The following is a 461,373-nucleotide window of genomic DNA, read 5'->3' on the forward strand; positions in this document are numbered from 1 at the left end:
CCCAGAAACCACTATTAAAAATTAATTTAATTAGGCATATATGATTTCAAAAAAACCATGAAAAACAATGGCAAGGAATAAATCTGCGCCTATCCCCCTGAAAACAACCATACTAGTTCAGCAAGAACTGCGATATCGCCTACACCTCGCACCGCACTCTTCTCCATTACCTTTACGATGCCTATTGGCGCTTCAGTCATGAAGGCTTAAATCATCTCTTCCGACGAATATGCAAAGTGACGTCGATCACCGTGTAAAAACGGCGTACGCATCAAAGAAAATACCATCTAATGGTCGCGGGGCTTTAGGCGCTGTCCGAAAAGTCGACGAGCGAAGGTTAGACAAGGCAAAAATCGGTGAGAAAGCGCAGTTTACGGGGTGTAAATGAGCATTTTGATCCGATTTTTAACGCCGTATTACCGAGCGCAGGCACTTTTCAGACAAGCCCTAGCGAGCGCAACAGAAATCCCGGCCCGGGAAATCATGACCAACGACGGGAAGTGACGTCGCAAACAGCGAAGGGTGGGCATAACATCGCCACCCGCCGAGCCGATCTGGCCCGACGGGTGGCGTACCGACAAAAGGAAAGAAGCAGGTCTCGTCAGAGGCCCGGTTGCCATCCATTGACGATAGGATAACGACGGTCACGGCCGAAGCCGCGCTGGGTCACGCGCACGCCTACCGGTGCCTGGCGGCGCTTGTACTCGCAGCGGTCCACCAGCTTGACCACCTTGTAGACGTCCTCGGCGCTGAAGCCTGCCTCGATGATCGCCTCAGCGCTCATGTCGCCTTCGATGTAGCGCACCAGAATGGCGTCCAGGGTGTCATAGTCCGGCAGCGAGTCGCTGTCCTGCTGGTCCGGCGCCAGTTCCGCCGACGGCGGACGCTCGATGACACGCTCCGGGATCACCAGGTTCTCGGTGTTGCGCCAGCGCGCCAGGCGATACACCCAGGTCTTGTAGACGTCCTTGATGGCGTTGTACCCGCCGACCATGTCGCCATAGAGGGTCGCGTAGCCCACCGCCATCTCGCTCTTGTTGCCGGTGGTCAGGACCATCAGGCCCTTCTTGTTGGACAGCGCCATCAGCAGTACACCGCGACAACGCGACTGGAGATTTTCCTCGGTGGTATCGCGCTCGGTACCCTCGAAGCTCTCGGCCAGGGTGTCCATGAAGGCTTCAACCATGGGCGCGATCGGCATCACTTCATAGCTGACCCCAAGCAGACGGGCCTGCTCGGCGGCGTCTTCCTTGGAAATGTCGGCGGTGTAGTGATACGGCATCATCACCGCATGGACCCGCTGGGGGCCGAGTGCATCCACCGCGATGGCCAGCGACAGGGCCGAATCGATGCCGCCAGACAGCCCCAGCACCACGCCCTTGAACCCACTCTTGTTGACGTAGTCACGCAGACCGGTGACCAGGGCACTGTAGAGGTCTTCCTCCGGCGCCACGTCCAGATCCACCTCGCCCTGGCGCGGGGTCCACTTGCCCTGCTCCTCGACGAAGTGCACCGGGCTCAGCCAGATATCCCAGTGCGGCGCCTGCACCGCCAGCTTGCCTACGGCGTCGACACAGCAGGAGCCACCGTCGAACACCAGCTCATCCTGACCGCCGATCTGATTGACATAGACCAGCGGCAGGCCGACGTCACTGGCACGCTGCTCGAGAAGCTCGAGCCGCTCGGCCGGCTTGTTCTGGTGGTAGGGCGAGGCATTGAGGGTGACCAGGATATCGGCACCGGCGTCGCGAGCCTGGCGGACCGGCGCTTCCTGCCAGATATCCTCGCAGATCAGAATCCCGAGCCTGGCGCCCTTGTGTTCCACCACCAGCGGCGTGTCTCCGGGCTGGAAGTAGCGCTGCTCATCGAATACCTGATAATTGGGCAGGGCCTGCTTGGCATACTCATCCAGCCACTGGCCGTTGTAGAGCACGCCGGCCATGTTGTGCAGCGCGCCCTCGCGACGGCCGGGATAGCCCACGATGACCATGACGTCGCGGACCATCTTTTCCGCCATGCGGGTACGCGCCTCGCGCAGGCGGGTCTCCATCGACGGCCTCAGCAACAGGTCCTCGGGCGGATACCCGGTCAAGAACAGTTCCGGCAGAACAACCACGTCGGCACCGTGCTCGAGGAAAGCCTCGCGTACGGTCTCGATGGCCCGGTCGGCGTTGCCGGGGATGTCGCCGACCAAGGGGTCGAGCTGCGCCATCACCAGAGTCAGGTCTTGCATGAGCGGAGAAATCTCTCGAGAATCGGGGGGATCAGCCCCCATTGTCCCGCAAGGGCCGCCAACAGGCAAAGGCCGCCTCCAATCCGTGTGGAGTAAGGATGAACCTCTTGATAATCCGCCTTCTGATCTTCGCCGTGGTGTTCTTTGCCGGGCTCAAGCTTTATCGCATGTACCGCGAGTGGAAGTTTGAGCAGCAGGATCAAGGCCCCACCTCCCATGAGGGAGGAAAAATGGTGCGCTGCACCTGGTGCAAGGTACACCTGCCCGAGCAGGACGCCCTGCGCGAAAAGGGCGAGTGGTTCTGCTGCGGTGACCATCGTGACAAGTTCATCACCGAAAGCCGCCAAGGCGACGATGCTGACGGCGATAACGGCGATGACACCCAGGGGCGTTGAACGCCCCGACAGTCACGCCGACGCCCAGTTGACCGACGCCCCGCTGCCCATTGCTACCTCACCCTGCCCCTGCTTCGATCGCCTCACTCCCGGTCAGCTTGGGCGCTCTTCCACACGTCCTTGCAACCGATAGGGCGCGGGATCAATGATCGGCTCTCTTCCCAGCAGTTGATCCACCAGCAGGCGCGTCGAGGCCGGCGCCAGCACCAGCCCATTGCGGTAGTGCCCGGCGTTGACGTGCAGGTTGTCCCAGCCGGGGGCCTGGCCGATATAAGGCACCCCGTCCGGTGATCCTGGCCTCAGCCCGGCCCAGTGGTGCTCGATCTCGCAGTCGGCCAATGCCGGAATGATGGCGGTAGCGCTACGCCATAGTGAGCTACGGGCGTCGTCGTCGGTGCCCTTGTCGAACCCGGCGTCTTCCAGGGTGGAGCCGGCCAGGACCCGCCCGTCGCCGCGAGGAATCACGTAGCGTCCATCCATCAGCACCACCCGCTCGACCAGTCCGGGTGGTGCCTTGAACAGAATCATCTGACCCTTGACCGGGCGTACCGGCAGATCGAGCCCGGCCATGTCGGCAAGCCCCGCCGACCAGGCGCCGGCACAGATAACCACTTGATCGGCACTGAGGTTGCCCTGGTCGGTGTTCACCACCGCCACCCGCTCCCCTTGCCGCTCGAACCCGGTGACCGTGCATTGCTCGCGCAACGTCACCGACGTCATGTCTTCCAGTCGGGACCTCAGCGCGCGCATCAGACGGGGGTTACGAATGCTGCCCAGGGTCGGCATCCACAGCGCCTCGTCGATATCGCGGCGGGCGTTGGGTTCCTTTCGGCGGATCACTTCAGCGCCTACCCGCGACAGCGGCTTGCCAACCTCCCGCGCCCACTCGAGTGCGCGCGCTTCGTCATCCACCCTCAGGTAGAGAAGCCCTTTCTGACGATACTCCGGGTCGACCCCGGTCTCCTCCAGCAGGCGCAGGGCCAGTTCGGGGTAGGCCCCCTCCGACCAGCTCGCCAGGCGCGATACCGGCGAGCTGTAGCGCCAGGGATAAAGCGGCGAGACGATCCCGCCCCCGGCCCAGGAGGCCTCGCTACCGCAGCCGCCTCGCTCGACCACCGTCACACTGTGACCGGCATCGGCCAGTTGCAGTGTCGTCATCAGCCCTATGACGCCGCCGCCAATCACCAGGAAATCACTCAAAGCGCTTCTCCAACGTCTGCTCTCCCTTCTCCGAGCTAGGCTCAAGGAACCCTGAATTCAAACAACAACCACAAGGAAGCGTTCGCCATGGACGACGACGCCCGACGCCCCCGTCATGTCTGCATGTCCCGAGCTTACTGGCACACACCTCACCACCCCGAACCTTACCGCCCCAAGTCTTGCCATCCCGAACCTCATCGAATCGCTTTCCGCCAGTCCGGAACTACCTTGCTGGAGCTGTTGCTGGTGGTGGCTATTGTAGGCCTTCTGACCAGCGTGGCCCTGCCGGGCTACCGGGCAATGGCCGCCCGACAGGATATCGCCAGCGAGCTTTCGCGACTAGAAGGCGCCCTGATGCTGGCCCGGGGCACGGCCATCACCCGGGCAAGACCCGTCACCCTGTGCCCGAGCGACGACGGCGTGCACTGCGGCGAGGACTGGAGGGGGAAGCTGTTGATCAAGGCTGGAGCGCCGAGTTGGGAGGGCGCGACACTTCATGTCTTTGCGCCAAGCCGGCTCTCAAGCATCGGCTTTCGCGAGGATGCAAAGCCGGTGCGTTTTCTGGCCAATGGACGCGCCAGTGGACATAACGGGACTTTCGATATCTGCGCGCGAGAAAACACGGGCGCTAGGCTGGTACTCAGCAATTTTGGAAGGATCAGAAGTGAAAAGGGTCGGTGTGCTGGACCCTCGTTTCCGCCTTAGTCATCACGATCGATCCAGATTACGCCGCCGTCACCTTCTCCACCTTCATCGGGGCTGATTTCGACCTTGCCATTTATCGTGACGGGACCTTCGGCAACTAGTCTGCCATTGATCGTGAGCCCCCCGCCCCCGCTTATCGCCATAGACCCGGTACTCCAGATGTCTCCATTGAGTTCCACCTGTCCGTGAGGAGCGAGCGTTGGCGCTCCAGAAACAACGATCGAGGTGTCATAGCTCCCAGCTGGGGCTTCGATTGTCACGCTCTGGCTCGGATCGGCAGGATCCACCACGATCACGATCTGATCCGCATCAGGGTAATCCGCTAGATTCAGACTGCCATCAAACCCGTGAGTTCTAGCGTCGCAATAGACGATCCCTTGGTGACTCGCACAGCCATCCGGCCCAAAGTCGGCATCCTCGAAGTCTTTGGCGACCTCATCGATATAGCTGTCTGGACCGTAGTCGTTACCGGGGTGGGCAAGTCCGTTTAGTTGGCAGTTGACGGGCTGATCCAGCTCAGGATGTGCCACCACAGGCCCCCCCGCATAGACCATGCAATCGTCAGGGATGAGATCGGGCAATTCCAATCCAGAGCTTTCCTTCTCTCGCCCCACCATCAGAAAGTGCCTTGCCAATACCTGCTCACCATCGCTGACCTGCCCCATGATCAGCTGCACGACAACATCCTGTTCTATACAGTCGATATGTCGATAGCCCACTGTGTCGCTATTGGTCAGTGTGTGTACGTCCGACCAATCAGCGGATACGCCGCCCTGTTCCGCTCGGTCTTGAATCTCGGCACACTCCAGTAGCCCGCTCGATTCAGGCGTTTCACTTAGCCTCTCGGCCCCACCCCAATCCGCCGCCATCTGGGCCTGGGCCATGGCGCGCATATTGCCGGCCAGGCGTTCGTCCACCAGCGCCGACTTGACCCCGGCCATGGCCACCACCGAGGCGATCGCTACCAGCGACAGCACCACCAATAGTGCCGCGCCTCGCTGCCTCGCTGGCGCCTTCATTCGGCATTCTCCGCCGCGGACACGGCCTGGAGACGATCCACCGCGTGCAGCCGGATCGGTGTCCTTGCGTGGGGCAGGTTCAGGGTGATGCGATAGAGTCCCCCACCCAGATCTTCCAGCACCTGATCGTCCTCGCAGGAACCATCGTAGGCCAGGCCATCGACCAGAGGCTCGCCGCTGTCGACCTCGTGCAGCGTACAGGACTCGACATCTGGCGCCGGGCGCAGCACGTAATCGCCGGGGGAGGCGTCGCCCCGGCGCACCGCCGCGGTGATGGTATCGAGGGCGTAGCTCAGGACCGCCTGGCGATCGGCCAGGCGCAGCACCTCGCGCGCATTGGCGTTGACCTCCTGAAACAGCGAGCCCGCAGCCAGGATCACCAGGCTGCCGACGACCATGGCCACCATCAGCTCGACCAGCGACACGCCGCGCTGGCGACGCAATGACTTGCACGGGGAAAGGACGCGGTGCGGGCTCATGGTGCTTTCCGAGCGGGCAGCTTGACCCAATACTGAAACAGGCTGGGTTCGGTGAAGCGCTCGTCCTTCCAGCCGATACGCAATTCGAAGGCGCAGTCGTCCCGAGCGATCACCGCCTCATTCAGGGGAATGAGACCGGGAAGGAAATCGGCCCAGTGCTCGCGCCAGTGCTCTCGGGAAAGGCTCTCGGGCACACCTTCAGGACAGTACCCGCCATTGGCCACTAGGCTTGCCCACAGCAGTTCCCGTGCATCCTGGGCGGCCAGGTCCGCCAGCGATCTCTGGATACTGGAATGGGCGCTTTGCAAGCTGCGCAACTGCATCCCCGCCACCCCTAAAAGTCCCACCGACAGCAGCACCAGCGCCACCAGTGCCTCGAGCAGGGAAAACCCGGCCTGGGATCGCAGGCTTCTCACGCGGCATCTTCCTCATCGCCGGAACGTACCACGCCGCTTGGCTCCACCGAGACCCAGCGACCCTCGCCTCCTGTCCCGCGAAGCTGCCAACGGCAAGGGCTACCGTAGCTGCAGTCATCCAGGCGCCCCATCAGATCGAAGCTGACCCCACCGGGCGATACCCGGGTACCGTCAGTGTGCGCTGCTTCATCGACCATCAGTACATCACCATGCGCGGTTGGAGTGGACTGGCAGCCGCCGGCGTCCGCGTCTCCCGCCAGCACCTCGAGCCGCCAGCGTCCCCCGCAGTCGACCACCAGCACCCTGACCTCCTGGCGTCGGGTCAAGGCGGTGGTGCGTGCCAGGGTCAGTGCGCCGACCAGGCGATTGGTATCCGCCACCAGGCGTTCACCGGCCAGCCAATGGTGCAGACTTGGCACCGCCACCGCAGCCATCAGACCGATCACCGCGACGCAAACGACCAGCTCCAGCAGGGTGACCCCGCGCTGGCGGCTACCAGCAGTCATCTGGTGCCCGTTCGCCGGTCTGGTCCATGGTCAGGCTATCGCAGCCTTCCTTCACCGACTGGGCGTCGAGGGCCCTGGCCTCGAGAAAATAGCGCCCTGGGTGGCGTTCCACCGACAGTTGGTAGAAACCGGACTCCGACGGTCGCTCAAGCCCGTCACAGGCGGCAATATCGTAGGCCTGGTCACGGCTGTAGCAGCGCTCCAGCGACGAGGCGGTCGTCATCAGTAGAGCGCGGCCATCGGCGACACGGGTCTCGCGTAGATGCTCGGTGTACATGGGGTAGGCCACCGACGCCAGCAGACCGATGATGGCGATGCACAGCAACAGTTCGATCAGGGTGAAACCGCCCTGACGTTCCATCGAGCCTGGTGACGAAGCCCGTGTCGAAGCGGCACTGACTTTCTGGTCCAGCTCACTGAATCCATGCTCATCCCAGCGCGTCTCTGCGTAAATTGAGCCTCGCGTTTTTCGTATTCCCTGCATCGGGCTTCTCCGGCTCGTTTTCCCTTCGAGTATGTCGCACGTCCGCCATGGGCGGCAGGCGCTGGATCAAGGTTGTGTCGCGACACCACGCTTAAGCACAGACTTGAGGCTTTCTCCTACGCCTGAAAACAAGGACGCCGCCCTTGGGGGCGGCGCCGAGATGCTGCACTGGAAAAACGAACGGTGGAATGCCTTCACGGCAATCCTCTGGTGGCATCAGTCGCTTACGATCACCCGCTCGCGCAGTTCACGCGGCATCGAGAAGGTGATGGTTTCCTCTCGGCCGGCCAGTTCCTCGGGGGCCTCGGCACCCAGCTCGGTCAGGCGGTCGATGACCCCCTTGACCAGTACCTCCGGGGCGCTGGCCCCGGCGGTCACGCCGACCGCGCCGATATTCGCAAGCCAAGCCGGATCGATCTGCTCGGCACTGTCGATCAGGTAGGCCGGGGTGCCCACTCGCTCGGACAGCTCGCGCAGGCGATTGGAGTTGGAGCTGTTGGGGCTTCCCACCACCAGTACCAGGTCGGAGCCCGCCGCCAGTTCGCGCACCGCGTCCTGGCGGTTCTGGGTGGCGTAGCAGATATCGTCCTTGCGCGGCCCCTGGATGTCAGGGAAGGTGGCGCGCAGGGCATCGATCACCCGAGCGGTATCGTCCATGGACAAGGTGGTCTGGGTGACAAAAGCCAGCCGACTGGGGTCCTTGACCTCCAGACGGGCCACGTCCTTTTCGTTCTCGACCAGGTAGATCTGGCCACCGTGGGAGGTGTCGTAACGCCCCATGGTGCCTTCGACCTCGGGATGCCCTTCATGCCCGATCAGGATGCACTCCTGGCCACGGCGAGCGTAGCGCAGCACTTCCATATGCACCTTGGTCACCAGCGGGCAGGTGGCGTCGAAGACCTTGAGCCCGCGCCGCTCGGCCTCCTCCTGCACCGCCCGGGACACCCCGTGGGCAGAGAAGATCACGATGACGTCATCGGGAACCTCGTGGAGTTCCTCGACGAAGATCGCCCCACGCTCGCGCAGGCTATCCACCACAAAGCGGTTGTGGACCACCTCGTGACGCACGTAAATGGGCGGCCCGAACACGTCCAGCGCGCTGTTGACGATGTCGATGGCCCGGTCGACGCCGGCGCAGAAGCCGCGCGGGTTGGCCAGCTTGATTTGCATGGTTTGCCTTGCCTCGGTGCCGTCTTGGCACCTGGTTGAGCGGATGATTCGCGTGGTCATCGCGTGGTTGTCACGTACTGCGCCTTACCGGCACACCGGGGACGTGAATCGCCTAGTGGGTGGTGGCGGGCTTGACGCCCAGCACCTCGACCTCAAAGGTCAGGGTGCGCCCGGCCAGCGGATGATTGAAGTCCACCTCCACCATGTCGCCGTCGATCTCGGTGACCACCCCGGGCAATTCGTCGCCGTTGGCGTCGGCAAAGGACATCACGGTGCCGACCTCCGGCTCGTCGCCGTTGAACACCTCACGCTTCATGCGCTGGATGTTCTGCGGGTTGTGCTGACCGAAGGCGTGCTCGGGACTGACCTCGAAGCTGCCGCTGTCGCCGTCGGTCATACCCTTCAACGGCTGCTCGAACCCGGGCGGCAGGTTGCCATCGCCCAGTTGAAAGGTCGCCGGGGCCTTGTCCCGGGTGGAGTCCACCACGGTGCCATCTTCCAGCTTGAGGGTGAAGTGAAGGGTGACTTCCATGCCCTCGTCGATACGGTAGTCGCTCATTGGGATCTCCGAAAGAGTGACGGACCGGCAGGGACCGATACGTCGCTGCCGGCAACAGATAATTAGCCGCGCCGGGCGCGGCGGCGCTCGCCGAAGATCGACTCCCAGATCAGGCCGATGGCGCCCAGGGTGATGCCGATATCCGCCACGTTGAACGCCGGGTAGTACCAGCCCGCCGCGTGAAACGACAGAAAGTCCACCACGTAGCCGTGCACCAGGCGGTCATAGAGGTTGCCCAGGGCGCCGCCGATGATCAGCGCGAGACACGCCCCCAGCAGCTTTTCGTCACGCCGCAGGCGACGCATCCAGATCGTCAGGCCGACGGTGGCCGCCACCGCGATGGCGGCGAACAGCCAGCGCTGCCAACCGGGGTGATCGGCCAGGAAACTGAAGGCCGCCCCGGTATTGTGCAAAAGCGTCAGATTGAAGAACGGCAGCACCTCCACCGGCGTGGCGTAGGTCAGCGTCTGGCTCATCAGTGCCTTGGTGCCCAGATCGAGCACGACCCAGGCCAGCGCCAGCCACCACCAGCGCAGCGGCTGGCGCATCGGTTCCACCTGTGAACTCATGTGCCCGTCACCCTCCTTGGTCGTGGAATCCGTGGCGTCAGGCATAGTGACGCACCTCGCCAGGACCGTCCGGCAGGTTGCTGACGCAGCGCGAACACAGGTCCGGGTGCTCGGGCAGCGAGCCCACCTCGGGGCGATGGTGCCAGCAGCGCTCGCACTTGGCGTTGTCGCTGGCGCGCACCGCCACCTTGAGCCCTTCGACGTCGGTCTCGGCGGCATCGACTCCTTGGTCGAGCGGCGCCAGGTGGACCTCGCTGGTCAGCATCACGAAGCGCAGCTCGTCGCCCAGGCGCGAGAGCAGTTCGTCAAGCTCGTCGCTGACGTGCAGGGTCACCTCGGCGGCCAGGCTGCCCTTGATGGTCTTGGCGTTGCGGGCGTCTTCCAGGCACTTGTTGACCGCCTGCTTGACCGTCAGCACCCGCTCCCAGAAGTCACGGCCCATGCTGGCGTCGTCGCTGAGGGTGGACAGGCCTGTGTAGTAGGTCTCCAGCAGCACGCTGCGGCCTTCGGCCAGCCCCTTCTCGCCGGGGATGTTCTCGAAGATCTCCTCGGCGGTGAACGACAGGATCGGCGCGACCCAGCGCACCAGCGCCTGGACCACGTGATAGAGCGCGGTCTGGGCGCTGCGACGGGCCTGGGAGTCGGACTGGGTGGTGTACTGGCGATCCTTGATCACGTCCAGGTAGAAACCACCCAGTTCCCGCGCGCAGAAGCCGTGCACCTGCTGGTAGACGTCGAGGAAGCGGTACTCGTCGTAGGCCGTCTCGATGCGTGCCTGAAGCTGGGCGGCGCGGTCCACCACCCACTGGTCCAGCGCCAGCATGTCGTCGAAGGCCAGAGCGTCACGCTCGGGGTCGAAGCCGTTCAGGTTGGCCAGCAGGAAGCGCGCGGTGTTGCGGATACGCCGATAGACGTCGGCAGTGCGCTTGAGGATCTCGTCGGACACCGCCATCTCGCCGGAATAGTCGGTGGAGGCCACCCACAGACGCAGGATATCGGCGCCGAGCTTGTCCATTACTTCCTGCGGGGCCACCACGTTGCCCATGGACTTGGACATCTTGCGGCCCTGAGCGTCGACGGTGAAGCCGTGGGTCAACAGGCCCCGGTACGGCGGGTGACCGTCGATGGCGCAGCCGGTCAGCAGCGACGAGTGGAACCAGCCGCGGTGCTGGTCCGAGCCCTCCAGGTACAGATCGGCACGCGGGCCGCTCTGATGGCCGTGGGGATGCGAGCCGCGCAGCACGTGGCGGTGGGTGGTGCCGGAATCGAACCACACGTCCAGGGTATCGGTGACCTTGTCGTACTGACTGGCCTCTTCGCCCAGAAGCTCCGCCGGGTCCAGGCGGAACCAGGCGTCGATGCCGTCGCGGTCGACCAGGTCGGCGACCTTCTCGGTCAGCTCCACGGTCTGCGGGTGCAGCTCGCCGCTTTCCTTGTGCAGGAAGAACGGGATCGGCACGCCCCAGTTGCGCTGACGCGAGATGCACCAGTCCGGGCGGTTGGCGATCATGCTGTGCAGCCGCGCCTTGCCCCAGCCCGGGGTGAACTCGGTCGCCTCGATCCCTTCGAGCGCGCTTTCGCGCAGGGTGCGACCGTCATGGCCAGGAATGTCCATGCCGACGAACCACTGGGCAGTGGCCCGGTAGATCACCGGGGTCTTGTGGCGCCAGCAGTGCATGTAGCTGTGGGTGATGGTCTTGTGAGCCATCAGCGCGCCGGCCTCGGACAGTGCTTCGACGATCTTGGGGTTGGCCTTCCAGATCAGCATGCCACCGAACAGCGGCAGGTCGTCGACGTAGACGCCGTCGCCCTTGACCACGCTGATGAAGTCGCTGAAGTCCATGCCGTAGCGGCGGCAGGAGTCAAAGTCATCGACGCCATGAACCGGCGCCGAGTGGACGATGCCGGTGCTGCCCTCGTCGCTGGTCACGTAGTCGGCGAGATACATCGGCGCGGTACGCTCATACAGCGGATGATGGAACTCGATCAGCTCCAGCCGTTCGCCACGCGCTGTGGCGATGCCCTCACCGCTCAGGCCGAAGCGCTCGAGGCAGCTCTCGACCAGTTCCTCGGCCAGCAGCAACAGCCGCTCGCCGGTGTCGACCAGGGCGTAGTTGAACTCCGGATGGACATTCAGCGCCTGGTTGGCCGGGATGGTCCAGGGGGTGGTGGTCCAGATGACCACCGCTGCGGGCTTGGGCAGGCTGTCCAGCCCGAAGGCGGCGGCCAGCTTGGCGTCGTCTGCGCAGGTGAAGGCCACATCGATGGCGTCGGACTTCTTGTCGGCGTACTCGACCTCGGCCTCGGCCAGGGCCGAACCACAGTCGAAGCACCAGTTGACCGGCTTGAGCCCCTTGAACACGTAGCCGCCCTTGACCATGTCGGCCAGGGCGCGGATCTCGCCGCCCTCGTTGGCGTACTCCATGGAGCGGTAGGGATTGTCCCAGTCGCCGACCACGCCCAGACGCACGAAGTCCTGAAGCTGGCCCTTGACCTGCTCGTCGGCGTACTCGCGACACAGCGCCCGGGCCTTTTCAGGCTCCAGGTGCTTGCCATGGGTGGTCTCCACCTTGTGCTCGATGGGCAGCCCGTGGCAGTCCCAGCCCGGCACGTAGGGTGCGTCGAAGCCCGCAAGGTTCTTCGACTTGACGATGATATCCTTGAGGATCTTGTTGACGGCGTGACCGATGTGAATGCTGCCGTTGGCGTAGGGAGGGCCATCGTGCAGCACGAAGACCTCCTGGCCCTGGCGTGCTTCGCGCAAGCGCTGGTAAATGTCCAGCTTCTGCCACTGCTCGACCCGCGCCGGCTCGCGCTTGGGGAGCATGCCGCGCATGGGGAATTCGGTTTCTGGCAGATTCAGAGTGTGCTTGTAGTCGCTCATAGTCCTGGGGTCAGCCGTCGTCATGATCGGCGGGGGCCTGCCCCGCCGGGGAATCCTGGGTTGCGGCCTCGCGCGCACGTGGCGCCGATGCCAGAGGATAGGGTCGTGGGCCGTCAGGGTCCCGGGCAAACACTGCTCGCGCCCGGTCGATGTCGGCATATATCTGGGTCTTCAGCGCGGCAAAGTCCGCGAAGGTCTCTTCACCGCGCAGCTTGGCGCAGGGCACCACCGTCAGGCGTTTGCCATACAGGTCCGCCTGCATGTCCAGCAGATGCGCCTCCAGCACCGGACGCGGCGATCCTACCGTGGGCCGCCAGCCGATATTGACCACCGCGGGATGACGCTGGGACGCCTCGCCATCGCTGCCGTCGTGGATCTCCACCGTCGCCGCATAGACACCGCGCAGCACCAGCGGACCCGGCAGCAGCGGCAGGTTGGCGGTGGGCACACCGATGGTGCGCCCGCGCTGCTGGTCACGCACCACCCGGCCGCTGACGCGGTAAGGCCGGCCCAGCAGGCGCGCCGCCGCCTCGAAGTTGCCACAGGCCAGCAGGGTGCGCACCCGTGTGCTCGACACTCGATCATCGTCGATGCGAAAGGTCAGGGTGTGTTCGACGCTGAAGCCGCTGCTGCGGCCGGCTTCGGTCAGCAGGGCGAAATCACCGCGACGATCACAACCGAAGCGGAAGTCGTCGCCCACCACCAGATGGCGTACGCCGAGCCCCTCCAGCAGCACCCGTTCGATGAATTCTGCCGCCGTCAGCTGGCGCAGCGATTCATTGAACGGCAGACACAGCACCCGATCGACGCCGCACTCCTTGAGCAGGCCGACCTTGTCGCGCAACCGCGTCAGGCGCGGTGGCGCCTGGTCGCCGGCAAAGTACTCGCGCGGCTGGGGTTCGAACACCACCACGGTCACCGGCAGTCCGCTGCGCGCCGCCTCGGCGTGGCACTGCTCAAGGATCGCCCGATGGCCCAGGTGCACCCCATCGAAGTTGCCGATGGTCGCCACCGTGCCACGGTGCTCCTCGCGCAGATTGTGCAGGCCTCGAATTACTTCCATGAGTCGGGTCACACCGAACCTAAAGGGAGTCGATTATAGCGAAGTGCGGGGCGCCGCGTCTTCCCACCGTCTGAAGGCGTCTGGGTGGGCAGACAGCTTTCTGACAAACCCCAGCCCTAACCCTTGAGCCGGAACTGGCGGACTCTGACTCCTGTCAGCCCCAGCCAGGCGAAGTACGCAAGCCCACCGGCCGCCACCAGCGCCGCCATCCACAGCACACGAGGCATGAGCCCCCAGCCGAGCCACTGGTGCCACTCCGGCGCCAGCAACACAAGCACCAGGCCCATGGCCACACAGCCGCCTCCGAGCTGCACGGCAAAGCGCCCCCAGCCGGACTGGAAGCGCAGCACGCCCTGCCTGCGCAGCAGCCAGGCCAGCATCCCGGCATTGAGGAAGGCCGACAGCGCGGTGGCCAGCGCCAGCCCGGCGTGGGCCAGTGGCCAGATCAGGATCAGGTTGAACACCATATTGGCGACCATCGCGATGATACCGACCTTGACCGGCGTCTTGGTGTCCTGGCGGGCAAAGAAACCCGGCGCCAGCACCTTGATCAGCATGAAGGCGACCAGGCCGAGGGCATAGGCACGCAGGCTCATTGCCGCCATCACGATATCGTTGTCGGTCATGGCGCCGTAATGGAACAGCGTGATCAACAGCGGCTCGGCCAGCAGCGCCAGCGCCAGCGCCGCTGGCAGCCCCAGCAGCAGCACCGCTCGCAGCGCCCAGTCCAGCATCTGGCTGAAGTGCTCGGTGGACGCCTCGGCGTGGCGCCGCGACAGCGCCGGCAGGATCACCGTACCGATGGCCACGCCGAACACCCCCAGTGGCAGCTCCACCAGGCGGTCGGAATAGTAGAGCCAGGACACGCTGCCCGCCGCCAGCAGCGAGGCCAGGATGGTATCCAGCAGCAGATTGATCTGCGACACCGAGACTCCGAACAACGCCGGCGCCATCAGTCGAAGGATGCGCCGCACACCCTCGTGGGCGAAGTTGGGCCAGGGCCGGGGCATCAGCCCGAGCCTCACCAGAAAGGGCACCTGAAACAGCAGTTGCGCGGCACCGGCGATCAGCACGCCCCAGGCCAGCGCCATGGCCGGCTCGCTCATCATCGGCGTCAGCACCAGCGCCGCACCGATCAGCGACAGGTTCAGCAGCACCGGGGTGAAGGCCGGTACCGCGAAGCGATTCCAGGTATTGAGCACGCTGCCGGCGAAGGCGGTCAGCGAGATCAACAGCAGATACGGGAACGTCAGCCGAAGCATGTCGGTGGTCAGCGCGAGCTTGTCGGGATCTCGCGCAAAGCCAGGAGCAAACACCCAGGTCAACCAGGGCGCGGCGACGATAGCCAGGGCGGTAATCAGCGCCAGCACCGCCGCCAGGCTACCGCACACCGCATTGAGCAGTTCGCGTATCTCTTCGCGGGTGCGGGTGGTCGAGTACTCCGACAGCACCGGCACGAAGGCCTGATTGAAGGCGCCCTCGGCGAACAGCCGACGCATGAAGTTGGGGATCTTGAAGGCCACGAAGAAGGCGTCGGCGCCCTGTCCTGCACCCAGCAGGGTGGCGATCACCACGTCGCGCACCAGCCCAAGCACCCGGGACAGCATGGTCATGCTGCTGACCACCAGCCCAGAGCGCATCAGGCCCCGACGCACGGGCGCCTTGGCGCCCCCCACCGAGGTGCCCGCTCCCTGCTCCAGGGCCTGATCAATGTCCTCATCCGAGGCCTGCCGTCGACGCTCGTCGGTCACGTCACTGATTCCTTGCTTGCGGGTTCCCTGCTCAATTCCCGGCTCGTTTGTCTAGCCTTCTTGCCACGCTGACAGTCCCCGCGCTCTGGCTCGCCATCGCCCGGAGAAGGGCGACGAAGGGGCACCGGGGCGCCGCAGGTCATCAATTGGCAGGCACAAAAAAACCGGCCGTAGCCGGTTTTTCGCGTGCGCGACACGGACGCATCCGCGTCACGCCGAAAGCGCGGGACCGGCTTACGCAGCCAGCGCCTTGATGCGCTTGTTCAGACGGCTCTTGATGCGAGCGGCCTTCTTCTTGGACAGGGTGTCCTTGTCGGCGATGCGGTCGATGACCGGCTGTGCCGCCTTGAAGGCGTCCATTGCCTGAGCGTGGTCACCGCTGTTGATCGCCTTGATCACGCGCTTGACGTAAGTGCGGACCATGCTGCGCTGGCCTGCCTTCAGGACACGACGAGATTCTGCCTGACGGGCGCGCTTACGGGCTTGCTTGCTGTTAGCCACTGACTGTCTCCTTGGAGAAAGTTGTCGTCACCGTCGCACGATGACTTGATAACGTATTGATCCAACAGGGAAATAAAAAAATCCCCGTCGGCCTGGCCATCTGGCCGACCGCCATCGCAAGCACTGTCGCGAGGCAATCGTTACGGGCCGTGTCTGAGAGGATGGCGCATCCTATCATGTCAAGGTACTGCGCGCCAGCCTTTTAGGGCCTGGCGCGCCTGGCTCACTCCACCGACCCTGTGCCCGGCCAGCGGCGGCCAGCGCAGCGGTCATCGCGCCACTTGTCCCAACGCCACGGGCGCCTCAGGTCACCGCAGACGTCGCCGCCGCCATCATCACTCGAATCACTTCAGCTTCGACTGGATCATCTGCTTGACGAAGCGCTGACGCTCCTGCAGCCGCAGCCCCTGGATCGCCTCCGCCAGATCATGAGCCTCTTCGCCCACGTGCCAGTAGAGCTGACGGCGAGTGCTGATCGCCTGGTAGGCGGCCTCCGCCACTTCCTTCGGGCCCAGAGTAATCTCCTGCTCCGTGCACACCATGGAGTCAGGATTGTTGGAGTTCATCGGTGTATTGATCAGGCCGGGTTCGATGATCCCTACATAGATGCCATCGGATTCCAGCTCGATACTCAGCGACTCGCCCAGCGACGTCACGAAGGACTTGGTCGCCCCGTACACGCTGAACATCGGCAGCCCGGTGATCGCCGACGCCGACGACGTCAGCAGGATGGCGCCTGCCTCGGACGCCATCACGTAGGGCAGCGCCTCCTTGATGATGTAGATCGTGCCCATGGCATTGATCAGGTTCATCATCTCGTACTTTTCGAGCTCGACGTCCTTGAACAGGCCACTCGCCTGAATCCCGGCATTGGAGTGGACGACATCGATCACTCCACCGCAGACGGTGGCGAACTGCTCGATGGCGTCATGCACACCAGCACGACAGGAGACATCGCACTTGTAGGCAAACAGGTTCGCCTGCCCTTGCGCCTGCAGCTCGTTCAGCGCCTTGACGTTGATATCCAGGCCACCGACCTTGAAGCCCTTCTCCAAAAACAGTTTGACGACCTCAAAGCCGACGCCGGAACCAGCACCCGTTACCAGAATAGACTTCATCGACAACGCTCCCTCTTCTCCAAAGACCGCTGAGACCACGCACCAGGGCACGCTTCAGCTTCAAGGCTCACGCAACAGGACAGATGTCGCGCATGCGCCGCCGACAGCGGCTGCTGTCGGCGGCGCATAAGAGCACGGAGAAAAGACGGGAACCATATCCCTAAAGAGAGGCGCCGGGGGCAACAAGGCGCCTGATACCGACCTGGATCAAGCCAGCACCACAAGATTGTCGCGGTGAATCAGCTCCGGCGCTTCCATATAGCCGAGTAACTCACAGATGCGCCCGCTGGGCTGGCCGAGAATCTTGCGTGCGTCCTCGGCGTTGTAGTTGACCAGCCCCTTGGCGATCCGCTCGCCCTGCTCGTCGACGCACAGCACCATATCGCCGCGCGCGAAGTCACCCGAGGAGGCCTTGACCCCCACCGGCAACAGCGACGAGCCACTGCCGCGCAGCACCCGTACCGCGCCGGCGTCCAGGGTCAGGGTGCCGCGCACCTGCAGCTGGCCGGCCAGCCAGCGCTTGCGCGCAGCGATGGGGGCCCGGTCCGGCGTCAACAGGGTGCCAAGCCGCTCGCCATCGGCCAGCCGCTCCAGTACCCGGGGCTGGCGACCGCTGGCGATCACCGTGACCGCCCCGCTGCGCGCGGCCAGGCGCGCCGCGCGCACCTTGGTGGTCATGCCACCGCGCCCCAGGGCGCCGCCGCCGCCGGCCACCGCCGCCAGACGAGCATCGTCGGCGCGCCCCTCCTCGATCAGCCGGGCGCTGGGGTCGTGGCGCGGGTCGGCGTCGAACAAGCCCTCCTGATCGGTCAGGATGACCAGCGCATCGGCCTCGAGCAGGTTGGCCACCAGGGCGCCAAGGGTATCGTTGTCGCCAAAGCGGATCTCGTCGGTGACCACGGTGTCGTTTTCGTTGATCACCGGCACCACCTTGAGGTCCACCAGCGTGCTCAGCGCCGAGCGCGCGTTGAGGTAACGCTTGCGATTGGATAGATCGTCGTGGGTCAGCAAAATCTGCGCGGTCACAAGGCCGTGACGACCGAAGTGATTCTCGTAGGTTTCGGTCAGCACGTTCTGCCCCACCGCCGCAGCGGCCTGGAGCTCTCGCACCGATGACGGGCGAGCCCGCCAGCCGAGACGCACCATGCCTGCCGCCACGGCCCCGGAAGACACCAGCACCACCTCGATGCCGCGACTCGCCAGGGCGGCGATCTGATCCACCCAGCCACCGATGGCGGGGTCATCGAGGCCACGCCCGTCGTTGGTCAACAGGGCGCTGCCAATCTTCACCACCACCCGCCGCGCGCTGGACAGGGCGTCACGCCCCGGGACCCGCTCTCCGCTGTGCATCCTTTTCTCGCCCCGCTGCTCTGGCCGAACGGGGAGGCTGTCGACTCCCCTGACGACCGCTATTGAACGTATTCGACCTCGACGTCGTAGTCGTCGTCATCGAGATCGTCATCGTCGTCTTCGTCACGCTTGCGACGACGACCCAGGCGCGCCTCTGTCCTGGCCACCGCCTCATCTTCCATGCGCCGGCGCATCTCCTGCTCGCGCTCCATGGCCTCTTCATCCTCGTTCTCGAGGGTGCGCTGCTCGGTCAGCCAGCGATGGGCCGCCTGCACCAGTGCCTCGGTGCCGACGTTGGAGATCGCCGAGATACGAAAGACCGGGCCTTCCCAGCCGAGTCGACGCACGATCTCGTCGGCGGCAGCCTCGCGCTCGTCCTCGGGCAGCAGGTCGAGCTTGTTGAGCACCAGCCAGCGCGGGCGCTCGGCCAGGGTCGGCGAGAACTCGCCCAACTCATGGATGATCGCCTCGGCGGCTTCCACCGGATCGGACTCATCGAACGGCGCCACATCCACTACGTGGAACAGCAGGCGGGTACGCGTCAGGTGCTTGAGAAAGCGCAGCCCCAGGCCGGCACCGTCGGAGGCACCCTCGATCAGCCCCGGCACGTCGGCCATGACGAAGTGCTCGTGCATGCCGAGCTTCACCACTCCCAGGTTCGGCACCAGGGTGGTGAAGGGGTAGTTGGCCACCTTGGGCTTGGCCGCCGACACCGAGCGGATCAGCGTCGACTTGCCGGCGTTGGGCAGCCCCAGCAGACCGACATCGGCCATCACCTTCATCTCCAGGCGCAGGTTGCGCCGCTCACCCTCGGTGCCCGGCGTGGTACGCCGTGGTGCCCGATTGGTGGAGGACTTGAAGTGAATGTTGCCGAGCCCACGGCGGCCGCCCTGGGCCACCTGCACCACCTGGCCGATCTCGGTCACGTCGGCGATCACCTCGAGGGTATCCTCGTCGATCACCGTGGTACCCACGGGCACCTTGACGTGGAGATCCTCGCCGGCGCGGCCGCTCATCTGGCGACCCTGGCCGGGCTGGCCGTTCTGCGCCTTGTAGAAGCGCTGATACTTGAAATCGATCAGCGTATTGAGGGCATCGTCACCAATCAGGTAGACGCTGCCACCATGGCCGCCATCGCCGCCATCCGGGCCGCCCTTGGGCACGTACTTCTCGCGCCGGAAGCTCAGGCAACCGTTACCTCCGTTGCCTGCCTCCACGATGATCGAGGCTTCGTCGACGAACTGCATCTATCACTCTCCTGGCGGATGCTTTCCACCATGATACAAGAAGGCCCCGCGCTTGGCGGGGCCTTCCGGGACCTGTCGGCAAGCGAGTCACGCTCGCCGGCGGCCCATGGCGTTCGGGCGGTCTCAGGCAGAGACGACGCTGACGAACTTACGGTTCTTCGGACCCTTGGTCTCGAACTTGACCACGCCTTCGTCCAGAGCGAACAGGGTGTGGTCCTTGCCGATGCCAACACCGGTGCCGGCGTGGAAACGGGTGCCACGCTGACGCACGATGATGTTACCCGGGGTCACGGCCTGGCCGCCGAACAGCTTGACGCCAAGGCGTTTGCTTTCACTGTCGCGACCGTTACGTGTGGAGCCGGCTGCCTTCTTATGAGCCATTGCAAAGTCCTCGCTCGTTGAGGGAATAGTCCGCTACGCATTCGCCCGAGGGCGAGGCGTATTTAGGCAGAAATTCCGGTGATTTTAACTTCGGTAAACCACTGACGGTGGCCCTGACGCTTCATGCTGTGCTTGCGGCGACGGAACTTGATGATAGTCACCTTCTCGCCACGGCCGTGGGCGACGATTTCGGCGCTGACCTTGGCACCCTCGACCAGCGGGGCACCAACGGTGACGTCGTCATCGTTGCCGACCAGCAGAACCTCGTCGAACTCGACGGTATCGCCGGTGGGGATTTCCAGTTTCTCGAGCTTGAGAGTCTGGCCTTCCTGAACGCGGTACTGCTTGCCACCGCTTTTGATCACTGCGTACATGCTGTTTCTCCAGAAACTCATCGGGGTTGGCTCTTGATCGACCTGCTTCGAGTGGCGCCCCTTTTGGCAGCCATCTGACAGGGAGCATGGATGAGTGGGCCGCGTATTATAGCGACACCCTCGCGTGGGCACAACCCGACAACCAGCGTCAAGTGGCGAGACCGGAAAAAACCCCGCGCGAGGCCGCCGCCGGGCGCTAATCGTCTTGACGCCCCCATGGGCGGCCCATAGCATGACCGGCAACCCAAGGCCCACGGCCTCCCTCACCTCCAGTCGAAGCCGCCTTCATGTCAGTCAACGCCACCCCGTCACCATCAGCAGCTCCTTCGCCGATTCACGCGGTGGTCGCCGACGACTTCGCCGCCGTCAACCAGACCATCCTCGACCAGCTCGCCTCGCGCATCCCGCTGGTGGAGACCATCGGCCAGTACATCATCGAAAGCGGCGGCAAGCGTCTGCGCCCCCTGCTGGTGCTGCTGGCGGCACGCGCGCTGGAGTATCAGGGCGATCGTCACATCACCCTGGCGACGCTGATCGAGTTCATGCACACCTCGACGCTGTTGCATGACGACGTGGTCGACGAGTCGCACATGCGTCGCGGCAAGGCCACCGCCAATGATGCCTGGGGCAACGCGCCCTCGGTGCTGGTCGGCGACTTTCTGTATTCGCGCTCGTTTCAGATGATGGTCGAGGTCGGCTCCATGCGCATCATGGAGGTGCTGTCCGCCGCCACCTGCACCATCGCCGAGGGCGAGGTTCAGCAGCTGACCAATGTGGGCAATCCCGACACCGACGAGGCCGCCTACTTCGACACCATCCTCGGCAAGACCGCGATGCTGTTCGAGGCCGCCTCCCACAGCGGCGCCATCCTGGCCGGCGCCGACGAGCGCCAGGAACAGGCGCTGGCGCTGTACGGACGCTACCTGGGTCTGGCGTTCCAGCTGGTCGACGACCTGCTCGACTACGAGGGCGACGCCAAGGCCATGGGCAAGAACGTCGGCGACGACCTCGCCGAAGGCAAGCCCACCCTGCCGCTGATCCAGGCCATGGCCGCCGGCACCCCCGACCAGACCCGCCTGGTGCGTCGCGCCATCCGCAAGGGCGGACTCGACCACCTCGACGAGGTGCTGGCCATCGTCAAGTCCACCGGCGCACTGGACTACACCCGCCAGAAGGCCGAAGAGATGGCCGCCAAGGCCCTGGCCGAACTCGACCATCTGCCGCCCTCGCCCTACCGCGACAGCATGGCCGAGCTGGCCCGCCTGGCGGTGGAACGCAAGACCTGAAAATCACCGGGCAAGTGCCCTCAAGTGACGGGGAAGCTGGAAAAAAGTGGCTGACTCGGGCTCGCGAGGGTTGCATCATCCACAAGGATCCGTATACTACGCATCCGTTGAGGGACACACCTCAAACATCGGAGTATAGCTCAGCTTGGTAGAGCGCTGCCTTCGGGAGGCAGAGGTCGTAGGTTCGAATCCTGCTACTCCGACCAAGAATTTAGTAGAATCAGGCTCTTGCGAACATTCACGCAAGAGCCTTTTTCGTTTCTGAAGCCCCAATCTCTTCCAGGTGTCAATCAGGTGTCAGTACGCGCACCGGAAGGGATACAGGATCTCAAAGGACTCGGACGGAAAGCCGTAGCTGTCGTAGATCAGCGCAGAGCTGGCGCCCAGGGTGATGGTCAGTAGCGCTTCTGCCCATTTACCATGATGGCCTGTATCATCAGCCCCCTAAGTGCAGTCATCGCCGCCAGAACGACAGGGACGCCCCATGAGCCATATCGACGCCCAGCTACGTGAGCTGATCCTTTCCCTCGTGCCCGACAACGGCAGCACCATCGGTAACGCCAGGCTGCTCGCGCTGCTCAGCGGAGAGGCAGCCGAGGTCGAGAAGGCCGACTATGAGCGAGTGCGCGACGGGCTGATCGAGGAAGGTGTACTGGGCAAGGGGCGCGGCCGGGGCGGTTCCGTGTATCGCCTGTCACCCCAATCGGATGACCCCAGGGATGCACCGGCACCAGACTCGGATACCCCAGACCTCACCCTGCAGATCCAGGAGGTCCCCGCCGAGTTGCCGTTTCACCAGCAGCAGGTCAAGCCACGCAAGGCCGCTCGGTCCCGGTCAGGCCAGAAGAAGCCCGAACACTCCCAGGTGCTGTCCTACCGCTACGAAGACAAGCGCAAGAACAACCCCCACGTCGGCATGGTCGATACCGCCAGCGACGGGGTGGAGGAGACCGCCACCTGGGCCTATGACCCGCACCTGGACCCGGAGTTGCAGTTCGATGCCTCCGCCAATCGGGCCGAGGTCGAGGCGCTGATCGATGATGCCCTCGCCTCCGGTGACCAGGAGCAGATGAAGGCAGCGCTCGAGGAGCTCAAGCGCCGTCAATCCCCCTACCTGCAGTGGACCGGCAAGGCCGAGCGCACCAGTTTCGAGGTGGATACCGTCTCCCTGCACGTTCACGAGCGCATCGACCCTGCCACCATCCTCGGCGAGGTGCAGAAGCGCATGAAGGCGGGCAAGAAAAGCGGCAGCGCCTTCCAGCCCGACATGTTCCATGCCCCTTTCGAGAATCTGCCGCTGCGCGAGGCCATCGACTTCTACAAGCACGAGCGCGACTGGGCCAATCGCCTGATCGCCGGCGACTCATTGCTGGTGATGAACTCCATGCTGCACAAGGAAGGCATGGCCGGGCAGGTGCAGATGATCTATATCGACCCGCCCTACGGCATCAAGTACGGCTCCAACTTTCAGCCGTTCACGAACAAGCGCGACGTCAAGGATCGCAAGGACGAGGACCTGACCCAGGAACCGGAGATGATCAAGGCGTTCCGTGATACCTGGGAGCTGGGCATCCACTCCTACCTCACCTACCTGCGTGACAGGCTGCTGCTGGCAAGAGAGCTGCTCAGTGATAGTGGGTCGGTCTTTGTGCAGATTTCGGATGAGAATTTGCACCATATTTGTGAGATTTGTGATGAGGTTTTTGGTGCCAGCAACTCGATCGGAATTATTACTTTCAAAAAGACTACTGGCGCCGGGAGCCCTAGTGGAGGGACCGATGTGCTGGCTCGTGTATCAGATTATTTGGTTTGGTATGGCAAGGACGTAAATAAGACAAAGTATAATCAGCTCTATCGAGAAAAAGTGCTGGATGGCGCCGGCGCCTCTGGCTACTCGATGGTTCAAGACAAGAGTGGTTCTAGAAGAAGAATTAGGAGTGCTGAGGCTCCTGTTGAAGGTGTTTTTACCCCAGACAACTTGACTTCACAGAGCTCTGGTGGCCCCCAGGTTTTTCCTTGGCCTTTCATGGGGCAGGGCTTTACCCCGCAGAAGTCGGGATGGAAAACGACACAGTCAGGGATGCGAAGGCTTGAGTATTCCATGCGCTTATACGGTGCAGGTAACACGCTGCGCTATGTCCGTTTCCTTGGAGATTTTGCCGCCTTTCCAATCAATCGGCTTTGGGATGATACAACCACCGCTGGCTTTGGCGACCCAAAGAACTACGTAGTTCAGACAAACAGCAAGGTCATCGAACGTTGCCTACTGATGACCACCGATCCCGGCGATCTGGTACTGGATCCCACCTGCGGCTCCGGCACCACCGCCTATGTCGCCGAGAAGTGGGGCCGTCGCTGGGTCACCTGCGATACCTCCCGGGTGGCCGTGACCCTGGCCAAGCAGCGGCTGATGACCGCCAGTTACGACTACTACGAGCTGAAGTATCCCCAGGAGGGGCTGGGCGGCGGCTTTATCTACAAGACGGTGCCGCATATCACCTTGAAGTCGATCGCCAACAACCCGGAGATCGATGAAATCTACGAGAAGAAGCATCCGGCAATCCTGCACTGCCTGGAGCGGCTAAACGTGGCCTTGCAGAAGGATCCCCCTTCCCGCCCCTTCGTCGTGATGGAAGGAGCCCGCAAGGGGCAGCAAATCGACTTCGTCAAGGATGCCGGCAAGACCCAGACACTGCCTTCGGGGGAAGAAGTGCCGGTCAATGCCCTGCTGGAGTGGGAGGTGCCTTTTGACTATCCCGAGCACTGGAACCAGGAGGCGCTGGACGCTCTGGCCGGGTTCCACTCCTGCCGTCAGGCCATGCAGCAACACATGGATCAAAGCATCGCCAACCATGCCGGGCAGGAGGTGCTCTACGACCAGCCGGAGGTGAGTCGCGACAAGCTGCGTATCACCGGCCCCTTCACCGTCGAAGCGGTGCCCTTCGCCACCGTGCTGGGCCTGGACGAGGCCGAGCAACCCAAGGAGGCCGACGTTGCCGTGGCACGCTCCGGGGCTACTTCTCGCCATGCCCAGTGGCGCGAAGAGCTGCTCAAGGCCGGTATCCGTGGCAAGGGAGGGCAGCACCTCAAGCTGATGGACCTCGAGACCCTGCCCGGGGCCAAGTACCTGCATGCCGTGGGTACCGTGGCGGAAACCGGCGAGCGAGTCGCCGTCAGCTTCGGCCCCGAGTACGCCGCCCTGGAGCAGCGCCAGGTCGAGATCGCCAAGAACGAGGCGAGCGATCTCTTCCCGGTACCCAAGCTGCTGGTGTTCTGTGCCTTCACCTTCGACCCGGAGGCCGCCAAGGATATCGACAGCATCAAGGGCATCCAGGCCCTCAAGGTGCAGATGAACACCGATCTGCTCACCGAGGACCTCAAGAAGAACGCCCGCAGCAACGAGTCCTTCTGGCTGATGGGCCAGCCGGACGTCGAGGTGCACGCGCTGAAGGATGGCAAGCTGCAGGTCGAGGTGCACGGCTTCGACTACTTCGATACCAAGAGCGGCGAGCTCAAGTCGGGTGGCAAGCGCGATATCGCCGTGTGGGAGCTGGATACCGACTATGACGACCGCTCCCTCTACCCGCGCCAGGTGTTCTTCCCCATGGCCGGCAAGAAGGATGGCTGGTACAAGCTCAAGAAGGATATTCGTGCCGAGCTCAACGAGGAGCTGCTGGGCGAGTACCACGGCACCCGGTCGCTGCCCTTCGAGCCCGGTGACAACCGCTGCATCGCGGTAAAGATCGTCGATAACCGCGGCATCGAATCGCTGAAAGTCGTTCGACTGGACTGACCCATGACACAGCACACCAGCCTCTTCGAGGTGCTGGCTCGCCATGAGGGGGTCGATACCGAATACAAGGCGGCCCGGGGCGGGCTGCCCAAGAGCCTGTGGGAGACCTACAGCGCCTTCGCCAATACCGCAGGCGGGACGATCTACCTGGGGGTAAAAGAAGACGAGGACGGGCCATCCACAGCCGGCCTCTCCGAGCCGGATGTGGATAAGCTGCGCGGTGAGTTCTGGGGCACGCTCAACAACCCGCAGAAGGTCAGCGCCAATATTCTCCAGGAGCACCACGTCAGCGTCGAGACCTACCAGGGCGACGCCATTATGGTGATCGAGGTGCCCCGCGCCACACGCAGCGAGCGGCCGGTTTATATCGGCGTCGATCCCTTCAAGGGCAGCTACCGGCGCAACCACGAGGGCGACTTCCGCTGCAACGAGGCCGAGGTGCAGCGCATGTTCGCCGATCGCCTCGAACAGCAGCCGGCCGACAGCCGCATTCTCGCGCACTTCGATGTCGATGACCTCGACCCTGCCTCGCTCCAGCAGTACCGCAACCGGGTGGCCTCACGGGTGCCCGATCACCCCTGGCTGACCGAGAACGACCTCGGCCTGCTGGCCAAGCTGGGCGGCTGGCGCAAGGATCGCCGCAGCGGGGAGGAGGGGCTGACCCAGGCCGGGTTGCTGATGTTCGGCAAGACAGAGGCCATCCAGGACCCAGCAGCCCTGCCAGGCTTCCAGCTCGACTACCGCGAGCGCCTGGCCGAGGACGACGAGACCCGCTGGAGCGACCGCATCCACATCGATGGTACCTGGGTCGCCAATCTCTTCCAGTTCTACCAGCGCATCGCCCAGAAGCTCGGCTACGACCCTGCGCTCAAGGTTCCCTTCCGGTCGGATCGACGCGCCCAGAGCGATGCTCACGAGGCGCTCAAGGAAGCGCTGGTCAACGCGCTGATCCATGCCGACCATTCAGGCCAAGGGGGAATCATCGGCGAACGCTTCAAGGATCGCTTTGAATTCTCCAACCCCGGCACCCTGCTGCTCTCCCAGGAGCAGTTGATGACGGGTGGCGTCAGCGAGTGTCGCAACAAGTCGCTGCAGTTGATGTTCCAGCTGCTCGGCGTGGGCGACAAGGCAGGCTCCGGCCTCGACAAGATACGGCGCAGCTGGCATGCCCACCTCTGGCAGCCGCCCAGCCTGAAGGAAACTCTGCGCCCTGATCGCGTCATCCTTACCCTGCCGCTGATCAGCGTGATGCCCGAGGACGTGATGGCACGCCTGCAGCAACGCTTCGGCCAGGCCTTCGAGGCACTTTCCCCCGACGAGGCGCAGACGTTGGTCATCGCCGCCCTGGAGCAGCAGGTCACCAACCGTCGCTTGCAGGAGATGCTAACGCTGCATCGGGTCGATATCACCCAGATGCTCAGCGGCCTGGTGGAGCAGGGTATGCTGGTGCCCCATGGTCGCAGCAGGGGGGCCTACTACACCCTGCCGGCGTCGCTCGCCGCCCCCACCGACCTCAAGGCGGAGAGCCGCGCCCCACTCTCCGACACTATGTTCCCTCATAGCGAGCCGAACTCCCCCCACAAGGGCGCTACCTTCCCGCATAGCGAAGAGAGCTCCCCCCACAGCGGCGCAGATGCCCACGCGCCGAGCTGGGCTGCGTTGCTGCGCATCGCAGCCCCGGTCGCTGCCGGCAGGCGCACACCGCCCGAGACGATGCAGGCGACGCTGCTCAAGCTCTGCCAAGGCCGCTTCCTCACGCTGCGTCAGCTTTCCGAGCTGCTCCAGCGTTCGCCCAAGAACATCGGTGAGCGGCATGTGGCCCCGCTGGTGAAGGCAGGCAAGCTCGAACTGCGCTACCCCAATGTCCCAAACCACCGGCAGCAGGGCTATCGCACGGTAGAAGGAGTTACCGAATGACACCCCAATCACTGATCATCAACTCGCCCTACGATGCCCCCACGGCCTACTGGGAGCGCGACGACAAGCAGATGACCTTGAAGCAGGGCAGGCGCCCCGCGGCCTACGAGATCTTCGATACCCGCAACAACACCCAGCGCACCGAGCCCCTGGAGCAGGTCAACCGCATCCGTCAGCGCGTGGACGAGTGGCGGGCGGATGGCTACCCCGGAGTGACCAGCGTTACCCGTCAGTTGCTTGAGCACTGGCACGCCAGGGGCGACTGGGATCCGGATGCCTGTCGCTGGGAGGGTGGCCCGCGCCAGTACCCGTTCTACTTCTGCCAGCTCGAGGCCATCGAGACGCTGATCTGGTGGCTGGAAGCCCAGGAGTCCTACCGCCAAGGCATCTTCCTCAGCGGGGATGGCGGCCCCTGGGAGCGCATCTGCAACAAGATGGCCACGGGCTCCGGCAAGACCTCGGTGATGTCGCTGATCATCACCTGGCAGACCCTCAACGCCATCCACTACCCCAAGGACCGTCGCTTCTCCAAGGCGGTGCTGATCGTCACCCCTGGGCTCACGGTGAAGAGCCGCCTGCAGGTCTTGAAACCAGGCCTCCCTCAGAACGTGTACGACGAATTCGACCTCTGCCCCAATGACGCAATGCGGCAGCAGCTCAACCGGGTCGAAATCGTCATCGAGAACTGGCACAGCCTGATGCCGCTGAAGGAGCAGGCTCGTTCGGTGGTCAAGAAGGGCAATGAGAGCGACGAGGCCTTCACCCGTCGCGTGCTGGGGTCGCTGGCCAACGAGCGTGACCTCATCGTGATCAACGACGAGGCCCACCACGCCTATCGCCAGCAGGCCGAATCCAAGGTCAGCAAGAAACAGGCCGAGGAGCTGGGCATCGACCTGGAGGAGGCCACCCGTTGGATCGAGGGGCTGGATCGCATCCACAAGACCCGACGCATCCGTCGCTGCTTCGACCTGTCCGCCACCCCCTTCGCCCCCACCGGCAAGAGCAACACCGAGTCAGGCCTGTTCGCGTGGATCGTCTCCGACTTCGGCCTCAACGATGCCATCGAGGCGGGGCTGGTGAAGACCCCGCGGGTGGTGGTACGCGACGACGCCCTGGCCAACGCCAAGACCTACGCCAGCAAGCTCTACCACCTCTACCGTGAGGATGAGGTGAAGGAGGACCTCAATCGCAAGGCCGAACCCACCGCCCCCCTGCCCGACCTGGTGCAGAAGGCCTACGCCTTGCTGGCCTACGACTGGAAGGAAACTCGAAACCAGTGGGAAGCGGTCGGCCACACCATTCCCCCGGTGATGCTTACCGTCTGCAACCGCACCGAGACCGCCGCGCGCATCGAGCACTTCTTCAACGGCGGCGACTGCCTGATCCAGGATACCCAAGCCCCTGATGCTACCCTACGGGTCGACTCCAAGGTGCTCGAGAAGGCCGAGCAAGGCGAAACCACCAGCAGCAAGGACAAGCAGTACGCCGCCCGGCTGGAGGCCTTGATCAAGGCCGCCAAGCTCCCCGCCGACAAGGAGGCCGACCTTCAGGCCATGAAGCAGGAGGAGCAGCTGCGCGCCCTGGTCGATACCGTCGGCAAGCGTGGTCAGCCGGGCCAATACCTGCAGAACGTCATCTCGGTGGCTATGCTCTCCGAGGGCTGGGACGCCGCCAACGTCACCCACATCATGGGGTTGCGCGCCTTCACCAGTCAGCTATTGTGCGAGCAGGTGATCGGCCGGGGGCTGCGTCGTGTGTCCCACGACATGGACGCCGACCGCAAGTTTTTGCCCGAATACGTCAACGTCTTCGGCGTGCCCCTTTCCATCTTCCAGGACGCCAGCCAAGGCGGCGAGGCGCCACCACCACCCAAGCCCAGCGTGCGCATCGAAGTGGAGCCAGGACGCAATCACCTGGACATCCGCTGGCCCAACGTCGATCGCATCGACAATGTGCTCAAGCCGGAGCTGGTGATCGACTGGCAGAACGTACCCACGCTGACGCTCGATCCCGCTCAGACCCCGCTCAACGCGGATATCGCCCCCTCGCTGACCGGCTCACCCAACCTGGCCATGGTTACCGAGATCGACCTCGAGCGAGCGGTGGAGGAGTTCCGGCTGCAGAACCTGATCTTCCGCGCGGCCCGCAAGCTCTACCTGCAGAATCAGGCCACCTTCGAGGGCGACAAGCAGTACCTTGCGGTGCAGCTGATCCGTCTGGTCGAACAGTTCCTGGCCAGTGACAAGCTGGATATCCCCAGCCTCTGGCACCAGGACCCGGTGCGTCGCCGGCTACTGTTTGCCCTCAACATGGATACCGTCGTGGGACACGTCAGCCGCAACGTCACCGAGCAGAACGTGGAACGCCAGGAGCTGATCTTCGAGGAACACCAGCCCATCGGTTCCACTGCTTACATGCGTCCCTGGCTCACCACCAAGCCTTGCGCCCCGACCGAGCGCTCCCAGATCAGCCACGTCGTCTACGACAGCGCCTGGGAGAAGATGGTCGCCGATGTCTGCGAGGACCACTCCAGCATCACTGCCTGGGCCAAGAACGACCACCTCGACTTCAAGGTGCGCTATCTGTGGCGCGGCTCCTCGCGCAACTTCGTGCCGGACTACCTGATTCGACTCGCCAACGGCAAGACCCTGGTGCTCGAGGTGAAGGGACAGGACAGCCAGCAGAACGCCGAGAAGCGTGCCGCCATGGAGACCTGGGTAAAGGCCGTCAACGCGCAGGGCGGCTTCGGTCAGTGGGCCTTTGACACCGTGTTCGAGCCATCCCAAACGAGAGACGTCATAGAGCGGTACCTGTGAAAAAAGAGCCGTACAAGCTGGCCTACACCAGTTTGTACGGCTCGAGCGCCGAAGGCGGTCTGCTTGCCAGCAGGAGCAGACAGCACTCCATTCTGTAAAGCCTGAATTCAAGCAACAAGCGCAGCACCTGCGGTATTCAGGGCTCCTCAATATTCCCCCAGGAAAACCTGTGCCGGTGTGCGATAGCCGAGACGCTTTCGGGGGCGGTCATTCAGCTTCTCGACCACCTTGCGCAGCTTGGCATCGGTGACCTGTCGAAAGTCTGTTCCCTTGGGGAAGTACTGTCGTATCAGGCCATTGGTGTTCTCATTGGTCCCACGCTGCCCGGAGCAGTAGGGATCGCAGAAGTAAGTCGCTGCCGTTACCGCCTTGGCCACGGTCTCGTGATCCGCAAATTCCGAGCCGTTGTCCAGGGTGATGGTCTGGACAGCACCGCGGCGAGGTTTTAGCAGCCGAATCATGGCCTTTTGCGTCAGCTCCGCCGAAAGCTTGGGCAACCGTGCCGCCAGCAGATAGCCGCTACGGCGGTCGACCAGCGTGACCAGGCCCGACTGCTTGTGCCCCTGGACCACGGTGTCGCCCTCCCAGTGGCCAATGAAGCGCCGTTCATCGATCTCAGCCGCGCGATGCTCGATGCCCACGCGGTTGGGAGTCTTGCCAAGTCCTGCGCTCTTGGCTTGAGCCCGGTACTTGCTGCGCCGCTTGGGCTGGCGGAGATGCTTCCAGAGATCGCCACCGCGGGCCTTGTCATCCCAGATCAAGGAGTAGATCCACTGATGACTGACGCCGACACCAGACAAGGGCGCCATGAAACCGCTGATTTGCTCTGGGCTCCATTCCTCTCGCAGCCGGTCGACGACAGCGGCAATCATGCTGGGCAAGCGCTTTGTCCTTTTCCAGGCAGTGCGTCGCCGATGATCACTGCAGGATTGCGCCTGCTCAGGATCGTAACCGCTGTCGGTGGCGTTTCGACGCAGCTCCCGGCTGACCGTGCTGTTGTCGATGCCAAGCTCTCTGGCTATCTGGCGTCGGCTCACGCCCAGGTCATAACGGGCATAGATCTGGGATCGTTGGGTCTGGGTCAGCTGTCGGTATCCCATGCTCTGCTTCACTTTGGACGGTGAGCCGAGAAGGGTACCGGCGCTGCCCGTCCTGCCTCTACCTCGTGGGCCAAAGTGCCGCGCTTATTCTATGAATCCAGGGCTTTCCGAAAGGCGTCTGGTTATTCGTACAGTAACCTTACCCATACCTACCCCGAAAACCAGGTGTCAGTTAGGTGTCAGCAGACACGATTTCGAGGTATATGCACGCCTTATGACTCTATATAACATATTGTTTTTAAAGAGAATTAGCATAGCTCAGCTTGGTAGAGCGCTGCCTTCGGGAGGCAGAGGTCGTAGGTTCGAATCCTGCTACTCCGACCAAGAATTTAGTAAAGACGGCCACTTAGCTCATCAGAGCGGTGGCCGTTTTTCGTTGTCGAGATTTTTGGTAGCAAATAAAGTAATACCTTCCAACCGATTCATCCCATGAGTCGAACCCCCTCTGGACACTCTGCTTGAGACCAGGGCCGAAGCGATGACCAGCAGATAACGACAACGGAACGGTCTATGCCGACTTACGGAAACATCCTCTTCACACAGGGCGAGAACGGCACCTTCACCACGGCTCGGCGGGCAGCATTGGGCTTCACCGATGGTCGCAACGAGGCCTGGCTGCGTGACCTTCTCGCTGGCCACCCCGACCTGTTGCCGATCGAGGAGGTGGACCCCTCCTTCGCCCCGCTGGTGCCGCTGTGTACCGAGCTTTCGACCGAGGCAGGCCCGGTGGACGCCATCTTTATCAGCCCCTCCGGTCGACTGACGCTGGTGGAGTGCAAGCTATGGCGCAACCCTGAGGCGCGGCGCAAGGTGATCGCCCAGATCCTCGACTATGCCCGGGCCGTGTCCCAGTGGAGCTACGCCGACCTGCAACGCCGGGTCGCGGCGGCGACCGGCCTCAAGGGCAATGCACCCTTCGAGGCCGCCCGAAAGCTCAAGCCTGACCTGGACGAAGCCGCCTTCGTCGACGCCACCGCCCGCGCCCTGCGCGAGGGACGCTTCCTGCTACTGATCGCCGGTGACGGCATCCGCGAAGGTATCACCGGCATGGCCGAACTGATCACCCGCAACGCTGCTCTGGGCTTCAGCTTCGGGCTCGTCGAGGTTGCGCTCTACGAGTTCGGCGACCAGGGCTTGGCGATACAGCCTCGTGTCGTCGCCAAGACGGAGACCATCGAGCGCACCTTCATCCATGTTCGGCCAGGTGATAGTGACTCGCTGCGCGACATTACCGACGAAAGTGGAGCGGAGAGCGGCGAGTCCATTGCGGTGACCGACGAGCGCATCTGGTGGGAGCCTCTCACCCGCATCAGCTTTGATGATCCCGAGCAGGCGCCTCCGGTCTATCGCCCACGCAATCACGTCCGAGTTCCACTACCCCACACGAGCCTCTGGCTCACCGCCTACCGCTCCATGGGAGAAGGCATCTGCGGCGTGTTCCTCGCCGGAAAGAAGTCAGAGCTTCCGGGAATACTCGATTTGCTGAACGAAGAGCGCGAGCAGATCCTCGCCGAACTGCCTGGAAGCACCCAGGAACGCCTTCAGGGTGACCCTGAGCCACTCGGCTTCGCCTGCTACGCACGACTTGGCGATTTCACCAACGACGACGAATGCCGTGCCTGGCTGGAGCAACAGCTCAACCACTTCGTCAACGCCCTTCGCCCGCGGCTGAAGGCGATAGCCAAGTGAGGTCGTTATACAAGCCGTTAAAGGACGTCGATAAATTCTCGCAGACGCTCCGCTGTCACGATCAGGCCACAGGCTGCCAGGGTGCCGAGGTACTCCTCGGCACTTTTCGGCGGCTTGCGCAGGCTGGCGCGGTGACGGCGCGCGGTCCTGACCATTAGCCCCTCATTCGACTCGAACTGCTGCTCCAGAAAGGTGTCGGGATGGACGGCCTCGATCCCGAAACCGGCCAGGGTATCGGCGGAAAAATCTCTCAGATTGAAGGTGACGATGAACTGGGCTCCAGCGCAAATGGCCGCAGCCAGCACGTGACGGTCGTCAGGGTCGGGGAGCTCAAGGTTCGGGACGATTCTTGAGCAGGTTGCGCGTCCACTCGTCATGGATCTGTTCTGTCCAGCGTGCGGCGAACAGCCCCGAAGTGGCCAAGCACATCAATAGGTCCCGCAGAGGCGCGGGATAGAGCACGCAGGCGTCGTAGACGACTACGAAACGCATCAGTAGCCCATGTCCAGCTCCTGAGCCTGGTCGGCCAATTCCTGCAGAGCGGCCTCGGAGGTCTCCTCCTGCTGGCGCTTGTAAGCCAACAGGTCCTGCAGGCGAATTCGGCGATGGGTGCCCACCCGGGTAAAGGGAATCGCGCCCTCTTCCACCAGCTTGACCAGGTGGGGCCGCGAGACATTGAGCATGTTGGCGGCTTCCTGGGTCGTCACCTCGGCATGGGTGGGAAGGATGGTCACGGCATTGCCCTGGGCCATCTCGGTCAGCAGGTCACGCAGCAGCACCAGCGCTTGGCGGGGGAGCACCAGGTCGGCCCCATCCAGCTTGATATGCGCCCGGTCGTTCTTGGGCCGCTCGCGAAGCAGCTGACTGAGCTCGGTGGCGCTGGCCCTGGCCAGGCGGGTGAGCTCGAAGTTGCCGGGCACGCTATCTTGGCTGGCGCTGTTCATGACTGGACCTCCACGCAGCCCGCTAGCGCTGGCTGCCGCCTTGTGTTCTATCGTTGCTTGCCAGGTTATTCGAAATAAACAAAACTCGCAATATTCAAAACAACGTGACTGCCTATGCGGCACTGTGTGCCAGCCAGGAAATTAGCAAGAGTGAACACCATGGCAGGGCCCGAACACATGGACGTACAGAAGCCTTTCATCGACCAGCTGGTGGGCCAGGGCCGGAAGTACCTGTCCGGCTCGCGGGATGTTCCGGCTACCGGCAAGCAAGGTGCTGAAGGCCAACAAGCTCTCTATCTGACTGCTGCTGAATGGGCTGTCCGTCGTGGGGCTTGAGGGTTGGAACACCGGCCGGGGATCACGCGAACCCAGGCCTGGTGCTGTTCACCACCGGAATCGAAACCTGGGTCTCGGCACCCGCCCCGCCGTACAACTCAGCCGTCACTGATACACTCCTACTTAACACTCGTTATTGCACAATCGAGCCCACGCCACACAATGCAGAGTTAGCGGATTCGATCTCGCCCTCCCCTAACCGACAAGGACCTCTCCCATGGAATGGATCTCCAGCCACGGTACCTTTCTGCAATTCATGACCAGCCTCGGCACTCTGGCGGTCTGGATCTTCTACGCTCAGTTGCTCTACGCCGGCTTCCGTCGTCAGCGGCGCCCCAAGGTGGTCATCAATCAGGTGATGGGCTTGTCCACCCAGGGTCGCTGCCTGATCAGCAACATGAGCGCCGAAGGCATCCATATCGAGACCGTCCAGGTATGGCTGCACGAGAAGTGCGGAATACGCCGCTGCACCGTGTCGGAGCTGGATACCGACGAAAACGGCGAAACCCCAACCTCCGTCTCCAGGGGGACGCTGCAGGGTCCGCTGCCATCCAACGCCCACCTGGATGCCGGCGAAATCGATAGTCTGGTGCGCCGGGCACGCGCCGCCGACATCGAGGACGAAGACAACACCCTGTGTGAGGGTGAAGACAGCGACTACGTGCTCGAGTTGCTGGTGCTGTACATCTACAGCTCCGCCCCCGGCATCATGGGGGCCAGCCGCTCCTTTGTGTTCGACGACAACGGACAGGCGCGTCCCCACCACCTGGAAACGCAACAACTCAGGGGCTACCGCGACCGCAAGCGCATGGCGCGCATCTATCGCAACTATCTGGACCGCTAATCCGTCGTCCGTCCAGGCCACGCCTTCGTCAAGGCTGCCCTTCGCCACCGCCGAGAAACAGTAATGTCTCGGCAAATAGCTGAGGGGCATGCTTTTCCAGATTAAGAAAGTGCGATCCCTCTCCAATCACCACATAGCGCTTTTCCTCAGCTGCCAGCTCTGCGAAAAGCCCTCTGGCATCAGCGTCGGTCGCCGTAGGGTCGTCATCGCCGCGAATAACCAGCGTCGGTACGCTGATGCGCGAAGCCTCATAGATCGGTCGCGCATTGAAGATCTCCCACAGATCAACCAGAACGCCGTTAGGCGCCTTGACGACGTCGGAATCCTCGGCGGGCTCCATAGCCAGCATCTCGTTGAACCAGCGGTCGAAAACCGCCCGATCACGCCACTGTTCAAGTGCCTCGGGCGGGATCTGGTTGGCCCAACGCTGGTCTGCCTGCTCTCGATTCACTGTCCGGTAGGCGCCCACGTCGGCCAACTTGCCAGGATCATTCGCATCGGCCAGGCTGCTGGTCCAGTTCTGGTTACGATGGCTATAGACCGGCGCGAACAGCACCAGGCGATCCACCTTTTCATCGTTACGCGCCGTGTACATGCCACTGGTGACGGTACCCCAGGACCAGCCCACCAGATTGACCCTGTCGACTCCAGTGCGCTCGCGAATGAAATCGATGACACCCTCCATATCGTCGATGACCGTCTCTGCCCGCGCGAAAGGTGCGTTGTCTTCAGAGGGCTGCGCCATCACCTCCGGCCGAGTCGAATTGCCATACCCCCGCTGATCAAGGTAGTAGGTGGCAAAGCCTGCCTCCGCGGTGTGATCCATCCAGCTCTTGCCGTCTGCCAGGTCGGTGTCGAAGGAAATGCCGGGATAGGTGGCACCGTGAACAAAAAGCACCGCCTCGGACATGTCGGCGGGCGACACTCCATCAGGCAGACGCTCCCTGACATAGAGCTCGATGGCATCGTCCACAGAGCTCTTGATGCGGTGCTCCTGCATGACGGTTTGAGCCAGAAGCGACATCGGGGCAAGCATAGTGGCGAACGTAGTGAAAACGAGGGCGGTTCTGCACGAGGCGAGCATGAGCATCTCCTTGTCATTGGCGGTCACTGAACCGACAGGAGAAGCATAGACGGCGAACTCAGCGGCAACCGCTAGACCTTGGGCAAGGGCCGGAACGCCCGATATGCCAGCCATCCGCTGCCCCTTGGCATGCGCATCGCCCCTGTCTCCCGAGGCCTGGCCGGTAGCGGAAGACGGGGGCGATAAAGGCGTTGATGGACAGCGTGTGCGACTTACGATGCCACGCTCAATTGAACACCGACAGCAATACCAGCGACAGCTGCGGTACGTAGGCGATCACCAGCAAGGTCAGGATCATCACGATCACGAAGGGCACGATGCCCTTGATCACGGTGCCAAGCGAGGCATTGCCGATGCGCGAGGCCACGAACAGATTGATTCCCAGCGGCGGCGTGATGAAGCCGATGGCCAGGCTGACCACCATGACGATGCCGAAGTGCACTGGATCGATGCCCATGGAGGTCGCCACCGGATAGAGAATCGGTGACAGCACCAGAATCGCCGGTGTGGTATCCATGACGCAGCCCACCAGCAGCAGCATTACCAGGATGACCAGCAGCAACACCGCAGGGCTCGACGAGAACTGCAGCATGAAGTCGGCGATCGCCACCGGGATCTGCTCAATGGTCAGGATGCGGGCGAAGGTCGAGGCGCAGCCCAGGATCACCATCACCGTGCCGGTGGTGGCGCAGGACCCTGCGATGGTCTTGAAGATATCCCGGGGCGACAGCTCGCGATGGATGAACACCCCACAGACAAAGGCGTACACCGCCGCCACTGCCGCCGCCTCGGTGGGAGTGAAGATGCCCGCATAGATGCCCCCCAGGATGATCACTGGATTGAGCAGCGCCTACTTGGCCTCCCACACCAGGCACAGCGTCTTGCGCCCATCGAAGGGGGTATCATCGCCCTTCCAGCCCATCTTGCGGGAATAGAAGTAGGCGTAGGCGATCAGCACCAGACCAATCAACAGTCCCGGCAGGACACCGCCAAGGAACATGTTGGAGATCGAGGTGCCGGTGGAGACCCCGTACAGCACCATCGGGATCGAAGGCGGAATGATCACGCCGATACTGCCGGCCGCCGCCACCAGCGCCAGCACGAAGGACTTCGAATAGCCGGCCTCGAGCATGGTCGGCACCACCATGGACCCCACCGCTGCGACCGTGGCCGGGCCCGAGCCCGATACCGCGGCAAAGAACATGCACACCACCACGGTGACGATGGCAAGGCCCCCGGTGAAGCGACCAAAGAAGGCCGAGGCCACCCCGAGAATCCGCCGCGACACGCCGCCGGCCCCCATCAGGTCGCCGGCCAGAATAAATAGCGGTATGGCCATGATCGGGAAGCTATCGGTGGCCGATACCAGGGTCTGGGCCACATAGAGCTCGGACAGGGTGCCGAAGGACAGGATGGTCACCACACAGGACAGACCGATGGCGATGCCCACAGGGACGTTAAGGATCAACAATACGACCAGGCTCAAGAACAGTACCGTCGCGGTCATCTCACACCTCCTTGTCGTGCACGGCGTCGGGATGCGCAAGTCGCCAGCGAATGCTCTGCACCTGACGCAGAGTGGTCAGCGCAAAGCCGACGAAAGGCGCCGCGTAGACCACCCACATGGGAACACCGATGGCCGGGGAGGCCTGGCCGAGCATCAGCTGACGCTCTATGACCGCCCAGCTGGTCCAGACCACATAAAGCGCGAAGGCCAGAAACAGCAGGTCCCCCAGGATGACCACCCAGTGACGCGCCGAGCGCGGGAACAGCTTGAGCGCCGCGTCGATCTTGATATGCCGCATTTCCCGGGCGCCGTAGCTGATCCCAAGATAAATCAACCAGATAAAGAAGTAGCGCGCGAGCTCCTCGGACCAGGACAGCGACGCGCCCATGATGTATCGCATGAACACCTGCACCGCGAGCAATAGCGTCATCGCGGACATCAGCGCCACGCAGATCGAGATCTCCGCGTACTCATCGAGCCATCTCACAAGTTTCATCCGCTCTCTCCCTGGCAGCGGGGTGATGACAGAAGTCGGCAAGGCTACAGCGAAGCGCCCGCGTGCGGCGGGCGCCTTCTGGCCTCACCGGGTCATGGCTTCAACAGCTCGTCGAGGTACTCGGGATGCTCCATCTTCGATTTGACCAGCGAATAGATGTCGGCCTCGACGGCGGCATCACGCCACAGCTCCTTCTGCTCCGGGGTAATCTCGGTCACCGTCACCCCCTGATCGGCAAACTTGTCGAGGATCTCGCCTTCCAGCTGCTGGGAGCGCTCGCGCTGGTAAGTCGTCATCTCATCGATGGTGGCGTCGAGTGCCTCACGCAGGGAGTCGTCGAGGGCGTTGTACCTGTCGAGGTTCATGAACACCAGGTAGGGCGTATAGACGTGCTGGGTCAGCGACACATGGTCCTGCACTTCCTGGAAGCGATTGCCGTCGATGATGCCCAACGGGTTTTCCTGGGCGTCCACGGTCCCCTGCTGCAGCGCGGTAAACAGCTCGGTGAAGGCCATCGGTGTCGGATTCGCACCGTAGGCGCGCCAGGCCGCCAGATGGACCTCATTCTCCATGGTCCGCACCTTCATGCCGTCCAGATCTGCCGGCTCGGCCACCACCTTGCCGCTGTCGGTGAAGTTGCGAAAACCGTTCTCCCAGAACGCCAGCCCCTTGAGGCCCTTGCTTTCCAGCGACTCGAGGAGCTTGTCGCCGACCTCGCCGTCCAGGGCACTGTAGGTGGCCTCCGTCGACAGGAACAGGAAGGGAGCATCGAACACGTACAGGTCCGCAAACAGCGTGGCCATCGGACTGGTCGAGGAGATACCGATGTCGATATCACCGAAGATGGTGCTTTCCACCACCACCCTGTCATCGCCTAGCTGGTTATCCGGGAACAGCGTGATCTCGAGCTCGCCGTCGGTCCGCTCTTCGACCAGGCGCTTGAACTCGACACTGGCGTCCTTGGCCGAGGTCGAGGTCACGCTGGACATGCGCAGCGTTTCGGCCTGAGACAGCGCCGGGGTCATCGCCAGTGCCGCGGCGATCAGGGACAGCTTCATTCTGGAGGGTCTTGGCATGATGTCTTCCTTTGTTGGTGTTGTTGGCATTGAAGAGCACAGGCACCAAGGCGCCCGTTGTCACAGCGATCCTGCATCCGCTTCTCGAGGGTTGGTCACGCGAGCCGATTGACGGCCCAGTACACCGCCTCCCCTCTGGCAAAGCGCACCGCCTCCTCGGCCACCTTTCGTTTGAGCTCGGCAGCCGCGTCCTCGGAATACCAGGCCATGTGTGGTGTGATCAGACAGCTTGGCTGGGCCCACAACGGGCTATCGGGTTCCAGCGGCTCCCGTTCGGTGGTGTCGAGGCCTGCCCCGGCAACGTGACCGGAGGCGAGCGCCTCGGCCAGTGCCACCTCGTCGATGATCCCGCCCCGTGAGGTGTTGACCAGAAAGACCCCGGGCTTCATCGCGGCCAGTGCCCCTGCGTCGATCAGGTGACGGGTGTCCTCCGTCAGCGGGCAGAACACCGCCACCACATCGGCCCGGCCGTAGAGCGAATCGAGTTCGACGGCTTCGATATATTCGGTGCCATCCTCGGCACTGGGGCGGTAGAAGGCGTCGTAGCCGATGACGCGGAAACCGAGGGCGTCGACTTTCCGAGCGTACAGTCGACCGATCCGCCCCAGGCCGATCAGACCCACCGTCTGAGTCGACTGCCGCCGCAATGGAATGGCCTCGACGTAGTCCCAGCGACCCTGGTGACAGGCAAGGTTCATCGGCACCAGCTTGCGCGTGAGCGCCAGCGTCAGCGCCAGGGCATGGTCGGAGACCTCGTTCATGCCGTAGTCGGGTACGTTGCATACCTGCACCCCGGCGGCGGTGGCCGCCTCGAGGTCCACGTTATTGACGCCGACACCGTAGCGCACGATCAGCTTGAGTCGTGGCAGTGCCTCGAGCACCCGACGGGTGAAGGGGGCGTACTGGTTGAGCGCGATGTCCACGTCAGTAAGCTGATCGACCAGATCCTGCTCGCTGCGACAGGCCAGCATCGGTGCGTCGAATCCGGCGGAAGCCAGGATGTCCTGCTCGACGTCATGGTCGGCGTGATCCAGATCGGAGAAGACAATGTTCATGGCAGGTGTCCTTTTCAAGATCCCAGACAACCACTGTCCACAGGCGGAACGGCCTCTCTGACATCGTCAGAGACAGGTGATGCCAGCATCATCGGTGGTCCATTCATGTCATCCCCGGCGCTGCAGGGGCCGGTATCGACCAATACGTCCATCTCACGCTCCGGTGTGGGTGGTGGCTGCCAGGCACAGAGCGCCACGCGCGACCGCGCCTGGACGCTATGCTGCTTGCTAACTTTCACCTCGAAGAGCTCGCGAGATGGTGTCGGCGGTGCGTTTGACCTGGGGGCCCAAGGCTGCCATGCGGTCTCTCGGCATAAAGCTGATGACACTGGTGACACTGACGGCGGCCACGGCGTTATCGACATGATTCTTGACCGGTGCCGAGACACAGCGGATGCCGTACTCGTTTTCTTCCCAGTCGAAGCTCCAGCCGCGCACGTCGGCTTCCTTCAGATCGCGGCGGACCTCCGCGAATGACTTGAGTGCAGGAGCATCCTCGCGTGGCCTGGCTACCCGCTGCACGGCGGCATAGTAGGCGGGCCAGCTGGAGGGATCCTTCGATGCCAGCATTGCCTTGCCCAGGGCAGTGGCCAGCGCCGGCATGCGCCCTCCGGTGCGCGAGCGCATCTCAAGAGTCCGCTTGCCCGGCAACTTGCACAGATAGAGCACATCACCACCGTCGAGCACCCCGAAGTGCACGGTATCCCGCGTCTGCTCGGCCAGCGCCTCCAGGTACGGCCTGGCAATATCGACCAGGGGCTGCTGCTCCGCCGCCCGTTCGCCCAGCTCGATCAACTTCGCCCCGAGGTAGTAGCCCTTGTAGGGCACCTTGTGCAGGTAGCCGTCTCTGACCAGGCAGGACAGGGAACGGGCCACCGTACTGCGAGGGAGCTGCATCGCCTGGGACAGCGCCTTGATCGTGGAAATACCACGCCCGACGCACTGCAGCACTTCGAGCCCTCGACTCAGGGTCTGGGTGCCGGAGCGGTCTTTGGGGGGAATCAGTTCATCCATGGCGCCTCCTTGATTCATCCCATTCAAGGCAAGGCCCCATACACGGTCAAATAGTCAACCAATCCGCCACATAGTGAGTCACTTGAATAAGTAACTAACGGAAAAAGCAACAAAAAACCGCCAACTTCGTGAAAGTGGCGGTGGCAGAAAAAACAACGTCTCACCGATCAGTACGTCATCGCCGACATCTCCTGCAAGACATCTCCTGATGACTCAACCAAGGTCGATATCAGATCGGGCAATGATGCGCACTTCAGGCAATTTATTTAGCTTGAGGGAACCGTCTTTACTCCTGCACCTTTCATCCAGGTGACGCTTACACGGGCTGGTGCTTGAACTCAGGGTCACCAGTGGTCCGCTTGAGCGGAGCCGAAGAAAAAATATGGCGGTCTCAACGAGTTATTATCGCTATTGGGGAAAGGCCAAGCTAGCTGTCGACAACGAGCCTTACCGAGGTCGAGAGGGCGGCACCCCGTCCTACCGTTACCCGCAACCGCGGGGCTCAGCAGTATGGCTCGGCACTCCTTCTCCTCGTGTCATTACAGCGGACACCTACTCCCCGCTGTCCTGATGAAACCGTTCCGGTACCTGATAGCGCGTGCTGCGGCCACCTCCTGGAAGCTTCACCAAGCAACCCTTCTCGACCAGCCCAGCGAGATGACGGGTGGCAGTTGCCTTACTGACCTTGGCGACTTTCTGGTACTGCGACGCACTGATGCCGTGTTCGAAGCCTCTCTCACCGCCATCCAGCAGGCGGTTCAACACCTTCACCTGCTCAGGCAACAGGCCGGCCGCCCTGAAGTGCTGCCAGAAACGGGCCTTGGCCAACGTCCGATCGACCTTCCCCAGGACATCCAACAAGGTGGCATCCAGCGTCTCCAGGAACCAGACAAGCCAGGCCGTCAGGTCAGGCGTGCCACACTGGTTCGCTTCCAGGCGCCGATAATAGTCAGCGCGGCGCTCCAGGATGGCAGCCGACATGGCATACAGGCGGATACTCTGCTGATCCGCCTGCGCCAAGGCGCGATCGGCGATAGCCCGGGCAATTCGACCATTGCCGTCTTCAAATGGATGCAGTGTTACAAACCAGAAGTGTGCCAGGCCCGCTCGAACCAGGGGATCCAACTCGGGGTCATGACGGCTGGACGCGAACCAAGTGAGGAACTGATCAACCTCATGTTCCAACCCCTCTCGCGGCGGCGCTTCGAAATGCACCTTGGGTCGATCGAGGCGACCCGAGACCACCTGCATGGGCTCCACTCCGCGCCACTGCCCGGGCCTTAACGTCGTAAGCCCCGCGTCAGCATCAGGGAACAACCACCGATGCCACTGAAACAGCCTGGTGGTGTCCAGCGGCGTGTCAGGCTTGAAGGTGGCATCCAGCATCAACTCCGCCAGGCCTTCAGCACGTGGTGAGGTAGCCCCCTCCGGCTCCTCCACACCAAGGCGTCGGGCCAAGGAAGAGCGAACTGACGCCACGTTCAGACGCTCTCCCTCGATGGCCGAAGAGGTAACGATGCTCTGCAGTAGCGTATCCAGGGCGGCTCTTGCCTCAGCGTCCTGGTCATCCGCGGATGTCAGAGCCCACGAGCGTCCCAGCAAGATGCCGAGATCCCTCCAGCATGCCTGGACCCGCGGCTGAATCTCGGCCGCGTGCCAGGTGAAGTTCGGCCAGTCAGGATGCTGCCAGATCCATGTCGAGGCGTGATCGGTCATGCCAGGCCTCCAAGAAGGCGGAGGAGCCGAATGACAACGATATTCGACTCGCATTGTGAGCCGAATAATGATTGGTTTCGGCTCAGCTGGCAAGTCTGGGAGTCATAAGGCCTCGGCGACCATGAGGACAGGTTTCAGATCAGGCCACCCAATCCAAAGGTGGTCAAAGGTGGCCCTCATGGCGGCCCGGGGAGCGATGCCCCGCTGCATGAGGCGGCGTGCCGTCCACGAATACAGGGCATGGGTAAGACCGGCCAATAGCCCCAACAGCAAGCCGTGGATCAGGTCCGATCGGCGGATGGCCTATGGATAACGCGACACGGCGTACTTCTTCCTGAAGATCCGCGCCGCATTTCCCGGCAAAATGCGATGAACCCAAAAAAGCCCCCGAGTCTCCTCGGGGGCTGCTGTGCTGACCGCCTGTTCAAAGGGGTCTGCCATCGCCGGACCTCAGGCCGGCATGTCGTTGGCCTTGGCGTCGCGCGACCAGACCCGGTGGCCACGAATCGCCTCCTGGAAATCGGCGTAGAGATCGTCAACGGTCTGTGCCGAGAACACGCCGTCTTCCGGCACCTCGATGCCAGCCGCCTGCAGCACATTGGCACCGTCGCCGAGTGCAGCGATCGGCTTGAGGTGCTTGTAGGCCTCCTGCACGTAGTAAAGCCCCAGGCCGGAACCCGCCAGCGCCTTGACGCTGTCATCGCCAGGGGCCACCGCCACGGCGTCCAGAGTCACCGACGGCAGTCCGTTGAGCATGGCATCCGGGGTCAGGGTGCCGCCTTGAACGGTCGCCACGGGCGCCATCGACGGCGCGATGATGAGCCCCAGGGCCCCCTCGGCTTCCAGGCGCTTCTGCAGCGCTTCCACCTGGTCACCGTCGACCCCGTCGGCGGCCAGGATCGCCACCTTGCGATAGCGAATATCCGGCTGACCGCGATGCATCAAACTAAGCGCCGAGGAGGCGTCCAGCGACGTGGTGCCCAACTCTTCCGAGGGTGCCGGCGGATGCTCCGGCGGCTTGACACCATGCACCTCGCCCACCCGTCGCGCGAGCTCCATGTCGATATTGGGCAGGATCTCCTTGATCACCCGCTCACGGATCCACGGACGCTCGACCTTGGACAACTCGAAGGCGTAAGCGGCGATGATGTGCTCTTTCTCGACGTCACTCTGGCTATGCCAGAACAACCTGGCCTGGGAGTAGTGGTCGCCGAAGGACTCGCTGCGCGCCCTGACCTTGTGGGCATCGATGCGCTCCTGATAGCTCTCGAAACCGCCGTTTTCTTCCGCCGGCGGGGTCTCCCGGGGCCAGCCATCCTCGATCGAGTTGGGTTCGTAGGAAACCTGGCCCTTGTTGATGGTCTGTCGGTGCGGAGCGTCGCGCTGGTGATTGTGGAACGGGCACACCGGCTGGTTGATCGGGATCTCGTGGAAGTTCGGGCCACCCAGACGCAGCATCTGGGTATCCAGATAAGAGAACAGGCGCCCCTGAAGCAGCGGATCGTTGCTGAAGTCGATGCCGGGCACCACATTGCCGGGGTTGAAGGCGACCTGCTCGGTCTCGGCAAAGTAGTTGTCCGGGTTGCGATCCAGCACCATCTTGCCGATGGGAGTCACCGGCACCTGCTCCTCGGGAATCAGCTTGGTCGGATCGAGGATATCGAAGTCGAAGGCATGCTCGTCTTCTTCCTCGACCACCTGAATGCCGAGCTCCCATTCCAAGGCATCGCCATTCTCGATGTCGCCCCACATCTCGCGGCGGTTGAAGTCTGGATCACGACCCCACAGCTTTTGGGCCTCGTCCCAGATCAGCGAGTGGGTGCCCGCCAGCGGCTTCCAGTGGAACTTGACGAAGCGGGCCTTGCCTTGTCGATCGATCAGCCGGAAGGTGTGGACGCCGAAGCCTTCCATATAGCGGTAGTGCCGCGGGAAGGCCCGGTCGGACATGGTCCACAGCACCATATGGGCGCTCTCGGGCATCAGCGAGACGAAGTCCCAGAAGGTGTCGTGGGCCGACTGTCCCTGGGGAATCTCGTTGTGGGGCTCGGGCTTCACCGCGTGCACGAGGTCGGGAAACTTCATCGCGTCCTGAATGAAGAACACCGGCATGTTGTTGCCCACCAGGTCCCAGTTACCCTCGTCGGTGTAGAACTTGGTGGCAAAGCCGCGCACGTCGCGCACGGTGTCATTGGAGCCGCGCCCGCCCTGCACGGTGGAAAAGCGCACGAATACCGGCGTCTTCTTGCCGGTATCCTGAAACAGTCCCGCCTTTGAGTACCTTGCCGCCGCCTCATAGGGCTGAAAGTAGCCGTGGGCCGCCGCACCGCGGGCATGGACGATACGCTCGGGAATGCGCTCGTGATCGAAGTGATTCATCTTCTCGCGGAAGATGAAGTCTTCCATCAGCGTCGGGCCGCGCTCGCCGGCCTTCAGCGAATTGTGGTTGTCCGCGATCCGGGTGCCCTGGTTGGTACGCAGGTCATGCCCGGTCGCATCACTGCGGTAGGTCTCGAGATTGTCGGACTTGCTGTTGGCGTCGGTACGACGCTCAGTGTCATGAGCCTCGTCTCGATTCGGTTGGGTGTACGGATTCTTCGCCATGACAAACACTCCGTTGTTTGCTCGGGAAATGAGCCTTCCACGCCACCAGGCGTGGGCCGTCATCGGTCCGGTCGGCGCCAACTACCAGTCACACCGCCAAACAAGCCATTCCCTTATAGGCAAGAGATCTGCAACTCTCAAACCTCCATCTCGGCACCTTACGTGCAAAACATCAGAATATTTCTTCTATATCAGTAAATTAAACCCTATACACAAAGTTAACAAAAGTTAGACATTTACATTCCCACACCTGCATTACATTGTCTTACGACACAACCTCGGCGCGTGCTAGCTGCACTTGTTCAACCAATACTGATATTTTTCCGCTTCGGCACTGATCGCTCTGCTGCCGACAACGATATTGCTCATCATCAAGACATCAGGGAACGACATATGAAAAGGATCATGCTGGCCGCCATCATTGTGGCGGCCGCCCTTCTGCAGGGATGCGCCACCAGTCGTAGCACCGTGGACGTACAGACACCCGATACCGGGACAGTCAGCCAGGCACACACAGGCCCCAGCCTGTACATACGCAACGTCACTGATCAGCGGCACTTCGAGGAGGCCCCCCGCTCCGCCGACATTCCATCACTGGGCTTCGAGGGCGCCGAGGCGGCGACGGACGAGCTCAAGTCCCGGGCCATCGGACGCAAGCGCAATGGCTACGGCAAGGCGCTCGGCGACGTGCTGCTGCCGGAAGACAAGACCATCACGGAGCTGGTGCGCGTCTACGCCAGCGAAGGCTTCGAGGACGCAGGCTGGAATGTAGTCAACAGCGCCGACGCCAGCGACGACGTGACCACCGTGGATATCGGTGTGACCCGCTTCTGGACCTGGGTCAAGCCGGGCTTCTGGGCTATCGCCCTGAACACCGATATCGAGACCGAGTTCACCTTTTCCGACGCACGACAGCTGGAACCGATCCACGCCCACTTGAAGGATCGCATGCAGATGGTGGTCGACAGCGATTGGGCGACCAGCAATCAGCTGACGCTTGAAAGCTATCGCCAGGCCATCGCCCAAAAGGCGAGGCCCTGATCAGGCACGAGCTGTCAGCCTCGCTGCGCCGATGCCCGGCCACTCGCTCGGCATTGACGTACACGGACAAAAACGGGCCGCCTCGGTGGCCCATTCTGGTTCGACAAGAAAGTCAGGTTGTGCCTTTGCAGCAGCTCGCACCCCGAATAGCGCCGACGGACTACCACCGAGGCCTCCTACACCACATGCGACCGCTGTGATCTGGACAGCAATGAAACACGCCACCATGTCGTCCCACACATGTCGCATCTTAAAGCCCTGTTTGATGTGGCTTTATGCCCTGCTTGATGTGGCTTTGGTGTCTGATCTCGGTACTTTCCGGAGCAACTTTCCTTGAAAGGCCTTATCGAGCCCAACCTTGCTTACACCGCGCGCCTATCGACATCTGCACCAATCAGAAAAAAACGCGACCAAACACCCCTTTTTCGACGTAATACTGATAATTAACGTGCTTGGATAGGTGCAGATTTAGCGGTAAAATTCCCCTTTTCGCTCAGGCGGATTTTAAGCATGGAACAACTACGCCTAAGTGAATGGCTTGGTTGGGATCCTCTCCGCGAAGAAAACGCGACGAAGGATGCCCGACTACTGCCCTCAGACAAGCCGGGAGTCTCGCTACCGGCCATGCTCCGGCGCCGACTGGACAATGCCGGTCGGGCCACCTGCGATATTCTTGCAGGGCTCGATCCCGAGGCGCGTTGTCCCTTGATCCACGCATCCCGCCACGGCGACGCCAACTTTACTCTGTCGATGCTGAAGGCTCTGGCGAATCAGGAACCGCTCTCGCCTACTCGGTTTTCGATGTCAGTGCACAACGCCACCCTGGGCGTCCACGCCATCGCCAACCATCACTACCGCCCTCTACAGGCGCTCGGCGCCAGCGGCAACGAGTTCAACGCCTTGCTGTGGGAAGCCCGTGGCTACCTGGCCGAGGGCCATGAAGCGGTGGTCATTGTGTTCAGCGAAGGGACGCTTCCCGGCGACTATATCGACTGCACGCCGCACCCGGGGCACGCCTGCGCGGTGGGCCTGCGACTGTCACTGACCCAGGGCCGGGCGCTGGTAGCCGAGGACGCCACGCCAGGGGCGGCACCGACGCCGCTCGACGTCATCGACTGGCTTGGTGGCTGCAGTCCACGTCTCGCCGCCGCCCCGGGCTGGCGCCTGGAGGAAGCATGACGCTGGACCAGTGGCGGCGCGGCATCGGCACCTTCCTGTCCTTCACTGCCTTCGGCATTGGCGGCTTGATCATCGGCCTGGTGGTGGCACCACTGCTGCACTTGGGGATGCGCGACCCGGTGCGTCGCCAACGCCTGGCCAGGCGTCTGATCCAGCGGGTCTTTCGCGCCTTCATTGCGCTGATGAAGGGCCTCGGGGTACTCGACTATCGCCTGGAAGGTCGTGGGCGACTCGCCCGTGGCGGCCGTTTGATTCTGGCCAACCATCCGTCGTTGATCGATGTGGTGTTCCTGCTGGCCTATACCCCCAACGCCGACTGCATCGTCAAGGGCCGGCTCGCCACCAACCCCTTCACCCGCGGGCCGATCGGTGTCGCCGGCTATATCACCAACCGCGATCCCCAGGCACTGCTCGAGGCCGCGCGGGACAGCCTTGCCCGGGGCAATTCGTTGATCCTGTTTCCCGAGGGCACGCGCACCACGCCCGGTCGCCCGATAAAGTTCCGCCGTGGTGGAGCGAACATCGCCCTGCGCACCGGCAGCGCCATCACCCCGGTGCTGATCAAATGCTCGCCCACCACCCTGACCAAGGGTGAGCCCTGGTATCACATCCCCCGGCGCAAGGTTCAGATGGACCTGCACATACTCGACGACCTGCCGCCAGAGCCGGCGTCAAACCAACCGACCAGCCAGCAAGCCCGACAACTGACGCGGGAACTGAGCCACTACTTCAACAGGGAACTGGAGCGCCTCCACCATGAACCAAAGCGTACCGCTGTCGCTTGATTTGAAGCACATGATCATCGACACCCTCGAACTCGAGGATGTCACCCCCGAGGACATCGACGACCATGCGCCGCTGTTCGGCGAGGGCCTCGGGCTCGACTCCATCGATGCCCTCGAACTGGGGCTGGCGCTGCAGAAGCGCTACGGCGTCACCCTTGACGCCGAGGCCGAGGATACTCGCCGCCACTTCGCCAGCCTGGCGGCGCTGCAAGCACTGGTGGAGGAACGCCGTGTCAACTGAAGCCGCCATCAGCCGTGAACAGATTCTCAGCCACGTGCAACGTACCCTGGTCGAGCTGTTCGAAGTCTCTCCTGCCGAGGTAACCCCGGAGGCCCGTCTTTACGAAGACCTCGACATCGACAGCATCGACGCCGTCGATCTGGTGGTCGAACTCAAGCAGTTCACCGGTCGGCGCATCGATCCCGAGGCCTTCAAGTCGGTGCGCAGCATCGATGATGTGGTCAACGCCGTCGATCAGCTGATGCGCGACTGAGCCCGGTCTTGCGCACGCTGTCCACTACCGCCGTGGTGCTTGCCACCGCGTTGTCGTTGAGCTGGCCGCTGTCGGTGTGGTGGCTGCAGGGCACCCTGGGGCCCTGGCCACTGCTGCTGATTGGCTGCGGGCTGATCGCCTGGCGCCTGCCCCAGGCACGCGGCCTGGCGATCCTTGCCGCTCTGGCGCTGCTGGCGGTGGGGCTTGCCGTCGATGCCGAGCTTGGCATGCGTGGCTACCCGGTGGCCGTCAATGCGGTACTGCTGGCGTCCTTCGCCGCCAGCCTGTGGCGAGGCATGCCGGTGATCGAACGCCTGGCGCGTCTCAAGGAGCCCGACCTGCCCCCCGCCGGGGTGCGCTATACCAGGCGCGTCACCCAGGCCTGGTGCCTGTTCTTCCTGATCAATGGCGGTATCGCTGCCTGGACGGCGGCCTTTGCGGACCTGGACGTCTGGACCCTGTACAACGGCGTTATCAGCTATGGCCTGATCGCCCTGATGTTTACCGGCGAATGGCTGTGCCGTCGCCGGTTGCGGAGCTCCTCCTCATGACACGCCCCATCATCGGCGCCCCGACAACCCGTGACGGCTATCTGTGTCTGGCAGATCGCCCCTGGCGCCAGGCCTGGCCGGACGCTCGGCACCTGCCCTCCCGCTGGTGTCATTCCCAGGATCTTGGCCGGCGAATCGACGCCTGGCTCGCCTGGCTCGCCCCTCGCCCGCACGGTCGCTGGCTGCTGCTCGACCCAGACCCGATCACTTTTACTGCAGCCTTACTGGCACTCTGGGAGAGCGGACAAAGCGCGCTGCTTCCCGGCGATGATCGTCCCGCCACTCTGGCGCGACTGATGCCGCTGGTCGTCGGCCGACTCCCCGCCGAGCCATCGCCGGAAGACACCCAGGATCTGTCTGCCCGGGATTCCCTCGCCACTACACAGCGGGAAACCGATCGGAACTCTGCCGGTGCGACGGTGGTGGCGGCTGACAGCGAGGCAGCGGAAAAAGAGGCGGTGGTGCTGTGCACCTCGGGTTCCACCGGTCAACCAAGCCTCGAGCCCAAGTGCTTTCGCCAACTCGACGAAGAGCTCGAGCGTCACGCCGCATTGTGGCCGCTGGCACAGACAGCCGTGGTCTGTCAGGTCAGTCACCAGCATATCTACGGCCTGCTCGCCGGTATTCTGGCACCGCTGTGTCACGGCGCCCCCTTCTGTGGCGACGACAGCCGCTTCCCCGAGGTGATGGCCCAACGGGTCAGCGAGGCAACCTCGGTCGGGCTGGACGCCTGCCTGGTCGCGAGCCCCGCGCAACTGTCGCGGCTGCCGCAGCACCTGGCCCTGCACCACCAGCGCATTGCCCGGGTACTGTGCTCCGGAGCGCCGCTGTCCAGGGACGACGCCATACGCTGCGAGCGTCTGCTCGATAGCCCGGTGATCGAGATCTACGGCAGCACCGAGACAGGCGGCATCGCCCATCGTCGGCAGTCGAGCGGTGATCTCTGGACCCCGTTCCCCGGGGTCGAACTGGACCTGAATGACAGCGCTCTGAAGTTACGCTCGCCCTTTCTGGCCCGGCCGGAGCAGTGGTGGGACCAGGCCGACCGGGTCGAGCGCCAGGGCGAGGGCTTTCGCCTGCTGGGGCGCCGCGACCGACTGGCCAAGATCGGCGGCAAGCGTGTTTCGCTGACGGCGCTGGAACAACGTCTGTGCCAGCACGAGGTTGTCCAAGACGCCCGCTGCGTGGATCTCGACTTGCGCGACGGAAGGCTCGGCGTGGTGCTGGCCGTGGCCGGCGATGCACTACCCCAGCAGCATGAGGCCAGAAGACGGCTGATCTCGACCCTGCGCGAGCACCTCGCCAGCGAACACGAGCCGTCGGCGATTCCGCGCTACTGGCGCTTCGTCGAGTCGCTTCCACTCAATCCCCAGGGCAAGCACGATCACGCTACCCTGCGTCGCTTCTTCGATGACCTCGACGACGATCGTCTGCCGCGCTGGCTGGGCGCAGTGGACGTCGACGACGAGCAGCGCATCACCCTCGAGGTGCCCGAGCGTCTGCGCTATCTGGAAGGCCACTTCGAGGGCTTCGTGCTGGTTCCCGGGGTGGTACTGGTGCAGTGGGCCATCCACCACGCGCGTGAGCGGTATCCGGCGCTTTGCGCCTTTCGCGGCGTCGACCGGCTGAAGTTCCAGAAGGTCCTGCGTCCCGGCCAGCGCCTGACGTTGACGCTCAAGCGTCGTACCGATGGCATCGCTTTCTCGTTCGACTCGCCGAAGGGTCGCCACGCTGGCGGCAGGGTCCGGCTGGAGGCGCGCCATGACTGAGCCCCGCCCCTGCGCCGTGGTACCGGTCTACAACCACCCCGACAGTGTGGCCGGAGTGGTCGGGCGGCTCGCCGATCTGGGCCTGCCGGTGATCCTGGTGGACGACGGCAGTGAACCGTCCTGTCGCCGGGAGCTCGAGCGTCTGGCCAGAGACGGCCACGCGCTGGTGACCCACCAGCACAATCGTGGCAAGGGCGCGGCGGTGCGCAGTGGGCTGCTCGAGGCCGAGCGGCTGGGCTACAGCCACGCACTGCAGGTCGACGCCGATGGCCAGCACCACCCGGACGACCTGCCTGCCTTCATCGATGCCATGCACCAGACGCCCCATCGTCTGCTGGTCGGCTACGCCCGCTATGATGACAGCGTGCCCAGGGCCCGGCTGTACGGCCGCTACGCCACCCATGTCTGGGTCTGGATCAACACCCTGTCGCGGCGGATTCGCGACTCCATGTGTGGGGTACGTCTCTACCCCCTGGCTGCCGTCAATGGCCTGCTGCGTCGGCACCCCTGTGGTGATCGCATGACCTTCGACACCGAGGTGCTGGTGCGCTGGTACTGGGCCGGTGGCGAACTCACCAACCTGCCGGTACGGGTGCACTACCCCGAGCAAGGAGTCAGCCACTTCGCCCTGTGGCGCGACAACGCCCAGATCAGCGCCATGCACGCCCGCCTGTTCGTGGCCATGTGGCCCCGCCTGCCCGGTCTGCTGTGGCGCCACCGGAGGCAGCCATGAACCGCCACTGGGCCGCCATCGGCGAGCGCGGCACCCTCTCGGGGATGCTGTTCATGGTCTGGTTGAGACGCTTCGGCGACTGGCCCTTCCAGCTACTGCTGTGGCCGGTGATCCTGTGGTACTACCTGTCCCACCGCACCGCCCGGCGCGCCTCCCAGGACTACCTGACACGGCTCGATCCGGCGCTCGAACGACAGCCACTGCGGCTGCGGGCGCGTAGCTTTCGTCATTTTCTGTGCTTTGGTCGCTCGCTGATGGACAAGGTGGCCGCCTGGAACGGCGAGTATCCCCCCTCGCGGCTGTCCGGCGACGGTGTACAGCACTTCGCCGAGGCCGTGGACGGCGGCCAGGGGGGCCTGATTCTGGTCGCCCACCACGGCAACCTGGACATCGTCAACGCCCTCAGCGAACGCCACCCCTCGCTGGACCTGACGGTGATCATGCACACCCGCAACGCGCGCAAGTTCAACGAACTGCTGGAGCGCGCCACCGGCCGCCGTCGCCCCGAGATTCTCGAGGTCAGCGAGATTTCACCGTCCAGCGCCCAGCGCCTGGACGCGCGCATCCGCGCCGGAGGCTTCGTGGTCATCGCCGCCGATCGCATTCCCTTGCGCCAGGGCCGTACCCGTGCGCTCGAGTTTCTCGGTGCACCGGCGCCCTTTCCCGAGGGCCCCTTCCTGCTCGCCAGCCTGCTGCGCTGTCGGCTCTACCGGCTTGCCTGTGTGCGTGATGGCGACGGCTTTGTGGTCGACTTCGACCTGATCGACGACACCTCGCGGTTAGGGCGCCGTGGCCGCAGCGCCTGGATCGCCGAGGCCATGCAACGCCATTGCGCCGACCTGGCCTGGCGCGTCCAGCGCCACCCGTTGCAGTGGTTCAACTTCTTTCCTTTCTGGATCGCCGACGAGACGACTGACCATGACCCACCCCGCTGAGCCGACCGCCCCCTTGATCCTCGATGGCGGCGCCCTGAGCCTGGAGGACGTACTCGATGTGGCCCAGCGCCGCCGGTGCGTCGCGCTGTCGCCAGCTCCCGAGTTTCGCACGCGCATCGAGCGCGGCCAGCGCTTTCTCGCGCGCCTGCTTAAAGAAGACGGCGTGGTCTACGGCGTCACCACCGGCTACGGCGACGCCTGTACCCGACCGGTGGCCCATCAGGACATCGACGACCTGCCCCGCCAGCTGTACACCTTCCATGGCTGCGGCATGGGCCAGGACCTCGACATCGAGGCTTCCCGGGCGGTGGTGCTGGTGCGTCTGGTATCGCTGAGCCAGGGCGTGTCCGGGGTCAGCTTCGAGCTGCTCGAGCGGCTGGCCTGGCTGCTCGAGCACGACGTGCTGCCGGTGATCCCCGAGGAAGGCTCGGTCGGCGCCAGCGGTGACCTGACGCCGTTGTCCTATCTGGCCGCGGTGCTGTGTGGCGAGCGCGAGGTCATCGACAATGGTACCCGCCGTCCGGCCGCCGAGGCCCTGGCCGAGCGCGGCCTGGCCCCCTATAAACTGAAGCCCAAGGAAGGCCTGGCGCTGATGAATGGCACCGCGGTGATGACCGCGCTGGGCTGCCTGGCCTTTGCCCGCTGCGCCTACCTGGCACAACTGTCGACGCGCATCACCGCGCTGTCGGTCCAGGCGCTGGACGGCAACCCCTACCACTTCGATGCCGAACTGTTTGCCGCCAAGCCGCACCCGGGACAGCAGCAGGTGGCCGCCAGGCTGCGCCAGGACCTGCACGCACCGCGTACCCCGCGTAACTCACCGAGGCTACAGGATCGCTACTCGACCCGCTGCGCGCCCCACGTAATCGGCGTGGTCGAAGACGCCCTGCCCTGGTGGCGGCAGTTCCTGACCAATGAGCTCAACAGCGCCAACGACAACCCCTTGATCGATGCCGAGGCCGGCAAGGTGATGCACGGCGGCCACTTCTACGGTGGCCACGTGGCTTTTGCCATGGACAGTCTGAAGCAGGCCGCCGCCAATCTGGCCGACCTGCTCGACCGACAGTTGGCACTATTGGTGGACAGCCGCTACAACCATGGCCTGCCGAGCAACCTGAGCGGCGCCAGTGCCGAGCGCCTCGCGCTCAATCATGGCTACAAGGCGGTACAGATCGGCGCCTCCGCCTGGACCGCCGAGGCGCTCAAGCTGACCATGCCGGCCAGCGTCTTCTCGCGCTCCACCGAGTGCCACAACCAGGACAAGGTCAGCATGGGCACCATCGCCGCGCGCGATGCCCTGCGCGTGCTGACCCTGGTCGAGCAGGTGGCTGCCGCGACCCTGCACGCCGCGGTGCAGGGCGTCGAACTGCGCAGCCGACTGAACGACGCCGGCGCCGTTCCCGAGCGCCTGGCGGCCTTCGTCGACAGCGTGCGCCGCGACGTCGCCCCCCTGGCCGAGGACCGCGCCATGGACAGCGACCTCAACCACCTCTGTGGCCTGATACGCCGCCGTCACTGGAGGCTCTATGACGCCTGACGATCGCCCGCTACCCCGAGCCGAGGTGGAGCTCGAGGTGCCCTTTCACGACGTCGACATGATGGAGGTGGCCTGGCACGGCCACTACGTGCGCTATCTCGAGATCGCCCGCTGCCGGTTGCTCGACGCCATCGACTACAACTACCTGCAGATGCGCGCATCGGGCTTCGCCTGGCCGATCATCGATCTGCGCCTGCGCTACGCCGCGCCCGCTCGTTTCGCCCAGCGCCTGGCCATCGAGGCTCGCCTGAGCGAATGGGAAAACCGCCTCAAGATCGACTACACCATCCGCTGCGCCGAGAGCCGCAAGCGCCTGACCCGCGCCTGGTCGGTCCAGGTCGCGGTGGGCCTGGACGATGGCGAGATGCGCCTGGCCTCGCCACCTGCGCTGATCGAGCGGCTGATCGCCTGGCAGGAGGCGCAACCATGAACCACAGCTCCACGCACCACCGTTCACACCGGCCTCACTGGGCTCACGGGAAAAGCCGAGCCTTGAGGGGTGCCCTGGCGAGTACCCTGCTGGTGCTGCCGATGCTGGCAACGGCTGCTGTTGCCTCCACCGGCACGGTACCGAGTCTGCCGCAGTTGAGCCGGCAACTGGAGCAGCATCAGCCGGCCTGCGTGAGTTTCGAGCAGAACCGCTGGATGGCGGACCTGCAGACCGAACTGCCCAGCGCCGGCTACTTTCGTCGCCAGCCCTCTGGGCTGGTGTGGCAGACCCTGAGCCCGATCGAGGATCGGGTCGTGCTGTCCGCCGACAACCCCGAACTGCCACCCGGGCTCAAGGCCCTGCTACCCGTTCTGACGGGACTGTTCGACGGCAACTGGGCGACCCTTGAAGGGCATTTCAGCGTGCGCCTTGGCGGCAACCTCGATGAGTGGCAGGCACAACTTGCGCCCCTGGACAGGGCCATCGCCGAGCGCCTGCAAGGGATCGAACTGGACGGCGCCGAGCAGGTCGAGCACCTTCAGGTCAGCTTCACCGACGGCGACCGTCTGCGCCTCGAGTTGTCGCCGCTGCCCTGTGACGCCCTGTCCGGTGCCCCCGGCGCATGAGTCTCGGGGGCACTGATTCAGGCCGCGGCGCGCTGCTGGCGAGTCGCGGCTGGGGACTGGTGCTGCTGGCCTGTATCGTGCTGCTGGCCATGCAGGTGCTGCGCGGTGCGCCACTGGATACCCGCATCACCGCCCTGCTGCCCGAACATCAGCAGGGCGAGTTGATCGCCCGCGCCGATGACAGTCTTGCGTCCACCTTCGAGCGCCGCTTCTTGTTGCTGGTCGCGAGCGACGCGACGCCGCACGCCGCCCCCGTGGAGGCGGTCAATGAGCTTCGCCAGGCGCTGACGGCCAGCGGCATCATCGCAAGCCTGGATAGCCAATCACCGCCGCGCCCGGACCAGACCCTGGCCCCCTATCGCTATCGCCTGCTGACCGATTCGCTGGCCCGGCAAGATGCCGAGGCCTGGCGCCAGCGCGGCCTGTCACGGCTGTTCGCCCCGGGCGTCGACGCCGATCTCGAGCGCGACCCCTTCGGCCTGCTCGACGGCTGGCTCGAGGCGCGCTTCCAGGGCCCGGTCAGCTGGCACCCCGGCGGCCCCGGGGTGGCCACCGACAAGACCGAGTGGAGCCTGATCGGCGCAACCCTGGCGGCCAGCCCCTACGACATGGCACTGCAGCAAGAGCTGAGTGCGGTGCTGGAGCGCTTCGGCCAGGCGCATCCCGAGCTGACCCTGCTGCGCGCCGGGCTGGTGTTCCATGCCGCCGCCGGTGCCAGGCAGGCGAGTCACGAGATCGCCACCATCGGTCTGGGTTCGCTGTTCGGCATTCTGGCGTTGCTGGCGCTGGTGTTCCGCCGCCCGCTGGTGATCGCCACGCTGCTGTTGCCGGTGGCCACCGGTCTGGTCTTCGCCAGCGCGCTGACCTGGCTGATCTTCGGCTCGCTCAACCTGATCACCCTGGCCTTCGGCGCCAGCCTGATCGGTCTGTCGGTGGACTACGCGCTGCACCTGCAATGCACCCGCCAGCTCAACCCGGGGCGCTCGCTGCGCTTGTTCTGGCCGGGCCTGGCGTTGGGCCTGGCCTCGAGCCTGTGCGCCTACCTGGTGCAACTGGCGACTCCCTTGCCGGGGCTGCGCCAGATGGCCACCTTCACCGCACTCGGCCTGATCGGCGCCTGGCTCAGCGTGCGTCTGTGGCTGCCACGGCTGCCGCTCTATCACCACCCGGCTACCGCCACCATCGCCAGGTGGCTCGATCGATTGCGTGTCGGCCGCGGCCAGCGTTGGGTGTATCCCGCCCTGGCGCTGGTGCTGGCCGTGGCTGCCGTGCTGGCGCTGACCGGGAGTACCACCAGCCATGACCTGCGCCAGCTCAATCCGTCGCCGGCTGCGCTGATCGCCGAACAGCAGCGGGTGCAGACGCTGCTCGAGCGTCCGGCCAACTTCCGCTACCTGATCGTCAGCGGCGAGACCCCGGATGCCTTGCTGAAGCGCCTGGAACAGCTTGACGAGCCGCTGTCCCGGCTCGAACGGGAGGGCCACCTGTCCTCCCATCGCCACCTGGCCCAGGCGGTACCGTCGATGCAGACCCAGGAGCACAACCTCGAACGGGTGCGCGAGCGCTACGCCGCGGCCCTGCCGGAGCTGCTGACGGCCGCCGGCTTGCCCTCGACGCTGATCCCGCGCCTTGAAGATCCTCTGCACGAGGTGCCCTACCTGTCCCCGCAGACCTGGCTGTCGAGCCGCGCCGGCGAAGCCGACCGTGCGCTCTGGCTCGATGGCCTCGAACGCCCCGCCGCCCTGATCACCATCGGTGAGGTGGACGCCACCGCATCGAAGGCGCTGACGCAGCTCGCCGAGTCACCGGACGTGATCTACCGCGATCGGGTCGCGGCGCTGTCGCAGCAGCTCGCCTTGCTCAGCGAAGAGCTGGTGCGCTGGCTGGCACTCGCCCTGGCACTGCTGGTGGTGGTGTTCGGCCTGCGCTACCGTCGCCACGCCTGGCGGGTGCTGCTGCCGCCGGTGGGCGCAGTGATCATCACCCTGGGTCTCTACGCACTGAGCCACACCGGCCTGACCCTGTTTCACCTGCTGGGCCTTTTGCTGGTGCTCGGCATCGGCCTCGACGCCGGTATCTTCAGCACCGAGCACCCGCAAGACCCTGGCGCATGGCTAGCGATCAGCCTGTCCTGCGCGTCCAGCCTGCTGGCGTTCGGCCTGTTGGCTTTCAGCGCCACGCCGGCACTGCACTTTCTTGGTCAGACCTGCCTGATCGGACTGGTTGCCACCTGGTGCCTGGCCCCCCTGGCCCGAGGCGCGACGGAACGCGCTGGCGTGGCCGCCCACCGGGGTGTCGCAGGAAGCGACACCCAAGAACTGGAGAGTTCATCCCATGGAAGATCGACCTGATACCGACGTCGCCATCATCGGTGCCGGCCCCTCGGGCGCGGCGGCCGCGGCCTGGCTTGCGCGCAAGGGCTATTCGGTCAGGGTGCTGGAGCGCACCCACTTTCCGCGCTTCGTCATCGGCGAAAGCCTGCTGCCCCAGTGCATGGTGCACCTGGAGCGCTGCGGCCTGCTCGAGGCGGCCAAGGCCGGTGGCTACCAGCCGAAAAATGGCGCCGCCTTTTGCCGGGGCGACGACTACGCGGCCATCGATTTCCGTGACAAGTTCAGCGATGGCCCCGGCACCACCTGGCAGGTGCCCCGTGACGACTTCGACCAGCGCCTGATCGAGGGCGCCAGGGCGGCGGGCGCGCGCGTCGACTTCGGCGTCAGCGTCAGCGACTTTCGCGCCGATCCGTTCAGGCCGCGACTGAGCTGTGTCGACGATGACGGGAAGTGCTTCGACATCGAAGCCCGCTTCGTCCTCGATGCCAGCGGCTATGGCCGCGTGCTGGCACGCCTGGAGGCGCTTGACCGCCCCTCCAGCCTGGCCACTCGCTGTGCGCTGTTCACCCACGTCGAAGACCGTATCGATCGCGCCGAGCATGACCGCGACAAGATTCTGATCGGCGTCCACCCGACCCACCCGGACGTGTGGTACTGGCTGATCCCGTTCCGTGACGGGCGGGCCTCCGTCGGCGTCGTCGCCAGTCCCGAGCTGCTCGAGAGCGCCGGCGACAGCGACGACCAGCGGCTGTGGGCGATGCTGGGTCAGGAGCCCCGCTACGCTCGCTTGCTCAAGGACGCGACGGCCACCCGCGAGGTCCAGCGCATCGACGGTTACTCCGCCGATATCACCCGCCTGCACGGGCCGGGCTTCGCGATCCTCGGCAATGCCGGCGAGTTTCTCGATCCGGTGTTCTCTTCCGGCGTCACCATCGCGCTGGACTCGGCGCTGCGCGCGGCGCCACTGGTCGCAGACCAGCTCGACGGCGACGCCGTGGACTGGGCGCAGGACTTTGAAGCACCGCTGCGCCGTGGTGTCGCCACCTTCCGCGAGTTTGTCGATGCCTGGTACGACGGCCGCCTGCCACGCGTCATCTTCCATCCGGATCAACAGCCCCGGGTGCGTCAGATGATCGCCTCGGTGCTGGCGGGATACGCCTGGGACATCGACAACCCCTTTGTCGCCGCCAGCCGTCGACGCCTCACCAGCCTGGCCGAGCGTTGCGAACTGGACAGCCAGGCCGTCGCTCCGTGAAGGTGCGCTCTACGCTCCCGCGCCACCCGCCAAATGGCGGGTGGTCGTGCCCCTGGGCCAGGCTGCGTGGGCCAGGCAGGTCCTTCGCGGCGCTGGTGATACTCTGCCTGCTCGGCGCCTGCGGGTTGGGTCCAGGCGTGGCGCCGATGCCGGCACTGCACACGCTTGCGCCCATCAGCGCTCAGACCCAGCGGCTGACCTTCGAGCACCAGGGCGAGCGCCGCGTGCTGCTCGGCGTGCTGCGTCATGACCACCAGCAGCTTCAGTTGGCGCTGATAAGCCCTCAGGGCCAGCGACTGCTGACCCTGGTGCAGGATGACGAGGGCGCGCGCTTCGCTCCGGGCGCCGCCTTCGAGCCGCCTTTCAGCGCCGACTGGCTGGCCAGCCGCCTGAGTTTCAGCCTGTGGCCCGAAGCACGCCTGCGCGAGGCCTTCGCCGGCAGTGACTGGTCGCTCGCGCAGCGCGACCACGAGCGCCGCATCTATCATCAGGGCCGCCTGGCGGTGCGACTCGAGATGACGCCGACCTGCCACGTGATTCATGATATCGAGGCTGACTACCGGCTCAGCGTGGCGACCCTCGCGCCCTCCCCGGATGCCCGCGAGAACAAAAGCCCGAACAGCAGCGTCAGCACGACCACCACCAACCATAACGCAGTGACCGATTCACCATGCCCCTCGACGTGACACCTGCGCAGACACCCTGCCGACTGCATGCGCCGGCACTGGTCTGCCCCCTGGGGGATGACCTCTCGACCATCGCCGCGCGGCTGTTCGACGGCCAGCACGGTCTGGTACGAAACGATGAATACACCCCCGGCAGGCCGCTGTGGCTGGGCACCGTGACCACGCCGTTGCCCGACGACGGTGACTGGCCGGCGCGCCATCGTTCGCGCAACAATCGCCTGCTGGACGCCGCTTTCGCGCGTCTGCGGCCGACCCTTGATGACTACCTTGCCAGCCATCCCGGGGCACGCCTGGGTGTCGTGCTGGGCACCAGCACCTCCGGTATCGGCGAGACCGAGGCGGCGGTGGCCCATCGTGCCGCCAGCGGCCAGTGGCCGGAGCCCTTCAACTACTGCCGCCACGAGATCGGCGCAGCGTCCGACTTTCTGGCCTGGCGCCTGGCCGCCGAGCGGCCGGATATCCGTCTGATCACCGCCTATACCCTGTCGACCGCCTGCACCTCCAGCGCCAAGGCCCTGGCCAGCGCCAGGCGGATGCTCAAGGCGGGGCTGTGCGACGCCGTCATCGCCGGCGGCGCCGACAGCCTGTGCGGACTTACGGTGAACGGCTTCGCCGCCCTCGAGGCGGTCAGCGACGAGCCCTGTCGCCCCTTCGCCGAGGATCGCGCCGGCATCAATCTGGGCGAAGGCGCCGCACTGTTCCTGGTCACCGCCGAACCCGGTGGCGTTCAGCTCAGCGGCTGCGGCGAGACCAGCGACGCCCACCATATCTCCGCCCCTCGCCCCGACGGCATGGGCGCTCTGGAGGCCATGCGCGCCGCTCTCGAGATGGCCGGCCTCGGTCCGGATCAGATCGACTATCTGAATCTCCACGGCACCGCCACCCGACAGAACGACAGCATGGAGTCCCGGGCGGTCGCTCAAGCCTTCCCCGATGGCGTGGCCTGTGGCTCGACCAAGAGCCTCACCGGCCACACTCTGGGCGCCTGCGGCGCGCTGGAGGCAGCCTTCTGCTGGCTGGCCATGCACCACAACCGGCGGCCGCCACATCTGCACGCAGCAGACCCGCAACTGCCCGCGCTTTCGCTGTGCGGATCTGATACGACGCCAGCCACCGAGGTGCGCCGTACCCTGACCAACGCCTTCGCCTTTGGTGGGAACAATATCGCCCTGGTGATGGAGCGCGCGCCATGACGACACTTCCGACTCCCGTGACAGCACCCCTTATGTCCACTGATGCCTCTTCATCCGGCAGTGCAGACGCGCTGCCCCCTATCGCCGACCTGGTGCCCCACTCCGGCGCCATGTGCCTGCTCGACAGCGTGCTGGAGATCGGTGAGGAACATCTGATCGCCCGTATCACGCCCGACCGGCAGGACCCCTTTGCCAATGACCACGGCATTCCCGGCTGGGTCGGCCTGGAGTGGCTGGCCCAGGCCATTGCCGCCTGGTCCGGGCGGGCCGCCCGCGAGGCCGGAGGCGAACCCCGGATCGGCTTTCTGTTGGGCTCACGGCACTATCACTGCGACGTCGAGCATTTCGTCTTCGATTCCCCTGTCGAGGTCAAGGTCGAACTCGACTACCGCGCCGACAATGGACTCGGCGCCTTTCGTGGTGAACTGCGCGACACCGAGGATCGGCACCTGGCCCACGCCACCCTCAACGTCTTTCAACCCGACAGCGCCGAGACCCTGTCGGCCATGCTCGAGGATTCAGCGCCATGACCGATACCCTGCTCGTCACCGGCTCCAGTCGGGGCATTGGCCGCGCCATCGCCCTGAGGCTCGCCCGCGATGGCTTCGATATCGTGGTCCACTGCCGCAGCCGCCGTGACGCCGCCGAACAGGTGGCCGACGAAGTTCGCGCCCTAGGCCGTGACGCCCGCGTGCTCTGCTTCGACGTCATCGACAGAGACGCCGCCAGAGCCGCTCTCGAGGCCGACATGGAGGTCCACGGCGCCTACCACGGGGTGGTCTGCAACGCCGGCATCACCGCCGACGGCGCCTTCCCTGCGCTTACCGATGACGACTGGGACAGCGTCATCGATACCGGTCTCAACGGTTTCTACAACGTGGTCAAGCCGATCACCATGCCCATGGTGCGACGCCGCAGGCCAGGCCGCATCGTGGTCATGTCGTCGGTGTCGGGGATCATGGGCAATCGTGGCCAGGTCAACTACAGCGCCGCCAAGGCCGGCCTGATCGGCGCGGTGAAGGCCCTGGCGGTGGAGCTGGCCAAGCGCCGGATCACCGTCAACGCCGTGGCCCCGGGACTGATCGACACCGACATGACCGAGGGTCTGGCCAGCGAGGAAGCGCTGAAGGCGATTCCGATGCGCCGCAGCGGTCGCGCCGAGGAAGTGGCCGCCACCGTCAGCTTCCTGTGCTCCGAGGACGCAGGCTATATCACCCGCCAGGTCATCGCCGTCAATGGAGGCCTCTGCTGATGCATCACAATGGACATCGAGCCGATGGACTTGGCCGCCGCGTGGTGGTCACCGGCATGGCCGGCTTTTCTCCCGTCGGCAACGACTGGGACACGATCAAGACCCGACTGCAGCGCGGTGAAAGTGGAATTCGCCACCTTCCCGAGTGGGACGTCTACGATGGGCTCAACACTCGCCTCGGCGCCCCGGTGGAAGACTTCAGCCTGCCCGCCCACTACCATCGCAAGGCCCTGCGTAGCATGGGGCGCGGCGCGCGCATGGCCACCCGCGCCAGCGAGCTGGCGCTCGAGGATGCCGGGCTGCTCGACAGCGACCTGCTGGGCAGCGGCGAGATGGGCATCGCCTACGGGGCCTCCGCCGGCGAGCCCGACGCCGTGGCCGACTTCGGCAACATGCTGATCAACAAGTCCACCGACGGCCTCAACGCCAATTCCTACATCCGCATGATGGCCCACACCGCGCCGGTCAATATCGGCGTCTTTCTCGGCCTACGGGGACGGATTCACACCACCTCAAGCGCCTGCACCTCAGGCAGCCAGGGCATCGGCTACGCCTACGAGGCGATCCGCTTCGGCCGTCAGAAGGCGATGATCGCCGGCGGCTGCGAGGAACTGTCCGCCTCGGAGGCGGCGGTCTTCGACACCCTGTTCGCCACCAGCACCCGCAACGACACCCCCGAGGCAACGCCGCGCCCCTTCGACCGCGACCGCGACGGCCTGGTGATCGGTGAAGGCGCCGGTAGCCTGATCCTCGAGGACCTGGAGCATGCCCAGGCTCGCGGCGCCCGCATCTACGCCGAACTGGTCGGCTTCGGCACCAACAGCGATGGCCGCCACGTCACCCAGCCCGACGCCGCCATGATGGAGCGCGCGATTCGCCAGTCCCTCGACGATGCCGGCGTCAGCCCCGCCCAGATCGGCTACGTCAGCGCCCACGGCACCGCCACCGATCGTGGCGACATCGCCGAGAGCCAGGCAACCCGGGCAGTATTCGGCGAGCGCCAGCCGGTCAGCGCCTTCAAGAGCTTCACCGGCCACACCCTGGGGGCCTGCGGAGCCCTCGAGGCCTGGGTCGCCATCGAGATGATGCGCGAGGGCTGGTTTCACCCCACCCTCAATCTCGACCATCCTGACCCGGCCTGTGCAGAGCTCGACTACCTGCGCGGCGAGGGCCGACGCATCGACTGCGAGTACGTGATGAGCAACAACTTTGCCTTCGGCGGCATCAACACCTCCTTGATCTTCCGCCGCTGGCCGTAGCTGAAGCCCAAGGGGCCACCAGGCCTCCCACCAAAAAGAAAGGAAACGACACCATGAGAAAGGGAATCCTCGCACCGACGCTACTGATCGCAGGCCTTGGCGCAGCCGCCAGCGCACAAGCCAGGGACACCCCCTACTTCCTGCCGATCCAGGAAGCCCTGGCCACACCGGCCGCCCAGGAGAAGCTGGACCCGAACATCCGCTTGGTGTTTGCCGATGCCGGCGGCAACGTCAGCCAGGACTTCGGTGAGGTGGTCACCAGCCGCAAGACCAACGCCTTCAACAAGACCGACGAAGAGGCCTGTCGCTGGGTCATGCTGTCGGCGCTGATCGCGCTCCAGGATAGTGCCCGCCAGCAGGGCGGCAACGCCGTGGTCAATATCGAGAGCTTCTACGACAGGAACGCACGCGCCTCGACCAGCGAGTACGAGTGCCACGCCGGCGCCTTGATGGCCGGTGTCGCGCTGAAGGGCGATGTCGTCACCCTGCGCTGAGGCTCGTCTCCCACGCCTGCTGCTGGCCATCGCCGAACTGCCGGCCAGCGGCACGCCCGATCAGGGTGCGGCACGGGGGAGACTACAGGGAATTGGGTCGCAGCAAGCACGCCAAGGACACGACAACGGACGACAGCCGCGACGCATTCAAGCAGGCATTCGCGGCGAGGCTGCCTCGCACCTGGGTCGTGAACGGCTCAGCCGACTCGCCGCCGGACTCGGCTTTGACTGCCCTGTGGCGGGCTGGTCGCCCCGCGGTGCCGGGCCGCCTCGCCACCCCGGGCTACCCTCGCCCTGGACCACGTGCCTCAGCCACAGCGGCAGCCTGGTCGTCGCTGGGCTCGCCGAGGTGCCGGTAGGGCTGGATATCGAATGTCCCGACCGGCGACAGCGACAGCGTCACCGAAGCCGCCTCGATGGCCTGATCGCGACGCTGCCCGAAGCCAGCGTACGCAGGGCCATCCAGCGGGCGCCGGATGCCCTGGCAGCCTTCTACCGCGCCTGGACCCTGTACGAGGCTCACTACAAGCTCGGCTGTCTCGAAGGCCAGCCCCCGGACCACGTCCTTGCCACCCGCATCGGCTCATTGATGGCGCCTGATCTGACCGACATAATCAGCCATTCAAATAGCCATTCCAATAGCCATTCGAATAGTCAGCAGTCGAGCGATCCCCTCTACGCCTGGCAGGCCCAGGATGACCGCCTCACCCTGAGCCTGTGCGCCCGTGAACCCGAGCTGACCATCGAGATGCACTTGGGTGGATTGGAGTTGCCGGACTGGACGGGGCTTCCTCAGACATTCGATTGAGAGAGCGTCATCGGCGCCGGATGGGGCCATCTGGAAAGCAGGAGGTGGGCCTTATTCACTGCTGTCCTGCCTTATGCTTGTCTTCTCAGCTCCGCCACCTGCTCAAGCTCGAGTTCACAGATTTCTGCGATTTCGCGGTCATCCATGGCGGTGCGCGCAAGCAGGTTACGCGCGGCTTCCAGGCGCCCTTCCTCGCGCCCTTCCTCGAGTCCCTTCTGCTTCCACTGTTCAGGCCATCGTTTGGCACGTTCCGACAGCATGGTGTGTACCTCCTCAAGGTCATTGAGCGCCTGCCACTGCTCGTGGTCGTCGTTCCCGCCCGGCACCCAATTGGGCAGCAGGACACGCTTGATCCATGTCGCGAAGTGGCGCCGCAGCCGAGCCTGCCCGGGTGATTTCAACCACTCCACCAACTGGCCGATGGTGTCGATCACGTCCTGTTGGCTGTGGTGATACTCCAGCCGAAAGATAGCGGCAACCAGGTTGCGGGTGTCCGTAGGCCAGCGCTCGTCGGCGACGATTGCACCTTCATCCAGCAGCAGATAGGACTGCGAGGGTTGGTAGCGAGCCAGTTGTGCCGCTGCGGGATGAATCAGTTCGGACAGCTCCTTCGCGGCACTCCAGCGCCTTTCTCCATTGTAGAGGACGATGGGCAGTACCGGCGGCAAGCTGCGCTTGCTGGCCAACTTTCTCTGCTTTACCAGGTCCTGATACAGCAGACCCACGTAGGTCATGATGCGTAGCGCCATGAAGGGATCGACGCTGCTCTGAAACTCGATCAGTAGATAAAGGTAATGACGGAGGCTGCCGAGAATCAGGCAGCCACTAATCGGCGAGCTAACAAGCGCACGCGTTCAGCACCGCTCCTTCCACCAAGGTCTACCCCATTCGAGGCATTCCTGCCTTGCCTAAAATGTCAGACATTAACTATAGTAACGTCGAACATTATGGAGGCCTGGATGGACGCTCTCGCTTCACTCCCGAGGCCCGCCGAGGGTCGCGGTGCCGCGGCGCTGGCCGAGGTACTGGCACGGGCGATTCTGTCGGGACACTGGCAGCCGGGGGATCTGTTTCCTCGGGAGCTGGATCTGTGCCAGCACTTCGAGGCCAGCCGCAATCGGGTGCGTAACGCCCTGGGCGAACTCAGCGCGGCGGGTCTGATCGAGCGCACCGCCGGTCGCGGCACCGTGGTGCGCGATATCGTCGACTGGCATCTGCTGGATCCGCAGATGAGCGGCTGGATGGCCAGCCTGGACGCGCCCCACCCGCAACTGGTCGAGGCGGTGTTTGCCTTTCGCCTGGCAGCGGAACCCTATATCGGCGAGCTGGCGGCGCTTAACGCCTCCGGCGAAGACCTGGCACGCATCGAACGCGCCTTTGAAGGCATGCGGGAGACCGCCGATGCGCCCTCGCAACGACTGGCCCACGCCGAGCACGATGTGGCCTTTCACGACGCCATCTATCGCGCCAGCCACAACCTGGTCTGGCGCCAGATGGGGCTGCTGTTGAGGCCCTCCATCGTGGCCCTGATCCAGCGCTCGCAGCGCCATGCCGGGAGTTCCTCTGACGACCACACGGACGACGCAGCAGGCGGCCATGCGCGTGGACTCAGCGACAGCCTGGAGCGCCACCGCCAGCTACTCGAGGCGATTCGCCTGAGGCAGCCAGAGCAGGCCCGCCACGCCACCGAACTGCTGCTCGAGCGCACCGCACGTGACCTGGACAAGACGCTCCCGGCCAGTGGCATCACGACACCGGCGTCGCGACACCTTTAAGCCCGTCCGCTCGCTTCACCCAACCCCATCGACATCGGGCCAAGCAGGCCCCCACAAGAGGCATCGACCATGAAGATCACCCGACTCAAGACCTGGCAGGTTCCGCCGCGCTGGTGCTTTCTGAAGATCGAGACCGACGAGGGCGTCTACGGCTGGGGCGAGCCGGTCATCGAGGGCCGGGCCGCCACCGTGGAAGCCGCAGTGCACGAGCTGTCGGACTACCTGATCGGCCAGGATCCGCGCAATATCGAGCACCTGTGGAACGTCATGTACCGGGCCGGCTTCTATCGCGGCGGCCCGATTCTGATGTCCGCCATCGCCGGCATCGACCAGGCGCTGTGGGACCTCAAGGGCCGCGAACTCGGCGTCCCGGTGCATCAACTGCTGGGCGGCAAGGTGCGTGATCGCATGCGCATGTACGCCTGGACCGGCGGCGATCGTCCCGCCGACGTGGGTGCCGGCGCCAAGGCACTGACCGATCAGGGATTTACCGCCTTCAAGATGAACGGCACGCCGGAGATGCAGATCGTCGACAGCCATCGCAAGATCGACGAGGCGGTGGCCCGCGTCGCCGAGGCTCGCGACGCCGTCGGCCCCGACGTGGGCATCGCGGTGGACTTCCATGGCCGTGTCCATCGGCCCATGGCCAAGACGCTGATGCGCGAGCTCGAGCCCTATCACCTGATGTTCATCGAGGAGCCGGTGGCACCCGAGCACCTGCCGGTGCTCAAGACCATCGCCCAGGATCTGGCCACCCCGATCGCCACCGGCGAACGCCTGCACACCCGTTTCGCCTTCCGTGACCTGCTCGCCGACAACATGGTCGATATCGTCCAGCCGGACCTGTCTCACTGCGGCGGCATCAGTGAAGGCTTGAAGATCGCCACCCTGGCCTCGGCCTACGACGTGGCCCTGGCTCCCCACTGCCCGCTGGGCCCGCTGACCCTGGCGGCGTCGCTGCAGCTGGATGCGGTATGTCACAATGCCTTTATCCAGGAACAGAGCATGGGCATCCACTACAACAAGGACAACGACGTGCTCGACTATCTGGTCGACAAGAACGCGCTGGCGATCGAGGACGGCTTCTGTGCCATTCCCGAGGGACCCGGCCTGGGCGTCGAGATCAACGAGGCGTTCGTCGAGGAACGCGCCAAGGTCGGACACCGCTGGCGCAACCCGGTATGGCAGCACGATGACGGCTCCGTCGCCGAGTGGTGAGCGACGGCTGATCGCGTTGCCGAACAATGACAACAGTCCTGGTGGATGCGCGCCCCAAGGAGCCATCCGCCAAGTTCGAGGAGACGTCATGTCCCGTTCCGCATCCCCCTGCCTTGGCGAGGCTCGCGCCATCGTCGAGGCACCCTGCGAACTCGGCGAGGGCCCCAGCTGGGACGCCCGGCGTGGCGAGTTTCGCTGGCTCGATATCCTCGGGCGCCGCTTCCATCGCTACCGCCTCGAAGACGGCGATCATCGGTCCCAGGCGCTGGACGAGCTGGTGTCCTTCGCCGCCCCCTTGACCAGCGGTGATGATCTGCTGGTCACCGAACACGGCCTCAAGGAACGCGACCACGCCCACGGCGGCGTGTCACCTTGGCGCGAGGTCGAGGCTGCCAACCCGGTGACGCGCAGCAACGATGCGCGCATCGATCGCCACGGCGGGCTGTGGTTCTCGACCATGGGCAAGGCCGCCGAAGCCGCAGCCGGCAGCCTCTATCGCCTGTACCGCGGCGAGGTCTTCTGCCTGAAGCAAGACATCACCATACCCAATGCCCTGTGCTTTTCACCGGATGGTCGCCTTGGCTACTTCACCGACACCGCCACCGGGGTGGTCATGCGCTGGGCGCTCGACGCCGAGGGCTTCCCGTTGCGCCAGGATGGCGGCGCCTTCCTTCAGGACGGGGTGGCGGCAAGGCCCGAACAATTGGCCGAGCCCGAACCCTGGGCGGACTTCAACGACGACCCGGGAAACCCGGACGGCGCAGTGATCGATGCCGATGGCTACATGTGGCTGGCGCTATGGGGGTCAGGGCGGGTTGCCCGGCTGACGCCGGATGGCGAGGAGGTCGGTCATGTCAGGGTCAACGCCGACCAGCCCTCCTGCCCGGCCTTCGGCGGGCGTGAGCTGACCACCCTGCTGATCACCACCGCCACCGAAGGACAGCGAGAACACAAGGAAGGCCGCCAGGACGGCGCTACCTTCCTGTTCGACCTGAGCGAAGCGCTTCCCGGCGTACGTGGGCTCGATGATCCACCGATCGCACTGCGCTGAATCGCTGCTCACATGCCGCCGCTTTCGGCTTGTCCATCGGCGGCGCCCCCAGGTTTACGACGCACCCCCAGAGGCCTGAAGCATGAGCGAATCCGACTCTCCCAAGGTCGCCATCATCACCGGTGGCTCACGCGGTATCGGGGCCGACATCAGTCGGCGTCTGGCCAACGATGGCTATGCAGTGATCGTCAACTACGCCCATCACCGCGAGGTCGCCGACGGCCTGGTCGAGGAGATCCTGGCCCAGGGCGGCGCGGCGCTGGCCGTTCAGGCAGACATCTCACGCACCGACGAAGTGGCGCAGCTTTTCGACACTGCCATGCAGCGCTTCGGTCGCGTCGATGCGCTGGTGAACAATGCCGGCGTGCTCAAGGCGGTGCCCATCGCCGAGGCGGCGGACGACGACTACGACACGCACTTCGAGACCAACACGCGCGGCACCTTCAACACCCTGAGGGAAGCCGCCTCGCGCCTGGAAGATGGCGGCCGAATCGTCAACCTGTCGAGCAGCGCGCTGGCGCTGAATCTGCCTGGCTACGGGCTCTACAACGCCACCAAGGCTGCGGTGGAGTCGCTGACCCGGGTGTTTGCCGGCGAGTTGCGCGGCAGGCGGATCACCGTCAACGCGGTAGCGCCGGGACCGGTGGATACCGAACTGTTCCGCTCGGGCAAGACCGAGGAACAGATCGAAAGGTTCACCCATATGCCACCACTGGAGCGACTGGGCCAACCGCGTGACATCGCCGCGGTGATCGCCTTCCTGCTAAGCCCCGAGGCCGAGTGGATCAATGGCCAGGTCATCCGCGCCAATGGCGGCTTCGCCTGAAGCAGCGTCGTCAAGGCTCAGCGCAGTTCTTCGTTGGCGGCGTCGCGGATGCCGTCCCCGACGCGACTGCGCAGCCACTCGGTGGCGGCCTCGGCGGTCATTGGTCGTGAAATCAGGAAGCCCTGCAGCATATGGCAGCCTTGCTCCGCCAGGTGGTCCGCCACCGTCTGGTCTTCCACCCCCTCGGCGACCACGCTGAGCCCCAGATGGTGAGCAAGCTCGATCGTGGAGGACACGATGACGTCGTCCTCGGACCCCTTCACCAGCTGCATGACGAAAGACTTGTCGATCTTCAGCTCCTGGACCGGCATGCGCTTGAGCTGGGCCAGCGACGAATAGCCTGTTCCATAGTCATCGATGGCCAGCTCCACCCCCATGGCGCGCAATGACTGCAGCTTGCGCGCCCCCATCTCCGGCGATTCCATCAGCGCGCTCTCGGTGAGCTCGATGCACAGACACTCGCCGCGCAGGCCATGGCGGTCCAGCGCCCGCTCGACCCGCTTGATCAACCCTGGCTGCTGCAGGTCCATGGCCGAGATATTCACCCCGAGGCGCACATTGAGCCCTGCCTCGCTCCACCTGGCCAGCTGCTGGCAGCCGGTGTCGATGACCCACTGGGTCAGCTGGTGGATCAGCCCCGAGCGTTCGGCCAGGGCAATGAATTCATCCGGAGGAATGCGTCCGAGCCTGGGGTGATCCCACCGCAGTAGTGCCTCCATGCCGAGGGCCCGTCCTGTCAGGGCCGACACCTGGGGTTGATAACGCAGCGAGAACTCACCGTTGCTGGCGGCGTGCTGGAGATCACGCACCAGAGACAGATGGCGCAGATGGCGTTCGTCCTGGCCGTGCAGGTAACACTGATAGGACTGGCGTAGCTGACGTGCTCGATCCAGTGCGATCTCGGCCCGCCGCAGCAGCAGGTTGGCCTCGCCGCCATGCTCCGGATAGCGCGCCTCGCCCATGGCGCAATCGAGTGTCACCGGCGACCCATCCAGACGAATCGCCCGGGTCAGTCGACGATGCGTATCCTCAAGCCACAGCGGGTCGAGGTGAGACACTGACAGCAGCAGCAGGAATTCGTCGCCACTGAGACGGTAAGCCCCTGCCTTGGGTGCCGGCAGATCCGCCAGGCGTCCGGCCAGCGTACTCAGTACCTGATCACCGAAGTCATGGCCGAAGGTGTCGTTGATCCGGCGCATATGGTTGATGGTCAGCCGCAGCAGGGTAAAGGGACGCCCGGTGGCGATGGCAGCCTCGATATCCTCGTTGGCGCATTGGCGATTGCCTAGCCCGGTCAACTGGTCCTGGCGTGAGCGCTTGCGAATGTCGGCTTCCCGGCGCACCAGGTCGTTCTGCATCTTCAGCATGGTCGAGGACAGTAGACCAAATTCTCCCTTGCGGGGAAGTCGATCGAGATCCAGAGGTTCCCCACGCCCCACACTCTTGGCCGCCCCGACCAGCCGCAACAGCGGCAGACTCACGCCTCTAGCGATCAAGCTGGCGGCCACCAGCATCAGCGCCAGGCTGATCGCCAGGATGATGGCCAGCTGGCGCTTTATCGCCTGATAGTCGGCCAGCAGAGTCTCGTAGGAACGTTCCACCACGAGCTGGATACGCCCCTTTGCATCCTCGAACAGCGTCGAGGCTCGGCGCAGACCCTCGCTCCCCACAAGGCCAACGTCCTCACCTTCACCCACCTGCACCTCGAAATGGGTGTCGCTGCGAATCAGCGCCGACAGCGCCGTTGCCATGTCCTCGTCCAGGCGAAACCCCATGACCAGCCAGCCCACGGACGTCGTCCCCCGCACCGGATGCAGGACAAGTTGAAAGGCCTCGCCATCATGAATGAACAGGGTGATGGTCCCATCGGTGCGTCTCGCCTGATCCCGGAGGTCAGGGAAAGCATCCGTGGCCCCGGCATCATGATGGCTCGACACCATCACACGGCCCTCATCATCGAGCAGGCTCACCATGTTGGCACCCATGCGCTCCGCGTACTCGCCAAGCACGTCCACTCGCACCGCGCTGTCGAGCGGGTCGATGGCCTCGCGGAAACGCGGATCTTCCACCAGCAGATCCACACTGTGCAGCAATTGCTGGCCCCAGCCATCGAGCAGGGCTTGCGCCACGCCGGAGGCCACGCCCAGTTCCTTCTCGCCCTGCTCCATGGCGGTCGTCTTGAGCGCACTGAGTACCGCCCATGACACGACCAGCTGGATCCCGATGGTCAGGACCAGCATCACCAGCAGTAGCCGAGCACGAAAGGACATCGAAAGGCCTCCACAGATTGTCGATGGCGCCACCACCACACAAACGCTGCACACAGAGTGGCAGATAAAGTCACCCGTAACCCCCTCACGGGCACTGCGGTCTAACCGGCTTAGGCCACTTCAGGCACAGGCTTCACCCTTTGGCTTCTAGAATAGCCATACTGTTACTAAATGTAACTAATATTCACAAAATCTTTGCCGTCCAGCCCTGCGCAGTCGCGGCAGCCCTGACCGACGAGGTGGCGGCCAGTCCGTCATGAGCTCTGATATGCTGTGGTTTCATCATCGACGAGAGACCAACATGACCGGATCGACACCTCGCAGACGACCCTATCAATTGGCAGAGACCATCAAGGGCTGGATCGTCGAGCGCGAGCTGTCACCGGGTGATCGCCTGCCCGGTGAGGCGGAGTTGATGGAGATCCTCGGCGCCTCCAAGGGCACGGTTCGCGAAAGCACCCGGGTGCTGGAGGCCCAGGGGCTGGTCGAGACGCGCACCGGCCCCGGCGGCGGCGTGTTTATCCGCGAGATGAGCGAATCCCGCGCCATCTCGCTGCTCAGCCACTATCTCTATTTCAAGGACATCTCGATCCGCGACATCTACCAGATCCGCCTGGCGCTGGAACCGGAGCTGGTAGCCTCGCTGGCGGGTCAGGTCGAGGCTTCGGACATCGTCAGGCTGCGCCAGTCGCTTGTGAGCTACGCCGAGCCCGCCTGCGACCTCGACGCCGAGCGCCAGCAGCACATCGACTCGCTGGACTTCCATGAGCAACTGGCGCAGCTTTCCGGCGGCAACCCCTTGCTGGCCTTCATCATTCGCTTCACCGCCCAGGTGCTGTCAGACCTCACCGTCTATCGGCGGCTATACGAGCCCGGTGACCACCATATCGGTCCCGCCGGCTGCCAATATCACGCCTGGCTGCTCGACGCCATCGAGGCCGGCGACGGAGAACGCGCCCGCACCCTGATGCGCGAGCATCTGCTGGAAGCCCAGGCGGTGATGCACGACAACGAGGCGCAGGTAAGACGCGGGTTTCTCAACGAAGGTTAACGACCATCAGAGGCGGAGGTGCGAGTGCCTTGCCCTCCCTCGACGACGCCTATTGCGCTTTCGGAGTCAGGTCCTTGAGAAATTGCATCAGTACACGAGTGGCCGCCTCACCGTCGGCCGCGGTGATGGCTTCGTCCGGATGGTGACTCAGGCCATCGGTACAACGCACGAACAACATGCCGATACCGGTCAGGTCGCACATCGCCAGACCGTCATGACCGGCGCCGCTGAACAGCAGATCAGCCGGCTCATCACACCGTTGGCAGGCATCCCCCAAGGCCTCGATCAGCCAGTCCGCGCAGGCCACCGCCTCGGCCTCATAGGTCGTCTCCACCGTCAGTGACAACTCGCGCGCCTGTGCCAGTTGTCGGCAGGCGGCCAGAATGTCCTCGCGACCACGACGCCGAACCTCGGCGTGGGGAGAGCGCAGCTCGAGGGTGAACACCACCTCGGCAGGAATCACGTTGACCGCGTTGGGGCGTACCTCCAGCTTACCCACCACCCCGACAAAATCCTCGGTGGCGTTAAGGATGCGGTCGACCTCGGCGATCATCTCGGCAGCCCCCACCAACGCATCGCGACGGCCCGGCATCGGCGTGGTGCCAGCGTGGCCTGCCTTGCCGGCCACCGTCAGCCGGTGACGCTCGATCCCGGTCAAGGAGGTCACCACGCCGAGAGCGTGATCGCGCCGTTCGAGCACCGGCCCCTGTTCGATGTGGACCTCGACGAAGCCCAGCACCGAGTCAGGGTCTCGGGCCAATGACGGAATTTGCTCAGGATCACCACCAAAGGCCCGAAGCGCCTCGCCCACGCTGATGCCATCGGCATCCCTGGCCTCCAGGCTGGCAGGATCGAAGGTACCGGCCAGGGCACGACTGCCGATCAGCGTCGACTGAAAGCGGGTCCCCTCCTCATCACCGAAGGCCACCACTTCGACGCCGTAGTCGAGCTCGATCCCATCCTTCTTCAATCGCTCCAGCGCCAGCAGCGGCAGCGCTACGCCGAGCATGCCGTCATACTTGCCACCTTCGACCACGGTGTCCTGGTGTGACCCCATGATCAGCGTGCGCGCGCCGGCGCGCGCCTTGTCGCATCGCCCAACCAGATTCCCGGAGGCATCCATTTCGGGCTCAAGTCCGGCCCGGCGCATCCAATCGGCGATAAGTTCGAGTACCTGGCGGTGTTGCTCCGAGCAGAACAGCCGGGTCACGCCGGCACCAGGCTCCGAGAAACACGCAGCCTCGTCGAGGCGCTCGAGCAGTTGTGCGCCGAGCGTCATGGTCTCGTGGTCAGCGGTCATGATATCTCCAGATCGGGTGCCTTGAGGCACCGGAATAAAGAAGGAATGGCGTCAGCGACGCGGCAGGGACGCCAGAAAGTCGGCAAAGGCTGGCGCGCGCACACGCCTGGCCAGGGCGCGCAACTCGCCCGCGATATCGCCCTCACACCAATCGACACGCAGATCGAGGGGGGCCTGGGTAAACGACTCGATACGCAGGGCGGCGGAGCGCGTGCCTCTGACGTCGCCTCCCTCTACCAAGGCGACCTCCAGGGCGTCGATCAGTCCCTCGAGCAGGTACGCCTCATAGTCGTCGCGGTACTCGGGCGTTGCGCCCTGGCGCACGGCGTCGGCGTTGGTACAACAGGTGTCGACAAAGGCGTGGGCCAGGGCCTCGACCACCTTGGCGCTGGCCAGCAGGTTGCCCGCCGCGGCCACGCCGGGGTAGCAGCAGGAAGCGACGGTGGCGAGGTTGTCGGCACCGCTATGCAGCGCTGAGCGCCCCCGGGCATCCATCACCAGGCACTGGCGCAACGAGGCACCCTTGTCGGCGTCGACCTGCCGGGCAAGCGCACCGCGGGCATCCTCCCCCCGTTCCAGCGCCCGGCGGACACCGTCGGGATACCAGGGGTGGGTAACCCGCCCCTGGGTCGCGCAGGCGCCGACGCCACGCCACACATGGTGAACGTAGCCGCCCACCGCCACACCTCCGGTGGCGGTGAGGGCGGCTACCGTGCCGGTAGCCGGATGAACATGCAGCAGCGACAGTGTCATGGCGCGACCTAGTAGCCGACCATATGGCCGATCACCAGACCACCCCAGGACAGCAGGTAGACCAGCGCCATGAAGGGCAGGATAGCCTTCAGCCACTTCTCGTAGGACACCCGGCCCAGCGCCAGCATCGCCAGGGTGCCACCGGAGGTCGGCACGATCAGGTTGGTCAGGCCGTCACCCACTTGGAAGGCGGTGATCATCAGCTGGCGGCTCATGCCGACCAGGTCGGCCACCGGCACCAGGATCGGCATGGTCACCAGCGCCTGGCCAGAGCCGGATGGCACAAACAGATTGATCACCCCCTGGACGACGCTGGCCATGATCGCCGACAGCGCCCCCGGGATATCCTGAATCAGACCGCTCAGGGCGTAGACGATGGTGTCGATGATCTGGGCGTCCTTGAGGATCACCTGGATCGAGGCGGCCAGGCCGATGACCAGGGCGCCCGCCGTCACGCCGGATGCCCCCTCCATCATCTGCTTGACGATCTCGTTGGCCGACAGGCCGTTGACGATGCCGATCACGATGGCGATCAGCAGGAACATGCCGGCGATCTCATTGATGTACCAGCCCTGGGTAAAGACCCCCACCAGCATGGCGGCGAGGCCACCGACGAACACCACCAGCGTGAGCTTGTCGCGCTTGCTCATGTGGTACTCGTCCAGCGACTTGCTCATGGCCTTGGCGTCGTTGGGCTCCTCGAAGTCCATGCGGGTGACGAAGCGACAGATATACCAGGACAACAGGCCCAATGAGGTCAGCACCAGCAAGGCGCGCAGCCAGGCGCCGGAAAAGGTCGGTAGCTCGGCGATGCCCTGGGCCACGCCCACGGTATAGGGATTGATCGGCGACAGTGCAAAGCCCACGCCGATGCCACCCACCGCCATGGTGGTGCCCACCAGGCTGGAGCAGCCCACCGCGCTGGCGATCAGCACCGCGATGGGCACCAGCGCAATATTGTTCTCGAAGCCGACGGCCACACCGAAGAAGCCGTAGATGAAGGTGCCGGCGGTGATGATGACGTTACGCCGTTCGACGCCGACCCGATTGACCGCCACCCCGATGGCGTTCTCGAGGGCGCCGGTGCGTTGAAGGATATGGAACAGCCCGCCGGCGATGAACACGATGAACAGGTACAGCGAGGCCGCGTTCAAGCCCTTGGGAATCGCCACGAAGATGTCAAAAGGCGAGATCGCCGCCACGTCGCTCAGATAATGAAAGGAGTCCGGCACCACGCGGGTGCGTCCATCCTGCATGACCCGCTCGAACTCGCCGGCGGGAATGATGAAGGTCAGCGCATAGGTGGCGAGCAGGATCAGGAAGATCAGCACCATCGGGTCTGGCACCGTGCGATACCACTTCTTGCGCTCTTTCAGCGTCTGGTCGTGGGCACTCATGGAGTTGTCCTTGTTGTGGAAGAACCGTTCTGGATCGTTTGTCGAAGAAGGCCTGGCGATGGAGTGACGCCGCGAGCGTATCGCGGCCACCTCCAGATGAACAAAAGTATTTATCATGATAAATAGAGGGTCAAGTCGGAACCGACGAGGTATCCGGACTGCCAGCGTTGGCAGGTGACGCGCGATTTGCCTGGCGCCCCGCTATGCTCAGCAACAAGGGCGCAGGATAGTGCGCCCGCCGCCTGAACATGGCCCGGGAGGATGCGATGGAAGAACTGGAACAACTACCCTTCGTGTCGCTGCTGCTGGGAGAGGTTCAGGCCTACCTGTCAGACATTGGTTCTGCTGGCCCACGACTGGCCGCCGGCCTGCTGCTGATCCTGGTGACCTGGCTGGTGGCGAGATTCGGCCGCGCCCTGGTGGCGCGGGTGGCCGACAAGGCCAAGCTCCGACGCAATCTGCGCGATGTCCTGACCATGCTGACGGGGCTCTGTCTTTGGCTCGGGGGACTTCTGATCACCATCACCCTGATCTTCCCCACCGTCACTCCCGGCAAGGCCCTTACCACCCTGGGCCTCGGTTCCATCGCCATCGGCTTCGCCTTCAAGGACGTGTTCGAGAACTTCCTCGCCGGCCTCTTGATCCTGTGGCGAGAACCCTTCCAGATCGGCGACCACATCGCCCTGGAGGCCAACGACGTGGAAGGTCAGGTAGAGCAGATCACGGTGCGCGACAGCCGTATCCGCCGCACCGACGGCCAGATGATCGTGGTGCCCAACGCCCTGCTGTTCCAGCAGCCGGTCATCGTCCGCACCAACCGCGATATCCGGCGCACATCCATCATCGTTGGCGTCGCCTACGACGAGGACGTGGACCAGGCTCGCGAGATCATCCAGGGCGCGGTCGCCGAGGTGGACTCGGTGCGCAGCGACGTACGTGCGGTGCAGGTCTTCGCCAAGGCCTTCGGCGCCAGTTCCATCGACTTCGAGGTGGCCTGGTGGACCGGGTCCCGCCCCGTCGACATCCGCGCTTCCCGCGATCAGGTGGTGGCATCCATCAAGCGCGCGCTCGATGAGGCCAATATCGAGATTCCCTTCCCCTACCGCACTCTGGTGTTCAAGGACCAGGCAGAGGCCGAACGCTTCCATCCTTCGGAAGCAGGTCGCCCACCAGACTTATGAACCAGCACTATTTACGCGGTTCGTACTAGAAACTACGTGATCGCCTATCTAGACCAAGGGAGAAAATGGGTAGGATTCAAGTCGGAAGGACGCAGCTTATCGAACCAGTCTCCCTCAACTGCACACCGGCATCACGCTGGATCTACAGGACGAGATACCGATGCATCGCCCTACTGCTCCCGGATTTCACGACCCTGTCGCCCCCGGTCACTCATCGCCCCAGGCCTTCGAGCTCAGGCGAGTGTTGCCGGGCTACTGGTTCGACAGCCTGGCGGGGCGCGAGAGTCGTCTCGACTTCTGTCTCAACGCTACCCTGGCGCTATCGTTCTACTATGCCGCCCTGTGGGCGACCACCATCACCGCCCCCGCCCTCGAGGACGCATTGACGATCAAGGCAGGCCTGCTGGGGATCTGGTGGGTTGTCATCAGCCTTCAGCCTTTGGTGCTCCACGGCACTCGTCGCCTGCACGACCTGGGCCAGGCGGGCTTGTGGAGCCTGATGCTGCTGGTCCCCGGCGCCAACCTGCTGCTGACGGTGGTACTCGCCATGCAGCCCGGGGAGTCCAGCGACACCGAGCACGACGAACAGGGCTCCACCAGCGGTGCGGTATTGGTGTTGAAGCCACTGCTGATCCTGGCCACCTGGGTCGGGTTCTTTTACGTCTTCCGTCAGTAAGTGCCGCAGAGCTCGGCCCTTCATCACCAGTCACCCGATCCGCAACCCATGCTGCTTGAGCTTGCGCACCACGCTTGGCTGGCTGATGCCCAGCTGTTCGGCGATGGCGTAGGTGGTGGGAAGGGTACGGCAGCAGTCGGCAAGGATCTCACGCTCGCGCCGGGCCAGGGCGGCCTTCAGGCCCTCGCCCCGGGCAAGCGGCAGCTCGGGTCGCGCTGCACCTGGTGCGGATAGTGTCGCGGGTGAAGTAGCGCCATCAGCCAGCGCAGCGGAGGCTCCGGTGACAGACGCCGCCGTCTGCTGCGCTTCACGCTGCTGCGAGCCGAGCGGCCCTAACGAGGCCCCCGTGGGCGGCACCAGCAGATCGCCCTGGATGACATCGTCACTGGATAACCAGGCCCTTTCCAGGGTGTTTTCCAACTCACGCACATTGCCCGGCCAATCCCAGCCCATCAGTGCCTGCCACACGTCTCGCGCCAGCATCTTGTCGCGTCCATAACGCCGATTGAGGCGCTTTAGCTGGCGCTCGACCAGGCCGGGAATATCCTCGCGGCGCTCGCGCAGGGGCGGCAGGGTGACCGGAATCACGTTCAGCCGGTAGTACAGATCCAGGCGAAACAGGCCCTGCTCGACCCGTGCCGACAGGTCCTGATTGGTGGCCACCACCAGGCGAAAGTCGACCCGTCGCGGGGCCCTGTCCCCAAGCCGCGTAATACTGCCGTCCTGGATGGTCTTGAGCAGCTTGGTCTGCACCGCCAGGGGCAACTCGCCGATCTCGTCGAGAAACAGGGTGCCGCCCTCGGCCTGCTCGATCAGCCCCTTGCGGCCCCCCGGCGCGGCGCCGGAAAACGCGCCCTTTTCATGGCCGAACATCTCCGATTCGAACAGGCTTTCAGGGATGGCGGCGCAGTTGACGTCGATAAAGGGGCCATCGCGGCGAGAACTCCAACGGTGCAGCTGGCGGGCGAAAGCGGTCTTGCCCACCCCGGACTCGCCCAGCATCAAGACCGTGGCGTCGGTGGGCGCGACCCGCTTGAGCAGCAGCGCCACCTCGCGCATCAGCTGGCTTTTCACCTCCAGGTCATCGAGCTCGGCCTCGAGTGCTTCGCTGTCGCTCTCCAGCGCATGGCCCCGGCGCAAGTGCTCGCTGAAGCGGCGCTGCAACAGCGCGTACTCCTGCTGCAGCAGCTGCAGATCGGTCAAGTCCATGGAGCGGCTGACCACCGCCACCAGCCGCTCACCCTCGAATACCGGATGGGCCTGGGCGATGACCCTGCGTCCGGTGCCGGTGCGCTGGACCAGCTGGGCCGGCCGCCCGCTGCGAATGACTTCCAGGCTGACCGACGGGGTCAGCACGCCATCGGCCTCGAGCCGCTGCACGCTGGTGGCGCAGAGCTCTTCGCAGGACATGCCGTAGACCGCCGCCGCCCCGGGACTGACGTCGCGGATACGACCATCCGGCGCGACGATGAAGAAGTGGTCGTGGGCGGTGTCGATGATGGTCTTGAGAATCTTGGTGTCGTCGTCGCTCATCCAGCGATCCATAAATGCATCATTGATTCAGAAGTGTATCACGATGCGTCGGGATCGCGATTCACTTCTGGATCACGTCTATCACCACAGCAGACCTTCCCTTGGAATCCCTGCACCTCTATTACATCTTTAGTATAAATGCTTAAAAGATGGCACGACGTCTGCATCACCCATAACAACCGTCAGGCCCAGGGCCGCGACCGTCCCCATCCACGATGCCAGGAGTTCCCTGTGAGCGACTTCAATCAACCTCTCGGCGGCAACGAGATGCCGCGCTTCGGTGGCCCTGCCACCATGATGCGTCTGCCCACCCAGACCAGCGCCGAGGGTCTGGACGCCGCCTTTATCGGCATTCCCATGGACATCGGCACCTCCAACCGCCCGGGCACCCGACTGGGGCCGCGCCAGATCCGCGACGAATCGCGCATGCTGCGCCCCTACAATATGGCCACCCGTGCTGCACCCTTCGACAGCCTGCAGGTGGCGGACATCGGCGACGTGCCGATCAACACCTTCAACCTGCCGAAGAACCTGGACATCATCAGCCGCTTCTACGACGACGTCCTGTCCCACGACTGCGTGCCGCTGACCCTGGGCGGTGACCACACCCTTACCTGGCCGATCCTGCGCGCCATCGCCAAGAAGCATGGCCCGGTCGGGCTGATCCATATCGACGCCCACGCCGACGTCAACGAGCACATGTTCGGTGAAGAGGTGGCCCACGGCTGCCCGTTCCGCCGTGCCCAGGAAGAAGGGCTGCTGGACGCCAACCGGGTCGTCCAGATCGGCCTGCGCGGCACCGGCTACGCCGCCGAGGACTTCGACTGGTGTCGCCAGCAGGGCTTCCGCGTGGTCCAGGCCGAACAGTGCTGGCACAAGTCTCTCGAGCCGCTGATGGCCGAGGTGCGCGAGCAGATGGGCGATGGCCCGGTGTACATCTCGTTCGACATCGATGGCCTGGACCCGTCGGTGGCGCCCGGCACCGGCACGGTGGAAATGGGCGGCCTGACCTCGGCCCAGGGCCTGGAGATCGTGCGCGGCGCCCAGGGGCTCAATATCGTCGGCGGCGACCTGGTCGAAGTCTCCCCGCCCTACGACCCCAGCGGCAACACCGCCCTGATGGGCGCCACCCTGCTCTATGAAATGCTGTGCGTGCTCCCCGGAGTCGCGCGCCGCGACTGAATCCTCACAGGGCCAGGGAGTGGCCCTGGCGACAGCCAACGAGGCGCCCGCGTCAGGGCGCCGACCATTACAACAGCAAAGAGTGATCGCCCATGTCCTCCCACCTGCATTCTGCCGACAAGATCACGACCGACGGGGGCAAGCTAAGCACCCATGGTCTGATCAAGTTCCTCGTCCCGTCGTTGATCGGCATCCTGCTGTTCCTGGTGCCCTTCTCGGTCGGTGACACCATCAACATCGGCATGGGTCTGGCCGCCGACTGGCTCAAGGCCACCCTCGGCGACGCCCTGCCCGCCATCGCCACCGTAGTGCTCACCCTGTCCATCGTGCTGACCCTGGTGGTCAAGCTGACCAAACCAGGCTGGGCCCGCCAGGGCGCGATGAAGGAGCTGTTCGACATCGCCCCGCTGTGGGTGGTGATGCGCGCCCTCGGCGCCGCCTTCGCGCTGATGACCTACTTCCAGGTCGGCCCGGAGATGGTCACCGCCTCCTTCACCGGCGGGGTGATGCTCAATGACCTGGCGCCGGTGCTGCTGACCTTCTTCTTCTTCGCCGCCATCCTGCTGCCCTTCCTGGTGGACTTCGGCTTCATGGAGTTCATCGGCTCCATGGTGCGCACGCCCTTTCGCAAGATCTTCGGGCTGCCCGGGCGCAGCGCCATCGACGCCACCGCCTCCTGGATGGGCTCCGGCACCGTCGGCGTACTGATCACCACCCAGCAGTACGAGCAGGGCTTCTACAACGCCCGCGAGGCCTCGGCCATCGCCACCAACTTCTCGATCGTGTCGATCGCCTTCGCCCTGCTGGTGACCAGCTTCATCGGCATCAACCACCTGTTCGTGCCGTTCTACCTGACCGTGGTGGTCGCCGGCCTGGTCGCCGCTGTCATCGTGCCGCGCCTGCCGCCGCTGTCACGCAAGTCCAACACCTACTACGAGCCGGTGGGCTGCCAGATCCAGGAAGAAAACACCGGCAACCAGAGCCTGTTGCGCTACAGCCTGGGCATCGCCGTGGCCCGCGCCGAGACCGCCCCGGGCCCGCTCAAGCTCGCCCGCCTGGCACTGTTCAACGTCGCCGACATCTTCTTCGGGCTGCTGCCGCTGGTCATCGCCATCGGTACCGTGGCGCTGGTACTGGCCGAGTTCACTCCGCTGTTCACCTGGCTGTCCATGCCGATGGTGCCGGTGCTCGAGTGGATGGGTCTGCCCGAGGCCGAGGCCGCCGCGCCGGCGACCCTGGTGGGTTTCGCCGACATGTTCCTGCCGGCGGTACTGGCCAGCGATATCGAGAGCGAACTGACCCGCTTCGTCATCGCCTGTCTGTCACTGACCCAGTTGATCTACATGTCAGAGATCGGCGCCCTGCTGCTGAAGTCACGGATCCCGCTCAAGCTGTGGGAACTGGTGGTGATCTTCCTGCTGCGCACCGCCATCACTCTGCCCATCATCGTGGTCATGGCCCACTGGCTGGTGGGTTGATCGGGAGGCCGACATGACAGACCCAAACGATGCTCACGCCGCCGGCAAGGCGGCCTTCACCCGCATCGACCAAAGCACGGCAGAAGACTGGGCGGTGATCGCCGCCCACGACGCCGACTACCTGGCCGGCCTCGCCGACAGCGTACTGGATACCCTCGCCCGGCTGGGCGAGGGCCACCAGCCCTACCAGATCACCCGGCTGGAGCACTGTCTGCAGAGCGCGACCCGGGCCGAGCGTGCCGGCGCCGACGAAGAGATGATCGTCGCCGCCCTGGTCCACGACATCGGCGACGAACTGGCGCTTTTCGATCACGCCGCCTTCGCTGCCTCGATCCTGCGCCCCTTCGTCAGCGAGAAGACCCACTGGATCGTCCAGCATCACGACGTCTTCCAGGGTCACTATTACTGGGACAAGGTCGGCGGCGACAAGGACGCCCGCGAGCGGTTCCGCGGCCACCCCTGGTTCGACGACTGCGAAGCCTTCTGTCGTGACTGGGACTGTCCGTCCTTCGACCCCGCCTATGACACCCTGCCGCTGGCGCACTTCGAGCCCATGGTCAGGCGGATCTTCGCAAGAGCCCCCTACTCGGTGGCCCCGGACCCCGCCCTCGCCCCTGGCTCGTCTCAAGCCTCTGATCCGTCTCAAGCCCCTGGCCCGTCTCAAGCCCCTGATCCGTCTCAAGGAAGTACCGCATGACCTGCGCTGAACTGCTGATCCGTCTGCTGCGTGACACCTACGACGTGGACACCGTCTTCGGTATCCCCGGCGTCCACACCATCGAGCTCTATCGTGGCCTCGAAGGCGGCAATGGACACGACCACCAGGGCAGTGGCATCCGCCACGTCACCCCGCGCCACGAACAGGGCGCCGGCTTCATGGCCGACGGCTACGCCCGCACCACCGGCAAGCCCGGCGTGTGCTTCATCATCACCGGCCCCGGCATGACCAATATCGCCACCGCCATGGGCCAGGCCCTGGCCGACTCGGTGCCGATGCTGGTGATCTCCAGCGTCAACCGCCGCGACACCCTGGGACGCGGCCAGGGCCGGCTGCACGAACTCCCCGGCCAACGCGAGCTGATGGCCGGCGTCTCGCGCTTCAGCCACACCCTGCTCGACCCGAACGGCCTCGGCGAGGTGCTGGCCCGTGCCTTCGCCGTGTTCGATGGCGCCCGCCCCGGCCCGGTGCATATCGAGATCCCCATCGACCTGTTCGACGCCCCGGTCAGCGAGCCTGTCAGCACGCGCCGCACGGCGCTGGCCAAGGCCGCACCGGCCCCCGCCGCACTCGAGCAGGCGCTCGACTGGCTGGTCGACGCCAAGCGCCCGCTGGTGCTGCTCGGCGGCGGCTGCGTCGATGCCCCGGACGCCGCCCGTCGTCTGGTCGAGAGCCTCGACGCCCCCACCGTCACCACCATCAACGCCAAGGGCCTGCTCGGCCGCGACCATCCGCTGGATCTGGGCGCCAACGCCTCGCTGCCAGCGGTGCGGGAGCTTGCCCATGAAGCCGACGTGGTGCTGGCCATCGGCACCGAGCTTGGCGAGACCGACTATGACGTGGTGTTCGACGACGGCTTTACCCTCGACGGTCGACTGATTCGCATCGACCTGGACCCCGAGCAGCTTGCCCGCAACCAGCATGCCGACCTGGCACTGGTGGCCGACGCTGCCTCCAGCCTCGAAGCGCTGGCCACCGGCTGCGACCAGCGCCTCGGCGGTGAGCAGCTTTCGCGCGATGGCCGCAAGCGTACACATGATGCGCTGAGCGCCCTGGCGCTGGCCGATGATCCGGCCTTCCGCCCCTATGTGCCGCTGTTCGACACCCTGCGCGAGAGCCTGCCGGGGGCGATCCTGGTGGGCGATTCCTGCGCCACCACCTACGCCGCCAACCATCTGGTCAGCCAGGACGCGCCGCGCCGTTTCTTCAACGCGTCCACCGGCTACGGCACTCTCGGCTACGGCCTGCCCGCGGCCATGGGCGCGAGCCTCGGCCAGCCGGACCTGCCGGTGGTGGCGCTGGTGGGCGACGGTGGGGTGATGTTCACCCTGACCGAGCTTGCCTGTGCGGTGGAGGAAAGGCTGCCGGTCATCGTGCTGCTGTGGCACAACCAGGGCTACGAGGAAATCCGCCGCTTCATGGACAACGCCGGCGTCACCCGCCTCGGCGTGGACATCCAGGCACCGGACTTCCAGACCCTGGCGGCCGGCTTCGGCTGTGCGGCGACCCGGGTCGGCAACCCCGCCGGCCTCGCCCGGGCAATCGCCCATCGCCCCGAAGACGGCCCGATGCTGATCGAAATCGACGCCACGGCATGGAACGCCGCGGTGGCCTGATCGAGCAACGACCCCTTTGCCGGCGCCACGGCGCCGGCCCTTTTGCTCCTTTTGTCCGCCCCTTTTATCTGCTCCGTTTTGCGCTCCCAATTTCGCGCCCCTGCGGTACCTACCAACCATAACCACAAAGGTTTCCTAGATGATTTCACTCAAGCGGCTGATCGGCCACGACACCCTGGATGAACACCAGCACAAGAGCATGGGAGGCATGGCCACCTTTGCCCTGTGGCTCGGCGCCAACGTGGTCGTCACCACCATCCTCACCGGCATGCTGCTGGTGCCCGATCTGCGCTTCCCGGTCGCCATGACCTGGGTCCTGATCGGCTCGCTGATCGGCGCCATTCCGCTGCTGCTGGTAGGACTGATGGGCCAGCGCACCGGCCTGCCCTCGATGGCCCTGACCCGCCGCGCCTATGGCCCCACCGGCTCGAAGATCATTTCGCTGGTCAACATGGCGGTGCTGATCGCCTGGAGCTGGATCCAGGCGCTGCTGGCCGGCATGAGCCTGGACTACGCCATCGAGGCCACCACCGGCTACTCCAACCTGCCGCTGATGACGATCCTGTGCGAGACCATCGTGGTGCTGATCGTGCTGCGCGGCCACCTGGGTATCGAGCGCATCGAGCGCTGGGCGGCGGCGGCCATGATGGTGCTGGCGGCCGGCGTGGTCTACCAGCTCAACCGCCACTACGAGGTCGGTGCGCTGTTCGAGATGCCCGCCGAATCCCGCAACGGCATCACCCTGGGCATCGCCTTCGACATCGTCGTCGCCACCGCCTTCTCGTGGATTTCCACCTCCGCCGACTACAACCGCAACTGCAAGAGCGGACGCATCGCGGTACTCGGCACCTACGGTGGCTACGTCTGCGCCTCGATGATCGCCATGGGGCTGGGTGCCGCGGTATCCGGCCTGTCGGTGCTCGGCGGCATGGAACAGACCTACGACCCGACCCGGCTGCTGTCCGGCTTCGGCTTTGGTCTGCCCGCTGCGCTGGTGATCTTCTTCTCGGTGATGACCACCAACGTGATGGCGGTCTACAGCGCCACCCTGTCGTGCATGAACGTGTCCCCCGGCATGGCCTTCTGGAAGCCGGCGCTGGTGATCGGCGTGGTGACGGTCTTTGGCGCCCTGATCCCCGGTATCCTCGACCAGTTCCAGAACTTCCTGTTGCTGATCGGCGCCTTGTTCATTCCGGCCTTCTCGGTGATGATCGTCGACTACTACCTGGTCGGCCGTGACGGCTATAGCGCCGAGCTGCTGCGCTCGCCGCACCAGCTCGGTCGGCCCACCGCCGGTATCGCCATCGGCGCCTACCTGATCGGTGCGGCCCTGGCGGCCTACTGGACCCTGGTGGCACCGCTGTCCATCGGTGCCTCGCTGCCGGTGTTCGTCATCACCGGCGGACTCTACTGGCTGGGCTGTGCCCTGTTCACCCGTTCCAGCCTCGCTGCCCAAGGAGACTGATCCATGCGCCTGATGCTGGCCCAGACCGACCCCGTCCACGCGGATGTCGCCGCCAACCTCGATGCTCTCGATGGCCTGTGCCAGCAGGCGGTGGCCGCCGGCGCCCAGCTGCTGGCCCTGCCGGAACTGGCGCTGACCGGCTACAACGTGTTCGAACGGCTCGATGAGCTGGCCGACGAAGGCGAGTTGATCGATCAGGTCGCCCGATTGGCGCACCAGTATCGCCTGCACCTGCTGTTCGGCCTGGCCCAGCGCCAGGCCGACGGCCGCCTGACCAACTCGGCGGTGCTGATCGACGATGCCGGCACCACCCTGGCCTGCTACCACAAGCGCCAGCTATGGGATCGTGAACATCAGTACTTCATCCCCGGTGACGAGCTGTGCGTGGTCGACACCCGGCTCGGCCGCCTGGGTCTGATGATCTGCTACGACAACGAGTTCCCGGAGATAGCCAGAGCGCTGGCCCAGGCCGGCGCCGAGGTGATCCTCTCGCCCACCGCCAACATGGTGCCCAACGCCGAACGCCAGCAGTTGCAGATCCGCGCCCGGGCGCTGGACAACCAGCGCTTCGTCGCCTGCATCAACCGCGCCGGCATCGAGGGCGAGCTGCACTACTGTGGCAACAGCCTGGTGGCGGGACCGGACGGCGAGGTGCTGGGGCGCCTTGGCAACGACGCCGGGGTGCTGGTGGTGGACATCGAACACTCGCGTATCGACGAGAGCCGCAGCCACCAGGACTACCTGAAGGACCTGCGCGCCCTGCCGGGAGGCAACACGTGAGCACCTTCACCCTGCCCCGGGGTGACGCCGCCAGCTGGTATCGCACCCAGCGCCTGGCCGACGGCATCACCCTGATCGACGAACCGGCCATCAAGCCGTTCTACCGCTGCAATATCTGGCACGTTCGCGGCCGCGAGCGCGATCTGGTGGTGGACTTCGGCCTGGGCGCGGTGCCACTGCGCGAGCGCGTGGCACTGCTGGCCGAACGCGAGATCGTGGCGGTGGCAAGCCACACCCACTTCGATCATATCGGCGCCGCTCACGAGTTCGACTGCTGCCACGTTCATCGCGCCGAGGCCGATATCCTGGCAAGCCCCGACAACCGTCGCACCCTGGCCGAGGCCTTTCTCGACGACGCCATGTTCGACGCCCTGCCACCACTGCCCTACGCCCACAGCGGCTATCGCATTGCGGCGCCGCCGCGTATCGAGACGCTGGAGGACGGCGACGTCATCGAGCTGGGCGATCGCCATTTCGAGGTGATCCACACCCCCGGCCATTCGCCCGGCGGCATCGCCCTGTGGGAGGCCGCCAGCGCCACCCTGATCAGCGGCGACATCATCTACGACGGTGAGCTGATCGAGGACGCCTATCACAGCGACCTGGACGACTACGCGGCGAGCCTCGAGCGCCTGCGGCGGTTGCCTATCGCCACGGTGCACGGCGGCCACTTCCCGAGCTTCTCGGGCCGTCACTGCCACGCCATGATCGATGACTGGCTCAAGCGCCACCAGGCGTGAACGCGGGACACCCCCTCATCTCGCCGATCATTTCATTCGCTTATTCCCTCTAATGTCTTTGCCCCTGGAGTCCCTCCGTGCAACAGCTGACACAACAGTTTATCGACAACCGCTGGGTCGATAGCCACAGCCGCCGGCGCCTGGCTGTGACCGATCCCTACCGCCAGACCCAGATCGCCGAGATCACCGCCGGCGATGCCAGCGACGTCGACGCCGCCGTGGCCAGCGCGCGTGCCGCCCTGCCCGCCTGGCAGGCGCTGGGCGGACAGCGTCGGGGCGACTTTCTCGAAGCCTTCGCCACGGCCCTCGAAACCCGCCGCGGCGATCTCGAACGGCTGTCCTCCACCAACAACGGCAAGGCCCTGGCCGAGGCCGCCATCGACCTGGACGACGCCATCGCCTGCTACCGCTACTACGCCGGCCAGGCCCGCGCTCTGGAGCAGCGTCAGGGTCGCCTGCTCGAGCACGGCATGGACGGCGTCGAGGCGCGGGTGTTCGAAGACCCCGCCGGCGTGGTCGGACTGATCACCCCCTGGAACTTCCCGCTGGTCACCAGCGCCTGGAAGATCGCACCGGCACTGGCCGCCGGCTGCACCCTGGTGTTCAAGCCCTCCGAGGTCACCCCGCTGCCCGAGGTGGCGTTGGCCGACATCGCCGTGGAGATCGGCCTGCCTGCCGGTGTGCTGAACCTCTTGCTGGGTGACGGCGAAGGCATCGGTGCCCCTCTGTCCGCCCATCAGGGTGTGGATAAATTGTCCTTCACCGGCAGCAATGGGGTCGGCGAGAAGGTCATGCGGGCCGCCGCCAACGGCGTGCGCGGCGTATCACTGGAGCTCGGCGGCAAATCGCCGATCCTGGTGCTCGATGACGCCGAGGTCGAAGCCGCCGCCGACTGGGTGATGGCCGGCATCTACTTCAACTCCGGGCAGATCTGCTCCGCCACCTCGCGACTGATCGTGCATCAGACGCTGGCCGAACCGCTCTACCAGGCGCTGGCCGACCGTATCGACGGCCTCACCCTGGGTGACCCGCTGGCCGAGGGCACCGACATGGGCCCGATGACCAGCGCCCGTCAGCGCGAAGCCGTGGAGCGCTACCTCGAGATCGCCAAGGAGGAAGGTCTGACGCCGGTGCGTGACGGCCGCCATCGTGACCTGCCGGCCCAGGGCGAGTTCGTCGCCCCGACCCTGTACCGCGATGTGCCCACCTCAAGCCGTCTGTGGCGCGAGGAAATCTTCGGCCCGGTGCTGTGTGCGCGCAGCGCAGAGAGCGAAGCCGAGGCCATCGCCCTGGCCAACGATAGCGCCTTTGGCCTCGCCGCCACCGTGATCTCTGGTGACGCCGAGCGCGCCAGGCGTGTTGGCCGCGCCCTGCGTGCAGGCAGCATCTGGTTCAACTCCGAACAGCTGGTGATGCCCGAGGCCAGCTGGGGCGGCTTCGGCGCCAGCGGCATCGGACGTGAACTCGGCCCCTGGGGACTGTCCGGTTATCTTGAGGTAAAGCATCTGATTGGCCCTGCCGCTTAACCTCTCCCGGTCCTGTTTCCGGACCATCGCCTCAGCGACGACTCAGTATCACCGCGGCAATATCTCAACAACATCACCCCGATGGCAGGCCAAGGCGCCCGGCCATCGGGGTGTTTTTTTGTCGCAGCGACGCAATTTCGTGCCAGTTCGGCCAACCCGAGGTCAAATAATTAGAAAATTCTTAAAAAGAGAAAGGATGTAGGACATCCCCCATATCCCCTGACGAAATGGCTTTCTAGAGTCGCAGTGAAGCCTTCGCTGCAGGCACCAATGATGCGTTCCTCATGCAAGGACAACATGCGCCACCGCCAACCATTGCCATGACGACTGACCATCCATCAAGGCATGGGAAAATCCGACAACGCCTTGACACCTTTGATGAATCGAAGACCGATTTAAAGAAGGAAACAGGAGAAGAAGATGAGACTCAACTCCATGTCGTCAGCCACCTCATCTTCCGTCACCTTGCCGCTGCCGCTGTATAGCGTACCCGGTAGAAGCAGCAGACTCTGGTCAACTCGTGGCCGTATCGGGCGCATTCGCTACTGTAGCCGACTTGCCGCAGTAGGACTCATCTATAACCTCGCGCTCTTTCTCCCACTTTATCTCGACTACCTGTACCCTGCGACACTCACCCAGAGCACCTTTACCATCCTGATCTACGCCTACGCAGGCCTGTACTCAGTCTTCACCCTTTTCGCCATTCTTCAGGCAAAACGTCGCCTTAACGATCAGGGGCGTTCTGGGTGGGTACTGCTTCTTGGACTGATTCCCCTGATCAACGTATGGCTGGTCATCACCCTAGTCTTCTCTCGTGGCACACCAGGAAGCAACCCCTTCGGACCACCACCTTCTCCATCGACTTCATCGGAAACGAAGCGCTTCTGGTGCTTGCTCATTCTTAACATTGCCGTGGCGTCAGCGGCCATCTGCTATGGACCACTACAGTTTCACCTGGGTCTTTAGACCCTCCCAGTGGACTGCTAAAAGCATAGATATTAACCGACTCGGCGAAAGGATCGCCGGAACTCTTACCCCAAGGAAGGAAGCAGCAAGATGACAAACGAAAGCACTACGTTAGATAACTCAAATGAAATCAACTTCCCTTCAGATACAGAAATCTCCAACACGCAAGGTGATGCAAACGACCGCCAGGCAGCAAATAAAAACCCTGGACTATGGTCGACCAATGGTCGTATCGGTAGAGTAAGATACTTTAATCGCTTAACCTTGCCGGTATTGTTCGTCTATGCCGTACACGGGATACTTATCTACTATAGTCTGACGGCAACACCGGCCGCTGCAGAGACAGCCGCCAGCGCCTTTACCATCAGCCAATTCGTGCTTGGAATTCCATTGACTATCTTTGCGCTAATCCAGGGAAAGCGCAGGCTAAATGACCTGAACAAGTCAGGCTGGCTCATGCTACTTTTCTTTATCCCCCTTATAAACCTCATCCCATTTATCATGGTGACCTTCATCAAGGGGAGTGATGGTGACAACCGCTTCGGTGCTGAACCTTCCCCCCTCACTTCTAATGAGATGACCCTGTTCTGGTTCCTGACCGGACTGTCGGTCGTTGCTTGCGTAGCGCTGGCCTCTCTAACGCTCTAAAAAAACATTCCCTGCGCTACTACCAACAACGACAACCACAAGAGCTCCACAGCCCCGCCAGCATGGCGGGGCTGTCTTTTACTGCCAGGTGAGCGGAGGCCGATCAGACGGCTGCGACCTCGGTGGTGCCCTGCTTGCGCCGCCGAAGCAGGATCGAGACAGCCAGCACCACCAGCATGGCCCAGGGGTACGGGGTCAGGAAGGAGGCAAAGGCTGACGGCGCGGCGACCTCGTTCTGCACCGCGGTGGAAGCGATGACCTCCTGCCAGACCGCCACCACGATGTGCCAGGGAAGCAGAAAGAACACCGTGCAGACCGCGCAATCCATCAGGTTGGCGGCCCGCGCCGGCGAGATGCCGAACTGCTGAGCCAGGCTTCGTACCAATCCCGGCCCCACCAGCAGAAGCGCCGGGGCGTTGGCCGACAGCGGAGTAGATGCGGCAATCGTCACTGCCACGATGCTGGTCTCGGCGCTGGCCCGGTCCTTGACCAGGCGCTTCCTGGCGCCGTCCAGCAGTTTTTCCATCAGACCGGTATCGAGAATCACCTGAGTCAGCGCCAGCACCATCAGCGCAAACAGCACGGCGCCGGTTACCGAAGCAATACCATTTTCGATCAGGCCGGTGCTCTCGCCTCTGGCTTCGGGCAACGAGAACAGATCACCCAGGCCAATGGCACCGATCGCCAGGGCGCACAGCATGGCCACCAGATTGCCGATAAACATGGCTTCGACGATGTGTCGGCGCTTCAGCGCAAAGAACACCACCGCCGCGAGCGGCATCAGCATGACCAGGCCGGAAGCATGACCGGAAGGCACCTCCACGGCTGACGCCGAGGCCTCGCCGCTGGCACCGAACAACAGGAAGATCAGCATCGAGATCGCCGCAGCCGACAGCGCCAGCGGTAGACGGGTGCGGATCACGTCGGCGATTTCCGCCCCTTGGGTATAGGAGGACACGATGGTGGTATCCGACACCGGGGACAGGTTGTCACCGAAGGCCGCACCGGACAGGATCGCCACCGCCAGCATGGACGGATCCGCCCCCAACAGGACGCCCGCCGGGTACAGCACCGGCGACAGCCCGATGACGGTACCGGTACTGGTGCCGGTCCCCAGGGCAAACACCATGGCCATGGCAAAGGCCAGCAGGGTGAAGGCCGCACCCTCGGCGCCCACCGCTGCTCCCAACCACATCAAGCCATCGATCAGGCCGCCGGCGGCCATCAACTTGCCGAAGACACCGGCCAGCAGCCACAGTGCGATGATGGCCGTCGCGGTGGAATTGCCCATCCCCTTGAGCAGGCTGTCACAGTACGCCGTGCGTTGCCGACAAAGAAAGAGTCCCACGCCCATGGCCACCCAGGCGCAGGCCCAGAATGGCTTGGTGCCGGCACGCTCGAACACCGACAGATAGATAAGGCCTAGCACCAGCAGGATCAGGGGCGTCAAGGCACCCAGGGTGCCCCCACGAAAGGACAGTGAAGGTGTTGCGGTTTGTGTTGTCATTATCAGGGACCTTATTGTGTTTTATTGGTGTATTAGCGAGAACAGCGTTTCATCGCCGCTCAGCTACCCAGCCCACCGAAGACCACCACCCCCAGCACGATGGCCAGCAGCAGCAGGGTCTCCAGCACCATCAGGATGACCGGCTTCCAGCCGACCACCGCGAGCTTCTGAAAGGAGGTCTTGATGCCCAGGGCGGCGATGGCGGTGACAAGACACCAGCGCGACAGCGTCGACAGTCCTTCGTTCACGCTGTCGGGAATCAGCCCCAGGCTGTTGATCAGCACCAGCGCCACGAACCCCACCAGGAAGCCAGGCAGCATCGGCACCTGGCGCTTTCCCTCGCTGTTGCGCGAGGCGCGATAGAGCCAGCTGAAGATCATCACCACCGGCACCAGCATGGCCACACGCACCAGCTTGACCAGGGTCGAGACGTCGCCGGTCTCCTCCGAGATGATGTACCCCGCCCCGACCACCTGGGCCACGTCGTGGATGGTGCCCCCCAGGAAGATGCCGGCCTGGGTATTGGCAAGGTCGAGCACCCCCACCAGCAGCGGGTAGGTCACCATGGCCACCGTCGACAGCGTGGTCACGCCCACCACTGTGAGGATGGTGTTGCGCTCGCTGGTGTCGTTTTTCGGCATCACCGCCGACAGCGCCAGCGCCGCCGAGGCCCCGCAGATCGCCACGGCACCACCGGTCAGCAGGCCCAGATCACGGTGCAGGCCAAGCGCCCGGGCCAGCAGCCCCCCTGCGCAGATCACCAGTCCCACCGCGGCGAGCACCGTCAGCACCGGTCCAAGCCCCAGGTCACCGACTTGCTCGAGGGTCATGCGTGCGCCCAGCAGCGCCACGCCAAGGCGCAGCACGGTGCGCGCGGCAAACTCGATCCCCGGCAGGCAGCGTCCCTCTTCGCTCAAGAAGTGCAGCGACATGCCAAACAGCAAGGCGTAGAGCAGGGTCGGCCCACCGTAGTGATCGGCGATAAAGGTGGTGGCCAGGGCAATGGTCACGCACACCAGCAGTCCTCGCCCGATCGGGCTCAGGGACGCCAGTCGACGGCTTAGCCGCTGTCGCGAGGTCGCCGTCGAGGGGGAAGAAGAGGGTGAGGTCATGGGACGACTCCGGATCGTGAAAACGAGCGACCCCGGTCCTGCCGGATGAGGCCGGCGGACGAAGGCGTCTCTTTGGTGAACGGGACAGGAAGATCGACGTGCTGGCGGCGCTCGACGCCGCCCTGTTTCAACCTCTGTGCAGTGCTCTCGTTACAGCGCTCTCGTTACAGTACTCTCGCTTCAGCGCTCGACTCGGTTCTCCGAATCAACCGCGCGGTGCCTTTCCGGTGGCCTCGGCGACCACGTCTTCGGCCAGCACCTGTACGGTATCGATGATCGGCACGCGACCATCGAGCGCATCGCGGATCACCGAAAGCTCAGTACAGGCCAGGACCAGCACGTCGGCACCACGCGCCTGGACATCATGGGCGGCCTCGATGAAGGCGGCACGGGTGGCGGGCGCGCGCCCGGCACCACGCTTGACCGCTCGGATCACGTCGAGCACGCGATCCTCGTTGTCGGGATAGACCAACGACAGCCCCCTTGGCTCGATGAATCCCTCGTAAAGACCAATCTTGCGAAGCGCCGGCGAGCACAGCATGCCCACCCTGGCCCCCGGCATCTCGGCGGCGACCCGGTCCAGGGTGCGCTCGACGATATGCCACACCGGAATGTCCACCGCCTGCTGGGCGGCCGACCAGTAGTAGTGGGCGGTATTGCAGGGCATGACCAGAAAATCGCAGCCTGCCTGCTCGAGTCGTCTGGCCATGGCAGCAATGGCAGGCGCCGGTGACTCGCCGTCACCGTCGATCAGCGCCTTGATCCGTGATGGCACCTTGGGATTGTTGTCGACCAGCATATGCACGTGGTCGATATCGTCCTCGCCGGGCGTCACCTCGATGACCTTCTGCATGAAGGCCACCGTGGCGTCCGGTCCCATGCCGCCCAGCACGCCGACCATCGTATGGTCGGCGATTGTTGCGGAGTTATCGGTGGAAAGCGTCATAGCGGGTCCTTTGACGAGTGATGACCGGTATCAGAAGCCGAGAAGGTTGGGCAACCACAGGCTGAGCTGCGGGAAGAAGGCCAGCAGCAAGGCGATGACCACCATGGAACCCACCAGCGGCAAGGCGCGCACCGAAATCTTCTCGATGGAGACATTGGCGATCGACGAGCTGATGAACATGTTCTCGCCCAGCGGCGGCGTCGAGAAACCGATGCCCAGGCTGACCACCAGCACGATGCCGAAGTGCACGGGATCGACGCCGAGCTCCACCATCACCGGCAACAGCACCGGCGTGACGATCATGATGGTTGCCAGGATCTCGATGAACATGCCGACGATCAGGAGAAAGCCGATCACCAGAATCCACACCAGCCACAGGCTGTTGGTGATATCCAGGATGCCCTGGGCGATCATCGCCGGAATGTGATTCTCGACCAGGATGCGGCCGAAGGCGGTGGCGGTGAACATGATGATCAACACACGCCCGGTCAGCCAGGTGGTGCTCTGGAAGGCCTCGTTGAGCCCGCGCAGCGACGACTCCTTGTGGATGAAGACACCGACGAACAGGGCGTAGAAGATCGAGACCACGGCCGCCTCGGTGGGCGTGAACATGCCCGAATAGATGCCGCCCAGGATCACCACCGGCGCCATCAGCGACCAGAAACCATCCTTGAGCACCGCGACCACCCGCTTGCGATCGTAGGAAGTTCCCTCGGTCTGGTAGCCGTTGCGCTTGGCGGTGATGTAGTTGGCCACCATCAGGCCCGCCCCCAGCATCACGCCGGGGATGACGCCGGCCATGAACAGTGCAGAAATCGACTCGTTGGCGGTGACGCCATAGATCACCAGCGGCATGCTGGGCGGAATGACCACCCCGAGACCACCAGCGGTGGCGGTGATCGCCGCCGGGTAGCTTCTGCCGTAGCCGCGCTCGATCATCGCCGGTATCACCAGCATCCCCACCGCTGCGGTAGTAGCAGGTCCCGAGCCCGAGATCGCGCCAAAGAACATGCAGGCCATCACCGCAGCGGCGCCTAGCCCACCAGCGGCGGGACCGGCCAGCTCCTCGGCGATCAGGATCAGGCGTCTGGCGATACCGGCATCCCCCATCAGTGCGCCAGCCAGGATGAACGACGGCAAGGCCATCAGCGGAAACGAGTTGATGGCCGAAAAGGCCAGCTCGATCAGCGAACTGAGATCGTCGCCGTTGAGCACATAGACGGCCATCGAGGCCACACCGAGAGAGACGACGATAGGGGTGCCGAAGAACAACAGCCCGGCAAACATGGAAAACAGTACGGTTGCGGCCATGGCTTAGCCCTCCGCCTTGGACGACGTCTTGCCGTCGCTGTAGTGGCTCGTTTCCTCGGTGATCCTGGACACTTCCTGAGCGTCCACGTCACCTGGCTCGATGCCCTTGAACAGCTTCAGGTACTGCACCTGCAGCACGCGAAAGGCCATCAAGGTAAAGGCGATGGGGAAGACGAAGTAAACGTAGGCCAGCGACCAGCCCAGGGCCGGCGAGTCATAGGGGAATTCCAGCAACAGCCCGATCAGATCCAGGCTCTTGTAGGCCAGCACCAGACAGAAGGCGACCCAGATCAGATCCACCAGCAACAAGAGGGTATTGGCCACCTTGCGTGGCATCAGCTTGATATGGGTCTGCAGACGGTTATGCGCGCTCAAGTGGGCGGCGTGGGCGGCGCCCAGAAAGACGAACCAGACGAAGGCGTAGCGCGCGAGCTCTTCGATCCAGGCCATGCCGATGCCCAGGGTGACGCGCATCACCACCTGAACGAACAGCAGAATGACAAAGAGCCCGAGCAGAAAGCGGCAGGCGTAGTCTTCGATATAGTTGAGTTTGGCCAGCATGGAGGCCTCCTTCCCGACGGGAATGCAGCAGCGATGACAACAAGACCCGGGCGGCGGTCAGCGACCGCCGCCCGCGGCGACAACGATCAGTGACCGAGCGCCGCCTGCATTTCCTCGAAGGCTTCCTGGCCACCGATGTCCTCGTAGAACTGCGGCCACACCTCTTCCTGGGCGATGCGGATCCATTCATCCTCATCTTCCAGGGTGGCCACCTCGACCCCTTCGGCTTCCATGGCAGCGCGCGCCTCGGAGGCCTTGGTCAGCTGGAACTGCAGCGCGTACAGCTGCGCCTCCAGGCCGGCGCGATCGATGATCGCTCGCTCCTCGTCGGACAGACGCTCGTAGCTGCGCACCCCCATCACGATGGGCTGCAGCGAGTACTGGGCGTGAAGTTCGGTGAGGTGGTCCTGCACCTCGTGAAACTTCATGGTGCTGTTGACGATGTAGGGGTTGTCCTGGCCATCGATCACGCCCTGCTGCAGGCCGGTGAAGACCTCCGGCCAGGACATGCTGATGGGGCTGGCGCCCCAGGCCTCGTAGCTGGCCAGCATGATCTCGTTCTGCGGCACGCGAACCTTGAGTCCCTCGACGTCGGCGAGGGTCGTCACCGGCCGCTGGGAGTTGGTCAGGTGACGGAAGTTGGAGTACAGCCAGCTGACGATGTGCACACCGGCCTCTTCCTCGGCGATGGTGTTCCACCGATCGGCCAGGGGGCCGGTGGTGGCCTTGACCGCATCGGCGTGGCTACGCAGGGCATAGGGCATGGTCAAGGCGCCCAGACGCGCTGCGTAGGGCGTCAGGTTGCCGACACCGACCAGCGCAAAGTCCAGCTTGCCGATGCGGGTGTCCTGGATCATGCCGGTCTCGGAACCGAGCTGGCCGCCGGGGAACAACTCGACCTGCATCTCGCCGTCGGACAGCGATTCGACCAACTCCTCGAAGCGCTGGGCCAGGGCCCCCTGGTCGGAGTCCATGGGATCGCCCATGCCGACCTTGAAGGTCTTGGCCTCTGCGGCGGTGGCAGTGGCTGCCATGACGATGGCGGCGGTAAGTAGAGTCTTCTTGAACATTATTGTCACTCCGGATGTCTTGTTATTGCGTCGTCAGACGTGGCTCAGCGAGAGCCGAGCGCCTTGTCGGGTGTTGCCTCGGGGGGCTGCACCGCCTCATCCATGGCGGCGCTCATCAGCGCGACGATGTCGTCGCAGTCTGCTTGATCGAAGGTCAGCGGCAGGCGCAGGTCACACAGGGTGGCGAGTACTCTGTCGGCGATCGGCAGCGCACGTGTGCCGGCCAGATAACCCCAGCTGTCGTAGCGGCTGGTGTAGTCCTCCGGCAAGGGTTTGCCATACCACTTCAACGGAATGCCGCGGGCCTCGCAGCCCTCGACAAAGCGCGCAATGGTGTCGGCGCCCAGCGCCGGCAGGCGGAACTGGATGGAGCTGCCGACGAAGTCCTCCCTGGCGGGCCGGTCAATCAGGCACACCTCGGCGATATCTCCAAGACGCTGCTCCATGCGCCGATACAGCGAATTCCAGCGCGTCTTGCGGTGCTCCATCTCGGCCAGCTGAGGACGCAGGATGGCCGCCCGCAGATTGTCCATGCGGCCACTCATGTTGGGTGTCATCAGACGCGTCTCGGCGAAGCTTTCGGGCGCGGGTGCGGCCAGGTGCCGATCGAACAGCATGTAGGAGCCGGACAGGATCACCGCACGCCGCATGACCTCGGCATCGGCTGTGGCCAGAAGTCCGCCCTCTCCGGAATTGATGTGCTTGTAGGTCTGGGTGCTGAAGCAGCCTGCCTTGCCGAAGGTGCCGCTGGGTCGGCCATCGTAGGCCGCCCCCATGGTGTGGGCACAGTCTTCGATCAGCACGATGCCGTGGGACTCGCACACCGCGACGATGGCGTTCATGTCGCCGATATGGCCGCGCATGTGCGACAGCACAAAGAAGCCGGCACCGCTCTCGCGAGCGGCGCGATCCAGGTCGCCGGGATCGACGGTGGTATCGTCCAGGATGTCCACCAGTACCGCCTCGCCCCCTGCCGCGACGATACTGCCGGGCACCGGCGACAGGGTGAAGGCGTTGCACAGCACCTTGTCGCCGGCCTCGAGTCCGCAGGCGCGCAGCGCCAGCTGCAACGCATAACCGCCGGAGGCGCAGGCCAGTGCGTAGTCGACACCCAGGCTCGCGGCGAACTCGGACTCCAGCAGGGCGGTCTCACCGGCCTCGCCTTCGGCCAGGTTGTAGCGATGCAGGCGACCGCTCTGGAGCACGGCCACCGCCGAGGCGATGGCGTCGTCAGAGATGGCTTCCTGCTGGGTGAAGGATTTGGCAAAACGGCGCATGGCAGGCTCCTTCGCTTGCGACTCAGTAACGAGCCTGACGGTGAACAGGGAAATCCCACTCCTGCTCGGGGAAGTACTTGGCCAGGCGCCAGTCACAGGCCCGGGCGTGGCCTTCCATGCCCTCGGTGCGGGAAATCCGGGATCCCACCGCGCTGAAGGTCAGATTGGCCTCGACGCTCAACTGCTGGGTGGTCAGCACCTTCATGAACTTGTGGACATTGAGTCCACCGGAGTAACGCCCGGCGCGCTTGGTCGGCAGGATATGGTTGGTACCGGAGCACTTGTCACCGTGGGTGACGGTGCTGCCCTCCCCCAGAAACAGCGAGCCATAGTTGCTCAAATGCTGCTTCCACCAGTCCAGATCCTCGCACAGCACCTGCAGATGCTCGCAGGCGTACTGATCGCTGATCGCGACGATCTCCTCGCGGCTGTCGCCCACGATGACCTCACCGAAGTCGCGCCAGGCAGCGTGAACGATATCCGCGTTGGGCATGTCGTCAGCGACTTTCGGCAGAATCTCCATCACTTCGCGGGCGATCGCTTCGCTGGTGCTGAACAGCCACACCGGTGAATTCGGGCCGTGCTCGGCCTGGGACACCAGGTCGACGGCGATGGTCATCGGGTCGGCGGATTCGTCGGCGATGATCGCCGACTCGGTGGGGCCGGCAAACACATCGATACCCACTTCACCGAACAGCAGGCGCTTGGCTTCGGCCACGTAGGCGTTGCCGGGACCGACCAGGATGTCGGCCTCGCGGCCACCGAACAGACCGAAGGCCATGCTGGCCATGGCGTGGACGCCGCCCATCTCGAGGATCATGTCGGCGCCGGCCACATGCATGGCGTAGGCCACCGCCGGGTTGATGCTGTCGCCCCGGGGCGGCGAACAGGCCACCACGTGTTCGACACCGGCGGCCTTGGCGGTGGCCACGCTCATCAGCGCCGAGGCGGCGTGAGCGTAGCGGCCGCCCGGCACATAGCAGCCGGCGCTGTGTACCGGCAGCACACGCTGACCGAGCAGCACGCCCTCTTCGGTCTCGATCTCGAAGGAGGTCAGGCTGTCACGCTGGGCCTCGGCAAAACGGCGGATCTGGCGGTGGGCGAAGTCGATGTCGTCCTTGACCGACTGGGGCACGCTGTCGATCAACTGACGCCGCTTGTCGTCGCTCAACACAAAGTCGCCGGTCCAGCCGTCAAACTTCTCGGCGTATTCGCGCACGGCCGCCTCGCCGCGGGCACGAATATCCTCGAGCATGCCACGCACCGCTTCCGTCACGCGCTGGTCTTCGGCGGCAACGCCAGCGGCGGCCTCCGCCGTCTTGAGATGACGAATGGTCATTGTTGTCTCCGAATAACGTCGTCGAGGGCGCCCGAACTCAGCGGGCGCCTGCCCTGAAGCGCCCTGGGCCTAGCCCTTGTAGTCGGGGAAACCGAAGGTATCGGGATAGCCGAACAGCGCAACGGCGCCGCCGGTGTGCAGGAAGACGACGTTCTCGTCCTGCTTGAAGTGGCCCTTGCGGATCAGGTCGATCAGCCCCGCCATGCCCTTGCCGGAGTACACCGGGTCCAGAAGGATGCCTTCGTGACGGGCCAGCAGGGTGACCGCCTCGATCATGCTGTCGGTGGGCACACCGTAGCCCTCACCCACGTAGTCGCAGTTGGCGACCACCTGGTCGCGGCTGACGACGCCGGACAGGCCGAGCTTGGCTTCGGTCTTCTGGGCCAGGGCAAAGACGTTGGCTTCCTGCTTATCCTTCGGCGCGCGAACGCCGATGCCGAGCACCGGGATACCGGCGTTGCAGGCGCTGAGGCCGGTGACCAGGCCCGCCTGGGTACCGGCGCTGCCGGTGGCGTGGACCAGATGATCGATGCGCAGCCCCATGTCGTTGGCCTGGGCCAGCAGTTCCAGGGCGGCATTGACGTAGCCCAGGGCACCGATCTCGTTGGAGCCACCGCCAGGGATGATGTAGGGCTTCTTGCCTTCACTCTTCAGACGATCGGCCAGGCCTTCCATCTCGGCGGCCATGTCGGCACCGCCCGGGCGCTTCTCGACGCTGGCGCCGTGGAGCTGATCGAGGAAGACGTTGCCGTTGTAGTTGTAGTTGGGGTCCTCGCTGCCGGTGCGGTCTTCCAGCAGGATGTGGCACTCGAGCCCCAGCTTGCAGGCGGCGGCCACGGTCTGGCGGGCGTGGTTGGACTGGGTGGCGCCCTGGGTGATGATGGTGTCGGCGCCCTGCTCCAGGGCGTCGGCCATCAGGAATTCCAGCTTGCGGGTCTTGTTGCCCCCGGTGGACAGGCCGGTGCAGTCGTCGCGTTTGATCCACAGGCGCGGACCGCCGAGCAGCTTGCTCAGGTTGTCCATGGGCTCCAGCGGAGTGGGCATATGGCCGAGACGGACACGGGGAAAACGGGACAGGTGCATACGGGCCTCCAGGCGAGTCATTGTTGGCATTGGCGTGCTCTCTTGACGACCTACGTCGAAAGACACAGCAGGCCTGAAGGCCTGCCCTCGAGCGATCGCTTCCAAGTTAAGCCTCGCCTGGAACATGAGACCAATGCCAAGTTGCTCGCCAGCTGTTAAATTTTTGCATAGCCACTGCTTAGCCCCGGCCGCTCCCCACCAAGGCAGACCAAAACACCAATGAAGATCGAATGGATAGAGGATTTTCTCGAGCTTATCGAAGCGGGCACCTTTTCCCAGGCGGCCGAACGGCGCCACGTCACCCAGCCGGCATTCTCGCGCCGTATCCGCCAGCTGGAAGAGTGGCTGGGGGTGGCGCTGATCGATCGCAGCGCCTCGCGCCTGGAGTTGACCGCCCACGCGCGGGCGTACGAGCCCCAATTGCGAGAGTGGCTGGCACGCCTTTACGCCATGCGCAGTCGTCTCAGAAGCGATGCCCGCCAGGGGCCCAGGGCCATTCTGACCACCCAGCACACCCTGACCGTCAGCTACCTGCCGCGTCTATTGCGCCACCTGCGTCATCACGCGCCTGAGGTGGGACTGCAGATCACCTCATCCGACCGCAGCCAGTGCATCCACGACTTCGAGCAAGGCAAGGCCGACCTGTTGCTGTGTTCAGAGCTGGAAGGGGCTCCCCTGTTCAGTGGCAGCGATAGCGTCGAGCGGCTGTCACTGGGCGTCGAACGGCTGTTGCCGGTGTGTGCGTCGGATCATCACGGTGGTCTCATGCACGAACTCGAGGAAGGTCAACGACTGCCCTTGATCGGCTACGATCCGGACAGCTTTCTTGGCCAGGCCCTGGCGACGCCTTACCTGCTCGATGCCCAACGCCACTACGAGATCGAGCTGGTCTGCGAGACCGCCTTCACCATCGGCATTCGCCAACTCGCCCTGGCCGGTCTCGGCATCGGCTGGCTGCCCCACGGATTGATCGAGGAAGACCTCGAGAGCGGCAAGCTGATTTCCTTGCAGGAAATCCTCGGCGGCCCCTCTCTGGAAGTGGCCTGCTATCGCCATCGCGACGAAGCGGCAGTGGCAGCCCCCCTGTGGCACCTGCTGGAAGAACGCCCTCCCGCGGTCTAGCACTCCCCCGCAGTTCGAAGCCCCTCGATCTCGCACCTCAAACTCCCTGAGGGGCGGCGGAAAGCGTCAGCTCGATGGCGTCGTGGCGCCAGTACTCATCATCACAGTCGATGGCACGGCCGTTCTGGTCGTGGTTGATGCGGGTGATGCGCTGGGCGGGGCTGCCGCGTACCGCGTTGAGCGCGCTGGCGGCGTCGCTGGAAAGTACACAGGTGCCGAGCTCGTAGCTGACCCGCCCGACCCGGATGCCGTACTCGCGGCGGTAGAGCTCGGTCAGCGATTCCCGCGCCAGATCGAACTCCAGAATGGCGGGAAAGCAGCGCGGCAACAGATGGTGTTCCACGTAGAGCACCCGGCGTTCGTCCACCAGCCGGGCACGACAGATGCGGTAGACGCGCTCGCCTTCGGCGAGTCCCAGCCGGCGGGCGACCGTGACGGGCGCGATCACTTCCTCGGCACTGAGCAACAGGGTGCGGGCGCTGCGCTGCTGGGATCGCACCATCTCGTGAAACGGCAGGCAGGCCAACAGGTCATAGCGTAGCCGTGGCGGCGACACGAACCAGCCGCGCCGATTCTCGCGATACACGCAGCCCTCCGCCTCCAGCTCATTGAGTGCCTCGCGCAGGGTGATGCGGGTGGTCTGGAGGCGCGCCATCATGTCTCGCTCGCTGGGCAGACGGCGATCGCCCCGTGTCGAGGCCAGACTCAGCAAGGGCGCAAGACGCTCGCGTAGGCGATGGGAGGGTGAGGCGTCGTGCGAGGTGTCGTCAGGGACAGTAGGCAAGGCGGACTCTCGAAGCTCTGACCAGGATCGCCGCCGGGCAGTATCCGGCGGCGTCCAGCTTTCTGGTATAGACCAAAGAAGGTTCAACGTAATTTCAGCAGTCTAGTGGCAAGCCGGTGACAACGCGATGACAGTGCTCGAACGAGTCGGGTTTTTCGTCCTTTACCTAGCTCATATGGACTGAGACGAGACTGCCACGCAACTGACACGAGGCTGTCACGCTAGCTCCTTAGGGTGATCGTCAACGGAAACTGATCTAGACCAGAAAGGCGCATCGGTTTCCGTCGACTTCACGCCCCTGACCCGGAGACCCTCCCGTGATCGTCACTTCTCTGCGTTACCCGACCCTGACCGCCCTGGCCTGCGCTGGCCTGCTGTCCACCGCCGCCCAGGCAAGCACCGCCGAGCTTGAGTCACTGATCGAGGCCGCCAAGCAGGAAGGCCGCGTCGACAGCGTCGGCATGCCCGACACCTGGGCCAACTGGAAGGACACCTGGGCCGACCTGGAAAGCGTCTACGGCCTGGCGCACACCGATACCGACATGAGCTCTGCCGAGGAAGTCGCCAAGTTCAAGGCCGAGGGCGAGAACGCCACCGCCGATATCGGCGATGTCGGCTTCGCCTTCGGACCGATCGCGGTGCAGCAGGGGGTGACCCAGCCCTACAAGCCCACCACCTGGGACGAGATCCCCGACTGGGCCAAGGACGAAGATGGCCATTGGATGCTCGGCTACACCGGCACCATTGCGCTGATGATCAACAAGAACCTGGTGGAAGAGGACCAGCGCCCGAGTTCCTTCGCCGACCTGCGCGAGGGTGACTACTCGGTATCAGTGGGCGCCGTGGGCCAGGCTTCCCAGGCCAACAATGCGGTACTCGCCGCCGCCTACGCCGCCGGTGGCGACGAGGGCAATCTGGCCCCGGGCCTCGAGCTGTTCGCCGAACTGGCCGAGCAGGGCCGACTGTCGCTGGCCGACGTGTCCATCGCCAATCTGGAGAAGGGCGAAGTGGAAGTGGCCCTGCTGTGGGACTTCAACGCCTTGAACTACCGCGACCAGATCGACCGTGACGCCTTCGAGGTGGTAATCCCCTCGGACGCTTCGGTGACCTCCGGCTACGCCACCATCATCAACACCCACGCCCAGCACCCCAACGCCGCCAAGCTGGCCCGTGAGTACATCCTGTCCGACGAAGGCCAGTTCAATCTGGCCGAGGGCTACGCTCGCCCGATCCGCGCCGAGCACCTGACCCTGCCCGACGATATCGCCGCCAAGCTGCTGCCCAACGAGCAGTACGCCAGCGCCCGCCCGATCCAGGACTTTGCCGCCTGGGAACAGAGCGCCAAGGTGCTGCCGCGCCAGTGGCAGTCCGAGGTGCTGATCCACCAGCAGTGATCAAGCGCTGAGGACAGCCCCGCTACAACGATCGACCGCTGAAGACAGTGCCCACGAGGCCTGTCTTCAGCGCATTCCACGCCATTTCGCGACAGCGCCGCGCCCTGTATTGCCGCGCGGCCGGGAGTCATCATGACCAGACCCGTCATACTGGTGGTGCTGGACGGCCTCAATCACGCCGTCGGCCATCACGCCATGGGCCACTTGAGCGCCCTGGTGGAGGCCGGACGCGGCTACATCACCCACCTCGACTGCGAGCTGCCGGCCATGTCTCGGCCGCTCTACGAGTGCCTGCTGACCGGCGATCGCCCAGTGGACTCCGGGGTAGTGCACAACGACATCGTGCGCCGTTCCCATGGCACCAGCCTGTTCGACCTGGCCCGCGGCCAGGGCCTTGCCACCGCAGCGGCGGCCTATCACTGGGTCAGTGAGCTCTACGTCAAGGCACCCTTCGAGCGCACCCGCGACCGCTTCCTCGACGATCCGGCGGCGGCCATCCAGGCCGGCATCTTCTACTGGCAGGACCACTATCCGGATGATCACCTGTTCAGCGACGCCGAGGCCCTGAGGCAACGCCACGCGCCCGACTTCCTGCTGGTACACAGCATGAACATCGACGACACCGGCCATCGTCACGGCGGCGACTCGCCCCAGTACAGAAACGCCGCCCGCCACGCCGACATCGCCCTGGCCGACTACCTGCCACGCTGGCTGGCCGACGGCTGCCAGGTGATGATCACCGCCGACCATGGCATGAACGCCGATCGCTCCCACTCGGGCCTGCTGGAAGAAGAACGCCGGGTGCCGCTGTGGCTGTTCGGCGACGCCTTTGCCGACCCCGCCGGACGGGTCATCCGCCAGACCCACCTGTGCGGCACCCTGGCAAGCGTCCTTGGGCTCTCCCACGACAAGCCCTGGCATCCCGAGCTGCTGGCTGCGTCCAATATCACCGGCGCCGCGCCCACCGCGCACGCCACCTGCAACGAGGAGGCCGGATCGTGAAGGCGCCATTACCGGCCTGGCTGTGGCTTGTGCCTTTCGCCGTGATATTCACCGCCTTCCAACTGGCGCCGATGGCCTGGGTCGCGATCAGTGCCTTCAACGTCAACGGCGACTGGGGCCTTGGCCACTTTCAGGAGATCGCCCAGTCGGCGTTCTTCCGCCAGGCGATCTGGAAGAGCCTGACCATCTCGCTGGTATCCAGCGCCATCGGCCTGGTCATCGCCACCCTGACCTGCCACGCCCTGGTGCGTTCCGGCGGACGCCTGAGGCGAGCGATGATCGCCTTCACCAACATGACCTCCAACTTTGCCGGCGTGCCGCTGGCCTTTGCCTTCATCATCCTGCTGGGGGCCAACGGCGTGCTGACCCTGGCGCTTCAACGACTCGGCATCATCGAGGACGTGCGTCTTTACTCCACCGGCGGGCTGATCGTCATCTACACCTGGTTCCAGATTCCGCTGGGCATCCTGCTGCTGTTCCCGGCCTTCGCCGGCCTCAAGGCCGAATGGCGTGATGCCGCCAGCCTGCTCGGCGCCGGGCGCATCGCCTACTGGCAGCGCATCGGCCTGCCGGTGCTGTGGCCGGCCCTGGCCGGCACCTTCACGGTACTGTTCGCCAACGCCATGGGCGCCTACGCCACCGTCTACGCGCTGGTCAACACCAGCTACAACCTGATGACCATTCGTATCGCCAACCTGGTGGCCGGCGACCTGTTCCTCGAGCCCAATCTGGCAAGCGCCCTGGCGCTGATCCTGGTGCTGCTGCTGGTGCTGGTCACCCTGGTCCAGCAGTGGCTGTTGAGACGGAGTGCACAGCATGGCTCACGCTGAGACCCTGCCGGCTCACAAGAGCCCGACCGCAGCGCCGCTGTCGGCGACCTTCAACCCCTACGCCTGGATCGTCGGCAGCGTCTTCGCGGTGCTGGCCCTACCGCTGGTGGCGACCCTGGGTTACGCCCTGGCCACCCGCTGGGGCGCAACCCTGGTCCCCGATGGCCTGACCCTGGCCTGGTTCGTGGAGCTGTGGACCACCCCGCGCTTTGTGGCCGCCTTCGCCCGGTCGCTGGCCGTCGCCGTGGGTGCCCTGGCGCTGTCGCTGGTGCTGGTGATGCCGGTGGCCCTGCTGGCCCACACCCGCTATCCGTGGCTGGACCGCTGGATGAACACCCTGATCCTGATGCCCTTCGCGGTGCCCCCGGTGGTGTCCTCGGTGGGGCTACTCAAGCTCTACGCCGGCGGCCCGCTGCCGCTGGTGGGCACCCCCTGGATCCTGATTCCCACCTACTTCACCATCGTGCTGCCGTTCATGTACCGCGCCATTGCCAACAGCCTGCGTGCGGTGGACGTGCAAAGCCTGATGGACGCCGCCCAGCTGCTGGGTGCCGGGCCGCTGAAGGCCTTCTTTCTGGTCATCCTGCCCAACCTGCGTGGCGGGGTGCAGATCGCCATCTTCCTGTCGTTTTCGTTCCTGGTCGGCGAATTCGTCTTCGCCAACATGCTGGTGGGCACCCGCTTCGAGACGCTGCAGGTCTATCTCAACAATATGCGCGGCGCCAGCGGTCACTTCACCAGCGCCCTGGTGATCACCCTGTTCGCCTTTACCCTGATCCTGACCTGGCTGGGCAATCGCCAGGCCGAGCACACCATCACGGAGGCCACACGATGATGGCTGCCACCACACTTGCCACCCAGCGCGCCGCCCCGTCCACTGTCGCATCCACTATCCCGTCCTCGGTCCAGACCACGACCCCGTCAGCGCCAGGCCGCCAGGAAAGCGGCAACGCGGTCTCGCTGAGGGGGCTGGCCAAGCGCTTCGGCGAGACCTCGGTGTTCGCCGACATCGACGCCGATATCGCGCATGGCGAGTTCATCACCCTGCTGGGGCCGTCCGGCTGCGGCAAGTCGACCCTGCTGCGGGCCATCGCTGGGCTGACCTCGCTGGGCGCCGGCAGCATCCATATCGGCGGTGACGACATCACCCGCCTGCCGCCCCAGCGGCGCGGGGTCGGTATGGTGTTTCAGCACTATGCGCTGTTTCCCAACCTCAAGGTCGCCGACAACGTCGCCTTCGGCCTGCGCATGCAGAAGGTCCCCGGTGACGAGCGCGCGCGCCGGGTGGACGAGGTGCTTCGCCTGGTCGAGATGCAGGACCAGGCGCACAAGTTTCCCCACCAGCTGTCGGGCGGGCAATGCCAGCGGGTGGCACTGGCACGCTCGTTGGTGGTGGAACCCAAGGTACTGCTGATGGACGAACCGCTGTCGGCGCTGGACGCCCGCATTCGTCGACATCTGCGCGACCAGATCCGCGAGATTCAGAAGACCCTCGGCCTGACCACCCTGTTCGTGACCCATGATCAGGAAGAGGCCATGTTGATGTCCGACCGGGTATTCCTGATGCACCAAGGGCGGATCCTGCAAAAGGACACCGCCGAGGTGCTCTACACCCGGCCCCGGGACGAAAACGCCGCCGGCTTCATGGGCCACTACTGCCTGCTCGACGCCGTCGAGGCCGCGCCACTGCTGGGCTTTCGCAGCCAGGCCGGGCGTGTCGCGCTGCGCCCCGAGGCGCTCTATCTCAGCGTGCAGGGCCGCCCTTTGGGTGGCGAGCGGCCGGCGCGGGTGGGACCGGGCGTCAGCGGTCGTGTGCGTCGACATCGCCTGCTCGGTAACATCGTGCGCTACGACATCGACTGCGATGGCACCAGCCTCGCCGTCGATACCCTCAATCGCTCCGCCCGCAGCCTGCTGCCCGCCGGCTGCGAGGTGACGATCCACGTCGATCTCGACGAGGTTCAGGAGCTGGATGCATGAACGACCTGACGAGCCCTGTCACCATGACCACTGACGCCTGCCACGGCGATGCCGCCAAGGCCCCCGACGCGCCCATGACCCTGGCCCTGTTCGACCTCGATGACACCCTGCTCGACGGCGACATCACCGGACTATGGAGTCAGTGGCTGATCGATCTCGGCTGGATCGAGGACGGCGACGCCTACCGCGCCGCCTTCGCCGAACACATGGCCGCCTACGCCGCCGGAACGCTCGACATGGAAGCCCATCTGGCGCTGTTGCTGACGCCGCTGGCCGGCCGCAGCGAGGCCGACGTCAGGCAACAGGTCGACGCCTTCCTCGAGGCCAAGGTGGTGCCCCGGCTCTTCCCTCAGGGCCACGAACGCCTGGCCTGGCACCGTGACCAGGGCCATCGGGTGGTGATCATCTCGGCCTCGCCGATCCACGTGGTCGGCCCGCTGGCCGAGCGCCTCGGTGCCGATCAGGCGCTGGCCACCGCCCTCGAACTCGATTCGCGCAGGCGCTACACCGGCAAGGCCGAGGGCATCCGCACCTTCCAGGGCGGCAAGCTCGAGGCGCTGCGCGAATGGCTGGCCGAGCACACCCCGGTGGAGAGCTTCGGCTACTCCGACTCGCGTAACGACCTGCCCCTGCTGGAATTCGTCGACCGTCCCTTCGCCATCAACCCCGACCCGACGCTTGACGCCACCGCCCGCGAGCGCGGCTGGCCGGTACAGTGGTGGCGGCAGGTCGACTGAGCGTGGAGGCACCGGGCGGAAGAGGTTAGGCTGTTACCTACTTTCTAATCTACAACGAGCCGCCCGTATGACCTCTCCTGCCACCATCGCCCTGCTGGGCACCGGTATCATGGGCCTGCCCATGGGCCGTCATCTGATCCGTGCAGGCTTCCCCCTGCGTGCCTGGAATCGCAGCATCGACAAGGCAGCCCCGCTGGGCGAACTTGGCGCCACTCTGGCCGAGACACCCATCGAGGCAGCGGCAAACGCCCAGGCGGTGGTGATGATGGTAAGTTCGGGCGCGGTATGCGAGACGCTGCTGTTCGGCGACGACGGCATCGCCCGTCAGTTGTCTCCCGGTACCCTGCTCATCGTGATGTCGACCATTGGCCACAGTGAAGCAATCGCCTTGGCCGAACGCTGTCGCGAGCTTGGCCTTGGCTGGGTGGACGCCCCGGTCTCCGGCGGCGAAAAGGGCGCGCGCGAAGGATCTCTTTCGATCATGGCCGGAGCAGACGCCGTCGATTACGACAGGGCAAAGCCCATTCTCGAGGCCATGGGCCATCCCCTGCATATTGGCCCGGCAGGCAGCGGCGCCCTGGCCAAGCTGGTCAATCAGTTGACGGTGGCCAGCACCATCGCGGCGGTGTCGGAAGCCCTGGTGCTGGCCGAAGCCGGCGGCGCCGACCCCGCCAAGGTGCGCCAGGCCATGCTGGGGGGCTTCGCCTACTCGCGGATTCTCGACCAGCATGGCCAACGCATGCTGGACGGCGACTTCGCACCCGGCGGACCGGCCAGGCATCAGCTGAAGGACACTCGCGCCGCCTGCGACGTCGCCCGGGAACTCGGCCTCGACTTGCCGCTGCTTGAGTTGACCGACCGCCTGTTCGGCGATCTGGTCAACGCAGGTGGTGCTGACCTCGACCACAGCGCCCTGCTGCTCGAGGTCCGGCGACGCAACGGCATGGACGCCGGCGAACTCGACCGCAACGGCTGACGGACGGCGAGCCCGCCTGGCGTTATCGGCTATTGGCTGAACGGCTATTGGCTGCTCGGGCCATGGCCATCCTCCCCCTGCCCCTCCTCCAGGCGCTCGATAATAAAGGCCGCCATGGCAGCGGCGGCCGGCGACAGGCTGCGACCGGCCAGGCGCACCAGTCCCACCTGGCGCTCCACCACCGGGCACTCCAGCGGAACGAACCTCAGCCGCTCGTACTCCTCGGCGAACGCCAGTCGCGGCAGGGTGGTGATGCCGAGCCCCGCCACCAGGCTGGCGGTCAGCGAGATCATGTTGGAGATGAAGAAGGTGGGACTTGCCAGCAGCGCCTCGGCCTCGGTGCCCTCGAGCAGCCGCGAGGTGCCGTTGCCGATCAGGGTCTCGCCGGCAAGCTCGCGCCAGTGCAGGCTCTCGCGCCCGGCGAAGGGATGGTCATCGCGACACACCACCCCCACCTTGTCGCGCAGCAAAGGGGTGAACGCCAGGGCATCGTCAGGCTGCCACAGGCTTGAAAGCCCGATATCCACCTCACCGCCCAGCACCTGCTCGCGCACGAAGTCGGCGTTGCCGTCGTGCAGCGCCACGCGGATGCCCGGATAGCGCTCGACGAACTCCGACAGCAAGCTCGGCATCAGGCGGCTGGCCACCGACGGTACCGCCGCCATATCTAGATGCCCCGCCTGGCGCTCGACCTGGGCGAGCAGGTCACGGCTCAGGCGATCATGCTGGAGGATCAGCTCGCGAAAGCGCGGCACGCAGTACTCGCCGAAGGGGGTGAGGCTCGCCTGGGCACCCTTCTCGAACAGCGCCTCACCAAGGCGCGCCTCCAGCTCGCGCACCGCCATCGACACCGCCGGCTGGCTGCGGTGAAGCTGGCGCGCGGCGGCGTGAAAGCCGCCGTGGTCGACGATCGCCAGCACGTAGCGCAGCGGCTGGATCTTGAGGTCGGGGAGCATGGCATTTCCTCACACGGGCCGTCACACGGGCCGTCACACAGACAGGCGGTAAGCCTTATTTATCATATGCTCGTTATTATTGATTATCTTTATTTTGGTGACTCTCCTAGGCTGTGTCGCATTCGTCACAGGAGGTCATCATGTCTCAGCAGTCAGCCTACCCACTCTATATCGACGGCCAGTGGATCGACGGCGTCGACCAGATCGAGAACCGCAGCCCGTCGGATACCAGCGACCTGATCGGCGTCTACGCCCAGGCCTCGACCGAGCAGGTCAAGGACGCCATCGCCGCCGCCCGCCGGGGTGGCCGCGAATGGGCCAAAAGCGGCCTGGAGCAGCGCTACGGCGTGCTGATGGCGGTGGGCGACGAGCTGATGGCGCGCAAGGCCGAGCTCGGCGAGCTGCTGGCCCGTGAAGAGGGCAAGACCCTGGCCGAGGCGGTCGGCGAGGTCCACCGCTCCGCCCAGTTCTTCCACTACTACGCCGCCGAGGTGCTGCGCCAAATCGACGAGCGCGCCGAGTCGGTGCGTCCCGGCGTGGAAGTAGAGGTGCGCCGCGAGCCGGTGGGGGTGGTCGGCGTCATCAGCCCCTGGAACTTCCCCATGGCCACCGCGGTGTGGAAGATCGCCCCGGCGCTGGCTTTCGGCAACGCCGTGGTGTTCAAGCCGGCCAACCTGGTCCCCGCCAGCGCCTGGGCGTTGACCGAGATCCTCAGCCGCCAGGCGCTGCCCGCCGGCACCTTCAATTTGATCATGGGGCCGGGCTCGAGCGTCGGCGACGCCCTGATTTCGAGTCCCGAGATCAACGCCCTGACCTTTACCGGGTCGCTTGAGGTCGGTCGCCGGGTGGCCGGCGCCACCGCCGCCAACCTGGTCAAGTGCCAGCTCGAGATGGGCTCGAAGAACGCCCTGATCGTAGCCGACGACGCCGATCTCGACCTCGCCGTGGAGGCCGCCTTCAACGGCGCCTACTCCGGCACCGGCCAGAAGTGCACCGCCTCGTCGCGCTTGATCGTCACAGAAAAGGTCCACGACGCCTTCGTCGAGCGACTGATCGAGCGCCTGAAGCAGGTACGTGTCGGCCCCGCCCTGGAAGACGGCGTGCACATTGGCCCGGCGGCCGACGCCCGCCAGCTTGCCTCCAACCTGGCATGGGTCGAGCGCGCCCAGGCCGACGGCGCCCGCCTGGTGTTCGGCGGCGAGCGCGTCAGCGCGGCAAGCGACGGCTACTTCATGGCACCGGCGCTTCTGGTGGATACCACCAACGACATGGCCATCAATCGCGAGGAGGTGTTCGGCCCGATCGCCTGCGTGATCAAGGTCGCCGACGCCAACGAGGCCATCGAGGTGCTCAACGACACCCACTTCGGCCTGACCGCCGGCATCATCACCGACTCGCTGAAGCTTGCCAGCGAGTTCAAGGCCCGCGCCGAGACCGGCTGCGTGATGGTCAACCTGCCCACTGCGGGCACCGACTACCACGTGCCCTTCGGCGGCCGCAAGGCGTCGAGCTTCGGCCCCCGCGAGCAGGGCCGCTACGCCCGCGAGTTCTACACCGTGGTCAAGACCTGCTACGTCAAGGCCTGAGGAGAGACGTCATGTCCCGAGAAATGCTGACCGTCGACGGCCTGCAGTACTCCAACTGGTCGCGGGAGATCTTCGAGCAGATGCGCGAGGGCGGCCTGGACGCCGTCCACGCCACCCTGGTCTACCACGAGACCACCCGCGAGACGCTGTCGCGCCTGGGCGAGTGGAACCGCCGCTTCGAGGCCCATGCGGACCTGATCATGCCGGTGCGCGGGCCCGGCGATATCGCCAGGGCCCAGGCCAGCGGGCGCATCGGGGTCTTTCTCGGCGCCCAGAACTGCTCGCCCATCGAGGACGATATCGACATGGTCGAGGTGATGCGCGATCTCGGCCTCTTGATCATGCAGCTCACCTACAACAACCAGAGCCTGCTGGCCTGCGGCTGCTACGAGGCAGAAGACAGCGGTATCACCCGCTTCGGGCGCCAGGTGATTCGCGAGATGAACCGGGTCGGCATGGTCATCGACATGTCCCACAGCGCTGAGCGCTCGACCCTCGAGGCCATCGAGCTGTCGAGCCGTCCTGTGATCATCTCCCACGCCAACCCCGAGAGCTTCCACCCGGCCAAGCGCAACAAGTCCGACCGGGTACTCAGGGCCATCGCCGAGTGCAACGGCCTGCTGGGCTTCTCGGCCTACCCCTTCCACCTGCGCAACGGCCCGGACTGCACCCTTGCCGAGTACTGCGAGATGATCGCCCGCACCGCCGACCTGATGGGGGTCGAACACCTGGGCATCGGCACCGACCTGTGTCAGAACCAGCCCACCTCGGTGCTCGACTGGATGCGCAACGGCCGCTGGTCCAAGGACATGGACTACGGCGAGGGCAGCGCCACCAACGCCGGCTGGCCGCGGCCACTGGCCTGGCTCAAGGACAGTCGCGACTTCCCCAACCTGATACAGGGCCTGCGCGACGTCGGCATGAACGAGGACGAAGTGGCCGGCATCATGGGCCGCAACTGGGTGGCGCTGCTGGAGCGCGCCGCCACGCCTCAGGGGATCGCCAAGGTCGCCTGAGGCGGCACTCGGAACAGCCCCCGACCAGTCCTCGACCAGCCCTCGACCAACCCTGGACCAGCCATCCGTCAGCCACCGACCCGCCGGCATCCCAGATTTCAACAACAACCGAATGCCTGCGGCCATCAATCACCATAACAGGCACCGCCCCGACGGTGCCGCACGCCAGAGGTTCATGCCATGACCACCTCCACCACCGGCACCTCGTCACCCGCCGATCGCTCGGCGCCAGCCACCGGGGACTTGCCCGCCGGCCAGTATCGCCTGGGCGACCCCGTCGTGCTCTGTCTCAGTATCGGTTTCATCCTGCTGTTCGTTGGCCTGTCGCTGTACGACATCGACGGCGTCGCGGGGGCCATCGGCACGGGCTTCGCCTGGACCGCCAAGGCGCTCGGCAGCTACTTCCAGATCCTCTTGCTGCTGACCTTCTTTATCGCCATGGGGCTGATCGCCACCCCGGCGGCGAGTGCACGCATCGGCAACACCCGCACGCCGGAACTGTCCACCTTCAAGTGGGTGTCGATCATCATGTGCACCCTGCTGGCAGGGGGCGGGGTGTTCTTCGCCGCCGGCGAGCCGATCTACCACTTCGTGGTCACGCCGCCGGCCTTTGCCGGCAGCGCGGCCATCGAGGCCGGCAGCGACTCCGCCATCGCCCCGGCCCTGGCCCAGTCGTTCATGCACTGGGGCTTTCTGGCCTGGGCGGTGCTCGGCAGCCTGACCGCGGTGGTGCTGTCCCACGCCCACTATGACAAGGGCCAGCCTTTGCAGCCGCGCACCCTGCTCTATCCGGTACTCGGCGAACGGATGATGAAGGGCCCGCTGGGCGGCGTGGTCGACGCCCTCTGCGTGATCGCGGTGGTGGCCGGTACCGTCGGCCCCATCGGCTTTCTTGCCACCCAGGTCAGCTTCGGTCTGCATGAGCTGTTCGGCGTGGCCAACACCTACATGACCCAGTTGATCATCCTGATCGGCCTCGGCGCGGTCTACGTCACCTCGGCGGTTACCGGCATCGACAAGGGCATCCAGATCCTGTCGCGCTTCAACGTCTTCCTGGCGCTCGCCATCGCCGCGGTGATCTTTCTGTTCGGGCCGACGCTGTTCATGGTCAACGCCTTCACCCAGGGTTTCGGCGAGTACCTGACGTCGTTCTTCGCCATGTCGACGATGACCGCCCAGAGCGCGCCGGACTGGTGGATGCAGTGGTGGACGGTGTTCTTCTTCGCCTGGTTCATCGGCTATGGCCCGCTGATGGCGATCTTCGTCGCGCGCATCTCCAGGGGCCGCACCATTCGCCAGATGGTACTTACCGTGGCGGTGCTGGCACCGGTGGCCACGGCCATCTGGTTCACCCTGCTGGGCGGTTCCGGCATCTTCTACCAGATGACCGGAGCCATCGACCTGACCGAGGCGCTCAACAACTTCCAGTTCGACGTGGCTACGCTGACCGTGGCCCAGGCGCTGCCCGGCGGTACCGTCATGGCGGTGGCGATCCTGGTACTGACCACCATCTTCGTCGCCACCACCGGTGACTCCATGAGCTACGCCATCGCCGTGGTCGGCGCCGGTCACGACGAGCCGAGCCCGCTGGTTCGCGCCTTCTGGGGCATCGCCATGGCGCTGATGGCGGCTATCCTCCTGTACATGGGCGCGGGGCAGATCAGCGCCCTGCAGCAGTTCATCGTGCTGACCGCCATCCCGGTGTCGCTGGTGCTGCTGCCGTCGCTGTGGACCGGCCCCCAGGCCGCCCTCGCCATGGCCCGCGCCCAGGGCATCACCAGCCACAAAGCCAGCGCTACAGGGGAGGCCTGAGATGAGACGCGAAGACCTCGCCAGCCGCCTTTCCGACGTCGAGCAGCGCCTGCGTCTGCGCGCGCCCGACGAGGTGATGCAACTCGATCGCCTGGGCAGCCTGCACGCCAGCCGGCTGAGCTTCGTGCGTAGCCTGGTGCGCCAGATGGCGCGCCAGCGCTGGCAGATCAGCACCACCCGCTTCGAGCTCGACGCCGAGGGCCACGGTGTCGCCATCTATCGTCTGCAGACGCCCCAGGCCCGTTACCACGGGGTGATCTTTTCCCAGCCATTGGATGACGCTGCCCGCTCCGACCGGGTCATCGCCGAGGCCTGGGACGTCACCTTCGGCGTGGTCGAAGGTGACGTGGACGACTCGCTACTCGAACAGATGGCCGCCAATGTGCCGCTGCAGGAGGCCGGGCGCCAGCATCCACGTCTGCTGGTGCTGTCCCGGGCCAACCGCAGCCTCAGAAACTTCGCCGCCTTTCTCGACGCGCTGTGCGCCGGGCGCCAGCCGGACCCGGCCTGGCTGACCCGGGTCGGCTATCTGTATCGCACCACCGCGGTCTACGGAAACGGCAAGTTCGGCATCGCCGACTTCGATCGGCTGAAGCACAACCCGGACTTTCAGCGTCCCTTCTCGGCCCAGATGCTGGCGGTCTACCTGCTGCGCCACTTCTCCATCGAGCAGATCGAGCATATGGCCCGAGCCCGCGCGCCGGGCAGCGCCGTCGCCATGGCCGCGCCGCTGCGCCGCTATCTGGGCATCGGCAATTCCACCGGATTGGGCATGGCGCCCTTTCTGATCAACCACCCGCAGCTGATCCAGCGCTGGGTCGAGAGCCGCGAGAAGGCGCTGGCCCAGGTCAGTGGTCAGGTCCCTGGTGAACCGGAGCGACAGCGCCTGGTGGCGCTTGTCGCCCGGGCCGAGCGCCACCTGGCCCAGACCGTGACCGAGGATAGCGAGCAGAGCGCGCGCAACCGCGAGACCGCCAGCGCCCTGCCGGCGGTGCGCGCCTGGCTCGAGCAGGTACCACTGGCCGAGGAGCTGTGGCAGGAGTTGATCGACTGGAGCCGCCAGACCCTGAGCCTGGAAGCCCAGGAGCTGATCCACACCCTGCTGCTTGAGCTCTACCCGGAGATCGTCGATCCCTTCGAGGACCAGATGGGGGTCGAGGAGGGCCTGGAGCTGACCCCGGACATGCCGCTGGTCAGACTCAAGCAGTTGATCGAGACCCACTACGACTGGGCCCTGCGTCATGACTTCGGCGACCCCGAGGAGCGCTACTGGTTCTGGTATCGCTCGGTCGAGAAGGAAGAACCGCGCCTGGGCGTGCGCGACGTCGAACCCGGCGCCGACCGTGAACTGAAGCTCGCCATCGCGCCTCGGGTGGCCGATACCCATGGGGTCATCGACGACTTCCTCAGCGCCCATCCGCGCGCCCTGGTGGTGGAGTTCCTGATTCATCACCCGCGTCACAAGGACATCATCCGGCGCATCCAGAGCATGGCCGAGACGCCCTTCGGCGAGATCCGCGCCAACCTGTGGGCCCGCGAGATGAAGCCGATGCACCTGCTTCGCACCAAGCTTTCGTTCTTCGGCGCCAGTCGCTTCGATCCCAAGTCCGATCGCTGGGTGCGCATCACCCTGTTCCAGGGCGCGCCATTGGTCGAGGAACTCAACGCCGAGCCCAGCGACCTGATCGCCTTCGACGACTGGAGCTTCCCGCTGGAGCCCGACCAGGACGCCGCCGGCACGCTCAAGGAAGCCGATGCCCAACCCCGCCAGCACGCCGGAGCCAACTCATGAAGGTGTCTTACAACGAACTCCAGGGACTCTGCCGCAAGGCCTTCCAGGCCATGGGCTTCGAGGACGGAGACGCCAGCGACGCCGCCGACATGGTGGCCTGGATGCAGCTCTACGAGCTCGGTGGACTGGCGGCGCTGGGACGAGGCCTCGACTTTCTGCTCGCGGATCAGGGCGAGCGCCCCCCGGAACTCGTCTACTCCGACGGCGACCTGGCGGTGCTCGACAGCCACGGCGCCAGCGTGCTCAAGAGCTCGACCCTGGCACTGGAGCTGGGCTTCGCCAAGGCCCGGGCGCGAGGCCTTGCGGTGATCAAGATCCGCCACTGCCACAACCGCCAGTTGATCATGGGCTACCTGGCGCGACTGGCCGGGCGCGGGATGAACGTCACCGCCTTCTGGCGCAATGCCCAGGCGCCTGACGGTGAGGCCCGGACCGCTGGCGCAGAGCAGGCGGCAGCCACCCCGCTGATCGAGCAGGTAGTGGGCTTTCGCGCGGGAAGTTCGGTGCCGGAGATCCGCGTCTACGCGGTGCACGAGGTGCCCGAGGAAAACGAGCCCAACGACGGGGTGACACTGATCATGGCCAACCACGTGGACCTGCTGCCGTCGCTGCGCTCCGAGTATCAGCTCGACCTGCTGGCCCGCCACCAGGAGTCCGACCTGCTGGCTTGCCGCGAGCGTGCCATGCAGCAAGGCATCGAAGTCGACGACGGCCTGTGGGCGCAGCTCAAGGCGCTGGCCACCCGGCTGTTGGTGGAGTCTACCGAGGCCTCTCGCAGCGGCGCCGGCGCCGGCACCCACGACAACGACTGACGCACGACCCTCACCCCTTGGCACTCTCTTTGCCCTACTGCCCCCGACTTCCAACGTTCGAGGATACCCCATGGTTCACCCGGTCAAGACCGAGCTGTTCGCCTCCCGCGCCCCACTGTCCTGGGCCAGCGTCGGCAACGGCATCCTGTTCACCGCCCAGATCCCCATCGACAAAAGCGGCGAGGTGGTCGACGGCGGCATCGAGGCCCAGACCCGCCAGACGCTGGAAAATCTGGTGCACACCCTCACCTGCGCCGGTGGCGGCGTTGAATCGCTGACTCAGGTATTGATCTACGTGACCCGACGCGAGGACCTTGCCACGGTCAACCGGGTCTACGCCGAGTACGTCAGCGAGCCCTACCCCAACCGCGCGGCGGTGATCGTCTCCGGCTTCGCCCGGGAAGAAATGCTGGTCGAGATGGTGGCCTACGCGGCGCTACCGGTGACGCCCTAGGGCTTGTCTGAAAAGTGCCTGCGCTCGGTAATACGGCGTTAAAAATCGGATCAAAATGCTCATTTACACCACGTAAACTGCGCTTTCTCACCGATTTTTGCCTTGTCTAACCTTCGCTCGTCGACTTTTCGGACAGCGCCTAGCCGCCTATTGCACCGTGCCGCCGACGGCGTAAATGGCCGAACCCCCGACACCAACGAGCCCTCCGATGGAGGGCTCGTTGCATGGTGGGCTCGTCGCATAGCGGGCTTTCACGCCTCTCGTCTTCCCCCCCCCGTGGGCGGTCGACTCCGCCGGTGCTATTTCTCGAAGTAGCGTGCCCACAGCGCCTGGTAGTCGCCGTCGTCCTTGAGCCCCTGGATGGCCTCGCTGAACGCGATGGCCAGTTCGCGATCGCGCTGGCGGAAGGCGGCGCCGACGCCGGGCCCGTAGATCGACTCGGGGCCGGTCACCAGCTCGCCCTTGCGCGCAAAACGCTCATCACTGAACAGCCGCTCCTGGGCCAACGGGAAGGCGGTAAAGACCAGGTCCAGCCGACCGGTGAACATGTCGTTGACCACGCCGCCGGAGTCCGAGTAGCGACGAATGTCCGCCTCGCCGTGGTAGGTGGTCACGTACTCGTCCTGGATGGTGCCCTGCTGCACACCGATGGTCATCTCCGACAGGTCGCCTTCGGGATCGATCTCCGCGTCGGCCTGGCCGACCCACACCGAGGGCACCTGATAGTAGGGATCGGAGAACAGCACCTGTTTCGCGCGTTCGTCGGTGATGTTCATGGCCGAGGCGATCAGATCATACTTGCGCGCCAGCAGCCCCGGGATGATGCCGTCCCAGCCCTGCTCGACCCACTCGCACTGGCGCTGCATGCGCTCGCAGGCGGCCTCGACCAGCTCGACCTCGAAGCCGGTCAGGCTGCCGTCGGGCAGCTTTTCCTGGTACGGCGGATAGGGCACGTCGACACCGATACGCAGCGGACGATCATCGGCCTGGGCGGTGGGGGCAACAGCGGCGCTGGCGCCGGCAAGGGCCATCGCCAGGCCAAGGGAGGCAGACAGCGAAGCGTTAACTTTCATGGTCATTTCTCGCTCTATTGTGATTGTGTGGTCAGGTGATCGGAGGGCGCCAGTGCCAGCTCGCCCAGCGTGATGGAGGTCAACGGTGGGCGAATGCGGTAGTAGCCGACCTCGTCCATGTCGCGGCCCTGCTCGCTAGCCATCAGCCGCGACACATTGGTGCCGCATAGCCGTCCCTGGCAGGGGCCCATGCCACAGCGGGTGAAGGCCTTGAGCTGGTTGGGCCCGGCAGGCCCCGCTCCCAGCGCCGCCTTGAGTTGGGCCCGGCTCACCCCTTCGCAGCGACAGATCAGGGTCTCGCCAGACTGTCGCTCGACCCAGTCCGCCGGTGGAGTGAACAACGCATCCAGCAGACGTCGGCCGGACAGATCCTGGCGGCGTCGACGCCTCAGCGCGGCGCTTTCCCTGGCGACCGCCCGGCGGTTATCGGCGTCTGGTATCGGCGCCGCGGCGCCTTTCGCGTTGGCTGTCGTGTCCTGCGGGTCAGCCATCAGGTCAGCCATCAGGTCGTCCAGCACGGCCAGCGCCGCCAGTCGCCCTTCGCGTTCGGCGTTCACAGCGCCGCCGATGCCACCGCCGTCACCGGCCAGCCACACCCCCGGGCGCACCGACAGGTCGTCGCGACGATCGGGCACGAACGCCTGCTGCGCCTCCTGCCAACGGTGCTCGATGCCCAGCCCTTGGGGGAGCTGCGGCTCGGGCACCACCCCCATATGGGTCAACAGCCAATCGGTCTTGAGCTTGTGCTCGTCGCTGTTGCCACGCCGGCGATAGCGCACCCCGGTCAAGCGCTGGTCACCCTCGGCAGCCAGCGACTGGACGCCACGCACGATCGGCACCCCAGCGCGCCTCAACGCCGCCAGCATGCGCGCGCCCTTGGCGAGGTAGCCGCGAGCCCGCCAGGCCCTGAGCGGGTGACGCAGGGTCCGCGCCAGTCCCAGGTTCGGCGCCGTATCGAGGATCATCCGGGGCGGGCAGCCGGCGTTGAGGTACTGCCAGGCCAGCAGGTACAGCAGTGGCCCGTTGCCCGCCAGCACCGGCGGCCCCTCGGTCAGCAGCGCGCCCTGCTTCATCAGGATCTGGGCGGCGCCGGCTTGCATCACCCCAGGTAGCTGCCAGCCGGGGAAGGGCCAGCCCCGCTCCATGGCACCGGTGGCGATGATCAGACGCTCCGCAACCAGTTCCCGGCTGATGCCATCGTGCCCCCGCACGCCCAGCCGATGGGCGTCGTCCAGGGCGTCGTTCAGGGCGTCGTCCAGCGCCTCGATCCACCACACCCGCGTGCCTGGGCGATAGTCGATCTCCCCCCGTCTGGCGGCGTCCAGGAAGGCGCCGACCAGGGACCGACCGCGATGGTAGTCCTTGCCCATGACTGCGGCGTCGAGCTGGGGCTGGTCGAGATCGCGATAGATCTGCCCGCCCGGCGCCCTGGCCTGATCCAGTACCAGCGAGCGCAGGCCGGCCTCGGCCAGTCTCAGGGCCGCCGCCATGCCGGCAGGGCCGGCGCCGAGTACCACCACTCGGGCGCGGTCCTTGCTGCCGTCGGTGCCGACGGTCTCCCTCGGCTCACAGGTCTGCATCTTCGCGCCCCCTCTGCTCGTCACCACTGGCATGGTTGGCGGTGTCCCACCGGGAAGCCGTCGCTGTCTCTTCGTCGAGCTGGCGGCGTACCCGCATGCCCTGCTCCACCGTGACCAGACAGCCCTGTCGATTGGGGGCACCGTCGATGGTGATCAGGCAGTCGTGGCACACCCCCATCATGCACAGCGGTGCGCGATGGCCACCGGCGACGTGGCGGCGATAGCCGGCGGCGCCCTGGTGCATCAGCACCGCGGCCGCCACGCTAAGCGTCGAGGGCACCTGATAAGGCGCGCCGTCGATGGTGATGGTGACCTCGGGTGTGGCCGTGGCCCTTTTATGCCGCTTGAACATCGAAGCGTCCTCCCGAGAAGAGCGGATAGCGCTCGGTGAGCCGATCATCGTCCAGCGCTGCGGCCAGCTCATCGGCGTGAAAGGCGGCCAGGGTGATGCCACTGTGGCAGCTCAGGTTGTAGGCCCCGGGATAGCGCTGCGAGGCCTCGTAGACGGGGCAGCCGTCCGGCGTCATGATCCTCAGCGCCGCCCAGCTGCGCACCAGCCGCGCCGCCGCCAGATCGGGATAGATGGTCACCGCCCGCCGCGCCAGGGCGTGCAGGGTATCGAGGGTGACCCGGGTGTCGTGGCCGACGTGCTCAAGCACGTCGCCGATCAGGTAGCCGCCGCTCGCCGTCTGGCGAATCTGCGGTGTCGGCAGGCGGCCGGCGGCGGGCAGACGCTCGCTGACCAGCACCTGGCCACGCACCGGCGTGACCCGACCGCAGAGCCCGAGCGGCGGTGCCAGCCGCGCCGCCCCCAGTCCGCAGGCCAGTACCAGCCGTTCGGCACGCACGGCGCCACGGGCGGTATGGGCAACAAAGCCCGCCTCGCCGGGGTCGATCGAGGCGACCGGATGATGAGGCCGTACGTCCACGCCGAGCGCCTGGCAGGCACTGTAGAGTGCGCGCAGCAAAAACAGCGGATTGCAGTGGCCGTCGTGGGGTGTCCAGATGCCCCCCGGGACGTCGCCGCCCAGGCCCGGCAGCAGTCGCTCAAGTCGCGCGCCCTCCAGGTACTCCCAGCGCACGCCGGCCTCACGGGCCCAGGGCGCGTCGTACAGTGCCTGGTACTCGGCGCAACGCGTACGCACCTCGTCGTCGTCAAGACACAGATCGACGCCTCCGGGCTGCTCGAACTCCAGATCCACCCCGGTGCGCTCGCCAAGCTCGCCGGCGAATCTCGGCCAGGCTCGACTCGAGGCCAACGACATCGCCGCATAGGCGGGCATGCCGGCGCCCTTGCCCTGGACCCAGACCAGGCCCGCGTTGCCCCGGGAAGCCTTGAGGGCGGTATCGTGCTCATCGAGAACGCAGACGCGACGGCCACGGCGCGCAAGCCCGTAGGCCACCGCCATGCCGACCACACCACCGCCGATGATCATTACCTCGTGTGCCATGGAAGCCTTGGACCCCTAGCCGTCGATTGCCGATGACTCGACGATAGAAGCCACATCCCATACGATCCAATACCAATCAATGGCAAACCCATGCCCTGATGTTATGGCTCCTTTCGATGCAGGGCTGGATGCAGGGCTGATGGGTGGGGCTGATGGGTGGGTTCAGTGGAGGTTTCGATGGAGGACAGCGATGGACAGCCCCCGGCTCAGTGACCGCCAGTTGCAGGCCTTTCAACACACCATGGACAGCGGCAGCGTCACCGCCGCCGCCAGCCGCATGCGCATCGCCCAGCCAGGCGTCACTCGGCTGTTGAAGCAGCTCGAACACGACCTCGGCTTTGCGCTGTTCTCGCGGATCAAGGGACGCCTGGTACCGACGCCGGAGGCGCGCCTGTTCTATCGCGAACAGCAGCGCCTGTGGCAGGGACTCGAACACCTCAGAGACAGCGCCCGGCGGATTCGCCAGCGCGAGCTTGGCGGGCTCGGCATCAGCGCCATGCCGCTGCTCGGCCTGACCTTTGTCCCGGACGTCATCGCCGGGATGGCCAAGGATCACCCGGACCAGCACCTGCGGTTGTCCACCTTCCGCTCCGAGCAGGTGGTGGAAGACGTGGTCACCCAGCGCTCGGAGATCGGTTTTTCCCTGCTGGGCGGCCAGGACGAGCGCCTTGGTGCGTCAGCCTTCACCCTCGATAGCGTCTGCCTGCTGCCCCGGGATCATCCGCTGGCAAGGCGCGAGAGCATCGCCCTTAAGGACCTCGATGGCCAGACGCTGATCCACTATGAACCGGGAGACCCCAGCCGCCAGACGCTGGAGCGAGCCCTGGCCGAGCGAGGCGTCACGCCACGCTCGCGGCTGGAGGTGTCGCTGGCGCTGCAGGCAACCCGTCTGGTTGGCCAGGGCGCCGGCATCGCCATCGTCGACGCCCTCAACGCCCGCGCCATGGGAGGCAGCGACAGCATTGCGCTACCGCTGCAAGAGCCCCTGACCGAGACCCTCTACCTGCTGACACCCCGGGACCAGCCGCTGTCGCGGCTGGCCGAGGAGTTTGTTCAGCGCTTTCGTCATCGGTTTGCCGAGGTGCAGGCCGGGCAGGATAGGCCTGGCACGACATAGCGTTGACGTTCAGCCAGTCGACTAACCAGTCCTCAGCTCCGGTATGACCAGCGAGAACCACGGCACGAAGGTGATGATCAACAGCGCAATGATCATGGCAAAGATGAAACCAATCACCGCACGGGACAGTTTCTCGATCTCTACCTGGCCGACCTGAGAGGCCATGAAGAGGTTCGCCCCCAGTGGCGGGGTGACGAATCCGATGGCCAGGTTGACGATCATCACGACACCAAAATGCACCGGCGACATCCCTAGCGACGTGACAATAGGAAGCAGCAGCGGCGTCAGGATGACAATCGCCGCCAGCGTTTCCATAAAGGTGCCCACCACCAATAGCAGCATGAGGATAGCCAGTAGTATCAGAACCTTGCTATCCGTAACGCCGAGCACCCAGTTGGCAATGTCGGTCGGGACTCTCTCGATGGTGAGGATTCGACCGAAGGCCGTCGAGGCGCCAACGATCACCAGCACGGCACCCACCAGCAGCGCCGACTGTAGGATGATTCCGTAGAGATCCTGTGGCTTTATCTCGCGATAGACGAACACTCCGAGCACCAGTCCGTAAACCACGCCAACGGCCGCGGACTCGGTGGGTGTAAACAGGCCGGAATAGATACCGCCAAGGATGATGAACGGCATCAGCAGGGGCAATATGCCCTGCTGGAGAATCTGCAGCGCTTCCGCTTTGGAAAACTTGGTATCCGACCCCTGGTAGCCATGACGCCTGGACTGGATATAGGTATAGACCATCAGCGCTACGCCGATGATGATGCCAGGCAGAATCCCCGCCAGGAACATATCGGTCACCGATACCTGCGCGGTGATGGCATAAACGATCATCACCACACTAGGAGGAATGATGACACCAATCCCCCCGGCAGAAGCGACAATAGCGCCAGAGAAGGCACGGTCGTATCCCTTCTGAACCATGGCAGGAATCATGGCAAGTCCGATCGCCGCTACCGTCGCCGAGCCTGTACCCGAAATTGAGGCAACCACCATGCAGGCCACGATGGCAACGATACCCAAGCCTCCCGTCACCCGCCCCAGAAACAGCTCCGCAACACGAATCAGACGATTGGCGATACCGCCACGGCTCATGATGTTTCCGGCCAGGGTAAACAGGATGACGGCAAGCAGAGGAAAAGAGTTCAACCCATACACCAGCCCCTGAAAAAGAAAATCCGGATTAAGAAACGGCAGGCTATAGATCACGATAAGGCTGGCAACCGCAAGCGCGATACCGATGGGAACCCCCACCACCAGCAATCCCAGAAATGAACCGAACAGCAAGGTGGCCGTCATGACAAGGCTCCTTCCGTGGTGGGCGAAGCGTGCCGTTCCTTGAGACGTTGGGAAATCTTCTGCAGCAGCCGGATCACGTTCAAGGCACCACCGAGAACAATGGACCCGTACAGAATGGCGACAGGGATCTCGAGCCCGGAGGATATCTGGCCCAGCTCGAGGCTTCGCTCAATGATGTTTGCGCCGTAATAGACCACCAAGACGGAGTACACCAGAAAAATCATATCCGCCAGGATCAAACAAGCCACTTGTCCCCTCTTCGGCAGCAAGGCGATGGCCGCGGTTATCCTGATATGTCGATCGTCTTTAATGGCGTAGCTGATACTTAAATAGATTACCCAGACGAACAGGTAGCGTGAGAGTTCTTCGGCCCAGCTGATGGGATTGTCGAAGACACGCAGCACTATCTGCAGCGAAATAAAAAAAGTGATAAGTGTTACACCGATGACGATAAGCACCGGCTCGAAGTGCCTGTCGAAGGCACGCAACAACGCCATGATCTTCATCTTTATTCTCCTGAAGACGGCACAGAGAAACACCAACAATCATGGCTTGAACGATCTATCGCCGCGCCCCAGGACCAGATGCTCGACATCGGTTCAAGGACGCCTGTCACCACCGGCAACCGATCCATCAAACCCAGCCGTCATGACGGCATTTCTCCGAAGCGGTCACACCGTGACCGCATGTCGGCGGCAGTTACCGCAAGCGTTCAACAGCGTCCACCATCTGCTCGAACAGTTCAGGGCCTGTACGATCCCGAAGCTGCTCGCGCACGGCGCCGTTCATGCGTTCGGCCATGACTTCCTTCAAGGAATCAGGCATCTCTGACACCTCGACACCAAGTTCTTCCAGTTCGCCAATGACCTGATTGTTGGCTTCCATCGCCAGTTCACGTTGATACGCTATCGCCTGATCAGCCGCTACCTCGACGGCCTGCTGCTGCTCTTCCGTCAGACCCTCATAGAATTCGGCGTTCATGAACCAGACAAAGTTGGTGTAGATGTGGCCAGACATCGTCATATGGCTCTGAACCTCATAAAAGCGCTGAGACTTTACCGAAAACGCCGCGCTTTCCTGAGAATTGATCAGGTTCTGCTGCAATGACGTATAAATTTCGCCCCAGGCCAGCGGAATTGGCGTCGCCCCCACTGCCTCCCAGGCAGCTATCTGCATCGGGTTGTTGGCGGAGCGCAAGCGCACATTACCCAGCGCTTCCTCGCTATCGATGGGGCCGAGGTTGGAGGTGATATGACGAAACCCGACCTCACCAAACCCCAGACCATGCAAACCCCGCGACGTCATCACATCGAGCAAGGCTTCACCACCGTCCTCACTGTCCAGCACCCGATGGGCATGCTCTTCATCGTCGAACAGGAAAAACAGATCCAGCACATTGAACTCGGGAATATAGGGTGCAAGCAGAACAGACGCTGCCGCAGTCATCTGCATATTGTTGTTTTGCACCATGTCGGTCACCTCGGCGACACCACCAAGCTGACCGCCCTCATATATCTCGACGCCAAGATCCACTTCTTCGGCTTCGAGATCCTCCTTGAATTTCACCAGCGCCTTATGAAGAGGCGTGTCGGCCTGATTATCGTGAGCGATTCTGATGACTTCTGCATGGGCCGACGAGGCGGCCAATATTACGGAAGACATGAGAACTGACGTGAGTATTTTATTCATTATTTTCTCCGTAAAGCGTAAGCTATTTATAACTTCCCACCTGGCGGCAATACTGCCTGGGGGGATATATCGCTGGAAGCGAGGTGACAGCGTGATGTCATTCAGCCTGGCGTAGCCATCGAGCCAATCCCTCGGCGACACTTTCAGGCTGCTCCAATGGCAAGTAGTGGCTCGCGCCTTCCACCCACACTAGTCGACTTGTGGGTGACGCGGCGTCGGCAGATGTTGGTTTCTCTGGCAAGCACAATGCATCACCTGTACTGGCCAAGAGCAGAGTTGGACGAGAAAACGCTGCCAATACGTCGTGCTGATCTCTTCGAGTAATCGCCATCAAGGTCTGCCGCTCAAACCCTTGGAGGCCGGTGTCGATCGCCATCTGTCGTATCAGCCTTTCACTCTCTGAATATCCCGGATGCGAAGCGCGAAGGCCGGCAGGAACAAACTGCTCGCTGACCAGCGCTTCGAGACCACGGCTCCTGGCCAGCTCAAGCTGGTCCTGACGAGCCTGGCTCCCTGCTGGAGTATCGGCCTGGGCATGGCTGCAGATCAGCGCCAGACGGTCGACTGACTCAGGCGCCTGACGCACCAGTTCTAACGCCGCCAGTCCGCCCAGTGAAAACCCGGCCAATGCAAATCGGGCCGGAAGCTCCTTTCTGAGCGATGCCACCACCTCGGTCATGCTGCTGCCTTTGCCGTAGCGGGGCGTCACCACCTCGACGGCGTCAGGCATGAACGACAGCATTCGAGCCCACAGCCGTTCATCGCAAAGGGTCCCCGGCAACAGCACCAGTGGCAGGACACTCATCAGCTAGCCTCTCTCAGCATCTGAATACGCTGCATCGCTTCGCTGCGCATCAGCTGCGTATCATTGCCAGGCGTTACCAGGGACGCACCCGCCGACTGCATCGCATGGGCCATGGCCAGATCGCCACAGAAAATGCCTGAGTATTTTTCGTACCGTTGGCAAAGCTCCAGCAGGTCATGAATGTGATCTGCCAGGACGGACTCCTGCCAGGGGGTTGCCGGTGAGATCCCCAGGCTCAGTGCCAGATCGTTCGGGCCTATGTAGATACCATCCAGGCCCGGCACCTGCAGGATATCTTCGGCGTTTTTCAAGCCATCCTGGGTTTCGATCATCGCCAGCACCAGCACCTCTTCGTTGGCATGCGCCAGGTAGTCGGAGCCGCCGTACAACAGTCCACGAGCGGGGCCAAAGCTTCGGCGTCCCAGCGGCGCGTAACGGGTGGCACTGACCAGCTGCCGAGCTTGTTCGACGGTTTCGATCATCGGACAGATGACGCCGTAGGCACCCATATCCAGCAGCTTGTTGAGCTCGGCCATATCGTTTCCGCTACAGCGCACCCACGGCATCGCGGGCGTGGCGGAGATAGCCTGCAGCAGGCGGGGAACCGCATCGATACCAAACTGACCGTGTTGAAGATCCACCGTGACGGCATCAAACCCGCAGTGACCCAGTACCTCGGCAACGTAACCGCTATCGCTGGAAAGCCAGGCGTTGATCGCGGTGGTACGCTGACTTGCCAATTGCTTCAAACCGTTGTGACGCATGATGGAACTCCTTATCAGGCACGCAAGGCGATGGTGCTGGTCGACGCAACGTAGCCGTTTGGATCCAGGGCGTAGCCAGCGGCCTCTGCCTGCTCGACAACCTCGGGGGACCACTCCAGTTGCGTCCGGGCATCGGAGCCAGTGATGACCAGCACTCGGCCGCAATCAGTCCCGATGTTCTTCAATGAGCGCCAGACCCCGGCGGGCACTGACACCAGGTCCCATTCACCCAATCTTGTGGTGACATCAGCCTCGCCATTGAAGGCGACCTCCCACTCGCCATGGCGTACAAGAAAGACCTGACTGTCATGGTGACGGTGGGCCAGCAGCCCTTCCCCCGGCTCGGCCTCCAGCCACGCCATGGCAAAGCCGTGGGGGTTGAACACGCGCGGTTGCTGATCGCGGTCTTCCGTGAGGCCGTGGCCGATCACACTGGCCAGCCTTTTCCGACCACCGGGCAGCACCGAGTCGAGGGTCGGCCGGTCGGACCAGACAAGGTCTTCCTCCAATGTCACCCGTGCGCGCATGTCCTCCAGAGACCAGCGCTTGAGTTGGTCAATATCTTCCTGGGGCATTGGCTCGAGCAGCTCGGGCAACGCCTCGCCTTCAAGCGCGTTCAGGTCGACCAGCTTGGAATCGGCAGCAGCAAGCGCCAATCCCGTTTCTCTGGCCTGTCGGATGACATCGGGACTCCAGATAACACCACCGGTCTTGTTCTGCCCCAGGCAGGTGAAGAGAAAACCGTCGTCGGGGCCGGTGTTGGTAAAGCCGCGGTAGATCCATGTGGGCACAGAGAGAATCCCTCCCTCGCCCATGGTGAACTCGCCTTCCTTTCCATCGACGCCCCAGCGGAAGGTCCACTCCCCGGAGAAGCAGATGAATACTTCCGCGGTGAAGTGCAGGTGCAGATTGTTGGTGACGCCATTGGGCATGGCAGCGCCACCTATATTGAAGCCATGAGCTTCCTGAAGATTGATCACCTGCTTGTTGGATTGCGACACCCCTCCGCCGATGAAGGCATAGTTGTACTTTGGCATCGATCCTGGGATGCGGCAGTCGATAAAGGCTTCTGAGCAGCCTTGGTGGTCCGCGCGCCGCACGACCCTGCGCTCTGCTTGTGAAGGCTGAATGGTAGTCATCAGGCGTCCCTTTCGTAGTGGTTCAACGAAAGGTAGTAGGGACACAAAAATACTTACAATATATATTTAATGACCATATCATTCGCAGAAAGTATCAAAGGGCAACAATATGCTGGAGCTCAGACACTTTCGATACTTCATCGCCGTCGCAGAAGAGCTGCATTTTGGTCGGGCCGCAGAGCGGCTGTGCATGACCCAGCCGCCGCTGAGCATGCAGATACGTCAGTTGGAAGAAGACGTGGGCGTACCGCTGTTCGTTCGAGGGCACCGTCCCATCAAGCTCACTGCGGCCGGTGAAGTACTGCTAGAGCATGCCAGGGCGGTACTTTCCCAAGCCGATTCGGCTCTGCAGAAAGCACGTCTGACCGCCCGAGGCGAGGCGGGTCATCTCACTATCGCGGTTACCTCCGCATCCGTGCTTGGCCTGTTGCCACGGCTTATCGCGGCGTTCAAGCGGCGCTACCCGGCGGTAGAGCTGAACGTCCGAGAAATGGTGTCTCGGGATCAACTGGCTGCCCTGAGCCAATCCGACATCAATATTGGTCTGATCAGACCCCCCGCCGACCACCCGGATATTGACGTACAGACCATTCACGTCGAGCCCATTGTCGTGGCCATTCCTGCCAACCACCCACTAGCCGAACGGGACAGCATTCCCGTCAGCGCCATGAATCGAGTGCCCTTTATCAGTTTCGACAGCAGGGCAGCGTCCTATTTCAATCGCCTGGCACACGATCTTTTGGACGCCCGTGGGGTGAGGCCAGACGTCGTGCAGTCGGCGACCCAGTTGCACACCGTGGTCGCCCTGGTGTCGGCAGGACTGGGATTGGCGCTGGTTCCGCAGGCCGCTTCGCGTATTCAGTTCGAGGACGTGGTGCTAAGACCACTGGACATGGAGCCACCACCGATGGCCGAGCTATGTGTTGCCTGGAACACCCAGGACAAGAACCCCGCTGTCGGGACGTTTCTCGAACTCGCAAGGGAGAAATGGTCGCCAGCGGGGCCATCCGCGTCACCGGAGGGTTGAACCTTGAGATCAGACGCGGTCTGCGCCGGGAGATCGTATCCTGATCGCTGCCCCAGGCCCTACCACTACAGCCGCAGCCTGGGCTGGATAACATCGAGAAACGCCTGAATGCGGGCAGACAGGGCGGTATTACGGTAGTACACCGCCTGCACCAGTTCCCGGGGACCGCCGTGGCGCATGGCGTCAGGCAAGATGACCTCGAGGCGTCCGCTGGCGATATCATCGCCCACCATGAAGTTCGAATGGCAGGCGATGCCCTCCCCGGCCAGGCACAGGTTTCGCATCACCTCGCCACTGGAGGTCGCAAGCGTGGGCGTGATCTCCTCGTCCAGGCCCTCCACTGGCCAGCGATTGAGCGCTGTCGGCGCGAGAAAGCCAATCAGCTGATGATCGGCCAGCTCCGCCACCGAGGCTGGCCGTCCGGCCCGCTCGAGATAGGCGGGGCTCGCCACCAGATACAGTCGCGAGCGCCCCAGCAACCGGGCATGCAGGGTGGAGTCCGCCAGGGCACCGATGCGAATGGCCACGTCGGCACGCTGCTCTAGCAGATTGATGATGCCGTCGCTGGCGGAGAGCTCCAGCTCGATACCGGGATAGCGACGACGGAATTCTCCCACCAGAGGCACCAGCTGATGCAGCACGAAGGGGCTGGCAGCATCCACTCGCAGGCGCCCGCGGGGCTCGCCGCGTCCCAGCGCCAGCGACTCTTCGGCGGCGATCAAGCGCTCGAGCCCGACGCGCACCTGCTCGATAAAGCGACAGCCTTCATCGGTCAGGGCGACGCTTCGCGTGGTGCGGTTTAAAAGCGGGACCTCGAGGCGCTGTTCCAGGCGCTGCACCGCCCGGGAGACCCGCGCCACCGGGACGTCCAGACGCGACGCGGCGGCGCTGAAGCCGCCGCTATCGACCACCGCCAGCAGCAGTTCCAGATCTTCTGAGCGGGTCTTCATCGTTGCGGTTCCTGTTCGGTTCGGCGCTGCTGAGTTCGTTTCTGTTTATCTCGTTTCTGTTTAGCGCGCAATTGTCTCGATATCGACAAAGGTGTTTCTCGATTGGACGCGTTTATCGCAAAAGTCTCCTCCCCCAGACTCCGCGTCGTCAAGTCGTCTCCCGAGACGACGCCATCTCTACAGGAGAAACAGATGCCCATCGCGTTATTTGCGCTGACCCTCAGCGCCTTCGCCATCGGTACCACCGAGTTCGTCATCGTCGGACTGGTGCCCACCATCGCCCAGGACCTGGGCGTCAGCCTGCCCTCTGCGGGACTGCTGGTCAGCCTCTACGCTGCCGGTGTCGCGGTAGGGGCACCGGTACTGACCGCCCTGACCGGCCGTTTCAATCGCAAGTGGGTCCTGCTCGGCCTGATGATGCTGTTCATCGCCGGCAATCTACTGGCCTGGCAGGCCCCCGGGTATGGTTCGCTGATCACCGCCCGCATACTGACCGGCCTCGCCCACGGCGTGTTCTTCTCGATCGGCTCCACCATTGCCACCAGCCTGGTCGCCAAGGACAAGGAAGCCAGCGCCATCGCCATCATGTTCACCGGCCTGACCGTGGCGCTGGTCACCGGCGTGCCGCTGGGCACCTGGATCGGCCAGACCTTCGGCTGGCGCGCGACCTTCCTGGTGGTCTCGGCGCTCGGCCTGCTCGCCCTGATCGGCAGCGCCCTGCTGATTCCTGGCAACCTCAAGCGCTCGGCTCCGGCGACGCTGGGTCAGCAACTCAAAGTACTGACACATCCGCGACTGCTGCTGGTCTACGCCATCACCATCCTGGGCTACGGCGGCACCTTCACCGCCTTCACCTTCCTCGCCCCGATCCTCGAGCAGACCACCGGCTTCGCGCCGTCCATGGTCAGCCTGATCATGCTGGTCTACGGCGCCTCGGTGGCCATCGGTAACCTTTATGGCGGCAGGCTGGCCGACCGTCTCGGCCCCATCCCCGCCCTGACCCTGATCTTTGCCGGACTCGTCGCCATCCTGCTGGTGCTCAGCGCCAGCGCCGTCCACCCGATTGCGGCAGTGCTGACGATCCTGGTGTGGGGCGCCTTCGCCTTCGGTAACGTGCCGGGGCTGCAGGTCTACGTGGTCAAGCTGGCCGAACGCTATGTGCCCGAAGCGGTGGACGTGGCCTCAGGGCTCAATATCGCTGCCTTCAATATCGGCATCGCGCTGGGCTCGGTGGTCGGAGGCCAGGTGGTCACGCACCTCGCACTGACCGACACCGCCTGGATCGGCGCCATCATCGTGCTGGCGGCGCTGGTACTGACCCGGCTGTCCGGCAGGCTCGATCAGCGTCGCGCCGCTCGCCTGGCCAGCGCCTGAAGCCCGCGACCCGCGACCCGCGTCCCGCGACAGCCACCGAGCGAACGGAAGAGCCTCGTGGCTGTCGCATTATTGCTTCGCCTGCTAAATTTTTTTGACGAACCCTTGAAGTCGCAAGGGTCTCCCCGCATGTCATTAACGACACATCGAAGCACGTATCGGCAAAACACCGGCCTGCCGGTGACAAAGGAATCCAGGGTCCCGCTGTGCGGGCCTCGCCACGACAATGGAGCCAAGATGTCTCAGCCTATCCCCAACCCCGGTCTCGGTACCTTTCGCCTGACGGGCGACACCCTGCGTCACGCGGTCACCACCGCGCTGAAGCTTGGCTATCGGCATATCGATACCGCCCAGTTCTACGGCAACGAAGCCGAGGTCGGCTCCGCCATCGAAGCGAGTTCGGTCCCCCGCGACGAGATCTTCCTGACCACCAAGGTGTGGTGGGATCGTCTGGATCCGGTATCACTCAAGGCAAGCGTCGAGGAGAGCCTGTCCAAGCTGGGCACCGGCTACGTCGACCTGCTGCTGATCCACTGGCCGTCGCCGGACGATGAAGTCCCCATGCGCGACTACCTGACCGCCCTCAAGGAAGTGAAGGACGCCGGCAAGGCGCGCCACATTGGGGTGTCCAACTTCACCAAGGCGCACATCGATCAGGCGGTGGATATCCTCGGCAAGGGAGAGATCCTGACCAACCAGATCGAGGTCCACCCCTTCCTGCAGAACCGCGAACTGATCGCCCACTGCGAACGCCACGGCATCATCCCCACCGCCTTCATGCCGCTGGCCGTGGGCAAGGTGCTCGAGGACGAGACGCTCAAGGCCATCGCCGAGAAGCATGGCGCCAATCCGGCCCAGGTCGCCATCGCCTGGCTCAACCAGCTCGGTATCCCGACCTTCCCCTCCTCGACCAAGGAGCAGAACCTCAAGAGCAATCTCGAGGCGCTGAAGCTCGAGCTGTCCCAAGAGGACATGGACGCCATCGCCAAGCTGGATAGGGGCGAGCGTGTCGCCAGCCCCGATTTCGCACCGAAGTGGGATCAGTAGACCGGCAGACCGACGCTGCCATCGCTGATCTCTTGACGGGCTGATCGTCGATCAGACCTGACCAAAGGCGCCACCTGCGGTTCACCGCCGGTGGCGCTTTTTTTCGCTTCTTGCGTCAGGTGTCTTGGCACAGGGTCTGACAATCTAGGCATCACCTGGCCCACCTCATGGTGAGTCGAGCAAATGTTTCCGATAGTGAAGCAACGGGTCGACCACGGGGTCACTCGTTTATCGTCTTCACGGGAGCACGCGCATCATGGCCGATACTCTTATCAAGATCGATCTGCACCAATCCCCCTACGACAACGCCCAGGTGCACAACCGCTGGCATCCGGACATCCCCATGGCCGCCATGGTCAAGCCTGGCGACGACTTCATCATCGAGTGTCACGACTGGACCGGAGGGCAGATCCACAACGACGACAGCGCCGAGGACGTGCGCGACGTGGACCTTTCCCAAGTGCACTTTCTGTCGGGTCCGGTGGGCGTCGAAGGGGCCGAGCCCGGCGACCTGCTGGTGGTCGACATCCTCGACATCGGTGCCTTTGGTGACAGCCAGTGGGGCTTCAACGGCTTCTTCTCCAAGCAGAACGGCGGCGGTTTCCTGACCGAGCACTTCCCCCAGGCCCAGAAGTCGATCTGGGACTTCAACGGCATGATGACCTCTTCCCGTCATATTCCTGGCGTCGAGTTCGCCGGTCTCATCCATCCCGGCCTGATCGGCACCCTGCCGTCCCGGCCCCTGCTCGAGGAGTGGAACCAACGCGAAAAGACGCTCTACGACAGCGACCCTGACCGTGTGCCGGGCCTGGTCAACCTGCCCTACGCCGACACCGCCCATATGGGAAAGCTAAACGGTGATGCCCGCGACCGCGCCGCCGCCGAGGGTGCCCGCACGGTGCCGCCACGCGAGCACGGCGGCAACTGCGATATCAAGGACCTGTCTCGCGGCTCGACGGTGTACTTCCCGGTCTACGTCAAGGATGCGGGTCTGTCGGTGGGCGACCTGCACTTCAGCCAGGGTGATGGAGAAATCACCTTCTGCGGCGCCATCGAGATGGCCGGCTGGATCCACCTGAGGGTCAAGCTGATCAAGGACGGCATGGCCAAGTACGGCATCAAGAACCCCATCTTCAAGCCGTCGAAGATCGCTCCGCGCTACGACGACTACCTGATCTTCGAGGGAATTTCCGTCGACGAGCAGGGCAAGCAGCACTACCTCGACGTTCACATCGCCTACCGTCAGGCCTGCCTCAACGCAATCGAATACCTGACCAAGTTCGGCTACAGCCGCTCCCAGGCCTATTCGTTGCTCGGCTGCGCGCCGGCCCAGGGTCACATCAGCGGCGTGGTGGACGTGCCCAACGCCTGCGCCACGCTCTGGCTACCCACCGATATCTTCGACTTCGACATCAAGCCCGGTGCCGATGGCCCGACGAAGCAGGTCGACGGCAAGGACCTGCCGCTGGCGCCCGACAAGGCCTCGGACCAGGCATCGGACAAGGACCATTGAGGAGGAGCTGACAGATGCCCGTCTACGACTACAAGTGCCCTGAGCACGGACTGTTTCATGAACTGGTCGCGATGGATGCCAGCGGCGATACCCAGCCCTGCCCAGAGTGCGGCGACCTGGCACCAAGGGTGTTGCTGGTGTCACCGGGGCTGCTCGACATGGCGCCGGAGCGTCGTCAGGCCATGGACAGAAATGAACGCGCGACCCATGAGCCACGCCACGGCAACCACGCAAGCGAGCAGGACGGCGGCTGCCGGCATCGACCGCGCGACAAGCCCAGGCTGTTCTACACCGCCGACGGTCACAAGACCTTTCCGTCTGCGCGCCCCTGGATGATCAGCCACTGATCCTTGATGTGCCGGCGGCAATGGAGGCGGTCACTGGATAAACCCGTCCCGCCTCCCCTCTCGCCGGGCGGCCGCGCCACCGCCCCCTTGGCGCTGTCTTCAATCCTTGGCGCCTGGTACCGCTGGCGTGGCGTCATCCTCGGGTGCTGCCAACGGCTTGATCGTCCAGCCGGTGTAGCCGTAGAGCACGGTGACCAGCGGCGACAGCCAGCAGAAGAAGTTGAACGGCAGATAGGCAATCGTCGCGACCCCCAGCGTCGCCGCCTGGTAGGCGCCGCCGGAGTTCCAGGGCACCAGATTGGCGGTGACGGTGGCCGAATCCTCCACCGCCCGGGACAGGTTCTCCGGCGCCAGTCCCCGCTCTCGGTAGGCCTCGGCGTAGGTGCGTGCGCCCATGACGATGGCCATGTACTGATCGCACAGCACCACATTGGCGCCGATCGACGTCAGCACCGTGGACAGGATCAGCGAGCCCCGGGTCCTTGCCGCCTTCAGAATGGTCTCGGCGATGGTCCTGAGCTGCTGGGTGCGCTCCATGACCCCGCCGAACATCATCGCCACGATGACCAGACTGATGGTGTAGAACATCGAGTTCAGGCCGCCGCGGCTAAGCAGGCTGTCCACCGCCTCGACACCGGTATCGGAGGTCACGCCACCAAAGGCCACCTGCATCAGTTCAGCGTAGTCGGCCCCCTGCATGCCCAGTGCACAGAGTCCACCGGCGATGACCCCCAGGGTGATGCCGGGTATCGCCGGCAGACGCTTGTAGGACACGAACAGCACCAGCAAGGGCGGCAGCAGCAGCACCGGGTTGATGACATAGTGCGCCGCCAGGGTCTGCTGCATCACCTCGACCCGCTCGAGCCCGCCGGACGTGCCCGAGTAGTAAAGACTCAGCGCCATCTCGATCACCAGGGTCAGGCCAATGCTGACCCCGGTGGTGTAGGACATATGCTTGATATGGGTGAACAGGTCGGTACCGGCCATGGCCGGCGCCAGGTTGGTGGTATCCGACAGAGGCGACATCTTGTCGCCGAAGTAGGCCCCGGACAGCACCGCCCCGGCCACCAGCGGCAGTGGAATCCCCAGCGAACCGCCGATCCCCATCAGCGCCACCCCCAGGGTGCCGGAGGTGCCCCAGCTCGACCCGGTCGCCAGCGATGAGATGGCGCAGATGACCACCGCCGCCGGCAGGAAGATCGTCGGCGACAGCAGCTTGAGGCCATAGGAGATCAGCGTCGGCACCACCCCGGCCTGAATCCACACCCCGATCAGCACCCCCACCACCATCAGGATGATCAGCGCCGGCAGGGCGTTGTGGATACCTCGCACCATGCCTTCCTGGATATCGTCCCAGCGGTAGCCGCAGCGCAACGCCACCAGGCTTGCCACGATCACCCCCAGCAACATGGGAATCTGCGGATCGAGGCCGTAGACGACGATGGACACGCCGATGCCGACCACCAGGGCGATCAGCGATACCAGCGCCTCCGTCAGGGTCGGGGGGCGCTGCACTGGGGAAAAGAGGCGGTGGATCAAAAGGGGCACTCCTGAGCAGGGTCGGTCGCCGACAGAGCCGGAGAGAATCTGCGAGCCCTGGCCACTGCTCGAGCGCTCCCCCCGACGATTCAGGAAAGCTAGGCGGCGATTCACAACGCTGCCATCAAAGCGTCATCAATCGTTTCAATTCAGCAAAGTCGCTGGCGTATGTCGGCGCCCTATAACGTCAATGTCCAACCGACTAGGGGTCATGAAGCCTCCCCCACACCGCCAGCCCCTCTTGTCCCTAACTGGATGTCCCCCGCTCCGCCTCGGCCAGAAAGTCCTCGACGTTGCCTTGAAAGCCCTTCAGATGGGCCTTGATACGCTCGTCCGACCAGTCCCACCAGGCCAGTCGTTCGAGCCGTTCGGCGATGGCGGGATCATCGAAGCGTGGCCTGAGCACCCGGGCGGGGTTGCCCACCACGATGTGGTAGGCCGGCACGTCTCTGGTCACCACGCTGCCGGCGCCGACGATGGCGCCGTGACCGATGGTCACGCCGGGCAGCACGATGGCGCCGTGGCCGATCCAGACGTCGTGGCCGATGACCACCCGATCGGCCTCGCGCCAGGCGAATACCTCGCCGTCGAGGGCCTCGTCGCTGAAACCGAACTTGCCGGGGCGATAGCTGAAGTGATGCAGGGTCGGCCGCCACCAGGGGTGGTTGCTCGGATTGATGCGCACGCTGGCAGCGATGGAGGTGAACTTGCCGATGGTAGCGAACATGACGTCGCCGTCACGTTCGATATAGCTGTAGTCGCCGAGACTGACATGGTTGAAAACGCAGCGACTGCCGACCTCGGTGAAGCGCCCAAGCTCGCTGTGGTGCAGGCGAGCGTCGGTAGCGACGTTGGGCCGCTCGGACAGACGCGGGGACGTCGGCTGGTCCAGCGCGCTGGATGAGTCTCTGGATGAGCCACTGGGCGAGTCACTGGGCGATTCACAAGATAAGGAGCCGTCAGACACAGACTGCGTGGGGATATCGGACATGATCAGGGGTGCTCTCGCAGATAAGTCAGCATGAAGGAAGCCAAGGCAAAAATCGGTGAGACAGCGCAGTTTACGAGGTGTAAATGAGCACTTTGACCGGACTGTCGCACCAGCCGATTTTTAACGCCGTATTACCGAGCGCAGACACTTTTCCTGCAAGCCCTAGCAGACCGCGTCCAGGCGATCCCAGTCCTCCAGCGTCTCGCCGTCCCGGGCGATGCGCACCTTGGGCGGCAAGGGGGTCGGCTGGTCCAGGCGCTCGGCGTCCAGTTCATGGCTGATGTGGGTGAGATAGGCCCGGGGCGGGTCGAGCCGGGTGATGATCTCCAGCGCCTGGGTGATGCTGTTGTGGTTGCGCGTCTCGAGCTGGCTGGCCGGGTGGCAGGCGTCGAGCACGACGACGTCGGCGTCCCACTGGCGCAGAAAACGCTCGGTGGCGCCGGGCAGACCCTGGGTGTCGGTCAGGTAGGCCAGGCGGGTGCCGCCATCATCCAGGCAGTAACCGAGCGTCGGCTTGCTGTGATTGAGCGGCACCGGGGTCACCGTCAGCCCGTCGAAGTCCAGCGGCTTGAACGGCTTGAGCCCCGGCTGGAAGTCGAGGATGCCGCTGTTGCGATAGAGATCGGCGCAGCCGTTGGGATCCTTGGGGCCGTAGACCGGGATCGACGTGCCGGTCCCCCAGCGCAGGTGAAACAGCCCCTGCACATGGTCGGCGTGGTAGTGGGTGACGAAGAAGGCGGCGGGACGCTCCAGCTCGCAGCTATGGGCCAGGTCCATGCGCCCGGCGTCGAGCAGGTAGCGCCGGCCGTCCACGCTCAGCTCGGCGCAGCAGGGGCCACGCTGATGGCTGGTGAACACCCTGGCCCGAGTGCAGGCGCGGCAGTCGCAGCCGAAGCGAGGCACCTGGGCACTGTCTCCGGTGCCGTTGAAGCGAAACTCCATGGAAGTCTCCGAGCTGAAGCAAGAGGCACAAGCCGCTTGCGCTGATGAGGTGATACTCGTCGTCGCTGTAGTCGGCGATCGACACAAGGCCGGCGTCGACAGGCTCGACGCCGGCTCCGTCAGTGGCGGGAGGCGATGATCGCCTCCAGCGCCCGGACGCTTTCGTCCAGGCTGCCACCGTTGTCGACGCGATCCAGTGCCGGATGGCAGCGCTCGAGTTCGGCCTCCACCTCGGCGTGGCGCGCAAGGCGCGCCTCGATCTGATCGTCGCTCTCGCGCCCGCGCCTCGCGAGCCGCTCACGCAGCACCTCGGGCGGGGCGGTCACCACCACCGGTTTGAGGCGCTCGCCGAAGCGCGCACGGGCGGCCGCCAGCTCGCGACGACTGCCGTTGAGCAGCACCGTGGCCCCGGCCGCGAGCCAGGCCTCCACCTCGATGCCGACTCCGTAGTGAAGCCCGTGGGCGACCCAGTCAAGGCAGAACAGGCCGCGTGCCCGCCGGGCCTCGAACTCGGCCGGCGACAGCGCCACCGAGTCCTCGCCGACGCCGCTTGGCCGGGTGATGTAGCGGTGCGCCACCAGCAGGTCCGGGCGCCGCTTTCGCACGGCGTCGAGCAGGCTGTCCTTGCCCACGCCGCTGGCGCCGATCAGGTAGACCAGCATCAGTGCACCTGCCTGCCCGCGCACCACACGCGCTGGACCAGCGGATGGCCATCGACCTCGCGCACCCGCACCAGATCGGCGCGCAGCCCCTGAGCGATACGCCCGCGATCGTCCAGGCCCACGGCCTCGGCCGGCCTAAGCGAGGCCGTGGCCACCGCGCGGGGCAGGTCGTAGCCGTCCTCCATGGCGGCGATACGGAAGACCGCATCGAGCAGCGCCGCCGGGTAGTAGTCAGAGGACAGGATGTCGAGCACGCCCAGGCGCACCAGCTCGGCCGCGGCGATATTGCCGGAGTGGGAGCCGCCGCGGACTACATTGGGGGCGCCCATCATCACCGCCATGCCGTGGCGATGGGAGGCCTCGGCGGCCTCCCGGGTGGTGGGAAACTCCGCCACCCGGGTGCCGTACTCGAGGCTTTCCGCCACGTGGGCGACGGTGGCGTCGTCGTGGCTGGCCAGGGCCAGGCCGCGCTCGCTGCACAGCTCGGCGATGGCGCGACGGTGGGCACTGGAATAGGCGGCGCTGTTGCCCAGCTGCTTCTCGATAAAGGCCTCGAGGCTGGCATCGTCCAGGCCGTACTTGCCCTGGTAGTAGACCCGGTAGGCATCGAGGCTGGCGAACTGGCGCTGGCCCGGCGAGTGATCCATCAGCGACACCAGCCCCAGCAGCGGCGAGTCCATGAAGCTCTTGAAACGCGCCAGAGTATCCGGGTGGCACACCTCGCAGCGCAGGTGTAGACGGTGGTCGACCCGGGCCATGCCGTTGTCGTTGATCGCAGCCAGGGACGAGACCATCTCGTCGAGGGCCCCGTGGCGCATGCTCTGCTCGTCGACGTCACCGATCGACACCGCGTCGAACACCGTGGTGATGCCGCTGGCGGCCATCTGGGCGTCGTGGGCCAGCGCCGCCTGGCGGCCCGGCCAGGACACCTTGGGCCTTGGCTGGAAGTACTTTTCCATATTGTCGGTGTGCAGCTCGATCATGCCAGGCATCAGGATATCGCCCTGGCAGTCGATCACCCCCGGCAGCGACACCGGGCCGCGTTCCAGCGCCTTGATCACGCCGTCCTTGATCACCAGGCTGCCGTGCACCACCTCGTCGTCGAGCACCAGCCTGGCGTTGGTCAGAATCTGATCCTGGTTCATGAAAGGGACTCCCCGGAGTCGGTCTGACGAAATGAGGTCTGGTCTGACGCGGTGTGGTCAGCGTAGGTGCCACCAAGCAGCATATGCCCTTCCAGCTCCAGCAGGCGATCGGCGACCCGCTCGCGCACCTCCTCGTCGTGGAAGATGCCGAGCATGGCGGTGCCACGGGCCTTGGCCTCCTCGATCAACTGCACCACCACCTCGCGGTTGGCGGCGTCCAGCGACGCCGTAGGCTCGTCGAGCAGCAACAGCGGGTGTTCGGCGATAAAGCCACGGGCGATATTGACCCGCTGCTGCTCACCGCCGGAGAAGGTGCCCGGCGCCAGCTCCCACAGTCGCTCGGGCAGGTTGAGCCGCGCCAGCAGGGCCTCGGCACGGGCGCGGGCCTCGCCGGCGTCACAGCCCCGGGCCAGCAGCGGCTCCATCACCACCTCCCGGGCCGAGACCCGGGGCACCACCCGCAGAAACTGGCTGACGTAGCCGATCACGTCGCGCCGCAGCAGGTGCCAGGCGTGGGCCGGCAGCGCCGACAGCTCGAGCTCGCCGTCCTCGAAGTGCAGCGTCAGCTGCCCGCCGCTGACCCGGTAATTGCCGTTGACCATCTTCAACAGGGTGCTCTTGCCGATGCCGCTGCGCCCGGCCAGCACCAGGCACTCGCCCGGCGACAGGGACAGATCGAGACCGCGCATCACCGGCAGCGCCTGGCCGCCCTGGGCGTGCAGCACGAAGGTCTTGTCGAGCCGCCGGGCGGTAAGAAAGGGGGACGTCATCTTGGACTCCTGAGAAAGCGAATTCATGGCGTCAGCACCGAGGACACCAGCAGCTGGGTGTAGGGATGCTGTGGATCGTCGAGGATCTGATCGGTCAGCCCGGCCTCCACCACCCTGCCCCGGCGCATCACCATCAGGCGGTGGGCCAGCAGCCTGGCCACCGCCAGGTCGTGGGTGACCAGGATCACCGACAGGCCGAGCTCCCGGGTCAGGGTGCGCAGCATGTCCAGAAGCCGCGCCTGGACCGAGACGTCGAGGCCACCGGTGGGCTCGTCCATGAACACCAGCCTGGGCTGGGTCACCAGGGTGCGGGCGATCTGCAGGCGCTGCTGCATGCCGCCGGAAAAGGTCTGGGGCGCGTCGTCGATGCGCGCGGGGTCGAGCTCGACCCGGCCCATCCAGTCCTGGCCGGCGGCGCGCAGCTCGCCATAGTGGCGCTGGCCCAGCGCCATCAGCCGCTCGCCGACGTTGGCCCCGGCGGAGACGCCCAGGCGCAGGCCGTCCCGAGGGTTCTGATGGACCAGGCCCCACTCCATGCGCAGCAGGGCGCGGCGGCGTGCCTCGCTGATGGCGTAGAGGTCGAGCGCTTCGTCCTTGCCGGGGCTGCCGCCGACCGAGCCGGCCTCCCCTGCGTGATAGACCACCTGACCGCGATCCGGCGCCTCGAGCCCGGAGAGCACCCGCAACAGGGTCGACTTGCCCGAGCCGGACTCGCCGACGATGCCCAGCACCTCGCCCTGGTGCAGGGTGAAGTCGATCTCCTCGCAGCCCTTGCCGGGGCCGTACAGGCGCTGGATGGCGCGGGCCTCGAGCAGGGCGGGACGTTCAAGCTGTGGGCGCTTCATGCCTTCTCCTCGCTGCGGGAGTTGCAGTAGTCGGTATCCGAGCACACGAACATGCGTGCGCCCTGATCATCGATGATGACCTCGTCCAGGTAGCTGTCGGTGGCCCCGCAGATGGCGCAGGGCTCGTCCCAGGCCTGGATCTCGAAGGGGTGGTCCTCGAAGTCGAGGCTCTCCACCCGGGTGTGTGGCGGAATCGCGTAGAGGCGCTTCTCGCGGCCGGCGCCGAACAGCATCAGCGCCTCGCTCATGTGCAGCTTGGGGTTGTCGAACTTGGGAATCGGCGAGGGGTCCATCACGTAGCGCCCGTCGACCTTCACCGGGTAGGCGTAGGTGGTGGCGATATGGCCGTGGTGGGCGATGTCCTCGTAGAGCTTGACGTGCATCACCCCATACTCCTCGAGGGCGTGCATGACCCGGGTCTCCTCCTCGCTGGGCTCGATAAAGCGCAGCGGCTCGGGGATCGGCACCTGGAAGATCAGGATCTGGTCGGCGCGCAGGGTCTTCTCGGGAATCCGGTGACGGGTCTGGATCACGCTGGCCTGTGCCGTGGCGGTGGTGGTCTCGACCCCGGCGACGCGCTCGAAGAAGGCACGGATGCTGACCGCGTTGGTGGTGTCGTCGGCGCCCTGGTCGATCACCTTGAGGGTGTCATCGGCGCCCAGCACGCTGGCGGTCAGCTGCATGCCGCCGGTGCCCCAGCCGTAGGGCATCGGCATCTCGCGCCCGCCGAAGGGCACCTGGTAGCCAGGGATCGCCACCGCCTTGAGCAGGGCGCGACGGATCATGCGCTTGGTCTGCTCGTCCAGGTAGGCGAAGTTGTAGCCGCTGTCGATGGCGGTGTTCATCGGACGTTCTCCTGGACGTTCTTGGCTTGGGCGTTCGCGGTCTGGGTCTTTTCGGGATCGGCCTTGTCGCCATCGCCTGGTGCAGGACGTGCGCTGGCGGCTTGGGTGTCAGACACGGCCTCGGCCGTGGCGGCGGTACGCTCGGCGTGCTCTCGACGCAGGCGGCGAATCAGCTCAAGCTCCGACTGGAAGTCGACGTAGTGCGGCAGCTTCAGGTGCGAGACGAAGCCGGAGGCCTCGACGCTGTCGGCGTGGGCCAGCACGAACTCGGCCTGCTGGGCCGGGCTCTGGATCGGCTCGCCAAGCTCCTCGGCGCGCAGGGCGCGGTCGACCAGTGCCATGGCCATGGTCTTGCGCTCGTTGCAGCCGAAGGCCAGGCCGTAGCCCCGGGTGAACTGGGGGGCGGTGTCACCGCTGCCGGCGAACTGGTTGATCATCTGGCACTCGCTCATGGCGATCTCGCCGACGCACACCGGCCCGTCGAAGCCCTCGACCTCGATCTCGACCTCCACCGCACCCTGGCGAATCTCGCCGGCGAAGGGGTGGTTGCGCCCGTAGCCCCGCTGGGTCGAATAGCCCAGCGCCAGCAGGTAGCCCTCGTCGCCACGCGCTAGCATCTGCAGCCGGGTGGCGCGATCCACCGGAAAGTCGGGGGGATCGCGGGTGATGTCGTAGGGCTCGCTGCCATCGTCCTCTTCTTGCTCGATCAGGCCTTCATGGTTGAGACAGTCGAGGATCTGGGGGCAAGCCTCGAGACCTTCTTCGGCACCCTGCGGCGCCGGTGTATCGGTCTCGGCCTCCTCGCCGGCCAGCAGCATGAAGTCGAGCAGCCGGTGGGTGTAGTCGTAGGTCGGCCCCAGCACCTGGCCGCCGGGCACGTCCTTGAAGGTGGCGCTGATGCGACGCTCGATGCGCATGGCGCCGGTATCCACCGGCAGGGTCTCGGCCAGCCTCGGCAGGGTGGTGCGATAGGCACGCAGCAGAAACACCGCCTCGACGGTGTCGCCGCTGGCCTGCTTGAGCGCCAGGGCGGCGAGCTCGGGATCGTACAGCGAGGCCTCGGCCATCACCCTGTCCACCGCCAGCCCCAGCTGTTGCTGGATCTGGGCCACCTCGAGTTCGCGCTGGTCGCGCTCTCCACGACGACGATCGGCCATCCAGCGGTGGGCATTGGCGATGGCCTTCTCGCCTCCTTTCACGGCGACATACATCAGGCGGTCTCCTCTTGGCGTTCGGCGTCATCGGTGGCGGCCAATCCAGGTCCGGCCAGGCGGGTGCTGCGGGCGATGGCAGTGAGTCGCATCCCGCTGCTGATAAAGGCGTCCAGTCCCCGGGGGAAGTGGGCACGATTGGCGGCGAGCACACGCATCAACGGCAGCGCGCGCTCGGCGTTACCCAGCGCAAGGCCGCGCTGACCGGGTACCCCGGGACCGGATAACCACCAGTCCTCGCCCTGGGCAAGCGCCTCGACCATCACGATCAGGGTGGTGCTGCGATCGGGCCAGGCGTCCGAGCCCAGCGCGAAGCCGTCTTCGCGGGACAGGGTGTCAGGGGTCACCAGGGCGAAGTCCGCCTGGGTCGGGTCGTCGGTCAGTCGCGCCCCGGTGTGGAAGGCCAGGGCGGCGGCGAGGTTGGCGCGCGCAAGCCCCTCGTCCACCCACACCCGGGCGTCGAGGTCGCACAGCGCCAGCAGCGCGCCCCAGGCGGCGGGCGAGATCGCCGCGCCGGCCGGCAGCTCCGGCAAGACAAGCTCGGTCAGGGTGCCGGGCTCGGACATGGCGCCGAGCAGCTGACGAAACAGCCGCTGGCTGTCGTGAATGGGATCGGCGAGTCCCGGCCAGTCGTGGGGCCGGACGGCCTCGGAGGTCTGCTGAGTCATGTTCATTCGCCCCTTACCATGGTGAAGAAGTCGACGCGGGTGGCGGCGGCGGTCTGCGAGGCCTGCTGGCGCTGCTCATCGAGTGCCTGCTCGAGCGGTGCCATCAGTTCGCTGTCGATACGCCTGGCCCAGTGGTCGTGGTGGGCACAGGCGTCGACCAGGGCGATCAACTCGGCGTGGGCCTTGTCGCGACCACGCACCCAGCCATGGCCAAGGGTGCCGTCATCGAGGGCGACGCTGGCCCGGGTCAGGGTCATCTCGCCCAGGTTGAAGGCCGATCCACTGCCGCCCATGCGGCCACGGACCATCGCCATGCCGGTCTCGGGGCCACGCACGCAGCGGTGGCTCGCCTGGATGCCCAGGGACTGCCAGCCTTGCGCAAGACGGTCGAAAGGAGTCAACGCGAGCAGGCGATGACGTCGCGTCGGGGTCATGGTCGGTGTCATGAGAAGCCCTCGTCGTCGTGGGACTGCGGACGCTCGTCCGCGGGAAAGTCGAAGTGATAGGCCAGCCGATCGGCCCGGGCCCGACTGACGGAGATCTCCACCAGTCGACCATCAGCGTCGACGTTGTCACTGGTCAGCACCACCAGCGGCGCCAGGCGGGCGCACTGCAGCATGCGGCTGTCGTCGGCGTCGGCCTGGACCGCTTCCAGGCGCACCCGGGAGCGCCTCAGTCGCAGCCCGTAGTGCTGGTCCAGCAGCGCCCGGGTCGAACCACCGCGATAGCGATCCAGCCAGCCCGGCACCCGTTCGGGGTCGAACCAGTGGCGCAGCCGCAACAGCGGGGCCCGGTCGACGTGGCGCATGGTGTCGACACACAGAAGGCTCTCGCCCGGCCCACGCGCAAAGCGCTGGGCGATGGCCTCCGGCGGTACCGCCAGGCCCTGGGTCAGGCAGCAGGTCTCGGTGGCCAGGCCCAGTTCCGCCAGGTTGTGGGTGACCTTGCTGGCGGCGTTGACCGCATAGTCCAGGCGTCGGTCCACCACCTGGGTGCCACGGCCCTGGTGACGGGTCACCATGCCGGCGGCCACCAGTTCGTCCAGCGCCCGGCGTACGGTGTGGCGGTTGACGCCGAAGCGCCTGGACAGCGCCGCTTCGCTGGGCAGCAGGTCACCGGGTGAGTACTGCGCCCGGACTTCGCGCGAGAGGACGTCGGCCAACTGGCGATAGCGCGGTGGGCTGCCTGCCTCGGTCACTTGTCTAGACATCTTCGCTCCAAAAAAGAAGGTATCGGGTGGTGGCCGAAGCCACCGGCAGACCAGCCGTTCTGGTCTGCTTACTCGGCTCTGCTGTGTCAGGTCTGCTGTCTCGGCTCTGCGGTGTCAGCCTAGATGAAGCGCTTGCGTACGAACTGCGAGGCCATGTCCAGCGCCGTCACGGCGATGATGATCACCAGCATGATGGTGGCCGTCTCGGCGTACTGGAATCCGCGCATGGTCTCCCACAACGCCACCCCGATACCGCCGCCACCGACCATGCCGAGCACCGTGGCCGAGCGAATATTGGACTCGAAGCGATACAGGCTCACCGAGATCCACAGCGGCAGCACCTGGGGAATCAGACCGAACACGATCTCCTCGATGCGCCCTGCTCCGGTGACCCGAATGCCTTCCATGGGCCCGGCCTCGGCGGCTTCCACCGCTTCGGAAAACAGCTTGGCCAGCACCCCGGTGGTGTGGATGAACAGCGCCAGGGTCCCGGCGAAGGGCCCAAGCCCCACCGCCACCACGAACAGCATGGCGAACACCAGCTCATTGATGGCACGGGTGGCGTCCATCAGTCGGCGCACCGGCTGGTAGACCCACCAGGGCACCAGGTTCTCGGAGCACAGAAGGCTCGCCGGAATGGCGACCAGGATGGCCAGCAGGGTGCCCCAGATGGCGATCTGGATGGTCACCAGCATCTGCTCGATGTAGTGGCCGAGGTTGCCGAAGGCCGGGGGAAAGAAGTCGCCGGCCAGGGTCGCCATATTGTCGGCGTTGGTCACCAGCAGGCTCGGGCGCATCTCGACGCCCTGCCAGGACCAGGCCAGCACCGCCAGGCCGACGCCCCACAGCGCCAGGGTGGTCCAGCTACGCTTGGGCGGCAGGCTGATGCCGGAAAGTTGTGTCTGGGTGGTCATGCGTTTTCCTGGGAGAACCTGAGATTGCGTGTGAGAGGTTGAGTAGTCCGAGCCGCGCCGGACCTTCGCTCGACGCGGCCTGACGTAACATCAGCCGGCGTTGGCGGCGGCTTCCTCGGGCATCGCCTCGGCGGCCTGCACTTCCTTCATGCGCGCGTCGAGATCGTCGAGCTGGCTGTCGATCTCGGCCAGTCGGGCCTCGCGATCGCCTTCACTCAGGCTTTCGTCCTTGGCCACCTCGGAGCGCTCCTTGAACAGCGCCAGCTGACGGATCGGCAACAGCTGGTCGTTGTCGGAGGCATCGAAGCCAGACCACTGCAGCGGCTCGAGAATCTGCTGTTCTTCGGCGTCATCGCCGTAGTTCAGGAAGAACTCACGCAGCTTTTCCTTGGTGGCGTCGTCCAGGTCGCCACGCCACACCAGCGGGTCGGACGGGATCAGCGGCGACTTCCAGATCACCCGCAGCTGCTCGGCCTTGTCCGGCGCGGTCACTTCCAGGCGCTCCATGCTTTCAGTATTGAAGGTGGCGACGTCCACCTGCTTATTGGCCACCGCCAGGGCGTTGGTCTCGTGGCTGGAGTTCAGGGTGCGCTTGAAGGCGGTAGAGGCGTCGATACCGTTCTTGGCGAAGACGTAGTAGCCGGGCACCAGATAGCCTGAGGTGGAGTTGGGATCGCCGTTGCCGAACACCAGCTCGGAGGCGTTGGCCAGGACGTCATCGACGCTTTCGATGTCGCTGTCCTGGTGGGCGATCATCAGACTCCAGTAGCCCGGGGCACCGTTGGCCGCCACGGTCTGGGCGAAGATCTCGCCGTCGGCACGATCGACGGCTTCCATGGCCGACTTGTTGCCGTACCAGGCCAGGTCGATCTGATCAAAGCGCATGGCCTGGATCACCGCGGCGTAGTCGGTGGCGAAGAAGGGCTCGACCTCCATGCCGATCTGCTCGGACATGTCGGCCAGGAACGGATCCCACAGCGGCGCCTGGTTCTGGCTGGACTCGGTGGAGATGATGCCGAACTTGAGGGTCTCGGTCTCGGCGGCGGCCAGCTGGGCACTGGCGGCAAGGCCAATACCGGCGATCAATGGCAGCGACAGGCGACGAAAGGATGCGAGAGACATGGGATTCTCCTGAAGGTTATCGGTCGTTGTGGGAACAGGTGTCGCAGGATGTGGTGGCTCAGCTATGGACGACCTGCGCCGACACAGTCGCCTGGGCCTGGGTGTAGCTCGGCTCACGCAGCGGTGACGGCAGGTCGGGTTGACTGCCGGCACGCAGCTCGTCGAGGCCGGCGTTCTCGTACAGGGTCTTGAGGCGTGCGTCGGTCAGCTCGGAGGTCTTGCCGTCGAAGTACAGGCGCCCATCCTTGAGCGCGATGGCCCGATGGCAGTAGCGCCGGGCGATATCGACCTGATGCAGGGTGATGACCACGGTGCGGCCATCCTCGGCGTGAATCCGCTCGAGGATCTCCATCACCTCCCGGGCGCTGCGCGGGTCCAGTGAGGCGATGGGCTCGTCGGCGAGGATGACGTCGGCGTCCTGCATCAGCACTCGGGCGATGGCCACCCGCTGCTGCTGACCACCGGAAAGGGTGTTGGCACGCTGGTAGGCCATGCCCTCGAGGCCGACCCGAGCCAGGCACTTGAGGGCCCGTTGGCGTTCCTCGTCGCTGAAACGACCGAGCAGCGCCCGCGCCCGCGGCATGCGCCCGAGCTGGCCAATCAGCACATTGGTCAGCACGCTGAGGCGATTGACCAGGTTGAACTGCTGGAAGATGTAGCCGACCCGGCAGCGCTGGCCACGGCTGGCCCGGCGCAGGCGACCGCTGGCCTGGATCTCGCGCCCCAGCAGGCTGACTCGGCCACCGCGATCACGGTTGCAGCAGGTCAGTCCGACCAGATGACGCATTAGGGTGGACTTGCCGGAGCCGGACGGGCCGATCAGCGCAACGATCTCCCCCGGGGTGATCTCGAAACTGACATCCTCGAGCACTCGGCTATGGCCGAAGTTCTTGTTGAGCCGCTCGACGATGATGGTGGGAATGGACATGACGCCTCTCCTCTAGGAATGGCGCCAGTCTGGACATCAAAGATGAAGGCCAGTTGTCTAGACAATGTCATTGAGATGACAAATTTCCCGGCACACGGAGCAAGCGCTCCGGCACTACCTCGCCAGAGGTATAAAAAACAAAGAGTTGGGGGCGACTGTCATGCGGCGGTCACGTCATTGCCGCCGATTCGTCATACTCAGGCAGGGCGACCTGTCGACGAAGACGTCGTCCACTTGTACGAAAAGGAAGTTGGACAAGACGCCCTGGAAAGGGCTGCAAGGAGGCACCTGCAAGCGGCCAATCGCCACGCCCATAGCGCCAGGCGATAAAGGCCATAAACAGGCTTGAAGGGAAAACCGGCGGCTTCGGCGCCAGACTGAATCCGACACATGATCCCACGGAGGCATGTCATGCAGCATCTCAGTCTGGAGCCGGGCGCCCTGGAGGTCAGCGACCTGGCGGGAATGCGTCGGTTCTTCGAGACGACACTGGGCCTTCGGGTGCTGGTCGCCAGCGACACTGGGGTGACCCTGGAATTGGGAGGCGGCGAGAACACCCAGGTGCTGATGTTGCTGGCGAGCCACACCCCGACGCCGCCGAGAACACTGAATCTCGAGGTCGACGCCGCCAGCTTTCCTGCGCTGCGTCGACGCCTGGAAGACTGCGGACACGAGTGCGGCTTTGTACAGAGCTGGGAGGGAGACAACAGCACCTCGCGTCAGTGCGCCTTTCGGGTGGTGCTGTGCCGGATGCCGGAGGGGCACTGGCTGAGGCTTACCGCCATCGATCCGGCCCGCTGCGCCTCATCGACCCGAGAGGTCCGGGCCTGACGCCGTTGATCAATCGCGACCCTCGCCGTCTCCCGCTTCTTCGTCCCCCTCATCATCACCCAACAGCCGCTGGCGCCGTTCGTCACGGAACTTCTGCAGGCGGTTGTTGCGGTAGCGCCGGACGATCGCTACTACCAACGCCACCACCAGCATCAGCCCCAGGGTGAGCCCCTGCCACGGGCGCGGGTGGTCCAGGGTGGTGCCGAGCACAAAGATCATCACGAAGCCGAGGGCCTGGCTGCCGATGGCCAGGGCGCGCAGGGGGTCGAAGGTCTTGGGTGGTGACATCACAGATCCTGATCAGAGAGATGGCTCGAAAACCGATGGCCCGGCAGGCGGCTCGAGATGACAGCGCGCATCGGGCGCAGTAGCCTTGCCGGATCGAGCCCACCAAGTGTACCTGCTCGCCTGCGCATTTTCGTGCTTTCGCGTTTCCCCAATGGAGTTCGCCCCATCCATGGATGCCATCGCCATCGGTCCGGTGCTAGTGAGCCTGCCGCGTCTCTATGCCCTCGTCGTCACCCTGTTGCTGCTGGCCGCCAGCGCCTTCCTGCTGGGCCTGCCCCGCCGCCGCCACGGTCGCTGGTTCAACGGCCTGATGCTGGCCTGGCTGGTCGGCGCTCGGCTCGGGCACGTGCTGCCGCACTGGGCCGCCTATCAGGACAAATGGCTGGATATCATCAAGCTGTGGCTGCCCGGCTACAGCGGGGTCTGGGGGCTGGTCGCCGCCGCCCTGTGGACCCTGTGGTCACTGCGTGATCGCCTTGGCGCCCTGCTCGGTGCCCTGGGTCTGACGCTGGTCGCCTCGCTTGCCTGGCTGGCGCTGGTCAGCTGGGCGCCGCTGTCGGCAAGTCCGGCGCCGCAACGCGTGCCAGAGCTGACCCTGGAAGACGTCGATGGCGCCCCCATCGAACTGGCCTCGCTGGCAGGCGGCCCCACCGGCAAGCCGCTGATCATCAATCTATGGGCCACCTGGTGCCCGCCTTGCCGGCGCGAGATGCCGTTGCTGGCCGACATCGACCAACGCGACGACGTCACCGTGGTCGTGGCCAATCAGGGAGAGCCGCTGGTTCAGGTCGCGCGCTACCTGGACGAGGCCGGCCTGGACTTTCGCTACCCCCTGCTCGACCCGCGCCAGCAACTGCTGGCCGCGAGTCAATCTCCCGGGCTACCCACGACACTGCTGTTCGACGCCGAAGGGAAGCTGCTCGAGCGCCATGTGGGGGAGCTGACCCTGCCTCTGCTGGACGACTGGCTGGCGCGCTGAAACTTTGCCAACCTGAGCACATACTGCAGGTGAACCGCACCCGCAGTCTCAGGGCCGAGGGGGACACCCCGCCTCGGCCCGCCCAACCTGTCTTTTCCTGCACTGACGTAGCCTGAATCCGCCACCTCACGGCCAAGCTCATCGCTGGCCCGGGCACGGCGGCAAGCGCGGGGGCGTTTCGGGAACGCCTCGATGCGAAGGTTTCAGCCGCCATGCGACATCTGATCACGGGCATGACGATGGCGCTTAAGCCAGACTGAAGATTGCTGTAAGATACCGCGCCCTGTCGGCGGCGGGCCTGGCCCGCGACCACGAACCGTAACGACGCATCTCCCGAGGCATCATGAGCGACTTCTCTCCCGGCCAGCGCTGGATCAGCGACGGCGAGGCCGAACTCGGCCTGGGCACTATCCTGAACTGCGACGCGCGCAGCGTCACCGTGCTCTTCGGCGCCAGCCAGGAAACCCGCACCTACAGTACCCGTCTTGCCCCGTTGACCCGAGTCGCCTTCGGCAGTGGTGATCGCATCCAGTCCGCCGAGGGCTGGCAGATGACGGTGGACGACACCAAGGAAATCGATGGCCTGATCGTCTATATCGGCGAAGACGACAAGGGCGAGCTGTGCGAATTGCCGGAGGCCCGGCTGGCCGACAGCATGCAGTTCGACCAGGCCCGGGATCGTCTGCTGACCGGCCAGGTCGATCGCAACGACTGGTTCGACCTGCGCTTTCGCACCCTGCATCACTACCATCGCATCGAGCAGAACCCGGCGCTGGGTCTGGCCGGCCCACGCATCGATCTGATCCCCCATCAGCTGTACATCGCCGACGAGGTCTCCTCGCGTCAGGCGCCTCGCGTGCTGCTGGCCGATGAAGTCGGCCTCGGCAAGACCATCGAAGCCGGACTGATCCTGCATCGCCTGCTGCTGACCGGGCGGGTCGAGCGCGCGCTGATCCTGGTGCCGGCGAGCCTGACCCACCAGTGGCTGGTGGAATTGCTGCGACGCTTCTCGCTGTCGGTGACCCTGCTCGACGAACAGCAGAGCCAGGCCCATGGCGATGCCAATCCCTTCGAGGCCGGCCAGCTGGTGCTGGCAAGCCAGGACTGGCTGTTCGCCAACACCCACCGTCAGCAACAGGCCGAAGCCTGCGAGTGGGACCTGCTGATCGTCGACGAAGCCCACCACCTGGAGTGGAGCGAGGACGAGGTCGGCCCCGGCTACGCCTGCGTCGAGCGCCTGTCCGGCGCCACCGACGGCGTGCTGCTGCTGACCGCGACGCCGGAGCAGATGGGGCTGGCCAGCCACTTTGCCAGGCTGCGCCTGCTCGATCGCGATCGCTACTCGGACCTGGAGGCCTTCCGCGCCGAGGAGCAGGGCTATGTGGCGGTGGCCGAGGCCATCGACGCCCTGGGCGATGTCGACGGGCCGCTGGATGCCGGCGCCCGGGACACCATCGGCGCGGTCGCCGACGACGGCGACAGCCAGGCGCTGCTGGCGACCCTGTCCAACCCCGAATGCAGCCTGGAACAGCGCCAACAGGCCAGCGCCCAGCTGCGAGACCAGCTGCTCGACCGCCACGGCACCGGCCGGGTGATGTTCCGCAACAGCCGTCGCCACGTCGGCGGCTTCCCTGAACGTCGCCTGCACGTCGACAAGCTGGAGCTGCCGTCGTCCTATCGCCGAGTGCTGCGTCGCCTGGCGCGGGACGAGGACTACCTCGACGAGCTGCTGATCGAGACCGGCCTCGACCACCCCGAGGTGATGGTCTATCTGGACGGCATGTACAGCGCCCTGACCGAGGACCCTCTCAACGCCGAACCCTGGTGGCAGTTCGACCCCCGGGTGACCTGGCTGCTTGAACGGCTGACCGAGATGGGCGACGACAAGGTCCTGGTGATCGCCCACGACCGCGAGACCGCCCAGGGGCTGTCCGACGGCCTGCGCGTGCTCGGCGGGGTACAGGCGCCGGTGTTCCACGAGGACCTGTCGCTGGTCGAGCGCGACCGTGCCGCCGCCGCCTTCGCCGATGACGAGGACGGCTGCCAGGTGCTGGTGTGTTCCGAGATCGGCTCCGAAGGCCGCAACTTCCAGTTCTGTCGTCATCTGGTGATGTTCGACCTGCCGCTCCACCCGGACCAGCTCGAGCAGCGCATCGGCCGTCTCGATCGCATCGGCCAGCGCCACGCCATCGAGATCCATGTGCCGGTGTTCGAAGGCAGCCCCGGCGAGAAACTGCTGCGCTGGTATCAGGAGGGGATGGACGCCTTCAGTGCGCCGCACGGTATCGGCAATGACCTGTTCGACGCCTTCGGCGACGACCTGGCCGAGAGCCTGCTCGACGACGAGGCCCTGGAAGAAGTCATCGGCGAGACCCGCGCGCTGTTCGACGCCAAGCTGGCGGAACGCGACGCCGGTCGCAATCGCCTGCTGGAGCTCAACGCCTGCCGTCCCGAGCGGGTCGAGTCGGTCAAGCAGGGGATCGTCGAACTCGACGAGGACCGCGCCCTGCCACGCTACCTCGACCAGGCGCTGGACATCTTCGGCGTCGACAGTCGCGAACTTGGCAACGACCTGACCCTGCTGTCACCGGGCTCGCACATGCTCGACGGCCTGCCAGGGCTGGTGAAGGGCGAGGAAGGCTTCACCGTGACCACCTCGCGCTCCCGCGCGCTGGCCCGGGACGACGTCCAGCGGCTGTCCTGGGAACACCCGCTGCTGCGCGAGATGATGGGCCGCATCCTCGACGGCAACATGGGCAACACCGCCCTTGCCCTGCTCAAGCATCCGGCGATCCCTGCCGGCCGGCTGATGGCGGAGCTGGTGTTCCGCACCCATTGTCCGGCACCGAAGCGCCTGCACCTCAATCGCTTCCTGCCGCCCACCGCGGTGCGGGTGCTGCTCGACGAGTCCGGTGCCAACCTCACCGACAAGGTGTCTTTCACCGGTCTGTCGAAGAACCTCAAGAAGGTCAAGAAGGCGGTGGCGCGGGACCTGATCAAGAGTCGGCACGACCAGCTGCGCGACCTGCTCGACAGCGCCGAGGCCGAGGCCCAGCGTGAGCTGCCGACGATCGTCGAGGCCGCCCAGGTGCGCATGCGCCAGACACTGGACAACGAGCTGACCCGACTCGAGGCCTTGGCACAGCGCAACCCGTCGGTACGCGAGGACGAGATCACCGCCCTGCGCGACGAGCGCCAGGCGCTGGACCAGGCCATCGAAGGCACCCGCCTGCGACTGGACGCCGTGCGTGTGATCGTGACCATCGACGACGACAGCCGCTAGGGCTTGTCTGAAAAGTGCCTGAGGATCGTCTCGGATATGGCGGCCCCGCGCTGCGACCGACAGCGCGGGGCTCCTGCTGTTTGCGAGATGTGTCCGGTGCAAGGCCTTGGCGTAACGTGAGTCGCCTGGGGTCTCGACCGGCAGTAGCGAGCGCCGGTGTCGAACAGCGGAACTCGCGCCGTCTTAAAGAATGTCGTCCAGCGCCTTGTCCAGGGTCGGGTAGCGAAAGCTGAAGCCCTCCTCCTCGAAGCGCTGCGGCACCATGCGCGCGCCGGTCAGCAGCAACCGCGACATTTCGCCGAAGGCGGTCTCCAGCACCATCGCCGGCACCGGAAAGGGCGTCGGGCGCTTCAGGTGACGCCCGATCGCTTCGGTGAACTCGCGGTTGGTGACGGGCTCCGGGGCACTGCCGTTGAAGGGCCCGCTCAGGTGCTCCTTCTCGATCAACCACAGGATCATTTCCACCAGATCCTCGCGATGGATCCAGGGCATGTACTGATCGCCCTTGCCGAGCCGCCCCCCCAGCCCCAGCTTGAACGGTGGCAGCAGCTTCTTGAGCATGCCGCCGCCTTCATCCAGCACCAGGCCGGTGCGCAGGATCGCCAGGCGCACGCCGAAGTCCTTCACTCCAGCGGCGGCCTGTTCCCAGCGCTTGCACAGGCGGTGGGCAAATTCATCATGGGGCGCTGTCTGCTCGGTTACCGGCGGCGCATCCTCGCCCCCGCCCTGATCGCCGTAGAAGCCCATGGCCGAACCACTGACCAGCACCCTGGGGGCCTTGGCGGTCTGCGACAACTGTTCGCACAGCATCACCAGTTCCCTGGTGGCGTTGATGCGCGAATCGATAAGTCTTTCCTTCTGGGTGTCACTCCAGCGCTTGTCGGCGATGGGCTCGCCAGCCAGGTTGACCAGCACCCCGGGCGGCGCGTCGACGAAGTCCAGCGCGCTGACCCGTACATCCGCCCCCTCGGGCAGCACCTTCGCCGCCTGCGCCGGTGAGCGGGAGACCACCTGTACGCGGTGACCGGCGTCCACCAGGCGTCGACACAGACGCTGGCCCACAAAGCCACTGCCACCGGTGATCAGTACTCGCATAGCTTGTCCTCTCGCAATACACAACGATCCCTGGCCCCGACCACATACCGTCGGCCCTCTTTGACGGCAGCGACCACCGCAGCGTGCGACCAGCCTGATTTCAGCCTAGTCGGTTGTGCGCTGGCCGGTCTACGGCTTGTCTGAAAAGTGCCTGCGCTCGGTAATACGGCGTTAAAAATCGTCTGGTGCGCCAGCCCGGTCAAAATGCTCATTTACACCCCGTAAACTGCGCTTTCTCACCGATTTTTGCCTTGTCTAACCTTCGCTCGTCGACTTTTCGGACAGAGCCTAGGACTTCATTTGACTCAAGTTGTACATCACTTATACGCTACATCCAAGATATTGACACCACAGGCTCGAGGAGGGCTTCCGTCGATGCTGCAGGTCGCCATCATTGGAGCGGGGTTCAGCGGCCTGGCTTGCGCCGGCCAGCTCCGCCGACACGGTCACCGTGCGGTGCTGTTTGACAAGGGCCGAGGGCCCGGTGGGCGTGGCAGTTCTCGCCGAGAGGGAGACGAATCCCTCGACCTGGGTGCTCAATACTTCAGCGTGCGTGACGCTGCCTTCGCCGCCGAGGTCGACCGCTGGGAAGCCGCAGGGGTGGCCACGCCCTGGCCGCCCTCCAGCTATCGGGTCGACGCCTCGGGCGCCTGGCATGAGGAAGGCGACGATCAACATCGTTACTGCGGCACTCCACGCATGAGCGCCATCACCCGCCACCTGGCCGCCCCCCATGAGCTGTTTGCGGCGACTCGCGTCACCCGCCTGACCGATCGCCTGGACGGCTGGTGGCTAGAGGACCCGCAGGGTGACAGCTACGGCCCCTTCGACCGGGTGGTGGTGACCGCGCCGGCGGCCCAGGCCGAACCCCTGCTGCGCCCCCACGACGAGGCGCTGGCGCAGGCCTGTCGTGAGATCCGCATGCTGCCCTGCTGGAGTGCCTGGGTGCGCTTCGACACAGCGCTGACGCTCGAGGGCATCGACGCCGACTGGCCAGTGGTACGCTTTGACCAGGGGCCGCTGCGCTTGGCGGTTCGCCAGAATCGCAAGCCCGGACGCGAGCACCAGAGCGAGACGCTTTCGCTGCTGGCCCAAGACGAGTGGAGTCAGCGCCATCTCGAGGACGACGCCGAGGACGTGGTCAGCAGGCTGACGGCAGCCCTGCAGAAGGCCCTCGCAACCCGGTTGCCGACAGGTTCCTCTCTGCCCCAGATCACGGCCAGCGGTGCCCATCGCTGGCGCTACGCCACCGCGGACCTTACGCTGGCGGCGCCCGATCACCGTCTCGGCGAGGATGGCCTGGCACTGGCCGGTGACGGTCTGCGCGGCGGACGTATCGAGGATGCCTGGCTGTCGGGCGTGCACGTCGCCGAGGCCCTGCATCGTACTGCCACCGACGCCTGAAGCGGGCGCCAGTCGCAGGCTTACCCATTTTCAGGTCATCAGGAAACCGAACATGTCATACGCACTGGTACTACTTGCACACGGCTCCAGCGATCCCAACTGGCGGGCGCCCTTCGAGCACTTCCGCGACGCCCTGGCGCCACGCCTTGGCACGCCGATCCGGCTGTCCTACATGGAGCTGTGCGAGCCGTCGCTGGAGTCCACCGTGGCCGAACTGAGCGCAGCCGGCGTTACCCGCATCGAGGTGCTGCCGCTGTTCTTCGCCGCCGGTCGTCATCTGCGCAAGGATGTGCCTGCGCAGATCGACGTCCTGCGCGGCGAACACCCGGGGCTCGAGCTGACGCTGCTGGCGCCGGTAGGAGAACACCCCGTGTTCGTCGAGGCGCTGGCAAGCGCAGTGGCCGACCAGGTCGGCGAGACGCTGTCACCCGCCCCCTAGACGTTCAATCAGCGTGAGCGAAAAGCGGTAAAACTGTTGTACACTTTGTAGCGTCTGTACAGCTACGGAAACGTCGAGTCACCTACGCCATCGACAACTTCCAGGGACAGGGCGCAGCTTGCGCCTTCACAATCGCACCAGGACACGCATCGAGGCCCTCATGAGTCATACGGCGCCCCCCACCGAATCTCCTCTCTACCCCATCCGCGAAGTGTCGCGGCTCACCGGGGTCAATTCGGTGACCCTGCGTGCCTGGGAGAGGCGCTACGGACTGATCGAGCCGCGCCGCACGCCCAAGGGGCATCGCCTCTACGCTCGGGAAGACATCGAGCGGGTCGAGCGTATTCTGCAATGGCTCAACCGCGGTGTCCCGGTCAGTCAGGTCAAGGACCTGTTGACCCAGCCCGAGCCCGCCGAGACGGCACCGCCCGCCGCCGGTGACTGGACCTCGCAGCGCCGCCAGATGCTGGGTGCGGTGGATGCCCTCGACATGGATCATCTGGACGGCCTGTACCAGCAGTCCCTGGCCCTCTACCCGGTCGGCACCTGCATCAGTGAGCTATGGCAGCCGGTGGTCCAGGAGCTCGAGGAGCGCTGGGAAGGGCAGCTTGGCGCGGCCTTGCAGCGACGCAGTCTGGAGAGCTTCCTGCGCACGCGCATCGGTATTCGCCTGTTTCACGCCAATCGCACCGCCCGTGGTTCCGCCCTGCTGCTGGACACCCTGCCGGACGATGACGGTTCGCTGTGGACCCTGATGCTGGCGCTCGCCGCCAGTGAACGCGGCTACCGCATCGCCCTGATGGATGCGCCGCTGCCGTTCACCGATCTGCCGCTGGCGCTGGAGCGCCTGCGCCCCGGTGCCGTGGTGCTGTGCAGCGGCAAGGCCGAACGCTCCGACGTGGTCCGTCGACTGCTGCCTCGCCTGGCCGAACAGCTCGACACTCCGCTGGCGCTGTGCGGCCCGGTGGCACGCATCCGCGCCGCCGAACTGGCCGACAGCCAGATCGAGGTGCTCGGTGACGACATCCCCATGGCGCTGGACCGGCTGAGGCCGCTGATTCGCCAGCACTGAGCCACGACAAGACAGCCTGATCATCCCCGTCGCGGCGCGATGCCCACTCTAACCACGACACGATTCGCGGGAGCTCCCCATGCCTGTCACTCTGGTCTGGTTTCGCAGCGATCTGCGTATTCACGACAATACTGCGCTTTACCACGCCGCCCGACGCGGCCCGGTCATCGGGGTCTTTCTGCACGCCGAGCAGCAGTGGCGCGAACACGGCCACGGCGACAACAAGCTCGACTTTCTGTGTCGTGGCGTGGAGGCCCTGGGCGAAGCCCTGGCCGAGCGCAATATCCCGTTGATCCAGCGTCAGGTGCCGCGCTTCGATGACGCCCCCCAGGCACTGATGGCGCTGGCCGAGGAGCTCGGCGCCGACGCCCTCTATTTCAATCGCGAGTACCCCCTCGATGAGGTCAGGCGCGACCAGGCGGTGCTGGCTCAGGCCGAGCACAGCGGCCTCGAGGCACGTGCCCTGCGCGACGCCGTGGCCTTCAGTCCCGGCGAGCTGCTCACCGGCAAGGGCGACTACTATGGCGTCTTCACCCCCTTCGCCAAGGCCTGGCACAAGGCCATCAGCGCCGAGCGACTCGAGGTGCTGGACCCACCGGAGCGCCAGGCGCCACTGGAGCTGTCCTCCAGCGCCAGCCAGCGCCCCGACTATCCGAACAAGAGCGTGGATAGTCGCCACTGGCCGGCCGGCGAGGAGGCCGCCAGTGACCGCCTGTCGCGCTTTCTGCGAGGTTTCCCTGACAGCCCGGCGAAGCGCTACAAGGAGCAGCGGGACTTCCCGGCCAGACGCGGCACCAGCGAGCTATCGCCCTATCTGGCGCTGGGCATGATTTCCTGGCGTCAGTGCATGCAGGCGGTGATGGCGGTCAACGACGGTAGCTTGAGCGACGGCGACGCCGGCCTGACCGCCTGGGTCAGCGAACTGGTGTGGCGAGAGTTCTACCAGCACGTGGCCACAGGCTTCCCCAGGGTTTGCCGCCATCGAGCCTTTCAACGCCACACCGAGACCCTGGACTGGCGCGACGCCCCCGAGGATTTTGCCGCCTGGTGCGAAGGACGCACCGGCTATCCGCTGGTCGACGCCGCCATGCGCCAGCTGGTCGCCACCGGCTGGATGCACAATCGCCTGCGCATGGTGACCGCCATGTTCCTGTCCAAGCATCTATTGATCGACTGGCGACGTGGAGAGCGATTCTTCCTCGAGCACCTGGTCGACGGTGAATTCGCCGCCAACAACGGCGGCTGGCAGTGGGCGGCGTCCACCGGTACCGACGCCGCGCCCTACTTCCGCATCTTCAACCCCACCACCCAATCCGAACGCTTCGATCCCGAAGGCGAATTCATCGCGCGCTGGGTGCCGGAGCTTGCGTCACTGGCGCCGAAGAAGCGACATGCCCCGACCCGGGATCTGCTCACCGACCTCGACTACCCCGCCCCCATCGTCGACCACCGCGCCGCCCGCGAGCGCGCACTCGACGCCTTCAAGAGCCTGTCGAAGGACGCGGGATAAGGACACTGTCTGGCTTGGCCTGGCGTGAGATAGCCCGGCACAAGCCAGCGTCATCCTGTGGTCCCTTTGCTGATCCGCCCCAGCCCGATCCACCTCAGTCCGATCTGCCGACGACAACAACACCGACAAGGAGCCCCCATGATCCAGGACCCTGTGCTGGCGACCTTCTGCGACACCTTCAATAAACTAGACAATACCTGTACAGAAAAGCTATACAGTATATATTCTAGTGACATCGTCTTTATCGACCCCTTGCATCGGGTGGAAGGCATTGAGGCACTGAAGCGCGACTTCGACGCCCTGTACGCCAACGTGATCGACTGCCGCTTCCGCTTTCACCATGGCCTGCGGGACGGCGACCGGGGCTTCGTGTGCTGGACCATGGCGCTGCGCCACAGGCGCCTTTGCAAAGGCCGCCAGATCGACGTGGAAGGCTGCTCGGTATTGCGCTTCGCCTCACCGGACGGCGGCAAGGTGGTCCACCACCAGGACCACTTCGACGCCGGTGCGCTGCTCTACGAGCGCCTGCCGTTGCTCGGCGCGGTGATACGCAGCATCAAGCGACACGCCGCCGGTTGAGGCTGACAGCGCCGGTCGATGCCCGCGCCTTCGGTAAATATACGCACCGTCGGCTGAAACCATGGACGGCGCCGATACGTAGCTGACAGCAGGCCCAGAATTCTGATCCGACCTTGTACAACAAGAGTGAGTCTCGACAAGCGTGAATCGCAGCGAGCTTGAATCGAGCCCACAGCAAGCTCAGACAGCAAGGCCGCACCGCAAAAGGAGCGACAGTAGATGGCACGCGACCCCAACCCTCAGCGCATCTGGCTGACCGGCGCCACCTCCGGCATCGGCGAGGCACTGGCACGACGCCTGCTCGACGATGGCCATCGCGTCGCCCTGACCTCGCGCGGCAAGGCTGGCCTGGAACGACTGGCCAAGGACCATGACAACGCCATGCCGGTCCCCGCCGACATCACCGACCGCGCGTCGATGCAGGACGCCGCCGCACGCATCGACGAGGCCTTCGACGGCCTCGACATGGTGATCTTCAACGCCGGGACCTGCGTCTACCTCGACGGCGGCCGCGTCGACACCACCCTGGTTCGCGACAACTTCGAACCCAACTTCTTCGGCACCATCCATGGCATCGAGGTGGCTCTGCCGCTGTTGCACAAGGCCCGACGCCAGGGTGCCCGCCCGCAGATCGTGGCGACGTCCAGTGCTTCGGCCTATCTGGCGCTTCCGCGTGCCGAAGCCTACGGCGCGTCCAAGGCGGCACTGAGCTACTTTCTCGAGTCGCTGCGACTCGACCTGGCCCATCAAGGCATCGACGTCAGCGTCATCCACCCCGGCTTCGTCAAGACGCCGTTGACCGAACGCAACGACTTCCCCATGCCCATGGCGGTCACGCCGGAACAGGCGGCCAAGGCGATCTTCGAAGGACTGTCGGCACGCCGACGGGACATCCACTTCCCGCGGCGCTTCACCTACCTGGTCAAGTTCATGGGCATCCTGCCCCTGCGGCTGAGGATCGCCCTGGGCAAGCGCCTGGTCAGGCGCGAAGACGATGACGATTCCACCCCCCACAAGGAACGCAACCAATGACTCGCCTTCAACCGCCGTTCGAGGCCCAGCGCATCGCGGTGATCGGTGGGGGTATCAGCGGCCTGGCCGCCGCCCGCTACTTGAGCGCGCGTCACCAGGTGACGCTGTTCGAGGCCGCCGACCGGCTGGGGGGACACACCGCTACCGTGGATGTCAGCCTGGACGGACGGGACTACGCCATCGACACCGGCTTCATCGTCTTCAACGATCGCACCTATCCGCACTTCCAGCGCCTGCTGGCACACCTCGGGGTGAACGCTCAGGCCACCGAGATGAGCTTCTCGGTGCATCGCACCGACCGCGACTTCGAGTACAACGGCCACACCCTGACCTCGCTGTTTGCCCAGCGTCGCAACCTGCTGCGCCCTGCGTTCTACCGCCTGCTGGGCGAGATCCTGCGCTTCAACCGACTGGCCATCGCCGATCTGGCGCGACCGGGCCAGGATACGTCCAGCGATGCCCTGCTGATGCCCCTTGGCGACTATCTCGATGGCCATGGCTTCAGCGACGACTTTCAGCGCCACTACCTGCTGCCCATGGGGGGCGCCATCTGGTCGGCCAGCCTGGCCGATATCCGCGCCTTTCCCACACGTTTTTTCCTGCGCTTCTTCCACCACCATGGGCTGCTGTCGGTCAACGACAGGCCACAGTGGTACACCGTGGAAGGGGGATCGCGCGGCTATATCGATGCCATGGTGGCGCCCTACGCCGACGCCATCCGCCTGGCGACGCCGGTGCGTGGTATTCGTCGGGAACACGACGGCGTGGTGCTGCGCACCGATGCCGGCGAGGAACGCTTCGACCAACTGGTGCTGGCCTGCCACGCCGACCAGGCGCTCGGGCTGCTCGATGACCCCAGCTACGCCGAACGCGAGGTGCTGTCGGCGTTGCCCTACGCCGACAACGAGGTGGTACTGCACACCGATACTCGCCTGCTGCCGCGCCGTCGGCGCGCCTGGGCCAGCTGGAACTATCGCCTCGACAGCCGCAGCGACGCTGACCGGGTCTCGGTCACCTACGACATGAATATCCTCCAGCGCCTGAGCGCGCCGCACACCTTCTGCGTGACCCTGAACGACGCCGACAGCATCGACCCGGCCAAGGTGCTCGGGCGCTTTCGCTACGCCCATCCCCAGTTCACGGCCCAGGGTAGCCTGGCCCAGGCGCGTCATGCCGAGATCTCCTCTGCGGCGCTGCGTACTCACTTCTGTGGCGCCTACTGGCGCAACGGCTTTCACGAGGATGGCGTATGGAGCGCGCTGCGGGTGGCAAAGGCGCTGGGCTGCGAGGAAAGCGACCATGAGCGGCTGGAGGCGGTGGCACCATGATCGCCAAGCCGCGTTCGCGGATCTACCGCGGCACCCTGCGCCATCGGCGCTTTCTGCCGCGACCCCACGAGTTTGCCTATCGCGTATGGATGGCCTGGCTCGACCTGGAGGAGCTGCCCGAACTGTTCGACCGGGTGCCCGGCTTCAGTGCCCGCAGGCCGGCGCTGGCCCGCTTCAGGCGCGAGGATTACCTGCCGGCACGGGGCAGCGAGATAACCCTGGCCGACGCCGCCAGGGCCGAGGTCCGCGAGCGCCTGGGCCAGGCGCCCCAGGGCCGGGTCTGCCTGCTGACCCAGCTTGGCTCTCCCTGGGTGTCGTTCAATCCCATCTCGCTCTACTACCTCTACCACGAACCCGACGGCGAGGGACGCGAGCGTCTGGGCGCGGTACTCGGTGAAGTCACCAATACCCCCTGGCGCGAGCGCACCCGTTACGCTGCCGCGGTAGACCCCGAGCGTCACAGCCACCGCGCTGAGTTCGACAAGGACCTGCACGTATCGCCCTTTCTGCCCATGGGCATGACCTACCACTGGCGCTTCAACAGCCCGGGGCGTGAGCTCGCCATGCACATGGAGACCTGGCGGGATGGCCAGCGCCACTTCGATGCCACCCTGACCCTGGCAGGCCGGCCGGCTACCCGACCGGCGCTGCTCGCCGGCCTTGCGCGGCAACCCTGGATGGCCACCAAGACCCTGGCGGCCATCCACTGGGAGGCAATCAGGCTGTGGCTCAAGGGCGTCCCGCTGCACGATCACCCACCGCCGGCCGAAGGCCTCTCATCCAGATCCGAGGAGACTCCGTCTTGACCACACTCAGGAGCGAACAAGGCGTCACCATCAGCCGACGCGGCGACAGGCTCAGCCACTGGCTCAAGCCTCGGGTGCTGGCGCAATTGGGCCAACTGCGCCACGGCAGCATCACCCTTGTCGACGGCCATGAGCGCCATCAGCTTGGGGAACAGGGGGAACTGAGCGTGACTCTGGTGGTACGCCGCAGTCGGGTGTGGAAGCGCATGGCGCTGGGCGGCACCCTGGGGGCGGCAGAAGCCTACATGGACGGTGACTGGGACGTAGACGATCTGGTCGGACTGGTGCGTCTGTTTGCGCGCAACATCGACCGGGTCAATGACGATGTGGAAGGCGGCCTGGCCGGCCTGGGACGCGCCCTGCTGTCCACGCTGCTGCGTCTGCAGCGCAATACCCGCAAGGGCTCCCGGCGCCATATTGCGGCCCACTACGACATCGGCAATGACCTGTTCGCGACCTTTCTGGACCGTGAACACTGGATGTACTCCAGTGCCATCTTCCCCTCCCCGGAGGCTACCCTCGAGCAGGCCTCGACCCACAAGCTCGATGTCATGCTCGACAAGCTGGACGTCAGGCCTCACCACCACCTGCTGGAGATCGGCACCGGCTGGGGCGGACTCGCGATCCATGCCGCCCGTACCCGCGGCTGCCGGGTGACCACCACCACCATCTCCCGCGAGCAATACGAGCATACCGCTCGCCGCCTGGCCGAGGAGGGACTCGAGGACCAGGTCACCCTGCTCAACGAGGACTACCGCGAACTTAGCGGGCGCTATGACCGGCTGATTTCGGTGGAGATGGTGGAGGCGGTCGGCGCCGACTACCTGCCGCGCTACCTCAAGACCCTGGACCAGTTGCTGGCGCCCCAGGGGCTGGCGTTGCTGCAGGCCATCACCGTACGTGACCAGCGCTATGAAGCGGCGCGCAGAGAGATGGACTTCATCAAGCGCTACATCTTTCCCGGTGGTTTTCTGCCATCGCCCACGGTACTGCTGCAGAACCTGACGAAACACACCTCGATGAACCTGGTCGATCTGGATGATATCGGCCCGCACTACGCCCGCACCCTGCGTGAGTGGCGCCAGCGTTTCGAGGCGAGCCTCGATCAGGTCGGCAAGCTGGGCTACGACGAGCGTTTTGTGCGCATGTGGCGCTACTATCTGTGCTACTGCGAGGCGGGTTTCGCGGAGCGCACCATCAGCACCTGCCACCTGTTGCTGGCCAAGCCCGATGCGCGGCCGCGAACTCGGCTCGGCAAGCCGTGATCAGGGGACCGATGCCCCCCCGCTGGCAGGCCTCGCTGCTCAATGTGGCGGGCTTCCAGCTGGGCTGGTTCGGCTGTGTGCTGATGGGCGCCTGGGCCGGCGGAGCCATTGCCCTGGCGGTGATCGTGGCTCACCTGCGCTGGTTGGCCAAGCCCGGAGAATGGCGCTGGTTGCTGGGGTTTCTGCTGGCTGGGGTCGTGATCGATGGCTCGCTGGCGGCGTTGGGCGGCTATCGCTTCGACCCGCAGAGCCCGAGCCTCGGTCCGCTGGCGTTGTGGCTGCTGTGGCTATGGCCGCTGTTCGCCACCCTGATTCATCACTCGCTGGAGTGGCTATGGGCGCGCCCCTGGCTCGCCGCCCTCGGCGGCCTGATCGGCGGCCCCTCGTCCTACCTGGGCGGCGCGGCACTGGCGGGCGTCGAGCTGGCCGACTGGCTGCTGCCGACCCAGGCGCTGATCTGGGCCTCGCTGTGCCTGGTCATCGGCATCGGCCTGCGTCGGCGCTCAGGCTGAACAAGGGCTAAAGGCGCCATCAGGCCACCGCCTGACGGGTATTGGCCTCTTGACGGGTAGCGCTTTCCCGCCACAGGGCTTCGAGCTCGTGGGCCGGCATCGGCCGGGCGTAGAAGTACCCCTGCACCTCATCACAACCGGCCTGGCGCAGGTAGTCGCGCTGTTCTGCGGTTTCGACGCCCTCGGCCAGTATCTCCAGTGACAACCCTCGGGCCATCGCCGTGACCGCGTTGACGATGGCCGCATCGGCGCTGTCACCCGGCAGCGCCTTGATGAAGGCACGATCCAGCTTGAGCTTGTCCAGCGGCAACTCCTTGAGATAGCCCAGCGACGAATAGCCGGTACCGAAGTCGTCGAGGGCGATGCGATGGCCCAGGTCACGCAATCGCTCCAGGCGCGGCACGATATCGCCGCCACGATCGTCCAGCAGCACCGACTCGGTCAGCTCGAGCCCCAGCCACTGGGACGCCACGTCATGGCGCGCGCGGCCGGTGGCCAGGGTCTTCTCCAGGTCGCCCTGGAACAGCTGCATCGCCGAGATGTTGATCCACACCGGCAGCGGCGATAGCCCCCGCGAGCGCCAGTGGGCGAGCTGGGTCAAGGCCTGATGAATCACCCAGTCACCCAGCGGCGCCATCAGTCCATGACGCTCCGCCAGGGGGATGAACTCCGCCGGGGAGATCATCCCGTCGCGGGGATGACGCCAACGCAGCAAGGCCTCCATGCCGATCATGGCGTCATCGGCGAGGCGATGTTGCGGCTGGTAGTGAAGCTCCAGCTGTCCTCCCTGGGCCAGCGCTTCCCGCAGGTCATTGAGCAGTGCCAGATTGGGGCCGTCGCCGACGTCCAGGGCAGGCCGAAAGCGCTGGCAGCAATTTCCGCCATGGCGGCGGGCGGACGCCAGCGCCGCCTCCATGCGCTGAAACAGGACGCCATCATCGTTGCCGTCTTCCGGGGCACGACAGCTGCCGATGGTAATGCCGAGCCTCAGGGTGCTGCCGTCGATCTCGAACGGTTCTCCCAGATGACTCTTCAAGCCCTCGACCCAGCGCTCGTGATCGTCATAGGTAGTGGTACGCAGGACCATGAATTCGTCCCCGCCCAGCCGCCCGACCACACCGCCGGCCACATGCCCGGCCAGGCGCTTGCCGAAACGTGCCAGCAATCGATCACCGGCGCTGACACCGAGGCCGTCGTTGATCTCCTTGAAACCATCGATATCGATCAGCGCCAGATCCAGGCACTCACCGGCACGCAGATGACGCAGACGCGAGGCCAGCAATTCATGAAGACGGAAACGGTTGGGCAGCCCGGTCAGCGGGTCTTCCCGACCGATCCGCCTGAGGTCCTGCTCCCGGGCCTTGCGCAGCGAGATATCGGTAAAGGTGGCGATATGATGCTCGGCGCGGCCATGGGGGTCGGTGATCACCTGGACCTCCAGCCACATGGGGTACTCGCTACCATCCTTGCGTCGCTGCCACAGCTCGCCTTCCCAGCGACCGGCGCTGATCAGCGCCTGCCAGAAGCGCTCGAAGAAGGCGCTGTCATGGCGCGCCGCCGCCAGGTTGCTGGCGCTGAGGCCGGCCACCTCGGACAGCTCGAACCCCGAGAGCTCGGTAAACGCCGGGTTGACCGCCTGGATACGGTGCTGATCGTCGGTGATCATCACCGCCTCACCCGACTGTCGCATCACCTGCTCGGTCAACCGCGAGCGACGCTGCTCGAGCTTCACCTGACGCCAGCCGTCCCACATGGCCACCGCCATCAGCAACAGCGCACCGAGCCTGAGCGAGACGCTCGGCAGCCACAGAACGGCTGACATCGCCGAGAGCCCGAGCCAGATCAGCGGGCGATTGAAAGATAACCGAGGCCACATGGTCGAATTGGACTCCCGCGATAGAGAACGCGAAAAAAGTGTGCTGTCGTTATCGGCGCTTTGCCCGGAATCTGTAGTGTCAAAGCAGACTTTCTGTCTACCACGACCATGATCGAAGGCCCACGGGGTGCATTCAGCCCCCACGAACAGTAGACTAGGCAGGCCGCATGGCGGCAGATTGCCGTGCGCGGCGTACATCACTTCGACTCTCGGAACGCTCCAGTGACCAAGCAACACTCTTTTGATCGCGATGAACTGCTGGCTTGCAGCCGCGGTGAGCTGTTCGGCCCGGGCAATGCCCAGCTGCCGGCCCCCAACATGCTGATGCTCGACCGCATCACGCGCATTTACGAAGAGGGTGGCGAGTACGGAAAGGGCGAACTGATCGCCGAGCTCGATATCCGCCCTGACCTGTGGTTCTTCGATTGCCACTTTCCGGGCGACCCCGTCATGCCCGGCTGCCTCGGCCTCGATGCCATGTGGCAGCTGGTGGGCTTCTACCTCGGTTGGCTCGGTCACCCCGGACGCGGCCGGGCGCTGGGCTGCGGCGAGGTCAAGTTCAGCGGGCAGATCATGCCTGACGCCCAGAAGGTCACCTACCGCATCAATATCAAGCGCGTCATCACCCGCCGCCTGATTCTGGGCATGGCGGACGGCACCGTTTCCGTCGATGGCCGCGATATCTATCAGGCCAACGACCTGCGTGTCGGCCTGTTCACCTCCACCGCGAATTTCTGATCAGGAGGCTCCCATGCGACGAGTGGTAGTCACCGGTCTGGGCATCGTGTCGTGCCTGGGCAATGACCGGCAACAGGTACTCGAGGCACTCAAGAACGGCCAGTCCGGCATTCGTTTCAAGGAAGAATACGCCGAGCGTGGCTTCCGCAGCCACGTCGCCGGCGTGGTCGACATCGACCTGGACGAACTGGTGGACCGCAAGCTGCGCCGCTTCATGGGTGACGCTGCGGCCTACGCCTATGTCTCCATGGCCCAGGCCATCGAGGATTCCGGCCTCACGCCCGAGCAGGTGTCCAACGAACGTACCGGCTTGATCGCCGGGTCCGGCGGCGCCTCCAGCGCCAACCAGGTGGAGGCCGCCGACGTGATGCGCGAGAAGGGTCTGCGCCGTGTGGGCCCCTACCGGGTCACCCGCACCATGGGCAGCACCGTCTCGGCCTGTCTGGCGACCCCGTTCAAGATCAAGGGCGTGAACTACTCCATCTCTTCTGCCTGCGCCACCTCTGCCCACTGTATCGGTTCCGCCATGGAACAGATCCAGCTCGGCAAGCAGGACGTGGTATTCGCCGGCGGCGGCGAGGAGGAGCACTGGACGCTGTCGTGCCTGTTCGACGCCATGGGTGCGCTGTCGACCAGCTACAACGACGACCCGCAGACCGCCTCTCGCCCCTATGACAAGAGCCGCGACGGCTTCGTCATCGCCGGCGGCGGCGGCATGCTGGTGCTTGAAGAGCTCGAGCACGCCAAGGCTCGCGGCGCCAAGATCTACGCCGAGGTGGTCGGCTACGGCGCCACCTCCGACGGCAAGGACATGGTCGCGCCGTCAGGTGAAGGCGCCATTCGCTGCATGCGCCAGGCCATGGCCAGCGTCGACGGCGACATCGACTACATCAACACCCACGGCACCTCCACGCCGGTGGGCGATGTGGCCGAGCTCAAGGCGGTGCGCGAGGTCTTCGGTGACAGCACCCCGGCGATGAGTTCCACCAAGTCTCTGACCGGGCATTCCCTGGGCGCCACCGGCGTGCAGGAAGCGATCTACTCGCTGTTGATGATGGAGAATGACTTCATCGCCGCCTCGGCCAACGTCAGCGACCTCGACGACGAGGCCCAGGGCTTCGATATCGTCACCAGCCGCCGTGATGGCGTGAAGCTGGATCGCGTACTGTCCAACAGCTTCGGCTTCGGCGGTACCAATGCCTGTCTGGTGCTGCAGCGCTTCAACGACTGAACCAGCCCGGCCAGGTAGTAACACGACGGCGCCCCTCGGGGCGCCGTCGTTGTTTGTGGATAGCGCTATTCGCACTGCCAGGGAGAGCAAGACGATATTGCTGACAAAGTGTTGTCTGAAAAACACGAAAAATGGGTAGGTTTGTTGCGCTGCAATAGCGCGTGCTACAACTCCGAACACGGTCAGCTTGCGCTCCAGAAACTCCCGTCGCGATCCTGCGCGCGCAACCGCCGATCAGGACCTTGTCCTGCAGGAACCTTCCCGACTCCCTCTTTCATCAAGGATGATGAGCATGAACCTACGCCTTACGCTTTCTGTCGCCGTGCTTGGCTGCACCACCCTGCTGACCGGCTGCGAGAACATGTCCACCGACAGCATGATCAACACCGGGCTCGCCGGCTTCAACGCCGCCACCATCAGCGACGCCGAGGTCAAGGCCATGTCTGACCAGAGCTGCCAGCAGATGGACAGCCAATCCGTCCTGGCGTCGCCCGACTCTGAGTATGCACAGCGCCTGGAACGCATTGCCGACCGCCTGGGCCACCAGATCGAAGGCACCCCGGTTAACTACAAGGTCTACATGACCGACGACATCAACGCCTGGGCCATGGCCAACGGCTGCGTGCGTGTCTACAGCGGGCTGATGGACATGATGAACGACAACGAGATCGAGGGTGTGCTGGGTCACGAGCTGGGTCACGTGGCCCTGGGGCATAGCCGCAAGGCCATGCAGACGGCCTACGCTACCTCGATCGCCAGAGACGCCATGGCGGCATCCGGCAACAGCGCGATGGCGACCCTGTCAGACTCTCAACTGGGTGATCTGAGCGAGAAGTTCATCAACGCCCAGTTCTCCCAGAGTCAGGAAAGCGACGCCGACAACTTCTCCTTTGATCTACTGACCGAGCGAGACATCCCGCGCGAGGGCCTGATGACCGGCTTCCAGAAGTTCGCCGAGCTCGACGGCGGTGAAAGCAGCCTGATGTCGTCACACCCGGGCTCCAAGGAACGCGCCGACAATATTCGCGAGCGCCTGGCCAACGGCTAGGACTGGCGATAGGTGGCAGCTTCAGCCCTTGCATGCTCGGAGCTGCCACACTCGCTTGGCCCGCACCAACGACAAAAGGAGAAGACCATGAGCGACAGCACCTCGAATGAAAGCGTTATCGCAACGCTGAAGCCTTCGATTCTGGCGGGAGTGGGTTCGCTGATAGTTGGATTGGTGCTCGCATCAATCGGAACATACTATTTAGTACATGTTGCCGTTTATCTTTATGGGTTTCTCATCAGCCTGCACATTCCAGGCAGTTCAATCATCTTGAACCGATCCTGCGCCATCATCACTGTTTGGGTGATCTGTCTTATTATTCCCATCTGCAAGATCATTGGCTTGGCCAACACCAAGTTTGATATCACACCGCGCCGAGTCTACTACTATCACGGCGTCTTGAATCGCCGCGTGGATCAGTTGGAGATCGCACGCATCCGCGACCTGTCGACATCAGAGCCTTTGCTGCTCAGGCTCTTTGGTTTGGGCAACCTGATACTGCTGACGGCAGACCGGACCCATCCGCAACAACTTATTCCCGGCATCAAGGACGTCCACGGCATGCGAGAGCGTGTACATGACCTGAGCGTTGCCGAAAGACAGCGGACAGGCTATCAGGAGATGGAAAACACCACCGAAGCGACGGCTTGACCGCCTTTGCTCTCGACGATCGGCGATGATGCCGAGCGCCCCAAGACCGGCCCCAGTGGGGCCGGATCGCGTTCAGCGACTGACACTGCGCGCCAGTTCTTCGGGCGCGGGTCTCGGCACGCTGGAGATCTCTTCCAGGCGCGCCTCGATCCAGGCTTCGGTCTCGACCAGCACCTCTTCAGGGGTGCGTCCTTCGGTGGCGATGGGCTCGCCCACCACCAGCGAAATGCGGCCAGGCCGCTTGATCCAGTCACGCCCCGGCCAGCATTCGCCGGCGTTGTGGGCCACCGGCACCACCGGCACCCCGGCGCGACAGGCGATCACCGCCCCACTCTTGTTGTAGCGGCGACGCTTGCCTGGCTCTACCCGGGTTCCCTCGGGAAAGATCAGCACCGACAACCCCTCCTTGAGCCGCTGGCCTCCCTGGCTCAGTACCTGGCGCATGGCCCGGGCAGGCTTGGAGCGGTCCAGGGCGATGGGGTGCAACAGACGCAGCCCCCAGCCAAAGATCGGAAAGTTCAACAGTTCCTTCTTGAGCACCGTGCACACCGGAGGCTTGAGCAACTGCAGGTAGACGGTTTCCCACTCGCACTGGTGATTGGACAGGATGACCACCGGCCCATCGGGCAGTTTTTCACGCCCCTTCATCTCGTAGCGCACCCCGCACACCAGGCTGAACCAGGCGATGATGAAGTGGTTGTAGAGGTTGAGCAGCCGATAGCGCGAGCGCAGAGGCAGCAGCGGCGCCGGCGGCAGAAACAGCAAGCCACACACCAGCATCGCGGCAAAATAGCCAATATAGAAGATCACGCTGCGCAGCAGATTCATGCGTCCTTCCCCTGACTCGTCGCCTGGCAGGCCACGTCTTCCCGCGCTCGACACCAGGTGTCGAGCATGCGACCCACCTCGAGCCGCCAGGGTTTCTGGTGTACCCCGAACACTTCCAGCACCCGGCGACAGTTGAGTACCCGGCGCAGCGGCTGATCATGGTGGTGGCTGAGCGCCTTCACCTCGCCCAGCGCGATGTTTTCGCCCTGGCCTTCCAGACGCGTGCCCAACTGGGTGCGCACCATGCACACGAAGGTATAGGCGCTGACCGGCTCTACCCCGGCCAGATGGTAGCTGCCCCAGGCATTGGCGCCGCAGGCCTGCTGCTGCAGCATGCCGATCAGCGCCATGGCCACGGCATCAGCGGACGTCGGGCACAGGGTCACGTCGGTCTCGGCGGGCACGGTGCCGCCATCGATCAGGGTATCGAGCAGTTCGCCGAGCCAGGCGTGGCTACCCTCCAGCGCGAACATGGGACCGACCCGCACGATCAGGTGCTCGGGGCACTCGGCACGGATACGGTCGCCCGTCGCCACCAGCCGGCGCAGCCCCTCGTCCCGGGGGGCAGGAATCACGTGCTCGTCGATGGGCGAATCGTGGCCATCCTCGTAGAGCTGGTCACAGACGCACCACACCAGCGGTATGCCGACGTCACGGCACGCCTCCATGCAGGCCTCGACCGCCTCGGCGTGTTCGACCACCGCGGCGGGCGGCACGCTGAAGGGGCGCGACAAGGGGGGAATGATCAGCGCGTCCGGCGCCAGCGTACGCAGCGCTTCAGGATCCACGCGGGTCGCGGGATCGATCACCAGCTCGGTATCACCGCGCCGATTGCTTTCCCGCGCCAGGGCCAGGGACAGACAATGCCCGGCGTCCAGAATCAGCAGCTTCACGACGACTCCTCGTCCATGAGAGCGCCGCACGAGACTCGTACGACGCCCTGGCGTTACGGCCGGTGTCCAGACGCTGCGACAAGAATAGCGGCGAGAACCACCGCTCGCACATCACGCCCGAGGACACCAAAGGGCCATATTCTACACCAACTGCTCATCGATCAGCGCCCCTCTTGGAGGTAGCAGACTCTCGCCATCCATCGAGGTGGAAACGTCTGGCTGCCGGTTGGCGCGATCAGCCGACGCTGGTCGCAAGGCCCACCAGGCTGACCGCCACCAGCACCACCCCGAGCACCCGGAAGAACACCTCGGAGCGAGCACCGAGCAGCGCCTGGTGGACTCGCTCGCCGAGTACATGGCCCACCATGGCGCAGGGCAACAGCCACAGGTGATGCTCGAGCTGCAGGTCCACTCCGGCGATGATGAAGGACACCATCTTGATCACCACCAGGATGAACCACAGCACAAACAGGGTGTCGCGCAACTGGTGCTTGGCCACATGGGAAGCGAATACCGCGACGATCAGCGGAGCGCCGATCAGCGATGCTCCGCTGACGTAGCCGCCCAGCGCCAGCAGCACCACGTCCACCGTCTTGCTGCGGCTACGAAAGGGGCGATTGAGGGCGTAGCTGGCGCCGTAGACGATCACGATCACGAAGATCACCGCCGTCATCAGCTCAGCCGGCAGGGTCAAGAGGCCGACCACCCCGATCAGCTTGGGCACGATCATGATCGCCAGCGCGCGCTTCAAGTAGCGCCAGTCGATATTGCTGTCGCCGGTATTGCCGGTCTGCTGGATCTGACGATGGCCGCGCCAGGCGATCCAGCTCGAGAAGATCAACAGATGCACCGCCACCAGCGGCAGGAACACCAGTGGCTCATCGAGCACCAGCAGCAGGAAGGGCAGCGCCAGCACCGCCCCACCGAACCCCAGACTGGAGCGCACGAAACCGCTCCAGCAGAAGATCAGCCCGATCAACGCGTACTGGTACCACAACAGATCCTGCATCCGCCGCTCCCTCTGGATCACCACTAAAATTATTTGTCTGCTTATCACTTTAGCCTGTCTGGCTGCACGGCAACATAAGACATCAGTGGAGATAGAGAGGCATCCGTCTCGCAAGGAGTGGGTTGGAAGACCCGGCCTTCAGCCCCTATGCTGAATTTGCCAAAACGAGCATTTCCCACTCTCATCATCGCAGGAGAGCACGCCATGGAATGGCTGGAAGATCTTGTCGACTACCTGACCGAGCACGACATCAAGCTGGCCACCGCGGAGTCCTGCACCGCCGGTCTGATCGCCTCGGAACTGGCCCGCGTACCTGGCAGCGGCCAGGTCATCGACAGCGGACTGGCCGTCTACTCGCCTGAGGCCAAGAACCGCTACCTCGGGATCCCCTTCGAGACCATCTCGCGCTACGGCCTGACCGGCGAGGAGATCACCCGGGAGATGGTGCTGGGCACCCTGAACAACTCCAACGCCAAGCTGGCGATCGCCAACACCGGCATCGCCGGCCCAGGCGAACCCGAGGATGGACCGCCCAAGGGCACGGTGTGCCTGGGCTGGGGTTTTCGCTACGAGGACAAGATCTACGTGGTCACCACCACCGAGCATTTCGACGGGGATCGCAACGAGGTCCGCCTGGCGGCGGCCCATCATGCCCTCAAACGGGTGTGTGACTGGCACCGCGACATTCGCGACGGCAAGCTCGCGCCCTACTGGCGTGAGCACGACTGACACCCCAATCCCGCAAGGAGGCACGGATGACCCACGACGATATCGACCAGTTGCAGCGCATCATCGCGCGTGAACTCGAAGTCCAGCCCGGGGCGGACATCAGGGATGAAATTCAGCGGCGCCAGGCGTTTCTGATCGACCAGCTTCACACCACCGGCCAGCACTGCCTGGTGCTCGGCATCAGTGGCGGCGTGGACTCGACCAGCGCCGGCCTGCTGGCCCAGCGGGCGGTCGAGGCAGCGCGGGAGCGACTGCCCGAAGCACGCTTCATCGCCATGCGCCTGCCCTATGGCGAGCAGCAGGATGATGACGACGCCAGGCAGGCGCTGGACGCCATCCAGCCGGACGAGTGCCTGACGGTCAATATCAAGCCGGCCAGCGACGCCATGCTGGAAGCGCTGGAGCAGGCAGGCCTTGAGTTTCGCGACCAGGCCCACCGCGACTTCGTGATGGGCAATATCAAGGCGCGCCAGCGGATGATCGCCCAGTACGCCGTGGCCGGTGCTCAAGGTGGCCTGGTCATCGGCACCGACCAGGCCGCCGAGGCAGTGATGGGCTTCTACACCAAGCACGGTGACGGCGCCTGTGACCTGGTGCCCCTGGCCGGCCTGACCAAGGGCCAGGTCCGCGAAATGGCTGCACAACTGGGCGCCCCGGATACCCTGGTCAACAAGGTGCCGACGGCGGACCTGGAGTCACTGCGCCCGCAGTTGAGTGACGAGGAAGCCCTCGGCGTCAGCTACGCCGCCATCGACCGCTTCCTCACCGGCGAGAGTGTCGCCCCCGAGGACGCCGAGCGCATCATCGCCACCTGGCGGCGCACCGCCCACAAGCGTGCCATGCCCAGGACGCCCTGATACCCCGGGCACTTGAGGCGAAGCGCCTTGGCCGAAGAGAGACGCTGCAAGAGAAAGAGGCACTTGGCGAGAAGAGGCACTGCACTGAACAGGCGCTGACCAAAAAAGAAGACCCGGAACGCAAGGAGGCCCTGCCGATGCAGGGCCTCCTTGGTTTGCTAATGACGCCATTTGATGGCATCCACAACGGGACTTAGAACGGGATCTCGTCGTCGAAGTCGTCGAAGTTGCCCGGGTCCGGTGCACCGAAGCCGCCCTTCTGACCACCGCCCTGGTTGGGCGCCTGTTGGGGCGGACGGTTCTGCTGAGCGCCACCCTGCTGGCCACCGCCAAAGTTGCCGCCCTGCTGGGGCTGGCCGCCACCGAAGTTGCCACCCTGCTGGGGCTGGCCACCACCGAAGTTGCCGCCCTGCTGGGGCTGGCCACCACCGAAGTTGCCGCCCTGCTGGGGCTGACCACCGCCGAAGTTGCCGCCGCCCTGAGGGCCGCCGCCGAAGCCGCCACCCTGGCCGCCTTCACCGCGACCATCGAGCATCTGCATGTCGTTGGCGACGATCTCGGTGGAGTAGCGATCCTGGCCGTTCTGGTCCTGCCACTTGCGAGTCTGCAGGCGACCTTCGATGTACAGCTTCGAGCCCTTCTTGAGGTACTGCTGGGAAATTTCGGCCAGCTTGTTGAACATCACCACCCGGTGCCATTCGGTGCGTTCCTGGCGCTGGCCGCTCTGGCGGTCCATCCAGGTATCGGTGGTCGCGAGGTTCAGGTTGGCCACGGCGGTGCCGGACGGTGTAAAGCGCACCTCCGGATCCTGGCCGAGGTTGCCGATGAGGATGACCTTGTTGACGCCACGGGCCATGGTTGACTCCTTGATGCAGACAATGGGTGCCGGGCCGGCGGGCAGGATAGCTGCCACGCCCCCGGTGACAATCGGTCGGCGTCGATCGGTCGACGCCACAAAAGCGGATGTCGCTACTATACGCGAGATCGAGACGATTCGCCGCCGTGAAGAACGCCTCGGCACTCGAGCGCAGACAGTGTGCGGCGACGTGATGTCGCGACAAGGTGCCGACACTATCTACCGCGACTATCTACCGCGGCTATCTACCGCAACTATCTACCGCTACTAGGAGCGCTGGGTCGAAGAACGGGTCAGCCGCGCCAGCGCCTCGGTGTCCAGGGTGGCGCGATCCACCTTCAAGTAAGCCAGCCGCTCTTCCGGCACCACCAGCACGTCCTCGACACCGGCGACAGCGGCAAAGCGCGCCATCAGGTTGTCCAGGGTATCGCTCTCGTGTTCGTCGGCCAGGGCCACCACCTCGCTGGACAGGTGGCGCGGTGCGCGCATGCCGAGCATCAGCACGAACCAGCCAAGCCCCAGCAGCGCTGCCCCCAGGAACACCGCCGACAGCCCGAACTGCTGGGCCAGGAAGCCGCCCATCACGCCACCGAGGAAGGCCCCCAGGAACTGGCTGGTGGAATAGACCCCCATGGCCGTGCCCTTGGCCCCGGCCGGCGCCAGCTTGCTGATCATCGACGGCAGGGTGGCCTCGAGCAGGTTGAAGGCGGTAAAGAAGGCCAACAGCCAGGCGCCCAGGGCTACCAGGCCCGAACCGGCGAGGCCCAGCCCGACAAGACTCAGGGTGATGGTGGCGATGGCGCCGAGGCACATCAGCTTCATCTTGCGCTTCTTCTCGGCCACGATCACCAGCGGCACCATGGCGACGAAGGACAGCCCCATCACCACCAGGTAGACCAGGCCATGGCGGGCTTCGACGACACCGGCATCGACCAGCTTGAACGGCACGGCGGTGAAGATCGCCATCAGGATCAGGTGCAGGCTGAAGATGGAGGCGTCCATGCGCCACAGATCCATGCGCCCGAGGATGCTGGCGAGCTGCCCGCGATCGAGGCCGACGTCACGATGGCCGCGCCGGCGCGGCGCCGGCGGCACCAGTTTCCACAGCACCAGCATCCCCAGCGCCGCCAGCAGGGCGGTGAAGTAGAACACCCCGGCCAGGCCAAAGTGGCTGGCCACCAGCGGGCCGAGCACCATGGCGACGCCAAAGGCCACGCCGATCGACAGACCGATGGTCGCCATGGCGGCGGTGCGAACCTGCTCGCGGGTCTGGTCGGCCAGAAGCGCCATGATGGCGGCGGCCACCGCACCGCTGCCCTGCAGACTGCGACCGACAATCATCATGGCGATGGAGTCCGCCTGGGCGGCGACCACGCTGCCGATCAGAAACAGCCCCAAGCCAGCAGCAATCACCGGCTTGCGCCCGATGCGATCCGACAGCAGACCGAAGGGAATCTGCAGTACCGCCTGGGTCAGGCCATAGACGCCGAGCGCCAGCCCCACCAGCAGAGGGGTGGCCCCGACCAGGTGGTCGGCGTTGAGGGCGAGTACGGGCAACACCATGAACAGCCCGAGCATGCGTGTGGCGTAGAGCCCCGCCAGACCGACGATGGCGCGCCGCTCGGAGGCTAACAAGAGTCTGGCCTTGGACATGAACGAATTCCGGCTTGAGAGCGGGGAGAGAGCCCCGAAGGTGGACCGCATATTCTAGCGCCTGGGGGCGATCCAGAAAATGCCGACACTCGAGTCATTTCACAAGCGTCTTTTCACCGGTGGCTTTGCCGGCCGGGCGACCGGCCACGTATAATCGACCTTTTGCCGCGTCTTCGAGGTGGGAATGGACAAGATTCTGGTCAGGGGTGCCCGCACCCACAACCTCAAGCAGATCGACGTCGAACTACCCCGTGACAAGCTGATCGTGGTCACCGGACTGTCTGGCTCCGGCAAGTCGTCGCTGGCCTTCGATACCCTCTACGCCGAGGGGCAGCGCCGCTACGTGGAGTCGCTGTCCACCTATGCGCGCCAGTTCCTGTCGATGATGGAAAAGCCCGACGTGGACCATATCGAGGGGCTGTCGCCGGCGATCTCCATCGAGCAGAAGTCCACCTCCCACAACCCGCGCTCCACCGTCGGCACCATCACCGAGATCTACGATTACCTGCGCCTGCTGTTCGCCCGTGCCGGCACCCCGCGCTGCCCGGAACACGGCGAGGACCTCGAGGCCCAGACCATCTCGCAGATGGTCGACCAGGTGATGGCGCTGCCGGAAGGCAGCAAGCTGATGCTGCTGGCCCCGGTGGTCAGCGGTCGCAAGGGCGAGCACCTGCAGCTGCTGGCAGAGCTGCGCTCCCAGGGCTTTGTACGCGCCATGGTCGACGGCCAGGTGCTGGAACTCGACGACGTGCGCCCGCTGGACAAGAACCGCAAGCACGACATCAGCGTGGTGGTGGACCGCATCAAGGTACGCGAAGGCCTCGAGCAGCGCCTGGCGGAATCCTTCGAGACCGCCCTGGGTCTGGCCGACGGTACCGCCATGGTCCACTTCATGGACGGTGAACAGGACGACATGGCGTTCTCGGCACGCTTCGCCTGTCCGGTCTGCGGCTACTCCATCGCCGAACTCGAACCGCGGATGTTCTCGTTCAACAACCCGGCCGGCGCCTGCCCCACCTGCGACGGCCTGGGGGTGCAGCAGTTCTTCGACCCGGAAAAGCTGATCAGCCACCCGGAGCTGTCCCTGGCGGAAGGCGTGATCAAGGGCTGGGACCGGCGCAGCGTCTACTACTTCAACCAGCTGAAGTCGGTGGCCGAGCACTACCGCTTCACCCTCGAGACCCCGTGGCAGGATCTGGCCCGTCACGAGCGCGAGGTGATCCTCAACGGCAGCGGCAAGGACGACATCGCCTTCAGCTACGTCAATGATCGCGGCAAGAAGGTCACCCGCGAGCATCCCTTCGAGGGCGTGCTGCCGAACATGCAGCGCCGCTACCGCGAGACCGAGTCGAGCATGGTCCGCGAGGAACTCGCCCGCTACATCGCGGTGCAGCCCTGCCGCACCTGCGAGGGCTCGCGCCTGCGCAAGGAAGCCCGCCACGTGTTCGTCGACGACACCACCCTGCCCGAGGTGGTGCGCCTGCCGATCGGCGACGCCCAGCGCTACTTCAGTGAACTCAGCCTGCCTGGTCGGCGCGGCGAGATCGCCGAGAAGATCCTCAACGAGATCTCGGCCAGACTCGAGTTTCTGGTCAACGTCGGCCTCGACTACCTCAACCTGGAGCGCAGCGCCGAGACCCTGTCCGGTGGCGAGGCCCAGCGCATCCGCCTGGCCAGCCAGATCGGTGCCGGCCTGGTGGGCGTGATGTACATCCTCGATGAGCCCTCCATCGGCCTGCACCAGCGCGACAACGACCGCCTGCTGCAGACCCTGGAACGCCTGCGCGACCTGGGTAACACGGTGATCGTGGTCGAACACGACGAGGACGCGATCCGTGCCGCCGACCACGTGCTCGACATCGGCCCCGGCGCCGGTGTCCATGGCGGCGAGATCGTCGCCGAAGGCACCCCGGAGGAGGTCATGGCCAACCCGGCCTCGCTGACCGGTCAGTACCTGTCCGGTACCCGCGCCATCGAGGTACCGCCCTGGCGCATCCCCGGCAACCCGGAAAAGATGCTCAAGCTCACCGGCGCCTCGGGCAACAACCTCCAGGACGTCACCCTGGAGCTGCCGCTGGGGCTGTTCGTGTGCGTTACCGGGGTGTCCGGCTCGGGCAAGTCGACCTTGATCAACTCGACCCTGATGCCGATCGCCGCGCGCGAGCTGAACAAGGCCACTACCCTGACGCCGTCACCCTACACCGGCATCGAGGGGCTCGATCAGCTCGACAAGATCATCGACATCGACCAGAGCCCGATCGGCCGCACGCCGCGCTCCAACCCGGCGACCTACACCGGCATCTTCACCCCCATTCGTGAACTGTTCGCCGGCACCCAGGAGGCGCGCTCACGCGGCTACAAGCCCGGCCGCTTCTCGTTCAACGTCAAGGGCGGGCGCTGCGAGGCGTGTCAGGGCGAGGGCATGATCAAGGTCGAGATGCACTTCCTGCCGGATATCTATGTGCCCTGCGACGTGTGCAAGGGCAAGCGCTACAACCGCGAGACCCTGGATATCCACTACAAGGGCAAGACCATCGATGAGGTGCTGGAGATGACCGTGGAGGAGGCGCTGGAGTTCTTCAGCCCGGTGCCCGCCATCGCCCGTCGTCTGCAGACCCTGGTCGACGTGGGCCTGACCTACATCCGCCTGGGCCAGAGCGCCACCACCCTGTCCGGCGGCGAGGCCCAGCGGGTCAAGCTGGCCCGGGAGCTGGCCAAGCGCGATACCGGCAAGACCCTGTACATCCTCGACGAGCCCACCACCGGCCTGCACTTCGAGGACATCCGCCAGCTGCTGACGGTCCTGCACCGGCTGCGCGACCACGGCAACACCGTGGTGGTCATCGAGCACAACCTTGACGTGATCAAGACCGCCGACTGGCTGATCGACCTGGGCCCGGAGGGCGGGTCCGGCGGTGGACGCATCATCGCCGAGGGCACCCCGGAACAGCTCGCCGAGATGGAGGTCTCCCACACCGGGCGCTTCCTCAAGCCGCTGCTCAAACGCGCCGCCCCCACCTCGCGCAAGGGCGACAAGGAAACCGCGACCGCCTGAGGACGCCTCGGAACACAACGAGCGGGTGTCGCAACATCGCCAACGCAAGACGCCCGAGATAAGGCAAATGAAAAAAGGGGAAGGCCAAGGCCTTCCCCTTTTATCTTCCAGGCGTCGCGCACTTTTATCACGGGGAACAGGCGCGGCCTCATCCTGCGACTGCCGTTGTCATCTGAATACCAGATATCAACACCAATAGAAGACTGGCACCTGAACTCGATCACTTTTTGTGCCTCCACCTTTCGATATGCTGAGACACACAATCATCGGTTTGCCCACACAGGGAGGTCCGCCATGCCACACGAGAACAAGGAGCCATCACTTGATGATGAGCATCGCGCACTGGAAGCGCTATTCGAAAGGATGGAGCAGATGCCCCCGCCGGCGCCGCCAGAGCCCAACCTTTTTTCCATTTCAGGGCCGGGGCAACACGAGAACCGACTGTCGGACCTGATGGCGATCTTCATGGGTAGCCACGAAGGCGCCCCAAGGTGGCTGGCCAAGGCGCTAGTGGCGTGCCTTCTGAAAAAGGGCGCTTTCCCGGGTGAGCTAGAAGACGACCTGCTCTTGTGCACTGACTGGGACAGCCTCTCGGTCGAGCGCGAAGTCCCGTCGCCGGACGTTCGGGATGGCAACGACAAGCGGCTCGATCTGGTCATCTCGAGCGACAGCTTTGTGATCGGCATCGAACACAAGGTATGGGCGTCGGCGTCATACAACCCCTTCACTACCTACGCCGCCATGATTGACGCCTATCAGCAGCCCTATCAGGTCCGCTGCGTACTGAGCCCCCTGACCCAGCGGGACGATGTCCCCGTCGACTGGGTATGCGTCTCCTACGACGAGTTGATCACCGCCGCTCGAGAGCGATTCGGCGAGGAAGTCGCCACCAGCACCTTTACCAAATGGCAGGTCTTCTATCAGGAACTGCTGCAGCACCTGCACGCCATCGCCCACCAGGACAAGGCCATGATCATGGACGACAAGGAACTCACGTTCGCCCTCAAGCACTTCGCTCAACTCAAGCAGGCGGCGAGGAAACTCGGACTACTGGAAAGCGAACTGGTTCAGCAGTGCACTCGCACGTTGGCGTCCACTCTGGATATTTCGGAAAACGAGATCATCAAGTCGAGCAGCACCTGGCGTGACGAACAGCGGGTACTCCGCTTCTCTTTCCCCCACTGGGAAGGGCATAACAACCAGGCCTGCCTGGTCTATTACCCCACCTCGGAGTCTGACGCTGCCGACAGCGAAAGTATCGGCTTCTACGTCAGAGGCTACATCGACCGGCAGGCTACTTCTGCAGATCTAGAGGACATCGCCGAGGACTTCATGAGCACCGTTCCGGACACCTGCAGCGATGCTTGCTCCTTCTATCGCGATGGCGAACCTAAAGACTTCAGGTTTGAAAGCAACAAGCGCTATCTGGTCCTCGATGCCTGGCCCCACCCCTATACCCGAGAAGGCGCCCTGAACGCGCTGGGCGACCTGGCCCGCTGGATCGATCAGCGCCTCAGTCAAAGCGTCCAGTAAACCACAGGAAGACGCGGCCGCGATCGCTGGGTGGCGGCAAGGCGCACGCCTAAAGACTGCTCTCGTGCAGGATGCCCTTCAAGGTAAGCGCCCGCTGGGCGGTCTGTTCAAGCTGACAGGCGGCGGCGACGACGCTGCGGATGGTGCCATCCTGATAGCGGGCATAGGCGTAGCCGCACTCGGCGTCGCGAAAGGTGATCCAGGCGCGCTGCACGTCTCTTAGCGCGTCCACCCGGGAGATACCCACGTCAGGATTCCCCTCGTCCTGCTCGCGCATCAACGCGCGCAGCTCCTGATACTGGGCGTTGAGCAGTTCATCCCAGACCCGGGTCTCCTGGGCCAGACAATCGACGATGCCCAGGAGACCCGGGGTCTGCTGGCAGGCGTCGGCGGCGAGTCCGATGCAGTCACCCACCGCCCCCTGGCCCATCTGTACAAAGCAGTCGCGCACCTCGGCTGCGGCGACCGTGGGCGCCGCACTGCCCCCCACCTCGGCCAATGATGACGCCTGGGCAGCCTCCTTGCCCGCTTCTTCTGGATCGCCCGGCGTCTGCGCCACGGCGATGACTGGCGACAGCACCAGCATCGACAACAGCCTCTGCCACGTCCTTTGCATGCCTTCCCCCGATACCTTGTCCCTGACTGACAGCATAGGGGAAGCCACGCCGTGCGGACACACAGCCCTGGCGCTTATGTCATCGCTGCCCCTGGATGCCAGCCCTCTCGGGCCGGCCCAGCTTCCGACCATCATGCCCAAGAGTCCCGTCGACAAATGACAGACATAAAAAAACCGACACCCGGAGGTGTCGGTTTCGCGTCGTGTCGAAGCGCTGTCGAAAGGATTACTCCTCGCCGACGGCCTCTTCTTCAACGACGGGGCGATCGACCAGCTCGACGTAGGCCATGGGGGCGTTATCGCCGGTGCGGAAACCGCACTTGAGAATACGGACGTAACCGCCCGGACGCTCGACGTAACGCGGACCCAGCTCGTTGAAGAGCTTGCCGACCGCTTCCTTCGAGCGGGTACGGCTGAAGGCCAGACGCCGGTTGGCGACGCTGTCTTCCTTGGCCAGGGTGATGAGCGGCTCGATATGACGACGCAGCTCCTTGGCCTTGGGAAGGGTTGTCTTGATCACTTCGTGCTCGACCAGCGACACGCTCATGTTGCGAAACATGGCCTGGCGGTGCGAGCTGGTACGATTGAGGTGACGACCACTCTTACGATGACGCATGGTTGTGATTCCTTACCAAACTGGGACTCGAGCCGACGCTTAGGCGGTGGCCTTGTCGTCCTTCAGGCTAGCCGGCGGCCAATTTTCAAGCCGCATGCCAAGGGACAGACCACGAGCAGCCAACACGTCCTTGATCTCGTTCAAGGACTTCTTGCCGAGGTTCGGGGTCTTCAACAGCTCCACCTCGGTGCGCTGAATCAGATCGCCGATGTAGTAGATATTCTCGGCTTTCAGGCAGTTGGCGCTACGAACGGTCAACTCGAGATCGTCTACGGGGCGCAGCAGGATGGGATCGATATGATCCTCTTCCTCGACCACTTCCTGTTCCTTGTCGGCTTCCAGGTCGACGAACGCTGCCAGCTGCTCTTGCAGGATGGTCGCGCTGCGACGGATCGCCTCTTCCGGATCCAGGGTGCCGTCGGTTTCCAGGTTGATGATCAGCTTGTCGAGGTCGGTGCGCTGTTCGACGCGGGCGGCTTCGACGCTGTAGGAAACGCGGCGCACGGGGCTGAAGGTCGCATCCAGCTGCAGACGGCCGATGGCGCGTGTCTCGTCGTCGGCTTCGCTGCGGACATCCGCAGGCTCATAGCCGCGACCACGGGCCACCTTCAGCTGCATCTTGAGCTCGGCGCCTTCATTGACGTGGGCGATGACGTGCTCGGGGTTGACCACTTCGACGTCGTGATCGACGGCGATGTCACCAGCGGTGACGACGGCCGGGCCCTGCTTGTTCAGCGAGAGCATCGCCTCGTCGCGGCTGTGCATCTTGATCGCCACGTCCTTGAGGTTCAGGAGGATTTCGATGACATCTTCCTGGACACCCTCGATCGCGCTGTACTCATGGTCGACACCAGCGATCTCGGTCTCCACCACGGCGCAGCCGGGCATGGACGAGAGCAGGATACGACGCAGAGCATTGCCCAACGTGTGGCCGAAGCCACGCTCGAACGGCTCGAGCACGATCTTTGCGTGGTGTGCGCTGATCTCTTCGACCTTGATGTCGCGAGGACGGAGAAACTCTGTCACTGAACGCTGCATATGAACACCTTTCAGGCTGCCAAACGAATACTCGGTAATAACCGCCGCCCTCCCGGAGGAGGGCGGCGCGGACGGACCGCTTACTTCGAGTACAGCTCGACGATCAGTTGCTCGTTGATGTCGGCAGTCAGGTCACCGCGCTCAGGCAGGGCCTTGAAGGTGCCTTCCATCTTCTTGGCGTCGAGTTCGATCCAGGCCACGTCGCCACGGTTGGCGGCGATGCTCAGGGCGTTCTGGATACGCGCCTGTTGCTTGGCCTTTTCACGAACGGATACCACGTCGCCGGGCTTGACCTGGTAGGAGGCCACGTTAACGGTCTTGCCGTTGACGGCAATCGCCTTGTGGCTTACCAGCTGACGAGCCTCGGAGCGAGTGGCGCCAAAGCCCATGCGGTAGACGACGTTGTCCAGTCGGGACTCAAGCAGCTGCAGCAACAACTCACCGGTCGCACCCTTCAGGCGGGCGGCTTCCTTGTAGTAGTTGCGGAACTGCTTTTCGAGTACGCCGTACATGCGACGTACTTTCTGCTTCTCGCGAAGCTGCAAGCCGTAGTCGGAAAGACGCTGACGGCGCTGGCCGTGCACACCCGGAATCTGTTCGGATTTGCACTTTTTCTCGAAGGGAGTGACACCGCTCTTGAGGAAGAGGTCGGTACCTTCCCGGCGAGACAGTTTGCACTTCGGTCCAATGTAACGAGCCATGAATCTGTCTCCTTAAACGCGGCGTTTCTTCGGCGGACGGCAGCCATTGTGGGGAATGGGCGTCGCGTCGGTGATGCTTTGCACGCGGAAGCCGGCGGCGTTGAGTGCACGCACGGCGGATTCACGGCCAGGACCGGGGCCCTTGACCAGCACGTCGACGTTTTTCACACCATACTCGGCTGCAGCAGTTGCTGCACGCTCGCTTGCCACTTGAGCAGCGAACGGGGTGCTCTTGCGAGAACCACGAAAACCCGAACCACCGGCTGTCGCCCAGGAAAGAGCGTTGCCCTGGCGGTCTGTGATCGTAATGATCGTGTTGTTAAAAGAGGCATGGATATGCGCAACGGCATCCACTACCTGCTTTTTAACCTTTTTACGGTTGCTACGCGGGTTAGCCATGTTGATGTCAATTCCTGTCTTTACGCCAGAACGTGCGTGTTATTTGCGGATCGGCTTACGCGGTCCCTTACGGGTACGCGCGTTGGTCTTGGTGCGCTGACCGCGCATCGGAAGACCACGACGATGACGCAGACCACGGTAGCAACCCAAGTCCATGAGACGCTTGATGTTCAGCGTCACATCACGACGAAGGTCGCCTTCAACGGTATACTTGCCGACTTCACTACGCAGGCTGTCGATCTCTTCAGATGACAGATCCTGGATCTTGGTGGTCGGCGCGATGCCGGTCGCTTCACAGATTTCCTGCGCGCGAGTACGGCCAATCCCGAAGATGTAGGTCAGCGAGATCGCCGCATGCTTGTTGTCCGGGATATTGACGCCTGCAATACGGGCCATCAGCTTACTCCGAAGTTTGAGCGGCTTGCTCGGTTAATCAACTACAAAAGGCGCAATAGCATACCCCCTTCCCGTCATTAGGGCAAGGGGTATGCCAGCACCCGGTTCAATTCAGGCCAGGATTAACCCTGGCGCTGCTTGTGCCGCGGCTCGGTGCAGATGACGCGAACAGCGCCATTGCGACGAATGATCTTGCAATTGCGGCACATTTTCTTCACGGAAGCTCGAACTTTCATCGTTCTCTCCAAAATCGGCTTGCGGCGTGCCAAATCGGCCTGCGGCGCCTTAGCGCATGATGCCGCCGCTACCGTAGCCTTTCAGGTTGGACTTCTTCATCACCGACTCATACTGGTGCGACATGAGGTGCGACTGCACCTGGGCCATGAAGTCCATGATGACCACGACCACGATCAGCAGCGAGGTACCGCCAAAGAAGAACGGCACGTTCCACGCTACGATCAGGAACTGGGGCATCAGGGAAACCGCAGTGATGTAGAGAGCGCCGAACAGGGTCAGACGAGTCATGACCTTGTCGACATAACGAGCGGTCTGCTCGCCAGGACGAATCCCCGGCAGGAAGGCACCCGACTTCTTGAGGTTGTCGGCCACATCCTTGGGGTTGAAGACCAGCGCTGTGTAAAAGAAGCAGAAGAATACCACCGCCGCCGCGAAAAGCAAGATATAAAGGGGCTGACCTGGGGCCAACGCCTGGGACGCGCGCTGCAACCATTCCATGCCGTCGCCCGCACCTACCCACTGACCGAGGGAGGCGGGGAACAACAGGATGCTCGAGGCAAAGATGGCCGGAATGACACCCGCCATGTTGACCTTGAGCGGCAGGTAGCTGCTCTGCCCTGCATACATCTTGTTGCCTACCTGGCGGCGCGGGTAGTTCACCGTGATCCGGCGCTGGCCGCGTTCGATGAACACGACGAACGCCACGGTGGCGATACCCAGAAGGCTAAGCGCCAACAGCGGCAACACATTCCACGCGCCCTCGTTGCGGGCAAGCTCGAAGGCTTGAGCCACAGCTCCGGGCAGGCCGGCGACGATACCCGCGAAGATCAGCAGCGAAATGCCGTTGCCGATGCCCTTCTCGGTGATCTGCTCACCCAGCCACATCAAGAACACCGCGCCACTCACGAAGGTGATGATCGCGGTGAAATAGAAGCTGAGATCGGCCGTATAGGCAATGCCTTGGCTGGCCAGACCCACGGACATGCCGGTGGCCTGAACCAGGGCCAGCACCACCGTGCCGTAGCGCGTGTACTGGCTGATCTTGCGGCGGCCGCTCTCGCCCTCCTTCTTCAACTGCTCGAGGTGGGGCGAGACGGCGGTCAGGAGCTGCATGATGATCGACGCCGAGATGTACGGCATGATGCCGAGGGCGAGGATACTCATGCGCTCCAGGGCACCGCCCGAGAACATGTTGAACATGCCCAGGATGGTGCCCTGCTGCTCCCTGAACAAGGCAGCAAGCTGGTCAGGATTGATACCGGGAACGGGTATGTGGGCACCGATACGGTAGACCACGATGGCGAGGAGCACGAAGCGCAGACGCGCCCACAGTTCACTCAGACCGCTGCCCATCGCCGGCATGTTTCCTGACTTGGCCATTTAGTCCTCTACCTTGCCACCGGCGGCTTCGATCGCTGCGCGGGCACCCTTGGTGACCCGCAGACCGCGAACGGTGACCGCCTTGTTCAGATCGCCGGAAAGGATCACCTTCGCATGCTGCGTGGAATCCTTCAGCACATTGGCTTCCTTGAGGCTTTCCAGAGTGACTTCGTCACCCGCGACCTTGGCCAGCTCGGCCAGGCGGACTTCCTCGGAAACCAAAGACTTGGCGGAGGTGAAACCAAACTTCGGCAGACGACGCTGCAGGGGCATCTGACCGCCCTCGAAGCCGGGCTTCACGCTGCCACCGCTGCGCGACTTCTGGCCCTTGTGGCCACGGCCGCCGGTCTTGCCCAGACCGGAACCGATGCCACGACCGACGCGCTTTTCAGCGTGCTTGGAGCCCGGTGCCGGGCTCAGGCTGTTAAGTTTCATGGATTACTCTCCCTCAACACGCACAAGGTAGTTGACCTTGTGGATCATGCCGCGAACGGCAGGGGTGTCTTCCAGTTCAACCGTGTGACCGATGCGGCGCAGGCCGAGGCCCTTCATGGTGGCCTTGTGCTTGGCCAACGTGCCGATGGTGCTGCGGGTCTGGGTAACCTTGATCGTAGCTGCCATGGTGTATTACCCCGTGATCGCTTCGACTGAGAGACCGCGCTTGGCGGCCACGTCTTCCGGCGACTGCATGGAAGCCAGGCCATTCACGGTCGCACGGACCACGTTCACCGGATTGGTGGAGCCATAGCACTTGGCCAGGACGTTGTGCACGCCGGCCAATTCCAGCACGGAGCGCATGGCGCCGCCGGCGATGATACCAGTACCGTCAGAGGCCGGCTGCATGTACACCTTGGAGGCGCCATGACGAGCCTTGACCGGATACTGGAGGGTACCGCCGACCAGGTTCACCTTGATCATGTTGCGGCGCGCCTGGTCCATCGCCTTCTGAATCGCGACCGGCACTTCACGTGCCTTGCCACGACCGAAGCCGACGCGACCGTTACCGTCGCCCACGACAGTCAGAGCGGTGAAGCCGAAAATACGGCCACCCTTGACCACCTTGGCGACACGGTTGACCTGCACGAGCTTTTCCTGCAGATCGCCGTTTTGCTGTTCGTTCTTCGCCATCGTAAAACCCTTTAGAATTCCAGGCCGCCTTCACGTGCGGCGTCGGCCAGGGCCTTCACACGACCGTGGTACTTGAAGCCAGCGCGGTCGAAGGCCACCTGGGTGATGCCCGCTTCCTTGGCGCGTTCAGCGATCAGCGCACCAACTTTGGCTGCGGCGTCTGCATTGCCGGTCGAACCCTCGCGCAGGCTCTTGTCCAGCGTGGAAGCGCTGGCCAGGACCTTGCCACCATCCGGCGAGATAATCTGCGCGTAGATGTGACGGGGGGTACGATTGACGCACAGGCGAGACACGCCCAGCTCGCGGATCTTCGCGCGAGCGCGGCGGGCACGACGGAGACGAGATTCTTTCTTCGCGTTCATAACCCTGCCTTACTTCTTCTTGGCTTCTTTACGGCGGACCTGCTCATCCGCGTAACGCACACCCTTGCCCTTGTAGGGTTCAGGCGGACGGAAAGCGCGGATTTCCGCTGCGACCTGGCCGAGCTTCTGCTTGTCCGCGCTCTTCAGCACGATGACGGTGTTCTTCGGCGTTTCAGCCGAGACACCTTCAGGCAGTTGATAGTCGACCGGGTGAGAGAAGCCCAGTGTCAGGTTGAGCGTCTGGCCTTTCGCTTGAGCGCGATAACCGACGCCGATGATTTCGAGAGACTTGGTAAAGCCCTCGGACACGCCGGTGACCAGGTTCTGAACCAGGGCACGGGTGGTGCCGACCATGGCCCAGCTCTTAGCAGATTTGCTCGGCTGGAAGGTCAGCTGGCCATCTTCCTGCGCGACCACGACATCGTCGTGAACGGGCATGGAGAGGGTGCCCTGACCGCCTTTGGCGGTCAGCGTGGCGCCGTCGATCTTGACCTCGACGCCAGCGGGCACTTTAACCGGATATTTGGCTACGCGGGACATTCCAAACTCCTAGAATACGGTGCAGAGGACTTCGCCGCCGACACCAGCCTGACGCGCGGCACGATCGGTCATCACACCCTTGGAGGTGGTGACGATCGCGACACCCAGGCCATCGGCGACCTTCGGCAGCGCATCCTTGCCCTTGTAACTACGCAGGGACGGCTTGGAAACCCGCTGCAGATGCTCGATGACCGGCTTGCCTTCGAAGTACTTGAGGCTGACGGTCAGCTCGGGCTTGGCTGATTCGCTCACGGCGAAGTCAGTGATGTAACCCTCTTCTTTCAGCACGCGGGCCACTTCAACCTTGATCTTGGAGGACGGCATGGTGACCGTCTCCTTGGTGGCCTGCTGCGCATTGCGGATACGGGTAAACATATCCGCCAGAGTGTCTTGCATGCTCATTTAACTTGCGCTCCTGATGATTCTACGTGGCGTTACCAGCTGGACTTCTTCAGTCCGGGCACGTCGCCACGCATGGCGGCTTCACGCAGCTTGTTACGACCGAGGCCGAACTTGTTGTAGTAGCCGTGCGGACGGCCAGTCACGCGGCAGCGGTTACGCTGACGCACGGGGCTGGAGTCACGCGGCAGCGACTGCAACTTCAGCTGCGCATCGAAGCGCTCCTCATCGGAGCTGTTCACGTCCTGGATGATCGCCTTGAGCTCGGCACGCTTGGCAGCATACTTCTCAACCAGTTGCGCGCGCTTCTGCTCACGCTCAATCATGCTCTTCTTTGCCATGATCCCACCCCTATTTCTTGAACGGGAAGTTCAGTGCGCTCAGCAGCGCACGACCTTCGTCATCGGTGTTGGCAGTGGTGGTGATGGTGACATCCAGACCACGAATCCGGTCGATCTTATCATACTCGATCTCCGGGAAGATGATCTGCTCACGCACCCCCATGCTGTAGTTGCCACGACCGTCGAAGGACTTCGGGTTGAGACCACGGAAGTCACGAACGCGGGGGATCGCGATATTCACCAGGCGATCGAGGAAGTCCCACATGCGCTCACTGCGCAGTGTGACCTTCACGCCGATCGGCCAGCCTTCACGCACCTTGAAGCCCGCGATGGACTTACGTGCCTTGGTCACCATCGGCTTCTGACCGGAGAGCTTCTCCAGGTCGCCGACGGCAGCGTCGATCAGCTTTTTATCGCTGGTCGCTTCGCCGATACCCATGTTCAGAGTCACCTTGGTGATCCGGGGTACCTGCATAACGTTGGCGTAGCTGAACTGCTCTTTCAGTTGAGCCACCACCTCGTTTTGATAACGTTCTTTCAAGTTCGCCATTTTGCTACCCGACTCGCGTTAGGCGTCGATCTGCGCTTGCGTCGACTTGTAGATACGTACCTTGGTACCGTCTTCCTTGATCTGGAAGCCGACGCGATCCGCCTTACCGGTCTCCTGATTGAAGATGGCTACGTTGGACGCGTGAATCGGAGCCTCGCGCTCGACGATACCGCCCTGATTGCCGGCCATGGGGTTCGGCTTGGTGTGACGCTTGATCATGTTCACACCCGCTACCACGAACCGCTCGTCCTTGAGGACGCGCTTCACGGTACCGCGCTTACCCTTGTCCTTGCCGGCGATGACGATCACTTCATCATCACGTTTGATCTTTTGCATGTCGCCTCGCTCCCTTACAGCACTTCAGGCGCTAAGGAAATGATCTTCATGAACTTCTCGTTGCGAAGTTCACGCGTCACCGGCCCGAAGATACGGGTACCGATCGGCTGCTCGTTGGTGTTGTTCAACAAGACGGCCGCATTTCCATCGAAGCGAATCAGCGAACCGTCGCTGCGACGGACGCCACTGCGGGTCCGGACAACTACCGCTTTCAGCACCTGGCCTTTCTTGACCTTGCCGCGCGGAATAGCTTCCTTCACCGTGACCTTGATGACGTCACCAACGCGAGCGTAGCGGCGGTGTGAACCACCCAGCACCTTGATGCACTGCACCCGGCGCGCTCCGCTGTTGTCGGCGACATCCAGCATTGTCTGAGTCTGAATCATCGGTTTTCTCCAAACCTAAACTGACTGCACGAGGTTAAGGCCGTGGCCTTAACCCTTGGCCTGTTCGACAACCTCGACCAGGGTCCAGGCCTTCTTCTTGGACAGCGGACGACATTCCTGGATGGATACCGTGTCACCGGCCTTGGCCTGGTTGGTCTCGTCGTGGGCGTGCAGCTTGGTGGAGCGCTTAACGTATTTGCCGTAGATCGGGTGGCGCTCACGACGCTCGATCATTACAACGATGGACTTGTCCATCTTGTCGCTCACCACCTTGCCGGTGAGCGTACGGGCTTTTTTCTCTTCGGCCATCTCAGACACCTGCCTTCTCGTTGAGCACAGTCTTCACGCGGGCGATATCCCGACGAACCTGCTTGAGCAGATGAGTCTGGCTCAGCTGGCCGGTGGCCTTCTGCATGCGCAGGTTGAACTGCTCGCGGAGGAGTTCGAGGAGCTGCTCATTGAGCTGCTCGGCGGACTTTTCACGAATTTCCTGGGCTTTCATCACATCACCGTCCGTTTCACAAAGGTGGTGGAGACCGGGAATTTCTGGGCGGCCAGTGCGAAAGCTTCGCGGGCCAGTTCCTCGGAAACGCCTTCGATCTCGTAAAGGACACGACCGGGCTGGATCTGTGCGACCCAGTACTCGACGGAGCCCTTACCTTTACCCATCCGGACTTCCAGGGGCTTCTTGGAAATCGGCTTGTCCGGGAAGACACGGATCCAGATCTTGCCGCCACGCTTGACGTGACGGGTGATGGCACGACGGCCAGCTTCGATCTGACGGGCGGTGACACGACCGCGGCCGGTGGCCTTGAGGCCGAACTCGCCGAAGCTCACTTTGCTTCCGCGATGCGCCAGGCCACGGTTGCGGCCCTTCTGCACCTTACGGAATTTTGTACGCTTGGGTTGTAACATCGAATCGCTCTCCCCTTACCTGGAACCTTTCTTCTTGGAGGGCGCTGCCTGGCTCTGCTTCGCCTTGGCGCGGACCTCCTCGATGCCCCCGAGGATTTCACCCTTGAAGACCCAGACCTTGACACCGATGATGCCGTAGGTGGTCTTGGCTTCGTAGGTGGCGTAATCGATGTCCGCACGCAGGGTATGCAGCGGAACACGACCTTCGCGGTACCACTCGGTGCGGGCAATTTCCGCGCCGCCGAGGCGACCGGAGAGCTGCACCTTGATGCCGCCAGCGCCCAGACGCATGGCGTTCTGGACAGCGCGCTTCATGGCGCGACGGAACATCACACGGCGCTCGAGCTGGCCGGCAATGTTCTGTGCGACGAGCTGAGCATCCAGCTCGGGCTTGCGAACTTCCTCGATGTTGACGTGAACAGGCACGCCCATCATCTCGGTGACGTCGCGACGCAGGCGATCGACATCTTCGCCCTTCTTGCCAATCACGATGCCCGGACGGGCAGTGTGAATGGTGATGCGCGCGTTGTTCGCGGGACGCTCGATGGTGATCTTGCTAACGGAGGCGTTTTTCAGACGCTCTTCCAGGAAGCTACGCACCGCGAGGTCGTTGTTGAGCTTATCGGCATAGGCGCCGCGCTCGGCGTACCAGACAGAGGTATGGTCTTTGACGATACCCAGTCGGATGCCTGTCGGATTGACTTTCTGACCCATCTGGTCGACTCCTACTTCTCGGCTACCTTGACGGTGATGTGGCAAGTGCGCTTCAAAATGCGATCCGCACGGCCTTTGGCGCGCGGACGGATGCGCTTGAGCGTCGTACCCTCATCGACACAGATGGTCGAGACGCGCAGCTCGTCGATGTCCATGCCGTTGTTTTCTTCCGCATTCGCGATGGCGGACTGCAGCACCTTCTTGACCAGCTTGGCCGCCTTCTTCGGTGAGAAGGTCAGCAGGTCGATTGCTTCGGCGACAGGCTTACCGCGCACCTGATCAGCCACCAAACGGGCCTTCTGGGCGGATAAACTGGCGCCACGCAGCTTTGCTGTGACTTCCATCTCTTAATCCTCTCTGGCTTACCGTTTGGCTTTCTTATCCGCCGCATGGCCGCGATAGGTGCGGGTAGCAGCGAATTCGCCCAGCTTGTGGCCAACCATTTCCTCGGAGACGTGCACCGGGACGTGTTGGCGACCGTTATGGACTGCAATGGTGAGCCCGACCATGTTGGGCAGGACCATTGAACGACGCGACCAGGTCTTGATCGGTTTGCGATCGTTCTTTTCCGCTGCAGTCTCAACCTTTTTCAGCAGATGAAGGTCTACAAAAGGACCTTTCTTCAGTGAACGTGGCACAGCCGTTACCTCTTAATGTCTTGGCGTGGGATCTTAACCGCGAGCCTTGCGGCGGCGGACGATCAGCTTGTCGGTGCGCTTGTTCTTGCGGGTCTTGTGGCCCTTGGTGGGCATACCCCACGGGGACACCGGATGACGACCACCGCTGGTGCGGCCTTCACCACCACCGTGCGGGTGATCCACCGGGTTCATCGCGACACCGCGAACAGTCGGGCGCACACCTCTCCAGCGCTTTGCACCGGCCTTGCCAAGTTGACGCAGGCTGTGCTCGGAATTGCTCACCTCACCCAGGGTCGCGCGGCACTCGGCCAGCACCTTGCGCATCTCGCCGGAGCGCAGACGCAGGGTGGCGTAGTTGCCTTCACGAGCCACCAGCTGGGCGCTGGTACCGGCGCTGCGTGCGATCTGAGCACCCTTGCCAGGCTTCAGTTCGATGCAGTGCACCGTGGAACCCAGCGGGATGTTGCGCAGCGGCAGTGCGTTGCCCTTCTTGATCGGCGCATTGACGCCGGACTCGAGGCGATCACCGGCACTCACGCCCTTGGGGGCGATGATGTAGCGACGCTCACCGTCGATGTACTTCAGCAGCGCGATGTGGGCGCTACGGTTCGGGTCATGCTCCAGGCGCTCGACGATGGCCGGAACGCCATCCTTGGTGCGCTTGAAGTCGATGATCCGATAGTGGTTGCGATGACCACCGCCGACGTGGCGAGTGGTGATGCGACCCTGGTTGTTACGACCACCGGACTTGGACTGCTTCTCGAGCAACGGCGCGTAAGCGCGGCCCTTGTACAGTTCCTCACCAACAATCTTGACGACGTGGCGACGACCGGCGGATGTGGGTTTTGTCTTGACGATTGCCATGATCCGTACTCCTGCCTTTACTCGGCGCCAGAGAAGTCTTCAAGCGTCTCGCCGGCGGCCAGTGTCACGTACGCCTTGCGATAACCCTTGCGCATACCAACACCATGCGCGGTGCGCTTGGTCTTGCCCTTCACGTTCAGAACAGAAACGCGATCGACCTTCTTGCCGAACAGCTCCTGGACGGCAGCCTTGATCTCGGGCTTGGTTGCGTCACTCGCCACCTTGAACACGTACTGGTTACGCTCGGCGGCCATGGCGGCCTTCTCGGTCACGTGCGGACCAAGCAGAACCTTGAATACACGCTCCTGGTTCATGCCAGCTTCTCCTCGAATTTGCGCAGTGCGGAGACGGTAGCCAGGACCTTGTCGAAGGCGACCAGGCTGACCGGGTCGGCGGCGGCGACGTCCACCACATCCACGTTGGGGATGTTGCGGGCTGCCAGGTACAGGTTCTCGTCGACTTCTTCGGTGACGATCAGCACCTTCTCCAGGCCCAGGTCGGAAAGCTTGGCGACCAGCTGCTTGGTTTTGGGTGACTCGACAGAGAAGGCATCAACGGCAACAAGACGCTCCTGACGGACCAGCTCGGACAGAATCGAGCGCATGGCCGCACGGTACATCTTGCGGTTGACCTTCTGGGAGTGGTCCTGCGGACGGGCCGCGAAGGTCACACCACCGCTGCGCCAGATCGGCGAGCGAATGGTACCGGCGCGAGCGCGACCGGTGCCCTTCTGGCGCCACGGCTTCTTGCCGCCGCCACGGACGTCGGAGCGGTTCTTCTGGGCGCGGGTGCCCTGACGACCACCAGCCAGATAGGCGGTGACGACCTGGTGCACGAGCGCTTCGTTGAATTCTTTGCCAAAGGTAGCGTCGGACAGCTCAACGGTCCCGGCGCTTGCACCTGCAAGATTCAGATTCATTGGAAAGTTCCCCTTCAGCCAGCTTTGACGGCGCTGCGCACGATGACATCACTGCCGGTAGCACCAGGAACGGCGCCTTTGATCAGCAGCAGGTTGCGCTCGGCATCGACACGGACGATTTCCAGGCTCTGAACGGTGCAACGTGCGTTGCCCATCTGGCCGGCCATCTTCTTGCCCTTGAACACGCGGCCCGGGGTCTGGCACATGCCGATGGAACCCGGAGCACGGTGGGACAGAGAGTTACCGTGGCTGTTGTCCTGGGTACGGAAGTTCCAGCGCTTCACTGCGCCCTGGAAGCCCTTACCCTTGGAGGTGCCGGTCACGTCAACGCTTTGACCAGCTTCGAAGAGGGATACGGTGAGTTCGCCGCCCACTTCCGGAGCTTCGTCGCCTTCGCTCAGGCGGAACTCCATCAGGGAACGACCAGCCTCGACACCTGCCTTGGCGTACAGGCCAGCTTGGGCCTTGGACAGATGCTTGGCTTTGCGGGAGCCGGTTGTCACCTGGACCGCGGCGTAGCCGTCGGATTCGACAGACTTCACGCAGGTCACGCGGTTGGGATCAACCTCGATAACGGTTACGGGCACAGACGCGCCGTCTTCGGTGAAGACACGGGTCATGCCGGCCTTCCTACCGACCAAACCGATAGTCATGCTTAGTCTCCTTTAGTGTACGGGGCTATCACCCGCTATGGCTGCCCTTTCCAGAGCATTCCACTAGCACGTTGTGTAACGCCATCCCGGCGTGGCGGCTGCTGAACCTCTACTGGATGAGAGGGACGCTGGGCCGCGAGTGTCTAGTGATATCAGTCGAGCTTGATTTGCACGTCCACGCCAGCGGCGAGGTCGAGCTTCATCAGGGCATCAACGGTCTTCTCGGTCGGCTCGACGATGTCGAGCACACGCTTGTGGGTACGAATCTCGTACTGATCACGGGCGTCCTTGTTCACGTGCGGGGAAACCAGCACGGTGTAACGCTCGCGATTGGTCGGCAGAGGAATCGGACCACGAACCTGGGCGCCGGTACGCTTGGCGGTTTCAACAATCTCCGCGGCGGACTGGTCGATCAGGCGATGGTCGAAAGCCTTCAACCGAATGCGAATCTTCTGGTTCTGCATTTGCCCTAACTCCAATGGAACTTGACGGCGCGAGCCGTCAACCCACGCATTCAAAGGATGCGCATTATATGCGCCGCGCCATCGAGAGTCAAACCCTCAATGACGATGCGCAGAAAAGGGGGCTCCTTGCGGAGCCCCCTTCGGTGATCACCGGTCTGATTTAGACCAGGATCTTGGCCACGACGCCAGCACCGACGGTACGGCCGCCTTCGCGGATGGCGAAGCGCAGACCTTCGTCCATGGCGATCGGAGCGATCAGGTTGACGACCATCTGGACGTTGTCGCCCGGCATGACCATCTCGACGCCTTCCGGCAGTTCACAGGTACCGGTGATGTCGGTGGTACGGAAGTAGAACTGCGGACGGTAGCCCTTGAAGAACGGAGTGTGACGACCACCCTCGTCCTTGCTCAGCACGTACACTTCCGCCTCGAACTGGGTGTGCGGAGTGATGGTGCCCGGCTTGGCCAGAACCTGACCACGCTCGACTTCGTCACGCTTGGTACCACGCAGCAGGGCACCGACGTTCTCGCCAGCACGACCTTCGTCGAGCAGCTTACGGAACATCTCGACACCGGTAACGGTAGTCTTGGTGGTGTCCTTGATACCAACGATCTCGATCTCTTCGCCCGGCTTGACGATGCCGCGCTCGACACGACCGGTCACAACGGTACCGCGACCAGAGATGGAGAACACGTCTTCGATCGGCATCAGGAACGGCTGGTCGACAGCACGCTCCGGCTCGGGGATGTAGGCATCCAGAGCCTTGATCAGGTTGGCAACGGCGGTAGTACCCATGCCGTTGTCGTCCTTGCCTTCCAGAGCCATCAGGGCAGAGCCGGTGATGATCGGAGTGTCGTCGCCCGGGAAGTCGTACTCGGACAGAAGTTCACGAACTTCCATCTCGACCAGCTCGAGCAGCTCTTCGTCGTCGACCATGTCGGCCTTGTTCAGGAACACGACGATGAACGGAACGCCAACCTGACGAGACAGCAGGATGTGCTCGCGAGTCTGCGGCATAGGGCCGTCAGCAGCGGAACAGACCAGGATAGCGCCGTCCATCTGGGCAGCACCGGTGATCATGTTCTTGACGTAGTCAGCGTGTCCCGGGCAGTCGACGTGAGCGTAGTGACGCTCCTCGGACTGATACTCGACGTGAGAGGTGGCGATGGTGATACCACGCTCACGCTCTTCCGGAGCATTGTCGATGGTGTCGAACTCACGCCAGTCACCGCCGAACACCTCGGCAGAAACGCGAGTCAGGGCCGCCGTCAGGGTAGTCTTGCCGTGGTCGACGTGACCGATGGTGCCGACGTTGACGTGCGGTTTGGAACGTTCGAATTTTTCCTTAGCCACTGCTATGACCTCTTTCGTTAGCTAACGGTTAACCGTTCTGGTTGATGACGGCTTCAACGACGCTGGACGGCGCCTCTTCGTAGTCCGCAAACTCCATGGTGTAGCTTGCGCGGCCCTGGGTCTGAGAGCGCAGGTCGGTTGCGTAACCGAACATCTCAGCCAGCGGCACGGTGGCGCGAATGACCTTGCCGGAGGAAGAGTCATCCATACCCTGGACCAGGCCCCGGCGGCGGTTCAGGTCGCCCATGACGTCACCCATGAATTCTTCAGGGGTCACGACCTCGACCTTCATCACCGGCTCGAGCAGAACTGCCTTGGCCTTGGGAGCGCCTTGCTTGATCGCCATGGAAGAGGCGACCTTGAACGCGGTCTCGTTGGAGTCCACGTCGTGGTAGGAACCGTCGAACAGCGTTACCTTGACGTCGATCATCGGGTAGCCCGCGATGACACCGTTCTGGAGCTGCTCATAGGCCCCTTTCTCGACGGCCGGCACGTATTCCTTCGGAACCACGCCGCCGACGATCTCGGAAGCGAACTTGAAGTGCATCTCTTCGTCGTCGCCCTTGTCTTCGGCCGTCAACGGCTCGATGCGCAGGTGTACGTGACCGTACTGACCGCGACCACCGGACTGACGAACGAACTTGCCTTCCTGCTCGACGCTCTGACGAATCGTCTCACGGTAGGCCACCTGCGGCTTGCCGATGTTCGCCTCGACCTTGAACTCGCGACGCATGCGGTCAACGATGATGTCGAGGTGAAGCTCGCCCATGCCGGAGATGATGGTCTGGCCAGTCTCTTCGTCGGTCTTGACCTGGAAGGACGGATCTTCCTGGGCCAGCTTGCCCAGTGCAATACCCATCTTCTCTTGGTCAGCCTTGGACTTCGGCTCCACTGCCACGGAGATAACCGGATCCGGGAACTCCATGCGCTCGAGAACGATCTTGTCGTTCAGGTCGCACAGGGTATCACCGGTGGTCACGTCCTTCAGGCCGATACAGGCGGCGATGTCGCCGGCCAGAACTTCCTTGATCTCCTCGCGCGAGTTGGAGTGCATCTGGACGATACGGCCGACGCGCTCCTTCTTCTGCTTGACGGAGTTGTAGACGCTGTCGCCTGACTTCAGCACGCCCGAGTAGACGCGGATGAAGGTCAGGGTGCCAACGAAGGGGTCGGTCGCGATCTTGAACGCCAGCGCGGCGAAAGGCGCACTGTCATCGGCCTCACGGGTCGCGATGGTGCCGTCCTTGTCGTCGAGCTCACCTTCGATCGCCTTGACCTCGGTGGGAGACGGCATGTACTCGATGACGCCATCGAGAACGGCCTGAACACCCTTGTTCTTGAACGCAGAGCCACAGGTGACCAGCACGATCTCGTTGTCGAGGGTACGACGACGCAGACCAGCCTTGATCTCGTCGTTGGTCAGCTCACCCTCTTCGAGGTACTTGTCCATCAGCTCTTCGGACGCCTCGGCGGCGGCCTCGACCATCTGCTCGCGATACTCTTCGGCGGTCTCCTGGAGCTCCGCCGGGATATCGACGAGGTCGTAGTTCATCCCGAAGTTGTCTTCATCCCACAGGATGGCCTTCATCTGGATGAGGTCGATGACGCCCTTGAACTCGTCCTCGGAGCCCCAGTTGATCTGGATCGGCACGACGTTGGCGCCGAGACGATCCTTCAGCTGGTTGACGACCATGAAGAAGTCAGCACCGCTGCGGTCCATCTTGTTGACGAACACCATGCGCGGAACTTCGTACTTGTTGGCCTGGCGCCAGACGGTCTCGGTCTGCGGCTGCACACCGGAGGAGCCACACAGCACGACGACGGCACCGTCAAGCACACGCAGGGAACGTTCGACTTCGATGGTGAAGTCAACGTGTCCAGGGGTGTCGATGATGTTGATGCGGTGCTCATCGAACTGCTTGTTCATGCCCTGCCAGAAGCAGGTGGTCGCCGCGGAGGTGATGGTGATACCACGCTCCTGCTCCTGCTCCATCCAGTCCATGGTGGCGGCGCCCTCATGGACCTCACCGACCTTGTGGGACAGACCGGTATAGAACAGGACACGCTCGGTAGTAGTCGTCTTACCGGCGTCGACGTGGGCCACGATACCGATATTGCGGTAACGCTTAAGCGGAGTCTTGCGAGCCACGATGTAACTCCCGTTGGTTGGCGATGCGCTTTAGAAGCGGTAGTGAGAGAAGGCCTTGTTGGCTTCTGCCATGCGATGCACGTCTTCACGCTTCTTGACTGCCGAACCCTTGCCTTCGGCTGCATCCAGCATTTCGCCAGCCAGACGCTGCACCATGGTCTTCTCGCCACGACGGCGAGCGGCGTCCACCAGCCAGCGCATGGCAAGCGCCTGGCGGCGGGACGGACGGACTTCGACCGGCACCTGATAGGTCGCACCGCCGACGCGGCGAGACTTCACCTCGACCATGGGCTGGATGGTTTCCAGCGCCTTGTCGAAGATTTCCAGCGGCTCTTCATTGGAACGCTCGGCAACCCTGTCCAGCGCACCATAGACGATACGCTCAGCTACGGACTTCTTGCCGCTGATCATCAGGTGGTTCATGAACTTGGCCAGACGCTCGGATCCGAACTTGGGATCCGGCAGAATCTCGCGCTTGGCCGCAACTCTTCTTCTAGGCATGATAAGCCCTCGGTTGAAGGGTCCTTCAGGTAAACCCGAGACTCGCGCTTGGCGGCTCGACCTTACTCTTATCAGACCGGGTCAAACTTGGTAATGGAAAGCGACGCAGCCCTTAGGACTTCGGACGCTTGGTGCCGTACTTGGAACGGCCCTGACGACGGTTCTGGACACCGGAGGTGTCGAGAGCGCCGCGAACGGTGTGATAACGCACACCCGGAAGGTCCTTTACTCGACCGCCACGAATCAGGACCACAGAGTGCTCCTGGAGGTTGTGGCCTTCACCGCCGATGTAGGAGGACACCTCGTAGCCGTTGGTCAGGCGCACACGGCAGACCTTCCGCAGTGCGGAGTTCGGCTTCTTCGGGGTGGTGGTGTAGACGCGGGTGCAGACGCCGCGCTTCTGCGGGCAGGCCTGAAGCGCAGGCACGTCGGTCTTCGCTGCCTGACGCTTGCGCGGCTTGCGCACGAGCTGATTAATCGTTGCCATAGCTGTTAGCTGACTCCAATGGGTTGCCTAAGCCTTTTCACAGTGGCGCGGATACACCCACCCCACTGTTAAAGGCTGCGCATTCTACTGGCTGATGCCAAGGCGCGTCAAGCCCGGAGCCGCAAAGGCTCCAGGCTTTTGCCGACATCAGATCTCGTCGTCGTCCGAGTCCAGCGCGGTGAGCTGGGCGCCCAGCTCCTGCTCGACGTCGTAGGCCGACGGCTGGAGCAGTCGCTCGGTGTCTTCACGCTTGCGACGACGCTCCTCGTGGTGGGTCAGGCCGGTACCGGCCGGGATCAGACGTCCCACCACCACGTTTTCCTTCAGGCCGCGCAGGTAGTCGCGCTTGCCGGTGACCGCCGCTTCGGTCAGCACGCGGGTCGTCTCCTGGAAGGAGGCCGCAGAGATGAACGACTCGGTGGCCAGGCTGGCCTTGGTGATACCCAGCAGCAGGCGCTGGTACTTGGCCGGGAACTTGTCATTGGCCTGGAGCACGGCATTCTGCTCCAGCACACGGACCAGCTCGACCTGATCACCCGGAATGAAGTCGGAGTCACCGGCGTCGGTGATCTCGACCTTGCGCAGCATCTGACGCACGATCACTTCGATGTGCTTGTCGTTGATGCCAACGCCCTGCAGACGATAGACGTCCTGCACCTCGGCCACGATGTACTTGGCCAGCTCGGCGATGCCGAGCAGTCGCAGGATGTCGTGCGGGTTGCTCGGACCATCCGAGATCACCTCGCCCTTCTCGACCGTCTCGCCCTCGAACACCGCGATCTGACGCCACTTGGGAATCAGCATCTCGAAGGGGTCGCCTTCGGACGGGGTGATGGTCAGACGACGCTTGCCCTTGGTTTCCTTGCCGAAGCTGATCACACCGCTGATCTCGGCCAGGATGGACGGCTCCTTCGGCTTGCGCGCCTCGAACAGGTCGGCGACGCGCGGCAGACCACCGGTGATGTCCTTGTTGCCGGACGCCTCCACCGGGATACGCGCGACGATCTCACCGATGCCGATGGACGAGCCATTGTCGACGGTGACGATTGCCTTGCCGGGCAGCGGGTACTGCACCGGAGTGTCGCTGCCGGAGACGGTCACCGGCTTGCCGGCGGCGTCGTTGAGCATGATCATCGGGCGCTTGTCGCGACCGGCCATCGGCCGCGCCGCGGACTCGATGATCTCGATCGAGGACAGACCGGTCATCTCGTCGACGCTGCGGTGCATGGTCAGGCCTTCGTCCATGTCGACGTAGTGCACCTGGCCTTCCGCTTCGGCGACGATCGGGTGGGTGTGCGGATCCCACTTGGCCACGGCCTGACCGGGATCGACCGCATCACCGTCACGCACCGAAAGCTCGGCACCGTAAGGCAGCTTGTAGTACTCACGCTCGCGGCCATGCTCGTCGGCCACCGCCAGGGCGCTGGAGCGCGACACCACGACCAGCTTGCCGTCGGCGCGTTCCACGTACTTGATGTTGTGCAGGCGCACCTTGCCGCCATGCTTGACCTGGACGCTGTCCACCGCAGAGGCCCGCGAGGCGGCACCACCGATGTGGAAGGTACGCATGGTCAGCTGGGTACCCGGCTCACCGATGGACTGGGCGGCGATGACGCCGGCCGACTCACCGATGTTGACCTGGTGGCCACGGGCCAGATCGCGCCCGTAACAGGACGAACACACACCGTGACTGGTTTCACAGGTGATGGTGCTGCGCACGATGATCTCGTCGACGCCCATGGTGTCGAGCTGCTCGCACCAGGCCTCGTCCAGCAGGGTGCCGCGCGGAATCAGCACTTCGTCGGTGCTCGGGTCGATGACGTCCTGAGCGACCACACGGCCGAGTACACGCTGGGCCAGCGAGACGATGATGTCGCCGCCTTCGATGACCGGGTGCAGGGTCAGGCCACGCTCGGTGCCACAGTCGACCTCGGTGATGACCACGTCCTGGGCGACGTCGACCAGACGACGGGTCAGGTAACCGGAGTTGGCGGTCTTCAGGGCGGTATCCGCCAGACCCTTACGCGCACCGTGGGTCGAGATGAAGTACTGGAGTACGTTCAGACCTTCACGGAAGTTGGCGACGATCGGGGTCTCGATGATCGAGCCATCCGGCTTGGCCATCAGGCCACGCATGCCCGCCAGCTGGCGGATCTGGGCGGCGCTACCACGGGCACCGGAGTCGGCCATGATGAAGACGCTGTTGAAGGAGTCCTGTTCGACTTCCTTGCCTTCGCGGTCGATCACGGTCTCCTTGGAGATGCCCGCCATCATCGCCTTGGCGACCTGGTCGTTGGCACGCGCCCAGATATCGATGACCTTGTTGTACTTCTCGCCCGCGGTCACCAGACCGGAGGAGAACTGGTCCTCGATTTCCTTGACCTCTTCCTCGGCCGCCTCGACGATCTCGGCCTTGGCGTCCGGGATGACGAAGTCGTTGACGCCGATGGAGGCGCCGGACCAGGTGGCCAGACGGAAGCCGGTGTACATCAGCTGGTCGGCGAAGATGACCGCGGCCTTGAGACCGGCGCGACGATACACTTCGTTGATCAGCTTGGAGATGGCCTTCTTCTTCATGGCCTGGTCGACCAGATCGAAGGGCACCCCTTGCGGCAGGATGCGGAACAGCAGCGCACGGCCGACGGTGGTGTCACGCAGACGGCGGTGCTCGGAGCGCTCGCCGGTCTCTTCGTCGATGTCGACCTCGTCCAGGCGCACCTTGACGCGGGCGTGCAGCGACACGTTCTGGGTGCCGAAGGCGCGCTCGACCTCGTTGAGGTCGGAGAACACCATGCCCTCGCCCTTGGCGTTGATGCGCTCGCGGGTCATGTAGTACAGACCCAGCACCACGTCCTGGGACGGCACGATGATCGGCTCGCCGTTGGCCGGTGACAGCACGTTGTTGGTGGCCATCATCAGCGCGCGCGCTTCGAGCTGGGCTTCCAGCGTCAGCGGCACGTGCACGGCCATCTGGTCACCGTCGAAGTCGGCGTTGTAGGCGGCACACACCAGCGGGTGCAGCTGGATCGCCTTGCCTTCGATCAACAGCGGCTCGAACGCCTGGATACCGAGACGGTGCAGGGTCGGGGCGCGGTTCAAAAGCACCGGGTGCTCGCGGATGACGTCGGCGAGGATGTCCCACACCTCCGGCAGCTCGCGCTCGACCATCTTCTTGGCGGCCTTGATGGTGGACGCCTGGCCGCTGGCCTGCAGCTTGGAGTAGATGAACGGCTTGAACAGCTCAAGCGCCATCTTCTTGGGCAGACCGCACTGGTGCAGACGCAGGGTCGGGCCCACGGTGATGACCGAGCGGCCGGAGTAGTCGACGCGCTTGCCCAGCAGGTTCTGACGGAAACGCCCCTGCTTGCCCTTGATCATGTCGGCCAGCGACTTCAACGGACGCTTGTTGGAGCCGGTGATGGCGCGACCGCGACGACCGTTGTCGAGCAGCGCATCGACGGACTCCTGCAGCATGCGCTTCTCGTTGCGCACGATGATGTCCGGCGCGTTGAGGTCGAGCAGACGCTTCAAGCGGTTGTTGCGGTTGATCACGCGACGGTACAGATCGTTGAGATCCGAGGTCGCGAAGCGGCCGCCATCCAGCGGTACCAGCGGACGCAGGTCCGGCGGCAGCACGGGCAGCACTTCCATCACCATCCACGCCGGATCGTTGCCGGAGCCCTGGAAGGCTTCGAGCAGCTTCAGACGCTTGGACAGCTTCTTGATCTTGGTCTCGGAGTTGGTCTGCGGGATCTCTTCGCGCAGACGCTCGATCTCTTCCTCGAGATCGATATCCTTGAGCATCGCCTGGACGGCCTCGGCACCCATGCGGGCGTCGAAGTCATCGCCGAACTCCTCGAGGGCCTCGAAGTACTGCTCGTCGTTGAGCAGCTGGCCACGCTCGAGGGTGGTCATGCCGGGATCGACGACCATGAAGCTCTCGAAATAGAGCACGCGCTCGATGTCGCGCAGGGTCATGTCCATCAGCATGCCGATGCGAGACGGCAGCGACTTCAGAAACCAGATGTGGGCGACCGGGCTAGCCAGCTCGATGTGCCCCATGCGCTCGCGGCGCACGGCGGCCTTGGTGACTTCGACGCCGCACTTTTCGCAGATGATGCCGCGGTGCTTCATGCGCTTGTACTTGCCGCACAGGCACTCGTAGTCCTTCACCGGACCGAAGATCTTGGCGCAGAACAGGCCATCACGCTCGGGCTTGAAAGTCCGGTAGTTGATGGTCTCCGGCTTCTTGACCTCGCCAAAGGACCAGGAGCGGATCATGTCCGGCGACGCGAGCGTGATCTTGATCGCGTCGAACTCGTCGGACTGTGACTGCGATTTGAGGACTTTCACCAAATCTTTCATTAGGTCGGCTCCGTTGCGGAGTTGTCATGGGCGGGGAGCTATTGCTCCCCGCGGACCGTCATTCATTGAAGCGCCTTTCGGGCCGCCTCAGCTCTCCAGTTCGATATCGATGCCCAGCGAGCGGATTTCCTTCACCAATACGTTGAAGGATTCCGGCATGCCCGCCTGCATGGTGTGATCGCCATCCACGATGCTCTTGTACATCTTGGTACGACCTTCCACGTCATCGGACTTGACCGTGAGCATTTCCTGCAGAGTGTAAGCGGCGCCGTAGGCCTCCAGGGCCCAGACCTCCATCTCACCAAAGCGCTGACCACCGAACTGCGCCTTGCCGCCCAGCGGCTGCTGGGTGACCAGCGAGTAGGAGCCGGTGGAACGCGCGTGCATCTTGTCGTCGACCAGGTGGTTGAGCTTCAGCATGTACATGTAGCCCACCGTCACCGGACGATCGAACGACTCGCCGGTACGCCCGTCGTACAGGGTCATCTGGCCGGAATCCGGCAGATCGGCCAGCTTCAGCAGGTGCTTGATCTCGTGCTCCTTGGCACCGTCGAACACCGGCGTCGCCATCGGCACGCCCTTCTTCAGGTTCTTGGCCAGCGCGATGATCTCGTCATCGGACAGCGACTCGATCTCCTCGACGCGGGTACCCTGGGTGGAGTTGTAGACCTCACCGAGGAACTCTCGCAGCTGAGTGAGCTGCTGCTCGCGGGCGTCACGCAGCATGTGCTCGATCTTCACGCCGAGACCGCGGGCCGCCATGCCCAGGTGCGTCTCGAGGATCTGACCGACGTTCATCCGCGACGGTACACCCAGCGGGTTCAGCACCACGTCGATGGGCTCACCGTTGTCGTCGAACGGCATGTCCTCAATCGGCATGATGGCCGAGATGACACCCTTGTTACCGTGACGGCCGGCCATCTTGTCACCCGGCTGCAGGCGACGCTTGATCGCCAGGTAGACCTTGACGATCTTGAGCACGCCCGGCGCCAGATCGTCGCCCTGGGTGAGCTTGCGCTTCTTGTCTTCGAAACGCTCGTCCATTTCCTTGCGACGGTTCTCGAGCTGCTCGTCGGCCTGAGCCAGCAGTTCATTGAGCTTCTCGTCCTGCATGCGCAGCTTGAACCACTGCTGACGCGGCAGCTCCTCGAGATAGTCCTCGGACAGCACATCATCCTTGGACAGGCGCGGACCACCGTTGACCGGCTGACCGGACAGGGTGCGCTTGAGACGCTCGAAGGTGGCGTCCTCGGCGATGCGGTAGGTCTCCTGCAGGTCCTTGCGCACCTCGTCGAGCTGCATCTGCTCGATGGACAGAGCGCGCGAGTCCTTCTCGACGCCGTCGCGGGTGAACACCTGAACGTCGATGACGGTGCCCTTCATGCCGGTGGGGGCACGCAGGGAGGTGTCCTTCACGTCGGACGCCTTCTCACCGAAGATCGCACGCAGCAGCTTCTCTTCCGGGGTCAGCTGGGTCTCGCCCTTGGGCGTGACCTTGCCGACCAGGATGTCGCCGGCGCCGACCTCGGCACCGATGTACACCACACCGGCCTCATCCAGCTTGCCCAGTGCCGATTCACCGACGTTGGGAATATCGGAGGTGATCTCCTCCGGCCCCAGCTTGGTGTCACGGGACACACAGGTCAGTTCCTGGATGTGGATGGTAGTGAAACGGTCTTCCTGGACCACCCGCTCGGACAGCAGGATGGAGTCCTCGAAGTTGTAACCGTTCCACGGCATGAAGGCGATGCGCATGTTCTGGCCAAGCGCCAGGTCACCCATGTCGACGGACGGACCGTCGGCCAGGATGTCACCACGCGCGACGTTGTCGCCGGGGCGAACGATCGGACGCTGGTTCTGGCAGGTGTTCTGGTTCGAACGCAGGTACTTGGTCAGGTTGTAGATGTCGACACCGGCCTCACCGCCGATGATCTCGTCTTCGTTGACCCGCACCACGATGCGCTTGGCGTCGACCGAGTCGATCACGCCGCCACGACGGGCCACGGCACAGACACCGGAGTCACGGGCGACGAAGCGCTCCATGCCGGTACCGACCAGCGGCTTGTCGGCACGCAGGGTCGGCACCGCCTGACGCTGCATGTTGGCACCCATCAGGGCGCGGTTGGCGTCATCGTGCTCGAGGAACGGAATCAGTGCGGCGGCGACGGACACCACCTGGCGCGGAGACACGTCCATCAGCGTCACCTGTTCGGGACGCATGAAGGTGGTCTCGCCGCGATGACGCACCTGAACCAGGTCGTCGACCAGCTTCTTGTCGGCGTTGACGGTGGCCGAGGCCTGGGCGATGACGAAGTCACCTTCCTCGATGGCCGACAGGTGCACCACCTCGTCGGTGACCACGCCATCCACGACCTTACGGTACGGCGTCTCGAGGAAGCCGTAGCTGTTGGTGTGGCTGTAGGTCGCCAGCGAGTTGATCAGGCCGATGTTCGGACCTTCCGGCGTCTCGATCGGGCACAGACGGCCGTAGTGGGTAGCGTGAACGTCACGCACCTCGAAACCGGCGCGCTCACGGGTCAGACCACCCGGGCCGAGAGCAGACACACGACGCTTGTGGGTCACCTCGGACAGCGGGTTGTTCTGGTCCATGAACTGGGACAGCTGAGAGGAGCCAAAGAACTCCTTCACCGCAGCGGCCACCGGCTTGGCATTGATCAGGTCCTGAGGCATCAGGCCTTCGCTCTCGGCCATGGACAGACGCTCCTTGACCGCGCGCTCGACACGCACCAGGCCGACACGGAACTGGTTTTCTGCCATTTCGCCGACGCAGCGGATGCGGCGGTTGCCCAGGTGGTCGATGTCGTCGACATCGCCAAAGCCGTTACGGATGTTGATCAGCTCGCGCAGCACGTCGAGGATGTCGGTACGATCCAGCACACCGGAACCGGTGTCGGAATCACGACGCAGACGACGGTTGAACTTCATCCGGCCGACGCCGGACAGGTCATAGCGGTCTTCGCTGAAGAACAGGTTGTTGAACAGCGTCTCGGCGGCTTCCTTGGTGGGCGGCTCGCCGGGGCGCATCATACGGTAGATCTCGACCAGCGCCTCGAGCTGGGAACCGGTGGTGTCCAGCTTGAGGGTGTCGGAGACGAAGGGACCGCAGTCCAGATCGTTGGTGTAGAGCGTCTCGATGGTGGTGATGCCGGCCTGACCGAGGGCCTCGAGCAGCTCCGGGGTGATCTCGGAGTTGCAGGGGCAGATCAGCTCGCCGGTGGCAGGGTTGATCTGGTCCTTGGCCAGGGTCTTGCCGAACAGGTAGTCCATCGGCACTTCCAGACGCTCGAGACCCGCCTTCTCCAGCTGGCGGATATGCTTCTGGGTGACACGACGCCCCTCTTCGACGATGACCTCACCGTCGGCGCCCTTGATGTCAAAGGTCGCGGTCTCGCCACGCAGGCGAGACGGCACCAGCTCCACCGAGAAGCCAGACTTCTCGATATGGAAGGTGCTGGTGTCGAAGAACTCGTCGAGGATCTCCTCGGCGCTCATGCCCAGCGCGCGCAGCAGCACGGACGCCGGCAGTTTGCGACGACGGTCGATACGCACGAAGACGTTGTCCTTCGGGTCGAACTCGAAGTCCAGCCAGGAGCCGCGGTAAGGAATCACGCGAGCGGAGTACAGAAGCTTACCGGAGCTGTGGCTCTTGCCCTTGTCGTGATCGAAGAACACGCCGGGACTACGGTGAAGCTGAGACACGATGACGCGCTCGGTACCGTTCACCACGAAGGTACCGTTCTCGGTCATCAGGGGGATCTCCCCCATGTAGACTTCCTGCTCCTTGATGTCCTTGATGGCCTTGTTCGACGACTCCTTGTCGTAGATGATCAGGCGAACCTTGACACGCAGAGGAGCGGAGTAGGTGACGCCGCGCAGCTGGCATTCCTTGACGTCGAAGGCCGGAGTGCCGAAACGATAGCTGACGTACTCGAGCGCAGCGTTGCCGGAGAAGCTCTCGATCGGGAACACGGACCTGAAGGCGGCGTGCAGGCCGACTTCCATACGCTCTTCGGGAGAGCGGTCCTGCTGGAGAAAGTCGTAGTAGGAATCAAGCTGGATGGCCAGCAGGTAAGGCACATCCATCACTTGGGGCAGTTTGCCGAAATCCTTGCGGATGCGTTTTTTCTCAGTGTATGAGTAAGCCATCTGTATTCCCCAGCTTGTTCACCATGGGTGACCGATGCGTGTCGGCGCCACCCGACGGACGGTCTCCGTCAGGCGCTGACGGCAAGTCCTCGGATGAGTGACTCGCCGTCGGAATTCTGCAAGCTACAGGCCCTTGGGGGCAGGCAGCTAGTGACAACAGAAAAAGGCCGGTAGCGGGCGTCCCGCCACCAGCCGTGGAAGCTTACGCAGCGCGTAAAGCCATGGGCACAAGGATTACTTGAGCTCCACGGACGCGCCGGCTTCTTCCAGCTTCTTCTTGGCTTCTTCCGCGTCGTCCTTGCTCATCGCTTCCTTGATGGTCGCCGGCGCGCCGTCGACGGCACCCTTGGCTTCCTTCAGGCCGAGACCAGTGATCTCGCGGACGGCCTTGATGACGTTGACCTTCTTGTCGCCAGCGGAGGTCAGCACCAGGTCGAACTCGGTCTGCTCTTCGGCAGCGGCGGCTTCGCCACCAGCGCCCGGGCCAGCCACGACAGCAGCAGCGGCGCTAACGCCGAACTTCTCTTCCATGGCTTCGATCAGCTCGACGACTTCCATGACGGACATGTCGGAGACGGCGTTGATGATATCTTCTTTGGTCAGTGCCATTGTCTAGATTCCTAACTTTGCGGGCGTCTCGGTCACCCGAGAACGCGAAATGGATCGTGGTCGGTCGACAGGACGACGCCTTAAGCGGCTTCTTCCTGCTTCTGGTCGCGCAGCGCAGCGAGAGTACGAACCAGCTTGCCGGCAGAAGCTTCCTTCATGACGGACATCAGCTTGGCGATCGCCTCATCGTAGGTCGGCAGGGTCGCCAGACGGTCGATATCGCTTGCCGGGATCAGCTCACCTTCATAGGCCAGCGCCTTGACTTCGAAGTTCTTCTCATCCTTGGCGAACTCCTTGAACAGACGAGCGGCAGCGCCCGGATGTTCGTTGGAGAAGGCCAGCAGAGTCGGACCAACGAAGGTCTCTGACAGGCACTCCCAGGGAGTACCGGTCAGGGCGCGGCGTGCCAGGGTGTTGCGCACAACACGCACCTGGACGCCATTCTCGCGAGCCTGCTTGCGCAGTTCGGTCATCTTGTGGACCGCGACGCCGCGAGAGTCGGCAACTACGACGGAGAGTGCATCCTTGGCGACTTCACTGACCTCGGCAACAATTGCCTTCTTGCCTTCGAGTGCTAGTGCCACTGTGATCACTCCTTCGTGCCGGAACCCGAGGGCTCCGATGGTTACCATCTCCCCTTCCGTAGAAGAGGGGCTTCAATGATGGTGCTCACCAGATGCCTGGCGGCAACACCATCTGCGCAGGTGCCCGGGGGCGATTAAGCCGCCGGCAGACCCGAAGGTCAGGCGGCGGCGCCTGCGGTCTTTGACGGTGCCCCGCCGGCCGGGTGAATCACCCGGCACGGGGACCGCAAAGTGTCTTGCCTGTTGTGTCGCATCACACCAGCGCGGAGTGATCGACGGTCAGACCCGGGCCCATGGTGGTGGACAGGGTCATCTTCTTGAAGTACACGCCCTTGGAAGTGCTCGGCTTGAGCTTCTTCAGGTCGGCGAGCAGCGCATCCAGGTTGCCCTTGATGGCGTCGGCTTCGAAATCGACCTTGCCCAGGGTGGTGTGGATGATGCCGTTCTTGTCGGTACGGAAACGCACCTGACCGGCCTTGGCGTTCTTGACGGCGGTAGCGACGTCGGGGGTCACGGTGCCGACCTTGGGGTTCGGCATCAGGCCACGCGGACCCAGGATCTGACCCAGCTGGCCGACGACACGCATGGCGTCCGGCGAGGCAATGACCACGTCGAAGTCGAGCTGGCCTTTCTTGACCTGCTCGGCCAGGTCGTCCATACCGACGATGTCGGCACCGGCTTCCTTGGCGGCTTCTTCGTTGGCACCCTGGGTAAAGACGGCAACGCGCACGTCCTTGCCGGTACCGTTGGGCATCACGGTCGCACCGCGAACCACCTGGTCGGATTTACGCGGATCGACGCCCAGGTTGATGGCGACGTCCAGCGACTCCTTGAACTTGACGGTGGACAGCTCGGAGAGCAGGGCCACGGCCTCGTCGATGGAGTAGACCTTGGTGGCGTCAACCTTGTCGCGAATCTGCTTTGCGCGCTTGGTAAGCTTTGCCATGATCAGAGACCCTCCACGTTGAGGCCCATGCTGCGGGCGCTACCGGCAATGGTACGCACCGCGGCGTCGAGATCGGCAGCCGTCATGTCCGGCTCCTTGGTCTTGGCGATCTCTTCGAGCTGCTCGCGGGTCACGGTACCGACCTTCTTCTTGTTCGGCTCACCAGAGCCGGACTTGATGCCAGCGGCCTTCTTCAGCAGCACCGCGGCGGGCGGTGTCTTGGTGACGAAGGTGAAGCTGCGGTCGGAGTAGACGGTGATGACCACGGGAGTCGGGAGACCCGGCTCGATGTTCTGCGTCTCGGCGTTGAACGCCTTGCAGAATTCCATGATGTTGACACCGTGCTGACCCAGCGCGGGACCCACGGGGGGACTCGGGTTGGCCTTACCAGCTGCAACCTGCAGCTTGATGTAAGCCTGTACTTTCTTGGCCATGATGGACTCCAGTTGGGTAGTAGCGCCTTGCGGCTCCCCGGACAAAACGGCCGCCCCTCGAGGCGACCCCTACGCACTGAAAACTTTCAGCACATGACGGCGGGCCTGCCTGAGCAGACCCACCGTAAGAAACTTGTCGACCTACTCCTTCTCGACCTGGGAAAACTCCAGCTCGACGGGAGTGGCGCGCCCGAAGATCAGCACACTGACCTGCAGACGACTCTTGTCGTAGTTGACCTCTTCGACCACGCCGTTGAAATCGGCGAAGGGGCCATCGATGACGCGCACCGACTGACCGGGCTCGAACATGGTCTTGGGACGCGGCTTTTCGGCCCCATCCCTGACGCGACTGAGAATGGCGTCGGCCTCGCGCTGAGTGATCGCCGCCGGCTTCTCCTTGGTCCCGCCGATAAAGCCCATGACACGGGGCGTCTCGTTGACCAGGTGCCAGGTCTCGTCGACCATTTCCATCTCGACCAGCACGTAGCCGGGATAGAACTTGCGCTCACTCTTGCGGCGCTTGCCGTCACGCATCTCGACGACTTCTTCGGTCGGCACCAGAATCTCACCAAAGAGATCTTCCATGCCGTGCATCTTCACACGCTCGATCAGCGAGCGCATGACGTGCTTCTCGAAGCCGGAGTAGGCGTGGACGACGTACCAACGCTTGGACATGAAGACTCCTAACCGATGACGCCGGACATCGCCCAGCTGAGCAGCGTGTCGATCAACCAGAGCAGCAGCCCGACCACCAGCACAGCCACCAGCACGATGGCGGTGGTCTGGATGGTTTCGGGGCGCGTCGGCCAGACGACACGTTGAATTTCCTTCCTGGCGCTCTGCGCCAGCTCCACCAATTCACGCCCCTTGGTGGTGGTCAATGCGACCAGGGCAGCAACGACAGACAGGGCAACAACGCCCAGAACACGATACAGAAGCGGCTGGTCGGCAAAGTAGGTGTTGCCAACGACGGCCAGCACCAGAAGAACGGCGACAACCGCCCACTTGAGCCCGTCGTGGCGCGACTCCTGCACCTCGGCGTTATGCTTCATGAAAACGAGACTCCTCAGGGCGCGGCAATCGAAACACGAAAGTATATAAAAAACTGCCAGCCTGGGGAAGACTGGCAGGCCAGGAGGGAATCGAACCCCCAACCTGCGGTTTTGGAGACCGCTGCTCTGCCAATTGAGCTACTGGCCTGTACTCGATGCAAACCACCCTTTGCGGGCAGCCTCTGCAACAGCGGGCGCAATGATAGCGAAACGGATCTCGCCTGGCAACCCCCTCCGCCCTGCAGACGCGGCGGAGAAAGAAAAAGCGAGCCTAGGCTCGCTTTTCTTAGATGGAGCTCATGGACGGATTTGAACCGTCGACCTCACCCTTACCAAGGGTGTGCTCTACCCCTGAGCTACATGAGCGCACTCTTCGGCAATCCAACTACTTCACATTGCCTAAACTCTGGAGCGGGCAGCGGGGATCGAACCCGCATCATCAGCTTGGAAGGCTGAGGTTCTACCATTGAACTATGCCCGCAAAATCGGTACTAAACCTTCTTTGCTGAAGCAAAGCCCACCGAACCCAAACCAGCCTGGCAGCGTCCGACCGCCTGCTCCGCATCAACCAGAAACCACAACTCTGGTCGATCAAAATCTGGTGGAGGGGGAAGGATTCGAACCTTCGAAGCTTTCGCGGCAGATTTACAGTCTGCTCCCTTTGGCCACTCGGGAACCCCTCCAACTGGCGACGTATTTTATCGCCCTGCTCCGAGAAGTCAAGTGGTTGTTTTAAAAGAATCAAGCTGTACGCAAAATTCTTACAACCTGTCTCGACGGCAGCCTGCAACCCGCGGGTCGCTGTACCTCGGAACGCGGCGCATTGTGTCAAAGCAGAATGGATAACGCAAGGCTTCCATAGGCTTTTTTTACGGCGCACCGGAAAACCACGGTCACAGCAGCATCGAAAACGCCAGGCCCGCACGGATCTTTTCCAGCGCCACCGGAGCCGGTGGCACCGGCGCCCCCGCCATCTTGCCGGCACGTTCTGCTGCCGTCAGAGGGAAACACGCTTCAAGGCCGGCGTAGACCATGTCCGGCCAGATCGCGTGGGGTACGCGAATACCACGAGACACCACCCTGGCATCGCCGCCGGTGACCAGCATGGGTAGCGCCACCCCTTCACGATCACAGACCTCGCTGTAGATCCGATTGACCGCGCTGACAGCGGCCATGTAGATACCGTGATTGACCGCCTCTACCGTGCGCCGCCCAGGAGCGAGCAGCTCGTCTGCCTCGCTGTCCGGGTCGATGGCCACGTTGCGGGTGCCCAGCTTCAGGCTTTCTTTCATCAGACGCAGCCCCGGCAGGATGTACCCCCCGAGATGACGCCCGCCTGGCAGCACGAAGTCGATGGTGATGGCACTGCCACAGTCCACCGTGCAGCTGGCACCGGCGAGCTGATAGCCCGCCAGCACCCCCATCCAGCGATCCACGCCCAGTCGACCCGGCTCGTGATAGCCGTTGGTGACGCCCAGCGCTTCGTGGCAGGAGCGCGCCACGTGCACCGAACGCACCCGGTCCTTGAGCAGCGACTCGGTCTGCGCCAGCACCGAACGCCTCGCTACACTGGAAATGCGCACCGTCTCGACCACGTCGAGGTCGGGAATGTCCGACCCGGGCTTCCACTCCTCCCGGGTCCACACCGCGCCCCTGGAGCGAATCTCGCTGCTGTCAGCGTCCTTCAGGCGCCACTTGGACAGGGTATTGCCGATATCCAGATCAAGAATCATGGGCGAGCCCGCACGCTGATCTCTCCTCCCACCAGGCGCTCTTGCCGCTCTCCGTCAATGCCCTTGCGCACCCAGAGATTGCCACTGCCATCCACGTCTCCTGCCTGGGCCAGCTCGCGCTGCTCCCCTCGAATGATCTCGATGTCCCAACCGGCAAAGGCGTGACGTGCGTTCCAGGCGTCGCGCCAGGCATCGAACCCCTGCTCCTCGAAACCTGCCAGCATGCCCAGCAGACCGTCCAGCAATTCGGCCGCCAGCACGTTACGGGATAGCCCCGGAGCCTGATCATGCACACAAGCGACCGGCTGATCGATCTTCGCCCGGAAGCTCTCCGGCAGATCCACGTTGATGCCCATACCGAGCACCACCTCGCAGGGGCCAGCGGCGTCACCGCTCATCTCGACCAGAATACCGGCCAGCTTGCCAAAGCCTTGCTGACCCGCCCCCTGCCCGGTCGCTCCCTGCTCATCCAATCCTTGCTGAGCCGATCCTTGCGGCCCCAAGGGCAACAGCACGTCGTTGGGCCACTTCAGCCCGGGCTTGAGCCCATGGCGCTCCAGCACCTGGGCCAGCACCACACCGATGGCCAGGCTGAGGCCTTCCAGGGCAGCGACACCCGAATCGAAGCGCCAGCCCACGGAGCACATCAGCGTGCGCCCCCAGGGGGTCGTCCAGGTGCGCCCGCGCCGCCCACGGCCGGCGCTCTGCTGTTCGACCAGGCAGGCCTCAGCGTGCCCTGCTCCCTGACGAAAACGCTCGCGCAGGAACTCGTTGCTCGAGGGCAGGGTGTCTTCCACGAAGAGGCGCGAGAGGTGCCGACGCGACTCGCGTGACAGCGCGGCCACCACCGAGGGCCCATCGAGCAGCTCAAGGGGTTCGGCTAGCCGATACCCCTGCCCCTTGACCGCCTCCATGGGGATGCCGAGATCCTCAAGCTTGCGCAGCTGCTTCCACACCGCCGCCCGCGACACGCCCAGCTTTTCCCCCAGCTGCTGGCCGGAGTGGAACTCGCCGTCACTCAACAGCCGAATCAGCTCACCAATGGTCATCCCTCGCCCCTTCCACGGGAAAAGGGCATAGTCTATCGAATGTCGCCTGTCGCCGGAAATCCACGCGTCTGCAACACGTCTGTGGGGAACCAGCCACCAGGCCGGCGTCTTCACGACACCATGGCCTCGACGCTCTTGCGCGTGGCACCGACCAGGTTGTCGAAGGCGGCCAGAGCGGCCTGCTCATCACGCCGCCGCATGGCCTCGAGCAGGTCTTCGTGGTGGGCAAAACTTGCGTCAAAGACTTCATGACGATCGTCCGGCGAGTCCCAGGACAGGTACAGCTCGTCGTGCATCATCTGGATCAGCCCAACCAGCACGCGATTGCCGCAGGCCTGATAGATCGCAAGGTGAAAGGCCGCGTCGGCCTCGCTGACCGCGAGGAAATCCTCCCTCGCCCGAGCACGTCGATAGTCATCCAGGTGGCCGGCCATGGCCTCGAAGGCGGCCTCTTCGGCATGCCGCACGGCCAGCAGGATGGCCTGAGCCTCCAGCGCCTGGCGAACCTCGAGCATCTCCAGCAGATGCGCCCTGGCGTCGTGGATGCCAAGACTGGCCAGCAGTTGAAAGGTCCGCTGTTCGCTGACGAAGATCCCCTTGCCGTTGACCACCTCGATGATGCCCTCGGCCTGGAGCTTCTTGAGGCCCTCCCGGAGGGTAGATCGACCTACCTCCAGGCGCTCCATCCACTCCCCCACCGAAGGTAGGCGCGCCCCCGGCGCCAACTGCTCTTTGGCGATATAGGCGCTGATCTCTCCGGCGACGGTGTCCGATAAGTAGAGTCGTTTCATGACGTTGGCATCCAGGCAGGAAAGGCGTCCAGGGGCCTGATCGACGGTAACGGCAAACCTCTTCTGGATCAATTGTGGGGCCAGCAGGGCCGTGCTAGCTTAGCTATCAGACAGGCTGATAGCTCAATCCACCCTGCTTGCGGAGACCGCACCGTGGACCCACAGGATCGCCATATCTGTAGTCACGCCTTCGAACAGCGCCAGGATCATCACGGCGCCGTGGCACCTCCCGTCTACCAGACCAGCATCTTCACCTTCCCGGACCTTGATAGCTTCAGCCGCGCACAGCTGGCCGAACGCGAACGCTTCATCTATAGCCGAGGGCTCAATCCCACCGTCAAGTTGCTGGAGGACAAGCTGGCGGCGCTGGAACGTGGCCAGGCCTGCAAGGCCTTTGCCTCCGGCATGGGCGCCATCTCCGCCACGCTATTCTCGTTGCTGAAGCACGGCGACCACGTCCTGCGCATCAACCAGACCTACGGGCCGAGCGTCGAGTTGCTCGACCATATGGCCCGCTACGGCGTCAGCCACGACGGTATCGCCGGTGACCAGCAATTGAGCGACCACCTGCGGCCCGAGACCCGCCTGATCTACATCGAGAGTCCGTCATCGCTGCGCATGGAGCTGGCAGACCTCGAGGCTATCTCCGCCATCGCCCGGAAACGCGGCATCCTCACGCTGATCGACAACACCTGGGCCACCCCGCTGTTCCAGAAGCCGCTTACCCACGGCATCGATATGGTGGTGCATTCGCTGTCGAAGTACATCGGCGGGCACAGCGACGTGGTCGGCGGCGCAGTCATCGCCGACGCCGAGCTGATCGACAGGCTCTTCGCCAACGGTCACCAGTTGCTGGGCGCCGCCCTGTCGCCCCACAGCGCCTCGCTGATCCTGCGCGGTCTACGCACCCTGCCGGTGCGCATGGCCGAGCATCAGCGCAACGCCTTGGCGGTCGCCCGTTTTCTCGCTGACCACCCGCAGGTCGCAGCGGTGCATCACCCGAGCCTCGCCAAAGGCGCCGCCGCCGACTGGGCCGCCCGCCAGCTGCACGGCCATTCTGGCCTGCTCAGCCTTGCGCTTCACCACCCCAGCTACTCGCGCATCGCGAACTTCATCGACGCCCTCGAACTGATGCGTATCGGCGTCAGCTGGGGCGGCTACGAAAGTCTCGCGCTGTCTCCCATGCGCCCCGACGGCAGCGGCCAGCCGCTGATTCGCCTGGCCATCGGGCTTGAACACATCGACGACATCATCGACGACCTCGAGCGGGGGTTCGCCGCGCTCGAACGCTGATCACCACGAGGAGGACATCCCATGCCAGCCATACAACGACAACCTGGACTTGTTCCATCCCTGATCCTGCTGACCGCCATCGCCTTCGCCATCGTCTACGGCATCGTGGTGGCGGGCCTACCCACCGAACTGGTGCTGATCACCCTGGGCGCCGCCGCCACCCTGTTCAGTCTGCTGCACGGCGGGACCTGGGAAGGCGTCATGGACATCATGGGCAACAAGGTACGCACCGCCCTGTCCGCGCTACTGGTGCTCTACAGCATCGGTATCATCATCGGCACCTGGATGATCTCGGGCACCATTCCCTACTTCATCTACCATGGCCTGGAGCTGATCGATCCCCGCTACCTGTACGTCATGGCGTTCTTCGGCACCGCCATCGTCTCCACCTTCACCGGCACCTCCTGGGGCTCCGCCGGGACCCTGGGGGTGGCCATCATGGGCATCGCCGCGGCCATGGACATCAACCTGGCGATCACCGCCGGCGCGGTGCTCTCAGGCGCCTACTTCGGCGACAAGCTGTCGCCGCTGTCGGACACCACCATCATGGCGTCCATGGTGGTAGGCGAAGACCTGTACCGACACATCCGCCACCTGATGTACACCTCACTGCCCGCCAGCGTGGTGGCCGCTGTGGTCTACCTGATACTCGGCCTCAACATGGACCTGGCAGAGGGCACCCCGGAGGCCATCGCCGCCAGCGCCGAGACCATCGGCGGGCTCTATCAGCTGAACCTCCTGTTGCTGCTGCCAGTGGCCATCGTGCTGTTCGGCTCGGTGCGCAAGAAGCCGACCCTGGTGGTACTGTTCCTGGCCTCGGCCTGCGCCGCCCTGCTGGCGATACTGCTCCAGGGTGCCAGCCCCGAGGCGGTGGCCAAGGCCGCAGTCTCGGGCTTCAACGTCAGCCTGCTGGCCGGCTTCAACCCGGGCCTGGACGTCGCCACCCTGCCCCCGGCACTGGTCAGCCTGCTGAACCGTGGCGGGCTCTACAGCATGCACGGAGCAGTGCTGTTCGCGCTGTGCGCCTTCTTCTTTGCCTCGGCGCTGGAGGCCGCCGGCATCCTCAAGGTCGTGCTCGATCGCAGCCTGGCCTACGTGCGCTCCGCCCGCGGCACTATCCTGGCCTCGCTGGCGGCCAGCAGTACCATCATCCTGGCCACCGGCAACAGCTATGTGACCTTCTTTTTGACCCGTGAGCTGTTCGCCGAGCAATATCGCAAACGAGGCCTGCACCAGCTCAATCTGTCGCGCAGCATGGAAGACGGCGGCATGATTCCCGAGCCGCTGGCCCCCTGGACCGTCTCCGCCGTCTACATGGCAGGCACCCTGGGTGTCGCCACCCTGGACTACGCCCCATGGGCGCTGTTCAACTACCTGGGTATCGTCTTCTCGATCCTGCTGGCCATGATCGGACCCTGGACCGGCTGGTTCGGCGTAAAGCGCATCGAGCCCACTGGCGAGGAACAGACCGATTCGGTCACTCCATCAATGAACGCTTCTTCCACCGTCAAATAGGCCCGTCGAACTAGCCCTTCGAACCAGCCCTTCGAACCAGCCCGTCAAACTAGCCCGTCGAACTGGCTCGGCTACATCACCAGCCAACACCACCTCGACACGCAACAGGCCCCCGGCGACCAAGTCGCCGGGGGCCTGTTGCGTTCCGCCAGGTTGCTGTATCGAACAGCGTCAGGCGTGCTGCTTCTCGTGACGCCCTTCGTGGATTTCCTCGACCAGCTTGTGGCAGAAGATATCCAGATCATCGGGCTTACGGCTGGTCACCAGGCCGTTATCCACCACTACCTGCTCGTCAACCCAGTCGGCGCCTGCATTGCGCAGATCCTGTTCGACACTCGGGTAGGAGGTCAGCCTGCGACCTTCGACCACCCCGGCGTTGATCAGGATCCAGGGGGCGTGGCAGATCGCTGCCACCGGCTTGTGGGCCTGGAAGAAAGCCTTGACGAAGCTCAAGGCCTTCTCGTCCTGGCGCAGGGCGTCGGGATTGAACAGGCCGCCAGGCAACACCAGGGCGTGATAGTCATGTTCGCTGACATCATCCAGGGCCACGTCGACGTCGTAGGTGTCACCCCAGCCGTTTTCTGCCCAGGCCTTGATGCCCTTGGCCTCCGGGGAGACCACGTGCACCACGATGCCCTGCTGCTGAAGCTTCGCCTTGGGTACCGCCAGCTCCGACTCCTCGAAACCGTGGGTGGCGAGAATCGCGACACGTTTGCCTTCCACTTGCTGCGTCATGACATCCTCCATGGATCGATAAATTAGACAATCGACTCTATCTGTCACGTGCTTGTACAAGATGGAGGTCCAGCCGCCGTGCTTCAACCCGCGTATCGCACAAGCCTAAATCAAGTTTGTCGGTCGCCACTCTCCCCTTCTGGTGGAAGATTCCGGTGATAGCGATGGCTCAGCTGCTCGATGAGCTGACATGCTGCCGGCCACATCACGCTGCCGTGGTCCTCGCCGCCAGACAGCACGAATGGCAAAGACAGGCCTGTACAAGTCGCGCCTGATAGTCGTTGATGCACCGCTCAATCCGCGGCGGCAGCTAGCCGTCGCCCCCTCACAGCTAGGGGCTGATGGCGAACAGGCTATCGAGGTAGCCCTGTCCCGGGTGCAGCGCATCCGGCACGCAAACGTCCAGGCGATGGCGCTCACCGGTGGCGCGGGTAAGACTCTTTACACAAAAGAAGGCCCAACTCCTCTCGGAATTGGGCTTCTTCTGAATAAATGCCTGACGATGACGCTTAGACAACAAGTCCGCTCGCATGGGGGTGAGTCACCCCAGCGCTCTTCACAAGGGCTGCAGCGAAGCTGCAAGGGGGACGAACGACGCGAGCCCGCCCTTGAGAAGAGCCAGGCCGGACCACACCTCGGGGGCGGCGGCGCGGCCCCACATATAAAAAGCGGGGCTGAACTTGTAGAAAGCCATGCATGCGTTCTTTACAAAAAGAAGGCCCGACTATCTCTCGATAATCGGGCCTACTTTTGAATAAATGCCTGACGATGACGCTTAGACAGCAAGGTCGCTCGCATGGGGGTGAGTCACCCCAGCGCTCTTCACAAGGGCTGCAGCGAAGCTGCAAGGGGTGACGAACGACGCGAGCCCGCCCTTTAGAAGAGCCAGGCCGGACCACACCTCGGGGGCGGCGGCGCGGCCCCACAAATAAAAAGCGGGGCTGAACTTGTAGAGAGCCCATGCATACGCTCTTTACAAAACGAAGGCCCAACTCCTCCTGGAATTGGGCCTTCTTTTGAATCGATACCTGACGATGACACTTAGACAGCAAGGTCGCTCGCATGGGGGTGAGTCACCCCAGGGTTTGCAGCGAAGCTGCAAGGGGGGACGAACGACGCGAGCTTGCGAGCGGCCGGACCGCGCCGAGGGGGTTATCGGCGCGGCCCCACATATAAAGAGAGGGGTCTGCCCCATGCATGCGAAAAAGCCCGATTATCTCTCGATAACCGGGCTTCTTCTTAATAAATGCCTGACGATGACCTACTCTCGCATGGGGAGACCCCACACTACCATCGGCGCTGAGCGGTTTCACTTCTGAGTTCGGCAAGGGATCAGGTGGTTCCCACTCGCTATGGTCGTCAGGCGGAAAAAGGCAATGTATATCATGCTGACGATACGTTTCATCGTATCCGTCAATTGATTCGAGACATCATCGACCAAAACCCTTTGGGTGTTATATGGTCAAGCCTCACGGACCATTAGTACCGGTTAGCTCAACGCCTTGCAGCGCTTCCACACCCGGCCTATCAACCAGCTGGTCTTGCTGGGTCCTTTAGGAGGCTCAAGGCCTCAGGGAGATCTCATCTTGAAGGGGGCTTCCCGCTTAGATGCTTTCAGCGGTTATCCCGTCCGTACATAGCTACCCGGCAATGCCACTGGCGTGACAACCGGAACACCAGAGGTACGTCCACTCCGGTCCTCTCGTACTAGGAGCAGCGCTTCTCAAATCTCCAACGCCCACGGCAGATAGGGACCGAACTGTCTCACGACGTTCTAAACCCAGCTCGCGTACCACTTTAAATGGCGAACAGCCATACCCTTGGGACCGACTTCAGCCCCAGGATGTGATGAGCCGACATCGAGGTGCCAAACACCGCCGTCGATGTGAACTCTTGGGCGGTATCAGCCTGTTATCCCCGGAGTACCTTTTATCCGTTGAGCGATGGCCCTTCCATACAGAACCACCGGATCACTAGAACCTACTTTCGTATCTGCTCGACGTGTCTGTCTCGCAGTTAAGCACCCTTATGCTCTTGCACTCACTGCACGATTTCCAACCGTGCTGAGGGTACCTTCGTGCTCCTCCGTTACTCTTTGGGAGGAGACCGCCCCAGTCAAACTACCCACCACACACGGTCCTCGAACCGGATTACGGTCCTGAGTTAGAACGCCAATGATGCCAGGCTGGTATTTCAAGGTTGGCTCCACCCCATCTGGCGACAGGGTTTCAAAGCCTCCCAGCTATCCTACACAAGCAACATCAGCGTCCAGTGTGAAGCTGTAGTAAAGGTTCACGGGGTCTTTCCGTCTAGCCGCGGGTACACAGCATCTTCACTGCGATTTCAATTTCACTGAGTCTCGGGTGGAGACAGCGTGGCCATCATTACGCCATTCGTGCAGGTCGGAACTTACCCGACAAGGAATTTCGCTACCTTAGGACCGTTATAGTTACGGCCGCCGTTTACCGGGGCTTCGATCAGGAGCTTCGCGTGAGCTAACACCATCACTTAACCTTCCGGCACCGGGCAGGCGTCACACCCTATACGTCCGCTTGCGCGTTTGCAGAGTGCTGTGTTTTTAATAAACAGTTGCAGCCACCTGGTATCTTCGACCGCGTCAGGCTCCGGTCGCGAGGACCTTCACCCTAATGCGGCGTGCCTTCTCCCGAAGTTACGGCACCATTTTGCCTAGTTCCTTCACCCGAGTTCTCTCAAGCGCCTTGGTATTCTCTACCTGACCACCTGTGTCGGTTTGGGGTACGGTCTCACAGTATCTGAAGCTTAGAGGCTTTTCCTGGAAGCGTGGCATCGATGACTTCCTGACCGTAGTCAGTTCGTCTCGCCTCTCGGCCTTGAGGATCCGGATTTACCTGAATCCTCAGCCTACCGGCTTTCACCAGGACAACCAACGCCTGGCTCACCTAGCCTTCTTCGTCCCCCCATCGCAATACTGTGAGGTACGGGAATATTGACCCGTTTCCCATCGACTACGCCTTTCGGCCTCGCCTTAGGGGCCGACTCACTCTGCTCCGATTAGCGTCGAACAGAAACCCTTGGTCTTCCGGCGGGGGAGTTTTTCACTCCCCTTGTCGTTACTCATGTCAGCATTCGCACTCGTGATACCTCCAGCATGCTTCTCAACACACCTTCATCGGCTTACACGACGCTCCTCTACCGCTCGTCATTCGACGAACCCGTAGCTTCGGTACCTGGTTTGAGCCCCGTTACATCTTCCGCGCAGGCCGACTCGACTAGTGAGCTATTACGCTTTCTTTAAAGGATGGCTGCTTCTAAGCCAACCTCCTAGCTGTCTAAGCCTTCCCACATCGTTTCCCACTTAACCAGGATTTCGGGACCTTAGCTGACGGTCTGGGTTGTTTCCCTTTTCACAACGGACGTTAGCACCCGCTGTGTGTCTCCCACGCTTGCACTCACCGGTATTCGGAGTTTGCCTCGGGTTGGTAAGTCGGGATGACCCCCTAGCCGAAACAGTGCTCTACCCCCGGCGGTGATACGTGAGGCGCTACCTAAATAGCTTTCGAGGAGAACCAGCTATCTCCGGGCTTGATTAGCCTTTCACTCCGATCCACAAGTCATCCAAATCTTTTTCAACAGATCCTGGTTCGGTCCTCCAGTTGATGTTACTCAACCTTCAACCTGCTCATGGATAGATCGCCCGGTTTCGGGTCTATTTCCAGCGACTGGTCGCCCAGTTAAGACTCGATTTCTCTACGCCTCCCCTATACGGTTAAGCTCGCCACTGAAAATAAGTCGCTGACCCATTATACAAAAGGTACGCGGTCACCAAACAAGTTGGCTCCCACTGCTTGTACGCATACGGTTTCAGGATCTATTTCACTCCCCTCTCCGGGGTTCTTTTCGCCTTTCCCTCACGGTACTGGTTCACTATCGGTCAGTCAGGAGTATTTAGCCTTGGAGGATGGTCCCCCCGTCTTCAGTCAAGGTTTCACGTGCCTCGACCTACTCGATTTCACAACACTCAGGTTTCGGTTACGGGGCTATCACCCACTATGGCCAGACTTCCCAGTCTGTTCACCTACCAGTTGTGTTGCTTAAGGGCTGGTCCCCGTTCGCTCGCCGCTACTAGGGGAATCTCGGTTGATTTCTTTTCCTCGGGGTACTTAGATGTTTCAGTTCCCCCGGTTCGCCTCTCATGTCTATATATTCAACATGAGATACCCAAGTTACCTTGGGTGGGTTTCCCCATTCAGAGATGTCCGGGTCGCAGGTCGTTTGCCACCTCGCCGAACCTTATCGCAGGCTTCCACGTCTTTCATCGCCTCTGACTGCCTAGGCATCCACCGTATGCGCTTCATCGCTTGACCATATAACCCCAAAGGGTCTGTCAATCGATGATGTCACGACAATTGCCGGATACGCTTGAAACGTATCTTACTTTGTCAGCATGATATACATTGTTAAAGAGCGTTAGAGCAAAAGCTCTAAGCGAGAGACTTGATATCGCCTAGTGGCGAACAAGCATCTTGCTTAGAACTTGACGACTGTTTTACTCAAGATGAGAAATGGTGGAGCCAAGCGGGATCGAACCGCTGACCTCCTGCGTGCAAGGCAGGCGCTCTCCCAGCTGAGCTATGGCCCCATACTACAAGGGTCCAGCTACTCTAGCCTCGAGCGTTGACCCTTCAGTCGCTACTCTTGCTTGATCAGGTAATTCATTGTGAGCACTTACCGACAGTCAGATGACGTGTCGTTTAAGGAGGTGATCCAGCCGCAGGTTCCCCTACGGCTACCTTGTTACGACTTCACCCCAGTCATGAACCACACCGTGGTGATCGCCCTCCGAAGTTAGGCTAACCACTTCTGGTGCAGTCCACTCCCATGGTGTGACGGGCGGTGTGTACAAGGCCCGGGAACGTATTCACCGTGACATTCTGATTCACGATTACTAGCGATTCCGACTTCACGGAGTCGAGTTGCAGACTCCGATCCGGACTGAGACCGGCTTTATGGGATTAGCTCCACCTCGCGGATTCGCAACCCATTGTACCGGCCATTGTAGCACGTGTGTAGCCCTACCCGTAAGGGCCATGATGACTTGACGTCGTCCCCACCTTCCTCCGGTTTGTCACCGGCAGTCTCCCTAGAGTTCCCGACCGAATCGCTGGCAAATAGGGACAAGGGTTGCGCTCGTTACGGGACTTAACCCAACATTTCACAACACGAGCTGACGACAGCCATGCAGCACCTGTCTGAGAGCTCCCGAAGGCACCAATCCATCTCTGGAAAGTTCTCTCGATGTCAAGGGTAGGTAAGGTTCTTCGCGTTGCATCGAATTAAACCACATGCTCCACCGCTTGTGCGGGCCCCCGTCAATTCATTTGAGTTTTAACCTTGCGGCCGTACTCCCCAGGCGGTCGACTTATCGCGTTAACTGCGCCACAAAGCTCTCAAGGAGCCCAACGGCTAGTCGACATCGTTTACGGCGTGGACTACCAGGGTATCTAATCCTGTTTGCTACCCACGCTTTCGCACCTCAGCGTCAGTGTCAGTCCAGAAGGCCGCCTTCGCCACTGGTATTCCTCCCGATCTCTACGCATTTCACCGCTACACCGGGAATTCTACCTTCCTCTCCTGCACTCTAGCCTGACAGTTCCGGATGCCGTTCCCAGGTTGAGCCCGGGGCTTTCACAACCGGCTTATCAAGCCGCCTACGCGCGCTTTACGCCCAGTAATTCCGATTAACGCTCGCACCCTCCGTATTACCGCGGCTGCTGGCACGGAGTTAGCCGGTGCTTCTTCTGTGAGTGATGTCCTCCCTCGAGGGTATTAACCTCAAGGCTTTCTTCCTCACTGAAAGTGCTTTACAACCCGAAGGCCTTCTTCACACACGCGGCATGGCTGGATCAGGCTTTCGCCCATTGTCCAATATTCCCCACTGCTGCCTCCCGTAGGAGTTCGGGCCGTGTCTCAGTCCCGATGTGGCTGATCATCCTCTCAGACCAGCTACGGATCGCAGCCTTGGTGAGCCGTTACCTCACCAACTAGCTAATCCGACATAGGCTCATCCGATAGCGCAAGGTCCGAAGATCCCCTGCTTTCCCCCGTAGGGCGTATGCGGTATTAGCCTGGGTTTCCCCAGGTTATCCCCCACTACCGGGCAGATTCCTATGCATTACTCACCCGTCCGCCGCTCGACGCCTCCTAGCAAGCTAGGATCGTTTCCGCTCGACTTGCATGTGTTAGGCCTGCCGCCAGCGTTCAATCTGAGCCATGATCAAACTCTTCAGTTTAAAGTCTGATAGTCCGTTAAGCGGACCAAACTTGGCTCAAGGTTCAAACGTCTCGTTTGACGAGTCGCTTGCCTTGATATTTCAGTGACAGTGTCACTGACTCATCGGCAAGCGCCCACATGAATTACCTGATCAATTTTTAAAGAGCTTCTCGCTTTGCAGCGCCTGTTGGCGCAGCGCCCTGCGAGGAAGGCGTATTCTACAGAATCGAAGTATTTCGTCAAGGCTTTCTTTTTTCGCCGTGCAAGCGATGCTTGCAGGACCCAAGAGAAAGCGAAGCGAGCCTGACGCGCATCCTGCGATGCCGTCTTGGCGACTCCGATCGAGTGGCGAGCATTTTACCGATTTCTCGTTGCCCGTCAAGTGGAGAATTTTTTGAAGACTTCAAAAAGTCTTTTCAAAACAATCACTTTTACCACTCTTCACCGCCTGTGACGTTTGCTCGTCGTCGGCAGCGGATGCGTACTTTACGGATCGGGGCCGGCCTTGGCAAGCACTTCGTGTAAAAAAATTTCACGCCGGCTTCATCACATCGTCATGAGCCAGAAGCCTCCAACACCCACCCCATACTTCACGTCTCTACTGCGCTATTCCACACCATTGCTCAATAGCTGATTGGTGCAGCGAGCCGGCCTGTCCTTTCACTTCCCGCTGAGCCCCCGGGAGCCGCACCTGTCGTTACCAAGCCACCCTTGCTGCGTCTCTTCCTTGCTGCGTCTCTTCCTTGCTGCGTCTCTTCCTTGCTGCGCCGTGCTTGATGCACCTTGCCTGCTGCACCTTGCTTGATGCACCTTCCTTGCTGCGCCAGCTTTCCTTGCTGCGCCAGCCTTGGCCCTGGCCTTCGCCTGCCCCACGACTCGCGCCTTCATGTTACCCACAGCCATCTTCTCGCACCCGCCTGTGGACAGGTCGCAGGCAGGCGGGTGCCAAAACGAAGGACGCCCGCCAGTGGCGAGCGTCCCGGAAGCGATGGTCACACCGGCGGATCAGCCGCGCAGTGTCACTCTGGCGTAACGCTTCTTGCCTGCCTGGATGACATAGCTCTGGCCGAGCGCCAGCATCAGATCCTTGGCCACCACTTCGCCATCGACGCGCACACGTCCATTACCCAGCATGTCCTTGGCCTGGGCGCTGTTGTTGGCAAGTCCCGAGCGATTGAGCACTGCCGCAATCGGCGCCTGATCGCTGCCTTCAAAGACCACCTCGACCTCGGGCAGGTCTTCGGGCAGCTCACCTTCCGCCAACTGGTTACCGGCGCTTCGGTGTGCGTTCGCCGCCGCTTCATCACCGTGATAGCGGGCAATCAGCTCGCGCGCCAGCTCCATCTTGATGTCACGAGGGTTGTCACCGCGCTCGATCCGCGCGCGCAGATCCTCGATGGCGGCATTGTCCTTGAGCGACAAGAGTTCGAAATAGCGCCACATCAGGCTGTCGGGCATCGATACCAGCTTGTTGAACATCGCCCCCGGCGCTTCGTCGACGCCGACATAGTTGCCCAGCGACTTGGACATCTTCTGCACGCCGTCGAGGCCTTCCAGCAGCGGCATGGTAATGACGACCTGGGGCTCGAGACCGAAGTGCTTCTGCACCTCGCGGCCCATCAGAAGGTTGAACTTCTGGTCGGTTCCACCCAGCTCGATGTCAGCCTTCAAGGCGACGGAGTCATAGCCCTGCACCAGCGGGTAGAGGAACTCGTGTACCGAGATGGCCTGGCCACCCTTGTAGCGCTTTTCGAAGTCATCGCGCTCGAGCATCCGCGCCACGGTGGTCTGACCGGCGAGTTCGATCATGTCAGCGGCGCTCATTTCGGAGAACCACTCGGCGTTGAAGCGAACCTCGGTCTTGTCGGGATCGAGGATCTTGAACACCTGCTCCTTGTAGGTCTGGGCGTTGGCCTTGACCTCGGCCTCGGTCAGCGGCTTGCGGGTGACGTTCTTGCCGGTGGGGTCACCGATGCGTCCGGTGAAATCGCCGATCAGAAAGATGACCTCGTGGCCGAGATCCTGAAACTGGCGCATCTTGGTCAACAGTACGCTGTGGCCCAGGTGCAGGTCCGGCGCGGTCGGATCGAAGCCCGCCTTGATTCTCAGCTTGCGCCCGGAAGCGAGCTTTTTCTTCAGCTCATCCTCCAGCAGAATCTCGTGCGTGCCGCGCTGAATCAGCGCAAGGGCCTCGTCCACATCGCTCATGGTATTCACTCCACTTATCAATTCGGCTTTCCAGCTCGGCTTGGCTTGGTCAATCGGCCCTTGCGCGGACATCGACGCCCCCCTCAGCAGGGGCACGTCGTCACGGCGCCGGCGCCAGGTATAGACAGTGGCGGGGATGTTACCATGAACCTTTCCACCGGTTGAGATGACAAGGCCCATGCAACGCTTCATTGGACTGATGTCGGGCACCAGCATGGACGGGATCGACGCCGCCCTGGTGCGCTTTGACGCCACAGGCACGGCAGCTCTGGAGGCCAGCGTCGGCATTCCCATGCCGCAGGCTCTGCGTGAGCGGCTGTGGCAACTGGCCCACGCCGATCAGGTCAGCTTTGCTGACCTGGCCTGGGCCGAGGAGGCTTTCTGCCAGTGCCAGGCCGAGGCAGTCCAGCGATTGCTCGAGCAACAGGGACTTGAACCCGAGGACATCGCTGCCATCGGCAGCCATGGGCAGACCATCGAGCATGCCCCCTACGGCCACCAGCCAGGCTCGCCCCCCTATACATTGCAACTGGATAACCCCAGCCGGCTGGCCGAGCTGACTCGCTGTGCCGTGGTCGCCGACTTCCGCCGCCGCGACCTGGCCGCCGGTGGTCAGGCCGCACCACTGGCACCGATCTTCCACCAGCAGGTATTTCGCCACCCCGAACGCTGGCGGCTGGTGCTGAACCTTGGCGGCATCGCCAACCTGACGCTGCTGCCGCCGACCTCGGACCCGCGTGCCCCGCTGGGCTTCGACACCGGGCCTGCCAATGCCCTGCTCGACGCCTGGCACCAACGCCATCGCGGCACCCCCTTCGACGCCAACGGCGATTGGGCTGCCGGCGGCCAGGTGGATACCGCACTGCTAGAACGTTGGCTGGCAGAGCCCTACTTTCACCGCCCACCGCCTCGCAGCACCGGGCGTGAGCTGTTCTCTCTCGACTGGGCAGAGGCGAAGTTGAACGGTTCAGAGTCACCACAGGACGTCCAGGCCACCCTGGCGGAACTGACCGCCACCAGCGTCGCCCTGGGCATCGAGATGGCGCGGGAGCACTTTACCGCCCCTGCCTCCCTCGACCTGGTGCCCTGCGGCGGCGGTTCACGCAACCTGGACCTGCTGGCACGCCTTGCGCGCCAGCTGCCGGAGGCCACTCTACTGGACAGCGAATCCCTGGGCTGGCCGGCCGACTGGCTGGAAGCCGCCGCCTTTGCCTGGCTGGCCCATGCCCGACTGAATCTGCGACCCGGCAACCTGCCGTCGGTCACCGGAGCCAGCGCAGAGCGCGTGCTCGGCGGGCTCTACGCCCGCTAAAGGGTAACGACTGGCTCTGAACCACCGCCTCACCCCCAGCCTTCGCCCTGGGGGCTCACCCAGCCCTCGTTCTGCCCGCCGCTCCAGCCGGCGCTCGGCCCGCTATCGACCAGAGATTCACGGGTCAGGCGCCGGGCATCCTCCGGCGCCACCTCGCCACAGGCCACCAGTCTCGCCAGGTCGGCGTCCAGGGTCTGCATGCCGGCCTGGCCGCCGGTCTGCATCGACGAGTAGATCTGGGCCAGCTTGTCCTCGCGGATCAGATGACGGATCGCCTGATTGATCAAGAGGATCTCGCGTGCCGCCACTCGCCCGCCCCGGCTGCTGGGCAGCAGCGCCTGGGAGACGACCGCCTGCAACGACTCCGACAGCATGGTCCGCACCGCATTCTTTTCATCACCCGGGAAGGCATCGATGATCCGATCGATGGTCTTGACCGCGGAGGCGGTATGCAGGGTGGCAAATACCAGATGCCCGGTCTCGGCCGCGGTCATGGCCAGGCGCGCCGTTTCCAGGTCGCGAATCTCTCCGACCAGAATGACGTCGGGATCCTCGCGCAGGGCGCTGCGCAGGGCGACGGCAAAGCCCTCGGTGTGGCGGTGTACCTCACGCTGGGACACCAGCGCCTGCTGGCTGTGGTGGATGAACTCGATGGGATCCTCGATGGTGAGGATATGGTCGCGACGGTGGCGGTTGATATGGTCGATCATCGCCGCAAGCGTAGTGCTCTTGCCGGACCCGGTGGGCCCGGTCACCAGTACCAGCCCCCGCGGCAGGGCGACAAGACGTTCGAAGATCTCGCCCATCCCCAGCTCCGAAAGCGTCGGGATGCGATCGGGGATGGTACGCAGAACCGCCGCCGCCCCACGCTGCTGGACGAAAGCATTGACGCGATAACGCGACAGACCCGGTATCTGGTGGGAAAAATCGGCCTCGTGGGTGCGCGAATACTGCTCGCGCAGCTCCTCATCCATCAACGACTCGAGCAACAATCTGACCTGACCATCGCCCATCGGCGGGCCAGGCAGACGCTCCAGTTCACCATTGACGCGCATCACCGGTGGCAGTCCCGCCGACAGGTGCAGATCCGAGGCGCCCTGCTTTGCCGAGAGTGCCAGCAGTTCGGTAATATCCATGGGCTTACCAGGCTTGAACCCCCGACTCGGGGGCAGGGAGCCCCACGATAGGACAGACCCAGGCCGATGACCACGACGATTGCCGAATCCTTGACCCAAGCCCGGACACGCCTGAATCAGGCACTTGCAAAGGCGGGAAGAGCGCCCGACGCGGCCCTGCTGCTGGCGGTCAGCAAGACCAAGCCAGCCGACATGATCCGGGATGCCTATGCCCTGGGCCAGCGCGACTTCGGCGAGAACTATCTACAGGAAGCGCTGGATAAACAGGCCCAACTGGGCGACTGCCCTGGCATACACTGGCACTTCATCGGACCGCTGCAATCCAACAAGACACGTGACGTGGCCAGCCATTTCGACTGGGTCCATGGTGTCGATCGTGCCAAGATCGCTCAGCGCCTGAGCGATCAGCGCCCGGATGGCCTTCCCGCACTGAATATCTGTCTGCAGGTCAACGTCAGCGGCGAAGCAACCAAATCAGGCGTCAGCCTGGAGGAGCTGCCTGAGCTGGCGAGCCTGGCGGCGGCGCTGCCTCGCGTACGTCTGCGCGGATTGATGGCCATCCCGGCCCCCAGCGAAGACCCAGAAGCGCAGCGCGAGCCCTTCCGGCTACTGGCCGAGGCCTTGTCATCGCTGCGTCGAGAGCTGCCGGACGCACCGCTGGACACCTTGTCCATGGGCATGAGTGCCGACCTGGAGGCCGCCGTCGCCGAGGGCGCCACCATCGTGCGCCTGGGCACCGCGATCTTTGGCTCGCGCCAGTGAGCCCGTCGCCACGACAGGCCTGGTGACGCTACCCTGTTTGTCCGAATATCCAATGCCCTACCCTTCAAGGAGCCCCGCATGGCCAGCAACGTGACCTTTATCGGCGCCGGCAACATGGCCAGCGCCATCTTCGGCGGCATGGTGCACAGCGGCTACCCTGCCGATGCCATCACCGCCACCGCCACCCGTGACGCCACCCTGGCGCCGCTCGCCGAGCGCCTGGGCATCCATACCACCACCGACAATCTGGCGGCAATCGAGCACGCCGACGTGGTCGTACTGTCGGTCAAGCCACAGATCATGCGCCAGGTGTGCGAGACTCTACGGGAGTCGGTGCAAAAGCGTCGGCCGCTGATCGTGTCGGTGGCGGCTGGCCTCAGCGCCGAGACCTTGGAACAATGGCTGGGTGGCGGCCTGGCGGTGGTCCGCTGCATGCCCAACACTCCGTCGCTGGTCGGTGCCGGTGCCTCCGGGCTGTATGCCAACCCGCGCGTCAGCGACGAGCAGCGCGCCCTGGTCGGCGAGCTGATGACGTCCGTCGGCATCATCGAATGGGTCGAAGACGAAGCCCTGCTGGAAGCGGTCACCGCCGTCTCGGGTAGTGCACCGGCCTACTTCTTCCTGATGTTCGAGGCCATGGAAGAGGCCGCCGTCAAACTCGGGCTAAGCGCCGAAAGCGCTCGCCGACTGGCGATGCAGACCGCCTACGGGGCCGCCTCGATGGCGATGCAGAGCGACCGTGATCCCGGTGAACTGAAACGCAATGTGATGTCCCCGGGGGGTACCACCGAGAGGGCCATCGAATATCTGGAGCAGGCAGGACTGCGGCAGGCGCTCGACGGCGCCATGCAAGCCTGTGCCAAGCGTGCCCAGGAAATGTCTGCCGAACTCGGCAAGGGTTAATCAAAGACGGAGGAGCCCACATGGGCAGTCAACTGGGAAACGCTGGCCTGCTGCTGGTCAACACCCTGATCAACATCTTCTTGTTCCTGCTGATGCTGCGCTTTCTGCTGCAGGCCTCGAAGGCGGACTACTACAACCCCTTGAGCCAGTCGGTGGTCAAGATCACCCAGCCGGTGGTGCGTCCCTTCCAGAGCGTGCTTGGCCCGGTGATGGGCCGCTTTGACCTGGCCACCCTGGCCGCGGGCTTTCTGGTCAAGGTGATCAGCATCATCATCCTGCTGCAGCTGGCCGGTGTCGGCATGCCGAGGCTCGATGGCCTGGCCATCGCCGGCGTCGCGGCCCTGGCCAGCGCGATCCTGAAGATCTACTTCTTTGCGCTGATCGTGATGATCATCCTCAGCTGGGTCGCCCCCAACGCCAGCCATCCCGGCGCGCTGCTGGTGATGCAACTGGTGGAGCCGATCATGGCGCCGGTACGCCGGGTGATTCCGCCGCTGGGAATGCTCGACCTGTCACCCATCGTGGTGTTCATCGGCATCAACCTGATCGATGGCATCGTGGTGGGTTCGCTGGTCCGGGCCGCCGGTATCTCCGGGATGCTGGTCGGGCTCTAGGCTCGACCAACGCTCGCGTACACGGCCACGACAACACCAACTTTCACTGGACACACACGACTGATGCCCGAGACGACTCGCGATTCGGTCGGACTGGTGACGCCGCAGGTGGCGCACTTCGACGACCCTCTGCCCCTGGTCTGCGGCAAGACGCTGCCGGCCTACGACCTGGTCTACGAGACCTACGGCACCCTCAATCAGGACCGCAGCAATGCGGTCCTCATCTGCCATGCCCTGTCCGGCCACCACCACGCCGCGGGCTATCACGACGAGGCCGATCGCAAGCCAGGCTGGTGGGACGCCCACATCGGTCCCGGCAAGTCCATCGACACCGATCGTTTCTTCGTCATCTCGCTGAATAACCTCGGCGGCTGCCACGGCTCCACCGGGCCTTCCAGCATCAACCCGGACACCGGCCGCCGCTGGGGGCCGGACTTCCCCATGGTCACCGTCTGCGACTGGGTCGACAGCCAGGTTCGCCTGGCCGATCGGCTGGGCATCAGCCGCTTCGCCGCCGTCGTCGGCGGCAGCCTGGGCGGCATGCAGGTGCTGCAGTGGTCACTGGCCTATCCGGAACGCATCGCCAACGCGGTGGTCATCGCCGCCACGCCCAAGCTGTCGGCGCAGAACATCGCCTTCAACGAGGTCGCGCGTCAGGCCATTCGCTCGGACACCGACTTCCACGACGGCCACTACGCCGATCACGAGACCCTGCCCCGTCGCGGACTGAAGCTGGCGCGCATGGTCGGCCACATTACCTATCTGTCCGAAGACGCCATGGGCTCGAAGTTCGGCCGCGATCTGCGCAGCGAAGACCTCAACTTCGGCTTCGACGTGGAGTTCCAGGTGGAGTCCTACCTGCGCTACCAGGGCGACGCCTTTTCCACCTCCTTCGACGCCAACACCTATCTGCTGATGACCAAGGCGCTGGACTACTTCGACCCGGCCTCGTCCCACCAGGGCGACCTGGCCAAGGCCCTGGCCCCGGCTGAGTGTCCGTTCCTGGTGGTCAGCTTCAGCACCGACTGGCGCTTCCCGCCGTCACGCTCCAAGGAGCTGGTCAACGCCTTGATTCGTGCCGGCAAGTCGGTCAGCTACGCCAATATCGACTCGCCCCACGGCCATGACGCCTTCCTGATGCCGGAGCCGCGCTATCAAGCGATCTTCGCCGGCTTCATGAGACGCGTCGCCGATGACCTCAAGCTGCCGTCACGCCAGGAGGCCGACCATGCGCTCTGACCTCACCCTGATTCACGGCTGGATTCCCGAGGGTGCTCATGTGCTCGACCTGGCCTGCGGTGACGGCACCCTGCTGCACGCTCTGGCGCGCGACAAGGGCGTCACCGGTTACGGTCTGGAAATCGATCCTGACGGCATTACCGCCTGCATCGAGAAGGGCGTCAGCGTCATCGAGCAGAACCTCGACGAAGGACTCGCCAACTTCGAGGATGATGCCTGCGATCTGGTGATCATGACCCAGGCGTTGCAGGCGCTGCGCCGCCCCGACCGCATGCTCGACGAAATGCTGCGGGTGGCCCGGGAATGCATCATCACCTTCCCCAACTTCGCCTACTGGCGCCACCGGGTCCATCTTGGGCTACGCGGCTACATGCCGGTGTCCAAGTCGCTGCCCCACGCCTGGTACGACACCCCCAACATCCACCTGTCGACGTTCAATGACTTCGAGGCGCTGTGTCGTGACAAGGGGGTGACCATCGTCGACCGCGCGGTGGGCATCAAGGACCACGAAGGTAGACGGCTGTCACGGCTGTGGCCCAACCTGTTTGGCGAGATCGCGATCTTTCGCGTGAGCCGCGACGGCTGACACCTGGCGCGGGCGCGCCACAGGCCTCGGCGCGACAGGATGGGCCGAGGGTCAAGGCCGTAATGGGTCGGACGTCAGCAGGCAGGCCTGCTGCCAAGGAGGATGAGATGAACGTCAATCGAGCCAGCCACCGACGATACGCGCTCGCCTTGTCTCTGCTGGTGCTGCTGGCGCTGCAGGCATTGCCGACGGCGCCAGCCCAGGCCCAGCAGTTCGAGCGCTTCGGCGATATCGAAGCGCACTACAGCGCCATCACCACCGACTTTCTCCCCGAGGAGATGGCCCGCCGTCTGGATATCCAGCGCAGCCCGCACCAGGGCCTGGTCAGCCTCAGCGTTCGCGACGCCGATGGCCAGGCCCTCAACGTCGCCACCGAAGGCAGCGTCTCGGTGGTGGGCAAGCCCGGCGAGACACCTCTGGCCTTTCGCACTCTGCGGGAAGGCGATGGCATCTCGCGCTACGCCACCTTCGCCATCGACACCAGTGCGCCGATGCGCTTTCGGCTCTCGCTGCAGCTTGACCGCAACGCTTCCCCCGAGGCAGTCAGCTTCTTGAAACGGTTCTATCGTGACCAGTGATACCCTTTTCTCTTCCGCGCTACCCGTCACCTCGGCGGTCGGCGACGCCCTGAAAGAGTGCGCTCAGGGCGCCACCGGCGGCCTCGAGACCCTTGCCAGGCTGACGGTGCCTCACCTGACCGCCATCGCCCGCCACTTTCTCGACGCGCCAAGGGATGTCGAGGACGTGATCCACGACACCCTGGTGCTGGCATGGCACAACGTCTGGCGCTTCGACCCCGCCGCCGAGTCCCCCCATGCGTGGCTGATGCAGGTGTTCGCCTCGCGCCTGGCGAGCCAGCGCCTGGCGTTGGCCACGCCGGCCGATGCCACGCCCTGGCGGCTCGATGTCGACCGCGTCGTTCTGCCGCCTCCGCTGACGGATGCCCAGCGCCCGACGCTGGACGCCTTGATGGCGCTGTACCAGCAGTTGCCTCCGGCGTCGGTGGATGATGCCCTGAAGGCACGACTGTGCTGTGCCATCAGCCTGCTGGATGCCAGCCGCGACATGCCGCTGACGCCCGGCGGCGAACCCGCCGACCCCAGCCTGTACGATCCCAGTCTGGGCCCGCGCATGAGCCTGTCACGACTGGCCCAGCGGGCCAAGGGACTGATCAATCGCTCGCTGACACTGCCGCTGGAGCACCTGGCCCTGCGCCTGTGGCTGTCCGAGGCCCCGGGCAGCCGGCCCCTCGAGGCCCGCGGCCTGCCCCGACGCGGCATCGAATCACGCTACGGCGAGGCCCTGGACGTCAGCGTCGACCCGCGTCGGCTGCTCAAGCAGATCCACTATCCACGCTCCTTCCCGGATCGGCGCGAGCGTCACCGGATCAGCGATCGCCTGTTATGGGACGGCGACTGGGATCTGTCGACGACCCACGCCCTGTCGAGCCGTCGCATGCACTTCATCGCCGACATCTGGGCACACCGTCGCGACCCAAGCCAGAGCCGCAGCTACCACCAGCTGGCCGAACGCCTGGCCAGAGGCAAGCCGGTGGCCTCGCACTCCGACGGCATGGTGCTGGATCGTCCCGAACGCGTCCTCGCCTATCTGCGCCGTTACCTCTTGTACATGGAGGCCATGGCCTGTTTCGGATTCGACAATGGCCTCGGAAAGGACCGTCTGGGCGCGGCGGTGGATCGGCACGGCGAGCTGGTCAAGATCAACAAGGGGCTGCACCGCATGGCCATGGCCCAGGTGATCGGCATACCACGGGTCGAGGTGCGCGTCCGCGGCATCCATCGTCAGTGGTGGGAACAGGTCAGCGAGGGAGCCAAGGGCGACACCGCCATGCAGCGCGTCCTCGCGGCCCTGCCCGACTGCCGCCCGTCTGCAGCAGACTGAACCCGCCCCTCACAGAAGCGCCGATTCAGGCCTCGACGAACTGCGCCATCGGCCGCACCGGCAAGGATGCATCCAGGGTCAGCGCCAGTGGCCTGCCCTGGTCGTCTCGCCGGGCGCGGATGCGGTAGGCCAGCACCTCGACGCCCTCGGCCATCACCCGTCTCAGGGTATCGCCGTACCCCGGATCCAGGTGCATCGCCGGGGCGACATCGTCGATGCCCTCGTGGGCGACCAGGAACAGCAACACCGCTCGCTTCCCCTCGGCCACCAGCTGCGCCAGGCTTTCCAGGTGCTTGCGCCCACGTTCACTGACCGCGTCGGGAAAGTAACCGTGGCCATCGCTTTCCTTGAGGGTGACCTGCTTGACCTCGACGAAGCAGCTCGGGCGCTCGTCATCATCCAGGCGAAAGTCCAGCCGGGCGTTGGCCACCTTGGCCTCGCGCTTGATCGCCGAATAACCCCTGAGTTCGGCCACCGTCCCCGAGCGCAGGGCCTCCTCGACGATCCGGTTGGCTCGCCCGGTATGCACCGAGGCCAACGCCGACGCAGCACCGGCCTGGGCGTCGCCAGACGGCAGTTCGATCAGTTCCCAGGTCCAGGCCAGCTTGCGCGCCGGATTGTCGCTGGGGGACAGCCAGACCCGGGCGCCGGGAACATTGACCGCGCGCATCGAGCCGGTGTTGGGGCAGTGGGCGACCACTTCGCGCCCGTCGTTGAGGCGCACATCGGCCAGAAATCGCTTGTAGCGGCGCAGCAATACGCCGCCGACCAGGGTGGGGTAGTTCATGAGCCCTGCCGTGCCAGAAAACGTTCCAGACGCGCCAGGGCGTCCTGCAGACGCGGCACCTCGGTGGTGAAGGCGATGCGCACGTGGTGCTCGCCGCCCTGCAGGGCAAAGTCGGTCCCCGGGGTAATCGCCACGTTCTCCTCTTCGAGCAGGCGCAGGCAGAACGCCTGGCTGTCGTTGCTGTAGGCGGAGATGTCGAGCCAAAGATAGAAGGCTCCCTGGGGCGGCAGCGACGGTGCCAGGCCGAGCCGCGACAGCCCTTCCAGCAAGGCGTCCCGGCGTGTCTGGAGCTCTCGCCGGCGCTCCTCGAACAACGCCTGACACTCCGGGCTGAAAGCGGCCAGCGCCGCGTGCTGGGCCGGCGTGGAGGCGGCCAGGAAGACGTTCTGAGCCAGCCGTGTCAGCGGCTCCACGGCGTCCTCGGGCGCCACCAGCCAGCCCAGGCGCCAGCCGGTCATGCCGAAGTACTTCGAGAAGCTGTTGACGATAAAGGCCCGGTCACTGAGTGACGCCACCGACAGCGGCGCCATGCCGTAGTTGAGCCCCTGGTAGATCTCGTCCACCAAGAGTTCACCGCCACGCTCGGCCACCACGTCCACCACCGCGCCGAGCGCCGAGCGCTCGAGCACATGGCCGGTGGGGTTGGACGGCGAGGCCAGCATCGCCAGGCGCGTATCGTCGCGCCAATGCCGCTCGATCAGCTCGGCGTTCAGCTGCCAGCCGCTGTCGGCTCCCACCGGCACCGCGTCCACCCGGGCACCGGCCAGCGCCATGAAGTGGCGGTTGCAGGGGTAGTTCGGGTCGGCCATCAGCACGCCGTCTCCGGGCCCCGCCAGCAATTGACTCGCCAGCAGCAGCGCCCCGGACGCGCCGGGGGTGACGATAATCCGCTCCGGCGCCACCTCGGCATCGAAGTGCTCACGATAGTGGCCGGCAATCGCCTCGCGAAGCGCAGGAATACCGGTGGCAGGGGTATAGCGGGTGCGTCCCTCGTCCAGGGCACGGTGGCCGGCCTCGCGCACCGCAGGTGGGGTCGAGAAGTCCGGCTCGCCGACCTCCAGATGGATCACGTCCTCGCCGGCCGCCTCGCGCTGCTGAGCAAGTTCCAGCAGATGCATCACACGGAAAGGGGCGACCCCTTCGACCCTGGCGTTAAAGCTCATGGCTTCCTCTCTTGATCGCGGCCCGCAGCGAACCCGAGCCCTGCTTGATGGTCCAATGGAGGTATTGAAACATGGAACCTCGTCGCCGTCCGTCACCGTCCAGGACGCCAATCATTGATCCGGACGATGCGGGCTACGACTTTCGGGGAGAAAACTGGTAGTTATCGCGCAAAAGTATTGCACTACGGCCAAATATCCGCTAAACAACCTTCCCTTTGGCGTGAGATACCTTAGCCTAGCGTGGGGTATTGATCAGCAGTCACTAAAGTAATGAGGCAATCCCATGCCAGTTGCACAGAAAAAACCGGAAGCGCCCAAGAAGTTCATCCCGTACGAGCCGGCGGCGGGTGAAGAATACATGAACGAGAAGCAGCTCGAGCACTTCCGCCAGATCCTGCTTGGCTGGAAGCAGGAGCTGATGGAAGAAGTCGACCGTACTGTTCGCCATCTGCAGGAAGAGGCCAACAACTACGCCGACCCGGCTGACCGTGCCACCCAGGAAGAGGGCTTCAGCCTGGAGCTGCGGACCCGCGATCGCGAGCGCAAGCTGCTCAAGAAGATCAACGAGACCCTCGAGATGATCGATGAGGACGACTACGGCTTCTGCGATGCCTGCGGCGTGGAGATCGGCATCCGTCGCCTGGAAGCGCGTCCCACCGCCACCCTCTGTGTCGACTGCAAGACCCTGGCCGAACTGAAGGAAAAGCAGCTCGGCGGCTGATCCCCCCCTCGCCGGACCTTCGACAACGGGCACCTCAGGGTGCCCGTTTGCGTGATCACCTGCCCCCCGGCTGCCTGTTCACGAGGGTTGCCTGTTCCCGATAGCGCTGGAGCCCCCATGCACCACGTCCATGGTCGCTTTGCCCCCACCCCCTCAGGTCCGCTTCACGCCGGCTCGCTGGTGGCCGCGGTGGCGAGCTATCTGGATGCGCGTAGCCAGCAAGGCCGCTGGAGCCTGCGCATCGAGGATGTCGATCCCCCCCGCTGCCCTCCTGGCAGCGTCGATACCATCCTGCGCCAGCTCGAGACCTTTGGCCTCGCCTGGGACGGCGAGGTGCGCTACCAGAGTCATCGCCATGACGCCTATGCACGTGCCCTTGCGCGGCTGACCGAGCAGGGCATGGCCTACCCCTGCAGCTGCTCGCGCAAGCAGTGGCGGGACTACGGCATCTATCCAGGCTGGTGCCGCGACGGCGTATGCCAGCCCGAGGCCCCGCAGGCCTGGCGCCTGCGCAGCGACCTGGGGCAGCGCCCGGTCAGCTGGCACGATCGGTTGCAGGGTCTGCAGCGCTTCGACCCTGCCGCCCTGGGTGACGTCGTGCTCAAGCGCAAGGACGGCCTCTGGGCCTACCAGCTGGCGGTGGTGGTGGATGATATCGACCAGCACATCACCGACGTGGTGCGCGGCGCCGATCTTCTCGACAACACCCCCTGGCAGCTGCAGCTGCTCGAAGCCCTCGGTGCCGAGCCGCCGCGCTACCTTCACCTGCCGCTGGTGATAGGGCAGGATGGGCAGAAGCTGTCCAAGCAGAACCTGGCCCGACCGCTGCCCGAAGATCCCCGTGACGTACGCCGGCTGCTGCATGCCACCCTGGCACTGCTGGGGCAGTCCCCCGACCCGGCGGCGAGCGAGGCGCCGGTGGCCGAGCAGCTCGAGGCCGCCTGCCGCCGCTGGCGTCCTCGACAGATCCCCCGCGCAGACATCGCCTCGCAGGGGCTGCAAGTGGACGGCGACGACGCTGACACCAACGAGTGAGCCTGCCATGTACGTCTACCGCATCATGCTGCTGCTTGTGTTTTGCGGGTATCTGCTCTCGCCGCTGCTGATGACCGGCTGGGGCCAGCCTGGCAACGCCTGGTACCGCCCGTTCCTGATCTGGGGGGCACTGATCGCCCTGACGCTGTGGCTCGAGCAGAAGCGAGCGCTGGATGAGCGCTGAGCTCGTCTCCCTTGTACTGCTGGGGCTTGGCTACCTGTCGGCACTGTTCGCCACCGCCAGCGCGGTGGAGCGCGGCTGGATTCCGCGGCGGCTGGTCCATCACCCACTGATCGGCATCCTGGCCCTGGGCGTCTACGCCAACGCCTGGGCGGTGATCGGCAGTCTTGGCGTGGCCCACCAGCGGGGATTTGGTTATCTCGCCTACTACCTGGGTGCCGCCGGCGCCTTTGTGCTGGCACCGGTCCTGCTGCTGCCGTTGCAGCGCATGACGCGAACCCACCAGCTGTCTTCTCTGGCGGACCTGTTCGCCTTTCGTTTTCGCTCCCGCTGGGTCGGCACCTGCGTCACCCTGCTGAGCCTGGTGGCGGTCATGCCGCTGCTGGCGATGCAGGTGGAGGCCATGAGACATGCCATCCATCGCTACACCGACGCTGCCTCTCCAGGCCTGCTGTCGCTGTTGCTGTGTGCCTTGATCGCACTGTTCGCGATACTGTTCGGCGCCCGTCATACCCACGTCCATCGGCGCTACGACGGCTTGACCGCCGCCATCGGCCTGGAGTCGCTGATCAAGCTGGTCGCCTTTCTCGCCCTGGGCGCCTTTGCGCTCTACGCCATCTTCGACGGCCCCGGCGACCTGCAGCACTGGCTGGACGGGCCCGGCCGCGTCCACCAGGCACAGGCGAGCCAGTTCGATGCCGCCCAATGGAGAACCCTGCTGCTGCTGTTCTTCGCCGCTGCGCTGCTGATGCCTCACATGTTTCACGTGACCTTCGCCCGCCCGCTCAGTCGCCGAACCCTGCTCAGCGCGGGCTGGGGGCTGCCGCTGGTGCTGCTGCTGATGGCACTGCCGGTGCCGCTGGTGCTGTGGGCCGGTCAGCGCATGGGGGTGGCCGATGATATCCAGGGGGCCGCCTACGTCATCTTCGCGCTGTCCGATAGCCCCGCCGTCACCGCCCTGGCCTTTGTCGCGGTACTGGCCGCCACCTGCGGCACCCTGATCCTGAGCGCGCTGGCGCTCGCCGGAATGGTGCTGAACCATCTGGTGCTGGTCGCCCATCCCCCGGTGGAGCACCCCGACCTCTATCGCTGGCTACGCTGGCTACGGCGCGGCCTGATCGGCGCCATCATTCTCACCGGCTGGCTGTTCGCCCAGGCCGTCGACGCCAATACCGAGCTGACCCGACTGGGGCTGGTGGCGGTGGTTGGCATGGCTCAGTGTCTGCCGGGTCTGCTGGCCCTGCTGTACTGGCCCGGTGCCAACCGCAAGGGGGTGATGACCGGCCTCGGCCTGGGTGTGGCGATCTGGTGTGCCGGCCTGTGGCTGCCGCTGCTCAGCGACCTGCCGCCGCTGCTTGCGCCGCTGGACGCCTTGCTCGGGCTTCTCGGCGACGAGGCTGTCACCGACTCGCCCGCCTGGTATCCGGTCGCCCTGGTATCGCTTGGCGTCAACGGCCTGAGCCTGATTCTGGTGTCGCTGATCACCCCCACCTCCGCCGGAGAACGAGCGGCCGCCGAGGCCTGCTCGGTGGATGCGGTCATCCGCCCCAAGCGCCTGCCGCTGAATCTGGCCGACGGTGATGACGTCAGGCGGCGCCTGGCCATGGCGCTCGGCGACGAGGTCGCCGAGCGCGAAGTGACCCGGGCGCTGGCAAGCCTCCATCAATCTGCCAAGGATGCCAGGCCCTACGCGCTGCGACGTCTGCGCGACCGTATCCAGGCCAACCTGTCCGGCCTGATGGGCCCATCGGTCGCCCAGGACATCGTCGATCACTACCTGCCCTATCGGCGCGATGGGCGAGTGCCGAAGGAAGATATCCACTTCGTCGAAAGCCGCCTGGAGGCCTACCGATCTCGCCTCACTGGCCTCGCGCGGGAACTCGATGAGCTGCGACGTCACCATCGCCGCATGCTGACGCGACTGCCTGTCGGGCTGTGTGCCTTCGGTGACGACGGCGAGGTACTGATGTGGAACGACGCCCTGGCCGAGCTCAGCGAGATTTCCGGCGAGGAGATCATTGGCGCCCATCGCCAGGCCCTGCCCGCGCCCTGGGCCGAGCTGCTCGGGACCATTCTGGAAAGCGACAAGGACCGGCTTTACCAGGAAGCTGTGGAGCTGCCCCGGGGGTTGCGTTACGTCAGCCTGCTCAAGGCCAGCCTGGTGGACGAGCCGGCGGCAGACGCCGCTGGTGGCACGGTCATCCTGGTCGAGGACCACAGCGAGATGAAATGGCTGGAGAACGAACTCATCCACGCGGCTCGCCTCGCCTCCATCGGCCAGATGTCCGCCGGCGTGGCCCACGAGATTGGCAACCCCATCACCGGCATCTCATCGCTGGCCCAGAACCTGCGCTATGACACCACGGATCCCCACGTGCTCGAGACCGCCGAACAGATCCAGACACTGACCAAGCGCGTGTCGCGTATCGTTGGCTCACTGGTGGGCTTTGCCCACGGCGGTCGCCACGTCACCGGCAGCGACTTCGCGCCGGTATCGGCCAGGCATCTGGCCGACCAGGCGCTGCACTTGCTCAAGCTGGCCCGCAAGAGCGACGATGTTCGCTACGACAATCGCTGTCCGGCGCGGCTCGACATCACGGGAGACGAGCAGCGCCTGCTGCAGGTATTGATCAACCTGCTGAGCAATGCTCGTGACGCCAGCCCGGCCAACGGCCTGGTGGTCATCGACGCCGGCGAGGAAGGTGAGCGTCACTGGCTGTCGGTCACCGACCAGGGGCCCGGCATCGATCCTAGCGTGCGCGAAAACCTGTTCGAGCCCTTCACCACCACCAAGCCGCCAAGCCAAGGTACCGGTCTTGGTCTCGCCCTGGTGGTAAGCATCGTGGCCGAGCACCAGGGCAAGGTCGAGGTGGAGTCGCCCCTGCCGGGGCAGGCCGGTGGCACCAGAATTCAGGTATGGTTACCTTCTCCCGATGTCCATCGACCTGCCGGGGATATGCCGATCCATGAGCCGAATCCTGATCGTTGAAGACGAAGCCATCATCCGCAGCGCCCTGCGCCGCCTGCTCGAACGCCACGACCACCGCGTGTGCGAATGCGAGTCGGTGGAGCAGGCATGCGGGCAGGGCTTTGGCGAGTACGACCTGATCATCAGCGACCTGCGCCTGCCCGGTGCACCCGGCACCGACCTGATCAAGGCCGCCGCCCCCTGCCCGGTACTGATCATGACCAGCTACGCCAGCATGCGCTCGGCGGTGGATGCGCTGAAACTCGGCGCGGTGGACTACGTCGCCAAGCCGTTTGATCATGATGAACTGCTGGAAACCGTGGCTCGAGTACTGCACCGCCAGGCGAGTCAGCGCAGCACGCCGCCCGCCATCGCCGACGAGGGTGGACGGCGCCACACCATGATCGGCAACTGCCCGGCGATGCAGGCGGTCTACACCCGTATCCGCAAGACCGCCCCGGCAGACGTGACGGTACTGATTCAGGGTGAATCCGGTACCGGCAAGGAGCTGGTGGCCAAGGCCCTGCACCAGCAGAGCCGCCGTGCCGAGGCGCCGCTGGTCTGCGTCAACTGTGCAGCCATCCCCGAGACGCTGATCGAATCTGAGCTGTTCGGTCATGAGAAGGGCGCCTTTACCGGGGCCAGCGCCATGCGTACCGGACTGGTCGAGGCCGCCGACGGCGGCACCCTGTTCCTCGACGAGATCGGCGAATTGCCGCTGGACGCCCAGGCCCGATTGCTGCGGGTGCTGCAGGAAGGCGAGATACGCCGCATCGGTTCGGTGGAGACGCGCCACGTCGACGTTCGGCTGATCGCTGCCACCCACCGTGACCTGCGCGCCCTGTCACGCAGCGGAGACTTCCGTCTCGATCTCTACTACCGCTTGAACGTCATGCAGATCGACCTGCCTCCGCTGCGCGAGCGCGAGGACGACATTCTCGAGATTGCCGACGTGCTGCTGGCCAAGGCCTGCAAGCGCCACGCCCGCGACGGTCTGCACCTGTCTCGCGCCGCACGGCGGGACATCGCCGACTACCCCTGGCCAGGCAACGTCAGGGAGCTGGAAAATGCCCTGGAGCGTGGCGTGATCCTCGCTGAAGGCCAGTTGATCCATCCGGACGACCTGGGCCTGGCAACGGTGCCGGTAACGCGCCCGCCCAGTCCCCCCAAGGAGGCAGCCACGTCACTGGAGGCGCCCGCCTCCGAAAGATCCGACACGGCTACCGAGGACGACCTGTCGCTGGAAGACTACTTCCAGCACTTCGTACTCGAACATCAGGACCAGATGAGCGAGACGGAGCTGGCCAACAAGCTGGGAATTTCACGCAAGTGCCTGTGGGAGCGCCGCCAGCGTCTGGGCATCCCGCGCAAGAAGGCGGCGCGGCGCCACTGACGCGAGACCACAGGCTCGACACCCTGGGGCCCTGGCCCCGCGCTTCGCCCCGGCCTCCCTTGGGCCACTCACCTTGCCCTCCCTTCGACTCACCCCTCGACTCACCCCTCGGCTCGCCCTTGCCTGCCGCTTCCTGCCATGCCCCCTGCTTTGGTTCATTCGACCATGGTGCAAGTGTCTGTAGCGATCAATACAGGCATTGTAGGCCCTGCACGCCAGCTACCTCTTGATGCACCGGTTGTTACCATCCCACACAGGGGAGTGCGCCAAAATGGGTAGCCCGAGGTAACACAAATGACCCGGCGGCTTGCTTCGAACCAACGACAATGAAGCAAGTGGCTGATAAAAAAGAAAAAAATCAAAGTAGGCACGACAACTGCAGTAAGTCTGGGCAAGAACAACAAATTCCGGCGATCGTGGGCAGCCAACAACAATAACCTGCACTGCCACGATCGAATCCGCCGCCCCAACAACAACAACGCTTCCAGGTGAAGCAGGCGGATTGGGCACTAGGCACCGCAGCCTTGACAACAACAATACGGACCTGCGGAGCTATCACTCGTCGAACAACAACAAGACGACGAGGCCCGGAGTACCAGGACGCGACGCGCCAACGATGACCGACCAACAAGAACAACAGGGTCGTCAGAGCGCACTCCCGGCAACAATGCCAATAATCCGGGAGGAGGCATGATCCCATGCCGTCGTGGTTGGACTATTGTTTTGAATACGAGACGGTCGCCGTCAGGAGCGCCAATAACAACAACATCATTGCTTGCCTGAAACTCCTTGGTGACTGTGGTGCGTATTCAAGGCGATGCGCCATCACGAAGAAAAATTAGCAGCACGGACGCTGCATCCTGCTTTGATGGGGAGGCCCTTGGCCTCCCCTTCTGCTGTCTGGCCTCCGAGCATCAAGCCAGTCGTTGCCCCGCCAGACGAGACAGCCCCCAAGGGCGAAATCGCCATGGGCAACAAGACGCTTTGCGCCTCTTCGCAGCTCGAACACTGCGCCGACTGTCGTCCTTGACACCCGAGCGGCTTTGACCACTGCGCTTTGCAAGGCCGGGAGCGTCCGCTACACTCATCACCTTTCCGTACCCCGCGAGTCCAAATCGCCGCATGATCAAAGGATTTACCCGCTTTCTACAGAGCCCAGGCGAGCACTTGAAGTCGCTGTTCGGCGCTCAGGAAGCCGCCGCAGGACCGCCGATGCCCCGCGTACTCACACGCGACGAACACCCCGTGTCCCGTCGCCAGTTCAGCGAAGCCTCCCTCAAGGTGCTCTACCGCCTGCACAACGCCGGCTACGAAGCCTATCTGGTCGGAGGCTGCCTGCGTGACTCCCTGCTCGGGATCGCTCCCAAGGATTTCGACGTGGCCACCGACGCCACGCCGGAGCAGGTCAAGCAGCTGTTTCGCAATTCACGCATCATCGGCCGTCGCTTCCGTATCGTGCACGTGCGTTTCGGCCGCGAGGTCATCGAGGTCACCACCTTCCGTGGCAAGCCCCGTGACGACCACGGCGAGCATGTCGCCTCCCAGTCCGATGACGGCCTGCTGCTGCGCGACAACGTCTGGGGCAATATCGAGGAAGACGCACTGCGTCGCGACTTCACCGTCAACGCCCTGTACTACAGCATTGCCGACTTCAGCCTGCATGACTTCGCCGGCGGGGTCGACGACATCGAGTCGCGTACCCTGCGCCTGATCGGCGACCCGGAGACCCGCTACCGCGAGGACCCGGTGCGCATGCTCAGGGCCATCCGCTTCGCCGCCAAGCTCGACTTCGATATCGCCCCGGATACCGAGGCGCCGATCGCCGAGATGGCGCCGCTGCTGTTGCAGATTCCTCCGGCGCGGCTATTCGACGAGATCCTCAAGCTGTTCCTGTCCGGCGAGGGTCTGACCACCTTCCGTCTGCTGCGGGACTATGGCCTGTTCGCGATGCTGTTCCCCGAAGCCGACGAGTGCATGGCCGAGCTACCCTGGGCCGAGCCGCTGATCGAGCAGGCACTGGAAAGCACCGACCGTCGCATTCGCGAGGATCGCCCGGTCACGCCCGCCTTCCTGCTGGCCGCCTTCATGTGGGGGCCGGTGCAGTTGCGCCAGCGTGATCTCGAGGCCGACGGCATGCCTCCCGTTCCGGCCCTGCAGACCGCCGCCCAGCAGGTCATCAGCCGCGAGCTGCAGCACGTATCACTGCCCAAGCGCTTCAGCATGCCGATGCGAGACATCTGGGACCTGCAGCAGCGTCTGCCGCTACGTCGTGGCAAGCGTGCCTTCCAGACCCGTGACCATCCGCGCTTCCGTGCCGCCTACGACTTCCTGCTGCTGCGCGAGGCCGCCGGCGAACTCGAACCGGGACTGGGTGACTGGTGGACCGCCTTTCAGGAAGCCGACGAGCACGAACAGCGCCGTCTGCTGGGCAAGGTAGGCGCCGACCCTGCCGGCACCGCCGCCCCGCGCAAGCGCCGTCGCCGGCGGCGCAAGCCGCGCCCGCAACAACCGCCGCAGTCGGACGAGTGAGCCAGGTGGGGCGCCATACCCAGGCCTTTATCGGCCTCGGCAGCAATCTCGACGCCCCCCGTCGTCAGGTCGAGCAGGCTCTCGAGGAGCTCGACCGGCTGCCGTTGACGCGTCGAGTCGCGGCCTCTCGGCTGTACGCCAGCCGCCCGGTCGGTCCCCAGGACCAGCCCGACTACGTCAACGCCGTGGCCGAACTCCACACCCGGCTGTCGCCGCTGGCCCTGCTCGACCAACTACAGGCGCTGGAGCAACGTCATCGACGCGTACGCCAGCGCCACTGGGGGCCCCGCACCCTGGATCTCGACCTGTTGTGGATGGGCAACGCCGAGTGGCGCCACCCGCGCCTCACGCTGCCACACCCGGAATTGGTAAACCGCGCCTTCGTGGTACTGCCGCTGGCCGAGATCGCCACAGACCTCAGATTGCCCGACGGTCAGACCCTGGCATCGCTGGCCGAGCGCTGGAACGGCGCCCTCACCTCGGGTGATCTATCCCCATTGAACGCCACCGAGGCCGTTCGCTGAGCACCTGGACCCCAGGTGGCCCGAAGCCTCCAGGCACTCACTAGACGCCGATCGACCTCTACCACTTTGGTCGCTGTTACCTTGAACCCTGCTCTGCCTTGGTCAACGTTACCTATCGACACAGATTCACCCATCGGTAACAATCCGCGGTGATCACTCTGGGGCGGTCATAGAAGTCGCCCCACCGCCAACACGAGAACACGCCATGACTTCCGTCACCCTGAGCTCGCTGAAGGCTCGCAAGCGCGCCGGTGAACCCTTCAGCTGCCTGACCGCCTATGACGCCTCCTTTGCCGCCGCCGCCGGGCGCGCCGGCATCGACGTGCTGCTGGTCGGGGATTCCCTTGGCATGGTCCTGCAGGGGCACGACAGCACCCTGCCGGTCACCATGGACGACATCCTCTACCACACCCGCTGCGTGGCACGCGGCAAGGGCGACAGCCTGCTGATGGTCGATCTGCCATTCATGGGCAATCCCAGTCGCGAGCGCCTGCTGGACAACGCCGCCGCGCTGATGCGGGCCGGCGCCGAGCTGGTCAAGGTCGAGGGTGAGGGCTGGATGGCCGATGACATCCGTGAACTCACCCGTCGCGGGGTGCCCGTCTGCGCCCATCTGGGGCTGACCCCCCAGACCGTGCATCAGCTCGGTGGCTACAAGGTCCAGGGACGCGAGGCCGAAGCCGCCAGCCGTATCCTCGAGGACGCCCGAGCGCTGGTCGAGGCCGGCGCCTCGGTGATCCTGCTGGAGTGCGTGCCGGCGAGTCTCGGTCGTGCCGTCAGTGAAGCTCTGGAAGTGCCGGTGATCGGTATCGGCGCCGGCCCCGACACCGACGGCCAGATCCTGGTGATGCACGACGTGCTCGGCGTGACCCACGGGCGGACCCCGCGCTTCGTCAAGAACTTCCTGGCCGAAGCCGAGGACATCGAAGGCGCCTTCCGTCGCTACCACGAAGCGGTGCTGGCGCGGGAGTTCCCGGCTGCCGAGCACTGCTTCTAGGAGGTCTGCGATGCACGTCCATTCCGCCATCGCCAAGCTTCGCGAAGCGCTCGCGCCTCACCGCCGCAGTGGTGCCCGCATCGGCCTGGTGCCGACCATGGGCAACCTTCACCAGGGCCACCTGGCGCTGGTGGAAGCGGCCCGCGAGCGCTGTGACCTGGTGGTCGCCTCGATCTTTGTCAATCCGCTGCAGTTCGGCCCCAGCGAAGACCTGGACAACTATCCGCGCACCCTCGAGGCGGACCTGGCCAAGCTCGAGGCCGCTGGCTGCGACATGGTGTTCACCCCGACCCCGGCGACCATGTACCCCGACAGCCTCGACGGCCAGACCCTGGTGCGGGTACCCGAGGTCAGCGAAGGCCTGTGTGGCGGCGCCCGACCCGGCCACTTCGACGGCGTCTCGACCGTGGTCAGCATGCTGTTCCATATCGTCCAGCCGGACGTCGCCTGCTTCGGCGAAAAGGACTACCAGCAACTGGCGGTCATTCGCCGCATGGTCCGCGACATGCACATGCCAATCGAGATCGTCGGGGTGCCCACGGTGCGCGAGGCCTCGGGTCTGGCGCTATCGTCGCGCAACGGCTACCTGAGCGAGGCCGAGCACGCCACCGCCGCCGAACTGCAGGCCACACTGGCAATGCTTGCGCGCAGCCTCGAGGCCGGCGCCGACATCGACGCCACCCTGACAGAGGGCCGCGCGCGTCTGGCCTCCCACGGCTTTGCTCCCGACTATCTGGAGCTGCGCGCCCGTGACCTCGGCGCGGTGACCGCCACCACCCGTGACGCCATCCTGCTGGTGGCCGCCCGTCTCGGCGCCACGCGACTGATCGACAACCTCACTGTGACGCTACCTCGATAGGAGCCCCCTAGATGTACACCATCATGCTCAAGGCCAAGCTGCACATGGCTCGCGTGACCCACGCCGTGCTCAACTACGAAGGCTCCTGCGCCATCGACGGTGAACTGCTCGACCTCGCCGGTATCCGCGAAAACGAACAGATCCAGATCTACAACGTCGAGAACGGCCAGCGCTTCACCACCTATGCCATCCGTGCCGAGGAAGGCTCCAAGGTGATTTCGGTCAACGGCGCCGCTGCCCACCTGGCGAGCGAAGGCCAGCGCGTGATCATCTGCAGCTACGCCCACTACAGCGACAGCGAACTCGACCAGCACAAGCCCTCCCTGGTCTACCTCCAGGAAGGCAACGAGATCAGCCACACCAGCAACGCCATCCCGGTCCAGCTGGCCTGATTCGACCGCACCATCGCACCACCCGACAGGAGCGCACCACCATGGCATCGCTGAAGGAACAACTCGGCTCGCTGGTCTACTCCACCGAACACGGCGACATCTGCCCGGACTGCCGTGAACCGAAGGACGCCTGCCGCTGCGACGAGATCCAGGACCAGGCGCGCCTGGCCAGCCTGGATGGGGTGGTGCGAATCCGCCGGGAAACCAGCGGACGCAAGGGCAAGGGCGTCACCACCATCGACGGCGTGCCGCTTGCCGACAAGGAGTTGAAGGCCCTGGCCAAGGAGCTGAAGAAGCGCTGCGGCACCGGTGGCGCGCTGAAGGACGGCGTCATCGAGATCCAGGGCGACCATCGCCAGGTGTTGAAAGACGCCCTGGAGAAGAAAGGCTACAGGGTCAAGCTGGCCGGAGGCTGAGCTCTGGCTCGTCTAAGAAGTGGCTGGGGCGGCGCCTAGCCCAGATCCTGGACCAGCGCTTCCAGCGCCTGATCCGCCGGGGCCTCGAGCTTGACGTCGAACAGTTCATCGGCGCGGGTGCGCCCCAGATTGATGCAGGCCACCGGGCGTCCCGCCTTCACGCTTTCGCGCACGAAGCGAAAGCCGGAATAGACCATCAGCGAACTGCCGACCACCAGCAGGGCGTCGCTGTCCTCGAGCAGCCCTCGGGCGCTGGCCAGCGTCGCCGCTGGCACGTTGTCGCCGAAGAACACCACATCGGGCTTCCAGATACCGTCGCCACAGCGGCCACAGGAGGGCACCCGAAAGCTCGAGAAGTCCGCCTCCAGGTCCGCATCGCCATCCGGCGCAGGCCGCACCGGAGACGTTTGCGCCACCCACTGCGGATTGCAGCGTGCCAGCTCATCGTGCAGGGCATGGCGCATCTGGCGCGCACCGCAGCTCATGCACACCACCAGATCCGCCCTGCCGTGCAGATCGATGACCCGCCGGGTCCCCGCGCGCTGGTGCAGACCATCGACGTTCTGGGTGATCACCCCGGAGACCTTGCCGCGCAGTTCGAGCTCGGCGATGGCCCGGTGCGCCGCGTTGGGGCTGGCCTCATTGAGCACACGAAAGCCGATCATCGCCCGCGCCCAGTAGCGCTGACGCGAGGCGTGGCGAGACATGAAGTCGCGATGGTCGATCGGCGGCGAACGCTTCCACTCGCCCTGGGCGTCGCGATAGTCGGGGATACCGCTGGCGGTGCTGATGCCGGCGCCACTAAGCACCGCGATGCGCCGGTGACGACAGACGAGAGCGTACAGCGCATCCATCGCCGACGCTGACGCGTCTCGGTTGACGCAAGTTCGAGCCTCGCTACCGCCGCCGACATTCGTCATTGCTCCTCCCCTTGTGACCGCGCACCAACACCCGGGGCAGGCCCGTCAGCCCAGCCCCCAAGGCCAAGACTACCCCCGGGCGATCGATAAGACCAAGGGCGCCATGGCCCAACAGGCACGTCGTTGTCTACAATGGACGGGATTCTTCACGGGCAAGGAGTGCCGATGGCCTGGCTGGACTACCTGCTGCCGCTGTTCTTTCTGTTCCCCCTCGCGGCGGCCGCCACGGTGGTGGTGGCACTCCGAAGCCTGCACGACGCGCGAGTACGCTCGCCGTTCGACGCCCATCCACTGCGTGAGCCTGGGCAGGCCCTGCGCGATCGGCTGGATCGCGCCTTCGCCACCCTGTTCCTCAACGCCGCCCTCGGCCCCGTACTGGTGCTGACCCCACTGGTCTACGGCATGGGCAGGATGCTGTTCTCGCGCCACCAGAACTGGATCGAATGGGCGCTCTACGGTGTGCTGTGCACACTGCTGGCGATCGTGGTCAGCTTCCGACTGATGCGTGACTACCAGCGTATCCGTCGACTGAAGCTGGGGCTCGCCTGCGAACTGGCCGTGGGCCAGGAGCTCGAACGCCTGATTCGTCCCGAAGCCCACCCCTACTTCGTGTTCCACGACGTACCCGCCGACACCTTCGTGATCGACCACGTGGCGATCACCCCCCACGCCGTCTTCGTCATCGAGACCCGTGCCCGCACCCCGGCCATCAGTCCCGCCGGCGAGACCGAGGACACCGTGGTGGTCGAACACGAGCGCCTGCGCTTTCCCGGCTGGATGGAGCGACGCCCCCAGCGCAAGGCCCGCCAGGCCACCCGCTGGGTCGCTTCCTGGCTATGTCGCGAACTGGGGCAGCCGGTGCCGGTCAAGGGCATCCTTGCCCTGCCCGGCTGGAAGATCGAACGTGAGGTCCCCGACGACGATCTTGCCGTGGTCAGCGGAGAAGGGCTTGCCGCCCATCTGACCGACGCCTGCCCTGGTATCGCGCCGATGGATCCGACGCTGCACGACCGGGTCATCGAGGCCTTGAACCGGCGAACACTGACGCGGGAACTTGGCCACCTGGAAGGCCCGTCCATCTAGAAGCGGCGCAGCTCGATCCGGCTGGGGCAGCGTCCATGATCCACCGGAGCGAAGCTCTTTCTGGCCGGGAAGTCATCGATATGCTCCGCCTCCAGGCCGATGCGCACCTCGGTGAGCAGTCGGTTGCCCGAGCCCCCGCACTGCAGCGACAGGGAGCTGCCGGTACCCCGGCCGAAAGCCTCCTCGAAGGCCGCGATCAGCGCATTGCGCCTGACCGTCGAACCTCGGTTGTCGCGCATGAAGTCCCCCAGGGCCCCGGCGTTGACGATCTCGGTCAGCGCCAGGGCACCGTCGAAGAAGTCATCATCGCTGATCGACAGGCAGGCACCGTGCTTGGCGTACTCGTAACGGTCGAGGCAGCTGGCCCTGCCGGGCATGGCGTCGTCGAGCTCCTGTTCAAGCGATGAGCCGATATCGATGGCAGGCCCTGCCTGGCAGAAATCGCCCGCTGGCCTCGGGCGTTCAAGAAAGCAGCCCTGGCGGCGCCACTCGCTGACACTGACGCCCTGTGAGATCAGCCTGACGGGGCGTGACGGCCACAGCCCGTGGATCACGAAGCCATCGTCGGCCCCGACCATCAGCGACGGATCCCGGCACTCTCGTGGCGGCTGACGACGGCTGGCGCAGAACCCGGGATGCCAGGTCAGCGCCAGCACATAATGATCGAAGTGCTCTCGCTCGAGATCCTCCAGTGCCTCACGCTGCTCCTGCGGCTCGTGGGCCTGGGCGCCAGCGACCATGGTGAGGGCCAGCAGCACCGCAGCCAGCGCGCGCCATGGTTGCCGTCGACGGGCTCCCCGGCCGCCCTGCCGCCTTGCAATCGGCGACCACAGTTGGCAAGGTGCGCCGCCTCGCTTCAATCCTCTTTCGTCTTTCTCGGATGACTGTCTCATGAACCTGATCACCTTCGATCCGTTACGGAGTCTGGGGGTCCCGGGGGCGCGATACATCAAGCCTGAGCACATGAATGACCATCGCCAGGCCCTGGCCGATGCCGACGCCCTGCTGTTCCCCGAATACTGGCAGATCAATGCCCTGGCCTACGGCCTCAATCCGCGCGTCTTTCCCAGTCTACCCAGCTATCACCTGGGTCACGACAAGATCGAACAGACCCGCGCCTTCCAGGCCTGCTGCCCCGAGGCAACGCCCGATACCGCCATCCTCGGGGTCAATTCAGACGCCATCCACCAGGTGGAGGCGCGCTTCGGCTACCCGTTCGTGGTCAAGCGGGTGCGCAGCTCCATGGGCGAGGGCGTGCGCCTGATTCGCTCCCGCGAGGCGCTGATCGATCACCTGTCCAGCGAGAATCTGCTCTACGCCCAGCGCTACCTGCCCATCGAACGCGACCTGCGCATCGTGGTGGTCGGGCGCAGGGTGCTGGCCGCCTACTGGCGCGAGAGCCCGCTGGGCGACTTTCGCACCAATGTGGCACGCGGCGGCGAGATCCGCCACGACCCGGTGCCGGCCTCCGCCATCGAGCTTGCCACCACCCTGGCCCAGCGCCTGGGCATCGATCACGCCGGCTTCGACATCGCCATGGTCGACGACGCCCCGATGGTGCTGGAGTTCAACCGCCTGTTCGGCAACCAGGGCATCGACTCCCCCGAGACCAGCGTGGGAGAGGCGATCCTCGAACACCTCGAGCAGGATAGCTGGCGCCAGGCGGCCTGATCCTTGCTGGTCGCCGCTCTCGGAGCTATCCCCCTTCACAGGATCGACCACAAGAAAACGGGCCACCGTCGCAATGACGGTGGCCCGGGCAGTCGGCGTTGAGCGCTGATTACAGCCGTGAAGGATGGCTCGCCGGGTCGCCCTCCTGGTGGGGCTTGTCGTCATGATCGACACCGTGGTGCTCCCCTTCCGGCAACTCCCAGGTGCCTTCCTCGGTCCAGGGATCATCCTCGGGGAATTCCTCGATATAGATTTCCTTGTCGGTGTAGTCGGGCTGATAGCGCAGATCGTAGTGGGCCGCCCGGACGGTCGAGATGCACAACAACAGCGCCACCAGCAGCAAGGGCACCCCCCCTACCACCGAGGCCGTCTGCAGGGTCTCGAGTCCACCGATGAACATCAGCACCGCCGGCATGAACGACAGCGCAAAGGCCCAGAACAGTCGATTCCAGCGCATCGGTTCCTCGTCGACCTCCTTCTGTACCACCGCCGCCAGGATGTAGGAGATGGAGTCGAAAGTGGTGGCGGTGAAGATCAGCGCCAGCAGGGTGAAGGCGAAGATCACCAGGTAGCTCAGCGGCAGGGTCGACAGGGTAGCGAAGATCGCCGCCGTGGGGCTCTGCTCATTAAGGATGGTGACCAGATCCAGGGTGCCGGACAGCTGCAGGTAGAGACCGTAGTTGCCGAGGATGATGAAGAAAAGGGCGCATCCCAGGGTACCGAAGAAGATCGAGCCCGCGACCATGGAGCGGATGGTGCGGCCGCGGGAGATGCGCGCGATGAACAGGCCGACGCTGGGGGCGAACACCAGCCACCAGGCCCAGTAGAAGATGGTCCAGTCCTGAGGGAAGTGGGTGTCCTGGAAATTCTCGAAGCGGGCGAAGGGCTCGGTCCAGGTGCCCATGTGCACCAGATTGCTGAGCACCCTGCCAAGGGCATCCAGGCCGGTGCTGGCCATGAACTGGGTCGGCCCGACGATGAAGACGAAGGTCAGCAGCGATACCGCCAGCCAGAAGTTGATGTCCGACAGCACCTTGATGCCCTTCTTGAGGCCGACGAAGGCGCTGTAGCCGAAGACAACGGTACACAGCATCAGCACGAAGATGCGCGTCGCCAGGGTCTTCGGAAAACCGAACAGCTCATGCAGCCCCTCGTTGATCAAGGGCGCCGCCAGTCCCAGGGTGGTGGCACCGCCGCCCAGCATACCGAACACGAACAGCACGTCGATCAGCTTGCCCGGCCAGCGGTGGGCTCGGCTCTCGCCCAGCACCGGCATCAGCGCCTCGCTGATCTTGAGCACGCTGTGATTGCGCACGTAGTAGAAGTAGGCAATGGGAATCGCCGGGATCAGATAGATCGACCAGGCCACCGGCCCCCAGTGGAAGATACCGTAGGCCGCCGCCCAGCGTGCCGCATCCGGCGACTGAGGTTCCACATGGAAGGGTGGCGCCTGGTAGTAGTAGATCCACTCGATCATCGACCAGTAGAGGATCGAGGCGCCGATACCGGCGCAGAACAGCATCGCCGCCCAGGACAGGGTCGAGAACTCCGGCTGCTCCTCAGGGTCACCCAGCTTGATCTGGCCGATATCGCTGAACACGATGAACAGCATGAAGCCGCTGGCCCCGAGCCCCAGGGCCAGATACAGCACACCGAGCTCATTGGTAATGAAGTTCTTGGCCGCGATGACCCAGGTTGCTCCCTGTTCGGGGAACACCACCAGAGGCAGAGTGACAGCAAGGAGGAGAAACAGCGAACCGAAGAAGGTGGGCTTGTCGATCGCATCAAAGCCTTGATCGGAAGAGGCGGGGGAGGATTTCCTTTTCACGGGCCATACCTTGTTATCGTTTTCCCCAGTATAAGCAGTCTTGCTGCATCAAACGTCATCCATTGACTTAGGCCGTGCAGCGACAAACGCCCTATCGTCCGCCGCTGGACTCTGTTGGCCGGAACGCCCTGGTTCAATCACCCCGCGCTTACCGCCTGAACACACTCAGTTTTTCAATCACCACGTAGCTTGCCGCCCATCTCTTGCGCCAGGTCGACCGCGTAGTGGTCCGTCATCCCACCGATAAAGTCGAGCATGCGTCGATAGCTGTCGTACAGGGACCAGGACGGCAGCGGGGTGTTCTCGCCGATCAGCGCCAGCACCCGTTGGTGCTTGAAGCTCGAATGGCCGGTGTGGTGCAACTCGTGGGCCGCGCCGATAAAGGCCTCGAGCAGAATGCCGAGGGTGGTGTAGGCACCGATCTCCAGCTTGGCCTTGCGGGTATTGCGGAAGATGCGCTTGCGCGCCAGCTGCTTGGCCAGCTTGACCCCCCAGTCCAGATCCGGGTGGCACAGCTCCAGCAGGTCATCCTGAAGCGTCCCGGAAAGCAGCTCCTGCTCATGCTCGACGAACACCTGGCCCACGTCGGTGACCGCTCGCTCCATGGCCGCCCCTCGCAGCGCCGCGATACGCCGGCGTTGAGACACACCGGTACGGTTCATCTCGGCGTAGTCCGACGGCTCGCCACCGGCGATCTGGGTCAGGATCTCGGCCACCTCGTCGAAGGCCAGGATATCCATCTCCACCCCGTCCTCGAGGTCGAGCAGGGCGTAGCAGATGTCATCGGCGGCCTCCACCAGCCAGGCCAGCGGATGGCGACACCAGCGGTGCTCGCCCTGGGGAATCAGTCCCAGATGGTCGGCCACCTGCTCAAGTGCACCGAGTTCGCTCTGATAGCAGCCGAACTTGCCGGCCTTGCCACCGTGGGTCACCGTCCACGGATACTTGAGCAGGGTACCGAGGGTCGCTGCGGTCAGGCGCATGCCGCCGCGAAACTGGTTGTACTCGATCTGGGTGACGATACGAAAGCCCTGGGCGTTGCCTTCGTAGGTCAGCAGGTCCTCGCGCTCCAGCGGCGACAGTCCCTCGAGCAGCCCGCTGCCGTTGACCTCGGCGCACTTGAACCAGTCGCGGATGGCGTATTCACCGGCATGGCCAAAAGGGGGGTTGCCGATGTCGTGCCCCAGACAGGCCGCCTGGATGATCACCCCCAGATCCGCCGGAGTGATCCAGTCGGGCAGGCGGTCACGCAGCAGCTCGCCCACGCTCATGCCCAGCGAACGGCCGACGCAGCCCACTTCAAGCGAGTGGGTCAGGCGGGTGTGGATATGGTCGTTGTCGGTGAGGGGATGCACCTGGGTCTTGCGTCCCAGGCGGCGAAAGGAGCCGGCGAAGACGATGCGATCGTGATCCTTGTGGAAGGGACTGCGTCCCACCTCGTCACGAGTCCCGCCGCGCGGATCGTGCAGTCGGCCCGGATCGAGCAGTCGTTCCCAGTTCATGGTCTTCATCGATGGCCCCTCCTTGTGGCCCTCCATTCTGACACCCGGGACGACACCTGCAAGGCCACGACCGCGAGGTCTGCAAGACCCTCGCGACAGGCCCTAGGCGCATCGATGGAAAGTCGATGGAAAGTCGATGGAAAGGCCCGGTGGATACACCTCCACCGGGCCCTCTTTCTTTAGCGACGCTTTAGCGACGCTTCTCTACGCCAGCCGACGCTTGAGCATCATGGCGTAGACCGCTCCGGCCACGATCAGGGTGGCGGCGAAGGCGTAGATCCCGATCGAGATCCCGCTGTTGACCAGGATGCTCCAGTCACCACCGCTGATCGACATCGCCCGGCGCAGATTGAACTCCATCTGTCCGCCCAGCAGCAGGCCGAGCACCACCGGCACGGTGGGAATCTCGAGCTTTCTGAGCACATAGCCGAGCACCCCGAAGGCCAGCATCATGTACAGATCGAAGGGGCTGTTGTTGAGCGAATAGACCCCGACAAAGGCGATCAGTACCACCATCGGCATCAGCAGCCAGCTGGGGGCCTGCAGCACCCGGGCGAACAGTCCCACCAGCGGTACGTTGAGCACCAGCAGCATGATGTTGCCGATAAACAGCGCCGCCACCAGGCCCCACACCATCTCGGGCTGCTGGGCGAACAACAGCGGCCCCGGGGTGATGTTCATCGACAGCAGCAGGGCCAGCAGAATCGCGGTGGTGCCGCTGCCGGGAATGCCCAGCGACAGCATCGGAATCAGCGCGCCACCGGCGGCGGCGTTGTTGCCTGCCTCGGGCGCGGCCACGCCGCGCGGGTCGCCGTTGCCGAAGTCCCCCTTGGCTCCCAGCCAGCGCTTCTCGAGCATGTAGGACAGGAAGCTGCCGAGCGAGGCGCCGGCGCCGGGCAGCACCCCGGAGACGAAGCCGATCAGCGAGCCACGACCGATGGTGCCCTTGCACGACAGCGACGCCTTCATCCCCGGCCAGGCCGAGCCCAGCTTGATATGCGGCTTGTCGGCGTCGTGGCGCTGTTCGAGAAACACCAGGCATTCGGAGATGGCGAACAGTCCCACCAGGGCCACGATAAAGTCGATGCCGTCATAGAGCTCGAAGGTGCCGAAGGTGTAGCGCGCGACGCTGGACACCGGGTCGATGCCCACGGTCCCCAGCAGCAGGCCCAGACAGGCGGCGATGAAACTCTTGGTAAAGCTGCCGCTGGTCACCCCGCCGATGGTGGCAAAGGCCAGCAGGAACAGCGCGAAGTACTCGGCCGGACCGAACTTGATCGCCAGGTCCACCAACAGCGGCGCGAACAGCGTAAGCCCGATGGTGGCGATGGTGGCGCCGACGAAGGAAGCCACCGCCGACAGCCCCAGGGCCTCGCCGCCGCGCCCCTTGAGGGCCATCGGGTAGCCGTCCAGAGTGGTCATCATCGCCGGCTCGTCGCCGGGGATATTGAGCACGATGGAACTGATCCGCCCACCGTACATGCAGCCATAGTAGACGCTGACCAGCAGGATCAGCGCGGCGGTGGGATCCAGGCCGAAGTTGAAGGCCAGCGGGATCATCAGCGCCACCCCGTTGACCGGGCCGAGCCCTGGCAGCGCCCCGATCAGGGTTCCCACGGCGCAGCCGATCAGCGCCAGCAGCAGAAATTCCGGCTGGGTCGCCACGGCGAAGCCCTGGGCAAGAAAGGCAAGCGTTTCCATGATCAGTGTCCCCCTCCCCACCAGGGCACGTCCGGCAAGGGCATGCCGAGGGCAAACTCGAACAGTGCGTACAGCCCCAGCGCCAGTCCTGTGCCGGCGATCAGCGCCTGGCCCCAGGCCGCGCCGAACAGCCGCGTCAGTACGATGGCGCAGGCCAGGGTGGCGGGAACAAACCCCAGCGGCTCGAGCAGGCCAGCGTAGGCCGCCAGCAGCAGCAGCACCGCCAGCTGCCGGGCCAGGCCGGCACGATCCGGCCAGCGCTCGTTGAAGCCCGGGCGCAGGATCAGGTAGGCCGACAGCGCCGCCAGCGGCAGGCTGACCAGCCGGGGGAAAGCCCCCGGCCCCACCGGCTGCATGAAGCCGGTGACGAAGCTATGAGAATGCCACCAGGCCCCCAGCGCCAGCACCAGCAGCACCGCGCCGGCCAGGCGATCGCCGACCTGGGCCGGCCGGCGATGCTGGTGAGCGTCGAGGTCGCTCATCTGACTCATTGAATAACCCCGATCTCGCGCGAGATGGCCTCGACGCGCTGGATGGATTCCTCGACGAAGCTCGAGAAGTCGTCACCGCCACGCCACAGCGGCACCAGGCCATTCTGGGCTGCCACGTCCTTCCACTCGTCGCTGGCGTAAAGGGTCTCGAGGTCTTCGACCATGCTGGCGTAGTCCTCGTCGGAGACCTCGCCGCCGGTGTAGAAGCCGCGCCAGTTGTAGCCGGTGACGTCATAGCCCTGGCTGACCGCGGTGGGCAGCTCGTCGAAGGGCTCGGGCAGCGGATCGTCCGACATCACCGCCAGTACCCGCACGTCACCGGACTCGATGAAGCCGGCGACCTCGCCCAGGTCGGTGGAAACCACGTCCACGTGGTTGCCCATCATCTGGGTTACCGCGGGGCCGCCGCCGTCGAACTGCACCCAACGCAGGGCGCCGACCTGGTCGCCGGGCAGGCCCGCGGCCTTGGCCAGCATCAATGCCCGAATGTGATCCCAGCCACCGGCACCGCTGGAGCCGGCCATGGCCACCGAGGTCGGATCGGCGACGATGGCCTCCAGCAGTTGCTCGAGGGACTCGTACTCGCTGTCGTCGTCGACCAGGATGACGCCGACGTCGGTACCGAGCATGCCCAGCCAGCGCATGGTCTCGGCACCCCCGGGATAGCGACCCTGGGCAATCTGGGTCATGCCCACGGTGCTGGTGGCGACGATCAGGTTGCTGTCATCGGCACGCTTGGAGGCCACGTTGGAGAAGGCCACCGCGCCGACACCGCCGGGCATGTTGGTGACCTGCACCGAGCCGTCGGTCAGTTCCAGGTCGGTGAGCAGCTTTCCGACGCTGCGGCAGGTGAAGTCCCAGCCGCCACCGGGGTCGGCCGGGGCGATGCACTCGTCGATGGGCACGGCGCTGGCCGAGGTCGAGACACCGAGGCCGAGCGCGAGCAGCGGCAGGCCGAGGCGAGTGGTCAGAGTCGAGGGCATGGAAGGCTCCTTGTTTTTCGTTGTTGGCGTTTTCGTTGTTGGCGTTTCGGGTGTTGCGGTCCTGCGGTCCTGCATCGTTGTCACCAGCCGGCACCGGCCATCTGGCGGATTGCCTGGCGGTTGTCGAGTCGCCATCTTGCGCGGCCACCCGCCTGGCGTTGTCCGGCGGGGACCGCCACCCAGCCTAGACGATCCCGCGCTGGCGCAGCGCCCGACACTCGTCGGCACCGAAGCCGAGTTCGGCCAGTACCTCGTCGGTATGCTCGCCAAGCTGTGGCGCCGGTCGCTGGATCATCGCCGGGGCCTCGCGCATCTTCACCGGAAAGCCGGTGGTAGCGATCTGTCCGGCCTCGCCCTGATCCAGGGTCAGGCGCATGCGCTGGTCGATGATCTGGGGGTCATCGAAGGTCTCGCGCAGATCCTGCACTCGGCCACAGGGCACGCCGGCGGTGTTCAGGTGTTCGATCCAGTCGTCCACACTGCGCCGGCGCGTCACCTCGTTGAGGATCTCGCGCAGCGCCTCGCGGTGCGCCATGCGCTGGGCGTTGTCGGCGAAGCGCGGCTGCTCGAGCAGATCGACACGACCCAGCGCCTCCAGCAGACGACGCACCATGGTCTCGCTGCTGGGGGCGATGGCGACCTCGCCATCGCTGGCCTCGAACAGGCCGTAGGGGTAGAGCATGGGATGGTCATTGCCGGTACGCCGGGGGACCTCGCCGGTGGCGAAGTACTCCGCCGCCAGATAGCCCAGCATCGCCACCAGGCCGTTGGTCAGGGCGGTCTCGAGAATCTCGCCCTGGCCGGTACGCTCGCGACGCACCAGTGCCGCGCTGACCCCGAAGGCCAGGTTGAGGCTCGCCACCATGTCGCTGATCGGTGGCGCGGCGCGCATCGGCTCTCCCCCCTCGGCCCCGTTGACGCCCATGAAGCCGCTCATGGCCTGGGCGACAAAATCGTAGGCGGGTCGGTCGCGGTAGGGCCCGGTGGAACCGAAGCCGTTGATCCGCCCCACCACCAGGCGCGGGAAGCGCTGCCTCAGGGTGTCGTCGTCGAGTCCCATCTTGGCCAGCACCCCGGGGCGGAAGTTCTCCACCAGCACGTCGGCGTCCTCGAGCAGGCGGTTCAGGATCTGGCGTCCTTCGGGCTCGCGCAGATTGAGGGTGATCGAGCGCTTGTTGCGGTTGAACTGGGCAAAGTAGGCGCTGAAGCCGTTGACCATATTGCCCTGGCGGCGCACCACGTCGCCCTCCCCCGGGGTCTCGATCTTGATCACCTCGGCGCCGTGATCCCCCAGCATCTGGCTGGCGAAGGGGCCGGAGATCACCCGGGTCAGATCGATCACACGTATGCCGGCCAGGCTGCCCGGGGCAAGGCCGGTGGCGTCCTGGGTCGATGGCCGCGGGTCGTCGCTGTCATCCCTGCCGGGGCTAGCATCCATAGGTTTGCGTATCCGTCGGTATGTCTGTGGTGGTGTCGTCTGGTCTTGCCAGGTTCAGGGATCTGGCTCAGCCCTTTGCGGTGGGCACCGCATCGGGTCGATGCAGCCTGAGCCGAGTGCCGGCTCGGGCCAGCTGAGAGCCCGGCGCACGTTCCAGTCGCCGCGCGGCAAGCCCCGCCACCTCGATCAAGGACTCCAGCGAGACGCCGGTGTCATGCCCCAGCTCCTCGAGCAGGTAGATCAGCTCCTCGGTGGCCAGATTGCCGCTGGCACCTGGGGCGAAGGGACAGCCGCCGAGACCACCGACCGCACTTTCGTAACGCGTGACGCCAAGCGACAGCCCCTGCATGACGTTGGCCAACGCCAGACCCCGGGTATTGTGAAAGTGCAGGATCGGCCGCGCCGCGGGGGCCTGTTCGGCGATCTCACCCACCACCCGCGAGACCACGGCGGGCGTGGCCATGCCGGTGGTATCGCCAAGGGTGAGGTCATCGATACCCAGTTCGCCGAGGCGACGCGCCAGCTCACCGATGCGCCCGGCCGGCAGGTCACCCTCGAAGGGACAGCCGAAGGCCGTGGCGATGGCGCCCTGTACCTCGATACCGCTGCCGGACAGACGCTCGACGATATCGGCGAAACCGGCCAGGGAGGCGTCGATCGAGCGATTGACGTTACGCGCGTTGTGGGTCTCGGAAGCGGACACGAACAGCACCACACGATCGATGCCCACCTCCAGTGCGCGCTCGGCACCGCGCAGGTTGGGCACCAAGGCGCTGAAGCGGGCATCCGCCAACCCCTTGGCGGCGGCCACCAGTTCCGCGGCGTCGGCCAGCGCCGGTACCGCCCGGGGACTGACGAAAGACGTCAGCTCGAAGCGCCTGAGTCCGGCCCGGTGAAGCCCGTGCAGCAATTCGAGCTTGTGCTCGGTGGACAGCACCCGCGCCTCGTTCTGCAGGCCATCACGAAGCCCCACTTCGGTCAGTTCGATTCTGGCAGGTGCTCGCTGGGGCGGCGATGACGTCATGGCGAAGAAGTCCCTAAAAGTCGATATTTCACCAATATAGAGGCTATTGGCTCATGTTGGACATACGCCTTTTCGCTGAGACGTCCGTACGCTGACGGTGCCAGACCGCAGAGGTATTCCCCTTGACCGGTGATTTCCATAGAATTCACCGCCCAAATCGTGATCCACAGCAATTTTTGTTGCGGACTCGCACATTATCGTGTTCTTCACACGTTTTTCTGTTCGCATGCCGCCTCCGTCCCGGGGCGCTTGATGTAGAGGCGTCGACGTTCGCCTTCCCACCCTGAAAAGGCCTGGTTTCATGCAATCCACTTCCTCCGACGGCTCGGCCGCCGACAAGGGCTTCTTTGGTCACCCCCGCGCCCTGGGGCCACTGTTCTTCACCGAGATGTGGGAGCGCTTTTCGTTCTACGGCATTCGCCCCATGCTGGTGCTGTTCATCGCCGCCTCACTGTTCGACGGCGGGCTCGGCTTCGACCCCAAGACCGCCGCTGCCATCGTCGGCATCTACGGTGGTGCCATCTATCTGGCCGCGCTGCCCGGCGGCTGGCTCGCCGACAACTGGCTCGGCCAGCGCCGGGCGGTGTGGTACGGCTCCATCCTGATCGCCTTCGGTCATCTGTCCATCGCGCTGTCGGCCCTGCTCGGTGCCGTCGCCTTCTTCGTCGGGCTGATCTTCATCGTGCTCGGCACCGGGCTATTCAAGACCTGCATCTCGGTGATGGTCGGCAGCCTGTATGACGAAAGCGATGTGCGCCGCGACGGCGGCTTCGCCATCTTCTACATGGGCATCAACATCGGCAGCCTGTTCGCGCCGCTGTTCACCGGGCTGCTGATGGACTCGCTGGGCTGGCACTGGGGCTTCGCCATGGGCGGCCTTGGCATGCTGATCGCACTGCTGCTGTTTCGCCTGTGGGCGGTGCCCGCCATGCAGCGCGCCGACGCCGAGCGCGGCCGCGCCTCCACCTGGGACGCCCCGGCCCAGCGCCGTCGTCACGTCGGCCCCGTCGTGTCGCTGTGCCTGGCGCTGATCGCCGCCCTGGTGGCGCTGGTCGCTACCGGCGTGGTGACCATCCACGCCCGCGCGGTGGCCGAGGCCATGACCAGCGTGCTGATCGTCGCCTCGCTGGGCTTCTTTGCCTACCTGATGCTGTTCTCCGGACTCAGCGGTGACGAGCGTATTCGCGTCACCATCTGCTTTGTGCTGATCGTCGCCGCCGCCTTCTTCTGGGCCGCCTTCGAGCAGCAGCCCACCTCCTATAACCTGTTCGCGGCCAACTACACCGACCGCAACGTGATGGGCTGGGAGGTCCCCACCCTGTGGTTCCAGTCATTGAACCCGGTGTTCATCGTGCTGCTGGGTCCGCTGTTCGGCTGGCTGTGGCCGGCGCTCGGTCGGCGCCGACTGGAACCGGGTAGCCCGATGAAGTTCGTCCTCGGCCTGTTGCTGGCGGCCTGCGGCTTCGGCCTGATGGTGCTGGCGGCGCAACAGGTACTGACAGGCACAGGGCTGGTGTCACCCTGGTGGATCGTCGGCAGCATGCTGCTGTTGACCCTGGGCGAGCTGTGCCTGTCGCCGGTGGGGCTGTCCACCATGTCGGGGCTGTCGCCGCGCCGCACTCAGGGCCAGTTGATGGGCCTGTGGTTCACCGGAGCCGCCCTCGGCAACCTGGTGGCTGGCCTGATCGGCGGTCACGTCAACGCCGAGGAGCTTCAGCAGTTGCCGGAACTGTTCGGGCGGTCGGCCATCGCTCTGGTGATCTTCGCCGGGGTGCTGCTGTTGCTCGTGCCGGTGTTCAAGCGCATGCTGAAGCATCACCGTCTTATCGATCCGGCGGCCGCCCACCGCGCGGACGCCGAAGCCATTGTCAGAACAGGAGTCTGAGCATGACCTCAGCCAGTGCCGATACCGCTCGCCAACGCTTGAGCGATCTGCGCGAGGCGATGCGCCGCCACGCCATCGATGCCTGGTGGCTACCGTCCAGCGATCCGCACAACAGCGAATACCTGCCCGAGCACTGGGCCGGTCGCGAGTGGCTGTCCGGCTTCGACGGTTCGGTGGGTACCCTGGTGGTGACCCAGGACGAGGCCGGCCTGTGGGTCGACAGCCGCTACTTCGTGCAGGCCGAGGCGCAACTCGCCGGCACCGGCATCAGCATGATGAAGCTGACCCAGGGCCAGGCCAGCGCACCGATGCAGTGGCTGGCCGAGCGCCTCGAGGCCGGCGACACCCTGGGCTACGACGCCCAGGTGGTGTCCCTGGCCCACGGCCGCCAGTTCGAGGACATCCTGGGTGAACGGGGCGTCGTCCTGCGCGGTGACAGCGACCTGCTCGACGAGATCTGGCGCGATCGCCCGAGCCTGCCGAGCGGGGCCATCGAACCCCACGCCGGCCGCTATCTGGACGAGACCCGGCGCCAGCGTCTGGACCGGGTACGCACGGCCATGGCCGAGCACCACGCCGACTGGCATCTGGTGTCGACGCTGGACGACATCGCCTGGCTGACCACCCTGCGCGGTGCCGACGTGGGCTTCAATCCGGTGTTCCTTTCCCATCTGCTGATCGGTCGCGCCACCGCCACCCTGTTCGTGGCACCGGGTAAGCTCGCTCCCGAACTGGTCGACGCGCTCAAGGCCGATGGCGTCGAGGTGGCCGACTACGCCGACTGGGCGGCGCGGCTGTCCGCCCTGCCGCGGGACGAACGGGTGCTGATCGATCCGGCCCGGCTGACGCTGGGGACCCGCCAGGCCCTGCCGGACGAGATGACCGTGGTCGAAGCCTTCCAGCCCAGCACCCTGGCCAAGGGCATCAAGACAGCCCACGAGCTCGGCTTCGTGCGTCAGGCCATGGAGGCCGACGGCGCGGCCCTGTGTCGCTTCTTCGCCTGGCTGGAGGCCGCCTTCGCCGCCGGCGAACGGGTCACCGAGCTGGACGTCGAGGCCCGCCTGTACGAGGAACGCGCCAAGGACGAGGACTTCGTCTGCGAGAGCTTCAATACCATCGCCGCCTTCAACGCCAACGGTGCCCTGCCCCACTACCGCGCGATCCAGGAGGCCCATTCGGTGATCGAGGGCGACGGCCTGTTGCTGATCGACTCCGGCGGCCAGTACCGCGGTGGCACCACCGATATCACCCGCATGGTCCCGGTCGGCACCGTCAGTGAGGCTCAGCGCGAAGACTGCACCCTGGTGCTCAAGGGCATGATTGCACTGTCGCGGGCGCGCTTCCCCGAGGGCATCGCCGCCTCGCGGCTGGACGCTCTGGCGCGGGCGCCGCTGTGGGCCACCGGCCGCGACTACGGTCACGGTACCGGCCACGGCGTGGGCTACTTCCTCAACGTCCACGAAGGCCCTCAGGTGATCAGCTCGGGCGCTTCCGTCGCCGAACATACCGCCATGCGCGAAGGCATGATCACCTCCAACGAGCCTGGGGTGTACCGTCCCGGCCAGTGGGGGGTGCGCATCGAGAACCTGGTGGCCAACCGCGCCGCGGCCCCCAGCGACTTCGGCGACTTCCTCGAGTTCGAGACCCTGACCCTGTGTCCCATCGACACCCGCTGCCTGAACCTGTTCACCCTGGATCAGGCCGAGATCGACTGGCTCAACGCCTACCACGACGAGGTCCGCCGCAGGCTGGCGCCGAGGCTCGACGGCCAGGCGCTGGCCTGGCTCGAAGCCCGCACCGAACCGCTGACGCTTGCCTGATAGCGGGCCTGCTGGTCGGCCGCAGATGCAAAGGGGCCCCGCCATGGCGGGGCCCCTTTGCGTAGGCTGCCAGCGCCGTTACATGAACGGGTTCTTGACCACCGGGATGAACATCAATCGAAGGTTCCAGTCCGCATCCCACTCATCACCGCGGATCACGCTGTGCTGGATCTCGGCGGCCAGGCGAACCGGGGTGCTGCCCATGCGGACCACGTTGGAATAGCCCAGGCCGATCGGGAAGTTGACCTTCTCGCCGCTGTCGGCCTCCCAGTTGATGCGCACGTTGGGCGTCATGCCCACCAGCTCGGTGCCGCTGAGCCGGTAGTTGAGGAAGTACTGCAGATCGGTCTGACTGGTGTGTTCGCGGTCATCTTCTCCTGCGTAGGACCACCAGTGCTGAGCCAGCAGGCCCATGTTCCAGCCGCCGGGATTGGGCGCCAGGCGCGCGATCAGAGCCGCCGGGCCGGCCTGGAACTTGCCCTGGCCCAGCACATCATGCTCGGCGGTGGGGAAGATCTGGGTCAGCCCCAGGCCCCAGATGACGCCGTCGGCGCGGGCCGGACCGGCCAGGGTCACCAGGGCGGTGTCACCCAGGCCCTCGGTACGCCCGCGATGGGGGGCATTGCGGCTCCACTCGTCGGGATCGATCTCCAGCGGGCTGCCGCCCCGGGCCAGGGTACCGAAGCTCTCGTCCATCGGGCTCGAGTTGTACTGGAACACCGGGCGCACCACCAGGTTCCAGTTGTCGTCTGCCATCTCGAAGGGGAAGGACATGACCGGCTGGAACTTGAAGGAATTGGACCAGCGACCATCGAAGTCGTCGCCGTCCAGGTGGGTATAGTCGTTCTGCATCCACAGCATCCAGGCCGATCCCACCGGGTTGGTGGTTTCCTTGGCGATGGCAGCAAGATCCTCGCTGCTGGCAGCGGGCTCACTGTTGGCCGGTACGGTGCGTGGCGAGGACCGCTCCTGGGCAAGCGAGAGGCTCGAGATGAAAACCAGCGACATGGCCACCAGGCCAAGCCGACGAGAGCGTGAAAGGTTCATGGGGGTAGGCCTCAGAATCGTGACGCTACCCCCGACGCCGAGAGTAGCGGTGCAACGTCGCCACCACTCTAGGCCACCGATAACAGGCTGATGATATGCCCCTTGGGGTAGGCCGGTCCGGGCAGGCTGGTTAAACCGGTGCCCCCCGGACTCGCCGCCCCGGCCCGCTCAGACCTCCTGGTCTTCCGCCAGCGACGGCAGCAGCACCTTCAGCTTGCGGGTCAAGGTGTTGCGCCCCCAGCCCAGCAGCTCGGCAGCCTCACCCTTGCGCCCGGCGGTGTGCTTGAGCGCGGTCTCGATAAGGATGCGCTCGAAGTCCGGCACCGCCTCCTCGAGCAGGTGGGTGTGGCCCGAGGCCAGGGCGCTGTCGGCCCAGGCGCGGAAGGCTTCACGCCAGTCCCCACCTGCGGCGCTGTCATCACCGCCGCGCAGCTCCGGCGGCAGGTCCTCGACCAGGATCTCGCGCCCGGAGGCCATCACCGTCAGCCAGCGACAGGTGTTCTCGAGCTGACGCACGTTGCCGGGCCAGTCCACCCGGGTCAGGAACTCCTCGGCTTCGCGGGTCAGCACCTTGACGTCGGTGGATAGCTCCTTGGCCGCCTCGACCAGGAAGTGCCGCGCCAGCCGGGGAATATCCTCGCGCCGCTGGGACAGCCTTGGCAGGTGCACACGGATGACGTTGAGGCGGTGGAACAGGTCCTCACGAAAGCGGCCATCGGCGACCAGCGTCTCGAGGTCCTGGTGGGTCGCGGCGATGATGCGCACGTCCACCTTGACCGGCGTATGACCACCGACCCGATAGAACTCGCCGTCGGCCAGCACCCGCAACAGCCGGGTCTGGGTCTCCGACGGCATGTCGCCGATCTCGTCGAGGAACAGGGTGCCGCCGTTGGCCTGCTCGAAGCGCCCCTGGCGACTGGCACTGGCGCCGGTGAAGGCGCCCTTCTCGTGGCCAAACAGCTCCGACTCGATCAGATCCCGGGGGATTGCCGCCATATTGAGGGCAATAAAGGGATTGGCGGCGCGGGGACTGTGCTGATGAAGCGCACGCGCCACGCGCTCCTTGCCGGTCCCGGACTCGCCGTTGATCAACACCGTGATATGCGAGTGCGCCAGGCGCCCGATGGCCCGGAATACCTCCTGCATCGCCGGCGCCTCACCGATGATCTCGGCGTCGAGTCCTTCGGGCACGCTGACCGGCCGCTGGCGCTCGCGCACGTGGGCCACCGCACGTCGCACCAGGGCCAGCGCCTCGTCCACGTCGAACGGCTTGGGCAGGTACTCGAAGGCCCCGCCCTGATAGGAAGCCACCGCACTGTCCAGGTCGGAATGGGCGGTCATCACGATGACCGGCAGGTCCGGGTGCACCTGGCGCACCTTGGCCATCAGATCGAGTCCGTCGATACCTGGCATGCGGATATCGGTGACCAGCACGTCGGGCGGCTCGGCCAGCAGTCGATCGAGGATACCGTCGGCCCGCTCGACCGCCTCGACCTCAAGGTCCGGCTGCGCCAGGGCGCGCTCGAGCACCCAGCGTATGGCCCGGTCGTCGTCGACGATCATTACACGAGCGGTATCAGTCATGACTCATCTCCAGGGGAATCAACAGACGGAATTCGGTGCGTCCAGGCTCGGACTCGCATTCGATCAGCCCTTCGTGCTGGTGCAGCACCGACTGGGCGATCGACAGCCCCAGGCCGCTGCCCTCGGCACGACCGGACACCATCGGATAGAACAGGGTCTCGCGCAGCGTCTCGGGGACGCCCGGGCCGTTGTCGATCACGCTGACGTCGCAGACCAGACGATGGCGCTGGGCGCCCAGGGTGAACTGGCGGCGTGCGCGAGTCCGGAGGGTCATCACCGGATTCGGTGTCTCGGACTCGACCAGCGCCTGGACGGCGTTGCGGGCCACATTGAGCACCGCCTGGATCAACTGGGCTTCATCGCCGGTCAACTCCGGCAGGCTGGGATCATAGTCGCGCTCGATGCTCACCCGCGGCTGCTCGACCAATAGCAGCGCGCGTACCCGCTCCAGCACCCGGTGGATGTTCAGCGGCTCTCGCCGACTCACCCGGTTGGGCCCGAGCATGGAATCGACCAGATCCCGGAGCCGATCCACCTCTTCGATGATGATCCGGGTGTACTCCTTGAGCGCCGGCGTCTGCTCCAGGTCACGCTCGAGCAATTGCGCTGCACCACGAATCCCCCCCAGGGGGTTCTTGACCTCGTGGGCCAGCCCCCGCGCCAGCACCTTCATGGTTTCCTGGCGCGACTGCAGCGCTTCCTCGCGGGAGATTCGCAACAGCCGATCCCGTGGCTCCATCTCCAGCAGCAGCTCGTCAGGCGACAGCGGCGTCACGGTGTAGTCCACCGTCAGGGGGTCTCCACCGGCAAGGACCAGCCGCGCCTCCCGCTGGGTATAGGGATGCTGCCCATCCCGGGCACGTATCAGCACCTCGGCGATATCATCCTCGCCGCTGAGCCAGTCGGTCAGCGCCACGCCGGCAACCCGACTGGCGCTGACCGCCAGCAGGGTCTCGGCCGCCGGGTTCATCCAGGTCGGTCGCAGCTCGCCGTCGAGCAGCATGACCGCAGTTGTGAGGTGTTCGATGATGCCAGGCGTCATGGGTCCATCCTGATGGGGCAAAGCGCCCACTCGATAGAGGCCGCCACGGCGCCAAGCCGGCATTCCATGGTGGCGGTCCAGGTCTCGGCCTCGAGCAGGCGTCAGACAACAACATTCAAAGCAAGAAGCGGGCCAGCCTTGGTGCCAGTGGCACACTCCCGCCGCGCAGGCGCCAGGACGGTGCTTTTGTTGAGGAGGCGGGTCACCGTCGGCGCACCTACGCACCATTTTAGTGCACCAACCTGGTGCAGGGCAGTCTCGCCTGGATCACTGTCCGCACAAGGCCCGCAGATCGCGGGTCAAGGCGGCGCAGGACGAAGGGGGTTGGCGGGAAGCAGGCGGCTGGCGCGCTGTACGTGAATGACGATATCGGCACTGCGTTGACGCACCTCTCCCGATGGGGCCAGCACCACCAGGCCCAGGCGATGCTCGCCACGCTCCAGATTGGTGAGCCACAGTGGGCCGATGCCGGTGACGCTGGTGGCGAGCACACCGTCGACCTCCAGGCCGAGGCGATCCCCCGTCGCCGGAGGCGGGCTGATCGCGGCCAGCACCTTCAATCTTCCCCCGGCCCCCGTGGGCAACACGCTGCCATCCGCCGGAGAGGCGATGGCCAGGACATCGTGGGGCTGGAAGACATCGGCGTCGCTATCCGGGCCTGGTACTGAAGGCGCCGTCGGCCTGGAGGGCGCCGCCACATCCAGCGCAGGGGCGCTGGACAACGGCGGCGGTGCCAGCTCGCGGGCGCCGGCCGAGGGGGTATCGCTGTAGCGCACGACGCCGTCGGGACCGACACTGCGATAGATGGTGCTCGCCGGCACGGTTTCTGCCACCGGCAACGCCAGCCCTGACGCTGCCAGCAAGGCAATGGCCATCAGTGATGGTCGACTCGGCGACGAGGGAGCGCTCTCGCCCCTCTCCCGGCCTGCCCTGCGCGTCCACCGCTGCATCATCGTGATTGCCCTCGCCGACCTTCCCCTGACGAGGATGACGGCAGCCACGACCCGCGCCAAGGGGATCCCTTGCCCAGGCGCAAGGCCCGCGCAAAAAAAATCGGCCCCGCGATCATCGCGGGGCCGACGGAACGCACGAGGCGCTATGCCGATCAGCAGCTGTAGTACATGTCGAACTCGATCGGGTGGGTCGCCATGCGCAGACGCTCGACGTCCTCGTTCTTGAGCTCGATGTAAGCGTCGATCATGTCGTCGGTGAAGACGCCACCTTCGGTCAGGAAGCTGCGGTCCTCGTCGAGGGCTGCCAGCGCCTGGTCGAGGCTCTCGGCCACGGTCGGGATGGCCTTGCCTTCTTCCGGCGGCAGGTCATAGAGGTTCTTGTCCATGGCGTCGCCGGGGTGGATCTTGTTCTTGATGCCGTCGATACCGGCCATCAGCATCGCCGCGAAGCACAGGTAGGGGTTGGCGGTCGGGTCGGGGAAACGCGCCTCGACACGCTTGCCCTTCGGGCTTGCGGTGTACGGGATACGGATGGAAGCAGAACGGTTTCGGGCGCTGTAGGCCAGCATGACCGGCGCTTCGAAGCCCGGCACCAGACGCTTGTAGGAGTTGGTAGAAGCGTTGGTGAAGGCGTTCAGGGCGCGGGCGTGCTTGATGATACCGCCGATGTAGAACAGTGCCATTTCGGACAGACCGGCGTACTCGTCACCGGCGAACTGGTTCTGGCCGTCCTTCCAGAAAGACTGGTGGACGTGCATGCCGCTGCCGTTGTCGCCGACCAGCGGCTTGGGCATGAAGGTGGCGGTCTTGCCGTAGGCGTGAGCCACATTGTGGATCACGTACTTCATTTCCTGAACTTCGTCGGCCTTCTTGACCAGGGTGTTGAAGGCAACACCGATCTCGTTCTGGCCGGCGTTGGACACCTCGTGGTGGTGCACCTCGACCTTCTGGCCGATCGCCTCGAGGGTGTTGCACATGGCACCGCGCATGTCATGGAAGCTGTCCACCGGCGGAACCGGGAAGTAGCCGCCCTTGACCCGCGGACGGTGACCGAGGTTGCCACCTTCGACGGCGCGGTCGGTGGACCAGGCACCCTCTTCGGAGCTGATCTTGTACATGGCGCCTTCGATATCGGCCTTCCAGTGCACCTCGTCGAAGATGAAGAACTCGGGCTCGGGGCCGAAGAAGGCGGTGTCGCCCAGGCCAGAGGACTGCAGGTAGGCCTCGGCGCGCTTGGCGATGGAGCGCGGGTCACGCTCGTAGCCCTGCATGGTGGCCGGCTCGATGATGTCGCAACGCAGGATCAGGGTCGCGTCTTCGGTGAAGGGGTCGAGGAAGCCGGTGCCGTCCTCCGGACGCAGGATCATGTCGGACTCGTTGATGCCCTTCCAGCCGTTGATGGAGGAACCATCGAACATCTGGCCATTCTCGAAGAACTCTTCGTCGACCTCGGCGGCCGGAATGGTGACGTGCTGCTCTTTACCGCGGGTATCGGTGAAGCGCAGGTCAACCCACTTCACATCATGTTCGTTGATCAGGGCGAGGGTCTTGTCTGACATGTGGTCCTCCAGAGTGGAACTTGTCTCGTGACTCGAGCGTTGCGCAACGGCGCCAATCCCATGTCACCGGTTTGAAACGGGGGATGATCCAGGGAACAAAAGGGGTACCGGGATCCTTTGTAGCACGCTCCCGGGACACTGCCCATGGCAACGTGCGCGACACGATGACACTGCCAACCACAATGCAGATTGCGTGCCAGCATTGCACCAGCATCGACCAAAAAAATCCCAACCCATTGTTTCAAATCTTTTTTATCCAAACAGGCCCTTTGCGCCAGCTTAGGGCACAAAGGCCCACCACCTTCAGGATCTGCCGACCAATGCACCACAAAAGTGCAATAAAGACTGCGACGCACCACTTTGGACCTTTGTGACAGGATCTATAAACTCTGCCGGGCCGATCGCGAGGTGTCAGTGGGCGCTGGAACCTTTCGCAACGCAAAGATACACTTTATTACGTTCGACTCCGACCGCCTCCCCTGCCGGCCGGCGTCACCCTCCTCGGAGTGTCGTCGTGAAAATCAGCTTGATCATTGATGCCCGACTTACCGGCAAGGAACTGCCTCGCCGGCTCGCGGAAGCACGCCAGCAGGTCGCCCTCTTCCAGGGAAGAGGCGAGATCCTCGTCATCGACGATGGCGATATGGCGCCACCACTACTGGGCGAACCGGGCGAACACGCCGTCGTCGGCTATCGCCAGGTGCGCAGCCGGCCCGCGCCCATGGGGCGGCGCCTCAACCTGGCCGCCTCCCACAGCAATGGACGCATGCTCGGCTTCTGCCTCGGCCCTCTGGACACCCACTGGGTCGAGCGAATGATGGCAGCCGCCTGCGATGATTCGCGCCCGGTGGTGCGTCCTGCTCGCCCCTGTCCGCTATCGCTGCTCAGCCTGCTGCGACATACTCCGACCCGGGCCCTGGGCGTCGAACGTACCTGGTTCGATCGGCTGGGAGGCTTCGACCCGTCGCTGGACTTGAGCGCGGTAGAGGACCTCGCCACTCGCCTCAAGGCCTGTCGCGCCAAGATGGTCGTGCAGCGCGCCTGAGCGTCAGATCGTCCTTTCTGTCGATTTCGCCTACTTTTTTCGCCTCGCAGGTGCTTGATAGTTCAGCATCTTGAGGATCGATGCCGAGATTGGCGCCAACAAGGCTGGTCGTTGTCATCGCCCAGGCCCTATAATGCTGCCCCACTTTTTCCAGCAGGATCCCGTCGTGATCGAGAATCTTCGCAACATCGCCATCATCGCTCACGTCGACCACGGCAAAACCACCCTGGTCGACAAGCTGTTGAGTCAGTCTGGCACTCTGGACCGCAAGGCCGAGGGTCAGGAGCGCATCATGGACTCCAATGACCAGGAGAAGGAACGCGGTATCACCATCCTGGCGAAGAACACGGCGATCCGCTGGAATTCCCCCGAGGGACAGGACTACCACATCAACATCGTCGACACCCCTGGACACGCCGACTTCGGCGGCGAGGTCGAGCGCGTGATGTCGATGGTGGACTCGGTACTGCTGCTGGTCGACGCCGTCGACGGCCCCATGCCGCAGACCCGCTTCGTCACCCAGAAGGCCTTCGATCAGGGCCTCAAGCCGATCGTGGTGGTCAACAAGATCGATCGCCCCGGCGCACGCCCGGACTGGGTCATCGACCAGATCTTCGATCTGTTCGACAACCTCGGCGCCAGCGACGAGCAGCTCGACTTTCCGATCATCTACTGCTCCGCCCTCAACGGCATCGCCGGTCCCGAGCCTGACCAACTGTCCGACGACATGACGCCGATGTTCCAGTCCATCGTCGACATCGTCGAGCCGCCCAAGGTGGAACTCGACGGCCCGCTGCAGATGCAGATCTCGGCGCTCGACTACTCCAGCTACGTCGGCGTCATTGGCCTTGGCCGCATCACCCGCGGCGCCATCTCGCCCAACCAGCAGGTGGTGGTCATCAACAAGGAAGGTCAGACCCGCAAGGGCAAGGTTGGCCAGGTCATGACCCACCTGGGTCTCGAGCGGGTACAGACCGAGCAGGCCACCGCCGGGGACATCGTCTGCATCACCGGCATCGACGACCTGGCGATCTCCGACACCATCTGTGATCCGGCCGCCGTCGAGGCGCTGCCGGCACTGACCGTCGACGAGCCCACCGTGTCCATGACCTTCCAGGTCAACGACTCTCCGTTTGCCGGCAAGGACGGCAAGTTCGTCACCAGCCGCAACATTCGCGATCGTCTCGACCAGGAGCTGATCCACAACGTGGCGCTGCGTGTCGAGCAGGGCGAGTCCCCGGAGAAGTTCATCGTCTCAGGCCGTGGCGAGCTGCACCTGTCGGTGCTGATCGAGAGCATGCGTCGTGAAGGCTTCGAGCTGGCCGTGGGTCGTCCCGAGGTCATCATCCGCGAGATCGACGGTGAGAAGCAGGAGCCCTACGAAGAAGTCATCATCGACTGCGAAGAGCAGCACCAGGGCGCCATCATGGAAGAGCTCGGCTACCGCAAGGGCGAGCTCAAGAACATGAACCCGGACGGCAAGGGCCGGGTCCGCCTGGACTTCATCATCCCGGCGCGCGGCCTGATCGGCTTCCGTGGTCAGTTCCTGACCCTGACCTCTGGTACCGGCATCCTGACCAGCCGCTTCGACCACTACGGCCCGCTCAAGCCCGACGCCTCCATCGAGCGTCGCAACGGCGTGCTGGTGTCGATGGTTCCGGGCAAGGCCCTGGCCTACGCCTTGTACGCCCTGCAGGAGCGCGGCAAGCTGATCATCGACCACGGCACCGAGGTCTACGAAGGCATGCTGGTCGGCATCAACAACCGCGCCAACGACATGGTGGTCAATCCCACCAAGGGCAAGAAGCTCGACAACATGCGCGCCTCCGGCAACGACGAGAACATCGTGCTGACCCCGCCGGTGCGCTTCACCCTGGAACAGGCCATCGAGTTCCTCGATGACGACGAGCTGGTCGAGATCACCCCGAACCATATCCGTCTGCGCAAGAAGTTCCTGACCGAGAACGAGCGCAAGCGCGCCACCAAGAAGTAAGCGCTGCGTTTCTCGCTTCATCGATGCCCGCCTCCCGGCGGGCATCGTCGTTTAAGGCCATTGTGGCAATGCCCGGCTCTTCATGGCGGGCATCGTCGTTTGTGGCCATTGTGGCAATGCCCGACTCTCAATGGCGGGCATCGTTGTTTTCGGCAATGCTCATATAGACAATATCGATGCCCGGCTCTCAATGGCGGGCATCGTTGTTTTCGGCCTCTCTAGCGATGCCCGGCTCTTCATGGCGGGCATCGTCGTTTTGCGGCAATGCTCATATAGACAATATCGATGCCCGGCTCTTCATGGCGGGCATCATCGTTTTGCGGCAATGCTCATATAGACAATATCGATGCCCGGCGCCCGATGGCGGCCAGTGTCGTCTGCAAGTGGAGACATCAGCATCTGGGGTGAGGACGGCACCCTGGCCGGACTGAACTATCCTTTGGTGACCACCCAGCAAGGAGGCTCACCATGGCCGCCCGACGCTTCATCGCCTTACTGTCCCTGCTGCCAGTATTTGCCCTGGCCTCGCCATCCACCGATGACACCCTGCTCGCCAATGCCGAGCAGGAGCGCTCGGCCTTTCTCGAGACCCTGGAGTCGCTGGTCAATCTCGACTCCGGTACCGGCGATGTCGACGACCTCGCTCGCGTCGAGGCGCTATTGCAGGAACGTCTCGTCGAACTCGGCTTCGAGGTCGAACAGCACCCGGCCGAGGCCTTCGGCGGCAACACGCTGGTGGCTCGACACCAGGGCAGCGGCGACGCCGATCTCATGCTGATGATCCACTACGACACCGTCTTTTCCTCAGGCACTGTGGCAAAGCGCCCCTTTTCCAGCGACGCCTCCAGGGCCTATGGCCCCGGCGTCGGCGATGCCAAGGGCGGCATCGCGGTCGTCCTGCATAGCCTGGGCCTGCTCGATGACCTCGGGCTCTCGCCCTGGGGAACTTTGACCGTGGTGTTCAACCCCGACGAGGAAAAAGGCTCCTTTGGATCCCGTGAGCTGATCGCCGAACTGGCCAGCGAACAGGACGCGGTCCTGTCCTTCGAGCCCACCCTGGGCAAGCCCGGCGAGTCAGCGGTCACCACCGTGACCAAGGGCATCAACTACGCCTTTCTCGAGGTCGAGGGACGTGCGTCCCACGCCGGCGGCGCCCCCGAGGAAGGCCGCAATGCGGTGATGGAGCTGGCCCACCAGTTGCTCCAGCTCGATGACCTTGGCGACAGCGACAAGGGCACCACCCTCAACTGGACCATTGTCGAGGGTGGCACCAAGCGCAATATCATCCCGGACTCGGCCAGGGCCGAAGGGGACATGCGCTACTTCGATCATACCGAGTACGAGCGCGTCATGGCCGAAGCCCAGTCGATTATTGCCGAGCAGCGAGTCACGGACACCGAGGTAGCGTTTCGGCTCGAGCGCGGGCGCCCGCCGCTGCCGCCGAATCCGGCCACCGAGCAACTGGCGGCCCTCGCCCAGTCTATCTACCGCCAGGAACTCGACCAGACGCTCGCCCTGGCCGAGATCGGTGGGGGCACCGATGCGGGCTACGCCTACGACCCCGAAACCGGCCAACCCGCGGTGCTGGAGTCCCTCGGTCTGGTCGGGGGGCGCTACCACAGCGACGAGGAATTCATTGAACTCGACAGCATTGTGCCGCGACTGTATCTCACCACCCGTCTGATCCAGGAACTTTCCGGGCCGAGCGCTGCCACAATTGATGCAGACTGATAACCGTTAGGGGTGAAGACGGCGACCGCCCTAGTTGCGGTCTATGCTAATGGGGCACCGTCATCCTTCGCGAACAAGGAGATACGCGAATGCACAAGCACGTCGAATGGGATGATCCCGGCGCTGACAGCGTTCAGCGCTACTTCGCCGACAAGCCCGACGAATACCCCACCGCCCACGTCGGCAGTATCATCGCCGGCCGCTACCATGGCTATTCGGTCAGGGTCAGGGTGGAAGCCAGGGTCGACGACGACACCGCCAGCATCGGCGACGTGGTCGCCCTGATCTCCGTGCGCACAGGCGAGCGCACCAAGAACATCGGCGACCTGTCGATCGGCGATACTGTGCGTCTTGGCGACGATCACCGCGCCCTGGCTCCCCATACCAGCAGCTGACGACGAGTTCCAGAACCCGCCAGTGACGGAAACCCGTCCCGCCAACGCCTGCTAAACGCATCGCCCCTAGTCAGGCGCCATGGTTGTATCGCAAAGTTGACATGTCAGACCGGGCCTCGGCCCGGTCAGCCATTACCGCGTCTCGACGCCGACATGTCGACGGAAGCCCCATGAGCAGCGATAACATCTGGACCCACAAAGGCACCTTCCTGCTGGCCGCCGTCGGCTCGGCGGTGGGCCTGGGTAACCTCTGGCGCTTTCCCTACCTGGCCGGCGAGCACGGTGGTGGCGCCTTTCTGCTGGTCTACGTGCTGTGCGTCTTTGCCGTCGGCATACCGATTTTGATCGCCGAGATCATGCTTGGGCGCAACAGCCGGCGCTGCCCGATCATGGGCATGCGCTTTCTCACCCGTTGTCATCGCACCTCCCGCGCCTGGGAGACCATCGGCTGGCTCGGTGGCCTGTCCGCGCTGCTGATCCTGAGCTTCTACTCGGTGATCAGCGGCTGGGCGCTGCACTATCTTGGCGAGATGCTGACCGGGTCACTGCGCGACGCCGACGCCGCCATGCTGGCCGACAACTTTGCCAACCTGATCGCATCGCCGCTGAAGCTGACGCTCTACCACACGCTGTTTCTCGCCATCTGCGCCTACATCGTCGCCCGGGGTGTCCATCGTGGACTGGAGAGTGCCCTGCGCATCCTGATGCCGACCCTGCTGGTCATTCTGCTGGTGGTGCTGTTCTACGCCGCGACCAGCGGCGACATGGCGGCAGCCAGTCGCTTCATGCTGTCCTTCTCGCTGTCCGAGTTGAGCCTGGAAGGCTGGCTCGAGGCGATGGGGCAGTCGTTCTTCACGCTGAGTCTGGGGATGGGCGCGATCATGGCCTATGGCGCCTACATGCCCAGCGAGACCTCGCTGACCCTGACCGCCTTCGCCATCGCCCTGATCGACACCCTGGTGGCGGTAATCGCGGGGCTGGCGATCTTCGCCCTGGTGTTCGGCGCAGGACTTGCCGCCGACGAAGGGCCGGGACTGATGTTCGTGTCACTGCCGCTGGCATTCTCGGTGATGCCTTCAGGCTCGCTGGTCGGCGCCATCTTCTTCGTGCTGGTACTGGGGGCCGCGATCAGCTCGGCGATCTCGCTGATCGAGCCGGTCGCGGCCTATCTGGTCGAGCGCTTCGACCTCAGTCGCGTACTGGCGGTAGCCCTGGTGTCGGTGCTGGCCTGGGGGCTGGGGCTCGCCACGGTGGCGAGTTTCAACGTCTGGGCCGAGGCCAGCCCCGTGCATGACGTGTTCGGTCGCAGCGCCTTCGCCGTGCTGGAACTGGTGACCCACATCACGCTGCCCCTGTGCGGCCTGCTGGTGGCGCTGTTCGCCGGCTGGTCGCTGACCCAGTCCGAATCGATGAAGGAAATGCACACCCGCTCCAGCTGGCTCAGGCTGTGGCGGTTTCTGGTGCGCTTCATCGCGCCGACCGGGGTCGCCTTCGTCTTTCTGCGTGCCCTGCCCTATGTCCAGGGCTACTGGCTGCCGACCATCGGTGCCTGCGTACTGGTAGGCGCCTTCGCCGCCTACCGGCTGATGGCCGAGCAGCACGCCGCCAGCGGCTGAGGGACGTCGGGAAGCCCGACAATCAAGACCGCAACGACACCAAACAACACCAACGCAACAACGACAATAGACAACACGGCGGGACCCAAGATGTCAGCCATCATCGATGTACGACACGTCAACAAGGCCTTCGGCGGCCTTCACGTCATCAACGACTGTTCGATTCAGGTCGAGGAAGGCTCCGTCACCGGTCTGATCGGCCCCAACGGTGCGGGCAAGTCGACCCTGTTCAACATCATCGCAGGCGCCCTGCCGCTGGATTCCGGGCAGATCCTGCTGGACGGAGAGGACATCACCAATCGTCCGGCCAACGAGCTGTTTCACAAGGGCCTGTTGCGCACCTTCCAGATCGCCCACGAGTTCTCCCAGCTCACCGCCCTGGAAAACCTGATGATGGTGCCCCCGGACCAGCCCGGCGAGTCCCTGGCCAAGGCCTGGTTCGCGCCGAAGGCGGTGCGAGCACAGGAGGCCGAGGTCAAGCGCCGGGCCCAGGAGGTGATCGAGTTCATCGGCCTCAATCATGTGCGCAACGAGCTGGCAGGCAACCTCTCCGGTGGCCAGAAGAAGCTTCTGGAGCTCGGCCGCACCATGATGACCGACGCTCGGGTGGTGCTGCTCGACGAGATCGCCGCCGGGGTCAACCGCACCCTGCTGGGGGACCTGATCGGCAATATCGAACGGATGAACCGCGAGTTCGGCTACACCTTCCTGGTCATCGAGCACGACATGGACATGATCGCCAGACTGTGCGATCCGGTGATCGTGCTGGCCCAGGGCTCGGTGATGGTCGAGGGCTCCATCGAGGAGATCCAGAACAACCCCGAGGTCATCGAAGCCTATTTCGGCGCCGGCGCGGCCTGACAGCGGCCCGGCAACAGACACCGCGCCACCCGGGGCACCCTCCCGTTGCAGGCGCGGCGATAACAACAACCAGGGCGCGACAGGCGCTCTTATGCAGAGAACAGGACTATGCCTCTACTCGATGCACGCGAGGTGCACGGCGGCTATGGCGGCATGAACATCCTCAACGGGGTGGACATGGCCATCGAGGCCGACCAGATCGGCGTCATCGTCGGCCCCAACGGCGCCGGCAAGTCGACCATGCTCAAGGCCATCTTCGGCCAGTTGAACGTGACCCAGGGCGATATCCTGCTGCGCGGTGAACCGATCCAGAACCTGCCCACCAACCGCCTGGTAGAACTGGGCATGGGCTTCGTGCCCCAGGAGCACAACGTCTTTCCCAGCCTGACGGTCAAGGAAAACCTCGAGATGGGGGCCTTCCTCAAGCCGGGAAACGTGAAACGCATGCTGTCCAAGGTCTACGAATTCTTCCCGCCCCTTCACGAAAAGCGTCATCAGCCCGCCGGCGAGCTGTCCGGTGGCCAGCGCCAGATGGTGGCCATGGGCCGGGCGCTGATGGCCGAGCCCGAACTACTGCTGCTCGACGAGCCGACTGCAGGGCTGTCGCCCAAGTACATGTACGAGATCTTCGACCGGGTCAAGGAGGTCAACGCCGCCGGCGTCGGCATCCTGATGGTGGAGCAGAACGCCAAGCAGGCCCTGGCCATCGCCGACAAGGGCTTCGTGCTGGCCGCCGGCCAGAACCGCTTCACCGACACGGGGCAGGCGCTGCTTGCCGATCCTGACGTGGCCAAGAGCTTCCTCGGCGGCTGACGCCGAGTCCTAGCGCGGAGATATCGCCTTGAACGAATTCGTGTTCTTCATCAACAACGTGCTGATCGCCGGCAGCGTCACCGGGTCGATCTACGCCATCGGCGCGGTGGGCGTGACGCTGGTCTTCAGCATCATGCGCTTTGCCCACTTCGCCCACGCCGACATGATGACCTTCGGCGCCTTCATGGTGCTGCTGCTGGCGACGCTGTTCCCCCATGCCGGCGACGTCATCGGTGTGCCCACCGCCATCGTCATGCTGCCGCTGGCCATGGTGCTGACGGCGGCGCTGGCGGTGGGCATCGACAAGGCCTTCTACAAGCCGCTGCGCGCCCACGGCGTCAAACCGATCGTGATGGTCATCGGCTCCCTCGGCGTGACCCTGATGCTGCAGGGCCTGATCCGGCTGTTCTCGGGCACCGGCGGCCAGAGCCTGTACGTCGATGACCGCAAGGAGATCTTCCGCCTGGCGCTGCCCTTCGAGGGCGCCCGGGTGCCGGTGGTGATCACCGAGCCGCAGATCTATCTGTTCGTGCTGACCCTGGTGGCGGTGATCGGGCTGCAGCTGTTTCTGTCGCGTACCCGGCTCGGCAAGGCCATGCGCGCCATGTCCGACAACCCGGACCTGGCCCGGGCATCGGGCATCAACACCAACACCATCGTCGCCGTGACCTGGGTGATCGTCGGTGGCCTGGCCGCCATCGCTGGCACCCTGCTGTCGATGGACGTGACGTTCAAGCCGGACTTGAGCTTCCACCTGCTGCTGCCGATCTTCGCCGCCGCCATCGTCGGCGGTGTTGGCCACCCCTTCGGCGCCATCGCCGGCGGCTTCGTGGTGGGCTTCGCCGAGACCCTGGCGGTGTTCAACTGGCGGGTGCTGCTGCGGCCCTTCAGCGACAGCCTGCCCGAGTGGCTCGAGCTGCCCAGTAACCTGGCCTTCGTCGGCACCGAGTACAAGATCGTGGTGCCCTTCTTCATCCTCGTCGCCATCCTGGTGTGGCGCCCCACCGGCATCTTCAAGGGCAAGGTGATCTGATGACGACCAACAACTTTCATCGCCGCGACGACGCCAACACCGCGCCCCAGAGCCGCTTTCCGGTGCGCGAACTCAGCCTCTTGGTGGTCCTCGCCGTCGCCGTCGGCGCGGTCTACATGGCCATGGGTTCGGCCTATTCGACACGCATGCTGGTGGAAGCCAGCTGCTACGCCATCCTGGCCCTGGGCCTGACCATCCAGTGGGGCTACGCCGGCCAGTTCAACGCAGGCGTCATGGGCTTCGTCGCCCTCGGCGGCTTCTGCGCCATGACCTTCAGCGTGCCGGTCAATCCGGCCTTCTGGGATAGCCCGCTGCCCGGTGAGCTGGCCAAGGTACTGGGGTATCTGGCCGTCGGTATCGCGCTGGTATTCGCGCTGTCGCGCATGACTCGCCTGGGCGTGCCGTCCTGGCTGCGCACCCTGATCACCGTGGTGATCGGCCTCGTCGTCTACATGGTGGTGATCAGTGAACTGCGCGAGGTCACCGACGCCATCGAAAGCCAGATGGGCTTCATCGGCGGGTTCGGCCTGCCGGTGTGGGTCGGCTGGGTGGTCGGCGGAGCGCTGGCCGGCGGTATCGGCTACTTTATCGGCCACGTCTGCCTGGGGCTTCGCAGCGACTATCTGGCCATCGCCACCCTGGGCATCGCCGAGATCATCAAGGCCTTTCTCAAGAACTCCGACTGGCTGACCCGTGGCACCGCCACCGTGTCGCCGCTGCCGTGGCCGGTACCCGATCCCGGCGAGGTCGGCTTTACCCTGGCGCGGGCGCTCTATCTGTCGGTGACGGCGGTGATGATCCTGGGCATCTTCTTTTTGCTCAACCGAGCCTACAACGCCCCCTGGGGCCGCATGATCCGGGCGATTCGCGACAACGAGGTGTCGTCTGCCGCCATGGGCAAGGACATCAATCGCCGCCGGCTCGAGATCTTCGTGCTGGGCTGCGTGCTGATGGGCCTCGGCGGCGCGGCACTCGGCAGCTTCAACAGCATCTTCGACCCCAACGGCTACCTGCCGCTCAACCACACCTTCCTGGTGCTGGTGATGGTCATCCTGGGTGGGCCGGGCAACAACCTCGGTACCCTGTTCGGCGCGGTGGCGGTGTACATCATCTGGATCATGTCAGAGCCGCTGGCGCTCTACGTGATGGAGTTGATCGCCCACTTCGGCCAGGCCAGCTTCGGCTGGGAGCTACCCAGCAACCTGGAAAGCCGAGCCCTGCAGGCCAGGGTATTCGTCATCGGGCTGTTGATCACGGTGGTGCTGCGCGTCGCCCCCAAGGGGCTGCTGCCGGAGAAGGTCAAGCACCACGACTGAGGCACCCAGGATCTAACCCTGGCGGCCCCGGAGCCGCCAGGACCGACCCACGGATCCACTACCCACCGCTGGCTATCTTGCACAAGATCTCACCCTCGACGTCAACGATAAGGGCGTAGCAAAGATAAAGCCCCCAGCCAGATGGCCGGGGGCTTTCCTTGAGCGCCTCTGTTGCGAGCATTGGCGCGGTCATTGGGCGGAGGCGACCGCCCGGATGCGTTGTCGTCCGTCGACGACTCGCCTTACTTTACGTCATGGCGGCTATTCAACAAAGCCCTTGCCGGTAAAAGTGCCGTTTTCCACGGCCATTTCCTGTACCACACCAGGCACATCGCCGTTGTCGTCGAAGTCCTGGGTACCGGAAGCGCCTTCATAGTTGATCTCGGTCCCCGCCGCGATCAGCTCCACCGCCTTCTCCCACTCACCGGGCAGGATGACCTCACCGGGGGGAGAGGACACGCTGCGCAGCGCCTCAGACACACCCTCGCGCTCGGCACTGCCGTTCTGCTGGATGGCCAGCCCCAGCAGGAAGGCCGCATCGTAGGCCTGGGCGGCGAATACGGCGGTGGGGTCGATGTCGGCGTTGTTGGCAAGTTCAGTGAAGATCTCGGTGCCGGGAAGGTCCGGGCTGCCCGGACGGGTGGCGATCATGCCGTCGAGCACGTCGGCGCCGATGGCCTCGACCAGGCTGTCGCCGACCATGCCGTCGGCCCCCACGTACTGGGTGAACATGCCGCTCTCGTAGGCCTGGCGCACCACCGTCTGGCCGGAGGTGTCGGCGTAGGCGAGTACCACCAGGGTCTGGGCGCCGGTGGCCGACAGGGTGCCGAGTTCGCTGCGGTAGTCGGCGCGGTTGTCCTCGTGGGCGAGGTTTTCCAGCACGCTGCCGCCGCCGTCCTCGAAGGCCGAGCTGAAGGCGTCGGACAGGCCGCGTCCGTAGTCGTTGTTGACGTAGGTGACGGCGACTTCCTCGATGCCCTTGTCGATCAGCAACTTGGCCAGCATCTCGCCCTGGAAGGCATCGGAGGGCACGGTGCGGAACACCAGGTCATTGTCGTCGAGGTCGGTGACCGCCGGCGCCGTGGAGGCCGGAGACACCATGGTCACGCCACCCGGAATCGCCGCGTTGTTGGCCGCGGCGATGGTGGCACCGGTACACAGCGCGCCAACGATGGCGGTGACCTGCTCGGTGTTGACCATGCGGTCAGCCGCGTTGGACGCCGCCGAAGCGTCGCCGCAGGTGGTGTCGCCGGTCGGCATCACTACGTCCTGGCCATCGAGGATGCCACCCTGGTTGTTGATATGGTCAACCGCCAGCTGGGCGCCGTCGTAGATCGGCGGCGTCAGGCTCTCGATCCCCCCGGTGAAGCCGCCGAGAAATCCGATCTTGACCTCTGCGTGGGCCATGGAGCCGACCGCCAGGGTGGTTGCAGCCACGGCGGTCGCCAGTACGCGCTTTTTCATGATTGTTGGTCTCGCTCTGGTTGTCCTGAGATGAAGCCGAGACGAGCGCGGTCAGCCGCGGCTCGCCCACTCGATCTTCATACCCCCAATCTGGAAGGCCGCCGGGGAAAACTCAAGTCCCCGCCGCCAACGCTAGGCCGGCTGGATGCAACAAGATGGGGTTCAGGACTGGCGTCTGTGGCCAGGCTTCTATACTCAGCACAGGCCCTGCCATCTGGCGGGGCCAACGCCCCTCACTCGCCAAGGAGCACACCATGTCTCGTTGCGCCCTGCTCGCCCCTGCCCTGATCGGTCTCGGCTCTGTTCTCGCCAGCGCCGGCGCCATGGCCGGACAAAACGTTGACTACCAGGTGGACGGTGAAGCCTTCCAGGGCTATTTCGCCCCCGCCGCGTCCTCTTCCAAGGGCAGCGTGCTGATCATCCACGACTGGGATGGCCTCACCGACTATGAAAGAAAGCGTGCCGACATGCTCGCCGAGGCGGGCTACGACGCCTTCGCCGTGGACCTCTACGGCGCCGGCAACCGCCCCGAGGAGATCGACGCGCGCAAGGCCGAGATGGCGGTGCTCTACGATGACCGTGAACGCATGCGACGACTGACCCTGGCGGGGCTGACCCAGGCCCGTGAACAGGGCGCCGGCGAAGACACCGTGGTGATGGGCTACTGCTTCGGTGGCGCCGTGGTGCTGGAGATGGCCCGCGCCAACGCAGATGATAGTGTGCGTGGTTTCGCTACCTTCCACGGCGGCCTCGACACACCGGAAGGCCAGGGCTACTCCGCCGATACGCCACCGATCCTGGTCGCCCACGGTGGGGCCGACGCCTCCATCGGCATGGACCAGGTGGCGGCGCTGTCCGAGGAGCTGGAGGCGGCTGGCGCCCCCTACGAGATCCAGGTCTACTCCGGTGCTCCCCACGCCTTCACGGTATTCGGCAGCGATCGCTACCAGGCTCGGGCCGACCAGGCCTCCTGGGCGGCCTTCCACCAGCTGCTGCGGCGCACCCTGGAACAGCAGGATCAGGGCTGAACCGCTAGCGTCGTCAACAGCCCGGCCACCTGGAAGCCGCGCCCAGGTGGCCTCTGAGCACCAGAAGGTGTGCAACGGATGAAAACACCGAGGCAGATTATTCGGTAGAATCCGCCTCCATCGTGCCGATCGCCCATTCGATAGCAGTCAACGAGAACATTTTGCTGGCTATCGATGGGTATCGCGTCTTCCCACCTTGCACGGCAGGCCATCCACCCTGTCCTTCTGGAGCCTCCCCATGTCCACCCCCGATCGTTCCCCCGGCCTGTGGCGCCGTATCCCGCTATGGCAGAAGATCCTGGTCGGCCTCGCCCTGGGTGTCCTCGTCGGCACCCTGATGGGCGAAAGCGCCAGCGTGTTCAAGCCCATCGGTGACATCTTCATCAGCGCCATCAAGATGCTGATCGTGCCGCTGGTGTTCTCTACCCTGGTGGTCGGTATCACCGCCATGCGTGACCCCCAGAAGATGGGCCGCATCGGCGCGCGGACCATCGCGCTGTATCTGGTCACCACCGCCTTCGCCATCGCCATCGGCCTGGCCGCCTCCTGGCTGTTTCAGCCTGGCGTTGGCCTCGACATGACCTTCGAGGCCAACCCAGACGCGGCCAAGGAAGCCCCCAGCCTGGTGCAGATCGTGGTCGGCCTGGTGCCCCAGAACCCGGTGGACGCCCTGGCCAGCGGCAATATCCTGCAGATCATCGTGTTCGCCATTGGCCTCGGTGTCTCGCTGACCCTGATCGGCGAGAAGGGCGAGCCGGTGGTCAAGGTGTTCGAAAGCTTCGCCGAGGCCATGGTCAAGCTGACCAGCCTGGTGATGGCGCTGGCGCCCTTCGGCGTGTTCGGTCTGATCGCCCACGTCGCCGGCAGCTACGGCGCCGAGGTGCTGCTGCCCCTGGTCAAGGTGATCGGCGTGGCCTACCTGGCCAGCGTCGTCCACGTGCTGGTGGTCTACTCCGGTCTGCTGTCGCTGCTCGGTCGTCTCAATCCGGTGCGCTACCTGCAGGGCATCCTCGATGCCCTGGTGGTGGCCTATTCGTCGGCGTCCTCGTCCGGCACCCTGCCGGTCTCGCTGCGCTGCGCGACGAAGAACCTCGGCGTGTCCGAGGGTGTCGCCGGCTTCGTGCTGCCGGTGGGCGCCACCATCAACATGGACGGCACCGCCATCTATCAGGGGGTGGTGGCGGTATTCATCGCTCAGTTGATCGGCGTCGACCTGAGCCTGGCCGACTACGGCATGATCATCGTCACCGGTACCCTGGCGTCCATCGGCACCGCCGGTGTCCCGGGCGCAGGCCTGGTGATGCTGTCCATCGTCATGGCCCAGATCGGCCTGCCGCTGGAAGCCCTGGCGGTGGTCGCCGGCGTCGATCGCATCCTCGACATGGCCCGTACCAGCGTCAACGTGGCCGGAGACTTGATGGTCACCACCCTGGTCGGCAAGAGCGAAGGCGAACTCGACGAGAACGTCTACAACGCCGCCAACAAGACCTGACCAGCCCCCCGAGCCCCTGCCAGACGACGATGCCCCGGCCAGTTGGCCGGGGCATCGTCGTTCAGGGTTCCGCCAGCATCATCGCTTTCAGCTGTGGCCCTGTTGCTCCTGGCTTGCCGTCTCGCGGGCGTCGAAGTCGGCATCCTGCGTGGCACCAGCGTGTTCAGCCGCGCAGTAAGTGGTGTGATGATTGGCGCAGGGCCCTTCTGCAGGGGCCAGCGGCTCAGCCAGCTTGGCGATCTTGCCGTCGACAACACCTGCCTGAGCGGACAACGGCAGGGCCAAGAGGGCCAATACGAGCAGCGCGTTTCTGGTCTTCATGTTGTGTCTCCTGAGATGGCCGGTAAGGCTCTCTGGCAGCATACAACTTCGCAGACTAATAAAGTGAAACGCTCTGTGGGAGTCTCGCCAGGAATTGTCGAGAAGGGTAGCGAATCGTGTAAAAACTGAACGATATCAATATATTAAAATTCATCCAAGACACCTCGACGGCCACCTCTACGACGCCATGCCAAGCGCAGAACTGCTACGCTGAGGGGATATCCACCCATGTCAGCGACCCGGCGCCAGCCGCTTCGATCGCAGGGAGCACTTCATGACCCCCTCCACGTCCTCTCCCACCCCCTCCTGCTCGTCGTTGACACCCACCAGGCTCTCCGGCAGCCGCCTCGACATCGGCCGTGCCCACGGCAGCCAGCACCGTGGGGCGATTCTTGCCAGCATCGACGTCTACGACCGACTGTTTCATGACCTGGCGGGCCTGCGCTGGCACGAGGCGCGACGCGACGCCGAACGCTTCCTGCCGATGATCGAGCGGCGCTACCCGGCCATCCTCGAGGAGCTCGACGGCATCGCCCAGGGCATCGGCGGTGATCTGGCCGACGTGCTTACCCTCAACTGTCGCAGCGAGGTGTCGCTGACCCGCGCCGGCGGTGGCTGCTCGGCCTTTTCGCTCTATCACGCCGGCCGCCAGTGGCTCGCCCAGAACTGGGACTGGCGCGCCGACCAACTCGACCATCTGGCGATCCTCGAGATCCAGGCTCCCGGTGCGCCGCCGTTGATCAGCGTGGGCGAGGCCGGCATGGTCGGCAAGATAGGACTCAACGCCAATGGCGTCGGAGTCGGACTCAATGCCATCCGCTCGGCGACCTGTGGCGAGGGTCTGCCGATCCATATCGCCCTGCGCGCCATGCTCGAGTGCGAGACCCTCGACGCCGCCCGGCAGATCGCCCACGACGGTGTCTGTGCACCCGCCCACTTCCTGCTGGCCGACGGCAGCGGCCAGGCGGAAGGGCTCGAGGTTCACCCCGGGCAACCGGGAACCATCGCATCGGCTCGCGGGGTCGTCACCCATACCAATCACCTGGTCAGTGACACCGCCACCCACTGGGTCGAGGACTTCCCCAAGCCGGACTCCTGGTCCCGCCTGAGTCGTCTCGACGCGCTGGTCGAGCAACTGCTCGACGACCTGGGTATGGATGGCTCGGGTGCGGATGAGAGGGGGACAGAACGGGGTACAGCGAGCACAGCCCCCAACGAGAGCGCCACCCTCGACGCCGAGCGGTTGTTCGATCTGCTCGGCGATCATACCCCCGGCGAGGACAGCCTGTGTCGCCACTTCGACCCGAGCGTCGCTGAAGCCGAGCGGATGGAAACGCTGTTCAGCGTGGTCATGGACCTGACCGACAAGGTGCTGTGGCTACGCCACGGCAAGCCCTGCCAGACCACCCATTCAATGCGCCTTGTGCCCACCGCCGTGTGACCCTGACGCCTCGCTTCCGTCCCTGCCGAGTTCGCCTTTCAGGTACTGTTCGGTGGTCAGCAGAAACAGCCGCCGAAACAGCTCGTGGATCGCCTCCTCTCGGCGCAGCGAGGCGAGTTCGGGATCCTTCTCTTCGCTGCCCACCTCCTTCGGGTACTCCCAGGCCATGCGCATGGAGCCCGAGCTGACGTCGAAGATCTCGAGGGTCGGGTTGGCTCCGTGAAGCGCGGTCTTGATGCGATAGGACATGACGACCTCCTGCAGACGCTGACAGCCCAAAACAATGAGAATCATTAACGTTTGCAATATGGTCGTGTTTGGATGGCCTGTCAAGGCTCGTCCTGATCATCGCTGTTCAACGACCAGAAGAAGCTCGCAACCGTCGCCGTGTCTATCGCAGGACTCAGCGTGTCAGCAAGGCGCTGATGGCGACACCGGTGTGCATGACGTGTTCGTGCATGTGGCGGCGGGCAAGGTCGGCGTCCCTGGCGATCAAGGCATCGAGGATGGCGCGATGCTCATCGGTGGACTCCTGCCAGCGACCGAGGCGATTCAGCGCCAGATAACGCGCCCGCTCCAACCGACCCAGCAGGCGCTGGTGGGTTTCCACCAGCACCGGATTGCGCGCTGCCTCGACCAGCAGCGCGTGTATACGGGTATTGGTGGCGAAGTAGCCGTCGCGATCGCCCTTGGCGTGCTGCTTTTCCAGGCGAGTCTGCAGTGAGGCCAGCCGCTTGAGCTCGGTCTCTGTCATGCGCCCGGCCGCCAGTTCCACCGCCATGGCCTCGAGCCCGGCCTCGACCTCGAACAGATGACGCAGCTCGTCACCATCAAGCAGGGTGACCAGGGCGTTGCGATTGCGCCGCAGGGTCACCAGGCCTTCACCCGCCAGCTGGTTCAAGGCATCGCGCAGGGGCGTGCGCGAGATGCCCAGACGCCGACACAGAGCCGGCTCCAGCAGACGCTCCCCCGGGGCCAGCTCACCGTGGACGATCAGCCCCTTGAGCAGGTCGTAGGCTTCATCGGCCAGGGACGGCGCCTGGATACGGCGGCGGTGAGGCGCTCGCTGACGCGCGCCTCTCTCGGAGGGTGAAGCGACGGTGGCGTCGTCGGTTGTCGACGTCATGGGCAGGATCCAGCGACCGGTGAGGGAAAGGAACAAGGATAGGGCCAGCGTCCAAGTATAGCGACGGGGCTGGCCCGGAGACGAGAGGTCAGCGCCGGCCGATCAGCGTTGCCAGCTCCCTGCTCAAGCCCTTGTGCGGCTTGTCGGGGGGCGCGGCGTAGCTGCCGACGGTGGCCTTGGCGCGGCCGAGATCGACCAGCGCCTGGGCCTGGGTGATGGCGCAGGTCACGCCGTCCAGCGCCGGCACCGGCAGCTCGGCGGCAACCTGGCGGGCCAACCCCGCCAACGGGGCCCCGGCCAGGATCAGCACATCGGCGCCGTCCTCTCTGACCGCCTGTTCGGCCAGCTCGATCAGGCGCCCGCCCTGGTCCTGCTGCACGCTACCGATGGCCGCCAGAGGTTCATCCAGGGCGCGGATACTGGCCAGCCGCGAGCCCAGGCCGTAGCTGTCCACGGTTTCGCGGTACCAGGCCTGGATGCGCTGGGAGATGGCGATGATCGAGAAACGCCCGCCGTACTGACAGGCGCTCATCAGCGCCGCTTCGGTCAGCCCCACCACCGGGATCGGCAGGGCCTCGCGCAACGCGGGCAGACCGGGATCGCCGAAGGCGGCCACCACCACAGCGTCGTGGCCGGGGTAGCGCTCGGCGGCGAGACCCAGGGTCGCATAGCCGCCGATCAGCGCCTCGGCGCGGGTCTCGATGTAGGCCACACCGAAGGGCGCGGTGGCGATGCTCAGCTCGCTGCCCGGGCGCAGGCTTGCCCGTGCTTCACGCTCGATCAGCGCACTGACGTCGTCTGAGATATTGGGATTGATGACCAGAAGCTTCATGGCAGTCTCTTTGTAGTGGGCCGGTCCGAGGCGGCGGATGCGACACCTCGGCCTTTTCGTAGCTTGTCGTTCGGTCGATGCCGTACTTCAGTCGCCAGTACCTCAGACGTCAGTACCTCGATCATTCAGTACCCCAGTGCCCGCGGCAGCCAGGTGACCAGCGAGGGGAAGGCGATACACGCCACCAGCACCACGTACTGGAAGACGATGAAGGGCCAGGCGCTCTTCATCAGCTCGTTCAGGCTGATATTGGAGATGCCGCACATCACGAACAGCAGCACCCCCACCGGCGGCGTCATCATGCCCACCACCAGGTTCATCACGAACAGAAAGCCGAACAGCAGCGGATCGATGCCGTAGGACAGCGCGATCGGTGCCAGCAGAGGCACCAGCATGATGTAGGCGGCGTTGGACTCGACGAACATGCCGACCAGGATCAACAGCCCCATCACCAGCAGAAGGAACATCAGCGGGTCGCTGGTCAGCCCCTGCAGGGCGCTGGTCAGACGCATCGGCACCAGATCGATGGTGAAGGCAAAGGTCATGGTCGAGGCGAAGGCGATCAGCGCCCCCACCATGGCGGCGGTGACCGCGGCGTTGAACATCGCCCGCGGCAGGTGCGACAGGCGTAGCTGGCGGGTGACGAAGAAGCCGATCACCAGCGCGTAGAGCACGGCAATGCCGGCCCCCTCCGTCGGGGTGAAAGCACCGGCGACGATGCCGCCGACCACGACGATCGGCATCAGCAGAATGGGCAGCGCCCGCCAGGTCTGCACCAGCACGTGGCGCAGCCCGATGACTCCGCCGGCCAGCGGATAGCCACGGCGCATCGACAGGAAGCTGGCCAGGCCCATGAAGCCCAGCGCCAGCACCAGTCCCGGCACGATACCCGCCATGAACAGCCCGCCTACCGAGACGCTGGAGCCGGCCATCAAGGCGTAGACGATCATCGCGTTGCTGGGCGGGATGATCGCCCCCAGGTTGGCCGCCGAAGCGACCACCGCGCTGCTGTAGCCGGTGTCGTACTGCTGACGCATGGACGGCACCAGCGAACTGCCCAGGGCGCTGGCACTGGCCACCGCCGCCCCGCTGACCGCCGCCAGCACCATGCCGGCGACGATCGCCACGTGGGCGAGCCCACCGTGGACGCGGCCGATCAACGAGTTGGCGAAATCGACCAGGCGCTGAAGAATCCCTGCCGCCACCATCAACTCGCCGGCCAGCATGAACAACGGAATCGCCATCAGCGGAAAGCTGTCCACCGAGTGCATCATGCGCTGTGGCAGCACCGCCAGGTCCATGCCGCCAACGACCAGCCCCACCAGCGAGGCAAGGCCCAGGGCAAAGGCCAGCGGCATACGCAGAAGCGCCAGTACCGCAAAGCTCAGAATAATCGCCAGGGTCATGGGCGCACCTCCTCACCGCGGTCATGGCCTGAGTCGGGTCCAACCGGGGCGGAAGGCAGCGGCTCAAGCTCCAGGCACTGGGCGATCAGATGCAGCGCACAGTGGATCGCCGAGATCAGCACCGCGATATAGAACACCGCCGCAGTGATCGGCATGGTTGGCATCAGCTGCGGCCACTTGTCGATCACCGCACCGGTTCCAACCACCCCCAGGATCACCATCAGTACCACCCCCAACGCCGCCATCAGCTGGGCCAGCCGGCGCTGGGCGCCGGCGGGCAAGTGGCTGACAAGGGCATCGATACCGACGTGGATGCCACTCTTGATACCGTGGGGAATGGCCAGAAAGATCGCCCACACAAAGCACAACCGGGACAGCTCATCGGCGGAGTCGATACTGGTGCCGAGCAGGTAGCGTGCCACCACCTGGGCGCACACCAGCACCGTCATCAGGCCCATGGCCAGCAGGATGGCGTAGTAGGAGCCACGGTCCAGCCATGCCAGCAGATGCAGGAAATGGCGCCGAACCGGATGGCCCGCGTGGGCCTCCAGGCGTTGCCAGGCCCGTGTCATGCCCCCAGCTCCTCGAGCACCTTGTCGACCAGCTCAGCGCCGAGCTTTTCGCGCAGATCATCCACTACGCTCTGGCTGGCCTCGCGCAGGGCCGCGCGGGTCTCGTCGCTGATCGGGGTGAACTGCATGCCGCGCTCGATCAGGGTATCGCGGGCCTGGGTATCCTCGGCCGCCGCGGTCTCACGCTGCCAGGCCACCGCCTCGTCCATGGCCGCCATCAGGGTGGCACGCTGGTCGTCGCTCAGGTCTTCGAACTTGTCGCGATTGGCGACCACCACGATGTAGTCGTAGAAGTGGCCGGTATCGGACAGGTACGGCTGCACCTCGTCCAGACGCTTGGTCTCGATGATGCTGTAGGGGTTCTCCTGACCATCGAGTACCCCCTGCTGCAGCGCGCCGTAGACCTCCTTGATGTCCATCGACACCGGATTGGCACCGATGGCGCGGAAGGTGTCCAGGTGGGTCTGGTTGGGCTGCAGGCGGATCTTGAGGTCCTGAAAGTCCTCGATCGACTCAAGCGGCCGCTCGGCGTTGGTGACGTGGCGGAAGCCAAGCTCCATGTAGCCCAGCGCCACGAACCCGGCCTCGGCGAGCTTCTCGTCGAGCAGCTCGCCGACCTCGCCGTCGATCAGCGCAAAGGCGTCCTCGCGGCTGTCGAAGGCGAACGGCAGGCTCAGCGCCTCGAGTTCCGGCACGGTACGCGACAGGTAGGAGATGCCGATCCAGCTGCCCATGATGGCGCCGGAACTGACCTGATCGAGATTCTCGCCGGCGCCGCCAAGCTGCATGTTGGGGAACAGCTGGGCTGTCAGATCGCCATCGCTCTGCTCCGCCAGGGTCTCGGCGAAGCGCGCCATGGCGCGACTGCTGGAGTGATCATCGGTGAAGTTGCCGCCAAAGCGCAGGTCTTCGGCCTGGGCCAGCAGCGGTGTGCAAAGACCCAGGGCCAGCGCGCCGGCACCCAGCAGGGAAAGACGGGAGGGAGTCGTCATGTCGCAATCCTTGTTGTTGGTATTGGGTAAGGAATCGGTGATGGAACGCTCAAGCGAGCCCACCTGCTTTGACCTTAGTCGAACACACTCAAGAATTCCAAATCTTGAATACTATTTTTTTTAAACACTCTATTTTTCAGATATTTGCTGTTTTCAAATCCAGCAAGAAGCGACTCATGACATGAGGGGGGCCATGCGACAGGAGATCTTCCGGGCGCCGAGCCGTGGGTGTCGAACCATGGGTGGCAAGCCGTGCATGGCGGGGAGTGTCCGGTAGCAAGGAGCAGTGGGCCCAAGCCCCTTGGTGCAGGGCTTGAGGGGAGGCTCGAAGGGAAAAGAGCCCTGGGAAAAGAGCCCTGGGAAAAGGGGCTCGAGGGCAAAGGTTTGGGAGAAAGCGTTCGGGAGAAAAGGTTCGGCAGAAAGGGTTCCGGGGACGGCGCGGCCAGCACCTGCGGCCCCGCGCCAGGCAACGCTCGCGGTCAGTCGTCGCCAGCGTTGTCGGGCAGCCCCTGCAGCACGGCCTGGCCGGTCTTGCGCATATGCAGGCTCAGGGCCTCGGACAGCGCCTGGGCGTCCCGCGCCTCAAGCGCCTCGACGAAGTAGCTGTGCTCGCGAGCGGACTCCTCCCAGCGACTGGCGTCCAGGTTGGCCATGTAGCGCGCCCGGGTGATACGCAACGTCAGCGATTGCTCCAGGTCCTTCAGCACCCGATTGCCGGACAGGTCCGCCAGACGCTGGTGAATGCGTTGATTGAGGGCAAAGTAGCGCTTGCGCTGATTGTCCGCGAAATAACCCATCATCTCGTCATGGAGCCGGCGGATCTCGGCGATGTCGGCATCGGAGGCGCGCACCGCCAGCAGGTTGCCCGCCAGCGATTCCAGTGCCGCCATGACCTCGAACAGATCACGCACCTCGTCACGATCCACCCTGGTCACCCGGGCTCCACGATGGGGCAGCATCTCGACCAGGCCTTCGCTGGCCAGCACCTTGAGCGCCTGGCGCAGGGGCGTCGGCGACACCCCAAAGGCCTCGCACAGCGGTTTTTCCGCGATCCGGCTGCCGGGGGCCAGCTCTCCTTCCAGTACCATTTCGCGCAGGCGCTCGGCCACCGCCTCGTAAAGGCTCGAGCGCTTGAGCGGCGCCGGGCGAGGCGGTGACAGCACGTCCTGATCCAGGGACTCGTTCATGGCGGCTCCTTTTCTCCTCGGTGCTCCTGGGTGCTCATGCTGGCTGCTTGCGGAGGACTGGGGCGTCGCTTCAGCCCACAGCGCCCTGGAGCGGGCACCCAGTGCTCAGCACGCCGACCATCGACCACCAGCACTCAACAAAGCGCTGAAATCAAAGTTGTTTCCACACTCCATCGAAGATCCCAAGGCGCGGATTCCACGACGGTCGCCAGGTGTTCACTGCCGCCTTCACAGCAAGATGTCACGGCGATTGATGCAGTGTACTTGCAAAAACTCGACGTTATGCAATGCTGAAAAGGTCGTAGAAATCTGGAATTCCGAATTTCTTTCAAGATTCAGTGTAGCGCGCCACAGGCAAGACCGGCCACCGCCGATCCGCCTCCGGGGCGCGCCACACACAACAACAACACGACCTTGCACAGGATCGCCACGCCCATGCAACGCACCCTTCTCGGAATGCTGACCCCCTCGTCGAACACCGTGCTGGAGCCCTACACCAGCGCCATCCTGCGGGACCTCATGCCAGCGGTCAGTGCCCACTTTCAGCGCTTCACGGTCAAGGAAATCTCGCTGAGCGAGGCGGCCCTGGCCCAGTTCGACCCCGCACCACAGCTTGACGCCGCCCGCCTGCTCAGCGATGCCCGCATGGACGTGATCGCCTGGAATGGCACCTCCTCGAGCTGGCTCGGGTTCGACGCCGACCGCCGCCTGTGCGCCGCCATCACCGAAGCCACCGGCATACCGGCGACCAGCAGCGTGCTGGCGCTCAACGAGGTGCTCGAGCGCACCGGGGTCAAGCGTCTAGGGCTGGCCACCCCATACCTTGACGACATCCAGACCGCCATCGTCGACAACTACCGGCGTGAAGGAGTCGAGGTGGTGGCCGAGCGCCACCTCAACGACCGCGGCAACTTCTCGTTCTCCGAATACGATGAGCAGACCCTGGCCGAGATGGTCCGCGAGGTCGCCCGAGCCGAGCCGGAGGCGATCACCATCCTGTGCACCAACCTGCGCGGGGCCGGCATCGTCGAGGAGCTGGAGCGAGAGCTCGGCATCCCCATCTACGACTCGGTCAGCGTCACCGTGTGGAAGAGCCTGCTGCTGGCAGGCCAGGACCCGAGCGCCATCAACGGCTGGGGCCAGCTGTTTCACGACCCTCGGCTCGGCTGACACCCCCTGCCCCTCTCGACAGCAACAGCAACAGCAACATCAGCACCTGCAACAACCACCAACAACAAGATGAGGTTCTCCCATGACGACTCCCACCCTCGTGACGGCGACCCGCCGGCTTACCCTTGGCGCCCTGATCGCCGCCCCCCTGCTGGTGGCCACCAGCCAGGCCCAGGCCGAAACCCTGCTGCGAGTAGCCGGCAATTTCTCCGGCAACAAGCTGCACGTGGACAACGTGGAGCGGCCCTTCTTCGCCGAGCTCGATGCCCGTGACGACCTGGCGGTGAGCTACAACCCGATGGACGCCATCGGCGTGGAAGCCGCAGACGCCCTGCGCAACATACGCTCCGGTGCCTTCGACGTGATGTCGGTACAGATCGGCATGGCCTCCCGCGACGAGCCGTTCTTCGAAGGCATCGACCTGGCCGGGGTCACCGCCGACCTGGACCAGCAGCGCGAGGCGGTGGACGCCTTCCGTGCCGACTTCGACGCCCGCCTGCAGGAACGCTTCAACGCCAAGCTGATGACGCTGTGGCCATTCGGCCCGCAGATGATGTTCTGCAACGGTGACATCAACGGTGCCGACGACCTGGCTGGCAAGAAGGTGCGGGTGTTCACGCCATCGATGTCACGGCTGGTGGAAGGGCTCGGCGCGGTGCCGGTGACGCTGCAGTTCAGCGAGGTCTACCTGGCGCTGCAGCGCGGCGTCGCCGACTGCGGAGTGACCGCACCGTCGGCCGGTAGTAACGGCAAGTGGCCGGAGGTGACCGATCACTTCGTGCCGCTGCCGCTGTCCTACTCGGTGCAGGGCCACTTCATGAACCTGGACACCTGGAACGGCTTCGACGCCGAGCAGCAGGCGTCGCTGAGCGAGGCCTTCGCCCGCCTCGAGGACCAGATGTGGGACCTGGCCTACACCGTCAACGACGATGCCATCGCCTGCAATACCGGTCAGCCGAGCTGCAAGAACCACACCGCCTACGACATGACCCTGGTGGACATCGACGAGGACTCCCGCGCGCGCATCGAACAGATCACCTCCGAGGCGGTGCTGCCGGTGTGGGCGGAGACCTGCGACGCCCGCTACCCCGAGTGCACCGCGCTGTGGAACGCAAGCGTCGGCGAGGTCACCGGCCTGAGCGCCAGCGCGCCCTGAGCGGCGGCTGATCGACCCTGTCGCCCACGACCAGGGGCCGCCCATGCGGCGGCCCCGACCCCAGGAGCATCCCGATGTCCGATTCCCGTCCCTCCGGTGCGCATTCGCCACCCGACGCCAGATCGCCCGGCGCTGCATCCGCTGCCGCATCGATGGCTGTATCACCGGACTCCCGGCTCGACCGGGGACTTGCCCGTCTGTCCCGCGGTGCCGCTCTGGCCGCCGGCTACGGCGCGCTGTTGCTGTCTGCGCTGATCACCTTCGAGGTGCTGGCGCGCAAGTTCTTCGCCTTCTCGCTGCAGGGGGTCGACGAGATCGGTGGCTATGTGCTGGCTATCGGTGTCGCCTTCAGCTTCGCCTTCGCCCTGACCCAGCGCGCCCATACCCGGGTCGACGTCCTGCTGACGCGACTGCCGCCCCGGCTGCGCGCCCTGCTCAACCTGGTGGCGCTGGTGCTGTTGTGCGTGTTTTCGCTGTTTATGCTGTGGCGGGCGGGCGCGACCCTGGGCGAGACCCTGGAGTTCTCCAGCCTGGCCAGCACCCCGCTGCAGACCCCGCTGTGGATCCCCCAGTCGCTGTGGCTGATCGGGCTGTCGGTGTTCGCCATCGTCACCCTGCGAGCCGCCGTCCGGGCCGGCGTCCAGCTTGCGCGCGGCCAGATCGGCGCGCTCAACGCCGGCTGCGACCCGCTCAGCGCCGATGACGAGCTCGACGAGGCACGCCGCCACTATGTTGCAGCGGAGGCTGCCACGCCTGGCCATTCGGCGGATGGCCAGATAGCCGGCCGGGAGAAGACACCATGATCTCCGTCACCGAGGTACTGCTGGGCTTTGCCCTGATGATTTCCATGATGGCGCTGGGCATCCATGTGGCGGTGGCCATCTTCACCACCGCCGCCCTCGGCGCCATGCTCTACCTGGGCACGCCGCTGCTGTTCTCCTTCGGCGACCTGTTGTGGGGCACCCTCAACGACTTCATCCTGACCGCCATTCCGCTGTTTATCCTGCTCGGCGAGCTGCTGCTGCGGGCCGGCATCACCGAGCGCATGTACTCGGCGCTGTCGGTGTGGCTCAACCGCCTGCCTGGCGGTCTGCTGCACACCAACATCGGCGCCTCATCGGTGTTCGCCGCCATGTCCGGCTCGTCGGTGGCCACCGCCGCCACCATCGGCACCGTGGCCCTGCCGGCCTTCGCCGAGCGCGGCTACAGCGAGCGCCTGGCGCTGGGCACCCTGGCCGCCGGGGCGACGCTCGGCATCCTGATTCCACCCAGCATCAACATGATCATCTACGGGGCGATCACCAACACCTCCATCGGCGCCCTGTTTATCGCCGGTATCGTGCCCGGGCTTGCCCTGGCGGCCACCTTCATGCTGGTGATCATGGGCATGAGCCTGCTGCGCCCCGGGGTCGCCGGCGAGCGCGAGCCGCGCGTGCCGCTGGCCCAACGTCTGCGCTCGCTGGTCGATCTGCTGCCGCCGGCGTTCGTCTTCGCCATCGTCATCGGCAGCATCTACAGCGGCTGGGCGACCCCCACCGAGGCCGCCGCCCTGGGGGTGGTGGCAGCACTGCTGCTCGCGGCGCTCAACCGCAAGCTGACCATCGCCATGCTTCACGAGTGCTTTCTGTCCATGGCACGTACCACCGCCATGATCATGCTGATCATCTCTGCGGCGTTCTTTCTCAACTATATCGTCGGCATTCTCGGCATCCCCTTCGCCCTGACCCAGTGGGTCTCGGAACTGGGACTGTCGCCGCTGGGGCTGATCCTCGCACTGGTGGTGTTCTACCTGGTGCTGGGCTGCTTTCTCGAGACCCTGTCGATGATGATCGCCACCGTACCCATCGTGGTGCCCATGGTGGTGCAGTTCGGCTTCGATCCGGTGTGGTTCGGCGTATTTCTGGTGATCATGATGGAAATCTCGTTGATCACCCCGCCCATCGGCATGAACCTCTACGTGGTGCAGGGGGTGCGCGGACGCGGCTCGATCGTCGACGTGATGATCGGCAGCCTGCCCTTCCTCGCGGTGATGCTCGGCTTCGTCGCCCTGATCACCGCATGGCCGGCCATCGTGCTGTGGCTGCCGGGGGTGATGGGATGATCGACACTAACAACCAAATGGCCATGAAGCAGTGCCTCCCCTCACTGCCCCAGAGCAACGCAAAATCCATAACAACAAGGACAAGACCCCATGACAGATAACAGTACCGTCTCCGGGCCCCCTACTACTGATCGTGATGGCCTGGCCCCGGTGGCGGAAGCGCTGCGACCGATGACCCAGACCCGCTACGCCATGGTGTTCTGGTCATCGGGCATCATCGTCCAGATCATGGTCATCGGCCTCTACCTGCTGCACCCGATCGGCGGCCTCAACTTTACCCAGGTCATTGCTGCCGGACTGGTAGCAAGCGTCCTGGTGGCACTGCTGATGACCCTGCAGGGCCACGCCGGCCTGCGCTACGGGATTCCCTTCATCGTCCAGGGCCGCAGCGCCTTTGGCACCCAGGGCACCCGCTTCGTCGCTGTGCTGCGCTGCATTCCGGCCATTGCCTGGAACGGCATCGGCACTTGGATCGGCGCTCTGGCGCTGGACCAGGTGACCACCAGCCTGTTCGGGGCCGGCAGCGTCTGGGGCTACTTCTTTCTCCTGCTGATTCTTCAGAGCCTGCTGGCCTACCGCGGCATCGGCACCATCTCGCGCTTCAACGGCGCCATGTCACTGATCATCTTTCTGATGCTGGCCTACTTCTTCTACGTGGTGCTGTCGCGGGGCAGCATCGACTTCAGCGCCGCCTCGGAGGTCCCCGGCTCCTGGGGGCTGGTCTGGATCGCCGGCATGATGTCGGCCTTCGCCAACTGGACCACGGTGATTCTCAACGCCTCCGACCTGACCCGACAGATCAATACCAGGGGACGTTCCCCCATGTCCGTCAGCGCCATCGCCAACTTTCTTGGCGTGCTGCCGCCGTGGATGTTCATGATCCTGTCCGGCATGTTGATCGGCCTGGCCACCGGCAACGACGATCCCATCGCCGGGCTGGTCGAACTGGCCCCCAATCCGGTATTCGGCATCGTGCTGCTGGTGTTTATCATCCTGGCCCAGATCACCTCGAACTTGACCCTCAACATCCTGCCGCCGGCGCTGGCCTTCCAGGACCTGTTCAAGGTGTCGTGGCGAGGTGGCATCGTGCTGGTCGCGCTGCTGTCGGTGGTCACCGCGCCCTGGTACCTGTTCACCAGTGACTACTTCTTCACCTTCCAGAACGTCTATTCGAGCTTCCTTGGCCCGGCCGCAGCGATCATGCTGGTGGACTACTTCGTGATCCGGCGCACTCGCCTCGACCTCGATCGTCTGTACGACGACCACAGCTATCGCTATCTCGGCGGCTTTCGTCCTGCCGCCATGCTAGCCCTGGTGGCGGGCGCGCTGGTGTCCTTCGCCTTTCTCGACTATTCCTGGCTGGTCGGCTTCCCGTTCACGGCCATCGTGTTTCTGCTGCTGGACAAGGCCGGCGTCGATGAGCGCATAACCCAGCACATAGCCCAGCGTCGTTCTCGCGGTCAGGCCTAGCCGCCGTTCCGATCCCACCAACAACAGCGTACCGGACCAGCTAGCCGGTCTCTGGAGAGCAAGATGCAACGCCTCGATACTCTGATCACCAACGCCACCGTGATCACCGCCGCCGACCGCTTTGTCGCCGATATCGGCATTCGCGACGGGCGTATCGTCGCCCTCGGCGAAGGACTCGCCGAGGGTGCAGGCCCAGTCGGCGAGACCATCGACGCCAGCGGCCTGTGGGTGATGCCCGGCGGCATCGACGCCCATTGCCACCTGGCCCAGCCGCTGGGTGACGGCGCGGTGATGGCTGATGACTTCGCCAGCGGTACCCGCTCGGCGGCGGCCGGTGGCACCACCACGGTGATTCCCTTCGCGGCCCAGTTCAAGGGACAGTCGCTGCGCGCGGCGGTGGAGGACTACCACCGCGAGAGCGACGGCAAGGCGATGATCGACTACGCCTTTCACATGATCGTCACCGACCCCAACCAGACGGTGCTGCGCGAGGAGCTGCCGGCGCTGATCGAGGAGGGTTACAGCTCGTTCAAGATTTACCTGACCTACGATGACCTGAAGCTCAACGACCGCGAGGTGCTCGAGGTGCTGGCGCTGGCCCGCCGCGAGGGCGCCATGGTCATGGTCCACGCCGAAAACGCCGACTGCATCGCCTACCTGACCGAACTACTGGAAGCCCAGGGCCACACCGCCCCGCGCTACCACGCCGAGGCCCACTCCTCCATCGCCGAACGCGAGGCCACCCACCGCGCGATCTCGCTGGCCGAGCTGATCGACGTACCGCTGCTGATCGTCCACGTTTCCGGCCCCCAGGCGATCGAGCAGATCCGCTGGGCCCAGAGCCGTGGCCTGCGGGTCTACGGCGAGACCTGCCCCCAGTACCTGATGCTGACCGCCGATGACCTGGACCAGGACGGCTTCGAAGGCGCCAAGTGCGTGTGCAGCCCACCGCCCCGGGACCCGGCGGCCCAGCAGGCGGTGTGGGAGGCGCTGGAAAGCGGTGTTTTCCAGGTGTTCTCGTCGGACCATGCGCCCTTCCGCTACGAGGACGACAAGGGCAAGAAGCTGCATGGCGAGGAGGCGAGTTTTTCCTGCATCCCCAACGGTATTCCGGGGCTCGAGACGCGCCTGGCGATCCTGTTCTCGGAGGGCGTGGTCAAGCAGCGCATCGACGCCACCCGCTTCGTCGCGCTGACCGCCACCAACCCGGCCAAGATCTACGGCCTTTATCCGCGCAAGGGCACCATCGCCGTGGGCAGCGACGCCGACCTGACCCTATGGGACCCCGAGGCCCGGGTCACGGTGCGCAACGACGATCTGCACCACGCGGTGGACTACACCCCCTACGAAGGCCTGGAGCTGACCGGGCGGGTGGTCATGGCGCTGTGCCGAGGCCAGGTCGTCGCCCGCGACGGCAAGCCCTGCGGCCAAGCCGGTGACGGCCAGTTCCTGCGCTGCGACAAGCCCACCCCGGCGAGGCCCAGAGGGCAGGCCAAGGGGTTCTAGGGCTAGGTAATGGACGTGTTGTACGGTGGAACAATGTGTCCAGTCAAAAGGAAGGAGTCCCCTCGCCCGCGGCGAACAGAGGGCAGCGAAAGGAGCACGGCGAACAACGCCAAGTTGGCCAAGTTGCTCGCCCCCTTGTCTTTTCCACACGAGTCCCGGGGCGAGGGCCCAGTACCCCCGCCCGGGCGCTGGGCTGCACAGGTGCATCGCTTGTATGTCACTCAACCGGGATAGTATGAGAGGTGTCGCTTCCCCCGAGGCGATAGTTGTACTGTCGCGCGGAGGGCTACAATGGATAGAAGGCACCACGCCGAGAAAGCCTTGTGTGAAGCCATGGAAAAGATCATCGTCGGGATCATCGTCGGCCTGACCATAGGCGCCACGATCAACAGGCACGCCCCGGTGGGGCTGTTACTATTGGCTATAGGCCTGGCCACAGTGACCCTGGCGGGGATTGCCACTTACCTCGGCCATCTGCGCGCGGCCGAAGACGCCGCCAAAGGAGGCAGCTCATGAGTCACAATGCCGCCATCATTGTCCTGGGGCTCATGCCCGCCGTCGTTTTCGGCGTGAGCTTGCTACTGATTCGCTGGCGATACCGCTAGGGCTTGTCTGAAAAGTGCCTGCGCTCGGTAATACGGCGTTAAAAGTCGAATCAACATGCTCATTTACACCCCGTAAACTGCGCTGTCTCACCGATTTTTGCCTTGTCTAACCTTCGCTCGCCGACTTTTTGGACAGAGCCTAGCCTTCGATCTTCCTTCACGCTCACAGAGCCCGAGCCCTCGGCCACCTCTCGCCTCGTGGATTCTGGCGACAACACATCAGCCATATCAACAGAGTCGCGGCCTCCAGACAGCCAGGCGCCCATTCAATCGGTAAGCCCCTGGTACTGGCGCCCTTCCCAGGCTTTCGCGCCCCCCGGCTGCTTGAGCAGCCCACTTGCAACCCTGCCTACCCCAGCGCTTCCTCGACGATGGCGCGGGCCTCGTCGCTCATGGGCAGGCCCAATGCGAGCTGGTGGGCGGCGGGGGACATCTTCTTCCAGGTCATCTGGACGATGCGGATCAGGTGGTCGTGATCGACCTGACGCGAGAAGTCGGCGAAGTAGTTCTCGAGGAACACCAGGCAAGCGCAGTCTTCCACCGCCTGGGTGCCGGGGTCGCGTCCCAGTCCCTGCTTGCGGATCATCCGCGCCACCTCCTCGGCGTCGGCGTCGCTGTAGCCGCAGGCGCGCATCACCTCCGCCGCCAGTTGGCCGGCGCGCTTGCCCTGGTCACGTCGCCAGGTCAGGTAGCCGATGCGGCCCTCTTCATAGTCACTGCGCGGCACCTCCCAGCGTTTCAGGTGCTGGTTGTGCACGGCAAGCTGCACCAGCTCCGGTGCTTCGGAATCGAGACGCTCGAGCCAGGCGCTCATGCGCCCGGCGTGCCACAGCTCCTGGGGCTGTGACGCCCCGTCCACCTCCACGCGGCGAGGGTCCTCGGCATGCAGGGCGTCGAGCCTTGCCTGGGCCTGGTCGAAGGGCGTTGTCGTCATGGGATTCCTCGATGGCGTCGATGCGTTGCCATCATGGTAACGGTCTGACGGCCATCTCAGTAGTCTTGCGCTGCTCCATGGCCGCGCAGATGACGGCAGGCCAGCGCCAGCGGCAGCAGAAAGATGGCGAAGCACCACATCGCGGCGGCAACCAAGACGACAAGCAGGAGGCGCGTCCACGGACGCTCAAGGGAGGTCAGCAGCGGGCGAAGCCCCTCGAGCAATACACCCAGTACCAGATCCATGCTCGGCAACAGCATGGCATTGAGTACCCCGGCCCAGATCGCCAGGTCGACGGGCACGCCATGGGGCACCAAGCTGACCAGCGCCAGCAGGGCCAGCACGAGAAGCGCCATCCATCGACAAATGCGGCGAGGTTCCGTCGACAGGGCGGGCAGCGGTGGGAACCGGTGGGGCAGCGTGAGCATGGGGAGCACCGAGCAGGAAGATATTCATACTCTATACTGCTCCTCCCCTACCCCCTTTGACTGACCTTTGTGTGCGTAATCACTTACAACACAATCAGCATGACCTACATCACGTTTTGCGCAGAACGCCCTCTGAACCGACGAAAAATCGTCAATCGACTAGTACCAACGGCCGATACGTGACGCCAAAACAGCGCAGGGCCGACGCTTTTGCGTCGGCCCTGCGGAGTAGAACGCACCTGATGGAAACCGGTACCTGAGTCGCATCAGCCAGGCTAGAAGGTATAGACCACGCTGCCGGTCAGGCTATCGACGTGCCCGATCTCGTCGGCATCGATGCGCTCGACCTCCAGACGCCCGGTCACATCGAACAGCTGCACCCGGGCGCCCAGCCCGAATACCGGGTCGGTGCCGGAATAGTCCTTGTTCAGGCCATTGCCGCTGCGGTCGGCGTCCCAGTCCGCCATGCCGGCCTTGCCGTAGACGCCGAAGGGGCCAAAGCTGAAGCCGGCGATACCCATGGCCTGCAGGCTCTCCACCTCGAGCCGTGCCGAGGTGCCGTCGACCTCACCGTCGAGCTCACCGCCGTTGAGGTAGGACAGCTCCGCCCCCAGATCGAGGAAGGGCAGCCAGCCGAAGTTGTAGCCGGCAAAGACCTTGGCCGCCGACGCCTCGTCGTCAAAGTCGTCATCGCCCTGCATCTGGCCGGCGCCGACACCGACGTACAAGCCGGTACTGCCGCCCGCCACGCAGTGGGTCGACGTCAGCAGGGCCAGCCCAAGGGCCGCCCCGACCAGCGCCATCCGCCGCAATATCCGTGACATCCTGAAAACTCCGTAGAAACGTTGTCCTGTTGTGCGAGACCAAGCACACCTGACACTTTATTTCAGTCTATCGTGGGAAGACATTCTTTGCAGTACCGATTGTAGGAAAGTTCCACGCCTGCCTCGAACGCTCTGGCGGCTACCTCAAGTGGATGGCCCGAGGGAGGGAAGTCGTGGAACCCCAGCTATTGTTATGTTATAACTTTCAACCATTTTGCTCGACCGATTCGCCCCGGAGCTACCCTGCATGACCCATCGTCACCGCCCCGAAGGGCCTTGCCACTTCTCGCTGATGTCCCTGTCCATGCGGCGCCGACTGATGCTGGTGCTGATTCCCCTGCTGCCACTGTGGCTGGCGGTGTCCTGGTCCGCCGGATGGTGGCACTGATGTCACGCCTCGTCTTGCATGATCTGCAGTTGGCACGCGGCGGGCGCACCGTGCTCGAACATCTCGAGGGGCGCTTTCAGGATGGCGCCATCACCGCGCTCATCGGCGCCAACGGCGCCGGCAAGAGCACCCTGATCCAGGCCATCATGGGCGACTTGACGCCGGTCGCGGGCCGCGTCGAATGCGCCGTTCCGGCGCCGCGCCGCGCCTGGCTGCCGCAGCAGTTGGCGCTGGACCTGAGTTTCCCGATGAGCGTCGAGGAACTGATCATGACCGGCACCTGGCCGAGCCACGGTGCCTTCAAGGGCTACTGCGCCGCTCACTATCGCCGTGGGCGCGAGATCATGGAACGCCTGGGCATCTCGCGGCTGGCCCACCGCCCGCTGGGCGAGCTGTCCGGAGGCCAGCGCCAGCGAGCCCTGATCGGTCGGACGCTGATGCAGGAAGCCGAACTGCTGCTGCTCGATGAACCCTTTGCCAACGTCGACGTCGATACCGTCGAGATGCTGATGGACGTGCTGCGCGAGATGGCCGAACAGGGGGCGACCCTGATCATCGTGCTGCACGACATGGAGCAACTGGCACGCCTGGCCGATGACGTCCTGATCCTGTCCCAGGGCCACGGCCGCTGGGCCACGCCGGATGCGCTGGTGGAGCGTCACACCGGTCAATTGACCCGCCCACCTCGACTGCCGCTGACCTTTCCTGGATCTGTCTGAATGCTCGACTCGCTGCTTTCCACCCTGTACCTGTGGCTGATCGCCCCTTTCGACTATGCCTTCATGAGCCGTGCACTGCTGGCCAGCCTGGCGCTGTCGCTGGCGGCGCCGCCGCTGGGGGTCTTCCTGATGCTGCGTGGCATGAGCCTGATCGGCGACGCCATGTCCCACGCCATCCTGCCCGGTGTTGCGCTGGGTTTTCTGATGGCCGGTTTCTCGCTGCCCATCATGAGCCTTGGCGGCATGCTGTCAGGGCTATTGATCGCGCTGTTGGCCGGCAGCGTGTCCCAGCTCACCGGCCACCGGGAAGACTCGGCCATGGCGAGCTTCTTCCTGATCTCGCTGGCGGCCGGTGTGATGCTGGTCGCCCTGGGCGGCAGCAGTGTCGATCTGACCCATGTGCTGTTCGGCTCCATTCTGGCGGTGGACACCACCGCCCTGGTGCTGATCACCGGCATCAGTAGCCTGATCGTGATCACCCTGGCGGTGATCTTCCGCGCCCTGGTGGTGGAATGCCTCGACCCGCTGTTTCTGCGCAGCCAAGGCACCAGAAGCGGTCTGGTCCACGGTGTCTTCCTGGGACTCGTCGTGCTCAACCTTACCGCCGGGTTTCAGACCCTGGGCACGCTGATGGCGGTCGGTCTGATGATGCTGCCGGCCACCACCGCTCGCTTCTGGAGCACGCGCCTCGAGGGCCTGATAGTGCTGTCGGTGGTGATCGCGCTGGGCGCCAGCCTCGGTGGCCTGCTGATTTCCTACCACCTGAGCCTGCCCTCTGGACCGGCCATCATCCTGCTGGCCGGTGTGGCCTATCTGCTGTCGGCGCTGTTTGGCCGCCAGCACAGTCTTTCTGCTCGCCTTCGTCGTCGCGCCACACCGCTGCGCGCCGACGACCACGCCTGACGCGCCCCGCCGTCCCCTGACCAACCGGAGATCAACGTCCATGCCACTGTCACTGCCTCATGCCTTCGTCAAACGCCACGCCTGGATTGCCCTGACGGGACTCGCCCTTGGCCCCCAGGCCGTGGCAGACGAGCCCACCCAGGTGGTCGCCAGCTTCAGTGTATTGGCCGACATGGTACGCAACGTCGGCGGCGACAGGGTCGAGGTCACCTCACTGGTCGGCCCCGACAGCGACCCCCACGTCTACTCCCCTCGCCCGACCGACGCCAGGGCCCTGGCCGAGGCAGACCTGGTGGTGCTCAACGGCCTGCAGTTCGAGGGCTGGATGACGCGCCTGCTCGACGCCAGCGGCTATCAGGGCAAGACCGTTGTCGCCACGGACGGAGTGCCGCTGCTGGCCTATGGCGGCCAATCACTGCATCGCCAGGACGAGGAAGGGGACGAGCACGACGGCCACGACCATGACAGCCATGAAGAGCACGACGGCCATGAAGAGCACGGCGGACACGGTGATCACGACAGCCATGAAGACCATGAAGATCACGACGGCCACGATGATCACGACAGCCACGACCATGGTGAGTACGACCCCCATGCCTGGCTCGACCTGTCGGCAGGACTGATCTATGTCGCCAATATCCGCGACGGGCTGATCGCCGTCGACCCTGACAACAGCGAGCACTACGCGTCCAGGGCCGACAGCTACATGGAGGATATCCAGGCGGCCCACGACCAGGTGCTCGCGCTGCTCGACGACCTGCCGGAACACGCCCAGGTCATCGTCGGCCACGACGCTTTCGGCCACTTCTCTCGGGCCTACGGCATCGACTTCCTGTCGCCGGTCGGTCTGTCCACCGAAGCGGAACCGTCAGCGGCAGATATCGCGCGCATGGTGGACGTCATCCGTGAACGCCAGATTCCGGCGCTGTTTGTCGAGAACATGTCCAGCCCGGCGCTGATGGAACAACTGTCCGAGGAAACCGGCGTGCCCATCGCCGGCTCACTCTACAACGGCGCCCTGTCCGAAGAAGGGATGACGTCTCACTACCTGGGAATGATCCTGCACAATGCCGAGGTGCTGCATCAGGGGTTGGTCGATGCCGAGGGTCATGACCATGACGATAGCCATGACCACCACGATAGCCACGACGACCACGACCACGACCACGACCACTGATCCTGTCATCACGACCCGCTCGCTCGACAGCTCGAGTGGACGCCACACGTCGTCCTGTCGACCTGCAGAAAACAAAGGACCGCCCTGGGGCGGTCCTTTCGTCTTTCACTCCAAACGGCGGTCTTCAGTCGACGCTTGAGGCAACCGACATCAGGCTTCGGGGATCTCCAGTGCATCGCGCACCACGGGCCAGGCCTCCTCGCCGTCGCGCGTGGTGACCCCCTCGAGGAAGCCCTTGGTCTCCTCGGGGTGTTCACGCAGCCAATCGACGGCGACCGCCTCCGGCTCGCGCTCTTCGTAGCTGAAGCCACGGATCATGGCGCTCTGGTCATCGGCGGTGAACACCAGCTGATCGAGCAGACGGGTGGCATTGGGGTGGCTCTCGGCGAACTCGCTGCGCACCAGGGTGCGCACGTCGCTGCGGCCGCCTTCCGGTCCCCACATGTCCTCGGGGTCATCCAGATAACGCACGTCGAACTCGATGTTCATCCAGTGCGGGGTCCAGGCGGCGAACACGATCCACTCTTCACGATCGATCGCCGCGTCCACGGCGCTCAGCATGCCTGGCGTCGAGGTCTCGGACAGGTTCCAGTCGCCCAGACCGTAGGTGTCCTCATCCACCGCGCTGTTGAGCGAGTCGCTCATGCCGGAGCCCACCTCGATGGAATAGATGGTGCGGTCCAGCTTGTCGGCAAACTCTTCCTTGTCCAGATCCTCCGCCGTTTTCACGCCGGCTTCGTAGACGTAGGTGGGTACGGCAAAGCCGAGGCGCGCACCGTCGACGTTGTTGCCAAGGTCCTCGAGCTTGGACTCGCCATCCTCGAAGCTGGCGTCGTACATGCCCTGCTGGGCCGGCAGCCAGGCCGCCAGAAAGGCGTCGAGCTCTCCCTGGCGCAAGGCCTGATAGGTGATGGTGGAGCCCAGCTCTTCCTGGACCGGCTCATAACCCAGGGTCTCGAGCAGGGTGGATGCCAGGGCCGTCTTGACCGTTACACCGGGCCAGGCGGGCACGGAAAAACGAACCTGGGCATCTTCCTGGTCCTGAGCGTGGGCGCCGAAGGAAGCCGCGAGCGCGATCGAGGCCGCCAGGGCCAAGGGCATGGAATGGTGTCGCATAGTTCACCTGTCGATAGCTGTAGAAGCCATCAACCATACCGGCTCGGCACACCGCCTCAAGAACGCGCCTTCAACGACTGGGTCACGGCACCGCACTTACCTGTTTGCCAGAAGTCCTTTGCTGGACCAGTCTTAAGAGGCCCGTTTCGCCGGAGGAAACACCAAGATGGCTGACATCGACTACACCCTGGAGCGCCAGATTACCCTCAAGGCACTCGCCAAGGCCTTGTCCCGCGGGTTTTCGCCCATCGTCGAGGTGGAGTCGATGGATGGCATCTACACGGTGCGCTTTCATCACGCCAACGGCACCACAGAGCTTGCCGACGACAAGGGGCGAACCCGCACCTTTCTCGGCACCGGCGAGATCCGCGAGTTACTCGGCGGCGTCGGCCTGACCCATGGCGTCCTGACCTGGACCGACCAGTGCGGTGACGAGATGATCGGCGTGGAGGGCAAGGCCATGACCCCCGACGAGATGCTGGCCAACGGCACACGCATCTCCTTTCGTTAGGGCACACGTATCTCCTGTCGTTAGGGGGCACCGGCCTGTCGGTCGCGTCCGCCCCTGGTCGCCTTGTCGTTGTCGTTGTCGCTACGCCTGCGGCGCCAGCGACACATTACGCCTCGGCCCCCTTGGCCTGCCTGGTAGGGCAGAGTACCGTAGAGGGCGCCTCGTCTGTGCAGGGAAAGCCGCAATGACCACTTCGATGCCGTGGTACACCAGGTCCTCTTCGACAGCCCTGATGGCACTGCTGCTGGTACTTCTGGGGGGCTGTGCCTCGGCCCCGCTGAGCACCGATGACGGCGGCCAGGGACTGTCCATGGAACGTGCCCTGATCCTGTCCGAGGCGCGCAGCGCCGTCGGCACCCCCTACCGGTTCGGCGGCAACGATCCGCGCGGGCTGGACTGTTCCGGCCTGGCCCAGATGACGTATTCCCGGGCGGGTATCCCCTTGCCGCGCTCATCCCGGGAGCAATACCGGCGCCTGCCGCCCATCGACGAGGCACGGCCGGGTGATCTTCTGTTCTTCGCTACCGGCAAGGGTCCCGGGGTCAGCCATGTCGGCATCTACGCCGGCGACGATGTGATGATCCACGCGCCCGGACGCGGGCGAACGGTCACCACCACCTCGCTGTCCATAGACTATTGGCAGGATCGCTTCGTCGGGGCGGCCGCGCCGGCGCCCTGACGCTCGCTGCCACGAGGCCGCGCCCCGGTCTCACCGATCGACCCGACGGGTCCGTCCGGGCCCGTCGCCATCAACCGCCAAGGAGACGACCATGACGCTACGACTGGGTGATACCGCACCGGACTTCACACAGGAAAGCACCGCCGGCACCATTCACTTTCATGAGTGGGCCGGTGACAGCTGGGTCATCCTGTTCTCTCACCCCAAGGACTTTACCCCGGTGTGCACCACCGAACTCGGGGAAGTGTCGCGCCTCAAGGGTGAATTCGACAAACGCAACGCCAAGGCCATCGGCCTGTCGGTGGATCCCATCGAGGATCACCACGCCTGGGCCGGCGATATCGAGGACACCCAGGGCCACGGGCTCAACTTCCCGCTGCTCGCCGACGCCGATCGCAAGGTCAGTGACCTCTACGACATGATCCACCCCAACGCCAACGACACCCTGACGGTGCGAAGCGTATTCATCATCGATCCGGCCAAGAAGGTGCGCCTGACGCTGACCTACCCGGCCAGCACCGGACGCAACTTCGACGAGATCCTGAGGGTGCTGGACAGCCTGCAGCTGACCGACGGCTACAAGGTGGCGACCCCGGTGAACTGGAACCATGGCGACCGTTGCATCATCGTGCCTGCCGTCTCCAACGACGAAGCCAAGACCCTGTTCCCGGAGGGCTGGGACGAACAGCGTCCGTACCTGCGTTACGTCAAACAGCCCGGCAAGAAGTAACCAGCAACAGGACTGAGACCGTCCGAGGGGGACGAACAGCGCCCCCTCTCTATCTACCGTTTTGTCAAACAGCCGGGCAAGAAGTAAGGACGGATAGTAGCCTACCCCCTCAGCGATGGCCGCCCCCGGGCGGCCATCGTCGTATCGGTGCCCCTTCGACGGCTAATAAGCATATAACGGATTGATCGCACGCCTGCGTGTCGCCCTCGTCCCCCGATCGTTATCATGCTGATCATTAACTTCTTTGCTCCGGGAGGGCTCCATGCCCCAGCTCCTTTACCGCTGGCTGACCGCCGCCGCCCTGCTTCTGCCTGGTACCGCCATCGCCGCCGACGAAGGTCCGCTGGAGGTTGGTTATATGCCGATCCTGCCGGTGGCTCAGCTATTCGTGATGGAGGGCGAAGGCTGGACCGAAGAGGCCGGTCTGGAACTTGAGCTGACACGCTTTTCCAGCGGGCCGGCGATGGTCCAGGCGCTGGCCTCGGGTGATCTCGACGTCATGTACTTCGGTATCGGCCCGGCCATGGTGGCTCGCGCCAACGGGGTACCGATCAAGGTACTGGCGGCCGCCATCCAGGAGCAGATCGGCCTGGTCGCCCGCGGCGAACTGGCCAGCCTGATGGCCGACGCCGACCCGGCCCAGGCCATCGCCGACTTTACCGAGCGCGAAGGCCGTCGGCCCAAGATCGCCACCTTCCCCAAGGGCTCGGTACCCGACACGGTATTGCGCTACTGGCTGGACGAACGCCTGGGCATCGGCAGCGACGCCGTCGAGATCGTCGCCATGGGCGCCGATCGTGTCCAGCAGGCGCTGCTGGCCGGTGCAGTGGACGCCGCCTCGACCCTAGAGCCGATACTCTCCACCGTGACCGAACGCCTCGACGACGCCCAGATCGTGGCCCACGCCTCGGACATGTTGCCGGGTCAACCCGGCGCGGTGCTGGCAGCACGCGAAAGCCTGCTCGAACAGCGCCCCGATGCCGTCAGCACCTTGCTCGAACTTCACCTGCGAGCGACCCACGCCCTGGTCGATACGCCACAGCAGGTCGCCCCCTCGGTGCGCGAGTTCGTCGGCAAGCGTCTGGTGCCGCTGGAAACCGTAGAGGCTGCACTGTCCTCGCCCTTCGCCAACTACGGCGCCGATCCCCACGCGATCGTCGAGGGCACCCGCACCATGCATGACTTCCAGCTGGCCAACGGCACCCTCAAGCAGGGCCTCGACATCGACACTCTGTTCGACACCCGCTGGTACGACGACCTGACCGCAAGCACTGACGCAGACGCCGAAGAAGGCGACACGACCCCATGAAGTCGGTATCTCGTAGCCGGCGCACCGGCCTCGGTGCGCTGGGGCTCGTCGCCTTTGTGGCACTCTGGGAGATCTCACTGCGCCTGGGGCTGCTGCCCGGCAATCTGGTTCCGCTGCCCTCTGCGATCCCGACGGTCTTCTGGGGCGAGGTGGTCGACGGCATCTGGTGGGAAGTCGTCAGCTCGAGCCTGTCTCACTACAGCGTAGGGGTGGCCATCGGCTCGCTGGCAGGCATTGCCATGGGCGTAGCGGCGGCCCTGCTGCCGGTGTTCGACGCCCTGCACGCCTGGCTGGCGCGCCTGCTGCGCCCGATCCCGCCACTGGCCTGGATCCCCTTTGCCATCATCTGGTTCGGGATCACGCCATCGGCGGCGGCCTTCATCATCAGTATCGGGGTGTTCTGGATCAACTACTTCGCCAGCTACAGCGCGGTGCGTGCGGTGGACCCCGGCTATGACGAGGTAGCCAGGGCCTTCGGCCAGGGTTCGCTGCTGGCCCGCCTGACCAAGGTCAGCCTGCCCGCGGCAGCCCCCGGCATCCTCGGTGGCCTGCGCGCCGGCCTCGGCCAGGGCTGGATGACCGTGGTCGCGGCCGAACTGTTCGGCATTCCCGGCATCGGCCAGCGCATGATGGAGGCCTCGGGCCTGCTGGCCACCGATATCGTGGTGGTCTACATGCTGACCATTGCCGCGCTCTACGCCCTGTTCGATCTGGGCTTTCTGCATCTGCAAAAAAGGCTGCTGATATGGACACCCTGACAGCCGAACGCAACGCCGACGCCTGCGTGCTCAAGGCCCATGACCTGGCCCTGGGCTTCGGCGGCCAGCGCGTGCTCGAACATGTCGACCTGCGCCTGGCTCCACGGGAGTTCATCGCCATCGTCGGTGCCTCCGGGGTCGGCAAGTCGACACTGCTGCGGGCACTCTGCGGCCTGCTGCCGGCGGTGGCAGGCGAGCGCTGGCTGGACGAGAGCCCACGTGATGGAGCGCGGCCCTGGTCGATGGTCTTCCAGGCGCCGCGGCTGTTTCCCTGGCGACGCATCCGCGCCAATGTGGCGCTCGGGCTCGAGGGACTGGGGCTGTCCCGGGAGGAGCGCCAGCGCCGCGCCCTTGCGCCGCTGGAGCTGGTCGGCCTGGGCGACATGGCCGAGCGCTTTCCTTCCACCCTGTCCGGCGGCCAGCAACAGCGTGTCGGCATTGCCCGGGCGCTGGCGGTAAAGCCCCGGGTGCTGTTCATGGACGAGCCCTTCTCGGCGCTGGATGCGATCACTCGCCGTCGCCTGCAGAACGAGTTGATCGACCTGCGCCAGCGCACCGAGGCCGCCATCGTCTTCGTTACCCACGACATCGAAGAGGCTGTACTGCTGGCCGACCGGGTGATGGTGCTCGGTGGACATCAGGGCGGGGCCCCGGCGCGGGTCATCGATACCCTCGAGATCACGCTGCCCACCGACAATCGCCGTGAGCATGCCGACTTCGGCGCCCAGGTCCATCATCTGGAAACATTGATCGGCGCCGCCCCGGAGGCGTCATGAGCGATACCGGCCTGCCCCCCCGCGAAGCGGGTGATTCACGCTTGAAGGTGATGCTTCACGCTCCCTGCGCCGAGAGCCTTGCCCGCGCCAGGCGCAATGCCCGCAACCTCAAGGCCGCCAGCCCCGAGGCCGAGGTGCTGATCATCACCAATGCCGGCGGCGCGGCGGCCGCCGTCGCCACCCCGGACGACACCGACGCATGGTTAAGACTGTGTCGCAACAGTCTCGACGCCCAGGGCATCGTCGACACCCGGGGACTGGCCATCGTCGAGGCAGCGGTACTCACCCTGGCCGAGGGCCAGCGCCAGGGCTGGGCCTATATCCGCGCCTGACGCACGCGTTTGATCCACGTCCAGACAGACCGCCTTGGCAGGAGGCCATTGCGGTCGCCCTTGCAGATCACCCTTGCTGGTCACCCTTTCAGGTCGCCCTTGCAGGTCGCCCTTGAAGGCGACGACGGAGCCAGGCGCGACGCGCCCTCTGCCCCCACGATTCCCACGCTCTGCCAATGGCGTTCGACCAATGTCGCAGCTCGCCGACTGAACATTTTGCAGATTCGCGCATCAGACCTTGTCACAAATCTTTCAATAAAGCTTAAGCGCGCGTTAAGGCAAAGCCGCTACGCTGCAGCCCTAGCGATGGTGTCAGTAGATGTCTTCTGGCCCGCCCCCTGCACCGACAAGGAATTCCGAACATGCCCTTCCTACAGCAGGCCTCCCGTACTCGCCCCCGCTTCGCCACCAAGGGGCTTCTTCGTATCTCTCTGGCCCTGGTCGGCGGCCTCGCCCTGATGGCCTTCTGGTCGTCCATCAGCCTGCCCCTCGGCAGCCTCAGCCTGATTCTCGGTGGCCTCGCCCTGTGGCCCCGAACCGCAAGCTCGGAGCGTCGAGACGACGCCACAGACAGCGGCAACGGCGTACCGGTTCGCGAGCTCGCCCTCGCCGCCCTGGGGGTATTGATCGCACTGCAACTGCTGGGCTGACGCCCGGCGAGCTGTCGCGGTTCACCGTCTCCCGGCTCAAGGGGGATATCTCAGGCCATCGCCGCTTTACAGCGGCGCGCAGTGACCGGATCATGACTCCCTGCAAGGCGACCCTCACCGCCTTCGTCCAACGCCAGGGAGGCCTGTCATGACGACGACACTCACCGGCGCCGACATCGGCGCACGGCTGACCCGGCTGCGCCAGGCGGCGCCGCTGGTCCATAGCCTGACCAACTACGTGGCCATGAACAGCGCCGCCAATGTGCTGCTGGCCGTGGGCGCTTCACCGGCCATGGTCCATGCGCGTGAGGAAGCGGCCGAGTTCGCGGCATTGGCCGACGCTGTGCTGATCAATATCGGTACGCTCTCGCCTCACTGGGTCGAGGCCATGATCGAGGCTGCCACCAGTGCCGGCGAGCACCAGACCCCCTGGGTGCTCGACCCCGTCGCCGTTGGCGCCACCGCCTATCGGCGAGAGTCGGCCGCCAGGCTGCTGGACTTGAGGCCCAGCGTCATTCGCGGCAACGCCTCGGAGATCATCGCCCTGGCCGAGGACGGTCTTGGCGGGCGCGGCGTCGACTCCACTGCCGCCAGCGACGACGCCGTGCAGGCGGCCGTCGCCCTGGCCCGGCGCCAGGAGGCGGTGGTAGCGGTAACCGGTGAGGTCGATCTGGTCACCGACGGCCGGCGGCTGGTGCGCGTGCCCGGTGGACACCCGCTGATGCCCCGCGTGACGGCGCTGGGCTGCGCCCTGTCCGGTGTGGTCGCGGCCTTTCTCGCCGCCGATCAGGATCCGCTGGTCGCCACCTGCGCGGCCCTGGCCTGTTATGGCGAAGCCGGCAGTCGCGCCGGCCGCACCGCCCAGGGTCCTGGCAGCTTCGCCGTCGCCTTTATCGACGCCTTGCATCAGCTCAATCCCGAGACGCTGTTACGGCGGGAAGCTCTCGCCATCGAGTCTCTCGACTGACCCGACCGCCCTACCCGATTCATGTACCAGGAGCCCCTCGTGACCCACTCTCCTCGACGCCTTGATGCGCACCTGTTCGACCCCCGCAGCCTTCGCCTCTATCTGGTCACCGACCCCGGGCTGTGCGCATCCATGGGGATTGAAGCGACGGTGGAGGCGGCGGTACGCGGCGGAGTCAGCCTGGTGCAGCTACGTGACAAGACCGCCAGCGATGACGAACTGGTGCAACTGGCGCGCCGACTGAAACCGGCGCTGGCCGAACACGGGGTTCCTCTGGTCATCAATGACCGTGTCCAGGTCGCGCTAAAGGCACAGGTCGACGGCGTGCATCTGGGGCAGGACGACGGCGACGTGGGCGAAGCCCGCCGCCTGCTTGGCGAGACGGCGATCATCGGCCTATCGGTGCAGCACCCCGACCAGCTGTCGCGCCTGGATGTCCAGGCACTGGACTACCTGGGACTCGGACCGGTATTCGCCACGCCGACCAAGAGCGACCACGCCACGCCGCTGGGCTTCGATGGTCTTGCCTCGCTGGTGGCGGCGAGCCCGCTGCCCAGCGTGGCCATCGGCGGGCTCAAGCGCGAGCACGCCTCGGCGGTGCGTCAAAGCGGCGCCGATGGCATGGCCGTGGTCTCCGCCATCTGCGGCCAGGCGGACCCGGCGTGCGCCGCGAGGGACCTGCTGACGGCCTGGGAAGGCTGAACCGGCCTGGGAGCCCGGCCAGGCAGCCCACCGCCGAACGCGACCCTCAGACGCGAGGCCTGACCCTTCGACGCCCATGGACCATTGCGGCGATCAGGTTGTCGCCCAGTCGTCGCCCCTCCAGGATGGCACCGCCCACGTGCAACGGCACCAGACACAGTATCGCCGTGGCGAGGCCCTCGTGCAGCTCCTCCATCCAGTGCACATCGTGGAAACGCTCGGTGTGCACCATCAAGATGCCGGTGGTACCGAGCCCCACCAGCAAGGCCAGCATCAGCAACATCATCACCGCCCCCAGCGGGGTATGGGTGATGCGCTGAGACGAACACTCTTCCTGTGCTGCGGCCTGTTTCTTGAGTACCGCCCCAAGGCGCGAGGGTGTCGGCCAGAAGCTCGACCAGCGCACCGACCAGGGCCCCACCAGCCCCCAGACGACACGCAGCCCTATCAGCCCCATCAGGGTGTAGCCGATATAACGATGAGGGCCAATTTCGGCGTAATTGAGGGCAAACCCCAGCACCATCGCCCAGTGAAAGACGCGGACCAACGGGTCCCACACCTTGATCTGCCGGCCTTTTGAATGTGACGGAATCGATGCCATCGTCCTGCGCCCTGAAGGTGATACGCCTTGTGGCGTACCAGGCAGCCTGACGACAGCAACTTAAGGCAAACTTAGGACGCCAAGGCCCCCGCCATGGCAACCTGATGTCGATCAAGCGCGAGCGCTTTCCATCGGATCTTGTGTCCATCGAGCCTTCTATCCACCTTGCCTGCCGCCCTCGCCTGCCACTGGCCTGACCGGCGCAAGCGCTGCCGCGCAGCCCTGCACGGCCAGTGGCCGGCTCAGGCCGAAGGGCGCCGCTTGAGGCTGGTGCGCCCCTCCTGGTAGGCGATCGCCAGGCCGCTTGCGATGATCAGGGTGCCGCCGATCAGCACCCCGATATCCGGCACCTCGTCCCAGATCATCCAGCCGAGCAGGACCGCCCACAGCATGGCGGTATAGTCGAAGGGGGCGGCAATGGCCGCCGGGGCGTGACGAAAGGCCAGGGTAATAAAGGCGGTAGCGCCGACCCCGAGCACCCCGGACATGAGAAAGGCCGGCCAATGCTCCAGCGCCGGCGCCTGCCATACCAGCGGCAGGGCGACGCCAGTCACCACAAAGGGCACCAGGGTCATGTAGAACACCATCGCCCACAGGTGCTCGCGGGCGCCGTAGCGCCGAGCGGTGATCATCATCAAGGCATAGAACACCGCCGCCCCGAGCATCGACAGGGCACCCAGCGAGATGCCTTCACTGCCTGGACGCACGATCACCAGTACCCCGGCAAAGCCCACCAGCGACGCCAGCACCACCGGCACGCTCACCCGCTCGCCCAGCAGCGGGACCGACAGCAGGCTGACAAACAGCGGCGCGGCAAAGGCGATGGCGGTGCCCTCGGCGAGCGGCATCATCGTCAGCCCCAGCACGAAGCAGCCCATGGTGCCGGTATAGATCAGACCACGGATCAGATGCACCCCAGGACGTCGGGTCGACAGGGTGCGCAGGCCGCCCCCCTGGTGCGCCAGCAGCATGATCAACGGCAACGACACCAGGGTGCGAAAGAAGATGATCTGCAACGGCGAATGCACCTCGCCGAGCCACTTGGAAATGGCGTCACCGAGCGCCAGGCACAGCACGCCAAGACACATGAACCCGATACCCTTGAACGATGACCCCATGCTCTCCTCCCTGTCCGCAGCGCTGATGGCAAGTGGCTCACGACCACCACTTACCTGACCCAAAAACGAACCCCGCCGGCACGGGGCCGACGGGGGTAACAGGGACAACGTTAGGGGGCGAACGCTTCGCTGGCAAGAACAGACGCACCAGAACTGTGCACTGGTGTATGCCATGCAGCAAAAGGCCCGCCGGAGGCGGGCCTTGTCGGAGAACGACATGAAGGTGGCGCGAACTGACGCTTAGAGGCTGGCCTGCACGACCATGCAGTCCATGCCCTGCTGCAGCAGTCGCCGACAGGCCGAACGGGCCTGGCCTTCCTGCAGGTCCACCACGCGGGCACGGTAGATGTTGGCATTGTCGGCTCGCGCCACCGCTACCCGGGCGTGGGCCATCTCGCCCGCCAGACGATCGGCCGCCTGGCTGGCCTGGCTGCGCGCGCTGTCCATGTCGCTGAACGCCCCCACCTGGACCCCCCAGTCGCCGGTCTGCGCGATGGTGCTGTTCGCATTCGCGCTGGTGGTGTTCGTGCTGGCCGCGCTGGACGGCGCGCTCGACACGGAACTCGACACAGGGCGGGGCTCAGGCCTCGCCGCTGCCGCGTCGGGCACCGAGGCCGCCACCGGAATCGATGCCAGGGCGGGTGCCGAGGCACTCGGCTGGTCGATCAGGTTGCGCAGCGGGTCGGGACCGGACGAAGAACGACGCGAATCGGAGATGATCGGGGCGGCGGACTCGAAGCGCACCGGCGCTGTCGCCGATTGGCGGCTGGCCAGCGTCGGCGTGGCCGGACGAACCACGGTCTCGACCCGTGACGGCCGCACCGCGGTGGATGGCACCTGAGCGACACGGCTCGGCGTCGGCGCAGAGATCAACCCACGCTGGCGAGGCGCCATCAGTTCGCCACCGGAGACGTCGGTATTGGCAAGGAAACCACGACCGTCGACCAGCGAAGCCCGCAGGAAGCCACGGTCGAGCAGGCTCATCATCTGCTCATCACGGGAAGCGGCGGTGTAGCCGCCCATGACCACCGCCACCATGCGCCGTCCATTGCGCGTGGCCGAGGTCGCCACATTGAAGCCGGAGGCACGAATGAAGCCGGTCTTGAGACCATCGGTACCCGGGTACTTGGTCAGCAGACGGTTGTGACCGGTATGGCGAGTGCCACGCCAGGTGAACTCGGTAAGAGAGAAGTAGGGGTAATACTGGGGGAAGTCCAGCATCAGACGACGCGCCAGGATGACCATGTCCCGCGCCGTGGTGACCTGGCCGGAGTTGGGCAGGCCCGAGGCATTGCGGAAGGTGGTGTTGTTCATGCCCAGGCTGCGCGCCTTGCGGGTCATCATGTCGGCGAAGTGAGACTCGGAACCGCCCAGGGACTCGGCCACCACCACCGCCACGTCATTGGCGGAGCGCACGACCAACGCCTGGATGGCCTTCTCCACCGGGATGCTGTCACCGGGCTTGAGCCACAGCTTCGTCGCCGGCATCGAGGCCGCATGGGAAGAGACCGGCAGCGGCTGGCCCAGACTCATGGTACGACCGTCCAGAGCCTCGAACAGCATATAAAGGGTCATCATCTTGGTCAGTGAGGCCGGATAGCGGCGCTCATCGGCGTTTTCCGCGTACAGGATCTCATGACTCTCGGCGTCCACCACGATGCCTGCGTAGCGCGGATTGCCTGCCTGGGCGGACTGCACCACCATCAGACAGGTCACCACCAGCGCCACCAGCATCGTCAGCGAACGCCACCCGGAATTCCTTGTGGTCACCATTTATCCAAACCCCTGCGATTTCCAGACTGCACTGACGGCATTATGACCCACTTGACCGGCCTGTACAGGCCAAATTGGCGAGCGTTCACCATCATTCTCGGCATTATATAGACCATTTCGGGCGAACCAGCCGTTCATGCAGGCGCCTTTGTCGTCGTCCACTTGGGTAAAAGCCGGGGCGGGCCTACTCCTGCGCGCTTGCGTCAGGTCAAACTCCCGCACGGGCCAGCAGCGCCTCGGTATCAACGCTATCACGCTGGGCCGGCGTCAAGAAGCGTTCGGCGTAGTCGCTGTAGATCCGCTGCTCCAGCATCAGCCGGAAGATCTCGGGGTCCAGATGGCCCTCCCGCACCATGTCGGCCAGCGTCGCCAGTGCCCGGGAAAGGGTCATGGCCGACTTGTAGGGGCGGTCCGCGGCGGTCAAGGCCTCGAACACGTCCGCCATCACCATGACCCGCTCCTCGAGGCTGGCGTCCTTCATCGCCAGTCGGCGTGGATAACCGGTACCGTCCATGCGCTCGTGATGATTGCCGGCGATGGCCGGGACCCGACGCAGGTGCGCGGGCCAGGGCAGCGCCTCGAGCATCATGATGGTCTGGACCACGTGCTCCTGGATGCGGAATCGCTCGACCTCGTTGAGGGTGCCGCGGGACACCCTGAGATTGAAAAGCTCGCCCTGATGGCCGGCCAATTCACTGGGCCGCATGTCGAAACGCCAGACATTGTCGGGGTCGTCCGGCGCCACCGCCGGGCGAGAGCGGTGCCAGGGGATCTCGTGGCGTGGCAGGTCGGCCAGCAGGCGCTCCTCCGCGGGCAGCCTGCGCAGAGGTTCGCGGGACATGCGTTTGAGCTCATCTCGCGATACCCCAAGCCGATCATCGAAGTGCCGCCACCAGCGCCACTCGGCGATGACGGTCAGGCGCTCCAGCAGCTCATCGCTGATGGCCTCGCCCCCCCGATTGGCCTCGGCCACGCATTCAAAGGCTGCGATCAGCTCCTGCTGTCGCGCATGGCGCCGTCGCTCCAGCGTCACCGGATCGCCACCGTGGGCGCGCCCCTGCCAGTAGGCCACGTCGGCATCGCGCCACAGCACCTCGAAGCGGGTGCGAATCTCATGGATACGGTCGTAGCGGGCCTCGAGCTTGGTGGCCTTTTCCATCACCTCGTCGGGAATCGCCAGCTTGCCGCAGTCATGCAGCCAGGCCGCCAGATGGAAGGCGCTGCGGCGGGTCGCGTCGAAGTGAGTCTCGGCGTATACCCCGTGCTCGCTGCGATCGATGCCCTCGACGATCATCTCCGCCAGTACCGGCACTCGCGAGCAGTGGCTTCCGGTATGCGGCGACTTGGCGTCGATGGCATGGGCCACCAGCTGGACGATGCCCTCCAGTAGACGCGCCTCACCACGCAACAGTCGCCTCAGGTCGATGGCCACCGCAGCCGCCGCCGACACTTCGGCGACGAAGGCACGCCAGTGAGCGTCGTCATCGTCCAGCGAGCGCCGCGCCAACGCCAGCAGACCCAGCGTCGCTCCCTCGCGGTTACGCAGCGGCTGCAACAGATAGCCGGCCGCCTCAAAGCGCTCGATCAGCGCCTCGAGCTCGGCCTCGGAGCCTTCCTGCAGTCGCAGCTCCCGACTCCGTGGGTCCGCATCGAGGTCCCTCGCCTCCCCCTCCCTGGCGATCCGAGCGAAGCGTCCCTCGTCCTGTTCATCGGCCAGGTAGATGGCGCCGGCGCGACTGCCGGTGCCGCGCAGCAGATCCTCGAGGATGCTGGTCAGCATGCGATCCAGGCGTGGCTCGCTGTTGAGCACCCGGGTGATGCGTCCAAAGCCCTCGATACCACGCGCCAGCCGGCGCAGTGCCACGCTGAGCCCGCGCACCTCGGTCACCCGCGAGCCGACACCGTCGCAGGCGGAAAAATCGTAGCGCCCGAGCGCCTCGACCTGTCCGGACAACTCCCGCAATGGACGCCCCAGTCGTCGTCCCAGCAGCACCCCCAGCGGCAACAAGGCCAGCGTCACGATCCCCGCCAGCAACGAACTCTCCAGCATCATCTGGCGCACATCGGTGGTCAGCTCGTCTTCCGGGACCGCTGCAATCAGGCGCGTGGCCTCGCCGCCCAGGGTGACAAAGGGCAGCACCAGCCCCCACCACTGGCGACCGTCATGGGACAACCGCCGCGGCGGCTGGTCGACGTTCGTGCTCAACAATTGCGCCAGCACAGGCATGGCCAGATCCTCGAAAGAGGACAATTGGCGGGCGTTGCCGGGCCCAGGATCCAGTGTGGCGTCCAGGGTAGTCGCCAGCGCCTGGCCGGAGGCGGTGACCACCGCCATGCGCGTCTGCGGCGTCAACCGCAGGTCATCCAGGCCGATGCCAAGGTCCCGCGAGGCGACATCCAGGCCGACCACGGCGTCACCGCGGCGGCGCGCCATGCTGATGCCGATTTCGCCAGTGTTGAAAAACACATAGGGAGCGGTCAGGAAAGGAGCGTCACCCTCGGGTGCCTGCTGAAACCAGGGACGGCTGCGCGGATCGAAGAAGTACTGGTCGAGTCGCTCGCGCCCGAGCGGAGCAAGCGATGGATCGAACAGATGCCATTCACTCTGCGGTGGCTGGCCAGGGCGTGCATCCACCACCAGCGCCAGGTAGGCCGCGTCCTGGCCGCCGCTATCGACCAGGTCGGGACGCTTGCTCTCCAGCATGCGATCCACCGCGCGAAACATCAGGAAGTCGCCGCTGCCATAGCCGATGTAGACGGCGTCGACCAGTCGATGGGCTTCCAGCGCCGCCCTCATCAGCGGCAACGCTGCCAGCCGGCCGTCCCAGTCGTCGGCCTCGCCCGGGGCCCCGTTGGCCAGCATGTCGATGGCCACCCGTGCCGGCCTCACCAGCGCTTGGGTGCGCGCCTCCAGGGTGTCGACCAGCTGAGCCGAGGTCTCTTCCAGGGTCGCCCCCAGCGTGCGCTGGGACTGGTGCCAGGAGAACCCCAGCAGCGCCACCGCCATCACCACCATCACCCCGACGATAACGATACCGATCAGCCACTGCACCGGAATGACGAGACGATGGCGGTACATGGTCGGACCTCTCGTGACGAGGCAAAAGGGACTTTCAAGCGTGACGAAACGCCCTAAGCCGAAAGGGGTAGCGCTCTCTCCACTATATGTGCAGATCTGCAGACGCGTATCCCGAACACAGCGGCAGGCTCCACGTTAGGTCAACGCCGAGCTCGGGCCCGGATGGCATCGATATCGACCTGGTCGATCTGTCGGTCGGCCACAAAGGTATCGGCGTAGCGCCGCCACACGCCGCTATCCAGCAGCAACTCGAAGACCGCCGGGTCCAGGTGGCCGTCCTTGACCATGTCAGCCAGGATCTCCAGTGCGCGGGACAGCGGCAGGCCATTCTTGTAGGGACGATCGGAGGCGGTCAGCGCCTCGAACACATCCGCCAGCGCCATGATCCGCTCTTCCAGGCTGGCCTCGCCGAGTCGCAGCCGCCGCGGATACCCCTGTCCGTCCATGCGCTCATGGTGATTGCCGGCGATCTCCGGCACTCGCTTCAGGTGAGCGGGCCAGGGCAGAGACTCGAGCATGATGATGGTCTGGATCACGTGCTCCTGCATGCGGAAGCGTTCGACGTCGTTGAGCGTGCCTCGGGCGATGCACAGGTTGTAGAGCTCCCCCTGATGCTCCGCCAGGGACGGCGGCTCCATCGAAAAGCCCCAGTGATTGTCGGGGTCCTCGGGATGCACCGGGGGGCACGGACGCTGCCAGGCAATGCGATGACGGGGCAGATCGGCAAGCAGACGTTCTTCTGCAGGCAAGGCGCGACGGGGTTCTTCGGCCATGTTGTCCAGTTCGGCCCGTGACAGCCCCAGGCGGTCATCGAAGTAACGCAGCCAGCGCCACTCGCCGATGGTCTTCAAGCGCTGGCAGTCGGCCTCGCCCATCGCCTCGCGGCCATGGTTGGCCTCGGCAACGCAGGCGAAGGCCTCCTGCAGCTCCTGGCGCCGACGCTGCAGTACCTGGTCAAGCTTTGTTGCTTCGCCCCCCTGGGCGATGGCGCGCCAGTAATCGAGTTCGGCGTCTCGCCACAGCACCTCGAAGCGGGTGCGGATCTCGTGGATCCGGTTGTAACGGGTCTCGAGCTTGGTGGCCTTCTCCATGATGTGGTCTGGGGTGGTCAGCTTGCCGCAGTCGTGCAGCCAGGCCGCCAGGTGGAAGGTGGCACGCTCTTCCTCGCTGAGGTGAACCGCAGCAAAAGGGCCCTGGCGCGCCCGATCCACTTCATCGATCAGCATCTCCGCCAGTTGCGGCACCCGGGTACAGTGTCCCCCGGTGTGGGGTGACTTGGCATCGGTGGCCCTGGCGACCAGCTGAATCATGGCGTCCAGCAGACGCGCCTCGCCCTCGAGCAGGCGGCGCATGTCGATGGCCACCGCCGCCACCGATGACACCTCGGCGACGAAGGTGCGCCACTGGTCATCATCCTGACCACCGTCCCGGTGCGCCAGCAGCAGTATCCCGAGACGCTTGCCGGCGCGGTCGCGCAGCGACTGCACCAGATACCCTTGCGCCTCCAGCGCTCGCCGCACCTCCAGCAGAGGGCCCGAGTCCTGGTCGACCTCGAGCGTCGCCGGCAAAGGGGCATCGCCCCACCCCTGACCCGCCTCGGCGACCGGCGACAGGCGGCCTGAACTGTCCTCGTTGGCCAGATAGATGACCCCGTGGTGGCTGCCGGTGACGTTCAACAGCTCATCGAGGATGCCGTCGAGCATCACGTCGAGCCGGCGCTCGCGTCCCAGCATGCGATTGATGCGCCGAAACTCGCCGACGCGATGCACCAGAGTGTCCAGCGCACCGGACAGGTGGGCCACCTCGCGCACCCGGGAGTCGACCCCGCGATAGGCGTCGAGGTCGAACTCGGAGATGGTCCGCACCTGCTCGCCCAGTTCGCGCAGTGGGCGCCCGAGTCGGCGACCCAGCAGGATGCCGAGTGGCACCATCAGCGTCACCAGCCCCAGCGACAGCAACAGACGGTGCCACAGGGATTCACGCAGGCTCGCCATCAGCTCCCGCTCCGGCATGGCCACCAGCAGCCAGGCCAGTCGACTGCCGAGCATGTCGAAGGGCAGCGCCAGCCCCCACCAGTACTGCTCACCACAGAAGTAGCGGACCGGCGTCGCCAGCACCCCCTGATCCTTGAGCTCGATCAACGGCGCCTCGCCCAGATCCTCCAGCGAGGTCCCCGGCAACAGCGCCGCATCCTTGTCCGCGTTGTGGGCGAGCACATCGCCCTCGGGAGTAGTGATGGCCAGCAGTGACCCCTGGGTGGTGGCAAACGCATGGATTTCCTTGCCGAGATCCGCGGAGGTCATGTCGATGCCAAGCACGGCGCGTCCGTCACGGGATCGCTGGGACAGGGTGACGCCCTGCTCACCGTTGGTGAAGAAGGTATAGGGCGCCGATAGCTGCGGGCCGTGCTCGTCCAGCGCCTGACGAAACCAGGGGCGATCGCGCGGGTCCAGGCCGTGGCTCTCGATGGCGATGCGACGTAGCTCCCTCGCCTCATCGTCGAGTACCTGCCAGTAGCCAGCCAGGCCTTGCCGCCTGTCGCCGTGCAGGATCAGCGCCAGGTAGGTGCCGCCGGCCAGATTCAATGAGTCGGATACCGCCCCGGGCGACAGTCGCTCGATGGCGCGAACCATCAGAAAGTCGCCGTTGTCGGAGCCGATGTAGGCGCCTCCCAGCACCTCCTGGGCGTCGACCACCGCCGCCAGCATGGGCAGCAGATGATCGCTTCGGGCACTGTCGAAGTTCTCGATGCTCGTTTCTCTGCTCAGCACACCGAGCATCGCCCTGGAAGGTTCGATCAACGAGCGGGTCTTGACCTCCACCGTCGCCGACAGCTGCTGGCTGGATCGCTGCAGCGCCTCGACCAGCGAGTCCCGAGCCTGATCCCACGACTGCCACAGCAGCAGACCGGCCATCATCAGCGTCATGCCGACGATGGAGGCGGCGATAAGCCATTGGATCGGGAGTTCACGGCGGACAAATAGAGGCATTGAAGGACTCGAGGGTGGCAGTCGACCAGCAGTGACGACTACCTATCACTCTATGCCAATTCAGCCGCTCTGGAGCGGGGGGCAACTACCCCCTATGCACTACTTCGCCCACATCTTTCGTCTTGACCCTCGCCCATGGCGGCCGTGCCTGCCCAGACGTTCAGGTCAGCAGCCGCGTCATGCCCAGCCACACCAGACGCAGCGACAGCGCGGTCAACACCACCCGGAATCCGGTGTCGAAACGCCGCTCCGAAACGTGATGCAACAGGCGCAGTCCAAGCCAGGTGCCCAGCACCCCGACGCCGATCATCAGCAGGATCAACCACAGCCAGTCGGCGAACAGGAAACCGGCGACGCCGAAGACGAAGGCCTTGGTCAGGTGCTGGAAGGTCATGCAGGCGGCGAAGGTGGCCACCGTGCCCTGGCGGGAGTTGCCGTGCTGCTTGACGAAGGCCGCCACCATGGGCCCACTGGCGCCGACAAAGCTGGACAACAGGGTGGTGACGGCGCCGGCGATCAGGGTGCCCAGGCGGCCCAGGGCGCGCTTGGGCAATCCCGGCCCCCACAGGGTATAGAGCACGAAGGCGGCAATCGACAGTTCCAGCACCCCGCTGGGCAGGCGGATCAGCAGCCAGCCGGCCACCAGGGCGCCGATCAGGGCACCGGGGACAAAGGTCGCCAGCAGCGGCCAGTGGACGTGTCGCCAGCTCATGGCCAGGCGTCCGCCGTTGGAGCCCAGCTGGACCATGCCATGCACCGGGATCAGCGCCGCCGCCGGCATCACCTGGGCCATGGTCATGATCAACAGGGTGCCGCCGCCCACGCCCAGCGACGCGCTGATCATCGAGGTGACACCGGACAGCAGGATCAGGCCGAGACTGACGACGGGGGACAGCGGCGAGATGGCGGCGAGCCACTCCATGGCGACAAACTCCTGAGACAAGAAAAGCCAGAAGCTTACCTTTGTGTGCCACGGCTCGCACTCGCTGAGGACCCGCCCGCCAGCATCGCCTCGCTACCCGCAACGCCAACGCCAACGCCAACGCCGATCGATCTTCCGGGCGGAAGATCGATCGGCGCGGGTACTTTCCGTGAAGGCAAGAGCCGTGACGACAGGATCAGCGATGGGCACATTCAGCGGCTGATACAGAGAAGAGGCTCAGGCCAATCATCAGGATCAGCGTTTCAGGCCAAGCGCCGCCAGGGATTCGCGCTCGCGGCGGGCGTAGAGCTCGAGTTCATCGCGCACCGAGGCCCCCAGCGCCGCCTCGAAGGCGTCGCGGTTGGCGTTGCCCTGCCCCACCGCACTCTCCTCACCGCCCAGGTTGGACTGGAAGATGCCCGCCGCCGACACCGGCAGGAAGTCCTCGTAGGTCAGCGGCTCGGCCACCACCTTGCCGGCGGCGATCTGTACCTCCACAGAGGCGTCACCGTCGAACTCGCCCAGCGCACGGTAGACGAAGTAGGCCAGGCCCTCGCGGCGCAGGGTGGTCTCGTCATCGGGGAAGTCGGCGAAGACCTCGGCCAGGCGTGCCTGATGGGCGGCGTTGTCCAGCCCCTGGGTCGCCTTGCGGGCCTCGCCCAGCAAGCGGTCATAGAGCGCACGGCCCTTGGGGGTCAGGGCCACGCCACGCTGCTCGATCTCGCCGAAGCGGGCGGTATGGCTACCCTCGGCGTCACCGACGAAACGGGTGGTCTCTTCCAGCGCCTTGAAGCTGGTCTGACGCAGCAGGATCGGGCAGGCGCGCCGGGGCGGGCCCTCGATCACCGCCTTGGGCGTCATGCCATGCTCGGGCATCCGGCGCTGGGCTTCGTCGATGTCCAGGGTCCGCGGCGTCAGATGGTTGATGTGCGGGCCACGGAAGCACACCACGTCGGCGATCAGACGATGGGCCGAGTGCAGCCGCTCGTAGGTGGCGCGGTCCACGGTGGCGTCCTGGTGCCAGCGGAAGGTCTCCAGGGCCTCGGCGACGAAGCGCTCGGCCTGTTCCTCGGTGAGGCCACCCTGCTGCTCGAAGGTGGCGATCAGTTCACGCACCCCCGGAGTGAAGATGTCGCGCTTGGCCAGGATCTCGCTGGCCAGGGTGCGCAGCTCGACGTCCTCGATCAGCTCGAGGCGCAGCAGCGAGGTAAACAGGCGGAAGGGATTGCGCGCCAGGGCCTCGTCGGAGACCGGGCGAAAGGCGGTGGAATGCACCGGCACCCCGGCCTCGGACAGGTCGTAGTAGCCCACCGGGAACATCCCCATCACCGCGAACAGGCGCCTCAGGGTGGCGAGTTCCTCGGCCGTGCCCACCCGGATCGCACCGTGACGCTCGACGCCCAGGCGAGCGTGCTCGCCGCTGGCCTCGAGCCGCTCGGCCAGCGCCGGATCAGCCTCGAGGGTCTGCCGATTCACCTGCTCGACCAGTGACAGCAGGGTGCCGTACTGGGGCACCTCGGCCTGGTACATGGCCGACATGGCAGAGGCAAAGCGGTCACGAATCTCGTCGGCGGTCACAAAGTCGGAAGACATCCGGGCTCCTATCGGTTGGCAGGCGGTGATGCCACCGATAAGACCAGAGCGGGGAGGCGGCGACAAACGAAAATTATCGCTGGTTGTATTCCTTCAAGGAATGCCACGGCGGTGGTCGCCGCCATCGCTCTCGACACTCCGCGCCTTTATCGGCGCAGTCTTTCTCGCAGCGACGCCATGGGAGCCACCCCGCGCTACCAGTCCTCCAGCTTATGTGCCTCGCTTGCGGTACCACCCGTCCGCCTTGCCGCGCTCTGCGGGCGCAAGCGCGCGGCCAGGGCGCCTCAGTGCCCGAGGATCTGACTCAGGAACAGCTGGGTACGCTCCGAGCGCGGGTTGTTGAAGAACTCCTGGGGCGGCGCCTGCTCGATGATCTGGCCCTGATCCATGAAGATCACCCGGTCGGCCACGGTTTTGGCGAAGCCCATCTCGTGGGTCACGCAGAGCATGGTCATGCCTTCCCGGGCCAGCTCGATCATCACGTCCAGCACCTCCTTGATCATCTCCGGGTCCAGCGCCGAGGTGGGCTCGTCGAACAGCATCACCTCCGGGCGCAGACACAGGGCGCGAGCGATGGCCACGCGCTGCTGCTGGCCGCCGGACAGCTGGCCCGGGTACTTGTGGGCCTGGTCGGCGATCTGCACCCGCTCGAGAAACTCCATGGCGGTGGCCTCGGCCTCGCGCCGGGGTTTCTTCTGTACCCAGGTCTGGGCGATGCAGCAGTTGTCGAGCACCGACAGGTGAGGGAACAGATTGAAGTGCTGGAACACCATGCCGACGTGCCGGCGGATCTGTTCGATGCGCTTGACGTCCTGGGTCATGTGCACCCCGCCCACGGTGATGCGGCCCTGCTGGTGTTCCTCCAGGTGATTGATGCAGCGGATCAGGGTGGATTTGCCGGACCCCGAGGGCCCGCACACCACGATGCGCTCCCCTGGCTGCACGGTCAGGTCGATGTCGCGCAGCACGTGGAAGTCCCCGTACCACTTGTTGAGGCCGTCGATCTCGATCATCGGCGTGTTCGAATCCGCCGTGGTCGCCGCTTGAGCAGACATGGCTGCCTCCCGATCAAATTTGTTGTTGTGGGCCGTCAATGGCCGGTATGTAGACGCCGTTCGATATATTGGCTGTAACGTGACATGCCGAAGCAGAAGATCCAGAACATCAGCGCGGCGAACACGTAGCCCTCGGTGGCGAAGCCCAGCCAGTTGGTGTCGGTGAGCCCGGCACGGATGATCGCCAGCAGGTCGAACAGGCCGATGATCAGCACCAGCGAGGTGTCCTTGAACAGCGCGATGAAGGTGTTGACGATGCCCGGGATCACCAGCTTGAGCGCCTGGGGCAGGATGATCAGGCCCATCCGCCGCCAGTAGCCCAGGCCCAGCGCCTTGGCGGCCTCTTCCTGGCCTCTGGGGATCGCCTGCAGGCCGCCACGCACCACCTCGGCCATATAGGCGCTCCAGAAGAACATGATGCCGATCAGTGCGCGCAGCAGCTTGTCGAACTCGACCTCGCTGGGCACGAACAGCGGCAGCATCACCGAGGCCATGAACAGCACCGTGATCAAGGGCACGCCGCGCCAGAACTCGATGAACACCACCGACAGGCTGCGCACCAGTGGCATCTGCGAGCGCCGGCCCAGCGCCAGGATCACCCCCAGCGGCAGCGAGCCGACGATACCGACGATGGCCACGGTCAGGGTCAGCATCAGCCCGCCCCACTCACGGGTGGGCACCGCCGGCAGGCCGAAGTGGCCTCCCAGCAGCAACAGCCAGGCGATCACCGGAAAGCCGACCAGGGCGAAGATCACCACCCAGCGCTTGGCCGGCAGTCGGGGAATCATCAGCCAGGCGATGGTGGCCACCAGCAGCGCCAGGGTGATATCGACGCGGTAGCGCTCGGTCTCGGGGTAGAAGCCGTAGACGATGGTCTCGAAGCGGGCGCTGATGAACACCCAGCAGGCGCCCTCGCCGGTGCAGGCTTCGCGGGTGGTGCCGATCCAGTCGGCGTCGATCAGCGCCCACTGCACCAGCGGGGACAGCGCCCATACCAGCACCGCCAGGGTGATCAGCGAGACCACCGAATTGAGCGGGGTCGAGAACAGCCGACTGCGCAGCCAGCCGGTGACACCATGGCGCGCCACCGGCGCCGGCCGGGCGGCGATCATGGAATGCTCGGTGGACGCGGCAGCCGGCGCCACCTCGGGCTCACTCGGGGGGTGCACCGGGGACTGGGAAGGAGGTGTGGGACGCTCGGTCATGGCAGCAGTCCTCCAACGAAGACAGGCAAGCGGCTCATGGCAGAGCGCATGGTTGGCGTATTCATCTCAGCGCTCCTTGAGCAGGGTCCGGGCGTTGTAGACGTTCATCAACGCCGACACCACCAGACTGATGGTCAGATAGACCGCCATGGTCATGGCGATGATCTCTATCGCCTGGCCGGTCTGGTTGAGGCTGGTACCGGCGAACACCGCCACCAGGTCGGGATAGCCGATGGCGGTCGCTAGCGACGAGTTCTTGATCAGGTTCAGGTACTGACTGGTGAGCTGCGGCACGATCACTCGCATCGCCTGGGGGATGACCACCTTGCGCAAAGTGATGTTGCCCGGCAGGCCGATCGCCCGGGACGCCTCGATCTGCCCCTTGGGCACCGACTGGATCCCTGAACGCACGATCTCGGCGATAAAGGAGGCGGTGTAGATCGACAGCGCCAGCCACAGTGCCATCAGCTCCGGGATCACGGTGATACCGCCGGAGAAGTTGAAGCCCTTGAGCGACGGCACGTCCCAGGCAAGCGGGCTGCCGCTGGCCACGAACACCAGCAGCGGCAGGCCGATGATCAGGGCGCTGCCGAGCCAGTACACCGGCAGCGCCTTGCCGGTACGCTGCTGCAGCCGTCTGGCGTAGATACCAAGGGCCACCACCGCCAGGATCGCTGCCACCAGCGCCAGCTGGGTCAAGCCGAAGCCTGGCTCGGGCACCGGCGCCGGCACGATCAGCCCGCGCACGTTGAGAAAGAACGCCTCGAGCAGCGACATGCTCTGGCGCGGACTGGGCAGGGCCTGGAGCACGGCGAAGTACCAGAACAGGATCTGCACCAGCAGCGGAATATTGCGAAAGGTCTCGACGAAGGCCGCCGCCAGGCGAGCCAGCAGCCAGTTGGGCGACAGCCGGGCGATACCCACGGCGAAGCCGATCAGGGTGGCGGCCAGAATGCCGAGCCCGGACACCAGCAGGGTATTGAGCAGCCCCACCACGAAGGTGCGGGCGTAGCTGCTGTCGCCGGAGTAGTCGATCAGGGTCTGGGGGATCGAGAACCCGGCGCGCTCACCGAGGAAGTCGAAACCGGTGGTGATGCCCCTGGCCTCGAGATTGGTCAGGGCATTGCCGATCATCATCGCGATCAGCGCGGCGAGGCCTGCCAGCAGCAGCGCCTGGATGATCAGCGCACGAAAGGCAGGACGCCGCCATAGCGGCGTCCGTTCGATAGGGGGCGTGGACATGGGCGAGCCTCTTGCTGGACGACGCTTGCCTCCGGCCCGTCTCGCGGCCGTGGGCATTCACCCGCGAACGGCGAGGGGGCCGGCGCGCGACGTCGTCGCTCTATCCGTCATGGGTCGGACGACCCCGGCCATGGCCGGGGTCGCAGCGGACAGTATCAGCGGATCGGCGGGGCGTAGAGGATGCCGCCTTCGTTCCACAGGGCGTTCATGCCACGGCTGATGCCCAGCGGTGAGTTTTCGCCCACGGTATCGGCGAACACCTCACCGTAGTTGCCCACCTGGGAGACGATGTTGTAGGCCCAGTCGTTGGTCAGACTGAGCTGCTCGCCGTAGGTGCCGTCGACACCCAAAAGGCGCGCCACCTGGGGATTGGGCGGATCATTCTTCATCTGCTCGGCGTTGTCGCTGGTGATGCCCAGTTCCTCGGCATTGACCATGGCGAAGACCGTCCACTTGACGATGTCGAACCACTGGTCGTCACCCTGGGCAACCACCGGGCCCAGCGGCTCCTTGGAGATCAGCTCGGTGAGGATCTCGACGCTGTCCGGTTCCGGCAGCTGCAGGCGCAGGGCGCTGAGCTGGGAGGTGTCCGAGGTGAGCACGTCACAGCGCCCGCTGGCGAAGCCCGAGGCGGTCTGGTCCGGGGTATCGAAGGTCACGGTGTTGATGTCGATGCCCTTGGCCGGGAAGTAGTCCGCCAGGTTGAGCTCGTGGGTGGTGCCGGACTGGATACAGATGGAGGCACCGTTCAGGTCCTCGAGGCTTTCGATGCCGAGATCCTTGGCCACCATGAAGCCCTGACCATCGTAGAAGGTGGTCGTCGTGAAATTGAGGCCCAGGGAATTGTCCCGGGTGGCGGTCCAGGTGGTGTTGCGCGAGAGCACGTCGATCTCACCGGACTGCAGCGCGGTAAAGCGCTCCTTGGCGGTCAGCGGGGTGAACACCACCTTGTCGGCGTCACCGAAGATCGCCGCCGAGATGGCGCGACAGGTTTCCACATCGAGTCCCTGCCAGTTGCCGTTCTCGTCCGGCGAGGAAAAACCGGACAGGCCGACGTTGACACCGCATTGGAGTTCGCCGCGGGAGGTGACTTCGTCCAGGGTGGCGGCCGAAGCACTGCTCGTCACGCCCAGCGCCGCTGTGGATAGCGCGGCGAGGGAGAGGGTCAGCAACGTCTTGTTATTGTGTCGCATGGAATCAACTCCAGTAATGGATGAGCGTTGTACGCCCATTCACTATCCGAGCCTCGGCCGGCGTGGTCAATGCTGGTGTCGACGTTTGTTTTAAACGATGGATTGAAGTTCGATGGCAGCCCCCATCGAAAAGAGGCCCGGGAGGAGCGTACCCGCTGGCACGCCCCCTCCGGGCAAGACGCACTGATCTCCACCACAAGCACGCCTTGTATCAGGACAGCGCCACGTCCTTGGGCGTTGTCCGTAAAGCCGCCGATCGCAGGCACTTTTCACATAGGCCTCTAGGCGCTGTCCGAAAAGTCGACGAGCGAAGGTTAGACAAGGCAAAAATCGGTGAGAAAGCGCAGTTTACGGGGTGTAAATGAGCAATTTGATCCGATTTTTAACGCCGTATTACCGAGCGCAGGCACTTTTCAGACAAGCCCTAGTGCGAGGTGCCTTCTTCATAGTGGGTCTTGTTCCACACGTTGTACTTGCCTGACGGCTTGTCCATCGGCACCCGGGTGATCTCCTCGAGGCTATCGGCGTCGTAGGCGATCACCGCGCCGTCGCGCTCCCACAGGCTCAGCAGCAGGGTCTCGCCGTCGCGGTCGAATTCCACGTGGGCAGACGTCTTGCCCGGCTCCGGGATCAGGGTGCGCACGATCTCGAGGCTGTCCTTGTCGATCACGTGGACACGATCACGGTTGGGCCCGAAGAACACGTCGGTCCAGGCGTAGCGGGAGTTTTCGTGGCTGCGCATGAAGAAGCCCGGTCCGTCGGTATGCAGCGTCTTGATCAGCGAATAGTCGTCCATGTCGATGATCGAGACTTCCGGCTTGGCCAGGTGGGGAATCGCCATCACCCGACGTCCGCCGGTCTCCCAGGTGATGCCGGAACCCAGATGGGGCATGCCCGACAACGGCAGGTCGGCCAGCTTGTCGCCGCTGTCCAGGTCGATGACCATGGCCCCATCGCCGCCGCGGGACGCGCCGATGACACGGCGGTACTCGGGGTCGAAGAAGAAGTCGTCGAGGTAGTCAGGCACCGGCAGACGCCGGACCTCGAAGCTCTCGCCCCTGGCATCTCGGGCCTTGCGCGCGGGATCCAGCGGCTCGTCCATATGCCCCGTGGCCACCACCGCTTCAGGCGTCACCGGCCAGGGGATCTCCCACAGCTCCTTGACGTCCTTGAGCGCGGCGATAAAGCTCGAGCGCGGCGGCGCGGCGTAGACGGCGCTGACCCGGGAGCCGTTACCTTCGGCGTCGGCGGCGGGATAGACCCGCATGGGATCGAGCCGGTGGGCGTCGAACAGCACCAGGTTGCCTGGCAGGGTGTTGGCGGCCATCACGTAGCGGCCATCGGCGGACACCGCGATATTGCGCATATTGATGCCGGCGCGGACCTCGGCCACCACGGCGAAGTGATAGAGATCGAACTTGGTGATCCAACCGTCGCGGGAGCCGAAATAGACGTAGCGGCCATCCGGGCTGTACTTGGGCCCGCCATGCAGGGCAAAGCGAGTGGGGAAGCGCGCCAGGCGCTCGAAGGTATCGCCGTCGAGCACGCTGGCGTGGTGATCGCCGGTCTCCACCACCACGAACAGGTTCTGCGGATCGGCGTCGAACTCGGGCGTGTCGCCAAGGCTGCCGGGGGGATGCGACACCACCTGGCTTGCGCGGATATCGTCTAGCGTCCAGTCGGGAGTCACCGGCGGGTCACTCAGCACCCAGTCACTCAGCGCATCGACCTGGGCCTCGGCAAGCGTGTCGGTAAAGCCGGGCATCTGGGTCGCGGGGCGGCCATCGGCGATCACCCGACGAACCTCTTCGGGCTTGATACGCCCCAGGTTCTGGGGCAGCAGCGCCGGCCCCATGGCGCCCAGACGATCGGCGCCGTGGCAGCTGGCACAGTGATCCTGGTAGAGCTGCGGCGGCGCCGAATTTGCCGTTATCGCCTCCTCCTGAGCCCCAGCCAGCGCTGGCATCAGGGCTGGTATCAGGGCTGGCATCAGCCCGATCAGGGCCGCGCCCAGCAGTCTTGCCGTGTTCATGCCACCGCCTCCGTCATGGCGTCCATATCGAGCCGCCCGGCCAGGGACACCACCTCGCCTACCACGATCAGCGTCGGCGGCTTGAGCCCCTCGGCCTGGATGGTCTCGGGCAACTGGCCCAGACGGGTGATCACCCGGCGCTGTTCCCGGGTGGTGCCGCGTTCGATCAGCGCCACCGGCTGGTCGGCGGGCAGGCCGTTGGCGAGCAGTTCGCGGCGAATCAGCTCGGCGTTGGTCAGCCCCATGTAGAACACCAGGGTGTGACGGCGACTGGCCAGCGAGCGCCAGTCGAGATCGAGGCTGCCGTCGGCGCGGGCGTGGCCGGTGACGAAGGTCACCCCCTGGGCGTGGTCGCGATGGGTCAGCGGAAAGCCGGCGTAGGCGCTGCAGCCCTGGGCCGAGGTGATTCCCGGCACCACGCGAAAGGGCACCTGGTTGTCCACCAGCATCTCGGCCTCTTCGCCGCCACGCCCGAAGATGAAGGGGTCGCCGCCCTTGAGGCGCACCACCCGCTTGCCGGTCACCGCCAGGCGCACCAGCAACTGGTTGGTTTCCTCCTGGGTCAGGGCGTGGCAGCGCGCCGCCTTGCCCACGTAGAAACGCTGGGCCGCCTTGGGCGCCAGCGCGAGCACCTCCGCTGACACCAGGCGATCGTAGACCAGGCAGTCCGCCTGGCTGAGCAGGTACAGCGCGCGCAGGGTCAGAAGGCCGGGGTCACCGGGGCCGGCGCCGACGATGGCCACCTCGCCGGAGGCGAGCGGCGCTTCGCCGAGCTGGTCGTAGAGGGCTTGCAAGGACATGGTGATCTCCCGTTCAACCGGTCGTCAGAATCATCTTGGGCGAGACGGCGTCGGTCAGGCCGATCTCGTCATCGTCGAGGTAGCAGCCCGGGTCCTCGGCCCAGGGATCGCCCAGGGTCTTGAAGGCACGCACCCGGGTATTGCCGTTGCAGATCGGCAGGTAGCGACAGGCGCCGCAGCGTCCCTTGAGCGGCCGCGGACGACTGCGAAAGCCCTGCATCAGATCGTCGTCGGCCTCGCACCAAATTTCCGAGAAGGGCCGCTCACGTACGTTGCCGAGGTGGTGGTCCCACCAGAAGGAGTCCGGGTGAACATTGCCCAGGTTGTCGATATTGGCGATGTACTCGCCGCTGGCGTTACCGCCCCAGGCGAGCAGCCGCGCCTCGAGATCGGCGACCCGCTCGGGGAAGTGGCGCCTGGCCCAGTGCAGCAGGAAGGGGCCGTCGGCGTCGTTGTTGCCGGTGACGTACTCGCGCCGGATACCCGCCTCGAGCTCGGCGCGACAGCGGTCGAACAGTCGGGTCATGGCGTCGCGGGTCATTTCGTGCCAGGCGTCGTGCTTACGGTGACGATGACCGCGTCCGCCATAGTTGAGGTGTGACAGGTAGAACTTGTCGACGTCGTGCTCGGCGGTCAGCGCCAGGATGTCGTCGAACTGGGCGTAGTTGTCCCGGGTCAGGGTGAACCGCAGCCCTACCTTGATGCCCCGCTCCTTGCACAGCCGGACTGCGGCCATGGACTCGCGAAAGGCGCCACGACGCTGGCGGATCTGGTCATGGGTCTCCTCGAGGCCGTCGATGCTGATGCCGACGTAGTCGTAACCGGCATCGGCGATGGCGTCGATGTTGTCCTCGGTGATCAGGGTGCCGTTGGTGGAAAGCCCGGTGTACAGCCCGAGTTCCTTGGCCCGGTGCGACAGTTCGAAGATGTCGGGCCGCATCAGCGGCTCGCCACCGGACAGGATCAGCGCCGGCACCCGGAAGGCCTTGAGGTCCTCGAGCACCCTCAGCGCCTCCTCGGTGGACAGCTCACCGGCGAAGTCGACGTCGGCCGACACCGTGTAGCAGTGCCGACAGGTCAGGTTGCAGCGGCGAATCAGATTCCAGATCACCACCGGGCCTGGCGGGGTGCGGGCAGGCGCCAGTGGCGTCGGCTCGAGCAGGCTGTCGATGTAGCGGGTCACTCGGAACATGGCGAGGCTCCCTTGGCGGTGGCGAGCCGTAGCCCGGTCTTCTTGAGGATGCGGCTGCTGTAGAGAATACGGTGGTCGCGGCAGGCGTCGCCCAGCCATTCACGCAGCCGCTCGGCCTGGGCCTCGACCTCGTCGCGGTGGTGGCCGTGCAGCATCACGAACAGGTTGTAGGGCCAGTCCGGCAAGCGGCGAGGCCGCCGGTAGCAGTGACTGACGCCCGGCCAGTCGGCCAGCTGCCGGCCGAGTTCGTCGATACGCTGATCATCGACGTCCCACACGGTCATGCCATTGGCCAGGTAGCCCAGGCGGTAGTGGTTGGGTACCGCGGCGATGCGGCGCACGACGCCGGTCAGGCGCAGGCGCTGAAAGCGTGCCAGCACCTCCTCGCCGCTCATGCCGATGGCCGCGCCCACCGCCGCCCAGGGGTCGGCCACCAGCGGCAGCCCCGCCTGGGTGGCCTCGATCAGGGCGCGGTCGCCGTCGTCCAGCACAGAGATGTCGTTGCGGTCCCTAGACGGGCAGGTGGAGATGGACATGGAACTCCTCCTCCTTGGGCAGGTTGATCACCTCGAGCCCGGTGGCCTCGGTGATGGCCTCGATCACCGAGGCGACACGGCCGGGGCGATCACAGGCGATGACGAACCACATGTTGTAGTGGTGCTCGCGGCGATAGTTGTGGGCCACCTCGGGGAAGGCGTTGACGACCTCGGCGACGCGCTCGAAGTCGGCTTCCGGCACCGCCAGGGCGGCCAGCGTCAGGGCACCGCCGAGACGCTCGGCCTGGAACATCGGGCCAAAGCGACTGAGGATCCCTCGATCGAGCAGCGACGACAGGACGTCGAGCAACTCGCGCACCCCGAGCCCCAGTTCCAAGGCCAGGTCGCCGTAGGGGTCCGGGGTCAAGGGCACACCCAATTGCAGGCGGTTGATGATCCGACGCTCTACCTCAGACAGCGCAGCCACCGCGTCATGGCGAGCGGTGGCAGCGTCGTGTGGATGGCGGTCGGGGTCGCCGGGAAAACCCCGGGACGGTGTTTCTGAGCTCATGGCTCCTCCGGGGGTGTCATGGTTCCTCTGGCGTGTAGCGTCCGCCGCGCTGGCGATAGGCCTGGCGGCTGAACAGCACCTGGTGGTCGACGTCTTCGAGGCCATGGCGCTTGATCAGCGCAAGGATCTGGGCCTCGACACGCACTCGCCGGACGCCGTGGATCATGCAGAACAGGTTGTAGGGCCAGCCGAGGCGACGCACCCGCTGGTAGCACAGGGTGACCTCGGGCTCAGCGGCCAGACGCCGGCCTACCTCGTCGACGCGATCTTCGGGCAGGTTCCACACCACCATGGCGTTGGCGGCGAGGCCCAGGCGGCGATGGCGGACCACCAAGCCGAAGCGTTTGATGAAACCGCTGTGCTGCCAGTGCCCGATCCAGGTGCGGACCTCCTCGACGCTCAGGCCGGTCTGCTCGGCCAGCACCTTGAACGGCTCAGGCACCAGCGGCAGCCCTTCTTCCAGACAGGCCCTGAGTCTGATCAGACGGCGATCCTGGGCCTGCAGCGGGCCTGCCGGACGGCGCCCAGCGGTGGACGTGACGGCCTCGATCATGCTTCCTCCAGCTCCGCCCAGGGCAGGGCGAAGGCCAGGTCGATGTGATAGCTCTGGACCATGGGCAGGCGCAGCAACGGGGTGGCCAGTTCGGCCTCCAGCCGCGTCAGGCGCAGTTCCAGGCTGGTGCTGTCCGGCGCCGTCACCACGAACCACAGGTTGTAGCGGTGCTCGCGCCAGTAGTTGTGGTTGACCCCGGGGCAGGCGTTGATGATCTGTGCCACCGCCTCCCGGCGATGGTCCGGCACGGCCACCGCCACCAGCTCGCTGGCGCCGGCCTGGCGGTGATCGAACACCGCGCCGACACGGCCCACCACGCCTAGGTCACACAGACGCTGCAGGCGTTCGATCAACGCCTGTTCATCCAGTCCGAGCTCTTCGGCCATGGCCGCAAAGGGACGCTCCACCAACGGCAGCGATCGCTGATAGCGATCGATCAGACGCCGGTCGATGCGGTCCAGGTCGTCGACCACCTTGTCGGTTGCCATGGCCATCTCCCGAAAAGCGAAAAATTGGGGCGGGCCGCCCGTGCGAGCGGCCCGCGAGGACGTCAGTAGACGTCGTGCTGGGTGTTGTAGACGTTGAACTTGCCGGTCGGCGTGACCAGTCGCTCGTCCTTGATCACCGCTTCCAGCTGCAGCGTCTCGTCGTCGACCACCACCAGCGCGGAAGACTGATCGGCGGTGTTCCACACCGAGAACCAGACCTCGTCGCCGGCACGGTTGTACTCCGGCTGCACCACCCGCTTGGGCCCTTCGCCAAGATCCGCCCAGTCGGCGATCGGCAGCACCTGGAAGCCCTCTTCCAGGTCGTTGACGTCATACACGGCAACGCTCTGGCTGATGGCCTCGTCGGGGTTCAGCGCGGTGTCCACGTAGAGGTGCTCGGACTCGGGGTGGGTCTTGATGAATAGCGAGCCGCCACCCTGACCTTCCAGGGTGCGCACCACCGTCCAGGCCTGGTCCGGATGACCTTCCGGGTCGGTACCGATCAGCGAGATGGTGTTGTCGCCCAGATGGCTGGTGGCCCACACCGGCCCGAACTCGGGGTCGACGAAGTTGGCGCCACGTCCCGGGTGCGGGGTCTTGCCCACGTCGATGATCGCCTCGAGCTCACGCTCCTTGGCATCGATGACGACGATCTGGTTGGACTGGTTGGCGGCGGTCATGAAGTAGCGACCGCTGCTGTCCCAGCCACCGTCGTGCAGGAAGCGGGAGGTGTCGATCTCGACGCTGGACAGGGCGTCCAGGTTCTCGTAGTTGACCAGACGGACCTTGCCGGTTTCCTTGACGTTGACGATGAACTCCGGGTGCTGATGGGACGCCACGATGGCCGCCACGCGGGGCTCCGGATGGTACTCCTGGGTCCCCACCGTCATGCCGCGGGTGCTGACGATCTTCTTCGGCTCCAGGGTCTCGCCATCCATGATCACGAACTGCGGCGGCCAGTAGGTGCCGGCGACCGCGTAGGTGTCCTCGTAGCCCTCGAACTTGGAGGTCTCCACCGAACGCGCCTCGAGACCCACCTTGATCTCGGCCACGGTGGTCGGCTCTTCCATCCACAGGTCGATCATGTCGACCTTGGCGTCGCGACCGATGACGAACAGGTAGCGCCCGGAAGCGGACATCCGCGAGATGTGCACCGCGTAACCGGTATCGATGACCTTGACGATCTCCTTGCTGTCGCCGTCGATCAGGGCGATCTGGCCGGCGTCACGCAGGGTCACCGAGAACAGGTTCTCCAGGTTCAGGTCGTTCATCTGCTCGGTGGGGCGATCTTCCGGCGCCACGAACACGGTCCAGCTGTCCTTCATGTCGGCAAGGCCGAACTCCGGGGGTACCGGTGGCTCATGCATGACGTAGTTCGCCATCATCTCGATCTCGTCATCGGTCAGCTGGCCGGAGGTACCCCAGTTGGGCATACCCGCCGGTGAGCCGTAGGTGATGAAGGTCTTGAGATAGTCCATGCCGCGTTCACGGGTGATGTCGGTGGTCAGCGGCTTGCCGGTGGCCCCCTTGCGCAGCACGCCATGACAGCCGGCACAGCGTTCGAAGTAGATCTCCTTGGCGTGATCGAACTCTTCCCGCGTCATCGCGGGGGCGCCCTCTTCATCGGGCATCATCACCGCCGCCGGGTCGACGCCGGACGGATTGCTCTGGTAGGCCGCCTCTTCCGGAGACAGGTTCTTCTCGGCGCCATGGGCGCTTCCCAGGCCTGCAATCACGATGGCTATCGCTGCGGCAAGGGGCTTGAGAGTCGTGACGCTTCTGGTCATCTTTTCACCTCGAGTCATGATCCACGTGTCTTTCATCCTGTCGCCAACGTCGTGCCACAAGATGAAAATGTCGCCAGGTTTTCCGCTTTCTCTTGAGCGAGTTATTTCCCTTGGTACGGCAATCCCTTCCCTGGATAAGCGACACATCTTCCTTCCAGATGAAGGCCGCGAAGACGCCCGCTCTCTTCGCGTTTGCCCTGCCTACCATGGAAGCGCGCATTCCCGACGATTTCACTGGGTCTCTTGCCGACTCTTGACCCCTATCAACAATCACTCCTCCGCACACCACCAGAAATTTTTCCCCTTTAATTTCTTAAGCTTAATGACCAAATAAGACTTTCGGAGCTACCTCGAAAGGAGCATTTCAGTACTTTTTGATCAAGACGTTGACGCGCATCATCCAATGGCTCCAGCCGCTATCGACAGCGAGGCGAAACTCGACTACTGCTTGCCACTTCAAGAAACACCAATACCTTCGGGATAAAACGACGACCCATATCAATAAATATTTTCGATGAATCAAGGACACTGTCGGGTCCTACAGGGACCTTCGCCGGGGGACACTTGTCGATGGCAACACCTATTTCCCAGCACCCTTTCAGGTGCCATACGTGCTCAGTGCTTTTGCCACGATGGCGTGCCGCCCTCGCCTGCCTTCTGCTGATGGGAGCATGGGCTGTCGATACATCGGCGGCGCCAGCGCCCAGCGCCTCGGCGACACACAAGACCAGCGCCTCGGCGACGCAAACGACCAGCGCTTCAGCGACAGCTACCAACGGCGCAGCAGTGGACCCGGAGGCGCTCGGCAACCTGCTCCTCCAGGACTGCGGTTCCTGTCACGGCATGACCCTCAAGGGGGGGCTCGGCCCTGCTCTCACCCAGGAGCGTCTGGCGGTCTACGACGTCGACACCCTGACCACCATCATCCTCGAAGGCCTGCCCGGCACCGCCATGCCGCCCTGGCGCGATCTGCTGAGCGCCGAAGAGGCCCGCTGGATCGCCGAAACGCTCAAGCACACCGACGCTCAGGAGCTCCCATGAGGCACCGTTCTGCATTGCCCCATCCCCCCGCCGCCAAGGGTCTTCGGCGCTTTCACGCCCCGGGCTTCATGCTTGGCCTGGCACTGGCCTGCGGCCTGATCGCCTGGGGCCAGAGCCCGCACGGCTCAGCCGCCGTTGCCCACAGCACCGACGCCGGCGCACCGGAGGCCAGCTGCGCCAACCTCGCCACCGGCGGACTCGGGGTCGTGGTCGAACGCGCCGATGGCCGCCTGGCCCTGGTCGACCGCCGCCAGCATCGCGTGATCACTCGTGTCGAGGGGCTGGGTGATCTGTCCCACGCTTCGGTGAAGTTCTCCAGCGACGAGCGCTTCGCCTACGTGTTCGGCCGCGACGGCGGTCTGACCAAGGTGGATCTGGTGTGCGCCACCATCGACGCCAGGGTGCTGCAGTCCGGCAACAGCATCGGCGGGGCCATCTCCCAGGACGGCCGCATCATCGCGGTGGCCAACTACGAGCCGGGCGGCGTAAAGCTGTTCGACGCCGACAGCCTTGAGCTGTTGGCCGAGGTAGCGGCGCGCTACACCCGGGATGACGGCAGTCAGGCGCTGTCCAAGGTGGTCGGCCTGGTCGACGCCCCAGGCAACCGCTTCGTCTACAGCCTGTGGGACGCCGATGAGATCCAGGTGCTCGACGCCTCGACGCTCATCGCGGACGAACAAGGTGCCAGCGAGCTCCCCGCCATCACCCGCTTTTCCGATATCGGCGAGAAACCCTACGACGCCCTGATCGACCCCATCGGGCGCTTCTACGTGGCCGGCCTGTTCGGCGAGGACCACCTGGCGCGCCTGGATCTGTGGCATCCCGAGAACGGGGTCGAGCCGGTCCTGTCCGGCTATCGCCAGGGCGACGACAAGCTGCCGGTGTACAAGATGCCCCACCTGGAGGGCTGGACCATCGCCAACGACCACGCCTGGTGGCCGGCGGTGGGTCGCCACGAGGTGCTGATGGCGAACCTCGACGACTGGCGCCTGGAGCGACGGATTGCGGTGCACGGGCAGCCGGTGTTCGTGATGAGCCGGCCGGACCAGCGCCAGCTGTGGGTCAACTTCGCCCACCCCGACAACGATGTGGTCCAGGTCATCGACAGTGAAAGCGGCGAGATCATCCGCACCCTGACCCCCGGCCAGGCGGTACTGCATATGGAGTTCAGCCCGCGCGGCGAGGAGGTCTGGATCTCGGCGCGGGACTCCGACCAGGTGGTGGTCTACGACACCGCCACCTTCGAGCGCCTGGCGACCCTGGAGGCCGAGTCGCCCAGTGGCATCTTCTTCACCGATCGAGCCCATCGCATCGGCCTGTAGGCCGCGGGAGAACGCCATGCACCCTGCTTCGCTGGAAACTCGCCAGTCGCAATCACAACAGAATGCCGTCGTCACGACGCCTACCGGGCAGCGCAAGGTGCTGCTGCTCTACGCCCTGATGCTGGGCAGCGTCATGGCGGTGGTGACCGCCCCCGTCAGTGCACTCGTCACTCATCTTTGGCTGGCCATCAGAAGACCCACCGATGCGGTGCTGGTGAGCCACCTGCGCTTTCAGCTGGCGACCTTCTGGTACGGCGTGCTGGCCGGGGCGATCGGACTCGGCCTGTGGGGGCTGATCGGCCACATCGACCTGCCGGGCCTCACCGGCTGGGCCTACGGCTATCTGGGCTTCACCCTGGCGCTCATCTGGATGGTGGGACGCTGCGCCCTGGGTATCCGCCGGCTGTTGCACCACCTGCCCGTCCCGCGCCCCCTGTCCCCGCTGCTGGGTGGCTGCCGCGTGCGCTTTACGGACGCCGACCGGTGAACCTCGATCGCGGCGCTTGCGAGCTGCCGGGCTCTGGCTTGCCCAACCCTGGCTGGGGGCCGCTGTCGGGCCTGCCGGGCAACCCGCTGATCTGGGTGCTGATCATCAGTGAGCTGCTGGTGTTTGCCGCCTTCTTTGGCGTCTTTGCCTGGCAGCGGGTGCTCGACCCCGTGGGCTTTATCGCCGGGCAACGCCATCTCGAGCCGCTGATTGGCGGCCTCAATACCCTGGTGCTGCTGACCAGTGGCCTTGCCGCGGCGATGGCGGTCACGCAGTCCCAGTGTCCACCCCACGCCCTGCGCGAGCGCCGGATACGCCAGTGGCTGGCGCTGGCCGCGGTGCTGGGCATGGCCTTCTGTCTGATCAAGGCCGTCGAGTATCACCTCGAGTTCTTCACCGGCCCACTGCCGGACAGCGGCAACTTCTTCACCTTCTACATCGGCCTGACCGGCTTCCACGCCGCCCACGTCATCTTTGGCCTGTGCCTGCTGGGCGTCGCGATATGGCGCCCGCGAGCGGACACCGTGGAGACCGTCTGCGCTTTCTGGCACATGGTCGATCTGATCTGGGTACTGCTGTATCCCCTGCTCTATCTGGTGCGGTGACGACAATGCATGACACGGATACTCAGCGCAGACGCCTGTGGCGCACCTGGGCCCTGTTGATGGGCATGACCCTCATCGCCATGGCCAGCGGCGCGCTGCATCGCGGCCCGCTGGCGCTCTGGGCCCTGGCGCTGGTGCTCGTTGCCAGCCTGGTCAAGGCGCAACAGATTCTCTCCATCTACCTCAACCTGCGTATTGCCCCCGCCTCCTGGCGAGGGGGACTCTTGGTACTGGTCGGGGTGATGGGGCTTGGGCTGGCGGCTGCTGGACTGCTGCCTCGCTGGATCGAGGCTCCTGGTGCGACCTCCGGTGCGACCGCCATCCCGGTCTCGATCCACAGCACCACAACGAATAACACCACTGATCGACGCAGCGATAGACACACTGAACGACACAACGAACGACAGGCACAGGAGCCCAGATGAACAAGGCCGTGGAAATCGACATGACCTTCGAGGAAGACCCCGGCGAGACCATTCGCCTGGTGGCGGTGGTCAACGACCGAGGCGACCTGACCTCGACTCAGGTCTACGGCTTCGCCCGCGACCGCGCGGAAGAGGAACTGGTGACCTACCCCTTCGTGCTGGATCGAGCGGGCGATGATCACTACCAGATCCGCTGGGGCTACGGTGACTGCACCGAGAGTGCGCTGAACTTCTCATCCCCCGCCGTGGCCCTTGGCCAGCGCGTCTATCGCGTCGACACCTACCGCACCGGCAGCGCCCGTTTCTGCTACGAGATCACCGGCATCAACGACCTGGTGCGCTGAACGGCTCGCGACTGACGGCCACCAACGGCGAGCGACCACTCAGCCCCGCAGCGCCCAGCGTTCGAGCCGGCGCCAGAGCCGCAGGGTGAGCCAGACCGCAAGGGGCACCAGCGCCATCAGCACGATGCCCCAGTCACGGTGATGGATCAGCCAGGCCAGCGGCGTGAACAGTATCAGCGCCGCAAGGCCGGCGGTGGCGAGCGCCAGCCGCTGGCGCCAGCGAGTCTGTGACGAAGACATGACGTTCATTGGGCCACCAGCTGTCGATAGATGCCCGGCAGCGCCAGGGCGAGATGCTCCGGACGCGGCACGATAGCGTAGCCCCCTCGACCGAAGATGCGGCCAAGATAGCGACTGGCCTCGCGATCGATGGTCACCCCGAATACCCGCACGTCTTCTCGCGCCGCCTCGCGCACCGCGTGGCGGGTGTCCTCGATGGCGTAGCGCCCCTCGTAGTAGTCGGTGTCGTTGGGTTTGCCGTCGGTCAGCACCAGCAGCAGCCGATGTCTTCTGGGGTGTTGGCCCAGCTCCCTGGCCAGGTGGCGAATGGCCGGCCCCATGCGGGTGTAATGCCCCGGCGTCAGCGCCGAAATGCGGCGCTCCACCCGCTCGCCCATGGCCTCGTCGAAGGCCTTCAACTGCCTGACCCAGACCCGATGCCGGCGCTGGGAGGTAAAGCTGTGGATGCTGACGTCGTCGCCGCAGCCGGCGATGCCGTGGCCCAGTACCATCAGCGCTTCCTGGGCCACGTCGAGCACGCGGCGACTTTCCAGCCAGGCATCAGTGGACAGCGACACGTCGATCAGGATGGACACCGCCAGATCACGCCCCTGGGGCCTGGCGTCGACGAACAGGCGGTCGCTGGCCTGACCGCCGGCGGCCAGGTCGCAGCGACTGCGGACCAGGGCGTCCAGGTCCAGCTCGTCACCGTCCGCCTGGCCCCGCAACCACTCTCGCCGAGGCCGCAGGGCCTCGAACTGGCGGCGTACCCGGCGTACCCGGCGCGTCGCCGCCTCGTCGCCCTGCCAGGGCTCGCCCTCCTCGATGGCAGGTTCGGCGATCACCCGGCAGTGGGCCGGCAACAGCCGGCCCTTGCGGTAGTTCCACTCAGGATAGAGGTGCTCGACGCTGGAACCAGCGGCCAGCGACTCGCCACAGGCGGCGTCGGGCGCCAGGTCCAGCGACATCTTCAGGCGTGAGGCGGCCCGTCGACGGTTGCGGCTCAAGGTGATCTCGTCGATCTGGTCGGCCGCCTCACGTGCGGCGTCTTCCTCCTCGTCATCCAGGTGGCGGTTGACGTTGACCATCTCCGCCCAGGACAGCATCTTTTCCGAGGCATTGAGCATCAGCGGGTCGTCTCGCTCGGCCTGATCCTGATAGCGGCGCTCGGCCTTGCGCCGGGCACCTTCCACCTCGGCGGCCTGGGGCGGAGCCGTCTCTTCGTCCTCGTCATCCTCATCGGTCGACCTCGAGACGCACTCGAGCGTCGACGCCTCGCCCCACAGCGGCACCGGCAGAAAGGGCCGATACCCCCGTGGCGCGCGCACCGACGGGCGCCCTTGGTCATCCGCCGCCTGCAACCAGGACCACCACTGGCGCGCGTCGCCTTCGGGACTGTCTTGCGTCTGGGCCTCGCTATCGAAGGATCGGTCGTCGCCCAGCAGGCGCCGGACCAGTGTCTCTACCGCAGCTTCTTGCGGAGGCAGGCCGCGACGCCGAGGACGCACGGCGAGCAGCGCCTGGCACAGCCGGGCATGGCGCCGGACGAAGCCCGGGTAGCGCGCAAGCGTCACCTCGGTTGAGCGCCGGGCCTCGGCCAGGCGCACCAGATCCTGTTCGAGTGGATCGTCGCAGCGCGCCACCGGACGGCGCTCGGCCAGCGACATGGCCAGCCAGCGATATAGATCGCGATTGAGCTCAACCTCAGGCAGCAGCGCCAGTCGCTGCGGCAGCAGCAGGTGCTCGTCGTCACGCCGCGAGACCTCCAGCGCCTCCTCGTCGAAGCCCAGGCGCTGACGCAGTGACAGGCGATGGCGCGAGGCGCGCTTGCCGATCGCATCCAGGGTGACGCCGGGGTCTCCGCCGCTGGCGCGAAACAGCACCCCCAGCGAGCGCGACACCTCCTCGAGGGTCACCGCCGCCTCGAGATATTCAGGATAACTGGCGGCACGTGACGCCCAGCGGTGCCAGTGACGCCCGACGAACTCCTCGACCTCGAGAAACTCCAGCATGGTGGTGGCTATCCGAAGGTGGCGGTAACGACGTCCTCGATGCCCTTGAGCACGTCGGGATCGTCACTGAGAGGCTCGAGCAGGGCCGCCCGGGCGGCGTCGAGCACCGGCATGCCGGCCTGGATCAGGCTGGCGCAGTAGATCAGCAGGCGAGTGGACACCCCCTCTTCCAGGTCCTGGCCCTTCATCGCCCGCAGGCGTGCCGCCAGGTTGACCAGGGCCTCGCAGCGCCCACGCGAAAGGCCGCTTTCATGGGCGACGATGTCGACCTCTGTGTCGGCATCGGGGAAGTCCAGCGAGATCGCCACGAAGCGCTGGCGGGTGCTCGGTTTCAAGGTCTTGAGAATGTGCTGATAGCCGGGGTTGTAGGACACCACCAGCATGAAGTCGACCGGCGCTTCGAGTCGCTCGCCGGTACGTTCCAGCGGCAGCAGACGGCGATCGTCGGTCAGCGGGTGCAGCACCACGGTCACGTCCTTGCGCGCCTCCACCACTTCGTCGAGGTAGCAGATGCCGCCTTCGCGCACGGCCCGGGTCAGGGGGCCGTCGGACCAGGCGGTATCACCGCCCTTCAACAGATAGCGTCCGGTCAGATCGGAGGCGGTCAGGTCGTCGTGGCAGGCCACGGTGTGCAACGGCAGCCCGAGACGTGCCGCCATATGGCGCACGAAACGGGTCTTGCCGCAGCCCGTCGGCCCCTTCAGCAGCAGCGGCAGACGCTGGCGGTAGGCGTGCTCGAACAGCGCGACCTCCTGGCCGGTCGGCTGGTAGAAGGGGATGTCGTCACGCACAGGGTCCTGGTGCAAGGCGCACCGAGACAGGGTTGCTTGGGTCATGAACAGGGTCCTCGAGACCATCGAGGCCGCCTGACGGCGGCCTCGATCGGGTTCAGCTGGCGGACATCGCCGGCTGGCCAGAGGCCGACCGACGGGCCGGACCGAACAGCGCGTAGAGCAGCAGCACCGCGCCCACCGTCACCGCGATGCCGGTGCCCAGACGCATGGTGTAGAACAGGCCGAGCTGGTCCTGCACCTCCATGTAGTTCATCCCCAGCACCCGCTGCAGATGGGTCTGCACCGCACCGGCGAAGGTCAGGGTGAAGGTCATGAAGCACATGGCCGAGGTCAGGATCCAGAAGCCCCACATGTTGAGCACCTGGTTGAACGGCTGGCTCCGACGCAGCTGCGGCATGGCGTAGGTGATCACGCCGAGGATCAGCATCACGTAGGCGCCGTAGAACGCCAGGTGGCCATGGGCGGCGGTGACCTGGGTGCCGTGGGAGTAGTAGTTGATGAACGACAGGGTGTGCATGAAGCCCCACACGCCGGCGCCGAAGAAGGCGACCGTCGGGCAGCCCATGGTCCACAGCATCGCGGCCTTGTTGGGGTGGTTGCGCGACCCCTTCCAGAACATCACGAAGGCGAACACCACCATGGCGAAGAACGGAATCACCTCAAGGGTAGAGAAGATGCTGCCGATGGCCTGCCAGTAGCCCGGCGTACCGATCCAGTAGTAGTGGTGGCCGGTGCCCAGCAGCCCGGAGAACAGCGACAGGCCGACGATGACGTAGAGCCACTTCTCGATCACTTCGCGGTCGACGCCGGACATCTTGATCAGCAGATAGCCGAGCAGCGACGCCATGATCAGCTCCCACACGCCTTCCACCCAGAGGTGAACGACCCACCACCAGTAGACCTTGTCTACCGCCAGGTTGCCGGGGTTGTAGAAGGCGAACAGCCAGAATACCGCCGCCAGCCACAGGCCCAGCATCAGCACCAGGTTGATGGTGGTCTTGCGGCCCTTGAGCAGGGTCATGCTGGTGTTGTAGAGGAAGATCAGGAAGGACACCGTGATCAGCACCTTGACGAAGAAGGGCTGCTCGAGGAATTCACGTCCCTCGTGGATGCCAAGCTGATAGCACACCAGGGCGGCGACCCCGGCCACCACAAAGATGCCCAGCTGCAGGTAGGCCAGCATCGGGCTATGAATCTCCCGTTCGGCCTCTTCCGGCATCAGGTAGTAGGTGCAGCCCATGAAGCCGATCAATAGCCACACGATCAGCAGGTTGGTATGGCTGACGCGGATAATGTTGAACGGCATCAACTGGGCCAGGAAGTCTGGAAAGACGTAGACCAGCGCCGCCATGATGCCAAACACCAGCTGAAGGGCAAAAAGCCCCATCGCCACCAGGAAGAAGGCGTAGGCCACCTTCTGTGTTTCATATTTCATTTTTCATGTTCCTCCACGGTTTCCCCTCACGCGACGGGTACGCCATTGCGATCTTGTCGATATGTCACGCGAACCCACCGACCTATCCCGATACGTGGGGCGGCCAGTTCTGATCATCGATAGCGTCGGTCCACTCGAGGAAATCGATCAGCGAGGTCATTTCCTCGTCGCTCAGATCGAACTGCGGCATCTTGCGCCGCCCTGGTACGGCCAGCGGCTGAGCGCGCATCCAGGCCGCCAGTCCCGCCCTTGCCGCCTCAGGGTTTTCGCGCCCGTGATAGCGGGTCCAGACATTGGACAGTTCAGGCGCAAAATAGGCCCCCTCACCCATGATGCTGTGACAGTTGATACACATGTTCTTTTCCCACACATGCTTGCCTTCGCGTACCGAATCGGTCAGCGGAAGTGCGCTGGTGGACTCCGTCACGATGTACCAGTGACTGTGAGCAGTCAGCGCTACAAAGATCAGGAAAAAGAACAGTGAGCCCCCGTAGAAGATGTTGCGTGCTGCGGATTTTGTCAGACCCTCGGCCATGACCACGTCTCCTCATTGTTTGGCCCATGGTGCCGGAGAGTCAGACCTCCCTGGCCCCGTTGACCATTGTATTGAGGAGCGCTCTTCTATACCTGAGTTAAACACTCGGAATATGACATGCATCACCAAAATTCTTGATTGATTCGCCCCATCAACCACTTAAACATTCGCCGGGACTATCGGCGATAAACGATGAAATTGACGAGACAAGATGACGACAATATCGCCGCTGACAGGAGAAAAAACCAACGCCATTGAGGTAAATCAATGCATTGCAATAAAGAAGCCATACCAGCCAGGACAGGACGCTGTGTCGGTGCGCGGCGCCAAGCATATAGACGAAGATCAGCAGCGCCAGGCAGGCCGACAGCGCCCGCGTTCGGACGCTGGCAGCTCGTCGAAGCGCCAGACTGCCGAAGCCGACATAGGCCAGCAGGGCGGTCAGCTTGGCCGCAAGCCATGGCGTCTGTTGAGGCCACTGGGTGGTGAGCACCATCAGCGACAGCCCCGCCGCCAGCAGCAGGGTATCGAGCAGATGGGGCAGCACACGCACCCAGGGGCGCTTTAGCCAGGAAGAGCCGGTCACTGACCACAGCGCGCGCAGGGCGAAGAGAGCACCGCTGACCAGCGCCAGCGACACATGCAGGGACTTGAGGGTGAGATAGAGCGGTAACATCTGAGCCTAGCCGTCCTGACCGTCGACACGCGGACTGCCGAGAATCGGCACGTAGTGGGCCAGAAAGATGGCGTAGCCGAGACACCACAGGAGGATGCTCAGGCTGTAGACCCAGTGGGTGACCGAGGGCCACAGCGCCAGCACCAGCGAGCGCGACAGTCCCGCCGCCACCAGCAGGCCCAGAGCCACGCCGATGCCCGGCAGGCAGCGCATGGGACGGCCGGTATGGCCCAGCGACACCCGCGACATCATCGACAGCATCATGGTGCCCATGGCACCCACGGTGATGGCGTGGACACCCAGCTCAGCCCGGCCCACGCCCCACAGCCCCAGGGCCCACAGCAAAAGCCCCAGCGGCACGAAGGCGTAGCTCAGGTGAAGGCTCCACAGCAGGGGTTCACGTCCGGTGGCGCGGCCTTGCCAGCGTATCAGGCGCAGCGGGTGGGCCAGCGCCGCCGCCAGCAGCGCCAGCGCCAGGACGCTGTCGGGCAGACCGACACCCAGGGTGCGTGCAAGCTGCAGCACCACCGCCAGCGCCAGGCTGCCGAGCGCCAGCCCCTCGAGCCAGGGCAGCGCCGGGCGGCGCTTCAGGCCCAGCCGGTTGGCGGTGAACATCGGGATCACCCGACCGCCCAGCACCCCCATGATCAGCGTCACCAGCAGCACCGCCAGGTAGGACGACTGGCGCACCAGCTCAGGGTCACCCTGGAGCACGCCCAGATGGCTGCCCAGGTTGGCACCGGCGAGGATCGCCAGCACCGGCACGAAGATCAGGTTGCGCCAGCGCTTCGCCCGGATCACCATCACCGCCATCACGGCGCAGACGATCAGCAGAAAGCCGACGTCCAGTGCCATCACCAGCGCCTGTGGCAAGACAGGAAAGGCCAGCCCCAGCCTGGCCGCCAGCCACAGTGCGACGAGCCCCAGCAGCGGGGCGCCATGCAGCCCCCTGAGGCCGGTCCAGGTCTGCACCGCGGTCAGCAAGAACCCCGAAACCACCGCCCCCACCACACCGAACAGCATCTCGTGCTGGTGCCACCACAGCATGCCCGCCCGGGGCGACAGCACGAAGATGCCGTGCCAGAAAGCGAGCCACACCAGCAGGGCCACCACGCTGAAGGCCGCCGCCAGCAGGAAGAAGGGACGAAAGGCGAGGCGCGCAAGAGGCAGACGAGCGGCGACGGATGACATGGCGAGTACCTGAGTAATTCACTTGGTCTTGTGAAGTCTGGCCCGCTTTGGACAACATCACCATGATGCACATCAAAGGCACTGCCGATGCCGCAAACCTGACTCACCCTGGCAAGCCCTGCATCTCCCACCCCAGCCCCAACCCCGCGACAGCCTCGCACGCCCTTGGCGATGACCAGGACAGAATCAGGCCTTTAGCCCCAGCCGCCGCGCCAGGCGATGCAGATTGCCGGGGTCCAGCCCCAGCCGGCGAGCCGCCCCTGCCCAGTTGCCTTCAGTGTCCAGGGCCTGCCGGATGCGCTCGCGCTGAAAGGCCTCGGTGGCCTCCCGCAGCGAGGGCTCTCGATCCAGCACCTCGCCCGCTGGACGATCGGCCGGCGACACGGCGCTTCGGGACGTGTCGCCTTGCGCTGCGGGCGCGCCAGTGACCCGGGCTGTCGCCGGCGCCAGCCCCAGGTGCTCGACCTCGATGCGTACGCTACGGCGGCGAGCATCGGGCGTCCCGAGCACGTCCACCGAGGCCAATGCCAACAGCGAGGCACGTGCCAGCAGCGACTCCAGCTCACGTACGTTGCCGGGCCAGTGCCAGGCCGCCAGCGACACCCGCGCGGCCTCGCTCAGGCGCAGGTTGCCGACGCCGAGACGCACCCGGTTCTGCTCCAGGAAGTGTCCGACCAGCAGCGCCAGGTCCTCGGGACGCTGGCGCAGCGGGGGTACCTCCAGCGGAAAGGCGCTGAGCCGGTGATAGAGATCCTCGCGAAAGCGTCCCTGGGCGACCTCCAGGGCAAGATCCCGGTTGGTCACCGCGACCACCCGAACGTCGACATGCTGGAGCCGATCGCTGCCCAGCGGCTGGACCTCGCCTTCCTGCAGCACCCGCAACAGCTTCGGCTGCAGCTCCAGCGGCAGCTCCCCCACCTCGTCCAGCACCAGGGTGCCGCCGTCGGCCATCTGGAAGTGCCCGCGATGGTCGCTGGTTGCCCCGGAGAACGCCCCACGCCGATGGCCGAACAGGGCGCTCTCGATCAACGAGGCCGGCAGCGCGGCGCAGTTCACCACCACCAGTGGCCCATCGGCACGTCGCGAGCCGTGATGGAGGGCATGGGCGATGCGTTCCTTGCCGACGCCGGTCTCGCCCAGCACCAGCACGCTCATGTCGGTGGCGGCGACCAGCTCCACCGAGGCCATCAGCTTGCGCATGGCGCCACTGCGCCAGCCAGTCAGCCGACGCGGCAACTGGCCGTGGTCATCGCGCTGCAGGGCGAGCTGCAGGCGGGCGCCGTCCAGGCGCCGGGACAGCCGCAGGCAGGTGCCCAGCAACTCGGCCGCCGCCAGCAGGCCCTGGTCATCCAGCTCGGCCAGCGCCCCCGGGGTCAGGGCGTCCAGGGTGACCATGCCGATCAGCTCATCACCGTCGCGCAACGCCACCCCCAGGCAGTCATGGACAGGGCTAAGACCGTCATCCAGCAGCCCGTCGTAGGGATCAGGAAGGGGCGAGTCCGCGGCAAAGCGGCAGACCCCCGGCGCCTCGGCGATGGCGGCGAGGCGAGGATGCTCGCTCAAGGCGAAGGTCCTGCCGGCCACGCCCTCGGGCAGGCCGATGGTGGCCACCGGCCTGAGACCGGAGCCCTGCGCCACCAGCAACGCGCTGGCATCCGCCGCGGTGGGGGCCACCAGTGATTCGAGCACGCCCTGCCAGGCCTCGGCGAGCTCGGGGCCCTGCTCATCGCCCAGGCGCTGCAGCAGGGCACGCAGGCGTCGTAGAAAGCTGACCACCTCGAATGTCCTTTTGACTATAAACAGTGTCAAAACGATAGCACTTGCAGTGTCAGATCGACATGCAATCTCGATTTCATTCGCAAGAGTTACCACTGCCCAGGGCGAATACCGGGACAGAATCGGGTCGGAAACGTGGCCGGGAACCGGGCCAGAAAAAAAGGAGCCGGGTAGCGTGACCAGCGCTCTCGACAAGCGCCCTGTGGATCCACACTGCCCGCTCATTACCCGCTCTGGATCACCCACACTGTGGCAAGTTGGCGCACCTCAAGCGAAGCGGCATATCGCTTGCTCCATACAGGGTACAGAAAGGCGACGAGCGATACGCCCCGACCCCGTGGAAGCACCGCAGGTGTCGAGGCATATCAACCGATGCTCTGTTCACAAGCTGTAGAGAAAAAGTAGGCCCAAACGAGCCAGGCCTCCGACGCGGTGAAGGTTTTTTGCCACAGTGGGAGCGCGCTGCGCCATATCCCTGACAGGAGACGCCATGACCACCGCTGCCCAAGACGCCATCATCGATGCCACCGCCCCTCTGGTCGCCGAACACCTCGACGCCATCACCGCCCGTTTCTATCCGCTGATGTTCGAGCGCTACCCGGAGGTCAAGGCGGTGTTCAACCAGGCCCACCAGGCCGACGGTGGCCAGCCGAAGGCGCTGGCGCGAGGGGTGCTGGCCTATGTCGGCCTGCGCCGCCAGCCCCAGGAGGTCATCGACTCGATGCAGACGGTGATCAGCAAGCACGTCTCGCTGGGCATCCAGCCCGAGCAGTACCCCATCGTCGGCGAATGCCTGATGGCCGCCATCGGCGAGGTGCTGGGCGAGGTGGTGACGCCGGAGATCGCCGACGCCTGGGCGGCCCTGTACAACGACCTGGCCGCGCTGTTGATCGCTGCCGAAGCCGAGCGCTACCAGGCCTTCGCCGAGCGCCCCGGCGGCTGGCGTGGTCTGCGCGAGTTCCGTGTCGCCCAGATCCAGCGCGAGTGCGAGGTGATTCGCTCCTTCACCCTGGAGCCAGTCGACGGCCAGCCGGTGGCCGACGCCGAGCCCGGCCAGTACATCGGCCTGCGTCTGGCGGTGGACGAGGCAATCGTGCATCGCCACTACAGCCTGTCCGGCAGCCCCAACGGCCGTAGCTATCGCATCTCGGTGAAACAGGAGCCGGGCGGTCTGGTCAGCAACTTCCTGCATCAGCAGATGCGCGTCGGCGACACCCTGGAACTGCTGCCCCCCGCCGGTGAGCTGACCCTGGAAGATGGCGACGCGCCGGTGATGCTGATCAGCGGCGGTATCGGCCAGACACCGATGCTGCCGCTGGCGCGCCAGGCCCTGGCCCAGGGACGCCGGGTCTGCTACGTCCACGCAGCCCGGAACATCGACCACCACGCCTTCCGTGGCGAGGTCGAGGCCCTTGCCCGAGACTATCCGCAGCTGCTGACCCGGGTCTGCGCCTACGAGGAAGGCGACGGCGGCGACATCAAGGGCCGCCTCGAGCGTGAGCTGCTGGCCCGCCTGCTGCCTGGCGGCGACGCCCAGTGCTACTTCGTCGGCCCGCCGCCCTTCATGAGCGCCATCGACAGCCATCTGGCAGAACTGGGGATCCCCGAGCAGCGCCGTCACTACGAGCACTTCGGCCCCTCGCGTCCGCTCGACCATAGCAAGAGCGTCGCCTGAGCCGCAGCTGGCTATCTTGTTCGACGTGTCTGCGCTGCGCCGCCGTCATGAAAACTTCGGTCCCTCGCGTCCGCTCAGCAACACCAGTAGCGTCGCCTGACAAGCACGTCTGGCCATCGCGTTCACTCAGCCCACCACGACAAGGCCGCGCCCGAGGGCGCGGCCGAGGGCGCGGCCTTGTCGTGTCTTGCGGCGGTCGCTCACTGGCCAGGACATCAGGCGTGCTGTCGCGCCTCGGGCTTTCTCACCACCATGAAGTAGTAGAACACCCCGGTCAGCGCCAGGAAGAACAGGCTGTCGGGACTGGTGAGGAAGATCAGCGGGTTGCCGTCGGACAGCGACAGCGAGCGTCGGCAGTATTCCTCCAGGCTCGGGCCGAGCACGAAGCCGAGCAGCAGGCAGGCCACCGGATAGCCCTGACGCCGCAGCAGGAAGGCGAGCACCCCGAACACCAGCGCCAGTCCCATCTGGAAGATCGAGTAGGTAGCCACGTAGCAGCCGACCAGCGCGATCACCGCGATGCTGGCGTAGAGCACATCGCGGCGAATCGAGACGATCCGCACGAACCAGGGTCCCAGCACGTAGAGCGTCAGCGGCACCATCACCAGGGCCGCCACCAGCAGCGCCATGAACATCGGTGCCACCAGCGCAAGCTGGCTGTCGAGGAACTGCGGCCCGGGCTGCAGACCGTTGATCACCAGCACGCCCAGCACGATAGCGGTGGTGGGATCGCCAGGAATGCCGAACGACAGCATCGGCACGAAGGCGCCGCTGCACATGGCGTTGTTGGCGCCCTCCGCCGCCGCGATGCCTTCCACCGAACCCTTGCCGTACTTCTCCGGGTGGCGTGAGCTGCGCATGGACTCGGCGTAGGCGACAAAGGCCGCCATGGAGCCTCCGGCGCCTGGCAGCACGCCGACGCTGTAGCCGATGATGGCGGTCTTGACGTAGCGATAGACGCCGATTTCACGCACCTCGTGCCAGGGTGGAATAAAGTCCCGGCGGCGAATGACGCTGGCCTTGATGGCGTCGACCTCGACGGTGCGCGAGGCGCGGTTCTGCGACTGCACCAGCAGCTCACTGACGGCGAAGGCGCCGATGACCAGCGGCATGATGTCGATGCCCTGCATCAGCACGCCGGTGCCGAAGGTGAAGCGGGTGACCGGCTGCATCACGTCGATACCGACGGTGGCCACCATCACCCCCAGGGTGGTGGCGACCAGGCCCTTGGAGATGGCCCCACGCTGGGAGATGACGATCACGATCAGGGCGAAGGCGATCAGCGAGAACTTGCCCGGCGTGCGAATCAGCAGCGCCGCCTCGGTGGCCAGCGGCGCCATCACCATCAGCATGATGGCGCCCAGGGCACCGCCGATCATCGACGCCAGGGCGGCGTGGCCCAGCGCCTTGGCGCCCTCGCCCCGCTGCTGCATGGGGTAGCCCTCGATGGCGGTCATCATCGAGGCCGGGGCACCGGGAATATTGATGGTGGTGGCGGTGATGCTGCCACTGCACATGCCGGCCATGAAGATGGCGGCACAGGCGACCAGCGCCGCGGTGATGTCGAGGCTGTAGGTCAACGGCAACAGCAGGGCGATGGCCAGCATCGAGGTGAGCCCCGGCACGGCGCCAAAGAAGGTGCCGATCAGGTAGCCGCCGATCAGGTAGGGCAGGATGTCGGGCTGCATCAGCACGGCAAGGCCCTTGGAGAGTTCGATCAGATAGTCCATGGGTCAGATCCAGGGCGTCGGCAGGCGAACCTGGAACACCAGCTCGAAGAGCCCGTATCCCAGCAGGGTGATCACGCCGGCCACCAGCGCCTTGAACGCCAGCGCCTGCGGCGAGGGCCGCCCGGTGGCGAAGGCCAGCGTCATGCTGAAGGCGTAGAGGAAGGTGGCGATGAAGTAGCCAAGGTGGGCAAACAGGGCGATATAGACGGCGGTGAGCAGGGAGACAGCCACCGGCCCTCGCCACGCCGCCACCTTTGCATCGCCACTGTTGTCGCCGCCCTCGTCGCTTTCCCCGGCACCGGCCTCACCACTGGCCGCCTCGCCACTGGCCGCCTCGCGTCGATCGGCGAGGATCACACCACCCAGCGCCAGCAGCATGACCACGGCGAGCGCCACCGGGAAGAAGGAGGCGGTCAGGGCCCCATTCCTGATGGGCGGGGCGATCTTGAACGCCTCCAGCAGATAGATCAGGGTCAGGGCCAACAGGCAGACGACGACACCTGTCGGCCCCGTCAGCCAGGTCCCCAGGCGGGAGAGCGATTTCATCGGGAGTCCTCCGGAAAAGAGCCGCCACCGCGGTGGCGGCGCGGGCTTACTGGCCGATCAGGCCGGCTTCCTTCAGCTCGTCCATGCGCGCGAACAGCTCACCCTGGGTCTGTTCGGCCCAATCCTCGACCTCATCGGTGCCCAGCCAGTTGGGGGTGACACCGACGTCGACCAGCCAGTTCTGGAATTCCTCGCTGTCGTAGGCCTGCTGATAGGCCGCCTCTAGGGCCGTCACGGCGTCGTCCGGCGTATTGGCAGGCGCCGCCAGGATCACGAAACTGCCCATCTGGATGTCGTAGCCCAGCTCGGTTGCCGGGGGCACGTCGGGGAAGCTCTCGCTCTGGACGTCGGTGAACTCCACCAGGCCACGGGCGTCACCCGCCGAGATCAGCGATTCGAAATCACCGAGGCTGGTCAGCGCCAGGTCCACCTCGCCGTTGAGCAGAGCCTCCTTCTGGGGCGCCGCACCACCGGGATAGGAGACGATCTTGAACTCCACCTCGGCCTGGTCCTGCAGCTGCAGCAACGTCAGGTGGGTCCGCGAGCCCATGTTCTGGATACCGGCGCGGATCTCCCCCGGCGCGGCCTTGGCGGCTTCGATCAATGCCTCGAGGCTATCGAAGCGCGAATCCTCCGGCACCACGACGGAGTCCGGCTCGCTGGTGATCCGCGCGATCAGATCCAGCTTGTCGATATCGTAGCCGGCCAGCATCCCCTGCCACGGGATGGTGACGACGCTATCGTAGGTCAGCGCGATCAGGGTGTAGCCATCGGGGCGCGCACCCAGCGCCTGCACCAGGCCGTTGGCGCTCATGCCGCCTTCGATGTTCTCGACGTAGACGGTGCCCCCCAGCGGCTCCTCGGCCAGGTTGGAGATCTTGCGCACGATACCGTCGGTACCGCCGCCGGCGCCCCAGGGCACGATCATGCGAACGTCGCGCTCCGGATAGTCCGCCGCGACCGAGGCACTGACGACCAGCGCCAGGCCACCCAGGGTCATGCTCATCGACTTGCGCATCTCTTCCACTCCTTGCCACCGTCAGGGCAGTGCTTGTTGTTGGCTTGCGGGGACGGCCGACGCAAGGCGGTGTGGCCGTTCCTGTGGGGACTGCTGCTCTTGTGGTTGCTGCTCTTGTGACGACTACTTCGGCTTTTGCACTTAAGGTATTACATCATACAAAGCATTCGTGTACCCAAGATAGCCAGAGCATGACGACTGCGAAATGCGACTTTAGTGAGGGATATCCGTCTGTCGGCGCGGCATCGGGTGCCATAAGAAGGCGCGGCCCCGGGCGCCACAAGAAGGCGCTTCATCAACTGGGCGCCACAAGACGGCGCGGCATGAATCGGGCACCATGAAAAACGACAGGGGAGCCGATCGGCCCCGCTGTCGTTTGCGGTCGACTCTCTATCACCCTCGCCGCATCGTCCGCTGTATCCGCCTTGAAGGACGGAGCGCTTTAACCGAGCCCCGGCGGGTTCAGCCGAGGCAGGCGCGCCTGCAGCAGCGCGGCCGCCTGCATGACCCTGTCATCGCGGAACTTCGGCCCCACCAGATGCAGCCCCACCGGCAGGCCCTGGTCGTCCAGCCCACAGGGCAGCGACGCCGCCGGCTGCTGGGTCAGGTTGAATGGATAGGTGAAGGGGGTCCAGTCCATCCATTCCCGGTAGGGGCCCCGCGGCGGCACATTATGCCCGGCCTCGAAGGGCGAGATCGGCATCGTCGGGGTCACCAGCAGATCGAAGCGCCGATGAAAGTCGGCCATGCAAGCGGTCAGCTCGGCGCGCCGGCGGCGGGCGTCGAGATACTCGGCCAGGGGAATATCGGCGCCGCGACGGGCGATCTCGAGAAAGCCGGGGTCCAGCAGCGCCTGCTGCTGTGGCGACAGCCTCGAAAGCGCCTGGGAGGCGCCGGAGAACCACAGCGTATTGAAGGTGTCGATGGGATCCTCGAAGCCCGGGTCGAGGCGCTCGACCCGAGCCCCCAGCGCCTCGAGTTCACTGGCGGCCTGCTCCACCCGGGCGCGGATATCCGGCGCCACCTGAACGTAGCCCAGATCCAGGCTCAGCGCGACGCGCCAGCCACGCAGGTCCTGCGGCGGCGGCGCGCGCCAGTCGATGGGACAGGGGCCGCCAAGGTAGCCGTCGCGAGCGTCCGGCTGCGCCAGCAGGCTCATCATCAGGGCGCTGTCCTCGACACTGCGGGTCATCGGTCCCAGATGCGACAGGGTGCTCATGGCGCTGGCCGGCCACTGGGGCACCCAGCCGAAGGTCGGCTTGATACCGAAGGTGCCGGTGAAGCTGCAGGGGATGCGGATGGAACCGCCGGCGTCGCTGCCCTGGTGCAGCATGCCGAGGTTGAGCGCCGCCGCCGCCCCGGCGCCCCCGGAGGAGCCCCCCGGGGTCAGCGCAGGATTCCAGGGATTGCGGGCGATGCCGTGGAGCGGATTGTCGGTCACCCCCTTCCAGCCAAACTCCGGCGACAGGGTCTTGCCGACGATGATCGCTCCGGCCTGGCGCAGAAAGCCGCTGACCGGGGCGTCCACCTCCATCGCGGCGTCCGGGTCGCTGGTGCGCGAGCCCATGCGGGTCGGCATGCCACGGGTCAGCGTCAAATCCTTGATGGTGACCGGGATGCCATCCAGCGGGCCGCATGGCGTGCCCTCGCGCCAGCGCCGGGTGGAGGCCTCGGCGGCACGCAGCGCCTCGTCGCCGGCGACATGGGCGAAGGCGTTGACCCTTGGGTTGTCCCGGGCGATCCGCGCAAGGCAGTCCTCGATCACCTGGCTCGGGGTCAATCGCCGCTGACGAAAGGCCTCGAGCGCCTGGCAGGCGCCCAGCTCGGCCAGGGCCGGCTCGTCGCTGGCCTGACGCCCAGGGGGGAGCGTTGCCTGACTCATCGCTGCCCTCCCTCGGCCCGAGCGGCAACGCCGGCGCTGTCCAGCACCGCGTGGAGCAGCACGTTGCAGCCGGCGTGCAGGTCCTCCGGCGTGGCGTACTCGATCTCGTTGTGACTGATGCCACCTTCACAGGGCACGAAGATCATCGCAGTGGGCGCCACCCGGCCAAGGAAGATGGCGTCGTGACCGGCACCACTGACGATGTCCATGTGCGACAGGCCATGGGCCTCGGCGCCGGCACGCACCGCCTTGACGCAGGTCTCGTCGAAGGCCTCCGGCGGGAAGTCCGCGGTGGGCGTGAGCTCCGCCCGCAGACCGTGGCGCTGGCTGACCTCGGCCACCACCTCGGCGAGCCGGGCGGCCATGTCCTCGAGGGCGTCCGATTCCAGATGCCGCAGGTCGACGGTCATCCGCACCTGGCCGGGAATCACATTGCGCGAGCCCGGGTGGGGCGTCAGTACGCCGACGGTGCCGCGCCCGTGGGGCGCCGCCTCGTTGGCCATGCGGTTGACCGCCAGGGTGATCTCGGCGGCGCCGACCAGGGCGTCCTTGCGCAGGTGCATGGGAGTGGGGCCTGCGTGGGCCTCGACGCCGGTCAGGGTGACATCGAACCACTTCTGCCCCAGCGCGCCGATCACCACGCCCAGGGTGGTGGCGGTATCCTCGAGCAGCGGCCCCTGCTCGATATGGGCCTCGAAGTAGGCCTTCACCTCGTCGAGGTCCACACGGTCGCTGCCGCGATAGCCGATGGCGTCCAGCGCCTCGCCGACACTGACCCCTTGGTCGTCGCAGCGGGCCAGCATCTCATCGAGGCCAAGCTCGCCGGTGAACACCCCGGAGCCCATCATGCAGGGCGGAAAACGGCAGCCTTCCTCGTTGGTCCAGGCCACCACCTCGACCGGGGCCCGGGTGGTGATGGCGTGCTGGTTGAGGGTGCGGATGACCTCGAGCCCGGCCAGCACGCCGAAGCAACCGTCGTACTTGCCGCCGGTGGGCTGAGTGTCGATATGACTGCCGGTCATCACCGCCGGCATGCCGGGCTCGCTGCCCGCCCGTCGGGCGAAGATGTTGCCGATGGCGTCGATGCGGATCTGGCAGCCCTCGGCCCGGCACCAGTCGATGAACAGGTCACGGGCCTGACAGTCGAGTTCGGTCAGCGCCTGGCGATTGACGCCCCCCTTGGGGGTCGCGCCCAGCTCGGCCAGGGTCATCAAGGATTGCCACAGGCGCTCGCCGTCGCTCTTGAGCACGGCGCCGGCAGCCTCGGATGGGGTCACGGAAACGGTCATGGGTATCGTCCTTGCAAAAGAGTGGTCTCAGGCGCTCAGGGCCAGGTAGCGATCACGCACGCCGGGATCGTCACGGAAGTCGTCGGCGCTGCCGGTGTAGACGATCTGGCCCTGCTCGAGGATGTAGTGGCGGTCGGCCACCGCCTCGCAGACCCGCAGGTTCTGCTCGACCAGCAGCACCGACAGGCCCTCCTCGCGGATCGCCTTCAATATCTTGACGATCTCGTCGACGATGACCGGGGCCAGGCCCTCGGTGGGCTCGTCGAGCAGCAGGATCCGCGGGTCGTTGAGCAGCGCCCGGGCGATCGCCAGCATCTGCTGCTCGCCCCCGGACAGGGCGTTGCCGCGGTTGCGGCGGCGCTCCTCGAGGCGCGGAAACCAGCGATAGATGTCGGCCATCTGCCAGCGACTGCCGGCGCGTACCGCGATCTGCAGGTTTTCCTCCACGCTGAGGATGCTGAAGATGCCGCGGTGCTCCGGCACCAGCGCCACGCCCTGGCGGGCGATGCGAAACGGCGGCTGGCCAAGCAGCGACTGACCGTTGAGCTCGATGCTGCCGGCGGGAGTGTCGACCAGCCCCATGATGCTCTTCAGGGTGGTGGTCTTGCCGGCACCGTTACGCCCCAGCAGGGTCACCAGCTCGCCCTCGCCCACCGTCAAAGAGACGCCTTCGAGCACATGGCTCTTGCCGTAGTAGCTGTGGATATCCTTGATCTCGAGCATCAGGCGGCCTCCCCCAGATAGGCGTCACGCACGCGGGCATCACTGCGCACGGTCTCGGGGTCGCCCTCGACCAGCACCTGCCCGCGGTTCATCACGGTGATGGTGTCGCTGATCGACATCACGATGCTCATGTTGTGCTCGATCAGCAGGATGCTGTGGTCCTTGCCCAGCTCGCCAATCAGCGAGGTCATGCTGGGGATATCGTCGATGCCCATGCCCGAGGTGGGCTCGTCCAGCAGCAGCAGCTTGGGCCGCGGGCAGATCGCCATGCCCACCTCGAGGATGCGCTGCTGGCCGTGGGACAGCTCCCCTGCCGCCACCCCGGCGCGCTCGGCAAGACCGATGCGCTCAAGGATCTCGTCGGCCCGAGCCAGGTGCTCGCGGCGCTTGTTCAGGCGTTGCCAGAAGTTGAGCGCACGCCAGCCGTCGATGCCCTGGGCGGCCAGGCGCAGGTTTTCGTGGACGCTGAGCTCCTGGAACAGGCTGGTGACCTGGAAGGAGCGCGACATGCCCAGGCCGACCCGGCCGTGGGGCGGCTCCCTGGTAATCTCGCGGCCATCGAGCAGGATGCGCCCGGCGGTGGGCCGACGCTCACCGGTGAGGCAATGGAACAGGCTGGTCTTGCCGGCGCCGTTGGGTCCGATCACGGTATGGATGCTGCCGCGGGCGATACGCAGGCTGACTCCGTCCACCGCCCGAAAGGCACCGTAGGCCAAGGCCAGGTCGCGGGTTTCCAGCAGTACGTCAGTCATGGCTGGCCTCCTTGTGCGGTTCGGCGTGGTTGCCACGGCGTCGCTCCAGCAGGCTCGACAGCCCGCCCCACAGACCGCCGCGCATGAAGATCACCACCGCGATCAGCGCCACGCCCAGCAGTAGCATCCAGCGCGGCCAGATCGACGACAGCAGGTCGCCCAGCAGCACGATGGCGCCGGCGCCCAGCAGCGAACCGAACAGCGAGCCGGTCCCGCCGATGATGGTCATGATCAGGATCTGCTCGGACATCAACAGCTCGATATTCGACAGCGGCACAAAGTTCAGCAGCATGCCGTAGAGCGCCCCGGCCAGGGCGGTGATGCCGCCGGACAGCACGAACACCATGATCTTGAACAGGCGGGTGTCGTAGCCCAGCGCCGAGGCGCGCTGCTCGTTTTCGCGGATCGCCAGCAGGGTGCTGCCGAACGGCGAGTCGGTGATGCGCCGGGCCACCACGTAGATCAGTGCGAACAGCGTGGCCACCAGGGCATAGAAGGCCAGCGGCGAGGCGAAGCTGATCAGGGTCGTCTCGCCCACCGCCAGCGGCGGGCGCGGCACGTCGAGCAGGCCATTGTCGCCACCGGTCCAGTCGCTCAGGGTGTAGGCCAGGAAGTAGGCCATCTGGGTCAGCGCCAGGGTCAGCATCACGAAGTAGATGCCCTTGCGCCGGATGCACAGCATGCCCACGCCGAGTGCCAGCACACAGCCTGACACCACGGCGATCAGCAGCGCGCCGATCAGTCCCGCGTCGAGATGGATCATCGCCAGCGCGCTGATGTAGGCACCGGCGCCGAAGAAGATCGCCTGGCCGAAGGACAGAAGTCCGGTGAAGCCGAGCAGCAGATTGCAGGCCAGTGCGGCCATGGCGAAGATCAGGATCTCGGTGGCCAGGGTGGCGGAGGGCAGCACCAGCGGCAGCAGCACCATCACCGCCAGCATCGCCAGGGTGGTGCCGGCGCCGAGACGCCCCTTGAAGCGGCGCCGGCCCGGGTTGGCAGCGGCGGTATCGAGTGTCTTGGTCATCATCTCATGCTCTCCCGAACAGTCCGTGGGGACGCAGCAGGATCACCACCGCCATGGCGGCGTAGATCATCAGGCTGGCGCCCTGGGGCCACAGCGAGGTCATCAGGCTCTGCACTACGCCGACGATCAGCCCCGCCACCAGGGCGCCGGTGAAGGACCCCATGCCACCGATCACCACCACTACGAAGGCCAGGCCCAGCACCTCCGGCCCGATGAAGGGGTGCGCCCCGCGCAGCGGCGCCGACAGCACCCCGGCAAGCCCCGCCAGACCCACCCCGAGGGCGAAGGTGATGGAGAACAGGCGAAAGATGTTGGAACCCAGCAGCGATACCATCTCGGTGGACTCGCTGCCGGCGCGCACCAGCGCGCCGAAGCGGGTGCGTTCGAGCAGCAGCCACAGCACCACCGCCACCAGGGCGCTGAAGCCGATCAGAAACAGCCGGTAGTAGGGGTAGGCGAAGTTGCCGATGCGTACCACGCCCTGCAGTGCCTCCGGGGTGGGGATGCTCTTGCCCACTGGGCCCCAGATCATGATCGACAGCTCCTGGATGATCAGCGCGATGCCCAGGGTGACCAGAATCTGGAAGGTATGCGGCAGGTGGTAGATGCGCTGGATCAGGCTGCGCTCCAGCGCCCAGGCCAGCAGCGCCACCAGCAAGGGGCCTGCGATCAGCGCCAGCCAGAAGTTGCCGGTCAGGCTGACCAGGGTGTAGCAGAGGTAGGAGCCCACCAGAAAAAAGGCCCCGTGGGCGAAGTTGACGAAGTTCAACAGTCCGAAGATCAGCGTCAATCCCACCGAAATCAGGAAATAGATCATCCCGAGCCCCAGACCGTTGAGGATCTGGAACAGATAGACGTTAAGCATGGTCCCGACTCCTGTCGTGCCGGGGACGCCGTCCCCGGCAGATTGGCAAGCTGACAGCCTTACAGCTGGCAGGGCGAGTCCTCAGGGGTGACGAAGGAGCGCCCGGCGCTGATCACGTCGGCGTAGTCGTCGGGGTCTTCCATCTCGCCCTCGGCCTTGCCCTTGAGCAGGTAGTAGTCCTTGATCACCTGATGGTCGGAGGCGCGGATGGTCTCCTCACCGGTGGGGCCCTGGTAGTTGTAGCCTTCCAGCGCCTCGATCAGCGTCGGACCTTCGCTGGCCCCGCTGGCATCGGCCACTTCAAGCATCACGCGGGTCATGGTGTAGTCGGCAGCCAGGGGATAGGTCGGAGTGATGTCGTAGGCCTCGCGCACCGAGGCCACCAGCTGCTGGTTGAAGGGGGTGTCGACCTCGTGCCAGTACTGGGCGCCGAAGTAGATGCCGTCGACGTTGGCAGCGCCGAGTTCCTCGAACTGGTCGAGGCCCGCCGACCACACCATCAGGATGTCCATCTGCTCGTTGAGGCCGAAGTTGCGCGCCTGGCGCAGGGCGTTGGAGGACTGGGAGCCGAAGTTCAACAGCACCAGCACGTCCGGCGCCGCCGACATGGCGTTGGTCAGGTAGCCGGAAAACTCCTGCTCCTGCAGCGAGTGATAGCTGTTGCCGACGTGCTCGACGCCGAACTCCTCGAACACCGCCTTGGCGTTGTCCAGCAGCGCCTCGCCGAACACGTACTCGGGGGTGATGGTGTAGAAGCGCTTGGCCTCGGGTAACGCCTCGATCAGCGGCACCAGGGTCTCGCGGATGGCCCCGTAGGTCGGCACCGACCAGCGGAAGGTGGACGCGTTACACTCGCTGCCGGTCAGCTCGTCGGCGCCGGCGGGGGTCATGAACACGCCCTCGACGCCGGCGACTTCCTTGCCCACCGCCAGCGCCGTGGATGACAGGGTGGCACCGTTGAACAGTCGCCCGCCGTCCTGGTTGATCGCTTCCTGCACCTTGCGGATGGCGCGGCCGGCGTTGCCCTCGGTGTCCAGGCTGACGTACTCGATATCGCGGCCGAGGGTTTCTCGGGCCTCTTCCACCGCCAGCCGGGAGCCCATCTCGGCGTACTTGCCGTAGCTGGCGAAGGCACCGGAGAGGGACTTCACCCCGTAGAAGGTGAGCGGCTGTTGATCCTGGGCCAGCAGCGGCTGGGTCGCCAGGCCAAGGGCCAGGGCGGAAAGCATCAGGGAGGTCTTGCGCACAGTCATTGTTGTTCCTCTTTTTTCGACGTCATCGGAGTGGATGAGGGGTCGCTGGCGTGGGGTGGCAGTTGTTGTCATTGTTGGTTGGTTTGCCGCAGGTCGGGGGCCAGGAGGCTAGCCGCCCGCCTCGCCGAGGGCGTCAGGTGAGACCAGGAACTGCTTGGCCATCTCGCCCTCCAGGGCCGACATATGGTGCTCGGCGTCACACATGTGCTCGTACATCAGGCGGCGCACCGCCTCGCGGTCGCTGGCCTCGAAGGCCTCCAGCAGGGCGATGTGATAGCGGATGTTCGATTCATCGAAGGCGTGGCGCTCCGGCTTGTAGGCCTTCTTGATGACGACCAGGTCGCGCAGCAGGTCGTTGAGGAAGGTGCTCATGAAGCGCAGCAGCGGATTGGGGCAGTACTCGGCCAGGATGTTGTGAAACTCGAGTTCCAGCATGCGGTGCTGGCGCTGGCTGAGTTCGTCCTCATGGGGGCGCTGGCACTGATCGATGTTGTCCCGCAGCCGGGTCAGCCCCGCCGCATCGAGCCGGTCCAAGGCCGAGACCGCCACCTCGACCTCCACCATCCGCCGCAGCTGATAGACCTGGCTACCGTCCACGTGCTGGAAGTGCAGAAAATTGCGCAGCGCTCGGCAGGCCGGATCGACGGTCACCTCGCGGATGATGGCGCCGCCACCGGGGCCGGTCTTGAGCGCGACCAGGCCTTCCACCTCGAGCACCCGCAGCGCCTCGCGAATGGTGCCCTTGGCGCATTCATAGCGCTCCATCAGGGCCTTCTCGTTGGGCAGGCGGTCACCCGGCGACAGGTTCTCCATCACGATCTTCTGCTTGATGTCCTCGCAGATCAGGTCCGCGAGCTTCTGTCGGCGCTGGGGAAAGGAAGTCGGCACGGATCGCCTCGGTCATTTATTCGAATAAATATAAGGATTAGACCCGTTGCGTGAATTGGTCAAGAAAAGAAATCACCGTCACTAAACGTTTATCTTTACTCACGTGAACGACAACAAAGAGTGATTTTACAAACCTGAAGCCCTGTCCATGCTGAGTCCATGCCCGCCCTGCGGCCCCTGACTGGAGACTCGCCATGCTGACCTTCGACACCCTCGATACCCGTCCCGACGCCCACGCCGAGCGCGCTGCGGGGGCCGGGCTCAACCATCACTACTGGATGCCGTTCACCGCCCACCAGGACTTCCACCAGCATCCGCGGATGATCCAGGGCGCCGAGGGCCGCTACTTCATCGACGACCGCGGCCGCCGGGTGTTCGATTCGCTGTCGGGTCTGTGGACCAGTGGCGCCGGGCACAACCGTGAAGAGATCCGCGAGGCGGTGGCCCACCAGCTTGGCAGTCTCGACTTCGCGCCGAGCTTTCAGGTGTCCCATCCGCTGGCCTTCAAGCTGGCCGAGAAGGTCGCGAGCCTGACCCCGACGGGACTCGACCATGTGTTCTTCACCGATTCCGGCTCCGAGTCCGCCGATACCGCGTTGAAGATGGCCAAGGCCTACTGGCGACTCAAGGGTCGCCCGGAAAAGACCCGCATGATCGGCCGGGCCAAGGGCTACCACGGGGTCAACATCGGCGGCACCAGCCTTGGCGGCATCGGCGGCAACCGCAAGCACTTCGGTCAGTTGCTGGACTCGAGCCACCTGCCCCACACCCTGCAGCCGAACCAGGCCTTCACCCGGGGCCAGGCCGAGACCGGGGCCGAGCTTGCCGATGCGCTGCTCGAGCAGATCGCGCTGCACGACGCCTCCAACATCGCGGCGGTGATCGTCGAGCCGATGTCCGGCTCCGCCGGGGTCATCGTGCCGCCCAGGGGCTACCTCGAGCGGCTGCGCGAGATCTGCTCGGCCCACGACATCCTGTTGATCTTCGACGAGGTGATCACCGCCTTCGGTCGCAGCGGCGCGCGCACCGGCGCCGAGGCCTTCGGCGTCACCCCTGATCTGATGACGGTGGCCAAGCAGATCACCAACGGCTGCGTGCCGATGGGTGCGGTGATCGCCTCTGGCGAGATCCATAACACCTTCATGCACGCCGGCGGCCCGGGGCACGCCATCGAATTTCCCCACGGCTACACCTACAGCGGCCATCCGGTGGCCTGCGCCGCCGCCCTGGCCGCGCTGGACCTGCTCGAGCGCGAGGACTTCCCGGCCCAGGTCAGGGCTATCGCCCCGGCCTTCGAGGATCGCCTGCACGCCTTGAAGGGCCGCTCCCATGTGGTCGACATCCGCAACTTCGGCCTGGCCGGGGCGATCCAGCTGGCCCCGCGCGACGGTGATCCGGCCATCCGCCCGCGCGACGCCCACCTGGCGCTGTGGGAGGCCGGCTTCTATGTGCGCTTCGGTGGCGACACCCTGCAGTTCGGCCCTCCCTTCGCCACCACCGAGGCGGAGCTCGAGCGCCTGTTCGACGCCGTCGCCGAGACCCTCGACCGGCTCGACTGAGGCCGCTTGACTGGGGCCGCTCGACCAAGACCGCTTGCCTGAGCCCGCTCGCCTGGGGCCGCTTGCCGGTACCCAGCGCCCGGCTTATCCACCTGAAACCGACAGCCTGTGGACAACCTTTACACCCACTGTTCACAGCCTTATCCACAGCGCGGACGGGCCATGCCCGTCCGCCCTTTCGACACTTGAGGACCCTCGATGGACAACGTCAATCACTGGATCAATGGTCAGGATCTCGAGGCCGGCCGCCACCTGCCGGTCACCAACCCGGCCACCGGCGAGACCATTCGCCAGGTCGCCGACGGCGACGCCGACACCGTCAAGGCCGCCATCGACGCCGCCCAGGCGGCCTTCCCGGCCTGGCGCGATACCCCGCCGGCCAAGCGCGCCCAGGTGATGTACCGCTTCAAGGCGTTGCTGGAGCGTGACGCCGATCGCCTGGTGCAACTGATCAGCGAGGAGCACGGCAAGACCCTCGAGGACGCCATGGGCGAGCTCAAGCGCGGCATCGAGAACGTCGAGTACGCCTGCGGCGTGCCGGAGCTGCTCAAGGGTCAGTACTCCCACAACGTGGGGCCGTCCATCGACGCCTTCTCCAACTTCCAGCCGCTGGGCGTGGTGGCCGGAATCACCCCGTTCAACTTCCCGGCGATGGTGCCGCTGTGGATGTACCCGATGGCCATCGCCTGCGGCAACGCCTTCGTGCTCAAGCCCTCCGAGAAGGACCCGTCCGCCGCCCTGGCGGTCGCCCGCCTGCTCGAGGAAGCCGGCCTGCCCCAGGGCATCATGAACGTGGTCCAGGGCGGCCGCGAGACCGTCGAGGCGCTGCTCGACGCCCCCGAGGTCAAGGCCGTGTCCTTCGTCGGCTCGACCCCCATCGCCGAGACCATCTACCGGCGTGGTGCCGAGAGCGGCAAGCGGGTGCAGGCCCTCGGTGGCGCCAAGAACCACGCAGTGGTGCTGGCCGACGCCGATATCGACAACGCCGCCAACACCCTGATGGGGGCCTCCTACGGCAGCGCCGGCGAGCGCTGCATGGCGATCTCGGTGGCGGTGTGCGTCGGCGATGACACCGCCGACCGCCTGATCGAGGCCATGGGTCCCAAGATCGCCGCGCTGAAGATCGGCCCCGGCACCGACAAGGGCCTGGACATGGGCGCCCTGGTCACCGCCCAGCATCGCGACAAGGTGCTCGGCTATATCGAGAAGGGCGTGCAGGAAGGTGCCACCCTCGTGGCCGACGGCCGCGACCTGGTGGTCCCGGGCCACGAGAACGGCTTCTTCGTCGGCGGCTGCCTGTTCGACCGGGTCACCCCGGAGATGACCATCTACCGCGAGGAGATCTTCGGCCCGGTGCTGTGCGTGGTGCGTGTCGACAGCCTCGACGAGGCCATCGCCCTGACCAACGCCCACGAGTACGGCAACGGCACCTGCCTGTTCACCCGTGACGGCGAGGCGGCACGTCGCTTCACCGACGCCATCGAGGTCGGCATGGTGGGTATCAACGTGCCGCTGCCGGTGCCGGTGGCCAGCCACAGCTTCGGCGGCTGGAAGCGTTCGCTGTTCGGCGACCTGCACGCCTACGGCCCCGACGCTGTGCGCTTCTACACCCGCCGCAAGGCGGTGTCACAGCGCTGGCCCTCGCCCTTCGAGACCACCCAGGCGGAGTTCCACTTCCCCTCCGGCGGTCAGTAGGCACCGGCATGAAGACCACGGGCCCTGCGGGGCCCGTTTTCGTTTACGACAGCGAGCCGCTGATAACCACTGACACGCGACTTATACACCGCCTTCCACAGCCCCTGCACCGCCTGCCCACCACTTTTCACAAGGTGCCACACAGGGTTATCCACAGAACGACTCACAAGTTCATCCCCACCTTTATCGACACGCCTGGCCCGCAAGTCGGCCCCCCACTATCGCCAGGTTATCCACACCCGGCCCCGGTGCAGCGCGTCATCTCTTCGCTCCATCCCCTACTTCATTGGCGGACACTGATACGCATCAAGCCGACGGTGTCCGCGCGGGGCTAGCATGGCGCCTCTCTTCGCTCGGAGATCGACATGGAACTGGTCTGTCCTGCGGGTAGCCTGCCCGCTTTGAAGCGCGCCGTGGACGAGGGCGCCAACGCGGTCTACTTCGGCTTTCAGAACGCCACCAACGCCCGCCAGTTCGCCGGGCTGAACTTCACCGACAAGCGCGCCCGCGAGGGTATCGACTACGCCCACGCCCGGGGCTGCCGGGTGTTCTGCGCGATCAATACCTACCCGCAGCAGTCGAGCCTGGCTCAGTGGCGCGCGGCGGTGGACCAGGCGGCTTCGCTTCAGGTCGACGCCCTGATCCTGGCCGACCCGGGCCTCCTGGCCTACGCCGCCGAACGCCACCCGGACATCCCCCGCCACCTGTCGGTGCAAGGCTCCGCCACCAGCCACGAGGCGCTGGCCTTCTACCACCGCGAGTTCGGCATCCGCCGCGCGGTGCTGCCCAGGGTGCTGTCGATCCACCAGGTGCGCGACCTGGCCCGCCACAGCCCGGTGGAGCTCGAGGTGTTCGCCTTCGGCAGCCTGTGCATCATGGCCGAGGGCCGCTGCTATCTGTCGTCCTACCTGACCGGCGAGTCGCCCAACACCCACGGCGTGTGCTCGCCGGCGGCCCACGTGCGCTGGGAGGAGACCGCCAGCGGACGCGAATCGCGCCTGAACGGCGTGTTGATCGATCGCTACCGCGCCGACGAACAGGCCGGCTACCCGACCCTGTGCAAGGGACGCTTCAACGTCGAGGGCGACGTCGGCCACGCCATCGAGGCGCCGACCAGCCTCAGCACCCTGGACCTGCTGCCCCAGCTGGCGGCGCTGGGCATCAAGGCGATCAAGATCGAGGGTCGTCAGCGCAGTCCGGCCTATGTGGCCAGCGTCACCCGCGTGTGGCGCCAGGCGCTGGACCATCTGGACCGGGCCGGCGACGACTATCGCCCCCAGGCCGACTGGAGCGCCGCCCTGGCGCCGCTGGCCGAAGGCTCCACCCATACTCTCGGCGCCTACGAGCGCGACTGGAAATGACAGGAGGCGAGATGACCGCTGCTTCACTGGAATTGAGCCTTGGCCCGGTGTCCTTCTACTGGACCCGCGAGCGCTACTTCGCCTTTTATGAACAGGCCTGCCACTGGCCGCTGACCAGCGTCACCCTGGGCGAAACCGTGTGCTCCCGGCGGCGCGACATGAAGCTCGCCGACTGGCTGGAGATCGGCCACCAGCTCGCCGCCGCCGGCAAGCAGGTGATCCTCGGTTCGCAGACCCTGATCGAGTCCAACGCCGACCTGCGCGACCTGACCAGGCTGTGCGACAACGGCGACTTCCTGGTCGAGGCCAACGACATGAGCGCGGTGCACCGGCTGTCCGAGGCGGGCCTGCCCTTCGTCGGCGGCCCGGCGCTCAACCTCTACAATGTGCCGACCCTGGAAATCCTCAAGCGCGCCGGCATGTTCCGCTTCGTCGCCCCGGTGGAGTTGCCTGGCGCCGACCTGGCCCGGCTGCTGTCTGACGCCCGCGAGGCGGGGCTGGCGCTGGACTGCGAGGTGCTGGCCTACGGCCACCTGCCGCTGGCCTGGTCGTCGCGCTGCTTTACCGCGCGTCACCATCAGCACCCCAAGGATCGCTGCCAGTTCGTCTGCCAGGACTATCCGGAAGGGCTGTCGCTGACCACCCAGGACGACAGCCGTCAGCTATTCACCCTGAACGGTATCCAGACCCTGTCCGGGGCCTGTCAGGACCTGCGCCACGAGCTTGCCGAGATGGCCACAATGGGCGTCAGCGCGGCCCGGCTGAGTCCGCGTTCAGAGGGGATGGATGAAGTGGTGGCGGACTTCGACCTGGCCCGCCAGGGACGCTATCCGGCGCCCTCGCCGCTGGCGCTGGTGGACGCCGAGCTGTGCAACGGCTACTGGCACGGCCAAGCGGGGATGGATCTGGCACCGCTGCTGGAAGACTAAGAGCCTCTTCCCTCTCACACCACCTCTCTCGGGAGGCCGGTTCGCCGGCCTCCATCGCTAGATGGCTCACCCCGACAACCAGCAGGCGGTAACCAGGCGCCTAGGCCCGGCGGGGCAGCCAGCGCTGCAGCTGGCCCAGCGCCTCGAGCAGGTAGGGATGCAGCAGTTCCATTTCCTGGCCATCCAGCAGGTTCTTCACCGTCAGCCCCAGTTCGGTGTCACCTTCCAGGCACAGCCGGCGCTGGAAGAACAGGCTGTCCGGGTCTTCCTCGCGGCTGGCCAGGCAGGCGAACTCCCGCCAGCCCCCCGCCACCTTCACCTCCCAGGGCGCGTCGGTGACCTGCAGGCGACCGTGCGTGAGGGTCAGGGTGACCGCCAGCGCCAGATCATCGATGGACAGACACACCCGGCGCCCTTCAAGCACGTCGAACTCACCGTCGGCCAGTGGCTCTGCCAGGGTGCGGTTGAGCCAGGGCTCGAGACTCGTGCGCAACAGCGGCAGGGGCAGCGGGCCGAGACGGCGCATCAGTGACAGATGCAGACGATGGGGCACCCGGGTCACGGCGCCAGACGTCAACGATGACGACAGCGAAGGAAGGGTGGGCAAGGCAGGAAGGGCAAGAGAAGGCAACGACAGCGAGCCGAGCGGCGACAGCGACATGACGGGTTCCTGGTCAAGCGGCACGACGCCGCCGGGTCATGCTAGCGATACCGTCGCCCTCGGTTCATGACGCCCATCAAGCCCTCTGGTGTAGCGCTCGTTGAACGCTCTGACACAGCCGAATGCCGGGGTCGAAATGGGAACTCTGCTACACTGCGGACATCATGGGGTTCGGCCCCTTGGCTTCACCCAGGTTCCGCAGAGCATCGAGTTCACAAGCGGAAAAGGAGCAACGATGTCCATCGAAACCAGCTTCGAAGGCTACCTCAAGGCCAAAGAGGGTGGCCACCTGCGTAGCATGAAGATATCGCATCGCGGCGCCGTCTCCGTGGACAGCGCCGAGCTGGTGCGGTCGCGCAAGGTCAAGAGCAACGTCAGAGCCCTTCGCCGCAGCCTCGATCGCAGGGACAGCAAGCCGGAATGAGCGGCATCAAGCTGCTGCCACCTTTCGTCCTGCTGGTGGCCGGCTTTCTGCTATGCCATTCGATCCCTTCCTGGCGACGCTACGTCATTCGTGCCAACGGACAACAGCTGACATTGCGCAGCGCCATCGCCGGCTTTGGGGCCGCCCTCCCGGTCTTCGCTGTGCTCTACCTCCTGCACGCTTTCTCTGCCCCCTCCGCTTCTCCTTACGCCTACCCAGACACCCAAGGCGAGCCCTTTGGCGAGCCCTTCCTTCAGGCGTCGCTGGTTACCCTCACTATTGCGATCATCTGCCTGGCGTTTACGAAACTGGTGGCCTGGTACTATGCCTTCTATCTGGGCCAATCCCGTCTGCGCCAGCGCCTGGCCGGGTTTGCGCGTCGCAGCGTCGGGGCTAGTGTCTATCACCGACTGCAACGAGCAGCACAGTGGTGCCACTGGCAGAGCTATCGCTTCACCGTCCACGCCATGCGCAAGCTGATAGAGGGTGACCATGCCGAAACCCTCTACCTTGGCAGCCTGCTTGGCACCGGCAGCGGCCTCTGCATGTTCGTGCTGGATTCTCGCAAGGTGATCATCGGCAACGTGACTGGCATGCCCGAACCCTCGGCGCCCAAGGAGGAAAGCCAGATACGTGTGTTGCCCTACTTCACCGGGCACCTGTGCGAAGCCCATCTCCAGTTGCATATCACCACCGACTACACGCCCTACCTGGACGCCCAGAGTCGGGGCGAGGCCCACCGCGACTACGCCTTTGACATCGTGCTGGCCGCCCACAAGACCAGCTACGTCCGGGAGTTCGACATCCGTTTTTTCCGCAGCCGGTTCATCAACCACCACTGCCCCTGCGGCCACCCCGTCTACAACATCACCCGCTCCGACCAGGCTCAGCCGCCTGGGGCGTCATAGCGCCTGCTGTCACGACGCTGGCTGAACGAAAACCACCCCTCCAGACACAACGATGGGCCCCGAAGGGCCCATCGTTGTGACGCTGGCTTATTCGCGCGCCAGCCGTGCTTTCTAGCCACGTATTCTAGTCGTGCTTTCCAACCAAACGTCGACTAGCCACACTTCGACCAGCCGCAGCCGGCGTAGCAGGTGGGGCAGCCGTCCATCATGATCAGCTCGCCGCGACACTCGGGGCAGTTGCCGACCACGGCGGGGCCGGCGCCTTCGGCGGCGGACTCGGCAGGCTTGCCGTCCAGCGGCTCGACCGCGCCGCTCGGGGTCTCGTCCTCGACCTCGGCGGGGTACCAGCCGTGGCCGGAGGCCTGGCGTCGGGCGTAACGGCTGACCAGGTCCTCCACCGGCACCTGGTTCCCGTCGATATCGAGAAAGCCGCGACGGTAGAGGATCTGCTGGATCGACCAGGCGATGGCGGCGACCTCGGAGTCGTGGAACATCGGCTTGTTCCAGCGGTTCATGCCGCAGCGCACCAGGCCCTTGTCCCAAGCCACCTTGCGCAGATCCGCCACCGCCTGGGTGACGTAGCCGCCGCGGGCCGCCAGCGACAGGCTGCGCATGGTGGCGGTGATCCACTGGTGCTCACTGGACAGCTGACCGGAGGGGAAGAAGAACTCCACCGGGCGCTCGATGATCACCCGCTGGCCGTTGAGCACGCCTTCCACCGGCATGAAGGACACCAGCAGGTAGACCTTCTTGCGGCCTTCGGCGCCGACGTAGGAGATCTTCTCGGACACCGCCTCCAGCGTTCCCTCGGGGCGCGAGGGGATGCGCATGGTCAGCGGGTTTTCCTCGGGCAGCGGGGCCGGCGCGGGGGCGGCCTCTTCGCTCTTGACGCGGTAGCCCACGATCTTGGAATTGATTTCGACAGCCATCAGCGGGCTCCTCCAGAAAGATGATGCGGGCGTGACACGCTCACGACCCAGGCATGATATTGCGGCTCGCCGACTGGCAGGCAGGCTGGCTTGCCGCTGGACCGATTACCACTTGCCATAGGTCCCCTCCTTCAAGCCGTCGTAGAGGTTGGCGGCGTTGTGTTCCTCGCCGTCGTAGATCACCGTCTCGTCGCCCTTGAGTTCGAGGGTCTCGCCGTTCTCCAGCTCGAAGATATAGGTGGTGTTCTTGAGGTCATCCTCGCGCACCAGCACGCCCTGGAAGGCCTCCGGGTTGAAGCGGAAGGTGGTGCAGCCCTTGAGACGGCTCTGGTAGGCGTCCAGGTACAGGTCCTTGAACGCCTCGAAGGCAAAGTCGGTGGGCACGTTGACGGTCTTGGAGATCGCCGAGTCGACCCAGGCCTGGGCCGCGGCCTGCACCGCCACGTGCTGCTTGGGGGTCACCGCGTCGGCGGTGATGAAGTAGTCGGGCAGGTCGCTTTCCACCGCGTCGGCGTGCATGAAGTGGCGGTAAGCGGCAAGCTCGAAGGACACCACCTCGACCTGCTCCTTGGTCTTCTTGCCGGCCTGGATCACGTTGCGGAAGTAGCGATGGGAGAACGACGGCTCGATACCGTTGGAGGCGTTGTTGCCCAGCGACAGGCTGATCGTCCCGGTGGGGGCGATCGACGAGTGGTGGGTGAAGCGCGCACCGTGCTCGGCCAGCTCCGCCACCAGCTGCGGCTCGACCTCTGCGATCTTCTGCATATAGCGGCTGTAGCGCGCGTGCAGGATACGCCCGGGCACCTTGTCGCCGACCTCGTAGCCGTCGCGGCCGAGCTCGGGACGCTCGCGCAGCATCTTCGGCGTCAGCTCGAACTCCTGCTCGAGGATCGGGGCCATGCCCTTCTCGCGGGACAGCTCCAGCGCCTGCTTCCAGCCCTCCACGGCCAGCACTCGGCTGACTTCCTCGGTGAAGCCCAGCGACTCGGCCGAGCCATAGGGCATCTTGAGCATGGTCATGGTCGAGCCGAGGCCCAGGAAACCCATGCCGTGGCGGCGCTTGGCCTCGATCTCGCGGCGCTGGCCGGACAGCGGCAGGCCGCTGATCTCGACCACGTTGTCGAGCATGCGGGTGAAGATCGCCACCACCTCGCGGTACTTGTCCCAGTCGAAGCGCGGCTTGTCGCCGAACGGATCGATCACGAAGCGGGTCAGGTTGACCGACCCCAGCAGGCAGGCGCCCTCCGGCGGCAGCGGCTGCTCGCCGCAGGGGTTGGTGGCGCGGATCTCTTCGCAGAACCAGTTGTTGTTCATGCGATTGACCTGGTCGATCAGGATGAACCCGGGCTCGGCGTAGTCGTAGGTGGAACGCATGATGGTGTCCCACAGCTCGCGGGCCTTGATCACCTCGACCACGCGGCAGGCCACGCGACCTTCGGCGTCCTGGGTGTAGCCGTCCTCGATCACCGGCCAGTCGCGGTAGATCAGCTCGCTGTCATCGACGTCGCCCTTCTCGCCCTCGTGCAGCGGGAAGGCCAGCGGCCAGTCGGCGTCCTGCTTCACCGCTTCCATGAACTCGTCGGTGATCAGCAGGCTCAGGTTGAACTGGCGCAGGCGACCGGCCTCGCGCTTGGCCTCGATAAAGTCGCGCACGTCGGGATGGCCGACGTCGAAGGTGCCCATCTGGGCGCCACGACGGCCGCCGGCGGAGGCCACCGTGAAGCACATCTTGTCGTAGATATCCATGAACGCCAGGGGGCCGTTGGTGCCGGCACCGGCGCCGAACACGAAGGCACCCTTGTGGCGCAGGGTCGAGAACTCGTAGCCGATGCCGCAGCCGGCCTTGAGCGTCATGCCCGCATCCACCACGCTGTCGAGGATGTCGTGCATGGAGTCGCGAATGGTCCGCGATACCGTGCAGTTGATCAGGCTGACCGCGGGCTTGTAGCCCTCGGCTCCGGCGTTGGAGGTGATCCGGCCTGCCGGCACGGCGCCGTTTTCCAGCGCCCAGCGAAACTTCGGCAGCCACTTGTCGGCGGCGTCGCCCTCGACGGCGGCCAGCGCCTTGGCCACGCGGTCCCAGGTGGCCTGAAGGTCGGCGTCGACGGGCTGGCCGTGGCGGTCCTTCAAGCGATACTTGGCGTCCCAGATGTCATACGAGGGGCCCTGCATGGGAACCTCCTGCGACAGGGCGGCGGCCTTGGCGGATGTGGTCATGAAAGCTTGTCTCCGATGAAGTTACCGGCAAATAAACGGGGTCGTAAAGGGGCGGATGCGCGCTCCGGATAAGCTCGGGCACCCTACCAGATATAGTAAAATTTTCGACCGGCGGCACAATATAAACGAAAAATCGGGCCATGGAAGACCCGATCGTTAATTCGGCTTTGGCGCATGAAAGGTAGCGCGGGCTACCCCGGGCGTCTCGCCCCGGGGCAGTCGCGATAGAGCCGGCTAGACGGTGCGCGAAAAGCGCCCACTGCCGGGGACCAGGTAGGCATCGAAGGCCATGGCCACGTTGCGCATCATCAGGCGTCCTGCCGGCAGTACCTTGAGCGCTTGCTGCTTGATCTCGATCAAGCCGTCGGCCTGCATCTCGTCGAGCTGGTCGAGGGCGCTGGCGAAATGCGTGCGGAAGTCGATAGCGTGACGGGCCTCGAACTCGGCGAAGCGCACCTCGCCGTGACACATCAGCGAGGTGATCAGTTCGGCACGCAGCTGGTCTTCGTCGCTCAACCGATAGCCCCGCAACACCGGCAGCCGCCCGGCCTCGAGGTGCTCGGCGTACTCGGCGGTGGTCTTGACGTTCTGGCTGTAGGCGTCGCCGACCTTGCCGATGGAGGTGACCCCGAGCCCGATCATGTCGCACTGGGCGTGGGTCGAGTAGCCCTGGAAATTGCGCTGCAGGGTACCGTCGTGACGGGCTCGGCTGAGTTCGTCCTCGGGCAGGGCGAAGTGGTCCATGCCGATATAGACGTAGCCCGCCTGGGTCAGCCGCTCGATGGTCAGCTCGAGCAGCTCGAGCTTGCGCCCGGGCGGCGGCATGTCCTCGTCGCGGATCAGCCGCTGGGCCTTGAACAGCGACGGCAGGTGGGCGTAGCTGTAGGCGGCGATGCGGTCGGGTCTCAGCGCCACCACCTTGGCCAGGGTGGCGTCGAAGCTGTCGCGGGTCTGCAGCGGCAGCCCATAGATCAGGTCCACCGACACCGAGGCGAAGCCGGCGTCCCGGGCGGCGTCCACCAGGGCCGCCACCTGGGCCTCGCTCTGCACGCGGTTGACCGCCTTCTGCACCAGCGGATCGAAGTCCTGGACGCCGAAGCTCAGACGATTGAAGCCCATCTCGCGCAGTTCATGGATCTGGGCGGGGGTCACCGTACGCGGATCCACCTCCAGCGAGAATTCCCGGCGCTGCTCCGGGGCGAACCGGAAGTGGCGCGCCAGGGCGTCGATCAGCCCCTTGAGCTGGTCATTGGACAGAAAGGTCGGGGTGCCCCCACCCAGGTGCAGCTGGTTGAGCTCCCGGGTCTCGTCGAACAGCGCCGCCTGCAGGGCGATCTCGCGCTTGAGCAGCGCCAGGTACTCAGCGGCACGCTCGCGATTGTGGGTAATGATCTTGGAGCAGGCACAGTAGTAGCAGAGGCTTTCGCAGAAGGGCACATGGACGTAGACCGACAGCGGCTTCGGCTCCCCCTGCTGGCTGCGCTCCACCGCCTGGCGATAGTCGGCGACGCCGAAACCGTCGTGGAAGTGCGGCGCGGTGGGATAGGAGGTGTAGCGCGGCCCTGGACGGTCGTACTTCTCGACCAGCGCACGCTGAAACGGCAAAACATCGGATGACATCGACAAGGCCCCTCGTGACACGACCGCCCGACGGCGGCATCTGTCGGCATTGTCGCACGTCGAATCGGCACGTCCCGGCAAGACGAAGCCAGACATGACCTGCATCAAATCACGCCAGCGGCATCACGGCGCTTGCCCCTGTGGCGTGTTCTCGCCCGAGGTAGTGCAAACGCGAGCCAACCGCAATGATGCCCCTGCCATCCCAGTGATCCCAATCAAGCATAGTACGGAAGACGTACCTCTCCCCGCCTAAAGTTGACCAACGTCATAGGGTATTGTCGCTGAGCGCTCCAATACTCGAGAGTCCCAAGGGACATCCCGCACAAACCGTGATGCCTGACCCAAGCCGCACGCCGCTTGCGTCAGGTATCACGCCCCAAGACCGAGGAGCGCTCATCATGAAATGGATCCCCCTGGCCGCGCTTGGCGCCGCCTGTCTGTTCAGTCTCAACGCCCAGGCCGCCGGCGACGCCGCCGCCGGTGAAACCAAGATCGGCGCCTGCGCCGCCTGCCATGGCACCGACGGCAAGGCCACCGGACCGATCTATCCCAACCTGGCGGGTCAGAACGCTCCGTACCTGGAAAGCGCGCTCAAGGCCTACCGCGAGGGTCAGCGCGGTGGTGGCATGTCCGCCATCATGGCGCCCCAGGCGGCGGCCCTGTCGGATCAGGATATCGCCGACATCGCCGCCTACTTCTCGTCGCTGACGCCCTGATCCCACCCTGGTGCGCGAAGCGTCCTCGGGGCGCTTTGCGCCTCGAGGTCATGCCATGACCCAAGCCCCCCGCCAATTTCCCCGCCACTGGTCTTCTCCCCTGCGCCTGCTTGTCGTGCTGTTGGCGATGTGGTTGAGCCTGCCCGCCCTGGCGCTGGAATTCGATCAGTATCCCGGTGACCTTGGCAGCGCCAAGGGTGACCTCGCCCTGTTTCAGCAGGCCTTTCCCGGCACCGACAGGGTCGAGCCGGTGACCGACCTCCCATGGCCGGTCAACGCGCTCTACCGTGGTGAAGAACTGGTCGGCTACGCCTTCGAGAGCGCTGAAGTCGCACCGATTCCCGCCTACTCGGGCAAGCCGGTCAACCTGCTGATCGCCATCGATCCTTCCGCCAGCCTGCGCCTGGCCAAGGTGCTCAATCATTCCGAGCCGATCATGCTGGTCGGCATCCCGTCAGAGCGCCTGGACGACTTCGCCGGCCAGCACCTGGGTACCTCGGTGACGTCGCGCCTGGAGGTGGGAGAGGACGTCGATGCCATCTCCGGCGCCACCGTGACCGTCATCGTGGTCAACGACACCATCATGCGGACAGGACGCCTGGTCGCCGCCGCCCTGGGGCTGATCGATGACCCCGCGGCAGCGCCAATCGCCCGTGTGCGCGACGAGGTCTACGCGCCCGCCGACTGGCAGGGCCTGCTCGACCAGGGGGCACTGGGTCACCTGACTCTGAGCCAGGGAGAGGTCGACGACGCCTTCGTCGGCACCCCGGCGGAGCACTACCTGAGCGGCCAGCGTCCGCCCCGCGACGCCACCTTCATCGATCTTTACCTGGGCTACCTCAATGCGCCGAGCGTGGGCCGCAATCTGCTCGGCGAGCGCGGCTACGACCAGTTGATGGCGAGCCTCGCCCCCGGCGAACACGCCGTTGCCCTGCTCGCCGATGGCAGCTTTTCCTACAAGGGGTCGGGCTACGTGCGCGGCGGCATCTTCGATCGTATCGAGCTGGTCCAGGGCAACGCCTCGATCAGCTTCCACGACAGCGACCAGCGCCGCCTGCCGCGTCTGGCCATCGACGGAGCCCCCGCACTAAGCGAACGCGACATCTTCGTGATCCACGAGGACGCCCACTTCGACCCGGGCACGCCCTGGCGGCTGAACCTGCTGGTGCGCCGGGCCTCGGGGCCGCTGACCCAGGAGTTCACCCGCTTTCATCTCGACCAGGCGCTGCCCGAGGCCTTTATCGAGCGTCCCGAGCCGGTGGAGCCCGCCCCGCTGTGGCTCGAGATGTGGCAGCAGAGTCGGCTAGAGCTGATCGGGCTTGGTGCTGGACTGGTGACGCTGTCACTGATCCTGGCGTTCCAGGACGCCCTGGCGCGTCGTCCGCGCCTGCTGCGCCCGCTGCGCAAGGCCTTCCTGCTCTACACCCTGGTCTATATCGGCTGGGTCTCGCTGGCCCAGCTCTCGGTGGTCAATGTGCTGGCGCTGATCCATGCCGTCATCCCTGCCGTCGCCAATTCCGCCAGCCATGGCTTCAGCTGGTCGGCCTTCCTGATCGACCCGCTGATGTTCGTGCTGTGGGTCTTCGTGGCGGTCACTCTGGTGCTGTGGGGCCGCAGCATCTTCTGCGGCTGGCTGTGTCCCTTCGGTGCGCTGCAGGACCTGGTCAACCAGCTCGCCCGTCACCTGAAGGTGCCGCAACTGACGCTGCCCTTCGCCGTGCACCGGCGGCTGTGGGTGGTGAAGTATCTGATCCTGTTTGGCCTGGTCGGGGTGTCCTTCTACGACCTGGGACAGGCGGAGCGGCTGGCCGAGGTCGAGCCGTTCAAGACCGCCATCACCCTGCACTTCCTGCGCGACTGGGGCTATGTGCTCTACGCCGTGGCACTGATCGCAAGCTCGGCCTTCATGCACAAGGCCTACTGCCGCTACGTCTGCCCGCTGGGTGCGAGCCTGGCCATCGCCGGTCGCCTGCGCCTTTTCGACTGGCTCAGGCGGCACCGTGGCCAGTGCGGCACGCCCTGCCAGATCTGCGCCAACGACTGCGAGCTGGTGGCCATCCATCCCGACGGCCGTATCGAGGCCTCGGAGTGCCACTACTGTCTGGACTGCCAGATCACCTACGACGACGACCGTCGCTGTCCGCCCCGGGTCAAGCGCAGAAAGCGCCTGGAACGGAATGCGGCGAGGACGCACGGCGACGTGGGTGACGCAGAACCCCGCGGATCAAGCCAGGACGGCGACCCGCGGCGTATACCCTGCCTTGAGGAGAACTGAAGTGAGTGACGATTCCCGCAGTATCCAGAATCTGGCCCGACGCCACTTTCTACGCAACAGTGCGGTGACCGGCGTCGCCGGCGCCGGCCTTGCCAGCGGAGTGGTCGGCGGTGTTGGCACCAGCGCCCTGCTCGGCAGCCGCAGCGCCCGCGCCAGTGAAGGCGACGCCATGGTGGCCCCCGGTGAACTCGACGAATACTACGGCTTCTGGAGCGGCGGCCACTCCGGTGAAGTGAGGGTCCTGGGCATCCCCTCCATGCGCGAGTTGATGCGCATTCCGGTGTTCAACACCGAGAGCGCCACCGGATGGGGCATCACCAACGAGTCTAAGCACATCCTCGGCGAGTCCGCGCGTTTCCACAACGGCGACGCCCACCACCCCCACGCCTCGCTCACCGACGGTCGTTATGACGGCAAGTACCTGTTCATCAACGACAAGGCCAATACCCGGGTGGCGCGGATCCGCCTCGACATCATGAAGACCGACAAGGTCACCACTATTCCCAACGTCCAGGCCATCCACGGCCTGCGTCTGCAGAAGGTGCCCTACACCAAGTACGTCTTCGCCAACGCCGAGTTCCCGATCCCCCAGGTCAACGACGGTCGCGACCTGGAGAATCCTGCGAACTACTACACCATGTTCAACGCCATCGACGCCGAGACCATGGAGGTGGCCTGGCAGGTGATCGTCGATGGCAACCTGGACAACACCGACGCCGACTACACCGGCCGCTTCGTTGCCTCGACCTGCTACAACTCCGAGAAGGGCATGACCCTGGCCGACAGCATGCGTGCCGAGCGTGACTGGGTGGTGGTGTACGACGTCGAAGCCATCGAGGCCGCCGTCGAGAAGGGCCAGTTCGAGACCCTGGGCGACTCCCCGGTGCCGGTACTGGACGGACGCAAGGGCTCACCGCTGACCCGCTACATTCCGGTGCCCAAGAACCCCCATGGCCTGAATACCTCACCCGACGGCAAGTACTTCATCGCCAACGGCAAGCTGTCGCCGACGGTGTCGATCATCGCCATCGACAAGCTGCCGGCGCTGTTCGCCGACGAGATCGAGCCCCGCGACAGCGTAGTCGCCGAGCCAGAGCTGGGCCTGGGGCCGCTGCACACCACCTTCGACGGTCGCGGCTTCTCCTACACCACCCTGTTCATCGACAGCCAGGTGGCCAAGTGGAACATCGAGGAGGCGATCCGCGCCTACAACGGCGAGGACGTCAACTACATCCACCAGAAGCTCGACGTGCACTATCAGCCGGGCCACAACCACGCCAGCCTGTGCGAGACCCGCGATGCCGACGGCAAGTGGCTGGTGGTGCTGTGCAAGTTCTCCAAGGACCGCTTCCTGCCGGTGGGACCGCTGCACCCGGAAAACGATCAGCTGATCGACATCTCCGGCGACACCATGAAGCTGGTGCATGACGGCCCGACCTACGCCGGGCCCCATGACGCCATCATGATGCGCGCCGACCAGCTCAACCCGATCCAGGTGTGGGACCGCCAGGATCCGTTCTTCGCGCCCACCCGCGCCATGGCCGAGGCCGACGGTATCACCCTTGAGAGCGACAACAAGGTCATCCGCGACGGCAACAAGGTGCGCGTCTACATGACCTCGGTCGCGCCCCAGTACGGCATCACCGAATTCAAGGTGAAGCAGGGTGACGAGGTCACGGTGGTGATCACCAACCTGGATACCGTCGAAGACCTGACCCACGGCTTCTGCATGGTCAACCATGGCGTGTCCATGGAGATCGGTCCGCAGCAGACGTCCAGCGTCACCTTCACCGCCGAACGCGCCGGGGTGCACTGGTACTACTGCAACTGGTTCTGCCACGCGATGCACATGGAAATGTTCGGTCGCATGCTGGTGGAGAAGGCCTGAGGAGCGGCCGGGCCGGGCGCCGATGGCGCTCGGCCCGGCCCAGGCGACATCACCATGTTTCGAGCTCTCTCCTTTCCTGCAGGTGGCTCGGCATCCGGCCGAGCAACACCGATGGCGCTGGCCCTGACCGCAGGGTTGGCGCTACTGGCGATACTGAGTCCCAGCGAGGTGCTGGGCGCTGAGCTGAAGGTGACCGCGGGCACACCGCTCAAGCGCTGGGTCGAGCAGGCCGAGCCCAACGATATCCTGCGGCTCGCACCGGGCCACTACACGACAGGCCCGGTGATCATCGACAAACCGCTTAGCCTGGTCGCCGACGGTGCCGGTGTGGTGATCGATGGCGGCGGCAGCGGGACCCTGCTGACCTTGCGCTCACCTGGCATTTCCCTGTCCGGGCTGACCCTTCAGCACTGGGGCGCGGACCTGACCGCCATGGATGCGGGCGTTCACGTGGAAAGGACCGCCCATGGCGCCAGCATTGAGCGTTGCCGGCTGTCCGGCCCTGGCTTCGGCATCTGGCTCGATGGCGTCGACGACGCCCGGGTCCTCGACAATCAGATTCGCGGCGATACCCGGGTACGCTCCCAGGATCGCGGCAACGGCGTGCAGCTATTCAATGCGCGTCGGGCGCTGGTCTCCGGCAACGATATCCGCCAGGTGCGCGACGGCGTCTATATCGACACCAGCAGCGACAGCGTGATCGACGGCAATCTGCTCGAAGACCTTCGCTACGGCGTCCACTACATGTACGCCCACGACAATAGCGTGACCAACAACCTGACCCGTCACACCCGCACCGGCTACGCCCTGATGCAGTCCCGTGGGCTGACGGTGAGGGCCAATCGCTCCATCGAGGATCGCAACTACGGCATCCTGATGAACAACATCACCGAAAGCCGGATCATCGACAACGACATCATCGGCGTGCGCCAGGCACGCGACGCCCATGACCGGGGCCTGGTCAGCGGTGGCGATGGCAAGGCCATCTTCGTCTACAACGCCCAGTTCAACGTGATTCGCGGCAACCGCCTCGAGGACAGCGACATCGGGCTTCACCTGACCGCAGGCTCCGAGGACAACCGCATCAGCGGCAACGCCCTCATCCACAATCGCCGCCAGGTGAAGTACGTGGCCACTCGACAGCAGGAATGGTCCGAGCACGGTCGCGGCAACTACTGGAGCGACTACCTGGGCTGGGACCTTGACGAGGACGGCATCGGCGACACCCGCTACCAGCCCAATGACGCCATGGACCAGCTGCTGTGGCGACACCCGGAGGCCAAGGTGCTGATGGCCAGCCCGGCGGTGCTGGCGCTGCGTTGGGTACAGCGCGCCTTCCCGGTATTTCGCCCCGCCGGCGTCAGCGACAGCGCCCCCCTGATGACGCCTTCGAGACCTCGTTCCGCCACACGGACATCCTATCCATGACCCGCGCCACGACCTGCGCCATCGTCTTTGACGACGTCAGCCTGGAACACGGCGGCGTGACCCGCCTGTCCCATCTCAGCCTCGAGGTGAACAGGGGCGAGGTGCTCGGCCTGCTCGGCCACAACGGCGCCGGCAAGACCACCAGCATGAAACTGATGCTGGGACTGCTGTCGCCCACCCAGGGAAGTCTCAGCGTGCTTGGGCAACGGCCGGACCGAGCCGGCGACCGTGCCTTTCGCCAGCACCTGGGCTACCTGCCCGAAAATGTCCGCTTCTACCCCAACCTGAGCGGGCGAGAGACCCTCACCTACCTGGCCCGACTCAAGGGTCGGCCCACGACAGAGGTGGACGAGCTGCTGGTGCAGGTGGGGCTTGGTGGGGCCGCCGACCGACGCCTGGCGACCTGGTCCAAGGGCATGCGCCAGCGCCTGGGGCTGGCCCAGGCGTTGCTTGGCGAGCCTCGGCTGCTGCTGCTCGACGAGCCCACCAGCGGGCTCGACCCCGCCGCCACCGAGGCGGTCTACGCCACCATCGGAATGCTGAAGGCGCGTGGCGTGACGGTGGTGCTGTCTTCCCACCTGTTGCCGGGGGTCGAGCCGGTGATCGATCGTGCGCTGATCCTCGGCGAGGGCAAGTGCCTGGCGCTGGGCGACCTGGCGAGCCTGCGCGAACGCTTTGCGCTGCCCTACGTGATCGAGATGCGTGGTGCTCCCCAGGATCTGGCACTAAGGCTGATTCGCGAGGGCATCCCCGCCCGCTCTTCGTTGGCGGACGGCGGTCGACTGCGACTGGAAGTGGCCCCCGAGCACCGCATGGACGCCTTGAGGCTGTGCACTGCCTTTAAGGGGCTCAAGGATCTGGAAATTCGCCCCCCCAGCCTCGAGGCACTGTACCGACGTGTCCAGGACCCCAGCGGCCGCGATCCAGGCAATGGCAGTGACGGGAGCAGCGAGAGCGACGCCAGCGACCGCTACCAGGTGATCGACGAGTCCGACCACACCACCGTCTCACTATCCGCCGAGGACACGCCCTGATGCGCCTTCTACTGACCATCGCCCACAAGGAATTCCGTGACGGCCTGCGCCACCGCTGGGTGCTCGGGATCGCCGTGCTGCTGGGGGTACTGGCGCTGGGCATCGCCGCCTTTGGGGCTGCTGCCAGTGGCGGTACCGGCTTTACCGGCCTGTCCACCACCCTGATCAGCCTGTCGACGCTGTCCATGCTGCTGATTCCGCTGATCGCATTGATGCTGGCCTACGACGCCATCGTCGGCGAGGACGAGGGCGGCACCCTGCTGCTGCTGGCCACCTACCCCATGTCGCGACGTACCTGGCTGCTCGGCAAGTTCATGGGCCACGCCTGGGTGCTGGGCCTGGCCACCCTGTGCGGCTTTGCGGTCGCTGGCGTGGTCATCGCTTTCGCCACACCGGAAACCGCGCTGGCCGAGGTAGCCGCAGGGCTCACTACCCTGATCGTCTCCAGCGTGCTGCTGGGCTGGTCGTTTCTGGCCCTGGCCTACTGGATCAGCGCCCGTGCCGGCAGCAAGCAGGCTGCTGCCAGCCAGGCCCTGATCACCTGGTTCGTGTTCGTGCTGGTACTGGACCTGGCCCTGCTCGCCCTGCTGGTAGGCGTGCGCCAGGGAGGGGCGTGGCTGCCCTGGCTGATGCTGGCCAACCCGGCCGAGTGCTTCCGACTGCTGGTGCTCTCGGCGGTCGAGCCTCATCAGGCCTCCGCGATCACCGCCCTGGCCAGCGCCACCCCCAGGTCGCCCTTGCTGCTGGCGCTGCTGCAGGTCGTCTGGGTGCTGCTACCCCTGGGTCTGGCGATCAGGCGATTCGAGCATCGAGCGCTGTAACCCGCGCGCCTAGCTCATCGGAAAGCCGACGCTGCCTGCCAGCCATTACTGCGGGTTATTGCTGCTGGCTTTTGCTGCCAGCGGTCCCCCCACTCCGTCCGCCAGGACGCTCGCCTGGAGAACTCCCATGTCCCTTCCTTCTATGCTGCAACGCTTTGCCATCGGTGGCCTGATGCTGTTGTTGATCGGCTGCAACGACGGCACCTCTGACACGACTATCGGCCCCGCCCCCATCGGTGATGACGACATCTGCCATGTATGCGGGATGTTGATCGAGGCCATGCCAGGCCCCAAGGGAGAACTCGCACTCGATGGTGACAGCGAGGTCACCAAGTTCTGCTCGGCGGCGGAAATGCTGGTATTTCTTCTTCAACCCGAAAACGTCGAACGCCTTGCCCATGCCTGGGTTCATGACATGGCTCGCACTGACTGGGATCACCCCGGAAATGGTGCCTTTATCAGTGCACAGGAGGCCTGGTACGTGTCTGGCCATTCGCGGCCCGGCGGCATGGGACATCCGCTGGCGACCTTTTCCACAAGAAACGATGCGGAGGCTTTTCAGAGCGACCACGGCGGCATCATCGAGCGCTTTGATGAGCTTGAAATCGACCAGTTAACCCATATGAGCCGAGCAAACCACCCTTGAATAGGTATAGAAAATCCCGCAAATATGCAGCGACAAAAGCCGACCAAAAAAATTGCTAAATTTATGGATTTACCATGCTACATTCAAGAGACAATAAGATGGATGGAACATCCATGACAAGGAGTTAAACCGCGCATGTTATCTCATTGATATAGGTCATCTGGCGTAGGAATAATCGCACATCGCTACGCTTTAATGCGCCAAGCCTGCGTGAGATTTCTCGTCCCTTGCTAGAGTCGAAAGCATGAGCGAAAGCCTCCCTTCTCTTTACCAAGTCGCCCAAGGGGCGCCGGGGCACGACCAATGCATCTGACAAGATTTACCGACTACTCATTGCGCGTTCTGATGTACCTTGCCGAATCCGGCAGCGAACGCACCACGATCGCCGAGATCGCCTCACGCTTCGAGGTCTCACGCAACCATCTGATGAAGGTGGTTCAGGAGCTCAGTCGCCTTGGCTATGTCTCCGCCGTCCGTGGCAAGCACGGGGGACTGTCGCTCAAGCAGGCGCCGGGCAGTATCCACCTCGGCGCCCTGGTCAGGGATACCGAACATAGCCTCGCCCTGGTGGAGTGCGAAGGGGACGACAGCGCCTGCTACATCGCGCCCATCTGCCGCTTCAAGCAGATCGCCAACGAAGGGTTGACCGCATTTCTGGAGGTCCTGGATCGCTACACCCTGGATGACCTGATGACCCCTCAGTGCCGCCAGCGCCTGCACACCCTCAAGCTGATCGAGCTCGAGCCGGAGCCTGAAGCCGAGCCCGCCTGAGGCGACGAGGCAAGACAGGGTAACGCCACGACAGCGTACTCCGAGAATGCTAGCCTCCTGACCTCTGAGTTCTCTCGGTCGTCAGGAGCCAGCATGCCGATTCCGCCATTGTTTTCACCTCGCCGCGCCCGCCTTCTTCGCCTGAGTGTCGCCGCCGCACTGGTCTCCGTACTCGGCCTGACGGGCATCAGCACGCAAGCCATGGCGGTGGATTTCGATACCTCGGCCCACCAGACCCACCAGGACTGGCAGACCTTGATCGCGACCCTCGGCGACGAGTCCCATGTGCGAGCGGTCCAAAGGACGAGCTACAGCGACGCCATGCTCAGCGTCAACGCCACGCCAGGGCATTGCCGCACGCCCTGGATCGAGGTCAGAAGCGACCTTGGCCAGCGCCAGGCCGTGAGCGAAGTGGTCAATCGCGTTCCCATCGACCTGCTGGTAGACGAGCAACGTGCCCAGACCGGCACGGCGGTGCTGTCCACCCAACGCGGTGACGACGGCCTCTACGTGCGCGTGAATGGCATCGACATGGACCTGCTGGCCTCGCGTCTCGCCACCGGTGAGCAGCTGCATCTGCGCCTGCGCATGACGCCCGATACCAGCGACTACTGGTTCATGAGCTTTTCACTGAATGGCGCCTTTACGGCATGGCAGCGGATGCAGACCCTGTGCAGGGCTTCCTGATCCGGCAGCAATTCCAGAGGCAATATAAAGGTGCGGGCGTCATGATGCCTGAGAGGGCTAGCGGCGCGCCTGCTTCGGGGACCTTCTTCGGGGACCTTCCCCGAATAGGTCCCCTGAAGCCGCTCAGGCGGGCCGCTCCATCGCCTGCAAGGTATCTCCCAGACCATCTTGCCGCTGCCCATCGCGGCTCAACCAGCGCCGCGCGAAGTCATCACCGCTCAAGGGCCGTGACAGCAGATACCCCTGCCCAAGATCGCAACCCAGGGCACGCAGTGCCTCGAACTGCGCCGGCGTCTCGATGCCCTCCGCCACCACCGTTAGCCCCAGACGATCGGCCATGGCGATGATGGTGGCGACGATGGCGTGATCGTTGCTGTCGGTCAGCATGTCGCTGACGAAGGACATATCGATCTTGACCGCCTGTACGGAAAAGCGCTTGAGGTAGGCCAGCGAGGAATAGCCGGTCCCGAAATCGTCGATGGCCAGGGCGAATCCCTGCTGGCGCAGGGTGTCGGTGATGCGTATCGCCTGCTCTGGGTCTTTCATGAAGCCGCTTTCGGTGATTTCCAGCCCCAGCAGCGAGGGGGAGACGCCAGCCCGGGCGGCGATCTCGCAAAGCTTGATTGCCAGCTCGGGATCCTCGAACTGGGCCGCCGCCAGATTGACGTAGAGTCGCTCGGGAAGCCGGTCCAGCGATGCCTGCTGCCACTGCTTCAGCTGTCGGCAGGTCTGCTCCATGACCCAGCTGCCGAGGGCCTCGATCATCCCTTGTTCCTCGGCCACGGCGACAAATTCCATCGGGCTTATCCATCCCAGTTCGGCGTCGTGCCAGCGACACAGTACCTCGGCGCCGATCAGGTCCCCGCTCTTGAGGTCGACACAAGGTTGAAAGCGGAGCTCGAGACGTTTCGTGTCCAGCGCCTCACCCAGTCGAGAAGCAAGCACCAGTCGGCGCCGCAGATCACGTCCCATCTCAGGTGCGTAGAAGCGGTAGCCGCTGCGGCTTTCCTTGGCATGGTACATGGCGATGTCGGTGTGCTTGAGCAGCTCCCTGGAGCTATCTCCGTCGTCGGGGAAGAAGGCGACGCCGATGCTGACGTCGACGTTGAATCGATGCCCCTCATGCACCACCGGGTCATTCAAGGCGCTGAGCAGACGCCCCACGACCTGGGCGGCTCCGATCTCGTCGGTCTGCTCCACCATGACGACGAACTCATCGCCCCCCATCCGCGCCAGGCTTTCCAGCCTGCCAAGGCAACCGCTGAAGCGAGCGGCCACCTCCCTGAGCACTTGATCACCGACGTCGTGGCCCTGACCGTCGTTGATCTCCTTGAAGCGGTTGAGGTCGAGGAACATCAGGGCCACCCGATATTGCTCGGTGCGAGCCCGGGCAATGGCCGCCTGCAGACGCTCCATGAAGTGGACCCGGTTGGGAAGACCGGTCCCGGGATCAAAGAAGGCCAGATGCCGTATATGGGCGTCGCTGCGGCGCCGTTCGAGCTCCGCCGAGGCGCCTGCGGCAAAGATCCTCAACAGGTGGCAGATGGGTTCAGGATCATGCAGCGGCTGACGATACAGCGCAAACAGGATACCGATGGCGTCGCCGTTGGCGTCTTCCAGGCGTCGGCCGACGTAGGCTTCCACGGCGAAGCCGACCATCTCCTCGGCGCGGGGATAGCGTTGGCTCATGCCTCGAGCAATCACATGCTCGCTGTCGCGAAAGGACCTCTCGCAGGGCAGCCCTTCGAAACTGTAGTGAAAGGGCTCCACCGGCTGGCCCGATACCAGGCCGGCGATCAGCGTCGCCTGCAACGGGACGCTTTCCTCGACGCGTGACACGAACACGGCGTCCGCGCCGAGGGCGTCGGTCAGACGTCGCACCAGCAGGGTAAAGAAGGCGTCGTCGCTGCGCGCCGTCACCAGTTCGGCCATGTCCAGCACCGCCTGCTGGGTGTTCTGCTGGTGCTGGTGGGCGCGCATGGCCTGCAAGCCAAACGACAGGTTGTCCGCAAGCTCCCTCAGCAGCGCCAGTTCGTCGGCGCCAGCGTGGTAGGGCTGATCCATCAACAGCACCAGCACGCCCCGTCGCTCGCTTCCCAGACTCAGCGGCAAGGCCACCTCCGCCACGACCCCGAATCGCTCGGCCCAGGGCGGAGGCGCTACCGTACCTGTCGTGTAGTCGGCTACCCGTTGCTCCTTGCCTTCATGCACCGCTTGCCCGCTGGGGCCCTGGCCCTCAGGCGTGGTCACATCCCAGCTGAAACGGGCGTGACGCAGCAATTCATCGGCGCCACCGGCGCTGACCAGCGGCAGGATGCTGCGCTCGGGGTCGTCCTGGGCCAGCCCCGCCCAGGCATAGCGGTAGCCGCCCTGCTCCACCGCCAGCCGACAGGCCTCCTGGAAGATTGCCATCTCGTCGGAGAGCCGAATCACCGCACGGTTGACCAGTCGCAGCAGGGTCAAGGCGCGGTGGGCGCGCTTGAGCTGTCGGTTGGTCGTGTCCAGTTGGGTGGCGGTCTTCTCCAGCGCCTGCTCGGTGCGCCGATTGGACAGTTCGGCCCCGCAGCGCGCCGCGGCAATTCTCAGCACCTCCTCGACCAGGCGACGCTGGTGCAGTCGATGGCGGTGCAAGGCAACCAGAACACCATGCAACTCACCTTCGGGCCCTCGCATCGCCACTCCGGCATAGGCTTCTGCACCAAAATCTCGCAGCAGGACGTCGTCCGGAAAGGCACTGCAGACGTTCTCCGGATAGATGCAGGCTCCGCCGTCCAGGGCATCGCGACAGGGGGTGCCGGCAGTCTCGTACTCGACGTCTGGCTGATGCTTGCCGTCTGCCATCAGCACCATGGACCGCAGGCGTGAGCCGTCCGCGACAGGGGTCGCTATCATCATGGCGTCAGCGTTGAGGATTACCGCCAGCCGATCGACCAGATGCATGAAGAAGTCATCACCGATATCCCGCGACAGGCTGTCGGCTAGGCTTTGAAAGGCTCTGCGGGCATCCATCTTCATAGGCCGGGCGACGATCCACTGAACAAGGTAATCAATGGTATCGAGGATAGCTTAACTTCGGGGCACCCCGCCGCCTCGCCCTGGCATTCTGTGCCGTTTCCCCCAGGACCAGACATCATCCGGCACCAGAAAACGGCGACATCTCCAAGACAACTGTCCCAGAAAACAGAACGTTAGTACTAAGTCGCAAGCATCAACGGTTCATGCCGGTAATCGCACAGATTCGTACATCCTTCCGTCGTACGAGCCTAGGCGCTGTCCGAAAAGTCGACGAGCGAAGGTTAGACAAGGCAAAAATCGGTGAGAAAGCGCAGTTTACGGGGTGTAAATGAGCATTTTGACCGGGCTGGCGCACCAGCCGATTTTTAACGCCGTATTACCGAGCGCAGGCACTTTTCAGACAAGCCCTAAAGCACCCGGCTTCTCAACCATCCGGTCAACACCTCTCCCAGCAACACCAGAATGACGATGCCACAGAGAATGGTGGCCACCGTCGGCCAGGCAAAGGTGTCGATGGCCCCCTGGAGGATAACGCCGATACCGCCGGCCCCGACCAGCCCCAGCACGGTGGACTCGCGAATATTGATGTCCCAGCGCAGGATGATCACGGCAAAGAAGGCCGGAACGACCTGAGGCACCACCGCGTAGAGGATGACCTTGGGCCGACTGGCGCCCACCGCTTCCATCGCTTCGACCGGCCGTCGGTCGATTTCCTCGATGGCCTCGCCCATCAGCTTGCCGACGAAACCGATGGAACGACACATGATCGCGAGGATGCCCGCCAGCACGCCGGGGCCGAAGATCGCCACGAACAGCAGCGCCCAGATGATGGTATTGACCGAACGACTGGCCACCAGCACGAAACGGGCAAACCACAGGCAGGCACGATTGGGCGTGGTGTTCTGGGCCGCCAGGTAGGCGACGGGCAGGGCCACAAAGATCGTCGAGAACGTGGCCAGGGTGGCGATATGGACGGTCTCGACCAATGCCTCGACAATCTCGCCGAGGCGCCGCGGGTCGGGTGGCCACATGCGGTCGGCCAGGCTGTAGATCTGGGCAGGCGCATCCCACACCCAGGGCCAGAAGATATCGACATCCCTGGCCGCCCAGCTCAACACCGCCACGACCAGCAACAGCAGCACGAAGCGCGTCCAGCGCTCCCGTCGGCTGTAGCGCTGCCATACCCGTTGTTCTGTCGGCGTCGCTACCATAGTCGTCTCCTGACCCAGCCACTGATGCCCTCACTGACCAGAATCACCGCGATGATCACCAGCAGGATGGCGAAGGCAAAGTCATAGTCGTAGCGCCCGAAGGCGTTCATCAGGGTGCCACCGATACCACCGGCGCCGACGATACCGACCACCGCCGAGGCGCGCAGATTGCTGTCCAGCTGATACATGGAAAGCCCCAGCTGGCGTGGCAGGATCTGGGGGAAGACGGCGTACAGCAACGTGGACATGAACCCTGCACCGACCGACCGCATGGCCTCCACCTGCCCCCAGTCGATCTCCTCGATCTCTTCGGCCAGCAGTTTTCCGACAAAGCCGATGGAATAAAGCGTCAGGGTCAGGATCCCGGCCAGGGGTCCGAACCCCACCGCCTTGACGAACAGAATCGCCACGATGACCGGGTGAAAACTGCGCGACACGATGATCACCGCTCGCCCCACCAGATAGACCGGACGCGGGGCGATATTGCGCGCCGCCATCACCGCAAAGGGGATCGACAGTGCCACCCCCAGCAGAGTCGCCAGCAGGGCAATCTGGAAGCTTTCCTTGAAGCCGGTCAGCAGCAGTTCGAAGCGCTCGAAACTGGGCGGAAAGCCGCCGCCGAAGATGCGCGCGGCCCGCGGCAGCCCATCGCTGATCCGCTCCCAGTCGAACGGCAGGGTGGCCAGCGCCCAGCCCAGGTAACCCAACACGCCCAGCGCCAGCAGCAGGCGCACCACAGGACTGGCGATAAAGGGCGGCTTGCGCCAGGTCCGAGCCTTGTCGTTGACCATCAGCGTTCCCCTTCCGCGACGGTCGATGCGGAGGTCTCGTCCGGGGCCTCGATGCCACCGTAGATCTCCTCCAGCGCTGCGGCATCAAAGCGCTCCGGCGTGCCATCGAAGATCATGCGACCGTGGCGCAAGCCGACGATACGCTCGGTGTAGGCCCTGGCCTGGGCCACATTGTGAATGTTGATCAGCACCGGCAATGACAGCTCGCTGGCCAGGGCTCTCATCAGCTTCATGATCTGCTCGCTGGTGACGGGGTCCAGCGAGGCGGTCGGCTCGTCGGCCAGCAGAATGTCCGGCTCCTGCATCAAGGCTCGGACGACCCCGACGCGCTGGCGTTCGCCGCCGGACAGTTCGTCCGCGCGCTTGTTGGCGTACTGGGCGATGCCCACTCGCTCCATCAGGTGGAAGGCGCGTTCGATATCCTCCGGCGGGAAGCGGCGCCGCCATGCCTGAAAGAAGCCGACGTAGCCAAGCCGACCGGCCAGCACGTTCTCCATCACCGTCAATCGGTCGATCAGGTTGAAGCCCTGGAAGACCATGCCGATGCGCCGCCTGGCCTGGCGCAGTGGTGCGCCCTTGAGGCTGGACAACTCCTGGCCATTGAGCCTGATCGACCCCGAGGTGGGTTCGATCAGCCGATTGATGCAGCGGAGCAAGGTGCTCTTGCCCGCCCCGGACGCCCCCACGATGGACACCACGGAGTTGCCTTCCACGCGCAGATCCAGCCCCTTGAGCACGGGGTCATCGTGGCCATAGCGCTTGACCAGCTGGCTAATCTCGAGCATTGCACATCCTCGTTCCCCGGGAAGGCCGAGCGCCGTGCGCCGGCCCTCCTGTCCCTGGGATACCCTGTCGTCACTCCAGATTGTCGGCGGTGTAGCTGACGCCGTTCGAGGCCTGGATGGTGCGAATGACCTCCCACTGGTCCTGGTAGGTGATCGGGATGAACTTCTCGACGCCTTCGAATTCCTCACCCAGCGCGGTACCGGCGAAATCGAAGCTGAAGAAGGCTTCCTCGATGCGCTCGACCAGATCCGGCGCCAGGTCATGGGCGTAGGTATAGGAGGTGGTGGGGAAGGGCTGGGACTCGAAGATCATGCGCACGCTGTCTTCGTCATACAGCCCCCGTGCGGCCATGCGCTCCACCACCTCGGACGCCACCGGTGCAGCGTCGTAGTCACCCGCTACCACTCCCAGCATCGACTGGTCGTGACTGCCGGAATACACCACCTCGTAGTCCTCGTCCGGCACCACGCCTTCCTCGGGGAACAGCGCACGCGGCGCCTGATTGCCCGAGTTCGAGGTGGGTGAGGTGTGGGCGACCCGCTTGCCGGCCAGGTCGGACAGCGACTGGATATCCGAATCGGCCTGGGTGTAGACCTGCAGGGTATAGCCGAAGCGTCCGTCGTCGGAGCCCATCAAGGCAAAGGGAACGGCGCCGGCCAGGTTGACGGCGAAGGGCGTGGGGCCGGTGGAAAAACCTGCAATATGCAAACGCCCGCTGCGCATGGCCTCGACCTGGGCCGAGTTCGACTGGACCGCGAAGAAACGAACGTCCTTGCCCGTCACCTCCCGGAGGTGATCGATGAAGGGCTCCCAGATATCGGCATAGATGGCGGGGTCTTCCACCGGGGTGTAGGCGAAGATGAGGGTGTCGGGGTCGACCAGTTCGTCCTGATTGGCGGGCGGGTCGGCCACCAGATCGCCATTGCGGTCGCAGTAGAGCGCATCCAGATCACCTCGGGGGCAATCCTCCGCGACAGCGACGGATGCAACAGCGCCGAAAGTGAGCAGGAGACCTGCGTTGAGGACCTGACGTCCCCGGCTTGAGCGTTGTGTCATGGCGTGGCTCACCTATGCTGAGTCTTGTTATAGGGTGGGAATCGACCCCGGCCTCTCGCGCCGACATCGCGGGTCCCGGCGGCAGCGGACAGCCTGGCGGTCGACGACTGGCGACTTGGGGAAGGCTCTGTCAGATGGGCTGAAGGCTTCACTCGTTACGCTGAAGGCTCTGCCACATGGGCTGAAGACTTCCCGCGTTACGCTGAAGGCTCTATCACATGGGCTGAAGGCTCTGCCAAGTGCGAAGACGAGCGCCAGCGACGCAGCGATGTTCGAAAACAAACATCGTTGAGTTCAATCTAGGAGGTGACACTTTTATGTCAAACGTTGAGGCCAACGACTTTCCACGCTGCCGCAATCACTACCTGCTGATGCGCCACGGCCATAGCCAGGCCAATGCCATGGGCCTGATCGTTTCCTCCCCCGAGCAGGGACTCGAGGGCTACGGTCTTTCGCCCAAGGGGCAGGAACAGCTGCACGAACGGCTGACCGGCTGGCACCTGGCCGCGCCTGACCAGGTCTTCCATTCGGACTTTCTGCGCACCACCGAAACCGCAGCACTGGTCGGGCAACACTTCAACGTCACCCCACACCCTGAACCGCGCCTGCGAGAGCGCTTCTTCGGTGACTACGACCAGGGGCCGGACCCGGCCTACGCGGACGTCTGGGCAATGGATAGCGAGAATGCCGAACACCGCACCCACGGCGTCGAAAGCGTCGGCGACGTCTCCCGCCGACTCATCGACCTGATCATCTCGCTGGAACAGCGCTTCGATGATGCCACCATCCTGCTGGTCGGCCATGGTGACCCCCTGCAGATCCTGCTGACCGCAGCCAGCGGAAGTCCATTGAGCGAGCATCGAAGCCAACCACCGCTGGCACCGGCAGATGTCCGGCCGCTGATCTTCGCTCGCTGATCACCGCTCGCAGCCCCTCTCTTGCAGCCGCCCCTGTCAGGGCTGTGAACAACTCGGTGGAAAAGTTCTCCACCCGCTGTGGATAGGCTCTTGACAAGCCGCCGCTCCCCCCATGAACCGTGGCGCTGTGCCGCTACATGCCACCTGTAATGACTGTGGGCAAGTTTTCCATTTCCCCGGCTCGACGCTGCGAAGTTCGTCAGCCGGACTCGGCGGGGCACGTGCTATGTTCCTCGTAACCTCTGAAAGACCCATTCAACTAATGCTTGGCAAATGATCTTGAGCGGTGCTTGAGAACGATCATTCCCCATGCTCCTCATTGCCACAGGAGCCCACCCGTCCGCATGATGGCATCTTCATTTCTTTTCCTGAGTCGACGCCCGGCGTCTCTTGTGCATGAGCGCGAGGTCTGAACATGGGCCCGTTCAAGGCGCGTCAGTTTCTGCTGCTTCAGGGGCCATGCTCTCCCTTCTTCACGCAACTGGCTCGCACCCTTGCTGACCAGGGACACGGTGTTCATGTGCTCGACCTGTGTGGTGGAGACCTGCTCTATCGTTGGCGCCTCGGGGGCCAACGCTACCGTGGCGACGCCGCCAGCTTTGGCGAACTGATCGATGACTTTCTCGGTCAACGGGGTATCTCCGACCTGGTGGTCTTCGGCGACCAGCGCCCTCTGCATCGGCTCGCTGTTCAGGCCGCAGAGCGTCAACGGCTGCGGGTCCATGTATTCGAGGAAGGCTACCTGCGTCCCCACTGGATCACCCTGGAGCCCCAGGGTGTCAACGGATGTTCCCGTTTTCCCAGGGACCCGGCCTGGGTCTTCGAGGCCGCCCATTGTCTTGGGCCGGCAGAGCCTCCCGTTCCTTGCATCAGTCCCTTCTTGACCCGCGCCACCCACGACGTGATCTACCATCTGGCAGGTGTCCTTAACCCTCTGCTGTTCCCGGGCTATCGCGGCCACGCCCCGGTCAGCGCTCCCCGGGAGTACGCCGCCTATGCGCAGCAACTGACGCGCAAACGCCTGCTGGCTGGCCTTGAAGCTAACCTCATCAAGGAATTTCTTTCGGCGCCAGCGCCCTACTTCGTGTTGTTGCTGCAACTGGACAGCGACGCCCAGATCCGCTGCCACTCGCCCTTTCCCGACATGGCCCGGGTACTCGAAGAAACCATGACGTCCTTTGCTCGCGACGCGCCGGCCCGGACACGTCTGTTGATCAAGAACCACCCTCTCGACCCCGGCCTCAGCGCACACCATCGTCGCGCTCGCCGACTGGCTCGGGAATTGGGTATCGACCGGCGGGTACTGTTCATCGAGGGCGGTGACCTCAATCACCTCCTGCCGAGCGCCACTGGCGCCATCACCGTCAACAGTACTTCCGGTTTCGTGGCCCTGGAGCACGGCTGTCCGTTGCTGACCCTGGGCGAAGCCATTTACACCATGCCCGGACTGGCGACAGGCCGGCAACGGGTCCCCGCGGGCTTCTGGCACGCTCCACCGGCACCGAACGCCGCCCTGTATCAGGCGCTCAGGACCACCCTGCTGCGAACCGTTCAGCTCAACGGCAGCTTCTACTGCCGCCTCGGTATTCGTCTCGGTGTGCACCACAGCGCCAGGCGGCTCGTCGCCGAACGCTCTCCCCTGGAGGAGTTACTGTCATGCCTGCCCGCCGCCGCCTGACCCTTGTTTTCCCTGTGCCAGATACGGCTTTGGCGGCTTCAGGGGCCGACTCGCGGCACGTCGTAGCTGCTCGGCTCGCTGACCCGCTTCTTTCTGACCGCCGATGCTGACGTGGATCGCGTCCCGAGACCTGGCGTTCATCCTGTGCGTACTGGGACTCCCCCTCGGCACGGGACTCAGCCTCGCCATGGACGCCATAGGCTGTCGAGGCTTGGGCAACTGGCGCGACCGCCCTCTGGCCCCCTGGCTGGTCCATGCAGGCACCTGGGGGCTGTGCTACGTACTAGCCGTAGCGGTGCTGCAACGAGGTGCGCTGGCCCTGGCCACGGTGCTTACCCTGCAATGGGTGGTGCAGCGCAGCCATCAGGCGAAGTGGCAGAGCCTGAAGGAGCCCTTCCTGGTGCAGGACTTCGAGTACTTCCTCGATGCCATCCGACATCCAAGGCTCTACCTGCCGTTCTTCGGTATCGGCCTGGCCCTGGGTGCCAGCCTCGCCGCCCTGATGGCGGTGTCGGTCTTCGTCTTCCTCGAACCCTGGCTGCTGGATCAGCTCTCCCTATCCTCCATGGCGCTGCTGCTGGGCGGCCTGGCACTGGGGCCAGCCATTGCTCTGGGGCTTGGCCTGCGGCGACTCCCGGCAGCCTCCCTGGTTCCGTGCCAAGACCACCACCACCTGGGACTGTGGAGCTGCTTCTGGGCCTACGCTCGCTTCCCCGATACTCCCATCGACACCACCCAGGCTCCAGCGCTCCTGCGCCAACCGCCATCACCAGTCTCCCAGGAGTCACTGCCACACCTGGTGATTGTCCAGGGCGAGTCGTTCTTCGATCCACGCCCCTGGTACGACCAGATACCCCGGGATGTGCTCGCCCACTGGGATCGCCTGAACGAACAGTCCATCACCCACGGCTACCTCAAGGTGCCGGCCTGGGGCGCCAACACCATACGCAGCGAAACGGCCTTTCTGTGCGGGCTGGACGAGGATGCTCTGGGCATGCATCGCTTCAATCCCTATCGTCAGCTGTCCCGCCAGCCGGTTCCCAGCCTGGCCAGTGCCTGCGCCCACCTGGGTTACCGCACACTGGTGCTGCACCCCTACCCCGCTGACTTCTACCAGCGCGACCAGGTCATGCCTCGGCTGGGATTTCAGGCATTCGAGGACATCGAAAGCTTCAGGCATTGCCGTCGAGATGGCCCCTTCATCGCCGACGTCGAGCTCGCCAGGCGCGTCACACGAGCCCTGGATGATCCAGACCCGCGCCCACTGATGGTGTTCGTGATCACCATGGAAAGCCATGGCCCCTTTCTGCTGGAGCCAGCGCCCGATCCACTGCGCTGGCTCGCTGCCGACGCCTCGCGCCCCATGGCCGTGACCCACGAACTCGATATCTATCTCCATCACCTGGCCAATACCGACGCCATGCTCGGCGCCCTGGCGGCGACCCTCACCAGGCAATCGCGCCCGGGCCTGTTGTGCGCCTATGGCGACCACGTCCCTATCCTGTCTCCCAGCTATCGCTGGCACGGAGAGCCCGATGGAACAACGCCGTTCATGATCTGGAGCAACCGCCCCCAGACCACACGACGGCCGGAGCCACCGTCCGACCTGTCGCAACTGGCCGAAGCACTGCTCCACTCCATCGGGTGCCAGACCACGACCGTCGCCACAGGCTCCCTCGGGCGCTCCCTCCACCGCCATTGCAAGGAACCGCTATGACCAGGCGCGTCGCCATCATCGGAAACGCTACCCGCTTTCCTGGAGTCCCCGGAGAAACCCTGTGGCAGAGCCTGCTGGCGGGGCGGGATCTGGTCACAGAGGTGCATGCATCGCGCTGGGACTGGCGCCGGTTCTATCATCCCGACCGTCGTTCGCCCGGTACCAGCGTGACCTTCGCCGCCGGATCACTCGGCGACATCGGCGGCTTCGACGCCGACTTCTTCGGAATTTCTCCCAGGGAAGCGGCGACCATGGATCCCCAGCAGCGCCTGCTGCTGGAGCTGACCTGGGAAGCGCTCGAGCACGCGGGCGTCCCCCCCTCGCGCCTGCGCGGTAGCCGCTGCGGGGTCTATATCGGCATCTCCAGTCCTGACTTCGCCTATCGGCATACCGCCGACCTGGCCTCTCTGGGCAATCTGTTCGCCACCGGCAACACCTTCAGCATCGCCGCCAATCGATTGTCTTACGTGTTCGATCTCAAGGGACCCAGCATGGCCATCGACACGGCCTGCTCGTCTTCCCTGGTAGCCTTTCATCAGGCCTGTCAGGCCATTCGCGCCGGTGAATGCGACACCGCCCTGACCGGCGGCGTCAGCCTGCACCTGCATCCCTTCGGCTTCGTCGCCTTCTCCAAGGCCGGCATGCTGTCGCCGCGAGGCCGTTGTCGCGTGTTCAGCGAAGACGCGGACGGCTACGTGCGCTCGGAAGGGGCCGGCATCTTCGTGCTCAAGGCGCTCGATCAGGCGCTCGCGGACGGCGACCCCATCCTCGCCGAAGTCGCCGCCAGCGGCACCAATACCGACGGACACAAGTCAGGACTCACGGTACCCAGCGCTCAGGCTCAGGCCCAACTGTTGACCGAGGTCTACGCCCGGGCGGGGATCGATCCCGACGGACTGGACTACCTGGAAGCCCATGGGACCGGCACCGCCGTCGGAGATCCCATCGAAGTCACCGCCATCGGCCAGGCCCTTGGGCGACATCGTCACCACCCATTGCCGATCGGCTCGGTCAAGAGCAACATCGGCCACCTGGAGACAGCGGCCGGCATCGCCGGACTCTACAAGGCGCTGGGTTGCCTGACCCAGCGCTTCGTCCCCGCCACCATCGGTGTCGATCGCCTCAATCCTGAGCTGCACCTCGACGAGGCCAATGTGGACGTGGTGCTGACACCGCGGACGCTCCCCGAAAGCGGCCCCTTAACCGTCGGTATCAACAGCTTCGGTTTCGGGGGGGCCAACGCCCACGTAGTGCTGACCACGCCGCCGCCACCGTCACTGGTGCGATCGCGACCGACGCCACGAGTCTCTTTCGAGCAGCCGCTACCGCTGCTTGTCTCGGCCCACGACGAGGAAGCGCTGGCTGCACTGGCAAGTCGGCTAAGCGACCACCTCGAAACGCACCAGCCAGCCCTCGATGCCCTGACCTGGACCCTGGTTCACCACCGCGAGCGCCTTGACGAACAGGCGCTGACCCTGGTGCGGGACCATGACGAGGCCAAGGCGGCCCTGGACTCGCTGAAGGACACGACGACCGCTCCCCACAGCAGCGCCCCCAGGGTGTGGCGCCAGCGACGCCTGGATGCGCCCCAGGGGCCGGTATTCGTCTACACCGGCAATGGGTGCCAATGGTTTGGCATGGGGCGTGACCTGCTCTCGACCAGTCCCACCTTCGCCGATACCGTCGCGCGGGTGGATGAGCACTTCCTGCCCATCGCCGGCTTCTCGTTGCTCGAGGTACTGGCCAGCAGCGATGATCCGGCCCTGCTCGAAGACACCGTGGTGGCCCAACCGGCGCTATTTGCGATTCAGGTCGGGATCACCGCCTGGCTTGACGAGGCGGGGATCACGCCCACCGCGGTGGTCGGTCACAGCGTCGGTGAGGTCGCGGCGGGCTGGGCCTGCGGCGCACTATCACTGGCTGAGGCGGTGACCGTGATTGCCCACCGCAGCCGCCTGCAGGGCAAGATCCGTCATCAGGGAGGCATGACCGCGGTGTCCTGCTCCGCTGACACCATCGCCACCTGGCTCGCACAGCCACGCTTCGCCGAGATTTCCCTGGCCGGGGACAACAGCGAAGGGAATGTCACGCTGGCGGGACCGTTGCCGGCGCTGGCCGAACTGGAAGACGCCTTGCGGGCCGCGGGCCATCGATACCTTCGCCTGGCGTTGGACTACCCATTCCACAGCCCACTGCTGGATGGCTTGAAGACCCCGCTGCTCGAGGCGCTTGCCGATCTGGACGGATCAATTCCACGCTTGCCGATGATCTCCACCGTCGAGGGTGGCGAGACCCACCGCCCCCTCGGCGCTGACTACTGGTGGCAAAACCTGCGGGCGCCTGTGCGCTTTCGCCAGGCCATCGAGTCGCTGATCGATCGCGGTGACTCGGTGCTGGTGGAAATCGGCGCCCATCCATTGTTGAAGCGATACATCGAGGAGCAGTGTCGCCTGCGGGGGCATCAGGTCCTGCATATCGCTACCCTGACACGCCAGGGCCGGGCCCTGGACGAACTCACCGAAGCACGGGCGCGTCTGTGGCTCAGTGGAGCCCTGGATGGCTTTTCCCCCTGGTTCGAACGGCCCCTTACCCCCATCGAACTCCCCGCCTACCCCTGGCAACGTCGCCACCACTGGACCCGCCCGAGTGGCCTGGGCCACAACCCGCTGGAGCAGCGTGACGAACATCCCCTGCTGGGTGCTCGCCAGGCCCCGGACGAGTCGACGTGGATCCAGCGTCTGAGTGTTGCCACGCAGCCCGCTCTCGCGGACCACCGGGTCGGGGAGACACCGGTGCTGGCCGCAGCGGCGCACGTCGAGATGGTACTGGCTGCCGCCATCACTTCGTCGCCAGACACCACCTTCGAAATCAACGACCTGGAGATCCTGGCGCCGCTGGTACTGGACGCCTCTGTGGGCAAGCTGGCGCGGCTCACCCTGGCCGATCAGGGGCGTGTTCAGTTGACGGTACGCGACCTCGACCCGGCAGCCGCCTGGCAGTTACACCTCAGCGCCCGCCTGGCCCCTGCCTGCCAGGGCAGTCTGCTGCGTTCGGCCCCTCCGCTTGAGCCGGCCAGTGAGGAGCACCTGGATGGCGAGACCTGGCTGGATAAAAAGGCCTGCATAAACAGCGACGCCCACCTGGCGCTCGCCAGGTCGATGGGGCTCGACTACCGCGGCGAGTACCGTAGCCTGGGCCGGATCTGGTGCCAGGACGATGAAGCCATCGGCGAGTTCACCGTCAGTGAAGACACTCCTTGCTGGTGGTTGCCACCCGGTCTGCTCGATGGCGCCCTGCAACTGTGCCTGCCACTGATGAACAACGCTCAGACGCCGCCGACGCAGGGCTACCTGCCCGTGCGCCTGTCGCGCATGCAGTTCGACAAGGACGGCGGTCGACCGACCCACGCCCGCGCCGTCATTACGCGACGCTCACCACACTCCTTCACCGCCGACCTTTGGCTGTACCGCAAGCATCGTTGCGTTGCTGCCCTCGAGGAGGTCCGCTTCGCGACAACGCCACTAGCCCTGCCAACCTCCTCGTCCACCGAGTGGCTGACCACCCGCCTGACCCCGGCGCCACTGGTACCTACCCCCTTGGGCGAAGAAGGCAGGCGACTGGCCAATGCCCTTGCCGGCATCATGTCAGGCCCAGTGGGGCGCGACCTGGAGGAGCTCAGCCTGCTGTTCGAGCGTCTCAACGTTGCCTGGCTCGAGGAGGCCTTCGTCGCCGCTCGGCCCGATATCGAAGGCGACGGCCTCGGCAATAATGAACTCTACCGTCGACTTCTGGCTCAGTACCCGACAGACGCGACAGTGACCTCCTCGGAGGTGCAAGCGTCTCCTGCGGCGGTCGATATCTGGCGCCTGCTGCTGGCGGAGTACCCTCGGCAGTTCCCTCTGCTTGGCTCACTCGGGCGTTTTGGCCTGCATCTTCCCGGCCTGCTGGAGGGCTCGGTCGAGCACATCGAAGGGCTGACCCTCGACGCCGCTTCGCTGATCCCGGAAGCGTTGTGGCAGGCCCTGCACGACGAGGTTCTCGCCAGCGTTTCCCGGATCCTGTCGACGCTACCCTCGGCACAACGGCTGCATCTGGTCGAGGCGGGATGCGCGGCGCCTCGGTTGGGCGAGGCGTTGAGCCAGACACTGGACCCCGATCGCCTCATGGTGGACATCCTGCCCCCAAATGATGGCTCCAGCCAACGCACCCAACCGCTGATCGAAGCGTCCAACGGTGCCGCATCGCTGCCCCCCTTCCATACCGCCCCCGGCGCCCAGCTGGCCTGGGTGGTGAGCACACCGACGGATCTCGAGGTCAGCATCGAGGCAATCGACAAGGCCACGGCGCGCCTGGCACCGCACGGGCAACTGCTGATACTGGTCCTGCCCCCTACAGGGTGGTGGCGAGCGCTGGGCTCCCTGCGTCCTGACGCCAGACCGGCCACTGTCGAGGCGATCTGCCACCACCTGAGCCAGGCCGGGTTCAGCGTCGAGGCGCGTCCCCCGACAGAGGCCTCCCATCTTCCGACTCTGCTGAGTGCCGTGCCCTCGGCAAGCGCTCGCCCCACCACCGAGACCGGTTCGGACGAGCCTCTTGCACAGCGCGACGCAGCCACCTTGCTGGTGGTGGATGCTGCCAGTCGTGCTCTGGGTGAGCGGCTTGTACAACACATGCCCCCGGGTGCTACCCGCTGCGTGACATACAATGATCTCGAGTTGACGCTTGCCGCCCCGTCCTCGCTTGCGGAGGTCACCTCAGCGCGCGCCTCGAACGCGCAGCAAGCGCCGAGTGCCCGGAAAGTGGTCGCCCCGCAAGTTGTCGACCTGCGAGCCGCCGTACCGTCTCGGCAGACAGGCGGTGACCTCGAGACCCACCAGGCGGGCCTGGATGCCCTTGAGCGACTGGGTGACTGGGCAAGGACATTGGCGGATCGCCACGGGACGCTGGTCGTGGTGACTCGCGATGTCGCCGCGCTGTTCGGCGCTGATACCCCCGATATCGACCTGTACCAGGCTGGCTTGTGGGGGGGCTGTCGCTCCCTCGACAACGAACTGCCGAACACCCGCGTACGGCTGGTCGACCTGGCCTCGGGAGAAGCGGCGTTGGTGGCCTTGGCGCAGGATCTGCATCACGACGATGGCGAGGATGAGGTGGTCATCGACCACCACGGACATCGCCGGGCACTGCGCGTGCGTCCTGTCGCCGACACACCGCCAGCGCTCACACCACCCCCCACGCCAGACCGAGTAGCGTCCAGGGTGACCCTGGAAATCGCTCATCCCGGTCAGCTCTCGCGCCTGCAGTGGCGAGCCCACCCGGCACGGTCGACGCTCGCCAAGGACCAGGTCCGAGTAAGGGTCCTGGGCACGGGTCTGAACTTCCGTGACGTCATGTATGCTCTCGGCGTGCTCACCGATGAGGCGCTCGAGCAGGGCTTTTCCGGCGCCACCCTGGGGCTCGAGTTCTCCGGTATCGTCGAGGCGCTGGGCGAAGGGGTCACCCAGTTCGATATTGGTGACCCGGTGGTCGGGCTGGGGTCGGCCTGTTTCTCTAACCATCTGGTGGTCGAGGCCGACTCGCTGGCCAGGGTGCCGACAGGTCTCGACCCGGTGGCCGCTGCCGGGTTGCCCACGGCGTTTCTCACCGCCTGGTACAGCCTCGAGCATCTGGCTCGGCTATCGCCCGGGGAACGGGTGCTGATACACGGCGCTGCCGGCGGTGTCGGTCTGGCTGCCGTACAGTTGGCCCGGTGGCGAGGGGCTGAAGTGCTGGCCACCGCCAGCAGCCCGCACAAGCGTGATCTGCTGACACTGCTGGGTGCCGAACGCTGCTACGACTCACGCAGCCTGGCCTTCGCCGAACAGATCCTCGCAGACACCGATGGCCAGGGTGTCGATGTGGTGCTCAACTCCCTGTCCGGCGACGCCATCCATCAGAACCTGCGTGTGCTGGCGCCTTTCGGGCGCTTTCTCGAGCTTGGCAAGCGAGACTTCTACCAGGATACCCCGATGGGGCTGCGCCCCTTCCGTCACAACCTGAGCTACTTCGGCATCGACTCCGATCAACTGCTGTCACATCGTCCCGCGCTCGCCCGCCAACTGTTCCGACAGGTCATGGACCGTTTTGCCGAGGGCGCCTTCAGCGCCCTGCCCTATACCACCTTCACGACCACCAGAGTGGTCGAGGCCTTCCGCCATATGCAGCAGGCGCGGCATATCGGCAAGATCATCGTGACGCACCCTTCAGCCGCTGCCAGTCCGTCTCCTGACACACTCCGCACAGGCTCAGCCTCCAAGACCACCATGCACCCGCATGGCGGTCCGAGAAACACCACCAATAGCTCTACCAATCCGGCTTGCATGGCGCTGGATACCGAAGGCTGTTACCTGGTGAGCGGTGGGTTGTCCGGCCTGGGCCTGGCCAGTGCAGAGCGACTGGTGAGGCGCGGCGCTCGCCATCTGCTGCTGCTGAGTCGCTCGGGCGTCAGCAGCCCGGAGGCCAGTGCCGCTATCGCCGCCATGGAAAGACAGGGCGTCACGGTAGAAGCGCCAGCGCTGGACGTCACCGATGAGCAGGCCCTGGCTGGACTGATCGAGGAATGCGGTTCCCGGCGCCCACCGCTACGTGGCGTCATTCACGCCGCCGCCGTCATCGAAGACGGCCTCGCGCGACAGCTGACTCGCGAGCAGCTGGACGCGGTACTCGGCCCCAAGCTGTTGGGCGCCATCCTGCTGGACCGCCTGACCCGCCATCACGACCTGCAGCACTTTGTGCTCTACTCCTCGGCCACCACCCTGTTCGGAAGCCCCGGGCAGTCCGCCTATGTGGCGGCCAACCTTGGCCTGGAAGCGCTGGCCGTGCGGCGCCGTCAGGCGGGGAAACCCGCCACCTGCCTGAGCCTGGGCATCATCGAGGACACCGGCTTTCTGGCTCGTCACCAGACCAAGCGTCAGGCCCTGTCCCAGCGTATGGGAGGTGGGCAGCTGAGCGCAGAGCAGGCGCTGGACGCGCTGGAACGAGCACTCGCGGCAGGCGTCAGCAACGCCGCCGTCATCGGTGCCATCGACCATGGCTTCATCCAGCGGCGCTTTATCGAGTTGCGCCAGAACTCCGGTGAAGCGGACCGCCAGGCAAGTAGCAACGACGACCTCGATCTATCGGCGCTCGATGAATCGTCCCGCCGCAAGGCCGTCGAAGCCATCCTGCGTCGACAGTTGGCGAGCATCCTGATGCTGGACCCGGAACGCATCGACAGTGGGCGCAGGCTCTCCGAGTTCGGCTTCGATTCGCTGATGGCCGTCGAGCTGGTATCGGCCATCGAGACCCGGCTTGGCGTGAAGGTGTCCGCATTGGCCCTCGCCGACGCCGCGACCCTGCATCGCACCACCCTGTTGATCTGCGACCTGCTGGAAAGCCCTGAGCTCGATGCAACCGACGAACACGCTGCGCTGGCCTACCGCCACGCAGTCTCCCCTCCTGCTCCTGCACGGGAGGTGACATGAATCCTGATGACCGGAAGGCATTGAAAGACCGCCTGCTCAACCAGGCCAGGGCGATCGACAGCGCTCGTCATGCCCAGGCAACGCCCATCGACCGCGCTGTTTCAACCTCAGAGCACTACCCGCTGACCGAAACACTCGTCACAACCACCGACTTCCGCAGCCTCGAAGGCTATCGCCGCATCGCCATGATGAGGACGCTAGGGGACTCCCTCGGTATCACCAGCCCCTTCTTTCGCTGTCATCAGCGTAGGGCGGGGGCTACCAGCCGACTCGGCGATCAGGACGTCATCAACTTTGCAAACTACGACTATCTCGGCCTGGCCGGCGATCGACGTGTCCTGGACGCCACCCATCAGGCGATCGAGTACTACGGCACCTCGGTATCGGCCAGTCGCATTGTCGCCGGCGAACGCCCCTTTCACGGGGCCCTGGAGCGTGAGCTGGCGCACTGCTACCAAAGTGACGATGCGCTCGCCTTCGTCAGCGGCCACGCTACCAATGTCTCCACCATCGCCATGCTGGTGGGCACCAGGGACCTGATCATCCACGACAGCCTGATCCACAACAGTGTGGTGGTGGGCGCCAGCGTATCCGGCGCCACTCGCATGAGTTTCCCCCACAACGATGCCCAAGCCCTGGATCGTCTGCTGTTCGACCATCGCGATCGCTTCGAGCGCGTACTGGTGGTAATCGAAGGCCACTACAGCATGGACGGTGACACCCCGGACCTGGCACGTTTCGTTGAGGTGAAGCGCAGGCACCACTGCTGGCTGATGGTGGATGAAGCCCACTCGCTTGGCGTGTTGGGGGCAACCGGGTTAGGTCTTCACCAGCATTGCCGAGTGGCTCCGGGAGATGTGGACATCTGGATGGGCACCCTGAGCAAATCCCTTGCCTCCTGCGGAGGCTATATCGCCGGGTGCCAAGCACTGGTGGATACGCTGCGCTACCTTGCGCCAGGGTTTCTCTACAGCGTCGGGCTGGCACCGCAACTGGCCGCACCAGCACGCCGCGCTCTGCAAGTGCTGCAGGAAGAACCCTGGCGAACCGCCAGGCTGACGCAGAACGCTCGACGTCTGCTGGACGGTATCCAGTCCCTGGGGCTGAATACCGGCAGCAGCGAGGGACATGCCATCGTGCCACTTATTCTCGGCAGCTCCGCCAGGGCAGCCAAGCTGTCCCATGCGTTGCTGGCGGCGGGTATCAATGTGCAACCCATCCTGCACCCTGCAGTGCCAGAACGTAGCGCTCGGCTGCGCTTCTTTGTCAGCTGCGAGCACCAGCCGGACCAGATCGATCAGACCCTGTCGGCCCTGGAAAGGCTGATCAACTCAGATTAACGCTACGGCTCGTCTGAAAAGTGCCTGCGCTCGGTAATACGGCGTTAAAAATCGTCTGGTACGCCAGACCGGTCAAAATACTCATTTACACCCCGTAAACTGTGCTTTCTCACCGATTTTTTCCTTGTCTAACCTTCGCTCGTCGACTTTTCGGACAGAGCCTAGACTCCCTTGCAGGCAGTCCAACCTCCAAGGCGGATAGCGAGCGGCGGCCAAGGATGGGGAGAGGGAATAGGGATAGGGATAGAGATAGGTACCAAACTTCAATGAAATAACAGGAAGCAGGGCTAGATAAGGAAGAGAGAGGAAGAAAGGAAGTTAGGAAGGAAGGGAGAGGAAGGAGAAAAGGAAGCACCAATCACTGTTGTCTATACAGCATCTGCTCCCTTTGAAACTGTTGTCTGTTTCAGCACTGACGCTCACTCCAGAAGGCATGGTGGTGGGCCGCACTGCCGATATCCCGGGCCTTTTCCAACGCCCGTTGGGCCATGCGATGGGTTTCCCGTGGAGACGCCAGCAACCGGACGAGGCAGCGCTGCCAATCCGCGGGATCATCATCGACCAGCAGTCCATCTTCCCCGTCGCTCACGATATTGCTGTAGGGGGCACGCCTGCTGAAGAGACCCACACCACCCATGGCGGCAATCTCCAGAAACTTGATATGGGACTTGGCAGTGTTGAACGTTGTCGGCCACAAGGGAGCCAGCCCCAGATGCAACCGCGATCCTTTCAAGTGCCTCAGATAGGTATGCCAGGCCATGGGGGCGAGCGCGCCCACACGATCATGCTCACGCAAGGATTGCGGAGTGTAGCGCCCCATTGCCACTTCCAGCATCAAACCAGAGTGGGCCTCGAGAACGCTGACCAGTGCCGAGCTGATTTGCTCCAGATCCCGCCGGTGGGCCCGCGTACCGTGGTAACCCAATCGCCATCCCGTCGATGTTGCCTCGGGGGTGGCCATCTCCGGGGAAAAAAGCAGCGCAGGGGCCAGCGTCACCACCCGGGAGTGGCGCGGCCTGATTCGTGCCGCCAGCTCCTCGTTTGGTACGACGACTTCGTCGGCCAGGGCCAGTAGCCTGGGCATAATCCGGCGCGACACCCACCCCATACGCTCACGATAGCCCGTCGGTAAGCCAGGATCCCTGGCGGCAGCATCAAGATCATCATCCAGCAGGTAATGCACGCTGGCGACCTGAGCTCGTCGCGTCTCCAGCAGATCGATCCAGGCTTCGGATAGGCTTCGACAAACGATGATCTGTGCCCCGGACAAGGTGCGATCCAGCCAGGGCCAGCACAGCAAAGGAGACGCCCACCGACGGGTATCAAGGCGAGTCACTGTCGCACCTGCATAGCGAAGCCAGGGCGCAGCCGTCGCCATGAAGTAGATGTCCTCGGTGGGCAGAGCCCCATCACTCAGCAACAGCCAGCGAGAACCACAAATGCCAGAACCCCGGGCCATGGTGAACGCCTCTCAACGCAGAGAAAAATCCTCGTGAACCAGCGTCAGATTGGGGTTGTAGGCCGGATCCCGATCAAGCTGCTCACCCCAGGTGTGGCGCATGTAGAGTACCTCTCCGATGGCCCTGGCTCGCTTGCTGGCATTGTCATCGGCACCACGCGACTCGGATTCGTGGTGATAGAGTTCGGCGTCGGGCGTCCATACGTTTCGATAACCCGCCTCCCGAACCTTTAGACACAGGTCCACATCATTGAAAGCGATCGGCAAATCTCGCGCGTTGAGGCCGCCCACCTGCCGATAGAGCGCCTTGCGTATCAACAAGCAGGCACCGGTCACCGCAGAGTAATTCTGCGCTAGCGCCAGGCGAGAAAAATACCCGTTGGCATGGCGGTTGAAATACTTGTGAGCGTGGCCCGCAACGCCCCCGATACCCAACACGACACCGGCGTGCTGGATGGTATCGTTGGGATAATAGAGCTTGGCGCCGACACAACCGATGTCCGGCCGCACGACGTGCCGCACCATTTCCTCGAGCCACTCTTCGTTGATGGGTTCAATATCGTTATTGATAAGTCCGAGCACATCACCCCGTGCGTGATACGCTCCGAAATTGTTGATGCCGGAATAGTTGAAGCGATGGTTCCAGGCCAGAATCCTGACCCGGGGGTCTCCCTTGCCGATCTCGGCCAGATAAGCCAGTGTCTCCTCGCATCGCGTCCCGTTGTCGAGGATCAGCACCTCAAGCCTGGAATAGCGGGTACGAGACAGGATCGCATCGACGCATGGTGCCAACAGATCGACACGATCACGCGTAGGGATCATCAGGCTAACCAGCGGGAGCGGAACCGGCAGAGGCCAGCGGACACGATAGGTATTGGGCAGGCGCCCAAGCTCGACGGTGGCACCGGGACTGCTTCGTGCCAGATGGTCGGCGACCGCTCGCAGTCCTGCACGGGACGTATAATCCTTGGCGTTGCTGGTCATCGCCGTGGAGCCAGGACTGACACGCCAATGATAGAGAATCCTGGGAATATGGACGATGCGATCAGGCTCTGTGTGGGCACAGACTCTCAGGGCTAGATCATGGTCCTGGCTGCCCTCCAGCCCCTTGCGGAAGCCTCCCAGTTGCCGTACCAGCGCGGTGTCGAAGACACTCAAGTGCGCCATGTAGTTCTGGGCCAGCAGCAGATCAGGATTGAAGCAGGGCTTGAAGTGAGGTTCGCAGCGCACACCACGCTGATCCACCTTGTCTTCGTCGCTGTACACCAGTACCGGTCGTGGTGAGCGACTCAGCGCCTCGGCGACATAGCTCAAGGCACACGGAGTCAGCAGGTCATCATGGTCCAGTAGCGCCACGTAGGGCCCAGCGGCCATGCTCAAGGCCGCGTTGGAGGCCTCACAGACATGGCCATTAGTTTTCTGGCGACGCAGAACTATTCGAGAATCGCGAGCCTCAAATTGCTCCAGCAACGCTATGACTTCGCGGTTTCTGGAGGCGTCATCAACGATACAGAGTTGCCAATGATCATAGTCCTGGCGAAGCACAGACTCGAGACAGTCTTTCAGATGTTCCGGCGCAGGATCATGTACCGGCAGCAAGATCGACACAATCGGCCTGAACGTATTCATCCTGGCTTCAACTGCGGTGTCCACACATGACTGTGCAGCTCGCTCGGCAGTAGCACAACGACGCTCAAGCGCCAGGCTACGGCGGCGTTCATCCTTGCCTCGCCACCCGTCAAGCCCACCACGAATCTCGTCCAGCTCAGCTCTTCTATTCCTGGAACGCCACCCACCTTCGAGCGCCGAGACCATAGAGGTCTTGTCGCAATCATCCGAACTACTATCCGAACTACTATCTGAACTGCTATCCGAATTCTTATCCCATCCGCGCTCACGCAGCCATTGCACATAGCTTCGTCCCGAGCAGAATCGTTCGAACGTTTCCTCGTAGTCCGACAGGGCAAGGTCGCGCCAACAGGTGCCGTCCTGGAGGGCGCGGTGGCGAAGCACTCCCAGCACTTCCTGCTTCGACACATCACGCCAGCGATGGTGCATATTGACCAGACGCTGGCTCAGGCGATCATGCGCGAACCAGGGGGAGAGCCAGACGACGCGAAAGTGGCGGATCACAAAGTATCCCGGCGACTCCATCGGGTCGAATCTCAACCGGCGCAGTCGCCGCTTCACGTAGATCAACCGCTTGGTAATACGTCCACCCTTGAGCGGAAGGGTCAACGACTCGTCTTCACTGAAGCCTTCCCCCGTATCGAAGTAAAGCCTTACAGCAACGCTATGCTGGTCGTGGTCCAGGTCCAGCTCCACCATATGCCAGCCAGGCAACGGTAGGTGCCGACACAGCAGGAACTGGGGGTCTTCATCCAGTGACTCCCACTCCCAGTCCCCTCCACTCGCCTGCTGTCTCAGGCCATGATGAGGCTGCCAGTGTCGCTGAGGCTGAACGACCAGGTGGCACAGATCGAGAAGACCTTTCAGCCACGACCGTGTTCCGCCACCTCGATTGGCACCTTCCATACCCGCCGCTCAGTTGCTGGCCACAGCGACTCGACGCGGCCCCGGCGGGAACCATTGTCCGGTCTCGGCAACACGACACTGGACCCTGTCACCCGCAGACAGATTCACCTTCAGCTGGAAGCCGACATAGCCGCCACGGGGAAGCTTCAAGCGAGCCATGGACGGACGGAGCTGGGTGGCCGACACAGTGTCGCGATGTTCGTCATTGACCCAGACTTCGACGTCCACCGGGGTATCAGCACCACCTTCCCACCAGGCCCACCCCCCCACCCGCTCGGCATCGAACTGCGTCAGTCGAGCGTGAGCAAAGGGGAGATTGTCGCGATAGAGCTGGATGCGCGATTCGAATAGCTTGCGACAACGCTCGTAGAGCGCCAGATCCAGCGGGTTGAGTTTGCGGAACTCCTGTTCATCCTCTGGCGCGATGTCATGCAATTCGCCCACCTGCGGCTTTCCCCGGTTGTCCTCACGCTGGGCGATATCGATGCCAAAGCGAGCATTGATCAACTCCAGGCTCTCCGAGTAACGTTCGGTCAAGCCGACCATCCCGATTGCCTCGACATCGACCCCCTTGAAGATGCTCGACTGGCGATCAAGCATCAGAGGAATCTTCATGAAGTCGCGGAAGCTGCCCTTGTACTGATGAATCCGCTGAAAGTGCGAATACTCGGAAGCCGCCCGCTGCAACGGTTCGCGAACAAAGGTCACCGCGCGATCGACGCCGCACAGCGGGACATACTTGGCCGCGGTGACGTGTCCTGCCAGCATCATCGCCTGGTTGTCCAGGCTCCTGCGATACAGGCGCCAAGGATCGGGGGACTCGCCATACATGCACTCGCGTGTCAGGACGCTGGTCTGAGATGCATCCTGGCCGTAGTCATAGACGATCTTGTCGAAGCCAAAGGCGCGCTCAGCACCGTGACGAAAACTGGTTCCCGCCGTCTTGGGTATATGTACGAAAAACAAGGGTTTCATGGTGGAGTCTCCTGACAAAAGCGCCGCAGGAATCAGTCCTGCGGCGCGGCGTGGCAAAAGGGATAGGGGAAGACGACACGGGATCCGGTGGCGGAGCCACCTCCACACTCCAGACGCGTCACGATGTGCCGACAACAAGATCACTCCCCCCCACCAGCACTGAAGCATTGGCATGGAGAGAAACGGTCACATGATCGCCTTCTTTCAAAGGCGCCGGATGCAGCCAGCGAAACCCGCAATAACCATCCACGGATTTGCCGGAACGTCGTAGATCGGGTCGATAGAACCCCACCCTTGCACGCCCCGCGTGAACACCATTGACGAAGATGTTCACTGCCAGACCACTGGCCTTGCCGTTGCGGTCCGTCACCCAACCACAGACTGCGTTGGCGTCAAAATGATCGATGGCTCCCACCAAAGGGCGATCTAGCACGGTGTGCTCTGCCAGACGCTGTTTCAGCGCCGACATCTCCCGAGCCAGGCGGGCAAGCTTGCCGGCCTGGAACTCATGAGCAACGTCGTTGATGTCGTAACGTCCGAAATATGCCTCGCCCTTGTCGAAGTTGGCGCCTCGCGTAGCACTCCCCCTCAATCGCTTGCGCGAGAACTCCTCACGCGACTTCACCGCGTAATGGTGAACCCGAAGCGGTCCCTGATGGATCGACCGCGTACGCCCACCACGTGGGTCCGACTCACCACTGCCGTCCGGCGAGCCAACGAAGTCCTCGATCACGTCCCCTGTGGCATCGACATATTTCCAGGCCGATACCAGGGTAGAGGAATGACAATAGGGCGCCTTGACATGGTCGACGCGTACCAGGCTCTTGGTGTGACAATCTGCGCTCGCGCCTTGTGCAGTGCCACAACGGGTGAAACGTTGCAGTACCGGTTCAGATCGCGCCTCTTCAAGCCCCGAGGAGCCGAAGCATTTCCAGTTCACGCTGACGCTTCCCACATCACCCGACGCCACCAGCCTTTCCAGCTCGCGACATTCCTCACCGTGACGCTGGCTTTCGTGCACAAGAAACTCATCGGCATCGAGAAACATGACGTAGTCATGCTTTCCCAGAGCCAGCCCAAGGATGCGACGATAGGCCAACTGCTGCGACCTGCGCTCAAGCACCGGCTGGTACAGCAGGCTGACCTCTCCCAGATCTGCCAGCGCTTCGAGCAAAGAGCGGGTGCCGTCGTCGGAACCGTTGTCGGCCAGAATGACATGCCCAAACCCGGCAAGCCGATGCCAAGCTACCCACTCGACAAGGTAATCCACCTCATTGCGGACGATACCGGCAACACAGAACTTCGCCATCTCTAGCCCACCCTGACCGGAGAATTGCCAAGATCGACAACGTCGTTCACTACTCTGGCTCTGACACTGGCGTCCTCGCTCAAGCTTTCACCGGCAGGAAGGGTGAAGGTGAAGCCACATGGCTCGTTCGCGGGAGCACCGCCACCGGGGTTCGGTTCGTTCGCCACCACCACACCCACGGACCGGTCATCAACAAAAACTTCTACCTCAGCATGCTGTTTCTTGTGTACATAGCGCGCCCAACCGCTGACACGTCGTGAATCACATGAAAGAAGTCTTCCCTGTGACTTGGTGATCCGGGTTGCCTCTATATAGTCTTCTGGTTCAGGATCGATAAAGGCCAGTGCCGTCTGGTGTTCCTCCTGCGAGGGAGAAATTCCGCAAAAGGACTCGAGAGTGGAAAGAAAGGCTTCGGGATAAGCACTGGCCTTTTCGTAGGAGACGAGCATGGCACGCGGAGACTTCTGCCTGACAAAGCGAAGCGTCTTTCTATACTGTGACAGCGCTCTGTCCATGCCCTCGGTAATTTCGGCCAACATGGAAATAGAATTCCGCTGCGCTATTGAAAGAATATCCTTGTAGATAAACACATACCTGGCATTCGGCAATAGAGCGTCTACTTCATCCAGATGGTCGATGATGGAAGGTCGCTTCCAGCCCCAGCGGGTGTACCTGGTCTGGTACTCCTTCACAATCAAACCTGTCTGAGCCATGTCCTGCTTTTCGAAAGCCTCGGAAAGTCTGACGTCTTCGTACACAGGGTGTGAGGCACGGTCGCCCATGAAGACGCCAAGCTTGGCCAACACGCCAGCGACCATCGAGGTCCCGCCTCGCGCGGTTCCAATGACGATGATAGGAGATGGCATCTTGTCATCCTGGTCCCCTATGACCACGACTCCCTTGTTGATCAAGGCATCATTCTTGGGCATGTCCCCTCCTGGGATACGTAGTTTCTCCGAATACGACGACCCATCAAGAAAGCCATCAACGACCTCCGATGGAGAAGTCTTCTCGGCTTCTTGTGAGGCAAGGGCTGTAGCTGGGGTCGTGTTCGATTATTTTTCCCCAGGCCTTCTGCATGTAATCTATCTCGGTGTTGAATCTGGCAACTTTTTCTGGGTTATCTTCTGCTCCACGACTGATGGATTCGTGGTGATACAATTCAGCGTATGGGGTCCAGATATTACGATACCCGGCATCGAGCACCTTCAGGCAGAAATCAACGTCATTGAAAGCGACCTTGAGGTCCTGTTCGTTCAGGCCTCCGACTTCCTCATACACCGACTTTCTCACGAGCAGACACGCCGCTGTCACGGCAGATACAGACTGGACCACCTTCAAACGGTTGAAATAACCGCCGGACTCTCGAGGAAAGTGCTTGTGAGAGTGCCCTGCTACTCCGCCAAGCCCAACGATGACGCCTGCGTGCTGAATGGTGTCATTCCCATAGTATAGTTTTGCGCCGACACAGCCGACATCCTCGCGACAGGCATGAGAAACCATCTCCCGGAGCCAGTCTCCATTGATCACTTCAACATCATTATTTACCAAACCAATGATGCTTCCCTTGGCATGCTCTGCACCAAAATTATTGATAGCTGAGTAGTTGAAAGGGTGGTCGTACCTGAGAACGCTTACCCTGGAGTCTTCAGCCTGAATTTTTTCAAAAAATTCATGCGTCTCAGGCTCTACACTGCCATTATCAAGGAGAATAATCTCGTAGTCTGTATAACGTGACTTCTCCAGGATGCTGCGCACTGCCAGCTCTGTGACGTCCTTCTTGTCTCTCGTAGGAATCAACATGCTCACCAACGGTGCCGGCTCAGGAATAGGCCAACGCACACGATAGGTATTTCCCACAATCCCCTGCTCTACGATCGCACGCCCATCTGCTATTCCTTCAATATGGTCTTTCAGCGCCTTTACACCAGCTGAGGTCGTGTAATCCTTGCCCTCTTCAGCCAGTGCTGTCGAACCCTCGATAGCGCGCCAGTGATAGAGAACTCTGGGAACGTGGGAAATTGAGCCAGCGGTCAGGTGTGGTATGCAACGCAGCACCAGATCATAGTCTTGCGATCCCTCTACCCCGACTCGAAAACCCCCAATTTTCTCGATCAACGAGCGTCGATATACGCCCAGATGAGAAACATAGTTTTGCGAATAGAGAAGGTCGATGTTCCAGTCTGGCTTGAAGTGAGGCTCGCAGCGCATGCCCTGAACATCGATCTTGTCTTCATCACTGTAGATCAACTGGGCATCGGGATTCTTTTCCAGCTCTTTTGCAATAAAGTACAACGCATCTCTGGCCAATTCATCATCGTGATCGAGCAATGCCAGATAGTCACCAGTGGCCATCGACAGGGCGTCATTAGTTGTCTTGGAAATATGCCCATTATCCGGCCGAAAATGTATTTTTACGCGTTTATCTTTGCTGGCATAGTGCCTGAGTACTTTTTCGACATGTGGTGATGGAGAGGCATCATCCACAAGGCAAAGCTCCCAGTGGGGATAAGACTGTGCGATGACCGAGTCGATGCAAGCTTTCAGAAGCGTTTCATCGGTATTGTAAACCGGCACCAACACCGAAATTAATGCAGGACTCTCAAGGCCCTCAAGATAGCTGCGGATGGTTTCAGAGCTCGGCAGGCCATTGACTTCTACCTCATCTATCCATTTCTGGTAGGAGAGTTCGGCCTCGTTGACAATAAAGGTTTCCGCGTACCCTTCGAGAAGGCGGGTCTCGCGTGCGGCGTCGTCCTCGGCATCCGCCAACTCGGCTTTCTTTGCCGTCCCGTCACCTTCATCCGTTTCCGGAGCAGATCTACCCACTCCCGCAAGGACCTCGGCCTTTTTCAAGTCCATGTACTCAGGAGCAGTCTCGACAAGACGCCCGGCAATCGCATCCCAAGCCTCTTCGGCATCGACATTGTCGATGCATAGTCGCTCCAGACGGAAGCTTCCTTCCCGCTCCCATGGGTCAAAGCGTATGTTGACAATACTTCGCTCAAGCTGAATCACCCTTGTCGCCAGTTTCCCTGACTGGAAGGGTATGGGATAGGCGTGAGTTTCACTGAAGCCCTCTCCGTGATCGATATATAGCTTGGCGACCTGGTGCTGATACTCGCCACTGAGAACAAATTCGATACGACACCACCCAGGCTCGATGACTCGACCTCGGCGATGACGAACGACGAAGGCCGGATCGGTACCGTGGGAACGCCAATGGAACTCCCCTTCCAGGCGGCGCTCGAGCTGCTGGGCAGCGGCAAGCGTAAATTCACAGCCTTCGCAGCACTTCAGATATCCATCCAGCCCCGACCAGGGGTGCGGAATCTGTGGCGTCTCGATCTTTTTCAGCACCGGATCCTCCAACCGGAACTCTCCAGGTCGAGTCATCGGGTCCAGCCGCAATGCCTGTGTTCCCATCGGCAAGTAAATGACCAGGCTCTGGTGGCCGCTCTTTTCCACATGACGGGCCCACACGATATCTGCCTGGAAACCATCGCCATAATCAATATAGAGACACTGATCCACTGCCTGAGTCGCCGAAAAGTCGTATTCGAGGCTGAACCATCCACCTTGGCGAAGCACAGCGGGATTGATCGGGGTGAGCAGGAACTGTGGATCTCCACCGCGAGATACCCAGACCACCTTGTTATTGCGGGTCATCAGCTCCAGTTCATGGATCGGCAGCAAGTCCATGCGGGAGCATTTTTTGATGTACTTGTGATACAACCCACCGAGATCTCGCAGCGGTTTGGTCGCTCGCCAACTGAAGGAAGTCTGCATTCGCCTCAGGCGTGCCGACAACGCCAGTGTAGCCAAGTGTGGTGATTGCGAAGAGGGAGGGGGCGGTCTCAACCTACAAGCGCAACACTATTGGAGTGCCGGAGATCCGGGCACTGACTTCTGGAGAACCTCCGCGTATACCTCCAGAGGCGTCTTGGCGTTCAACGTCTCTCTAGGCCTGGTATTGAGTGAGTCTGCGATCTCATCGAGCTCCTCCTGGGTGTAGGTCGATAGGTCCGTTCCTTTGGGCAGATACTGTCGAAGCAGACCATTGGTATTCTCGTTAGACCCACGTTGCCACGGGCTGTGTGGATCGGCGAAGTAGATGGCTGTCCCGGTACGTTGGGTTATTTCGGCATGCTTGACCATCTCGCTCCCTTGGTCGTAGGTCATCGACAGCCGTAGTGAGCGTGGAACACGGTTCAATTTGTCACTAAAGCCGACCATCGCATCCGTCGCGGTCGTACCGTCCATTTTCACCAGTATGACGAAGCGTGTCGTGCGCTCAACCAACGTGCCTACGGCAGAACGGTTGCTGGCCCCCATGATGAGGTCGCCTTCCCAATGCCCGGGCATCAACCGATCTTCGATCTCAGGCGGCCGGAGATGAATACTGACCAAGTCAGGAGTTTGGCGGCGACGATCCTTGCCACGACTGCGTGGACGCCGCTTTCCCTTCCCCTGCCGAAGGCAAGCAATGAGCTCTTTTTTCAGCGAGCCTCGGGGCATCACATAGAGCGCGTTGTAGATGGCCTCGTGGGAGACCTGACGTGTAGGGTCATTTGGATACATGCGCTTCAGTGTGATGGCTATCTGCCTAGGAGACCAGTACTTGCGCAACAGGTAGGTCACCAGATCGAAGAGAGGCGTACCAAGGCGCAACTTAGATTGTCGTCGTGCTCGATGTCGCGTCAGCGTGGCCCTGAAACCCGCCAGACTGGCGTCGTAGCCAGCATGAGAAGGTACCGCATGCCGAGCCAGTTCTCGAGAAATCGTGCTGGCAGCTCTCCCAAGGAACTTGGCGATGGAGCGTATCGAGTGACCTTCACGCATCAGCATGATGGTGGCACGTTCTTCAGTAGTAAGGTGGTGGTAGCAATGAGTCATAGCGATAGCGTACCTGATCGATCAGGTGTTGCACTTGCTCATTGAGACCGCCGGGCCACTTCTTGGTTCATGTTCTACCACGTCTACTTCCTCAGGCAATTACTAGTAGCCAGGAGCCTCGACAAACGACATCCCTCGAGCATCCTTATCGGAAACTCGTGGCTCAATGTTGTCCAATGGCCAGTCGATTGACAGGATAGTATCTGCCCAGTGCACCGACATTTCGTCTGAAGGCGCGTAATAGTCAGTACACTTGTATACAAACTCGGCATCGTCACTGGTAACGTAGAAACCATGTGCAAATCCAGGTGGTACCCAGAGCATCTGTCGGTTGTCTTCGTTCAAGAAAACGCCTACCCACTTACCATAGGTGGCACTGGACGTTCGCATATCGACGGCTACGTCGAATACCTCTCCCCTGATTACTCTCACCAGCTTTCCCTGGGGATGCTTCAGCTGATAATGCAGTCCCCTGAGTATCGATCGACTCGACCTACTATGGTTGTCCTGAACAAACTTGTGTTCACCACAGACTTCATCAAATGTTTCCTGGCGAAAGGTTTCCATAAAGAAACCTCTTTCGTCACCGAACACTTTTGGCGTAAATAGCACGACATCAGGAATAGCCAGCCTTTCAACTTTCATGCACGTCACCTCCACCATCAGGTAGCCTTGTCACTGACCAACAGCCTTCGCGGCCAGAAGCTGTAGCAGGTATTCCCCGTATCCTGTCTTGGAAAGGCTGTTTGCCTGTGAAAGCAGGAACTCGTCACTGATCCAGCCTTGAGTCCAGGCAATCTCTTCCAGACAGGCTATCTTCAGCCCCTGTCGATGTTCGACTGTCTGCACGTACTGCGCTGCCTCAAGTAAACTGTCATGAGTACCTGTATCCAACCAGGCAAATCCTCTCCCCAAACGCTCTACGTGAAGTTCACCACGGTGTAGATATTCATTGTTGATCGAGGTTATCTCCAACTCTCCCCGAGCCGATGGCTTGACGCTCCGCGCGATGTCCACCACGGAGTTGTCATAAAAGTACAAGCCCGTCACCGCATAGGATGACTTTGGTTTTTTGGGCTTTTCCTCAATAGAGACCGCACGCCCTTTCTCATCAAACTCGACAACACCAAAGCGTTCCGGGTCTTTGACGAAATAGCCGAACACTGTGGCACCTCGAGCCTGGTCGGAGGCTCTCAGAAGTTGCTCGGAAAAGTGTTGTCCGTGGAAGATATTATCGCCAAGGACGAGACAGACAGGAGAATCACCAATAAACTTCTCGCCGATAATAAAAGCCTGGGCCAGTCCCTCTGGCTTTGGCTGCTCTGCGTAGGACAAGGAAACACCAAATTGGTCACCGGTACCGAGCAACTGACGGTAGACCGGTAGATCATCCGGTGTAGATATCACCAGTATTTCTCTTATTCCTGCCAACATTAGCACCGAGAGCGGATAGTAGATCATCGGCTTGTCGTAGACAGGGAGAAGCTGTTTTGAGACCCCATGGGTAATGGGGTGAAGTCTCGTACCGGAGCCTCCGGCAAGGATGATTCCCTTCCGATTCATGGCGGTAACCTCTAGTTTTCGGACAACGCCTTGCGGCGGCAGGCCTACCTTAGGTAGTCCTTCATGGTGAGAGACAACTGTCCCCTCCAGTCAGGGAGCGAGATGTCGAAGGCGTTCTCAAGACGAGAGACCGACAGCCGGGAGTTGGGTGGACGCTTTGCTGGTGTGGGATAGTCCTTCGTCGCCAGACGAGACAGCTGGTCGTCGCAGAGCATGAGAGGAAGGCCGTGCAGACGGGCGAGACGAAAAATCTCTCGGGCAAAGTCATACCAGGACACGAAACCCCGTGGTGCCAGATGGTAGAGCCCGGTCAGTTCGGGACGAGAGCGGTAGACTTGCCACGCATGCAAGGTCACGTCAGCAATCAGGCGTGCTGGCGTAGGGGCCCCCACCTGGTCGTCGACAATTGCCAGGGACGCCCGCTCCCGCCCCAGACGCAGCATGGTCTTCATGAAGTTGTTGCCCCTGGCACTGTAAACCCAACTTGTCCGGAAGATTTGTGCGTCGCATCTACTGGCGAGCACCGCCTCGTCGCCGGCAAGCTTGGACTGGCCGTAGCAAGATAAAGGGTCGGTTGGACTATCTTCCGTCCAGGGCCGAATGCCATCGCCTGGATAGACGTAGTCGCTGGAATAGTGCGTCAACAGTGCCCCGTGATCGGCACAATAGCGTGCGAGACAGCCAGGCAGCTCTGCATTGAGTCGAAAGGCAGTCGCCGTATCGGTCTCTGCCTGGTCCACCGCGGTGTAGGCAGCAGCATTGATCACCCACTGGGGGCGATAGTGGTCCAGACAGCGTTTCACCGCATCAAGGTCGGTCAGATCCAGGGTCCTGCGGTCAGGCGCATGAAGATCCAGATGGATGGCTAGCGCCTTGTGAAGCTCATGGCCCACCTGGCCCGAGGCACCAAGCAAGAGCCCACTCATGACAACACCCCCAGGCGCTCGGCCCGGTAGCTACCATCCTGCACCGCCTTCCACCACGACTCGTTGGCCAGATACCAGGACACTGTCTTGCGAAGGCCAGACTCGAAAGTCTCTCGTGGCTCCCAGGCCAACGTGTGCTGAATGTAGGATGCATCGATGGCATAGCGCCGGTCGTGGCCAGGCCTGTCGGCGACGTAGGTGATCAGATCACGATATTCGCCCTTGTCCGGAGCCATTTCCGTCAACAGGTCACAGATTGTGTGTACCACTTCGAGGTTGGTTTTCTCGTTATGGCCACCAATGTTGTAGGTATCTCCAACCTTTCCCTCGCTGGCAACCAGCACCAGGGCGCGCGCATGGTCCTCGACATAGAGCCAGTCTCGTACCTGTCCACCATCACCGTAGACAGGAAGAGCCTCTCCATGCAGCGCATTGAGGATCATCAGAGGAATCAGTTTTTCAGGAAAGTGAAACGGACCATAGTTGTTTGAACAATTGGTCACCAGGCAAGGCAAGCCATAGGTGCGCGTCCACGCCCGCACCAGGTGATCCGATCCCGCCTTGCTGGCCGAGTAGGGCGAACTAGGCGCGTAGGGGGTCTGTTCGGTGAACAGGCTGCCATCATTCTCGAGGTCTCCGTAGACTTCGTCGGTGGAGATGTGGTGAAACCGAAAACCATCGGCCTTGTCGCTGTCCTGTTGCCTGATTCCTTCCCAGTACCCGCGTACCGCCTCGAGCAATACCAGAGTGCCCACCACATTGGTCTGAATAAAGGCGCGAGGCCCGTCGATGGAGCGATCAACGTGGCTTTCAGCGGCCAGATGCATCACCACATCGGGGCGGTACTTGTCCAGAATTCTGCTCATTGCCGCGCCATCACAGATGTCCGCTCTCTCGAAGATATAGCGAGGATCGGAGGCGACAGACGCTACGGATGCCAGATTGCCGGCATAGGTCAGCTTGTCCACATTGACGACACGATGAGGGGTGTGGGTAATCAACTCCCTCACCACGGCCGAGCCGATAAAACCGGCACCACCGGTCACGAGAAACGTCTTGATCATGAAAGAACCCCGAGAGGACTGGAAATTCTGCCCGCCCCGCCAGGGAGGACGCTAGAAATGGCATACGGGCGGGAAGGAAGAGAGGATGACAGGAAGCGTGAGCCCTGAGCTCTTCAACATGAAGGGCTTCATTGCGGCAGCCGTCCGACGACAGCTATCGGTAGTTCCATCAGCAAGAGCGTCAGTCTCTGTGGTCCTGGACGATCAGCCACAGCATGCTGGCAATGAAGGCAAGGAACAGAGTGACGATCACAAAGATGGTCAGGTTGTAGAGGCGCTCAGGACGCGTGGCGTACTCGGGCAGTAGAGGGCTCTGCAAGATACTGATCTGCTTAAGCTTGCGAGCAGCCTCGATGCGCGTGCCCTCCAATGCACCGAGAGCGCTGGCATAGGTCTCCTGGGCAAAGCGAGCCCGCAGTTCAAGCCGCTGATACTCGGAGGACAGGCGGTTGAGGGAGTCTCCTGTGGCCTTTGCCAGTCGCTCACGCTCCTGATCGATCTGACGACGCAACGCAGTGATTTCGCTCTCGACTCTCACCATGTCCGATGAACGCTGGCTGGAAAAGCTGGCCAAGGCGCTACGCCGGGCTTCCAGTCTTGCCAGCTCACCTTCCAGACTGGCCACCACCTGGTTGAGGCTGTCCACGGTCGAGGTAGGAGACACCAGACCATGCTCGTTCTGATAGTCCAGGAGATCCGTGCGTGTCTGATCCAACCGATCGGACAGGCGCTCTACCTGAAGCTCGAGGAACCGTACTTGATCCTGAGCCAGGCGCTGCCCCATGGCATTCATGTGCGCTTCACCTTCCGCCAGTAAAAGCGAGGTCAGTTGCTGGGCAAACTCGGGAGAGAAGCCCTGGACCTCCAGCTTCAGGACCCCTGCGTAGTCATCGAGCGTTACCTCTACGCGACTCAGGTAATACTCATGAAGGTCTTCGATGGGAGCCTCGGCGTCCCACAGACGAGCAGGAAAGTCACCGTTCTCACTGTAATGAGACCTCAGGTCGAGCCGTTCATCAGCCTTCTTGAGCATATCCACAGAAAGCAGATACTCCCGCAAAAGCAACATATCGCTATCGACGCTGGCACCGGAAAGCAGGCTCGAGAAGTCGAAGGTTGGGGCAGCGATCTGTGGGCTTTCCAGTACCACGACGGCCTCGGATACGTACCGATCCTCGGCCCAGACTAGCCAGTAGAAGGACATGGCCAATATCGACAGGCAGGCAAATGCCCAATGGGGCTGCCGAGCAATCCATCGCAACATTATCTTGGCTTCCTTGCTGGAGCGACGTCGCGGGGCATCCGGACGCCTCTGAATGCGAGCACCACCGTCGGGATCTAGTCCTCAGTGAGCGACGCCTTGCCATCGCCTGGTGGCTACCGTTCTTTCTTCTCGAAACCCTTCTCCGACTCCTTCCGCGAATCCTTCCCCGAATCGTCCTTGCCACTGGCGGGTGTGGCTCGCTTTTTCGTCTGTACCGCGCGACGAACCTCATGCAAGCGCTGCTTCGCCAGGTGAAGGCGAGCAATGAGCTCCTGACGGACCCTCGGGTCGACCAGTTCGTCTGCGTTCTCACGCCCCATCTCCAGAGCATCGAGGCGCTTCTGGATACGCTCCAGCTGCTGTCTGCGCTTGCCCAGCAATGCCTTGAGCGTATCCAGGGACATTGTGTCGATACCCGGTGTCGGCGCAGGTGACGGATACCGGGGTGCTTGCGGCTCGCCATCGTGGCGTGGCCCATTGCCGGGGCCGCCGGTGGCCTTGGCCTTGGCCTTGCTGTCACTGTCCTGGTGATAGCTGCGAATGGCGTCTCTGATATCGTCAAACCAGAACGCCTCGCCATGCTTCAGATAGATGCCTGCCTGGCACAGTTCGCGCAGTATGCCTTCGCTGTGGGAGACCATGACTAGGCTTGCGCGATTGACCCTGTCCTTGAAGGCACGGGTCGCCTTGGCCTTGAATACCCGATCGCCCACCGAGGTCGCCTCGTCAGACAGATAGACATCGAAATCAAACGCCAGCGACAGACCAAAATTGAGTCGCGCACGCATCCCGGAGGAGTAAGTACGAATCGGGTCATCGAAGGCCGGCCCGAGCTCTGCAAATTCCTGCACCTTGTCGATGATGGCTCCGACGTCACGACCACCACCATGGACACGGGCAACAAACTTGACGTTCTGACGGCCACTCAAGGCCCCCTGAAAACCTCCGGCCAGTCCCATCGGCCAGGAGACCCGAGCATCGCGCCGGATAGAGCCCCTTTCAGCCGTATCCATGCCGGCAATCAATCGCAGCAGGGTCGACTTTCCCGCGCCATTTCTCCCCAACACTCCAACGCTTACGCCGTGGGGGATGGTCAGGTTGATATCCTTCAACACCCAGTCCCTGACCTTGTGATGGTGATAGCGCTTGTAGAGGTGTTCTATCTGGATCATTGCGCCATCAGCCGATGTCGAAACCGAAGGTGTAGCATCAATCCTAGTGACAGCAGTGCCAGCGTCACCATCCAGTAATAGGGGGCACTGGTACCAGGGACCTGCCAATACCCTTCAAAAAAACCGCCACGTAGTCGCTCCAGACCATGAACAATCGGGTTGAGCAACAGGTACTCACGCATCCAGTGGGGCATGTGATGGATCGGGAAAATGACACCGGATAGGATCAACAATGGCATGATCATCATCCGTAGCACGATCGCCACCTCGGCGATGAGGGTGGCAAGCACGGAGACAATTAGCCCAAGCGCCAGGCCCAGCAGCCAGAGCGAGAGCCACCACGCCAGTGCCAACAGGGCGTCGTCAGGTGCCAGCGCCTCGACCTTGAGCAACATGCCGCCGAAGATGAACAAGAGAAATATCAGTGATCGCAGAAGCCCCTCCAGGGCGTTGCGCACCAACACCGGGTCCACGGGCCTGACCTGCCGATAGGCGAACAGCGCCTGGTTGGCCTTGATGGCTCCCAGCCCTCTAATCATCCCTTCGCGAACCAGAAAAAATCCCATCAGTCCGACCACCATCCATGGGATGAAAGGGGCTCCCACGATAAGGGCGTCTCCGCGGATGAGACTGCGGATGGCCACCATGATCAGTGTGAAGAACACAGGTTCCGCGATCATCCAGAACCAGCCCAGGCGATCCGACATGGTGCGCGCAATGGCCTCTCGCAGGAACATGGCGTACCAGACGCTACGCGTCACCACCCAAGGGTGGCGTTGCACGGAGTTGCCAATCATCGACATGCTGCCCCCCTCTAGAGATCGATCGCCACCTTGGTGGCCACGGCAATCTGATAAAGGATCTGGGTCAGGCTGGTTGCCAACTGAAGATTCTTGGTGGGGACAGCCGGCATCACCAGAATCTCGTCTCCTGCACGCAGGGTGATATCGTCGGCATTCCGCACCGCGCCGTTCTGGCGAACCACCAATATGTTGTCCTCATCGCCACGCTGGGTAAGACCACCTGCGGCATCAAGATAGTGGTCGAGACCAGAACCCGGCTGATAGACCACCGCCTGTGGCACGACCACCTCTCCGCTGATGAGCACCGAATCCATGGCCTCCGGCAACGTGATGACGTCACCGTCCTGCAACCGAATGTCGGCAACCCCTTGATCACTGGCGACCACCAGTCGACCGCTGGGTTCGAGCTGTCGCGCCCGCGCCACAAACATCTGAATCAGCTCGGCCTCGCGAATCCTGATTCTGGCCTCCTCATCGGTGGATGACGATGTTCCCAGATAGGTCGTTTCCAGACGACGGAGACTATCCTCGAGCGCCTCTTTCTGCTGCCGTGCTACGCTTTCTCGGCGAATCGACACATTGTGGCTGGCCGACATGTCGGACAGGATGGCGACGGCGTCCAGCAACTCTCCGAGCCGGGCATCCCGCGGCAGGGCAAACCTCGACGGGCCCAGAAAACTCCCCTCGAGGGCAACCACGATGGTGCCTTCCTGATGATCTGCATTGAAGATCACCTCATCACCAGGCTGGACCTGGCGCGCGAGAAATTCGTCGAGCGTCAGGTAGGTGGCAACCGGGCCTGTTGCACGCTCTCCGCGCAGCAATACGTGAGACACACCACTCTTCAGGCGGGCCAGGCTTACCAGATCGCTGCCACTCAACTGGCCAGACTGTAGTTCGTATCGGTAGGCGCGTTCCACATCACCGGTCACCGCGATGGAGGGGCCTCGTTCACCCACCACGATAGTATCGCCGTCGCGCAACTGAGGCCGAGCGATCCTGCCATCCAGCAAAAAGTCGTAGAGATCGAAGCTGGCCAGGCGTTGCCCCTGACGCATCAGGCTGATGCTGCGATAGCTGCCAAGGGCGTTGTCGATCCCCCCGGCCTGATCGAGAAAGTACAGAATCGAATCCGAGGGGGTGCCCGCGTAACGTCCAGGGCTGTGCACATAGCCGGTGACATAGACACCGACGGGCTGAACGCCTTGCAGGTTGGTGTACACCTGCACGTTCTCGGGATAGATGCTCTGGATCGCTTCTCGAACCCGAGCATCCAACTGGCCATGACTCATTCCCTGCACGGCGAGGGGGCCGATCGACGGGAGAAAGATATTGCCTTGGGCATCCACGGGCACCACTCGATCGAATTCCACCGCCCCCCATGCTCTCAGGGTGACCTGATCACCAGGTTTGATGCGATAGTCACGGTTGAGCCCATCTGCCATGGTGCCTCGAAACCCACCGGTAAAGAGGTTGGCGCCAAAGGGAGGAAGCAGTTCCACATCGATCGGTGACGGTATCGAGGGCGGCCCGTAGCGATCGTTGCTCCAGTTGGCGCGAGGCGAGTCATTGATCGTCCCTTCATCCGTCTGCTCCCGAGCCTGAGGCAAGATATCGTCCGGCAGAGCAATACCCTGCGCAGCGACCGAGTTCGCCATCGACCAGCTCACCATCAGCAACAACACAGGCAACGCCAGCCGTCTTGCCAGATACAGCACCGCCCTGCCGAGCCGTTCATCCATGATCGTCATCACCAGGTCTCCGCTCCGTTGTACAGCGCCGTTACCAGGCGACTGGTAAACCAGGCGCCTTCTCCCGACTTGCAGGCAACGGCCGCCAGTCGATCCCCGTTGCTCCGGCGAGTCACTGTCAAGTGACGACATATGCGCCTGCTGGCAGAGAAGTAGGGGGAGTCAGCCACCACCTCCACATTCGCTCCCCAGGGGCTACTCGATAGTGTGGTGGCGCTCCCGGCGGGGGTTTGGGCAAGAAACCGCGACAAGTCGCTGGAGGCAGGGATCCCGGAAGGCTCGCTCATGATCCCCTGGGCACTGTTCGGCTGGGTAAGCGGACGCTGAACACAGCCGGTGATCAGCACCGTAGCAAGAAGAAGCGTGACCGTGGCACCCCGGCGAAAGACGCTTTTCCTCGAAAGACCCGAGGCCCTTTCAGGCGCCCTTCCATCGGCTGAAATCGACCTTAAAAACGTGCAATATCGAAGCATAATCATAGCGAAATTCCCGACGTCGTCATGCGATAAACGACGAATAACTGTTACAGATGTTTTAGCAATTTCGCAATAATATCTTGCTCGCTAATTATCTCTGTATTGACGGAAACCTCTGGCTTTACAGGCGCCTCATAAGGACTATTGATGCCAGTAAAATCCAGAATTTTGCCTTCCCTCGCCTTCTGATACAGTCCCTTAGGGTCTCTCTCTTCACAGACATCCAGAGGCGTATCGACAAACACCTCGACAAAATCATCGCTAAGAAAGAGCGCCCTGGCCGCCTCCCTATCTGCTCGAAACGGCGAAATAAATGCGGTAATAACGATCACCCCAGCCTCTGCGAACAGCCGAGCAACCTCACCGACTCGCCGAATATTCTCCGCCCTGTCCTGCTCCCCCATGCCAAGGTCCTTGCATAGCCCATGCCGGACATTGTCGCCATCCAGCAGCATGGTGTGATACCCGCGTCGATTGAGCTCCACCTCCAGAGCATTGGCGAGGGTCGACTTGCCGGAGCCCGATAACCCGGTAAACCAGACGCAGCAGCCACGGTGGCCATTGATCCTCTCTCGCATGGTCTGGGTTACCGTGGTGCGGTTCCACACCACGCTGGCCTTGCTGTCGTGTTTGCGGAATTCGTAGGGCAGCTCCGCATCCGACGGACTGTGGATCATCCCGGCACCGACGGTAAGGTTGCTAAGTCGGTCGATCAGAATGAAGCAACCCGTGCCAGGGTGGGTACGATAGTCGTCGACAGGTATCGCGGTGGTGAGCTCGACACGGCAACGCGCGATAGCATTAAGATCCAGCTGCTCCCCATGCCGTTGCTCCAGGGTGTTGACGTCCACCAGGTAGTCGATGGCGACAACCTTTCCCGCAAGGTCCCGAGTGGCCAGCTTGATGTCATACAATTTCCCGGGTTCCAACGGGGACTCGTGCATCCACACAATATCGGCCACGAATTCCGACCGAAGCGGCACCTGATCATCGACCCCTACGATCCAGTCTCCGCGCGATGCATCGATCTCGTCGCACAAGGTGATGGTCACCGCTTGTCCGGGAAATGCCGCATCGAGATCACCATCCATGGTAACGATGCGCTTCACCTGACTGGTGGTACCGCTCGGCAGCACCTTGACCGCCAGTCCGGGAGTCAAGACACCGGAGCTGAGGGTGCCCGCGTATCCCCGGAAATCCAGATTGGGGCGGTTGACGAACTGAACCGGCAAGCGCACATCTCGCAGATTCTGGTCGTGCCTGATCTCGACCTCTTCCAGCAGCGTGAGCAGGCTGGGGCCGTCATACCAGGGCATCTCGCTGCTGGGCTCGACCACGTTGTCGCCTTTCAGCGCAGACAGCGGGACAAAATGTATATCCCGGGCTTCGAGTCGATCCATGACGAGCCGATACTCGTCGACGATCTGCAGATAACGATCTTCGTCATACGCCACGAGATCCATCTTGTTGACCGCTACCACAAGGTGCTCTATGCCCAGCAGGTCGCAGATGAAGCTATGGCGACGCGTCTGGGTCTGCACACCGTGTCGAGCATCAATCAGTATGATCGCAAGACTGGCCGTGGAAGCGCCGGTCGCCATGTTGCGGGTGTACTGCTCATGCCCCGGCGTGTCGGCAATGATGAACTTGCGTCTCTCGGTGGAGAAGAACCGATAGGCCACATCGATGGTGATCCCCTGCTCACGCTCTGATTGCAGGCCATCCACCAGTAGCGCGAGATCCACCTCGTCACCGGTGGTGCCGCTGGTGCGAGATGCCTGGGTGATGGCGGCCAGCTGATCCTCGTAGATCATCTTGGAGTCATGCAGCAGGCGCCCGATCAGAGTGGACTTGCCATCATCGACACTGCCGCAGGTAATAAAGCGCAGCAGGTCCTTGTTCTCGTGTTCCTTCAGGTAGCGTTCGATGTCGCTGGCGATCAGCTCGGATTGATGGGACATGACGAATTCCTGGTAGAGGCGCAAGCCACAGCACCCGGACAAGGATGCCGAGGAGACTAGGGCTGAACCGGAGTGCAATCTGGAGACTGGAAGAGCGGAGCGTGGAGGAATGCGGCGAGCCACGCAGTCGCGGCCTTTGCCGTCTGGTGAAGAGATGGGTGTAGCCGCCTTCCCGGCCCCCCCCCCCATCGGCAATTCGCGAGTTCAGTACAAGACGGCAGACGAACATCCATTCCAACTAATTTAGAAATACCCCTCGCGCTTCTTCTTTTCCATCGACCCCGCCTGATCATGATCGATGGCTCGACCGCTGCGCTCGCTGGTCCGCGTCAGCAGCATTTCCTGGATGATTTCGGGGAGAGTCGCGGCTCGAGATTCCACCGCACCGGTCAGGGGATAACAGCCGAGGGTACGGAATCTTACCCAGCGTTCCTGGGGCGTTTCGCCCTTCCGCAGCGGTAGCCGGTCGTCGTCGACCATGATCGTCATGCCATCCCGCTCCACCACGGGCCGCGGTGCGGCGTAGTACAACGGCACAATGGGGATTCCCTCGAGATAGATGTATTGCCAGATATCCAGTTCCGTCCAGTTGGAGAGAGGAAAGACGCGAATCGACTCCCCCTTGTTCACCTTGGCGTTATACAGGCTCCACAACTCGGGACGCTGGCTCTTCGGCTCCCACCGATGATGCCTGTCACGGAAGGAGAAGATGCGCTCCTTGGCACGACTCGCCTCCTCATCCCTGCGGGCACCCCCAAAGGCTGCGTCGAATCCATGGTGATCAAGTGCCTGCTTGAGAGCGGCGGTCTTCATCACGTCGGTATACTTGGCGCTACCGTGATCAAAGGGATTGATATCGGCCGCGACCCCCTCCTGATTGATATGCTCGATCAGCTCCATGCCGGACTGCTTCGCCATGAGATCGCGAAAGGCGATCATCTCGCGGAACTTCCAGGTGGTGTTCACGTGCATCAACGGAAAGGGGGGCGTGCCGGGAAAGAAAGCCTTGCGCGCCAGATGCAGCATCACCGATGAATCTTTGCCGATCGAGTACATCATGACCGGAGAACGGAACTCGGCTGCGACTTCTCTGATGATATGGATCGATTCGGCCTCCAGCTGTCGGAGGTGTGTCTGGCGATCGGGTAGTAGTTCCATGACGGATCGAAGTCCTCGGAAAGGGAAACACTCGCCGGCTGAATGCGTGGACTCGGCCGACTCGACCCGCGTGACGTAGCCGCAGCCGTTGGCCCGAATAGCCCACAGCAGCACCAAGGCTCCAGGCACCGGAGAGTGGGCGCGGCATGTGATCCGCGAGTTGGTGCAGGAGAGGGGCACTGGACCTGATGGCGATGAAGCACGCTACCGCCCCGGGATGTCACGGACGCCTTCCCATGCCCTGCTTCAACGAATTTTGCCCTCGACCGTGGTAGCAAACAGACGAGTAACATTGATAACGGTTCATTAACACTTGATCACAATCATCGATACTAATGTTTTTGTACTTCTCCATCCAGACACGGGCGAGGTTATTGGCGGGCAATAAACGGTTACTGCATAGAGAGTAATCCGCCTCCCTTTAACTATGCTGCAATACAAAAAAATATCTAAAAGGCCATAATCCACACACGCCAAAAAAATCAGCAAAAGATCAAAAAAATCAAAGGCATAACAAAAAAACAAAGACCGAAAAAAGCATGCTCATTGCAATAATTTCGTTGCGGCACATTTAAAAGCTTCGTGCCTAGTTCTTCGGTACAATAATTAAAGTAAGCATTGGAGAATTTAGGTTAGGTGTGAGGCACGGCCGGCATAGAACTTTATTAATTAACTTCGACGGTATTGTTTTTCATTAAAACTTCACCATCTTGGCGCAGAACATTTCTTGATCGTCAGAAGTGCCAGCATCCAACAAATGTAAGCTTCTAACGCCCCGACTCGGCGCCAAGGTCATGAGGGGGCGCCCAGAGGCCCGCTTTTATGAGGGAGTTGCCATTGAGCAGGGCAATTAACTGTGCCGAACTTTAGCTCCCAGGCCGCTCCAGGCGCGCGCTTCCTCCAGTCTGATCCTTCTCAAGGAGGCCCTCCTGGCCCCCAATCGACGTTCCGCCGTCACCGGGCACGTGGTGACGGGCGCCCTGCAGGGCGCGGAGGAACACAAGAATCAGGAGGCAGAGAGGGACAGAGGGAGGGACAGAGGCAGAGAGGGACAGAGGGACAGAGGGACAGAGGGACAGAGGGACAGAGGGACAGAGGGACAGAGAAAGGTAGAAAGTAGATAGCGTGGGGCCTGTCATGGGAGAGACCACCAAAGGACACCGCGCGCCCCGGCATCTCTCGTCGAGAGGAGGCCGGGACGCAGAGTGCCTGCTGGCCTGGGGTGACAAGCAGGGCAGGGAACAGCTCAGGCTCTGCGCCGCCAGGGGGAAGAACCTGGGCTGGAACTGGAGGGTTGAAGTGGAAGGTTGAAGTGGAGGGTTGAAGCGGGGGCCGGAAAGACCCGGCCCCCGGCTCACTATCAGGACATCAAGCGGGGGTTGGCGCGGCAACCCGCTCGGGGTGATTGGCCGGCGCTGAGGCAGAGCTGGCAGCCTCACTCAGGGTAAATCCTGCCACCATCCGCCCCAGTCGGTCGGCCTGTTCCAGCAGGTGCTCGGTGGCAGCAGAGGACTCTTCGACCAGACTCGCGTTCTGCTGCGACATGCGGTCCAGCTCCGCCACCGCGATATTCACCTGTGCGATACCTTCGCTCTGCTCTTCCGCCGCCACGCTGATCTCGTCCAGGCTCAACGTGACGCGCCCGACCTGTTGAACGATCTCGCCCATGGTCTCGCCCGCCCGGCGCACCAGCTCGGTACCGCTGGCCACGCGCTCGCCGGAGGTCTCGATCAAGCTACGAATTTCACGGGAAGCCTCGGCGGACCGGGTGGCCAGTTGGCGTACCTCACTGGCCACCACGGCGAAGCCACGGCCATGCTCCCCGGCCCGGGCCGCCTCCACCGAAGCATTGAGCGCCAGCAGGTTGGTCTGAAAGGCGATACCATCCATCACCTTGACGATGGCGCCGATCTGCACAGAGGACTCGGTGATCGACTCCATGGTATCCACCACCTGGTCCACCACCTCACCGCCTCGCTCGGCGACGTCGGTGGCCTCCCCCGACTGCCGCCTGGCATCGCGCGAGGCGGCCGCCGTATGCGCCACGGTGCTGGTGATCTCCTCGATCGATGCCGAGGTCTGCTGCAGGCTCGATGCGGTCGTTTCGCTGCGTCGCGACAGGTCCTGCCCTCCCAGTGCGATCTCGCCGGCGGCGACCCGCACCGACTCGCTGCTGTCCCGGATGGTGATCATCACCGCCTCCATGCGCGACACGAAGCGATTGAACGCACTCGCGATCTGGGCCACCTCATCCTTGCCGTCCTCCGGCAGGCGGCGGGTCAGGTCTCCGTTGCCACTGGCGACGTCGGCCATGGCATCCCGCGCAATCGACAGTCGCTTGAGCGCGAGGGTCAGCAGCACGCTCAGCAGCAGCAGTGCCACCAGGCCGACGATCACAAGGGTCCAGAGCGCTGCCTGTGTCACCTGCTGAAGGCTGGCACCGGCCTCCCGGCTGTCCAGGGCAATCACCAGTCGCCAGTCGGTACCGCTGATGGGCGTGGCGAGAAGCTCGCGCTGCCGTCCGCCGATGTCTACGGTGACAGGGCGTGCCTGGTCACCCAGCTGCGTCAGGAAATCCGGCGTCAGACGCGCAGACAGCTCGGTCGCCGGCGCCAGGCTCAGCGTGGCATCAGGATGCGCCACCAGGGCTCCCTCACCATCGACGAGGAAGGCAAAACTGCTCGGCGTCGGCGCGATGTCGGCCACCACATCGATCACACCGTCGATGGTGATATCGCCACCCGCCACCGCCTCGAGCCTGCCCTCATTAAAGAAGGGCGTGGCGAAGGTCACCACCAGCCCCCCCGTGTTGGCATCCTTGTAGGGAGGGGTCACCACGGTCGCTTCAGCCTCAACGGCCTGCTGATACCAGGGGCGCTGACGCGGATCATACTCTGCGGGGGCATCCCAGCCGTCGGAGAAGATCACATCTCCGCTCGCGGCCTCGGCCAGATAGGTGGTGAGAAAGCCGCCACCGGCCTGCAACTGCAGCAGCGCCGCCAGGGGTTCGGCATCGGACACTGCCGGCGCCAGTGCCTCGAGCTGGCGTGCGTGGCTCGACACCCACTCATCGATGGCCACCCGATTGCCTTCGGCGACCGAGGCCAGCTGCTGCGCATCCTGGCGCTCCTGATGGTGATGCAGAATGCTGAGGTTGACCGCTCCATTGATGGCCAGGGCCACCACTATGACGGCCACGGTGGTCAGCAGGAGCCGAAATCTCAAGGAATGAATCATGTCGCTCTCTGTCAAGGGTTACGCCTTGCGGCTGCAAGGTCGACACAAGCGACTATCGGCCATCGAGAATGCCTCTTTAGCCCAAGTTTGACGATTACCCCCTTTCGCCTTCCGAATGGCTCCCGGACGGCTCCCGGACGGCTCCCGAATGGCTCCCGAGCGACTCATCGACGATAGGGAAACGGGCCGCGCCCGTCAGGCACTGACACCCTGCGCGAATCGTCTGGCCTGCCGGCGCTCGCGCCAGGCCTGCAGCCCCCGCCACCACGAGCGCCGCGTTTTTAGCATCATCTCGCCGATGCAGGTGTCGTCGTCTTCGTCGGACAGCTGCATGTGCGCGCTGGACTGCCCCAGCGCCAGGGCGGTGCCGGTCAGACGTTCGGCTTCCTCCCGTGAGCGCTCGACCATCTGGGCGTTGCGCTGGGTGACAGCATCGATCTCGGCCATCGCCCGATGAATCTGATCGAGGCCCTGATGCTGCTCTCCGGCGGCCTGTTCCAGTTCTGCGGTTCGGCCCCCCAACTGCCCGACTGCCGCCGCTATCCCCTGGATCGACAGATCGGCGGCGCGGGACTGCCTCGCGCCATCGGCCACGCTCTTGCTGGAAGCACCGGTCAGGCTGCGAATCTCGCCGGCCGCTTCGGCGCTGCGCGCCGCCAGGCCGCGCACCTCCGCCGCTACCACCGCGAAGCCTCTGCCGTGCTCGCCGGCACGGGCAGCCTCCACCGAGGCATTGAGGGCCAGCAGGTTGGTCTGAAAGGCAATATCGTCGATCAGCTTGACCATCGCCTGCACCTGGTCGGCATGGCGCTGGATCTCGTCCATGGCCGCCGCCACCGCGGCAACGCCCTCACTGCCCTTGCTGGCACGCTTGCCCACATCGCCCGCCAGGCGGTTGGCGTCCCCCAGATGCTGCACCGTCTGGGCCACCGTCGCCGTCAATTGCTCGAGGCTGGCGACCGTCTGCTCCAGGGCCGATGCCTGGCGCTGGGTACGGGTGGCCAGTTCGCGACCATCATCGAGCATGCGTTCGGCATTGTGACGCAGGTCATCGCTGGTCTCGCGAATCCCGCGAATGTTCTTCACCAACGCCCGTCGCAGTGACTCCGCGCCCCGATACAGCTGGCCCACTTCGCTGCTGCCCATATCGGGCAGGCGACGCTCGAGTCGGCCCTGGGCCATCGACTCGAAGTGTTCCAGCAGCTGCTTCAACGGGACCAGCAGGTAGCGTCGAACCGTCAGAGCCATTGCCATGGCCAGCACCAGAGCCAGGGTGAGCGCCGCCGCCAGGGCGAGGTTCATGCTGTCTGCCAGGTGCCTGAAGCCGGCAGCCAGTCCCTCTTCCTGCTCCAGCGCCAGGGTGGAAAAGGCCTCCACGCTATCGACAAAGGCCTGGCTCATGCTGGTCAGTCGAGCCTGGCCCGAATCATAGGCGCCAAGGTCTCCCTCCTTGAGCAACATCAGCTGCAGTTCCAGGCCGGTGGATACCAGCGAGCGGAAGTGGCGCTCGAGCGTCGCCTTGGTGTCTGCCTGAGCCTCGCCGACATCGATTGCCATGAAGGCCTCGAAGGCCTCCCTGGCCTCGCTTAGCAACGTCTCGGCAGAAGCGATCACCGGACCCGGTCGATCGAAGGACGGCACCCGCGTCAGCCTGGCCGCCCGATCCATCTCGACGCGTGAACGAAAGACCCTGGTCTGGGCAAGATTGAGCAGACGGAACTGACCGACGTGCTCGTCGCGCATTACATCGAAAGCCTCTCGTCCCTGCTGGTTGGCATAGAGGCCCAGTCCACCCAGTCCGACCATCAATATCAGAAAGAGAGACAACGCCAGCAGCCCGCTGGCACGTATGGAGAGCGTTCGAAAAGACGTCATGGAGCGAATATCCCTGGTTGCCCCGCTTCTCGGGCGAGCGGGTGCCGAAGGAATATCAGCAAAACATTACATAAAGATGTCGGCAGACGATGGGGGGATCGCCGAGGGGGTAGCCGAGCGCGGCACCTACACCTGCATGTTCATCACATCCCTGTAGGCCGATACCAGGCGATTGCGCACCTGCTGGCCCATCTGAAAGGCCACGCTGGCCTTCTGCATGTCGACCATGACGTCGTTGAGCTCGACCCCCGGCACCCCGGCCTGGAAGGCCTTGGCCTGCGAATCGGCGGTGGCCTTGAGCTCGTTGATGCGCTGGATCGACGACTTCAAGGCGTCGGCGAAGCCGGCGTCGGCCTGGGCCGCCTCGGTGTTGCCCCCCAGTGTCGGGGACGACACCTGGCTGGCCTCGCGGGCCATGGTGGTCATCTGGGCAAGGGCCGATTGCATCGCGGGAGTCGACATGACGGGTCCTGTGTCTCGTTGGCCGGTGACGGAGGCGCATCGCCTCCACGACAGCAAGCCTAACAAGAGCGAGCGCACCGTCATCGAAGCAAATGGCCGTCAAAACATGGGCTATTTCGATCATTGGCTGGCCACGGCCCCGGGATAATGGGCATCAACACAGAACCGGGCACCGCCCGCGGCCACCCGACCCACGGACCACCGGTCATGCCAATGAACAGCCCCCATTTGCCGTCCCCCGACGGGAGTCGTCCATGAGCTCAGCGGCCTCCGCCTCAAGCTCCGGCCCCCTGTCCGGGCTGACATCCCGCTTACGCGGCAAACCCCTGATTCCCTTGATGATCGGGGGCGCCGCCGCGATTGCTCTGATCATTGCCCTGGTGATGTGGGCCTCGCGCCCGCAGTACCGAGTCCTGTTCAGCAATCTCAGCGAAGCCGACGGCGGCGCCATCATCACCGAACTCGATAGCCGCGGGGTGCCTTATCGCTTTTCCGCCGGCGGCCACGCCTTGATGGTGCCGGACGACCAGCTGCACACCCTGCGCCTGCAGCTTGCCGAACAGGGCCTGCCCCACGGCGGCAACGTCGGCCTCGAACTGATGCAGGATCAGGCCTTCGGTATCAGTCAGTTCGCCGAGCAGATCAACTACCAGCGCGGCCTGGAAGGCGAGCTGGCCAGATCCATCGCCTCGTTGGGCCCGGTGGCCAACGCCCGTGTCCATCTGGCCCTGGCCAAGGACTCGGTGTTCGTACGCGAGCGTCAGCCGGCCAAGGCTTCGGTGGTGCTGACACTCGAGCCTGGCCGACGTGTCGGCGAGGGTCAGGTGGCCGCCATGGTCCACCTGGTCTCTTCCAGCGTGCCCGACCTGGCCGGTGAAGACGTCACCGTGATCGACCAGAACGGGCGCCTGCTGTCATCTGCCGACGCTGGCGGCCTGGGGCTGGATGGCTCGCAGCTGGACTACGTCGCCGAGATCGAGCGTTCCTACCAGCGGCGCATCGAGGACATCCTGGCGCCGCTGGTAGGCCATGCCAACGTGCGTGCCCAGGTCACCGCCCAGATCGACTTCTCCCAGCGTGAAGAGACCCAGGAGCGCTACACCCCGAACCAGCCGCCCGCACAGGCGGCGGTCCGCAGTCGCCAGACCAGCCTGGACATCAATGGCCAGGGTGACCTGGCCAGCGGCATTCCCGGCGCCCTGAGCAACACCGCGCCAGGTACCGCCGCGTCACCCATCGACAACGGTGATGCCGCGCAGCAGGACAACGACGAGGCCGCCGCCGATACCGCCGAACAGGAAGAGGCGTCACCGCAACGCCTGCGGCGCGATGACGTCACCAACTACGAGCTGGATCGACAGGTATCACATGTGCAGTACCAGAAGGGAGGCATCGAACGCCTGTCCGCCGCGGTGGTGGTGAACTACCAGGACGGCGTCGATGAGCAAGGCGAAGCCACTCTCACCCCCCTGTCAGCGGAACAACTCGCCGAGATCGAGGCACTGGTGCGTCAGGCCATGGGCTTCTCGGAAAGCCGCGGCGACGCCCTGTCGGTGGTCAACAGTGCTTTCGCCCAGGCACCCGAGGTCGCAGCCCCCACCTGGTGGCAGGACCCGATGGTCCATCAACTGGCCAAGGAACTCGGTCGCTATCTGCTGATCATCCTGGCCGTCGCTCTGCTCTACCTGCTCGTGCTGCGTCCGCTGATCCGTCGTTATACCGAGGCTCCGGTGGCCCCGGCCCCCATGCCCAGCGCCTTCTCGGCACGGGTCGGCGACGACGAGAGCGACGACGAAGAGGCGTCCGAGGGTGACAGCGAGACGACCGACGGTGAGGACGCCACCTACGGCCGCGACAACCGCCGCCGGCGCAAGGCCAGCGCCTACGAACAGAACCTCAACGACCTGCGCGAGCTGGCCCAGGAAGATCCCCGCATGGTCGCCATGATCGTACGCAGCTGGATGAACGCCAATGACTAACATCGAAGCCTCGAGCGGCATCCGCCGCAGCGCCGTACTGCTGCTGGCCCTGGACGAGGACAGCGCGGCGGAAGTGTTCAAGTTTCTCAATGCCAAGGAAATCCAGCAGCTATCAAGGGAGATGACCCAGCTCGGGCAGATCTCCCACGAAGAGATGCGTCGCGTGCTGCACGACTTCCACACCGAGACCGAGGAGTTCATCGGTCTCAACATGAACTCCAGCGAGCACATCCGCTCGGTGCTGACCAAGGCGCTCGGCACCGAACGGGCCTCCAGCCTGATCGAGGACGTCCTCGAAACCGCCGGCACCAGCAGCGGCATCGACGCCCTCAACCTGATGGAGCCGTCCATGGTGGCGGAGCTGATCCGTGACGAGCATCCACAGATCATCGCCACCGTGCTTGTGCACCTCGAGCGCCACCAGGCGGCCGACGTGCTCGAGCTGTTCGACGACAAGCAGCGCAACGATGTGGTGCTGCGCATCGCCACCTTCAGCGGCGTCCAGCCGGCGGCACTGCAGGAACTCACCGAAGTGCTCACCAGCATGCTCGACGGCCAGAACCTCAAACGCAGCAAGATGGGTGGTGTACGTACCGCGGCGGAGATCCTCAACCTGATGAACACCACCCAGGAAGAGGCCGCCATCGACACCGTGCGCGCCCACAGCGAGGACCTGGCTCAGAAGATCATCGACGAGATGTTCCTGTTCGAGAACATCGGCGACCTGGACGACCGCAGCATCCAGCTGTTGCTCAAGGAGATCGAGACCAACAGCCTGGTCATCGCGCTCAAGGGAGCCCCGGAAACGCTCAAGGCCAAGTTCCTGGTCAACATGTCCCAGCGCGCCGCCGACCTGCTGCAGGAAGACATGGACGCCAGAGGGCCCATTCGTATCTCCCAGGTGGAGACCGAGCAGAAGGCCATCCTGCAGGTGGTGCGTCGCCTGGCCGACAACGGCGAAATCGTGCTCAGCGGAGGCGACGAAGCCTATGTCTAGGACACCTCGATTCAGTGAACCTGGCACGCCGGCGAGGAGGGTCTCGGCATGAGCCAATGGCGCCGCTGGAACATGGGCGAGCTGCCCGAGGAAGGCGACGACGGCACTACCGAGGCCGCAGCGACCCCGCGCCCGCCCACTCGCCAGGAACTCGACGACGAGCGCCGCCGGGCCCGCGAGACGGGCCACCGCGAGGGCCATGCCCAGGGCCACCAGAAGGGCTACGACGAGGGCTACCAGAAAGGACTGGCCCAGGGCCTCGAGCAGGGCCTGGCCGAGGGCCGCGCCCGCGCCGAGCAGGAGATCGCCGACGCCCTGAACAGACGCTGTGAAGAGGCCCTGGCACCACTTGGCCGACTCGTCGACGAGTTCCGCACGGCACTGTCCGAGCTGGACGATGCGGTGGCCGAGGATCTGACCGATCTGGCCCTGGCCACCGGCCGGCAGCTGGCGGATGACGCCCTCAAGGCCCGGCCACGCCAGGTGGTGGAGCTGGTCCAACGGCTTTTGCACACCGATCCGCCACTGGTGGGACGCCAGCGCCTGTGGCTGCACCCGCTCGATCTGCGCCTGGTGGAGCGCCACCTGGGCGAGCAGCTCGAGGCCGCCGGCTGGACCCTGCGCGCCGACGAGCGTCTGCACCGTGGAGGCTGCCGGGTCAGCGGCGAACAGGGCGATATCGACGCCACCTGGGAGCGTCGCTGGCAGGCGGTGAATCGCCAGGTGCGCAGAAGGGCCCCGCGCCACACCCCCGAACCAGAGGATCATGGCGTCGCCCACGAGGACGATGCGCCATGAACGGCCCCCAGATCCACCAGCAGCGCTGGCAGCACGCCCTCAAGGCCGTCGCCCATCGCGTCGAGCCCCTGCCCATGACCAGGGCCACAGGCCGCGTCGTGCGCGCCACCGGCATGGTCATCGAAGCCGTCGGCCTGCAGGTGGCGCTGGGTGACAGCTGTCGCATCGAGCTCCCCGGCACGGCAGATCATACCGCTGCCGGCTCAGCGCACGACTACGCCGAGGCCGAGGTCGTCGGCTTCGCCGGCGATCGCCTGTTTCTGATGCCGCTTGGCGAGATCAGTGGACTGATGCCCGGCGCCCGGGTGCTGCCCCTGGGCGACGGTAGCGTCAATGCCTCGCGGCGCTTTCCGCTGGGCGAGAGCCTGCTGGGCAGGGTCGTTGACGGCACCGGGGCTCCGCTGGACGGTCTCGATGAGCTGGATGACGCCCCCCGGGCGCCATTGGCCACACCGCCGCTCAACCCCCTGTCTCGTGCTCCCATCGAGGAACAGATCGACGTCGGCATCCGCGCCATCAACGCCCTGCTCAGCGTCGGCCGCGGCCAGCGCATGGGCCTGTTCGCCGGCTCCGGCGTCGGCAAGTCGGTGCTGCTCGGCATGATGGCGCGCTACACCCGAGCCGACGTCATCGTGGTCGGACTGATCGGCGAACGTGGCCGCGAGGTCCAGGACTTCATCGACAACATCCTCGGGCCCGAGGGCCGGCGACGTGCCGTGGTAGTGGCGGCCCCCGCCGACACCTCGCCACTGCAACGACTCAAGGGCGCCGCCTATGCCACCCGCCTGGCCGAAGGCTTTCGCGACGACGGCAAGAACGTGCTGCTGATCATGGACTCGCTGACCCGCTACGCCATGGCCCAGCGCGAGATCGCCCTGGCCATCGGCGAACCTCCGGCGACCAAGGGCTATCCGCCCTCGGTGTTCGCCAAACTGCCGGGGCTGGTGGAGCGCGCCGGCAACGCCGAGCCCGGTGGGGGATCGATTACCGCCTTCTATACCGTGCTGACCGAAGGCGACGACCAGCAGGACCCCATCGCTGACTCCGCCCGCGCCATCCTCGATGGCCACGTGGTGCTGTCGCGCAGCCTGGCGGAATCCGGCCACTACCCCGCCATCGACATCGAAGCCTCGATCAGCCGGGCCATGAACGCCATCGTCGACGACGGCCAGCGCCGCCAGGCCCAGGGATTCAAGGCCATGTTCTCGCGCTACCAGCGCAACCGTGACCTGATCAGCGTGGGCGCCTACCAGCCCGGCCACGACCCTCGCCTGGACGAAGCCGTGCGCCGCTATCCGGATCTGGAAGCCTTTCTGCAACAGCGAATCGACGAATGCGCCACCCTCGAGGCCTCGCGTCAGGCGCTCTCGTCCACCCTGGGAGGAACCCCATGAGAACCCCTCTGGACACCTTGACAGAGCTGGCCCGGGACGCCCGCGACCAGGCGATGCAGCACCTTGCCAGCGCCCGCCGAGACGAGCGTCAGGTCGCCGATCAGCTGTCGTCGCTGGAACACTACCGACAGGAATACGCCGAGCGTCTGCACCAGAACATGCGCAGTGGCATCGATCCGGCCACCCTGCACAATACTCAGCGCTTCCTGCTGTCGCTTGACGATGCCCTGGCCACCGCACGACGAGCGCTCCAGCAACAGCGCCAGAAGGTCAGCGACAGCCAGCGCGAGTGGCAACACGAACAGCAGCGCCTCAGCGCCTACGACACCCTGGCCGAACGCCGTGCCCAGGAAGGCCTGCGCCTGCAGGCCCGCCAGGAACAGCGCTCCAGCGACGACCTGATCAACAGCCGACTGCAGCGCGGCAGCGCCATGCCCGGCGGCTACTGACCTTAAAGGAACTCACCATGGACCTCACCCTGTTGGGCCTGGCAGGCCCCGTTTCTTCCCAGGCCAGTGGCAGCAAGGGCGCCGCCGCACCGGTCGGTGGCGACTTCGCCCAGCGCCTGGCCGCACTCGGCGGCCAGGCGGCCCCCCTCGACAATACCGGGCGTCCCGCCAATGGCCAGACCAGCGACAAGGCGTTCAGTGATCAGGACCATAGCGAGCCCCAGGACTGGACTCTGGCACTGCTGGCCGTTGCCTCATCGGCCCCGGGCCCCCACGGGCAGCCCGCTGCTGGCGCAGACCAGCTGGCGTCATCAGCACTCGGCGCACCAGGCTTGAACGGCGCACCGCGGGACGCTACAGGCGCAGCGCTTGCCGGGCAGCTCCCCGGCGGGGCGCATGCACTGCTGACACAAGGCGGCGCCGCAAGTCAGCAGGCACTGCCGCTGGACGTCGCAGCCCAGGCCACACCGGCGCTCTCGACGTCTCCGCTATCAGGGCCGTCGGCGCAGTCTCAGCTTTCGCCCCAGGTTCGGGCCCAGGCCCAGGTCCAGGTCCAGGTCCAGAATCAGGCCCCAGCACTGCAGAGCGCCGCCCTCGACGCCACCGCCGCCACGGAAAATGCGCCCGCCCAGTCACGCCTGGCACAGGACGCGCTCCCGGCGCTGCATCGACTCCCCAGGGCCGAGCATCCGGTGGATCGCGCTCCCTCGGCGGCGCAGCAGGCAGCCATGGCCGCCGGCAGCAATGCGCAGGGTAATTTACAAGGACAGGCACCCGTTGCCCCGGCGGGCCTCGCACCCGGCGCCCTGGCTCCAGACACGGCCGGCTGGATGGCCCAGGGCACAGGGTCAGGCGCTGCGGAACTGCGTCCCGGCGAGATCCTTGCTGGCGCTGCCCGGGGCGAGGCCGACGCTTCGCTGGATGCCGTGCTCTCGCCCACCGCCTCACAGGCACGGGGCGCGTCGCCCTTTGGCTCCTCCCTGGCCGCCGCCATGCCCCCGGGTACCAATGCCTCACTGTCATTCAACCAGGCCGCCTGGCCGCAGCAGCTCGGCCAGACCCTGGCAAGACTGACCAGTCAGGGCGGTGCGGGCGAACAGCAGGTCGAGTTACGCCTGCACCCTGCCGAACTCGGCTCGCTGGGGGTGACCCTCAAGCTGGGCGAGCACGGTGCCCAGGCCCAGTTCTTCTCGGCCCACGCCCAGGTGCGCCAGGCCCTTGAGCAGGCCATTCCCCAGCTTCGCGAAGCCCTGGCCGAACAGGGCATCCAGCTCGGTGACGCCTCGGTGAGCGACCAGGGCGCACAGTTTGGCGGCCAGCAACCCTCGGACTCTCGCGGCCAGACATCGCTGGCAGCCTCCGGCCAGGGCAAGGGCGAGTCGATGGAGCCGGCCACCACGGCAAGCTCTGCCCCTGACCAGCGCCACGACTCAGACGATGGCCGCGTGGACATCTACGCCTGACGCATAGGGCTGGGTACGCGCCTGGCCTGCGCCTGACCCACGCCCTTCCAGGCACCCCCTGCCGCTACACAGCGTGAGCGGCGGGGCTCTCCCTCACAAATACCCAAGATAGGCACGAACTCGGTGCCTGTTCTCGCCATCGATCGCCGATGCCTGACGGCATACTAAAGATGTGGCACGCCCGCACGCTAGTACATTACCGCCCCTCGAGGGGCCACAGGCTCAGGACTTCAGGACATGGCGAAATCTCGACGGCTCATCTGGTGTCTGGTGATCCTGGTCATCCTCGCATCCTTCGGTGCCGCGGCCGGGTTCTACCTGCTGTACCAGGAAAAGGCGCACGCAGAATCAGCAGACACCTTCGGCGAGCACATGGCCCAGGCCAGCACCGGCGCGGTCGAAGATACGGCGCCCATCTACCTGAAGCTGGAGCCCTTCACCGTCAACCTGGCCGAAGACAACGCCGGACCGCGCCTGTTGTACGCCGGCCTGACCCTCAAGCTCAGCGATGACGCTAGCCTCGAGACGCTGGAACAGCACCGTCCCCAGGTGCGTAACCAGCTGTTGTTGCTGCTGTCGGACCGCGAGGCCGAGACACTGGTCAGCGCATCGGGCAAGAAGGCCCTGGCCGAGGATATCGTCGCCACCCTGGAAGACGTGCTCGGCCCCGAGCGTCCGCGCATCCATATCGATGATGTGCTGTTCACCGAGTTCATCGTCCAATAGGTCGCCCCCATGTCTCAAGACGATCTCCTGTCCCAGGAAGAAATCGACGCACTGCTCAAGGGCGTCAGCGGCGACGACGATGCCGAGGGCGAAGACAACGCAGCTCGAGGGCGCTTGCGCCCCTTCGATCCGGCCAATCAGCAGCGCATCATCCGCGAGCGTCTGCAGGCCCTGGACATCATCAACGAGCGCTTCGCCCGTCACTTCCGCACCGGCATGTTCAACCTGCTGCGGCGCAGCGCCGACATCAGCGTCGACGCCGTGCGCTACCTCAGCTACAGCGAGTTCTCGCGCAACGTGCCGGTGCCCACCAACATCAACATCATCGCCATGAAACCGCTCAAGGGCTCGGCCCTGATCGTGTTTCCCCCGAGCCTGGTGTTCATGGTGGTGGACAACCTGTTCGGCGGTGACGGCCGCTTCGTCACCAAGTCCGAAGGGCGCGAGTTCACCAATACCGAACAGCGCATCATCCAGCGCGTGCTGAACATGGCCATCGATGGCTACAGCGAGGCCTGGAAGTCCGTCTACCCGCTGGACATCAGCTACCTGCGCTCGGAGATGCAGTCCAAGTTCGCCAACATCACCAACTCGCCCAACGAGATCGTGGTCAGCACCAGCTTTCATCTGGAGGTCGGCAACCTCTCGTCCAGCTTCCAGATCTGCATGCCCTACAGCATGATCGAACCGCTCAAGGACCTGCTGACCAACCCGTTGAGCGAGAACAGTCGCGACAAGGACGGCGCCTTCCACCGGCGCATGGCCGGCGAGCTGCGTCATCCAGAGGTAGAGCTGGTGGCCAACTTCGCCACCATCGACTCGCGCATCGCCGAGGTGATGGCGCTGAAGGTCGGTGACATCCTGCCGCTCGAACTGCCCGATACCGTCACCGCCCAGGTCGACGAGGTGCCGGTGATGGAATGCGAATACGGCAGCCAGCGCGACCAGCGCGCCCTCCGAGTCCTGCGGATGTTCGACCACGCCGCCGGTCACCAGCCCAGCAACGCCTTCGTCAAAGGCTCTCGGCCTCCTTCCAAGGAATCGCACCATGACTGACCCCAATAAACCCGACTCCCCTGTCGGCGACGACGACTGGGCCGCCGCCATGTCCGAACAACAGGACGATGCCACCAGCGATGGCGCTCGCGAGGACGACCCCTGGGCCGATGCCATGGCCGAACAGCAGGCCGCCGAGGAGAACCCGGGCGAGCAGGCCTCAAGCGATACCCCTGCCGCAGCGCGCGCCGCAGGAGACAGCGTGTTCCGCCCGCTCGGTGAAAGCACCTCCTCCAGCGCTGCCCGCGAGCTCGACATGATCATGGATATCCCGGTCAAGCTGACCGTGGAGCTTGGTCGCACCCGCCTGACCATCAAGCAGTTGCTGGAACTGGCCCAAGGCTCGGTGGTGGAACTGGAGGGGCTGGCCGGTGAGCCGATGGACATCCTGATCAACGGCTACCTGATCGCCCAGGGCGAAGTCGTGGTGGTCGAAGACCGCTACGGCATCCGTATCACCGAGATCATCACCCCCTCAGAGCGGGTGCAGAAGCTCAACCGATGAACGAGACCACCTCCAGCGCCGCCGTCGACGGACTGGCCCAGGGAGGCGACAGCCTGCTGGGGCTGGCCATGCTGGGCAAGACCGCCGCCGCCCTGGCACTGATCATCGCCATCCTGCTGGGGCTTTCCGCCTGGCTGAAGCGGCGGGGCGGCGGCTTTCACGGCCAGCAGTCCCGACTCAAGGTGGTCGGCTCCACCGCCGTCGGTCAGCGCGAGCGCGTGGTGGTGGTCCAGGTCCAGGATCGCTGGCTGGTGCTCGGCGTCGGCGGCGGTCAGGTCAATCGGCTGGACAGCCTGCCCGCTCCGACCGACGAGGCGACGCCCGCCCAGCCGGACGCGCCGCAGGGTGACAGCTTTGGCGAGCGCCTGGGCCAGGCTCTCAAGGCCAACCTTGGTCGGCGAGAGCGGTGATGCGACAGTTGATACTTCTTCAACGCAGCCTCTACTCCCGTCCCTGGACGCCACTGGTGGCCAGCCTCGGACTGGCCCTGGTTGTCTGTCTGCTGGCTGCCGGCCCGGCCCAGGCCCAGCAGATCCCGGGCCTGATCAGTGAACCCATGGCCGACGGCGGGCAGAAATGGTCGCTGTCGCTGCAGACCCTGCTGCTGCTCAGCGCCATGGCCTTTCTGCCCACGGCGCTGCTGATGATGACCAGCTTTACCCGCATCATCATCGTGCTGAGCCTGCTGCGTACCGCCATGGGCACCGCCTCGACGCCACCCAACCAGGTGCTGCTGGGCCTGGCGCTGTTTCTGACCGCCTTCATCATGTCGCCGGTGCTCAGCGACGTTTACCAGGACGCCTGGCTGCCACTGTCCACCGACGCCATCGATTTTGGCCAGTTCATCGAGCTCGCCCAGCAGCCCTTTCGCGAGTTCATGCTGGGCCAGACCCGAGAGCCGGACCTCGCCATGTTTGCCCGCCTGTCCGAGGTCGGCCCCCTGGCCGGTCCCGAGGACGTGCCGTTGCAGGTGCTGGTACCGGCCTTCGTCACCAGCGAACTGAAGACCGCCTTCCAGATCGGCTTCACCATCTTCATCCCCTTTCTGATCATCGACCTGGTGGTCGCCAGCGTGCTGATGTCACTGGGCATGATGATGGTCCCGCCGGTGACCATTTCGATGCCGTTCAAGCTGATGCTGTTCGTGCTGGTGGACGGCTGGCAGCTGATCATCGGCTCGATGGCGGAAAGCTTCTATTTATAGGCCCCCGACGACAGGGCCCCGGCACAGGCCTACGGGCCCAGACAAGGCGGCGCCAGCAAGGAGACTCGTCATGCATCCCGAAACCGTCATGAGTTTGGCCTACCAGGGCATGCGCGTGACCCTGCTGCTGGGTGCGCCGCTGCTGCTTACCGCGCTGTTCACCGGCCTGCTGGTCAGCCTGTTCCAGGCCGCTACCCAGATCAACGAGATGACGCTGTCGTTCATTCCCAAGATCCTGGCCGTGTTTGCCGTGCTGGTGCTGGCCGGTCCCTGGCTGCTGCAGCTGATCATCACCTTCACCCGGGAGCTGTTTACCAGTATCCCGGCGCTGGTGTCCTGAGCCGGGCCACCTGCGCTGAAGCCACCGGCCCTATCCCCGAGGCGCCCGCGTCCTGATGGTCGAGATCACCTTCACCCAGCTGCATGCCTGGCTCAGCCTGTTCCTGTGGCCGTTCATGCGCATCACCGCGCTGATGCTGAGCGCCCCCCTGTGGGGCCACAGCGCGGTGCCTACCCAGGCCAAGATCGGGCTGGCCGGTGCCATCAGTGTGGTCATCTCGCCGATGCTGCCACCGCTGCCCGATGTCCCGGTGGCCTCCTGGGCGGGCTTCGGCCTGGTGGTCGAACAGCTGATCATAGGCGTGGCCATGGGCCTGTGCGTGCGGGTCATCCTGGTGGTGGTACAGGCCACCGGTGAATTTATCGGACTGCAGATGGGCCTGGCCTTCGCCACCTTCTTCGATCCTTCCAGCGGTACCAACATGGTCGTGATCTCGCGCTTTCTGTACATGATCACGCTACTGATGTTCCTGGCGGTGAATGGCCACCTGATCGTGCTGGAACTGTTGATCACCAGCTTCGAGACCCTGCCCATCGGCATCCAACGCTTCAACCCTGAAGCCTTCATCCTGCTGGCCCGCTACGGCGGCACCATCTTTGCCACCGGCCTGCTGCTGGCGCTGCCGCTGGTCGCCCCGCTGCTGACCATCAACCTGGCACTCGGCATCCTCAATCGCGCCGCGCCCCAGCTGACCGTATTCAATATCGGCTTCCCCACTTCTCTCAGCGTCGGCCTGGCACTGCTGATGGTCCTGATGACCGACCTCGGTCGCTTTCTGCAGCGCCACTTCCACCAGGGTCTGGATTTCCTGCAGTCGCTGCTCGACACCCTGGCGCCCCTGGCAAGCTGACGCTGCCGGAAGCGATTGGAAGCGACGGGAAGCGACGAGAAGCGACGAGAAGCGACCTGCAGCCAGGCGCGATATAAGACTCGCGAACGACCCCGATCAAGCCGAGACTCACCGGGCTGCAGGCAGCGGCACACCCGAGACCAGGGCGGCTAGCGCCACGCTGATACGATGGACCCCCGATCATCGGCGAGATGCAGGCACGCATGGGCGCTTCACCACACACGGACGAGCAGGACAGGCAGCCCACCGCCCTGACGGCGAACTATGCCTCGACAGACAACCAGGCCCTGACAGACAACCAGGCCCCCACAGACAACCAGGCCCTGACGGCGACCGATGCGCTGGCCCGGCTGCCGATACTCGCCCCCTGCCTGCCGGAATTTTCCCGCATACGGCCCTGGCGTCAGCGCCACCGTTGCCGCCCCGCCGCGGTGCTCGGCTGGGGCAACCGGGGGACCACCCGTCGCGCCAGGCGCCTGGCGACGGACAAGGGCCTGCCCTTCGTCGCCCTGGAAGACGGTTTCCTGCGCTCCTGGGGGCCCGCCGACGAAGGCTTCGCCAGCCTCTCCCTGGTGGTGGATCATAGCGGCATCCACTACGACGCCTCCCGGCCCTCCGATCTCGAGACCCTGATCAACCACGCCGACATCGACGCCACCGAGGAGGCACGGGCCAACGCCTTGATGGCGCGCCTGCGGCTCGCTCGACTGTCCAAGTACAACCACGCCCCCGACATCCGCCTGTCCGAATCATCCCGGCCCAGGGTGCTGGTGGTGGACCAGACCCGGGACGACGCTTCCATTGTTGGCGGCGGGGCCTCGGAGGCCACCTTTGTTGATATGCTTGAACAGGCCCTGGAAAGCCATCCCGAGGCCGAAATCCTGGTAAAGGTCCATCCCGAGGTGATCGCCGGGCGACGCCAGGGCCACCTGCTGGGGGCCGCCGGCCGTCCCCGCTGCCGCCTGATCACCGACGACATCAATCCCTGGGCCCTGTTCGACGTGGTCGAGGCGGTCCATGTGGTCACCAGTCAACTCGGCTTCGAGGCGCTGCTGGCGGGCCTGCCGGTCACCTGTCACGGCCAGCCGTTCTATGCCGGCTGGGGCCTAACCCAGGACCGACAACGCTGTGCGCGGCGTCAGCGACCGGCATCCCTGGCCCGGGTATTCGCCGCCGCCTACCTGCGCTACACACGCTACGCCAACCCCTATACCGGCGAGCCAGCGACGCTGGGCGACACCCTGGACCTGCTGGAGGATCAGCGCCGTCAGATACAGCGCGGCGCCGGGCACTGGCGATGCTACGGTCTGTCGCGATGGAAGCGCGGCTTCGTGACGGACTTCCTCGGCCCCCTGTCGCGGGTCGAACAGCTGCCACTGAGCTCGCTGAAATCGACCGATTCATCGTCTGAAACGGCATCCGACCCAGCACCCACGCCAGTGAATCATCTGGTGTGGGGCAGCCAATATCCCCGAAGAGACGATGTCCATCGCATGGAAGACGGTTTCCTGCGCTCGGTGGGGCTCGGTATCGATCTCACTCGGCCGCTGTCGCTGGTCATCGACGGGGCCGGCATCCACTACGACCCCACCCGTCCCAGCGAGCTCGAGGAACTGATCGAGAATGGCGAGTTCAGCCCGCGGGACCACCTGCGCGCACGCAGGCTGATCTCGCGCCTGGTACAACGGGGTCTGTCCAAGTACAACGACGGCCACGACGCCTCGCCCAAGCCCGGTTTGCCGGTGCTGCCCAGCGATCGTCCCCGGCTGCTGGTGATCGGCCAGGTGGAAAGTGACGCTTCGGTACGTCACGGTGCCTGCGAGATCCGCACCAATCGCGCCCTGCTTGCAGAGGTGCGCCGCCGCCACCCCAACGCCTTCCTGCTCTATCGTCCCCATCCGGACGTGGTCGCCGGCGTACGCCAAGGCGAGCAGGTTCCCGCCGAGGCCTACGATGTGCTGGCAGCCGAGGGCAACATCACTGCCCTGATCGATCGGGTCGACGAGGTTCATACCCTGACCTCCCTGGCGGGCTTCGAGGCGCTACTCCGCAATCGCCCGGTGATTACCTATGGCCTGCCTTTCTACGCCGGCTGGGGACTGACCCGGGATAAGGCAGCGACACCCCCTCGGCGATGTCGGCGCGCCACCCTGGAAGAACTGGTCGCAGCGGCACTGATCCACTATCCCGGCTACGTGGACCCCGCTACCCGCCAGCCGATCAACGTCGAGACCGCGATCACCTTGCTCGAGCGCCAACGCCAGCAAGGGCCAAGGCTGAGGCTGTGGCAACGCCTCTACCGACACGTCCGGCACTATCTGTACGGGCGCTATTGAGACGGAGCGCCAGTCCTTGCCCCTTTTCCACCACAGGAGGACTCGACAGATGACGGCCCCCCAGCGCCTGATCCTGATTACCGGTGCCACCGGCGCCATCGGCGGCGCCCTGGCGCGCCACTACGCCAGGCCAGGGCATCATCTGGCGCTTCATGGGCGTCGCCAGGACACGCTGGCAGAGATAGGGCAGCGCTGTCGCGACCAGGGCGCCGAGGTCAGCCTGGCGAGCGGCCCCCTGGAAGACAACGACGCGCGACAGGCCTGGCTTGCGGGGCTGTCACGGACGCCGGATATCGTGATCATGTGCGCCGGCATCAACACCGGCGTGGTCGATCGCCGCGACGGCGAATCGCTTCAGGCAGGACGTCAGCTGATGGAAATCAATCTACGCGTGCCGATGGAAATGGCGCGCCAGCTTGCCCCTGCCATGCAGCGCCGAGGCCGCGGCCAGCTGGTCTTCATCAGCTCGCTGGCCGCCTGGCATGGGCTGCCGGTCACCCCCAGCTACAGCGCCAGCAAGGCTGGCATCAAGGCCTACGCCGAGGCTCTGCGCGGAGGACTCGCCAGCGATGGCGTCGGCGTCACCCTGGTGATGCCAGGCTACGTGGATTCGGCCATGGCCCAGGCGATGCCCGGCCCAAAGCCATTCATGTGTTCCCCCGAAAGGGCGGCTCGGCGCATCGCCAGGGCCATCGACGCCAATCGCCCCAGGGTCAGCTTCCCGCTGCCACTGTGCCTCGCCACCCAGGGACTGACCCTGTTGCCGCCGAGGCTGGCACAGGCCTTGATGCGATGGTTCGGCTACGGCGTGTCCTGATGTCGTCGGCACTAGGCACCAGGGAAGCAGTGGCCACATAAGCCCCTGCTGCTGATGCCCGAATTTCATCAATCACGTCGGTCTTGCCACCAAAACTTGCCGATAAAACGCCAACTTTCCCTCGCACAGGCATTATCTGCACAGGATTTCGCACACCACGCCCCTTGATGCTTAACAATGGCCGTCACTCATGCCAACCCCTGAAGTCGACGTCATCGCCCCCTGATCTTCACGATCGCCCCGCCAGCGTCAGACGCTACGCCAGACATCCTGGCAGGAAGCCGGCTTCGCCCATCAAGGATGATCCCATGCACAAGCCACAGTTCTCCCCGCCCCGCAGGACTCCCTGCCATGCCGCCTCAATGCTGTGTGCCTGGCGATCCCTTCCCCTCGCCCTGATCCTTGGCAGCGCCTCGTCGAGTGCCCTTGCACTTGACGTCGACCTCGCGCCACTCGACCAGAGCCCCACCACCTTCGTCGACACCCTGGAAGATCGCCCCCTGACCCTGGAGTTGCTCGGTCAGCAGGCAGTGACAGGAGGAAGCCGTGTGTTCGTGCGCATCAATGACAGACCCGTCACCCTGAGGCTACCTGCGGGCATCACCCTGGCAGAGGTCGATGGTCAGACCCCGGTGGTGCTCACCGACGGCGAAGGCAAGGTGCTGCTCGCCGGGCGCCTCGATGCGCTCGGCCGTGATGGCACCCTCGCCCTGGCCGATGCACTGGGCCTGCTGGAACTCGACCAGACCCTGTACGGCGCCCAGAAACAGGCTATGGCCCAGAACTTCCGGCCGGTCACCCAGCGCATCGACGCCACCATGGCGCCACTCGGCGACGGCCCCTATCAGCGTCCGCCGGGGATAAGTGTCTGGAGCACCGCCGAGATCGGCGATCTCGACGGCGACACCCGAAGTTCGGACTACTCCGGCGATGGCAAGGTCGCCCTGCTGGGCATCGACTACCGCTACCGCAACCTGCTGGTCGGCGTGGCCGCCGGCAAGAGCGAGATGTACCTGGATGGAAAAAGTGGAGGCCACACCGACCTGGGCGGCGAGATGGTCGCGCCCTACGCCGCCATCGCCCTGCTGAACGACCGCCTGGTGCTGGACGCTACCTTGCTGTTTCAGGACCTGGACGGCAACGCACGACGCGACTATCTGGTCGAGGGCATCGATCTCGACGGCGATCGCTGGGGCGCTCGCGGCGCCGCCACCTACCACCTGCCGAGCTATCAGCTGACGAGCCAGCACCGGATCGACTCAAGCCTGACCCTGGGCGGGACCTATCTGGATGACGATGTGGATGGTGACTACCTGCAGGGGGAAACCGACTACGGCGAAGAAACCGGTGAAGTCTTTGCCGGCGTTCGTCTGGGTGCCGACGTCTTCACCGGCCGCCTGTTCGGTGGCCTGCTCTACCACTACGACGTGTCCAGCGACGTGGACGACGACGCCGACTTTCTCGAAGGGAGCGATGACGATCGTACCGTGCTGGAGCTCGGTGCCACCCAGCGACTAGGCCGCGGCGTGGACGTTACCCTCGCGGGCCAGGCGACACTGGGCAGCAGCGCTACCGAATACGACATGATCAGCGCCTCGCTGTCCTACGACTTCTAGGCCTTCCAGGACCGCCTGGCGCACGAGGCGTAGGCCCGAGTATTCAAACTAGTCAGGTGCAGGGGCGGACTCGCGCTGGGCCAGTCGCGCCAGCAGCAACAGCGAGGCCGAATAGTAGTCGTCGCCGGGGGCCAGGCCCGCAGGCATCGCCCGGCGGTCGCGGCCGGCCAGCGCACGAATCGCCAGCACCCCGCGGGAGGCGGCGTACTCCGCTCGGGCCTCGCTGTAGACGTCGATCCAGGCCGGTGGCGGCTGGCGAGCGGGGTCGTTCCACAAGGCCAGGATCGGCGAGACACCGGGACGATCGAGCTGGTCTGCCCAGGCAAGGTAGAGCGGGATGCGCACCGCATCAAAGCCGAAGCGGGGTGGCCAGCCCGGCGCCGGAGCCAGGCTGCCGTCGGCGTCAAGCCGCAGCCAGTCGGTGGGCAATCGATAGCGGCCGAAGCGGCCTTGCTCGAGCAACCTCAGGCCGTCTTCCACCAGCGTCTCCCAGCCGGCATCCGGCTCCGCCTGCGCAAAGTCGAGCAACGCCGGCATCACCCAGTAGGACAGGTTGAGGTCGACGTAATCCTCGCCACGAAACCCCTGCACCCCCGGCAGCAGCACCCGGTAGCCGCCGCGCTGCACTACCAGGTATTCGGCGATGGCCTCGCGGATCATCGCGGCCGCCTGGGCGTAGCGGGGTTCCTGCCAACGGCTGGCGGCGCGCTGCAGCGCCCAGGCGATCAGGATGTCGCCATCACTGGCATTGTTGGGGTCCGCCACCGGCGGCACGTTGGTGGGGTCGTAGCGCCAGGAAAACAGCGCCACATCGGTCCGCGCCAGATGCAGTCGGGTCCACTGCCACAGCCGATCGAAGGCCTCGCGATCGCCCTGGGCCTCCGCCAGCAGCATGCCGAAGCCCTGCCCCTCCGAGTGGCTAACGTCGCCGTTGCCGCTGTCGAGAATGCGACCGTCGGCGCTCATGAAGCGGCTCTTGTAACGCTCCCAGCTCTCGTCGGCCGGCGCCGCGAGGGCAAAGGTCAAGGAGGCCACGGCGACCAGCAACATCGCCGTCAATCGGCGCCAACACAGGCCGGCATCAGTGGCCGGCAACTTCTTCCCTTGCATAGACGAACTCCAGAGGTTTTCCCGCCTCTGCCGTCACCACCCGAAGGGGCACCGTGCTATCGCCCCCCTGGCGTTCCAGCCATACACCATAGGCCCCGGCCAGTAGCGCACTGGCGGCACGGGCGCCGCGGGCTCGCTCGGCCTCGCTGTGACCGGCAACGGGGTAGGCACCATGCTCGATGGTCAGCCGAGTTTCCCCGGCGGTCAATGACACCCAGCCCCAATCGCGCGCACGCCAAAGCTCGTTGAGGGTGCGCTCGAGCCCCTCCAGGGTCTGCTGGTCGGGCAGCGTCAGTTCACTGGCCATTCTGGCCCCGATATGGCGCAGAAAAGCGCCTGCATCCTGCTCGCCGCCGGAGACATACAGCTCTTCCAGCAGGAAGCGCAGCACATCGTTCCACTGTGACGCACAGTGGGTGCTGTCGAAGTACGCAAGCGAACGGCGCCGGGCCGCGTCAAGGTCACTCATCTGCTCCCCCAAGGGTGTAGTCCAGGTACAGCCATGCCGAGGTCTCGTCGTAGTCGCCGAAGGTGTCGTAGCCCAGGCGTCCGCCCACCTTCATGTCATTGGTCAGCTGGTAGGAGGCATCGCCTCCCAGGGTCAGGCCAAAGCCGCTTTCGCTGGAGGCGCTGTAGCGCGACTCCACCGCCGCGTCGGCATCGGCCAGGTCATCGAGCAACGCCTGGGATTCGCCGTCGGTGGGGAAGAAGTCCTCCGCCGCCTCGGAGTAGCTCTGGAAGCCCGGCGACACCCTGGCGGAATAGGACCAACGCCCACGCTGCTCGCTGAAGCTGACCGGGAAGGCCACGCTGATATGGTCCTGCGGGCTGAAGTAGCCCCCGTGCCCGAACGAGTAGCGACTCAGGTTGCGATCGAAGTCGAGGTAGTTGACGTGCACCCCGGCCTTGAGCTCGCGGTCACGCTCGTTGATCGGCCGCAGGTAAGCCCCCATGCCCGCCTCCAGCGAGTCGTTGTCGGCCACGTTGTCACCGGTGTAGCGATAGCCGCCCAGGCTGACGTAGGCACCACTGTCGCCATTGTCGAAGCTGTAGCCCAGCGCCCCCCCGGTCTTGACCACGCCGCCCCAATGCTCGCCGCTGACCGGATCACGGGTGCCGGCGTAGGACAACAGGCTATCCTTCACCGCGCGGCGTTCCGCGGTCAGGGTGAATTCCCCGGAATCGCCTACCTTCGGGTGCAGGCGCAGGCCCCCGACCAGTTGGGACTGGTCGAAGCCCAGCGGAGTGGTGCCGACGTCCACGTCCAGCAGATCGCTGCGAAAGCCCAGCGACAGACCCACCCCGGCGTCGCTCTGGGAATCCGCCGACACGTCCAGGCCGTCGCCCCCCACCTGCCCCAGCCGGGACAGGTAGTCGCCGGTGACCGCGGCGCTGACATCGTCATCACTTGCCAGCCCACCGATGGCCTCGACGATCGCCATGCGGCCGAAGCGGCGCTCGGCGTCGCCGGAGGGCGTACCGGCGGAACCGTAGGCCGGGGTCAGCGTCAGCTCAGCGCGGGAGCGACCAAAGACCGATGAAAAATCGCCGGAGGTGAAGGTGGTGGGCGTTTCCACCCGATCGAACTGACTCAGGCCTTCCTCGCCACTGCGCACCACCAGGGCAAGCCCGCCCTGTGCCTTGGGCGATACCGCGCGGCGCACCTCGGCCATCATCCGCTCGACCTCGTCGATCAGCGGCGAGGCCTGGGGAGCTGCCTCATCGGCCGAGGCCCCAGCTCCTGAT

416 protein-coding genes, 6 tRNA genes, 3 rRNA genes and 2 pseudogenes (1 of these 427 cut by a window edge) are annotated in these 461,373 nt (G+C 64.4%); 190 read left to right on the top strand and 237 right to left on the bottom strand.

All coding sequences use genetic code 11. The features are described 5' to 3' along the window. Positions 1-601: 601 nt before the first annotated feature. Complete coding sequence (locus NFG57_RS17845; protein ID WP_213230469.1) at positions 602-2,233, bottom strand: NAD+ synthase; 1,632 nt, start codon at positions 2,231-2,233, stop codon at positions 602-604. Between the two features lie 98 nt (positions 2,234-2,331). On the opposite strand from NFG57_RS17845, the gene NFG57_RS17850 reads away from it, so the two are divergent. Beyond that, entirely contained in the window at positions 2,332-2,628 is a 297-nt protein-coding gene (locus tag NFG57_RS17850; RefSeq protein ID WP_108133534.1) for a PP0621 family protein, read from the top strand. Between the two features lie 93 nt (positions 2,629-2,721). Here the strand turns inward: NFG57_RS17850 and thiO are convergent, their stop codons facing one another. Continuing rightward, the gene (gene thiO, locus NFG57_RS17855) at positions 2,722-3,828 is read right to left on the bottom strand and encodes a glycine oxidase ThiO (protein ID WP_045994453.1); all 1,107 of its coding nucleotides are present in this window, start codon (positions 3,826-3,828) and stop codon (positions 2,722-2,724) included. Between the two features lie 228 nt (positions 3,829-4,056). Between thiO and NFG57_RS17860 the strand changes: the two genes are divergently transcribed. Beyond that, the gene (locus tag NFG57_RS17860) at positions 4,057-4,533 is read left to right on the top strand and encodes a GspH/FimT family pseudopilin (protein ID WP_045994452.1); all 477 of its coding nucleotides are present in this window, start codon (positions 4,057-4,059) and stop codon (positions 4,531-4,533) included. On the opposite strand, the gene NFG57_RS17865 is transcribed toward NFG57_RS17860, so the two are convergent. The 17 genes from NFG57_RS17865 to rplU all read right to left on the bottom strand — a co-directional run bounded on the left by NFG57_RS17865 (position 4,530) and on the right by rplU (position 20,404). Next, the gene (locus NFG57_RS17865) at positions 4,530-5,552 is read right to left on the bottom strand and encodes a PilX N-terminal domain-containing pilus assembly protein (protein ID WP_348814891.1); all 1,023 of its coding nucleotides are present in this window, start codon (positions 5,550-5,552) and stop codon (positions 4,530-4,532) included. The genes NFG57_RS17860 and NFG57_RS17865 overlap by 4 nt on opposite strands. Further along, positions 5,549-6,031, bottom strand: a complete 483-nt coding sequence (locus NFG57_RS17870) for a prepilin-type N-terminal cleavage/methylation domain-containing protein (protein ID WP_348814892.1) — start codon at positions 6,029-6,031, stop codon at positions 5,549-5,551. The genes NFG57_RS17865 and NFG57_RS17870 overlap by 4 nt, the downstream gene beginning before the upstream one ends. Then, positions 6,028-6,447: a type IV pilus modification protein PilV gene (pilV, locus tag NFG57_RS17875; protein ID WP_315901180.1), complete on the bottom strand. Its 420-nt coding sequence runs from the start codon at positions 6,445-6,447 to the stop codon at positions 6,028-6,030. Before pilV ends, NFG57_RS17870 begins: the two co-directional genes overlap by 4 nt. Then, the gene (locus tag NFG57_RS17880) at positions 6,444-6,953 is read right to left on the bottom strand and encodes a GspH/FimT family pseudopilin (RefSeq protein WP_348814893.1); all 510 of its coding nucleotides are present in this window, start codon (positions 6,951-6,953) and stop codon (positions 6,444-6,446) included. The genes pilV and NFG57_RS17880 overlap by 4 nt, the downstream gene beginning before the upstream one ends. Then, positions 6,940-7,314, bottom strand: a complete 375-nt coding sequence (locus tag NFG57_RS17885) for a type IV pilin protein (protein WP_162816485.1) — start codon at positions 7,312-7,314, stop codon at positions 6,940-6,942. The genes NFG57_RS17880 and NFG57_RS17885 overlap by 14 nt, the downstream gene beginning before the upstream one ends. Before the next feature lie 339 nt (positions 7,315-7,653). After that, positions 7,654-8,607: a 4-hydroxy-3-methylbut-2-enyl diphosphate reductase gene (ispH, locus tag NFG57_RS17890; protein WP_348814894.1), complete on the bottom strand. Its 954-nt coding sequence runs from the start codon at positions 8,605-8,607 to the stop codon at positions 7,654-7,656. Positions 8,608-8,719: 112 nt separating this feature from the next. Beyond that, on the bottom strand, positions 8,720-9,166 hold the full coding sequence (gene fkpB / locus NFG57_RS17895; protein ID WP_045994447.1) for an FKBP-type peptidyl-prolyl cis-trans isomerase: 447 nt from the start codon (positions 9,164-9,166) through the stop codon (positions 8,720-8,722). A gap of 62 nt (positions 9,167-9,228) precedes the next feature. Further along, positions 9,229-9,735 (bottom strand): signal peptidase II, encoded by a 507-nt coding sequence (lspA, locus tag NFG57_RS17900; RefSeq protein ID WP_231498700.1) that lies wholly within the window; start codon positions 9,733-9,735, stop codon positions 9,229-9,231. A gap of 37 nt (positions 9,736-9,772) precedes the next feature. After that, complete coding sequence (ileS, locus tag NFG57_RS17905; protein ID WP_348814895.1) at positions 9,773-12,619, bottom strand: isoleucine--tRNA ligase; 2,847 nt, start codon at positions 12,617-12,619, stop codon at positions 9,773-9,775. Positions 12,620-12,629: 10 nt separating this feature from the next. Further along, positions 12,630-13,682 carry a bifunctional riboflavin kinase/FAD synthetase gene (gene ribF, locus NFG57_RS17910; RefSeq protein WP_108133523.1) on the bottom strand — a complete coding sequence of 351 codons (1,053 nt, stop codon included), beginning with the start codon at positions 13,680-13,682 and terminating at the stop codon, positions 12,630-12,632. A gap of 116 nt (positions 13,683-13,798) precedes the next feature. After that, complete coding sequence (gene murJ, locus NFG57_RS17915; RefSeq protein ID WP_348816201.1) at positions 13,799-15,322, bottom strand: murein biosynthesis integral membrane protein MurJ; 1,524 nt, start codon at positions 15,320-15,322, stop codon at positions 13,799-13,801. A 345-nt stretch (positions 15,323-15,667) separates the two neighbouring features. Then, on the bottom strand, positions 15,668-15,934 hold the full coding sequence (rpsT, locus tag NFG57_RS17920) for a 30S ribosomal protein S20 (RefSeq protein ID WP_045994444.1): 267 nt from the start codon (positions 15,932-15,934) through the stop codon (positions 15,668-15,670). 344 nt (positions 15,935-16,278) lie between these two features. Next, entirely contained in the window at positions 16,279-17,052 is a 774-nt protein-coding gene (locus NFG57_RS17925) for an SDR family NAD(P)-dependent oxidoreductase (protein ID WP_108449256.1), read from the bottom strand. Positions 17,053-17,259: 207 nt separating this feature from the next. Next, positions 17,260-18,402, bottom strand: coding sequence for a glutamate 5-kinase (gene proB, locus NFG57_RS17930; RefSeq protein ID WP_108133521.1), 1,143 nt, complete (start codon positions 18,400-18,402; stop codon positions 17,260-17,262). A 59-nt stretch (positions 18,403-18,461) separates the two neighbouring features. Continuing rightward, the gene (cgtA, locus tag NFG57_RS17935; RefSeq protein ID WP_108133520.1) at positions 18,462-19,649 is read right to left on the bottom strand and encodes an Obg family GTPase CgtA; all 1,188 of its coding nucleotides are present in this window, start codon (positions 19,647-19,649) and stop codon (positions 18,462-18,464) included. 123 nt (positions 19,650-19,772) lie between these two features. Next, a complete protein-coding gene (rpmA, locus tag NFG57_RS17940; protein WP_045994440.1) occupies positions 19,773-20,030 on the bottom strand; it encodes a 50S ribosomal protein L27 in 258 nt (85 codons plus the stop codon). 62 nt (positions 20,031-20,092) lie between these two features. Beyond that, positions 20,093-20,404, bottom strand: coding sequence for a 50S ribosomal protein L21 (gene rplU, locus NFG57_RS17945; RefSeq protein WP_045994439.1), 312 nt, complete (start codon positions 20,402-20,404; stop codon positions 20,093-20,095). Positions 20,405-20,691: 287 nt separating this feature from the next. On the opposite strand from rplU, the gene ispB reads away from it, so the two are divergent. From ispB to NFG57_RS17970, 5 genes are all read left to right on the top strand, one after another. Then, positions 20,692-21,690, top strand: a complete 999-nt coding sequence (gene ispB / locus NFG57_RS17950; protein ID WP_045994438.1) for an octaprenyl diphosphate synthase — start codon at positions 20,692-20,694, stop codon at positions 21,688-21,690. A gap of 129 nt (positions 21,691-21,819) precedes the next feature. Further along, a tRNA-Pro gene (locus NFG57_RS17955) sits at positions 21,820-21,896 on the top strand. 278 nt (positions 21,897-22,174) lie between these two features. Beyond that, positions 22,175-25,483 (top strand): site-specific DNA-methyltransferase, encoded by a 3,309-nt coding sequence (locus NFG57_RS17960; protein ID WP_348814896.1) that lies wholly within the window; start codon positions 22,175-22,177, stop codon positions 25,481-25,483. Positions 25,484-25,486: 3 nt separating this feature from the next. Beyond that, entirely contained in the window at positions 25,487-27,400 is a 1,914-nt protein-coding gene (locus tag NFG57_RS17965; RefSeq protein WP_348814897.1) for an ATP-binding protein, read from the top strand. After that, positions 27,397-30,216 carry a DEAD/DEAH box helicase family protein gene (locus NFG57_RS17970; protein WP_348814898.1) on the top strand — a complete coding sequence of 940 codons (2,820 nt, stop codon included), beginning with the start codon at positions 27,397-27,399 and terminating at the stop codon, positions 30,214-30,216. Before NFG57_RS17965 ends, NFG57_RS17970 begins: the two co-directional genes overlap by 4 nt. Positions 30,217-30,362: 146 nt before the next feature. Here the strand turns inward: NFG57_RS17970 and NFG57_RS17975 are convergent, their stop codons facing one another. Continuing rightward, positions 30,363-31,316 (bottom strand): IS30 family transposase, encoded by a 954-nt coding sequence (locus tag NFG57_RS17975; RefSeq protein WP_348816203.1) that lies wholly within the window; start codon positions 31,314-31,316, stop codon positions 30,363-30,365. Between the two features lie 510 nt (positions 31,317-31,826). On the opposite strand from NFG57_RS17975, the gene NFG57_RS17980 reads away from it, so the two are divergent. Further along, positions 31,827-33,005 (top strand): hypothetical protein, encoded by a 1,179-nt coding sequence (locus NFG57_RS17980; RefSeq protein WP_348814899.1) that lies wholly within the window; start codon positions 31,827-31,829, stop codon positions 33,003-33,005. Positions 33,006-33,022: 17 nt separating this feature from the next. Here NFG57_RS17980 and NFG57_RS17985 read toward each other — a convergent pair whose 3' ends face one another. Genes NFG57_RS17985 through NFG57_RS17995 form a run of 3 tightly spaced genes read right to left on the bottom strand, consistent with a single transcriptional unit; the run spans position 33,023 to position 33,949 of the window. Then, positions 33,023-33,310 (bottom strand): hypothetical protein, encoded by a 288-nt coding sequence (locus tag NFG57_RS17985; RefSeq protein WP_348814900.1) that lies wholly within the window; start codon positions 33,308-33,310, stop codon positions 33,023-33,025. A 25-nt stretch (positions 33,311-33,335) separates the two neighbouring features. After that, on the bottom strand, positions 33,336-33,497 hold the full coding sequence (locus NFG57_RS17990; RefSeq protein WP_348814901.1) for a hypothetical protein: 162 nt from the start codon (positions 33,495-33,497) through the stop codon (positions 33,336-33,338). Beyond that, positions 33,497-33,949: a helix-turn-helix domain-containing protein gene (locus tag NFG57_RS17995; RefSeq protein WP_045993606.1), complete on the bottom strand. Its 453-nt coding sequence runs from the start codon at positions 33,947-33,949 to the stop codon at positions 33,497-33,499. The genes NFG57_RS17990 and NFG57_RS17995 overlap by 1 nt, the downstream gene beginning before the upstream one ends. A gap of 177 nt (positions 33,950-34,126) precedes the next feature. Here NFG57_RS17995 and NFG57_RS18000 point away from each other — a divergent pair, with 177 nt between their 5' ends. Together NFG57_RS18000 and NFG57_RS18005 are read left to right on the top strand one after the other, a co-directional pair. After that, positions 34,127-34,285, top strand: coding sequence for a hypothetical protein (locus tag NFG57_RS18000; RefSeq protein WP_348814902.1), 159 nt, complete (start codon positions 34,127-34,129; stop codon positions 34,283-34,285). A 217-nt stretch (positions 34,286-34,502) separates the two neighbouring features. Continuing rightward, positions 34,503-35,129: a hypothetical protein gene (locus NFG57_RS18005; protein WP_222517064.1), complete on the top strand. Its 627-nt coding sequence runs from the start codon at positions 34,503-34,505 to the stop codon at positions 35,127-35,129. Positions 35,130-35,157: 28 nt separating this feature from the next. Here NFG57_RS18005 and NFG57_RS18010 read toward each other — a convergent pair whose 3' ends face one another. From NFG57_RS18010 to katE, 8 genes and pseudogenes are all read right to left on the bottom strand, one after another. Beyond that, entirely contained in the window at positions 35,158-36,327 is a 1,170-nt protein-coding gene (locus tag NFG57_RS18010; protein ID WP_348814903.1) for an alpha/beta fold hydrolase, read from the bottom strand. Between the two features lie 112 nt (positions 36,328-36,439). Further along, a pseudogene (locus NFG57_RS18015) lies at positions 36,440-37,720 on the bottom strand (TRAP transporter large permease). Between the two features lies 1 nt (position 37,721). Continuing rightward, positions 37,722-38,216 (bottom strand): TRAP transporter small permease, encoded by a 495-nt coding sequence (locus NFG57_RS18020; RefSeq protein WP_045993609.1) that lies wholly within the window; start codon positions 38,214-38,216, stop codon positions 37,722-37,724. Between the two features lie 92 nt (positions 38,217-38,308). After that, a complete protein-coding gene (locus NFG57_RS18025) occupies positions 38,309-39,292 on the bottom strand; it encodes a DctP family TRAP transporter solute-binding subunit (RefSeq protein WP_348814904.1) in 984 nt (327 codons plus the stop codon). A gap of 95 nt (positions 39,293-39,387) precedes the next feature. Next, the gene (locus NFG57_RS18030; protein WP_348814905.1) at positions 39,388-40,347 is read right to left on the bottom strand and encodes a C-terminal binding protein; all 960 of its coding nucleotides are present in this window, start codon (positions 40,345-40,347) and stop codon (positions 39,388-39,390) included. Between the two features lie 228 nt (positions 40,348-40,575). Further along, positions 40,576-41,361: an IclR family transcriptional regulator gene (locus NFG57_RS18035; protein WP_071211132.1), complete on the bottom strand. Its 786-nt coding sequence runs from the start codon at positions 41,359-41,361 to the stop codon at positions 40,576-40,578. 552 nt (positions 41,362-41,913) lie between these two features. After that, positions 41,914-43,077: a Fic family protein gene (locus tag NFG57_RS18040; protein WP_348814906.1), complete on the bottom strand. Its 1,164-nt coding sequence runs from the start codon at positions 43,075-43,077 to the stop codon at positions 41,914-41,916. Positions 43,078-43,527: 450 nt separating this feature from the next. Then, a complete protein-coding gene (gene katE / locus NFG57_RS18045) occupies positions 43,528-45,678 on the bottom strand; it encodes a catalase HPII (protein ID WP_348814907.1) in 2,151 nt (716 codons plus the stop codon). Between the two features lie 393 nt (positions 45,679-46,071). On the opposite strand from katE, the gene NFG57_RS18050 reads away from it, so the two are divergent. From NFG57_RS18050 to NFG57_RS18150, 21 genes are all read left to right on the top strand, one after another. Then, positions 46,072-46,719 carry a hypothetical protein gene (locus NFG57_RS18050; protein ID WP_348814908.1) on the top strand — a complete coding sequence of 216 codons (648 nt, stop codon included), beginning with the start codon at positions 46,072-46,074 and terminating at the stop codon, positions 46,717-46,719. A gap of 510 nt (positions 46,720-47,229) precedes the next feature. After that, positions 47,230-47,898, top strand: a complete 669-nt coding sequence (locus NFG57_RS18055; protein WP_045993615.1) for a beta-ketoacyl synthase chain length factor — start codon at positions 47,230-47,232, stop codon at positions 47,896-47,898. Next, a complete protein-coding gene (locus NFG57_RS18060) occupies positions 47,895-48,683 on the top strand; it encodes a lysophospholipid acyltransferase family protein (RefSeq protein WP_108133510.1) in 789 nt (262 codons plus the stop codon). Before NFG57_RS18055 ends, NFG57_RS18060 begins: the two co-directional genes overlap by 4 nt. Beyond that, on the top strand, positions 48,655-48,924 hold the full coding sequence (locus NFG57_RS18065) for a phosphopantetheine-binding protein (RefSeq protein WP_045993617.1): 270 nt from the start codon (positions 48,655-48,657) through the stop codon (positions 48,922-48,924). The genes NFG57_RS18060 and NFG57_RS18065 overlap by 29 nt, the downstream gene beginning before the upstream one ends. Next, positions 48,914-49,177: an acyl carrier protein gene (locus NFG57_RS18070; protein WP_197037147.1), complete on the top strand. Its 264-nt coding sequence runs from the start codon at positions 48,914-48,916 to the stop codon at positions 49,175-49,177. The genes NFG57_RS18065 and NFG57_RS18070 overlap by 11 nt, the downstream gene beginning before the upstream one ends. 8 nt (positions 49,178-49,185) lie before the next feature. Beyond that, positions 49,186-49,728 (top strand): hypothetical protein, encoded by a 543-nt coding sequence (locus NFG57_RS18075; protein ID WP_231498698.1) that lies wholly within the window; start codon positions 49,186-49,188, stop codon positions 49,726-49,728. Beyond that, entirely contained in the window at positions 49,725-51,497 is a 1,773-nt protein-coding gene (locus NFG57_RS18080; RefSeq protein WP_348814909.1) for an AMP-binding protein, read from the top strand. The genes NFG57_RS18075 and NFG57_RS18080 overlap by 4 nt, the downstream gene beginning before the upstream one ends. Continuing rightward, on the top strand, positions 51,490-52,230 hold the full coding sequence (locus tag NFG57_RS18085; protein WP_348814910.1) for a glycosyltransferase family 2 protein: 741 nt from the start codon (positions 51,490-51,492) through the stop codon (positions 52,228-52,230). Before NFG57_RS18080 ends, NFG57_RS18085 begins: the two co-directional genes overlap by 8 nt. Next, positions 52,227-53,165, top strand: coding sequence for a glycosyl transferase (locus NFG57_RS18090; RefSeq protein WP_348814911.1), 939 nt, complete (start codon positions 52,227-52,229; stop codon positions 53,163-53,165). Before NFG57_RS18085 ends, NFG57_RS18090 begins: the two co-directional genes overlap by 4 nt. Next, on the top strand, positions 53,149-54,702 hold the full coding sequence (locus tag NFG57_RS18095) for an aromatic amino acid ammonia-lyase (protein ID WP_348814912.1): 1,554 nt from the start codon (positions 53,149-53,151) through the stop codon (positions 54,700-54,702). Before NFG57_RS18090 ends, NFG57_RS18095 begins: the two co-directional genes overlap by 17 nt. Further along, positions 54,692-55,132, top strand: coding sequence for an acyl-CoA thioesterase (locus NFG57_RS18100; protein WP_045993622.1), 441 nt, complete (start codon positions 54,692-54,694; stop codon positions 55,130-55,132). Before NFG57_RS18095 ends, NFG57_RS18100 begins: the two co-directional genes overlap by 11 nt. After that, on the top strand, positions 55,129-55,758 hold the full coding sequence (locus NFG57_RS18105) for a LolA-related protein (RefSeq protein WP_348814913.1): 630 nt from the start codon (positions 55,129-55,131) through the stop codon (positions 55,756-55,758). Before NFG57_RS18100 ends, NFG57_RS18105 begins: the two co-directional genes overlap by 4 nt. Then, positions 55,755-58,109 (top strand): hypothetical protein, encoded by a 2,355-nt coding sequence (locus NFG57_RS18110; protein ID WP_348814914.1) that lies wholly within the window; start codon positions 55,755-55,757, stop codon positions 58,107-58,109. Before NFG57_RS18105 ends, NFG57_RS18110 begins: the two co-directional genes overlap by 4 nt. Continuing rightward, positions 58,093-59,346: an NAD(P)/FAD-dependent oxidoreductase gene (locus NFG57_RS18115; RefSeq protein WP_348814915.1), complete on the top strand. Its 1,254-nt coding sequence runs from the start codon at positions 58,093-58,095 to the stop codon at positions 59,344-59,346. Before NFG57_RS18110 ends, NFG57_RS18115 begins: the two co-directional genes overlap by 17 nt. Before the next feature lie 146 nt (positions 59,347-59,492). Then, positions 59,493-60,032, top strand: a complete 540-nt coding sequence (locus NFG57_RS18120; RefSeq protein WP_213230404.1) for a DUF3261 domain-containing protein — start codon at positions 59,493-59,495, stop codon at positions 60,030-60,032. Next, positions 60,017-61,225: a beta-ketoacyl-ACP synthase gene (locus NFG57_RS18125; RefSeq protein ID WP_348814916.1), complete on the top strand. Its 1,209-nt coding sequence runs from the start codon at positions 60,017-60,019 to the stop codon at positions 61,223-61,225. Before NFG57_RS18120 ends, NFG57_RS18125 begins: the two co-directional genes overlap by 16 nt. 32 nt (positions 61,226-61,257) lie before the next feature. Next, positions 61,258-61,755, top strand: a complete 498-nt coding sequence (locus NFG57_RS18130; RefSeq protein WP_108133502.1) for a hotdog family protein — start codon at positions 61,258-61,260, stop codon at positions 61,753-61,755. Then, positions 61,752-62,477, top strand: coding sequence for a 3-oxoacyl-ACP reductase FabG (gene fabG / locus NFG57_RS18135; RefSeq protein ID WP_222517081.1), 726 nt, complete (start codon positions 61,752-61,754; stop codon positions 62,475-62,477). Before NFG57_RS18130 ends, fabG begins: the two co-directional genes overlap by 4 nt. After that, complete coding sequence (locus tag NFG57_RS18140; RefSeq protein ID WP_213230398.1) at positions 62,477-63,736, top strand: beta-ketoacyl-ACP synthase; 1,260 nt, start codon at positions 62,477-62,479, stop codon at positions 63,734-63,736. Before fabG ends, NFG57_RS18140 begins: the two co-directional genes overlap by 1 nt. Before the next feature lie 53 nt (positions 63,737-63,789). Further along, on the top strand, positions 63,790-64,230 hold the full coding sequence (locus tag NFG57_RS18145; RefSeq protein ID WP_222517082.1) for an excinuclease ATPase subunit: 441 nt from the start codon (positions 63,790-63,792) through the stop codon (positions 64,228-64,230). Continuing rightward, a complete protein-coding gene (locus NFG57_RS18150; protein ID WP_222517083.1) occupies positions 64,211-65,038 on the top strand; it encodes a 4'-phosphopantetheinyl transferase superfamily protein in 828 nt (275 codons plus the stop codon). The genes NFG57_RS18145 and NFG57_RS18150 overlap by 20 nt, the downstream gene beginning before the upstream one ends. A gap of 71 nt (positions 65,039-65,109) precedes the next feature. Here the strand turns inward: NFG57_RS18150 and NFG57_RS18155 are convergent, their stop codons facing one another. Beyond that, positions 65,110-65,868: an Rpn family recombination-promoting nuclease/putative transposase gene (locus NFG57_RS18155; RefSeq protein WP_348816205.1), complete on the bottom strand. Its 759-nt coding sequence runs from the start codon at positions 65,866-65,868 to the stop codon at positions 65,110-65,112. Between the two features lie 129 nt (positions 65,869-65,997). Between NFG57_RS18155 and NFG57_RS18160 the strand changes: the two genes are divergently transcribed. The 4 genes from NFG57_RS18160 to NFG57_RS18175 all read left to right on the top strand — a co-directional run bounded on the left by NFG57_RS18160 (position 65,998) and on the right by NFG57_RS18175 (position 69,908). Beyond that, positions 65,998-66,813 carry an FCD domain-containing protein gene (locus tag NFG57_RS18160; RefSeq protein WP_348814917.1) on the top strand — a complete coding sequence of 272 codons (816 nt, stop codon included), beginning with the start codon at positions 65,998-66,000 and terminating at the stop codon, positions 66,811-66,813. A 69-nt stretch (positions 66,814-66,882) separates the two neighbouring features. Continuing rightward, the gene (gene dgoD / locus NFG57_RS18165; RefSeq protein ID WP_045993632.1) at positions 66,883-68,031 is read left to right on the top strand and encodes a galactonate dehydratase; all 1,149 of its coding nucleotides are present in this window, start codon (positions 66,883-66,885) and stop codon (positions 68,029-68,031) included. A gap of 88 nt (positions 68,032-68,119) precedes the next feature. Further along, positions 68,120-69,082, top strand: coding sequence for an SMP-30/gluconolactonase/LRE family protein (locus NFG57_RS18170; protein WP_213230383.1), 963 nt, complete (start codon positions 68,120-68,122; stop codon positions 69,080-69,082). A gap of 82 nt (positions 69,083-69,164) precedes the next feature. Then, a complete protein-coding gene (locus NFG57_RS18175; RefSeq protein WP_045993634.1) occupies positions 69,165-69,908 on the top strand; it encodes an SDR family oxidoreductase in 744 nt (247 codons plus the stop codon). Positions 69,909-69,925: 17 nt separating this feature from the next. Here the strand turns inward: NFG57_RS18175 and NFG57_RS18180 are convergent, their stop codons facing one another. After that, positions 69,926-72,178 carry an EAL domain-containing protein gene (locus NFG57_RS18180; protein WP_222517085.1) on the bottom strand — a complete coding sequence of 751 codons (2,253 nt, stop codon included), beginning with the start codon at positions 72,176-72,178 and terminating at the stop codon, positions 69,926-69,928. 256 nt (positions 72,179-72,434) lie between these two features. On the opposite strand from NFG57_RS18180, the gene NFG57_RS18185 reads away from it, so the two are divergent. Continuing rightward, complete coding sequence (locus NFG57_RS18185; protein ID WP_348814918.1) at positions 72,435-73,229, top strand: FadR/GntR family transcriptional regulator; 795 nt, start codon at positions 72,435-72,437, stop codon at positions 73,227-73,229. A gap of 49 nt (positions 73,230-73,278) precedes the next feature. Here NFG57_RS18185 and NFG57_RS18190 read toward each other — a convergent pair whose 3' ends face one another. Genes NFG57_RS18190 through NFG57_RS18200 form a run of 3 tightly spaced genes read right to left on the bottom strand, consistent with a single transcriptional unit; the run spans position 73,279 to position 76,679 of the window. Then, on the bottom strand, positions 73,279-74,529 hold the full coding sequence (locus NFG57_RS18190; RefSeq protein WP_348814919.1) for an allantoate amidohydrolase: 1,251 nt from the start codon (positions 74,527-74,529) through the stop codon (positions 73,279-73,281). A 51-nt stretch (positions 74,530-74,580) separates the two neighbouring features. Continuing rightward, positions 74,581-75,282: a DUF1028 domain-containing protein gene (locus NFG57_RS18195; protein ID WP_222517087.1), complete on the bottom strand. Its 702-nt coding sequence runs from the start codon at positions 75,280-75,282 to the stop codon at positions 74,581-74,583. Between the two features lie 8 nt (positions 75,283-75,290). Further along, complete coding sequence (locus tag NFG57_RS18200) at positions 75,291-76,679, bottom strand: AbgT family transporter (RefSeq protein ID WP_045993637.1); 1,389 nt, start codon at positions 76,677-76,679, stop codon at positions 75,291-75,293. Between the two features lie 266 nt (positions 76,680-76,945). Between NFG57_RS18200 and NFG57_RS18205 the strand changes: the two genes are divergently transcribed. Together NFG57_RS18205 and NFG57_RS18210 are read left to right on the top strand one after the other, a co-directional pair. Further along, positions 76,946-77,860, top strand: a complete 915-nt coding sequence (locus tag NFG57_RS18205; protein WP_108449236.1) for a mechanosensitive ion channel family protein — start codon at positions 76,946-76,948, stop codon at positions 77,858-77,860. A gap of 160 nt (positions 77,861-78,020) precedes the next feature. Then, positions 78,021-78,536 carry a DUF805 domain-containing protein gene (locus NFG57_RS18210; protein WP_222517088.1) on the top strand — a complete coding sequence of 172 codons (516 nt, stop codon included), beginning with the start codon at positions 78,021-78,023 and terminating at the stop codon, positions 78,534-78,536. A 30-nt stretch (positions 78,537-78,566) separates the two neighbouring features. Here the strand turns inward: NFG57_RS18210 and NFG57_RS18215 are convergent, their stop codons facing one another. After that, positions 78,567-80,069, bottom strand: a complete 1,503-nt coding sequence (locus NFG57_RS18215; RefSeq protein WP_222517089.1) for a sigma 54-interacting transcriptional regulator — start codon at positions 80,067-80,069, stop codon at positions 78,567-78,569. Between the two features lie 231 nt (positions 80,070-80,300). On the opposite strand from NFG57_RS18215, the gene speB reads away from it, so the two are divergent. From speB to NFG57_RS18265, 10 genes are all read left to right on the top strand, one after another. Continuing rightward, positions 80,301-81,251: an agmatinase gene (gene speB, locus NFG57_RS18220; protein WP_045993646.1), complete on the top strand. Its 951-nt coding sequence runs from the start codon at positions 80,301-80,303 to the stop codon at positions 81,249-81,251. Between the two features lie 92 nt (positions 81,252-81,343). Continuing rightward, positions 81,344-82,729, top strand: coding sequence for a YjiH family protein (locus tag NFG57_RS18225; RefSeq protein ID WP_348814920.1), 1,386 nt, complete (start codon positions 81,344-81,346; stop codon positions 82,727-82,729). Between the two features lie 13 nt (positions 82,730-82,742). Further along, positions 82,743-83,426 (top strand): HD domain-containing protein, encoded by a 684-nt coding sequence (locus NFG57_RS18230; protein WP_287165665.1) that lies wholly within the window; start codon positions 82,743-82,745, stop codon positions 83,424-83,426. After that, positions 83,423-85,063, top strand: coding sequence for a 5-guanidino-2-oxopentanoate decarboxylase (locus tag NFG57_RS18235; RefSeq protein WP_222517091.1), 1,641 nt, complete (start codon positions 83,423-83,425; stop codon positions 85,061-85,063). Before NFG57_RS18230 ends, NFG57_RS18235 begins: the two co-directional genes overlap by 4 nt. Before the next feature lie 139 nt (positions 85,064-85,202). Beyond that, the gene (locus tag NFG57_RS18240) at positions 85,203-86,528 is read left to right on the top strand and encodes a cytosine permease (RefSeq protein WP_045993648.1); all 1,326 of its coding nucleotides are present in this window, start codon (positions 85,203-85,205) and stop codon (positions 86,526-86,528) included. 3 nt (positions 86,529-86,531) lie between these two features. Continuing rightward, a complete protein-coding gene (locus tag NFG57_RS18245) occupies positions 86,532-87,308 on the top strand; it encodes a nitrilase-related carbon-nitrogen hydrolase (RefSeq protein WP_108133486.1) in 777 nt (258 codons plus the stop codon). Then, entirely contained in the window at positions 87,305-88,048 is a 744-nt protein-coding gene (locus NFG57_RS18250) for an MBL fold metallo-hydrolase (protein ID WP_108133485.1), read from the top strand. The genes NFG57_RS18245 and NFG57_RS18250 overlap by 4 nt, the downstream gene beginning before the upstream one ends. A gap of 77 nt (positions 88,049-88,125) precedes the next feature. After that, complete coding sequence (locus NFG57_RS18255; RefSeq protein ID WP_222517092.1) at positions 88,126-89,574, top strand: aldehyde dehydrogenase family protein; 1,449 nt, start codon at positions 88,126-88,128, stop codon at positions 89,572-89,574. A 420-nt stretch (positions 89,575-89,994) separates the two neighbouring features. After that, entirely contained in the window at positions 89,995-90,540 is a 546-nt protein-coding gene (locus tag NFG57_RS18260; protein ID WP_222517093.1) for a DUF805 domain-containing protein, read from the top strand. 90 nt (positions 90,541-90,630) lie between these two features. Beyond that, on the top strand, positions 90,631-91,188 hold the full coding sequence (locus NFG57_RS18265) for a DUF805 domain-containing protein (RefSeq protein ID WP_222517094.1): 558 nt from the start codon (positions 90,631-90,633) through the stop codon (positions 91,186-91,188). A 103-nt stretch (positions 91,189-91,291) separates the two neighbouring features. On the opposite strand, the gene NFG57_RS18270 is transcribed toward NFG57_RS18265, so the two are convergent. The 9 genes from NFG57_RS18270 to NFG57_RS18310 form a co-directional block, all read right to left on the bottom strand. Further along, the gene (locus NFG57_RS18270; RefSeq protein ID WP_348814921.1) at positions 91,292-92,695 is read right to left on the bottom strand and encodes a Na+/H+ antiporter NhaC family protein; all 1,404 of its coding nucleotides are present in this window, start codon (positions 92,693-92,695) and stop codon (positions 91,292-91,294) included. Between the two features lie 59 nt (positions 92,696-92,754). Continuing rightward, complete coding sequence (locus NFG57_RS18275; RefSeq protein WP_108449223.1) at positions 92,755-93,807, bottom strand: putative sulfate exporter family transporter; 1,053 nt, start codon at positions 93,805-93,807, stop codon at positions 92,755-92,757. A 205-nt stretch (positions 93,808-94,012) separates the two neighbouring features. Beyond that, a complete protein-coding gene (locus tag NFG57_RS18280; RefSeq protein WP_222517095.1) occupies positions 94,013-94,753 on the bottom strand; it encodes an amino acid racemase in 741 nt (246 codons plus the stop codon). 30 nt (positions 94,754-94,783) lie between these two features. Further along, positions 94,784-96,064, bottom strand: coding sequence for a TRAP transporter large permease (locus NFG57_RS18285; RefSeq protein WP_222517096.1), 1,281 nt, complete (start codon positions 96,062-96,064; stop codon positions 94,784-94,786). Between the two features lie 3 nt (positions 96,065-96,067). Next, positions 96,068-96,625, bottom strand: a complete 558-nt coding sequence (locus NFG57_RS18290) for a TRAP transporter small permease (RefSeq protein ID WP_108133479.1) — start codon at positions 96,623-96,625, stop codon at positions 96,068-96,070. Between the two features lie 86 nt (positions 96,626-96,711). Beyond that, a complete protein-coding gene (locus NFG57_RS18295) occupies positions 96,712-97,695 on the bottom strand; it encodes a TRAP transporter substrate-binding protein (protein WP_052704426.1) in 984 nt (327 codons plus the stop codon). A 44-nt stretch (positions 97,696-97,739) separates the two neighbouring features. Continuing rightward, the gene (locus NFG57_RS18300) at positions 97,740-98,972 is read right to left on the bottom strand and encodes an aminotransferase class I/II-fold pyridoxal phosphate-dependent enzyme (protein WP_222517097.1); all 1,233 of its coding nucleotides are present in this window, start codon (positions 98,970-98,972) and stop codon (positions 97,740-97,742) included. A gap of 22 nt (positions 98,973-98,994) precedes the next feature. After that, entirely contained in the window at positions 98,995-100,311 is a 1,317-nt protein-coding gene (gene hisD / locus NFG57_RS18305) for a histidinol dehydrogenase (RefSeq protein ID WP_348814922.1), read from the bottom strand. 69 nt (positions 100,312-100,380) lie between these two features. Continuing rightward, positions 100,381-101,394, bottom strand: a complete 1,014-nt coding sequence (locus NFG57_RS18310) for a D-cysteine desulfhydrase (protein WP_348814923.1) — start codon at positions 101,392-101,394, stop codon at positions 100,381-100,383. 219 nt (positions 101,395-101,613) lie between these two features. Between NFG57_RS18310 and NFG57_RS18315 the strand changes: the two genes are divergently transcribed. Further along, a complete protein-coding gene (locus tag NFG57_RS18315; RefSeq protein ID WP_108133476.1) occupies positions 101,614-102,516 on the top strand; it encodes a LysR substrate-binding domain-containing protein in 903 nt (300 codons plus the stop codon). Between the two features lie 37 nt (positions 102,517-102,553). Here the strand turns inward: NFG57_RS18315 and NFG57_RS18320 are convergent, their stop codons facing one another. Next, positions 102,554-103,300: a UTRA domain-containing protein gene (locus tag NFG57_RS18320; protein WP_231498696.1), complete on the bottom strand. Its 747-nt coding sequence runs from the start codon at positions 103,298-103,300 to the stop codon at positions 102,554-102,556. 317 nt (positions 103,301-103,617) lie between these two features. Between NFG57_RS18320 and NFG57_RS18325 the strand changes: the two genes are divergently transcribed. The 7 genes from NFG57_RS18325 to NFG57_RS18355 all read left to right on the top strand — a co-directional run bounded on the left by NFG57_RS18325 (position 103,618) and on the right by NFG57_RS18355 (position 110,219). Then, positions 103,618-104,694, top strand: coding sequence for an ABC transporter substrate-binding protein (locus NFG57_RS18325; protein ID WP_222517099.1), 1,077 nt, complete (start codon positions 103,618-103,620; stop codon positions 104,692-104,694). Positions 104,695-104,826: 132 nt separating this feature from the next. Next, positions 104,827-105,696 carry an alkaline phosphatase family protein gene (locus NFG57_RS18330; protein ID WP_222569658.1) on the top strand — a complete coding sequence of 290 codons (870 nt, stop codon included), beginning with the start codon at positions 104,827-104,829 and terminating at the stop codon, positions 105,694-105,696. Beyond that, positions 105,693-106,526: an ABC transporter permease subunit gene (locus NFG57_RS18335; protein ID WP_108449221.1), complete on the top strand. Its 834-nt coding sequence runs from the start codon at positions 105,693-105,695 to the stop codon at positions 106,524-106,526. The genes NFG57_RS18330 and NFG57_RS18335 overlap by 4 nt, the downstream gene beginning before the upstream one ends. After that, on the top strand, positions 106,513-107,361 hold the full coding sequence (locus tag NFG57_RS18340) for an ABC transporter permease (RefSeq protein WP_108133473.1): 849 nt from the start codon (positions 106,513-106,515) through the stop codon (positions 107,359-107,361). Before NFG57_RS18335 ends, NFG57_RS18340 begins: the two co-directional genes overlap by 14 nt. Next, complete coding sequence (locus tag NFG57_RS18345) at positions 107,358-108,506, top strand: ABC transporter ATP-binding protein (RefSeq protein WP_348814924.1); 1,149 nt, start codon at positions 107,358-107,360, stop codon at positions 108,504-108,506. The genes NFG57_RS18340 and NFG57_RS18345 overlap by 4 nt, the downstream gene beginning before the upstream one ends. Continuing rightward, positions 108,503-109,243, top strand: a complete 741-nt coding sequence (locus NFG57_RS18350) for an HAD family hydrolase (protein WP_108133472.1) — start codon at positions 108,503-108,505, stop codon at positions 109,241-109,243. Before NFG57_RS18345 ends, NFG57_RS18350 begins: the two co-directional genes overlap by 4 nt. Positions 109,244-109,310: 67 nt before the next feature. Beyond that, entirely contained in the window at positions 109,311-110,219 is a 909-nt protein-coding gene (locus tag NFG57_RS18355; RefSeq protein WP_108449218.1) for an NAD(P)-dependent oxidoreductase, read from the top strand. A 44-nt stretch (positions 110,220-110,263) separates the two neighbouring features. Here the strand turns inward: NFG57_RS18355 and NFG57_RS18360 are convergent, their stop codons facing one another. After that, entirely contained in the window at positions 110,264-111,175 is a 912-nt protein-coding gene (locus NFG57_RS18360) for a LysR family transcriptional regulator (RefSeq protein ID WP_222517104.1), read from the bottom strand. Positions 111,176-111,315: 140 nt separating this feature from the next. Between NFG57_RS18360 and NFG57_RS18365 the strand changes: the two genes are divergently transcribed. The 6 genes from NFG57_RS18365 (at position 111,316) to NFG57_RS18390 (ending at position 118,647) form a co-directional block, all read left to right on the top strand. Next, positions 111,316-112,761 carry an aldehyde dehydrogenase family protein gene (locus NFG57_RS18365; protein ID WP_348814925.1) on the top strand — a complete coding sequence of 482 codons (1,446 nt, stop codon included), beginning with the start codon at positions 111,316-111,318 and terminating at the stop codon, positions 112,759-112,761. A gap of 11 nt (positions 112,762-112,772) precedes the next feature. Continuing rightward, complete coding sequence (locus NFG57_RS18370) at positions 112,773-113,777, top strand: dipeptidase (protein WP_204248966.1); 1,005 nt, start codon at positions 112,773-112,775, stop codon at positions 113,775-113,777. Between the two features lie 180 nt (positions 113,778-113,957). Continuing rightward, on the top strand, positions 113,958-115,589 hold the full coding sequence (locus tag NFG57_RS18375; RefSeq protein WP_287165671.1) for a BCCT family transporter: 1,632 nt from the start codon (positions 113,958-113,960) through the stop codon (positions 115,587-115,589). Position 115,590: 1 nt separating this feature from the next. Then, positions 115,591-117,381: a hypothetical protein gene (locus NFG57_RS18380; protein ID WP_348814926.1), complete on the top strand. Its 1,791-nt coding sequence runs from the start codon at positions 115,591-115,593 to the stop codon at positions 117,379-117,381. Next, entirely contained in the window at positions 117,378-118,193 is an 816-nt protein-coding gene (locus tag NFG57_RS18385; protein WP_045993663.1) for a DUF3726 domain-containing protein, read from the top strand. Before NFG57_RS18380 ends, NFG57_RS18385 begins: the two co-directional genes overlap by 4 nt. A gap of 70 nt (positions 118,194-118,263) precedes the next feature. After that, positions 118,264-118,647, top strand: coding sequence for a RidA family protein (locus tag NFG57_RS18390; RefSeq protein ID WP_348814927.1), 384 nt, complete (start codon positions 118,264-118,266; stop codon positions 118,645-118,647). Between the two features lie 299 nt (positions 118,648-118,946). On the opposite strand, the gene NFG57_RS18395 is transcribed toward NFG57_RS18390, so the two are convergent. From NFG57_RS18395 to NFG57_RS18410, 4 genes are read right to left on the bottom strand one after another with little or no spacing between them, the layout of a single operon-like run. Beyond that, positions 118,947-119,720, bottom strand: coding sequence for a transporter substrate-binding domain-containing protein (locus NFG57_RS18395; RefSeq protein ID WP_348814928.1), 774 nt, complete (start codon positions 119,718-119,720; stop codon positions 118,947-118,949). A 14-nt stretch (positions 119,721-119,734) separates the two neighbouring features. Continuing rightward, positions 119,735-121,300: an FAD-dependent oxidoreductase gene (locus tag NFG57_RS18400; protein WP_348814929.1), complete on the bottom strand. Its 1,566-nt coding sequence runs from the start codon at positions 121,298-121,300 to the stop codon at positions 119,735-119,737. After that, positions 121,287-121,652 (bottom strand): (2Fe-2S)-binding protein, encoded by a 366-nt coding sequence (locus tag NFG57_RS18405; RefSeq protein WP_222517110.1) that lies wholly within the window; start codon positions 121,650-121,652, stop codon positions 121,287-121,289. Before NFG57_RS18405 ends, NFG57_RS18400 begins: the two co-directional genes overlap by 14 nt. Continuing rightward, a complete protein-coding gene (locus tag NFG57_RS18410; protein WP_348814930.1) occupies positions 121,636-122,751 on the bottom strand; it encodes an FAD-binding oxidoreductase in 1,116 nt (371 codons plus the stop codon). The genes NFG57_RS18405 and NFG57_RS18410 overlap by 17 nt, the downstream gene beginning before the upstream one ends. A 190-nt stretch (positions 122,752-122,941) precedes the next feature. On the opposite strand from NFG57_RS18410, the gene NFG57_RS18415 reads away from it, so the two are divergent. Further along, entirely contained in the window at positions 122,942-123,868 is a 927-nt protein-coding gene (locus NFG57_RS18415) for a LysR substrate-binding domain-containing protein (RefSeq protein ID WP_348814931.1), read from the top strand. A 21-nt stretch (positions 123,869-123,889) separates the two neighbouring features. On the opposite strand, the gene NFG57_RS18420 is transcribed toward NFG57_RS18415, so the two are convergent. From NFG57_RS18420 to NFG57_RS18445, 6 genes are all read right to left on the bottom strand, one after another. Further along, a complete protein-coding gene (locus NFG57_RS18420) occupies positions 123,890-125,173 on the bottom strand; it encodes a TRAP transporter large permease (protein ID WP_108133463.1) in 1,284 nt (427 codons plus the stop codon). Continuing rightward, positions 125,170-125,679, bottom strand: coding sequence for a TRAP transporter small permease (locus NFG57_RS18425; protein WP_108133462.1), 510 nt, complete (start codon positions 125,677-125,679; stop codon positions 125,170-125,172). Before NFG57_RS18425 ends, NFG57_RS18420 begins: the two co-directional genes overlap by 4 nt. A gap of 193 nt (positions 125,680-125,872) precedes the next feature. Continuing rightward, entirely contained in the window at positions 125,873-126,862 is a 990-nt protein-coding gene (locus NFG57_RS18430; RefSeq protein WP_348814932.1) for a TRAP transporter substrate-binding protein, read from the bottom strand. A gap of 97 nt (positions 126,863-126,959) precedes the next feature. Beyond that, positions 126,960-127,667: an alpha/beta hydrolase gene (locus tag NFG57_RS18435; RefSeq protein WP_108133460.1), complete on the bottom strand. Its 708-nt coding sequence runs from the start codon at positions 127,665-127,667 to the stop codon at positions 126,960-126,962. Then, positions 127,667-128,431: an aldolase/citrate lyase family protein gene (locus NFG57_RS18440; RefSeq protein WP_108133459.1), complete on the bottom strand. Its 765-nt coding sequence runs from the start codon at positions 128,429-128,431 to the stop codon at positions 127,667-127,669. Before NFG57_RS18440 ends, NFG57_RS18435 begins: the two co-directional genes overlap by 1 nt. 14 nt (positions 128,432-128,445) lie before the next feature. Then, entirely contained in the window at positions 128,446-129,570 is a 1,125-nt protein-coding gene (locus tag NFG57_RS18445) for a cupin domain-containing protein (protein WP_108133458.1), read from the bottom strand. A gap of 109 nt (positions 129,571-129,679) precedes the next feature. On the opposite strand from NFG57_RS18445, the gene NFG57_RS18450 reads away from it, so the two are divergent. Beyond that, positions 129,680-130,597 carry a LysR substrate-binding domain-containing protein gene (locus NFG57_RS18450; protein ID WP_108133457.1) on the top strand — a complete coding sequence of 306 codons (918 nt, stop codon included), beginning with the start codon at positions 129,680-129,682 and terminating at the stop codon, positions 130,595-130,597. A 65-nt stretch (positions 130,598-130,662) separates the two neighbouring features. On the opposite strand, the gene NFG57_RS18455 is transcribed toward NFG57_RS18450, so the two are convergent. Beyond that, complete coding sequence (locus tag NFG57_RS18455) at positions 130,663-131,547, bottom strand: LysR family transcriptional regulator (protein ID WP_045993670.1); 885 nt, start codon at positions 131,545-131,547, stop codon at positions 130,663-130,665. Between the two features lie 192 nt (positions 131,548-131,739). On the opposite strand from NFG57_RS18455, the gene NFG57_RS18460 reads away from it, so the two are divergent. From NFG57_RS18460 to NFG57_RS18475, 4 genes are all read left to right on the top strand, one after another. After that, positions 131,740-132,921 (top strand): MFS transporter, encoded by a 1,182-nt coding sequence (locus NFG57_RS18460; RefSeq protein WP_108133456.1) that lies wholly within the window; start codon positions 131,740-131,742, stop codon positions 132,919-132,921. Between the two features lie 237 nt (positions 132,922-133,158). Next, a complete protein-coding gene (gene dkgB / locus NFG57_RS18465; RefSeq protein ID WP_045993672.1) occupies positions 133,159-133,968 on the top strand; it encodes a 2,5-didehydrogluconate reductase DkgB in 810 nt (269 codons plus the stop codon). 256 nt (positions 133,969-134,224) lie between these two features. Next, positions 134,225-135,481, top strand: a complete 1,257-nt coding sequence (fmdA, locus tag NFG57_RS18470; RefSeq protein WP_348814933.1) for a formamidase — start codon at positions 134,225-134,227, stop codon at positions 135,479-135,481. Between the two features lie 14 nt (positions 135,482-135,495). Beyond that, positions 135,496-135,828 carry a zinc ribbon domain-containing protein gene (locus tag NFG57_RS18475; protein WP_348814934.1) on the top strand — a complete coding sequence of 111 codons (333 nt, stop codon included), beginning with the start codon at positions 135,496-135,498 and terminating at the stop codon, positions 135,826-135,828. Between the two features lie 99 nt (positions 135,829-135,927). Here NFG57_RS18475 and nhaC (NFG57_RS18480) read toward each other — a convergent pair whose 3' ends face one another. From nhaC (NFG57_RS18480) to phnC (NFG57_RS18550), 15 genes are all read right to left on the bottom strand, one after another. Continuing rightward, positions 135,928-137,367, bottom strand: a complete 1,440-nt coding sequence (nhaC, locus tag NFG57_RS18480; RefSeq protein WP_197037143.1) for a Na+/H+ antiporter NhaC — start codon at positions 137,365-137,367, stop codon at positions 135,928-135,930. A gap of 247 nt (positions 137,368-137,614) precedes the next feature. Continuing rightward, positions 137,615-138,358 (bottom strand): DapH/DapD/GlmU-related protein, encoded by a 744-nt coding sequence (locus NFG57_RS18485; RefSeq protein ID WP_348814935.1) that lies wholly within the window; start codon positions 138,356-138,358, stop codon positions 137,615-137,617. A gap of 162 nt (positions 138,359-138,520) precedes the next feature. After that, positions 138,521-139,300, bottom strand: coding sequence for a phosphonate metabolism protein PhnP (phnP, locus tag NFG57_RS18490; RefSeq protein WP_045994231.1), 780 nt, complete (start codon positions 139,298-139,300; stop codon positions 138,521-138,523). 119 nt (positions 139,301-139,419) lie between these two features. Further along, positions 139,420-139,962 (bottom strand): phosphonate metabolism protein/1,5-bisphosphokinase (PRPP-forming) PhnN, encoded by a 543-nt coding sequence (gene phnN, locus NFG57_RS18495; RefSeq protein ID WP_348814936.1) that lies wholly within the window; start codon positions 139,960-139,962, stop codon positions 139,420-139,422. After that, positions 139,962-141,107 (bottom strand): alpha-D-ribose 1-methylphosphonate 5-triphosphate diphosphatase, encoded by a 1,146-nt coding sequence (locus tag NFG57_RS18500; protein ID WP_348814937.1) that lies wholly within the window; start codon positions 141,105-141,107, stop codon positions 139,962-139,964. The genes phnN and NFG57_RS18500 overlap by 1 nt, the downstream gene beginning before the upstream one ends. Then, positions 141,104-141,877 (bottom strand): phosphonate C-P lyase system protein PhnL, encoded by a 774-nt coding sequence (gene phnL / locus NFG57_RS18505; protein ID WP_348814938.1) that lies wholly within the window; start codon positions 141,875-141,877, stop codon positions 141,104-141,106. The genes NFG57_RS18500 and phnL overlap by 4 nt, the downstream gene beginning before the upstream one ends. 23 nt (positions 141,878-141,900) lie before the next feature. Then, positions 141,901-142,722, bottom strand: a complete 822-nt coding sequence (gene phnK / locus NFG57_RS18510; RefSeq protein WP_045994228.1) for a phosphonate C-P lyase system protein PhnK — start codon at positions 142,720-142,722, stop codon at positions 141,901-141,903. Next, positions 142,719-143,567, bottom strand: coding sequence for an alpha-D-ribose 1-methylphosphonate 5-phosphate C-P-lyase PhnJ (locus NFG57_RS18515; RefSeq protein WP_108133448.1), 849 nt, complete (start codon positions 143,565-143,567; stop codon positions 142,719-142,721). The genes phnK and NFG57_RS18515 overlap by 4 nt, the downstream gene beginning before the upstream one ends. Then, the gene (locus NFG57_RS18520) at positions 143,564-144,778 is read right to left on the bottom strand and encodes a carbon-phosphorus lyase complex subunit PhnI (RefSeq protein ID WP_348814939.1); all 1,215 of its coding nucleotides are present in this window, start codon (positions 144,776-144,778) and stop codon (positions 143,564-143,566) included. Before NFG57_RS18520 ends, NFG57_RS18515 begins: the two co-directional genes overlap by 4 nt. Then, on the bottom strand, positions 144,778-145,446 hold the full coding sequence (gene phnH, locus NFG57_RS18525) for a phosphonate C-P lyase system protein PhnH (protein WP_348814940.1): 669 nt from the start codon (positions 145,444-145,446) through the stop codon (positions 144,778-144,780). The genes NFG57_RS18520 and phnH overlap by 1 nt, the downstream gene beginning before the upstream one ends. Positions 145,447-145,448: 2 nt before the next feature. Then, the gene (gene phnG / locus NFG57_RS18530) at positions 145,449-145,892 is read right to left on the bottom strand and encodes a phosphonate C-P lyase system protein PhnG (protein ID WP_348814941.1); all 444 of its coding nucleotides are present in this window, start codon (positions 145,890-145,892) and stop codon (positions 145,449-145,451) included. After that, a complete protein-coding gene (phnF, locus tag NFG57_RS18535) occupies positions 145,889-146,656 on the bottom strand; it encodes a phosphonate metabolism transcriptional regulator PhnF (RefSeq protein ID WP_083970561.1) in 768 nt (255 codons plus the stop codon). The genes phnG and phnF overlap by 4 nt, the downstream gene beginning before the upstream one ends. A 119-nt stretch (positions 146,657-146,775) precedes the next feature. Further along, the gene (gene phnE / locus NFG57_RS18540; RefSeq protein ID WP_045994226.1) at positions 146,776-147,570 is read right to left on the bottom strand and encodes a phosphonate ABC transporter, permease protein PhnE; all 795 of its coding nucleotides are present in this window, start codon (positions 147,568-147,570) and stop codon (positions 146,776-146,778) included. A gap of 90 nt (positions 147,571-147,660) precedes the next feature. After that, complete coding sequence (phnD, locus tag NFG57_RS18545; RefSeq protein ID WP_348814942.1) at positions 147,661-148,692, bottom strand: phosphonate ABC transporter substrate-binding protein; 1,032 nt, start codon at positions 148,690-148,692, stop codon at positions 147,661-147,663. Positions 148,693-148,750: 58 nt separating this feature from the next. Beyond that, positions 148,751-149,620 (bottom strand): phosphonate ABC transporter ATP-binding protein, encoded by an 870-nt coding sequence (gene phnC, locus NFG57_RS18550; protein ID WP_348814943.1) that lies wholly within the window; start codon positions 149,618-149,620, stop codon positions 148,751-148,753. A 411-nt stretch (positions 149,621-150,031) separates the two neighbouring features. Between phnC (NFG57_RS18550) and NFG57_RS18555 the strand changes: the two genes are divergently transcribed. Further along, complete coding sequence (locus NFG57_RS18555) at positions 150,032-150,451, top strand: glyoxalase/bleomycin resistance/dioxygenase family protein (protein WP_045994223.1); 420 nt, start codon at positions 150,032-150,034, stop codon at positions 150,449-150,451. 9 nt (positions 150,452-150,460) lie between these two features. On the opposite strand, the gene NFG57_RS18560 is transcribed toward NFG57_RS18555, so the two are convergent. Beyond that, on the bottom strand, positions 150,461-150,739 hold the full coding sequence (locus NFG57_RS18560) for a hypothetical protein (protein ID WP_222517124.1): 279 nt from the start codon (positions 150,737-150,739) through the stop codon (positions 150,461-150,463). Positions 150,740-150,908: 169 nt separating this feature from the next. Here NFG57_RS18560 and NFG57_RS18565 point away from each other — a divergent pair, with 169 nt between their 5' ends. Beyond that, on the top strand, positions 150,909-151,718 hold the full coding sequence (locus NFG57_RS18565; protein ID WP_213230133.1) for a TlpA disulfide reductase family protein: 810 nt from the start codon (positions 150,909-150,911) through the stop codon (positions 151,716-151,718). 343 nt (positions 151,719-152,061) lie between these two features. Further along, positions 152,062-155,001: an RNA polymerase-associated protein RapA gene (rapA, locus tag NFG57_RS18570; RefSeq protein ID WP_348814944.1), complete on the top strand. Its 2,940-nt coding sequence runs from the start codon at positions 152,062-152,064 to the stop codon at positions 154,999-155,001. A 183-nt stretch (positions 155,002-155,184) separates the two neighbouring features. Here the strand turns inward: rapA and NFG57_RS18575 are convergent, their stop codons facing one another. Next, positions 155,185-156,096, bottom strand: coding sequence for a TIGR01777 family oxidoreductase (locus NFG57_RS18575; protein WP_124805177.1), 912 nt, complete (start codon positions 156,094-156,096; stop codon positions 155,185-155,187). A 375-nt stretch (positions 156,097-156,471) separates the two neighbouring features. On the opposite strand from NFG57_RS18575, the gene NFG57_RS18580 reads away from it, so the two are divergent. The 10 genes from NFG57_RS18580 to NFG57_RS18625 all read left to right on the top strand — a co-directional run bounded on the left by NFG57_RS18580 (position 156,472) and on the right by NFG57_RS18625 (position 166,043). Next, entirely contained in the window at positions 156,472-157,500 is a 1,029-nt protein-coding gene (locus NFG57_RS18580) for an FAD-dependent oxidoreductase (protein ID WP_348814945.1), read from the top strand. Between the two features lie 52 nt (positions 157,501-157,552). Then, a complete protein-coding gene (locus NFG57_RS18585; RefSeq protein ID WP_348814946.1) occupies positions 157,553-157,939 on the top strand; it encodes a CbiX/SirB N-terminal domain-containing protein in 387 nt (128 codons plus the stop codon). Between the two features lie 160 nt (positions 157,940-158,099). Further along, the gene (locus NFG57_RS18590) at positions 158,100-159,011 is read left to right on the top strand and encodes a MerR family transcriptional regulator (RefSeq protein ID WP_348814947.1); all 912 of its coding nucleotides are present in this window, start codon (positions 158,100-158,102) and stop codon (positions 159,009-159,011) included. A gap of 79 nt (positions 159,012-159,090) precedes the next feature. Further along, on the top strand, positions 159,091-160,521 hold the full coding sequence (gene phrB / locus NFG57_RS18595; protein WP_348814948.1) for a deoxyribodipyrimidine photo-lyase: 1,431 nt from the start codon (positions 159,091-159,093) through the stop codon (positions 160,519-160,521). Positions 160,522-160,659: 138 nt separating this feature from the next. Next, a complete protein-coding gene (locus NFG57_RS18600) occupies positions 160,660-161,100 on the top strand; it encodes a nuclear transport factor 2 family protein (protein WP_108133436.1) in 441 nt (146 codons plus the stop codon). Between the two features lie 219 nt (positions 161,101-161,319). Continuing rightward, entirely contained in the window at positions 161,320-162,132 is an 813-nt protein-coding gene (locus NFG57_RS18605) for an SDR family NAD(P)-dependent oxidoreductase (RefSeq protein WP_348814949.1), read from the top strand. Then, the gene (locus NFG57_RS18610; RefSeq protein ID WP_222517128.1) at positions 162,129-163,460 is read left to right on the top strand and encodes an FAD-dependent oxidoreductase; all 1,332 of its coding nucleotides are present in this window, start codon (positions 162,129-162,131) and stop codon (positions 163,458-163,460) included. Before NFG57_RS18605 ends, NFG57_RS18610 begins: the two co-directional genes overlap by 4 nt. After that, positions 163,457-164,266 carry a DUF1365 domain-containing protein gene (locus NFG57_RS18615; RefSeq protein ID WP_213230105.1) on the top strand — a complete coding sequence of 270 codons (810 nt, stop codon included), beginning with the start codon at positions 163,457-163,459 and terminating at the stop codon, positions 164,264-164,266. Before NFG57_RS18610 ends, NFG57_RS18615 begins: the two co-directional genes overlap by 4 nt. Then, positions 164,263-165,531: a cyclopropane-fatty-acyl-phospholipid synthase family protein gene (locus NFG57_RS18620; protein ID WP_108133432.1), complete on the top strand. Its 1,269-nt coding sequence runs from the start codon at positions 164,263-164,265 to the stop codon at positions 165,529-165,531. The genes NFG57_RS18615 and NFG57_RS18620 overlap by 4 nt, the downstream gene beginning before the upstream one ends. Positions 165,532-165,542: 11 nt before the next feature. Continuing rightward, complete coding sequence (locus tag NFG57_RS18625) at positions 165,543-166,043, top strand: DUF2878 family protein (RefSeq protein WP_222569678.1); 501 nt, start codon at positions 165,543-165,545, stop codon at positions 166,041-166,043. Between the two features lie 19 nt (positions 166,044-166,062). On the opposite strand, the gene NFG57_RS18630 is transcribed toward NFG57_RS18625, so the two are convergent. After that, positions 166,063-167,919, bottom strand: coding sequence for an EAL domain-containing protein (locus NFG57_RS18630; protein WP_348814950.1), 1,857 nt, complete (start codon positions 167,917-167,919; stop codon positions 166,063-166,065). Between the two features lie 222 nt (positions 167,920-168,141). Between NFG57_RS18630 and fabA the strand changes: the two genes are divergently transcribed. The 4 genes from fabA to NFG57_RS18650 all read left to right on the top strand — a co-directional run bounded on the left by fabA (position 168,142) and on the right by NFG57_RS18650 (position 171,587). After that, positions 168,142-168,657 carry a 3-hydroxyacyl-[acyl-carrier-protein] dehydratase FabA gene (gene fabA / locus NFG57_RS18635; RefSeq protein ID WP_045990827.1) on the top strand — a complete coding sequence of 172 codons (516 nt, stop codon included), beginning with the start codon at positions 168,142-168,144 and terminating at the stop codon, positions 168,655-168,657. A 13-nt stretch (positions 168,658-168,670) separates the two neighbouring features. Next, positions 168,671-169,888: a beta-ketoacyl-ACP synthase I gene (fabB, locus tag NFG57_RS18640; RefSeq protein ID WP_045990828.1), complete on the top strand. Its 1,218-nt coding sequence runs from the start codon at positions 168,671-168,673 to the stop codon at positions 169,886-169,888. A 292-nt stretch (positions 169,889-170,180) separates the two neighbouring features. Further along, the gene (locus NFG57_RS18645) at positions 170,181-170,936 is read left to right on the top strand and encodes a M48 family metallopeptidase (protein ID WP_045990829.1); all 756 of its coding nucleotides are present in this window, start codon (positions 170,181-170,183) and stop codon (positions 170,934-170,936) included. 87 nt (positions 170,937-171,023) lie between these two features. After that, complete coding sequence (locus tag NFG57_RS18650; RefSeq protein WP_348814951.1) at positions 171,024-171,587, top strand: PH domain-containing protein; 564 nt, start codon at positions 171,024-171,026, stop codon at positions 171,585-171,587. Between the two features lie 72 nt (positions 171,588-171,659). Here the strand turns inward: NFG57_RS18650 and NFG57_RS18655 are convergent, their stop codons facing one another. The 3 genes from NFG57_RS18655 to NFG57_RS18665 form a co-directional block, all read right to left on the bottom strand. Next, entirely contained in the window at positions 171,660-172,415 is a 756-nt protein-coding gene (locus NFG57_RS18655) for a lysophospholipid acyltransferase family protein (protein WP_045990830.1), read from the bottom strand. Continuing rightward, on the bottom strand, positions 172,412-173,308 hold the full coding sequence (locus NFG57_RS18660) for a sugar nucleotide-binding protein (RefSeq protein ID WP_108133427.1): 897 nt from the start codon (positions 173,306-173,308) through the stop codon (positions 172,412-172,414). Before NFG57_RS18660 ends, NFG57_RS18655 begins: the two co-directional genes overlap by 4 nt. Before the next feature lie 235 nt (positions 173,309-173,543). Then, positions 173,544-174,317: a sulfite exporter TauE/SafE family protein gene (locus tag NFG57_RS18665; RefSeq protein WP_045990832.1), complete on the bottom strand. Its 774-nt coding sequence runs from the start codon at positions 174,315-174,317 to the stop codon at positions 173,544-173,546. Positions 174,318-174,521: 204 nt separating this feature from the next. Between NFG57_RS18665 and NFG57_RS18670 the strand changes: the two genes are divergently transcribed. Both NFG57_RS18670 and nadE read left to right on the top strand, forming a co-directional pair. Continuing rightward, a complete protein-coding gene (locus tag NFG57_RS18670) occupies positions 174,522-175,046 on the top strand; it encodes a CinA family protein (RefSeq protein ID WP_108449184.1) in 525 nt (174 codons plus the stop codon). A gap of 26 nt (positions 175,047-175,072) precedes the next feature. Beyond that, on the top strand, positions 175,073-175,903 hold the full coding sequence (gene nadE / locus NFG57_RS18675; RefSeq protein ID WP_348814952.1) for an ammonia-dependent NAD(+) synthetase: 831 nt from the start codon (positions 175,073-175,075) through the stop codon (positions 175,901-175,903). Positions 175,904-176,096: 193 nt separating this feature from the next. Here nadE and ssb read toward each other — a convergent pair whose 3' ends face one another. Then, positions 176,097-176,759, bottom strand: a complete 663-nt coding sequence (gene ssb, locus NFG57_RS18680) for a single-stranded DNA-binding protein (RefSeq protein ID WP_348814953.1) — start codon at positions 176,757-176,759, stop codon at positions 176,097-176,099. Positions 176,760-177,026: 267 nt separating this feature from the next. Beyond that, positions 177,027-178,412 carry an MFS transporter gene (locus NFG57_RS18685; protein WP_108133424.1) on the bottom strand — a complete coding sequence of 462 codons (1,386 nt, stop codon included), beginning with the start codon at positions 178,410-178,412 and terminating at the stop codon, positions 177,027-177,029. 184 nt (positions 178,413-178,596) lie between these two features. On the opposite strand from NFG57_RS18685, the gene uvrA reads away from it, so the two are divergent. Both uvrA and NFG57_RS18695 read left to right on the top strand, forming a co-directional pair. Continuing rightward, the gene (gene uvrA, locus NFG57_RS18690; protein ID WP_045990837.1) at positions 178,597-181,467 is read left to right on the top strand and encodes an excinuclease ABC subunit UvrA; all 2,871 of its coding nucleotides are present in this window, start codon (positions 178,597-178,599) and stop codon (positions 181,465-181,467) included. A 294-nt stretch (positions 181,468-181,761) separates the two neighbouring features. After that, positions 181,762-183,000 carry a PD-(D/E)XK nuclease family protein gene (locus tag NFG57_RS18695; RefSeq protein ID WP_108133882.1) on the top strand — a complete coding sequence of 413 codons (1,239 nt, stop codon included), beginning with the start codon at positions 181,762-181,764 and terminating at the stop codon, positions 182,998-183,000. A gap of 49 nt (positions 183,001-183,049) precedes the next feature. Here the strand turns inward: NFG57_RS18695 and NFG57_RS18700 are convergent, their stop codons facing one another. The 48 genes from NFG57_RS18700 to NFG57_RS18935 all read right to left on the bottom strand — a co-directional run bounded on the left by NFG57_RS18700 (position 183,050) and on the right by NFG57_RS18935 (position 217,813). After that, a complete protein-coding gene (locus tag NFG57_RS18700) occupies positions 183,050-183,616 on the bottom strand; it encodes a lysozyme inhibitor LprI family protein (RefSeq protein ID WP_348814954.1) in 567 nt (188 codons plus the stop codon). 226 nt (positions 183,617-183,842) lie between these two features. Continuing rightward, on the bottom strand, positions 183,843-184,232 hold the full coding sequence (gene rplQ / locus NFG57_RS18705; protein WP_045990838.1) for a 50S ribosomal protein L17: 390 nt from the start codon (positions 184,230-184,232) through the stop codon (positions 183,843-183,845). A gap of 39 nt (positions 184,233-184,271) precedes the next feature. After that, a complete protein-coding gene (gene rpoA, locus NFG57_RS18710) occupies positions 184,272-185,270 on the bottom strand; it encodes a DNA-directed RNA polymerase subunit alpha (protein ID WP_108133880.1) in 999 nt (332 codons plus the stop codon). A gap of 80 nt (positions 185,271-185,350) precedes the next feature. Next, a complete protein-coding gene (gene rpsD / locus NFG57_RS18715) occupies positions 185,351-185,971 on the bottom strand; it encodes a 30S ribosomal protein S4 (protein ID WP_045990840.1) in 621 nt (206 codons plus the stop codon). Between the two features lie 12 nt (positions 185,972-185,983). After that, positions 185,984-186,370: a 30S ribosomal protein S11 gene (gene rpsK / locus NFG57_RS18720; RefSeq protein ID WP_013331014.1), complete on the bottom strand. Its 387-nt coding sequence runs from the start codon at positions 186,368-186,370 to the stop codon at positions 185,984-185,986. A gap of 39 nt (positions 186,371-186,409) precedes the next feature. Continuing rightward, entirely contained in the window at positions 186,410-186,766 is a 357-nt protein-coding gene (rpsM, locus tag NFG57_RS18725) for a 30S ribosomal protein S13 (RefSeq protein ID WP_045990841.1), read from the bottom strand. Positions 186,767-186,888: 122 nt separating this feature from the next. Next, a complete protein-coding gene (gene rpmJ, locus NFG57_RS18730) occupies positions 186,889-187,002 on the bottom strand; it encodes a 50S ribosomal protein L36 (RefSeq protein ID WP_031384759.1) in 114 nt (37 codons plus the stop codon). Between the two features lie 49 nt (positions 187,003-187,051). Further along, positions 187,052-188,383: a preprotein translocase subunit SecY gene (secY, locus tag NFG57_RS18735; RefSeq protein WP_045990842.1), complete on the bottom strand. Its 1,332-nt coding sequence runs from the start codon at positions 188,381-188,383 to the stop codon at positions 187,052-187,054. Then, positions 188,384-188,818 (bottom strand): 50S ribosomal protein L15, encoded by a 435-nt coding sequence (rplO, locus tag NFG57_RS18740; RefSeq protein ID WP_045990843.1) that lies wholly within the window; start codon positions 188,816-188,818, stop codon positions 188,384-188,386. Positions 188,819-188,821: 3 nt separating this feature from the next. Beyond that, a complete protein-coding gene (gene rpmD / locus NFG57_RS18745) occupies positions 188,822-189,004 on the bottom strand; it encodes a 50S ribosomal protein L30 (RefSeq protein ID WP_045990844.1) in 183 nt (60 codons plus the stop codon). 6 nt (positions 189,005-189,010) lie between these two features. Next, entirely contained in the window at positions 189,011-189,511 is a 501-nt protein-coding gene (rpsE, locus tag NFG57_RS18750) for a 30S ribosomal protein S5 (RefSeq protein WP_045990845.1), read from the bottom strand. An 11-nt stretch (positions 189,512-189,522) separates the two neighbouring features. Next, positions 189,523-189,873: a 50S ribosomal protein L18 gene (gene rplR / locus NFG57_RS18755; RefSeq protein ID WP_045990846.1), complete on the bottom strand. Its 351-nt coding sequence runs from the start codon at positions 189,871-189,873 to the stop codon at positions 189,523-189,525. Positions 189,874-189,882: 9 nt separating this feature from the next. Further along, positions 189,883-190,413 (bottom strand): 50S ribosomal protein L6, encoded by a 531-nt coding sequence (gene rplF, locus NFG57_RS18760; RefSeq protein WP_348814955.1) that lies wholly within the window; start codon positions 190,411-190,413, stop codon positions 189,883-189,885. 9 nt (positions 190,414-190,422) lie between these two features. Further along, positions 190,423-190,815: a 30S ribosomal protein S8 gene (gene rpsH, locus NFG57_RS18765; protein ID WP_045990848.1), complete on the bottom strand. Its 393-nt coding sequence runs from the start codon at positions 190,813-190,815 to the stop codon at positions 190,423-190,425. Positions 190,816-190,847: 32 nt separating this feature from the next. Continuing rightward, positions 190,848-191,153, bottom strand: coding sequence for a 30S ribosomal protein S14 (rpsN, locus tag NFG57_RS18770; protein ID WP_206944196.1), 306 nt, complete (start codon positions 191,151-191,153; stop codon positions 190,848-190,850). A 10-nt stretch (positions 191,154-191,163) separates the two neighbouring features. Further along, the gene (rplE, locus tag NFG57_RS18775) at positions 191,164-191,703 is read right to left on the bottom strand and encodes a 50S ribosomal protein L5 (protein ID WP_045990850.1); all 540 of its coding nucleotides are present in this window, start codon (positions 191,701-191,703) and stop codon (positions 191,164-191,166) included. 18 nt (positions 191,704-191,721) lie between these two features. Next, a complete protein-coding gene (gene rplX / locus NFG57_RS18780; protein WP_045990851.1) occupies positions 191,722-192,039 on the bottom strand; it encodes a 50S ribosomal protein L24 in 318 nt (105 codons plus the stop codon). A gap of 14 nt (positions 192,040-192,053) precedes the next feature. Further along, positions 192,054-192,425, bottom strand: coding sequence for a 50S ribosomal protein L14 (gene rplN, locus NFG57_RS18785; protein ID WP_009723896.1), 372 nt, complete (start codon positions 192,423-192,425; stop codon positions 192,054-192,056). 48 nt (positions 192,426-192,473) lie between these two features. Continuing rightward, a complete protein-coding gene (gene rpsQ, locus NFG57_RS18790; RefSeq protein ID WP_045990852.1) occupies positions 192,474-192,734 on the bottom strand; it encodes a 30S ribosomal protein S17 in 261 nt (86 codons plus the stop codon). A 1-nt stretch (position 192,735) separates the two neighbouring features. Further along, on the bottom strand, positions 192,736-192,927 hold the full coding sequence (rpmC, locus tag NFG57_RS18795) for a 50S ribosomal protein L29 (protein WP_045990853.1): 192 nt from the start codon (positions 192,925-192,927) through the stop codon (positions 192,736-192,738). Beyond that, positions 192,927-193,340, bottom strand: a complete 414-nt coding sequence (gene rplP, locus NFG57_RS18800; protein WP_045990854.1) for a 50S ribosomal protein L16 — start codon at positions 193,338-193,340, stop codon at positions 192,927-192,929. Before rplP ends, rpmC begins: the two co-directional genes overlap by 1 nt. A 15-nt stretch (positions 193,341-193,355) precedes the next feature. After that, on the bottom strand, positions 193,356-194,054 hold the full coding sequence (gene rpsC, locus NFG57_RS18805) for a 30S ribosomal protein S3 (RefSeq protein ID WP_045990855.1): 699 nt from the start codon (positions 194,052-194,054) through the stop codon (positions 193,356-193,358). Positions 194,055-194,065: 11 nt separating this feature from the next. Beyond that, positions 194,066-194,398 carry a 50S ribosomal protein L22 gene (rplV, locus tag NFG57_RS18810; protein ID WP_045990856.1) on the bottom strand — a complete coding sequence of 111 codons (333 nt, stop codon included), beginning with the start codon at positions 194,396-194,398 and terminating at the stop codon, positions 194,066-194,068. Positions 194,399-194,416: 18 nt separating this feature from the next. Continuing rightward, complete coding sequence (gene rpsS / locus NFG57_RS18815; RefSeq protein ID WP_045990857.1) at positions 194,417-194,692, bottom strand: 30S ribosomal protein S19; 276 nt, start codon at positions 194,690-194,692, stop codon at positions 194,417-194,419. A 33-nt stretch (positions 194,693-194,725) separates the two neighbouring features. Then, on the bottom strand, positions 194,726-195,556 hold the full coding sequence (gene rplB / locus NFG57_RS18820; protein ID WP_108133879.1) for a 50S ribosomal protein L2: 831 nt from the start codon (positions 195,554-195,556) through the stop codon (positions 194,726-194,728). A 17-nt stretch (positions 195,557-195,573) separates the two neighbouring features. Beyond that, complete coding sequence (gene rplW, locus NFG57_RS18825) at positions 195,574-195,870, bottom strand: 50S ribosomal protein L23 (RefSeq protein WP_045990859.1); 297 nt, start codon at positions 195,868-195,870, stop codon at positions 195,574-195,576. Further along, positions 195,867-196,475 (bottom strand): 50S ribosomal protein L4, encoded by a 609-nt coding sequence (rplD, locus tag NFG57_RS18830; RefSeq protein WP_045990860.1) that lies wholly within the window; start codon positions 196,473-196,475, stop codon positions 195,867-195,869. The genes rplW and rplD overlap by 4 nt, the downstream gene beginning before the upstream one ends. Before the next feature lie 14 nt (positions 196,476-196,489). Further along, complete coding sequence (gene rplC / locus NFG57_RS18835) at positions 196,490-197,128, bottom strand: 50S ribosomal protein L3 (protein ID WP_045990861.1); 639 nt, start codon at positions 197,126-197,128, stop codon at positions 196,490-196,492. A 152-nt stretch (positions 197,129-197,280) separates the two neighbouring features. Then, positions 197,281-197,592, bottom strand: a complete 312-nt coding sequence (gene rpsJ, locus NFG57_RS18840) for a 30S ribosomal protein S10 (protein WP_045990862.1) — start codon at positions 197,590-197,592, stop codon at positions 197,281-197,283. A 160-nt stretch (positions 197,593-197,752) separates the two neighbouring features. Next, a complete protein-coding gene (gene tuf, locus NFG57_RS18845; RefSeq protein WP_045990863.1) occupies positions 197,753-198,946 on the bottom strand; it encodes an elongation factor Tu in 1,194 nt (397 codons plus the stop codon). A gap of 28 nt (positions 198,947-198,974) precedes the next feature. Then, positions 198,975-201,095, bottom strand: a complete 2,121-nt coding sequence (gene fusA, locus NFG57_RS18850) for an elongation factor G (RefSeq protein WP_045990864.1) — start codon at positions 201,093-201,095, stop codon at positions 198,975-198,977. 30 nt (positions 201,096-201,125) lie between these two features. Beyond that, positions 201,126-201,596, bottom strand: coding sequence for a 30S ribosomal protein S7 (gene rpsG / locus NFG57_RS18855; RefSeq protein WP_023007554.1), 471 nt, complete (start codon positions 201,594-201,596; stop codon positions 201,126-201,128). A gap of 112 nt (positions 201,597-201,708) precedes the next feature. Next, positions 201,709-202,083, bottom strand: a complete 375-nt coding sequence (rpsL, locus tag NFG57_RS18860; protein ID WP_045990865.1) for a 30S ribosomal protein S12 — start codon at positions 202,081-202,083, stop codon at positions 201,709-201,711. 147 nt (positions 202,084-202,230) lie between these two features. Beyond that, complete coding sequence (gene rpoC, locus NFG57_RS18865; RefSeq protein ID WP_045990866.1) at positions 202,231-206,448, bottom strand: DNA-directed RNA polymerase subunit beta'; 4,218 nt, start codon at positions 206,446-206,448, stop codon at positions 202,231-202,233. Positions 206,449-206,535: 87 nt separating this feature from the next. Then, positions 206,536-210,615, bottom strand: coding sequence for a DNA-directed RNA polymerase subunit beta (gene rpoB / locus NFG57_RS18870; protein WP_108133878.1), 4,080 nt, complete (start codon positions 210,613-210,615; stop codon positions 206,536-206,538). Between the two features lie 234 nt (positions 210,616-210,849). After that, positions 210,850-211,224: a 50S ribosomal protein L7/L12 gene (gene rplL, locus NFG57_RS18875; RefSeq protein ID WP_108133877.1), complete on the bottom strand. Its 375-nt coding sequence runs from the start codon at positions 211,222-211,224 to the stop codon at positions 210,850-210,852. Positions 211,225-211,304: 80 nt separating this feature from the next. Beyond that, positions 211,305-211,808 carry a 50S ribosomal protein L10 gene (gene rplJ, locus NFG57_RS18880; RefSeq protein WP_045990869.1) on the bottom strand — a complete coding sequence of 168 codons (504 nt, stop codon included), beginning with the start codon at positions 211,806-211,808 and terminating at the stop codon, positions 211,305-211,307. 253 nt (positions 211,809-212,061) lie between these two features. After that, positions 212,062-212,754: a 50S ribosomal protein L1 gene (gene rplA / locus NFG57_RS18885; RefSeq protein WP_045990870.1), complete on the bottom strand. Its 693-nt coding sequence runs from the start codon at positions 212,752-212,754 to the stop codon at positions 212,062-212,064. A gap of 2 nt (positions 212,755-212,756) precedes the next feature. After that, entirely contained in the window at positions 212,757-213,188 is a 432-nt protein-coding gene (gene rplK / locus NFG57_RS18890; protein ID WP_045990871.1) for a 50S ribosomal protein L11, read from the bottom strand. A 141-nt stretch (positions 213,189-213,329) separates the two neighbouring features. Continuing rightward, positions 213,330-213,863, bottom strand: coding sequence for a transcription termination/antitermination protein NusG (nusG, locus tag NFG57_RS18895; RefSeq protein WP_045990872.1), 534 nt, complete (start codon positions 213,861-213,863; stop codon positions 213,330-213,332). A gap of 8 nt (positions 213,864-213,871) precedes the next feature. After that, a complete protein-coding gene (gene secE, locus NFG57_RS18900) occupies positions 213,872-214,240 on the bottom strand; it encodes a preprotein translocase subunit SecE (protein ID WP_348814956.1) in 369 nt (122 codons plus the stop codon). 72 nt (positions 214,241-214,312) lie between these two features. Continuing rightward, positions 214,313-214,388: transfer RNA gene (locus tag NFG57_RS18905), tRNA-Trp, on the bottom strand. 143 nt (positions 214,389-214,531) lie between these two features. Next, positions 214,532-214,606: transfer RNA gene (locus NFG57_RS18910), tRNA-Thr, on the bottom strand. A 41-nt stretch (positions 214,607-214,647) separates the two neighbouring features. After that, positions 214,648-214,721, bottom strand: a tRNA-Gly gene (locus NFG57_RS18915). A gap of 118 nt (positions 214,722-214,839) precedes the next feature. Continuing rightward, a tRNA-Tyr gene (locus NFG57_RS18920) sits at positions 214,840-214,923 on the bottom strand. 210 nt (positions 214,924-215,133) lie between these two features. Continuing rightward, the gene (locus tag NFG57_RS18925; protein ID WP_045990874.1) at positions 215,134-215,973 is read right to left on the bottom strand and encodes a type III pantothenate kinase; all 840 of its coding nucleotides are present in this window, start codon (positions 215,971-215,973) and stop codon (positions 215,134-215,136) included. After that, positions 215,970-217,022, bottom strand: a complete 1,053-nt coding sequence (locus tag NFG57_RS18930) for a biotin--[acetyl-CoA-carboxylase] ligase (protein ID WP_108133876.1) — start codon at positions 217,020-217,022, stop codon at positions 215,970-215,972. Before NFG57_RS18930 ends, NFG57_RS18925 begins: the two co-directional genes overlap by 4 nt. A 110-nt stretch (positions 217,023-217,132) precedes the next feature. Then, a complete protein-coding gene (locus NFG57_RS18935) occupies positions 217,133-217,813 on the bottom strand; it encodes an FCD domain-containing protein (protein WP_222517136.1) in 681 nt (226 codons plus the stop codon). A gap of 153 nt (positions 217,814-217,966) precedes the next feature. Between NFG57_RS18935 and NFG57_RS18940 the strand changes: the two genes are divergently transcribed. Together NFG57_RS18940 and nhaC (NFG57_RS18945) are read left to right on the top strand one after the other, a co-directional pair. Then, on the top strand, positions 217,967-219,106 hold the full coding sequence (locus tag NFG57_RS18940) for an aminotransferase class I/II-fold pyridoxal phosphate-dependent enzyme (RefSeq protein ID WP_348814957.1): 1,140 nt from the start codon (positions 217,967-217,969) through the stop codon (positions 219,104-219,106). A gap of 21 nt (positions 219,107-219,127) precedes the next feature. Further along, entirely contained in the window at positions 219,128-220,621 is a 1,494-nt protein-coding gene (gene nhaC / locus NFG57_RS18945; RefSeq protein WP_108133873.1) for a Na+/H+ antiporter NhaC, read from the top strand. A gap of 171 nt (positions 220,622-220,792) precedes the next feature. Here the strand turns inward: nhaC (NFG57_RS18945) and NFG57_RS18950 are convergent, their stop codons facing one another. The 7 genes from NFG57_RS18950 to tyrS all read right to left on the bottom strand — a co-directional run bounded on the left by NFG57_RS18950 (position 220,793) and on the right by tyrS (position 229,817). Continuing rightward, on the bottom strand, positions 220,793-221,356 hold the full coding sequence (locus NFG57_RS18950) for a type 1 glutamine amidotransferase domain-containing protein (protein ID WP_348814958.1): 564 nt from the start codon (positions 221,354-221,356) through the stop codon (positions 220,793-220,795). A 556-nt stretch (positions 221,357-221,912) separates the two neighbouring features. Next, positions 221,913-222,050, bottom strand: coding sequence for a hypothetical protein (locus tag NFG57_RS18955; RefSeq protein ID WP_348814959.1), 138 nt, complete (start codon positions 222,048-222,050; stop codon positions 221,913-221,915). Positions 222,051-222,604: 554 nt separating this feature from the next. Then, positions 222,605-222,720: ribosomal RNA gene (gene rrf, locus NFG57_RS18960) — 5S ribosomal RNA — on the bottom strand. A 94-nt stretch (positions 222,721-222,814) separates the two neighbouring features. Beyond that, positions 222,815-225,702, bottom strand: a 23S ribosomal RNA gene (locus NFG57_RS18965). Between the two features lie 199 nt (positions 225,703-225,901). Beyond that, a tRNA-Ala gene (locus tag NFG57_RS18970) sits at positions 225,902-225,977 on the bottom strand. A 113-nt stretch (positions 225,978-226,090) separates the two neighbouring features. Then, positions 226,091-227,628: ribosomal RNA gene (locus tag NFG57_RS18975) — 16S ribosomal RNA — on the bottom strand. Together the 16S, 23S and 5S rRNA genes with 1 tRNA gene alongside form the textbook arrangement of a ribosomal RNA operon. A 986-nt stretch (positions 227,629-228,614) precedes the next feature. Beyond that, entirely contained in the window at positions 228,615-229,817 is a 1,203-nt protein-coding gene (tyrS, locus tag NFG57_RS18980; RefSeq protein WP_045993280.1) for a tyrosine--tRNA ligase, read from the bottom strand. Positions 229,818-229,995: 178 nt separating this feature from the next. Between tyrS and NFG57_RS18985 the strand changes: the two genes are divergently transcribed. Continuing rightward, entirely contained in the window at positions 229,996-231,129 is a 1,134-nt protein-coding gene (locus tag NFG57_RS18985; protein WP_213229422.1) for an anhydro-N-acetylmuramic acid kinase, read from the top strand. A 29-nt stretch (positions 231,130-231,158) separates the two neighbouring features. Here NFG57_RS18985 and NFG57_RS18990 read toward each other — a convergent pair whose 3' ends face one another. Further along, positions 231,159-232,265, bottom strand: a complete 1,107-nt coding sequence (locus NFG57_RS18990) for a type IV pilus twitching motility protein PilT (protein ID WP_348814960.1) — start codon at positions 232,263-232,265, stop codon at positions 231,159-231,161. Positions 232,266-232,331: 66 nt separating this feature from the next. Between NFG57_RS18990 and NFG57_RS18995 the strand changes: the two genes are divergently transcribed. The 7 genes from NFG57_RS18995 (at position 232,332) to NFG57_RS19025 (ending at position 238,271) form a co-directional block, all read left to right on the top strand. Continuing rightward, positions 232,332-233,027, top strand: coding sequence for a YggS family pyridoxal phosphate-dependent enzyme (locus NFG57_RS18995; protein WP_124805266.1), 696 nt, complete (start codon positions 232,332-232,334; stop codon positions 233,025-233,027). Between the two features lie 78 nt (positions 233,028-233,105). Then, entirely contained in the window at positions 233,106-233,930 is an 825-nt protein-coding gene (gene proC, locus NFG57_RS19000; RefSeq protein WP_045993283.1) for a pyrroline-5-carboxylate reductase, read from the top strand. Positions 233,931-233,950: 20 nt separating this feature from the next. Next, complete coding sequence (locus NFG57_RS19005) at positions 233,951-234,544, top strand: YggT family protein (RefSeq protein ID WP_045993284.1); 594 nt, start codon at positions 233,951-233,953, stop codon at positions 234,542-234,544. A gap of 63 nt (positions 234,545-234,607) precedes the next feature. Next, the gene (locus tag NFG57_RS19010; protein ID WP_045993285.1) at positions 234,608-235,783 is read left to right on the top strand and encodes a homoserine O-acetyltransferase; all 1,176 of its coding nucleotides are present in this window, start codon (positions 234,608-234,610) and stop codon (positions 235,781-235,783) included. Continuing rightward, entirely contained in the window at positions 235,773-236,369 is a 597-nt protein-coding gene (gene metW, locus NFG57_RS19015) for a methionine biosynthesis protein MetW (protein WP_045993286.1), read from the top strand. Before NFG57_RS19010 ends, metW begins: the two co-directional genes overlap by 11 nt. Before the next feature lie 107 nt (positions 236,370-236,476). Beyond that, positions 236,477-236,947: a DUF4426 domain-containing protein gene (locus NFG57_RS19020; RefSeq protein ID WP_162816430.1), complete on the top strand. Its 471-nt coding sequence runs from the start codon at positions 236,477-236,479 to the stop codon at positions 236,945-236,947. Continuing rightward, complete coding sequence (locus NFG57_RS19025; protein WP_162816429.1) at positions 236,937-238,271, top strand: sigma factor; 1,335 nt, start codon at positions 236,937-236,939, stop codon at positions 238,269-238,271. The genes NFG57_RS19020 and NFG57_RS19025 overlap by 11 nt, the downstream gene beginning before the upstream one ends. A gap of 25 nt (positions 238,272-238,296) precedes the next feature. On the opposite strand, the gene sfsA is transcribed toward NFG57_RS19025, so the two are convergent. Then, entirely contained in the window at positions 238,297-239,058 is a 762-nt protein-coding gene (gene sfsA / locus NFG57_RS19030; protein WP_348814961.1) for a DNA/RNA nuclease SfsA, read from the bottom strand. Next, positions 239,055-240,221, bottom strand: coding sequence for an aminotransferase class I/II-fold pyridoxal phosphate-dependent enzyme (locus NFG57_RS19035; RefSeq protein WP_348814962.1), 1,167 nt, complete (start codon positions 240,219-240,221; stop codon positions 239,055-239,057). Before NFG57_RS19035 ends, sfsA begins: the two co-directional genes overlap by 4 nt. A gap of 283 nt (positions 240,222-240,504) precedes the next feature. Between NFG57_RS19035 and dksA the strand changes: the two genes are divergently transcribed. The 11 genes from dksA (at position 240,505) to NFG57_RS19090 (ending at position 252,236) form a co-directional block, all read left to right on the top strand. After that, a complete protein-coding gene (gene dksA / locus NFG57_RS19040) occupies positions 240,505-240,942 on the top strand; it encodes an RNA polymerase-binding protein DksA (RefSeq protein ID WP_045993290.1) in 438 nt (145 codons plus the stop codon). Positions 240,943-241,059: 117 nt separating this feature from the next. After that, positions 241,060-241,977, top strand: a complete 918-nt coding sequence (gene gluQRS / locus NFG57_RS19045) for a tRNA glutamyl-Q(34) synthetase GluQRS (protein ID WP_348814963.1) — start codon at positions 241,060-241,062, stop codon at positions 241,975-241,977. Between the two features lie 7 nt (positions 241,978-241,984). Continuing rightward, complete coding sequence (locus NFG57_RS19050) at positions 241,985-242,161, top strand: hypothetical protein (RefSeq protein WP_045993292.1); 177 nt, start codon at positions 241,985-241,987, stop codon at positions 242,159-242,161. Continuing rightward, complete coding sequence (locus NFG57_RS19055; protein ID WP_348814964.1) at positions 242,151-245,147, top strand: ATP-binding protein; 2,997 nt, start codon at positions 242,151-242,153, stop codon at positions 245,145-245,147. Before NFG57_RS19050 ends, NFG57_RS19055 begins: the two co-directional genes overlap by 11 nt. Continuing rightward, positions 245,125-246,519, top strand: a complete 1,395-nt coding sequence (locus NFG57_RS19060) for a sigma-54 dependent transcriptional regulator (protein ID WP_108448695.1) — start codon at positions 245,125-245,127, stop codon at positions 246,517-246,519. Before NFG57_RS19055 ends, NFG57_RS19060 begins: the two co-directional genes overlap by 23 nt. Positions 246,520-247,641: 1,122 nt before the next feature. After that, positions 247,642-249,048 (top strand): polynucleotide adenylyltransferase PcnB, encoded by a 1,407-nt coding sequence (pcnB, locus tag NFG57_RS19065; RefSeq protein WP_045993295.1) that lies wholly within the window; start codon positions 247,642-247,644, stop codon positions 249,046-249,048. Between the two features lie 5 nt (positions 249,049-249,053). Continuing rightward, on the top strand, positions 249,054-249,572 hold the full coding sequence (folK, locus tag NFG57_RS19070; protein WP_045993296.1) for a 2-amino-4-hydroxy-6-hydroxymethyldihydropteridine diphosphokinase: 519 nt from the start codon (positions 249,054-249,056) through the stop codon (positions 249,570-249,572). A 205-nt stretch (positions 249,573-249,777) separates the two neighbouring features. Next, positions 249,778-250,569, top strand: coding sequence for a 3-methyl-2-oxobutanoate hydroxymethyltransferase (panB, locus tag NFG57_RS19075; RefSeq protein ID WP_045993297.1), 792 nt, complete (start codon positions 249,778-249,780; stop codon positions 250,567-250,569). 10 nt (positions 250,570-250,579) lie between these two features. Next, complete coding sequence (gene panC, locus NFG57_RS19080; protein ID WP_348814965.1) at positions 250,580-251,428, top strand: pantoate--beta-alanine ligase; 849 nt, start codon at positions 250,580-250,582, stop codon at positions 251,426-251,428. An 11-nt stretch (positions 251,429-251,439) separates the two neighbouring features. Next, a complete protein-coding gene (gene panD / locus NFG57_RS19085; RefSeq protein ID WP_045993299.1) occupies positions 251,440-251,820 on the top strand; it encodes an aspartate 1-decarboxylase in 381 nt (126 codons plus the stop codon). 41 nt (positions 251,821-251,861) lie between these two features. Further along, positions 251,862-252,236 (top strand): translation initiation factor Sui1, encoded by a 375-nt coding sequence (locus NFG57_RS19090; protein ID WP_045993300.1) that lies wholly within the window; start codon positions 251,862-251,864, stop codon positions 252,234-252,236. A gap of 35 nt (positions 252,237-252,271) precedes the next feature. Here the strand turns inward: NFG57_RS19090 and NFG57_RS19095 are convergent, their stop codons facing one another. Next, positions 252,272-253,156, bottom strand: a complete 885-nt coding sequence (locus tag NFG57_RS19095; protein WP_108132172.1) for an NAD-dependent protein deacetylase — start codon at positions 253,154-253,156, stop codon at positions 252,272-252,274. A gap of 165 nt (positions 253,157-253,321) precedes the next feature. Between NFG57_RS19095 and NFG57_RS19100 the strand changes: the two genes are divergently transcribed. After that, positions 253,322-254,239, top strand: a complete 918-nt coding sequence (locus NFG57_RS19100) for a nuclease-related domain-containing protein (RefSeq protein ID WP_045993302.1) — start codon at positions 253,322-253,324, stop codon at positions 254,237-254,239. Here NFG57_RS19100 and NFG57_RS19105 read toward each other — a convergent pair. Continuing rightward, entirely contained in the window at positions 254,236-254,997 is a 762-nt protein-coding gene (locus NFG57_RS19105) for a ribonuclease I (RefSeq protein ID WP_239452533.1), read from the bottom strand. The genes NFG57_RS19100 and NFG57_RS19105 overlap by 4 nt on opposite strands. A gap of 133 nt (positions 254,998-255,130) precedes the next feature. Here NFG57_RS19105 and NFG57_RS19110 point away from each other — a divergent pair, with 133 nt between their 5' ends. Then, positions 255,131-255,910, top strand: a complete 780-nt coding sequence (locus NFG57_RS19110) for a hypothetical protein (RefSeq protein ID WP_213229402.1) — start codon at positions 255,131-255,133, stop codon at positions 255,908-255,910. A 109-nt stretch (positions 255,911-256,019) separates the two neighbouring features. Here the strand turns inward: NFG57_RS19110 and NFG57_RS19115 are convergent, their stop codons facing one another. The 7 genes from NFG57_RS19115 to NFG57_RS19145 all read right to left on the bottom strand — a co-directional run bounded on the left by NFG57_RS19115 (position 256,020) and on the right by NFG57_RS19145 (position 264,877). Continuing rightward, positions 256,020-257,738: a BCCT family transporter gene (locus tag NFG57_RS19115; RefSeq protein ID WP_348814966.1), complete on the bottom strand. Its 1,719-nt coding sequence runs from the start codon at positions 257,736-257,738 to the stop codon at positions 256,020-256,022. A 173-nt stretch (positions 257,739-257,911) separates the two neighbouring features. After that, the gene (locus NFG57_RS19120; RefSeq protein ID WP_213229398.1) at positions 257,912-259,249 is read right to left on the bottom strand and encodes a deoxyguanosinetriphosphate triphosphohydrolase; all 1,338 of its coding nucleotides are present in this window, start codon (positions 259,247-259,249) and stop codon (positions 257,912-257,914) included. 195 nt (positions 259,250-259,444) lie between these two features. Continuing rightward, entirely contained in the window at positions 259,445-260,941 is a 1,497-nt protein-coding gene (locus NFG57_RS19125; RefSeq protein ID WP_045992377.1) for a tripartite tricarboxylate transporter permease, read from the bottom strand. Positions 260,942-260,943: 2 nt separating this feature from the next. Beyond that, positions 260,944-261,423, bottom strand: a complete 480-nt coding sequence (locus NFG57_RS19130) for a tripartite tricarboxylate transporter TctB family protein (protein WP_045992378.1) — start codon at positions 261,421-261,423, stop codon at positions 260,944-260,946. A 5-nt stretch (positions 261,424-261,428) separates the two neighbouring features. Further along, positions 261,429-262,415, bottom strand: coding sequence for a tripartite tricarboxylate transporter substrate-binding protein (locus tag NFG57_RS19135; RefSeq protein WP_213229394.1), 987 nt, complete (start codon positions 262,413-262,415; stop codon positions 261,429-261,431). Between the two features lie 184 nt (positions 262,416-262,599). Then, entirely contained in the window at positions 262,600-263,853 is a 1,254-nt protein-coding gene (locus NFG57_RS19140; protein WP_306169170.1) for a CoA transferase, read from the bottom strand. Between the two features lie 67 nt (positions 263,854-263,920). Further along, complete coding sequence (locus tag NFG57_RS19145) at positions 263,921-264,877, bottom strand: hydroxymethylglutaryl-CoA lyase (RefSeq protein ID WP_253554310.1); 957 nt, start codon at positions 264,875-264,877, stop codon at positions 263,921-263,923. Between the two features lie 301 nt (positions 264,878-265,178). Here NFG57_RS19145 and NFG57_RS19150 point away from each other — a divergent pair, with 301 nt between their 5' ends. Both NFG57_RS19150 and NFG57_RS19155 read left to right on the top strand, forming a co-directional pair. After that, complete coding sequence (locus NFG57_RS19150; RefSeq protein WP_348814967.1) at positions 265,179-266,762, top strand: peptide MFS transporter; 1,584 nt, start codon at positions 265,179-265,181, stop codon at positions 266,760-266,762. Positions 266,763-266,764: 2 nt separating this feature from the next. Beyond that, positions 266,765-268,582 carry an aminopeptidase P family protein gene (locus tag NFG57_RS19155; protein WP_348814968.1) on the top strand — a complete coding sequence of 606 codons (1,818 nt, stop codon included), beginning with the start codon at positions 266,765-266,767 and terminating at the stop codon, positions 268,580-268,582. A gap of 78 nt (positions 268,583-268,660) precedes the next feature. On the opposite strand, the gene NFG57_RS19160 is transcribed toward NFG57_RS19155, so the two are convergent. The 5 genes from NFG57_RS19160 to glnA all read right to left on the bottom strand — a co-directional run bounded on the left by NFG57_RS19160 (position 268,661) and on the right by glnA (position 274,767). Next, entirely contained in the window at positions 268,661-269,629 is a 969-nt protein-coding gene (locus tag NFG57_RS19160) for a hypothetical protein (RefSeq protein ID WP_348814969.1), read from the bottom strand. 168 nt (positions 269,630-269,797) lie between these two features. Beyond that, positions 269,798-271,213, bottom strand: a complete 1,416-nt coding sequence (ntrC, locus tag NFG57_RS19165; protein ID WP_045992383.1) for a nitrogen regulation protein NR(I) — start codon at positions 271,211-271,213, stop codon at positions 269,798-269,800. Further along, positions 271,206-272,255 (bottom strand): nitrogen regulation protein NR(II), encoded by a 1,050-nt coding sequence (glnL, locus tag NFG57_RS19170; protein ID WP_045992384.1) that lies wholly within the window; start codon positions 272,253-272,255, stop codon positions 271,206-271,208. Before glnL ends, ntrC begins: the two co-directional genes overlap by 8 nt. Before the next feature lie 299 nt (positions 272,256-272,554). Beyond that, positions 272,555-273,130: a DUF4124 domain-containing protein gene (locus NFG57_RS19175; protein ID WP_348814970.1), complete on the bottom strand. Its 576-nt coding sequence runs from the start codon at positions 273,128-273,130 to the stop codon at positions 272,555-272,557. A gap of 230 nt (positions 273,131-273,360) precedes the next feature. Next, positions 273,361-274,767: a glutamate--ammonia ligase gene (gene glnA / locus NFG57_RS19180; RefSeq protein WP_045992386.1), complete on the bottom strand. Its 1,407-nt coding sequence runs from the start codon at positions 274,765-274,767 to the stop codon at positions 273,361-273,363. 514 nt (positions 274,768-275,281) lie between these two features. On the opposite strand from glnA, the gene NFG57_RS19185 reads away from it, so the two are divergent. The 9 genes from NFG57_RS19185 to NFG57_RS19225 all read left to right on the top strand — a co-directional run bounded on the left by NFG57_RS19185 (position 275,282) and on the right by NFG57_RS19225 (position 285,570). Further along, entirely contained in the window at positions 275,282-275,812 is a 531-nt protein-coding gene (locus NFG57_RS19185; protein ID WP_348814971.1) for a glycosyltransferase family A protein, read from the top strand. 166 nt (positions 275,813-275,978) lie between these two features. After that, positions 275,979-277,805 (top strand): translational GTPase TypA, encoded by a 1,827-nt coding sequence (typA, locus tag NFG57_RS19190; protein ID WP_197037093.1) that lies wholly within the window; start codon positions 275,979-275,981, stop codon positions 277,803-277,805. Positions 277,806-278,273: 468 nt separating this feature from the next. Beyond that, positions 278,274-279,536: a glutamate carboxypeptidase gene (locus tag NFG57_RS19195; RefSeq protein WP_348814972.1), complete on the top strand. Its 1,263-nt coding sequence runs from the start codon at positions 278,274-278,276 to the stop codon at positions 279,534-279,536. Between the two features lie 89 nt (positions 279,537-279,625). Further along, positions 279,626-279,931, top strand: coding sequence for a hypothetical protein (locus NFG57_RS19200; protein ID WP_108132161.1), 306 nt, complete (start codon positions 279,626-279,628; stop codon positions 279,929-279,931). A gap of 170 nt (positions 279,932-280,101) precedes the next feature. After that, positions 280,102-281,547: a sodium-dependent transporter gene (locus NFG57_RS19205; protein WP_045992390.1), complete on the top strand. Its 1,446-nt coding sequence runs from the start codon at positions 280,102-280,104 to the stop codon at positions 281,545-281,547. 90 nt (positions 281,548-281,637) lie between these two features. Then, the gene (locus NFG57_RS19210) at positions 281,638-282,408 is read left to right on the top strand and encodes an ABC transporter ATP-binding protein (protein ID WP_045992391.1); all 771 of its coding nucleotides are present in this window, start codon (positions 281,638-281,640) and stop codon (positions 282,406-282,408) included. 108 nt (positions 282,409-282,516) lie between these two features. Beyond that, positions 282,517-283,221, top strand: coding sequence for an ABC transporter ATP-binding protein (locus tag NFG57_RS19215; RefSeq protein WP_045992392.1), 705 nt, complete (start codon positions 282,517-282,519; stop codon positions 283,219-283,221). A gap of 28 nt (positions 283,222-283,249) precedes the next feature. Further along, the gene (locus NFG57_RS19220; protein WP_045992393.1) at positions 283,250-284,254 is read left to right on the top strand and encodes a branched-chain amino acid ABC transporter permease; all 1,005 of its coding nucleotides are present in this window, start codon (positions 283,250-283,252) and stop codon (positions 284,252-284,254) included. Continuing rightward, positions 284,254-285,570, top strand: coding sequence for a branched-chain amino acid ABC transporter permease (locus NFG57_RS19225; RefSeq protein WP_045992394.1), 1,317 nt, complete (start codon positions 284,254-284,256; stop codon positions 285,568-285,570). The genes NFG57_RS19220 and NFG57_RS19225 overlap by 1 nt, the downstream gene beginning before the upstream one ends. Before the next feature lie 261 nt (positions 285,571-285,831). Here NFG57_RS19225 and NFG57_RS19230 read toward each other — a convergent pair whose 3' ends face one another. Further along, positions 285,832-287,037, bottom strand: a complete 1,206-nt coding sequence (locus NFG57_RS19230) for an ABC transporter substrate-binding protein (protein ID WP_045992395.1) — start codon at positions 287,035-287,037, stop codon at positions 285,832-285,834. A gap of 251 nt (positions 287,038-287,288) precedes the next feature. On the opposite strand from NFG57_RS19230, the gene NFG57_RS19235 reads away from it, so the two are divergent. Both NFG57_RS19235 and NFG57_RS19240 read left to right on the top strand, forming a co-directional pair. Further along, positions 287,289-288,062 (top strand): dienelactone hydrolase family protein, encoded by a 774-nt coding sequence (locus NFG57_RS19235; protein ID WP_306169167.1) that lies wholly within the window; start codon positions 287,289-287,291, stop codon positions 288,060-288,062. Between the two features lie 238 nt (positions 288,063-288,300). Next, a complete protein-coding gene (locus NFG57_RS19240) occupies positions 288,301-289,554 on the top strand; it encodes a dicarboxylate/amino acid:cation symporter (protein ID WP_045992397.1) in 1,254 nt (417 codons plus the stop codon). Positions 289,555-289,641: 87 nt separating this feature from the next. Here NFG57_RS19240 and NFG57_RS19245 read toward each other — a convergent pair whose 3' ends face one another. Continuing rightward, a complete protein-coding gene (locus NFG57_RS19245; RefSeq protein ID WP_045992398.1) occupies positions 289,642-289,875 on the bottom strand; it encodes a hypothetical protein in 234 nt (77 codons plus the stop codon). Between the two features lie 274 nt (positions 289,876-290,149). On the opposite strand from NFG57_RS19245, the gene NFG57_RS19250 reads away from it, so the two are divergent. Further along, a complete protein-coding gene (locus tag NFG57_RS19250) occupies positions 290,150-291,316 on the top strand; it encodes a C45 family peptidase (protein WP_348814973.1) in 1,167 nt (388 codons plus the stop codon). Here the strand turns inward: NFG57_RS19250 and NFG57_RS19255 are convergent. The 7 genes from NFG57_RS19255 to NFG57_RS19285 all read right to left on the bottom strand — a co-directional run bounded on the left by NFG57_RS19255 (position 291,287) and on the right by NFG57_RS19285 (position 297,431). After that, complete coding sequence (locus NFG57_RS19255) at positions 291,287-291,565, bottom strand: hypothetical protein (RefSeq protein ID WP_045992400.1); 279 nt, start codon at positions 291,563-291,565, stop codon at positions 291,287-291,289. The two genes, NFG57_RS19250 and NFG57_RS19255, sit on opposite strands and share 30 nt — an antisense overlap. 154 nt (positions 291,566-291,719) lie before the next feature. Beyond that, positions 291,720-292,442, bottom strand: coding sequence for a GntR family transcriptional regulator (locus tag NFG57_RS19260; protein WP_124805239.1), 723 nt, complete (start codon positions 292,440-292,442; stop codon positions 291,720-291,722). 88 nt (positions 292,443-292,530) lie between these two features. After that, the gene (locus NFG57_RS19265; protein WP_045992402.1) at positions 292,531-293,274 is read right to left on the bottom strand and encodes an aspartate/glutamate racemase family protein; all 744 of its coding nucleotides are present in this window, start codon (positions 293,272-293,274) and stop codon (positions 292,531-292,533) included. A 125-nt stretch (positions 293,275-293,399) separates the two neighbouring features. Further along, positions 293,400-294,680 (bottom strand): TRAP transporter large permease, encoded by a 1,281-nt coding sequence (locus tag NFG57_RS19270; protein ID WP_108132155.1) that lies wholly within the window; start codon positions 294,678-294,680, stop codon positions 293,400-293,402. Then, on the bottom strand, positions 294,677-295,252 hold the full coding sequence (locus NFG57_RS19275; protein ID WP_124805238.1) for a TRAP transporter small permease: 576 nt from the start codon (positions 295,250-295,252) through the stop codon (positions 294,677-294,679). The genes NFG57_RS19270 and NFG57_RS19275 overlap by 4 nt, the downstream gene beginning before the upstream one ends. Further along, entirely contained in the window at positions 295,249-296,244 is a 996-nt protein-coding gene (locus NFG57_RS19280) for a TRAP transporter substrate-binding protein (protein WP_052704323.1), read from the bottom strand. Before NFG57_RS19280 ends, NFG57_RS19275 begins: the two co-directional genes overlap by 4 nt. A 479-nt stretch (positions 296,245-296,723) precedes the next feature. After that, positions 296,724-297,431: a GntR family transcriptional regulator gene (locus NFG57_RS19285; protein ID WP_045992404.1), complete on the bottom strand. Its 708-nt coding sequence runs from the start codon at positions 297,429-297,431 to the stop codon at positions 296,724-296,726. A gap of 435 nt (positions 297,432-297,866) precedes the next feature. On the opposite strand from NFG57_RS19285, the gene NFG57_RS19290 reads away from it, so the two are divergent. The 7 genes and pseudogenes from NFG57_RS19290 to NFG57_RS19320 all read left to right on the top strand — a co-directional run bounded on the left by NFG57_RS19290 (position 297,867) and on the right by NFG57_RS19320 (position 305,350). Next, positions 297,867-298,601 (top strand): aspartate/glutamate racemase family protein, encoded by a 735-nt coding sequence (locus NFG57_RS19290; protein WP_348814974.1) that lies wholly within the window; start codon positions 297,867-297,869, stop codon positions 298,599-298,601. A gap of 82 nt (positions 298,602-298,683) precedes the next feature. Beyond that, positions 298,684-299,757, top strand: coding sequence for a TRAP transporter substrate-binding protein (locus NFG57_RS19295; RefSeq protein ID WP_124805235.1), 1,074 nt, complete (start codon positions 298,684-298,686; stop codon positions 299,755-299,757). A 74-nt stretch (positions 299,758-299,831) separates the two neighbouring features. After that, positions 299,832-300,560, top strand: a complete 729-nt coding sequence (locus NFG57_RS19300; RefSeq protein WP_348814975.1) for a TRAP transporter small permease — start codon at positions 299,832-299,834, stop codon at positions 300,558-300,560. Then, complete coding sequence (locus tag NFG57_RS19305) at positions 300,557-301,858, top strand: TRAP transporter large permease (protein ID WP_348814976.1); 1,302 nt, start codon at positions 300,557-300,559, stop codon at positions 301,856-301,858. The genes NFG57_RS19300 and NFG57_RS19305 overlap by 4 nt, the downstream gene beginning before the upstream one ends. 90 nt (positions 301,859-301,948) lie before the next feature. Further along, positions 301,949-303,328, top strand: coding sequence for a cytosine permease (locus NFG57_RS19310; RefSeq protein ID WP_348814977.1), 1,380 nt, complete (start codon positions 301,949-301,951; stop codon positions 303,326-303,328). 39 nt (positions 303,329-303,367) lie between these two features. Beyond that, positions 303,368-304,834, top strand: a pseudogene (hydA, locus tag NFG57_RS19315) (dihydropyrimidinase); the annotation flags it as partial. Positions 304,835-305,167: 333 nt separating this feature from the next. After that, positions 305,168-305,350, top strand: a complete 183-nt coding sequence (locus NFG57_RS19320; RefSeq protein ID WP_222568737.1) for a hypothetical protein — start codon at positions 305,168-305,170, stop codon at positions 305,348-305,350. A gap of 438 nt (positions 305,351-305,788) precedes the next feature. Here NFG57_RS19320 and NFG57_RS19325 read toward each other — a convergent pair whose 3' ends face one another. From NFG57_RS19325 to NFG57_RS19335, 3 genes are all read right to left on the bottom strand, one after another. Beyond that, entirely contained in the window at positions 305,789-306,373 is a 585-nt protein-coding gene (locus tag NFG57_RS19325) for a DUF4202 domain-containing protein (RefSeq protein WP_348814978.1), read from the bottom strand. Positions 306,374-306,429: 56 nt separating this feature from the next. Further along, the gene (locus tag NFG57_RS19330) at positions 306,430-306,801 is read right to left on the bottom strand and encodes a hypothetical protein (protein ID WP_348814979.1); all 372 of its coding nucleotides are present in this window, start codon (positions 306,799-306,801) and stop codon (positions 306,430-306,432) included. 275 nt (positions 306,802-307,076) lie between these two features. After that, on the bottom strand, positions 307,077-307,625 hold the full coding sequence (locus NFG57_RS19335) for an outer membrane beta-barrel protein (RefSeq protein ID WP_052704403.1): 549 nt from the start codon (positions 307,623-307,625) through the stop codon (positions 307,077-307,079). Between the two features lie 247 nt (positions 307,626-307,872). On the opposite strand from NFG57_RS19335, the gene NFG57_RS19340 reads away from it, so the two are divergent. From NFG57_RS19340 to NFG57_RS19355, 4 genes are read left to right on the top strand one after another with little or no spacing between them, the layout of a single operon-like run. Continuing rightward, positions 307,873-308,013 (top strand): hypothetical protein, encoded by a 141-nt coding sequence (locus NFG57_RS19340; protein ID WP_181248609.1) that lies wholly within the window; start codon positions 307,873-307,875, stop codon positions 308,011-308,013. Then, a complete protein-coding gene (locus NFG57_RS19345; RefSeq protein ID WP_213229372.1) occupies positions 308,013-308,732 on the top strand; it encodes an ATP-binding cassette domain-containing protein in 720 nt (239 codons plus the stop codon). Before NFG57_RS19340 ends, NFG57_RS19345 begins: the two co-directional genes overlap by 1 nt. Further along, on the top strand, positions 308,733-309,635 hold the full coding sequence (locus NFG57_RS19350) for a metal ABC transporter permease (protein WP_108132148.1): 903 nt from the start codon (positions 308,733-308,735) through the stop codon (positions 309,633-309,635). A gap of 40 nt (positions 309,636-309,675) precedes the next feature. Then, positions 309,676-310,812, top strand: a complete 1,137-nt coding sequence (locus tag NFG57_RS19355; protein ID WP_348814980.1) for a zinc ABC transporter substrate-binding protein — start codon at positions 309,676-309,678, stop codon at positions 310,810-310,812. Between the two features lie 150 nt (positions 310,813-310,962). Here the strand turns inward: NFG57_RS19355 and NFG57_RS19360 are convergent, their stop codons facing one another. Beyond that, positions 310,963-311,928, bottom strand: coding sequence for an ABC transporter substrate-binding protein (locus tag NFG57_RS19360; protein ID WP_108132146.1), 966 nt, complete (start codon positions 311,926-311,928; stop codon positions 310,963-310,965). Between the two features lie 166 nt (positions 311,929-312,094). Between NFG57_RS19360 and NFG57_RS19365 the strand changes: the two genes are divergently transcribed. The 10 genes from NFG57_RS19365 (at position 312,095) to thiE (ending at position 319,342) form a co-directional block, all read left to right on the top strand. Continuing rightward, complete coding sequence (locus NFG57_RS19365) at positions 312,095-312,439, top strand: hypothetical protein (RefSeq protein WP_045993496.1); 345 nt, start codon at positions 312,095-312,097, stop codon at positions 312,437-312,439. Between the two features lie 184 nt (positions 312,440-312,623). Beyond that, positions 312,624-313,118 (top strand): C40 family peptidase, encoded by a 495-nt coding sequence (locus NFG57_RS19370; RefSeq protein WP_348814981.1) that lies wholly within the window; start codon positions 312,624-312,626, stop codon positions 313,116-313,118. A gap of 91 nt (positions 313,119-313,209) precedes the next feature. Beyond that, positions 313,210-313,848: a peroxiredoxin gene (locus NFG57_RS19375; RefSeq protein ID WP_045993497.1), complete on the top strand. Its 639-nt coding sequence runs from the start codon at positions 313,210-313,212 to the stop codon at positions 313,846-313,848. Between the two features lie 262 nt (positions 313,849-314,110). Next, a complete protein-coding gene (locus NFG57_RS19380; protein WP_348814982.1) occupies positions 314,111-315,157 on the top strand; it encodes an ABC transporter substrate-binding protein in 1,047 nt (348 codons plus the stop codon). Then, a complete protein-coding gene (locus NFG57_RS19385; protein WP_108132144.1) occupies positions 315,154-315,915 on the top strand; it encodes an ABC transporter permease in 762 nt (253 codons plus the stop codon). Before NFG57_RS19380 ends, NFG57_RS19385 begins: the two co-directional genes overlap by 4 nt. Further along, entirely contained in the window at positions 315,903-316,691 is a 789-nt protein-coding gene (locus NFG57_RS19390; RefSeq protein ID WP_348814983.1) for an ABC transporter ATP-binding protein, read from the top strand. The genes NFG57_RS19385 and NFG57_RS19390 overlap by 13 nt, the downstream gene beginning before the upstream one ends. After that, positions 316,688-317,023 carry a hypothetical protein gene (locus tag NFG57_RS19395; protein ID WP_213229366.1) on the top strand — a complete coding sequence of 112 codons (336 nt, stop codon included), beginning with the start codon at positions 316,688-316,690 and terminating at the stop codon, positions 317,021-317,023. Before NFG57_RS19390 ends, NFG57_RS19395 begins: the two co-directional genes overlap by 4 nt. A gap of 362 nt (positions 317,024-317,385) precedes the next feature. Then, positions 317,386-317,673 carry a hypothetical protein gene (locus NFG57_RS19400; protein ID WP_348814984.1) on the top strand — a complete coding sequence of 96 codons (288 nt, stop codon included), beginning with the start codon at positions 317,386-317,388 and terminating at the stop codon, positions 317,671-317,673. Positions 317,674-317,821: 148 nt separating this feature from the next. After that, entirely contained in the window at positions 317,822-318,640 is an 819-nt protein-coding gene (gene thiM / locus NFG57_RS19405) for a hydroxyethylthiazole kinase (RefSeq protein ID WP_348814985.1), read from the top strand. A gap of 39 nt (positions 318,641-318,679) precedes the next feature. Next, positions 318,680-319,342, top strand: coding sequence for a thiamine phosphate synthase (gene thiE, locus NFG57_RS19410; RefSeq protein WP_348814986.1), 663 nt, complete (start codon positions 318,680-318,682; stop codon positions 319,340-319,342). A gap of 46 nt (positions 319,343-319,388) precedes the next feature. Here the strand turns inward: thiE and NFG57_RS19415 are convergent, their stop codons facing one another. The 19 genes from NFG57_RS19415 to NFG57_RS19505 all read right to left on the bottom strand — a co-directional run bounded on the left by NFG57_RS19415 (position 319,389) and on the right by NFG57_RS19505 (position 344,012). Beyond that, complete coding sequence (locus NFG57_RS19415) at positions 319,389-319,943, bottom strand: cytochrome b/b6 domain-containing protein (RefSeq protein ID WP_348814987.1); 555 nt, start codon at positions 319,941-319,943, stop codon at positions 319,389-319,391. A gap of 242 nt (positions 319,944-320,185) precedes the next feature. After that, positions 320,186-321,061 (bottom strand): DMT family transporter, encoded by an 876-nt coding sequence (locus NFG57_RS19420; protein WP_348814988.1) that lies wholly within the window; start codon positions 321,059-321,061, stop codon positions 320,186-320,188. A 240-nt stretch (positions 321,062-321,301) separates the two neighbouring features. Beyond that, positions 321,302-322,834 carry a D-alanyl-D-alanine carboxypeptidase gene (locus tag NFG57_RS19425; RefSeq protein ID WP_253554364.1) on the bottom strand — a complete coding sequence of 511 codons (1,533 nt, stop codon included), beginning with the start codon at positions 322,832-322,834 and terminating at the stop codon, positions 321,302-321,304. Positions 322,835-323,042: 208 nt separating this feature from the next. Then, positions 323,043-325,913, bottom strand: a complete 2,871-nt coding sequence (locus NFG57_RS19430) for an HD domain-containing phosphohydrolase (RefSeq protein ID WP_348814989.1) — start codon at positions 325,911-325,913, stop codon at positions 323,043-323,045. A 140-nt stretch (positions 325,914-326,053) separates the two neighbouring features. After that, a complete protein-coding gene (locus NFG57_RS19435; protein ID WP_348814990.1) occupies positions 326,054-328,903 on the bottom strand; it encodes an HD domain-containing phosphohydrolase in 2,850 nt (949 codons plus the stop codon). A gap of 160 nt (positions 328,904-329,063) precedes the next feature. Next, entirely contained in the window at positions 329,064-329,825 is a 762-nt protein-coding gene (locus NFG57_RS19440) for a sulfite exporter TauE/SafE family protein (RefSeq protein ID WP_222568730.1), read from the bottom strand. Between the two features lie 255 nt (positions 329,826-330,080). After that, positions 330,081-331,418, bottom strand: coding sequence for a VOC family protein (locus NFG57_RS19445; RefSeq protein WP_348814991.1), 1,338 nt, complete (start codon positions 331,416-331,418; stop codon positions 330,081-330,083). A gap of 284 nt (positions 331,419-331,702) precedes the next feature. Then, entirely contained in the window at positions 331,703-332,431 is a 729-nt protein-coding gene (locus NFG57_RS19450; protein WP_045993549.1) for an amino acid ABC transporter ATP-binding protein, read from the bottom strand. Positions 332,432-332,508: 77 nt separating this feature from the next. Then, positions 332,509-333,585, bottom strand: a complete 1,077-nt coding sequence (locus NFG57_RS19455; RefSeq protein WP_045993550.1) for an amino acid ABC transporter permease — start codon at positions 333,583-333,585, stop codon at positions 332,509-332,511. Between the two features lie 159 nt (positions 333,586-333,744). Further along, the gene (locus NFG57_RS19460) at positions 333,745-334,920 is read right to left on the bottom strand and encodes an amino acid ABC transporter permease (RefSeq protein ID WP_124805219.1); all 1,176 of its coding nucleotides are present in this window, start codon (positions 334,918-334,920) and stop codon (positions 333,745-333,747) included. 155 nt (positions 334,921-335,075) lie between these two features. Further along, entirely contained in the window at positions 335,076-336,113 is a 1,038-nt protein-coding gene (locus NFG57_RS19465; protein ID WP_348814992.1) for an amino acid ABC transporter substrate-binding protein, read from the bottom strand. 424 nt (positions 336,114-336,537) lie between these two features. Then, positions 336,538-338,145 carry a cytochrome D1 domain-containing protein gene (locus tag NFG57_RS19470; protein ID WP_348814993.1) on the bottom strand — a complete coding sequence of 536 codons (1,608 nt, stop codon included), beginning with the start codon at positions 338,143-338,145 and terminating at the stop codon, positions 336,538-336,540. Continuing rightward, positions 338,142-338,945 (bottom strand): uroporphyrinogen-III C-methyltransferase, encoded by an 804-nt coding sequence (cobA, locus tag NFG57_RS19475; protein WP_045993512.1) that lies wholly within the window; start codon positions 338,943-338,945, stop codon positions 338,142-338,144. The genes NFG57_RS19470 and cobA overlap by 4 nt, the downstream gene beginning before the upstream one ends. A gap of 13 nt (positions 338,946-338,958) precedes the next feature. Then, positions 338,959-340,137 carry a heme d1 biosynthesis radical SAM protein NirJ gene (gene nirJ / locus NFG57_RS19480; protein WP_213229289.1) on the bottom strand — a complete coding sequence of 393 codons (1,179 nt, stop codon included), beginning with the start codon at positions 340,135-340,137 and terminating at the stop codon, positions 338,959-338,961. Next, the gene (locus NFG57_RS19485; RefSeq protein WP_222516367.1) at positions 340,125-340,673 is read right to left on the bottom strand and encodes an AsnC family transcriptional regulator; all 549 of its coding nucleotides are present in this window, start codon (positions 340,671-340,673) and stop codon (positions 340,125-340,127) included. Before NFG57_RS19485 ends, nirJ begins: the two co-directional genes overlap by 13 nt. Further along, positions 340,648-341,184 carry an Lrp/AsnC family transcriptional regulator gene (locus NFG57_RS19490; RefSeq protein WP_348814994.1) on the bottom strand — a complete coding sequence of 179 codons (537 nt, stop codon included), beginning with the start codon at positions 341,182-341,184 and terminating at the stop codon, positions 340,648-340,650. Before NFG57_RS19490 ends, NFG57_RS19485 begins: the two co-directional genes overlap by 26 nt. A 16-nt stretch (positions 341,185-341,200) precedes the next feature. Beyond that, a complete protein-coding gene (locus tag NFG57_RS19495; protein ID WP_222516365.1) occupies positions 341,201-341,737 on the bottom strand; it encodes an AsnC family protein in 537 nt (178 codons plus the stop codon). Then, positions 341,734-342,225 carry an Lrp/AsnC family transcriptional regulator gene (locus NFG57_RS19500; protein ID WP_045993516.1) on the bottom strand — a complete coding sequence of 164 codons (492 nt, stop codon included), beginning with the start codon at positions 342,223-342,225 and terminating at the stop codon, positions 341,734-341,736. Before NFG57_RS19500 ends, NFG57_RS19495 begins: the two co-directional genes overlap by 4 nt. Before the next feature lie 62 nt (positions 342,226-342,287). Continuing rightward, entirely contained in the window at positions 342,288-344,012 is a 1,725-nt protein-coding gene (locus tag NFG57_RS19505) for a nitrite reductase (protein WP_083970485.1), read from the bottom strand. A gap of 786 nt (positions 344,013-344,798) precedes the next feature. Between NFG57_RS19505 and NFG57_RS19510 the strand changes: the two genes are divergently transcribed. The 6 genes from NFG57_RS19510 to NFG57_RS19535 are packed head-to-tail and all read left to right on the top strand — an operon-like array spanning position 344,799 to position 348,236. After that, on the top strand, positions 344,799-345,053 hold the full coding sequence (locus NFG57_RS19510; RefSeq protein WP_231498585.1) for a cytochrome c: 255 nt from the start codon (positions 344,799-344,801) through the stop codon (positions 345,051-345,053). Further along, positions 345,050-346,375: a cytochrome D1 domain-containing protein gene (locus tag NFG57_RS19515; RefSeq protein ID WP_348814995.1), complete on the top strand. Its 1,326-nt coding sequence runs from the start codon at positions 345,050-345,052 to the stop codon at positions 346,373-346,375. Before NFG57_RS19510 ends, NFG57_RS19515 begins: the two co-directional genes overlap by 4 nt. A gap of 16 nt (positions 346,376-346,391) precedes the next feature. Further along, positions 346,392-346,862, top strand: a complete 471-nt coding sequence (locus NFG57_RS19520; RefSeq protein ID WP_348814996.1) for a hypothetical protein — start codon at positions 346,392-346,394, stop codon at positions 346,860-346,862. Then, positions 346,859-347,467, top strand: coding sequence for a cytochrome c oxidase subunit 3 (locus tag NFG57_RS19525; protein WP_348814997.1), 609 nt, complete (start codon positions 346,859-346,861; stop codon positions 347,465-347,467). The genes NFG57_RS19520 and NFG57_RS19525 overlap by 4 nt, the downstream gene beginning before the upstream one ends. A gap of 5 nt (positions 347,468-347,472) precedes the next feature. After that, the gene (locus tag NFG57_RS19530) at positions 347,473-347,892 is read left to right on the top strand and encodes a hypothetical protein (RefSeq protein WP_108132125.1); all 420 of its coding nucleotides are present in this window, start codon (positions 347,473-347,475) and stop codon (positions 347,890-347,892) included. After that, positions 347,889-348,236, top strand: a complete 348-nt coding sequence (locus NFG57_RS19535; protein ID WP_108132124.1) for a hypothetical protein — start codon at positions 347,889-347,891, stop codon at positions 348,234-348,236. The genes NFG57_RS19530 and NFG57_RS19535 overlap by 4 nt, the downstream gene beginning before the upstream one ends. Before the next feature lie 39 nt (positions 348,237-348,275). On the opposite strand, the gene NFG57_RS19540 is transcribed toward NFG57_RS19535, so the two are convergent. From NFG57_RS19540 to norR, 8 genes are all read right to left on the bottom strand, one after another. Next, positions 348,276-348,476: a hypothetical protein gene (locus NFG57_RS19540; protein ID WP_108132212.1), complete on the bottom strand. Its 201-nt coding sequence runs from the start codon at positions 348,474-348,476 to the stop codon at positions 348,276-348,278. A gap of 5 nt (positions 348,477-348,481) precedes the next feature. Next, positions 348,482-350,467, bottom strand: coding sequence for a VWA domain-containing protein (locus NFG57_RS19545; RefSeq protein ID WP_348814998.1), 1,986 nt, complete (start codon positions 350,465-350,467; stop codon positions 348,482-348,484). Between the two features lie 8 nt (positions 350,468-350,475). Further along, positions 350,476-351,303 (bottom strand): CbbQ/NirQ/NorQ/GpvN family protein, encoded by an 828-nt coding sequence (locus tag NFG57_RS19550; RefSeq protein WP_348814999.1) that lies wholly within the window; start codon positions 351,301-351,303, stop codon positions 350,476-350,478. 52 nt (positions 351,304-351,355) lie between these two features. Continuing rightward, positions 351,356-352,696 carry a cbb3-type cytochrome c oxidase subunit I gene (locus tag NFG57_RS19555; protein WP_108132122.1) on the bottom strand — a complete coding sequence of 447 codons (1,341 nt, stop codon included), beginning with the start codon at positions 352,694-352,696 and terminating at the stop codon, positions 351,356-351,358. A gap of 82 nt (positions 352,697-352,778) precedes the next feature. Next, positions 352,779-353,231, bottom strand: coding sequence for a cytochrome c (locus NFG57_RS19560; protein ID WP_045993522.1), 453 nt, complete (start codon positions 353,229-353,231; stop codon positions 352,779-352,781). 151 nt (positions 353,232-353,382) lie between these two features. Continuing rightward, complete coding sequence (locus tag NFG57_RS19565; protein WP_348815000.1) at positions 353,383-353,907, bottom strand: SirB2 family protein; 525 nt, start codon at positions 353,905-353,907, stop codon at positions 353,383-353,385. 6 nt (positions 353,908-353,913) lie between these two features. Continuing rightward, entirely contained in the window at positions 353,914-355,098 is a 1,185-nt protein-coding gene (locus NFG57_RS19570) for an NnrS family protein (RefSeq protein WP_348815001.1), read from the bottom strand. A gap of 186 nt (positions 355,099-355,284) precedes the next feature. Then, the gene (gene norR, locus NFG57_RS19575; RefSeq protein WP_348815002.1) at positions 355,285-356,874 is read right to left on the bottom strand and encodes a nitric oxide reductase transcriptional regulator NorR; all 1,590 of its coding nucleotides are present in this window, start codon (positions 356,872-356,874) and stop codon (positions 355,285-355,287) included. A 490-nt stretch (positions 356,875-357,364) separates the two neighbouring features. Here norR and hmpA point away from each other — a divergent pair, with 490 nt between their 5' ends. Then, a complete protein-coding gene (gene hmpA / locus NFG57_RS19580; RefSeq protein WP_348815003.1) occupies positions 357,365-358,549 on the top strand; it encodes an NO-inducible flavohemoprotein in 1,185 nt (394 codons plus the stop codon). A 215-nt stretch (positions 358,550-358,764) separates the two neighbouring features. Here the strand turns inward: hmpA and NFG57_RS19585 are convergent, their stop codons facing one another. The 11 genes from NFG57_RS19585 to NFG57_RS19635 all read right to left on the bottom strand — a co-directional run bounded on the left by NFG57_RS19585 (position 358,765) and on the right by NFG57_RS19635 (position 370,519). Next, the gene (locus tag NFG57_RS19585; RefSeq protein ID WP_045993526.1) at positions 358,765-360,279 is read right to left on the bottom strand and encodes a tripartite tricarboxylate transporter permease; all 1,515 of its coding nucleotides are present in this window, start codon (positions 360,277-360,279) and stop codon (positions 358,765-358,767) included. Between the two features lie 3 nt (positions 360,280-360,282). Next, complete coding sequence (locus NFG57_RS19590; protein WP_348815004.1) at positions 360,283-360,825, bottom strand: tripartite tricarboxylate transporter TctB family protein; 543 nt, start codon at positions 360,823-360,825, stop codon at positions 360,283-360,285. A gap of 46 nt (positions 360,826-360,871) precedes the next feature. Continuing rightward, positions 360,872-361,843: a tripartite tricarboxylate transporter substrate binding protein gene (locus NFG57_RS19595; RefSeq protein WP_348815005.1), complete on the bottom strand. Its 972-nt coding sequence runs from the start codon at positions 361,841-361,843 to the stop codon at positions 360,872-360,874. A 442-nt stretch (positions 361,844-362,285) separates the two neighbouring features. Then, complete coding sequence (locus NFG57_RS19600) at positions 362,286-363,725, bottom strand: amidase (protein ID WP_222516354.1); 1,440 nt, start codon at positions 363,723-363,725, stop codon at positions 362,286-362,288. Then, positions 363,722-365,014, bottom strand: coding sequence for a Zn-dependent hydrolase (locus tag NFG57_RS19605; protein ID WP_222516353.1), 1,293 nt, complete (start codon positions 365,012-365,014; stop codon positions 363,722-363,724). The genes NFG57_RS19600 and NFG57_RS19605 overlap by 4 nt, the downstream gene beginning before the upstream one ends. A gap of 27 nt (positions 365,015-365,041) precedes the next feature. Then, a complete protein-coding gene (locus tag NFG57_RS19610; RefSeq protein WP_108132114.1) occupies positions 365,042-365,737 on the bottom strand; it encodes an ABC transporter ATP-binding protein in 696 nt (231 codons plus the stop codon). Further along, positions 365,737-366,489, bottom strand: coding sequence for an ABC transporter ATP-binding protein (locus NFG57_RS19615; RefSeq protein WP_108132113.1), 753 nt, complete (start codon positions 366,487-366,489; stop codon positions 365,737-365,739). The genes NFG57_RS19610 and NFG57_RS19615 overlap by 1 nt, the downstream gene beginning before the upstream one ends. After that, the gene (locus tag NFG57_RS19620; RefSeq protein ID WP_240184216.1) at positions 366,482-367,516 is read right to left on the bottom strand and encodes a branched-chain amino acid ABC transporter permease; all 1,035 of its coding nucleotides are present in this window, start codon (positions 367,514-367,516) and stop codon (positions 366,482-366,484) included. The genes NFG57_RS19615 and NFG57_RS19620 overlap by 8 nt, the downstream gene beginning before the upstream one ends. A gap of 1 nt (position 367,517) precedes the next feature. Next, positions 367,518-368,378 (bottom strand): branched-chain amino acid ABC transporter permease, encoded by an 861-nt coding sequence (locus NFG57_RS19625; protein ID WP_108132112.1) that lies wholly within the window; start codon positions 368,376-368,378, stop codon positions 367,518-367,520. Between the two features lie 59 nt (positions 368,379-368,437). Continuing rightward, positions 368,438-369,631 (bottom strand): ABC transporter substrate-binding protein, encoded by a 1,194-nt coding sequence (locus NFG57_RS19630; RefSeq protein WP_348815006.1) that lies wholly within the window; start codon positions 369,629-369,631, stop codon positions 368,438-368,440. A gap of 108 nt (positions 369,632-369,739) precedes the next feature. Further along, positions 369,740-370,519 (bottom strand): FCD domain-containing protein, encoded by a 780-nt coding sequence (locus NFG57_RS19635; RefSeq protein WP_348815007.1) that lies wholly within the window; start codon positions 370,517-370,519, stop codon positions 369,740-369,742. 278 nt (positions 370,520-370,797) lie between these two features. Between NFG57_RS19635 and NFG57_RS19640 the strand changes: the two genes are divergently transcribed. The 4 genes from NFG57_RS19640 (at position 370,798) to NFG57_RS19655 (ending at position 376,063) form a co-directional block, all read left to right on the top strand. Further along, a complete protein-coding gene (locus NFG57_RS19640) occupies positions 370,798-372,078 on the top strand; it encodes an aminotransferase class III-fold pyridoxal phosphate-dependent enzyme (protein WP_348816206.1) in 1,281 nt (426 codons plus the stop codon). A gap of 198 nt (positions 372,079-372,276) precedes the next feature. Next, positions 372,277-373,773, top strand: a complete 1,497-nt coding sequence (locus tag NFG57_RS19645; protein ID WP_348815008.1) for a CoA-acylating methylmalonate-semialdehyde dehydrogenase — start codon at positions 372,277-372,279, stop codon at positions 373,771-373,773. A gap of 365 nt (positions 373,774-374,138) precedes the next feature. After that, positions 374,139-375,134 (top strand): peptidase U32 family protein, encoded by a 996-nt coding sequence (locus NFG57_RS19650; protein WP_108132108.1) that lies wholly within the window; start codon positions 374,139-374,141, stop codon positions 375,132-375,134. 11 nt (positions 375,135-375,145) lie between these two features. After that, positions 375,146-376,063, top strand: coding sequence for a U32 family peptidase (locus NFG57_RS19655; protein WP_348815009.1), 918 nt, complete (start codon positions 375,146-375,148; stop codon positions 376,061-376,063). A gap of 100 nt (positions 376,064-376,163) precedes the next feature. Here NFG57_RS19655 and NFG57_RS19660 read toward each other — a convergent pair whose 3' ends face one another. Further along, positions 376,164-376,724: an SCP2 sterol-binding domain-containing protein gene (locus NFG57_RS19660; protein ID WP_348815010.1), complete on the bottom strand. Its 561-nt coding sequence runs from the start codon at positions 376,722-376,724 to the stop codon at positions 376,164-376,166. A gap of 235 nt (positions 376,725-376,959) precedes the next feature. Between NFG57_RS19660 and NFG57_RS19665 the strand changes: the two genes are divergently transcribed. Together NFG57_RS19665 and NFG57_RS19670 are read left to right on the top strand one after the other, a co-directional pair. Then, the gene (locus NFG57_RS19665; RefSeq protein WP_045993533.1) at positions 376,960-377,148 is read left to right on the top strand and encodes a hypothetical protein; all 189 of its coding nucleotides are present in this window, start codon (positions 376,960-376,962) and stop codon (positions 377,146-377,148) included. Continuing rightward, complete coding sequence (locus NFG57_RS19670; protein WP_348815011.1) at positions 377,145-378,056, top strand: hypothetical protein; 912 nt, start codon at positions 377,145-377,147, stop codon at positions 378,054-378,056. The genes NFG57_RS19665 and NFG57_RS19670 overlap by 4 nt, the downstream gene beginning before the upstream one ends. A 152-nt stretch (positions 378,057-378,208) precedes the next feature. On the opposite strand, the gene NFG57_RS19675 is transcribed toward NFG57_RS19670, so the two are convergent. The 3 genes from NFG57_RS19675 to hemN form a co-directional block, all read right to left on the bottom strand. Beyond that, positions 378,209-378,985 (bottom strand): ribonucleoside-diphosphate reductase, encoded by a 777-nt coding sequence (locus tag NFG57_RS19675; RefSeq protein ID WP_108448631.1) that lies wholly within the window; start codon positions 378,983-378,985, stop codon positions 378,209-378,211. 105 nt (positions 378,986-379,090) lie between these two features. Further along, on the bottom strand, positions 379,091-381,202 hold the full coding sequence (locus tag NFG57_RS19680; protein WP_213230902.1) for an adenosylcobalamin-dependent ribonucleoside-diphosphate reductase: 2,112 nt from the start codon (positions 381,200-381,202) through the stop codon (positions 379,091-379,093). A 234-nt stretch (positions 381,203-381,436) separates the two neighbouring features. After that, a complete protein-coding gene (hemN, locus tag NFG57_RS19685) occupies positions 381,437-382,822 on the bottom strand; it encodes an oxygen-independent coproporphyrinogen III oxidase (protein ID WP_348815012.1) in 1,386 nt (461 codons plus the stop codon). A gap of 398 nt (positions 382,823-383,220) precedes the next feature. Here hemN and NFG57_RS19690 point away from each other — a divergent pair, with 398 nt between their 5' ends. The 9 genes from NFG57_RS19690 (at position 383,221) to NFG57_RS19730 (ending at position 393,088) form a co-directional block, all read left to right on the top strand. Next, entirely contained in the window at positions 383,221-383,538 is a 318-nt protein-coding gene (locus tag NFG57_RS19690; RefSeq protein ID WP_045993538.1) for a cytochrome c, read from the top strand. Positions 383,539-383,593: 55 nt separating this feature from the next. Beyond that, positions 383,594-385,813, top strand: a complete 2,220-nt coding sequence (locus NFG57_RS19695; protein WP_348815013.1) for a 4Fe-4S binding protein — start codon at positions 383,594-383,596, stop codon at positions 385,811-385,813. Position 385,814: 1 nt separating this feature from the next. Further along, positions 385,815-387,701: a TAT-dependent nitrous-oxide reductase gene (gene nosZ / locus NFG57_RS19700; protein ID WP_348815014.1), complete on the top strand. Its 1,887-nt coding sequence runs from the start codon at positions 385,815-385,817 to the stop codon at positions 387,699-387,701. A 54-nt stretch (positions 387,702-387,755) separates the two neighbouring features. After that, positions 387,756-389,129 (top strand): nitrous oxide reductase family maturation protein NosD, encoded by a 1,374-nt coding sequence (locus NFG57_RS19705; protein ID WP_249743040.1) that lies wholly within the window; start codon positions 387,756-387,758, stop codon positions 389,127-389,129. Beyond that, the gene (locus NFG57_RS19710) at positions 389,126-390,163 is read left to right on the top strand and encodes an ABC transporter ATP-binding protein (RefSeq protein ID WP_348815015.1); all 1,038 of its coding nucleotides are present in this window, start codon (positions 389,126-389,128) and stop codon (positions 390,161-390,163) included. The genes NFG57_RS19705 and NFG57_RS19710 overlap by 4 nt, the downstream gene beginning before the upstream one ends. Then, positions 390,163-390,984: an ABC transporter permease subunit gene (locus NFG57_RS19715; protein ID WP_253554434.1), complete on the top strand. Its 822-nt coding sequence runs from the start codon at positions 390,163-390,165 to the stop codon at positions 390,982-390,984. Before NFG57_RS19710 ends, NFG57_RS19715 begins: the two co-directional genes overlap by 1 nt. A gap of 142 nt (positions 390,985-391,126) precedes the next feature. Beyond that, the gene (locus NFG57_RS19720) at positions 391,127-391,630 is read left to right on the top strand and encodes a nitrous oxide reductase accessory protein NosL (protein ID WP_253028492.1); all 504 of its coding nucleotides are present in this window, start codon (positions 391,127-391,129) and stop codon (positions 391,628-391,630) included. Positions 391,631-391,933: 303 nt separating this feature from the next. Further along, positions 391,934-392,401 (top strand): Rrf2 family transcriptional regulator, encoded by a 468-nt coding sequence (locus NFG57_RS19725; protein ID WP_045993543.1) that lies wholly within the window; start codon positions 391,934-391,936, stop codon positions 392,399-392,401. 93 nt (positions 392,402-392,494) lie between these two features. Next, positions 392,495-393,088 (top strand): hypothetical protein, encoded by a 594-nt coding sequence (locus NFG57_RS19730; RefSeq protein WP_348815016.1) that lies wholly within the window; start codon positions 392,495-392,497, stop codon positions 393,086-393,088. 123 nt (positions 393,089-393,211) lie between these two features. On the opposite strand, the gene NFG57_RS19735 is transcribed toward NFG57_RS19730, so the two are convergent. From NFG57_RS19735 to phnD (NFG57_RS19755), 5 genes are all read right to left on the bottom strand, one after another. Further along, positions 393,212-396,097 (bottom strand): EAL domain-containing protein, encoded by a 2,886-nt coding sequence (locus tag NFG57_RS19735; protein WP_348815017.1) that lies wholly within the window; start codon positions 396,095-396,097, stop codon positions 393,212-393,214. Between the two features lie 413 nt (positions 396,098-396,510). Continuing rightward, entirely contained in the window at positions 396,511-397,314 is an 804-nt protein-coding gene (gene phnE, locus NFG57_RS19740; protein ID WP_045994838.1) for a phosphonate ABC transporter, permease protein PhnE, read from the bottom strand. Next, positions 397,308-398,105, bottom strand: a complete 798-nt coding sequence (gene phnE, locus NFG57_RS19745) for a phosphonate ABC transporter, permease protein PhnE (RefSeq protein WP_045994839.1) — start codon at positions 398,103-398,105, stop codon at positions 397,308-397,310. The genes phnE (NFG57_RS19740) and phnE (NFG57_RS19745) overlap by 7 nt, the downstream gene beginning before the upstream one ends. Then, positions 398,105-398,890: a phosphonate ABC transporter ATP-binding protein gene (gene phnC, locus NFG57_RS19750; protein ID WP_045994840.1), complete on the bottom strand. Its 786-nt coding sequence runs from the start codon at positions 398,888-398,890 to the stop codon at positions 398,105-398,107. The genes phnE (NFG57_RS19745) and phnC (NFG57_RS19750) overlap by 1 nt, the downstream gene beginning before the upstream one ends. Before the next feature lie 70 nt (positions 398,891-398,960). Continuing rightward, positions 398,961-399,947: a phosphate/phosphite/phosphonate ABC transporter substrate-binding protein gene (gene phnD, locus NFG57_RS19755; RefSeq protein ID WP_083970649.1), complete on the bottom strand. Its 987-nt coding sequence runs from the start codon at positions 399,945-399,947 to the stop codon at positions 398,961-398,963. A gap of 317 nt (positions 399,948-400,264) precedes the next feature. Here phnD (NFG57_RS19755) and NFG57_RS19760 point away from each other — a divergent pair, with 317 nt between their 5' ends. The 5 genes from NFG57_RS19760 to NFG57_RS19780 all read left to right on the top strand — a co-directional run bounded on the left by NFG57_RS19760 (position 400,265) and on the right by NFG57_RS19780 (position 413,101). Next, complete coding sequence (locus tag NFG57_RS19760; RefSeq protein ID WP_231498578.1) at positions 400,265-400,864, top strand: histidine phosphatase family protein; 600 nt, start codon at positions 400,265-400,267, stop codon at positions 400,862-400,864. Positions 400,865-401,279: 415 nt separating this feature from the next. Then, positions 401,280-402,542, top strand: coding sequence for a capsular biosynthesis protein (locus NFG57_RS19765; protein ID WP_348815018.1), 1,263 nt, complete (start codon positions 401,280-401,282; stop codon positions 402,540-402,542). Positions 402,543-402,645: 103 nt separating this feature from the next. Next, positions 402,646-404,259 (top strand): LTA synthase family protein, encoded by a 1,614-nt coding sequence (locus NFG57_RS19770; RefSeq protein WP_348815019.1) that lies wholly within the window; start codon positions 402,646-402,648, stop codon positions 404,257-404,259. Beyond that, complete coding sequence (locus NFG57_RS19775; RefSeq protein ID WP_348815020.1) at positions 404,256-411,761, top strand: SDR family NAD(P)-dependent oxidoreductase; 7,506 nt, start codon at positions 404,256-404,258, stop codon at positions 411,759-411,761. The genes NFG57_RS19770 and NFG57_RS19775 overlap by 4 nt, the downstream gene beginning before the upstream one ends. Then, the gene (locus tag NFG57_RS19780; protein WP_287163906.1) at positions 411,758-413,101 is read left to right on the top strand and encodes an aminotransferase class I/II-fold pyridoxal phosphate-dependent enzyme; all 1,344 of its coding nucleotides are present in this window, start codon (positions 411,758-411,760) and stop codon (positions 413,099-413,101) included. The genes NFG57_RS19775 and NFG57_RS19780 overlap by 4 nt, the downstream gene beginning before the upstream one ends. Before the next feature lie 406 nt (positions 413,102-413,507). Here the strand turns inward: NFG57_RS19780 and NFG57_RS19785 are convergent, their stop codons facing one another. The 20 genes from NFG57_RS19785 to fliE form a co-directional block, all read right to left on the bottom strand. Beyond that, a complete protein-coding gene (locus NFG57_RS19785; RefSeq protein ID WP_348815021.1) occupies positions 413,508-414,371 on the bottom strand; it encodes a glycosyltransferase in 864 nt (287 codons plus the stop codon). A 201-nt stretch (positions 414,372-414,572) separates the two neighbouring features. After that, on the bottom strand, positions 414,573-416,888 hold the full coding sequence (locus tag NFG57_RS19790) for a glycosyltransferase (RefSeq protein WP_287163904.1): 2,316 nt from the start codon (positions 416,886-416,888) through the stop codon (positions 414,573-414,575). Positions 416,889-417,104: 216 nt separating this feature from the next. Continuing rightward, entirely contained in the window at positions 417,105-418,070 is a 966-nt protein-coding gene (locus tag NFG57_RS19795) for a sulfotransferase family 2 domain-containing protein (RefSeq protein ID WP_045992418.1), read from the bottom strand. Between the two features lie 118 nt (positions 418,071-418,188). Then, positions 418,189-419,379, bottom strand: a complete 1,191-nt coding sequence (locus NFG57_RS19800; RefSeq protein WP_348815022.1) for a glycosyltransferase family 2 protein — start codon at positions 419,377-419,379, stop codon at positions 418,189-418,191. Between the two features lie 2 nt (positions 419,380-419,381). Continuing rightward, a complete protein-coding gene (locus NFG57_RS19805) occupies positions 419,382-420,308 on the bottom strand; it encodes a sulfotransferase (protein ID WP_348815023.1) in 927 nt (308 codons plus the stop codon). A 55-nt stretch (positions 420,309-420,363) separates the two neighbouring features. Beyond that, on the bottom strand, positions 420,364-423,168 hold the full coding sequence (locus tag NFG57_RS19810) for a glycosyltransferase family 2 protein (protein WP_348815024.1): 2,805 nt from the start codon (positions 423,166-423,168) through the stop codon (positions 420,364-420,366). An 87-nt stretch (positions 423,169-423,255) separates the two neighbouring features. Continuing rightward, a complete protein-coding gene (locus tag NFG57_RS19815; RefSeq protein ID WP_348815025.1) occupies positions 423,256-424,275 on the bottom strand; it encodes an IS30 family transposase in 1,020 nt (339 codons plus the stop codon). A gap of 102 nt (positions 424,276-424,377) precedes the next feature. Further along, positions 424,378-424,920, bottom strand: a complete 543-nt coding sequence (rfbC, locus tag NFG57_RS19820; protein WP_348815026.1) for a dTDP-4-dehydrorhamnose 3,5-epimerase — start codon at positions 424,918-424,920, stop codon at positions 424,378-424,380. A gap of 30 nt (positions 424,921-424,950) precedes the next feature. After that, complete coding sequence (gene rfbA / locus NFG57_RS19825; RefSeq protein ID WP_108132084.1) at positions 424,951-425,838, bottom strand: glucose-1-phosphate thymidylyltransferase RfbA; 888 nt, start codon at positions 425,836-425,838, stop codon at positions 424,951-424,953. Positions 425,839-425,882: 44 nt separating this feature from the next. Further along, the gene (gene rfbD / locus NFG57_RS19830; protein WP_222516334.1) at positions 425,883-426,764 is read right to left on the bottom strand and encodes a dTDP-4-dehydrorhamnose reductase; all 882 of its coding nucleotides are present in this window, start codon (positions 426,762-426,764) and stop codon (positions 425,883-425,885) included. Continuing rightward, complete coding sequence (rfbB, locus tag NFG57_RS19835; protein WP_261395325.1) at positions 426,761-427,828, bottom strand: dTDP-glucose 4,6-dehydratase; 1,068 nt, start codon at positions 427,826-427,828, stop codon at positions 426,761-426,763. Before rfbB ends, rfbD begins: the two co-directional genes overlap by 4 nt. Positions 427,829-428,009: 181 nt before the next feature. Beyond that, positions 428,010-429,032, bottom strand: a complete 1,023-nt coding sequence (locus NFG57_RS19840) for a chain-length determining protein (RefSeq protein WP_231498577.1) — start codon at positions 429,030-429,032, stop codon at positions 428,010-428,012. Between the two features lie 173 nt (positions 429,033-429,205). Continuing rightward, a complete protein-coding gene (locus NFG57_RS19845) occupies positions 429,206-430,264 on the bottom strand; it encodes an ABC transporter ATP-binding protein (RefSeq protein WP_108132081.1) in 1,059 nt (352 codons plus the stop codon). Next, positions 430,261-431,067 carry an ABC transporter permease gene (locus tag NFG57_RS19850; protein WP_108132080.1) on the bottom strand — a complete coding sequence of 269 codons (807 nt, stop codon included), beginning with the start codon at positions 431,065-431,067 and terminating at the stop codon, positions 430,261-430,263. Before NFG57_RS19850 ends, NFG57_RS19845 begins: the two co-directional genes overlap by 4 nt. Positions 431,068-431,078: 11 nt before the next feature. After that, on the bottom strand, positions 431,079-432,818 hold the full coding sequence (locus NFG57_RS19855) for a polysaccharide biosynthesis/export family protein (protein ID WP_222516332.1): 1,740 nt from the start codon (positions 432,816-432,818) through the stop codon (positions 431,079-431,081). Between the two features lie 523 nt (positions 432,819-433,341). Continuing rightward, positions 433,342-435,255 carry a sulfate adenylyltransferase subunit CysN gene (cysN, locus tag NFG57_RS19860; RefSeq protein WP_348815027.1) on the bottom strand — a complete coding sequence of 638 codons (1,914 nt, stop codon included), beginning with the start codon at positions 435,253-435,255 and terminating at the stop codon, positions 433,342-433,344. Positions 435,256-435,498: 243 nt separating this feature from the next. Further along, a complete protein-coding gene (gene cysD, locus NFG57_RS19865; RefSeq protein ID WP_045992429.1) occupies positions 435,499-436,413 on the bottom strand; it encodes a sulfate adenylyltransferase subunit CysD in 915 nt (304 codons plus the stop codon). A gap of 1,368 nt (positions 436,414-437,781) precedes the next feature. Further along, positions 437,782-439,650 carry a methyl-accepting chemotaxis protein gene (locus NFG57_RS19870; protein WP_348815028.1) on the bottom strand — a complete coding sequence of 623 codons (1,869 nt, stop codon included), beginning with the start codon at positions 439,648-439,650 and terminating at the stop codon, positions 437,782-437,784. Positions 439,651-439,845: 195 nt separating this feature from the next. After that, complete coding sequence (locus NFG57_RS19875; protein WP_348815029.1) at positions 439,846-441,525, bottom strand: methyl-accepting chemotaxis protein; 1,680 nt, start codon at positions 441,523-441,525, stop codon at positions 439,846-439,848. Between the two features lie 126 nt (positions 441,526-441,651). Continuing rightward, on the bottom strand, positions 441,652-441,987 hold the full coding sequence (gene fliE, locus NFG57_RS19880; protein ID WP_045992432.1) for a flagellar hook-basal body complex protein FliE: 336 nt from the start codon (positions 441,985-441,987) through the stop codon (positions 441,652-441,654). A 254-nt stretch (positions 441,988-442,241) separates the two neighbouring features. On the opposite strand from fliE, the gene fliF reads away from it, so the two are divergent. The 16 genes from fliF (at position 442,242) to NFG57_RS19960 (ending at position 458,517) form a co-directional block, all read left to right on the top strand. Then, the gene (fliF, locus tag NFG57_RS19885; RefSeq protein WP_045992433.1) at positions 442,242-443,966 is read left to right on the top strand and encodes a flagellar basal-body MS-ring/collar protein FliF; all 1,725 of its coding nucleotides are present in this window, start codon (positions 442,242-442,244) and stop codon (positions 443,964-443,966) included. Further along, positions 443,959-444,963, top strand: a complete 1,005-nt coding sequence (gene fliG, locus NFG57_RS19890) for a flagellar motor switch protein FliG (RefSeq protein ID WP_045992434.1) — start codon at positions 443,959-443,961, stop codon at positions 444,961-444,963. Before fliF ends, fliG begins: the two co-directional genes overlap by 8 nt. A 48-nt stretch (positions 444,964-445,011) precedes the next feature. Further along, positions 445,012-445,761: a flagellar assembly protein FliH gene (fliH, locus tag NFG57_RS19895; protein WP_045992435.1), complete on the top strand. Its 750-nt coding sequence runs from the start codon at positions 445,012-445,014 to the stop codon at positions 445,759-445,761. Beyond that, a complete protein-coding gene (gene fliI, locus NFG57_RS19900) occupies positions 445,758-447,155 on the top strand; it encodes a flagellar protein export ATPase FliI (RefSeq protein ID WP_348815030.1) in 1,398 nt (465 codons plus the stop codon). Before fliH ends, fliI begins: the two co-directional genes overlap by 4 nt. After that, positions 447,152-447,604 (top strand): flagellar export protein FliJ, encoded by a 453-nt coding sequence (gene fliJ / locus NFG57_RS19905; protein ID WP_108132071.1) that lies wholly within the window; start codon positions 447,152-447,154, stop codon positions 447,602-447,604. Before fliI ends, fliJ begins: the two co-directional genes overlap by 4 nt. A 17-nt stretch (positions 447,605-447,621) precedes the next feature. Continuing rightward, a complete protein-coding gene (locus tag NFG57_RS19910) occupies positions 447,622-449,067 on the top strand; it encodes a flagellar hook-length control protein FliK (protein ID WP_348815031.1) in 1,446 nt (481 codons plus the stop codon). A 237-nt stretch (positions 449,068-449,304) separates the two neighbouring features. Next, positions 449,305-449,793: a flagellar basal body-associated protein FliL gene (gene fliL, locus NFG57_RS19915; RefSeq protein ID WP_045992438.1), complete on the top strand. Its 489-nt coding sequence runs from the start codon at positions 449,305-449,307 to the stop codon at positions 449,791-449,793. Between the two features lie 9 nt (positions 449,794-449,802). Further along, positions 449,803-450,849: a flagellar motor switch protein FliM gene (gene fliM, locus NFG57_RS19920; RefSeq protein WP_045992439.1), complete on the top strand. Its 1,047-nt coding sequence runs from the start codon at positions 449,803-449,805 to the stop codon at positions 450,847-450,849. After that, positions 450,842-451,354, top strand: a complete 513-nt coding sequence (fliN, locus tag NFG57_RS19925) for a flagellar motor switch protein FliN (protein WP_348815032.1) — start codon at positions 450,842-450,844, stop codon at positions 451,352-451,354. Before fliM ends, fliN begins: the two co-directional genes overlap by 8 nt. Then, the gene (fliO, locus tag NFG57_RS19930; RefSeq protein WP_045992441.1) at positions 451,351-451,764 is read left to right on the top strand and encodes a flagellar biosynthetic protein FliO; all 414 of its coding nucleotides are present in this window, start codon (positions 451,351-451,353) and stop codon (positions 451,762-451,764) included. The genes fliN and fliO overlap by 4 nt, the downstream gene beginning before the upstream one ends. After that, the gene (gene fliP / locus NFG57_RS19935; protein WP_045992442.1) at positions 451,764-452,558 is read left to right on the top strand and encodes a flagellar type III secretion system pore protein FliP; all 795 of its coding nucleotides are present in this window, start codon (positions 451,764-451,766) and stop codon (positions 452,556-452,558) included. Before fliO ends, fliP begins: the two co-directional genes overlap by 1 nt. A gap of 70 nt (positions 452,559-452,628) precedes the next feature. After that, positions 452,629-452,898 (top strand): flagellar biosynthesis protein FliQ, encoded by a 270-nt coding sequence (gene fliQ / locus NFG57_RS19940; RefSeq protein ID WP_045992443.1) that lies wholly within the window; start codon positions 452,629-452,631, stop codon positions 452,896-452,898. A gap of 55 nt (positions 452,899-452,953) precedes the next feature. Next, complete coding sequence (gene fliR / locus NFG57_RS19945; RefSeq protein WP_108132067.1) at positions 452,954-453,748, top strand: flagellar biosynthetic protein FliR; 795 nt, start codon at positions 452,954-452,956, stop codon at positions 453,746-453,748. Positions 453,749-453,951: 203 nt separating this feature from the next. After that, positions 453,952-456,084, top strand: coding sequence for a capsular polysaccharide biosynthesis protein (locus tag NFG57_RS19950; protein ID WP_348815033.1), 2,133 nt, complete (start codon positions 453,952-453,954; stop codon positions 456,082-456,084). Between the two features lie 49 nt (positions 456,085-456,133). Next, entirely contained in the window at positions 456,134-456,901 is a 768-nt protein-coding gene (locus tag NFG57_RS19955) for an SDR family NAD(P)-dependent oxidoreductase (protein ID WP_348815034.1), read from the top strand. A gap of 308 nt (positions 456,902-457,209) precedes the next feature. Then, complete coding sequence (locus NFG57_RS19960; RefSeq protein WP_348815035.1) at positions 457,210-458,517, top strand: autotransporter outer membrane beta-barrel domain-containing protein; 1,308 nt, start codon at positions 457,210-457,212, stop codon at positions 458,515-458,517. A gap of 48 nt (positions 458,518-458,565) precedes the next feature. On the opposite strand, the gene NFG57_RS19965 is transcribed toward NFG57_RS19960, so the two are convergent. The 3 genes in view from NFG57_RS19965 to NFG57_RS19975 are tightly spaced (each overlapping or abutting the next) and all read right to left on the bottom strand, a layout consistent with a single transcriptional unit that may run on beyond the window. After that, positions 458,566-459,627, bottom strand: coding sequence for a glycosyl hydrolase family 8 (locus NFG57_RS19965; protein WP_348815036.1), 1,062 nt, complete (start codon positions 459,625-459,627; stop codon positions 458,566-458,568). Beyond that, entirely contained in the window at positions 459,599-460,096 is a 498-nt protein-coding gene (gene bcsD / locus NFG57_RS19970) for a cellulose biosynthesis protein BcsD (protein WP_045994300.1), read from the bottom strand. The genes NFG57_RS19965 and bcsD overlap by 29 nt, the downstream gene beginning before the upstream one ends. Beyond that, positions 460,089-461,373, bottom strand: partial view of a cellulose synthase subunit BcsC-related outer membrane protein gene (locus NFG57_RS19975; protein WP_348815037.1) — the end only. 2,630 nt of this gene lie beyond the right edge of the window; only the last 1,285 of its 3,915 coding nucleotides appear in the window; its start codon lies off the right edge, out of view; its stop codon occupies positions 460,089-460,091. The genes bcsD and NFG57_RS19975 overlap by 8 nt, the downstream gene beginning before the upstream one ends.

This window comes from Halomonas sp. H10-59, from assembly GCF_040070555.1.
GTDB classification, from domain to species: domain Bacteria; phylum Pseudomonadota; class Gammaproteobacteria; order Pseudomonadales; family Halomonadaceae; genus Halomonas; species Halomonas litopenaei.

Coding starts and splice junctions, on each gene's coding strand:
- NFG57_RS17845 (WP_213230469.1), bottom strand. CDS start 2,233: ATGCAAGACCTGACTCTGGTGATGGCGCAGCTCGACCCCTTGGTCGGC.
- NFG57_RS17850 (WP_108133534.1), top strand. CDS start 2,332: ATGAACCTCTTGATAATCCGCCTTCTGATCTTCGCCGTGGTGTTCTTT.
- NFG57_RS17865 (WP_348814891.1), bottom strand. CDS start 5,552: ATGAAGGCGCCAGCGAGGCAGCGAGGCGCGGCACTATTGGTGGTGCTG.
- NFG57_RS17870 (WP_348814892.1), bottom strand. CDS start 6,031: ATGAGCCCGCACCGCGTCCTTTCCCCGTGCAAGTCATTGCGTCGCCAG.
- NFG57_RS17880 (WP_348814893.1), bottom strand. CDS start 6,953: ATGACTGCTGGTAGCCGCCAGCGCGGGGTCACCCTGCTGGAGCTGGTC.
- NFG57_RS17885 (WP_162816485.1), bottom strand. CDS start 7,314: ATGGAACGTCAGGGCGGTTTCACCCTGATCGAACTGTTGCTGTGCATC.
- ispH (WP_348814894.1), bottom strand. CDS start 8,607: ATGCAAATCAAGCTGGCCAACCCGCGCGGCTTCTGCGCCGGCGTCGAC.
- fkpB (WP_045994447.1), bottom strand. CDS start 9,166: ATGAGCGACTACCGTATCGACGAGGGCATGGAAGTCACCCTTCACTTC.
- lspA (WP_231498700.1), bottom strand. CDS start 9,735: ATGAGTTCACAGGTGGAACCGATGCGCCAGCCGCTGCGCTGGTGGTGG.
- ileS (WP_348814895.1), bottom strand. CDS start 12,619: ATGAGCGACTACAAGCACACTCTGAATCTGCCAGAAACCGAATTCCCC.
- ribF (WP_108133523.1), bottom strand. CDS start 13,682: ATGGAAGTAATTCGAGGCCTGCACAATCTGCGCGAGGAGCACCGTGGC.
- murJ (WP_348816201.1), bottom strand. CDS start 15,322: ATGCGCTCTGGGCTGGTGGTCAGCAGCATGACCATGCTGTCCCGGGTG.
- NFG57_RS17925 (WP_108449256.1), bottom strand. CDS start 17,052: ATGAAGTCTATTCTGGTAACGGGTGCTGGTTCCGGCGTCGGCTTTGAG.
- proB (WP_108133521.1), bottom strand. CDS start 18,402: ATGCACAGCGGAGAGCGGGTCCCGGGGCGTGACGCCCTGTCCAGCGCG.
- cgtA (WP_108133520.1), bottom strand. CDS start 19,649: ATGCAGTTCGTCGACGAAGCCTCGATCATCGTGGAGGCAGGCAACGGA.
- rpmA (WP_045994440.1), bottom strand. CDS start 20,030: ATGGCTCATAAGAAGGCAGCCGGCTCCACACGTAACGGTCGCGACAGT.
- rplU (WP_045994439.1), bottom strand. CDS start 20,404: ATGTACGCAGTGATCAAAAGCGGTGGCAAGCAGTACCGCGTTCAGGAA.
- ispB (WP_045994438.1), top strand. CDS start 20,692: ATGTCAGTCAACGCCACCCCGTCACCATCAGCAGCTCCTTCGCCGATT.
- NFG57_RS17960 (WP_348814896.1), top strand. CDS start 22,175: ATGAGCCATATCGACGCCCAGCTACGTGAGCTGATCCTTTCCCTCGTG.
- NFG57_RS17965 (WP_348814897.1), top strand. CDS start 25,487: ATGACACAGCACACCAGCCTCTTCGAGGTGCTGGCTCGCCATGAGGGG.
- NFG57_RS17970 (WP_348814898.1), top strand. CDS start 27,397: ATGACACCCCAATCACTGATCATCAACTCGCCCTACGATGCCCCCACG.
- NFG57_RS17975 (WP_348816203.1), bottom strand. CDS start 31,316: ATGGGATACCGACAGCTGACCCAGACCCAACGATCCCAGATCTATGCC.
- NFG57_RS17980 (WP_348814899.1), top strand. CDS start 31,827: ATGCCGACTTACGGAAACATCCTCTTCACACAGGGCGAGAACGGCACC.
- NFG57_RS17990 (WP_348814901.1), bottom strand. CDS start 33,497: ATGCGTTTCGTAGTCGTCTACGACGCCTGCGTGCTCTATCCCGCGCCT.
- NFG57_RS17995 (WP_045993606.1), bottom strand. CDS start 33,949: ATGAACAGCGCCAGCCAAGATAGCGTGCCCGGCAACTTCGAGCTCACC.
- NFG57_RS18000 (WP_348814902.1), top strand. CDS start 34,127: ATGGACGTACAGAAGCCTTTCATCGACCAGCTGGTGGGCCAGGGCCGG.
- NFG57_RS18005 (WP_222517064.1), top strand. CDS start 34,503: ATGGAATGGATCTCCAGCCACGGTACCTTTCTGCAATTCATGACCAGC.
- NFG57_RS18010 (WP_348814903.1), bottom strand. CDS start 36,327: ATGGCTGGCATATCGGGCGTTCCGGCCCTTGCCCAAGGTCTAGCGGTT.
- NFG57_RS18020 (WP_045993609.1), bottom strand. CDS start 38,216: ATGAAACTTGTGAGATGGCTCGATGAGTACGCGGAGATCTCGATCTGC.
- NFG57_RS18025 (WP_348814904.1), bottom strand. CDS start 39,292: ATGCCAAGACCCTCCAGAATGAAGCTGTCCCTGATCGCCGCGGCACTG.
- NFG57_RS18030 (WP_348814905.1), bottom strand. CDS start 40,347: ATGAACATTGTCTTCTCCGATCTGGATCACGCCGACCATGACGTCGAG.
- NFG57_RS18035 (WP_071211132.1), bottom strand. CDS start 41,361: ATGGATGAACTGATTCCCCCCAAAGACCGCTCCGGCACCCAGACCCTG.
- NFG57_RS18040 (WP_348814906.1), bottom strand. CDS start 43,077: ATGACCGATCACGCCTCGACATGGATCTGGCAGCATCCTGACTGGCCG.
- katE (WP_348814907.1), bottom strand. CDS start 45,678: ATGGCGAAGAATCCGTACACCCAACCGAATCGAGACGAGGCTCATGAC.
- NFG57_RS18050 (WP_348814908.1), top strand. CDS start 46,072: ATGAAAAGGATCATGCTGGCCGCCATCATTGTGGCGGCCGCCCTTCTG.
- NFG57_RS18055 (WP_045993615.1), top strand. CDS start 47,230: ATGGAACAACTACGCCTAAGTGAATGGCTTGGTTGGGATCCTCTCCGC.
- NFG57_RS18060 (WP_108133510.1), top strand. CDS start 47,895: ATGACGCTGGACCAGTGGCGGCGCGGCATCGGCACCTTCCTGTCCTTC.
- NFG57_RS18065 (WP_045993617.1), top strand. CDS start 48,655: ATGAACCAAAGCGTACCGCTGTCGCTTGATTTGAAGCACATGATCATC.
- NFG57_RS18080 (WP_348814909.1), top strand. CDS start 49,725: ATGACACGCCCCATCATCGGCGCCCCGACAACCCGTGACGGCTATCTG.
- NFG57_RS18085 (WP_348814910.1), top strand. CDS start 51,490: ATGACTGAGCCCCGCCCCTGCGCCGTGGTACCGGTCTACAACCACCCC.
- NFG57_RS18090 (WP_348814911.1), top strand. CDS start 52,227: ATGAACCGCCACTGGGCCGCCATCGGCGAGCGCGGCACCCTCTCGGGG.
- NFG57_RS18095 (WP_348814912.1), top strand. CDS start 53,149: ATGACCCACCCCGCTGAGCCGACCGCCCCCTTGATCCTCGATGGCGGC.
- NFG57_RS18100 (WP_045993622.1), top strand. CDS start 54,692: ATGACGCCTGACGATCGCCCGCTACCCCGAGCCGAGGTGGAGCTCGAG.
- NFG57_RS18105 (WP_348814913.1), top strand. CDS start 55,129: ATGAACCACAGCTCCACGCACCACCGTTCACACCGGCCTCACTGGGCT.
- NFG57_RS18110 (WP_348814914.1), top strand. CDS start 55,755: ATGAGTCTCGGGGGCACTGATTCAGGCCGCGGCGCGCTGCTGGCGAGT.
- NFG57_RS18115 (WP_348814915.1), top strand. CDS start 58,093: ATGGAAGATCGACCTGATACCGACGTCGCCATCATCGGTGCCGGCCCC.
- NFG57_RS18120 (WP_213230404.1), top strand. CDS start 59,493: ATGCCGGCACTGCACACGCTTGCGCCCATCAGCGCTCAGACCCAGCGG.
- NFG57_RS18125 (WP_348814916.1), top strand. CDS start 60,017: ATGCCCCTCGACGTGACACCTGCGCAGACACCCTGCCGACTGCATGCG.
- NFG57_RS18130 (WP_108133502.1), top strand. CDS start 61,258: ATGTCCACTGATGCCTCTTCATCCGGCAGTGCAGACGCGCTGCCCCCT.
- fabG (WP_222517081.1), top strand. CDS start 61,752: ATGACCGATACCCTGCTCGTCACCGGCTCCAGTCGGGGCATTGGCCGC.
- NFG57_RS18140 (WP_213230398.1), top strand. CDS start 62,477: ATGCATCACAATGGACATCGAGCCGATGGACTTGGCCGCCGCGTGGTG.
- NFG57_RS18145 (WP_222517082.1), top strand. CDS start 63,790: ATGAGAAAGGGAATCCTCGCACCGACGCTACTGATCGCAGGCCTTGGC.
- NFG57_RS18150 (WP_222517083.1), top strand. CDS start 64,211: ATGTCGTCACCCTGCGCTGAGGCTCGTCTCCCACGCCTGCTGCTGGCC.
- NFG57_RS18160 (WP_348814917.1), top strand. CDS start 65,998: ATGGACGCTCTCGCTTCACTCCCGAGGCCCGCCGAGGGTCGCGGTGCC.
- dgoD (WP_045993632.1), top strand. CDS start 66,883: ATGAAGATCACCCGACTCAAGACCTGGCAGGTTCCGCCGCGCTGGTGC.
- NFG57_RS18170 (WP_213230383.1), top strand. CDS start 68,120: ATGTCCCGTTCCGCATCCCCCTGCCTTGGCGAGGCTCGCGCCATCGTC.
- NFG57_RS18175 (WP_045993634.1), top strand. CDS start 69,165: ATGAGCGAATCCGACTCTCCCAAGGTCGCCATCATCACCGGTGGCTCA.
- NFG57_RS18180 (WP_222517085.1), bottom strand. CDS start 72,178: ATGTCCTTTCGTGCTCGGCTACTGCTGGTGATGCTGGTCCTGACCATC.
- NFG57_RS18185 (WP_348814918.1), top strand. CDS start 72,435: ATGAGCTCTGATATGCTGTGGTTTCATCATCGACGAGAGACCAACATG.
- NFG57_RS18190 (WP_348814919.1), bottom strand. CDS start 74,529: ATGACCGCTGACCACGAGACCATGACGCTCGGCGCACAACTGCTCGAG.
- NFG57_RS18195 (WP_222517087.1), bottom strand. CDS start 75,282: ATGACACTGTCGCTGCTGCATGTTCATCCGGCTACCGGCACGGTAGCC.
- NFG57_RS18200 (WP_045993637.1), bottom strand. CDS start 76,679: ATGAGTGCCCACGACCAGACGCTGAAAGAGCGCAAGAAGTGGTATCGC.
- NFG57_RS18205 (WP_108449236.1), top strand. CDS start 76,946: ATGGAAGAACTGGAACAACTACCCTTCGTGTCGCTGCTGCTGGGAGAG.
- NFG57_RS18210 (WP_222517088.1), top strand. CDS start 78,021: ATGCATCGCCCTACTGCTCCCGGATTTCACGACCCTGTCGCCCCCGGT.
- NFG57_RS18215 (WP_222517089.1), bottom strand. CDS start 80,069: ATGAGCGACGACGACACCAAGATTCTCAAGACCATCATCGACACCGCC.
- NFG57_RS18225 (WP_348814920.1), top strand. CDS start 81,344: ATGTCCTCCCACCTGCATTCTGCCGACAAGATCACGACCGACGGGGGC.
- NFG57_RS18230 (WP_287165665.1), top strand. CDS start 82,743: ATGACAGACCCAAACGATGCTCACGCCGCCGGCAAGGCGGCCTTCACC.
- NFG57_RS18235 (WP_222517091.1), top strand. CDS start 83,423: ATGACCTGCGCTGAACTGCTGATCCGTCTGCTGCGTGACACCTACGAC.
- NFG57_RS18240 (WP_045993648.1), top strand. CDS start 85,203: ATGATTTCACTCAAGCGGCTGATCGGCCACGACACCCTGGATGAACAC.
- NFG57_RS18245 (WP_108133486.1), top strand. CDS start 86,532: ATGCGCCTGATGCTGGCCCAGACCGACCCCGTCCACGCGGATGTCGCC.
- NFG57_RS18260 (WP_222517093.1), top strand. CDS start 89,995: ATGAGACTCAACTCCATGTCGTCAGCCACCTCATCTTCCGTCACCTTG.
- NFG57_RS18265 (WP_222517094.1), top strand. CDS start 90,631: ATGACAAACGAAAGCACTACGTTAGATAACTCAAATGAAATCAACTTC.
- NFG57_RS18270 (WP_348814921.1), bottom strand. CDS start 92,695: ATGACAACACAAACCGCAACACCTTCACTGTCCTTTCGTGGGGGCACC.
- NFG57_RS18275 (WP_108449223.1), bottom strand. CDS start 93,807: ATGACCTCACCCTCTTCTTCCCCCTCGACGGCGACCTCGCGACAGCGG.
- NFG57_RS18280 (WP_222517095.1), bottom strand. CDS start 94,753: ATGACGCTTTCCACCGATAACTCCGCAACAATCGCCGACCATACGATG.
- NFG57_RS18285 (WP_222517096.1), bottom strand. CDS start 96,064: ATGGCCGCAACCGTACTGTTTTCCATGTTTGCCGGGCTGTTGTTCTTC.
- NFG57_RS18290 (WP_108133479.1), bottom strand. CDS start 96,625: ATGCTGGCCAAACTCAACTATATCGAAGACTACGCCTGCCGCTTTCTG.
- NFG57_RS18295 (WP_052704426.1), bottom strand. CDS start 97,695: ATGTTCAAGAAGACTCTACTTACCGCCGCCATCGTCATGGCAGCCACT.
- NFG57_RS18300 (WP_222517097.1), bottom strand. CDS start 98,972: ATGCGCCGTTTTGCCAAATCCTTCACCCAGCAGGAAGCCATCTCTGAC.
- hisD (WP_348814922.1), bottom strand. CDS start 100,311: ATGACCATTCGTCATCTCAAGACGGCGGAGGCCGCCGCTGGCGTTGCC.
- NFG57_RS18310 (WP_348814923.1), bottom strand. CDS start 101,394: ATGCACCTGTCCCGTTTTCCCCGTGTCCGTCTCGGCCATATGCCCACT.
- NFG57_RS18315 (WP_108133476.1), top strand. CDS start 101,614: ATGAAGATCGAATGGATAGAGGATTTTCTCGAGCTTATCGAAGCGGGC.
- NFG57_RS18330 (WP_222569658.1), top strand. CDS start 104,827: ATGACCAGACCCGTCATACTGGTGGTGCTGGACGGCCTCAATCACGCC.
- NFG57_RS18340 (WP_108133473.1), top strand. CDS start 106,513: ATGGCTCACGCTGAGACCCTGCCGGCTCACAAGAGCCCGACCGCAGCG.
- NFG57_RS18345 (WP_348814924.1), top strand. CDS start 107,358: ATGATGGCTGCCACCACACTTGCCACCCAGCGCGCCGCCCCGTCCACT.
- NFG57_RS18350 (WP_108133472.1), top strand. CDS start 108,503: ATGAACGACCTGACGAGCCCTGTCACCATGACCACTGACGCCTGCCAC.
- NFG57_RS18355 (WP_108449218.1), top strand. CDS start 109,311: ATGACCTCTCCTGCCACCATCGCCCTGCTGGGCACCGGTATCATGGGC.
- NFG57_RS18360 (WP_222517104.1), bottom strand. CDS start 111,175: ATGCTCCCCGACCTCAAGATCCAGCCGCTGCGCTACGTGCTGGCGATC.
- NFG57_RS18365 (WP_348814925.1), top strand. CDS start 111,316: ATGTCTCAGCAGTCAGCCTACCCACTCTATATCGACGGCCAGTGGATC.
- NFG57_RS18370 (WP_204248966.1), top strand. CDS start 112,773: ATGTCCCGAGAAATGCTGACCGTCGACGGCCTGCAGTACTCCAACTGG.
- NFG57_RS18375 (WP_287165671.1), top strand. CDS start 113,958: ATGACCACCTCCACCACCGGCACCTCGTCACCCGCCGATCGCTCGGCG.
- NFG57_RS18380 (WP_348814926.1), top strand. CDS start 115,591: ATGAGACGCGAAGACCTCGCCAGCCGCCTTTCCGACGTCGAGCAGCGC.
- NFG57_RS18385 (WP_045993663.1), top strand. CDS start 117,378: ATGAAGGTGTCTTACAACGAACTCCAGGGACTCTGCCGCAAGGCCTTC.
- NFG57_RS18390 (WP_348814927.1), top strand. CDS start 118,264: ATGGTTCACCCGGTCAAGACCGAGCTGTTCGCCTCCCGCGCCCCACTG.
- NFG57_RS18395 (WP_348814928.1), bottom strand. CDS start 119,720: ATGAAAGTTAACGCTTCGCTGTCTGCCTCCCTTGGCCTGGCGATGGCC.
- NFG57_RS18400 (WP_348814929.1), bottom strand. CDS start 121,300: ATGCAGACCTGTGAGCCGAGGGAGACCGTCGGCACCGACGGCAGCAAG.
- NFG57_RS18405 (WP_222517110.1), bottom strand. CDS start 121,652: ATGTTCAAGCGGCATAAAAGGGCCACGGCCACACCCGAGGTCACCATC.
- NFG57_RS18410 (WP_348814930.1), bottom strand. CDS start 122,751: ATGGCACACGAGGTAATGATCATCGGCGGTGGTGTGGTCGGCATGGCG.
- NFG57_RS18415 (WP_348814931.1), top strand. CDS start 122,942: ATGGACAGCCCCCGGCTCAGTGACCGCCAGTTGCAGGCCTTTCAACAC.
- NFG57_RS18420 (WP_108133463.1), bottom strand. CDS start 125,173: ATGACGGCCACCTTGCTGTTCGGTTCATTTCTGGGATTGCTGGTGGTG.
- NFG57_RS18425 (WP_108133462.1), bottom strand. CDS start 125,679: ATGAAGATCATGGCGTTGTTGCGTGCCTTCGACAGGCACTTCGAGCCG.
- NFG57_RS18430 (WP_348814932.1), bottom strand. CDS start 126,862: ATGAATAAAATACTCACGTCAGTTCTCATGTCTTCCGTAATATTGGCC.
- NFG57_RS18435 (WP_108133460.1), bottom strand. CDS start 127,667: ATGAGTGTCCTGCCACTGGTGCTGTTGCCGGGGACCCTTTGCGATGAA.
- NFG57_RS18440 (WP_108133459.1), bottom strand. CDS start 128,431: ATGCGTCACAACGGTTTGAAGCAATTGGCAAGTCAGCGTACCACCGCG.
- NFG57_RS18445 (WP_108133458.1), bottom strand. CDS start 129,570: ATGACTACCATTCAGCCTTCACAAGCAGAGCGCAGGGTCGTGCGGCGC.
- NFG57_RS18450 (WP_108133457.1), top strand. CDS start 129,680: ATGCTGGAGCTCAGACACTTTCGATACTTCATCGCCGTCGCAGAAGAG.
- NFG57_RS18455 (WP_045993670.1), bottom strand. CDS start 131,547: ATGAAGACCCGCTCAGAAGATCTGGAACTGCTGCTGGCGGTGGTCGAT.
- NFG57_RS18460 (WP_108133456.1), top strand. CDS start 131,740: ATGCCCATCGCGTTATTTGCGCTGACCCTCAGCGCCTTCGCCATCGGT.
- dkgB (WP_045993672.1), top strand. CDS start 133,159: ATGTCTCAGCCTATCCCCAACCCCGGTCTCGGTACCTTTCGCCTGACG.
- fmdA (WP_348814933.1), top strand. CDS start 134,225: ATGGCCGATACTCTTATCAAGATCGATCTGCACCAATCCCCCTACGAC.
- NFG57_RS18475 (WP_348814934.1), top strand. CDS start 135,496: ATGCCCGTCTACGACTACAAGTGCCCTGAGCACGGACTGTTTCATGAA.
- NFG57_RS18485 (WP_348814935.1), bottom strand. CDS start 138,358: ATGTCCGATATCCCCACGCAGTCTGTGTCTGACGGCTCCTTATCTTGT.
- phnP (WP_045994231.1), bottom strand. CDS start 139,300: ATGGAGTTTCGCTTCAACGGCACCGGAGACAGTGCCCAGGTGCCTCGC.
- phnN (WP_348814936.1), bottom strand. CDS start 139,962: ATGCTGGTCTACCTGATCGGCGCCAGCGGCGTGGGCAAGGACAGCCTG.
- NFG57_RS18500 (WP_348814937.1), bottom strand. CDS start 141,107: ATGAACCAGGATCAGATTCTGACCAACGCCAGGCTGGTGCTCGACGAC.
- phnL (WP_348814938.1), bottom strand. CDS start 141,877: ATGACGTCCCCCTTTCTTACCGCCCGGCGGCTCGACAAGACCTTCGTG.
- phnK (WP_045994228.1), bottom strand. CDS start 142,722: ATGAAGCGCCCACAGCTTGAACGTCCCGCCCTGCTCGAGGCCCGCGCC.
- NFG57_RS18515 (WP_108133448.1), bottom strand. CDS start 143,567: ATGAACACCGCCATCGACAGCGGCTACAACTTCGCCTACCTGGACGAG.
- NFG57_RS18520 (WP_348814939.1), bottom strand. CDS start 144,778: ATGTATGTCGCCGTGAAAGGAGGCGAGAAGGCCATCGCCAATGCCCAC.
- phnH (WP_348814940.1), bottom strand. CDS start 145,446: ATGACTCAGCAGACCTCCGAGGCCGTCCGGCCCCACGACTGGCCGGGA.
- phnG (WP_348814941.1), bottom strand. CDS start 145,892: ATGACACCGACCATGACCCCGACGCGACGTCATCGCCTGCTCGCGTTG.
- phnF (WP_083970561.1), bottom strand. CDS start 146,656: ATGTCTAGACAAGTGACCGAGGCAGGCAGCCCACCGCGCTATCGCCAG.
- phnE (WP_045994226.1), bottom strand. CDS start 147,570: ATGACCACCCAGACACAACTTTCCGGCATCAGCCTGCCGCCCAAGCGT.
- phnD (WP_348814942.1), bottom strand. CDS start 148,692: ATGTCTCTCGCATCCTTTCGTCGCCTGTCGCTGCCATTGATCGCCGGT.
- phnC (WP_348814943.1), bottom strand. CDS start 149,620: ATGTCCATTCCCACCATCATCGTCGAGCGGCTCAACAAGAACTTCGGC.
- NFG57_RS18555 (WP_045994223.1), top strand. CDS start 150,032: ATGCAGCATCTCAGTCTGGAGCCGGGCGCCCTGGAGGTCAGCGACCTG.
- NFG57_RS18560 (WP_222517124.1), bottom strand. CDS start 150,739: ATGTCACCACCCAAGACCTTCGACCCCCTGCGCGCCCTGGCCATCGGC.
- NFG57_RS18565 (WP_213230133.1), top strand. CDS start 150,909: ATGGATGCCATCGCCATCGGTCCGGTGCTAGTGAGCCTGCCGCGTCTC.
- rapA (WP_348814944.1), top strand. CDS start 152,062: ATGAGCGACTTCTCTCCCGGCCAGCGCTGGATCAGCGACGGCGAGGCC.
- NFG57_RS18575 (WP_124805177.1), bottom strand. CDS start 156,096: ATGCGAGTACTGATCACCGGTGGCAGTGGCTTTGTGGGCCAGCGTCTG.
- NFG57_RS18580 (WP_348814945.1), top strand. CDS start 156,472: ATGCTGCAGGTCGCCATCATTGGAGCGGGGTTCAGCGGCCTGGCTTGC.
- NFG57_RS18585 (WP_348814946.1), top strand. CDS start 157,553: ATGTCATACGCACTGGTACTACTTGCACACGGCTCCAGCGATCCCAAC.
- NFG57_RS18590 (WP_348814947.1), top strand. CDS start 158,100: ATGAGTCATACGGCGCCCCCCACCGAATCTCCTCTCTACCCCATCCGC.
- phrB (WP_348814948.1), top strand. CDS start 159,091: ATGCCTGTCACTCTGGTCTGGTTTCGCAGCGATCTGCGTATTCACGAC.
- NFG57_RS18600 (WP_108133436.1), top strand. CDS start 160,660: ATGATCCAGGACCCTGTGCTGGCGACCTTCTGCGACACCTTCAATAAA.
- NFG57_RS18605 (WP_348814949.1), top strand. CDS start 161,320: ATGGCACGCGACCCCAACCCTCAGCGCATCTGGCTGACCGGCGCCACC.
- NFG57_RS18610 (WP_222517128.1), top strand. CDS start 162,129: ATGACTCGCCTTCAACCGCCGTTCGAGGCCCAGCGCATCGCGGTGATC.
- NFG57_RS18615 (WP_213230105.1), top strand. CDS start 163,457: ATGATCGCCAAGCCGCGTTCGCGGATCTACCGCGGCACCCTGCGCCAT.
- NFG57_RS18625 (WP_222569678.1), top strand. CDS start 165,543: ATGCCCCCCCGCTGGCAGGCCTCGCTGCTCAATGTGGCGGGCTTCCAG.
- NFG57_RS18630 (WP_348814950.1), bottom strand. CDS start 167,919: ATGTGGCCTCGGTTATCTTTCAATCGCCCGCTGATCTGGCTCGGGCTC.
- fabB (WP_045990828.1), top strand. CDS start 168,671: ATGCGACGAGTGGTAGTCACCGGTCTGGGCATCGTGTCGTGCCTGGGC.
- NFG57_RS18645 (WP_045990829.1), top strand. CDS start 170,181: ATGAACCTACGCCTTACGCTTTCTGTCGCCGTGCTTGGCTGCACCACC.
- NFG57_RS18650 (WP_348814951.1), top strand. CDS start 171,024: ATGAGCGACAGCACCTCGAATGAAAGCGTTATCGCAACGCTGAAGCCT.
- NFG57_RS18655 (WP_045990830.1), bottom strand. CDS start 172,415: ATGAATCTGCTGCGCAGCGTGATCTTCTATATTGGCTATTTTGCCGCG.
- NFG57_RS18665 (WP_045990832.1), bottom strand. CDS start 174,317: ATGCAGGATCTGTTGTGGTACCAGTACGCGTTGATCGGGCTGATCTTC.
- NFG57_RS18670 (WP_108449184.1), top strand. CDS start 174,522: ATGGAATGGCTGGAAGATCTTGTCGACTACCTGACCGAGCACGACATC.
- nadE (WP_348814952.1), top strand. CDS start 175,073: ATGACCCACGACGATATCGACCAGTTGCAGCGCATCATCGCGCGTGAA.
- ssb (WP_348814953.1), bottom strand. CDS start 176,759: ATGGCCCGTGGCGTCAACAAGGTCATCCTCATCGGCAACCTCGGCCAG.
- NFG57_RS18685 (WP_108133424.1), bottom strand. CDS start 178,412: ATGTCCAAGGCCAGACTCTTGTTAGCCTCCGAGCGGCGCGCCATCGTC.
- uvrA (WP_045990837.1), top strand. CDS start 178,597: ATGGACAAGATTCTGGTCAGGGGTGCCCGCACCCACAACCTCAAGCAG.
- NFG57_RS18695 (WP_108133882.1), top strand. CDS start 181,762: ATGCCACACGAGAACAAGGAGCCATCACTTGATGATGAGCATCGCGCA.
- NFG57_RS18700 (WP_348814954.1), bottom strand. CDS start 183,616: ATGCAAAGGACGTGGCAGAGGCTGTTGTCGATGCTGGTGCTGTCGCCA.
- rplQ (WP_045990838.1), bottom strand. CDS start 184,232: ATGCGTCATCGTAAGAGTGGTCGTCACCTCAATCGTACCAGCTCGCAC.
- rpoA (WP_108133880.1), bottom strand. CDS start 185,270: ATGCAGCGTTCAGTGACAGAGTTTCTCCGTCCTCGCGACATCAAGGTC.
- rpsD (WP_045990840.1), bottom strand. CDS start 185,971: ATGGCTCGTTACATTGGACCGAAGTGCAAACTGTCTCGCCGGGAAGGT.
- rpsK (WP_013331014.1), bottom strand. CDS start 186,370: ATGGCTAACCCGCGTAGCAACCGTAAAAAGGTTAAAAAGCAGGTAGTG.
- rpsM (WP_045990841.1), bottom strand. CDS start 186,766: ATGGCCCGTATTGCAGGCGTCAATATCCCGGACAACAAGCATGCGGCG.
- rpmJ (WP_031384759.1), bottom strand. CDS start 187,002: ATGAAAGTTCGAGCTTCCGTGAAGAAAATGTGCCGCAATTGCAAGATC.
- secY (WP_045990842.1), bottom strand. CDS start 188,383: ATGGCCAAGTCAGGAAACATGCCGGCGATGGGCAGCGGTCTGAGTGAA.
- rplO (WP_045990843.1), bottom strand. CDS start 188,818: ATGAAACTTAACAGCCTGAGCCCGGCACCGGGCTCCAAGCACGCTGAA.
- rpmD (WP_045990844.1), bottom strand. CDS start 189,004: ATGGCAGCTACGATCAAGGTTACCCAGACCCGCAGCACCATCGGCACG.
- rpsE (WP_045990845.1), bottom strand. CDS start 189,511: ATGGCGAAGAACGAACAGCAAAACGGCGATCTGCAGGAAAAGCTCGTG.
- rplR (WP_045990846.1), bottom strand. CDS start 189,873: ATGAACGCGAAGAAAGAATCTCGTCTCCGTCGTGCCCGCCGCGCTCGC.
- rplF (WP_348814955.1), bottom strand. CDS start 190,413: ATGTCCCGCGTAGCCAAATATCCGGTTAAAGTGCCCGCTGGCGTCGAG.
- rpsH (WP_045990848.1), bottom strand. CDS start 190,815: ATGAGCATGCAAGACACTCTGGCGGATATGTTTACCCGTATCCGCAAT.
- rpsN (WP_206944196.1), bottom strand. CDS start 191,153: ATGGCAAAGAAGAGCATGATTGAGCGTGAGCAGAAGCGCGCGCAACTG.
- rplE (WP_045990850.1), bottom strand. CDS start 191,703: ATGGCGAACTTGAAAGAACGTTATCAAAACGAGGTGGTGGCTCAACTG.
- rplX (WP_045990851.1), bottom strand. CDS start 192,039: ATGCAAAAGATCAAACGTGATGATGAAGTGATCGTCATCGCCGGCAAG.
- rplN (WP_009723896.1), bottom strand. CDS start 192,425: ATGATTCAGACTCAGACAATGCTGGATGTCGCCGACAACAGCGGAGCG.
- rpsQ (WP_045990852.1), bottom strand. CDS start 192,734: ATGGCCGAAGAGAAAAAAGCCCGTACGCTCACCGGCAAGGTGGTGAGC.
- rpmC (WP_045990853.1), bottom strand. CDS start 192,927: ATGAAAGCCCAGGAAATTCGTGAAAAGTCCGCCGAGCAGCTCAATGAG.
- rplP (WP_045990854.1), bottom strand. CDS start 193,340: ATGTTACAACCCAAGCGTACAAAATTCCGTAAGGTGCAGAAGGGCCGC.
- rpsC (WP_045990855.1), bottom strand. CDS start 194,054: ATGGGTCAGAAAGTCAATCCGACAGGCATCCGACTGGGTATCGTCAAA.
- rplV (WP_045990856.1), bottom strand. CDS start 194,398: ATGGAAGTCACAGCAAAGCTGCGTGGCGCCAGTTTATCCGCCCAGAAG.
- rplB (WP_108133879.1), bottom strand. CDS start 195,556: ATGGCAATCGTCAAGACAAAACCCACATCCGCCGGTCGTCGCCACGTC.
- rplW (WP_045990859.1), bottom strand. CDS start 195,870: ATGAACCAGGAGCGTGTATTCAAGGTTCTGCTTGGTCCGCACGTGACC.
- rplD (WP_045990860.1), bottom strand. CDS start 196,475: ATGAATCTGAATCTTGCAGGTGCAAGCGCCGGGACCGTTGAGCTGTCC.
- rplC (WP_045990861.1), bottom strand. CDS start 197,128: ATGACTATCGGTTTGGTCGGTAGGAAGGCCGGCATGACCCGTGTCTTC.
- rpsJ (WP_045990862.1), bottom strand. CDS start 197,592: ATGCAGAACCAGAAGATTCGCATTCGGTTGAAGGCTTTCGACCATCGC.
- rpsG (WP_023007554.1), bottom strand. CDS start 201,596: ATGCCTAGAAGAAGAGTTGCGGCCAAGCGCGAGATTCTGCCGGATCCC.
- rpsL (WP_045990865.1), bottom strand. CDS start 202,083: ATGGCAACGATTAATCAGCTCGTGCGCAAGCCGCGCAAGCGTCAGGCA.
- rpoC (WP_045990866.1), bottom strand. CDS start 206,448: ATGAAAGATTTGGTGAAAGTCCTCAAATCGCAGTCACAGTCCGACGAG.
- rpoB (WP_108133878.1), bottom strand. CDS start 210,615: ATGGCTTACTCATACACTGAGAAAAAACGCATCCGCAAGGATTTCGGC.
- rplL (WP_108133877.1), bottom strand. CDS start 211,224: ATGGCACTGACCAAAGAAGATATCATCAACGCCGTCTCCGACATGTCC.
- rplA (WP_045990870.1), bottom strand. CDS start 212,754: ATGGCAAAGCTTACCAAGCGCGCAAAGCAGATTCGCGACAAGGTTGAC.
- rplK (WP_045990871.1), bottom strand. CDS start 213,188: ATGGCCAAGAAAGTACAGGCTTACATCAAGCTGCAGGTTGCAGCTGGT.
- nusG (WP_045990872.1), bottom strand. CDS start 213,863: ATGTCCAAGCGTTGGTACGTCGTCCACGCCTACTCCGGCTTCGAGAAG.
- secE (WP_348814956.1), bottom strand. CDS start 214,240: ATGAAGCATAACGCCGAGGTGCAGGAGTCGCGCCACGACGGGCTCAAG.
- NFG57_RS18925 (WP_045990874.1), bottom strand. CDS start 215,973: ATGATTCTTGATCTGGATATCGGCAATACCCTGTCCAAGTGGCGCCTG.
- NFG57_RS18930 (WP_108133876.1), bottom strand. CDS start 217,022: ATGACCATTGGTGAGCTGATTCGGCTGTTGAGTGACGGCGAGTTCCAC.
- NFG57_RS18935 (WP_222517136.1), bottom strand. CDS start 217,813: ATGAAACGACTCTACTTATCGGACACCGTCGCCGGAGAGATCAGCGCC.
- nhaC (WP_108133873.1), top strand. CDS start 219,128: ATGCCAGCCATACAACGACAACCTGGACTTGTTCCATCCCTGATCCTG.
- NFG57_RS18950 (WP_348814958.1), bottom strand. CDS start 221,356: ATGACGCAGCAAGTGGAAGGCAAACGTGTCGCGATTCTCGCCACCCAC.
- NFG57_RS18955 (WP_348814959.1), bottom strand. CDS start 222,050: ATGGCTTTCTACAAGTTCAGCCCCGCTTTTTATATGTGGGGCCGCGCC.
- tyrS (WP_045993280.1), bottom strand. CDS start 229,817: ATGAGCGATGTGGACGAGGCCCTTGCGCTGATTCAGCGCGGCACGCAC.
- NFG57_RS18985 (WP_213229422.1), top strand. CDS start 229,996: ATGCAACGCTTCATTGGACTGATGTCGGGCACCAGCATGGACGGGATC.
- NFG57_RS18990 (WP_348814960.1), bottom strand. CDS start 232,265: ATGGATATTACCGAACTGCTGGCACTCTCGGCAAAGCAGGGCGCCTCG.
- NFG57_RS18995 (WP_124805266.1), top strand. CDS start 232,332: ATGACCACGACGATTGCCGAATCCTTGACCCAAGCCCGGACACGCCTG.
- proC (WP_045993283.1), top strand. CDS start 233,106: ATGGCCAGCAACGTGACCTTTATCGGCGCCGGCAACATGGCCAGCGCC.
- NFG57_RS19005 (WP_045993284.1), top strand. CDS start 233,951: ATGGGCAGTCAACTGGGAAACGCTGGCCTGCTGCTGGTCAACACCCTG.
- NFG57_RS19010 (WP_045993285.1), top strand. CDS start 234,608: ATGCCCGAGACGACTCGCGATTCGGTCGGACTGGTGACGCCGCAGGTG.
- metW (WP_045993286.1), top strand. CDS start 235,773: ATGCGCTCTGACCTCACCCTGATTCACGGCTGGATTCCCGAGGGTGCT.
- NFG57_RS19020 (WP_162816430.1), top strand. CDS start 236,477: ATGAACGTCAATCGAGCCAGCCACCGACGATACGCGCTCGCCTTGTCT.
- sfsA (WP_348814961.1), bottom strand. CDS start 239,058: ATGAACTACCCCACCCTGGTCGGCGGCGTATTGCTGCGCCGCTACAAG.
- NFG57_RS19035 (WP_348814962.1), bottom strand. CDS start 240,221: ATGAGCTTTAACGCCAGGGTCGAAGGGGTCGCCCCTTTCCGTGTGATG.
- dksA (WP_045993290.1), top strand. CDS start 240,505: ATGCCAGTTGCACAGAAAAAACCGGAAGCGCCCAAGAAGTTCATCCCG.
- gluQRS (WP_348814963.1), top strand. CDS start 241,060: ATGCACCACGTCCATGGTCGCTTTGCCCCCACCCCCTCAGGTCCGCTT.
- NFG57_RS19050 (WP_045993292.1), top strand. CDS start 241,985: ATGTACGTCTACCGCATCATGCTGCTGCTTGTGTTTTGCGGGTATCTG.
- NFG57_RS19055 (WP_348814964.1), top strand. CDS start 242,151: ATGAGCGCTGAGCTCGTCTCCCTTGTACTGCTGGGGCTTGGCTACCTG.
- NFG57_RS19060 (WP_108448695.1), top strand. CDS start 245,125: ATGAGCCGAATCCTGATCGTTGAAGACGAAGCCATCATCCGCAGCGCC.
- pcnB (WP_045993295.1), top strand. CDS start 247,642: ATGATCAAAGGATTTACCCGCTTTCTACAGAGCCCAGGCGAGCACTTG.
- panB (WP_045993297.1), top strand. CDS start 249,778: ATGACTTCCGTCACCCTGAGCTCGCTGAAGGCTCGCAAGCGCGCCGGT.
- panC (WP_348814965.1), top strand. CDS start 250,580: ATGCACGTCCATTCCGCCATCGCCAAGCTTCGCGAAGCGCTCGCGCCT.
- panD (WP_045993299.1), top strand. CDS start 251,440: ATGTACACCATCATGCTCAAGGCCAAGCTGCACATGGCTCGCGTGACC.
- NFG57_RS19090 (WP_045993300.1), top strand. CDS start 251,862: ATGGCATCGCTGAAGGAACAACTCGGCTCGCTGGTCTACTCCACCGAA.
- NFG57_RS19095 (WP_108132172.1), bottom strand. CDS start 253,156: ATGACGAATGTCGGCGGCGGTAGCGAGGCTCGAACTTGCGTCAACCGA.
- NFG57_RS19100 (WP_045993302.1), top strand. CDS start 253,322: ATGGCCTGGCTGGACTACCTGCTGCCGCTGTTCTTTCTGTTCCCCCTC.
- NFG57_RS19110 (WP_213229402.1), top strand. CDS start 255,131: ATGAACCTGATCACCTTCGATCCGTTACGGAGTCTGGGGGTCCCGGGG.
- NFG57_RS19120 (WP_213229398.1), bottom strand. CDS start 259,249: ATGAAGACCATGAACTGGGAACGACTGCTCGATCCGGGCCGACTGCAC.
- NFG57_RS19125 (WP_045992377.1), bottom strand. CDS start 260,941: ATGGAAACGCTTGCCTTTCTTGCCCAGGGCTTCGCCGTGGCGACCCAG.
- NFG57_RS19130 (WP_045992378.1), bottom strand. CDS start 261,423: ATGAGCGACCTCGACGCTCACCAGCATCGCCGGCCGGCCCAGGTCGGC.
- NFG57_RS19135 (WP_213229394.1), bottom strand. CDS start 262,415: ATGCCCTCGACTCTGACCACTCGCCTCGGCCTGCCGCTGCTCGCGCTC.
- NFG57_RS19140 (WP_306169170.1), bottom strand. CDS start 263,853: ATGGATGCTAGCCCCGGCAGGGATGACAGCGACGACCCGCGGCCATCG.
- NFG57_RS19145 (WP_253554310.1), bottom strand. CDS start 264,877: ATGACGTCATCGCCGCCCCAGCGAGCACCTGCCAGAATCGAACTGACC.
- NFG57_RS19150 (WP_348814967.1), top strand. CDS start 265,179: ATGCAATCCACTTCCTCCGACGGCTCGGCCGCCGACAAGGGCTTCTTT.
- NFG57_RS19155 (WP_348814968.1), top strand. CDS start 266,765: ATGACCTCAGCCAGTGCCGATACCGCTCGCCAACGCTTGAGCGATCTG.
- NFG57_RS19160 (WP_348814969.1), bottom strand. CDS start 269,629: ATGAACCTTTCACGCTCTCGTCGGCTTGGCCTGGTGGCCATGTCGCTG.
- ntrC (WP_045992383.1), bottom strand. CDS start 271,213: ATGACTGATACCGCTCGTGTAATGATCGTCGACGACGACCGGGCCATA.
- glnL (WP_045992384.1), bottom strand. CDS start 272,255: ATGACGCCTGGCATCATCGAACACCTCACAACTGCGGTCATGCTGCTC.
- NFG57_RS19175 (WP_348814970.1), bottom strand. CDS start 273,130: ATGGCCATTGCCTTGCTGGCAGCGTCAGGGCTGGCGTTGCCGGTGGCA.
- glnA (WP_045992386.1), bottom strand. CDS start 274,767: ATGTCAGACAAGACCCTCGCCCTGATCAACGAACATGATGTGAAGTGG.
- NFG57_RS19195 (WP_348814972.1), top strand. CDS start 278,274: ATGGCCGCCCGACGCTTCATCGCCTTACTGTCCCTGCTGCCAGTATTT.
- NFG57_RS19200 (WP_108132161.1), top strand. CDS start 279,626: ATGCACAAGCACGTCGAATGGGATGATCCCGGCGCTGACAGCGTTCAG.
- NFG57_RS19205 (WP_045992390.1), top strand. CDS start 280,102: ATGAGCAGCGATAACATCTGGACCCACAAAGGCACCTTCCTGCTGGCC.
- NFG57_RS19210 (WP_045992391.1), top strand. CDS start 281,638: ATGTCAGCCATCATCGATGTACGACACGTCAACAAGGCCTTCGGCGGC.
- NFG57_RS19215 (WP_045992392.1), top strand. CDS start 282,517: ATGCCTCTACTCGATGCACGCGAGGTGCACGGCGGCTATGGCGGCATG.
- NFG57_RS19225 (WP_045992394.1), top strand. CDS start 284,254: ATGACGACCAACAACTTTCATCGCCGCGACGACGCCAACACCGCGCCC.
- NFG57_RS19235 (WP_306169167.1), top strand. CDS start 287,289: ATGTCTCGTTGCGCCCTGCTCGCCCCTGCCCTGATCGGTCTCGGCTCT.
- NFG57_RS19240 (WP_045992397.1), top strand. CDS start 288,301: ATGTCCACCCCCGATCGTTCCCCCGGCCTGTGGCGCCGTATCCCGCTA.
- NFG57_RS19245 (WP_045992398.1), bottom strand. CDS start 289,875: ATGAAGACCAGAAACGCGCTGCTCGTATTGGCCCTCTTGGCCCTGCCG.
- NFG57_RS19250 (WP_348814973.1), top strand. CDS start 290,150: ATGACCCCCTCCACGTCCTCTCCCACCCCCTCCTGCTCGTCGTTGACA.
- NFG57_RS19255 (WP_045992400.1), bottom strand. CDS start 291,565: ATGTCCTATCGCATCAAGACCGCGCTTCACGGAGCCAACCCGACCCTC.
- NFG57_RS19260 (WP_124805239.1), bottom strand. CDS start 292,442: ATGACGTCGACAACCGACGACGCCACCGTCGCTTCACCCTCCGAGAGA.
- NFG57_RS19265 (WP_045992402.1), bottom strand. CDS start 293,274: ATGAAGCTTCTGGTCATCAATCCCAATATCTCAGACGACGTCAGTGCG.
- NFG57_RS19270 (WP_108132155.1), bottom strand. CDS start 294,680: ATGACCCTGGCGATTATTCTGAGCTTTGCGGTACTGGCGCTTCTGCGT.
- NFG57_RS19275 (WP_124805238.1), bottom strand. CDS start 295,252: ATGACACGGGCCTGGCAACGCCTGGAGGCCCACGCGGGCCATCCGGTT.
- NFG57_RS19280 (WP_052704323.1), bottom strand. CDS start 296,244: ATGACGACTCCCTCCCGTCTTTCCCTGCTGGGTGCCGGCGCGCTGGCC.
- NFG57_RS19285 (WP_045992404.1), bottom strand. CDS start 297,431: ATGAACGAGTCCCTGGATCAGGACGTGCTGTCACCGCCTCGCCCGGCG.
- NFG57_RS19290 (WP_348814974.1), top strand. CDS start 297,867: ATGCAACGCACCCTTCTCGGAATGCTGACCCCCTCGTCGAACACCGTG.
- NFG57_RS19295 (WP_124805235.1), top strand. CDS start 298,684: ATGACGACTCCCACCCTCGTGACGGCGACCCGCCGGCTTACCCTTGGC.
- NFG57_RS19300 (WP_348814975.1), top strand. CDS start 299,832: ATGTCCGATTCCCGTCCCTCCGGTGCGCATTCGCCACCCGACGCCAGA.
- NFG57_RS19305 (WP_348814976.1), top strand. CDS start 300,557: ATGATCTCCGTCACCGAGGTACTGCTGGGCTTTGCCCTGATGATTTCC.
- NFG57_RS19310 (WP_348814977.1), top strand. CDS start 301,949: ATGACAGATAACAGTACCGTCTCCGGGCCCCCTACTACTGATCGTGAT.
- NFG57_RS19320 (WP_222568737.1), top strand. CDS start 305,168: ATGGAAAAGATCATCGTCGGGATCATCGTCGGCCTGACCATAGGCGCC.
- NFG57_RS19325 (WP_348814978.1), bottom strand. CDS start 306,373: ATGACGACAACGCCCTTCGACCAGGCCCAGGCAAGGCTCGACGCCCTG.
- NFG57_RS19330 (WP_348814979.1), bottom strand. CDS start 306,801: ATGCTCACGCTGCCCCACCGGTTCCCACCGCTGCCCGCCCTGTCGACG.
- NFG57_RS19335 (WP_052704403.1), bottom strand. CDS start 307,625: ATGTCACGGATATTGCGGCGGATGGCGCTGGTCGGGGCGGCCCTTGGG.
- NFG57_RS19340 (WP_181248609.1), top strand. CDS start 307,873: ATGACCCATCGTCACCGCCCCGAAGGGCCTTGCCACTTCTCGCTGATG.
- NFG57_RS19345 (WP_213229372.1), top strand. CDS start 308,013: ATGTCACGCCTCGTCTTGCATGATCTGCAGTTGGCACGCGGCGGGCGC.
- NFG57_RS19350 (WP_108132148.1), top strand. CDS start 308,733: ATGCTCGACTCGCTGCTTTCCACCCTGTACCTGTGGCTGATCGCCCCT.
- NFG57_RS19355 (WP_348814980.1), top strand. CDS start 309,676: ATGCCACTGTCACTGCCTCATGCCTTCGTCAAACGCCACGCCTGGATT.
- NFG57_RS19360 (WP_108132146.1), bottom strand. CDS start 311,928: ATGCGACACCATTCCATGCCCTTGGCCCTGGCGGCCTCGATCGCGCTC.
- NFG57_RS19365 (WP_045993496.1), top strand. CDS start 312,095: ATGGCTGACATCGACTACACCCTGGAGCGCCAGATTACCCTCAAGGCA.
- NFG57_RS19370 (WP_348814981.1), top strand. CDS start 312,624: ATGACCACTTCGATGCCGTGGTACACCAGGTCCTCTTCGACAGCCCTG.
- NFG57_RS19375 (WP_045993497.1), top strand. CDS start 313,210: ATGACGCTACGACTGGGTGATACCGCACCGGACTTCACACAGGAAAGC.
- NFG57_RS19380 (WP_348814982.1), top strand. CDS start 314,111: ATGCCCCAGCTCCTTTACCGCTGGCTGACCGCCGCCGCCCTGCTTCTG.
- NFG57_RS19385 (WP_108132144.1), top strand. CDS start 315,154: ATGAAGTCGGTATCTCGTAGCCGGCGCACCGGCCTCGGTGCGCTGGGG.
- NFG57_RS19390 (WP_348814983.1), top strand. CDS start 315,903: ATGGACACCCTGACAGCCGAACGCAACGCCGACGCCTGCGTGCTCAAG.
- NFG57_RS19395 (WP_213229366.1), top strand. CDS start 316,688: ATGAGCGATACCGGCCTGCCCCCCCGCGAAGCGGGTGATTCACGCTTG.
- NFG57_RS19400 (WP_348814984.1), top strand. CDS start 317,386: ATGCCCTTCCTACAGCAGGCCTCCCGTACTCGCCCCCGCTTCGCCACC.
- thiM (WP_348814985.1), top strand. CDS start 317,822: ATGACGACGACACTCACCGGCGCCGACATCGGCGCACGGCTGACCCGG.
- NFG57_RS19415 (WP_348814987.1), bottom strand. CDS start 319,943: ATGGCATCGATTCCGTCACATTCAAAAGGCCGGCAGATCAAGGTGTGG.
- NFG57_RS19420 (WP_348814988.1), bottom strand. CDS start 321,061: ATGGGGTCATCGTTCAAGGGTATCGGGTTCATGTGTCTTGGCGTGCTG.
- NFG57_RS19425 (WP_253554364.1), bottom strand. CDS start 322,834: ATGGTGACCACAAGGAATTCCGGGTGGCGTTCGCTGACGATGCTGGTG.
- NFG57_RS19430 (WP_348814989.1), bottom strand. CDS start 325,913: ATGTACCGCCATCGTCTCGTCATTCCGGTGCAGTGGCTGATCGGTATC.
- NFG57_RS19435 (WP_348814990.1), bottom strand. CDS start 328,903: ATGCCTCTATTTGTCCGCCGTGAACTCCCGATCCAATGGCTTATCGCC.
- NFG57_RS19440 (WP_222568730.1), bottom strand. CDS start 329,825: ATGGAGTGGCTCGCCGCCATCTCGCCGCTGTCCCCCGTCGTCAGTCTC.
- NFG57_RS19445 (WP_348814991.1), bottom strand. CDS start 331,418: ATGTCTTCCGACTTTGTGACCGCCGACGAGATTCGTGACCGCTTTGCC.
- NFG57_RS19450 (WP_045993549.1), bottom strand. CDS start 332,431: ATGATCGAGATCGACGGCCTCAACAAGTGGTACGGGGACTTCCACGTG.
- NFG57_RS19455 (WP_045993550.1), bottom strand. CDS start 333,585: ATGATCGCCGCCCGGCCGGCGCCGGTGGCGCGCCATGGTGTCACCGGC.
- NFG57_RS19460 (WP_124805219.1), bottom strand. CDS start 334,920: ATGTCCACGCCCCCTATCGAACGGACGCCGCTATGGCGGCGTCCTGCC.
- NFG57_RS19465 (WP_348814992.1), bottom strand. CDS start 336,113: ATGCGACACAATAACAAGACGTTGCTGACCCTCTCCCTCGCCGCGCTA.
- NFG57_RS19470 (WP_348814993.1), bottom strand. CDS start 338,145: ATGAACACGGCAAGACTGCTGGGCGCGGCCCTGATCGGGCTGATGCCA.
- cobA (WP_045993512.1), bottom strand. CDS start 338,945: ATGTCCTTGCAAGCCCTCTACGACCAGCTCGGCGAAGCGCCGCTCGCC.
- nirJ (WP_213229289.1), bottom strand. CDS start 340,137: ATGTTCCGAGTGACCCGCTACATCGACAGCCTGCTCGAGCCGACGCCA.
- NFG57_RS19485 (WP_222516367.1), bottom strand. CDS start 340,673: ATGTCCATCTCCACCTGCCCGTCTAGGGACCGCAACGACATCTCTGTG.
- NFG57_RS19490 (WP_348814994.1), bottom strand. CDS start 341,184: ATGAGCTCAGAAACACCGTCCCGGGGTTTTCCCGGCGACCCCGACCGC.
- NFG57_RS19495 (WP_222516365.1), bottom strand. CDS start 341,737: ATGATCGAGGCCGTCACGTCCACCGCTGGGCGCCGTCCGGCAGGCCCG.
- NFG57_RS19500 (WP_045993516.1), bottom strand. CDS start 342,225: ATGGCAACCGACAAGGTGGTCGACGACCTGGACCGCATCGACCGGCGT.
- NFG57_RS19505 (WP_083970485.1), bottom strand. CDS start 344,012: ATGACCAGAAGCGTCACGACTCTCAAGCCCCTTGCCGCAGCGATAGCC.
- NFG57_RS19515 (WP_348814995.1), top strand. CDS start 345,050: ATGAGGCACCGTTCTGCATTGCCCCATCCCCCCGCCGCCAAGGGTCTT.
- NFG57_RS19520 (WP_348814996.1), top strand. CDS start 346,392: ATGCACCCTGCTTCGCTGGAAACTCGCCAGTCGCAATCACAACAGAAT.
- NFG57_RS19530 (WP_108132125.1), top strand. CDS start 347,473: ATGCATGACACGGATACTCAGCGCAGACGCCTGTGGCGCACCTGGGCC.
- NFG57_RS19535 (WP_108132124.1), top strand. CDS start 347,889: ATGAACAAGGCCGTGGAAATCGACATGACCTTCGAGGAAGACCCCGGC.
- NFG57_RS19540 (WP_108132212.1), bottom strand. CDS start 348,476: ATGTCTTCGTCACAGACTCGCTGGCGCCAGCGGCTGGCGCTCGCCACC.
- NFG57_RS19545 (WP_348814998.1), bottom strand. CDS start 350,467: ATGCTGGAGTTTCTCGAGGTCGAGGAGTTCGTCGGGCGTCACTGGCAC.
- NFG57_RS19550 (WP_348814999.1), bottom strand. CDS start 351,303: ATGACCCAAGCAACCCTGTCTCGGTGCGCCTTGCACCAGGACCCTGTG.
- NFG57_RS19555 (WP_108132122.1), bottom strand. CDS start 352,696: ATGAAATATGAAACACAGAAGGTGGCCTACGCCTTCTTCCTGGTGGCG.
- NFG57_RS19560 (WP_045993522.1), bottom strand. CDS start 353,231: ATGGCCGAGGGTCTGACAAAATCCGCAGCACGCAACATCTTCTACGGG.
- NFG57_RS19565 (WP_348815000.1), bottom strand. CDS start 353,907: ATGTTACCGCTCTATCTCACCCTCAAGTCCCTGCATGTGTCGCTGGCG.
- NFG57_RS19570 (WP_348815001.1), bottom strand. CDS start 355,098: ATGTCATCCGTCGCCGCTCGTCTGCCTCTTGCGCGCCTCGCCTTTCGT.
- hmpA (WP_348815003.1), top strand. CDS start 357,365: ATGACCACCGCTGCCCAAGACGCCATCATCGATGCCACCGCCCCTCTG.
- NFG57_RS19585 (WP_045993526.1), bottom strand. CDS start 360,279: ATGGACTATCTGATCGAACTCTCCAAGGGCCTTGCCGTGCTGATGCAG.
- NFG57_RS19590 (WP_348815004.1), bottom strand. CDS start 360,825: ATGAAATCGCTCTCCCGCCTGGGGACCTGGCTGACGGGGCCGACAGGT.
- NFG57_RS19595 (WP_348815005.1), bottom strand. CDS start 361,843: ATGCGCAAGTCGATGAGCATGACCCTGGGTGGCCTGGCGCTGGTCGTC.
- NFG57_RS19600 (WP_222516354.1), bottom strand. CDS start 363,725: ATGAGTCAGGCAACGCTCCCCCCTGGGCGTCAGGCCAGCGACGAGCCG.
- NFG57_RS19605 (WP_222516353.1), bottom strand. CDS start 365,014: ATGACCGTTTCCGTGACCCCATCCGAGGCTGCCGGCGCCGTGCTCAAG.
- NFG57_RS19610 (WP_108132114.1), bottom strand. CDS start 365,737: ATGCTCGAGATCAAGGATATCCACAGCTACTACGGCAAGAGCCATGTG.
- NFG57_RS19615 (WP_108132113.1), bottom strand. CDS start 366,489: ATGACTGACGTACTGCTGGAAACCCGCGACCTGGCCTTGGCCTACGGT.
- NFG57_RS19620 (WP_240184216.1), bottom strand. CDS start 367,516: ATGATGACCAAGACACTCGATACCGCCGCTGCCAACCCGGGCCGGCGC.
- NFG57_RS19625 (WP_108132112.1), bottom strand. CDS start 368,378: ATGCTTAACGTCTATCTGTTCCAGATCCTCAACGGTCTGGGGCTCGGG.
- NFG57_RS19630 (WP_348815006.1), bottom strand. CDS start 369,631: ATGACTGTGCGCAAGACCTCCCTGATGCTTTCCGCCCTGGCCCTTGGC.
- NFG57_RS19640 (WP_348816206.1), top strand. CDS start 370,798: ATGCCGTTCACCGCCCACCAGGACTTCCACCAGCATCCGCGGATGATC.
- NFG57_RS19645 (WP_348815008.1), top strand. CDS start 372,277: ATGGACAACGTCAATCACTGGATCAATGGTCAGGATCTCGAGGCCGGC.
- NFG57_RS19650 (WP_108132108.1), top strand. CDS start 374,139: ATGGAACTGGTCTGTCCTGCGGGTAGCCTGCCCGCTTTGAAGCGCGCC.
- NFG57_RS19655 (WP_348815009.1), top strand. CDS start 375,146: ATGACCGCTGCTTCACTGGAATTGAGCCTTGGCCCGGTGTCCTTCTAC.
- NFG57_RS19660 (WP_348815010.1), bottom strand. CDS start 376,724: ATGTCGCTGTCGCCGCTCGGCTCGCTGTCGTTGCCTTCTCTTGCCCTT.
- NFG57_RS19665 (WP_045993533.1), top strand. CDS start 376,960: ATGTCCATCGAAACCAGCTTCGAAGGCTACCTCAAGGCCAAAGAGGGT.
- NFG57_RS19670 (WP_348815011.1), top strand. CDS start 377,145: ATGAGCGGCATCAAGCTGCTGCCACCTTTCGTCCTGCTGGTGGCCGGC.
- NFG57_RS19675 (WP_108448631.1), bottom strand. CDS start 378,985: ATGGCTGTCGAAATCAATTCCAAGATCGTGGGCTACCGCGTCAAGAGC.
- NFG57_RS19680 (WP_213230902.1), bottom strand. CDS start 381,202: ATGACCACATCCGCCAAGGCCGCCGCCCTGTCGCAGGAGGTTCCCATG.
- hemN (WP_348815012.1), bottom strand. CDS start 382,822: ATGTCATCCGATGTTTTGCCGTTTCAGCGTGCGCTGGTCGAGAAGTAC.
- NFG57_RS19690 (WP_045993538.1), top strand. CDS start 383,221: ATGAAATGGATCCCCCTGGCCGCGCTTGGCGCCGCCTGTCTGTTCAGT.
- NFG57_RS19695 (WP_348815013.1), top strand. CDS start 383,594: ATGACCCAAGCCCCCCGCCAATTTCCCCGCCACTGGTCTTCTCCCCTG.
- NFG57_RS19705 (WP_249743040.1), top strand. CDS start 387,756: ATGTTTCGAGCTCTCTCCTTTCCTGCAGGTGGCTCGGCATCCGGCCGA.
- NFG57_RS19710 (WP_348815015.1), top strand. CDS start 389,126: ATGACCCGCGCCACGACCTGCGCCATCGTCTTTGACGACGTCAGCCTG.
- NFG57_RS19715 (WP_253554434.1), top strand. CDS start 390,163: ATGCGCCTTCTACTGACCATCGCCCACAAGGAATTCCGTGACGGCCTG.
- NFG57_RS19720 (WP_253028492.1), top strand. CDS start 391,127: ATGCTGCAACGCTTTGCCATCGGTGGCCTGATGCTGTTGTTGATCGGC.
- NFG57_RS19725 (WP_045993543.1), top strand. CDS start 391,934: ATGCATCTGACAAGATTTACCGACTACTCATTGCGCGTTCTGATGTAC.
- NFG57_RS19730 (WP_348815016.1), top strand. CDS start 392,495: ATGCCGATTCCGCCATTGTTTTCACCTCGCCGCGCCCGCCTTCTTCGC.
- NFG57_RS19735 (WP_348815017.1), bottom strand. CDS start 396,097: ATGGATGCCCGCAGAGCCTTTCAAAGCCTAGCCGACAGCCTGTCGCGG.
- phnE (WP_045994838.1), bottom strand. CDS start 397,314: ATGGTAGCGACGCCGACAGAACAACGGGTATGGCAGCGCTACAGCCGA.
- phnE (WP_045994839.1), bottom strand. CDS start 398,105: ATGGTCAACGACAAGGCTCGGACCTGGCGCAAGCCGCCCTTTATCGCC.
- phnC (WP_045994840.1), bottom strand. CDS start 398,890: ATGCTCGAGATTAGCCAGCTGGTCAAGCGCTATGGCCACGATGACCCC.
- phnD (WP_083970649.1), bottom strand. CDS start 399,947: ATGACACAACGCTCAAGCCGGGGACGTCAGGTCCTCAACGCAGGTCTC.
- NFG57_RS19760 (WP_231498578.1), top strand. CDS start 400,265: ATGTCAAACGTTGAGGCCAACGACTTTCCACGCTGCCGCAATCACTAC.
- NFG57_RS19765 (WP_348815018.1), top strand. CDS start 401,280: ATGGGCCCGTTCAAGGCGCGTCAGTTTCTGCTGCTTCAGGGGCCATGC.
- NFG57_RS19770 (WP_348815019.1), top strand. CDS start 402,646: ATGCTGACGTGGATCGCGTCCCGAGACCTGGCGTTCATCCTGTGCGTA.
- NFG57_RS19775 (WP_348815020.1), top strand. CDS start 404,256: ATGACCAGGCGCGTCGCCATCATCGGAAACGCTACCCGCTTTCCTGGA.
- NFG57_RS19780 (WP_287163906.1), top strand. CDS start 411,758: ATGAATCCTGATGACCGGAAGGCATTGAAAGACCGCCTGCTCAACCAG.
- NFG57_RS19790 (WP_287163904.1), bottom strand. CDS start 416,888: ATGGTGGAGCTGGACCTGGACCACGACCAGCATAGCGTTGCTGTAAGG.
- NFG57_RS19795 (WP_045992418.1), bottom strand. CDS start 418,070: ATGAAACCCTTGTTTTTCGTACATATACCCAAGACGGCGGGAACCAGT.
- NFG57_RS19800 (WP_348815022.1), bottom strand. CDS start 419,379: ATGGCGAAGTTCTGTGTTGCCGGTATCGTCCGCAATGAGGTGGATTAC.
- NFG57_RS19805 (WP_348815023.1), bottom strand. CDS start 420,308: ATGCCCAAGAATGATGCCTTGATCAACAAGGGAGTCGTGGTCATAGGG.
- NFG57_RS19810 (WP_348815024.1), bottom strand. CDS start 423,168: ATGCAGACTTCCTTCAGTTGGCGAGCGACCAAACCGCTGCGAGATCTC.
- NFG57_RS19815 (WP_348815025.1), bottom strand. CDS start 424,275: ATGACTCATTGCTACCACCACCTTACTACTGAAGAACGTGCCACCATC.
- rfbC (WP_348815026.1), bottom strand. CDS start 424,920: ATGAAAGTTGAAAGGCTGGCTATTCCTGATGTCGTGCTATTTACGCCA.
- rfbA (WP_108132084.1), bottom strand. CDS start 425,838: ATGAATCGGAAGGGAATCATCCTTGCCGGAGGCTCCGGTACGAGACTT.
- rfbD (WP_222516334.1), bottom strand. CDS start 426,764: ATGAGTGGGCTCTTGCTTGGTGCCTCGGGCCAGGTGGGCCATGAGCTT.
- rfbB (WP_261395325.1), bottom strand. CDS start 427,828: ATGATCAAGACGTTTCTCGTGACCGGTGGTGCCGGTTTTATCGGCTCG.
- NFG57_RS19840 (WP_231498577.1), bottom strand. CDS start 429,032: ATGTCCTTCTACTGGCTAGTCTGGGCCGAGGATCGGTACGTATCCGAG.
- NFG57_RS19845 (WP_108132081.1), bottom strand. CDS start 430,264: ATGATCCAGATAGAACACCTCTACAAGCGCTATCACCATCACAAGGTC.
- NFG57_RS19850 (WP_108132080.1), bottom strand. CDS start 431,067: ATGTCGATGATTGGCAACTCCGTGCAACGCCACCCTTGGGTGGTGACG.
- NFG57_RS19855 (WP_222516332.1), bottom strand. CDS start 432,818: ATGACGATCATGGATGAACGGCTCGGCAGGGCGGTGCTGTATCTGGCA.
- cysN (WP_348815027.1), bottom strand. CDS start 435,255: ATGTCCCATCAATCCGAGCTGATCGCCAGCGACATCGAACGCTACCTG.
- cysD (WP_045992429.1), bottom strand. CDS start 436,413: ATGGAACTACTACCCGATCGCCAGACACACCTCCGACAGCTGGAGGCC.
- NFG57_RS19870 (WP_348815028.1), bottom strand. CDS start 439,650: ATGATTCATTCCTTGAGATTTCGGCTCCTGCTGACCACCGTGGCCGTC.
- NFG57_RS19875 (WP_348815029.1), bottom strand. CDS start 441,525: ATGACGTCTTTTCGAACGCTCTCCATACGTGCCAGCGGGCTGCTGGCG.
- fliE (WP_045992432.1), bottom strand. CDS start 441,987: ATGTCGACTCCCGCGATGCAATCGGCCCTTGCCCAGATGACCACCATG.
- fliF (WP_045992433.1), top strand. CDS start 442,242: ATGAGCTCAGCGGCCTCCGCCTCAAGCTCCGGCCCCCTGTCCGGGCTG.
- fliG (WP_045992434.1), top strand. CDS start 443,959: ATGACTAACATCGAAGCCTCGAGCGGCATCCGCCGCAGCGCCGTACTG.
- fliH (WP_045992435.1), top strand. CDS start 445,012: ATGAGCCAATGGCGCCGCTGGAACATGGGCGAGCTGCCCGAGGAAGGC.
- fliI (WP_348815030.1), top strand. CDS start 445,758: ATGAACGGCCCCCAGATCCACCAGCAGCGCTGGCAGCACGCCCTCAAG.
- fliJ (WP_108132071.1), top strand. CDS start 447,152: ATGAGAACCCCTCTGGACACCTTGACAGAGCTGGCCCGGGACGCCCGC.
- NFG57_RS19910 (WP_348815031.1), top strand. CDS start 447,622: ATGGACCTCACCCTGTTGGGCCTGGCAGGCCCCGTTTCTTCCCAGGCC.
- fliL (WP_045992438.1), top strand. CDS start 449,305: ATGGCGAAATCTCGACGGCTCATCTGGTGTCTGGTGATCCTGGTCATC.
- fliM (WP_045992439.1), top strand. CDS start 449,803: ATGTCTCAAGACGATCTCCTGTCCCAGGAAGAAATCGACGCACTGCTC.
- fliN (WP_348815032.1), top strand. CDS start 450,842: ATGACTGACCCCAATAAACCCGACTCCCCTGTCGGCGACGACGACTGG.
- fliO (WP_045992441.1), top strand. CDS start 451,351: ATGAACGAGACCACCTCCAGCGCCGCCGTCGACGGACTGGCCCAGGGA.
- fliP (WP_045992442.1), top strand. CDS start 451,764: ATGCGACAGTTGATACTTCTTCAACGCAGCCTCTACTCCCGTCCCTGG.
- fliQ (WP_045992443.1), top strand. CDS start 452,629: ATGCATCCCGAAACCGTCATGAGTTTGGCCTACCAGGGCATGCGCGTG.
- fliR (WP_108132067.1), top strand. CDS start 452,954: ATGGTCGAGATCACCTTCACCCAGCTGCATGCCTGGCTCAGCCTGTTC.
- NFG57_RS19950 (WP_348815033.1), top strand. CDS start 453,952: ATGGGCGCTTCACCACACACGGACGAGCAGGACAGGCAGCCCACCGCC.
- NFG57_RS19955 (WP_348815034.1), top strand. CDS start 456,134: ATGACGGCCCCCCAGCGCCTGATCCTGATTACCGGTGCCACCGGCGCC.
- NFG57_RS19960 (WP_348815035.1), top strand. CDS start 457,210: ATGCACAAGCCACAGTTCTCCCCGCCCCGCAGGACTCCCTGCCATGCC.
- NFG57_RS19965 (WP_348815036.1), bottom strand. CDS start 459,627: ATGCAAGGGAAGAAGTTGCCGGCCACTGATGCCGGCCTGTGTTGGCGC.
- bcsD (WP_045994300.1), bottom strand. CDS start 460,096: ATGAGTGACCTTGACGCGGCCCGGCGCCGTTCGCTTGCGTACTTCGAC.